The following is a 461,373-nucleotide window of genomic DNA, read 5'->3' on the forward strand; positions in this document are numbered from 1 at the left end:
GGTGGTGATTTCGAGTGCCACGTTTGACCCTTCATAACCCGACACATGGGTCAGGCGTGGGCCATCGCGGCAATCGCCGATTGCGTAGATCGACTTGATTGAACTGCGCCGCCGCGCGTCGACCTTGATCCCATTGCGCGCCATTTCGACGCCGAGCTCTTCCAAGCCGAAACCCGTGGCATTGGCTTGCCTGCCAACGGCGACCAATAGATGACTACCTGACAGTGTGTCGCCATTATCGACATGAACTGAGATCGCGCCTGCCGCACCTTCGACTTTGGTTGCCTTGCCATCAACGAAAACGACCCCCTCATCGGCCATCGTTTCCGCCACCACCGCGACAGAGTCTGGATCATCCCGACCCATCAGCGCGCCGGGATTGATCACGGTCACCGCGCTGCCCAACCGGCGGAAGCTTTGCGCCATCTCCATGCCGATCACGCCGCCACCGATAATGATCAGGTGCCCAGGCTGTTCGGTCAGATCAAAAAGGTTCTCATTCGTCAGGTATGGCACATCACCAATGCCATCGATGGGCGGGACAAACGGCTTTGATCCAGTCGCAACCACGATGCGCGGCGCAGTGAGCGTCCGTCCACCAACTTCGACGGAGTGCTTGCCCGTCACCCGCGCCCAATCGCGAATGACTTCGCAGCCCATCTCTTCAAACCGTTCCTGCGAATCATGCGGAGCAATCTCGGCAATCGCGTCGTGCACGAATTTGTGCACGCCGGTCCATTCGACTTTGGGCTCAGCTAGAGTGACGCCATGGCGCTCGGTCACGCGCGCCTCGACCGCGCGTTTCGCCGCTGTGATTAGCGCCTTTGACGGAACGCAGCCATTGTTGAGGCATTCGCCGCCCATATGGTTGGCCTCGATCAGCACTGTTTTGAGGCCAAAAAGCGCGCAACCACCCGCAGCAGTCAGGCCAGCAGCCCCGCCACCTATCACAATAACATCATGGGAGAATTTCATGGTCTTGCCCCGTAACCTAATTTCGTGGAAATGCGAACTAACCTCTGACTCATGGGTCGCATCCACGATCTCATTCGCCGCGAAAGGCCGCATCGTTACATGAATATTGAAAACAGCCGGGATTACTACGGCAAAGTCCTGCAGGGATCTGATGATCTCAAAACCGATGCTTGCTGCACGACCGAGGCACCACCAACGGAAATCCTCAACGCTTTACGCAACGTCCACGAGGAGGTGAAGGCGCGCTATTACGGCTGCGGCCTGGTCGCACCACAAGCGATTGAGGGGTGCCATATCCTCGATCTGGGGTCCGGTAGCGGGCAAGACGCGTATTTGCTGGCGCAGCTTGTCGGCGAACATGGCTCCGTCACCGGGGTCGATACAACGCCCGAACAGCTCGCTGTCGCACGCGAGCATGAGGAATGGCACCGCGAACGCTTCGGTTATGCCAAATCGAATGTCGCCTTCGTCGAGGGCGATATTGAGAAGCTGGACCAGCTCGATCTGCCGGAAGGGCATTTCGATGTGGTCGTGTCCAACTGCGTGATCAATCTGGTGGCGGACAAAGAGGCGGTGTTCAAAGCTGCGTTCAAGCTGTTGAAGGAAGGCGGCGAGCTGTACTTCTCGGACGTGTATTCAGAGCGGCGCGTGCCAGAAGAACTGCGCAACGATGCTGTGCTACATGGCGAATGCCTATCAGGTGCGCTCTATTGGGGTGACTTCGTCGATCATGCGAAAAAAGCTGGTTTCACTGATCCACGCTTGGTGACCAGCCGCCCGCTCGAAATCAATGACCGGGTTATCGCGCAGAAACTTGCCGGGATCGATTTCCATTCCGCAACCTATCGTCTGTTCAAATTACCAACCCTCGAAATGCAGTGTGAGGACTATGGGCAGGCCGTACGCTACAAAGGCACGGTTGCGGGGCAAGAGCGGGTCTTTAGCCTGGATGGGCATCATCATATAGAAAAGGGACGCATTTTCCCGATTTGCGGTAATAGCTGGAAGATGCTGGCCGACACGCGCTTTGCCGAGCATTTCGAGTTCCTCGGCGACTTCAGCACGCATTATGGCGTGTTCCCAGATTGTGGTATCTCCGTGCCTTTCGGTGCCACTGGTGGAGACCCTGAAGAGACGGCAGCACCCTGTTGCTGAACATTCTGGTTACAGGCGCCGCCGGGTTGGTCGGCGGGGAAGTATGCGCGCGTCTGGTTGCTGCCGGGCACAGTGTCACCGCGCTCGTCCATCGCAATCACGATATTCGCGCCAATGACAGATCAGCAGTGGCGGTTGCGCGCACGATCAGCGGCGATGTTTCGCAGGAACGCTTTGGTTGGGACGCGGAAGAATTCGCCGCGATTGGCGATGCTCATGATCTGCTGATCCATTGCGCCGCGACCGTGCGGTTCGACCTGGCCGAGGCGGATTATCAGGCAGTCAATGTTGGCGGAACGGCCAATGCGCTGGCTCTCGCAAGCGCGGGCCATATGGCGTTTCTGCATGTCAGCACGGCCTATGTGTGCGGCACGCGCGATGGCGTGATCACTGAGAGCGACGCGCTGCCCGATACAGGCTTCGCTAACGGCTATGAAGCCAGCAAAGCGGCAGGCGAACGGTTAGTCCAAGCAAGCAATCTTGACTGGGCCATCGCGCGACCATCCATTGTGGTCGGCGCGCATGAAGCGGGCACAATCCGCCAATTCGACACCACCTACGCCGCGTTCAAGCTCATCGCAGAGGGGCGTGTGCGGCACATGCCGGCGCGTGCTGGTGCAACGCTCGACTTTGTCCCGATTGATCATGTCGCGGGCGGGATCGTCACCATTGCGGGTGATATGGAGCGGGCGAAGGGCAAGACCTACCACCTCGTTTCAGGTCAGCCTCTACCCGTAGAGAAATTTACCGGCGTTATTGGCGCGTACCCGCATTTTCACGAGCCGGAGTTGGTGCCACCGCAGGACTTCGATCCCAGCATGCTTCCGGCACTCGAACGCCGACTATTTCGGCGCGTGGCAGGACTCTACGCCAGCTATTTCCAGCGTGACCCGCATTTTGATGGTGCGCAATTTCGCGCCCTAAGCGGCTATGGCTGCCCCAAGACCGGTGAAGCTTTTGTGCGTCGCCTGATCGACTATTGCATTGAGGCAGAGTTTCTCGCCGCACCAGTTCAGCAAAGGGCCTAGAGTTTAACCGTCATTGCGAGGAGCAAAGCGACGAAGCAATCCAGTGTCCTAACCGTGCAGACCCGGAACGCAGCATTCTAGATTGCTTCGCTCCGCTCGCAATGACGAGACGATATGAAGCAAAAACCTTGCACTACCTCACATCAGGATAATGCTCGGCCATCCGTTTTCGCAGGCCAAACGTCCATAGCATTCCGACTTTGAAGTAGATCCAGTTTGCCCTGAAAGGCCCCCATTCGGCGATCCGGCGATCAGATGTCTCAACCCAGCGCGGCACCAGTTTGGTCCGGCCAAGCGTCGCGAATTTCACACATAGATCCGCCTCCTCCATCACTGCATCGCTTGGCGTGCAGCCATCGACGCTCAAGAAATCCGCCCTGCGAAAAAACATCGCGTGGTCGCCAAACAGCAACCTCACTCCGCGCGCAAAATGATGCGGACGGGTGAGCAGCGGGGCGTACCAGGTCTTGATCCAGTTATGGAATGTAGTGCCCCAGCGCGTCTTCTCCGGCCCTTTGATGAGCGGCGTAAAACTGGCCAGCGCAATACGGTTATCGCTCAGAGTATCCTCAATCACCTGGACCATATCGTCAGGTGGCAATGTATCGGCGTGCAACACCACCACCTTGTCCCCGCGCGCCGCCGCGACGCCTGCGTTGATCTGCAAGGCACGGCCACGTTCTGCTGAAAGCACACGCCAACCGGCCTCCTCTGCCACGCTCACAGTTGCATCCTCGCTGCCGCCATCGACGAGCAATATCTCCGTTGGCTTAGGATCAAGTTCCACCAACCGCGCCGCCAATATGGGCAGCGCAGTTTCTTCATTGAGCGTGGGGATGAGAACGGTGACGCTCAAGGTTCGAACTCCGGATAGCGCGCGACGTCTTCGGGCGTGTCGATATCGTCAAGCGCTTCAAGCACCGTTGGCTTTAGCTCATGCAGCGCCAATCGGCGAAGCGTCTCAGGCAAAACCTCTGCCGTGCTCCATGGCATATCGTTGAACAGAAATGGCATCGGACGCGCGAGACCCAGCAGATAGTATCCGCCATCATTGGCCGGGCCGATGACCGCAGGATTAGAGTGCAGGGCGGTGGCAGCTTGGCGCAAAATATTCGCGCTCAATCGCGGGCAATCGCTCCCAATCAGCAGCGTAGGCGTCGGCACGCGAGCGAGCTTGGCACCCAGATCGCCATCGCCTTGATCAACCAACGCCAGATCGTGACCCAACCAGCCGTGAAACGCTTCTGCCGCGCCGCCAGTCACGCGCAACTCCACCGGCAAACCACTCGCCCGCGCCTCGCGCACGGTATGCTCTAACAGCTTTCGGTAAACAGCAGTTGCGCCCTCTGCGCCAAGTCCCGGGATTAACCGTGTTTTGGCTTTCCCCGGCTCTGGCCAGCGTGCAAATATCGTAACAGTCGGATCAGTCATGCTGTGCCCGCGTTAACGCAAGCGCTAGCGGGATCAACCCAAACTGCTCAGCTGCTTTTAGGGGGCATCGGTATAAGCTTCGGCGTGTTCTTCTTGTACGCCTGATATTCTGGGTCATCACCCCAGCGCTCTTTGCCCTGCTTTTCCTGCAGGTTGATACCGCTAATTTTCGTTAGCAGCAGATAGATCAGCACCGGCGATGCAATGACCAGATAACCTGTGCTCGACAAGAGTGGCCACGCCATAATCAGAATGCCAACCCACAAGGTTATCTCGCCAAAATAGTTGGGGTGCTGCGACCATTTCCATAGGCCGGTATTGATAAAATCACCTTTGTTCGACGGGTCTTCCTTAAACGCGGACTTCTGCCAATCGGCAGCGACCTCGATAGTGAAACCAGCCAGCCAAACCACGGCGCCGGCCCAGAAAAATACATCCAATGGCACACGCTCAGCTGATGAGATAATCACAATCGCCGCCGACGCGCTGACCGTGGCCCAGAGCGCCTGCAGAGTCCACGCGGTGAAGAAACGTGTCGGATTGGTCTTGATTTGGTCGAACCGGCTGTCGCCACCTGACTTTCCCACTCGCATGAACAGGAAACCACCGAGGCGGGCGGCCCATGTCGCGACCATCGCCGCAGCGACTATCGCCCTCCAATCAAGTGGCGCCGAGAGATAGGAGGCGACCGCGATGATCGAAAGATAGGTCAGCGAACCAACAAGGTCATAATACTTTTCTTGTTGAGCAATTGCGGCGGGCACAAAGGCAATCCAGTTCACCGCAAAAGCGACCAATGCGCAGACGAAGAAAATCGGATAGCCGAACGCGGTCTTTCCATTGATGCCTGCGTAATAAGCGAAAGCCAGCCCCAGCGTTGTCACGACAGCTGCAACTGTCAGGCTGATCATCTTCTTTTTTGCGCTTGCCATAGCGGCTCCCTGAAAAGCGGTGGGCTGCACCACAGTATCTGTCTCGCTCAACCTTTAAGCAGGCTGGTCTGTTCCCGGCAATTTACGGTAAAGCGTCAGGAAAAGACGCGAGCTGGCCAGCTCAGGCCGCTTTGCGGAATGGCAGCAATCTGCCTTTGCGCTGCTTTACGGATTTAGCGAGCCAGCCACCTTTTTGGCGGGCGGTCAGCGCTTTCAATTCTGTTGCCGCCTTTTGCAGCGAGATCTGTTCTGCGATCAGCGCTTGATAAATTTTGTCGGATGCACGGCGACGACGCACCGCATCGCTTGCATCGATAAAGCCTTCCGCTGCGTTAAGCAGGCCATCGACTTTATCGCTGAGCCAATTGGTATCGCCACTATCGTCTGGTGCGCCCTCATCGCTGCCTTCGAATTGCTGTAGCTGGGCAGCCAGGCGCACCTCGATAGCATCCAATTGCTTGGCCGAGATGGTGCCCATCTGGCCGACGGTACGGCGCGCAGCGGTTAACGCATCGCGCACTTCCCTCTCACTCAGCGCGCCATATTCCTGAAAGCCTGCCAGCGTCCGGTAGCCGCGCTCAATCTCCGCTGGGTCATCGCTGCGTAATTGCTGGCACGCCTTCCACACAGTTTCCCATGCCTGCCAGCGATAGACCCAATCAAGCCCGGTGCCCTTGATGTTCTGCATGCCCATAATCCGGTTCACAAGACCGGGCGGGGTTTGCTCTGCAACCAGACGAACGATGGCTTCGCCCTTGATGTAAAAATCGCGAACGGGCGACAACTTGGCCTTGAAGGCGCGCCCCATAAGATCTCGCATCTGATTGTCGAGCGCATCGTGATTGCCGCCAGCCTGCACCGTTTTGAGAAGGTCGGTATAGTCGCGGTGGAACCCAGCCATTGCTTCATAATGCGCAATAATCGCCTCGGCATTTGCAACGCCTGCATTGCCCAAGCTGTCGGCGAGACGACCTTCCTGCGCAGCCCGGACCGCGTCGTCGCCTGCGATTTTGTCAACCTGTGGTTTCAACATCGCTGCGAGAAGTCCATCCAGACTGTCCTGATCAAGTGGAATGCGTTGATGTTTGGCAAACTGCGCCAATCGCGCGGCGGGCTCTTCACCGTCCTCGAACATAGTCAATGACGCCGCATATCCCGCCCATTCCTCATCAATAAAGCCCATAAGTCCATCAATGTTTGAGCCTATCAGGAAATGGCGATCGGCGGCCACATCATGCACCAGCATACGCGCGAAAACGCGGCTGCGCGGCACTCGGTCTGCCCGGTTGTTGACGACGGTACTGACGAAAATCTCTGGGTCTTTGGCAAGGTCATGCTCGGCAAAGCCCATACGCGTCCAATTGCCCATCGCGCCAAAGCGTTCATTGGCGGACATGCCCATGACGAATTCAAGCGTGCGGCCATTCACGTCTGATCGCGGATAGGTTTTCAAAACTCCGAGGTCAGCAACCACGCGGTCCGACATCTCACGGACACAGAAATCCGCATCCAGCCCCAGCTCATCGCCCATCGCGGTGACCAGTGCGATGTTGTACGGGTGCTCTTCATAGGGGAACCGGTCGAGCAGATCCTGATGGACCAGCCCCGCCTCTTTCCAACCCACTGCACGCAGTTCTGTCCCGCCTTTGGCGGCGCCCTCTTCAAGAATTGGCAGCATTTCCTCTTCTGTCGTCAGCAACTGCGATCCATGCGGAATGAATTCGCACATCACCTCTGGAATGTTGCGACCAGCGGGCCCCTGAACGTCCTCGTGGTCGGGATAGGTATTGGTAATCGTGCCGATGTCGTCGCGCATCCAATCCTGCTGAAGGACGCGGACATAAGCCGGGTTAAGCCCCATACACTCCCACAGGAACACACGTGTTTTCAGACCCTTGGATGTCTTCAGCAGATTGAACTGCTCCCAAATTGTCGCCTTATCATAAGGGCGGAACAGAAACATCTCGGTCAGCCCGCCAAACGGCGTTCCGATCAGAAACATCGCCTCGCATCCGGTCGTTTTCGAGACGATTGACGGACCCACGGCATTCATCAGCCCGGCCTTAAGGCGTTCGGTCCCCGATTTGCCGCGTGTGCCCCAGCCGCCCAATGAGAGGCTGATCGATTTGCGAACACGCTTGGCCTGCCAGCCGAGAAGGGCATGCCGCCCAAAGAACCACGCGCTCGCCAGACACAAGAAAATGCCCAGCTCGAACAGATTGTTGGCGTAAACGGTCGTCGCGTAAGCAACCGCCTGATCCCAGAAATAGGGCAGCGCCGCGAAAATCCCGCCCGCGCTGTATAGCTTCACGATTTCCGGGTTAGGCTCTGTCTCGCCAGTATAGCCGCGAAATTCGACATCGATCCCAAATGCGCGCAATTGCACAAGAAACTCGTACCGGTTCGCGATTGCGCAGGCCAGCCAGCTCGGCGAACCTGCGAGAGATATTCCAGAATGCGCGCATACGGCGCACGGTCCCTGATGGAGGAGATATCTCAGTGATGCCCGCACTGGTGTAAACCTCCAGTGTCTTACCGCCATCAAGTGCCGACAATACCTGGTCGAGCAGCGGCAGATAATTGCGCCAACCACCTTCTGATGACTCCACCAGGGGCTCACCTGGAACCTTGGTCGGGGCCAGCTCAGCCATACGCGCGCTAGGCGCAATCATCGTCCCGAAATAGTGCCGCCCGGTTGTATGCAAGAATGCCTGACGTTTGTCCGTGGCCGAATTGCTACCTTCAAACAGAATGCGCCAGGCCCGGCGTTTCAACCACTCGCCGCGCTGAATACGCGGGGTACGGCCGGGCTGTAGCGACAGACCAAAATCGCGCTGCGCAAGGATCGCCATGACCCGCCCCACTTTCTCGCGATCAGACTTTACCCACGGCCTGAGCGCTTTAGCGCGGCGAATATCGGCCTCGAATTGATCCTTGGTGACGTCGCGCAGGATCATGGCAATTTCAAACGCATCAGTATCGGATGCGAGCCAGACCAACTCGCCCGCCTCGTCGGCCCAGCGCCGTAATTTCATCGAGATATCACGCCGGCGAAAAGTCGCCACTGCTTCAGCGAGCGAGACTAGAACAGCATCCAGCTGGCCATCTTCCACAAGGCGACAGTGCCGTGCTGTCTGCGCCGCCGCATCCAGTGCGATACGCAGAACAAACTCATCACTGTCATGTTTCAGGATGCGATCAATATGGAAAACATAATCGAGCGGCGCGATCCGTTTGAGCATGCGTGGAACGTCGGCAAAGATCGCCGCACGCACCTGCGGATCGCGATCAGTCCGCAGACGCTTAAACACTCCGGCTGCTTTGTCCGCTGGCAGCAATTGAACAGCGTCCGCGAATGCCTGACGCACGGCGCCGCTCGCATCATTGGAGAGCCGCGCCAATAGAGGACGTATGGCTTTGTTGCTGACATAATTCGCACAAAGCTGGCGCACCATATGGCGGCGCAGGAACAGCTCATTATCACGAACTTGCGCAGGCTTATCCGCGAGTTTGGCCCTGATCCGCCGCTCCATGACGGTCGGTACTGAACTGGGCGAAAGTGCCAGAAGTGCATCGAAAGCCGCGCACTGTACCCACACATCTTCTTTCTCGTCGAAACAGGCCCGGCGCGTCGCGCTGAGGATGGTGTCAAACCAAATGCCGTTGGGCCAGCGGTCAATCCGCCGTGCCATTGCCGCCAGACATAGGTGTGCGGCACGGCGTACGCGTGCATCGCCCCGCCAAACGCGCATATCGGCCAGCAGGTTATCAGATAATTCAACGAAGAAGGCACTTTCTACCATGGTGTGGTCTTCAGCCACCGCATCCGCAGCAATCAGCCCCAATCGCTCCAACCCATAGGCGAGCGCCCGCTCACGCTCGCCAATCCGCTTGTGCAAACGCTCAGTCACTGCATCGACGTCAAAGAAGGCGTCAAACGCTTTGGCGTCGCGGTTTACATCACGTTGTGAAGCACCAAGCTGACGTGCGAAGTCGAGGATGGCTGCCCGTTGCTCACTCTCGTCCAGCGCGCTCGTGAGTCTGCTTTGAAAAAGCTCTTCGGCCTTACCAAACGTCTCAATCCTGTCGCGCTGCTGGCGGCAATATTTCGCCACAACATGCGCATGCGGGCGAGCCGGAAGAGTCGCGCTGTCCGCCCCAGCCAACGCGATCACCTCATCGCGCAAGTCCGCGAAAACTGGTGCCATCTTGGGCGCATATCCCGCCTCAAGCCGTTCCGCCAAAGAACGCTCCGGCACCGGCTCATTCGCCAGGGGTGTCATTGTGGAAAGATCAGTGAGCGCCGTCATGCCGCGCTCTCCAAAAGACACTCTGTCAGTCGCGAGCGTAGCGCGTCATCAATCGTCATGTTTTCCCGCAGGTCAGCGGCAATCTCCAAATGGATAAAGCCGTCAAAGCCCTCTTCGCGCAGGACTCGACCCTGCGCATTGGTGAGCGCGCCAAGCTCGTTTGTCTCCAGCGGATATACCAGCGTCTTTCGCGGTGCGAAGGCGACACTGAGACAATCGGCCAGCGCCAAAACAGCGTCGCCGGGCTGCTCGGTTCCATTGCTGACAATCATCGCGGCATCGCGGGCAATATCGCTATCCCGCTTCGCCCCTTCAAAACCGTGCAATTGGACCACGCGCCCCGCCGGGTGTGTCTCGGCAAACGCAAGCGAGAAAGCCGTGAAGATGTGCATCTCCTCGCGCGCCAGATCAAACGCATTAACGCACTCATTATTTGGTCTTCGCGGTGCAGAATTCCATGCCGCCGCTTTTGCTCCAGTCTCAAGGAACAGCGTCGCAGCAAGTTGACCAGTGTGGCGATCAGACCCGCGATGCGGCGCGGTGATGGCCAATGGCAGTCCGCCATTCTTTCTCAGCCAATAGATGCCCTTGCCTGCGCATTCCGCCTGTTCTGAGAAAAGAGTGGCTTTCTCCACTTCGGGCAGGTCCGATTGCTTGAGCCCCAGTGCCGCCAAGGCGTCAGATGCAGCTGTGTCCCCTCCAATATACGCAGCGAATGCTGCTCGTGCTTCACGAAATTCCGCTGCATTGGGGTGAGCGATCTCTTCAACACCGCTGAATTTGGGAAAGAGCAAGGCCGCCGCGCCTGCGACAATGGCCGCTGCCGCTCCGCCAGCGATTACGGGGTTTGGAATGCTCATGGCATGCCCCCTGACCCGCAAGGAGCGTATCGCTCGAAGCCTCATACAAAACCAGTGCCTCAAAATCGCGCTTATCGATCCCAATCGGGCCGACCGAACGCCACAGATTGCTGCCCAGGAACAATTCTTCTTCGCGGGTCAGCATATCAACCGGGAAAGCATTCGGCTGCGTCAGCTGCTCACGCGTTTCATTTGTCAGGCGGCGGTAAGCCGCAATCGCCGCTGCGTCGGTACGCTGACAGCTGCGCAAAGACGCGTAAGTCCACGCCAACAACATCCTCATGCGATGCGATAACCGACACTTCGAGCCGGGTGGTCGGGGATGGGCTTTCAAAAACCAATTGATCCTGCTCCGCCACCAATTCAGGCCGCGTACGGAAAAAGCGCCATTTCTCGCCCGATGCAAAGACCTCGTCTGGCGAATCCGATTGCAGGTACACATCATGAGAAGCCAGCTCGTCGCCATTGGGCTTAAGCCAACGAACCCGCAAGCCGTAGACAAAGCCACCTTTACGGGCACGAGCCTTCTCGCGCACCGCCGGGTACACCAGCACCTTGGCGAGTGTCACAGGCTGCGAGAACGCGAATGCAATCGGGCGTTCTTCGGGAATTCTATAAGCAATCGACCGGCTGGAAATACGCGCGTCGCGCGCCGTCGAACTCTGCGCTTCGACCAAATAGTCCTTAAGCGGCAAGGCATATTCCTGTCCCGACCAGGCCGCCATGACCACGAGGCCAAAGAACAAAAGCGCGCGAAAGAGAAGCGTCAGGCTCATTGACGCCTCTTACGTTCTGGCATGAGCCAGCCAAGTGAGTAACGCCTACCGCTAGTCTCATCGAAATAGCGTGTCGCCATCCCCGGGCGGGTTTCGAGACCGGCAAAACCGCGTGAGTTATCGGCCAGCTCTGGCCGCAGCCCTGCCAGCCGCATTGACGACATCAGATCGTCAAGACCTTCTGGTGGAGGCCCAATCCGATCATTGGTGACCAGCACGTCGATCCCGCTGCGAACCTTTTTCACTTCACGTGGTGGCGCACGCAATTGGAAGATCATTGGACTTTCCACGCCCTCCTGCGAACGCACCCATTCCTGCCACACTACGTCAAACACTGTCCCGGATTCGCGCAGGAAGAAGTCCGTGAGCGGCGCAACGAACAATGCATCAGATTCCCAACGCCGATGAATGGCGGCACTGATACGTGGCGCCCGGTACGGTGCGGTCACGGCGATAGCCCAGCACACCCTTTTCGGGCGCTTCGCCCTCGGCCAAGAAAATATTGCCCTCGGCGCGCTCGCTAGATGCCAATCGCCAATGGCGTTTTCCAGCAACCTGACATGGCTCAATGGCCATCTCGCCGAGGCGTGCGAGTCGCATTGGCGATGATCGGTTTTGTCGCCTCGCGCGCGCCTTTGACAAAGGGTTCCGCCACCTCGAAACGCAGGTAAGCGAGCTCTTCCAGTTCGCTCCACCGTTCAACTTCATTACCTTGCGGTGCCAGGCGGCACCTCTCAAGATAGGTTGTCGCCGCCAAAGGCGTTCTGGCTTGTGCCATCGCCTCAATCGCAGGTCGGCTCAGAACAAGGTTCACCGCGTGATTGTTGGCCCCACGTCCCTCGACCGCCAATGCGACACCCAGATCAGGAATCGTACGACGGAGCCGGGTGATCTCAGCAACCGCAGCTGTGTTGTCAGAGAAATCGAAGCGTGATGGCTCGCCCCTTAGGGCTGCACCAAGCACAACCTGGGCAGTCTCGCTGTGATATTCAAAAATCTCGCTGACGCGGCGACCAACCATCCGGGTCACCGGCGTGGGAGCGCCGAACACCAGCCAGCGCGCGCTCTGATCAAGACGCAGCTCGTTTGCAGCGATGGCCAAGCCGGGAGCCTGGGTTGGATCGGGAACAACAATCGCGAGATCGCGCTGCGCCGCCGGATCAAACACCAGCACCTCGTGGCCGCGACCATCATCGCGCACGATTGCAAGCATGCCATTTTCTATGGAAAGTACACGCCACCCATCGACCGACTGATCAAATGCGGCGACCGCTGCAGAGGACATCACACCGGTCTCAAATTGCTCAATCAGATCCGCAAGATTCTGCACGCTGCTATCGGTCAGGGCACGCTCCGTCCCGCGAACAGCGCGCACATGCGCATCGCCAACGGCGTTGACCATCAAGGTATTGAGGCGTGGCGTAGATGTCTTGTTCCGAGCCTGACCAAGCTCGCCATCCTCTTCGCCAATTGTGCGATTGGTTGCAGCCGAGAGAGTAAAACCGACAATGTTGCCGAGTACCGCCCCGGCGAGACTAACCTGTAGGGTGGAACGCGCCAGACGCGGGAAGATATCTTTATCGTGTGCCTTGATGGCAATCAGGGTCGAAAGCAGATAACCAAAGCCAAAGAAATCCGTCGTCTTGATATCCAGACCTTGCCACACAATGACCCAACCGACGGCCATCTTCCACGCAAAGCTTATGTTGAAGAACAGGAGCAATTTGCGCCCACCCTCCATCGTGACGTTGGCCATCATTGGCAGCTTCAGAATAAGCCTGGCGATCACGTAAATCACGATCGCTTCAAGGAAGGAGGTGACAATTTTGCTCGGCTGATACCATTGCAGTGCAATAAGCGCCGGGATCAAAATGCCGGAGAAATCCCAGCCATATTTAACGTTGTAATGGCTCGCAATCAGCGCAGTTAGCGTAAGGATTATATAGGCTTTGGGGCTCGCGAGGATCGAACTCGCAAGCCCTTCATAGAGGTAATAGACACCGCTGATCCGGAAGTTGGTGACCTCCATCAACCCGTAACGGACAATCACGAACGTCAGAGCGATTGTCACGCCAACGGAAAATAGTCCACGTGCCAAACCCGGCTTCCAGAACAGGTTGGCGAGCAAAGAAATAATAATCAAACCAAAGCTTTGCAGGTTATCCTGCCAGTCAATTCGCCGATCAAAATTGTCTTCCATCCATGTCGCGAACTCAGGCAATAGCCATCCATCCAGCAGCAGACGCACAGCAATGCTAGCCAGGATCAAACCCATAAATCGATCACGCCCAAACAGGCTGGGGAAGCGCCCCCGACTGATTTTCTCTGAGAATACCCAGACGATCAGATACGCCAGGATCGCTTCCACGATGATGACGGCAGCGGCCAACGGCTTCACGATCACCAGCGGCACCAGATATCCGGGCACGACCAAACCGGACAGAACCCAGCCATAGCGCAAATTGAAAAAGCACATGACGAACACCCCGATCCACACGGTCGTGATGATCGAGCTGGCAAGCCCGCCCTCTGGGAATATGGTGAGAGGGAATAGCTCCATCGCGCGGACTAGGCCTGTTCGGCTCCGGTTTCGGCGTCGGCGGTTCGCACCGTCAGTGCCGCAGCGACACGTTCCACCAAAAGGCTCGGTTCCACCGGCTTGCGGGCGATATCGATCACGCCCAGCGCCTTATGCTGATCAGTCAAAACGCCGTCTGTGGCGGAGGAAACCACCATGACTGGCGGGCTTTGCGCACCGCTTTCTCGCAGCAGCCGCAGGAACTTGATGCCGTCAACGTTTGGCATGACCAGATCAAGCAAGATCAGATCGAATTGATCGGCGCGCACACGGGCTAAGCCAATCTCGCCATCCTCGGCAGTCTCAACCTCATACCCTTCCAGTTGAAGAGTAAGCTGCAGCAGCCCCGCAAGGATCGCGTCATCATCAATTACCAGGATGCGCTTCGCCATTATCCGATCCGTTTCATGTCAATATTAAACCCAAATCCATCTGCCTCACGCCCCCAATAGGAAACGCTTGCAGCCCAGCCGACTGCCTTGGTCATGCCCTGACCAATCACCCGGAATTCGCCAACGGCATCGTCTTCCGGATTGCTCATCAGCCACATCAACCGACCAAAACCGATGCCAAAACCGCCGGACACACGAATGTGCGTGCGGTCCTGCGCCTCTTCTAAATGAAGCGTCACAGTGCCGTTTTGCGGCGTATCGGCGATTACAACGCGCAGCATCGCGACAAGCATTTCGACCAGAGCATTGGGCTCCGCGATGGTAAATCCGCTGACACCGGGCAGAGATTGCTCAATCTTAACGCCTAGTTCGTCGGCCATGCCTGTTACCGCAGTGACTGCTTCTGCGACGGCTTTGGAAGCATCAATGGGATAGCACGTTTCAATCAGGTCCCGGTTTTCTGCGCGCACCAGCTCTGCGACCTCGTCCAGACGATTGGTGGCCCGACGCGCGGTTTCGCCAATACGTGCGACGACCCCGCGGACTTGGTCTTCGGGCAGTGCCTTATTCTTCGCCAGCTCTGACCCCAACAGGATTGCCTCAAAGTCATTGCGAAGCTGCAAATCAATGAATTGTGCAACTGCCTGGCGAAGATCAGCTGCCCTGTTCAAATCCGCGATATCAACCGCTTCAAGCACAATGATGCGATCACCGCCACGCGTATTGCGAGCAGGGGCTGCGAGGCGCAAGACACGCTCATTCGTGCCCAGATCGCGCATTGGCAGGCGCATCTCACCGCCATTAAGCATCAAATCCTCGATCAGCGCATCGATCCGCTGCGGGTCAAACCCTGTCAGGCTTTGAAGCATCTCGGTCAGCGATGTATCATACAGGCTCAATCCAGCCTCACGATAGAGATCCTGCATCATCTGGTTGGCGTGCAGAGGCGATCCGATAAGGTGGAAAATGACAACAGCGGTGTCGATCGTGTCGAAACCGCGGCGGATTTGTTCAGACTCATTGGCGACCAGCGCGATTGCGCTCGCCACCTTCTCATCGACCGGCAGATAGCGCTCATCCTCACGCGATCGTGAATGCAAATTGGTGCGCCAGCGGAACAGTTCTCTGAAACTTGAAACGAGCGCTCGTACCAGATGAGCCGATTTACCAGGCGTGGAAGTCTCAGGCCGGGTATGGAGCCAGAACAGTTGTTCATCGACGCCGCCAACCCAGCCTATCCGCGCCTCTCCTTCCCAGCCAGGCACGATGTCATGGGCGTCGCGCACCGAGTTCGAGCGCCGCACGCTGTCGAGGATCTTGCCCAACTTTCTGCGGTACGAGCACGATATCATCAAGCGATGCGTTTTCTGCGGCAATAGCTTCCAGTTTGCCATTGCTCTGGCGTTCGACCAACAGACTGCGCTCAACACCCGCATAACGGGCCGCCGTGCCGAGAAATTCAGGTAGCCGCGCACCCTCGCGCAATGGAGAGCGGCGGAAAGAGTTTTGAACAGCGCGCGATGCACTTTGCTCAAGGCGCCGATCTTGTGAAGCCTCGCGTCCCAAGACACGCTGAAACGTAATCAGCCATGGGGTGATCATGAGCGCGGTGATTGGCAGCAACTTGCCGGAAAATTGCAATGCAGCCCAACAACCGGCAGCAATCAACACACTGACTGCAAAAGGGAAAATCAATGCCAGCCGTTTTGGATCAGCGCGGCGATAGGCAATCGCAAAAATAGCCCCAATTGTTATGATGAGCAGCCATGCTTCCCACACACGTGCCGCGTATACGGCGCTGCCGGTTCGTAATGCGTGAACGCTGTGCGCGCGGAACAAGGCCTCGCTCGTCCCCTGCCGATCTGGTGTTAGCGGCGTGGTCAGCGTACCCACAAAGTCACCCGGTGCGGCAATGATGGCCACCGTGGCCTGCAGCTCGGCATCGCGCAGTTCACCGCGCAGAATCTGCTCGGCCTTCAGGATGGGAATGTTTTGACGCCGTGACATCGGAACATAAAATTCCTCGCGCGCTGGGATGCGATCGGCGAGAGCAACGTCAAACACGAGATGGACGCCCGAACGGGTGGCCACTCGTGAAAGCTGCTGTCGATTGATCCCATAATCCGCGGGCGCCGACGCCCTTACGGAAATCTGGCCGGCTGATACCGACCGTGTGTTTACAGGCAAATGCCACAAATCGTTAGCGCGGCTGCGACGAGCGGTCTCAGCGACAACAACCGGGACGGGGCCATCGGTCCGCACCTCAGCTGAGCTTGTCAGATAGCCAATGCGTTCGACCCCTAGACGAGCCAATGCCGCGTTGAGCTGACCCGACTGGTCCACGCCGCCGTCTGCGCCCGTTGCGCCGCTTTCGATCAGAACGACGCTTGGGGTTTTGCCCGGCTCATTGACGGTCGCGATGTCGAAGAAACGGCCATCAAGCAGGCTGAACAGACCAAGCTGATGAGCCATCGCCAACGCCGCCGCTATCAGCAGCGGGCCGATCCAATTGCGGCTCACTTCGCGCAGCGTCCCGCGTGCGGCGTTGCGCACAGCCCCGCCGGTACGTGCGCGCCTGCCCACACGCGCGCGGCGCGCGTCAGAAACTCCGCTGGGAGAGAGAGGTTCGGTGATCGCGTTCACGAGATTGTGTGTGTTGCCAGCGCCGGATCAGCAAAACGCAGCATTCGTGGTTGCGCGTGCATTGCCACACGTCGCCAAATACCGGTCTGATCAGTCTGAAAAATTGCGCCCGCCCCTTTGTTTCTTGTTACGTTTGATTTTGCGGGCCGCAGAAAACGCTGCTTATCCCTAAGATCGGGCTAGGCAATTAACCTTAATTTTGCGTTAGGAACGTCAGGTCTCTCGGAAGGACACCGTGGCATAGCAAGCCATCGGCGCTTCGCATTAGGTCAAAACCATTAGCCTCGTTTTAACCATATCCGCTCATATGCGAGGGCGTGTACGAACCGAAAAACTCTGATTGGCAACGCAAAGACGGTGCGAAGGACGCTGGCGAATTGCGCGTTCTGCTGGCTGAAGACACGCCCATCAATGCCGAGATGATGCGAGCCATGGCCACGCATTTGTCGATTGAGATGGATATTGCCGCCAACGGCCTTGAGGCGATTGGTATGATTGAGCAGGCGATCGCAGAAAAGCGGCCCTATTCACTGCTGCTGGTCGATGTGATGATGCCAATTCTCGACGGAGTCGAAACCGCAAAACGCTTGCGCGATCGTGGCATTACCGAAGGCGAGTTGCCTATCGTGGCGGTAACGGCTGCAACAAGTATGGACGAGGTGCGCAGTTATCGCGCGGCGGGCATGCAGGCATTCCTCGCCAAGCCTGTCAGCCTTGATGATTTGCGGTCTACTTTACGGGCGTGGGGCCACCGTACGCCGCGACGCAAACAACGCACACAGCCCGCATTGCTGCAAGAGCTTCACAGGCAGTTTGAAGCCCGCAACGAAGACACTTTGCGGCGCATCGAAGCCGCACTCGATTCTGATCTCATCGAAGAAGAGCCAGTCGTCGAAATCCAGAACTTGCTGCATCAAATTGCTGGAACCGCTGCCACGTTTGGAAACCCTACACTCAGCGATGCCGCGCGCGATAGCGAACACGCTCTGGTGGCAGCAGCACTCGATCAAAACGCCGTGCGTGTGACGCTGAAAAGCGCAGCGAACAGCATCAAAAACAGGAAAGTTTCGTGATATTCTCTCGATTTATTAGATGTTTAGGCGCAACGATCGTTTTCGTCACACTTGGCTTAAGTGCGCCTGCTTTGGCTCAGGAGCTGGGCAAAGTACACTGGGATGGACTGGTCGAGGTGCGGGGCGTCGAATCCGATCTGGACTTTGATGAAGGCGAAGAGATCGACAGTTCCGGCGTTGGAGCGCGAGCGAGGGTCGGCGCGGAGTATCTGCCGGATCCCGACACCAAGATACGGTTGCAAGTCGACGCATCGATTTTTGAGTTCCGTGACGACAATCGCGATTCCCTTGATAGCGTCGGCGCGCGGGTAGAGGTCACTCATGACGTCTCTTCAGAGGTGCAAGTGCGCGGCTTCGTTCGCCGGGTTGAGAACGTCGCTCTCTTGGAAGCGAACAGTGCAGACCAGACTAGCGCGGGTGTGCGTTTCCAGTGGGAAAAAGACAATGACCGCATCCGCGTAACAGGCGAATATCGCGACAGAGAATACGACACGACAACACCGGGTGACGGCGAGGGCTATCGCTTCATCGCGCAGTATAATCGCCGATTTGCGCCCTACCACTGGCTGCAATTCGAAGGGCGCCACGAAGACAATGAAAGCACTAACGCGCCCCGGCGTAGCTATGAGCGCCAGATCGCGCGGGTCAAATACAGTCATCCAATTGCGCCGCGTCTACGCATCCGTCCATCAGTCGAATTCCGCCAATGGAAGTATGATGACCGCATTGCGCTCGGCGATGCCGATGGCGATTTGCGGGAGGATAGCTATGTCGCGCCGGGTATCGACCTGGCCTATGGCCGATTTGATCGCGGCATTTACGCGACTGCAAACGCCGAATATCGCTTCCGCAAATCCAATGATATCCGTTTTGGCAGTGATGCAATCCGGGTTGGCCTGCGGGTTGGCTATCGGTTCTGATGTCGCCGCCAATGCGTGATCCTAGGGAACGAGAACAGTATCCTCCGGATCATCAGAAAGCTCTGGATAATCAAGTGTGTAGTGCAGTCCGCGGCTCTCCTTGCGTGCAAGCGCCGATTTAACGATCAGCCCCGCCGCCTCGAGCAGATTACGCAGCTCAATCAGGTCTGTCGTCACGACAAAGCTGCCGTAATAGTCCTCGACCTCCTGACGCAGCATCTCGATACGGTTCGCAGCGCGCTCAAGCCTTTTGGTCGTGCGCACAATCCCGACATAATTCCACATAAAGCGGCGAATTTCGGTCCAGTTCTGCTTGATCACCACCTGCTCATCGGAATCGGCCACACGGCTTTCATCCCATGGCTTGATCTCCGGTGGCTCTTCCAAACTATCCCAGCGCGCAAGAATGTCTGTCGCCGCCGCATCGCCGAACACGAAGCATTCCAGCAGGCTGTTCGAGGCAAGCCGGTTCGCGCCGTGAAGCCCGCTCTCCGTGCATTCACCTGCCGCCCACAGGCCAGGCAGGTCGGTGCGCGCGTCCAATCCCACCAGCACACCCCCACAGGTATAATGCTGCGCCGGGACCACCGGAATAGGGTCCTTGGTCATATCAATGCCAAGACCGGACAGTTTCTCATCAATGGTCGGAAAGTGTTCACGAACAAATTCAGCCGGCTGGTGGCTGATATCGAGATGCACATAATCTAAGCCATCACGCTTGATCTGATCATCAATCGCGCGCGCCACCACGTCACGCGGAGCCAGTTCCATCCGTTCTGGGTCGTAATCCGCCATGAAGCGCCTGCCGGTTTCAGGATGCAGCAGATGCCCCCCTTCGCCACGCACTGCCTCGGTTATCAGGAAGTTTTTGACCTCGAGATTGTAAAGGCAGGTCGGGTGAAACTGCATCATTTCCATGTTCGAGACCCGGCACCCGGCACGCCACGCCATCGCTATACCGTCACCTGTCGCACCGCGCGGCGCGGTCGAGAACAAATAACAACGCCCTGCGCCCCCAGCGGCGAGGATCGTCGCCCGGGCCACGTGAGCAACCACTTCGCCGCTCGCTTCGTCTAACGCATAGGCGCCCCAAACTCGCCCAGCGCCGGAATATTCCACCTGATGCCGCCCGGTAATGAAATCGATGCAGGTCTGGCCCGGCAACAGAGTAATGTTTGGGTTGGCCTCGGCAGCCTTCAGTAACGCCTCCTGCACGGCCCAGCCGGTCGCATCGTCAACATGCACGATCCGACGGTGTGAATGCCCGCCCTCCCGCGTCAGATGCAATGAGTCCTTGTCTTGATTGAACGGTACGCCCAGTTTGCAGAGTTCATCAATGCTTTCCGGCGCGCGCTCGATCACAAATTCGACGGTTTCCCGACGATTGAGCCCTGCGCCTGCGACCATCGTGTCGCGCACATGGTTCTCGAAGGTATCCCCCGTATCCAGCACAGCAGCAATACCGCCTTGCGCCCAAGCGGTGCTGCCCCCTGTGAGTGAGCCCTTTGCCAACACCAGCACTTTTTTGTGCTGAGCAAGCTCCAGCGCGGCGGTAAGGCCCGCAGCGCCGGAACCAATGATAAGGACGTCGTGGGATTGTTGCGTGGATGTCATGCGCGCCTCATGGCTGGGGCGTCGCCGCTAGGCAAGTAAGCAAAATGCTAGAGCTATACAGCCAAATTTGGTAGGATCCGCGCAGCCAGCCGGAAATCCGGCGCGACAGGGGTGGCCCAATGGCATGCGTGGTCAACGTATGCGCCAGAGGGATATGCCTGTGAGATTGAAGCGTCTTTTGTGCCTGATTAACCGCCATACTCCGATCCGTCATAGGGTTGAGATTGTGGGTTCAGACTATGTCGGCAAATGCCGCAGATGCGGCACACCTATCTATCGCAAGGATCATCGCAAGTGGCGCAAGCGCGGCCAAAACTGGTCGCCTGAAGAGCCTTATAATGCGTAGCAGACCAGATCCGTGGCCACACTGACGTCGCCTGAATAGCTCTCACCAATGGCCGCCAATCCCTCATCCAGGCGCTCTAGCGAGCGGTTCATATTGTGAGTGAGCACGAGACTTTCTGGCAGAAGCACGGCGGCGAGTTCGCCGATTTGCTTCGGCGTGCGGTGTAAACCGCGTGGTTGCCCGGCACCACCATTGATCACGTGATGCGCAAACAGGTAGCGCGGCCTTGAGCCCCTTAGCCCTTCTTCAAAACCGGTCGAAAACCCACTCTGGTCTCCGGTAATCACGATAGCTTTCCCCGACACTTCGATCTCGAACCCAAGCGCGGGGACAACGCCATGGTGGACGGGATACGCCATCACTGAATAGTCGTTTGAAACATCAAGGCCGACAATTTCGCCCTCGCCCTCGAAAGAGGATATATCGCGCACCTCAAGCCTCGGCTTGTTTTCGTCACCATCGAGAAAGCCGCCATTATAGGCGAACGCGCCGCCTTCTTTGCCAATCAGCCGTTTAAGGAATTCGCTGGTCGCGGGAAAACGTGGCGCTTCGCCTGGTCCGGCGATGACCAGAGGTTCCACACGTCCCTCAAACCCACCTGAATTGAGAACATCGATCAGATCACCGGCATGGTCGGCATGCAGATGCGTCAGCAGAATGGCGTCAAGTGTCGCGAGCTTGCCGCCAGCTTGGGCAAACCTCAGGAAACTGCCCGAGCCAGCATCAATCAAAAGGCGCGGCATTCCATCGATCCAGAGAAGATAGCTGGTTCCTGCCCTCTCAGCCTCAGCAATTGGCCCGCCGCTGCCCAGCACCTGAATTGCCGCGCCTGTGGTGGGACAGGTTGTCGTCGCGGCAGCTGAACTTGACGCCTCTGGTTCGCCTGCCTGCGCACAACTTGCCAAGCATAGGGCGAGTGCTGCCGCTGGCATAGCTTTGGTCGCTGCACGCATAGTTGTTCTCCTCATCCAGCTCCGGTCAGCTCGACAAACACATCTTCAAGATCTGCCTCACGGGTGGTCACATCCTCAATCGTAAGACCTTGATCTTGCAGGATCGCGAGCACTTGCCCCGCGCTCAGATCATCCTTGTTATAGGTGACATCGACCCCGCGCTCACCCGACAATTCCACTTTGCTAAAGGCGGCGTGCGAAGGTGTCGTCTCCAAATCCTTGCCGACCGTCACGGAAACAATTTTCTCACGCGCCATATCGACCAGTTCGCGCGTTGGCTTGTTCGCGATCAGCTCGCCGTGATTAATGATGGCTATTCGGTCGCACAGCTGCTCTGCCTCCTCAAGGTAGTGCGTGGTCAGAACAACCGTCACGCCTTGTTCGTTGAGTTCGCCGACCAGCTCCCACAATTGACGGCGCAGTTCGACGTCTACGCCCGCTGTCGGCTCGTCCAACACCAAGATCGGGGGCGAATGCACCATTGCCTTGGCAATCAAAAGGCGCCGCTTCATGCCGCCCGATAGTGTACGCGCATAAGCGTCGCGCTTGTCGAACAGACGCACCGCTTTCAGCAACTCTTCGCTGCGCCGCTCCGCCTTGGGAATACCGTAAAACCCCGCCTGATTCTCAAGTACCTCAAAAGGAGTGAAAAATGGATCGAACACGATCTCTTGCGGAACAATACCGATAGATCGTTTCGCATTGCGGCTGTTCACCGTTATGTCGAAGCCCCAAATTTCGGCGTTGCCGCTAGTCTTTGTGACCAACCCAGCGAGTATATTGATGAGCGTCGATTTGCCTGCGCCATTGGGGCCGAGCAAGCCGAATATCCCCCCTTGCGGTACATCGAAGCTAACGCCCTTAAGGGCCAGCTTGCCTTCCTCTTCGCCGCTTTTGGTTTTGGCAGCTGCGTAACGCTTAACCAGATTATCGATGCGAATTGCGGGAGGTTGAGACATAGCCGCGCTCTCTAAACCGCGCGTAGTATAGTGCAAGTGGGCGCACAAACTCTTGCGGCGTGCGAATCTACCCATTATCGGGTCGAGCCATGAGTATACCACCGCCCGAAGTGACTATGGTTGAGACCACACGAGTGAGCTGCGATGGCTCAGGCAATATCCGTGGCGGTCGCCGTTTCGAACCAACCGCCCTTGGTCATCCGAAAGTCTATCTCGAAATTGATGAGAGTGGCTTTGCCGATTGCGGGTATTGCGACCGGCGCTTTGTCCTGATTGGTGGACCAGCAGACAAATCAGAATAGACGGCTAACGCGCTTCCAAACCAGCTCTTGCATGCCTACATAGGCGAGCATGACTTTCAGCACCGATCCAGCCGCGTTGCTTTATGGCAGCAACCTTACCCCAGACGAGGCAAAGCGCCTGACCGCGCAATTGCTCAGCCCCTGCGATGATGGGGAATTGTATTTGCAGTTTACCGCGAGCGAGAGCTTCGCCTTTGACGATGGCCGGCTGAAGACAGCCGACTATAGCCGCGACTCTGGCTTTGGCCTGCGCGGTGTCTCCGGCGAGACGACCGGCTTTGCGCATGCCAATGACATAAGTGCCGCCGCAATACAGCGTGCTGGTGAAACTCTGAAATTGCTCGATCCAGTCGAGGCAAAACTGGCCGCTGCCCCGCCGCGCACCAATCGGCATCTGTACACGGATGAGAGCCCACTGGATTTAGTTCCGTTTGCTGAAAAAGTCGCATTACTTGAGAAGATTGACGCCGTGGCTCGCGCAAAAGACCCGCGGGTCGCGCAAGTCTCGGCCAGTCTTGCGGCCAGTTGGAGCGCGGTTGAGATCGTGCGCGCTGATGGCTTTGTCGCTCGTGATATTCGGCCACTGGTGCGCCTCAATATTGCGATTGTCGCTGAACAGAACGACCGCCGCGAACGCGGCAGCTTCGGCATGGGTGGGCGGTATCTTTACGACCGCCTGTTCGATGAGGGGCAATGGATGCGCGGCGTTGATGAGGCGGTGCGGCAGGCGATGGTCAATATCGACAGCGTGGACGCACCGGCGGGCGAAACCACCGTATTGCTGGGGCCAGGCTGGCCCGGAGTTCTACTCCACGAAGCGGTAGGCCATGGCCTCGAAGGTGACTTTAACCGCAAGGGCACGAGCGCGTTTTCTGGCCGGATTGGCGAACGCGTCGCAGCAGAAGGCGTGACCGTGGTTGATGACGGATCAATCAGGGATCGGCGCGGATCGCTGAGCATTGATGACGAAGGCACACCAACCGAAGAGACCGTGCTGATCGAGGATGGCATCCTGAAAGGATACATGCAAGATCGCCTCAATGCGCGGCTAATGGGCGTGAAGCCCACCGGCAATGGTCGCCGCGAAAGCTATCAGCACGCACCCATGCCGCGCATGACCAATACGTTTATGCGCGGCGGCGATGATGATCCGGAAGAGCTACTGTCACGCGTCGATGATGGCATTTACGCGACCAGCTTTGGCGGCGGTCAGGTTGATATTGTCAGTGGCAAGTTCGTGTTCGCGTGCACCGAGGCGTATAAGGTTGAGAAAGGCAAAATCGTCGCCCCGATTAAGGGTGCCACGCTGATCGGTGATGGCCCGACGGTCCTCACCCGCGTTTCCGGCATCGGCAATGATATGGCCCTGGATGAGGGGATCGGCGTATGCGGCAAGGGTGGGCAAAGCGTTCCCGCAGGCGTCGGCCAGCCGACTTTGCTGATTGACGGTCTGACGGTTGGCGGCACGGCGTAACGCGACACGTCGGAAGCCGTTAGGCTGAAGACGGACAGGTCGCAGAAGGAATGAGACACGTCGGAAGCCGTTAGGCTGAAGACGGACAGGTCGCAGAGCAAAACACTGCTCATCATCGGTTCAGGAACCGCATGAGACCATGTGTGCTAGATGGAGGGTAACAGGAGCGTGACTATGATCAAACAACTTACCCTGGCTGCGGCAGCGGCGACGATGCTCACAGTGCCAGCGTCCGCCGGCAAACTTTCCGGCGAAGAAAAACTCGCCAAAATGCTTGAAGGACGCGAAGCTGGTGAGCCGGAACGCTGCATCCGCACCTTTGGCAATGACACGCTGACGATCCTCAACGAAACCGCAATAATCTACAAGCGCGGCGATACGGTTTGGGTAAACAAAACCCGCAACCCGCAACGATTGGATGATGATGATCTGCTGGTTGTCCGCAAGTTCAACGCGAGCCAACTCTGCCGGCTCGACACGATCACCACGGCTGATCGGTTCGCTGGCTTTTATACCGGCAACATCTTCCTGACTGATTTCGTTCCGTACAAGAAGGCCGAAACCGAAACCGAAAGCGAAGGTTAGGTCCACAGGCTAGAGCGCCACATTATGGCGATAATCAAAGCCGTCAAATAGTCATGGCCAAGCAGCTCTTGGTGCGCGATACGCAGATGTCGCGCATTAGGAGAGAGAAGCCATGGTATCGCCGCAAGAACCCATCGATTCCCCATTTGGCTATCGTTCGACGGCGAGCGAAGTTGTCGCGGCAGCGGATGTCGCAGGCAAGCAAGTGCTCGTCACGGGCGGGTATTCGGGCATAGGCACAGAGACCGTGCGCGCCTTGGCAAAGGCCGGAGCAAAGGTCATTATCGGCGCACGTCGCCCCGATGTGGCGCGTGACGTCATCAATGGCATGGATGGCGTGATCGACATCTTCCCGCTCGATCTGTCCAACCCGGCCTCCATCGATGCCTTTGCGGATTCTGTGGCTGAGCACACACCCACCCTCGACATATTGATCAACAATGCGGCGATCATGGCCAGTCCGCTGATGCGCGATGATCGCGGCTATGAAATGCAGTTTGCAACCAATCATCTCGGCCATTTTCAGCTCACTCAGCGCCTCTGGCCACTGCTGGAGGCCGCAAAGGGGGCGCGGGTCGTAACGGTCTCTTCAATTGGCCATCGCCTTAACGGGCTAGATCTTGATGATCCCAATTGGGAGCGGCGCGAGTACGAGAAATGGCCAGCTTACGGTCAGGCCAAATCAGCTAATGCGCTGTTTGCGCTACAGCTGGATAAGATTGGCGAGCAGCATGGTATTCGCAGCTTTGCGATCCATCCAGGCGGTATTGCAACCCCGTTACAGCGTCACCTCAGCATGGAAGAGCAGATTGCGATGGGTTGGTACGACGAAGAGGGAAATGTGCACGAAGCCTTCAAGTCAACCGAGGAAGGTGCAGCGACCAGCGTATGGGCGGCCACTTCGACCCAACTCGATGGCATGGGCGGGGTGTATTGTGAGGACTGTAATATCGGCGCCATGGCGACCGATGAGACGCCGCGCGGATCTGGCGTGTATCCGCATATCCGCGATGAAGAATTGGCCGCTGCACTCTGGGCGAAATCGGAAGAGCTGACCGAGATCACTTTCGCAGGTTAGCGCGCCGCTTCTTCGGCGTCCCGCGCTGCCTTATATTCGCATAGTTCGCCGACCGGGCAAATTTCGCATTTCGGCAGCCGTGCTCGGCATACCTTCTTGCCAAATTGGATGAGCCAGAAATGGCCGTCGCGCATCGCCCAATCGGGGCTGCGTTCCTCCAATTGCTGCGCCGTTTTGTCGACCGTTTTTGCGTCAGTCAGGCCAACCCTATTGCACACGCGGTGCACGTGCGTATCCACCGCGATCACATCTTTGCCAAAGGTGAAACTCATGACGATGTCGGCACATTTGCGACCGATGCCCGGCAGGCTCATCAACCCCTGACGCGTATCAGGCACGACCCCACCATGTTCTGAAAGTAGTGCTTCGCAGAACTTGCGAATGCTCCGTGTCTTGTTGTTGTAGAGGCCGCATGGCTTGATCGCGGCGGCGATATCCTCGTCGCGCAGGGCGAGCATTTCCTCTGGAGTCTGCGCGAGGGCAAACAAGGCGCGCGACGCCTTCGCAGTGTTGCGATCGAGCGACTGCGCGGACAGCATACAGGAAATACAGCTGCGAAAGGCGTCAGGTTGCCCCTTGGGACCTTTTGCATTTCTGGTGCGACCGGGCATCACCTCCGAGATCCGGCGATAGACCGTATCGACCTGCGCTTCGTTCAACATATTGGATCAGCGCGTGACAGCCGCTCCGGTTCCGGTTGCGCAATCCTGCCGTGCAAAACACTCCGCGCAATTCGGCTTTCGTGGGCGGCAGAATGTCTGCCCCAACTTCTTCAGAAGCAAATGATGCTCATCCATATCGGGGGCTGTCCATTCAGGCGGCAGGACAGGCATCAGCGCATCATAAGTGCGCGTGGTGTCCGCCTTTGCAGGGACAATACCCATGCGCTGCATAATGCGGCGATGATGCCCGTCGATAACCATGGCTTTGCAGTTCAATGTGCTGGCATTCATCACACCAGCGCTGTTTTTGCGCGCAACTCCAGGCAGTTGCTCGAGCCATGCCAGCGCCACGCCGAGGTCCAGCTTGGTGAGATGCGACAGGTCCACCGCGCCGCGCTTTTCGATGATGGCGTTAAGGCATTCGTTCAGCCTGCGCGCTGCAACGGTAGGGAAGGTTTGCCGTTCGAGCCGCTGCTCCAAATCTTCGACAGACAGCTTGGCAACCGCCTCCCAAGACCCAAACTCAGCCAACAAGCCATCGGTTGAGGCATTGCTCGCAGCGGTTTTTGTCTGCGCGCCGATAACGCCGTGCACCAGCACCCATTCCGGGCTGCGCCGCTTATCAGGTGGACGGATGATCCGGTACGTATGTGGCAATCAGCGCGGCATGAAGGCGCCGTAAAGTTTCCGTTCGTGGGTCAGAGCCGAGATCAAGCTGCATGATGCGCCGTGGCGCCCTCGATCATCGCTCAAAGGTCAACGAAAATGTGACCGGCACCACCGGCGTAATTGACGGCAATCCGGCAAGCTCTTGCAGCTGCGCGAGTCCGTCGGTCAGCTCAAAAGTGCGTGCCTCTATGATGACCGGATCGGTCGAGGCGGCAATGACCTGATCTGACCCCGCGCGCGTCACCCTGACCTCGCTTTGAAAGGGGGCGTCAATACCTTTGAGGCTCAGCGTTCCTTCGAGCGCGGTCGTTGTGCTTTCGCCAACGCTGAGCGTTTCAAAGGCCGCAGGATCAATCTCTGCCGTCACTGTTGCAGTCGGATTATCCGCCACTACGAAGAATACCTCACGCATCCGCTCATCGCGAATATCAACGCCGGTGCTCACCGACGCAAGATCGATCTCAACCGTCGCCGCACCTTCAGCTGTCACGCCGCCGCTAATGGTCTCAAACGCGTTGATCTCTGCAATCTCGTCGGCCTTGATTGAGACATAGCTAAGCGAAGAATCTTCGGAGTTGATCGTCCATTCACTGCCAGTGACGGCAGGCGCTTCAGCGGGCGTTTGTGAGCAGGCTGCGAGAGTGAGTGCGAGGGTGAGAAACAAAGCGCGGGTCATGCGTAAATCCTTCAAAAATCGATGCTACAAAAGTATCAGATCATCGTGACCCGTAAAGGCATTGATATTTGGCGTTCAAATCTCGTTGTTCATAGCCTCGGAAACACGACCGGGGTTCACGTTAAACCGTTGCGCGATATCCCTCTGATGTGTCTTCTTATTTTTTAGCGCATAACGTCTTATCGCATCCGCAAGCTCTGGAGTAAGTTTTTCACTCTTGTTTGCCGCTCTTCGCACGGGTGAGTTTCGGTGCATCTCATCAGCAATATCGTGGAGTTCATCAAGTCCTTCTTCATCGGCTATCTCACGAATACGACGACGAAGGTCGGGAATTCCCCTCTTATTTCGACTCATTTACTATTCTCCTTTCGGGAAAGAGAATATTATGCAAATAAATCTGAGTCAAAAATGACTTTATTTACTCCCACTCAATCGTACCAGGCGGCTTTGACGTATAGTCATACACCACCCGGTTGATGCCTTGCACCTCGTTGACGATGCGGGTTGCGCATTGAGTGAGAAAACTGGCATCGAACGGATAGACATCGGCGGTCATGCCATCGGTGCTGGTCACTGCGCGCAGCCCGCACACGCTGTCATATGTCCGCCCATCGCCCATGACTCCGACTGTTTTGACCGGCAACAGCACGGCAAACGCCTGCCAGATCGCATCGTAAAGGCCGGCCTTGCGGATCTCGTCGAGATAAATCGCATCGGCCTTGCGCAGAATATCGCAGCGTTCCTTGGTAACTTCGCCCGGAATGCGGATGGCGAGACCGGGACCGGGGAAAGGATGACGCCCGACAAAAACATCAGGCAGCCCAAGCTCACGGCCCAGATCGCGTACCTCATCTTTGAACAGTTCGCGCAGTGGCTCGACCAGTTGCATATTCATACGCTCTGGCAGGCCGCCGACATTGTGGTGGCTTTTGATCGTCACACTTGGCCCACCTGTAAATGAGACACTCTCAATCACATCGGGGTACAGCGTGCCCTGCGCTAGAAAATCTGCTCCGCCAATCTTCTTCGCCTCGGCTTCGAAAAGGTCAATGAAGGCCCCGCCAATAAATTTGCGCTTCTTTTCAGGATCGGTGACGCCTGCAAGGCCGCCAAGAAATTGCTCTTCTGCATCCACCGCAACCAATGGGATATTGTAATGATCGCGGAAGAGGGTGACGACTTGCTCCGCCTCATTCATGCGCATTAAACCGTGATCGACGAATACGCAGGTCAGCTGATCACCAATCGCCTCGTGAATGAGCACCGCCGCTACCGCGCTGTCCACGCCGCCGGACAGCCCGCAAATAACCTTGCCGTCGCCGACCTGAGCGCGGATTTCCTCGATCTTGGTCTTGCGAAATTCGGCCATCGTCCAGTCGCCCTTAAGGCCGCAGACATGGCGCACGAAATTGCCGAGCAGCTTGCCGCCATCGGGTGTGTGAACAACTTCCGGGTGGAATTGCGTGCCGTAAAATTTGCGTTTCTCATCGGCAATCACAGCAAAGGGCGCGCCATCGCTGGTGGCGACGATTTCAAAGCCGGGGGCGAATTTGGTGACCTTGTCACCATGGCTCATCCAGACCTGGTGGCGTTCGCCCTCTTGCCAAAGGCCATCAAACAATGCGCAAGGTTTGGTCACCGTCAGATAGGCTCGGCCAAACTCGCCGCCTTCTCCTGTCTCATGACCCGGACGCACTTCACCACCAAGTTGGTGCGACATAACCTGTTGGCCGTAACAAATGCCCAAAATGGGCACACCCGCCTCAAACAGAACCTCGGGTGCGCGCGGGCTGCCCTCGTCCGGGACACCTGCGGGCGAACCAGACAAGATGATCCCTTTCGGCTTCATGCGATGAAATGCATCTTCGGCAGCGCTGAAGGGTGCGATTTCGGAATACACTCCGGCCTCGCGAACTCGGCGCGCGATCAGCTGAGTAACCTGACTTCCGAAGTCTACGATAAGGATGGAATCGGGAAGGTGGGCGTCGTCCATAAAGGCCGGTTAAGCAGGTGCCACCCCTGAGTCCAGAGTGCAGCGACCGCTGCGAACAGCCACGGGACCCTACCTTGCATATTTATCAATATAATTTAGCATTATTGCACTTTTGTGCACAAGTATGCAACACTATACCAATTGCACACGCCGGGTAACCGCTTCTCCAATCCCCCAAGACGCGGACCATGCTTATGGCATTGTCAGCAAGAGAGCGGCGGTCCGGTCATTCAGGAGATGTGCAATGCGTACCAGCGTTCACATCCTCGCCTTCCTTGCGGCAGGTGCCGTCAGCTCGCTGGTTCTTTCACCAGCGATTGCCTGACCATCCCGTAAAGCACACGCCCGCAAGGCGACATGGCAGCGAATAGAGACGCGGCTCGCCGAAACCTCCCTCCCCCAAAACCCATCGGCGCCGCGTCTCGAACGCGCGCCTTAAATGATATACCGCCGCGTCTCGAACGCGCGCCGCCAAGCACCACGCCATTTATAAAATGTAATTATATCAGCGCGTTATTTTCTTAGTAAGCCGTTTGTAACCAATTTTCCAGCGCCTCCGAATAGCGAGGCAACGCATACGTCTTGAAAGGAAATTACAATGTCACGCATCATTACTACTCGCGCATTCGCAATCGCACTGGCAGTCTCAAGCAGCAGCTTTCTGTTGAGCCCAGCCCTGTCGGTCTAAACGAAATCTACGTTTGACCATAAGGTCACAAGGGGGTCTGTCCAAAATCAGTTGGGCAGGCCCCTTTTCTCGGCCTCTTCGCGCAGGTCTGTTTTCAGCAGCTTGCCGATATGGCTGCGCGGCATTTCCTCGATCACATGCAATTGCGCGAGCCTTTGTGTCTTACCAAGTCGCGCATTCACCACAGCTAGCAACGCCTCGGAAGACGCCGCATTCTTGGCGAGCCTCACAAAACCAACCGGCGTCTCACCCCAACGGCGTGACGGGACGCCTATGACCGCCGCCTCTTCCACGCCGTCCTCTTTCAGCAATTCAGCCTCCAGATCGACTGGATAGATGTTGAATCCGCCAGAAATAATCATGTCCTTGGCGCGCTCGACCAGCTCGACAAAACCGTCAGCATCGACTCTGCCGATGTCACCCATGCGTTGCCAAACATCGCCAGTGTCTGGATCTGTCCAATACCCTTCGCGGGTCTTTTCAGGCTGATTCTTGTATCCGCTCATCATAGTATGGGATCGCCCGATGAGATTGCCCGCCTCGCCTGCGGCTACCGGCTGATCAGAATCATCCAGCACCTTAAGCTCACTGCCCGGTGCGGGGCGTCCCACCGTGTGTAGCTTCTCCGGGAACTCGTGACAGGGAAGCAAGCAGACAACGCCGCCCTCTGTCATAGAGTATATCTCGACCAGTCCCCCTGGCATGCGCTGCAATACTTGGCGCTTGAGTTCCGCTGAGAAGGGAGCAGACGTGCAGTATTTCATCGCCATGGACGACAGATCAAACTCATCAAATTGCGGATAGTCCATCAACCGCTGATACTGAACCGGCACAAGCATTGTGATGTTGGTACGGTCGGCCTGGGCATGGTCCAGCCATCGTGCGCAATCAAACTTGCCCATGATCCGCACCATTCCGCCCGCCAGTAACGGCGGAAGAAATGCCACCATGGTGGTGTTGGAATAAAGCGGTGTTGATGCGAGCGAGCGGACATCAGGACCCATTGCCGAATAGGACGCGGCGGTCGCAGCAAATTGCCGCCAGCGCATCTGATGCGAATGGACGATCCCTTTCGGCACGCCGGTGGTCCCGCTGGAATAGATAATGTTGAAAGGATCGGCAGGTTGGGGCGTATGGAGTGGTGCGGTCGTACCCTCCGGGGCCATCCACCCCTCCAGCCCCTCATCCAGAACGATTTTCGCCATTCCGGGGAAACAATCATCACCTAACTCAGTCAGCTTCCTGCGGTCGATAAAGATATGCGCCGCACCGCTATCCGCCGCCATTCCCGCCAATTGATCCGCCGACGCGCTGGTGGTCAGCGGAGCCGCAACTCCCCCCGCACGGACTGCCGACAGAAACACCAATGCATAATTGATTGATGATGTACCGAGGATCGCGACCGATTGACCTTGCGTCAGGCCAGTCCCGATCAGTCGCGCAGCAATCCGCTCAACTCGATCATGCAACCCCGCCCAAGTCAATTCGCGATCGTCGTCGCGCAGGGCGATCGCATCGGGCTGTTCGTGCACGTAGCCAGCTAAAATAGCGGAAAAATCGCCAAATTCTGACTGTAGCTTCTCAAGCATCTGCCGCATCCCTTGCACTGACGTCTTCAAAATTTGGTATCTACCTCGCCCCGAAAAACAATACCCAGCGCGGCGGATACCACCGCCGCTTATCGCGATGTTAACCATTCTTGAGCAAGGGGTAATTAGGCGGAGGTCTGGATCGTGGCCTCCATGATTTGAGCAGCGCACAAAACCACCGCTGCAACAGGGGATTGGATTTGAGCGTAGCTGATCAGAGCTTCACCTTGCCAGAGGAGCACGATGCCGATTCAGATGTGCCTCGCACATGGCTGGATCGCTTCAATATCAAGCAGAAAGTCTACGGCGCCATTCTGGGTGGAACCCTTTTTCTGTGGCTTGTCACTGTAACGCTGATGGCTGTCTCCATGTACTTCACCAATGAAGGTGGAAAGTCGCGGCTCAATCAGGAAGTCGACATCAAGATTTCCCAGGCAAACGTGTATTTGACGCGCGCTCAGGCTGATTTGGGTGACTTTATCGCCACGAATGATCAGGCGATGCTGGCCAGCAGTGAAGAAAACATGGCGCAAGCCACTGGTCTGATTACCGCAGCGGTCAGTCAGGAAGCTACTCTGCCATTCGAATTGTACTCGCGCGCATCCAATCTGGAAAAGCGAGCCAATGCCAGTGAAGCAGAGCTGCTTTCACTCTCAAACACGGCAAATCCACGCGACAACGCGGCGGAGCCACGCGCCGAGATGAAAGAAATCGCAGCCCAGCTTTATGAGCTTTCGTCCGAGATTTCTGGTGTCACCGAGCAGGAGAGTGACGCCCTTTTCGCGCAAATCTTTCAAGCCGCCACATTCTTTCTGGTGATCCTTCTCGCGGCACCGGTTCTCGCATTCTGGATCGGACGCAAGATCGCGCAAGACGTCTCGGGGAAAATCACGGAAATAGCAGATACCGCTGATGAGCTGGCCAGCGGAAACACCGCCGCCGGCATTCCGGGAACGGACCGAGAGGATGAGATCGGCGCCTTGGCGCGCGCGCTGGCTGTATTTCGCGATACATCTCAGCGCGAAGTCGCCCAGAAAGCCAAACTGGTCGAAATTCGCAGCAAAGCACGCGAGACACGCGCGGCCACGTTGCGCGAGGTATCCGACAGTTTCACCAAGAGTGTTGGCGAAGCGGTCGAAGCAATGGCCAGTGACGTGGAAGCTCTGTCAAATGAGGCTTCTGGTGTCGCAAGTGCGGTGACACAGGCCAAAACCGAAATTTCAAAGTCGACCACGGCGATGGAGGAAACATCGGTCGTGGTGTCTGCCGCGGCTGCGGCAAGTGATGAGTTTTCGCTATCGATTGATGAGATCAGCAAACAGGCAAGCTTCTCAGCAGAGATGGCCCGCGAAGCAGGAGCGGTCGCCAATGGCGCGAATGAGACGATTGATCATCTTTCTCTTCATGCAGCCGAGATTGGCGACATTCTCGACCTTATCCAATCAATCGCTCAACGCACCAATCTGCTGGCGCTGAATGCATCCATCGAGGCCGCACGTGGCGGCGAGGCCGGACGAGGCTTTGCAGTCGTGGCATCAGAAGTGAAAGAACTTGCCACGCGGACGGGCGATGCGACTCGACAAGTTGCTGAAAAGATCGGCGCGATCCGCAGCTCAACCGATAGCAGTGTGGCCGCGCTTCAGAATGTTGTCGAGCAGATCGAAAAACTGGAGTCTGCGTCAGTTTCAATTGCGACCGCTGTCGATCAACAGGCCATGACGGGCCGCGACCTTGCGAAGAACATCGACACCGCTGCACACAATTCCGGTGAGATCGCTCTGTCTCTCTCTCAAGTTGAGCAGGCCGCTATCGGCACCGGCGATTCCACTAATCGCATGCACTCGTCAGCGGATCACATTGAGAGCCGGATAAAATTGCTTCAGGCGAAGGCGGCTGAATTTCTCGAAACGATGGAAAATGCAACGCGCGATGATGCAGATGACGAGCCTGTTGAAGCCGACACCGCAATAGCTGCTTAGCCCCCCTTCGCTCGCAAATTGCCTTAGCGCCGGACGACCATTTGCGAGGCACAGGACCGCCAAATATAGCCCTCGCAGCCCCGCCATCGTTTGGCTGGTGGAAAAAGCGCATCTGATAGCTCTGGAAACTTGGGAATCTCCTCGCCCGCGCCTATATGATGGGCATGGACGAGAACACTTCAGAAAACCCGGAAAACAAGCCCCAAAACGAAAAAATGCAGGGTGAATATGGCGCCGATTCCATCAAGGTACTGAAAGGCCTTGATGCCGTGCGCAAACGCCCCGGCATGTATATTGGCGATACCGATGATGGCTCTGGCCTACATCACATGGTGTTTGAGGTGTCGGATAACGCCATTGACGAGGCGCTGGCCGGGCATTGCGACCTTGTGCTGATCGAGCTCAACCCGGATGGGTCGGTATCCGTTGAGGATAATGGCCGCGGTATTCCTGTGGGCATGCACAAGGAAGAGGGCGTGTCGTACCGCAGAGGTCATCATGACTCAGCTGCATGCCGGCGGTAAGTTCGAAAACACCTCTGACGATAACGCCTATAAGGTATCGGGCGGCCTTCACGGGGTGGGTGTTTCGGTCGTGAACGCTCTTTCCGAATGGCTTGAGCTGGAAATCTGGCGCGATGGCAAAACGCACTGGATGCGTTTTGAGCATGGCGAGGCGGTGAATGCACTCGAAATCAAGGGGGATGCACCGAAAGTCGACCAGAACCCCGATGACAATGGGTTCAAAAAGGGCACCCGCGTCACCTTTCACCACTCCAACGACACGTTTAAAAACGTCACCGAATATGATTTCGAAAAGCTGGAGCACCGCTATCGCGAACTCGCCTTTCTCAATTCCGGCGTGCGCATCCTGTTGCGCGACAAACGCCATGAGGAAATCGCCGAACACGATCTGTTTTATGAGGGCGGGATTGCTGCCTTTGTCCGCTATCTAGACCGCAACAAACAGGCATTGCTGTCCGATCCGATTTCGGTTTCCGCAGAGAAAGATGGCATCGCGATCGATGTCGCGCTCGAATGGAATGACAGCTATTATGAGAACGTTCTCACCTTCACGAACAACATCCCTCAGCGTGATGGCGGCACGCATCTGGCGGCATTCCGTGCGGCGCTCACGCGAACGCTCAACAATTACGCCACCAATTCGGGGCTGCTGAAGAAGGAAAAAGTCAGCCTGTCAGGCGAGGATATGCGTGAAGGGCTGACCGCAATTGTCAGCGTGAAGCTGCCCGATCCGAAGTTTTCATCGCAGACCAAGGATAAGCTGGTCAGCTCTGAAGTGCGTCAGCCGCTCGAAAGCCTGATGGGCGAGAAAATGACCGAATGGCTGGAGGAGAACCCGGCTGAGGCGAAGGCGATCATCCAAAAGATTATTGATGCCGCCGCTGCTCGCGAAGCCGCCCGTCGCGCCCGCGAGATGAGCCGCAAGGGTGCGATGAGCGTTGCCTCTCTGCCCGGCAAGCTTGCCGATTGTCAGGACCGCAATCCGGAAAATTGCGAACTATTCCTGGTCGAGGGTGATTCTGCTGGCGGGTCTGCCAAGCAAGGCCGTGATCGCAAGATTCAAGCCATTTTGCCGCTCAAGGGTAAAATTCTGAATGTCGAACGCGCCCGGTTTGACCGGATTATCTCGTCCAAAGAGGTCGGTACGCTGATTCAGGCGATGGGCACAGGCTTGCGCGACGAATTTGATCTTGAAAAACTGCGTTATCACAAGATCGTGATTATGACCGACGCCGACGTGGACGGTGCGCATATCCGCACGCTGCTGCTCACCTTCTTCCACCGACAGATGCCGGAAATCGTGAAGGCCGGACACCTCTACATCGCGCAGCCGCCGCTTTATAAAGTCGCGAAGGGCCGCAGCGAGGTTTACCTGAAAGACCAGGCCGCGCTGGATCGCTATCTGGTCGATGCCGGTCTGCAAGGCCGCGTATTGGAAGGCACGGGCGGCACACGCGGTGACGGCGATCTGCGGGCCATGGTCGAACACGCACTGCGTATGCGCAACTTGCTGAGTTTCGTTCCCAAGAAGTATGACAATGGCGTTGTCGAGCAATTGGCACTGTCTGGCGCGCTCGACCCGAGCTTAACCCCGGATCAACGCGCTGCGGCGCTCGATTTCACGGCTCAGCGGCTTGCCGCCAACGATCAAGAGGCGAGATGGTCAGCGCAAACAGCCTCCAACGGTAACAGTCAGCTTCACCGCCTGTGGCGCGGTGTGACCGACGTGCACGAGATAGAAGCTGCATTCTTTGACAGCGCAGAAGCGCGCAAGCTGCATGGTCTCGCCGCTGAACAGGCGGAAGCCTATGCCCAGCCAGCGCAGCTGGTACGCATTACCGCAGCGGAGACACCCGCTGAAACCGATGACGAAGATGGCGAGGCAGACGCGGCGGCGATCTTTGGCGAGAACGCGATCTCTCGTCCGACCGAACTGCTTGACGCGGTGTTGGCGGTTGGACGCAAGGGCCTCTCGATCAGCCGCTATAAGGGGCTGGGTGAGATGAATGCGGAACAATTGTGGGAAACAACGCTGGACCCGGAAGCCCGGATCTTACTGCAAGTAAAGGTCGAAGACGCAGATGTGACTGACGAAATCTTCACGCGCCTGATGGGCGATGTGGTCGAACCGCGGCGAGAATTCATTCAGGATAACGCATTGAACGTCGCGAATTTGGATGTGTGATCGCGCATACGTGCGCATCCTGCTATAGCGCTCAGCAATGCTAAGCTCGCCAGAGAAACACACGCTCGAACAATCCAGCTTCTTCCTGTTGCTGGCGGTCGTTTCGATCATGCTCGCCGCGATTGTGTGGCCATTTGCCAATCCTATCCTGTGGTCAGCACTGGCTGCGATCATGTTTCAGCCGCTTTATCAGGTGGTGTTGCGACGCGTTGGTGGACGTACCAATCCGTACCGCGATCATCACGTTGCTGATCATCACTTTCGCCGTGGTGGTTCCCGCGATGTTCATTGGCGGGCTGGTCGTAGAGGAAGCGGCGAGCGTCGTCGTTGCCTTTCAGGAAGGACAGATCGACATCGCCGCCTGGTTCAACACCGTCTATGATGCGCTTCCGGGGAATATTCGTGCGGCCCTCGACACATCTGGCTGGACAGACATGTCAATTGTGCAAACACGCCTGCAGGACATCTTGAGTGAAAGTGCTGGCCTGATTGCGCAACAGGCACTGGCCGTTGGCGGCGGCGCGCTCGGTTTCTTCCTCGCTTTTGGCCTGGGCCTTTATGTCACATATTTCCTGCTTCGCGACGGCAAGTTGATTGGCGAAACGGTGCTATCCAGCCTGCCCATTGAGCGGGACATTGCCGACCGGTTGTCTGATCGTTTCCTCAGCATTGTGCGCGCGACCATCAAGGGCTCGCTGGTCGTTGGGCTGGTGCAGGGTGCACTCGGCGCAATAACCTTCTGGATAGCAGGGATTCCCTCTGCCCTGCTGTTCGGTGTTGTGATGGCAGTCCTGTCTCTGTTGCCGGCAGTCGGCACAGCGCTCGTCTGGTTGCCCGCCGCGATCTACCTGATCGCAGTCGGTGAGATTTGGCAGGGCATGTTTGTGTTTGGTTCTGGCGCGCTGATTATCGGCATGGCGGACAATGTCTTGCGCCCCATTCTGGTTGGCCGCGATACCGGCATTCCTGACTGGATAATCCTTCTCACCACATTGGGCGGCATCGCCACTGCTGGCCTGTCTGGCGTTGTTCTGGGACCACTGATCGCAGGGTTGTTCCTCGCCAGCTGGTCTATCCTGCGCGAACAGCGCAACGATCAGGCCACTCTGCTGCCAGCGGACGCGACTGACGAATGAGATCAATGGTGGCTCCCGGTTCCCAAGCGGAACAGGTTGGTCGCCTGGTAGTGGCGGGATTTGTCGTCATTGCGCTGCCCTCGCTCCCTTTGGGCAATTACCTGATTTATCCGCTGACCATTCTCACGACATGGTTTCACGAAATGGGCCATGGTCTTACCGCTATGGCGCTGGGCTTTGAGTTTGAGCGGCTCGTCATATTCCCGAACGGATCAGGCTATGCCGAAAGCCTTTATCCCGGAACGCCCAGCGCTCTCAAACGCGCCACGGTCGCGGCAGGTGGCCCATTGGCGCCTGCAGTTGCCGGATCGCTGCTGATCCTGGCCAGCGGGAGCCGTAAATGGTGGCGCCCCGCGCTTTATATGCTTGCGGGTCTACTTATACTATCGGTACCGTGATCTGGGTGCGCAGCTGGGCCGGGCTGTCTGTGCTGCCGCTGGTCGCACTTGCACTGATCGGGATCGCTCAAAAGGCGAGTGATTTCTGGACACGTTTCTCATTGCAATTTCTGGGGGTGCTCGGCGCGATGAGCATGTTCCAGCAATGGGATTATCTGTTCATGGAGCAAGCGCGCATTGGCGGGCAGACAATGCTTTCGGATACGGGCGCAATTGAGGCGAGCCTGCTCTTGCCGCACTGGTTCTGGGCTTTGGCGATTATCCTCATCGCTGCGTTTATGATTGGGGCGAGCCTGAAATACGCGCTAGGACATACCGGGTCGCACCGGCGCTGAGCCAAACACTCAGGCCGCGCTGATGTGGGCTGTTCCCTGGCAGGTGCCGACCGCGCCCGATAGGCCCGCAAAGGCAGTATCGATGATAGAGGCCAGCTTTTCTTCCGACAGGCGCGGTTCGATAATCATCATCATTTGCGGGGAGGTGTAGCACACCATCATCTGATTGATCAGCGTCAATGCGCGGTCAATCTCAAGCCCGGCAAAGTGGCCCTCATCCTGGGCCTGGGCAATCAGTTCGGTGAGGTAGTGATCGGCCAGATCGATATAGCCGCGCACACGCTCAAACTTCGCCTCGCCAAGCTCGCAATACAGCGCATAAAGCGATGGATCATCCGTATAGCGCGCGCGATCTCGCGTGAAACGTCGCGCATAAAACTCGAAAAATTTGCGCTTTATTGGAAGGTCAGAGGCGACGACGTCTTCCATCGCGGTAATGTCATTGGCGTACCAGTGTTCGACAATCGCATCGAACAGATCATCATGTTCGGGGAAAATGGCCTCAACACGCGCGCGTGACAAACCAGCCTCAGCGGCAAGCTCCGCCCGGTCAATCTCTTTGCCGCGCCGACCGACCATAGCCATCGCCAGCTGAACCAGCTCTCGCCGTGCCTGTTCCATCTCAGCAGTTGTCACTCGGGGCCTCCCGCATCGCAAATGACTTATGGCTATCTAGGCCCGGTATCGCCTGGTTTAAAGAGACCGCCGCGTGAAAAATCCGCCATTGGTCTGCACGGTTTTGCTAGTCACGCGTCCGAGGTGGCCAAGGGACAAAACCAGATGTGCGCGCCTTATACGCCTCATACGCCGACCCGCGGGTCTTGGTCATACCGCCTTCCAGCAACGGGGCACCGGACCATTTGGTCAGGGTGAAGGTCAGAAAAATCGGCCCGATCACGGTAACGGCAGCCACCCACCATCCAGCCGACGCTGCGGCAATCCAGATACCCCACCAGACGCACGCATCACCGAAGTAATTGGGATGTCGGCTATACCGCCACAGGCCACTATCCAGCACCTTGCCTGCATTGGCCGGATCGGATTTGAACTTGGCCAATTGTCGGTCGCCAACAACCTCAAAGATCATCCCCACCAGCCAGAGGACAAAACCGAGAATGGCCAGCCCGCTGATCAGCTGCAGCGATCCTGCCGTCAGAATACCGTATTGCGCCGGGCTGCTGACGATAAGCAGCAACACCGATTGAAACAAAAAAACCTTAATGAGTGCAGCAGTTGCGAAACGCCCCGCCTCGCGATCCTTTCTCAGGATCAGGTCATAGCGCTTATCTTCTCCCTCGCGCCTCCAGCGCAGGAAAATATGCACTGACAAGCGTAAGCCCCAGATCACTGCCATCGCCATGATCATCGTTGCCAATGGGCCGGGTTGGTCGAGCCGCAGCCAGCTGATCAACGCGAGCAAAGCCATCCCGCCACCCCAATAGCTATCGACGAAGCTGACATCATCGATTTGCAGGGCAATGACCCAAAGGATCAGGGCAATACCCAGAATGATACCGGCATTGACCACCAGCACTTGCACAATCACGGAATCAAACATCGTTCTTACCTGCGATGATATCTCGCGCCTGTTGCTCCAATACTTTGAACCGATCGTAATCGGGTAGTTTAGACCGCATCCACTCAGCGATCTTCAGCAAGTCCTCACCGTAATTGCCCGTCGGGATCATCGGCGGACCGAAGCCTATCGTCATAGTGTCATTGTCGGCATAGGCCGGAACAATTGGCACCCCGGCGGCCTGCGCGATGTTGTAAAAACCAGATTTCCATTTGCCATCAGATGACCGGGTACCTTCGCACGCCATTACCAGCGCAAGCTCATCACGCGCGGCAAACTCTGCCGCGACCTGCTCCACTGCATTGGCTTTCTTGGTACGGTCAACCGGAATGCCGCCCATGTCGAGCATGAAGTTGCGCATTATCCCTTTGAACAAGGTATGTTTGCCCATGAAATTTGAGCGGACCTTTTCATAGTGGGTTGCCCCGGCAAAGAATACAAAGTCCCAGTTTGACGTGTGAGGCGCCCCGGCAATCACATACTTTTTGATGTTGGCGGGCAAATGCCCGTCAATCTTCCACCCTTTGAGATTGTAAATCATCAAAATAATACGCCGGACCAGACGCGACAGTATAGTTGGATTTCGAGTCTCGTGATGTTGCGACACGCATATCTCCCCTTAATCAGTGTGATAGCAGCTACGGACCAGATTGCGATACAGTTTCGCGAACAGTGCCAAGACGCCCGTGCTGAGCTGTCTTTGACCGCAAAAGACCCATTCAACACTTCAGGTGATTTGTGCTGGTGTCGGTTGCGTGTATGAGCAGCCACACGGGAGAAGCGCTTTGGCACTTGCAGGATCGGCAACTTGGCCGAATACTCAGCCACCCGCAAACGAGTACTGCGACGAAGATGCGCGGCTCAGGGTTGTGGCAAGTTTTGATTTGGATACGCTTGAGGGCGACGACGAGCTGGCAAATATCGCCCGCTTCGCCGCCCGGCTTTGCCGCGCGCCCATTGGGCTGGTCAGCATTGTAGAGAGCGAGCGTCAGCGTTTCCTTGCGCGATCTGGCTTTGATCAGCCGGAGACGCCGCGCACCACCAGCATTTGTGCGCATACGATGCAGAGGCAAGAACCACTCATTGTTCCTGACGCCGCGCAAGATCCTCGTTTCTCTGACTTTGCATTGGTGACAGGTAAAGAGGGTGTCCGCTTTTACGCGGGCGTTCCGCTTATATCATCCGAGGGCGCGCCAATGGGCGCACTATGCGTGATCGATTATGAACCGCGCGATGAGGGTTTGAGCGAGGACGAGCTGAGCGGACTGCGCGTTTTGTCCGATGCCGTGAAGCGGCGCCTTGAGGCCCACCGGCAAGACAACACAATCGCGGCGGAACTGGCAGATAGCGCTGCACAAGTTCGCTTTATGCTCGACAGCGTGCCAGACATCGCCTGGGCTGCGGACCCGGGCCCGACCTTCACGCATTTCAATGCGAGGTGGGAAGAGGTCACTGGAGCGCCAGCACCCACTGAGGTCGATGACTGGCGCGATTTCATTCACCCTGAGGACTTCGAAGCCTCGTTAGTCAAGTTTGGTGAGGCACTCGAGAACGCCTCAGACTTTGAAGATGAGTGGCGATTGAAGCAGGCGGATGGCAGCTATCGCTGGGTGCTTTCCCGCGCAGTGCCCTCGGGCGATAATCCCGCGACCACGCGGTGGTTCGGCACGCTGACGGATGTTGATGACAAGCATCATGAGGCGGAGAGGCGCGATCTCCTCGCCCGGGAATTGTCACACCGCATCCGCAACATCTTCGCAGTCGTTGGCGGACTGATTGCTATTCGCGCACGCGGACGTGACGATGTACGAAATTTTGCTGAGGAACTGTCCGAAACCATTCAGGCGCTCAGCACCGCGCATGATTATGTCCGTACCGGAAGACGCACCGATTGCGGATCAGTTTCAGGATTTGGTGCGCGAACTCCTTGCCCCGTATGAGCGTAAGTCAGGCGAACGGATCACCCTGTCGGGAATTGACCTGCCGCTAAGATCGGATGCCACAACGCCGCTGGCGCTAGTGATTCATGAGCTTGCCACCAATGCGGCAAAATATGGCGCGCTATCAAACGACGATGGGACAATCGCCCTGTCCATCGACGCAATAGAACAGGATGGTCTGGAATTGATCAGGCTAGGCTGGCGTGAGACATGGCCAATGACTGACCCGCATACAAAGGGCGGTGATGCGGGCTTTGGATCAACGCTCCTCAAGATGTCGGTAACCAGTCAGCTGGGCGGGAGCTATACACGTGAGTTTGTCGCAGATGGGTTGAAGGTGAACGTTCTGGTGCCCGCAGAACGCCTGCGCCCGGAACAATGAGCTCAGCAATGCTCGATTTCCTCTCCGTTGCCCGCAGCTATGGAGACATTCAGGCTCTGGCCGGCGTATCTCTGACGATTGATGATGGCGCATTCGTCGCCCTGGTCGGCGCTTCAGGATCAGGCAAATCGACATTGCTCAAGACGGTCAATCGCCTGGTCGAGCCGAGCAGCGGCGTTGTGAAAATGGAAGGCGAGAATGTTGCTGACCTGCCCGTCGCGGCCCTGCGTCGCCGTATTGGCTATGTCTTTCAGGGTATCGGCCTGTTCCCGCATATGACTGTGGCCGAGAATATCGCGATAGGTCCACGCCTGTCCGGCGAGACGCTCGCAATCGAACGTATCAACGAATTGCTTGAGCTGGTTGAGCTCGATGCGGACATGGCGTCACGCTATCCAGATGCACTTTCCGGCGGTCAAAGACAGAGAGTGGGGGTTGCCCGCGCGCTGGCGGCGGACCCGCATTTATTATTGATGGATGAGCCGTTTGGGGCGCTTGACCCGATCACGCGCGATGCGCTGGGGCTAAGCGTTCGCAAGCTGCACGATGAGCTGGGCCTGACCACAATTATGGTCACACACGACATGGCCGAGGCATTGCTTCTCGCAGATCGCATTCTGGTTATGGAAGCCGGCAAAATTGTTGCGGACGAAATCCCGCAAGCATTGCTCGCAGGGAAAGGCGGTGAGACCGCGCAAGGCCTGGTCGCGGTTCCGCGGGAACAGGCCAAGCGATTGGCCGAGCTTGCCACATGAACGGCCTGTGGAATTCGGTTCTTGGCCTGGGCGATCAGCTCGCTGCGCATGTAGTATTGGCAGCGGCGGCCATCGCTTTGGGCCTTGCTGTCGCACTGCCCATGGCGGTTTGGTCCAGCCGCTCGCCGACTGTAGCGCGGATCACGCTGGGCTTCGCCAGCCTTGTGCAGACCATTCCGGCTCTTGCCCTGCTGGCGTTGTTCTTCCCAATCCTGTTGAGCCTTCGCGCTGTGTTTGGCGAAGGTCTGCCCACGCTTGGCTTTCTGCCCGCGCTGCTCGCATTGGCGCTTTATGCTCTGCTGCCGATCCTGCGTAATGCGGTGACCGCGCAAGCCAATCTCGACCCAGGCGTCATTCAGGCAGCGGACGGTGTGGGCATGACGGGTTGGCAAAAACTGCGGTTGGTTGAGGCACCCTTGGCCGCGCCTTACATCATGGCTGGCATTCGCACTGCAGCCGTTTGGACGATTGGCGCCGCCACGCTCAGCACGACCATCGGTCAGCCCAGCCTGGGTGATCCGATATTTGCAGGACTGCAAACGCAGAATTGGGAGCTGGTGCTCGCTGGCTGCATCGCCAGTGCTGGATTGGCAATGATTGCCGATGCCCTGCTCGGCATGATCGAACGCGGCTTTGCCGACCGACGCAAGCCTGTGTGGTTCGGCGGCATGATAGCTGTGGCGCTGGGTGTGGGTGCTGCGCTGTGGGCGCAAGGTGTTGGCGGCGACGATGACGACGCTATCGTGATCGGGGCCAAGCAATTCTCCGAGCAGTACATTCTCGCTCGCTTGATCGGTCAGCGGCTGGAGGCGGCCGGATACGAAGTTGAGTATCGCGATGGACTGGGTTCCGCCGTGGTCCACAGTGCCGTGAGCACTGGCGCGATAGATATCGGCATCGACTACACCGGCACGATCTGGACCAACAATATGAAGCGCACCGATAATCCTGGGCGCGAGGCCATGTATCAGGCCATTGTGGCATGGGAAGCCAAGACCAGCGGCGCGCGGGTCTTGGGCCGTTTGGGCTTTGAGAACGCCTATGGCTTTGCCATGCCCGCTGCGGTTGCATCGGCGCGCGGACTGACCGAGATCACCGACTTGGTGCCAATCGCGCCGAGCATGACCGTTGGCGGCGATCCGGAATTCTTCGAGCGGCCTGAGTGGATTTCTGTTCGCGATGCCTATGGGTTGAACTTCGCCCGGACACGCAATTTCTCACCCACATTCATGTATAACGCGCTGAAATCTGGCGATGCGGATGTCATCGGGGCGTACACGTCAGATGGCCGGATTGCAGCCGACAATCTGGTCATTCTGAAGGATCCGCTAGAGGCTCTGCCGAGCTACGACGCGATCCTGCGTCTCAGCCCCGAGGCGGGCGCTGACGCGGCGCTGGTCGCGACGCTCAAACCGCTAATCGGCGCGATTGATGTCGACGCAATGCGCGAAGCCAATCTGGCGGTCGACCGCGATGATGGCGAAAAACTCAGCCCTGATGAAGCGGCGCGCATGCTAGCGGAGCGGATTGGGTTGTAGGATAGGGGTAGCTACCTGGAAGAGTTCGGCGAGCAACAAGCGAGCCGCGAGGGCGACTGCCCGTTCGCAGCGATGCGATCTTTGATCGTATGAGCGAGGAAATCGCACCCGCGGAGGCGAATGCGTAAAACTAACGCGCCCGCGTCCATTTCTGACTCTGACAAAACGGGCCGAAACATCCCTTCACTTCCAGCACATTCGCGCTCTTGCGGGTCAGGAAGGATTTGTAAGTCTTGCCGTTGCGGGGATCATAGATTCTGCCACGCCAGCGCTTGGCCTCCGCCTGAAAACCGGTCAGCAAGGCAATGCCCAGCAGCTTGCGCTTGCGCAGATTGGGGTCAGGATTGTTGACGTCACGTTGGTTCACACCGCCTTCGGGCGTGACGAGATATTTGCTCAACCTGCCGCAATAGCTGCTACCGCATTTGCTGATCGTGATGACTGAATCTTTTTCTGGCGTCACCCAGCGTACCGGTAATCGGCTCCGCAGCCGAAGCGGGCGCTGCGGCAAATGCAGCGCCAATAGCCAAAAGATACGTCAAATTTCGCATTCAGTAATCCTCTCTAGCAAAGAATACGACGCCAGATCGCATTCTGTTACTGAACCAATCCCGAACTGCAGTTTTATGCCTCTTCAGCGAATCCCGCTGCTGGGGGCCATTCACGATTTGTGATCGCCATAACTTTGAAAAGCCTTCCCATTTCGTCAGGAGCCACCAACCGGTTTCGGGCCACCTCAATCTCCTCTGCGCGGTCAGGAGCGCCTGATGCGAGGCCCTGCGCCCGCACATCGATGCCCATGGCTGTCAGCCAATCGCCTTGCGTGGCGGTTTGCACGCGCAACCCCGCGCTGGTGGCAATCTCGGCGAGTGTGGCAAAATCGACATGCGCGGTCAGATCTGCATCGCCGGGCGCAGCGAGCGCATCAATCTGCTCATGGCCCCGCACAGCCTGGAGAGTCGATCCAGTTTGAGGCTCCAGATAGCCATAGTCGATGAACAGCGCCGCACCGCCCTGCTGCTTTAGCCGACCAGCAATTTCCTGCATCACGGCCGCCGCGCCGGGGCAGGTTTCCAGCACAGAGCCCGGCTGTTCCTTGCCGAATGTTTCGGGCACGCCCGCATCCATCGGGCTCGGGCCAGCGGCATACACAAAATGCTCTCCATCCAATGCAATCATCCGCTCTCGCCATCCACTCGCCGTCTTCACCAATTGACGGATCGGCAAGGCATCGAGAAACTCATTTGCGACCAGCAGGATCGGGCGATCATCGGGCAGGCCGGTCGGATCGTCATGGAAATGCGCGCCGGGGTGAGCAGCGGTCTGCACATCGCGCAGGGCAGGCGAACCCTCCACAAAGTGAACCGCAGGGGCAAGCTTGTGACTGGCCATTGCTCTTAGTGCATCGCTCGCCAAAGTGCCCTTTCCCGGTCCAAGCTCAGCATAAATGGCATCTGCAGGTGCGCCTGCGCGTAGCCAGATGTCAGTTAGCCACAGACCGACAAATTCGCCAAACATCTGGCTAATATCAGGCGCGGTGATGAAATCGCCTGTCTGCCCCAGGGGATCGCGCGAGGCATAATAATGCGCGTTGCTTTCCCCCATATAGCGGGAGACGGACATCGGCCCATGCGCGCGGATTAGGCGGCGGAAGCGCTCTGCAAACTGCGCGCCATCACCCCGCTCAGGCATGTCACTCATGCGTCAGCGGCGACCTTCGTACCAGCTGGTTTGCGCAGCAATGCATAGCCGATAACCACCAAGCCCACGACGAGCAGCGGTATCGTCAACCATTGTCCCTGGCTGAGCCCAGTTTCGACCACGCGATGGGCCAGATGGTCGTCAGGCTCGCGGTAATACTCAAGTGCGAAACGCGACAGCGCCATACCCGCCGCAAATATACCGACAAGCAATCCAGGGCGATACCGCGCGCGGGTAAACCAGAACAAGCCCATGAGAACCAGGCCAAGCAGCAGGCCTTCCACCGTCGCCTGATACAGCTGGCTAGGGTGACGTGCGAGACCAAGCGCATCAGACGGGAACACCATCGCCCAAGGCACATCCGCCGGATCAGCCGGGCGACCATACAGCTCGCCATTCACAAAGTTGGCGAGCCTCCCAAACATATGACCGAGCGGATAATTCACTGCGATATAATCGCACACGCGCAACCAGTTGAGTTTATTCTTGCGTGTCACCCAAGTGATGGCGAGCAGCACGCCCAGCACACCACCGTGAAAGCTCATGCCTCCGGTCCAAAGCTTGAACAGTTCCAGACTGGTGAGCAATTCTGGCTTGTAAAACAGCGCGTAGCCGAACCGTCCGCCCAGAATGATCCCAAGAGTGCAATAGAAAAAGAGATCATCGGCGTGACGCTGTGCCATGGGGGCGCCATGCGATTTGATCATGCGGGACAGATGCCAGTACCCAAACAGAATACCGCCGAGATATGCCAGCGAGTACCATCGCAGCGTAAAGAACCCCAGGTCAATGCCCGGCGTCAGACCCAATTCGGCCCACTGAATTGGCTCAACAACTGACTGGGCCGCAGTGGTTGCGGCAAGTAGTGACAGCACAGGGTAATCCTCTTAGATACAGTGTTGAAAGGCTGATCGGGTGCCCATTGAGACACCGCTATTGGCACAGCAGGGTTGTTGGGGAAAGCCTGCGGTTTGGTTTGCGCGCCATCAACGAGTGGCGCGTTGATGCATTTGGAGAGGATAAGAACAAGAATGCCCACTCAACTGGATACCGCACTCGATCACATTATCGGTGAAATCACAAAGCCGGGGCAACCCTTTGAAACGGTCCCTTATGAAGATTACGGCCAGGCGCTGCCAGCATTCAAATCTGCCCCGCCCAGTCTCGCACATTACTTCGCGCACTTCTGCAATGAGCACAAAGATGTGCCGTTCATTGTCGACGGCGATATCCGCCTGACATTTGGCGAAGCGTATGGCGCGGCGGCGCATGTTGCGCATGGTCTGGCCAGCAAGCATGGCATCAAGAAAGGCGACCGCATTGGGATCGCGGCGCGCAATTCCGCCAATTGGATGATCGCCTATATGGGCATTGTCATGGCTGGCGGCTGTGTGACGCTGCTCAACGGATTTTGGTCAGGTGATGAGCTGGCATATGGCATCCGCCTCGCCGAATGCGATCTGGTGTTGGCCGATGCTGGCCGGGCAAAACGGCTTGAGGGGACAGATCACCCTGCAAAGATTGTGTTGATCGAACATGATTGTCCCCCGTCTGAAGGCCTTGGCGAAGTCTGGGAAGCGGGCGATACGGCGATGCAAATGCTGGGGCAGCTCGGCCCGGATGATATGTCGACCATCCTCTATACCTCCGGTTCAACCGGCAATTCCAAGGCGGCGTGGTCTGATCATCGCGGCGTTGTGCATGGCGTCATGAGCTATGTCGCACAAAGCGCGATGGCGAAAATTCTGCTTGAAAGTCAGGGCGAGGATTTGAGCGCTCAGCCATGTGCATTGGTCGCCGTACCGCTGTTCCATGTGACCGGCGAAATCCCGCTATTCGTACAATCCTTCGCCATTGCGCGCAAATTGGTGCTGATGCCGAAATGGGATGCGGAAATGGCTCTGAAGCTGATGGCGGACGAGAAAGTCACATACTTCGTGGGCGTGCCATTGATGAGCTATGAGATCGCCACACACCCGAACCTCGATCAGTACGACCTGTCGGCATGTAAGAGCTTTGCCGCAGGCGGCGCTCCGCGCCCTGTCGATCACGTGACGAAGATCAAGGAAGCATTTCCCGGCGGGTTCCCACTGCTGGGCTATGGCCTCACCGAAACAAATGCAGTCGGCTGTGGCAACTTCAACGAGAACTACCTCGCCAAGCCCGGATCAACCGGCAAGGCAAGCCAGCCGATTGTAGAACTGGCTATCCTCGACAATGATGGCAACCCGCGCCCCCAAGGCGAAGTCGACGAGGTCTGCATCCGCAGCGTCGCCAATTTCAAAGGCTATTGGAAAAATGACGAGGCCACCGAAGCAGCCTTTACCGAAGACGGGTTTTTCCGCACGGGCGACCTCGGCTATCTCGATGAAGACGGATACCTGTTCATCGTTGATCGCAAGAAAGACATCATCATTCGCGGCGGCGAAAACATCTCGTGCATCGAGGTGGAAGAGGCGATTTACGCCCATGATGACATCGCCGAATGTTCTGTCTTTGGTGTGCCGGATGACCGTATGGGCGAAGTGCCCGCAGCCGTCTATCATCTGAAAGAGGGCGCGGCGACCATGAGTGCCGGCGATCTGCGCGAATTCCTGCTGTCCAAAATTGCGCCGTTCAAAGTGCCGTTGGAAGCAATGATTTGGCAAAGCGATGAAGATCTACCGCGACTTGGTACGCAAAAGATCGATAAGCGCACCGTGAAAGCAACCTTTGCGAAAGACCTGCTCGAAACGTGAACAAAACCCGACTTCCCAACCAGAGAGCGATCATCGACCGCAGAGCGCTCTCTGGGGAAGTCACGGCTCTTTTTGACGATGAGGGCGAGGCCGCCCGCCCCAAAATCATCGCCGCTCTAAAAACCGCGCTAGAGGCTGGGCGTGCAGAGATGGCGCGGCGGTTGGAGGAGAACCCCTCTGCCGGGCATGAATGCACCTATGGCCATGCCTTTCTGATCGACCAGCTGATCCGCGTCATTCACGATCACGTGACCGGCCAGCTCTACCCAGCGCATAATCGCACCCAGAACGAACGGATCGCGATTGTGGCGGTCGGCGGGTATGGCCGCGCAGAGATGGCACCGCAGTCTGATGTCGACATCGCATTTCTGACCCCCAGCCGCCACACGCCGTGGTGCGAGCAGGTGGCCGAAGCCATGCTCTACATTCTGTGGGACTTGGGGCTGAAAGTTGGCCAGTCGAGCCGCACAATCGATGAGACCATCCGGATGTGCAAAGAGGATCTGACGATCCGCACCGCACAGCTTGAGGGGCGGTATGTCTGGGGTGATGAAGACCTTTACGCCGAGGCATCGCGGCGTTTCTGGGCAGAGGTCGTTCGCGGTACTGAGCGCGCGTTCCTGCGCGAGAAGCTGACCGAACGTAACGAGCGGCACCGGCGCATGGGCGACAGCCGCTATGTCGTGGAACCCAATGTCAAAGAGGGCAAAGGCGGCTTGCGCGATCTGCAAACGCTCTATTGGATCGGCAAATATGTCCATCAGGTGCGCAGCGCAGCCGAACTGGTTGATATCGGACTGCTGACACAGGCGGAGTATCGCAGTTTCCGCCGCGCCGAGCGGTTTCTGCTGGCCGTGCGGTGCCATCTGCACATCCTGACGGGGCGCGCCGAAGATCGCCTGACATTCGATTATCAGCGCAAGATCGCCGAACGCATGAAGTTCGCTGACCGTCCCGGCAAAAGTGCGGTTGAACGGTTCATGCAGTTCTATTTCCTGCAGGCCAAACGAGTCGGCAGCCTCACGGGCGTGTTCCTGTCCCACATGGACGAGAAGTTCGCGAAAACCAGCAATCGCGGCGGCTTTTTCGCTGGTTTCAAACCCAAAGCGCGCGTTCTCAAAGGGTATCGGGTGATGGGCGGACGCATCGCTGCGCCCTCTGATGACTGGTTCAAGAAAGATCCCGCTCGCCTGATCGAGGTATTCCAGCTCGCCGAAGCCGAAGAGCTGGAGGTTCACCCCGACACAATGCGACAGGCGGATAGAGATAACGGCCTGATCGACAACGATCTGCGCGAAGACCCGCGCGCCAACGCCATGTTTCTGGAGCTGTTATCGGGCAAGAATAACCCCGAAATGGTCCTGCGTTGGATGAATGAGGCGGGCGTTTTTGGCAAATTCGTGCCGGATTTTGGCAAAGTAAACGCCCAGATGCAGTTCGATATGTATCATCATTACACCGTCGATGAGCATACGATCCGCGCGATTGGCCTGTTGAGCCAGATCGAGAAGGGGCAGCTGAAAGAGGATCATCCACGTTCAACGCGGCTGATCCACAAGATCAATTCGCGCCGAGCGCTCTATGTCGCGGTGCTGCTGCATGACATTGCGAAGGGGCGCGGGGAGATCACTCGATATTGGGCGCTGAGGTCGCCGAAGAACTCTGCCCGCGCTTTGGGCTGACCGACGCCGAGACGGATCTGGTCGCATGGCTGGTGCGCGAACATTTGCTGATGAGCGCGACCGCCTTCAAGCGCGATCTGACTGACCCAAAAACGATCGAAGACTTCGTGGCGCGCGTCCAAAGTTCAGAGCGACTGCGCAATCTCGTCATTCTGACCTCGGTTGATATCCGCGCGGTCGGCCCCGGCACATGGAACAGCTGGAAGGGCCAGCTGCTGGGTGAGCTGTATGATGGCGCGCAAGAGCGACTGAGGCTTGGCCACATGCGTCATGGCCGGACACAGCGCGTTGATGCGAAGAAGGAGGCCGTGGCAGAACTGCTGGCTGCCGAAGCTGACCTCATCACAGAACACGGCGCAAAAATGGGCGAGGCATACTGGATTGCCGAGCCTGAAGACATCATCGCGCTCAATATCAAGCATTTCGCCGCCGCTCGGAAACTGGACCACTCGCTGTCTATTCACTGCGAGCCTTACGAAGCACGCGGCGCAACCTTGGTTACCGTCATCGCGGCTGACCATCCCGGCCTGTTTTACCGGATCGCAGGCGGCATTCATCTTGCGGGCGGCAACATCATCGATGCCCGGATTCACACCAGCAATGATGGCTGGGCGATTGACAATTTCCTGGTGCAGGACCCGCATGGGCGACCTTTTGATGAGGACAACCAGCTAGACCGGATCAAGAAGAGTATCGAGGATGCACTAGCCAATCGTATTGATTTGGCACCGCGTCTCGCGCAGCGCCCTCTGCCGATCAGCCGCTCCAAGGCGTTCGAGGTACGTCCACGGGTGCTTTTCGATAACAAGGCCTCTAACCACTATACCGTGATCGAAGTGAATGCGCGCGACCGCCCGGCATTGCTCAACCGGCTGGCTCGCGTTTTGTTCGAGGCCAATCTGGTAGTCCAATCCGCGCATGTGACCGCGTATGGAGAGCGCGCGGCTGACACTTTCTATGTGACTGATTTGATGGGCGGGAAAGTGACATCAAAGTCCCGATTGGAAGAGATTGAGGCGGCCCTGCTAGAGGCCGCAAGCGATTCTCGTCAGCGGCAGCTCGAACAGGCCTGAGCGTCTCGTCAACCTCTTAAAATCAATCGCTTAGAAAGACACCGGTACGCAGTTGTTGCGCAACAGCCACGCTTGCCCAGCGTCTTAAGTTGCACGACTAAGACCTATCTGCCAAATCGCGCCTCCCCCAATATCCAGAGAGAGAAAATCGATGAAACCTTTTAACGCTTCGCTTCGCAGGCTGGCCGTTTCGCCGCACGTTCTGGCAATAGCTGGTGCAGGCATGATGCTGGCACCCACCGCTGCGCTTGCACAGGATGCTGAGCCGCAAGACGATACAGCGCAAGCTGACGAAAACGATGGTGGCGCCATTGGCGCTTTTAACACCATCATCGTGACCGGCACGAAAACCCAAAACGCCGAAAACGTTCAGGACGTCCCACTGGCAGTAACGGCTTTCAATTCGGAAAGCCTCGAAGCACTGAAAGTGCGTGATGTGCAATCGCTGACTTACAGCGCGCCAAACGTGTCGCTTGACCAGATCGGCACCAGCCGCGGCACCGCGAATTTCTCTATTCGCGGTCTCGGCATTAACAGCTCGATCCCGTCCATTGACCCGACCGTCGGCGTGTTCGTCGATGGCGTCTATCTGGGCTTTAATGGCGGCGTGGTCTTCGACCTGTTTGATCTAGACAGTGTCGAAATCCTGCGCGGCCCGCAAGGCGTTCTGTTTGGCCGCAATGTGACCGGCGGTGCGGTGCTGATCAATACCGGAAACCCAACCGACTTCTTCACCGGCAAGGTACGGGCATCGGTTGACGGTCCGTTTGTTGATGGCGGTCGCGGCGGTGCAAATTACACCGTATCCGGTGTGGTTTCCGGACCCATTGTCGAGGATACACTGCTGTTTAAACTTGGCGCGTATTACAACAATGACGAAGGCTACTTCACCAACCTGTTTGACGGGTCTGACCACGGCGCAGCAGAGACACTGATCCTGCGCGGTGCATTGGAAGGGCGCTTCGGCCCACTCACCCTGACCGGCAAGCTCGATTATTTTGAAAGCGAAGGCGACGGACCAAGCGCTCAGAACCGCGGCACCTTCAGCCGTGATACATTCAATTTCGCCGTTGATAATGCAGGTCTTTACGATAACGAGATTTGGACAGGCTCGGTCAAGGCAGAAATCGATATTGGCCCGGGCACACTAACCAACATCTTTGGCTATCGTGAATATTCAGCAATCACCGATGCTGACATTGATGCATTGCCCGCGTTTATTTTCCACTCAAGCACGGAAACCGAACAGGACCAGATATCGAACGAATTGCGTTATGCGGTATCGGGTGACCGTTTCGACCTGACCTTTGGCGGGTTCTATTTCGACCAGTCGATCGCATATACTGAAAGACGTCAGATCCCACCATCCACGCCGCTGACCTTCTTTGGCGGCGGGCGTCAGGATCACGAGGTGCTGGGCGCATTTGCATCGGGACAGTACTATCTGACTGACGCATTCTCGCTGATCGCGGGCATCCGTTGGAGCCGCGAAGAAAAGGATGCGGAAATCACTTACGTGCGTCCACGCCCTGAATGTTCGGTTGTCCAGGGGACTTGCCCGACAAGCGGCACCAATCCAGTTATTCCTACGGAAAATAACGGCTTCACTGATTCTGACAGCTGGACCAATTGGTCGCCCAAGGTTGGTTTCCAGTATGAATTCGAAGACAGCCAAATCTATGCGCACTGGTCACGCGGCTATCGCAGTGGCGGCTATAACTTCCGCATCACGAACGCCAACGCATTTGAGGCGGTCGTTGCAGCCAATGGCGGCGCTTTCGCATTCGACGAAGAGAAAGTGGATAACTACGAGATTGGCGCGAAGTTCCAGACCGCCGATGGCTCGTTCACTTTAAACGCGGCGGCATATTATACCGATATCTCTGATCTTCAGCGTGAAGTGAACCAATCCTCTGCCGCATCCGGCGTCGCACAGTCGATCTTTAACACCGCTGATGCTTCAATCCTGGGCTTCGAGGCCGAGGCGCGCATGCAGGTTTCGGACAATCTGCTGTTCACTGCAAATCTCGGCCTGATCAATGACGATTATGACGAAATCATTTTCGACATTTCCGGTGATGGTGTGATCGATGATGCCGATCTGAACTTGCGCCTGCCGCGCGTTCCAGAGGTTACCTGGGGCGTTGGCGCAATCCATGAACTGGACCTTGGTTCGAGCGAGATCGTGAGCCGGGTTAACTTTCAGTATCGTGACGAGTTCGCATACACCGACAACAATTTCGGCTTTATTCAGGATGCAACTCAGCTTGATGCCAATATCACCTGGAAAACACCGGTCGATGGGCTGGATCTATCAGTCTACGGTAAAAACCTGCTCGATCAGGTTCAGGCTGGCGGTGACACACAGCTGCCATTCGGCGGACCACTGTCAAACGGTGTAAACCGTCCGTTTGATGCGGCACCTGCGGCTGGCACATTCTCACCTTTGGCCAAGGGTCGCCAGTTGGGCGTCGAGGCCACGTTTGAGTTTTAAGGTTTAGAACAGACCAAAACAAGAAGAGGGCGCTCCAGAAATGGGGCGCCCTTTTTTGTTGAGAGTTGTTTTCACAGACTAGCCACCCACTCCTTCCACCCTCCCACCCGGAGCCTGCCGGGATACCGTCCGGGTGGAAGGGTGGAGGGAACGGGGGCTAGGCTCTAATCAAGAACGCACACCAAACAACGCCGTCCCCACCCTTACATGGGTGGCACCGAGCATGATCGCAGTTTTGTAGTCGCTGCTCATACCCATGCTTCGGCCCCAGCCATCATCTTCTGGCCCATTGTCGCGGGCCATCTTGTCCAGCAGCGCAAAGAATGGCGCGGGCTCAATGTCAAAAGGTGGGATACACATCAGTCCGGCAACCGGGATGTCGGCATCGCGTGTCTGATCCAGCAGCGCAGGCACCTCTGCAATCGGACAGCCGCCCTTCTGGTCTTCCGCCCCGATATTGACCTGAAGGAAGCAGGGCACACGCCTGCCCGTTTTGTCCATCGCCTTCGCCAAGGCCTTTACAAGGCTGGGGCGATCCAGCCCATGGATACAATCGAACAGCGCGACTGCATCCTCTGCCTTGTTTGATTGAAGCTGACCGATCAGATGTAGCTCAACATCGGAATGGCCTTCGCGCAGCGCGGGCCATTTGTCCTGCGCCTCTTGCACGCGGTTCTCTCCGAAAACGCGATGCCCTTGATCAAGCAACGGTCGGATTGCCTCAGCCGGATGCGTTTTGCTGACCGCGATCAGCGTCACATCCTCACGCTCGCGCCGTGAAATTTTACAGGCCTGCGCAATCTCTGCCTCAACCAGTTCAAGTGGGGTCTGTTCGTCACTCATATGGTCGCGCTATAGCGGGTGCATGATGCATGACCAGCCTCTCCCGAACCTCTGGCTCTTTTCCGATGCGCGCAATGACGCGGGGTTGGAACAGGCGCTGGCCAAATTGCCCGCCGGCTCGGGTTTTGTCTTTCGCCATTATCATTTGGATCGCGAGGCGCGGCAGCAACGGTTTGACAGCCTAAAGACTCTGGCAAAGACACACGGACATTGCGTGGTCGTGGCCGACGATGCCCAGACTGCCCGGAAATGGGGTGCTGACGGGGTCTATGGGGGCAATGATAACGGCCACATCGTCAATGATGGCGACAACTTCGACACCAAACTGCTACACCTCGCAACAGCGCACAATGGCGACGAGCTGCGCACTGCCGTGGCGGAAAAAGCGGACGGCGTGTTTCTGTCGCCGGTCTTCCCCACCCGTTCTCATCCTGGCGTGCAGACGCTCGGCGTTCTAGGATTTCATGTGCTTGCCCAGCAAGTTGACATCCCGGCGATTGCTCTTGGTGGAATGAACACGGAACGCGCGAAGGAACTGGACTGGCCGCGTTGGGGCGCGATTGATGGGTTGGTTTAATTTGTAGGAGACCTAGCCGCCCCCGTTCCCTCCACCCTTCCACCCGGATAGTGTCCCGGTAGGCTCCGGGTGGAAGGGTGGAGGGAACGGGTGGCTAGGCTGAGATCAAAAACAAAACAATTGACCCTGACTCCACAGCGATTCATGGTGTATTGTGCAATAACAACACCGAGGGTCAGGCCTGAAATCGATGGCATCGCGCGCAGCATCTCCACCGGATTGGAAAGCGACATTTCGTCGCTCGCTGCGCCGCGCGTTGCAAATGGCCGGTGCAGCGATTCTCGCCCTGACCACGGTTTTCCTCACGCTATCGCTGATCAGTTACACGCAAACTGACCCAAGCCCCTCCACCGCATCGGCAGGCACCGATATCGCCAATTGGATGGGGGGCAGCGGGGCCTGGGCCAGCGAACGCGTGTTCTATCTGTTTGGACTACCCGCGATCCTGTTATTGCCCCTGCTCTACATCTCGGCGCGGCGACTATGGAGCGATGTCGAGACCGAGGACGAAGAAGAGGAAGCCAGCCCATGGTGGCGGCCCTTTGGCCTGCTTTTGTTGGCAATGGCTCTGATCGCGACGGTTCTTGCGCTGGTTTTCGAAGAAAGCAGCGGCCCGTTTCCCGCGGGGGTCGGCGGTTTGCTCGGGCTGCTGGGCGCAGGCGCGATTGAGGCCTTGGCAGCGCGCTTCCCAGAAAATTTCGGCGGCTGGATCATTGGTGGGTTGGCGCTGCTCAGCCTGGGCGGCGGCTTGGCACTGGTTACGCGGGTATTCGCGATCGACTGGCGGCGTTTCCTGACGCTGCCCAACTTCTTGAAACGAGACACCAAAGCGGATGAGGAAGATGACAGCCTCATCAAATTGCCACTCAAAGAAAAGACAAAGGAACGCGCCGAAAAAGCCGCTGAAACTATCTCAGAAGCTGGCACACCGCGCCGGGCGCCAGATATACCCGACCCCACCGCCGCCCCTCGCAAAGCCAAGCCAACCAAGGCCAAACAGCGCGATATGTTTGCCGAGTACGATTTGCCGAGCCTTGAGCTACTGGCCGAGGGGGAAGAGGACACTGCGCCCAAGCTCGATAAGCTGGCGCTGGAGCGGAATGCACGCCTGCTTGAAAACGTGCTCGACGATTTCAACGTGAAGGGTGAAATCACGGCTGTGCGCGCTGGGCCGGTTGTGACCATGTACGAGCTGGAACCTGCACCCGGCATCAAGGCTAGCCGCGTCGTGGGCTTGGCTGAAGACATTGCGCGCAATATGAGCGCGATCAGCGCACGCGTTTCACCTATTCCGGGCCGCACTGTGATGGGTATCGAGTTGCCCAATGCCGACCGGCAAATGGTCAATTACCGCGAGCTGGCATCGAGCGCTGACTTTGCTGATCACAAGGGCAATCTGCCGATCATCCTGGGCAAAGATATTGCTGGCGAACCTATCATTGCCGACCTTGCGGCAATGCCGCACTTGCTGGTCGCGGGTACGACAGGATCGGGTAAATCCGTCGGCCTGAACGCGATCCTGCTATCGCTGCTCTATCGCTTTACGCCGACCGAGTGCCGCCTGATCCTGATCGATCCCAAGGTGCTTGAACTTAAGACCTACGACGATATCCCGCATCTGCTCAGCCCCGTCGTGACGGAACCGCACAAATCGGTCCGCGCGCTCAAATGGGCCGTGGAAGAGATGGAGAAGCGCTATCGCATGATGTCGAGCGTGAACTCGCGCAATATCAGTTCTTTTAATGAAAAAGTGCGCGCCAGCATCGCCAAGGGTAAACCGCTCGTACCGCCGTGTGCAGACCGGTTTTGATCCAGACACGGGCGAGGAACTCTACGAGGAAGAACAGCTCGACTACGAAGTTCTGCCACTGATCGTGCTGATCGTTGACGAGCTGGCCGATCTTATGGTCACCGTTGGCAAGGAAATCGAGGTGCTAATCCAGCGCCTTTCGCAGAAATCACGCGCGGCGGGCATTCACCTGATCATGGCGACACAGCGCCCGTCGGTTGATGTGATTACCGGCGTCATCAAGGCCAACCTGCCGACCCGCATCAGCTTTAAGGTGACAAGCCGGATCGACAGCCGCACCATTCTGGGCGAACAGGGAGCGGAACAGCTGCTGGGCCGTGGTGATATGCTGTATAAGCCCAATACCGGCGCGATGGTGCGTGTGCACGGGCCGTTTGTCAGCGATGAGGAGGTTGAGCAGGTCGCCGACCATTGGCGCGCGCAAGGCAAACCCGACTATGTCGACGCTGTCACGGAAGAACCCGAAGGTGGCGGCTTTGACTTTGAGGACGAGTTCACCGCCTCTGACGATCCGGATGAGCGCAAATATCGCCAAGCCTGCCAGATCGTGTTTGAGAACCAGAAGGCGAGCGGCAGCTGGCTGCAACGACAGATGGGCGTAGGCTATAACACGGCAGCCAAATGGATTGAGCGCATGGAGGGTGAAGGCCTTGTCGGGCCGGCGGACCATGTGGGTCGCCGCGAGATTTTCCGCGATCGCGATGGCAACCCGATTTAACGATCGTATAACGCGTTTGCGGTAGCGTTAAGCCATGGCTGAAGCTCCGCACCCCATCATCCTGTTTGATGCAGAATGTGTATTGTGTTCCTACAATGCGCAATTCGTGCTGCGGTTCGATAAACAGGCGCATTTCCGTCTGGCATCCATGCAAAGCGACGTTGGCGCAAACCTGTTTCGCAAATTTGGCATCGACCCATCTGACCCAGACACAATCATCGTGGTCGAAGGCGCGACCGCGCGGCGCGACAGCGATGCGGTCATTTCCATCTATGAAGGTCTTGGTTGGCCTTGGCGCGCAGCCAGCATTTTTCGCCTGATCCCGCGCGTACTGCGCGATCCGATTTATCTGCTGATCGCGCGCAATCGCTATCGGATTTTTGGTAAGCGCGAGACATGCTGGCTCCCTCCAGACCATTTGCGCGATCGCTTACTTTAACACCCACCTCTATTTTCCGCGCGACGTTTGCAAAAAATATGAGTAAACGAGCATCATGAAGAGTTCGGGGGAACCAAGCGCGCAGCCAAAAGATGCAGCGGCAAAACCAATAGTCGACGCCGCGAAACCGGTGCAAAGCATCGCTGCTGTGCTGCGCGATTGGTGGACCGGCGAAGTCGCAGCTGACATTCAGCATTCCAAAGTCCTGCGGCGGATCGCGGAGGAAAGCTCCACCACACCGCGCTATCTTTTCATGATCTGCATGTCCGCAGGGATTGCGGTTTTGGGCCTGCTGCTTTCTTCGCCAGCGGTTGTTATTGGTGCCATGCTCCTCTCGCCGCTAATGGGCCCGATCATCGGCGCGGGATTTGCACTGGCAGAGGGAAAGTTCAAATGGCTGCGGCTGTGCGCGCGCGCCATCCTGATCGGAACGGTGGTCGCCATTCTTTTCACTGCGGCGATCGTATGGCTTTCTCCGTTGCAAACCGTAACGGATGAAATTGCGGCACGGACGAGGCCCAACCTGTTCGATTTGCTCGTTGCGCTCTTCTCATCGCTTGCCGGCAGTTATGCGATGATCCGCGGACGTGAGGGTACAATTGTCGGTGTCGCGATTGCGACCGCATTGATGCCGCCGCTCGCGGTTGTTGGCTATGGGCTGGCAACGTTCAATATGACCGTGTTTGGCGGCGCATTGCTGCTGTATGTTACGAACCTGTTGACCATCGCGCTGACGGCTACGGTGATGGCGCGGCTCTATGGCTTTCGCTATAAACGCTCGGCCCAACACGGTCTGACCGAAAGTATCGGCATTCTGCTGACCTTTGTGCTGCTCGCCATCCCTCTGGGTATCTCGCTTACGCAAATCGCGCGCGAGGCGAATGGACAACGGATTGTGAATTCCGTGATCGAAGACAGTTTCGATGCCCAGGCCCGCGTCGTCCAACCAACCATTGCATGGGATGCTGAGCCCATCCAAATCAACGCAGTCGTGTTTACACGTGACTATGAGGCCGATGTAGAATTGGCGATCTCGCGTCAATTGGAGCGGCAGCTGGGCGAGAAGGTCGAGGTTGGAATCGATCAGATCGTGGGGGCTGATCCGCGGGCAGCGGAACAAGCCGAGCTCGCTCGGGCCCGTGACCAACAACAAGCACAGGCAGCGGAGCAGCAAGTGGCAAATCTGGCAGAGCGGCTGGCGCTCGTCGCTGGCGTCGAAACCCGCGACGTAACGATCGACCGAGAGAACAAGCGAGCGTTAGTCACTGCGCGGCCTCTCGATGGTCTGACGCTAGCTGGCTATCGTGCACTTGAAGCGCGCGCGGCAAAACAGGCCCCTGATTGGCAGATACGCTTGCGCCCGCCAATACTACCCCTTCCCACAATCGTTCTGGACGAGGAGGGAAAGCCAAGCGCGGCTTCGGGCAAAGACGCGCTCTCTCTGATACTGTGGGCGTCTGGACGAACCGATATTCCGGTGACACTTTCAGGACCTGAGGATGCGGTTGCGGCAATTGCCTCACAACTAGAAGGCCAAGGCGCGAAAGTGCTGCGCGAAGGCGGTAGCCGCACTGATACAGTCGAAGCAAGGTGGTCGATCGTACCGGCTGTAATACCAACGTCTGGCGGCGAGCATTATTCTACTACTGCGTAATATAGTTGCAGCGTACTGGTATCAGATGTAACCACATCACCGCATTCCCCGAGGAGATTCCCCATGCGCGTTGGCTGTCCCAAAGAAATCAAAAATCACGAATATCGGGTTGGCTTGACGCCAGAAAGTGCACGAGAACTTGTCCATCAGGGCAATGAGGTTGTGATCGAAAGCGGCGCTGGCGCAGGGATCGGATCAACGGATGCTGAGTATGAAGCAGCAGGCGCAACCATCGTCGATGGGCCGGATCCAATCTTTGCGACATGTGAATTGGTGATCAAGGTCAAAGAGCCACAGGCGTACCGAGCGCGCCAAACTGCGCGAAGGACAGATACTGTACACCTATCTTCACTTGGCGCCCGATCCGGATCAGACCGCTGATCTGGTAAAGTCCGGCGTGACTGCCATTGCATATGAGACGGTGACTGGCCCGGGTGGTACGCTCCCGCTGCTTAAGCCCATGAGCCAGGTCGCCGACCGCATGAGCATTCAGGCGGGCGCTACAGCACTAGAAAAGGCGCATGGCGGACGCGGGGTTCTGATTGGCGGCGTACCGGGCGTTCTGCCCGGCAAAGTCGTTGTGATCGGCGGGGGCGTAGTCGGCTTTAACGCGGCACAAATGGCCGTTGGTCTTGGCGGCGATGTGGAAATCCTCGACCGCGATCCGGAAGTGCTCGAGAAAGTCGGTACGTTCTTTGAGGCGAGGGCAAGCACACGCTTTTCCAACCGTACCAATCTCGAAGATGCCGTGCGCCAAGCTGATCTGGTGATTGGTGCGGTCCTGATCCCCGGAGCCGCAGCCCCCAAGCTGATCACGCGCGAAATGCTGGGCCAGATGAAGCCCGGCGCGGTGTTGGTCGATGTGGCCATTGATCAGGGAGGATGTTTTGAAACATCCAAGCCAACTACGCATGCAGAGCCAACATATGTCGTTGATGACATCGTCCATTATTGCGTTGCCAATATGCCTGGCGCGGTTGCCCGTACCAGCACCTATGCGCTCAATAACGTCACGCTGCCTCATGCCTTGCGGATTGCCCGTCATGGCTGGAAGGATGCGCTGCGTAACGATCCGCACCTTGCGGAGGGGCTTAATGTCCATGCTGGCGCAGTGACGTATCAGGCGGTTGCCGAAGAGCTTGGCTATGAATACCGGCCCACATCTGTAGTAATCGCGTAATAACGGTGTGCTAATAGCCTGTTCGGAAGAGAAAATTTTGGCGGAGTGAGGCGAATTTTAACGCTGCGCTAAGGGCATTCCGCTAGCTGAGCGGCATGAGAAGGGGCGTCTCGGTATTTTTGGCCGCATGTATTGCGGTTTTGGTGTGCAGTTTTGGCGCAATGCCGGCGCACGCGCTGAACGGCCAGACTGCGGCTTGCGTAAAGTCGCTGGAAACTCGCCAATCCCCACAAAAACTCGTGCAGAATACTGAGCTACTCTCCTGTCGCGACGTCGATTTGCGCATTTCTGATCCGCAGACGGTAATCCGCTTTGACCTTGATGATCCCATCGATCGCGAGGCGAGCTTTCTTCACACCCGGCTCGGCCTGTTTGATACGCTGACACTCGTTGTGGTCGATCAGAAGGGTGCTTTTACCAGCCGGAACTATAGCCCCGATGATGTCATTCTAGCCTCGGGCGAACCGATGTTTATCGCGGAGCTACCACAAGTTGATGCGAACTCGCGCGCCGTATTCGCCATCTTTGACGCGCCCGGTCACAACGTCACTGTCTTGCGCGCCGCCCTCTATGATAGCGATCCCACCTTTGGCGCTGATCATTTTGCTTTGATGCTGTCCTTTGCAATCCTCGTTGGGATTATGATGGTCCCGGCTTTGTTTGACCTCGCCTTCTGGTCAGCACTTAAAAAACAATTCCTGTTGTGGCACGCGGCTCTCACGCTTTCCTTCGCCGCGCTTGTGTTCTTCCGAACGGGCCTGGCGGTTGAATTTCTCGATCTAACAGTCGTCAGCTGGCGAGCATGCCTCATTATAGCGTTGGGCACTGCTGCGATCATGGCCGCAATGTTCACACACAGTTTCGTCGAAGAGGGGAAACTGCACCCCACGCTGCGCAGGGCGTTGCCTTGGTTAGGTTTGTGGGCGTTCGCAGCATCCGTGATCCACGCGCTCAACCTTGAGATACTCGCCCCATTGGGAGGTGCTTTTCACACATACGCATTCGCGCCACCCCTCGCCCTGTTTATCCTGGTGATGCTTGACGCGTACCGGCGCGGTAGCCGTGCGATTCGTTTCCAAATGATGGGCTGGATTCCTCTTATGTTGGCCGTTTCCGTCCAGTTTCTCAGCTCCATCCTGCCACTTGGCATCCCGACTGATGCCCTGCCGCTCTTCTACATTGGCGTGTTGAGCGAGACGGTCGCGACAGCAGTTGGCGTCGCAGACCGATTCATCTCCATCCGCCGCGAGCGCGATCAGGCATGGCTAAGAGCATATGAACTCGGCGATCTATCGAATAAAGACCCGATGACGGGCCTGATGAATCGGCGGGCACTGAACCAGCGATTCGAAGAACTACAAGGCAAAGGGTTCACCACCTTCGCACTGCTTGATCTCGACGAGTTCAAGCAGGTCAATGATCGGTTCGGCCATAGTGTGGGTGATGATGTGCTGACCACGGTAGGCAAGGCTCTCACGTCGGAACCGGGTCGTAACACGGTCGCATTCCGGATGGGCGGTGAAGAGTTCCTGCTGATGCTGCGCGGGCCATCAGGCCTGGAGCGCGCCGAAAATCTGCGCACCGCAATCAGTCGGCGGGTTGCAAGCGAAGTAGTCGGACTGGAGCGTGTTGTGACAGCAAGCATGGGGGTCATCATTTCGCCGCCTGAGGCGCCTGTTCCGATGAGGCTGGAAGACCTCTACGCGCGCACAGACAAGCTGTTGTATGAGGCAAAGGCCGCTGGTCGCAATCGCACGATTCACGAACGCCTGACCTTGTTTGCTGAGCGCCCTTCAAAGACGGACCGCGCAACGCAAGCGGCTTAACAGCGCCTAAACATTCTCTCGCCATTTGCGGTAACGTTTCGCGCGGCGTGCGGCACGAAACTGATCCGCGAGCAGTGCCACGGCGGCTGAACCGCCATCGCCGGGCGCACGTCCCGCCGCCATCCGTTCCAACTGTGCCTTCGTCAGCGCCATTGTCGCAAGGCCTTTCAAAGCAGAGCTGGACCAGCTTACCTGCGGCAGGGCAACATCAGTATTCTGCCCCTCGCGCCAATGAGTAGGCAATGCCGGATCAGCGGCCAGCGCACGTGCAATGCCCAGCAGGGAAACGCCAAAGCCCTGCTCATCTTGAGCAAGCGCCGCCTCAGCCGTCGCAAGCTTCGTGATGCCGCCAGTGACCATAATCGGCATGTCGGCAACCTGCGCGATATCGCGGGCGAAATCGATGAAGTACGCCTCTCGTTGCAACGTTGATGATGGTGTGCCGCCGCTTTCATCATTCGCGTTGCCTTGCATTGCTGGGCTCTCATAGCTGCCACCCGACAGCTCAACGAAATCAACACCGCGGCCATTGAGCCATTGAACGACCTGTCGTGCATCTTCGAAAGCGAAGCCACCGCGCTGGAAATCAGCCGAATTGAGCTTTATGCCGATGCCGAAATCGGGGCGCACAACCCGGCGTGCTGCATCCACAATCGACAGGAGGAAGCGCGCCCGATCTTCCAGACCCCCGCCCCATTCGTCAGTACGCTTGTTCGTTAGTGGCGAGAGGAACTGACTAATCAGATAGCCATGCGCGCCGTGGATCTGCACACCGTCAAACCCGGCCTCTTGAGCCAAGACAGCAGTATCCGCGAACCGCACGATGATCCGATCAATCTCTGTCTTCGAGAGCGCACGAACCGGTGCAAAGAGCGAGCTGAACTTGCCCAGATCAAGCGAGATATCTGATGGCGAAACCGCCGTTTCGCCCATGCTCTTATAAAGCTGGCGGCCCGGATGGCTGATCTGTAGCCAGAACTGGCCGCCGCCCGATTTGCCAAGTTCTGCCCATTTTCTGAACGGCGTCAGATCGGTCCCTTTTTGCAAGACGACCCCGCCCGGCCCGGTTAGCGCGGATGGATCAACCATCACATTGCCCGACAGGATCAGGCCAGTGCCGCCTTTGGCCCAAGCGTCATACAGATTGAACAACTTGTCACCCGGATATTGGCCGGGCTGCACCGCCAGATTCTCTTCCATGGCCGCTTTGCAGATGCGGTTCGGTAAGGTGGTGCCATTGGGCAGCGTCAGTGGTTCAAACAGCGGTGATGTTGAGATCATTTCTCTCCTGATGATATCTGGAAGGGCGCGACAATTTCGGGCCGCACACGGGCCAGTTTACCGGTCTCGCGATGCAACATCGCCCAGTTGGTGGAGGCTGAGACGAGCAATTTGCCGGAGCTGTCACGAAAATCGACTCGGCGCGTGGATTGCGCACCGCGCGGCTTGCCTTCAATCCATGTCTCGCCAGTGGCTCCTTCGCCCTGAGCAATGTTGCCGCGATAATCGATCTCGTGCCGCACCACCAGCCAGATAAAGTCGCGCTGATGCACGGGATCGGCCACCGCTTCCCAATGCGCGGCGGCCATATCCTGCACCCATTCCACCCAGACGGTGTTGTTAACGTGGCCCATAACATCGATGTGCCGCGCCTCAGCGGTGAAACTCTTGCTGAACGGTCCGGTCAACCTACTTTTCAACCTCGCCCATCTGCGTCAGGATAAAGGCGTATTCCTCGGCCACTTCGTAGATCGAGGCAAAGCGCCCTGACTTCCCGCCATGGCCCGCACCCATATTGGTCTTGAGCAATAAGGTGTTGCTGTCCGTCTTAAGCTCACGCAATTTGGCGACCCATTTGGCTGGCTCCCAATAGGTCACTCGCGGATCATTGAGGCCGGCGGTCACCAACATGGGTGGATAGTCCTGCGCGATCACCTGATCGTATGGCGAATAGCTGAGGATATAGGCAAAGGCGCGCTTGTCGGTGATCGGGTTGCCCCATTCCGGCCACTCGCCCGGCGTCAGCGGCAGGTCTTCATTGACCATGGTGTTGATCACATCAACGAACGGCACATTGCTGACCACTGCGCCCCACAGATCAGGGTCGGTGTTGACGACCACACCCATCAACTCGCCGCCAGCGGAACCGCCGCTGGCGCTAATCTGACCCTTGGCAGTATACCCCTTGTCGATCAGGCCTTTGGCCACATCACTGAAATCAGTGAAGGTGTTCCAGCGCTCGCTGAGCTTGCCCTGCAAATACCAATTGCGGCCCAGATCATCACCGCCGCGAACATGCGCGATGGCATAGGCATAACCGCGATCCACCAGGCTCAGCCGCGTTGTCGAGAAGCTTGGCGGATAGGCATATCCATACGCACCGTAAGCATAAAGATGCAGCGGCCCGCCCATCGGGCGATCTTTGCGCATCACCACGCTGACGGGAACTTGCGTACCATCACGCGCCGTCACGGTCAGCCGCTCGGTCGTGTAGAGCGAGGGATCATAGCCCGATGGGATCTCCTGCTGCTTGAGCAGTTCCAGCTCTGCGCTCACCACATCATAATCATAGACAGAGTCCGGCGTGACCATGCTTTCATAGGATAACCGCAACTTGCTCTGGTCATATTCGGGATTGTTGCTGAGGCCCGCAACATAGCTTGCCTCTGGAAACGCAATCGGCGTCATCTTCGTGACGTCATCATAATCGCGGATCTGCACCTGATCGAGGCCATTGAGGCGGCCCTCCGTGGTGTAGAAATCCTTGAACAGATCGAAGTCAGACAGGTAAAACTCATCCGATCCGGCGATCACAGTCTGCCAATCCTGAGGCGTATTCACCGAAGCAACCGCCAGTCGGAAGTTCACGTGATCGTCATTGGTGTGAACCCAAATCACGTCATCGCGAATATCGATGTCGTATTCGACACCTTTAGTGCGCGGTTTGATCAGGATTTGCTCACCCGTTGGATCGTCAGCGCGAACTATACGCACCTCGCTGGTCTCATTGTCGCCAGTCGCGATAATGAGCCAGTCATCTTGCGCGGAAAGGCCATGCCCGACATTAAAGCCTTCATCCGCCGTCTCACGATACAGCTCAACATCGTCGGCCACCGGGGTGCCCAGTATGTGCAGACTGGCTGCTTTCGTGCGCCAGTTCTCATCTGCCAAACCATAAACCAGCGCGGTGTCATTCATCACCCAGGTCAGACCGGTACGAATGCCCTCAATCACATCGGGCAGCAGTTCGCCCGTCTCAAGATCCTTGACCACCGCATTGTAGCGCTCGGCCCCGCTCGTATCGGTTGAGTAGGCGAGCATACGACCATTCTTGCTGATCGAGAATGCGCCGAGGCGGAAATATTCGTGGCCCTCGGCCAGCTCGTTCTCATCCAGAATCAGCTGCGCGTCACCTCCAGAAACCGGACGGCGGTAATATTTGCGGTACTCCGCCCCCTCTTCAAATTCCGACCAATAAAGAAACTCGCCATAGCGCTGCGGCACAGTGGAATCGTCTTCCTTGATGCGCGCTTTCATCTCTTCGAACAGCTCGTCAACCAAGCCCTGATGCGGCTTCATCTGCGCTTCGAACCAGGCGTTTTCGGCCTTCAGGTGCTCCAGCACATCCTCATCATCAATCTCAGGATATCCCTTATCTTCCAGCCAATTATACGGATCAGAGATCGTGATCCCGTGATGGGTGAAAGAATGGTCGCGCTTCTCGGCAACCGGCGGCGAAGTTGGTTCAGTCAATGATGTTTCCTGAGCTATTGAGGGGGTGGCGAGCGCGAGTGCGGCGCTTGTGATGATCGATGAGAGGGGGATGCGCATGAGGGTGTGGCACTCCTGGCAATTGGCCTGACAATGGGTTTGAGCGCATCTGACTGGAAAGCCCGCCGCTCGAAGTGTACGAGTACGCTATGCTTATGCGGCCCATTGGGACGTCGCAAGCGCCGAGTCGTCAAGAATCTGACAGGCGCCGAAAAAAGGATATCGAATTTATGCTCATGCACACTCACGAGGCTCGGCTAGATGCGCTGCGCGGCGAATTAAAAAAGCGAGGCCTTGATGGCTTCGTCATCCCGATCTGCGACGAACATATGAGCGAATATGTCGGCGATTATGCGCAGCGTCTGGCCTGGCTCACCGGATTTGGTGGAAGCGCAGGCAGCGCGGCGGTGATGTCAGAGCCGCAGACAGGCAATGGCGCAGCAATTTTCACCGATGGACGTTATACCGTGCAGGTGCGCGAGCAGGTCAATGGCGAGTTGTTTGATTATGAGAGCGTGCCGGAAACCAGCCCCGCAGCCTGGCTTGCAAAGAACGCGCAAAAGGGCATGCGTATCGGCTATGATGCATGGCTTCACCCGACTGGTTGGGCCGAGGGTGTATCGAAATCGCTAGCCGCAAAGGGCGCAGAACTTGTCGCGGTGGGCAGCAACCCGGTTGACGCTGTTTGGGCTGACCAACCTGCGCCTTCCCCATCTATCGCGGTTCCGCACGATGATGCCCATGCTGGGCGCAGCAGCGCAGACAAGCGTGCTGCCATCGCTGACTGGCTGAAAGAAGAAGGCCATGATGCGACAGTAATCTGCGCACTCGATTCGGTTGCATGGCTGCTGAATATGCGTGGGTCCGATGTGGCCAACACGCCCGTTGCTCTATCCTATGTGGTGGCGCATGCAGATGGTACGGCGGAGCTGTTTATCGCGCCAGAAAAAGTCACTCCTGAGCTAACGAAACACCTCGGCAACGCGGTGAGCATTCGGGATCGTGCCCAGTTCGTCCCTGCGCTTGAAAGCTTGGCCGGAAAGACCGTGGCAGTTGATCCTGGTCAGGCCGTCGCAGGCGTATTCCATGCCTTGACCCAAGGTGGCGCGACCACGGTGCGCGCCAGCGACCCGACGGTGCTGGCCAAAGCGATCAAGAACCCCGTCGAGCAGCAGGGGCACCGCGATGCGCAGGCACGCGATGGCGCGGCGATGGTCAAGTTTCTGCGCTGGCTCAGTATTGAAGCACCCATGGGCTCCGTTGATGAGCTTGGCGCGGCGGCAAAACTGCGGGAATTCCGTGGCCTAAGCCCTGACCTTAAAGACACCAGTTTCGACACGATCAGCGCCGCAGGCGGTCACGCGGCGCTGCCGCATTACAAGGTGGATGAGGAAAGCAATATCCCGATCCCCCCCGGCAGCATCTTCCTGTGCGATTCCGGTGGCCAATATCTGGATGGCACCACCGACATCACCCGCACGGTGTGGATCGACAGCGCCGATGGCAGCGCGCAGCCGACCGATGAGATGATCGATCGCAATACGCGCGTGCTCAAGGGCCATATTCAGCTCGCCATGGCACGTTTCCCAGCGGGCACCAATGGCGGCCAGCTCGACACACTGGCCCGCATGCATTTGTGGCAGGCGGGCGTGGATTATGGGCACGGCACGGGTCATGGCGTTGGCGCCTATCTGTCTGTTCACGAGGGGCCGCAACGCATCTCCAAACCCGGCGGCGCTTTTGCAGGAACGTCTACGCCGTTGGCAGCGGGCATGATCCTGTCTAATGAGCCCGGCTATTACAAACAGGACCATTTCGGCATTCGGATCGAAAATTTGATCCTGACGCAGCCGGTTGAGATTGATGGCGCAGAGGGCAATTGGCTCGGTTTCGAAACACTTACTTTCGTGCCGCTTGATCGGCGTCTGGTGAACAAGGATTTGTTGACCGAAACTGAAATTGGCTGGTGGGATCGCTATCATGCGAAGGTGTGGGACGTCCTATCGCCACAGCTCGATGGCGAAGACCTGGCTTGGCTTGAGGGGCAATGCCAGCCGCTCTGATAGCCCCTATGGTGGGTGCCTTGTACGAATTACAATGTTCCTGTAATGTTCTCTTATTCTGATTGCGACTCGGAAAGGACTTAAGCAATGCTGGGATATGTTACTGTAGGCACTAACGACTTGGAGCGTTCCGCCAAATTCTATGACGCCATCGCCGCAGAGATGGGCGTTGGGCGGATGATGGAATTCGACACCTTTATCGCTTGGGGCAATATGGATGGTGCGCCAGGCATTGCTGCAACCAAGCCCTTTGATGGCGAAGCAGCGAGCATCGGCAATGGCGTGATGGTTGCCCTGCAAGCGTCCGACCGCGATCAGGTTCAGCGGCTTTATGACATTGCATTGGCCAATGGCGGAAGTGATGAGGGCCCTCCTGGCCCGCGCGGAGAGCCAGACGAAAACGGCATGGTCTTTTACGCTGGCTATTTCCGCGATCCGGACGGAAACAAACTCAACGCTTTTTTGATGGACAAGGTCAGCTAATCACGCAGGAGGCATTCGATGAAAGGGAAACGGCGGCTTAGCGAGAGCTTCATTCATCTGGGGCTAGGCGCGACATGCGTACCGCAGCCGCCGTTCTCTGGCGTCGATTGGTACGAGGCGTATGGCAAACGCCACGGCGCGGATGGGCGCGAGGGCCGCTTGGTCAGCCAACACTCTTTCACCACAGGCTGGGACACCTGGGAAATGCACCCTCACGGTGAAGAGGTTGTCATCTGCACCTCAGGCTCAATGACGCTGACGCAGGAATGGCCCGATGGACGGCGGGAAACCGCCACGCTGGAAGCAGGCGATTACGCTATCAACGAGCCAGGCGTGTGGCACATCGCCGATGTTGAAGAGCACGCCACTGCGATTTTCATCACGGCTGGCGAGGGCACACAAATGCGCCCCCGCTGACCAAAGGGAGGCCTGAAGACCGCGCTTTGCTTGCGCCCGTATGAACCGGGTGAGGCGCACGATACAAAGCGATACAATTCATGCACTTCACGGCATAATGCTGCGACAATCGTTCCCTAAAAGGTACCCCAAGAGTTGCGGTGAACCACCTTGGCTCAGCACACTGGGAACAAGGAGTTGAGACAAATCTCTCCCCCTCCCCCCGCCTATCCCAAGGCAGTCTCAACACGGTTCACTGCAGCTCCGCCCACTTTTGACGGAGAACACATATGAAAAAGATCGTCCTACCTCTTAGCGCCGCAGCCTTGGCTTTGACCGGTGCGACTGTTGCCCTTGCGGATAATCACACTGGCAAACAGCGCCCCGATGCCAATGGCGACGGTGTTGTAACCAGCACCGAACACGCCGCTCATGCTGATGCCATGTTCGCACGAATGGATGCAAACGGCGATGGCGTGCTGAACGCTGATGATCGCACAATGAAAAAGGCAGAGCGCTTCGCCCAGGCAGACACAAATGGAGACGGTGAACTTTCGCAAGCAGAAATGACCGCAGCTCGCGAAGCCCGTAAGGCCCGCCGCGCTGAACGCCGCGAACGACGCGAAGCACAGCGCGCAGAGCGCCGTGATGGCCGACAAGCCGAACGCTTTGCTCGTCTCGATACAGATGGCAGCGGCGGTCTGTCACAGTCCGAAATCGAAGCTGGCCGCGATATGGCGAAGGAACGCCGCGGTAAGGGCCGGATGGGCAAACGTCGCGGAGGCGGCAATCGGATGGAGCGGATGATGCGCCGCGCGGATACCAATGGCGACCAAGCCATCAGCCGCGCCGAGTTTGACGCTGCTATGGCAGCACGCTTCGCCCGAGCGGACGCCAATAGCGATGGCAGCATCTCGGTACGAAGAACGTCAGGCGGTTCGCGACGAGCGCCGCGCCCAAAGGTCTGAGCGTCGCGCGCAACCCCGCCAGCAACGTTCCGCACAATAGGCTGCACCTTGCAGCATGACCAACAAGGCGGGTAGGCGGCGAAATTGATGACTGAAATCGCGCCGACCTCCCTCTTGCTCGTCGATGATGAGCCAACACTACGCGAACCCCTGGCCGAATATCTAACCGGTCAGGGGTTTGCCGTGTCCGAGGCTGAAAGTTCGGCTGCAGCGCGCAGCTATCTACTTCACAATGCACCTGATCTGGTGCTGCTCGACATCATGATGCCCGGCGAAGATGGCCTTTCGCTGTGTCGTCATCTGGTGGAGGCGCGCGCTATCCCAGTCATACTGCTGACCGCACGGGGCGAAGCAACTGATCGTATCGTTGGGCTGGAAATAGGTGCGGATGATTACGTCACCAAACCGTTCGAACCGCGCGAACTGGTTGCGCGCATCCGCTCTGTTCTCAGACGCGTCGAAAAGGGGCCCGCGCAATCTAACGGTGCCGACGACGCGATCTATCAATTTGAAGGGTGGACGCTTGATCCCCTGAAACGCCGCCTCACCAATCCAGACGGTGCGGTCGTATCGATATCAACCGCAGAGTTTCGACTGTTGCGGGCCTTTTGCGATCACCCGCGTCAGGTTCTCGATCGTGATCGTTTGCTCGACTTGGTCCAGGGTCGTGAGGCGCATATGTTCGATCGAGCGGTCGATAATCAGGTCAGTCGCTTGCGCCGGAAAATTGAAGCGGACACGCGCAACCCGCACTTCATTCAAACGGTTCGCGGTGGCGGCTATCGCTTTGGCGCTGACGTGACACGCGGGCCAGCTTAGCTTTCGATGATGCGTTTTCTTCCCAAAAGCCTGATGGGTCAAACCCTGCTAGCAGCCGCAGTTGCTCTGTTGGTCGCGCAAGCCATTTCGGCGGCGCTGCTTTATCGCGCCTCTCAGGAGCGCCGTGAGGCTGCTCTGATCAATGCTGCGGCATTTCAGCTTGCGAGAGGGCTTTCGCCTTCGTCGGAACTGCGCGTACCGGTTCCGTGACTTTGATGACAGGCTTGATCTGCGCCCTTCACGCGATCGTGGCCCGCGTAGGATAATGCGACGGCTAAGATTTAGTGAGTCTGTCAGCAATCCTGTCGCCGATGACGAGGTGCGTAATTCTGATCGCGAGGCGCAATTGCGCCAATTCCTGACAGAGCAAGGCATTGATGTGGCCGAGGTTGCCATCACCGTACGGCCTTGGCTCAAGGATAGCGATTGGGCAGATGCCATCGCCCGCTCACCTCGCCTGCAACGGCGCACAACGCAAAGCCAAGGACTTTTGGTTGCCGGTTTGCGCCGTACCGGTGAAAGCACTTGGCGTGTGGTCCGGCTGCCTCTGCCGCCACGCGATCGTACGGGCCTTGGCGCGATCACGCTGCAAACCGCAGTTCTCTTCACCGTCTTGATGGGACTGCTTTATTGGATGCTGCGCCGGATTACCGGGCCGCTGGCCGAGCTGCGGAAACGCACGGAAATGTTTGCCGTAAGTGGCGCCGCTGTTGAACCGTTGCCGGAACGCGGGCCGCACGACGTCGCGGGCTTAACCCGCGCGCATAACACTATGGAGGCGCGCATCGCCGGCATGCTGAGTGAGAAAGACGTGATGTTGGGCGCAATCGGTCATGACCTCAAGACTCCCTTGGCCGCGCTGCGCGTGCGGATTGAGAGTGTCGAGGATAATGCTCAACGCGCGAAGATGAGCGAAACAGTTGAGGACATCACGCGCACGCTCGATGAAATTCTCGACCTCGCCCGGATAGGTAAAAATGATGCGCGGCCCGAAGCTGTCGAATTGTCTGCGCTGCTGATTTCGATTGTTGAAGAGTATGAGGACCAAGGCAAGCCAGTGATGCTGATCCAGAGCGAGCGTGTCGTGGCGCCGGTGCATCTGACATGGCTGAAACGCGGTCTGCGCAACCTCATCAACAATGCGCTGCGCTATGGCGGGAGCGCGGATGTGAGTGTTGCACGCGACGCTAATCACGTCATTCTTGCGGTCACAGATACGGGGCCTGGTATCCCGCCAGATCAGATTGGGAGCATGTTGGAGCCGTTTGCGCGCGGTGAGGCCAGCCGAAACCGAGCAACCGGTGGCGCAGGTTTGGGCCTGACCATCGCACGCGCTGTCGCTGAACAGCACGGTGGATCACTTACTCTAACAAATCGCGACCAAGGCGGCCTTCGCGCGGAATTTCGCTTGCCAGTGTAGCGTAAGCCCGCGCACAGTGCGCGCATGACCGACACGCTCTATGCCGCACCGCTATCGCTCTATTCTGGAAAAGCCCGCGCCTATATGGATTGGAAGGGGGTGGATTATCGCGAAGTCCTATCGACCCCCGACATCTATGCCAAAGTGATCATTCCCAATGTGGGGCGTCCGGTCATCCCGGTGGTCGAGTGCAGCGATGGAGTGATCCTGCAAGACACTACGCTAATCATCGATCACTATGAACAAAGCACAGCGGGCCCATCGGTATATCCCGAAAGCCCACGTCAGAAGCTCGCTGCGCTCTTGCTGGAGTGCTTTGGCGATGAGTGGCTGGTCATTCCCGCGATGCACTATCGCTGGAACTATAACGAAGAGTGGGTTTACGGTGAGTTCGGCAAAGTCGCCTTGCCCGACGGCACGCCGGACCAGCAATATGAGGCGGGCAAAGAACGCGGTGCGAACTTTCGCGGTTTTGTGCCGATGCTTGGCATCAATGATGCGACCATTCCCGCGATTGAAGCAAGCTATGAGGCCTTGCTCGCGGACCTTGATACCCATTTCGCCGAGCATCCTTTTCTACTGGGAACACGTCCTTCGATTGGGGATTTGGGGCTGATCGGGCCGCTTTACGCGCACAACTATCGCGATCCGAAGTCGGGCGAGATGATGCGGCGTCTGGCACCACGTGTCGCTGAATGGGTGTTGCGCATGACAGATGTGAAAGAGCCGCTGTCTGGCGAGTTCTTGGCCGATGATGCGATACCGACCACACTGGAACCGGTGCTCAACCGCATGATGAGTGAGCAGATACCTTACCTGCAAAATGTCGCAGACATGCTGCGTGATTGGGCAGCGGCAAATCCGGACGCAGAGCTACCTCGCGCACTGGGCATGACTGACTTCACGGTCGAAGGCGTAACGGGACAGCGCATCGCGATCCCCTTCAGCCTATGGATGTTACAGCGCGCACTCGACTATCTCGCGAGCTTGCCCGAGCGGGATAGAAAAGCCTGCGAAGAAATGCTGCGCAGCATTGGTGGAGATGCATTGATCGGCTTCGAGATCGGAACACGGCTACGTTTTAAAAACTTCAAGCTCACCTTAGATTAAGTTTTGATCGCGCTTTTGCCAAGCGCGGCGATTATCGCATCAAACCGCCAATAAGGTTACGCACAAACCGTCCCGCCACTGGGCCAGCCAAATCGGTTGCGATGGAACCCGCTGCCGACGTTGCCGCCGAACGCATCGGGTTGGCCCGGCTTTTCTTGCCCAAGACTGCCGAGGCGGCCATCGCAGCCGCAGAGCCTGCTGCCACCTTCATGCCTCGACCAATTGCCTTTTCCCAAATGCTCTTCGTCTTGCGCGGTACGCTTGCGAACTTCTTCTTCGCCCTTTTCCGCAACCTCTTTAGCAGTCTCAGCCGCATCGACAGCTTTCGCTGCCAGCACTTCTTCTGCGCTTTCGCGGTCCACGGCATCTTCATATTTGCCATCATACGGGCTGACCGAATTGATGATTGCGCGCTCTTTCGCGGTAACCGGGCCGAGGCGCGAGCGCGGAGGCTTGATCAGCGTGCGTTGCACAATCGAAGGTGCACCGTCTTCCTGCAAGGTTGAGACGAGCGCCTCACCAACTTTCAGCTCGGTAATCGCCTGCTCAACGTCCAGCTCCTCATTGATCCGGAATGTTTCAGCAGCCGCCTTGATCGCGCGCTTATCGCGGGGCGTGAAGGCGCGAAGGGCATGCTGTACGCGGTTGCCCAGCTGGCCCGCTATCTCTTCGGGAATATCGATCGGATTCTGCGTGACGAAGTATACGCCAACACCTTTGGAGCGGATCAGGCGCACAACCTGTTCAATCGTATCTTCCAATGCCTTGGGCGCATCGTCGAACAGCAAGTGCGCTTCATCAAAGAAGAAGACGAGCTTGGGCTTTTCGGGGTCACCAACCTCAGGCAGTGTCTCAAACAGTTCGGCGAGCAGCCATAACAGGAATGTCGCGTACAGCTTTGGGCTGCGCATCAACTTGTCAGCCGCGAGGATATTGATGATTCCGCGCCCTTGTTTGTCGGTGGCGATAAAGTCATCGATTTCCAGTGCAGGCTCGCCAAAGAACTGCGCCACACCCTGACTGTCGAGGCTCAGCAATTGCCGTTGGATCGCGCCGACGCTGGCCTTGGAAACGTTGCCATACTTGGCCGACAGATCCTTGGCATTCTCTGCCGTGTGCGCCAGCATGCTCTGTAAATCTTCCAGATCGAGCAGCAATAGCCCCTCATCATCGGCAAAGCGGAACACGATGTTCAGCACGCCCGTCTGCGTCTCATTCAGATCAAGCAGGCGCGCCAGCAAAAGCGGCCCCATCTCGGAAATTGTTGTGCGGATCGGATGGCCTTTCTCACCATACAGATCCCAGAAAACGGCGGCATTGTCGGAATAGCCGTAGTCATCCATCCCCAGCTCTTTGGCGCGCCCTTCAAGCTTGTCGGCGTGTTTGAAACTGGCACTGCCCGGCATAGACACACCGGACAAATCGCCCTTCACATCGGCGACGAATACCGGGACACCGCGCGCGGAAAAGCTCTCGGCCAAACCCTGTAGCGTGACAGTCTTACCCGTACCCGTCGCGCCCGCGATCAGTCCGTGACGATTGGCCTGGCCCAGCCGCAGATATTGCTTCTCACCATTACCGCCAAGCCCAAGAAAAATATCGTCCAATGCACCATCCCCGAAACACATTTTGATCAGCCGGATTGTGTGGCGAAACAGGGCGGGACGGTCAAGCGGCTCGACAGGGGGAAACATGAGTTAAAGAGCGAGCCTGATGAGTGAACGTTCGCCAATGGTCCTGCTTGATGACGCACGCAGTGCAGCGGGCGATGCGACCGTTGCAGACGCTCTGCTCTATTCCGATCCGCAGCAGACCTTCGTCGCTCATCGGCCAGAGCAGGTCGCGGATATACTGGCGGCCGCGGATGCGGCTCGGCGAGAGCACAAACTGCATTTGGCCGGATACATAGCCTATGAAGCCGGGCTCGCACTTGAAGATCGCCTTTCGTCGCTCGCCGCTGCTCGAACGGGCGCGGATGGACCGCTCGTCTGGCTGGGGCTTTTCGATGCGCCGCGGGTTATACAATCAGCGCATGTTAATGATTGGCTGACGGATGCAAGCAACGGAGGCGACCCACATCTTGGCCCGCTCGACCCCGCCATCTCTCAGGGCGCGTATGAAAAGGCATTTTCCGATTTGCAGGAAGCGATCCGGGCTGGCGACATCTATCAGGCCAACCTCACGCTGCCGCTCGTCGGTGGATTTTCCGGCGATCCAATCGCGCTGTACGCGGCGCTGAGGCCAGCAGCACAGGCTGGCTATGGCGGGCTCATCTATGACGGCTCGCACTGGCTATTGAGCTTATCACCAGAGCTGTTCGTTTCGTTGAAAGAGGGTGAGGCCAAAGCTAAACCGATGAAAGGCACACGCTCGCGCGGCCGCACCGGCGCCGAGGATCTTGCATTGAAAGAGGACCTCGCAACCTCTGAAAAGGACAAGGCCGAGAATCTGATGATCGTTGATCTGCTGCGCAACGATCTCAGCCGGGTGGCACAACCTGGCAGCGTGCGGGTGGATGAGCCCTTCAAGATTGAAAGTTATCCGACCGTCCATCAAATGGTCAGCACGGTACGGGCTCAGCTTGCCGCCGATCAAACGCCGATGGACTTGGTCCGAGCGATCTTCCCTTGTGGCTCGATTACCGGTGCGCCGAAGATCCGGGCGATGGAGCTGATTAACGCAGTCGAGCGCGATCCGCGCGGTCCCTATTGCGGAGCGATTGGCCGCATCGATGCCCCTAGTGATAGCGGCGTGTCAGATGCCGCATTCAATGTTGCGATCCGAACCTTGCGCCTCACCGAAGTTGAGAACGAACGGGGCAAAGCAGTGCTGGGCGTTGGTGGCGCAATTGTTGCTGACAGTGACCCGCTGACCGAATGGCGGGAGGCGATCCTGAAGGGCGGTTTCGCCAGAGCGAGCGAGCCCGGCCTGTCCGCCCACGGTTTCGATCTGATTGAAACAATGCGCTTTGAACCAGAGACCGGCATCGCGCATCTTGAGCTGCATTTGGCACGGATGAAAGCAAGCGCCACGAAATTGGGGTTCTCCTTCGATCGGCACGCAGCACGCAATCAGTTGCATGCGTTGTGTTTTGATCTGGAGCGTAAGGCGAAAATACGCCTCGTCGCCGCGCGCAGTGGAGAGGTCGCACTGGAGGCGGCACCGCTCCCCCTGCTTGGCCCGAGCCGGCGCGCTGTATAATCTTGCCCCTGCCGGTGGATCCTGGCGATTGGCGTTTGCGCCATAAGACTAGTGATCGCGGCTTCTACGAGGATGCACGCGCGGTGGCACAGGATCATGGCGCTGATGAAGCGCTATTCCTTCACCCAAACGGTACGCTGACCGAAGGAACGATCAGTAACATATTCGTTCGCGCGGAAGATGATGCATTTGTCACACCAGCGGTACCGGGCTTGGCTTGCTGCCCGGCATTCAGCGCGAGGTCCTTTTGACCAGCGGCGCGGCTCGCGAAGGCGAATTACGGATCGAAGACTTGGAAGACGGCTTTCTGCTGGGCAATTCTGTGCGTGGCCTGATGCCTGCGGTTTTGGTATGATCGATAAGCCATCGCCACCCTCGTCCGGAGCACTCAGATAAGATGAACACTCCCGAGATACTCTTCGAAGACGGCGAGGCGCTTGTCATTGACAAACCTGCAGGTCTGCCGGTGGATCGTCCGCGCAAAGGCGGCCCTTGTCTCGAAGATCATCTGGAAGCGCTCAAGCTTGGGTTTCAGCGCCCTCCCGTCGCCGTGCATAGGCTTGATACCGACACCAGCGGATGCCTGCTGCTCGCGCGAAATCCAAAAGCGCTCAAACGCTTCAATCGCGCATTTGAGGAACGTCTGCCGCAAAAGACCTATCTGGGTATCCTCGCCGGTGTGCCGGAGCAGCAAGAGGGACGCATCGAACTGGCGCTGTCAAAAATCAGCTCAGCGGAAAAAGGGTGGCGAATGATCCCAGCCAAAAAGGGGAAACCCGCCGCGAGCGATTGGAACGTCCGATCGGTTCAAAACGGTCTTGCGCTGGTTGAATTTCATCCAGAAACCGGGCGCACGCACCAACTACGCGTCCATGCGGCAAGTGGCATAGGCATCGCTCTTCTCGGCGACCCGATCTACGGGAACGCCTCTGGTGCGCGGCGCACCATGCTCCATGCCAGTGCACTCGTCGTGCCGCGTGAGGGAAAACCGCCGATAGAGGCGGTCGCACCCATGCCAGCCGACTTCATCAACCTTGGCTTTGGTGATGGGTAAAATCACCGATCGTGCACTGGAGCTGGCCGAGGAGAAATTCATCGCTGCGTCCGGGCCGGGCGGACAAAACGTCAACAAGGTCGCGACCGCCGTTCAGCTGCGGGTCGATGTCTTTGCGCTTGGCCTTCCACCAGACGCATTTAGCCGGTTGAAAGAGGAAGCTGGCAGCAAACTGACCAAAGCAGGCGAGATCGTGCTGACTGCTAGCGAGTACCGTACGCAGGAACAAAATCGGGAAGCCGCGCGGGTACGCCTCGTGGCAATGTTGAACGAAGCACTCACGCCGCCTCGTGCCCGCAAGAAATCGCGCCTGAACCGAGTTGGCAAAACGCAGCGCCTCAAGGCCAAGAAAGCACGCGGCACAGTAAAGGCCAATCGCGGAAAGCCGACTCGCTCTGATTGGTGAGTCTTGCTTGACTTTTTCCCGTGAATCACTCATTGGGCGCGCCTGAACGGCGGCACAGCGCGTGCCGCCTATTATTTTTCGGCCTCAACATGGGGCCTCATGCACGATTTAGGATACCGCCATGGCGAAGCCCGCAACCGTCAAGATCAAGCTCGTCTCGACTGCAGACACGGGCTTTTACTATGTGACGAAAAAGAACCCTCGGAACATCACCGAGAAGATGACTTTCCGCAAATATGACCCCGTCGTGCGCAAACATGTCGAGTTCAAGGAAGCCAAAATCAAGTAAGAACGTGTCGTAACTTTCGCGCGTCGCTTAACATATGCAGCGCGCGATATTCAGTGACAGTTCAACGCCAGAGCGATAAATGCGCTGGTATGACTAGTTTCACCAAACAACTATTTGCATCGAAACTCGGGGTTGCGGGTTCAGCGCTCGCTCTTTCCCTGTGTGCTGCTGTGCCAGCCGCGATTGTGACGACCCCGACGCCTGCTCAAGCCGCCGCTGGCGACCTTGATCGCGCGGTTGAGGCCTTGCGCAGCATTGCGACCTTGAAAGCCGATTTCACCCAGACCGACCGGGCCGGGCGAACCATTGCAGGCGAACTGACGCTGAAACGGCCAGGCAAAATCCGTTTTGAGTATGAGAAGAGCGCTCAGATGCTCGTCGTCTCAAACGGCAAGTCGCTTTATCTCGTCGACTATGAAGTGGATCAGGTCCAACGCTGGCCAATCAGAAACTCGCCGCTGGGCGCGTTGCTCGATCCATCACGCGACGTGAAAAAATACGGCAGACTGGTGCCCACGGGCCATAATGACGTTGTGAGCGTAGAGGTGCGCGACCCCAAGCGTCCTGAGTTTGGCATCATCACCCTGATTTTTGAGCGGGAAGCTGCTGCACCAGGCGGTATGCGACTGACCCATTGGGTAGCGCTCGATTCGCAGAATCACCGGACAACGGTGCGGTTGCGAAACCATCGTTATGGAGTCGCCGTTGCGGACAGTGCATTCAGGTTCCGCGATCCGCGCCGCTCATCTCGTCGACCCCGCTGAACGCTTCACAGTCGGATCGTTTCGTCGTTGCGGCCAATTGCTGGCGATTGTTCATCGACAAGCAAGCACATGCCTAATATTATTCTAATTGCAAAGTGGATGAGTTTGGGTTCCCCCCTGTTGCTCAAGCTTTCGGTACCCACTTTGTAAAACGCGTGACGAACGCACACAGGAAACCCTCGTGCCATTGCCCCCGGTACGAGGGTTTTTTGTTGCCCCGCATTTAGATATCGCGCCAAAATACTTATGTGTTCAAATTCATACTTGCACGATTAGTTCCAAACTTTGTCATGTATCCAAGCATCGCCATATCGCATTGGGCCTGACCACCGAGGCAATGCACTGGGTCAGCGCCGCGAACCTTGCCGCATCTGGCTCACGCTCCTAAGCACCTGACCATGCTTTCTATCGCCACTTGGAACATCAACTCCGTCCGCCTGCGCATGCCTATTGTCGGGCGCTTTATTACTGAGCAATCGCCTGACATTCTCTGCTTGCAAGAGATCAAATGTCAGGAAGAGCAGTTTCCCTATGAAGCGTTTCGCGCGCTGGGATACGAGCATTTCGCGGTGCACGGACAAAAGGGATATCACGGGGTCGCAACGGTCGGCAAAGTGCCCTTCACGGAATTTTCGCGCCACGATTGGCAGGATAATGGCGAGGCGCGGCATGTCGGCGTGGAGCTAACCGATCCGGCGCATCAGGGCATGGTTCTGGAAAATGTGTACGTGCCTGCGGGCGGTGACATTCCTGATCGCGAGCAAAACGCCAAATTCGGCCAGAAGCTGGATTTTCTTGGCCGAATGACCCGCTGGGCAGAAGCGATTGAGCGGCCCACCATGATCGTGGGCGATTTCAACATCGCTCCGCTTGAAAGCGACGTGTGGAGCCATAAGCAATTGCTCAAGGTGGTCAGCCATACACCGATTGAGGTGGAAACTTTGCAGCGCTTCATGGACGCGCATGGCTGGGTCGATGTGGGCCGCGAGCACATCAAAGATCCGGAGCGCTATTTCAGCTGGTGGAGTTATCGTTCGCGCGACTGGAAAGTGAATGATCGCGGTCGGAGGCTCGATCATATGTGGGCCAGTCCCGAACTCGCGAAGCAGACCACCGGACATTCAGTGCATGAATATGCCCGTGACTGGGAAAAGCCATCAGATCACGTGCCATTGGTGACGGAGTTTGATCTCTGAGCGGAATGGACCTCTCGCCGGCCAATTCACCCGGTCGCCGCGCCGCGCAGGCGGTGGACGCGCTGCGCCATGGTTGGCCGGTGCAAATAGAGAATGGGCCGGTACTCCAACCGATTGAGACTGCTTATCGCGGGGAGTTGGAATCAGAGGCGCTTCTGGTATCTGCCAGCCGCGCAGTCACGCTCAAGCTCGCCAATCAACGCGATGCCGCCAATCCCGGAGAACCCGTCTTGCTACGGTGTTCAGAGCCGTTTGCATTGGCTCGCGCTGTGGCAGTCGCCGATCCTTCGCAAGACCTCGCCAATCCTCTGATGGGGCCGTTCAAGGCGTTGTCGATGAATTGGCAGGAAACCGCACGAGCCGCTTTGGAGCTGGCGCGCATAGCAGGGATCCTGCCAGCCTTTATGGTCGATCCTACGGGCGCAGAAACAGCTGTCGAAATGTCGCTCGATGACTTTGCCGAACTTACCGACCCCAAGCATTTGATGATCGCCAGCCGCGCCCGCTTGCCCATATCGACAAGTGACGATGCTCAAATCATCGCCTTCCGCAGCCCAGCCGACACGCGGGAACATGTTGCGTTGGTTATCGGGCAACGTAGCGCGGAACGCACGCCGCTTGTCCGGCTACACTCCGAGTGTCTTACGGGCGATGTTTTGGGCAGCCTCAAATGCGATTGCGGGCCACAGCTGGACGCGGCGCTCCATGCGATGGCGCATGAAGCACAGCACGGCGGTTGGGGCATATTGCTTTACATGCGTCAGGAGGGACGCGGGATCGGCATCATCAACAAGCTGCGCGCGTATCAGCTTCAGGATCAGGGCTTTGACACGGTGGATGCGAATACGCGGCTTGGTCTACCCGATGAAGCACGCGATTTCGGCACCGCAGCGCGAATGCTAAAGTTAATGGCAGTCAAAGAGATTCGCCTAATGACCAACAATCCCGCCAAGGTGGCAGGGTTGACCGAAGAGGGTGTCACCGTCACTGAGCGCGTGCCGCACAGTCTGCCGGACAACCCGCACAACACCCGCTATTTGGCGACCAAACGCGACCGCTCGGGGCATTTACTCCCATGACCGCAGTCATATTGAGGCCCGAAAAGCCAGGTGATGAAGCAGCGATCTTTGCGCTGACGAAGGCCGCGTTCGCGCCGATGTGGTTCAACGATGGAAGCGAACCGGCATTGATCAACCACCTGCGGACCGATGGCGATCTCACGCTATCGCTGGTCGCAGAGGATTCTGAATGGCGTCGTGGGGCATATCGCATTTTCGCCTGTGACCATCAGTGATGGTACGCAAGATTGGTATGGGCTTGGGCCAGTTTCGGTGACGCCAACACTGCAAAAGCAGGGCATTGGCGGAATGCTGATCCAGCGAGGAATTGCCAATATGCGCGAACGCGGCGCGAAGGGCATTATCCTGCTCGGCAGCAATGAGTATTATCCGCGCTTTGGCTTTGAGCATGACCCGCAGCTGACCTATCCTGGCCCGCCGCCGGAGTTTTTCCAGCGCCTGATCCTGGAGGGTGAAGCACCGAGCGGGGTCGTGCGATATGCGCCCGCGTTCGAAGTCACCGCATCAGATTAACAATGCGGGCATACCCGTCTAAGATGGGGACTGTCGGCCAAAATCACCCTTAACGCGCTGGCCTGATTGATGTGCATCGCCGCATTCTGCTCATCCGCGGCAGGCATCAAGCCTGTCCCAAAATGAGACAGTTTGATGACACGCACGCTTTTCCTTGCTTTGACCGCGCTGAGCACCTTTTCAGCAGCGCCAATAGCCGCGCAATCGCGCGCGGATGTTGACACTCTGCTTGATAGCGGCAGCAGTGACGCAGCATTCGCAATAGCACAATCTGGCGCCGACAAAGGTGATGCTGAACTGACCGGCTATCTCGGCTGGTTTCACGATCAGGGGCAGCATGTCAGCCACGATCCGGCAAAAGCAGCATCCCTATATCGCACCGCTGCGCAACTGGGCGATGCCTATTCGCAATGGCGGCTCGCCGTGATGATTGACGAGGGCACCGCGTCTGGAACGCTGGAGGAAGCCGTAAGCCTGCTTCGCAAATCAGCAGGACAGAAAAATCCGGACGCGCTGGTTAGCCTGGCCGTCATGCATGCCAATGGACGCGGCGTTGCGATCAATCAGGTTGCTGCGATGCGTTATTATCAGGCTGCCGCGCAGCTTGGCAGCGCCGACGGATTGCTGGGTCTTGGCATTATGCATGCCAATGGTGAAAGTGTGGCAGCGGACTTGCAAGAAGCGGTCGCGCACTGGCTGGTCGCAGCGACATTGGGCAATGAGAGGGCCGATGCCCTCCTGACCGAACATGCTGACAAACTGACCGATGAGCAAGCCGTACCGGGCCTTTGCGAAAGCCGATATGCTCGCGCAGCGATATGGCGTACCGGTGCGCTTTGAACTGGCCGAAAATACTGGCCCTTAACGCGGATCGAGGGCCGAGCCCGCGAGAAGCCTGCGCGGCGCTTGAACGTTAGCTTTTCCGTTCGCTGAAAGCTTGAACGGAAAACGCATCAGCGCCTTTCGAAACGCTGCAAACCCGCGCCCAGTTTGTTACCTTGAATAATCAGGTTGTCACCGGTCCAATCCGCAACAAAGGTGCTTGATCGGCGCAGGCCCGGCACAAAACGCGCATCGTTGCCGGCGATCCTCAGGCCATCGGCGCTGTTGCGGGCACCCTCTGCTCCGACAGCGATAAAGGCGGAATAATTCTCCTTGTCACGCCCCTGAACAAACCAGTTGCCGGTCACTTCACCACCACCTGCATTGGGCAGGTCGATCATGTAATTGGTGCCGCGACCGGCGCTGTCATCAAAACTGTTATTGCTCGCGACCGTGCGGGCCGCGCGTGATTTCAGATAATGTCCGCCCGATCCCGCCTCAAAACGGCTATTGGTAATGACCGCCTCGGCTATGCCACCAATATAAACCGAATGCGCGCATCCGCCCGCGCCTTCACATGTACCGAGCCCCGAAAAGGTCGATTTGTCGATGCGGAGCGTAAGCGATTGCGTGTTCGTGGTAAGGATTCCCTGCTCACTATCGCGAAACCAGCTTTGCGTGACGGTCAGATCACCCGCCTCAAACCGAATGCCTGCGCCATTGCCATCGGGCACGGAGATGTTGGCGAAGACCAGCCCCTCTACAAACGCGCCATCCCCGCGAAGCACCAGCGCGCCCTTGCCTTCACAAGCGCGCCCGCGAAGAACGGCGCTGCCGGGTTGTTCGGCGCGGTAGGCAATCCTCCCGCGCTGTTGCACGGCGCATTGCTGATATGTGCCCGGCGCAATCACAATTGTGCCTTCGCCGCCGCCAATCGCATCGACCGCCTGTTGCAGGTCGTCAAAGCTGAGGCCCATTTCGGCCACCGTAAACGCACCGCGTTGGTTCTGCGCTGAGGCGACAGAGTATGGCGCGCTTACAAGAGCGGTTGCCGAGGCTAGGACGATAAATAGGGTTCGTGAGTTCATAGCCAAAGCCTAAGGCCGTCAAACCCGCCAAAGCCAGCACAAATTACCCCAATGCCCTCGACGATACGGTTTTCAGCAAAGTCTTTAGCCAAATAACGACCTCATCTGGTAACGGACGTGCGATTTTCACATTTGGACTTGGCCCCCCGCGCCGTGTCATACTACCGTTCGAATCGAAACCTGGCGGGTCGCCGGGTCGTTTGGGGAGTAACACTCATGAAAATTCGTATTGCTTTAGTAGCTAGTACCGCCCTCGCACTGGCCGCCTGTGGCAGCGCAGAAGACGCGGCAACCGAGGCGGAAGCTGACACTGTCGAGATTCCGGCAAATGATGCACTGACCGGGGTCGATGAAGAAGCCGTCGCTGATGAGGGCGCAGCCATGGAAGAAGAAACCGCTGAAACAGGCGAAACCAGCAAAGCTGAACAGGCCGTCATAGCTGAAGAGGCTGATGAAGCCGCGACCGCTGCTGCGGATGTCGCCGACGCGCTTGGCGAAGCCGCCGATACTGCTGATGGCATGATCGACTCCGGAGCTCCTGAGGCAGCTGGCGAAGATGATATGTAGGAGCAGCAATGGATGCTGCTGACCTATAAACCAATCGATATAGTGAGGGGCGGCGAGTCATTGGGTCTTCGCCGCCTTTTGGTGATTTTAAGCATGGCGTTTCTGGCCACATGCGGGCCATCGGGCAATGATCCGGGGCCTGGCGCGGTAACGGTCGATGAAGCGCGCGCGCTTGATGAAGCAGCGGAGATGCTGGAAGAGCGGCGCATTCCCGCAGAGGTTCTCATGGAAGAGAGCGAGGCGAATGCGGATGCCACTCAAAATGCAGAGCGAGAGGACGCAAGCGAATGACGACACCGGGCATGGATGCCGAAACCTTTGAGCAGTTTATTGAGCAGCTCGATCGTTACGTTCGCGAACGGCTGATCCCGGCAGAACCCGATGTCATTGCGAACGATGCGATCCCTGACGACATTATCGGCGAGATGAAAGAAATGGGCCTGTTTGGCCTGTCCGTGCCCGAAGAATATGGCGGTGCGGGCCTCAACATGACCCAATATGCCCGCACGGTGCGCTGCATGAGCTATGCTGCCCCAGCATTTCGATCAATCTTCTCGATCAATGTCGGGATGTTCAATTCCGCGATCAAGAACGGCGCGACCGATGCGCAAAAGGCTGAATGGTGGCCACAGATCGCCAATGGCAAGATCGCATGCTTCGGCCTGACCGAGCCGGGTTCTGGATCTGACAGCGCAGCAATGCAAACGATGGCGGTGCCAGATCCTGACGGCAATGGCTGGATACTCAATGGCACCAAGCGATACATCACGAACGCGCCGCATGCCGATGTTGCGCTGATCATGGCGCGGACGGAGAAAGAAGCGCTGCCCAAAAACGCTCATGTCAGCGCATTTATCGTGCCGATGGATACGCCGGGGATGTCGACGGGCAGCCCGGACGCGAAAATGGGTCAGTCGGGCAGCCACATCTCAGATGTCATGCTCGATGACGTGAAGGTCCCCGGTGATGCGCTGCTAGGCGGCGAGACAGGCAAGGGCTTCCGCTTCGCCATGATGAGCCTCGATAATGGCCGAATTTCCGTTGGAGCTGCGGCAACCGGGTATGCGCGCCGCGCGCTCGACAGTGCGCTTCGCTATGCCAATGAACGACAAGCTTTCGGCGAACCCATCGCCAATTTTCAGCTGATCCAGCAAATGCTCGCAGAAAGTGACATGGAAATTTACGCTGCGGAAGCGATGATGGCAGACGTTACTGCACGGGCGGATCGCGGTGAAAATATCCTGCGCAAGGCGGCCTCATTCAAAGTATTCGCCAGCGAAATGTGCGGGCGCGTAGTTGACCGCGTGGTGCAGATTTATGGCGGCGCTGGGTATTTGGCCGAATACGACGCAGAGCGCTTCTATCGCGATGCCCGCATTTACCGAATCTATGAGGGCACGACGCAAATTCTCTATCTGCAGATTGCCAAGCACATGTTGCGGGAATGGGGGAATTCTTGATGGATTTGGATCAGGCGGAGGCCTGATCCATGAACCTAGCCACCCGCTCCCTCCACCCTTCCACCCGGATTTTCACACCGGAGTACGATCCGGGTGGAAGGGTGGAGGGAGCGGGTGGCTAGGCACCAAAAGACGGGATAAAAATGTACAACCTTCTCTCAAACCTGTCGATCATCGAGGCATCCAGTTTCGTCGCATCCCCAACTGCCGGCCTCTATTGCGCGCAAATGGGTGCAGAGGTCATCCGCGTAGATCACAAGGCAGGCGGTCTTGATTATGATAGGTACATGCTCACAAAAGAGGGGCGCTCTCTAAGCTGGGAAAACCTCAATCGTGCCAAGAAATCGGTCGCATTGGATTTGCGCAGTGCAGAAGGGCGAGAATTGCTGGTTGAACTCGCTCGTTCAACCGGACAAGTGATCACCAATCTGCCGGAAAAAAGTTTCCTCAGCCACGCAGCGATGAGTGAAGGCCGCGATGACCTCGTCTCGGTGCGGATCATGGGCTGGCATGATGGGCGGCAGGCGATGGATTTTACCGTCAACGCAGCGGTCGGTTATCCGCTGATGTGCGGGCCTGAGGACTGGGACATGCGCACTGCACCCCCGGTCAATCAGGTGCTACCCGCATGGGATTTCATCACAGGAGCCTATGCAGCGTTTGCGCTGCTAGCCGCTCTACGCCATCGCGATGCCACAGGCGAAGGCAATGAAGTGCGCATCCCGCTGGGCGATGTAGCGATAGGCACGCTGGCCAATTCCGGAGCCATGGCCGAAATGCTCTATCGTGGCGCGGACCGCGAGCGGCTGGGTAACGCGATCTGGGGCGCATTCGGACGCGATTTTCGCACTAGGGATGGTGTGCGATTTATGGTCGCCGCGCTCACAGCCAAACAATGGGATGGGCTCGTCGAAGCGTTTGGCCTGAGCCTCGCCATTCGGAAATTGGAAGCGGAACTGGGCGTTCAGTTCGCCGACGGCGACACGCCACGTTTTGCACATCGACACCGGTTGTTTGACCTGTTCCAAGGCGTCTCGGCGAGCCATGACTACGCCGCGTTGGAGGCACGTATGTCAGCAAGTGGGTGCACGTTCGAGAAATATCGCACGGCGCATGAAGCGGCCAATGATGCGGATTTGGTCGGCAACAATCCGCTATTCGGACCCGCTCCGGCCAATCCCAGTGGTTTGGATTATCCCGCGCCGCGCAGCTTTGCCAACATCCCAGAGCGCGAGGCAGGCGATCCGGCGCCAGCACCGTATCTTGGCCAGCACAGCGAAGAGATTTTGTCCGAGAGGCTGGGTCTTTCGAGCGGAGCGATTGGCAAGCTGGTGGATGCGGGCACAGTGGCGCTAAGCGATAAAGAGTAGCGAGAACCGCTCATCCTGGGCTTGTCGAAGGGTGGGGGTTCGTGCCAGTCGCACTTCGACAGGCTCAGTAAGAACGGAGAGAAAATCAAATGACTTTGCGCCGCGTCGCCATCTGCAAACCCTTGCGCACGCCGGTAGGCAAGTTCCTCGGCACACTGGCACCGATAGGCGCGGGCGCGCTTGGGGCGGTCATTCTGAAGGCGCTGATCGAACGCAGCGGGGTCGATCCGAACCGCGTCGATGATGTCGTGTTCAGTCAAGGCTATGGCAATGCCGAAGCACCCGCGATTGGCCGCTGGTCATGGCTTGCGGCAGGCCTGCCAATCGAAGTGCCAGGTTATCAGCTTGATCGGCGCTGTGGCTCTGGCCTGCAAGCCGTCGTGAACGCGGCGATGATGGTTCAAACCGGCGCAGCGGATTCCGTGGTCGCGGGCGGCGTTGAAAGCATGTCTAATGTCGAGCACTACACCACGCAGTTGCGCAAAGGCGTTCGGGCTGGCGACCTCAAGCTGCATGATCGGCTTGCACGCGGGCGGTTGATGAGCCAGCCCATCGAACGCTTTGGCGTCATCACTGGCATGATCGAAACAGCCGAAAATCTCGCGCAGGATTATGGCATTACGCGCGAGGAGGCGGATGCTTTCGCCGTGCGCAGTCACCAGAATGCAGCCGCCGCATGGGAAGCAGGCAAGTTCGGTGCACAATTGGTGCCTGTGGACGTCCCACCCAAGAAAGGAAGGGGTCGCGGCGATCCGGTGCGTTTTGACCATGATGAAGGCTATCGCGCCGATGCGAGCATGGAATCACTCGGCAGCCTGCGCGCGATCGAGGGCAAGACCAATCCCAAGGCGATTGTGACAGCCGGGAACGCCAGCCAACAAAACGACGCTGCAGCGGCCTGTCTTGTCGTAGCCGAGGACAAGGTAGAGGAACTGGGCCTGACGCCAATACTGTGGTTCACAGGCTGGGCAGCGGCAGGTTGCGACCCCAGCCGCATGGGGATTGGCCCTGTCCCGGCGGTCGAGCGGCTATTCGCGCGCAGCGGCATGGGCTGGGGCGATATCGATCTGATTGAATTGAACGAAGCCTTTGCACCTCAGGCGCTGGCCGTGATGAAAGGTTGGGGATTTGCCGAGGATGACAGCCGCCGTGACATCGTGAACGTCAACGGGTCAGGTATTTCGCTCGGCCATCCCATCGGCGCAACCGGCGGGCGAATTCTGGCGGATATGGCGCACGAAATGCAGCGTCGCCAAGCACGCTATGGACTGGAGACAATGTGCATTGGCGGCGGGCAAGGCATGGCCGCGATCTTTGAGCGGGCAACCTGATGCCGGGTGATTGGGACGCCTGGATCAGGCGTGAGCAACGTCAGACGGATCAGGTAGACCTGGCTTTGGCGCAACGCTGGCTCGCGACCTTTGATTTATTGGACCAGAGCCGCCCACTCTCACACCTCATGCCCCAAGGGATTCACCTGTGTCTTTGCACGCCGGAGGCGAATACCGATCAGCTAGCCTCCGATGGCCATCCCTTGCGCGACAACGGCCCCGACAGCTTTCTGCCGCCAATTCCATTACCCCGCCGTATGTGGGCATCGAGTGCGATGCAGTTTCACAGCGATATCGGTGTGGGCGCAACGATAGAACGGACCAGCCGTATTGCTTCAATCAACGAAAAGAGCGGGGGATCAGGCCAGCTGGTTTTCGTGAATGTAGAACACGAAACGCATGCCAATGGGTCATTGGCAGTGAGCGAAACGCAAACGCTGGTCTATCGCGAGGCGGCTGAACCCAATACGCCGCTCAACCCGCCACCCTTGGGCGATTCCGAATTCGACCCTGGCGAATGGGACGCGCACCGCGTTCTCACACCCGATCCGCGCCTGCTATTTCGCTACTCCGCGCTCACCTTCAACACGCACCGCATTCACTATGATTTGCCCTATGCCTGCGATGTTGAGCGCTATCGCGGGCTAGTAGTGCATGGCCCACTGACTGCTTCGCTGCTGCTTCAATTGGCGGCAAGCAAGTTGGGCGAAAACCAGCTGAGCAGCTTTGCCTTTCGCGGGGTAAGCCCGGCAATTGTCGACGAACCACTGCATCTGGTGATGCGCCAAAGCGACGATGGATATGAACTCGGCGCGTTTGCTGACGATGGTCGGCAGGTTACCAAGGCAAGTGCGTTTGTTTGATGCTCGTCATTGCGAGGAGCCGAATGGCGACGCGGCAATCCAGATTCGTCCTGCCTGATCGACAGATAATTTATGGCTGGATTGCTTCGCCTTCGGCTCGCAATGACCTTCAGACAGGATAATCCGAAATCGGCTTAAGCACCGCATAGCTTTCTTGCTCAGGCTCTCGGCCGAGCGGCGCAAAATCAATTGCGGGCGGCTCCACATGCGTATCGGGCAAACGGTGCAAAAGATCGCGCACCAGCGTCAGACGACCGAGCTTTTGATCGTTAAAATCCACCAGCGTCCAGGGCGCGTGATCCGTGTGGGTGGCGCGCAGCATTGCTTCTCTCGCCTCCGTATACGCGTCGTACTTGCCGCGTGCGGCCAAATCGATGGGTGAGAGCTTCCAGCGCTTGAGCGGATCCTCCAGCCTTTCTCGCAGCCGCTCTTCCTGATTTTCCTGATCCGTCGTCAGCCAGTATTTGAACAGCAAGATGCCATCATCGACCAGCATCTTTTCAAAGACTGGCGCTTGCTTCAAAAACACATCGACTTGTGCCTGATCGGCGAAGCCCATGACCTGCTCAACACCCGCCCGATTATACCAGCTGCGATCAAACAGCACGATCTCACCCGCGCTGGGCAAATGCGCGATGTAGCGTTGGAAATACCATTGGGTTTGCTCATCATCACTCGGTTTGGATAAAGCTACGGTGCGGCATTGACGCGGGTTCAGACGTCCGCCAACCGCACGGATTGCCCCGCCTTTGCCCGCGGTATCGCGCCCTTCAAACAGCACAACGATCCGCTGACCGGTCGCGCGCGCCCAGCGTGCCATGCGGACCAACTCCTCTTCCAGCGGCTCAATCAGCGCCTCATACTGCTTTTTCTTCAGCTTCTCTTTTTCTTGAGCCAAAAAGTCCTCCCTCGCGTGTTGCTATGTTTTTGGGCTATAGGCTGCATATCATGGCCACGACCCTCGAAACAGAACAAGACTTTTCCATCCTACCCGACTTGCCAGCGGACGTATTCACTGCGCCTTTGCAGCGCCCAGCGCATATTGGTGAGGACTGGCTTGAACCAGCGCAGACGCAATATTCGAGCGAGGAAGACGCAATCTGGAACGACTTGTTCGCACGGCAAATGGAGATATTGCCCGTACCGTGCAGCGAGTGCTTTTATCGCTGGTTTAGACAAGCTCGATCTGGCGCGGGGCGGTGTTCCCGACTTCCGCGAAATGAGCGAAGAGTTGCAGGCTTTGACGGGGTGGAGCGTGGTCCCCGTACCCATGCTGATCCCCGATCATGTGTTCTTCTGGCATTTGGCTAATCGCCGTTTCCCGGCGGGCAATTTCATCCGCACACGAGAGACGTTCGATTACATTCAGGAACCCGACGTGTTCCACGATGTGTTCGGGCATGTGCCGATGCTGACCGACCCGGTCTTTGCGGATTACATGCAGGAATATGGCCGGGCCGGGTGGAAAGCGATGCGGTATAACCGGCTGAAAGCGCTTGGCTCTCTCTATTGGTATACAGTGGAATTCGGCCTGATCGAGGAACCTGAGGGTATCCGCGCCTATGGTGCGGGCATTCTTTCCGGCCCGACCGAGGCAGTATTCGCGGTCGAAGCAGAAAGCCCCAACCGCATCATGCTCAATGTCGATCGAGTGATGCGCACCGACTATGTGATCAGCGACCTTCAGCCGACTTATTTCGTGATCGAGAGTTTCGATGATCTGTATCGGCAGACGGTGGAACGTGACTTCGACCGGCTTTATCGCAGTCTGGGTCCAAGTTTTACATATGCCAACAGCGCAGTGATCGACGTGGATTACGTCGTCAATCGCGGGACTCAGGAGTATCATCTGCGTGGAGGCGCTGGCAGCGCCGCGGAGCCGGTTTGACCCTCAAATGCAAAACGGGCGCCGATTGCTCGACGCCCGCTGTAAACACTTTGTTTCAAAGTGCCTGAAAAGCGAAAAGCTTACTGAGCTTCTTCTGCTTCCATGGATTCTGCTTCGTCCATAGCTTCGCCGGTTTCTTCCATAGCGTCAGATTCGGCTTCAGCTGCGTCGACCATGGCATCAGCTTCAGCTTCAACTTCTTCAACCATGGCTTCGCCTTTGTCTTCCATGGCTTCTTCATTGGCACCATCACATGCAGCAACGGTGAGACCCAAAGCGGCGACAGATGCAATTGCAAACTTCTTCATTATGTTCATCCCCTTTTGAAGAGGCAAACCACATAGCAACCGCTTAAGGACTTGGTAAGCCTCTTTTTGAGGGCCTGTGAATAGTGGCGAATACATCAAAACAGAGCGAGCAGCGCGATCCCCAATGCAACACGGTAAATCACAAAGACCAGCATTGATGCCTTCTTGAGAAAATTCATCAGGAACATCATTGTCGCGAGCGCCGCGATGAACGTGAATACGCCAGTGATGAGAGCTTCCATAGCCACGCCCCCGCCCGCCTCGAAAATCTCTGGCACAATCAGGACACCCGCCCCCGCGACCGCCGGAATGGACAGTAGGAACGAGAAGCGCGCGGATTCCACACGGCTATATCCCAACGCTCGTGCTGCGGTCATCGTCACGCCGGAGCGGCTTGTGCCCGGAATGATCGCGAGTGCCTGAGCCAGGCCAACCAGCAAACCATCGCGCCAGGTCATATCTTCGAAACTCTTCTCGTCACGACCGAAATAGTCCGCCACACCCAAAAGCAGCCCATAAAAGATCAAGTTTACCGCGATGAGATCGGTGAAACGGATCGACGCCATCAGATCATCATCAACAATGGTGACTCCAAAAAGGGACTCTGCCACGCCATTAAACACGCCCATCTTGATCGACAGACCAAAGACCACCGCCGGGATGGTGCCGAGTACAATCCACCAGAACAGCTTGCGTTCAGCGGGGGCCTTTCCAATGCCAACCGAGGCGAACCCACCACGTGCGAGCACCACCACATCTTTGAAGAAATAGACAATGATGGCGAGCAGCGAGCCCACATGCACCGCAACATCGATCAGCGGGCCCTGATCAGGGAAGTCGGTGAGATAAGGGATCAGGATCAGGTGCCCGGACGATGAAATGGGCAGGAATTCCGTGATCCCCTGAACTATCGCAATGATAAGCTGCTGAAGTATTGTCATGGTCCCGCGTGCCATGGCGCATGGCTGCGCCAAGTCAATATTTGTTTGGTCTCACGCGCCGGCGCATAGCGCCGCAAGGCCGACTGCAGCGAGGCGATCTTTGATCGCGGGAGCGAGAGAAGCGAAGCTGAACGACCGAAGCGAGGACAAATCGCAGCACGGATGTGCTGCGGAACACAAAAATACCCTCTACCAAATACTCACACGCTCTTCAGGCGGCAAATACAGCGCATCATCCTCGGTCACGCCAAACGCTTCATACCACGCGTCCATATTGCGCACGACGCCATTGGTGCGGAACTGCTCAAGGCTATGGGGACCCACGCGAATCCGCTGCCTCAGGTTCTCTTCGCGGTTGTGCGCTCGCCAGACCTGTGCCCACGCAAGGAAGAAACGCTGATCGCCGGTAAGGCCATCAATGACAGGCACATCCTGCCCCTCCGTCGCGATCTTGTAGGCACGATAGGCAAGACTGAGACCGCCAACGTCGCCAATATTCTCGCCCAGTGTCAGGCGACCATTGAGGCAGGTTTCACCGTCATCGAGCGGGCAATAGCCATTGTACTGCTCAACCAACGCATCGCCGAGTTTATCGAACGCCGCCCTGTCTTCGTCAGTCCACCAATTGCGCAGCAGGCCAGTGCCATCCGATTTCGACCCCTGATCATCAAACCCGTGGCCAATTTCGTGGCCGATCACGCCGCCAATCGCACCATAATTGACCGCCAGATCGGCGCTCACACCAAAAAATGGCTGCTGCAGAATCGCCGCCGGGAACACGATCTCGTTCTTGGTGGGATTGTAATAGGCATTCACTGTCTGGGGCAGCATAAACCACTCGGTCCGGTCAATCGGCCCGCCCAGTTTGCTGGCGTTATCGGCCATCTGCCAAGCCTCAACGGCGATTTCATTGGCCAGCGGATCGTTGGCCGAAATTTCCAGCCCTTCATAGGTTTCCAGATTGTCGCGATACCCGATCTTTGGATCAAAGCTGTTAAGCTTTGCCCGCGCCTCTTGCTTGGTCGCTTCGCCCATCCAATCGATTTCGTCGACGGATCGCGCCATGGCTTTGCGCAGGTTCGCAACCAGTTCATCCATCGCGGCCTTATTTTCAGGCGGGAAGTATCGCTCGACATAAGACGTGCCGACCAGTTCCCCTAAAGCGCCCTCAGTCGCGGCAATCGCACGCTTCCAACGCGGGCGTTGCTCGGGAGTGCCGCGCAGCGTTTTGCCGAAGAACTCGAACTGCGCCTCATCATATTTCTTGGGCAACAAGTGGTTGTGGTCAGAGATAAACTCCTTGATCGACCAGGCTTGCAATGTCGCCAGTGGTGTTTCGTTTATCAAACCGAGCATACCGGGCATGCCGGTCCCAATCTGATCAAGCTGCTCTTCGGTGAGGCCCAATTCCTCAGCCCGCTCATCACTCGGCGGCATGGTGCCAACCACAAAGTGCGGTGATGCGCCAAAACCAATTTTGTTGAGCATGGCCTCAACCGGGAGGTCGCCAGCCATTGCCTTCATTTCGTCCAAAGACACCGCATTATAAGACAAGTCACGATTGCGGCGAATGGTCCGTGCCCAGCTCACGTCACGAGCAATCTTGGCCTCAAAGGCATAGACCGCCTCAGCTGCGGCGCGAGGATCTTCATAACCGCCCGCTTCCAGCATCAAGGCCATGTAATCCTTGTACTTCTGCTGGATGTCGCGACCCTTCTCGGTGGTATCGAGATAGTAATCGCGGTCAGGCATGCCGAGGCCGCCAATACCAAGATACGCAACATATTGATCAGGCTTTTTCGCATCGACATTCACGAAGCCGCCAACCGGAGAGGAATAGCCCGCCTCTGCCCATAACATAGCCAGGTCGCTGAGCGATTGTGCCGCAACAATACGGTTCACATAGGGCTTTACCGGCTCCAGACCGCGTGCCTCAATCGCGTCAGTGTCAAGAAACGCGTTATACGCATCGACGATGCGCTGCTCATCGCTGGTCAGCGTGGCGGCATCCTTCGCCACCAATTCATCAATAAGTGTTTTGACGTCGTTGGTTGATTTTTCACGCAGCAGGTTAAACGCGCCAAACCGGCTGAATTCGGGTGGCAACGGATTGGCATCGAGCCATTTCTGATTGGCATATCCGAAAAAGTCATCACCTGGATCAATCGTGTCAGACAGGTTTGCCGGATCGAAACCCCAACTGCCAAAGCTCATTGTGGGCAGCTTGGGTTCTTCCTTGGTCGCCTCCGCTTCATTATGGTCATCGAACAGAATATGCATCTCGCCCGGCGCGTGTTCTTCAGCAGCCACTGGCGCGGCGATGACAAGTGCCAGCGCGCTCGACGTGGCAGTTAGAATGGGTTTCATGTGCAGTCTCCGAAGATTTCCCCGTACGCAGACTAATCCACGCATCATCTCATGGGGTCTGCCTAACCCTATGCAGGGCGCTAGCGAAGTCGCTCGTCGGATTGAACCGCCCACCGGTAGAATGTTACGTGGTTTTTCGAGGCGGGATTACGCGTTCTCAAGACCGAACTGCAGCGAGGCCAGCCGCGCGTAGAGACCACCCGACGCACTGAGCGATCCGTGATCCCCTTGCTCAACAATCTCGCCGTCTTCCATCACCACAATCCGGTCGGCGGCGCGAATTGTCGCAAGCCGGTGCGCGATAACCAATGTCGTGCGGCTTTCCATCAACCGGTCAAGCGCGTCCTGTACAAGGCGTTCGCTTTCGGCGTCGAGTGCACTGGTAGCTTCGTCCAACAGCAAGATCGGCGCGTCGCGCAATACCGCCCGGGCAATCGCCAGACGCTGCTGTTGACCGCCCGATAGCCGCGTTCCGTTCTCACCCAGATAGGTATCGAGGCCGTCAGGCAGCTTGCGCAGGAACTCAGCAGCGTTGGCCGCCTCTGCCGCGTCCCAAATCGCCTCGTCACTGGCGCTCCACGCACCATAGCGCAGATTGTCGCGCGCATCGGAGCTAAACAGCACGCCTTCTTGCGGCACGAATGCAATCCGCTCACGCACATCGGTACCGGGTCTGCACTGGTGAGCGGCACGCCATCCAATCGGATTGAACCCGCCTGCGGATCATAAAACCGCTCTGCCAACTGAAAGATCGTCGATTTGCCGGCACCTGATGGACCAACGATGGCAACCGTTTCACCTGGCTCAACTTCGAGGCTGAATTCCTTGAGCGCAGCAGTCTCCGACCGCGTGGGGTAGCGGAAGGTGACATTGCGAAATGACAAGCTTCCCCGTGGCGGCTCCGGCAATGCCAAGGGGCGGTCAGGCGCGGCGATGGTCGTCTTTTCTTCGAGCAGCTCATTCAACCTGCTGGCCGCACCAGCGCCGCGCAGCAGATCGCCATACACCTCGGTCAGCGCACCAAACGCGCCCGCAACAAGGCCGCCGGTAAGGACAAACGCAGCGATCGTCCCGCCAGAGATAGTTCCGTCTGTCACGGCGAGCGCCCCGCGCCACATCAACAAGGTGATCGCGCCGAAAATGGTCAGGATGATAATCGCCGTCATCGCTGCGCGGATGATGATCCGTCTGCGCGCCACGCCAAACGTCCGCTCAACCGCCTCACCAAATCGATCAGATTCGCGCGATTGCTGGTTAAAGCCCTGCACCACCTTCATAGCGGAGAGAACTTCGGTCACCATCGCACCGATATCGGCCACGCGGTCCTGGCTGGTGCGCGAAATCTTGCGCAAGCGATGGCCGAACACAGCGATCGGAATAATGATTGCCGGTATCACCAGAAGGAGACCCAGCGTAAGCTCTGGCGCCAGCCAGAATAGATACGCAGTGCCGCCAATACCCATCAGGATATTGCGCAACGCCACAGAAACAGTCGTGCCCACAACCTGCTCAATCAGCGCGGTATCACTGGTCATGCGGCTAGAGATTTCCTTGGGACTATTCTCCTCGTAAAACGCTGGCGCCAAGCGCATCAGATTGCGATGCACGCGCAAACGCACATCGGCGACAACACGTTCGCCTAGCCAGCTCACGAAATAGAACCGCATCGCTGTACCAGCGGCCAGCACCACAACGATCATCAATAAATAGCGAAACCACTGCCCGATATCGGCTGGATCGCCGCCACCGGCGAACCCACGATCAATGATCAGTTTGAAGCCTGCCGGAATAGCCAGCGTTGCCGCGGCGGTAATCAGCAAAGCAGTCAGCGCCAGCGCCAAGTGCCCCGGATAGCGCCGCACCGCATCCCACACCATGCGCAGGGGACGCAAAGAGCGAGACTTTGCCTCACCCTGCTGCCCTTGCGTATCACGCAAACGGCCAAACAACCGACGTGGCTTCTCCGGTGCTGCCTCTGTTATGTTTTGCCCGCTCATGTTCTGCTGCATTTAGGAGCGCTGCCAGGCAAAATCCACCACGGCTTTGCACAGCTCCAAGAATTTGTGCATTGCACAATTCATTAAGAGCGCCCATCTATTGAACTAGACAGGGCGCCCATGAAGAGGTGCGGTCAACACAAATTGCAGAGGAAACGCATGCTTTATCACGCCTATGAGCTGCAGCGCAGCTGGCTCAATTCTGCCAGCGCCATGGCGTCAATCGGGGCGGAAATGCTCAGCAACCCTGCCTTGCCACTGGGCTATACAGGCATGGGACCTATGGCGGCGAGCGCGCTTGAGGTGTTTGCGCACGCGACCGCGCATTATGGCAAGCCAGCCTTTGGGATCGAAGAGATTACCACGGATGGCAAAGTCTACCCCGTTGAAGAGGCAACGGTTGTCAACAAACCATTTGGCGATTTGAAGCGGTTTACTCACTCTGGCCTGGCAAAGGATGCACCCAAGCTGCTGATCGTTGCCCCAATGAGCGGCCATTACGCAACGCTGCTGCGCGGCACGGTGGAGCGGATGCTGCAATCATCTGAGGTCTACATCACCGACTGGGCCGATGCGAAGGCCGTTCCCTTGCATGAGGGGCATTTCGACCTCGACGATTATATCGACTATGTCATTGAGTTTCTGACGCATATTGGCCCTGACGCGCACATGATGGCCGTGTGTCAGCCATCAGTGCCAGCCTTTGCGGCAACTGCGCTGATGAACCTGCACGATGACCCTTGCACGCCCAAAACGCTCACCATGATGGGCGGGCCAATTGATACGCGTGAAAGTCCGACGACCGTCAACGATCTGGCCATGGAGCGCCCCATTGAATGGTTCCGCCAGACGGTAATCGCGACCGTGCCGCTCAACCATCGCGGGGCGGGCCGCCGTGTCTATCCCGGCTTTATGCAGCTCGCGAGTTTCATGAGCATGAACCTCACCAGCCACATGATGAGCCATTATGAGATGTTCAAACACCTCAATTCCGGCAATGATGAGGGCGCGCAGGCGACTAAGGATTTCTATGACGAATATCGCAGCGTGTGCGATATGACGGCGGAGTTTTACCTTCAGACTGTGGAGGAGGTTTTCCAGAAACACTCCATCCCTAATGGCGAGTTCCGCCATAAGGGCGAGATTGTTGATCTGGGCGCTATCACCAAGACCGCGCTGCTCGCGGTTGAGGGTGAACGCGATGATATCTCAGGCCTCGGTCAGACCAAGGCGGCGCTGAAGCTCGCGCCAAACCTTTCAGAGAAAAAGAAGCGCTATTACATGGCCGAAGGGGCCGGGCATTACGGCATCTTCAACGGCAGCAAATGGCGGACCAAGGTGGCACCTGTGGTTGAGGAATTTATTGCGGTGCACCGATAAAGGGCCGGACAACACGACCGACTGCACATCGTCAGCCTCTCGGCTGATCGCACTACTTGATCAATGAAATAGTACCACTATCCGCGCGCAGACGGCCTTTGCGATCCTTGTAAATCATCACGCCGCGGAAGGAATAATTTGATGCGGTCTGATTATAGCTTTTGGGCTGCGCGAAGATTAGGATCCGCCCTTTAATCCCGTAATAGCCGACGCCTCCGTTATCTCTACCAATGCTCGCAGTCACAGGCCCATTCAGAACGATCCCGTTGGAATAATCAACGCCTGTCTGGCCGCCCATGGCGCGCGAAAAAGCTGAGATTGCATCGGGGGAGGCCGCAACCGCGCCGTCAGCAATTTTACCGATATCATTCAGATCCCCGGAAAGCTCATAGCTGCCATCACTAGCCTCGGAAATGACGATTTCGCCTGCAACACAAGGCGCGGCTATCGTCAGGCTCGTCAGTGCCACAAGAATTCGAATTCTTCGCATGTGATGTCCTCTCACCAGATACTTACCATCAACTAAGGCACAACCGGTTGTCTTTGCCACGTCGCCGCACCTTTATGATGCTATAGCAGATCGCTGATACCTCGTTATCGAATCCATAGATACAAAATATTCAGTCTGGATTGCACGCCCACTGGACCTGACTCGGGATCAGTTGCGCTGACTCCCCTGCTTCCCCGCACCCAGCAATCGCTTGATCATGCGCCGCGCGATCAGCAGCATTCCGGTCACCAGCGCCAGTAAAACAATCGCGATGCCGCCTGCGACATAGGGGTACTCATACGTCACATAGAGTAAACCAGCGGTGGCGATATCTTCGGTCGTTGACACGGCGATATTGCTGACGGGCTCGGGGCTGGCGTTCACCACGCCGCGGGCACCTGCCTTCCCCGCATGCGCGGCCAGGCTCGCACCGCCGCCAAGCAAAAACGCAATCACCTGCATCGCCGGGTCGGACGGATCGACAATCGCCAGCGCCAACAGCGCGCCGCCAACCGGACGCACCAGCGTGTGCACCGTGTCCCATACGCTGTCGAGCCACATAACTTTATCAGCAAAAAATTCCGCCAGCGCAGCCAACGCCGCAATCCCCATCACCCATGGGTTTTCGAGCACGCCGAGGCTGGAAAGATGTTCTGGAATAGGCAGCGCATCCAGCCGCATGGCCAGCCCTGTCGCAAACACGCACAGATACAGCCGCCACCCCGCAAGCAAACTGACGCTGCCCGCTATCCCGATAATTTCCATAATGCCCATGGGCCAAGTGTGCGCCGCTTTGCGCTCCGGTGCAAGTTGGCGAGCGTTAGCGCTTAGGCGGCCAAAGCTCGGCAGGCATCAAAAACAGGTCGGTATCTTCTGTGACCGCACCTGCGGCAGTGAGCATGGCGTGCACCTGACCCCGATGATGCGTCTGGTGATTGAAAAAATGCGTGAAGACAACGCTCAGCGGCGCCTCGGCATTCGCGCCAATCGCGCCGCTATACCATTTGAGGTCCCCTTTGACCGGGCCGCTTTCATACTCGTCGCAAAACTGGACCAGCAAATCGTCCAGCTCGGTGCGCTTGTTCGCCAACTCGCCAAAATCCTCAACAAAACGCCCGCTGTCGCGATTGGGCACGTCGGGCGGGGCGCATAGATCGAACCGCGAAAGCCAGATGCGATCGGCCCAATAGATGTGCGACAACGTGCCATGGATGGATTTGAAGAAAGCCCCGCGATCAAGCTTGCGGTCTTTATCTGAAAGGCTGGCAGCAGACTTGTAAGCACACTGGTTCTGCCAGCGATTATAGCGCGCCATACTGTGTAGATAGGTGCTAGAAATCATGCGTGGCTCGGTGAGCGGGAAGGCCCGATGGTCTTCCCGCCCGAAAACTCACAACACCTCGAACATGCCTGCTGCGCCCATACCGCCGCCGACGCACATGGTCACGACGACATATTTCGCGCCGCGACGCTTGCCCTCGATCAGAGCGTGGCCGGTGCAGCGTGCGCCAGTCATGCCATAAGGGTGACCGATAGAGATCGAGCCGCCATTGACGTTGAGGATGTCGTTGTCGATGCCGAGTCTATCACGGCAGTAAAGCACCTGCACAGCAAACGCTTCATTCAGCTCCCAAAGGCCGACTTCATCCATTTTGATGCCCGTCTGCTCTAGCAGTTTGGGGATCGCGAAAACCGGGCCAATGCCCATTTCGTCTGGCTCTGTGCCAGCGACGGCCATGCCAACATAACGGCCCAGCGGATTGAGGCCTTTCTTTTCGGCCACAGAAGCTTCCATCAGAACACTGGCGGACGAACCATCAGACAGCTGTGAGGCATTACCAGCCGTAATTACCTTGTCCGGACCCATAACCGGATTGAGCGATGCCAGACCTTCCAGCGTAGTTGACGGGCGGTTGCCCTCATCCTTGGTCAGCGTGTGCTCGACCTGGTTCACTTCACCGGTTTCTTTATCCTTCACCATCATGGTGGTGGTGACTGGGACGATTTCGTCGTCGAACTTGCCAGCCTCTTGACCAGCGGTACGTGCGCATTTGCGATTGCAGCGCGTATTCGTCTTGCGCCTCCCGGCTGATGCCATAACGCGCGGCAACCGTTTCAGCGGTGCCGAGCATCGGCATATAGACGTCTTTGTGCATCGCGATCAGTGATGGATCGGGAGCCACGCGCATCTCTGGGGTTTGAACCATCGAAATGGAATCCTGACCGCCGCCAACCACAATATCCATATTGTCGACGATGATCTGTTTCGCTGCCGTGCTGATTGCCATCAGGCCGGACGAGCACTGACGGTCGATTGTCTGTGCAGCTACAGTTACCGGCGCGCCGCCGCGCAGAGCGACCTGGCGACCGATGTTGCCGGCCTGCGTGCCTTGTGTGAGGACCGCGCCCCAAACGACATCGTCAATCTCGGCTGCGTCAATGCCTGCACGCTCAACAGCCGGTGCGAATGAAGCCGCACCCAAAGTGGCGCCCGGCGTCGCGTTAAAGCCGCCCTTGTAAGCCCGCCCAATGGGGGTCCGGGCAGTCGAAACGATTACTGCATCGCGCATGGAAAATTCCTTTATATGTCGTCATTCCAGACAGGGTCCGGATCTCTATCAATAGGGGTAGTTTTGATGGCCTGATATCATCTAGCGATCCGATATCACGGATTGCGCGGGATGATTTCAGACGAAAAACAGCGTCATCCATTCACAGATCAGGGCGGGCTTGTCTTCGCCTTCGATCTCGATCGTGATTTCGCAGGTCTGCTGCCACTGGCCGGGGCGCTTTTCAACCATTTCGGTCAGCTTCCAATGGCCGCGAATACGCTTGCCAGAACGGACCGGGTTGATGAAACGGGTCTTGTTACCACCGTAATTGACAGCCATTTTGATACCGTCGAGGCGGGGCACATCACTTTCAGCGGTGAGATACGGGATCATCGACAATGTCATAAAGCCATGGGCGATCGTGCCGCCAAATGGCGTCATCTTCGCAGCTTCTTCATTGACGTGAATGAACTGGTGATCGCCAGTCGCGTCCGCGAACATGTTGATCTTTTCCTGAGTCATTTCGACCCATTCGCTGGTGCCGATGTTTTCGCCGACTTTCGCGGCCAGATCTTGCGGGGACATACACCTCTCCTGATGTCGTAAGACACATTTCAGGCTGGCGACTCCAGCCCAAACACCGGTTCTACATGGCGTATCAGGACAGTAAGCGCAATGAGGTTTCCGTTTACGTCAACCTACCGCTACGGCATTCAGGCTCAGGCGCGGGCACGACGCGTTGATGCGATTGTTTTCGTCGTTTTTGATGCTGTTTTTGCGGTGTTTGCGAAGTGTGATTCGCGCCGCGCGCAATAGGTCCACAGTGCACATTGCAGCCCGATAAACAGAAAGATCACAGGCTGATAGCCGATACCCTGGAACGTCGCGCCAACCAGATAAATGATATGCGCATGCTGCAGCGCGCTGGCGAGTGGGCTGATCCAGGCTTCGTCCGGCCCATCCCGATTGCGATAGCGACGACGCAAGCGCTCCATTTGTGTGAGGCCGGAAATCTGCAACCACAGCCAAATGATCAGTCCGATATAACCTTGCTCGCCCAACAGCTCAAAATAGGCCGAATGGAATGCGCGGCCTTCATCGGTAACTTCTTTCAGCTCGACCGCGACCGCATTGCCCTCTTCCGTGCGCTCCGGCAGTTCGTAAGTGAATTTGTTGGCCCGGTAGGAATCGAACCCACCGCCCAGCGGATTTTCCTGCGCGAATTCCCACGTCCATTGCCACACGGCGACGCGAGTGGAGGCAGACGAGTCACCTTCATAGCTGCCAATCGTCGACATCCGCTCATAATAACTCTGCGGGATGAAGGGCAGCGCCGCGACGCCCAACACACCAGCAGCAATGATATAGGCAAAACGGTTTTTCACCTCGCGCAGGGATAATACGCCGAGCGCCGCAATACACAGCAGGCCTGTGCGGGCCTCTGTACCAATCGGGATGAGCAAGGCTGAAAAGATCATTGCTCCGCCAAACAGTTTCACGCGCCAATCAGGCGGGAAAATTGTGCCGTATTTCATCAGCCACAGGATCAGCGGGATGGCCCCAATCGCAACCGTCGCCAGTGTCGAGCTTTCATAAATGCCCGAATTGTCATTCACGAAGAATTTGAGATTCTCATAGCCGCCGCCACCACCGACCGTCTTGAGACCGGTAGCAATCACAATCGCGCCCAGCGTCAGAACAATCGTGACAAGCAGACCCTCCATCCGCATCCGCGTGGTGAGCGTGAAGGGCAGGAAGATCGCAAAGACCAGCGCCTTCCATACCCAATCCCATTTGGTCGCCGCCGCCTCCGGAAACTGGGCGAACATGGTGTAGGTAAACCCGCAATACAGCAGCAGCGCGACGATAAGGCCCTGCCGATAGCTGAATCGCGTATCCTTTTTGCTGTCGGTCAGGGCCCAACCGGCAAATGCGGCACAAAAGGCAATGAGCGACAAAGGTAACAGCTGTGTGACGGCCCAGCCGATTTTTTGCGGGGCGAGAATGTCGATGTAGACGTAAGTCAACACCCACAAGAACGGGCGTGCCACGCCCATCGCCAGAAATGCCATCACGACTATGAAGAGAACAAGATCAAGCACGGTACCGTTGTTCCGGCTGGATTTCTTGTCATTGTGTCTGGCGCGCTGCTTCGCACGAATGGCAGCGCGAGTGCCCGGACGCGCCCCCTTTTCACCCTCAGGCTGGGCGTCTTCGCTCGGATGATCGGCAAATTCTTCGCGGTCCACATCGTCGCGCTTGATCAAGCGCAAAAGGGCGATGATCAGCAAGGCATGCGTCAATGCAAGGGCGAAATAGTCAATCAAACTGCGCGAAACCTCGATAAGAATTGCGGCGCTGCATATGCTTTCATAGTTGACGCGTCGTTAAGCCTATGATGCCATTGGCGAACCGATGACCCGTATATTGCACATTCTGGATCACTCTCTGCCGTTGCATAGCGGCTATACCTTTCGCACGCGAGCGATCCTGAAAAGCCAGCAGGCCAGTGGCCTTGATGTGTGCGGGATAACGGGTGCGCGCCACTACGCCGACGGACCCGATGAAGAAACGGTGGACGGCCTAACCTTTCATCGCGTGGCGGCAACCCCATCGGGCCCACCAGCCGTTCGCGAATGGCGCGAGATTGAGCATTTGCGCAGCGGCATCGAGGCCCTCGCGAAAGAATGGCAACCGGATATCCTGCACGCGCATTCGCCTGCTTTATGCGGAATGGCTGGGGTGCGGGCCGCGAAACGGCTGGGCATTCCGCTGGTCTATGAAATCCGCGCCTTCTGGGAGGATGCGGCGGTCGGGAACGGCACGGGGAGCGAGGGATCAGTTAAATACCGCCTCACCCGAGCATTAGAAGATCAGGTCGTGAAGGGGGCCGATGCCATCTTCACCATAAGCGAGGCGATGCGTGAGGACCTGATTACTCGCGGACATCATGAGGGCAAGATTGGCCTGTCACCCAACGGTGTTGACCTGACCCTGTTTGGCGATCCGCCGCCGCGCGACGATGTTTTGGCCGACGAAATCGGGCTTACTAAAGGCCCCGTGATTGGCTTTATCGGTAGCTTTTATGACTATGAGGGACTCGATGATCTGATCGCGGCAATGCCTCTGTTGCGAGAGTTCGAACCCGATGCGCAGTTGTTGCTGGTCGGCGGAGGCCCAATGGAAGAGGCGTTGAAGGCGCAAGCGACCTCCAGCCCAGCAGCCAGTGCAGTTCACTTCACAGGGCGTGTGCCGCATGATCAGGTCGAACGGTATTACTCACTGGTCGATATACTTGCCTATCCACGCAAAGCCAGTCGCCTGACGGAACTGGTGACCCCGCTAAAACCGTTAGAGGCAATGGCGCAGCGTCGCCTTGTCGCCGCATCGGATGTGGGTGGCCATCGTGAGTTGATACAAGACGGCATGACAGGAACTCTGTTCTCGCCGGATAGCCCCTCCGCTTGCGCAGACGCTCTGGCAGACCTGATCGCCAACCGCGGCGAATGGGACGCGATGCGCGAACAAGCCAGAAATCATGTTGCAGTGCATCATGATTGGGGTCATAACATTCAACGTTATCAAGCTGTTTACCAAACCTTGTTACACGGTTCGCCAAATATGATCGCAGCCAATGCGACATGAGGAATGATCTGGTTCGCTGACTGATCAAGCGGCGAACACCAAACGTGTAAAGGTGCGTAATTATGAGCGGGAACCGAACGTCTCCCCCCATCAGCAGTCACCCGGCATTCCCGGCAGCGGTCGCGGCGTGGTTTGCCGCGCTGTTCGGCATGGGCCTGTTTGTTCTGCCCAGCAGCGCGCTTGAGGGCATAGTCGGCACGTTTGGCATTCCGAGCATTATCTCAGCCGCTGCCCCACCGTTGGGCATGACCGCACGTTTGATCCTGAGCATGGTCGGGGCCTTGATCGGCGTCGGCGTTGGCTTTGCCATTGCCAAGATCATCGCAAAAAGATCGATCAGCGATCCGATGGATGCAGAAGTGCCAGTTGTTGTAGAGGCTGCTGAACCGACTGAAACAGTTGTTGAGCATCAACATGTTGAGCCGCTAATAGACGAGCCAGCTGACGAAATCGTTGAAGCAGACATAGCGGCTGCCGAGCCAGAAGTGGCGGAGATCACTGAAACAGTTGCCCCGCTCTCAGTCGCAGATCGGCTGGCGGCGCGGATCAAGGCATCGGAAAGTACCGAGCCACAGATCAGTGATGACGTTGCCGCGATGGATGTCGCCTATCGACAGGCTGAGGAAGCTTCAGAAACAGCTGAACCAGTTGAAGTTCCAGAGGAGGTCGATGAGACCGCCCGTTCTGCGGACCAATTATTGGCCGGAATGCCGCGTATTGACCGCGATGAGGAATGGACGCGTGCTGAACCGCAAGTTGAAGCTGAGCAAGTCACTGAGACTTGGAAACGAGCTGAGCCAGAGGTCGAGGTTGAGCCTAAAGCTGAGCCAGTTGTAGAGACTTGGACGCGCGCCGAACCGCAACCCGAAGTCGAGACGCAAGAAGTAGAAGCTCAAACAGCAGCTCAGCCTGAAGTAGATGAAACCCCGGTCGAAGCGATGCAAGACCGTGCAGCTGACCTGGAGCAATTCCGAAACACAGAACCGTCACCACTCGAAGCAGACGCCGAACCGGAGTTTGCCGAAGAACCCATCACTGACAACGAAGAGACCGCAGAGCCCGTTAGTGGTTTTGACAGCAGCATAGCCTCTGCCGCGATAGAATCCGGTGACTACGAAATGCTGAATAGCGATATCCTCAACGCTGCCGATCCACTGTTTGATGAGAATAGCGCTGCTCTAGACGATGTTAGCGAGAACACGGTAGCCGGATATGATGGCCTGATCAGCGATGATGGCGGGCAGAGCAACGATCAGCCTGCTGATTACAGCGCCCCCACAGAAACTCATGCAGTAGCTGAACCAACCTATGAAGAAGATGTCAGCGAGGACGAAACAGCCGAAAGTGACGTATCAGAAAGTATTGAAATTGCTTCTGAAATTACCGATTCACCTGCACCGATGACACCCAATCTTGATGACATGGTTGGCCGCCTGGAACGCGCGATGGCAAAGTTTGAGCCGGAGGAAAACGTCGCGCCTGATACCCCGGACACTCCCGATACTCTGAATGAGCTCGATGAACTGGTGCCGTCGGACGACGTGGAACCACAAACGGGCGCCCCAGAAACGAACACAGAGACACAAACGGCGGTAGATGGAGAGGATGCACAACCAGCAGCCGATCCCGTAATATCCTTCCTGCGTCATCAAGCCGGGATCAATCGCGAGCAGCATACACCGCTTGATGCGGAAAATGATCACGAAAATCCTCAGGAAAGCCTGCAGAAAGCGCTGGATCGCTTAACTCAGGTAAGCAGCCGCGGCTAACCCGGACCTGGAGAATTCGCCGCACCGCTTGCCGCACACTTTGCGGCACCCAAACTGCTGATCGCGGTCGAACCGGGCATGTTTCCCGTAATGGGATTTCGCTAAACTTCACCGGCACGAAATTTTCCTACGCCGCTCGCAGTTGCAAAAACGCGCCGAGATCGGCAATAGAGCCCCTCACGATAATTTGGCAGCACTGTGATCGTCAGTCAGTACGGTCCAGGCCCAACGGGTCGAATTGCCCCTGCAAAAATGCCTTTTCGGCACCACTTGAGCAGGCGCGAATCTCCCTGCGGTACGCTGACCGCGAAATGGACCAGATAACTGGGGTTTGAATGACTGAGATTGGCTACCCTGCGCCAGAAGGCCTTTATGACGTACAGAACGAGCATGACGCATGCGGCGTCGGCATGGTGGCGCATATCAAGGGCAAACGGACTCACGCGATTGTCAGTCAGGCGCTCGAAATTCTCGGTAATCTCGACCATCGCGGAGCGGTAGGCGCTGACCCGCTGCTGGGTGATGGCGCAGGTATCCTGCTGCAAATTCCGGATCCACTGATCCGCAAATGGGCGACAGATCGCGGCTATGACCTGCCAGAGGTCGGCGACTATGGCGTAGCCCAGTGCTTTCTGCCGCAAGACCCCAAGGCCGCAGAATTCGTTATCGAGCAGCTCGAAAAATTCGTGACCAAAGAAGGCCAGCGGATTGTTGGCTGGCGCGACGTGCCTGTCACGCTCGATGGCTTAGGTAAGGCGGTGATCAAATCCATGCCGGTGATGCGGCAATGCATCGTCGCGCGCGGTGAAAATTGCGCCGATCAAGACGCATTCGAGCGCAAGCTTATCGTGATACGCAAGCAAACGCTCAACCCGCTGAAAACACTTGCAGAAAAGCACGGTATTCCGGGCCTGCCAAGCGCCTACATGCCGAGCTTCTCCAGCCGGACAATCGTATACAAAGGCCTGCTGCTCGCCGATCAGGTTGGCACGTTTTATGACGATTTGCGCAATCCGGATTGCGTCTCTGCCATCGGGTTGGTCCACCAGCGTTTCAGCACCAATACATTTCCCAGCTGGCGGCTTGCTCACCCCTATCGCTTCACAGCGCATAATGGCGAGATCAACACGGTTCGCGGCAATGTGAACTGGATGAACGCCCGGCGCCGGACCATGGAAAGTGAGCTTCTGGGCGTTGACCTCGACAAGATGTGGCCGCTGATCCCACATGGACAGTCTGACACGGCATGTCTCGATAATGCGCTCGAACTGCTGCTGGCGGGGGGATACAGCCTCGCGCATGCGATGATGATGCTGATCCCCGAGGCATGGGCTCAGAACGAGCTGATGGATCCGGCGCGCCGCGCATTTTACGAATATCATGCCGCTCTGATGGAGCCATGGGATGGGCCTGCAGCAGTATGCTTTACCGATGGCCGCCAGATTGGTGCGACGCTGGATCGCAATGGCCTGCGCCCGGCTCGCTTCTGCGTAACCAAGGATGATCTTGTTGTCCTCGCCTCGGAAAGCGGCGTTCTGCCGATTGCAGAGGAAGACATTGTTCGCAAATGGCGTCTACAGCCGGGCAAGATGTTGCTGATTGATCTGGAAGAAGGCCGGATCATTGAGGATGCAGAGCTGAAGGCCGATCTCGCTGCTGCCGAACCGTATGAAAAATGGCTCGAGCAAGCGCAGTACAAGCTCGAAGACCTCGATCACGTCGAACCGGAATTGTCCGAGATTCCGGTCGCGACGACCACAATCCTGGAACGGCAACAAGCCTTTGGCTATAGTCAGGAGGATATTGCACGATTCCTCGAGCCGATGGCGTCAAACGGCGACGATCCAATTGGGTCGATGGGCACGGACACACCGCTCGCCGTGCTGTCAAACAAAGCCCGCCTGCTGTATGACTATTTCAAGCAGAACTTTGCGCAGGTGACCAATCCGCCGATTGATCCAATCCGTGAAGAGCTGGTCATGAGCCTGCTTTCCATGATCGGACCACGCCCAAACCTGTTGGGCCGCGATGCAGGTCTGCACAAACGGCTTGAGGTCAGCCAGCCGATCCTGACCAATGAAGATCTCGCAAAAATCCGATCTGTCGAGGTCGCAATCGACGGCGCATTCCGCACGGCAACAATCGACATAACGTGGGATGCGAGCACGGGTGCCGAAGGTCTGGCCATGGCATTGAAGGAAATGTGCTGGGCCGCGACCGAGGCGGTGCTGCAAGATCAGAACATCCTGATTCTGTCCGACCGCAATCAGGGGCCAGATCGCATCCCGATCCCGGCACTGCTCGCAACCGCAGCCGTCCATCATCAGCTGGTCCGCCAGGGCCTGCGTATGCAGACCGGCCTGGTCGTCGAAACCGGCGAAGCGCGCGAAGTGCACCATTTCTGCGTGCTGGCTGGCTATGGCGCGGAGGCGATCAACCCGTATCTCGCCTTCGAAACACTGGAGCAGCTGCGCCAGAAAAAGCTGCCTGAGTTGCTCAGCCGAAGAGGTCCGCAACAACTTCATCAAGGCGGTCGGCAAAGGCATCCGCAAGGTCATGTCCAAGATGGGCATCTCGACGTATCAATCCTATTGCGGCGCGCAGATCTTTGACGCGGTTGGCCTATCGAGCGAGTTTATCGACGCGTACTTTACGGGCACCGCGACCACTATCGAAGGTGTCGGGCTGGAAGCTGTCGCTGAGGAAGCCGTGAAGCGCCACGCACAAGCGTATGGCGAAGACCCGCTGTATAAAGGCATGCTCGATGTGGGCGGCATTTATCAGTATCGCCTGCGCGGCGAAGACCATGCCTGGACCCCGGGCAATGTTGCCGATTTGCAGCATGCGGTGCGCGGCAATGATGCAAACAGTTATGAAGAGTTTGCCAAGAGCGTGAATGAGCAGTCCGAACGGCTGCTGACCATTCGCGGACTGATGGAATTCAAAAAGGCCGACAAGCCAGTGCCGCTCGAAGAAGTGGAATCGTACCGCCGACATCGTCAAACGATTCAGCACAGGCGCAATGAGCCTGGGTTCTATCAGTCACGAAGCGCACTCGACCATGGCAATTGCCATGAACCGCATCGGTGGCCGTTCCAACACGGGCGAAGGCGGCGAAGAAACCTTCCGTTTTCAGCCAATGGACAATGGCGATTCCATGCGCAGCCGCATCAAGCAGGTTGCCTCTGGCCGGTTTGGCGTGACCGCAGAATATCTCGTCAATTCGGATGATATTCAGATCAAGATGGCGCAGGGTGCAAAGCCCGGCGAAGGCGGGCAATTACCTGGTCACAAAGTCGACAAACGCATCGGTGCGGTGCGCCACTCAACGCCGGGCGTCGGCCTGATCTCGCCGCCGCCGCACCACGATATTTATTCGATTGAAGACCTCGCGCAGCTGATCCACGACCTCAAAAACGTGCAGCCGGAATCGCGCATCTCCGTGAAGCTCGTTTCCGAAGTGGGTGTGGGTACCGTCGCGGCGGGCGTATCCAAATGTAAGGCGGATCACGTCACCATTTCGGGCTATGAAGGCGGCACGGGTGCAAGCCCGCTGACCAGCCTGACGCATGCCGGATCGCCATGGGAAATCGGCCTGGCCGAAACGCAACAGACCTTGCTGCTGAATGATCTGCGCAGCCGCATCGCCGTGCAGGTTGATGGCGGATTGCGCACGGGGCGCGACGTCGCGATTGGCGCTTTGCTGGGCGCGGATGAGTTCGGCTTTGCCACCGCACCGCTGATCGCTGCTGGCTGTATCATGATGCGCAAATGCCATCTTAACACCTGCCCCGTGGGCGTCGCGACGCAAGACCCCGTGCTGCGCAAGCGCTTCACCGGCACGCCAGAGCATGTGATCAATTACTTTTTCTTCGTCGCCGAGGAACTGCGCGCGATCATGGCCGAAATGGGCTTCCGCACACTGGAAGAGATGGTCGTACCGGGTCGACCGGCTCGATATGCGCCGCGTGCACCGCCACTGGAAAGCGGACGGTGTTGATCTGTCGCGGATCCTGCACGAGGTGGAACTGGATGAAGGTACGCCGCGCAATCACACGCTGACACAGGATCATGGGCTGGCGAATGCACTCGACAATGAACTGATCGAGGCTTGCAAACCAGCGATCCAGAACCGCGAGCCGGTGCGGCTTGAGCGGACGATCCGCAACGTCAATCGCACCGCTGGCACGATGCTGTCAGGCCGTGTGGCAGAGGCGCATGGGCATCACGGATTAGACCCCGACACGATCCAGATCGCCTTTACGGGGACAGCCGGCCAGAGCTTTGGCGCATGGCTGGCCCATGGCATCACGCTGGAACTGACCGGCGATGGCAATGACTATGTCGGTAAGGGGCTTTCGGGCGGGCGGATCATCATTCGTCAGCCAGAAGGCGTGGATCGCGATCCCAAAGACAACATCATTGTCGGCAACACCGTGCTCTATGGCGCGATTGCGGGCGAAGCCTATTTCCAGGGTGTCGGCGGCGAGCGTTTCGCCGTGCGCAATTCCGGCGCGGTTGCCGTGGTCGAGGGCGCGGGCGATCATGCCTGCGAATACATGACCGGCGGCGTTGTTTGCGTGCTGGGACAGACCGGGCGCAATTTCGCGGCGGGCATGAGTGGCGGCGTGGCCTATGTCTACGATCCTGACGGCGATTTTGAACAGCGCTGTAACACCGCGCAAGTCGATATCCTGCCGATCCGCGATGACGGCGCTGATGCTGCCAATTCCTCTGGTGAACCAACGCAACGGCCCAGTTCAGTCGCCAATATGGGCATGGGCGATCCGCTCTATCATGATGCTGCGCGCCTGCGTGTGCTGATTGAGCGGCATCAGCTGCACACCGGCTCTGCCAAAGCGGCGGCGTTGCTGAATAATTGGGACGCCACGCTGAAGAATTTCAAGAAGGTCATGCCGCGCGATTACACGCGGGCCTTGAAAGCGCTGGAGACGGAACGGCTCGAGGCCGAAAACGTCGCAGCCGAATAAGTTTACGGGACGCACAAAACCATGGGCAAAGAAACCGGATTTCTCGAAGTTGATCGGCGAGAGCGCGACTACATCGATCCCAACGAGCGGGTAAAAACCTATAAGGAATTCATCGTTCAGCCGAGCGACGAGGAACTGCGCGAACAGGCCAGCCGCTGCATGAATTGCGGCATTCCCTATTGCCACAATGGCTGCCCGGTAAATAACATTATCCCGGACTGGAACCACCTCGTCTACGAGGCGGACTGGAAGAATGCGCTTGATGTGCTGCATTCGACCAACAACTTCCCTGAGTTCACCGTACCGTATCTGCCCTGCGCCATGCGAGGCGGCGTGCACGCTAAACATCATTGACCAGCCCGTGACCATCAAAAGCATTGAATGCGCGATTGTTGACCGTGGTTGGGAAGAAGGTTGGATCGAACCGCAAATCCCCGCTCAGCAGACCGGTAAAACGGTGGCCGTCGTGGGCAGCGGCCCTGCTGGGCTGGCTGCGGCGCAGCAATTGGCCCGCGTCGGCCATGCGGTCACGGTTTTTGAGAAGTCTGACCGGATTGGCGGCCTGCTGCGTTATGGTATTCCAGACTTTAAGATGGAAAAGCAGCTGATAAATCGCCGCGCCGTGCAGATGGAAGCCGAAGGCGTGCAATTCCGCACTGGCGCGGAAGTCGGCGTGGAAATCAGCTTTGATTCGCTAAAAGACAATTTTGATGCAGTGGTTCTGGCGGGCGGAGCAGAGGAGCCGCGTCAGTTGGAAATCCCCGGTGCAGAATTGCCCGGTGTGCGGCTCGCCATGGAATTCCTGACACAGCAGAACAAGCGCAATGCAGGCGATGATGAACTGCGCGCAGCACCACGCGGCACGCTAACCGCGACTGATAAGCATGTCATCGTCATCGGTGGCGGCGACACCGGCTCTGATTGTGTCGGCACCTCTAACCGTCAGGGCGCAGCCAGCGTCACTCAGCTGGAAATCATGCCCAAACCCCCCGAGCACGAGGACAAGGCATTGACCTGGCCCGATTGGCCGGTGAAGCTGCGTACGTCCTCAAGCCATGAGGAAGGTGTTGATCGCGATTGGTCGGTTCTGACCAAGCGGGTAATCGGCGAAGACGGAAAAGTCACTGGTCTCGAATGCGTGCGCATCGAATGGGACGGCCGCAACTTTACCGAAGTCGAGGGCAGCGAGTTCGTGCTGAAGGCAGACCTGATCCTGCTCGCCATGGGCTTTGTGGGGCCAAAACGTCGCGGATTGCTGGACCGTGCAGGTGTTGATCTGGATGAGCGGGGCAATGTCGCCGCAAATACTGACGCCTATGCCACTAGCGAAGAGAACGTCTTTGCTTGCGGCGATATGCGCCGCGGGCAAAGCCTCGTCGTGTGGGCCATCCGCGAGGGACGCCAGGCTGCGCGCGCAGTCGATGAAGCATTGATGGGCGTTAGCGAGTTACCGCGCTGAGCAAGCCAGTGCACGTGATGAAACGGGCGACTGCATTTGGCGGCGCAATCCTGCTTGCCGGATGTGCCTATTCGACCGCTGGGTTGGATGGAAAGCGCGGTCAAGCAAGTCAACCCGCGCCTTCAGACTCCGCCGCACGAGCGAGTCCGAACGGCCAGTTTATAGGGCGCTATGACGGTGGCGGTTTTGAAACCGCCATGGGCATGATCATCCGTGAAGATGGTACTTGGCAATGGGGATTGTCAGTCGGGTCGCTGGACTTGCGCGGCGCGGGTACGTGGGAGACGAGGGGTGAAGTGATCCATCTGACCTCTGATCCGAAGCCAGTACCGCCAGAGTTTCGTTTTATGTCAATTGAAGCACGGCCACCCGACGCTGAGGACGACAAGCTTGTCTATGTCACTCGGGAGAATGGCGAGCCGTTCACCTATGCCGAAGCGCGGATCGAATGCGCGAATGGCGCGCGCATCACCGAATTTGTCGCCGGCAGCAACGCCTATCTGGATGGATATGAGCCACCAGAATGCGATAAGATGACTGCCGTAACCGTCGAGCAAGGCATCCACAATGTGCGCTCGCCCAGAATTGATTTGCAGGAAGCGGGGTGGAAACCGGGTCAAATCCTGCGTTTTGAATTCGCAACGAATGACATCGGAGTCGCCGATATGACCGGAATGATGGGCGTACTGGACGATGGCATGTTGCGCTTTACCGGGGGCGCGGGCCTCAATGGCAATCCTCCGCCGGGATCGGGCGAGGTTGTGCTGGAACTGCGCAAGATACCGCCCCAAGCCAGCGAATAATCAGGCCTCGCGATTGGAAAAAGTCCTACGTTGTCAACTGCTGGAAGCCGGTCTATAAAGCGCTCATGAGAAACCTAATTATACCTGCCGTCCTGATCCTGTCCGCTTGTAGTGCCGCCAATAGCGCGGATGACGAACAGGCGAGCGTCGAAGCGCCTTCGGAAGCTACGGGCCCGCTGCTCACGCACTCTGTATTTTTCGAACTGAAAGATAACAGTCCAGAGGCGATTGAGGCGCTGGTCGACGGGACATACAAATATCTCGAGCCGCATGACGGGATCAGATATTTTTCGGCTGGGCCACGCCACACCGAATATCAGCGCGACGTGAATGACCTAACCTTCGACGTGGCGCTGACGATTGTGTTTGAAAACACAGACGCACAGGAAGCTTACCAAGAGACCGAACCCCATAAGCAATTCATTACTGAGCTGGGGGACAATTGGGAAAGCGTGCGCGTTTTCGATAGTCTGGCCGAGGCACCCGCCAAATAACTTGCCGCACACCGAAAGGTGCGCATCAAATCAAAGACCAAAAGTATCGGTGATACGCTCCAGCACGCTTTTGTGCCACGATGGGTTCGGCTTGCTTTGCGGCGCCTCAGGTTGCCGCGCGTCTAGCCGACTGCGCAATACGCTGGATATTTCCTGATCATCAAGCGAAACCGCCTTGGCCATTGCGCGGGCGAAACCAACAGTATGCACGCGGCTGGGCAGGCGTTCGAATGCCTCGGTTTCAATAGCGGTGATATAGTGAGACGATACTTTGGTCCGAGCGGCAATGTCCGCGACACTCAGGCCCGCATTCCGGCGTGCATCCGCCAGACGCTCGCCTATGCATAGGACTGCAGAACTGTTCTGACTTTCCATACGCCGTGCCCCAAAGGTTCCCGTTTAGAATCCCATAATCAGGATCGTTACGTAGAAATATCGAGACAGTGTTAACAAAGCCTATCCAGCTGTGACTCGCCTGATTCTAGGCGTTGACATCCCAGTCAATCGCGCCGCGACCATGCTGGTCAAGGAAGGCATTTGCCTGACTGAATGGCTTGCTGCCAAAGAAACCGCGATGCGCGGACAGCGGGCTGGGGTGCACGCTTTTCAGCACTGCGTGCCGCCCGTCCACTAAACTTGGGATTCGGCCCGCTTTCTTTTGTGCATGGCTGCCCCACAGCACAAAGACACTCGGCACATCACGTTCCGCCACAGCAGCTACCGCTGCATCCGTCACGGCGTCCCACCCTTTGCCAGCATGGCTACCGGCATTGCCCGCCTGCACTGTCAACGTGTTGTTGAGCAGCAGCACGCCCCGCTCAGCCCAAGCGGTCAGATCACCATGCCCCGGATGCGCAAGACCAAGGTCGTCATGAAGCTCCTTGAAGATATTCTGCAGGCTGGGCGGCGGCTTCACACCACGCGGCACAGAGAAACTGAGGCCCATTGCCTGCCCCGGCCCATGATAGGGGTCCTGACCTAGAATCACGACCTTCACCGCATCAAGCGGGGTGAGCTGAAGCGCCTTCAAACGCATACCGCGCGGCGGGTAAATGATCTTCCCGGCCTCCTCCTCAGCGCGCAACCACCCACCCAGTCGCCGCGCCTCCGGCGTTTTCAAAACCGGATCTAACGCGGGTTGCCAGCTATCTGGAATTGCATCGGTGGCCATCTGCGCAGGCTACGCCTGGCAGGACATGCCTTCCAGCGCCCCTTCCCCTCAATCCCCAATAGGATTAAGGGCATACTCCTATGACAGTGCATTTTCATGAAGAAGACCTGCCAGCAGGCGTCCTCGAAACGGGCGATCTTGCGGTAGATACCGAAACAATGGGCCTCATCACGCCGCGCGATCGGCTGTGCCTGGTCCAGATAAGCGACGGCAATGGTGATGAACATCTGGTCCGCTTCGGGCCCGATAGCACGTATGACGCGCCAAATTTGAAAGCGGTGCTGGCCGACCAGACACGTACAAAGCTGTATCACTACGCCCGGTTCGATCTTGCCGCGATTGAGCATTATCTGGGCGTGGTTGCCGCGCCAGTGTTCTGCACCAAGATCGCCAGCAAGCTCGTGCGCACATACACGGATCGGCATGGCCTGAAGAATTTGGTTGAGGAATTGCTGGGCGAAAGCATTTCCAAACAGCAACAGAGCAGCGACTGGGGCGGCCCGGACATCAGCGAAGCACAGCGTGACTACGCCGCGAGCGATGTGCGCTTTCTTCATCGAATGCGCGAAGAACTGATCAAACGCATGGAGCGCGAAGGCAGGCTGGAGATGGCCCAATCCTGTTTCGATTTTCTCCCGACGCGCGCACGTCTCGACCTTGCGGGTTGGGCAGAGCACGACATCTTCAGCCACTCATAAGGCAAGATAGCCCACAGCGATCATCATGACATATAAGAAGCGCAGGATTGAAACGGAGCAAGCGGCGGAAATGCGCAGCCAGCGCCAGCATTTCGCTGCGCCTGGCGGATCGCATGACAAGATTGTCCGCGTTCTTGCGCGAGCCTTGCCAATGGGTGTCGGGATCATCGCCGCACTGATGGTGATCACTCCGCTCAGCCCGCGCGGCGAAGTTAGCTTCCTGCTCGATCGCAACAAGGTTGCAGTGATCGATGAGCGGTTGCGCGTCGATAACGCCATGTATCGCGGGCAAGACAATACCGGTCGCCCCTTTTCGCTGACCGCCAGCGAAGCGGTGCAGCAATCCAGCGCCGAAGGGATTGTGCGCATGGACGATATGGCCGCCCGCCTGCTGCTTTCCGATGGACCTGCGCAATTGATTGCTGGCGCTGGCGCATACAGCATCGACGATGAGATTATGGACGTGATTGGACCCATGGAAATGGAGGCCGCCGATGGCTATCGCATGCTCGTGCGCGATGTTTCGGTCATGCTGAACACCAAACGTCTGGTCGGCGCAGATGGCGTGTCAGGCGCGATCCCGGCTGGGACTTTCTCTGCCAATCGGCTAGAGGTCGATATGGAAGAACGCACGATCTCACTGATTGGCAATGCCAAGCTGCGTATGACGCCGGGCGAACTCAGCATGCCCGGAAATTTGAGGATGCCCCGACGATGACAGCCGTGAAAGACCTAGTGAATATGTCCGGAAAATCCGCACTGGCCGGGTTTGCCCTGACTGCGGTGGCGCTGGGCGGCCTGAGCGGTTCGATGCAATTGAATGCTCAGGCAATCGCCGCGCACAATTCCAACGCGCCGGTGGATTTTGGCGCAGACCGGATCGAACTGCAGGACCGGCAAAACCGCATGGTGCTATCCGGTAATGTCCAGATCAGGCAGGCAGGCTTGACCATGAATGCGGCGCGGACGCTGGTGAATTATTCCGACGCCGGCAGTCTGCAAATTCAACGCGTTACGGCCACTGGCGGCGTACGGGTTCAGCGCGGGAACGAATCCGCAGCAGGCGATGTCGCAGTGTACGATTTCAACCGGCGGATCATCACCATGTCAGGCAATGTCCGCCTGCGCCGTAGCGGCGATACGCTCAATGGCGGACGCCTGGTCATTGACCTCGCCAGCGGCGTTTCCAGCGTGGATGGCCGCCCAAGCGGTTCGTCGGGTGTCAGCGGTGTCGAAGGCGCGTCAACCAATGATAGCGGCCGTGTGACGGGCACGTTTTCAGTGCCTGAGTGACATTGAGCCACATGCGACTTATCTGACCCGCAAACCGCCTTTGCCTAAGGATTTGGGCCGGACGATCCGGGTGGATGTCCTCAAGTGGCGAAGCGATAGGACACAAAACATGTGGAGGGTGCGGGTAGCTCTGGCACCGGATCTAATGATTGCCGTTCTGAGCTGTCTCAAAATTCAGATGATGAGGAGCCGAAAAACTTGGACTTTCGAGAACCGGCGCGCAGCGTACCTTTTAGTACGTGAGCACCGGAAGCGCGAAAGACTGTGTTTTGCAGGCCCTCAGGGCTGGATTATGAACAGCTCAGCGCCCAGCACTCCGCGCAATCCGGGCAAGCCCCTGCGCCAGTAGCATCTCCGCTGACTGACTGTTGGTCAGCAATTCGCGATGCATTTCGGTCAGGCGTAAGGTCAACAAATCAAGCCGTTTACCCCGCCAATGCCGCGCCTGCGCTCTGATCTCACGCTCTTCGCGGAAGAATATGCCAAGTTGCGCCTTTTCACCCTTGCCCAGACGGTCAAACGATCCGCGCGGGCCGAGCTTTGCTGAAATACGCGCCAACTGCGCCGCGCGCCGTTCGACCGCAAGCAGCACGCCGACCGGATTCAGCGCCATATCCTTCATCCGCTTAATCTCGCCCGGCAGTTTCGCCGTGTCACCCGACAATACAGCGTTGACGAGCGGCATCAGGCCATCCTCGTCGCTGGTCGCGCCAATCATATCGAGGTCATCACCCGTCGCGCGTTTTGGTGACTGCTGATGCGCATCAAGATAGACGGATAACTTCTCAACCTCACTACCCGCCAACCGCACATCGAGGTTCGCTCCGCGTGCGATTCGCTCCGCCAGATCAACGGACAATTGCACGCCCGCCGCGTCGCCCATCTTGCGCACTGCTTGCGTCACTGATGAAAGGTCCGGCGGATAGAACATCGCCACCAATGCATCCTTGCGTTTTTCCAGCAATTTGGCCGTACGCGATTTATCCGTCGCCGACGTCGCGACGATCACCACCGGGCAGGCATCGCCGCCGCCCGCTTCGCCTGTTTCAATCAGGGTCCGCAGCGCCTCATGCGCTTCATCACCGTTAACACGGGAAAAGATATGGCGCGTACCGCCGAACAGCGAATTCGAGCGTGCTTCATCGCCGAGCTTGGCCGGGTCTGCGCGCAGTTCCGCACCGGGTATCTCGACCTTCTCACCCGGTTCAGGGAGCATGGCGATCAGATCGCGTGCCGCCGCCGAGGCACCAGCCTCGTCCTGTCCGCAAAAGAAGAAAATCTGGCAACTCGCCGCCGCATCGCGCGCCTTGCCGGGAAATGTGCTGTTGGTGAGCTTCATTTCTGCCCATCTATTCTTGCGTACGCAGCACGAGCGCAACGCGGGTCAGCATCCGATCCGCGAGATCAAGCGAAAGGTTTTCCAGCGCACGTTGTTCCGCTGCAATCGTCGCATACTCGCTGGAAACAACATCGATCCCGGCGTCGCTCGCAGCAGTCGCATCCAGCAGGATGGAGCCGGTCGCAATATCGACCAATTGATAGCGGGCCCGCAATGTCCGGCGCTCGCGCGCAATCGTATCATCGCCCAAAACGCCCAGCCCCTGAAGCTCATCATCAAGCCGTACATCAAGGCGGTATTTTGGAGCGACTTCACCCGCCACGCCTAGCCTGTCGGTCAGAGCATTGCGCACCAGCCAGCCTGCGCGGCCCGGAATAGAAGGTACGTCAATCGCCGCAAGGTTCTGCGCCACTGCACCTTGCGCACCGCTGGAATAAAGCGGCTGAAGCGAACAGCCGGATAGAGCGATCAGGGCAAGAGAGGCGATAAGCGAACGCATCAGGTCACAATATTGACCAAGCGATCGGGAACGACAATCACTTTACGCACTTCTGCCCCATCAATGGACCGCTGCACCTTTTCGCTGGCGAGCGCCATTTCTTCGAGCACGTCTTTCGCGGCACCTTTGGGCGCGGTCAGCGTATCGCGCAATTTGCCCTTATGCTGAACCGCGATGGTCACTTCATCTTCGACCAGCAGGCTTTCATCGACGGTGGGCCAAGCGGCTTCGGCGAGCAGCCCTGTTTGGCCCATCCGCTCCCACGCTTCCTCCGCGATATGCGGCATCATGGGTGAGGCCATTTGCACCAATGCCTTGATCGCAGCACTGCGGCTTGCGCTGGCTTGCGCCTTTTCAATCGCGCTGGTGAGTTCATACAGCCGCGCCACCGCCTTGTTGAACGCGAGCGCCTCAATATCCTGAGCAACTGCGGCAATCGTCTGATGCGTCTTGCGATCAAGCGCCTTGTCCTCGCCGCTCGCATCCGCTTCATACGCACCGACCAGACGCCAGAGGCGGTTCACATAGCGCCAGCAGCCTTCGATCCCCGCCTCTGACCAAGGCAGATCCCGCTCCGGCGGGCTGTCCGACAGCATGAACCAGCGCACGGCGTCAGCACCATATTTGTCGATGATTTCATCGGGGTCTACAACGTTCTTCTTCGACTTGGACATCTTCTCAACGCGACCGCGCTCAACAGATTGGATCAAGACATCCGAGGTGCTGCCAAATTCCTGATCAAGCCCAGGTGCGGTTACAGTCGCGTTAGGGCCACGCTCCACTTCGTTTGGCGAAAGCCATCGAGTTGAGCGGATGTATTTTTCCGGATATCTTTCGAAGGCTTCCTTTTTTGAAATCTCTCCGTGAAAAATCCGATTCATCAATCCGGCATCACTGCTGGTTTGAAGAGATTGCAACTTCGCAAAGTACGTCTCATGCGTCACCATCCCCTGCGTAAACAGGCTGGCGAAGGGTTCAGCAAAACCCAAATGCCCGATCCGCTGCAGAGCGCGGTTCCAAAACCGGGCATAGAGCAGGTGCAGGATCGCATGCTCAATCCCGCCAATATATTGCTCCACCGGCAGCCATTTGGCGACTTCTTCCGTATCGAAGGGCTTGTCATCGGGCTGGCTGGCAAAGCGCAGGAAATACCACGAGCTGTTGGTGAAAGTATCGAGCGTGTCAGTCTCGCGGCGCGCAGGCCCACCGCATTTGGGGCAAGTGGTCTTTGACCAAGTCGGATGCCGCTCCAGCGGATTGCCCGGCGTCGAGAAATCGACATCCTCCGGCAATTCGACCGGTAGCTGATCCTTGGGCACCGGCACAACGCCACATATGCAGCCCTCATTCTCGCATTCGCAATGAATGAAGGGGATCGGCGTGCCCCAATAGCGTTGCCGGGACACGCCCCAATCACGCAGCCGCCAGACAGTCTGGCCCTGGCCCCAGCTTTCGGCCTCAGCACGCGCCACAATCGCCGCCTTCGCCGCCTCGACGTCCATGCTATCGAGGAAGTCGGAATTTACCAGCACGCCATCGCCGGGTTCTGCACCATCGGTAAACGGCGCATCCTTGTCTTCAGGCTTTGCCGCCACAACGCGCGTGATCGGCAGGCCATATTTGGTCGCAAATTCAAAGTCGCGCTGGTCATGGCCGGGCACGCCCATCACCGCGCCCGTGCCATAATCCATCAGCACGAAATTCGCGATATAGACGGGCAGGTCGGCACCCGTGATCGGGTGCTTGGCCGTGATGCCAGTCAGGTAACCGTGCTTCTCCGCCGTCTCGATCTCCGCCGCGGTGGTGCCGCCGCGTTTGCATTCCTCGATGAAGGCCTGTGCCTCTGCGCTGTCCTTTGCGGCGGCCTGCGCCACCGGATGATCGGCGGCCACGGCCAGAAAGCTCGCGCCAAAAATCGTATCTGGCCGCGTGGAGTAAACCTCGATCCGGCCTCCGTCACTCAACGCAAAGGCGATCTGTAGCCCGGTACTTTTGCCGATCCAGTTCTCCTGCATCAGGCGGACTTTTTCAGGCCAGCCATCCAGCTCGCCCAGCCCATCGAGCAGATCCTCGGCAAAATCGGTGATTTTCAGAAACCACTGATTAAGCTTGCGTTTTTCAACCTCTGCGCCCGATCGCCAGCCCTTGCCGTCAATCACCTGCTCATTGGCGAGCACGGTCATATCAACCGGGTCCCAGTTGACCTCGCTTTCCTTGCGATAGACCAACCCCGCCTCATACATGTCGAGGAACAGGGCCTGTTCGTGCCCGTAATATTCCGGGTCGCAGGTCGCAAATTCGCGCGTCCAGTCTAGCGCAAAGCCCAGCCGTTTCAGCTGCGCTTTCATGTGTTCGATATTGTCGCGGGTCCATCCGCCGGGATGTACGCCCTTTTCCATCGCGGCATTTTCCGCCGGCATCCCGAAAGCGTCCCACCCCATGGGGTGCAGTACCTCGTGCCCAATCATTTTCTTGTACCGCGCCAGCACATCGCCCATCGTGTAATTGCGCACATGCCCGATATGGATGCGCCCCGATGGATAGGGGAACATCTCGAGGATGTAGCTTTTGGGTTTGGGCGAGTTGCTATCCGCGTGGAATGTGGCCGCATCTTCCCACGCGGCTTGCCAGCGTCCGTCAGCGCGTGATGGATCGAATTGGGCCGGATCGAATTCGTGATCGCTCATACGCGCACCTGTGACGTGAAACGCCCGGAATTAAAAGACTATTAAACGAGTTTCGGGCTGCAGCCTGAGTGTTGTTGAGATCACCCTGCGACGGTCTGACGGCGCAGCTCGCGTGCTTTGGTCAAAATGATGTCTTCCAGCTTTTGCACAGTCGCGGCCTGAACCGGTGCCTCTACCCACGTGCCGCTCTGCGAAACTTGGCGGCTAGCGGCTACACGCAACGCATCCGCACGCAAGTCGGTATCCAGAATGGTCACCGTCATCTTGACCCGCTCACCCGGATTGCTGGGGTTCGCATACCAGTCTGTCACGATAACGCCGCCAGCGCTATCTGCCTGAAGCAAAGGCGCAAAGCTCACCGTCTCAAGCGCCGCACGCCAAAGATAGGAATTCACGCCGATAGTGTTGACCTGTGCCGCAGCGAGATCGGCATCGGGGCGTTCCTGCCCACCACAGGCGGCGAGCGATGCGCAAGCCGCAACAGTCAGAACAGTGCGGGCGGAAAAGAGAGACGTCATGGTAGTCCTTATCGAATGCGTAAGATCACCCTATAGCTTACCGCGCAGGCGGAGCAAGAGACGCGCGAGTTTGAGCCGGGCTCATCCACGTGCGTGATTGCTCATACGCAAAATTAGGGTGAACTGTCAGTGAATTGCAGTTCCCGACCATCTAATGTCCGGACACATGTGTGCGACTCGCCACACTTGTCACAAAACAACAAAATTTATTGTCGATTGATTCGATCACAGCGCGACGTTGCGCTAGTGTAACCCGAATCGGGGCTTTCGCGTATTGACATTTAAGCGTCTGTTCAGGGCGAATGAGTTTCAAGACGACGAGAGAAAGTGAGAGGACTGGGCACGTGGCTAAACGCCAGAACACAGACAGCAAGAAGCGGGTAATACCCGCGCTGCTTGCCTGTGCCGGCGCAGTCGCTCTTGCACCAACGGCGGTTTTGGCGGTCGACTCCATTGCTTCGGTCGATGATCAGGCGGCGCAAACACGCTTCCTTCCGTTCACTCCGGCCAATCTCGACCCATCCATTGTTCGTGAAGTTGCCGAAACGCTGGGCGCAGATGCCTTGCGCTTCACACCGTACCGCTCGGCCGACCAAGCCAGCGCGCACGGTCACCATGGCTGTCCGCGTGGATGACGCCACAGCACGTGCCATTTCGGTCCGTAATGCGGGCAGTGCTGCTGCCGCTGCTCCGGGTGTTGGCACCAGCATCACTGCAATCGCGCCGACGCGTTACAACCTTGGCATTGCCAAGGGGTATCAGGGTTTTGCCGCACCAGCGCCCAAGGCGCTCGCTTTGCCCAGCGGCATTCGTGACATCGCGATGCCCGACCTGTCAGAGTATCGGGCTGATACGGGCGGCGCGGCTGACAAGCCCAGCCGTTTCCAGTCGCGCATCGCGCTTGAGAACGAAACCAATGCAGGCAGTTCGCCCCGCACACTTGATGGCGCCGGGGTCCGCAGCGTGGATGTTGGCGGATCTTACCGCGTGACCGGCAATCTCAACGTGACGGCTGGTGTACGGTTGTCTTCGGAGCGTGATCGGATTGATCCGCTGACCGATGGGCTTGACGATAGTCAGGCCGTTTATGTTGGAACGCAGTTTAAGTTCTGAACCTGCGCCCCTGCGCGGGATCGCCTCACACCTCTTCTTTATTCTGACGAAGCATTATCTCGCGCCTTGCTACGCTGTGCTGCGCGAAATCACCTATCCCTGATACTCGCAACCGCCTAAAGTCGGGTTGACGTTACGGTAATCGGGCATTGGGAGGTAGTGTATGGGCAAAGTAGCAATCGTCACCGGCGGCACCCGCGGCATTGGAGAAGCCATCTGCAAGCGCCTGCAACGCCAAGGCCACATCGTCATCGCCAACTATGGTGGGAATGATGAAAGTGCGCAGAAGTTCACCGAGGCAACCGGCATCCCCTCAATGAAATGGGATGTCGGCGATCACGAAGCCTGCCTTGAAGGTTGTGCGAAGGTCGCGGAAGAGCACGGCCCTGTCGATATCGTCGTGAACAATGCCGGGATCACTCGCGACGGCACCTTGCACAAGATGAGCTATGACGATTGGGATGACGTAATGCGCGTAAACCTGGGCGGTTGCTTCAATATGGCAAAGGCGACCTTTCCCGGCATGCGCGAACGCAAATGGGGCCGCATCGTCAATATCGGCTCAATCAATGGGCAGGCCGGCCAGTACGGTCAGGTCAACTATGCCGCCGCCAAGTCGGGCATCCATGGCTTCACCAAGGCTCTGGCGCAAGAAGGCGCGCGCTTCGGCGTGACGGTCAACGCGATCGCGCCAGGGTATATCGACACGGATATGGTCGCCGCGGTGCCAGAACAGGTGCTGGAGAAGATCGTCTCCGGCATTCCCGTCTACCGCCTTGGTCAGGCCGAGGAAATCGCACGCGGCGTGACATTTTTCACGTCAGAAAACGGTGCCTTCACCACCGGCTCGACCATGAGCATCAATGGCGGCCAGCATATGTATTGATCCAATCGACCGACCGCCACATGCAGAGAAGGTTAGCGGATCAAATAACCGACCACCTTCAGATCGCCGCCTTCACGCTCCAGCGAGACAGTTTCAATCGCACCTTTTGCGGCGGCAAAATCTGTCCGGAATTGCACGTTGAAAACGCCAGTATTTGCACCCGAAAGCTGCTGAAAACCGATCGCTTCCCTGCTTTCAACCGCGCCTAGTGGATTGCGTACAGGGGTTGCAGCATTGGCCCAGTCAGCGGCAGAAATTGCATCTCTGAAGTTAGTAGAAGCGGCTTTGTGAGTCCCCGCCCAGTCACCTGTATCAGCCAAAGCCAGCCAATCACGCGCAGCTATTTCCATGGCGGCATCCTGAGCGGAAACAACAGAGGCGCTGGGCTCAACGGGCTTCTGGGGGACTTCAGCTGAAGTCATAGCGAAAAAGGTAACAATCAGAGACATAACGAATACTCCTCCAACAATCAGGGTAACAATTCGGCCCCGATCCTGACCGCCAACGCGGCGATCACTCAATGGGTTGAAGGTATCGGTGACGACGCCGAAAACCGCATCCCCTAAAGGCTTGTGTACAACAGATTTGGGGTCAGCAGCCTCTGCGTTGGCAAGCATTCGCGCTGCTTCACGACTACTCGAAACGCCAAGCTTGCGGCGTGAATTGCGCAGCCGCTCATTGACCGTATGCACTGACAAATCGAGGTGCGCGGCCATCGACTTCGCATCATAGCCAGCCAAAAGCAGGCGCAGAGTGTCCTTTTCTTTGTCAGTCAGCGTGGTCAGAAGATCGGACATGAGCATCTTGTAGCTACAACCTAATCGTGGGCCACCCCAAATTTTTTGTGGTATCGAGACTTTGCAATTAGAGAGCTGGCATGAGTGGCGCACGATTGAACGAAACCGATATCAGCGCGATCATCGAAATGGCGCTGTCCGATCATGTGAGCTTTGCCGATATTGAGCAACAATTCGGGCTTTCCGAGGCTCAGACGAAAGTGGTGATGCGCGATAATCTCAAACCCTCCAGCTATCGCACATGGCGCAAACGCGTGCGGACGTTCAGCGACCGGCGCGAGCACTATAAGTGAGCGCGGACGTGTCTGACCCCGCGCCGCCTTATCACCCTCCGGTCAAGCGCTCAGTTCAGATCGCCGGGCACAAGACCAGCATTTCTCTGGAGCCGATATTCTGGGACATGCTGCGCGCTGCGGCAGAGGCAGAGGGCGTTCCCATTAACGCTATCGTTGCGCGCATTGATGCGGAACGGATCAAGGCGGGCACCCCGCCCGGCTTAGCCAGTGCCATCAGGGTCTGGTTGGTCGCTCGACGCTGAGTAACTGCTCACCACAGCGCTTATTCATTAAGGCTTGACTCATAACTCTACATATGTAGACTATGAACTATGCCACGCTTACCTCATATATCTCGTCAGGCTGCGCAGCTCTTTGCGGTCCTGCTGGAACGGCCCGACACGTGGCGGCATGGTTATGAACTGATGCAGGCGACGTCGCTCAAATCAGGCTCACTATACCCACTACTTATTCGTCTGTCGGATGACGGAATGCTGGACGCTCGTTGGGAAACCGACGCCAACAGCGGTAGGCCCCGGCGCGAATACCGGCTGAATGCAGCAGGCAAATCGCTGGCTACTGAAAGAGTTTCTCGCTTCGCCGCGCGCGAGGCTAACAAGAAGCCGTCGCTATCATGAAAGTTCCGATCATCTTGCTCGCACTCGCGCGGTCATTCGCCCCGGTAAAAAGACGGGAATGGCTCGTTGCGATGGCTCATGAGCTGCATCACGTTCCGAAGGAAGAACGGTTTTCGTTCACCCTCGGATGCCTCACCACTTCGATACAGCAAAGGATTCAAACCATGACTAACTTACCGCCCTTGCGCATTATTCCAGGTTTGCTTGTAGCCGCATTTCTATCTGTTTTGTGCTTGGGGAATGGGGTTATCTTAATCGCAGAGGCGCCGGTCATCGGGGCTCTTTTGCTGTCGTACCGCAGTCCTCTGGTTGGGTGTCTATGGCGTGGTGAGTGCGCAGGAAAACGATCGGCTGGCAAAACTCGCGATTGCGGGCATCGCTTTTTACGGCGCGGTAGGACTTGCGAGCCTCGCTAGCTTGCCGGCATTCTCTGACAACGCCGAAATGTTTGGGGCGCTTTCGATAGAAGGGATCGCGCTGTGCGCTGCGGTGCTCGCGGTCTCTCGCATCCCGTTTTTCTGGACTCTGGCAGATACAGGCAAGGCGCAAAATTTCGGCTAGGCTACGGCGAAAATCGTGATGATACGAAACCCGACGCGCAGCGATCTTCAGGGATCGTGAGCATTGGAAGTTCGGATTATCGCGATTTGCAGCCAAGCATAGTCGGAATTGTTAATCGTCCCCAACGCGCTCGATATTGGCACCAACCAGCTGCAATTTCTCTTCCAGCCGCTCATATCCGCGATCGAGGTGGTAAATGCGCCGAACCTGCGTTTCGCCCTCAGCAGCAAGCGCCGCGATAATCAGGCTCATCGACGCACGCAAATCGGTTGCCATCACTTCCGCACCGGTCAGCGTATCGACGCCTTTGACCACCGCCGTGCGGCCTTCGGTTTCGATCTCTGCCCCCATCCGCGACAGCTCGGGCACATGCATAAAGCGGTTTTCGAAGATCGTCTCTTTCAGCACACTGGTGCCGTCTGCCTTGCACAGCAGGCTCATCAACTGCGCCTGCATATCTGTGGCGAGGCCGGGATAGGGTGCCGTCGTCAGATTGGTGGGTCTTAGCGCACCGTTTGCTGCGATCCGCACGCCTTCCTTGCTGCTCTCGATAGTACAGCCGATCTCTTCCAGTGCTGTCAATGTCGCCTGCATCTCGTCTGCATTTGCCCCCGCCAGCATGACATCACCGCCAGTGATCGCCGCCGCGCAGGCATAGGATCCCGCTTCGATCCGATCAGCCATTACGCGGTGCGTCGCGCCATGCAGACGCGGGCGGCCATGAATGGTGAGATCAGACGTGCCGATCCCCTCAATCTCTGCCCCCATCGCCACCAGCAGATTGCACAGATCGACAATCTCCGGCTCACGCGCGGCCCCCGACAAATGGCTTGTCCCCTTCGCCAGCGCCGCCGCCATCACCGCATTTTCAGTGGCACCGACCGACACAACCGGAAAGTCATAATCGCCGCCGGGCAATCCGCCATCCGGCGCAATGGCTTTCACATAGCCCTGCGCCAGCTCGATCTCAGCGCCCAGCGCCTCCAGCGCTTTCAGATGCAGATCAATCGGGCGGTTACCAATCGCGCAGCCACCCGGCAGCGATACCGTCGCCTCGCCCATCCGCGCCAGCATCGGCCCGAGCACCAGAATGGAGGCGCGCATTTTGCGGACCAGATCATAGGGCGCAACCGTTGAGGTAATCCGCGTCGCCTCAAAACTCATCACCCTGCCAAAATCCTCTGGCCGCGTGCCCTGCACTACAGAGGTGACGCCAAACTGATTCATCAAATGCTGGAAGCCGTCGATATCTGCCAGACGCGGCAGATTGCGCAACGTCACGGGCTCTTCAGTCAATAAAGCGCAGGGTATCAGCGTCAAAGCCGAGTTTTTTGCGCCAGAAATCGGGAGTGTACCGGTCAGCCGATTGCCGCCGCGAATGATTAGCTTATCCATAAGTCACCCCCCTTAAACTTTTCGCCGCTAGGCGCAAATCTCACCCATGTCGGTTTGGGCGGAAACATCCTATGCACACCTCGTCTGAATGTGGCATAGATGAGTGAAATCAAAGAGTAAGATCCCCATCATGAGCACACATAAACCAATTAAAAAAGCCGTCTTTCCTGTGGCGGGCCTTGGCACACGCTTTCTGCCCGCGACCAAGGCGATCCCCAAGGAATTGCTGCCAATCGTGGACCGCCCGTTGATCCAATATGCGGTGGATGAGGCGCGCGAGGCAGGGATCGAGCAAATGATCTTTGTCACCGGACGCGGGAAAACCGCCATCGTTGAACACTTCGATGTGGCCTATGAGCTTGAAAGCACGATGAGCGAGCGCGGCAAAAATATGACCGTGCTGGAGCCGACCCGCGCAACACCGGGCGACATCATCACTGTGCGCCAACAGGTTCCGATGGGTCTGGGTCACGCGATCTGGTGCGCGCGCGCGATTGTAGGGGATGAGCCGTTCGCGATCTTCCTGCCTGACGAACTGATGGTCGCAAACAAAGGCGGCACTGGCTGCATGAAGCAGATGGTTGATGCGTATAACGAAGTCGGCGGGAACCTGATCAGCGTGCTCGAAGTGCCGCGTTCCGAAGTGTCCAGCTATGGCGTGATCAAGCCAGGCGCCGAAAAGGGCGCGCTGACCGAAGTTACCGGACTGGTTGAAAAGCCCCCGGTCGAGGAAGCACCATCAAACAAGATCGTGTCGGGCCGCTACATCCTGCAACCCGAAGTGATGCGGACGCTGGAAAATCAGGGCAAAGGCGCAGGCGGTGAAATTCAGCTCACCGATGCGATGGCCAAGATGATTGGCGATCAGGCGTTCCACGCGGTTACCTTTGCCGGGCGGCGGTTCGATTGCGGCAGCAAGCTGGGCTTTGTCGAGGCGACACTGGCACTGGCGCTGGAACGCGATGATATGGGCGATGAAGTGCGCGAAATGGCGCAGCGATTGCTCAAATAAGAAAACTCCCGGACAGGCATGAGCCCATCCGGGAGTGCTGAGACACATTAAGCGAGCGCTACTCGGCGGCTTCAGCCGTCCCTTTACTATCATCGCTCTTTGGCGTCACTTCGGCTTCATTCGATAACGTTAAAGTGTCATCCTCAGCGATCTCGGCTGCCAGAGGAAAACTCTCGCCAGCCTCATCAGCTGCACCTTTGACAAGGCCCGACAAGGACGTGCCATCAAGGCCCAGCTCCTTCATCAAACCGTCAAGCACCGGAGCCTGAGCACGGTATGCGAGCGCAGCAGACACGGCGTCTGTGGCCAGGTTGCCTGAGCCGCCGCCAGCAGCAGGTGCAGAACCACCGCCACCATTGCCGCCGCCCGATTGCGTCAAACCATCGACCTGAACAATCTTGATCGAGTCGATTGCCTCCATCGGCTTGGCGCTCTCTTTGATAACCTCAGGCAGCACCTTGAGCAGGGCCAGCTTCGTCTGAAGGCTGATCTGATCCATTGAGAGGATATTCGCCGCCTCGTTGATCGCTTGCTGACCGGCTGCCTCGACTTCGAAGCGAACCCGTGCGGCGTCTGCACGCAGCTTCTCAGCCTCTGCCTCACCTTCCGCTTCGCGTCGCAACGCCTCAGCGCGGTTTTGCGCAGCGTCCTTTTCAGCTTCAGCCTCGACCTTGATGCCAATTGCTTCACGTTCAGCGTGCTTGGCCGCCTCGATCAGCTCAATGCGCTTCTGACGCTCGGCCACCTCGGTTTCGCGACTGGTCGCCACTTGCTCTTCAGCGGCAACAGCCTTGGCGCGCGCGGCGTCAGCCTCAGCCTTGGCCTGACTTTCTTCACGGCTTTTGTTCTGAACCGCAATCGACTGCTCCTGACGGGCAATCTCAAGCGCACGCTTTTGGTCAATCCGCGCTTCCTCAACCAGACGATCCGCCTCAATCTGCTGCGCATCGACCTGTTTCTTCGCTTCGATCTGCGCCGCCTCGGCTTCCCGTGATCGTTCAGCCTGTTCGCGGGCAATTTCTGCCGTTTGCGCAGCACGACGCACCTCAACCTCACGCTCTTGCTGAAGCCGGGCATATTCATTGTCACGACCGATCTCGAAGCTCTTCTGATCCGCCTCAAGGTTCTTCGTTTCCATCTGAACACGCGTATCCTGCTCAATGTCGTTACGCAGTTTCTTGCGTGCCTCGATCTGCTCAGTCAGCTTGGTCAGACCTTCGGCGTCAAAGGCGTTATTGGCATTGAAGTGCTCAATGCTCGTCTGGTCGAGCCCGGTCAGAGAGACTGATTCCAGCTCCAGACCGTTCATGGCGAGGTCGTTTGACGAGACCTGCTGCACCTTTTGGACAAAATTCGCGCGCTGTTCATGCAGCTCATTCATACTCATGCCCGCCGCGACGGAGCGCAGCGCGTCCACAAACTTACCTTCGACAAGGTCCTTTAACGCCTCTGGCACCATGGTGCGTTGGCCGAGTGTTTGCGCGGCCATCGCTATGGCGCCGGCATCGGGGCGAACACGCACATAAAACTCTGCCTTCACGTCGATCCGCAAGCGGTCGAGCGTGATCAGCGCCTCGGTATCCCGGCGGACCACGGGCAACACGACCGTGTTCATATTGACCGGCATGGTTTCGTGCAGAACCGGCAGCACCAGTGCGCCGCCATTCATAACGACCTTCTCGCCCCCGAAACCTGTTCGCACAAAGGCGACCTCTTTGGTGGCGCGGCGATAGAGCCGGGTGATGGTAAAGACGATTATCAGCAGCGCCAGAAATGCGCCGCCCCCTAAAATTGCGATATCAGTAAGATTTCCCATTATTTCTCCTTAGTGGTGGTCGATCCCGGAATCCGCCGGGGCGGGGGTTTGTTTATGTGTTTGGCGATAGCCGCCGCTCAGACAGAGCCGTTGCGTAGAACTGGTTGCCATCACGGCGGACCAGCAGAACCTGATCTCCTGCGTGTAGTTCGCTGGAGGCTTCATGCGGCTCCACCATGACATGGTGCGGGTGGCCGAAGTGATCGCGCACTTGCGCTCGTGCTGGTGATTGGTGCCTAGCGATGCCATCTGTAATCCGCGCACGGCGGCCAACGAGGCTCTCAAGACCCACAGCGGTAGTTTCATCTTTTGGCAACAGCCTGCCAAGCGGGCGCACGATGGCCCCCGTCACGGGCAGCGCAGCGGCACCTGCCAGGATTGCAGCCAGCCAGCGGTCAAGCGGAGCGCCGGTAAGCGAGTCAGCCAATTGCTGAATGCCAAGGCCGAGCCCTGCAAAGAACAACAGAAACGTTGCTAGCCAGACTGTCATCGGCACGCGGTACCGAACCCGAAAAGCGCAAACAGCCCATCAAGCGGCCCGGTACCGTGATCGCGGCATCGCCATCAGTGTTGGCGTCCAGATCAACGTCGATCTCACCATCACCGAGCATATCAGCCAGCCCGAAAGCCTGTGCCAGTGCCAGGAGCAGCATGATAACCAACGCGGCGGCGAATGGCAGATTATATGGTTCGAGTAGTGTCACATCTTCTCCTTTCTGCCCTTAATCCGGGCGAGCGAAATCGCACTCCCAACCCAAGGGTTGAAAGCTGGACAACGCTTTGTTTTTCCATGCTGTTCATGTAGCAGAAAGGTTACAGAAAATCCAGAAAAATCGGACTAAATCGGTATGAATTTGGCATTCCTCAGGAGTAAATCAGCTGCCTGTAAACCGCAGCGGCAGCGTTTTTAGGCCGCCGACAAAGGTCGACTTCGAACGCTCCGGCCCGCCAGCCAATTCGACACTATCGATCCGGTGGAGCAATGCCTCAAACAACAGGCGCATTTCCAACCGCGCGAGGTGCAACCCCAGGCACTGATGCGCGCCAGAACCAAACGCCAGATGGCGATTGGGGTGCCGAGCGGCGTCAAACCGGCGTGGGTCCTCAAAATGGGCAGGATCGTGATTGGCCGCGACATAATTGATCATCAACCAGTCGCCCTTTTTGATCGGCTGCCCGCCCAGCTCAGTATCCTGAGCGGCAGTCCGCATGAAATGCTGCACGGGAGAGGTCCAGCGGATCGCCTCTTCGACGATACCGGGCAGCAACGAACGGTCGGCTTTAACCCGCGCAAATTGCTCTGGGTCCTTCGCCAGCGCCAACATCGCCCCCGCCGTGCTGGCCGACGTAGTGTCATGGCCAGCCGCCGCCAGAATGATGTAATATCCCATCATATCGCGATCATTGAGAGGCTCTCCATCAACAGTCGCATTGGCAATTGTGCTCGCGACATCGCCAGTTGGATTGGCGCGTTTCTCAGCCGTCAGCTTGGCAAAGTACGCCTCAAAATCCTTCACCGCACCTGCGACCAATTGCGTGATCTGCTCCGGTGTCATTTCGGCCATGCCAGACTGGTTCAGATCATCATCCTGCCCGCCAAACATCTGCTGCGTCAGCATAAGCATGCGCGCTTCGTCTTCCTCCGGCACGCCCAGGATCTGCATAACCACATGCAGCGGATAAGGCGCAGAGACGACCTCCACAAAATCAGCCTCAGGGCCTGCATCAACGAGGCGCTGCGCCGTCTTTTGCGCGAGCGCGCGGATCTCATCCTCAACACTGCGCAGGTTCTTGGGCATGAACCATTCCTGCGTCAGCTTGCGGTATTTCATGTGGATCGGCGCATCGAAGGTGACGAGACTGGCGACCATATGTTCGCTGCCGCCGGTCATCGCCTTGGAAAACTCAATCCCTTCGGTTAGCGAGAAGACCACAGATTGTGGGTTGTTGAGATAGGTCGCATTGTCTTTGGAGACCTGCAGAACTTCATCATAACCGCTCACCAGCCAAAATGGGCGGTGAAGGCTATCGATGCCCTCAACGCGCGCGACGGGGGTTTCGCTTCTGATGCGATCAAACCGGTCAAGCAGTGGATCCCACGCTGCATAGCTCGCCGGATCAATGACTGCACGGCCATCATCGACAGATAGAGTAGGTATCCCGCTCATGCGTCCGCCCCGGCTTTGCCTGCAAATTCATCGCGCAACTCGCGCTTGTAGAGCTTACCATTCGCCTCTCGCGGCAGGTCAGGCCGAAAATCGAACAGCTTGGGCATCTTTATGCGGGCGAGGTCGGACGCAAGAAAATCGCGCAGCTCCTGTTCCAACGCATCGCCGGCATCGCCCATGTCGATGGGCTGCACCACTGCGACCACCCGCTCACCCAAATCAGGGCATGGCGCGCCGATCACCGCCGCATCCATCACCTTGTCATGGGTGACCAACAGGTTCTCGATCTCTTGCGGGTAGATATTCACCCCGCCTGAAATGATCATGTGACTCTTGCGATCGGTGAGAAACAGAAAACCCTCCTCATTCACATGGCCAATATCGCCTAGGGTCATCCAGCCATTGGGATGCATCGCCTCAGCGGTCTTTTCCGGATCGTTATGGTATGTCGGCAGCAGCGCGTTCTCATAGAAAATCAGGCCATCTTCGCCCGCTGGCACCTCTTCACCGTCAGGCCCGCAAACATGCAGCGTGCCGTATATCGATTTGCCTACCGTGCCCGGATATTGCAGCCATTCGGGCGCATGAACCATGGTCATACCAACCCCCTCTGACCCAGCATAATATTCGTTCACAATAGGGCCCCACCATTCGATCATCGCCTGCTTTATCGGCACAGGGCAGGGCGCGGCGGCGTGCAAAGCGCGCTGGTGCGAGGAGAGATCGTATTTCGTGCGCTCTTCCTCGGTCAGCTTGAGGAAGCGAACGAAATGCGTCGGGACCCATTGGCTGTCAGTGACCTTGTATTTCTCAATCGCTGCGAGAGCAGTGTGTGGATCAAACTTCTCCATCATCACGACCGTCCCGCCCAGGCGATGCACTGTCGAGCACCAGCCAATCGGCGCGGCGTGATAGAGCGGGGCAGGCGACAGATAGACCATGCTGCCATCTGCGGGCATGCGCGCGCCCATCATCGCAAGGCCCATCAGCGGGTTTGCTGCCTGAGGATCGGGATCCTCTGGCGGTGCCGGACGAATTCCCTTGGGGCGCCCTGTTGTGCCTGAGGAGTACAGCATCACCAGGCCAGCCTGCTGATCTGAAATGGGCTCGTACCGGGTACGCGTCTAAAGCTGCTGCAAAACTTTCTCCTCCGTCGTCATCGACCAACAGAACAGGAAGATCCGGGCAAGCGCTTCGAATCTCAGGCAACACGCCGTCAAACGCATGCGATGTAATCAGCAGCTTCACCTCGCCATCATTGAGAATGTAGCTGATTTCCGGCGCGGTCAGCCGCGTTGAGATGGGTACGAGCATGGTGCCCGCACGCTGAGACCCCCAAATCAGGGTGAAGAATTCCATCCGGTTTTCGAGCAGGACGGCAAACGCATCATCGGGCCTAAAGCCTCGCGCTCTCAGGAGCTGCGCGAACCGATTAGCTTGGGCATCCATTTCGCCAAAAGTCATCGTTACGCCGCTGCCGGCCATAATCACGGCAGGGTGATCAGGCCGCGTCTGCGCGTGCTGAATGGGGTGCATTTCTCTCTCCGGTTGGACTCTTTGTTGGTCTCTATGTGAAACCTAGCCAACGCGCGGAAACGGGCAAGCAGAATCGTTGGAGAGCGGGGCGGAGGTACACCGCACAAACGAAAACGGCGACGGATCACTCCATCGCCGAAATCTCAATTCAAATTGCCGCTATTGCGTCGGAGCTATCTTACTCCGGCCCGCCGCCTACGTACCGTGCCTCTGCCCATCGCCTTGTCATAGGCAAGCGTCGCGTCCGTGCCGTTCATAAACGGGATCGGGTTCACCGCCACGCCATCGACGCGGACTTCATAGTGCAAGTGCGGTCCCGTAGAGCGACCCGTTGATCCGACATAGCCGATCACATCGCCTTTCTTCACATGCTGGCCAGCATTGACGGCCAGTTTAGACATGTGGGCATACCGGGTCTGTAAATCGCCGCCATGCTCGATCGCGATATAAAGACCATAACTGGAAAACCAGTCGGCGCGGCCAACAACACCATCTGCTGTTGCATAGATTGGCGTGCCTGTTGGAGCTGCCAGATCAACGCCCTTGTGACGTGCCCGACGCTTTAAAACAGGGTGCTTGCGCATACCATAGCCACTGGTCAGGCGCAGCGCGTCCAGCGGTGAACGTGAAGGGATCGCAACGCTGGTGGTGGCGGGGCCATCATCTTCCAGTGATTCCCAGCTTGCAAAAAGCTGTTTGAACTGGCGATCATGCGCAGCACCGCTGAGCGGATCACCAACCACCGGAACCTGTGAAATAGGAGCCAGCGCACCTTCCTCGACGTCAGCTGGAGAGCCATCTTCGGCTGCTGCTGGGCTAGCGGCCATTGAGAGGCTGGCAAGTGCAACCAGCACGCCAATTTTTTTACCGCCGGTAGGAACTTTTATCATTACGACCCGTTTCCATACTGTGCGCTTTATGCGCCTAAAGCTTGATGATCGAGCCCACCCCCGGCGGTTTCAACCGTCCAAAACGTCACAGATTCGTGCCGCTTTTTGTTAACTTTTGCGTATCCGGGCCAAAAGTTTACGAAGCAATACCAATATAGAAGTCCCGCGATAAACCGGCAGACTCGCGGGCTGAGTCGTTGAATGGCGCTTTGATGCGCCCGGCAAAGTGGGATTTTACGAGGTTTTGCCACATTTCCGGCGCGTTTTGCCCCTTTTCCTCAGAAATTCGCGAAAAATGCTTTGAGCCGAACGCGACATGGCGAATTTCATCGTCAAGGATTCGCTGCAAAATTTTTGCACCATTGGCATCCCCTTGCGATCTGACACGCTCCAAGGTCGCGGGGGTCACATCCAGCCCACGGGCCTCCAGCACCATTGGAACGACCGCCAGTCTGGCAGCTACGTCATGCGCCGTATCCTGGGCTGACTGCCATAATCCATCATGCGCGGGCAGAGCCGTATAGAACGAGCCCAAGGTCTTAAGCTTTCGATCAAGCAGCGAATAATGCATGGCCTCATCGGCGGCGACTGACAGAAAATCATCGACGAATTCATCGCCCATTTGCGCACCAAACCGCCCGACCATATCAAGCGCCAGATCAATCGCGACAAATTCGATATGCGCGAGCGCATGCCACAGCGCGATGCGCCCATTGACCGAAGTGCCCTTGCTACGCTTGGGCATTTGTGACGGTTCTCTTAGCTCGAGCGTGTCGGGCGACGCCGGGCGGTCAGGCATCTCTGTATTAAGTTTGGGCGCAAGCCTGCCCTGCCGCCAATCACGGACCAGCTTGCGTGTCGCGAACACCTTTGCCTGCGGGTCACCGGTTAGCAGCGCACTGCGAATTGCATCGCCCAGATTGGGCCGCTTGTCACTCATGTCATTTGCCTCAAGCCGAATGCGTCAGGCCGAATGCGTCAGGCCGAATGCGTCAGGCGGCGCGCGCCGCCTCAAGAACCTCTTCGGCGTGACCTTTTACCTTCACCTTGTTCCACACGCGCAGGATCGTGCCATCTTCACCGACCAGATAGGTCGTGCGGACCATGCCCATATAGGTCTTGCCGTACATCTTTTTCTCAGTCCAAATGCCCAGGGCATCTGACAATCCATCTTCCTCTGCATCAGTGGCAAGCTGCGTGGTCAGACTATGCTTGGCAATGAAGTTCTGGTGCTTCTTGGCCGAATCCTTGCTGATCCCGAGCAAAGCAACACCGGCCTTCTCAAAATCGCCTTTCATAGCTGAAAAGTCCTTCGCCTCGGTCGTACAGCCCGGCGTGTTATCCTTGGGATAGAAAAAGAATACCGCCTTTTTGCCCGCGGAATCACTTGCCTTTACCGTCCCACCATCGGGTGTTTCCATGGCAAGATCGGGCATCTTATCGCCTTCGCCAATCACATCACTCATCAATCATTCCCCAAATCTATCAAGTTGCAGTTCTTGCCCAAATTCTTTGTGCCAATGCTGCGCCACAATGTGCCGCGCGTCATCCATAACGCGCAATAGCTCAGCAAGGTCCCGGCATCGCGCCTGCTGCGCCAGAACATCCGCCGCCGCTGGTCGCGGCACCGCCAGATCCGGCGCAAGCAGCCGGGTGCCGACCAGAATGCGAGTCAACATGGCATAAGCTTCGCCGAGTTCATCGCTGACCAATCCGGCTTGCGCAAGGTCGCTGATCGCAATCGCAAGATCCGGATTAAGTCCGCGCCCTGCCCGTAACTGAATCGAGTGAATGCAAAACTCCAGATCGACCAACCCACCGCGCAGTAATTTGACATCAAGCGGACCCTTCGCCGACTTGTTGTCAGCCATCGTGCCGCGCATGTCGAGAATATCGCGATGAAGCGCGCCAGCATCGTCACTTTTGCGAGCAACATCGTTTATAATGGAGGTAACATCGGCAACATGGCGACTACTCCCGGCAATGACGCGCGCCCGCATCAGCGCCATATGCTCCCACGTCCATGCCCCTTCACGCTGATACTTTTCGAAAGACGCGATGCTAACTGCTAGCGGTCCTTGCTTACCTTGCGGACGCAGACGCGTATCTACCTCGTACAACGCGCCCTCGGCTGTCGGGACACTCAACGCGGCGCTGACCCGCTGAGCAAGACGGTTGAAATATAGCGTTTGGCCGAGCGGTCGCGGCCCATCAGATTCCTCAGTATCTCCCTGGGTAAACAGATAGATGAGATCGAGATCAGAGGCATGGGTCAGGATACCGCCGCCCAACCGGCCCAGCCCAAGCACCAGCAATTCCGCGCCCTCAATCTGGCCGTGCTGTTTTGCAAACTCTGCGCTGGCTTCAGCAACCGCAACCTGTATCGCCGCCTCTGCGACGCGCGACAGACCTGCCGCAATCTCAAGCGGTTCCTGGACTGCCTCAATCAATTGCATGCCAAGTGCAAAACGCTTTTCACCCGTGACAATACGAATGCGATCAAGCCGCCGCTCATAGTCATCATCGGCTTCTCCCCGACGCATCTGCGCGGCAAGAGCGTTGACAGAACCCGGCAGGTCAAACGCGCTGCGATCGATAAGCGTATCGAGTAACTCTGGTCGGCGGGCCAACTCCTGCGCGAGTGGCGGCGCCAGCACCAAGCATTTGCACAGCAGATCAAACAGGGCTGGTCGCGCCTCGAGCAGGCGGAAAAAATTGATCGCGCTAGGCAAACGTTCCAGCAGGCTTTCCCAGCGCGCCAACGCCATTTCCGGATCGTCGCTTTCCGCCAACGCTTCGAGCAAATTTGGGCGGATTGCGTCGAAAGCCTCGATCGCTGCATCGCTCTTAAGCGCACGATATCGGCCATCCGACCAACCCATGACGCGCGATGCCAGACCATCGGCTTCGACCTCGTGAAGCTCATCGGCCAACACGGTGATCGGCGCTTGCGGCGGCACCACTTTGTCCTGCTCTTCAGCTTGGTCCACATCCCGCTCTATCAGGGAACCAAACAGATTGCGTACCGGCCCGCAAATCTGCTCCAAATCATCGATGAGCCCGGACCCGTTCGTATATCCGCTCAGCTGCGCCACATTCTCAAGCGCCTCTCCTTCAGGTACGCTGTGCGTCTGTCGGTCTGCGACCATTTGCAGGCGGTGCTCGACGATGCGCAGGCGGTTGTAAGAGTGGCCGAGAGCCTGCGCCTCTTCACTTGAAACCAGACCCGCGTCGGCCAGCGCGCCCAGTGTCGCGCGGGTTCCCCTCAGCCGTAATGCTGAATTGCGGCCACCATGAATAAGCTGATGCGTTTGCGCGAAAAACTCGACCTCGCGGATGCCGCCGCGCCCAAGCTTTACGTTATAGCCAGGCGCAGGTTTTCGCGGACCGGTCTGTTGTTCGCGAATGCGTAGGGACAGCCTGCGAATCTCGTTGATCGCTCCAAAATCGAGACTGCGCCGCCACACGAAAGGCCGGATCGTTTCAAGAAATGCCTCGCCGCGGGCAACATCGCCCGCCGCTGCGCGAGCGCGGATAAAGGCCGCCCGTTCCCAGGTCATCGCCAGGCTTTCATAATGCGTGGTCGCCGCACCGATCGAGATGGCCAATGGACTGACTTCAGAGGCCGGGCGCAGCCTCCAGGTCGACACGAAAAACATACCCTGCATCGGTGGTTTCGGACAAAAGCCGCACCACCTCGCGGGCATAACGCTGCGCTGCTTCGGTACGGTTCATCACGATCCCGCCGGGGCAGGATTTCGGGGTCGTAAAGCAGGATAGGATCGATATCAGAACTGTAATTTAGTTCACCCGCGCCATGCTTGCCCAGCGCAAGTGCCACGAAACCATCCGGCTCCGCATCGGGTACATACCGATGGATCGCAGCCCGTATCGCCCGGTCCAGTGCGCGGTCAGCAAAACTGCTCAATTCCTGCATGACCCGTTTGAGAGAGAATGCCCCCGCAAGATCACCAATGCCCAGCACCAAGGCCAGGGCATTGCGTTCCTGCCGCAGGGCCAACCCAACTGCAGAGGTATTCGCCCCTGCGGATTTGGCCAAAGCGAGTGCCCTCTCGCCTTCACCCTGAGATAGAAGATCATGCATTTCCGGATGCTGGCTAAGCAGCCGCCCGAGAAAAGGCGAGTGCGCCCGCGCCCGGTCTAGTGCACTCTTCCAATCAACATCAGGAGCGGATGAATTCATCCGGTATCCACTGCCCCGCTGATCGCGCCAGCGCAAGCGGATGCTTGCCGCAGCGGTCAAGCTCTGCGAGATAGGGCCATTGATTGGCATGAATTTAGCCCTGCCAAGAGAGAGGGAATCGAGATTGATGAAGAAATTTATGTTTGCGGCGGCGGCTGTAGCGGGGCTTTCGCTATCAGCCTGTGACGTTCTCAGCGAAGGCGCGGGAAGCGATGAGGCATCCTTGGTCATCCCTGACGTGGAACCGGGTGAGCTCAATCAAGCGACCATGGTCGACATTACCCGAGAACTCTCGACTGATGAGTTTCAGGGTCGGATGCCCGGCACAGTCGGCGAAGAGAAAACGGTCGCCTTGCTCACCGAACGCTTCGAGGCAGCGGGACTGGAGCCGGGCAATAACGGGTCTTGGGTGCAGAATGTGCCGCTGGTCGAAATTACGGGCAAGAATTTCGCGCCGCTGACTATTTCTGGCGGGGATAGCGACATTGCACTGGAATACGGCCCGGATTGGGTTGGCGTCACGTATCGCGAAGATGCGCAAACGAGCCTTGAGGACAGCGAACTGGTCTTTGTCGGCTATGGCATCAATGCGCCAGAGCGCGACTGGAACGATTATGACGGGATCGACATGACCGGCAAAACGGCTGTCATTCTCGTCAATGACCCAGACTTCGGCACCGAAAGTCTCGAGGGGCCGTTCGGCGGTAAGGCCATGACCTATTACGGGCGTTGGACATACAAATACGAAGAGGCTGCAAAGCAAGGCGCAGCAGGCGCGATCATCATCCACGAAACAGAGCCGGCATCCTATGGCTGGAATGTTGTCGAAAGCAGCTGGTCAGGTCCACAAGCCTACGCCCAGCGCGGCCCTGATGCCCCCACTCAGACAATCATGAATGGCTGGGTCCAGAAAGAGGTGGCTGACAGGATCTTCGCCGCCGCAGGTCAGGATCTGACCGAGCTATCTGCCATGGCGAAAACTGATGGGTTCAAGCCTGTTTCACTTGGCCTCAACGCATCGACCAGCTTTGAAAACGACATTCGCACGTTCGAATCGCAGAACGTAATCGGCGTTCTTCCGGGCAGTGAGCGACCCGACGAATATGTCATTCACACCGCACATTGGGACCATCTCGGCATTTGTACGCCTGCGCCCGATGGCGACAATATCTGCAATGGCGCAGTCGACAATGCCACCGGCACCGCGGCTTTGGTAGCGCTGGCAGAAGCCCACGCCAAAGCAGGCGCGCCTGCACGCAGTCTCGTCTTTCTGGCGGTCACGGCTGAGGAATCGGGCCTGCTGGGCGCGCATTATTATGCTCAAAACCCTGTCTTTCCGCTCGCCCAGACCGTGGGCGGTATCAACATGGATGCCTTCCTGGTGGCAGGGCCAAGCAAAGATGTGACTGTGGTCGGGCCCGGCAAATCTCAGCTTGATGCCTATCTCGAAGCAGCCCTTGAGCTGGATGGGCGGGTGGCAACACCTAACCCCAACCCAGAGGCAGGATATTACTATCGTTCCGATCACTTCGCCTTTGCCAAGCGCGGCGTACCGATGCTGTATGTTGATGGCGGTGAGGATCTGGTTGATGGCGGACGCGAGGCAGGCGCTGCCATCGCGAACGAGTATCGCGAGAATCGCTATCACGGTCCCAAGGACGAGTTCGACGAGAATTGGGACTGGTCCGGCGTGATGGCCGATCTGCAGCTTTACTATCGTCTAGGCCGGATGCTGGGGAACACCCCAAGCTGGCCGAACTGGAATGACGGTGATGAGTTCCGCAATATTCGCGACGAGGATTGCGCCGCCGCGAGTGCAGGCTGCGGCGCGTAATCGCACACTTCGCTGCCGTAAGACTCACTGAGCTCTAAGCCAATCCATGACCTTTCTGATGCCGCCCGAATGGGCACCGCAGGATTGGTTGTGGATCGGCTTTCCGCATGATGAAAGCGAGTGGGGCGATGCTTTTGCGCAAGCGCAGGAACAGATCGCAGCCTTTGCCAATGCCGTGGCGGAGAGCGGACAGGAGGTTCGCCTGCTCGTGCGCGATGCGGACAATGCGGTGCGGGCGCGGGAACTGCTCAGCGATGCCGTAACGCTAGAACAGCGGGTTTATGGAGACATCTGGCTGCGCGATACCGGCCCGCTAATCGTTGCAAATGCGCAGGGGGATCGCGCCGCCCGCCGATTTGGCTTCAATGGCTGGGGCGGCAAATATCTTATGGCTGGCGACGCAGGCATTGGCGCAGAATTGGCGCAAGATGCTGGTCTGCCGATCGAAACTTCCTCCATGATTCTGGAAGGCGGTGCGATTGATGGCGATGGCACTGGACTGGCCGTCACCACGCAGCAATGCCTGCTCAACCCCAATCGCAACCCGGATATGGACCGCACGGACATCGAAGCTGAGCTGAACCGGATACTCAGTTTTGACCGCATGCTGTGGCTTGGTGACGGTTTGATCAACGACCACACCGATGGCCATGTCGACAATCTCGCGCGGTTCGTGGCGCCGAATACGCTTGCTCTTCCCAAAGCCGCAGGAGCGGGTGACCCAAACGCGGATGTATATGCCGATGCCAAACAACGGGCTGAGGCCTTTGGCGTTATAGTCCGCGAGATTCCGTCTCCCGGACTGATTATGCGCAACGGAGCAGTCGAACCGGCCAGCTATGCGAACTTCGCCATCACAACACATCTTGTCGTGGTCCCAACATTTGGCTCGCCACATGACACAGACGGCGTTGCCGCTATCGCAGAGCTATTCCCCGACCGCGATACGATCGGCCTGCCCGCCGATGCAGTTCTGGCGGGCGGAGGCGGGTTCCACTGTGCCAGTCAGCAAATGCCCAAAACAACTAATCTGGCGGCGCAAACACCCAAACAAGGTTAATCTTTACCTTTCGTTAGGGTTCTGCGCTGCACAAGCGCGGGCATGGCAAAAGCAATCGCTCTTACCCGCGCCCAAATGGCCAACATGGTCGCAAATCCGCTTGATACGGCGCGAGCGGTTATCGTGACGTCGTGCGGTATGGCACTGCTTTTTGCTGGACCGTTCTTGCCGCTCTAAGCGGTTGCGGGCCTCACCTAATCGATATCAATTTGATTTCAGCGTAACCGGCTGAGCTTTTCGCACGAACATATTACGTGAACCCTGTCTTTTGAGGTCACGCGATATGAAACACATTCCCGCAGTCGCCCTTGGTGCTTTCGCCACAGTCGGCGCTTTACTGGCATTCGGACAACCAAGCGGTGCAACGCAAAGCCGCGCACCCATCGCGGTGGAGACCCCGGAAAGCCCTGTCGCGATAGAATTGTTCACCAGTCAGGGCTGCTCATCCTGTCCCCCGGTACCGACAAGCTCGCCGCGCGTCTCGTCAATGAAGAGAACCTCGTCATCATTTCGCGTACCGGTGACCTATTGGGATCGGCTTGGCTGGAAGGATACACTCGCCAAAGAAGCCAACACCACGCTGCAACGCCGCTATGCACGCAAAGGGCTGGCCGGTCGTAACGGCGTCTATACCCCGCAAATTGTCGTTGACGGTGTGCGCGGCACAGTCGGATCAAATGAATCTCAGGTCCGCCAGTTCATTAAGCAGTCCGCAAAGGCGCCCGCCGCTCTGGCTCTACGTCCACAAGAAGACGGGTCGGTAATCGTCGGCATTGCAGGCAAGGCATCCTCTCGCGCCGAACTGACTTTGGTCGCGCTCGACAGCCATGAAACCGTACGCATCGGGCGCGGCGAAAATGGTGGGCGCGAAGTCAGCTACACCAACGTGCTGCTCGATGAAATCAGCCTTGGCGCGTGGTCTGGAGGGCAGGCCGCCATCACTATCAATCCTGAACAGCTCCAACTGCCAGGGGCCGACCGCTACGCACTCCTCCTGCGTGGACAAAACGCTGGCCCCATCCTCGCTGCGCGCTATGTGGCGCGCGGCGGGGAGAACTGATAGCACGATTAAATCATCCACCTGCAATCGGGCGTAACAACATCCGGGTGGAGGTCCTCAAATAGCGGAGCGGTAGGACGCAAAAAACGCGGAGGGCGCAGGTGGCCGAAGTCAGTCCACTATAACAGTCTAAGCAAGGCGGCGACCGCAGCACCGGCCAAAACCAGACCGACAAAGCTGCGCCAGACCGGGTCGCTGACACGGCCCGATGCGCCATCACCTATCTTGTTGCCGATTATGACTGCGGGAAACAGCAGCGCGGCTAGTAACGTAAGTTCGGCGCGGACGATGCCTAACGCCAGAGCCGAGACAATTCCTGCGAGGCCAGCGACCGTGAACACCAGCATCATCGACGCCTTGGCGGTTTCGCGCGGCAAATCACGCCCGACATAATATGGGACCACGGGCGGCCCAGGCATTCCGGCATAGCCCGTCATTAGGCCGCTCACCAATCCGACACTTCCAGTAACGGCCTTGCCCGGAGCGGTTTCTGCGCGACGTGGCAGCAGGATCGCACCGAATGCCGACAAGGCTATGAGCGCAATGATCAAGCGTGCGAGATCGGGCGATGTGACCGCGAGCGCATAAAGACCAAGCGGCGTGAAAAGCAGCACCAAGACTGACAATGACCAAGCGGTTTTCTCGGCCCCCGTGACCAATCGTTTGACTTCAATCAGACCGATAAACAACGAAAGGAAATTGGCCACGATCACCGCCTCAATGGGCGGCAATGCCAGCGCCAGAATGGGTACCAGCAAGATCGCCATGCCGAAGCCAGTAAGGCCCCGCACGAACGCCGAGCCGAGCGCCGCCACAAGGGCAATGCCCAGTTGCGCAGCAGAATAGCCCGCCATTAGACTCGTCAATTCTGGCAAGGTTTACGCAGCCGAAGCCAGCCTGCGGCGCGTCTTCCCGCAAATCCGGTGGCGTTGCCGCAAGGGTCAGTTGCTCCAGCGCGTCATCTACCGACAGGAACTGCTGCTGCTTCTCACCCAGCGTACGCATCGCAACGGTGCCTTCCTCCGCCTCGCGCTTACCAACAACCAGAATGTGCGGGACCTTCGCCAACGAATGCTCGCGCACCTTATAATTGATGCTTTCATTGCGGAAGTCGGTCTTCACCCGAATGCCCGCTGCCTCCAACCGGTCGGCAACCCGCTGAGCGTGAGGGTCAGCATCCGATACAATCGTCGCCACCACAACCTGCGTAGGCGCAAGCCATACCGGCAGACGCCCAGCGAAGTGTTCAATCAGAATTCCAATGAAGCGCTCATACGACCCAAAGATCGCACGGTGCAGCATGACCGGGCGATGCTTGTTACCATCCTCGCCCACATAGGTTGCATCAAGCCGATCAGGCAGTACGCGGTCGCCTTGAACGGTGCCCACTTGCCACGTGCGTCCAATCGCATCGGTTAAATGCCATTCCAGCTTAGGTGCATAAAATGCCCCTTCGCCCGGCAATTCTTCCCAGCCATAGTCGTCATTGGCCATGCCCGCCTCGGCCACGGCATCGCGCAATTCCTGCTCCGCCTTGTCCCAGTCCGATTCTGAGCCGAACCGCTTTTCTGGGCGCAAAGCCAGCTTCACATGATAGTCAAAGCCGAAATCGCGATAGACACTGTCGGCGAGCTTGCAGAACGCACGAACCTCATCGACCACCTGTTCTTCAGTGCAGAAAATATGCGCATCATCCTGCGTGAACTGGCGCACACGCATTAGGCCATGCAACGCGCCATGCGGTTCGTTACGGTGGCAACAGCCCATCTCGCCTAATCGGATCGGCAGGTCTTTGTACGAGGTGATACCTTGCTTGAAGACCAGCACGTGCGCCGGGCAGTTCATCGGCTTGATTGCCATCCATTGCGCGTCGTCGGCAACTTTGGGCGCGCTTGCCGTTGCATCACCGCCCTCATCCACCTCCGGCACAATATCAGGTACCGCGAACATGTTTTCGGCATATTTGCCCCAGTGGCCGGATTGCTCCCACTGGCGCACATCCATGACCTGCGGCGTTTTGATTTCCTGATAGCCAGCCGCATCCATCTTGCGGCGCATATAGGCCTCAAGCTCGCGCCAGATGACATAGCCCTGCGGGTGCCAGAAGACGCTGCCATGCGCCTCTTCCTGCAGATGGAACAGGTCCATCTCGCGGCCCAGCTTGCGGTGATCGCGCTTGGCCGCTTCCTCCAGATTATGCAGATGCTGTTTGAGCTGTTTCTTGTTGAGCCAGCCGGTCCCATAAATACGCGTTAGCTGCGGATTGCGCTGGTCACCGCGCCAATAGGCGCCCGCTACACGCATCAATTTGAACGCTTGCGGATCGAGCTTGCCCGTGCTCGCCAAATGCGGGCCGCGGCACATATCGAGCCACGCGCCATCGCTGCCCGGTTCGCCCGACCAATAAACGGTCAGCTCTTCATTCTCGGGCAATTCCTTGGCCCATTCGGCCTTGAACACCTCGCCGTCAGCTTCCCATTTTGCGATCAAGTCTGCACGCGACCAGACCTCACGCACCAAAGGCTTGTCGGCTTTGATGATCTGACGCATTTTCTCTTCGATCGCGGGCAGATCTTCGGACGAAAAAGGCTCGCGGCTATCGGGCGCTTTCACATCATAATAAAAGCCATCGTCGGTCGCTGGGCCAAATGTGATTTGCGTACCGGGATAGAGCGCCTGCACCGCCTCGGCCAGAACATGCGCGAAATCGTGGCGCGCCAACTCCAGCGCGTCCGCTTCATCGCGCGACGTAATCAATGCTAGGTCTGCATCGCCCTCAAAAGGCCGATTGAGATCGCGTATTTCGCCATCCACACGCGCGGCCAAAGCTGCTTTGGCAAGGCCCGGTCCAATGGCCGCAGCGACATCAGCAGGTGTGCTGCCCACTTCCATCTCGCGCATGGACCCGTCAGGCAGGCTAATCTTGAGCAGTTCGGTCATCAGTATCTCTTGTCATCCGGTTTCACGCGCCCATGGCACAGCCACGCGCGCGCTTGAAGTGCGATGTCATAATTCTTACCGATTTCAGGAGGACACCGCGCCACCCGAAACCGGGTGGCGAGTGGCAAAGGGCTTAACCCACTACCAAACGCCCCCGGTCGCCCGAGGTGGTGGTAGTTGTGGTGGTCATCCAGCTGCGTGCCATGCAGGCCACATAGCCCCGGTCAGTTAAGGTTTCAAGAAAGCGCAAGTTTCTGACTGCCTGCGTCGGTCGTGATCCGCTTCGTTGCCGCAAGCCCGGTCCCGCGCTGGCGCACACCATTGAGGAATCTGTATTCGCTGCTCGCCTGATCCGGGGTCAATTCCACAACCATATAGCCTCGCTGCGCCGTGTTCGCCCATTGCAGCTGTTCGTTCTCTTGCACCAGTGCGCCCGTCACTTGCCGCTCATCAATCCCGCCAAGGAAATTCTCAAAACCCGGCGAAGTGACCGATTGCCCGCCAAACTCCACGCCGACATCCTGCCCCGCATATGTCAACTCAAACGCCCAGGCGTTATGCGTGTCACCAGCCAACGAGATGAGGTTGGCGTCCGCCTCCAAAGCCGCTTCAAACACGCGGTTGCGCGCTGCGGGATAGCCATCCCATGCGTCCATATTGAGCGGCAGGCCTGCCCGACTAGCCATGGCACCTGCAATCACCCGCTGACGGACGAAGTCTGGCACGTTGTCTGGCAGCGCATCGGCAAAGGCGACCGGCGTCGCGACGCGCCCCATCAGCACTTGCTGCGCAAGCACCTGCCATGGCTTGCCCGCACCGCGCGATGCCTTCATGCCGTCGGCCAGCCATCGCTCCTGCGCGCCGCCGAGCAGTTGGCGCCCTTCATCAGCGTATGCACCATCACGGAAAGCCATCAGCGCTGCCATCGCGGCATCGGGCGATTGCTGACCACGCAGCAGTTCAGCAAAACTCGGCGGTTTGTCGCGTGCCGTCAGGCGAGTTTCGAGCCGGAAGATCGTGGCAAGATCGCCAATCTCATAGGCTTCCCACGGATTGTCTGACACCGGCATCCATTCGCGATAGGCGCGCATCGCCGCACGCTTGCGCACATCCCAATCGCCCTCTGTTTCGGGCTGATGGTTCTGTGCACCGGTGCGATAACTATCGTTTGCGCTTTCGTGATCGTCCCAGCCCGCAATCATCGGATACATCTGATGAACGCGGCGTAGGTCAGCATCGCGGCGATAGGTGGCAAAGCGCAGCCGGTAATCAACCAAGCTGACCGTCTCGCTGGCAGGATCCAGACCCAGCCGTTCAGCCAACGCCTGTTCGCGACTGGGGTAAGTACCGGGCGCATATTCGTAGAAATAGTCGCCCGCATGATAGACCAGATCGACGTCATTCGCCTCTGCCAGATGGGCATAAGCATTGAACCAGCCAAAGCCGATATTGGAGCACGAGAAAACAGCCATCCGGAACTGGTCCGTTGGCCCCTCCGGCAGGGTTCGCGTGCGCCCAATGTCGGATGTTGCGCCGTCGGGGGCGGTGAAGCGGTAGTAATACCAGCGTACCGGGCTGCAGATCGTCCGCGACACTTTTTACGCACCAGTCCGTGTCCGGGCCTGCGGTCGCAAAGCCCTCTGACACGATCATGGTGAAATCAGCATTTTCGCTGACCGTCCATTCGAGCATGGTACTCTGGTCAGCAACAAAGCGTGTCCAGAGCAGCACAGTATTCGCCCGCGGCTCTCCGCTGGCGACTCCATGGGTGAAGCCTTTCGCGTGCATTTGCGCAGAAAGCGGTGCGGCAACCAGACCGGCCCCAAGACCCAAACCAAGCCCTCCGCTCTTCAGCAACGTGCGGCGATCCAGCGCGGTAGATGGGGGGGACTGTGGGGGTTCAGCGATGGACATATTCGGGCTCTCCTTCGGTCACCTTTTGCATGGCCCAGATGAAGCCGCGATGACAAGAGCGCGCGTCACAATCGATCATATGCTCATTCCTGTATTGACAAGTCAGCGCTCCGATAAGGAAAGGAAACTTGACATTTGCGACAATCAATGACAAGTATGCTTTCCATAAATGAAAGGAAGCTTGATATGACGACTACGAGTTCAAAGGACGTCACGTACAAGACGGGCCAAAAGGCCGGGCTCGGCGGCGCAGGCCTGGGCATTATCTTCGCACTCTGGACAAGCGGAGCAGTCAATACCGCCACGTTTGTCATATTGCTGACCATACCAGCGGCATTGTTCGGCTTTGCCTTGCGCAATATCCGGAGGCACAGGGCAACCGGTCTCGTCTCATCGGCAATGTGGCGGTATATGCGCGATTTCTTCGCCAGCATTGCACTTTACATGCTCGGCATGGGCATTGCGATTGCGCTTTGGAACGAAGTGCCCAATGCCCGCGATTACGCGCTTGCGATATCCTTGCTACCAGCCGTGCCGAGCCTCGCGATGATTTATGTCATGGGGCGTTATATCTCCGAAGAAACAGACGAATTCCTGCGCTATCGCACGATCCTTGCTGCACTGGTTGGCCTAGGCTTCGTGCTGACACTCGGCAGTTTCTGGGGCTTTATGGAAACGTTCAGCGTAGTTCCCAACATTTGGGCGTGGTGGGTCGTACCGGTTTGGGCAATCGGTTTTGGAATTGGCCAGGTCTGGTTTGCACGCCGCGACGATGCTGAAGGGGACGAGGCATGAAAAACCGCCTCAAAGTCCTGCGGGCAGAGCGCGATTGGTCACAGCAGGATCTGGCCAATCAGCTTGGCGTCTCGCGTCAGAGCGTTAACGCCATTGAGAAAGGGCGCTATGACCCCTCGCTACCGCTCGCATTCAAGATCGCTGATGTCTTCGCGATGACTATTGAGGAGATATTCGAACGCGAGTGACGCGCGGGTCTTCGTCGCAAGCTGCTTGACTTGTTGTTCAGACATCCGGACTATCGTCGGCGACAAAGGACGGGGGTCACACTACTTTTATGAATGAATATACCGAACAGGCTGCCGATAGCGCACCTGACAGCGCTTTTGGCTTTGAAGGAACATGGCAGGAATTTGCGCCAATCGCCTTCACCAATTTGTTGCTAACGATCGTTACGCTGGGCATTTATCGATTTTGGGCGACGACGCGCGAACGGCAATACCTTTGGTCGCGCAGCCGATTTGTTGACGAAAACCTCGAATGGGCGGGCACCGGCAAAGAGCTGTTTTTCGGTTTTCTGATCGTGGCGGTTTTCATTCTGATACCGTTTTCCATCATATCATTCCTACCGCAAAGCGCGATCATGCGCGGGCATGAAGGGCTCGCCGCGCTGATCACCTTCGTGATGTTCATCATCATCATATATTTCACCGGCGTCGCCCGCTTCCGCGCGCTGCGCTATCGCCTGTCGCGCACACGCTGGCGCGGGATCTCGCGGGGGCAGCGATGACCCCGGCTTCACATTCGGCCTGTCTTATATGTGGAAGTCATTTGTCGGCTATCTCGCACTCGGCCTCCTGGTTCCCTGGTCGATGGTTAGCCTATGGAACGAAAAATGGAGCAAGATGAGCTTCGGCCCGCATAAGTTCGAGGCGCATGCGGAATCGGGTGAAGTGCTGTTGCGGTTTCTGCTATTCTACCTCGCACCGTTTCTGATTTTCGTTGCAGGTGCCATCGCTGCAGCGATGGGCGCAGGCGCAGGCTACGGCCTTGGAGGCGAAACCGGAGCGGGCATTGGCGCTGGCATGGGCATCGTGATTGCGGTGCTCGTGTTTTATCTCGGCCTCGGCCTGATCGCAGTTGCGTTCTACTCAAAATTCTATGAAGTCGTCGTTGGCGGGACCAGTTGGAAGAATCTGCATTTCAGCTTCGACGCCTCGACCAAAGATTGGGTGAAGCTGCTGCTCGGTGATTTTGCACTTGTCGTCTTCACCCTTGGCGTCGGCTATATCTTCCTATCCTACCGTCATTGGAAATTCTTCATGACGCATATGGAGGCGGGCGGCGAGATTGTACTCGATGAGCTGACGCAGTCAGAGACATCTACATCTCAGACCGGCGAGGGCTTGCTCGATGCCTTTGATGTCGGCGCGATCTAAGCGTAGTCTGAGTCTGCAATGAGCGATTCAGCCTTTGAAGCGAATGCCGTCTGGTACGATGGCGTAACCGCCATTCGGCACGATGGGACCGCCACCTGGGTTCCTTTGGGGGACCCTTTGGGGGATCCTTCCGGAGTGTTGGTCCTGTCTGAACCCGGATCAGAGCCATTGCGCGTGCCGATGGATGATATGCGCTTTGCCGAGGGGCTGAAGGATCAACTGGTCTATACCCGCGAAAGCGTGCCGGACTTTCGCCTACGTCTGCCACGCGATTTGCCCCCCGGGCTAGCCCGGCATTTGCCCGCAATTGCGAACTATGGCGGGTGGGTTGACCGCATGGGATTGGGCAAAGCAGCCGTTGCGTTTGGCGTTGTCAGTGTGGCGGTGGTGGCGCTGTTTATGACCGCGCCCGATTGGCTCGGCCCACGCGTTCCCGAAAGTGTCGAACGGCGTATTGGCGATGCGATGGTTGGCGATTTTGGCAATCGTTTATGCTCGACACCAGCGGGTGACGCAGCGCTTGCCAAGATGCTCGATGCGGTTGATCCCGCCGCAACCCAGGTGCGCGCCGGTGTTGCCAATATTGACATGGTCAACGCCGTGGCACTCCCCGGCGGGCAAGTGCTGCTGTTCGATGGGTTGATCCAACAGGCTGACACTCCCGCAGAGCTCGCTGGCGTGCTCGCGCATGAGGTTGGTCATGTTCGCGAACGCCACGTGATGACCGCGATGTTGCGCCAGTTCGGAATGTCCATTCTGCTCTCTGGCGCTAATACCGGTTTTGGCGATACTCTGTTCGGCCTCGCCAGCCTTGGTTACTCACGAGATGCCGAGCGCGAAGCGGATTCCTATGCCCGCGCCCGCATGGCGGAAAGCGATATCTCGCCTCTGGGGGTCGCCAGCTTCTTTGAACGCATGGCTGATGAGGCCGGGATCGAAGAAGGCTCTGAACAAACCGCCGTCACCGGTTGGATCGCAAGCCACCCGGGACCACGTGAGCGGGCGCTCGAATTCCGCAAGGCGTCAGATGATGGCAAGACCTATCCGCCCGTCCTCAGCGAGGATGAATTCAAGGCACTCAAATCGATGTGTGCCGAGGATGAAGACGTCGAGGAATTTGAATTTTTCTGAGTGGTTCGCGCACGCCAGTTGATTTACTCGCGATAGAAAGCGAGAAGCTGTCCGCTATGAGCGCCACTACACAATTTCTCGAAATGCCAGATGGGCGGAAGATCGCCTACCTTTTGCATGAGAGGCCCGATGATAGAAGCGACCCAGCGCTCGTATTCCTGCCCGGCTATATGTCGGATATGGCGGGTGGCAAGGCGACTGCACTGTTCGACTGGGCAGTCAAAAATGGCCGAACCTGTTTGCTGATGGATTATTCCGGATGCGGAAAGAGTAGCGGCGATTTTTCCGGCGGCAGTCTTTCGCGCTGGCGCGAGGAAGTGTGCGCCCTGATCGCGGCGAAGCTGGATGGGCCGGTAGTAGTCATCGGGTCCTCGATGGGCGGCTGGCTGATGCTGCTGGTGGGTGAGGCTCTTGGTGAAAGCCTAGCCGGAATGATCGGCATCGCGGCGGCTCCGGACTTCACGCAGTGGGGTTATGACGAAGATAAACGAGCGCAATTGTCAGCGGGCGAGACGGTCTATGAAGACAACCCCTATGGCCCAGCCCCCACGCCAACATACGCAAAGTTCTTCGCCGATGCAGAGGCGCAATTACGGCTCGACACTGATATTGAGATCACGTGCCCTGTGCACCTGCTGCATGGTCAACGGGACGAGGATGTGCCGTGGGAGGTCAGCCTGAAACTGGCTGAGAAGCTGCGTTCTGATGCTGTACAGGTAACCTTGGTCAAAGACGGTGATCACCGTTTGTCGCGCGATCAGGATATCGCCCTATTGCTGCGCACGATTGCCAATCTTCCGACGGAGTAATCCATGTCGCTTGCCGCCGCCTTTCTTCTGATCGCTCAGGTTGGCCCTAACCCGGCGTTAGAGAACACGCCGATCGTACCAGAGGAACTGCGCGAACAACGCCGCCGCAATGCAGCGCAAGCTCGCGAAGCCGAGGTCGAACAACGCTCTCGGCTTGCTGAATGTCTGGCATTGGTCGCCGAAAGCGAACGGCGCGGAACGGAGTTTGCACGCGCTTGGCGTGAGAGCGCCGGAACCGACGAAGCAGCACAAGCAACACACTGCCTTGGCTTTGCTCATGTTCGCGCCCGGCGTTTTGGTGAGGCGCAAGCCGCCTTTGCGACCGCATTGGGCGAAGCCCCATCGGACAGTCCAGCATATCGCGCGCGGTTAGGCGGAATGGCCGGAAACGCCGCGATGGCAGGCGGTGAAGCTGATGCCGCTGAGAGCTTTTTTGCAGAAGCTGTCGAAGACGCACGTCTTGCAAGCGATGCTGGCCTCGCTTCTGGCCTGAGCGTTGATCATGCCCGAGCATTGGTGACCCTCGGACGCGAAGATGCCGCACAAGAGGCTCTTTCGAATGCGCGCACTCTCAACCCCGGCAGCACAAGAGCGTGGTTGCTTTCTGCGACATTATCACGGCGCATGGCCATGCTGGCGGACGCACAACGGCAAATTGAAACTGCCGCTGATTTGGACGATCAGAACCCTGCCATCGCACTGGAGGCTGGCGTGATCGCCGCACTCTCTGGTCGCCGTCAGGATGCACGGCGCAGTTTTGAAAGCGTGCTGATACTAGCCCCTGACAGCGACGAATCAGACCGCGCAACGGCGTATCTCGCCCAGCTAAGCGACATAGAGCCGGGCAGCCCGGATAATGTATCTCAATAGACAAAAAAGCTGCGCCTAGAGCGACCACTAGGCAGTTTCACCAGCCATGCCCACAGGGCTTGCGATGGTCCATCAGCGGGCCTAGAGGCGGGGAAGCGTGACGCGGTTTTCGCGTCATACTCAAATGGCGGTGCGGTCTGCGAACCAACCATCCAGCTGCGCCTTTGGAGAGAGCCAGATGGGTCTGAAAACCAAGACGAAATCGACGACTAAATCAGTGGGCCGCGCCAGCAAATTCGGGGCAGCATCCAAAATGGCCAAAACGCTTGCCAGCCACTTTGCCGAAACCTTGTTGCCGGGCGATTTGCCATTCGCAGGCAAGGAAGCCGTTGAGGCCGCTGAATTCGCGCTGCAGGCGGCGGCCAAGCGTCCGCCCAACCGATCCTCCATAACCCTTGATACGGTCACCGGTGAACGCCGCAAAATGCGCATCGCCATCGTCAATGATGATATGCCATTCCTGGTCGATTCAACCAGCGCGGCCCTTTCGGAAATGGGGCTGGCCATTGATCGCCTGGTCCACCCGATCATTCCCGTAACGCGCAACAAGGCCGGCGATCTGACGGGCATGGGCGCTGGCAAAGATGCGGTTGGCGAGTCGGTGATTTACATCGAGACCAGCCGCGTTGATGCGAAACATCGTCGCGAAGTTATGACCACTTTGCGCGCTACCATGGCTGATGTCCGCGCGGCAGTGAGTGACTGGCCCAAACTCCAAAAAGCGATGCTTGCTGATGCAGATGCGCTGAGTGCGAAAGGCGGAGATAGCGAGGGCGCACAGCTGCTGCGCTGGCTCAATGATGGCATGCTCACCCAGCTTGGCCATGTGACGCGCAAGCGGGATGGCTCGACTGTCAAACCACTCGGCATCTGCAGGAAAAGCGCAGCCGAATTGCTCTCCGACGAATCCTATGCGCGCGCCATAAAGTGGTTCGAAAAAGGGCTCGGCAAGGCGAAAAACCAAGTCCTGGTGATCAAGGCGAACTTGTCCGCGCTTGTTCACCGCCGTGTACCGCTCGATCTGTTCATCGTGCCAGTGCGACAAAAAGGCAAAGTCACCGCCTTATCTGTTCATGCAGGTGTTTGGACCAGCGCTGCGCTGGCCGCGCCGCCGCGCGAAATTCCGCGCCTTGGCGCACAGATGACGCGCATCATGAAGCGGCTGGATTTTGAAGCGGGCAGTCATGCGGGGAAAGCGCTCGTGCATGCGCTCACCGCTCTGCCGCACGATCTGTTGATCGGATTTCCTGAGAAGGATGTTGAACGCATCGCAACCACCATGATGGGGCTGGTGGATCGGCCAAGACCGCGCCTTGCACTGGTTCAGGCACCGCTTGCCCGGCATTTGTTCGCTTTTGTCTGGTTGCCCCGCGACATGCTGGCGACGCAGATACGCCTGCAGATTCAGGCTCTGCTGGAAGAAAGTGCGTCTGCCACAATGCTCGATTGGAGCCTCGAAGTCGAAGGCGGCAATCTCGCGACACTGCGCTTCGTTCTGGACGTTCGCAAAGGCGATCCTGCGCCTGATGAAGCGGCGATTGACGTCAAACTGCAAACCATGCTGCGCGGATGGGGCGAGGCGGTCGAAGCGGAACTGACTGACATTGACGGCCCAAGCAGATCGGCGGCGCTGGCCGCACGCTGGGCCGATGCGTTCCCGCAAGCCTATCGTTCTCACTATGGCGCACGCGAAGCGGCACTGGATATCGGGCGGCTGCACACGCTTGGTCATCACGGCGATGATGATCCGGGTGTGATGGGCGCGGCGCTACGCGACACGAGACTCTATCTGATTCAACGTGACGGCAAGACACAGCTCGGATTGAAACTCTATCAGGCAGAGGGCACGTTGCCGCTGTCCGATGCAGTGCCGACGCTGGAGAATTTTGGTTTCCACGTACAATCGGAAGTTCCAACTGTGCTTGGCGATGGTGAGCTGGGCACAATTCATGATTTTAGCCTCGAACTGGGCGCGACGCTCAACGCCGACACCCTCATTGCACGGGCTCCGGCTATTGAAGGTGCGATCACTGCCGTTCTGAATGGTGATGCGGAAAATGATGTCTTCAACCGGCTCGTGACAGAGGCTTCGCTCGGCGCTCAGGAGGCGTCCTGGCTGCGCGCCTTTTACCGCTATCTGCGTCAGACGGGCACCAGCTTCACGATTTACACTGTAGTGGACGCACTTAGCAGCGCAGCAGGGGTGACCCGTGCCCTGATCGCCTTGTTCCGCACCCAACACGATCCAGAGTTTTCAGGGTCGGAAAAAGCACGGCAGGCCGCAGCGGACGAACAACGCAGCGCTATCAAACGCGGCCTTGCCAGCGTGAAAGCGATCAATGATGACCGTATCTTGCGGCTCTATCAGTCGCTGATAGAAGCGGTACTGCGAACCAACACGTTCGCCCCGGTACCGCGCGCGAGGCACTGGCATTTAAGCTTGATTCTTCGCTCGTTCCCGGCCTCCCCAAACCCGTGCCATGGCGCGAGATTTTCGTATATTCCCGCCGCGTAGAGGGGATTCATTTGCGCACCGGAGCAATCGCAAGAGGGGGCTGCGCTGGTCAGATCGCCGTGACGATTATCGCACCGAAATACTCGGCCTGATGAAAGCGCAGCGGGTCAAAAATGCCGTGATAGTTCCAACCGGGGCGAAGGGTGGTTTCTATCCCAAGCAATTGCCCAACCCCGCGCTGGATCGCGATGGCTGGGCCGCAGAGGGGCAGGCGAGCTACGAAGTCTTTATCCGCACATTGCTGTCGGTCACAGACAATATCGTCGACGACACAGTCGTGCATCCCGATCAGGTCGTCATTCATGATGGCGAAGACCCATATTTCGTCGTCGCGGCTGACAAGGGAACAGCACGCTTCTCTGACGTTGCAAATGCTATCGCTGAGAGCCACAATTTCTGGCTCGATGATGCCTTCGCCAGTGGCGGCTCCAATGGCTATGACCACAAGGCAATGGGAATTACCGCGCGCGGCGCATGGCTCTCGGTTCAGCGGCACTTCCTGGAACAGGGAATTGATGTTCAGACTGACCCGGTCGAGGTCGTCGGCTGCGGCGATATGTCAGGCGATGTGTTTGGCAATGGCATGCTGCTGTCTAAAGCCATTAAGCTGGTCGCGGCATTCGATCATCGGCATATCTTTATCGATCCGACGCCCGATCCGGCGGCAAGCTGGAAAGAGCGCAACCGCATGTTCGCGCTGCCTCGATCAAGCTGGGAGGATTATGATCCCAAGCTGATTTCAAAAGGCGGCGGCGTCTACCGCCGAGACAGCAAGAGCATCACTTTATCCAAAGCAGCCCAAACGGTTCTGGGCATTGACGACAAGGTCATCGGGCCAGACGCTCTCATCTCTGCGATCCTGAAAGCGCCTGCGGACCTCATCTGGTTTGGCGGCATCGGCACATACATCAAGGCCGAGCGTGAAACCCATACGCAGGTCGGTGATCCTGCCAATGATGCACTGCGCGTTGATGCCGGCGAGGTACGCGCTAAGGTCGTTGGTGAGGGCGCCAATCTGGGCGCCACGCAAGCTGGGCGCATTGAATTCGCACTGGCCGGTGGGCGAATAAACACCGACTTCATCGACAATTCCGGTGGCGTCGATTGCTCCGACAATGAAGTTAACATCAAGATTGCGCTGGCGGCGGCACGGCGGGCCGGACGCATCTCCGAAAAGCGCCGCAACGCACTGCTCGAAGACATGACCGAAGAGGTCGCTGAGCTGGTGCTGGATGACAACCGCTTGCAAGCGCTCGCTCTGTCGGTAGCCGAATCTGGCGGAGCGCGGGCAATGGCATCGCATATCCATTTGATCGGCACACTAGAGTCAGATGGTAGCCTTGATCGCCGGACCGAAGGGTTGGCCGAAGATCAGGCACTGCAACGCCGCGCGGCGGACGGTACCGAGGACTGACCCGCCCAGAGCTTGCGGTGCTGCTTTCTTCATCCAAGCTGGTCATGCAGGATGCGATTGAGGAGAGCGATCTGCCAACCGATCCGTCGCTCGATGCCGTTCTGATAAACGCCTTCCCCAAACCGATGCAGCGTACATATAAGGCGCAGATAGAGGGGCACCGGCTCAAGCGCGAGATCAAGGCAACCAAGCTTGCCAACACGATCATCAACCGTCTCGGGATCATTCATCCGTTCGAATTGGCCGAGGAAGAAGGTGTCGATTTGGCGGATGTCGCGGCCGCCTTCGTAACGGCTGACGCGCTGTTCAACCTTACCGATTTGTGGGAAGCGCTTGAAATAGAAAAAATGCCAGAAAGCGCACGTATCGCGATGTTTGATCGTGTCGCTGCGGCAACCGGCAATCTTATGTCTGACGTTCTGCGATCAACCGCTGGCAATGTCACACCCAGCGAGCTTGTCGACACGATTGGCAAACCGATTGCGGTGCTCACCAAGGCGACAACCGACCTGTTGTCGGCCGAAGCAAGGCAGCAGTCCGACATTCTCAAGGCCAGCCTGGTTGAAACCGGCGCACCGCCCGCACTGGCCGCTCGCGTCACACATCTGTTTGAAATGGATGGCGCTGTTGGTCTGGCGATCTTGTCACGCGACACCAGCCTGGATGCACGCCAACTAACCAGCGCATTCACTGCCATTGGTGAACAATTGGGCCTTGATTGGGCGCAAAGCACCGCCGCGATGATGAACCCCTCCGACGTATGGGAACGGCTGCTGGTCGATGGCCTCGCCCGCGACTTTCAGCATATGCGGCTTGAGCTCGTCAGGCGCCTGTCCAAACGGAAAGGTGCAGCCAAAGATATGTCGGCCATGGTTGCCAAGTGGGTGTCGCAAAACGATGCCTCAGTGAAGCAATTCCGCTCCATGATCGGGCGCGCACAAACACAACCGATCATCGCCCCGGCCATGCTTGCACAGATTGCCAGCATGGCGCGCAATTTGCTGATCCGCTGACGGTTCGCTGGCAGATGCGGTTAACACCTGACGCTTGACCACTGAACGATTTGCCGCAAGGTCATTGCTATGGAATCTGCTGATGTCATCATCGTTGGGTCGGGGCACGCTGGCGCGCAAGCCGCGATTGCACTGCGCCAGGCCGGACATGAGGACAGCATCCTGATGCTGAGCCGCGAGCACACGCCGCCTTATGAGCGGCCACCGCTTTCCAAGGAATATCTTGCTGGCGAGAAGCCGTTTGAAAAAATCCTGATACGTCCGGAGTCATTCTGGGCAGAACGTAATGTGGCACTGCACCTTGCCAGCAATGTCGCAGAGATCGATCCGGTGGCGCATGAGGTGGTGCTGGGCGATGATATCCGTATCGGGTATCGCAAGCTGATCTGGGCTGGCGGCGGTAACCCGCGCCAGATATCATGCCCCGGGGCAGAACTGAGCGGCATTCATGCGGTCCGCAGCAAGCGCGATGTCGATGCTTTGATAGCAGAGCTCAAGGCAGGCGCGAAGAAAGCGGTCGTGATTGGTGGCGGCTATATCGGACTGGAAGCAGCCGCAGTGCTACGCAAGCTTGGCTGCGATGTTACGCTGGTTGAATCGCTCGATAGAGTGCTCAGCCGGGTCGCCGGACCAGAACTTTCTGAATTTTATCAGGCAGAACATCGGCAACAGGGTGTGACCATGCGACTTGGTACATCGATCGAAAAAATCGAAGGCGAAAATGGCAGGGTTAGCCATGTGGTAACCGGTGATGGCGAGCACTTACCCTGTGATGTCGTGATCGTCGGCATCGGCATCGTACCAGCGGTCGGACCGCTCATTGCAGCCGGTGCATCGGGCACCAACGGTGTGGATGTCGATGCATTCTGTCGCACGACGCTCGATGATATTTACGCGATTGGCGATTGCGCTGCGCATGCCAACCCCTTCGCCGACAACGCCGTGATCCGGTTGGAATCGGTGCAGAACGCGCATGACATGGCGACCTGCACAGCCAAGGCAATTATGGGCGACAAGCAGCCCTATGACGCAATCCCGTGGTTCTGGTCGAACCAGTATGATTTGCGTTTGCAAACGGTTGGCCTGTCACTGGATTATGATCACACGGTGATGCGCGGAGACCCCGCAGATCGGAAATTCTCGGTCGTCTATATGAAAGAGGGTCGCGTCATCGCGCTCGATTGTGTCAATAACACCCGCGACTATGCACATGGACGCAAGCTGATCGAAGCACGCACAGAAGTCGCACCGGAAATTCTCGCCAATCAAGACAATCCGCTCAAAGAGCTTTGGTAAGACGGTTGGCCGCCCATGCCGCGGCATCTGCTACCACCGGATCAGAATCGTCGCATAGCAACCGGACCTGCGGGATAAGCGCGGCATTCGCGCTATTCCCCGCCGCATAAAGGCAATTGCGCACGAACCGGTCTCGCCCGATCCGTTTGATCGGTGATCCTGAGAATTTCGCGCGAAAAGCGGCATCATCGAGCGTGAGTAATTCCGCCAAATCCGGCGCAATCAGATCATCGCGCGCGACCAGCTTCGTATGCGTATGCGCGGTGTCGGCAAACTTGTTCCACGGGCAAACTGCCAGGCAATCGTCGCAGCCATAAATGCGGTTACCCAACGCCCCGCGAAATTCCTCGGCAATCGGGCCTTTATGCTCGATCGTGAGGTATGAAATGCACCGCCGCGCATCAAGTTGGTACGGCGCTGGAAAGGCGTTGGTCGGGCAGGCGATCTGGCAATCATTGCAGGAACCACAGCGATCATCATGCTGCGCGTCCGACGCGAAGGGAATGGTCGAGTAAATCGCGCCCAGAAACAGCCAGTTTCCATGATCGCGGCTGACCAGGTTAGTGTGTTTGCCCTGCCAGCCAATTCCCGCTGCCTCGCCCAACGGCTTTTCCATCACCGGCGCAGTATCGACAAATACCTTAAGGGCGCTGTCGGGCACCTCCGCAATCATCCAGCGCGCCAATGCCTTCAGCGCCTTCTTCACGACATCGTGATAATCGCGGCCACGCGCATAGACCGAAATGCGCGCCTTCTCGCCATCCCCCTCCAACGCCAGCGGATCGACCTCTGGCGCGTAGCTCATGCCCAGCGCGATCACACTGCGCGCCTCCGGCCATAGTCCCTGAGGGGACGCACGCTGAACCTTGCGCTTTTCCATCCATTCCATTGACCCATGCGCGCCATCGCCCAGCCATTGCTCCAACCTCTCGGTGCGCTGAGCCTCTTCGCTGGCCGCAGCGAACCCGACCGTGGCAAAGCCCAGCCGCAGCGCTTCCTCGCGCAATCGGCTCTGCAAATCATGAAGAGAATGGACGTTTTCGTTAACCAAACTTACTGCCGCTCCGGGTAAGGCGTTACAGTTAATGCGCGGGAATGCTCATGCAAAGCACAATTGTCACCGCCGATGGGTCGGCTTCATCCACGAATGCCAAGGCGCAAAGCAATCGCCCGCTTGCCATCGAAGCGCGCGGGCTGGTCAAACGCTTTGACGATACGCTGGCCGTTGATGGAGTAGACATCTCCGTACCCGAGGGCGCGATTTATGGCATTCTTGGCCCCAATGGTGCTGGCAAGACGACGACTTTGCGCATGCTGCTTGGTATTATCGATCCCGATGATGGCGTACGGCGGGTGTTTGGTCATGATCGTCCGCACGATATCTCGCGGCTTATCGGGTATCTTCCCGAAGAACGTGGTCTTTACCCCGCAATGAAATGCGATGAGGCAATCGCGTTTCTGGGCGCGCTACGTGGTCTGCCGCTGGATGAAGGGCGTAAGCGCGGTCGTGAACTGCTCGAACGGCATGGTCTCGGCCATGCTATCGACCGGCAAATTCGCCAATTGTCGAAAGGTATGGCGCAAACGGTTCAGCTACTCGGCACGCTGGTCCACCGGCCAAAGCTGGTTGTACTTGATGAGCCGTTTAGCGGCCTTGATGCTATCAATCAGGGCAAGCTGGAAGTCATGATCCGTGAGCTGGCGGCGAAGGGAACTACCGTGATCTTCTCTACCCATGTTATCGCCCATGCAGAGCGATTGTGCGAAGGTATTGCGATCATCGCTGGCGGGAGAGTGCCGTTTGCTGGCCAAGTGGACGAAGCCCGCGACCGTATCCCGGCGCAGGTACGGCTCGAAACCGCCAAGGGCGATGGCCCATGGCGCGCAGCCTTCCCGGCAGATGCCAGGCATGATCACAAATCTGGCGGCGGGCATTTCTGGAGTTTTGCCGTTCCCGAAACTGGCATTGAAACACTGCTCAAAAGTCTGATCGAAGGGGAGGCTGGTATCCTTTCACTTTCCATCGAAAGGGCCGGTCTGCACGATGCATTTGTCGAGATTGCGGGCGAGGCGGCCGCGCGCGCACTGGAAGAAAACAATGCCGCAGGAGCCGGTCAATGAGCCAAGATATAATTGCCAGCTCTCGTCTCAGCCTGTGGCAAGCCGCATGGGTTGTCGCCCGCCGCGATTTCCTCGCCATTCTATTTAGCCGTGCGTTCTTTTTCTTCCTGTTGGGACCGCTCTTCCCGATCATCGTTGGCGGTCTGGCTGGCGGCATTGGCGGACAGGTCCAGCGCGAAGCAACCGTCAACACAATCGCTGTTGCGATGGCAGAGGCGGACAATGCTGCATTGCTTTCCGCGCGTGAAGCCGTGCAAGAACAAATGCCCGGCCTGCCCATGCTTGAGGTTGCAGAAGACTTGTCGAAAGCGCCCGCCGACATTCTCAAGGAACCGGGTGCTGGTTATGCCGCCGTCGTCAGCGGCACACTCGACGCGCCCGTGCTTACCGGAACGAACGGGCAGATCGCCAAATGGGATGGCGCAGTGGCCATGTTATCTGCCTTTGCGAAAGGCGAGGCACCAACGCAATTCCCGCAAGTATTGGCAGAGCCCGTCGTCAGCAGCGCAGCCGCTGATCGCAGCGACCGGATCAAAACCGCACAAGCCGGGCAGCTATTGCTGTTCCTGTTGATGATGCTGCTTGCCGGCATGGTGCTGTCCAATCTCGTCGAGGAAAAAGCCAATAAGATCATAGAGGTACTTGCCGCCTCCATTCCGATGGATTCAGTGTTCCTCGGCAAGCTCGTGGCGATGCTCGGCGTATCCTTTGTTGGCATTACAGTATGGGGTTTCTTCGGCAGCCTCATCGTGATTTTTGGAGGGGAAGCCTTGCCGCAATTGCCCGCGCCCGCAGTTGGCTGGCCACTATTCCTCGCACTAGGCATCGCCTATTTCGCGTTCGGCTACCTGTTGCTCGGCTCGCTGTTTCTAACGATTGGCGGGATGGCAACCACCGTACGCGAAGTGCAGACGCTTTCCATGCCGGTCACCATGATGCAGCTGCTGGTGTTCTTCCTCGCAGCCTTTGCGATGACGGATCCGGGCTCTTTGCTTGAGCTGATCGCGGTCGTCTTTCCGCTTAGCTCCCCCTTCGCGATGCTCGCACGCGCCGCACAGTCGGAGGAGATCTGGCCTCACCTGCTTGCAATCCTCTGGCAGGCAACCTGCGTACTAATCTTTGTCAAAGCCGGTGCCGCACTATTCCGCCGCCGCGTAATGAAATCCGGCCCGGCGAAATCTGGCAAGAAAGGCAGGGTGAGCGAAACACGCTTTACAGGTCAAAACGCTGCTAAGGCGTAGGCCGTTAAGCGTGGGCTGGAACCAGTCCCGATTTGCAACGCACTATTGACATTACGGTCAGTATGACCGGATACTCCGCCTGACTGTGGATTTGGCCATGACGAGCTGAACGAGTCGGGAGAGAACGCCATGGCCACACTTGCGCCGCAACGACCAGAATGCCGGACTTCACCCACCGCCTATCAGGCGCTGAAAGAGCATTTCGCCAAACATCCTGAACAACGCCCAGAGCATCCGCATAAATGGGATGTCAGCCGTTCGGACATCTATTTCAACGATACGTGGCAGCCAATCTTTGCCGAAATGCAGGAGGCTGGCCCCCTGCATTACATCCCGGAAAGCCCCTATGGCCCCTATTGGGCGGTGGTTGGCCACAAGGCTATTCAGCATATCGAGGCGCTTCCCGATACATTCTCCTCAAGCTGGGAATATGGCGGGATCACGATCCTTGAGCGACGGGAGGATGACGCGGCGCAGGGCGAAGGCGGCGTGGGCGCGCGCGAATTGCCAATGTTCATCGCGATGGACCGGCCCGAGCACACCGGCCAACGCCGCACAGTTGCACCCAAATTCACACCTAGCGCGATGGGCGATATGGAAATTGAGATTCGCGCCCGCACCGGCGAATTGCTCGACTCCCTCCCGCGCGGGAAAGTGTTTGACTGGGTCGATACCGTATCAATCGAGCTTACAACCGGAATGCTCGCAATCCTGTTTGGCTTTCCTTGGGAAGACCGGCGTTTGCTAACCTTCTGGTCCGATTGGTCAGGCGATACTGAGCTGGCGGGTGTGCCCGAGCTTGATGATATGCGCTGGAGCCTCCTTCACGAGATGGGTGCCTATTTTCAGGCCCTATGGATTGAGCGCACGCACGATAAAGAGCCGGGCAATGACCTGATATCGATGATGGTCCATTCCGAAGCGATGAATCAGATGCGACCTGAAGAGTTTATCGGCAATCTGGTGCTTCTGATCGTTGGCGGTAACGACACCACGCGCAACACCATGAGCGGCATTGTCCACTCGCTCGACAAATTTCCCGATCAGCGCAAATTGTTCGAAGAGAACCCAGATCTGATCCCCAATGCAGTGCAGGAATGCCTGCGCTATCAGACGCCGCTGGCACATATGCGCCGGACCTGCACAGAAGATACAGAAGTGTTCGGCGAAACCATCAAGAAAGGCGATAAGGTGGTTCTGTGGTATCTTGGTGCGAACCGCGAGGAAAGCGTGTTCCCCAATCCGCATACGCTCGACATTACTCGCGAAAATGCACGGCGTCATATCGCCTTTGGCTATGGCATTCATCGCTGTGTCGGCGCGCGCTTGGCCGAGCTGCAATTGCGTGTCCTGCTGGAAGAAATGCACAAGCGCCGAATGCGTGTGCATGTAGCGGGCGACGTTGAGCGCGTACGCGCCAATTTCGTCCATGGCTTCCGCAAGCTCGAAGTAGAAGTGACGAAGTTCTGATTTTCGCTTTTGAAGGTGCCAATGCCGCCCGCGCCCTCCACCCTTCCACCTGGATAGTGTCCCGGCAGGCTCCGGGTGGAGGGCGCGGGCGGCTAGGCCGGACTATGCCAAAGTGAAACCTTTTGCCCCTTTTCGACGTATAAATAGACAGGACATAAGGACACATCACATGGATCGTTCTACATCGTCACGTCGCGGCCTGTTGCGCTTTTTGAGCGCTGGTGTCGCTGCATCTGCCCTGTCAGCGTGCGGATCAAGCCCGGCCAACGCCAAGAGCTTTCCAATTTCGCGCAGTGAAGCCGACTGGCGAAACAAACTGACCAAGTCAGAATTTTATGTGTTACGGCAGGCGGGGACAGAACGACCATATTCCTCGCCCCTCGACAAGGAAAAACGTCGCGGCACATTCGTGTGCGCAGGCTGCGGCAACAAGCTGTATTCGTCAGAGACGAAGTATGACAGCCGCACAGGCTGGCCAAGCTTTTGGAAAGCGATCGACAAGGGCGCCGTGGGCACGAGCACTGACTACAAGATCGGTTATCCGCGCACCGAAGTGCATTGCGCGGATTGCGGCGGCCATCTCGGCCACATATTCAATGATGGACCGGCACCGACTGGCAAAAGGCACTGCATAAATGGTGTCGCGATGGACTTCGTGCCAGCGTGAGGTTCTTTCGGATGGCGTTCCAGTCAGGTCAGCCTATGCCGCCCAGCCTAAGCGATCTTCGCCCGCCACCAGCCAAGGGCACTGCAAGCGTGCACCGATAAGCGCCAATTCGCGCAGCGAGAAGGTTTCATCAAACACGAGTCCATATTGCCCATCTCGGCACCAGCGAACCCTTACCGGAATGTCTTTCAGGTGATCGCTTTTGAGTTTGAGCGGTTGATTAAGCGCAAAGCCTGCGTCGCATTCAATCCCGGCGCCTTGCTGTGACAGATTTTCGGCGAAACCCTCGAACCGGCTGCCATCTTGTCCTTCCAGCGTAATGGGCATCGCGATATTGAGCCGCAGACCGCGCTTGGGATAGTGCCAGTCTTCAGACAACAGATTCTCGACATTTGTGGTCTCAGCAAACGTGAAGCTAGCGCTGTCACCTTCGCCCCGCGCACGCAGCAGTTCAAAACTGGCGCCATTGCGCAGCTCCAAAGCAACGTCCAAACATTGCGGGAATTCGTGGAACATTTTGAGCGATATTCCGCTTTGCGAGACATCGCGCAAAATACAGATAAACTCGCCCCTTGCGGAGATCAGTTTGCCAGTCTGGATCAAGGTCGACTGGCGCGGCGCGGCGCGGCGCTCGCTCAGCTGACTTTCGTTGTCAATTTCAGTCGCCACTTTTTGGCTCGCTTTATTCGTGTTTGCCATACGACCCCCGTATATGCGCAAGGCTATGTGCCTTCGTGTGCACTTTCAAAGCCCCGGAAGATCGACTTAAGACACACCGGTTAATACTTGGATAAACGGGGACCTTGGCGTTGCGGCACGCCGGCATCAGAAGATGTCAGAGGGGGTGGGAATTGGTGCGGGTGGCGAGACTCGAACTCGCACGATCTAAAGGATCAGGGGATTTTAAGTCCCCGGCGTCTACCATTCCGCCACACCCGCGCAGGATACCGCCTAGCGACGGGCCATGGTCATCGCAATGCAGAAGTTCGCAAGATTTATTAAGACGCCTTGGCGCGTCACACCTGGACGCAGCCAGCAACTCTACTGATTGAGCATTTTGCGAATTTCTTTACCGGGGCGGAAATACGGAACTCGCTTCGCTGGAACGTCGACCGACTCGCCAGTACGCGGGTTGCGCCCTCTACGCGCCTCGCGTTCACGCGTTGAAAAGGCACCGAAGCCGCGCAATTCAACGCGGTACGCCCTCTGCAAGGCGATGAGATATCTCATCGAAGAAAATGTCCACGACCTGCTCAATCTCATCAGCGCGCAGGTCAGGGTTGTCTTTCGCTAACGCCGTTAGCAATTCAGAACGTATCATTACCAACCTCCAGACACTTCCGCATTTCTGCGGCGAGGAAAAATCGATCAAGCGCGATCCCTGGGTGCCGAACGGTTAATAGTCCGTTGCAACATATGCATGTTGTCAGAAAAGAATGATCCTAGCAAGCGGCATGCGATAGAATTCTCGTATCTGATAACCTTGTTTTCTCTTAGGCTTCAGCCAGTAGATCTGCCGCACTAATTCCAAGCCGATCAATCTTCTCGCGGATCGCTGGCCATTCTTCCTGCACAAATTGGCTGCGTTCGCTGGATCGCAATTTCTCCGCAGCCCCCTTCACGACATACATTCCCACGCCGCGTTGCACCGCGACAAGTCCGTCAGACTGAAACTGCTGATACGCCTTCGCCACAGTCAGCGGGTTGGCCCCTTGCTGCGAGGCGAGTGCACGCACCGATGGTAGCATTTCGCCTTCGCGATATTGGCCGTCGATTATTGCCGCTGCAATCAAATCGCGAAGCTTGAGGTAGACGGGCTTGGACTGGTTATTCATCGCACTTTCCCAACAATAGGTGATACAGTGCCATAATACAGCGGGGCGCGCAAGGTTCCCGAAAACTGGCTCAACCGAGCCATATGCGTGCCAAAGCAACGCTTTGGTTCCAGATGTTCGCTGTAACGATAGCGTCACTTGGGGCTTCACAAGGCAGAATTGGGCGCTAGGGTGCCGCGTCATTACCGGGCCGGGAGGGATGCGGCCTCATAGGAAATTCAAGAGGGTCGAACGAAATATGACAACACAGCAGATGGTTCACGGAGACTCCGCGGGAACAATCCTGGGACACCCAAAGGGACTGTTCGTCCTGTTCTTTGCAGAGATGTGGGAGCGCTTTTCTTATTACGGCATGCGCGCTTTGCTCATCTTTTATCTCACGAAACATTGGCTGTTTTCTGATAGCGAGGCCGGTATCATCTACGGCGCCTACACCGCGCTGGTTTACATTACACCTGTTGTTGGCGGGTATATGGCCGATAAAGTGTTGGGTCAGCGAAAGGCAGTCGCTTTTGGCGCGGTCTTACTGACGCTCGGCCACTTTTTCATGGCATTTGAAGGAGAAGCAGCGGCGGGGAACGCCAACAATCCCGTTATTTATGTCTTCTGGCTCGCTTTGGCGCTCATCATTGTCGGCTCAGGCTTCCTGAAGGCGAACATCTCCGTCATCGTCGGCCAGCTCTATCCGCGCACAGATGTGCGCCGTGATGGTGCTTACACGATCTTCTACATGGGCATTAACCTTGGCGCGGCGCTGGGCTCCTTGCTGTGTGGCTATATTGGCGAGACTTATGGCTGGGCATACGGCTTTGGCCTCGCGGGTATCGGCATGCTGTTTGGCCTGCTCGTATTTACTTGGGGCAAGCCCATGCTGCTGGGACGCGGCGAACCGCCTAAGCCGCTTGCGAAAAGCCTGGAGTGGCAGATGTATGCGATTGGTTTTGCGCTGGTCGCGGTCTGTTGGCTGCTGATCCAGTACCAGTCATTGGTCGGGTGGTTGCTGGGCGGGTTTGGCGCCGTTCTGGTCACCTATGTAATCGGCACGGCGGTGATGAAGCTCGATTCCGAAGATCGGGACCGGATCTTCGCAGCTATGTTTCTTATCCTGACTTCGATCATCTTTTGGGCATTGTTTGAACAGGCGGGTTCTTCGCTGAACCTGTTCACCGATAGGCATGTTGATCGTGGAGGCGTACCCGCATCCACATTCCAGTCGATCAATGCGATCTACATCATCCTGCTCGCGCCGGTGTTTGCAACCGCATGGACTTGGATGGGCCGCAAGGGGGTGGAGCCGAGTTCTCCATTTAAATTCGGCCTGGGGGTTATACAGGTTGGGCTTGGCTTCCTCGTATTGGTGTGGGGCGCAAACTCCGTTGGTATTGACGTACCGACACCGGTGATCTTCATATTCCTGATTTACCTGCTGCACACCACTGGCGAGCTGTGCCTCAGCCCTGTCGGCCTTAGCGCAATGAACCGCCTGGCGCCTGCACACATGGCGTCGCTCATCATGGGTACGTGGTTCTTCGCTTCTGCTACCGGCAACTTTGCTGCTGGCCTGATCGCTGCTGCAACAGGTGCGGAGGGCGTCGGAGAAGCCGCTGGCAAGCAAGTCGTTCTGGACGTCTATTCAACAGTTGGTTGGGTTGCTGTGGGCGTGGGTGTTGGCGTGTTGGTGATCAGCCCGCTGATCAAGAAGCTGATGCATCTCGATACGCTCCAGGACGATAATGTCGGTGACGACCTTCTCGGGCAGTCTGAGCTGGGCGAACCGGGCGCTGCAGGCATCCATCCCGAAACCAAGCCCGCGCAGTAAATTAAGGCAAGAGGACATATGATAATGCGTTATCGCTCCCTGATGTTAGGTTTGGGGGCGGTTTCGCTCTCTGCCTGTGCGACTGCTGATGCGGGCACCGATACGCGCTCTGCCTCGGCGGCCAACGCTGAGGTGGAGCGTGGTGCTCCATACCCGTCAACCTATACGCCGTATCCCGGTCGCCCGACTGCGCTTGTGGGTGCGACGGTCTATGATGGCGCTGGCGGCGCGATTAAAAACGGCACAGTGCTGTTCCGGGACGGCAAAGTCGTCGCGGTCGGTGATGCAAGCCTTTCAACCGATGGCTATGACCGGATTGATGGCGATGGGAAGTTTGTAACGCCCGGCGTCATCGATATTCACAGCCACCTTGGCGATTATCCGTCACCATCGGTCCCCGCGCACGCAGACGGAAACGAGGCGACGGCACCGACCACACCCGATGTATGGGCTGAGCATTCAGTCTGGCCACAAGACCCCGGCTTCAGCCGCGCGCTTGCCAATGGCGGGGTGACTGCGCTGCAAATCCTGCCCGGTTCTGCGAACCTCATGGGTGGGCGATCAGTCACACTGAAAAACGTGCCCGCACGTACCGTACAGGGCATGAAATTCCTTGGCGCACCTTATGGTTTCAAGATGGCTTGCGGCGAAAACCCCAAACGGGTTTATGGCGGGCGCGGACGCAAACCCTCAACCCGCATGGGCAATTTTGCGGTCAACCGGCAAACGTGGTTTGAAGCGAAGGCCTATGCCGAGGACGATGATCGCAAGCGTGACCTTGGCAAAGAGACACTGGCCGGCGTGCTGGACGGCGAGATACTGGTCCACAATCACTGCTATCGCGCCGATGAAATGGCGCTGGTGATGGATATGGCCAAAGAGGTTGGCTATAAAGTGACTGCATTTCACCACGCTGTGGAAGCCTACAAGATCGGCGATTTGCTGCGCGACAATGAGGTGTGCAGCGCAATATGGGCTGACTGGTATGGCTTTAAGATGGAGTCCTATGACGGCATTCCGGAAAACGCGGCATTCCTTCAACGCGAAGGAGCGTGCGTGGTCATTCACTCGGACAGTGACCGCGAGATTCAGCGACTCAATCAAGAGGCCGCCAAGGCTCAGGCTGCTGGCGCACGAGTGGGCATAGAAATTTCAGACGCCGAAGTGATTGGCTGGATCACACTCAATCCAGCGAAGGCCATGGGTATCGATGATATGACCGGCAGCCTGGAAGCTGGCAAAATGGCGGATGTCGTATTGTGGAACGGTGACCCGCTAAGCGTTTATTCTCGGCCCGAAAAAGTCTGGGTGGATGGCGCGCTTCTCTATGATGCTAATGATCGCAAGCGCAGACCCGTTACCGATTTCGAGCTTGGCCAACCTGGCGAAGGAGATGTGAAATGAAGCGTCTATTTACCTTAGCCGCATCAGGCCTTGCCACCCTCGCTGCTCCTGCTGCGGCCCAGGATTTTGCGATTACCAACGCGACCGTGGCGACGGGTGATGGCAGCGAACCGATCGCTAACGCCACGGTGGTCGTCAGGAATGGCAAGGTGGTCGCGGCGGGTGCCGGTGTGTCAGTCCCAACCGATATAACCGCAACCGATATCGGGGGCCGCTGGGTCACGCCGGGTATGTTCGCCGCAGCCACTACGCTGGGCTTGTGGGACGTTGGTGCAGTCAGCGCCAGCAACGATCAGGCGGCAGGTGAGTCTGCTTTCAGTGCGGCCCTGGATGTCAGCCACGCGCTCAATCCTGCCTCACAACATGTTGCTGTCAGCCGCGCGGGCGGGGTCACACGGGCAAGCATTTTTTCCCGCCCCTCCAGCAAAATCTTCGGCGGGCAGGGTGCGATCGTTGATTTGGGTGAAGACCCCAACATGGTCGTCAAACCCCGTGCATTTCAGATGATCGCACTTGGCGAGGCAGGTTCGCGTATTGCGGGCGACAGCCGCACGGCAACTTATGCTGAACTGGATAATGCGTTTCGCGAGGCGCGTGATCTGGCTGCCGGACGCAGGGATGGCGGCGACGCCCTACTAAACCGGGCAGATGCCGCTGCGCTGGGTGAGGTTTTGGCGGGCACACAATCGCTCTATGTCGCGGTTGAGCGGGCATCCGACATCCGCAATGCCCTAAAACTAAAGAGCGACTATCCGCGCCTTAAAATGGTATTGATCGGTGCGTCTGAAGGCTGGCTGGTCGCGAACGAAATTGCAGCGGCGGACGTTCCAGTGATCACGCATCCCATCGCAAACCTACCAGAGGCGTTTGAGGAGCTTGCAGCAACTCAAAGCAATGTTGGGCGGATGGTGCGCGCTGGCGTTACGGTTGCGATTGGCGGTTTGACCAACGGCATTGAGCAACCGCGCAATGCGCCGCAATTCGCGGGCAATCTGGTGGCGCTCGGCAAGGTACCGGGTGCAGCGGGCCTCACGTGGGGGCAAGCATTTGCAACCATCACGTCAGCTCCGGCAGAGATTGCAGGCTTCGGCGGCCAGTTTGGTGTGCTGGCCCCAGGCGCCGCGGGCGATCTGGTGATTTGGGATGGCGATCCGCTAGAGCTATCATCAGCTCCAACCAAGGTGTTTATTGATGGCATCGAACAACCGCTCGATAATCATCAGACGCGGCTTAGAGATCGATATCGCGACCTTGATGAGAGCGATCTGCCCAAGGCCTATGATTGGTGAAAGCGATGCTGAAGTTTCTGAGCCTCTCGCTGGCCTTGGTCGCGACGAATGCGGTCGCGCAGGATTCGGATACCGCGCCTCCCGCCGAGCCTGCAACGGGTCCCGGCTCGATCGCATGGCATAGCGAGCAACAAGCCTATCTGAGCTCGCTTAAGGCCGCTGATGGTTGGCACTGGGCGGAACGCGGCCTGCGCTGGCGCTGGGTACAGACGCAAACCAGCAAATATGGCGCTGGCCCGAAACCAGCCGTAAGCGACCGCGTGACCGTGCATTATGCCGGCACATTTTTGGATGGGCAGAGCTTCGACAGTTCCTACGAGCGGGGCGAGCCAGCGAACTTTCCACTCAGCGGGCTGATCAAAGGCTGGCAAGTGGCGATCCCACAGATGAGCGTTGGCGATACAATCGAAGTCGCCATCCCCGCCGATCTGGCATACGGCCCGGTTGGCAGAGGGCCTATTCCCGGCGGCGCAACCTTGCTGTTCAAGGTTGAATTGCTGGAAATTGGCGATGGCACGGAGGAATAGGGCAGTTATGGACCCAGCCTTGATCTCGCTTATCGCCGCCAGCACCGCTTTTGTCGGGCTGCATTTTGTCATGTCGCACCCTTTGCGTGCGGGCATGGTGAAAGTTCTCGGGCAACAGATCTTTGAGGCGGTCTATTCGGTCGTTGTCATCGCGACAATGATCTGGATGTATTTTGCGTTCAAAGCGGTCGATGCGCCTAGCATACCGTTCTGGCCCGGTTTCGATGATGTATCCTGGGCCTTAGGCAGCGCACTCACGCTGGTCGGAACAGTTCTGTTCATCGGATCGCTCACACCCAAGAATGCCGCGATGGCTGTGCCGGGCGCGGAAAAACACGCCGCCGCAGCGCCAACCGGAATGATGCGCGTTACCCGTCATCCGATGATGTGGGGTTTTGCGCTTTGGGCTCTGGCGCATCTGATCGCAGCACCAACCGATCGCACGCTGGTGGTCATGGGCGCAGTGCTGATCCTCGCCCTGGTCGGCGCGAACTTTATGGATGCGAAGAAGCGGGTGACGATGGGCGAAGCATGGGAAACCTATCTGTCGCAGACGCGCTTTGTGCTCAGCATCCCCGGCCTATTCACCGCTGGTTGGAAGCCATGGGTATTCGGAATGGCACTGTGGCTGGCGCTAACGTGGGCGCATCAGCCCGTTGGCGGAGGAGCCGCTGGCGTATGGCGGTGGCTTTAGCGCATCCTCAAAGAGCCAAGCGCTAGGACAACAAATGACTATTCGCCCTTAAACTCGGGCGCGCGTTTTTCGATCAGAGCGCTCACGCCTTCCATATGGTCATCCGTTGCATGCATCAGCGCCTGCGTATTCGCGGCCATTTCCAGCGCGGTATCATAGCTGATTTGTGTGCCTTGCCGCAGCAGGTTCTTCGTATGACGCAGCGAATGCGGTGGCATGGCGGCGATTTTGTGCGCCATCGCATAAGCCTCATCAAGCAGGGCATCATGGGCAACCACGCGGCTGACCAGACCCCACTCCCGCGCCTGATCTGCGCCGATTGCATCCCCGGTATAGAACAGTTCCGCCGCACGGCTCATGCCGATCACGCGCGGCAATATCCAGGTGCCGCCATCACCCGGAATGATGCCGAGTTTCAGGAAGGTGACGCCGAACTTAGCCTTGTCAGAGGCAATGCGAATATCTGCCAGGCACGCGACATCGCAACCAAGCCCAATCGCCGGCCCATTGACGACCGCGATCACCGGTACACGCAGCCCGTACAACGCGCGCAGGATGCGGTGAATGTTGTTGCGATAGCCATCCGACACAGCTGGAGGCACGCCGCCAAAGGTGCCTCTGCGTTCTTTCATCGCTTTGATGTCGCCGCCAGCAGAAAACGCCCTGCCAGAACCCGTCAGGATGACGCATCGCACATCCATATCCGTGTTGATCGCATCGCAGGCAGCCACAAATTCCTCGCCATCACCCGGCGCGCCCAGCGGGTTCATGGTGTCGGCGCGGTCTATGGTCAGTGTGGCAACGGGGCCGTCCCGCTCAATTTTCAAGAGAGCCATATCTTATTCCTCCGCTTGCAATTCGATCAGAAACTGCACCACCCGCATTTCCGCCGCATCCTGCCACGCCAGATCATGGCCTGCACCGGGAAAGATCACCAACTCACTGTTCGTTGCTGCCTCTTCGAGATCGCGCGAATGTTTGTCAGGAATCAGTGTGTCCGCATCACCATGCAGGATCAGCGTCGGCGCGTTGACCGAGGCAATCTTGCCGATATTGTCATATGTGTCGCGCAGCAGCAGACCCGTGGGCAACCACCAGATCTTCTCACCGACGATGCGCGACAGACTTGAGAAGGGAGAGATGAGGATTAGCGCTTTGGCATCAATTTCGGTGGCAAGCTGTGTTGCTGTGCCAGAGCCAATCGAGTTTCCGATCAGGATTACATCGTCGGGCATCACGCCCTGTTCAGCAAGAAAAGCCAATGCCGCGCGCCCGTCATTATACAACCCATCTTCGCTCGGTGTGCCAGGATTGCCCCGATAACCGCGATATTCCGCCGCGAGCACACCATAGCCTAGCGGCACGAGCCGGTCTGTTGCGACGACGCTGGATTGCCAGTCGGCGGCATTACCGTGGAAATAGACGATAGTCGGCTGGCCAGGATCTGCTGCGCGATAGCCCGCGCTGATGTCGAGCCCATCCTCGGTCGTGTAAGTGATCCGCTCAAAGCCCGGCACGTCGACCCCGGGCCCTGTCGGTGCTGGATAAATCAGCCTGCCCTGCGCGAGCGTTACTATCAGCGCAAAGGCGATGTAGGCGGTTGCAATAACTCCAAGAGCAAACAGCATGGCTCGTTTCACCTGTGCTTTTGCTCCGATTAAACGGGGCTAAGCCCGCGCCTCTTCAACGCCAGCGGAGTTATGTCGCAAGGCTGAAAGAACCGTATCGACAATTTGCGGCGCGTTAAGACCCGCCTCATCATACTGCTTGTCCGGCGAGTCCTGATCAATGAACGTATCAGGCAAGCGCATCGTGCGGATTTTGAGGCCATTATCGGTCAAGCCCTGATCACTGGCAAATGTCAGCACATGTGCGCCAAGGCCGCCAATCGCGCCTTCCTCAACCGTCACGACGACTTCATGCGTGCGCATCAAGCGCTCAATCAGTTCTTCATCCAGCGGCTTTGCAAAACGCAGATCGGCGACTGTTGTGCTTAGCCCCTTCGCCTCCAGCTGATCGGCGGCCTTCAGCGCTTCAGCCAGACGCGCCCCAAGCGACAGGATCGCAACCTTGCTACCCTCGCGGACTACACGGCCTTTGCCAATTTCCAGTTTTTGCGGTGTTTCGGGCAGCTCAACACCAACACCGGAGCCGCGCGGATAGCGCAGCGCAATAGGCCCATCGTCATATTCGGCAGCGGTATAGGTCATGTGAACCAGTTCAGCTTCGTCACCAGCGGCCATGACCACAAAATTGGGCAGAGTGGCGAGATACGTCACATCGAAACTGCCCGCATGCGTCGCGCCATCGGCGCCGACCAATCCCGCCCGGTCAATCGCAAAGCGTACAGGCAGGTTTTGAATCGCAACATCATGCACGACCTGGTCATAGGCGCGCTGCAGGAAGGTCGAATAGATCGCCGCGAAAGGTCGCATGCCCTGCGCGGCTAAACCCGCCGCAAACGTCACTCCATGCTGTTCGGCAATGCCCACATCGAAACTGCGATCTGGATGCGCGGCAGCGAAACGATCAACACCAGTGCCCGATGGCATAGCCGCAGTGATCGCGCAGATCCGGTCATCTGTCTCAGCAAGTTTAGCCAGCGTGTCGCCAAACACATTCTGATAGGCTGGCGGACCACCCGCGCTCTTCACCTTTTCACCCGTCACAACATCGAATTTGGGCACGCCGTGATATTTGTCAGCGCTGTTCTCGGCAGGCTCGTAGCCTTTGCCCTTTGTCGTAACGACGTGGATCAGGACCGGTCCCTGCTCACTATCGCGAACATTTTCCAGAACTGGAATAAGATGTTCCAAATTGTGCCCGTCAATCGGGCCGACATAGTAAAAGCCAAGCTCTTCAAACAGCGTACCGCCGGTCACCATGCCGCGGGTATATTCCTCCGCCTTGTCGAGCGCTTTGTGAACGCGGCGGGAGAATTTGCGCGTTACCTTCGAGGCAAGGCTGCGCAGGCCGAGATACTCGCTGGAGGACACCATCCGCGCCAGATAGCCGGACAGCCCGCCCACCGGCGGCGCAATCGACATGTCATTGTCATTGAGGATCACGACCAAACGATTGCCAGCCTGCTCGGCGTTGTTCATCGCCTCATAAGCCATGCCGGCACTCATCGCGCCATCGCCAATAACGGCAATGCCGCGCCCCGGCTGACCCCTTAGCTTGTTCGCAACCGCAAAGCCCAAAGCTGCCGAAATTGAAGTGGAACTATGCGCTGCACCAAACGGATCATACTCGCTCTCGCTACGCTTCGTGAAACCAGAGAGCCCGCCGCCCTGACGCAACGTACGGATGCGGTCGCGACGCCCGGTCAGGATTTTGTGCGGATAGCATTGATGCCCCACATCCCAGACCAGTCGGTCTTCGGGCGTATTGAAAACATAATGGATCGCTGTCGTGAGCTCGACAACGCCAAGACCCGAACCCAGATGGCCACCGGTACTGCCCACAGCATCGATAACCTCACTGCGTAGCTCGTCAGACAACTGGCGCAGCTGCTCCTTATCGAGTTTGCGGAGATCAGCAGGAGTATCGATTGTATCGAGTAGCGGCGTGTCGGGCTTAGTGCTCATAAGAGCACGGCATTACACCGGAAAATCAAAACTGTCGATGAACGACTTATCGATAAAAATGCACGATTCATCGGCGATGAATTAGGCGGCGCATTCCTCACACAAGCCGCGTAACTCGACCACAGGTCGAATGTTGGCGAATCCCGCATCACCGCCGGCATCGCGCAACGCCCCGGTTACCCGGTCGTCGTCCAGGTGAGTCGTTCGCCCGCAATCATCGCAAATCACAAAGATGCAGTCATGGCGGCATCCGGGGTGCGTATTGACGAGATAGGCGTTTTCGCTCTCAATCCGATTGGCTAGGTTGTTCTGCACGAACAGATCAAGAATGCGATACACGCTGTTTGGAGCAACGCGCTTGCCGCGCGCGCGCGAGAGGTTGTCGGCGATATCATAGGCAGACGCTGGCTTTTCATGGCTTGCCAGCTCTTGAAAGACTGACTGGCGCATACCGGTCCATTGTTCACCCGCATCGGTGAGCGCACTGCGCGCAGCGTTAATCAGGTCATCACCAGCATGTTCAGAGTGATTATGGCTTTGAGCGGACATGTGTCAGAGCTAGGCTGCAATGCGCTCTCATTCAAGCAGCCATTCAAGTCAGACGCACGCGCCACCTGTTAATTGCGCTTGAAGTCAGCCCGATAAACGCCGGGATAGAGCCGCTTGAGCGCCGAAACCTTTGGCTTGTCCCAGCGCAAAATGTATGGGTGACGCGGATTTTTGTCCGCAAAGTCCTGATGATAGGTCTCAGCCGCATAGAATGTCTTCGCTGGCACAATCCCGGTCACAATCGGACGATCCCATTTGCCTGAGGATTTCATCTGCTTCAGATAGGAAGCGGCAACTGTACGCTGCTCTGTGGATAGCGGCACAAGCTCAGCGTTGTAATGCGGGCCGCGATCCGGCCCCTGACGGTTTTTCAAAGTCGGGTCGGCGATCACCGAAAAGAAAATCCGCAAAAGTTGGTCATACCGAATGACCTTTGGGTCATAGACAACCTTAACCGCTTCGACGTGATCGGTAAGACCCGATGAGACGAGCTTGTAGTCAGCCTGACGCTTTGTTCCGCCATGATAGCCGGAAACTGCGCTCTGCACGCCTTTCGTGTGGCTAAACACAGCCTCCACGCCCCAGAAACAGCCGCCCGCAAAGATGGCGGTTTTAAGGCCCGCGCCTTCCTTTGCGGTCCGCTCAGCCTTGGGGGCAACGACAATGCGTTCACTGGCAATTGCCTGATTCTGGCAGGCCGCAAGAGATACGCCCATCGCTGCCGTCAAAAGGACGTGGGGAATTTTCATGTAATCATCGACCCGATGCTGGCAAATACGCCTGGATTGCTGATCGCAACGGCAACACCGCCAAGGGCAAAGCCGATGGCGAATTGGCGGAAAAGGTCGTGACTAAAAAGGGGGCTAAAGAGTGTCATGCTGGGTCTTTCGTACGTAGAACGCACGTGGTTACACATCGATCCTTTGCGAGATGGTTAATGCGATGGTTGTAATTTGTTCATCCGATCAGCGGGCTGAGTGAATGGGCGGTTTTTGCTTAGCCTCAAGCGTCGGCGTTCGCCTCCGCTCATTTAGGCTTCCGCGCCATTCGGCGCGCCGCGCAGTCGCGCTTGCGGCTCGCTAGGCGCTCGCCGAAGTATTCTTGGCCTGACAGGCTAGGCTTGGTCGCAGAGCACGGTCACCGACCAGGTGACCGCAAGGCCAAGAGCCGCCCGCAGCGATGCGATCTTTGCCTTCAAGTAGCGAAGCGATAGGGCAAAAAAGATCGCATGAGCGAGGGTATCGCAGAACGGAGGTGCTGCGGAAAGATCAATGCCTGAAATGGCGCATCCCGGTGAGAACCATCGCAAGGCCCGCCTCATCAGCTGCCGCGATTACCTCTTCATCGCGAATTGACCCACCCGGCTGAATGATCGCCGTTGCGCCCGCCTCAGCAGCCGCGATCAAGCCATCAGCAAAGGGAAAGAAGGCGTCGGAAGCGACTGCGCTTCCTTTAGTGCGCGGCTCTGCCCAATCATGAGTCTCGGCAGCTTCCGCCGCTTTCATCGCAGCAATGCGAGAGCTATCGCGGCGATTCATCTGCCCTGCGCCAATGCCAGCGGTTGCGCCATCCTTGGCATAGACAATCGCGTTTGATTTCACATGCCGCGCAACTGTCCAGGCAAACAGGCAGTCTTTAAGCTCTTGCTCTGTTGGTGCACGTTTGGTGGCGACTTTCAGATCAGCCTCGCTAATCGCGCCATTGTCGCGCGACTGGATCAACATACCACCCGCGATCGTCTTCATCATAAATCCGCCACGGCGCGGATCGGGCAAGGTGCCGCATTCAAGCAGCCGCAAATTCTTCTTCTTGGCAAAGACTGCGCGCGCCTCTTCGCTCACAGAAGGCGCAATCACAACCTCGGTGAAGATTTTGGCGATCGCTTCTGCAGTCGCACCGTCCAGCTCTGTATTGACCGCAACGATGCCGCCAAATGCCGACACGCTGTCGCACGCAAGCGCCGCCTCCCACGCATCCAGCAAACTGCTCGCCTGCGCGACACCACATGGGTTGGCGTGTTTGACGATGACCACTGCGGGATCACCGCCTGTAAACTCCGCTGCCAGTTCCAGCGCAGCATCGGCATCATTTAAATTGTTGTAGCTGAGCGCCTTGCCTTGCAACTGCTTCGCTTGCGGAACACCCGCTGCGTTTGCAGCTTGCGGCACATAGGCAGCGGCTTGCTGATGCGGGTTCTCGCCATAGCGCAGCGTATCTGCGCGCTTGAAAGCAAGGGGCATCGTGTCAACAAAAGGTGTTGCTTTGAGCGCCTCTGCACCCAGCGGGTGGGTAAACGCATCACCAAAGGCAAACCAGTTGGCAATCGCGGCATCATAGGCAGCGGTGCGTGCATAAGCCTTGCCCGCCATGCGAATGCGGAAAGCTTCGCTGGTCGCGCCATCATTGCCTGCCAGCTCTTCGGACAGTTCAGAATAGTCTGATGGATCGGTGACGATAGTCACAAAGGCATGATTCTTGGCCGCAGAGCGTACCATGCTTGGTCCACCAATATCGATGTTCTCGATAACTTCAGCGCGTTCGGCACCTTTCGCAACGGTCGCCTCAAATGGATAGAGATTGACCACCACTAGGTCGATGGCGCCAATAGCGTGCGCTTCCATCGCGGCGACGTGTTCGGCATTATCGCGCACCGCCAGCAGGCCGCCATGCACTTTGGGGTGAAGCGTCTTTACCCGGCCATCCATCATCTCCGGGAAGTCAGTGATTTCGGAGATGTCGAGAACAGTGAGGCCCGCATCGCGCAGTGCCTTGGCCGTGCCGCCAGTTGAGACCAGCTCGACCCCGCGCGCCGCCAAATCCTGGCCCAGTTCGACCAAGCCGCTCTTGTCAGACACTGAGAGCAATGCTCGCTTAATGGCCACCTCTGCCATAATTCTCTTATCCCATTTTCTTCAAGATCCAGGGAAACGACCCGCCACCACGAGACGCTAGCCCTTCGACCACCAATTGCTGAATCGGGTGCGGACGGCCATCGCCATCAACCCAAATGCTCTCTTCGATTGAGAGTTTACCGGCATCCGCCTCTCCGCCCAAGCGAAACTGCCAATAGCTGCCATCGCCCAGCGCCAGCCCGGCTCCGCGCTTGTCCGAGGAAAGGCCCAAATCAACACCTGGCCCGATATGGAAACGAATTGCATAGGCAATCTTGCCTCGGCTACCTCGCTTGCTGGCGGGTTCCAGCACATCTTCGCCGCGCAATTCACAGCCATCATTGGCAAGGATCAGGATACGGCGATGGATCAAGCCATAGCGCGCGACATATCCGTCATGCGTCGCCTCCAGCTTCGTGCCAGAGCGGCTCTTCGTCGCAACCTCGCCGCGCGTGATGTCGACTTCTTCAACACCCTTGCCGATCTGCCCCTTAATATGGACAGCAGTGGAATTCGCTTCGTCCAGAATGAGCGTAGAATGCGCCGCGGTGCCACGCAGCCCCTGTTCAATGCGAACTGGCGTCTGACCACCTGCCAACTGCGCTCCGCCGCAATTCACGACCAGACGCTGCGGCCCGCAAGACAGCTCAAATGCCAGCGTAGACGCACAACCGAACCGGGCATGGCGCGTACGTGGGGGAGGTGCCGCATCAAACTGCAGCACAGTTTTGTGGGCGGTGACATGCTGATACCCCCACTGACGCATATCCTTGCCCGGCCGCGTCCGCACCCGGCTAGCTTCAATCAAGGACGCGACATCGCTCGCCGCAGTCGCGCCGGCCCCCTGCCACGAACCCAATCCGCCATCACCGTGGCGCAGCGACAGTAAGGGTGGAACGAGAAGCGCAAGCATGGCCTCAATCGCAGCGGGGGGATCGCTATCCACCGCTTCGTAGCAAGCGCGCAAATCGGTGAGCATCGCGATCGCGTCCATCTGTGCCAATGGGTTGCGGGACAATACACCGCCATCATCGCTGACCACTTCGCCCAAGGCGCGCACGAGGCCTCGCTCACCAAACAGGCGTCGCGGCCTGCCATCAGGTAATAGCAGACCCACGGCCACAACGGCACACCAGCCGGCGACACCACCAAGCCGGTCATCCGCCCTGCCAATATTACGGTCTAGCCAGCGGGCTGTCTCGGCGACTGCTTCCAAAGCGCGGGTACGCAGGCCCGGCGTCGAATCTGACAAGATCAGCGGTGCATGAACCAGCCATGACAACAGCCTTTGGCCCGCACGCTCTACCGTCCACGCCGCGGTTTTGGCGGGCGCAGGATGCGCATCAAGCCATGCGATCAGAATGCGCTCCGCCACGCCAGTGCACTGCTCGCGAGGGGCGCTGGCTGCCAGATCACGCAGCCAGGTAAAGCCATGTATTGTACGTGCAAATGGCGGAGTAAGGCGCGCCGACGACTTAAAGTCCATCTGCGCAATCGGCGCCTTCACCCCATTGACCAAAAAGTGCCCGGCGCGCACTGCGACGCCCCTAGCCCGGTCGCCAGAAACGCCACCCTCGACCGTAGCAAGCATCCGCAGAGCAGTCGGCTTGCGAAACGGCGCGGCAAGAAACGACCCGGGAACGCCCAAGCCATAGGCAAACCGCAAGGTCGCATCGATAGGGCCGGTGCGTGGCGGCGCAAAATGCGCGACCGTCAGCGCGCGACCAGGCTCCAATGGGACCGCATCCAGCTGCGGCGAGTCTGCCAGAGCAGCACCCTGCCCGCTACCATTGCGCCGCACGACCAGCTCATTCTCATCGGCTTCCGGGAGAGGCAGGGCGGACTGCGCGCTTTCATCCCCGACAAACTCGTCCTGCACTCCAGAGTCGAGGGCCTGAGGATCGAGTGTTTCGGCCATCAACCCTCGCCTCGCAGCGCTCTGATATTCGCCGCATAATGGTCCGGTCCGCCTTTGAAAGTCGCAGAGCCTGCCACCAGAACGTCAGCACCAGCCTCAACGCACAACTTCGCTGTCTCTGCATTCACGCCGCCATCAACCTCCAGATGGATCGGGCGCCCCGTCGCATCGATAAGCGCGCGGATTTTTGCAATTTTATCGAGCTGAGAATGGATGAAGCTTTGCCCGCCAAAGCCAGGATTAACGCTCATCACCAGCACCAGATCGACCAGATCCATCAGATTGTCGAGCGCTTCCACCGGCGTGCCGGGATTGAGGACCACGCCCGCCTTCTTGCCCAGCGCGCGGATCGCCTGAAGCGTGCGGTGGATGTGCGGCCCAGCCTCTGGGTGTACGGTGATGATGTCCGCCCCGGCATCCGCAAATGCCTCCAAATACGGATCAATTGGTGCAATCATCAAATGCACATCAAAAGGCTTGTCCGTATGTGGGCGCAATGCCTTTACAACATCCGGCCCAATGGTGATGTTTGGCACATAGTGCCCATCCATTACATCGATATGGACCCAATCCGCACCGACCGCGTCAATCGCCCGCACTTCCTCACCCAGCTGCGCAAAGTCAGCAGACAAGATTGAGGGAGAAATACGTGGTGCAGCCATGTGCAGCTTCCGGATCGCGATAGTTTGTACGGCGATACGCTGCCTTAGGCATGGAGGATAGGCGGTCGCCGCGCCTTTTCCACACCGCACGCGGTATTTGGTTAACATGTTGAAACATCGGAATTCAGGTGGAATTCACGGCACAATCCCTATCTGACCCACAAGACAGCCGCACCCGGCATGTTGAGGGCGCGCTGTAGCAGAGAGATTTAGAGCCCGAAAATGATCCGCAAACTTGCCCTTATTACCCTTGCGACGGCGCTGCCGCTAAGCGGGATCACAATGGCGACGAGCGCTCAGGCGCAGTACCGCCAGAAGGTTTCGCACGACACCAGCAAATGCCGCGCTGGCACGCCGGGCGTGTGGGTCACGATCAACAATATCAAGGCCAGCTCTGGTACGATCCGCGTGCAATCCTATCGCGGCACCAAGGCCGACTGGCTGGAAAAGGGCAAATGGATTTATCGGATTGAGGCACCTGCGAAGGCTGGCTCAATGCGGTTCTGCATGCCTTTACCTGCTGCCGGGACATATGGGATCGCGGTGCGCCATGACGTCAACAATAACGGCAAGACCGATTTGTCTACCGACGGTGGGGCCATGTCGAACAACCCCAGGTTGACGATCTGGAATCTGGGTAAGCCGAGTTACAAGAAAACGCGCTTTGCCGTCGATGGGCTGGAACGCATCTCAATCAATATGCGTTATCGTTAGGCGGCGCCACTAATCGCGATTCTGGCGCCGTCTAGCGAACCATAATCCCACCAGTGCACCCGGTGCAGCAAGCAGCGGATGTTTCTCGCGGAATGGCGTCACCTCCAACGCAATGCCCGTGTGCCGCTCCAGCTTCCACGCACCATAGGCTGCTGCGCCTTCAAAGGTTGTCGTTGCCTTCGCGAGACGCAGCAGATTGAGCGGCTTTCCCAGACGCTGGCGTGCCTTCCACCACTTAAGAACTTGGGTCCGCTGGGCATCAGGAATTTTGGGCGAAAGGTGCTGGCCTTCCCATTCAAACGGCAGCTCAGCGGCGGCCCATGCGAGTGGCAGAAGCCCATCAAAATGCCCCTGATTTACAGTCAGGATAGAATCTTCGCGACCCGCCTTCTCTACACGGAACTCCGCCGCATAAGTCGCCCGAAAAAGCGCCCTCCAATAATCATCTGCGGTGCCGGTTATCGGGCCGAGCGCCATGGCCAGCCGCGCCGCTGTCATCGCGGCAGAACATAGCGCGTCCAGAACTGTCGACTGCGTCTGGTCATCGCGCGTCCAGATCAATGCGCTTGGCTGAACAAATCTAGCCCAGATCGTCGTATCGCGAGACGCACCGCTTGCCGCCTGCGCAAATTTCTCCAGAGACATGGTGGCGATCTTGGCGCGCAGTTCTTCGCCGCCCTCCTCGCCGCCAGCGGTCCATTCGCGATAGGACACACGCGGCCAGATCCGCTCCACCTGAGCGCCCGGCATCAACAAATAAAAATCGAGCACACCTTCAAGCGAACCTGTGCGTAGGTTTGATCCGTAAAACAGCACTGCCAGAGCGCCGGCTTCCTCTGCAAGCATCCTGGCGAATGCCGCCACCTCATTACGCGGCGGCACAGCAGAACGCTTCGCTATCCGCTCTCGTAACGCTCCATCATTTGTCGTTTGGTTCATTGAGTTACGAAGGTCAGTTCCGGACCTTGCGACACGCAGTAACGGCCCGCTGGAAACGCTTCGCCATCGAGAATGAACTGATCGGTAATCTCAAACTCAAACGCGTCCGGGTTCAATTGGTGGAAGCCGGTTTTCGCCAGCCAGGGCGACTGCCACCCTGACAGTACCAGGGGCAGAGAGGCGACCAAGCGACGGCGAGGTTTGTCCATCACCGCCAGCTTTAGGCCGTCATGCTCTGGACCGAACGGTTTGATGCCCAGTGGCATTCGGCACAATGTCGTCGCAAGCACAATCTCTCGCCGTGCAGGATCGCCATGCCCAGAATGCGGGGCGGGCACATCGCCCGGCTTCAAAACCAGATCCATTTCAACGCCGCGCCGCCAAGGATTGCTATCACTGCCAAGCAGCGCCTGAAGTACGCCCCAGGCGCCCGTTGCGCCCACCGCCAACGAGTTGAAGAAGCCCAGATTGTGTGCATCCTGACCGGCGCGTGTGCCAAGCGTAAACGCGCCAGCGCCAAGGATGAAGCCTCGAACCGGCGCGGTCGATCCATCGAGCGCTTTCACCTCAATCGGGCGGCGCACACATCGCTTGTCGCCATCAAATGCGGCGATCGCGTCGCCAATGTTCCAGTCTTTCGGAGAGCCAATGTCGACATTGAGCGCGTTCGTCTTGCCCTTGGGTATGACCGCGAGCGGCGGCAGAACATCGCCATAGACTGACGCAGCATTGGTCAGCACATCACGCACCGTCCCATCACCGCCATTGATGATCAGATAGCTGATGCCGGCCTCGGCGAATTGTTCAAGAGCTCGACCAATATCGCGCCGCCCCTCGGGCACAGCCACCATCACCCGACCATCTTTCGTGCAATCGAGATCCTGCCCCTGATTGCGGTGGCTACGTGGGTTGTAAATCAACCCAATTGCGCCGGTCCCACCGGAAAACGGGCGTGGCTCGCGCGGCGTGGCGGCGGCGTCAGAGCGACGCGGCAAATGCTCAAATTCGTGAACGGACCGATCCATGACGGGATTGTCTGTAGGCCCGCTTGCAATTTATATCCAGCACGGCGGTGGGATCGCACGCCAGATGCGGTATAATTAGTGGTCAGATTCTACGCGGGCTGCAGAGCCGCCAAGTCCTCGCAGAAAGTGGCTGTCCAGCGCATGACATTATCATCACGCACGGTCGGGATCATATTCTCGTAACGCTGCTTGCGTTCAGCCAGAGGCATATCGAGCGCCGTTCTGATGGCATGGCTCAGATCATCAGGGCTATGCGGATTGACGAGGACTGCCCCCATACCATCACAACCCAACTGTGCCGCAGCGCCCGCAAATTGCGAGAGGATCAAAACACCAGGATTCTCCGGGTCCTGCGCCGCGACATACTCTTTCGCAACCAGGTTCATTCCATCACGCAGGGGCGTGACAAATCCAATCTTTGCAGCGCGGAAAAAGCCATACAGTTCGGCATGCGAATATCCACGGTTCACATAGCGGATAGGCACGAGATCAACCTCGCTGCGCGCCCCGTTGATCTGCCCCGTTTTCTGCTCCAGCAATGCGCGGATTTGTTGATAGCTTTCAACATCCTCACGGCTGGGCGGGGCGATCTGCACGTAAACGAGATCGCGCACCCGATCGGGATGCTGGTCAAAAAACCGCCCTATACCATCAATCCGCTCAGGCAGGCCCTTGGAATAGTCCAGCCGGTCCACGCCAATCATAGCGGTCCGATGCCGCGTGGAGGAAATCAGGCGCTGCTCCGCCTGACGCGCATCCCCGCTCTCGCCTTGTGCCTGAAAGTGATCCCAATCGATCCCGATGGGATACGCCTTTGCGACCGCAGAGCGACCTTTATAGCTCACGGTCCCCGTGGCATGATCGACTTCAGCGCCCAGTTCTTTCTCACAAAAATGCAGGAAGCTTTCGAGCCATTCTCCGGTCTGAAAGCCGACCAGATCGTATTCGAGCATCGTCTCTACCAGCCGCTCATGAAACGGCAGCGACACAAACAACCGCGTGGGCGGCCACGGGATGTGCAGGAAGAAACCTATCCGGTTTTTCAGCCCGCGCGAACGCAGGCGCTCGCCCAGGGGCAGCAAATGATAGTCATGCACCCACACCAGATCATCCGGCTCAATCAGCGGAGTCACACTTTCGGCAAACAGCTCGTTGACCCGCTCGTAACCTTTACCGGTTTCGCGCTCGTATTCGGTCAGGTCTAGCCGATAGTGGAACAGCGGCCACAGCGTCGAATTCGCATAGCCATTATAATATTCATGCACATCGCGTTGCGACAGGTCGATAGTTGCGGTGGTCACCCCATCATTACGCTGCATATTGATATTGCCGGCCTTCACGTTATCGGGCAGCTCTTCGCTTTCCTGACCCGACCAGCCAAACCAGATGCCGCCACGCTCTTTCAACGCCGAGTTGAGTGCGCCAGCCAGCCCGCCTTGCGCGCCAGCCGCACCGCGCGCTTTGGGAACCGCGACACGGTTCGAGATGACTACCAGGCGTCCTATCGTACTTCACTCCAGGGTTTGGAGAGCAAACCCGCACAATTTATTACACCTACCAGCGAGTAAGTCTGTGGAAAGTTCCCCCACAGCTCGCCTGTTTCATAGTCCAAATCCTCACTTAGCAGGCCCGATTGGGTGGTATGCGACAGCATGGTGCCGAACAGTGTGCATGCTTCATCGTCACGGCCCGCCAGATGCAACGCCTCTATCAGCCAGAATGTGCAGACATTAAAGGCCGTCTCGGGCGAGCCAAAATCGTCCTCCGCCGCATAGCGCAGCATATGATCGCCGCGCCGCAAGTGCTTTTCGACCGCCGCAAAAGTTTGCTGAAAACGCTCATTTTCAGGAGAGAGGAACTGTAGCTCGACCATCTGCAGCAGGCTTGCATCAAGATAGTCGCTTTCGAAGCTGGCCCCGTAATGGCCACCTTCTCCATTCTCTTTCCACGCTTCTTTCTCGATCTTGGCGCGAATAACATCTGCCCGCTCGCGCCAATGCTTTGCCCGATCTGTCTTTCCCAGCCAATCAGCTGTCTTGGCCAGCCGATCGCACGCCGCCCAGCTCATCACAGCAGAATAGGTATGCACTTCCTGCCGCGTGCGGAATTCCCAAAGACCTGCATCCGGTTGATCGTGCATAGCCCAAGCCATCTCGCCGACCTCTTCCAAGCTTTCAAAATCGCGATCATCGGCAATCCTCAAGAGGCGCTTATCAATAAAGCCCTGCACGGTTGGCAGCACGATCTGACCATAGCAATCATGCTGAATCTGCTTATAGGCAGCATTGCCGCGCCGAACCGGGCCCATGCCGCGATATCCGGCCAGGAAACCCGCAGTCGTCTCGTCGAGTTCGCTTTCACCCATCACCGAATATAGCGGCTGTATCTGGCCGCCTTTAGCCGCATCAACGATGTTGCGCAGATAGCCGAGATATTTCTCCAGCACATCCAATGCGCCCAACCGGTTAAGCGCCTGCACTGTGTAATAGGAATCACGGATCCAGCAATATCGGTAATCCCAGTTCCTCTCGGAATGGGCGGCCTCCGGGATTGATGTGGTCAGCGCCGCGACGATCGCGCCAGTCTCTTCATGCTGGCACAGCTTCAGCGTGATGGCGCAACGAATGACCTCTTCCTGCCATTCGAGCGGGGTTGCGAGGCTACGCACCCATTGCTGCCAATATTTGCGCGTTGATTGCTCCATCCGGCGGATTTCTTCGCGCAAATTTCCAACAAACGGCTCATCGGGTCCGAGGAAGAAATGCGTGTCAGCTTCAACCCGAAAAGTGCGCTGTTCCAAAATGTAGCCAACCGGGGCATCGGTCGAGAGCCGCAGAGCCTGCTGCCCCACCAGATAGCGTATGTGATTGGTGCCATGCGTGGTTTCGGCGATCTCTGCGCCATAATTCTTCATCGGCTTCAGCACGACGCGGATGCGCGGATTGCCCGCAATCGGTCTGACGATACGGCCAAACGCGACCGGGCGATACATGCGTCCCTTGCCCTCAAAACGCGGCGCAAAGTCGAGCACTTCGACAACGCTACCATCGTACCGCCTCAAGCCGGGTGATCAGAATGGGCGTATTCCGGATATATCGCTGACTGGCTGAAACTTGGCCATCAAGCTCAAAGCGCCAGACACCCGTATCCTGGCTGTCCCCATTCAGCAGCGCACAGAACACCGGGTCGCCATCCACCCGCGGAACACAGCCCCAAACCAGCCCGCCCCGCCGATCAATCAGACCGGAAACCTGGCAATTGCCAACCGGCCAAAGCTCAAGGTCCGGTATTAGCGCGTCAGCCATGTATGTACGTCCTCCACATTTTCGAAACGGAATTGCGCCGCTGTCTCTGCACGGTCACCCACGACAACCCCAAAACCACCGAGCCGGTGGCAAGCCGCAAAGCCATCCTCATCTGTCACATCATCACCGATAAAGACGGGCGTCGCGCCAGCAAAAACGGGTTGCTGCATGAGCAGCTCCACCGCCGCGCCTTTGTTCACGCCGGGCCGAACGATCTCACTCACGCATTTGCCCGTTTTGACGGCCAGGCCATGCTGGTCCGCCAAGCCTTGCGCGAATTGCTTCACCTCATGCCCGAGCTCTGGATGCTTGCGGTAATGCAATGCGCCGCCATGCGCCTTACGCTCGAACAGCAATGCATGGTCCGCGGCGAAGTCTTTGAGCGCGTTTTGAACCGCGCCCGGCAGGGGCTCTGCGTGCAAAAGTACCTCACCATCAGGCGCGATCACATGGCCGCCATGAGAGCCCGCGACATAATGTGGCAGTGCGCCAAGAAACTGTGTCAGGTTCTCGACACTGCGTCCGGTAATTATCGCCAAGCGCCGCTGCAGCTTGGCGCCAAGTGTTTCAAGCATGCTGCTCAAACCCTTGGGCACTGCGATAGCGTCCGGCCCCTCGGCAATCGGAACCAGCGTGCCATCGAAATCGAGAAACAGTGCAAGCGGCCCTTTATCAATCACCTGCGTGATTGTTGGCGGCGCAGCAAGTGTTTCGGAAAACCCCATTGCCACATCCATAGAGCGCGATACGCCTGCGTCAAATTTCTCTTCGCAGATGCAGCATTTTGAGTGAGGCTTGCGCTACCTAAAAACTGGCGCACCCGAGAGGATTCGAACCTCTGGCCTCTGCCTTCGGAGGGCAGCGCTCTATCCAGCTGAGCTACGGGTGCATATTATTCTGGGCCTTGCCAATCGTATTCACAATCGGCCCGGCTGGCGCGCTTAGCAAAGCCACCACAAACATTCCAGTTGATTGTTCGTCGCATCGAACATGCTGGAGGTGACAGGTATACAAACGCAATCGGCGTTAGGATTTTGATAACCACAGCGCATTAGCCTCCAGCGCATGATGAACGCATTCGCACATGAGTTTGATGCCAATGAACTGGATTTGGCAGATGTCGCAATGTTGCCAGAGGCAACCGCCCACATAAGTACTGAGCAAGTCAAAATATTGCGCGAACAATGGGTTGCACTGCATGATGCCGCCCATGCGGTGGCACAATTGGCTCAGCTCGCCCGCGAAAATATGGACGAAGCTGGAGAGATGCTGCCAGAGCGCGCCATCGCCGCCGGGAACGAGCGGCTCGTCGCAGTCGAACGCGGTATCTCTGACCTGACACTGGTAATGCGAACCGGCCTCACCGCGCTGCTTGCGGCCAGCGCCAAGGGCAAAGATGCAAGCGCGGCGGCGCTGACATTGTGGCTGGAATTTCATGCCGGACGAAAAGCGATTGCGGCTCTGGCTGAGCCGGTGGCAACGCCCGCCATTCAATAAAGTACTGCGGCGGATCGGGCGGACGATGCAACGATTGCTTGACTAAGTTCACATTTTGTTCCAGCCACGTAGATGATGGCTGACACACCTGTACTCTCTTCACTATCCTCCGATAATCCGCAGCCTGGTGATGCGGATGACACGGCCAATATTGCCGACGCGAGGGCCGTGGCGCGCGGTATCATGCGCCTGTTCGCCCGTAACGATATCTGGTGCCTGTCAGAGATGCCTCTTCGTTGTGGGCGTAGAGCCGACCTGATGGGCATCGATGCCAAGGGCAAGGTGATCATTGTCGAGATCAAAGTCCAACGATCAGACTTGTTGGGCGACACGAAATGGCCGGATTATCTTGACCATTGCGACCGGTTTTTCTGGGGTCTGCCGCCAGCGCTTGATCGCGCACCGCTGGATACCCTTGCATTCCAACCCGAAGATTGTGGGATCATTGTTGCTGATGGTTACGATGGTGAGATTGTCCGCCCCGCACCGTTGCGCCCCCTGGCCGCAGCCCGCAGAAAAGTGGAAGTTGAGCGGCTTTCGCGCGCCGCCTTGCGCCGGTTGACGATAACGCATGATCCGCAATGCGAGCCCCGGGGGCATGGCATCGCCCAAAGCGCTGATGGTGCGGGACGATAAAGAGCTGAAACGTGTAGAGACCGCTTGTCTTTGCACTGGCTAAGCGGGCATAGGTTGTCGCGATGCTCACCGCGATCCTGATTTCCATGCTCGCTATGACCGCGATTGTCGGGGTGCGCTATCTTCTGGCAAGTGGTATCTTCGCCTGGATCACACAGCGCCGCTTGCCCGGCAAATATGCAGGGCTGGACCGGCAAATTCGCAGGGAAATCAACTGGTCACTAGTCTCAGCGGCAATTTACGGTGTGCCAGCCGGGGTGGTCGCGTGGGGTTGGCACAATCAGGGTTGGACGCAGATCTACACTGAATGGGGCGCCTTTCCGTTATGGTATGTCCCGGTTTCTTTGCTGGCCTATCTGTTCCTGCACGATACGTGGTTTTACTGGACGCACCGGCTGATGCATCGACCCAAATGGTTTCGCATCGCGCACGCCGTGCATCATGAAAGCCGCCCGCCCACCTCCTGGGCAGCCATGAGCTTTCACCCGATCGAAGCGCTAACCGGAGCGATCGTGATCCCTCTGCTGGTGTTTGCGATCCCCATCCATATCGGGGTGCTGGGCCTTATTCTCACCATCATGACTGTAATGGGCGTTACCAATCATATGGGCTGGGAAATCTTCCCCAGATGGCTGGTTCATTCTCGGTTAGGAGGATGGCTGATAACGGCCAGTCATCATCAGCGACATCACGAGGAATATCGCTGCAATTACGGATTGTATTTTCGATTTTGGGACCGCCTCTGCGGCACTGATCGGGGATTAACGGAGAACCCAATTTGATGCGCCTTTTTGAGCTCAACTTTGTGCGCGGCGGCGCGGTTGTCGCCACCCTCGCAAGCATGTTCGTGGCGGCTCCCGCATTGGCAGGCGACGTTACAGTGACCGTGACCGAGTTACGCTCTGCCGAGGGGGTTGTGCGCGCATGCATGACACCCGATCCAAAGCGCTTTCCGAAATGCAGAGGGGACGCGAATGCCTATAGGGTGGTCGTCCCTGCCGCAAAAACTCTTGAGCTCACCTTCAAGAATGTGAAAGCGGGCAAATATGCGATTGCCTTGCTGCATGACGAGAATGAAAACGGCAAAGCAGACCGCGCGCTCATGATGATGCCCAAAGAGGGTTTCGGGTTCTCTCGCGATGCGAAAGTGCGCATGGGCCCGCCCAAATTCAAAGACGCGGTGTTTGATTTTGACGGCCAGGCGACGCGGCAGTCCATCAAGATGCGCTACCTGCTATAATCAGCGCCCAATAGCCGTGTACAAGGCTGCCCTCAGCCACTGCTGAGCCCGCCAGACATGCACTCGAACATTTCGTCCCGGCCTTTCTGCCATTCTTTCTGATCGTATTTAACGTGATGTTTACCACAGAGGCCCACAAGACGGTGAGAACCAGCACGAATTGGGGGCAGACCGTCCATGGACAGGCTTGGCGGCACAATCGGATCGCACGACTACGACGACAGTGACTATGGCAGCGGGAGCGACGACTCCGTCGCTGAACCACCACCCTCGCCCGTTGGTCAGGATGAGCGGCGCATGCAAGTGCGCGCCTATAATCACTGGGCGGGCCTGCTCGGTGATGCGAATTTCCCAGCCATTGAGGACCTCGAACCGGAAAAGCTGACCGATTTCGGTCCTTACTCGGTATTGCTCGATTTTACCGCTGGCGTTGAAGACCCCGCGATCCGCTTCCTCGGCGATCAATTAGCCGGGGAGTGCGATGCAGACGACAAAATTGAAACGCTCAGCGATGTGCCCAGCCTGTCTCTGCTCAGCCGTATTACTGACCATTATATGCAAATCCTCGCCAATCAGGCCCCGATCGGGTTTGAAGCTGAGTTTGTGAACCAACGCCAGCGGACTGTGCTGTATCGCGGGATCCTGTTGCCGTTTTCCAGCGATGGCGCTGAAATCGATTTCATTTTCGGCGTGATCAATTGGAAAGAAATGGCCGCTCAGGATGAAGCGGATGAGTTACTGCTCGAAATGGGGCAGGCGCTAAGCGAAGATGTGGTGGGCGCAGAAGAGCCCGATGATGTGGTCTTTGAACTGGATACCGGTCTTGTCGCAGATCCCGACGCAGATCTTTCTGAACTGAACAATGCGATGCTGGCGGATGACGAGAATGCACCCGCGCTGGTTTCCGGCGAGGCGTTTGCCCTTGCTGGCAATGATGCCGCATCTGCTTCTGACGATATTGAGAAAGACGTGCTGGACCTGAGCGGTTTTGCAGATACCGATCACACACCAACCGAATTGCCCGTACCAGCGTTTGGCCGCGCAGCGATTGACGGTGTCGAGGACCCGGAGCCAGAAGATGCAACCGCTGACGACGCAAGCGAACAAGCCGTCTATGGCGATTTCTCGGCGCTTGATGATGATGGCAACCCTTATGATTATGGCCTGCCTGATCTGGATGATGAGCCGCCCGTTGACGATGTCGACGATGTTGTTGATCCGCTTGCCGATGAACATGCGGGCATCGGCCTGACATCACTCGTCAACCGGGGCGACAAGCCCAAGGCAAAGGTAGGTCTCGCGCTTGATGACCTCGCTGCGGCACAACAAGCCGACGCTGAGCCTGACATGGCTGACGACGACAATGCAGACTACAGCGCTGCTCCAGCAACAGCGACCGAGCCGGTATCCGAGACGCCTATCGAGCACTCTTTCGAAGCGGAAGAGCAGCACGAGGATGATGTCTCGCCGCCTGCCGGGGTTGAAGAAGAAACTGCCGAAGTGCCTGGCGCGGCACCTGAGGACGAAGCTTCGGAACCAGAGCCACAGCCTTTCGAACCAGAAGTCGTCCATGATGATGTGCCTGAGCCCGCTCAGCCAGCGGCATTTGTCGATGCAATCGATGAACAGCCAGCCGAAGATGCGTTGGATTCAGACGAAGAGATAGAGGGGCTGTACGACACGCTGGCGGTGGCCCGCGAAGCTGCGCAAGTTGCCCGCACTAACGAGGATCGTAGCCGCAAATCGCTCTACGATGCGGTTGGCCGGGCTTATGACTTCAGTCTTGAGGCTGATGCAAATCCCGACGATTTCGCAGAGCTGATCGAGGAAAATGGCCTCGCCGTGCAAGATCGCGCGCCAATGACGCCAATCGTCAAGCTCGTCTTTGGCGCGGATTATGACAAGACGCGCCTGACCGAATATGCTGCCGTGCTGTCGTATGCGCACCGGACCAGCGTCTCCCGCGGGAACCTCTCCGAAGTACTGCGCACAGCCGAGGGCGGCCTGAAGGGCATCGTACAGGCGGAACGGCGCGCAAAACGCGAGGAAGCCGGCGAAACGGTCGATGAGAGCAATGGCGTTCGCGCTGCCCTCGCCAAGCAATTGCGTGCTCTGGATGCGGTTTACCTCGAAGATATGAACTCCGACGGCGCGGAATTTGCGCTGGTCATGGTTCGCAGAACTGACGATGGTGATATCGAACTGGTCGGCGAAGTGCCTGAGGACGTACCGTTGATCGAGCGCGCTGCCCGCAAACTGCTGGGTTGATTAAAGAAAACAGCTTGTCGGCTGCAGGGACTTGGCGCTAGCGCCTTGGCACGTCCACCTGCCCGTTCTGATCAAGTCCGGATCCAACCCTATTTCGGCTATCGCTCGGAGCACAAACTCGTGCTGAGTGCGCGCGCATTGCGCGGAGCGGCACCAGATTTCTCGCGCCGAGGAAGGCGCCGGACATTCCGCACAATGATTGCGCAGTTCGCTTCTGATGAGGTGAGCGGTCTGGAGGTTACGCTTGAGATCAAAAACCGGCATGGCTTTATCGTCCGGCACAAAACAGTCACCAATCCAGAGGGCTTTGCCCATTTTGAGGTAAAGCTGGGCGACGACTGGGCTCTGCCGGAAAAGACGCGCTGGGAGACCGCCGTTCTGCACTGGCATATCGCTGGCGATCCGCATCCGCATAAGGAAACCGCGCAAATACTCGCACCGGGACATGCGGCGGGTTTCGGGATAATATCCGACATAGATGACACGATCATCGAGACGGGGATCACCGGCAGTCTGAAGGCGGTGGCGCGCAACTGGCGCAGGGTTTTTTTGCAATTGCCCAGCGAACGGATCATGGTTCCGGACGCCGACATATTTTATCGAACATTGAGCCAGGGCGGCATAGAGCACGGTGAAAGACCGGTATTCTATGTATCATCAAGCCCCTGGAACCTGTTCTCTTATCTCGTCGCCTATAAGCAAGAGCGCAGCCTGCCGATTGGCCCGATTGCCTTACGTGACTGGGGTTTCAATCGCCGCACCTTTGGCGGCTCCAGTCACGGGGCGCATAAACGGCATGCGATTGTGCAAATTCTCAAGGCATTCCCTCAGATGCAATTCGTGCTGGTGGGCGACGATACGCAAGGTGATTTGACCGCGTTTTCCAATATTGCCGTGAGACATGCTGATCAGATCAAAGGCATTTTCATCCGCCGCGCCGGAGAGGCATTCACACCGGAAGAAATGCAAGCCGAAGGCGCGATCAGGGCATTGAACATTCCTCTCGCTCTTGAACCGGATTATCGCACTGCGAAGCCGTTTCTAGAAAAATTGAAATTATAACTGATTGAAAAGTCACTAGTAGTGAAGCACGCAAAACATATGGCTGTCTGGTTTCTTGGTTCTGTCGTGGGGCTGATCGCGTTGATTGGCGTGACGATCTTTATTGGTGTGCAGGTCAATGGCGCGGGCACGCTCAACCGCGTTGATCGCGTGCTGCATGGCTTAACCAGCGTGTCTGAGAGCGCGCCTGTTCTCTATGGCGACCATCCACAGCAACGCCTGTTTGTGCTGCGTGACGGAGATGCAGATGCCGGTGCGTTGCAACCGGTCATCATCTTTATCCACGGTGGCAGCTGGTATCACGGAGACCCGGAATATTATGGCTTTATCGGTACGTGCACTCGCGCCAAAGGGACACATCGTAGTCAATGCGGGCTATCGCCTCGGCGATGATGGCAAATATCCGGCTATGCTGGAGGACGCGGCTAGCGCGGTGAAATGGGTCCGCAACAATATCGCTGACCACGGCGGCGATCCGGATCGGATCGTGCTCGCAGGACATTCAGCCGGTGCCTATAACGCGGTCATGCTGGCGCTGGAGCCGCGTTGGCTGGACCAAGCGGGACTGAATCGGGACATCGTCAAAGGCGTGATTGGGCTTGCTGGCCCCTATGATTTTCTACCGCTGAGCGGCGAAGGGGCACAGCGGGCCTTTGGCGATGAAGAAGACCTCTCCATCACGCAGCCGGTCAATTTCCCGCGCGCCGATGCCCCGCCTTTGTTGCTGATGACGGGTGATGCCGACACGACAGTGCGGCCACGCAACACGCAGGCTCTGGCGGAGGCTCAGAAAGCCGTGGGCGGTAGCGTCGAAACACACATCTATCCCGGCGTCAGCCATGCCCGCATCATCATGAATTTCGCCAAACCATGGCGTAACAGCACCGACATAGTTAACAGGGTGTCTACGTTCATCGCCAAAAACACGCCGGAAACACCAGAGGCTTCAGCGCCAGTTCAGGACAAAACCCCTTAGCCCATGACCATGTCGCTCACACCTTCTTCGGCACCTCGTCCGCAATTTGTCCGCCTTGGGCAAATCTGCTGGATGGCTTTTGCGATCGCCTGCCTCGTGCTGGCGACACCTGCCCATGCCCAGTCGATACTGCGCGATGCGGAAACCGAGCTGTTTTTGCGAGAGATCACCGCCCCTCTGGTCGAGGCCTCGGAGCTTGATGAGGGCAATGTCGATATCGTTCTGATCAATGACCCATCGATCAACGCTTTCGTTGCTGGCGGCCAAGTGGTTTATCTGCACAGCGGCCTGATCAGTGCCGCTGATGATGCCGGCGAGGTACAAGGTGTGATCGCGCACGAGCTCGGCCACATTACCGGCGGCCATATCGTCCGTCGCGGTGAGGGCGCAAAAGCCGCGACGAACATCACCTTGTTGTCATTGTTGGCCGGAATCGGGGCCGCTCTGGCCGGATCAGGCGACGCGGCGCTCGCCGCCATTTCCGCCGGTCAACGCGCGGCGATTGGTAAATTCCTGGCCTATTCGCGCAGTGAAGAAAGCAGCGCTGACGCGGCTGGCGCACGCTATTTGGCCGATGCAGGCATTTCCGGTCGTGGTCTTCTGGCGTTTTTTGGCAAGCTGCAAAATCTCGAATTCCGCTATGGTCGCCGCCAGGATGACGATGCCACTTTTACTCGCACGCACCCGCTATCGGGTGATCGGATTGCGATCCTGCGCGATACGTTTGAGCGCGATCCCAATTGGGATACGCCGACTGACCCAGAGCTGCAGGCGCACTTTATTCGGATCAAGGCGAAGCTTTCGGGTTTCCTGGCCGAACCAAACCGCACTTTGCGCGATTTCCCCGCCAGCGATCAGACCGTACCTGCTCGCTATGCCCGTGCTTATGCGTATCACAAGAGCGCGCAGGTTGAGAAAGCACTGGCGGAAGCTGACAGCCTGCTGGCGACCGACCCAACCGACCCGTTCTTTCTTGAATTGAAAGGCCAGGTCTTGCTTGAATCTGGCCGGGTTGACGAGGCGCTCGATCCGCTACGCCGCGCAACGCAGATCACCAATTCTCACCCGCTGATTGCATCGATGTTCGGTCATGCGCTTATCGCAACTGAGGATGAGGCGAATTTTATAGAGGCCGAAAAAGTGCTGCGCGCGTCGGTGGCGAGGGATCGGCTCAATCCCTTTGCGTGGCGCCAATTGGGCGTTGTCTACGCTGCGCGCGGGGACATTCCGCGCGCGAGGCTCGCCAGCGCCGAACAGCAGGTGATGAGCCGGCAATATGCCCTTGCCATTCGCAGCGCTCAGGCCGCAGAGGCTGGTTTGCCAGCGGGCTCCCCCGACTGGATCAGAGCGCAGGATGTGGGCCTTCAGGCGCGCGCCTTGCTGGAACAAAATATTGATCGGGCCAATAACTGATCCCCCTCAAAATTGATGCGCAGGCTGATTGTCTGCGCTAGAGAACACGCATGAAACAGAACCTTCTTACCGCGGGCCTTGCGCTCATTTTCGGCTTCGTTGGAGCCGGGCTTTGGTCTTTGAGTGGTCTCGGCAACGGCCTGACTCGCGCATATCTGGTCAACAACCCTGACGTCCTTCCCGAAATGGCGGAGGCATTGCAGCGTGATCAAAGCGCAGAACGGCTCGCGCAGGTTGAAACCGATGTCATGGCAGCCTTTCCCGGCGCGGTGCTGGGCAATCCAAATGGCAGCAAGACGCTGGTCAAGTTCACGGACTATGGCTGCGGTTTTTGCCGTTCGAGCATCCCTGATATTAAACGCCTGATCGCCGCCGATCCAGACTTGAAAGTGGTGGTGCGCGAATGGCCAATTTTTGAAGGCAGCGAGCAAGCCGCACGGATTGCACTCGCTGCGGCAAAGCAGGGCAAATACCCAGCATATTATAATGCTCTGTTCGCTGCTGGCCCGCCAACGCCTGAGAATGTTGATAGAGCTATTTCTGAAGCGGGCCTGGACCGAGAAGCGGCGATGGCTTTCGCCGTTACAGACGAAGCATCAGCCGAAATCGCCAAGAACATGACACTAGCGCGCGCCCTGGGTTTTGGCGGCACTCCCAGCTGGGTTGCCGGTGGTCAGACAATGGAAGGCGCGGTCGGCCATGATGCGCTGGAGGAAGCGCTGACACAAGAAGGCGCGTGAGCGTGCGCACGCTTCTGCATGCGATGCTCTTGCTGGTTGGCGGCTTCGCCGCCCCGGCTGTCTATGCGCAAGACAACGAACTGCGCGCCTTGCAACAGCTCGATCAGCGGCTTTTCTCAATCGGTTGGAAGCTCGTGACGGGCAACGCAGACTTTTGCGAAAAGGCCGCCCCCGCCATCGGCCTTTTACTCCATGACGCTCATGCCTATGGCGATGCAGAGGAGGTACACCAAACGCTAGGGCTTACCGGCGATATTGCCATGCAAGCGGTCGCTCCAGACTCTCCCGCAGCCTTGGCGGGTGCCGTCGCCGATGCAACATTAACGCATCTGGATGGTAAAGCAGTTGAAGCGAAATTCCCCAAAACGAAAAAGCGCTGGGAGCGGATGGTCGCAATCAATGAGGCTTTGGAGCTAAGCCTAGCAGTTGAAGGCCGCGTGGCACTGGCATGGCAAACCCCAGACCGCGAGCGAACGTCCGCGCTGTTGACGGGGACGATGGCGTGCCCCAGCCGATTTGAGGTCCAGTCAAAGGGCGGCCGGGCCGTGGCCGATGGCACACGCGTGATATTGGGGCGCAAATCGCCGGCCTTCGACTATGCCGAGGATGAATTCGCCGCGCTTGTTGCCCATGAGCTGGCGCATAACCTGCTCCGCCACCGCGCGCTGTTCGATGATGTTGGCCGCAAGCGCAAGCTTGTTCGCCTGACAGAGCGGGATGCCGACCGAATGATGCCCTGGCTGCTCGCCAATGCAGGCTATGATCCGCATGCCGCCAGCCGCTTTATGACCAGCTGGGGCCCGAAGCACGGCGGGGGGTTGCTACGCAAACGCACGCATGATGGTTGGGACGAGCGGTTAGAGTTTATCGAGGCCGAAATCCCATTGGTCGAGCAGGCGATAGCCGACACCGGCAAGGCCGACTGGTCAACGCGGTTTGCCCAAATGGCCGACGAATATGATCGTCGCTAAGCGGCCTCGTCTTCCAACGCTGACTTATACATAGACGCCAGCGGCTGAGCCATCACGCGGCGCACCATGGGTTCAAAGAAGCTGAGCGGCTCGCTGTCGTAGTCAGGGTCAAATGCAGCCTGATCATATTTTTCACAGAACTCTGCGCACGCATCATAGTACGGATTGCCCGCATATTTATCGCGCAGGTTCCGATCCATGCCGAGGTGGTGAAAGTAGTAATAGCCCTGAAACGCGCCGTGATTCTGGCAAATCCAGTGAATTTCCTCGGTCACAAAGGGCTTGAGGATCGCAGCGGCGACCTCCGGGTGGTTATACGATCCCAGCGTGTCGCCGATGTCATGCAGCAATGCCATCACCACATATTGCTCTGACCGTCCATCGCGGTGCGCGCGGGTCGCGGTTTGCAGCGAATGCTCCAGCCGATCGACCGGAAATCCGCCAAAATCCCCGTCAAGCAGGCGCAGATGATCCAGCACACGGCTGGGCAAATCTTTGGCAAATTCGCGATATTCACCGCCGATGATGGCCCAATCGTCCGCAGTGCCTTCTTTCATTTCGCGAAATTTGGCGCGCTCCTGCGTGCCTGCTTCGATAGTGCTCACCGCGACTCTCCTTCGCTTTACCGTATTGTTGGGAGTGTAACGGGTGGCGCTTGGGCGTGCAATTCGTCTAAAGCGGTGCTGATGTCGGTATTGCCGATCACCCCAAGGCCGTTCTTTGCCAATAAGAATCGGGCATTCTGGATGCTGCAATTGGGCGGCTGGGGTGGCGCATTTGTACTTCGTGCCGTCTCGGCATTTGCCAATGGGTTGCCGCCCGAGCGACTCGTGATCATTCTGCTGGCCACGATCACTGGCTTCTCGCTAAGCCTGGTGCTCTCTGTGGTTTACCGCCAGTTGATCGGTACCGTAGACCACTCGTAACATGGGGCTCCACCGTGGTGGCGCTCGCCATCGCCGTTGGCGTCCACGCCTTTATCGATAGTTGGGTCCTTGATCTTGCTAACCCCGACAATGACACCAGCTTCCTGCTTCGTTTCGTGGGCATCTATTTTATCGATCTTATCTTGCTGGGTGCGTGGTCGGCGCTCTATTACGCCATCAACTTCTTCGTACAGATCGAGGAGCAGCAGGATCGGTTGGCAATTCTGGAAATGCAGGCGACCAGCGCTCAACTCGCCATGTTGCGCTACCAGCTCAACCCGCATTTCCTGTTCAACACATTGAATTCCATCAGCACATTGGTTCTGCTCAAACAAACAGAACCTGCCAATGCCATGTTGACCCGCCTTTCCAGCTTTTTGCGCCATACGCTTATTTCCGAGCCGAGCGGGAAGGTCACCGTTGCGCAAGAGGTGGATACCCTAAAGCTCTACCTCGACATTGAGCGGATGCGGTTTGAGGAGCGGCTGCGAACAGAATTTACCGTTGATGAAAGCGCCGCCAGAGCATGTATCCCGGCGATGCTGCTTCAGCCATTGATTGAGAATGCCATCAAATACGCGGTGACCCCGCAAATGGATGGCGCCACGATCAGCCTTAAGGCGGTACGTTGCCAGAAACCGGCTACGAATGACGGTGACGGATACCGGGCCGGGTATCAAGGCCAGCAACCCGCACAGTCAGGCGCTGGAAATGGCCGAAAAATCCCGCCGCACAGGCTCAACTGGCGTCGGGTTGGCCAATATTCGCGACCGTCTGGCACAGGCCTATGGCGAGGATCACCGCTTCGAAATTCGCACGCCAGAGGCCGGTGGTTTTGAAGTTCGCATCGAAATCCCGTATGAAGAGGCAGAAAAAGATACCTCGTTCAGCGGGGAGACTGACAAACAGGGTCACAAGGGTTCGCACCCTGAGCAAGCACGCAATACCGAACGCGCGCCCGCTCACCAAAGCGCAGGATACCATACATGACCATTCGCACACTGCTCGTAGATGATGAAAAACTGGCCATTCAGGGCCTGCAATTGCGGCTTCAGGATTATGATGATGTCGACATCATCGATACCTGCCAAAATGGCCGCGAAGCGATTCGGGCGATCAAGACGAAAAAGCCCGATCTGGTCTTTCTCGACATTCAGATGCCTGGCTTTGATGGCTTTTCGGTCGTGCAGGGTGCGATGGAAATCGACCCGCCGCTATTCGTATTTGTGACCGCATATCAAGAGCATGCGATCCGCGCGTTTGAGGCCAATGCCGTCAATTACCTGATGAAGCCGGTCGATGAAGACAAGCTGGCCGACACGATAGAGCGTGTGCGCCAAAGGCTGGCCGACAAGAAATCGTCTGAAGATGCCGAGAAACTGCTTAACGTGCTTTCCGAAGTCGCGCCCGATGCGGCACAAGATTTCGACAGCGACGATGGCGAAACCGTTGGCCGGTTTGAGAAGCTCATCAATGTGAAGGATCGCGGCCAGATTTTCCGCGTGGAAGTCGACACGATTGAGCATATCGAGGCGGCAGGTGACTATATGTGCATTTACACCGGCGACAATTCGCTGGTCTTGCGCGAAACGATGAAGGATCTGGAGCGGCGGCTTGACCCACGCAATTTCCAGCGCGTGCATCGCTCCACGATTGTGAACCTCAACCAAGTGCGTCAGGTGAAGCCCCATACCAATGGCGAGTGCTTTCTGGTCCTTGAAAGCGGCGCAGAGGTGAAGGTCTCACGCAGCTATCGCGATGTCGTCGCGCGGTTCGTGCATTGATGTTTTGTGTTCCGAAGCCACCTCCGTGGCTTCGTCCTCGGCGCTAATCCTTCGCTTCGCTAGGGGCACCTGCGGGCGGCTGGCCTTGCGGTCACCTAATCGGTGACCGTGCTCCGCGACTAAGCCAAAACCCTCTGGCCTGGAATAGGTCGGCGAGCGACCAGCGAGCCGCAAACGCGACTGCGCGCCCGCAGCGACGCGATCTTTGATCGCATGAGCGAGGATAGCCAAGGCTGCGGACGCAGCCGCCGACGCTTGAGGCTCAACAAACACTCTTGCTTGCGGAAAACACACGACTCCGCCAAACCACACCCATGTCTCAATTCACACTCCCTGGCTTCGACCTCGATAAGTTCGTCCGTGATACGCTGGCGGAGGACTTAGGCGAGGGACTGCCCGGTGGCGGGCGCGATGTTACGTCTGAAAGTGTTATTCCCGCCGATGCTCGATTTGCTGGCGTTATGGACAGTCGCGATCCGATTGTTGTCGCAGGCCTGCCCGTAGCCGAGGCGTTTTTCCGCGCGCTCGACCACGATGTGGAGATCGAGATGCTGGTCGTTGATGGCGATGCTGTAGAGCCCGGCACCGACCTGATGCGGCTTTCAGGCAATGCCCGCGCAATGCTGACCGCAGAACGCAGCGCGCTCAATACGGTTCAGCACTTGTGCGGCATCGCCACCATGGTGCGCGAATATGTGACCGCGATGAGAGCAGGGGAGACAACCCCGACTGCACTCTGCTGGACACACGCAAGACCATTCCGGGCCTGCGACACCTCGACAAATACGCCACACGCATGGGCGGCGCGAGCAATCACCGCATGGGATTGTGGGACGCCGCAATGATCAAGGACAATCACGTCGCCGTGGCTGGAAGTGTAGGCGAAGCGGTTCGCCGCGCCGTTGCCGCGGGCGTCAAAGAGATCATTTGCGAAGTGGACCGGCTCGATCAGATTGAACCCGCTTTGGAGGCTGGCGCGACCCGCCTGCTGCTCGATAATATGGAGCCTGATACGCTGCGTGAAGCGGTGGCGATGGTTTCAGGTCGTGTTCCGACCGAGGCGAGTGGTGGGATTAATCTCGACACGATCAAAGCCAAGGCGGCGACCGGCGTAAATTTCGTGTCAGTCGGACGCCTTACCCAAAGCGCCCTGTACCGCAGACATTGGCCTAGATTTTACGCCTTTATGAGTGTTTGTTTTCGCTCACGGCAGTTCGCATGAGCGAACGCCTCCGCGGGGGCGGCCTAATGGCCGACGCGCAGTCGCGCTTGCGAAGCGCTTTCGTCGCTTCGTTTCTGCTGTTTACCTGCATACCCACCTTCGCACACGCCCAAGCCTATCAATGCCGCATGCCACAAATTACCGAGGCGCCGCGTGTCCAGCAATCCGGCCCGGTTCGCCGGTTGCCGGTTACCGGCTATACGCTGGCGCTCAGTTGGAGCCCGGAGTTTTGCAAGCCACGCGAGGGGCAGCGCGCGCATGCCTTGCAATGCTCAGGACGCAATGGTCGGTTCGGCATGATCGTACACGGGCTGTGGCCCAATAGCGGACAAACATGGCCCCAATGGTGCAGCGCCTCTCCACGTCCGACCGGCGCACAAATCGCTGGTGCCCTTTGCATGATGCCCTCGACGCGGCTCGCCGCGCGGCAGTGGGCGAAACATGGCAGTTGCATGGCCAAGCGCCCGGAAACTTACTTCAAAGTCACACGCATTCTCTACGATTCGCTACGCTTCCCCGATTTTGACCGGCTTTCACGCAAGCCAGACCTGACCGTTGGCGATGTGCGCGAGTGGTTTCTGGTGGCCAATCCCAGCTGGAAGCGCCGCGACGCAATTGGCATGAAGATCAACAGTCGCGGGTGGCTGCAAGAGCTCAGGCTTTGCTATAATAAGCGCTTTATGCCGACCACGTGTGACAGAGGCCGCTTTGGCCCCAAGGATGAAGTTTCGCTCAAAATCTGGCGGGGGCTGTGACCCTCACCGCCGTTTCTTGAAAAACGCGCGCAAGATCTCTGCCGCTTCGTTTTCACCAATGCCAGAGTACACTTCTGGCCTGTGCAGCGCTTGTGGATGCTCGAACACCCTTGCGCCATGCTCCACACCGCCGCCCTTGGGATCGCTCGCGCCGTAATAGAGTTTCGCGATCCGGGCATGCGTAATGGCACCAGCACACATTGCGCACGGCTCCAGAGTGACCCACAACTCGCAATCTATCAGACGCTCACTTCCCAACGTCTTCGCAGCGGCGCGAAGCGCGATAATCTCTGCATGAGCCGTTGGGTCATTGTCGCCGCGCGGGGTATTGCGCCCCTCGCCAATGATCGCGCCATCCTTGACGACAACCGCGCCGATCGGCACCTCGCCATCGGACTCGGCTTCGCGCGCCAAAGCAAGTGCGCGCTGCATCGGTTCTGGAATGGGCCAACTGGTCATGTCGCTCCGCGCTTAGCGCCCGGCCACGCGCCTCGCAAATAGGGCACGATTTGCTTGACGATTCGGGTAGGCGCAGCTATGCGGCGCGCTTTCCGGCGAATACCGGGCTTTGAGACATCCTGCGGAGACTGCTCCGCGGAACCAATTCGATTGAGAGATTTATCATGTCGCGCATTTGCGAACTCACCGGCAAAGGCCGCCTGGTCGGCAACAATGTCAGCCACGCCAATAACAGAACGAAGCGCGTATTTCTGCCAAACCTGCAGAATGTTACTCTGCTGAGCGAAAAGCTGGATCGCGGTTTCAAGTTTCGCGTATCAACGCATGGCCTGCGCTCTGTTGAGCATAATGGCGGCCTCGATAACTGGCTACTCAAGACCAGCGACGACAAGCTTTCAGCCCGCGCGCTGAAGGTGAAGCGCGAGCTGAAGAAGGCCACTGCTGAAGCTGCATAGTTTTGCCGCTTTGCGGATGATCAAAAGGGCGTGCGGGGCTATTCCGCGCGCCTTTTTTGTTGGGAGTGAATCAGCGAAAGGTTGGAGGGCGTGGGCTGGCCAGATTACGCTAGCAAACTAAACTTCACCGCACGCATCCCATTCAAGTTTCAGCAGCAATGTCCGCTGGAATACGCTGAAATTATCATCAGAAATCAGCCAGATATCGCATGAGTCGCCTTCACGCTCAGCAATCGTGATACCTTCATAATTCTCTGGCGGGATCGGCGCATCCAGCCGCGCAAGCACCTCTATCGGCCAGACCTCCCCCTCTTGAATCTGGGTCGGATCAGCCGTCGCAATTGCAACATGCCATGCGGGCCAGGGGATCACATCGAAATTCCTGAGCAGGATTAGTACGCGGCCATCAGCCATTGGCGCCATGTCAACCGGGCGCATGCCGTCAGGCGTTGCGAGCTGGAAAACCATCGGATCGCGAGCTCCGGATAGTGTGGGGTCGGACGCGAACAACAGCCCTTCGTGATTGTCACCGCCAAAGCGCGTCCGTTGTTCTGCCAATATGATGAACCGTCCATCGGCCAACCGCGCCATCGCCTCAGGCCCCGAATTGTCCCACCAGCCCGCCATTTCCTCTGGCACCGCCCGAGCATTGCGCTGGGCAAGGTCCTCATATCGCTCAATCGCATTGGACCCCTCATAGGCAGCCCATAGCGTCCCCACACTCAGATCCTGAGCCATCGCCTCTAGGTCATAGTCACGCTTATCCTGTGTTTCGGCACCCGGAAAACTTCGAAAACTCGCCTGTGCGTTACCCTGATCAAGCGGACGCAAGGATAGCAAACGCCCTGCGTCACTGCCCGCCAATAATCGTCCATCGGGCCGCATCAGCAGCGCTGAATAGCCGCCAAAGTGATCGTTTCTGCTCTGCAAATGCCATGCCCCAGCTAAGGTCAGTGGCCCTGCCGACGCGTCCTCGATATCCAGCGTCGTGACAATCAGACCAGAGGCATAGTCCGGCTCTGGCGCGGGTGTCCGCACAAAAGTCCCCGGGGCAAGGCCAAGCGCCACCAAGGCAATAAGGAGAAGCTTTTTGCCGCGCATGGGCGGGATTTCTCAGCCAGCTCAGCGTCTACATCGGGCCAACGAGCAGCAGCGGATCGATCCGCGCATCACGCCATTTGAGGCCCCAATGCAAATGCGGCCCCGTCGAACGACCTGTCGAGCCTACATTGCCGATATGCTGGCCTTGTTTGACGTAATCGCCCTCTTTGACGACGATCTTGGAGGAATGGAGAAAAACGCTGTTCAGCCCGGCTCCATGATCAATGATAATCAAGCCGCCTTCCAGGCTGAAGCCCATCCGCGCCAACACCACGACACCATCAGCAGGCGCCACATAAGGCACACCGTGCCCCGGCGCGATGTCAATGCCGCTGTGATAGCTGCCGGGTTCACCGCGATAAATCCGCTGGCGGCCAAAGTGGCCCGAAATGCGGCCCTTCACCGGCCAGATAAAATCCTGCTGGAATCCCGTCGCACTGGTCAGCTTTTCGCGCGCAGCCTTGATCGCCAACCATTCGGGCTCACGCTTTTTCCACCATGCCTCGGTCGATCCGCCAGAGCGCCGCGCAATATTGACGCGCTGGATATTCCATTGACGCGGTGAGATCATCAGAGCGGCACTCTTGCTCGTTCCATCCTGCATTTCCGCGCGCAAAGTGGCCATGCCGTCTGCATCGCGATCAAACGCGGCGAAGAACCCGCCCTCGCTATCCAGTTCTAACGGTGTGTCGCCAAGAAACGCGTTGACGGTTCCCGACGGGGCCTGCCCCCTGATCCAGCCGCCTTGGGTTAACTCACCATCGTAGACAAACCGCGCACGCTGAGCAGGTTCCGGAATAGCTGGTGCGGGCGGTGGGATAGTGGCAATTGTCGTGGTTTGCGGTGCCTTGGTCAATCACTACAGGCGCGGCATCCGCTCCTGCTTCGGGCCGCGCTTCCGGTTCCGCGGCAGCGGGAATACAAGCCGACATTAAAACCAGCGTGGCGGCGATCAGGCCCGCTCTTGCAATCATGGTTTCAATCTCACGGTTTCAGGCGTTCCGTGGCCATTTCCGCACTCGCATACGGCTCCTGATAATGGACGCTCCAATACCGCAATTCCTCCAGAGGAATCGCCTCTCCGCTCACCGCGCAGAAGACATGCTGGCCAGCGCGCAGAACGCGAAAACCATTGGGGCCGTATTGCAGCTTGGCTTCGCCACTGCTCGAATTTCGATCCGATGACATCAACATAATATGCGCCTTATCAAGCTACGATCATCCAAACAAATCTTCTTGCCGTTTATCGGTGTCAGATTGCTGAACGCGCCGGGGTTTTCTGGGCGTGGGTTTAGGTGTAATTTGCCGGGTTGCCTCGCCAGTTGCCACGTCTAAATCGCCATCACGAAACTTCAGGGTTAAACCCGCTTCTTTCTCGGCCTGTGCCTTGTCCGTCAGCGTCGCACCCGCGGTGTTTGTGACACGCACATAGCCGCGCGCGAGCGGACGATCAGGGTGCAATTGTTCCGCCAACCGGGCCAGCGATGTGAGCTTCCCATCATAGTCAGAAATGCGGCGACGGATCAGCCCCATGTCAAGCCTCTGGCCTTGCAACGCCTGCTTCGCATCGCGCAAGGAACGCACCAACGTCGCCGGCGACAAACGCTGCCGCGCCAATGCCTCGCGACCTTTGCTGGCCCGGTCCATCAGGCCGCGTCGCAAGCGTTCGGCCATATCGTCAAGCCGTTGCGCCTGCGGTTGCAACAGTGCCGCTGGCGCGGGAATGCGGTCCGCCCGCGCCGCAAGCCGCTCTCGCCCCAGCATGACCGGTTTGCGGATCGCTGCACGCTGACGCAGGCCAAAATCGCCCAGTGTCGCGGCAAGCTCTGCCCGAACCGGCACCGCCATTTCCGCGGCAGCCGTTGGAGTAGGGGCGCGCTGGTCAGCTGCAAAGTCTGCGAGGGTAGTGTCGGTTTCGTGCCCAACCGCGCTGATTGTCGGGATAGTACAATCGGCGATAGCGCGAACGACCACCTCCTCATTGAACCCCCACAAATCCTCGATCGAGCCGCCGCCGCGCGCAACGATGACGAGATCCGGCCTGTCAGCATGGCCCACAGGCAGCTTGGAAAATCCACGTACTGCGCTCGCGACCTGCTCTGCTGCGCCCTGCCCTTGGACCAGCACGGGCCAAACGATCACCCTGCTGGGGAAGCGATCCGCCAGCCGGTGCAGGATATCGCGAATGACCGCACCAGTGGGTGACGTCACCACGCCAATGGTGCGGGGAAGGAATGGCAGACGCCGCTTGCGCTCCGGCGCGAACAAGCCCTCAGCCTCGAGGCGCGCCTTGGTTTTTTCGAGCAAGGCCAGCAACGCCCCCTCGCCCGCCAGTTCCATCCGGTCAATCACAAGCTGGTATTTGGAACGCGCAGGATAAGTGGTCAGTTTTCCGCTCGCGACGACCTCCAGCCCGTCTTCGGGCGCAAAGGGAAGCCGAGCCGCGTTCCCCTTCCACATCACGCCATCAATCACGGCCTTTTCGTCTTTGAGCGCGCAATACATATGGCCAGAGGCCGCCCGCTTTACGCCCGACAACTCGCCCTGTAGCCGGACAAAACCAAACTGCTCCTCCACCGTGCGCTTCAAGGCCTGCGAAATCTCGCTGACAGAATATGCCTTTGCGTTGTCGCCCGCAGCTTCGCGCGCTACGAGACCATTTTCAGCGTCATCATCGGAAAGGGAATTGGCGGGCATGAATATCTTGCTCATTGGATCGGGCGGACGCGAGCATGCGCTAGCGTGGAAGCTGGCGCAATCCCCTATGTGTGACACCTTGTGGGCGACGCCGGGCAATCCGGGCATTGCCGAAGAGGCGATCTGCACTGACCTTAATGTGAGCGATCATGATGCCGTGGCACGGTTCTGCCACGACAATGATATTGGGCTGGTTGTTGTGGGGCCAGAGGCGCCATTGGTTGACGGGTTGGGAGACAGCTTGCGGACCGCCGGACTGGCTGTTTTTGGCCCCTCTCAGCAAGCCGCGCAGCTAGAGGGCAGCAAAGGCTTTACGAAGGATCTTTGCGCGCGTGCGAATATTCCCACTGCGGGCTACATTCGCACCAGTTCTCTGGAGCACGCGCTCGGCGCGCTGACCCGCTTCGATGCACCTTATGTCCTCAAAGCCGACGGGTTGGCAGCAGGCAAGGGCGTGGTCATTGCCGAAACGCGCGAAGATGCAGAGGCTGCGCTGACCGATATGTTTGGCGGGCAATTTGGTGACGCAGGCGCAGAGGTGGTGATCGAGGAATTTCTGGAAGGTGAAGAAGCAAGCTTTTTCGCCATAACCGACGGCACGACCATCGTCCCCATCGGCACCGCGCAGGATCACAAGCGTGTTGGCGACGGTGATACCGGACCCAACACTGGCGGCATGGGGGCATACTCTCCAGCGCCTGTTTTGACCGATGCGTTGCAGGCACAGGTTATGCGTGAAATTATCGAGCCAACCGTTGCGACCATGGCGGCTGACGGCAATCCCTATTCCGGAGTGCTATACGCCGGATTGATGCTGACCCCAGCCGGCCCGCAACTGATTGAGTACAATGCGCGCTTTGGCGATCCCGAATGCCAGGTGTTAATGATGCGGTTGGAAAGCGATCTGGCCGAATTGATGCTGGCCTGCGCAAATGGCGAATTGGCCAACGCGCCTCGACCAGTTTTGTCGGATGATTTTGCCATGACGGTTGTGATGGCGGCAGAAGGCTATCCCGGCACACCGAAAAAAGGCGGCACGATCAATCTGGGCAAATCAGAGGCAGGCGGCGCGAAAGTCTTCCATGCTGGTACCAAAATGGTCGATGGCGATCTGACATCATCGGGCGGGCGCGTTCTGAACGTCACCGCGCGGGGTGAAAGCGTCAATGATGCACACAACATCGTTTATGATGCGGTCAACATCGTCACTTTCCCGGACGGCTTTTATCGCAGCGATATCGGCCATCGCGAGATCGCCCGCGAACAAGGTTCCGCCGCTTGAGCGAGCCGCGCTCCAAACCAAAAGGGCCGCGCCAAGCCTTTGTAATTGCAGGGTTAGTGGCCATCGGATTGATGCTGTCCATCGTCTTGCGCCAATCGGTTTTCCGCGGTGAAGATTTGTCCGAGTTTGGCTGGGCTGCCCGTATTCTGACGGAGGAAGGCTATCCGGTCGGGGGCAACCCCGATGGCGATGTAACCGTGATGGTGTTTACCGACTATGCCTGCGGAATCTGCCGCATATCTGATCCTGAGCTGGAACGCGCAGCCGCAGAAGATGGTAATGTGCGGATTGTCTATCGTCTTTGGCCGGTCTTCGGGCCACCATCCGAACGCGCTGCACAGATAGCTATGGCAGCCGACCAGCAGGGGCAATTTGTACCATTTCACAAAGACTTATTGGCGAGCGCCGCCTTGTCAGAACGGGGCGTACGCACGACTTTCGAGGATGCAGGGGGCGATTGGACGCGGTTGCAAAGCGATCTCGAAACGCATGGAGAGGCTATCGAAACCGCGCTTTCCAGCACCCATCAGGCAGCGTTTCGAATGAGCCTGCAGGGTACACCCGCCTATCTTGTCGGGCCATACCTTTTCAGAGGCAAAACCAATGCTGGGACCTTCGAGCGCGCCTTTAAGAAGGCTCGGGGAAAGTGACTCCCTGACGGTTTTACTAGCCACCCGCGCCCTCCACCCTTCCACCCGGATTGTGTCCCGGTAGGCTCCGGGCGGAAGGGTGGAGGGCGCGGGTGGCTAGGTGGTTACATCAAGAAACCCCAAGCTTCTCTGCCACCAACGCCTTAAGGTCCACCTCAGGGCGCGGGCCGTAATGACTGATCACTTCTGCGGCTGTGATTGCCCCACGTGTCAGGCAGTTTTCGAGCGGTTCGCCTTTAGCGTATCCTGACAGGAAACCCGCTGCGAACTGATCACCGGCACCAGTGGAATCGACCACCTTGTCAATCGGTTCGTACCGCGACTTCTGCCCGCTCGCCATGCGCCAGAGCAACCGCACCGTCGGCGCTGCGCGTTGCAACCAGAACGGGGACCTTGTCCTTAATCGCAGCCAGACCGGTCTCGAAATCATCCTCGCCCGTAAGCGTGGCCAACTCATGCTCATTGACGAACAATATGTCGATCACTCCATCGTCGATCATCGCGCGGAAATCATCGCCATGCCGTTCAATCACAAAGCTCTCGCTAGCGGTGAAAGCAATCTTGCGCCCTGCAGAGCGTGCGACTTCAATGGCGCGGCGCATCGCTTTGCGCGGCTCTTCCGGGTCCCACAAATACCCCTCGAGATACAGGATTGCAGCGCTGGCGATCAGCTCTTCATCCAGCGCCTCTTTCGGCAAAAACTGGCCCGCCCCAAGGAAGGTGTTCATCGTCCGCTCGCCATCCGGCGTCACGAAAATGAGCACGCGGCCTGTTGCTGGCTCGCCGTCACGCGCTGGCGTGTCGAAATCAATCCCCGTGGCGCGCATATCATGGCGAAAGACCTTGCCCAGCTGGTCGTCAGCAACCTGGCCAATAAATGCGCATTGCAGGCCCAGAGTCGACAGGCCAGCGAGAGTATTGGCGGCAGAACCACCGGAAATTTCGCGCGCAGGTGGCATCGCCGCATACAGATCATCAGCGCGCGCTTCATCAATCAGCGTCATCCCACCGCGATTGAGCTGAAGCTCCTCGATCAATTCCTCTTCGCAAGAGGCGATGACATCGACCACAGCATTACCAATAGCAATCACGTCATAACGGGGTTCGATCATGAAAAGTCTTTCTTCAGGAATTTCGGTAGGATTTGCAGATTGTCGCTGCGCGTTAGCGCTTCATCGGGACAAGGCCAAGCGCGACGTTGACTTGCGTGAATTCGCTGCGCAATCCACTCCAACCTCATGATTGCTTGTCCCAAACACCAATGTTAGCCCGCGCCCTTCTCTTGGCCGTAAGACAACTCGGCGATCCTGCGATCCTGAAGGTCTTGGTGAAGTCTCTGGCGGTAACCCTCGCCATCTTCGCGACGCTCGGCATCGCGTTATGGTTCTGGCTCGGCCCGATCATTTCCGGTTGGGGCGATGCACTGGGCGACAATGACTACACCGGGATCATGGCAGCGCTAGCAGCCGCAATTATCGTATTTGCTGGTGGTTGGCTGCTTTTTCGCGTCGTTGCGCTGGCCGCGATCCAATTCTTCGCTGACGAGATTGTGCGTGCGGTGGAGCGCAAGCATTATGGCCATGCGGCTGACGTCCCCGGCCTGCCTTTCAAAACTGAATTACGTCACAGCGTGCGCTCGACCCTGCGTGCAATCGGAGTGAATCTGTTGATCGCGCCAATCGCTCTGTTGCTCCTCTTCACGGGCATCGGAACGGCGCTGGTGTTCTGGCTGGCCAATGCCTTTCTGCTGGGCCGCGAGTTACAGGATATGGTCTGGCTAAGGCACCGTGAGCAGGATCACGCGATTGCCCCGATGGGCGGCGTGACGCGTTTTGCATTGGGAGGAGTCATCGCTGCTCTTCTGGCGGTGCCAGGCTTGAACCTTTTGGCACCCATCATTGGCGCGGCAAGTGCCACTCACCTCATTCATCAACGGAAAGGCACTCATGCGCCGATTTAGTGTTCTACTCTCTGCGGCCCTGATCAGCGGCTGCGTTGGTGCACCTGCTGCAGTGTCAACACGCACGCCACCAGCACCGACCAATGCCCCATCATCGGGTTCGTCGGCAGAAGCACCGCCACCCATGGCGCCAACCGGGCCACAAATCGCCCCCAGCACGGGCGAGTTTATCGCACCGCGTGTGCTCAACATTCCGGGTCTGAGGGGCGTGATTGGGGCGAATACATCCGCGCTCACCCGCCAATTTGGCCCACCACGCCTAAGCGTGCGCGAAGATGATGCGGTGAAGTTGCAATTTACTGGCGATGCCTGCGTTCTGGATGTCTTTCTCTATCCACTGCAGCCAAGTGGCGAACCGAGCGCAACCCATGTCGAAGCACGCAGGGCGAGTGATGGGCGAAATGTCGACCGCGCGACCTGCGTCGCAGCGCTCAAAAGGTAACCGCGTCTTACCGATAGTCTGGCAAGAAATGCCCACATTCCAGGGGGTTTTAACGTCATGAGTATTCAGTTCGCCGATCTCGCCAAATCTGTTGCGCAAGATGGTCATGTTTCCGCAGAGGAAATTCTGTCGCTGCGCCAGTTAGGTTGGGGCGATGGCATCATGACGCGCGAAGAGGCTGAGGCGATCTTTGCGATCAACAACCAGATCAGCAACCCTAGCGATGACTGGGTAGACTTTTTTGTCGAGGCGATCCGCGAATTCGTTCTGATGGGAACCGAACCCAAATATATGTGCGATGCGAACGAGGCTGCATGGTTGATCGCGCAACTGGACGCAGACGGAAAGCTGGAAAGCATGGCAGAGCTTGAGGCTCTCGTGCGTATCATCGAGCGTGCTGAGAATGTCGATGATAGCCTGAAAAAATACACGCTGAAGCAAATCGAACACGCTGTTCTACATGGCGAAGGCCCCACCCGCGGCAATGGCGCTCTGGCGAGCTGCCATGTGAGTTCTACGGAGTGCAGCATCCTGCGCCGAGTGATCTTTGCGAGTGGCGGCGAAGGGCCAGCAGCGGTCAGCCGTTATGAGGCAGAAATGCTCTTTCGCATCAAGGATGCTACCTTGGGTGCGGCCAATGCACTCGAGTGGCCCAAACTATTTGTCGATGGCGTTGCCAACTATCTGCGCGGCTTCACCGCCATGAACGGGCAGCTCTCTCATGATCGGATGAAGGAGCTTGAGAATTTCATGAATGACACATCCGGCGGTGTTGGTCAGTTCTTTGGGCGCATGGCAAAAAGCGCGCCTGCCGTTCACAATCACTTTGGCACGGTCTTTGGCAAAAAAGGCTCAAAACCGACTTTTGCCGAACGCGCCGCCGCGGGCGAGGTTGTGACCGAGGCCGAACAGCAATGGCTCGACGCAATGGTAGACGCCGATGGCGAGCTAGATGCGTTGGAAATCCAGTTGCTCGAACGCGTGGCAGAAGATTTAGGTTAGCAGCGTAGCGAAAAAGAATTTTTCTAGCTTCGTGCGAAAACGGTTTTGGACGAGACCCGGAGCGCAGTGGGCATTAAGCCCATGAGCACCGGAAGCGTAGGCCGGAGCCGTTTGCAGCCGACGCGAGAGAAATTCAGACCATAAAGCTCTCGCCACAACCACATGCACCCTTGGCATTGGGGTTTTCAAAGGTGAAACCGGCAGAGAAATCATCCACCACCCAATCCATCACGCTGCCGATCAAATACAGCACGCTGGCCCCGTCGATATAGAACACACCACCGGGCGTTACGATCTTCTCGTCCATGGCGACTTCTTCAGTCACATAATCAACGGAATAGGCGAGGCCAGAGCAGCCGCGTCGCGGGGTCGACAGTTTCACTCCAATCGCATCGTCTGGAGCATTCGACATCAGTTCGGCAATGCGCTCCTCTGCCCCTTTGGTGAGGGTGACGGCGTACCGGAATCTCACGTGTTTTCATCTCAGTCATCACAACATCCCCAGCTCGAGCCGCGCTTCATCGGTCATCTTTTCCGGGCTCCATGGCGGATCCCAAACCAGATTGACTTCAGCGTCGCGAACGCCCGGCACACTGGCCGCACGCAGCTCAACTTCACCCGGCATACTTTCCGCGACCGGGCAATGCGGGGTAGTCAGCGTCATGATCACTTCGACATCCGCATCATCGCTCACTTCAACGCCATAAATCAGGCCGAGATCATAAATGTTGACCGGGATTTCGGGGTCGTAAATCTCTTTCAGCGCGTCAATGACCGCTTGTTGCAGCGCGCCGCCAGCCCCGCCAATATCGTCTGCCTCAGGTTTCTTTTGCAGAAACCCTTCCAGATAATCACGCTTGCGCTCTGGCGCCTCTGCTAGGGGCGCGTCGTCAATCACATCGCTCACGCGAGCGCGCCTTGGTTTTTCAGGCAGCTTTTCTGCGACAAAGTCCTGTTCTTTTTCGGGCTTGTTCATTGTCTCTGGTTCATCATTTTTCATGGGCCGAAAATCTTCTGCGTTCGTTCAATCCCGCGCATCAGCGCCGCGATATCGTCCTCTGTCGAATAGAGGCCGAAGCTGACGCGGGCGGTTGCAGGAATATCGTAATGATCCATCAGCGGTTGCGCGCAGTGGTGGCCAGCGCGGATCGCCACATTCTCTTCGTCCAATATGGTGCCCAAATCATGCGGATGAACCCCCTCCATCACGAAAGAGACAATTCCCGCACTGCTTTCGGGCCCAAGGAGGCGGATTGAATTGATTCGGCTCAATTCTCCGCGCGCTGTGCGAACCAGCGTATTTTCGTGCACGTAAAGCTGCTGCATATCGAACGGTTTAAGGTAATCGATGGCCGCACCAAGCGCGATCACCTCGGTAATCATTGGTGTCCCCGCCTCAAACCGTTGCGGCGGCGGACCATAAGTGGTTTTTTCGAATGTGACGCGATCAATCATCGCGCCGCCACCCTGCCACGGGGGCATCGCCTCGAGCAGTTCTTCACGTGCCCACAACACGCCTATGCCCGTGGGGCCATAAAGCTTGTGGCCGGAGAGCACGAAGAAATCGCAGCCCAGTTCGGACATATCCAGCCGCATGCGCGGCGCACTCTGGCAGCCATCAAGCAGCAGTTTCGCACCAACCGCATGCGCGGCTTTCGCAGCGCGTTTCGCGCCGAGCACGCTGCCGAGCACGTTCGACACATGCGCCAGCGCGACCAGCTTGTGCTGCTCGGTCAAATTTGCCTCAAGCCAATCGAGGTCGATCCGACCATCATCGGTTAGCGGACAGATATCAATCTGAGCATCAACTCGCTCAGCCAGCATCTGCCACGGCACGATGTTGGAATGATGCTCTAGCTGGCTCAGCATGATCCGGTCGCCGGCGTGGATATTCGCGTTGCCCCAGCTTTGCGCGACGAGATTAATACCCTCGGTCGCGCCGCGCACGAAGACAACCTCATTGGCGTTCTGTGCCCCAATGAATTGCGCCGCTTTCTCGCGCACTGTTTCAAACGCGCGGGTCATCTCAGCAGACCGCGCATAGACACCGCGGTGCACGGTCGCATAATCAGCTCCCATCGCCTGGACCATGGCATCAATCACCGCTCGCGGTTTTTGCGCGGTCGCGGCTGTGTCCAGATAGTGCCACGGCTGGCCGTTGTGCGTAATCAGGCCGGGAAAGTCAGCCCGCACATCATGCGCCGGGGTCAGCCTTGTCGAGGTTAGAGAGGCAGGCGCATTCACAGCGTGCCGTCCTCCAGATAGTTTAGCGCGTGCTCCAGCATAAGGTCGCGCTCTTTCTCATCTTCCAGCTCGACAAAAGCGTCGCCGATAAAGGCCTGAACCTGCAGTTTGCGAGCGACCTCTGGTGGGATGCCACGTGCCGCCATGTAGTAGGCTGCATTCTCATCCAGCTGGCCAATCGCGGCACCATGCGCGCACAGTACATCGTCAGCGAAGATTTCCAGCTCGGGCTTGGTATTCGCGCTCGCGCCTTTTTCCAGCAGGATCGCGCGGAAGTTTTGCGCAGCATCGGTTTTCTGCGCATCCCTGACCACTTCAATCCGGCTGAGAAAATTGCCCGTTGCGCGCCCCCAATGGACCGCGCGAACAGTCTGATTTGACGTCGCCTTGGGCTGAGCATGGATGGTGCGGGTCACAAATTCCTGAACCTTGTCGCCGCCGCCAACGGTTACACCGCCAAACTCGAAATGCGCGCCTTCTTCCAGCGTCACTTCGATCTCGACACGCTGATATTTTCCGCCCGCCAGCGTGATGAATGCTTCGAAACGGCCACCCTTGCCAACATGAACGCGCAGCCGATCGACCATACCCTTCGCTGTTTCGCCAGAGGAATGGGTCGCGACTTCGCGGCGAGTTTCCCCAGCGGGTACATCGAGCGTGCGCCAGTGGTTGAGCACGCGGACATCGGAGTCCGCGAGGAAGCCGGTATCGGCATAGCGCCAGTCCTCATCACGCTGGGTTGGCCTAGTGAGGGTATCCGCCTCAGGCATCTGCCAAGCCTTCATTCAGCAGGGCATCATAGCCCTCTTCTTCGAGGCGCAGCGCCAATTCTGCTCCACCTGTCTGCACAATGCGACCATCGGCCAGCACACTGACCTTGTCTGGCTTCACATAGTCCAGCAGACGCTGATAATGGGTGATCAGCAACACGCCTTTATCGGGCGCCCGCATGATCGCATTGATCCCCTCGCCCACCACACGCAGCGCATCAATATCAAGGCCGCTATCGGTCTCGTCCAATACGGCAAAACGCGGGTCGAGAATGCCCATCTGCACCATTTCAGATCGCTTCTTCTCGCCGCCGGAAAAGCCGACATTCACATGCCGTTTGAGCATTTCCATATCCAGCCGCAGCAGTGCCGCCTTCTCTTTCGCAACCTTCAGGAAATCGCCGCCAGAAACCGGCTCTTCCCCGCGTTCCTTGCGCTGCGCATTCAATGCCTCGCGCAGAAACTGAACATTGGAAACGCCGGGAATTTCAACCGGGTATTGAAAGCCGAGGAACAACCCCGCCGCAGCACGCTCATGCGGATCGAGATCGAGCAGATCCACAGTCTCGCCATCAGCGCCGATAAACTCCACCGATCCACCGGTTACCTCATAGCCGGGCCGACCGCCCAACACATAAGACAGGGTCGATTTACCAGCGCCATTTGGGCCCATAATCGCATGAACCTCTCCAGCCGCAACGGTGAGCGTCAGCCCCTTCAAAATAGGCTTGCCGTCAATTTCGGCATGGAGATCACGGATAGTCAACATGAGGAATTACGTCCTTGTCAGGGTTGGGCGATCCAGATTTAGGTCGCCTGATTTTGAACGGCGGTCATATCTGGTCCGGCCAGTTCATCGATTTTTGCCAGCCAGCGCTCTGCATATTCGACGCGTTCACCGCGGTGCCGCCCTAGATTCAGGTCGCCAAGCATGCGTACCGTATGATTCTTGGACTTCTCCCGAACGCTGTCACAGCTTTCAGTTGGGTCCTCACGGTTGAGCACTTTCCCATCAGAATCGTAGAGTTCCACGCCGAGTTCGCTCTGACGGCAAATGAGGTAAGGCATCATCGCCGGCGCGATTTCACGGGGGATGGCGACGCTATCAAGCTGCTGCTGCGCAACGGGCAAATCATTGTCGAGATCGGGCACTGCGCCTGGCGTTTCGACCTGGGCTGTTGCCGTTGTTGCCACACAAGCAAGAGCCAACGCTCCGCCTTTCAGGGTGATTTTCGAATTACATATCATCAAACCCTCCTTCATAGTCATTGCTCAGTACTCACTTCACTCATTGCAGGGCGTCGGACATAACCGCATTCTTTGACGCAGGCTCGGCGCGCGAAGACGCTTCGTCCATCTCCGCAATTTCGGCGTCGGCCAAGTCTGCCGCACCTTCGCTGACCAGATTGTCACCATAATAGGTCGGGTTCTGCCCAAGCCGCCGCGCAATCTGCTGATCCAGATCGCGCCCACGCGCAATGTGTACCTGTTGAATTGTCTCGAACACAGAATTCACCTCGAATGAGGTAAAGCCAAACGGGTTGCCGCGCCGCTCCAACACGGCAAGCGACGTTTCCAACGCCTCTTTACGCTGCTCGACGCATTTGGGAATGTCAGCGCGATGCTGATCGGCAAACCCCACCCCGCCGCCGATTTCGTGACTGCGTGACTTCAGACAGTTGTAATAGTCATTGACGAAGGGCCGGATTGAGCCTGGATATTCAAGCACCCAGGTTTCCGGATTTTCATTGGGAACAGCGCTAACCGCTTGGCCAGCCTGTTGGCCAAACGCCAATACGGCGGCAGTGGCTAGAGTTATCATCGACGCGCACCCCTATCATTGCTATTATTGTTGTTTCCATATGTCTCAAAATGCTCGCGTCGTGCCTCGCGCTTGTCGCCAATCCGCATGCGCATGCCCAATGTGATGCGTTTCAGCACGGCATCCATATCTTCCAGAATATCCTTTGCCGCTATCCGCATCACCCGGATGCCGACCGCTTCCAGACTTTTGTCGCGGCGTTTGGCAAGGGCTTCGTCTTGCCCCTCCTCATCGATCATGATCGCCATGCCGAGATTATGGCAGCCAAAATCGACAATCGCGCTGCCGATGACGGCAAAGCGTTTAAAGGTATAACGGCCCATATCGGCTTTGGCGAAACGCTCAGCGAGAGCCTTGTGCGCAGGCGAGGCATGCCGCCGCATCTCGCGGGCACGGTCATGCAGCGCATCAAGGCGCTTATCCGAGATTTCCCAACCGCGGCCTTTGCGTTTTAAGGCTGGCGCGTCGTTTTGCTCGGTGGCGGGTTTGAGGGCGAGTTTCTTACGGTCAGTCACCCCACTGACCCCTCAAGCGAGATTGCCAGCAATTTCTGCGCTTCGACCGCAAATTCCATCGGCAGCTCTTTGAGCACATCCTTGGCAAAGCCATTGACGATCAGCGCAACCGCCTCTTCCTCGCCTAAGCCGCGCTGCATCGCGTAAAACAGCTGGTCGTCGGAGATCTTGCTCGTTGTCGCCTCATGCTCGATCTGCGCGCTGGGGTTCTTCACCTCGATATAGGGCACTGTATGCGCGCCGCAGGTATCGCCAAGCAGCAGGCTGTCGCATTGCGTAAAGTTGCGCACATTGTCTGCATTCGCACCCACGCGCACCAAGCCGCGATACGTGTTGTTCGATTTACCGGCACTGATCCCTTTCGAGATGATAGTGCTTCGCGAGCCAGTGCCGTTATGAACCATTTTGGTTCCTGTGTCGGCCTGCTGATAGTTGTTTGTAACCGCAACGGAATAAAACTCGCCAACCGAGTTTTCGCCATTGAGTACACAGGAGGGGTATTTCCACGTCACCGCGCTGCCGGTTTCGACCTGAGTCCAACTGATCTTTGACCGGTCACCCTGACACAGCCCGCGCTTGGTCACAAAGTTGTAAATCCCGCCCTTGCCCTCGGCATCGCCGGGATACCAGTTCTGTACGGTCGAATATTTGATCTCGGCATCTTCCATCGCGACCAATTCGACCACGGCGGCGTGCAGCTGGTTCTCGTCGCGCATAGGCGCGGTGCAGCCCTCCAGGTAGCTGACGTAAGAGCCCTTTTCAGCGACAATCAGCGTGCGCTCAAACTGGCCCGTATTTTCGGCGTTGATCCGGAAATATGTGCTTAGCTCCATCGGACAGCGCACCCCTTCGGGCACATAAACGAACGTGCCATCAGAAAAGACCGCGCAGTTGAGCGTCGCGAAGTAATTGTCGCGCTGCGGCACGACTTTGCCGAGCCACTTCTTCACCAGCTCGGGGTATTCCTTGATCGCTTCCGAAATCGACAGGAATATAACGCCCGCCTTCTTCAGTTCTTCACGGAAAGTGGTCGCGACGCTCACACTATCAAACACCGCATCAACCGCGACCTTGCGTGCACCCTTTACGCCGGCCAGGACTTCCTGCTCTGCCACTGGAATACCCAACTTGTCATACACCGACTTGATTTCGGGATCGAGTTCATCGAGCGATTCCAGCTCAACCTTCTTCTTGGGCGCGGCGTAATAATACGCGTCCTGATAATCGATTTCTGGATAGCCGAGCTTGGCCCAATCGGGCTCTTCCATCGTCTGCCAAAGGCGGAATGCTTTCAGGCGCCATTCAAGCATCCATTCCGGTTCGCCCTTTTTGCCAGAGATAAAGCGAACAGTGTCTTCCGACAGGCCTTTCTCGGCAAACTCGGTTTCAATGTCGGCTGACCAGCCATGTTCGTAATCAGCGGCTTTCGCAGCTGCATCCTTGGCCTCTTGATCCATTTCGGATCGGTCTTGTGTGTCGAGATCTATATTTTCACTCATGCCAGCTCTCTCAGACCAATTCTTTCGGCGTGCTCTGCCGCACAGCAAGTTGGGTCAGGTTGATCCCTGCCAGTGCGCCGCGCAGCGCATTATTCACAATTGGCCAGTGGGATTTGACGCTACAACAATGATCGACCGCACAATCATCACTATCGATACATTCAACCAATGCGATTGGCCCCTCGACCGCCTCAACAATATCCGCGACCGTGATCGCGGCGGCAGGCCGCGCAAGCTGCAAACCGCCACCCGCGCCGCGCACAGAGCGCAGCAGACCCGCAGCAACCAATTTACTGACGAGTTTTTGAACGGTGGGTGTAGGCAGGCCCGTTTCGCGAGCCAATTCAGACGCACTCACACGCTCACCACCGCAATGTCGCGCGGCTTGGCTCATCGTCAGCACGGCATAATCAGCAAGTTTAGAAAGGCGCATAGCTTAAATCAGACCAGTTTATTCTGATTTGCACTTATGCTCACTAAATGGGGGTTTCAAGCGCAAAACCCCTGTTGAGAGTCGTTAGCAATTACGGATCAATCCATACTCCGAAACATCTTCAGCTTCGAAAAGTTCTTCATCTGCAGCAAAGTCTGCAAAATCGGATCGGACTTCCCACCAAGCCGCGTCGGAGTGTGCCCGCAATAGCGGCGGATTTCGCGAATCATATGCGGCTGATCATGGAACGCATCAGCAATGAGTGCCTCTGCCCGCTCGCTAAGCTTGGGTTGAGCAAGCAAAGCCGAGGCACGAACAGCGCGATACTTCCGTGCAAGCGCCGCCGGGGGAATACCAAAATATCGCTCAACAACGCGTTCTGTCTGGCGCCGCGAATATGGCATCTGCGGGAATAGATCATCGAGATTGGGCGATAAGGACCCGGCCAGCCAATCGAGGGTTTGCTCTATCACAAACTCATGCCGCGGCTTGACGGGCCCAAGGTTTGCACCGATCCACTCACCGAGTTCTTGGCACGCTGCCTCACCCTCTAACTCGCCCGCATTATATCGCCCGTTGAGATCTGTCGCAAACGTGGTGATATCAGGGCCCAGCAATTCCGCCGGATCGAAGAAGCGATCCATATGATCTTTAAGCGATGCTCCCGTTAAAGCGGCCCAGCCCAGAGGCGACAGAGTGGCCCCGATATTATGCCAGGGGCCGTTTACTTCGAACGGCACCGCCGTCGACATTCCACCAGCCAGATTCGCCCGATTCAAGCGCGCATATCGCCCGTCGGCGAATTGCATCCCGCCCGTTCCCTGGGGACACAGGAAAAATTGTGGGTGCGCGCCCGGATTGCGATCAGTGGTTTTGCGCTTGTCGCTGCGGAAATGGAACAGCACCAGAATATAGCGCTGCAAGTGTTCTGGCGGATCGTAATATTGCAGAAAATAGGGGTGAGGTGATACTTCTGGAGGCGCCATTGCTTTTTGTTACACCGAACCTTCTTTCACGTCGGGTGAGGAATTTGTCGACCCACCCAATAGAGCGCAAGTTCATCCCCTAGTTGTGAGTATTTTGCAACAAAAATACCAGTGCGGCCCGGATCAAACCGGCCATTACAAATACCTAACCGCCGCGCCGAGCTTCAACCCACGCAGCAATATTCTCCTCCAGAATTTCGAGGGGGACAGGGCCTGAGGCGAGCACTGTGTCGTGGAAGCCGCGTATGTCAAAATCGTCGCCAAGCTCGGCGCGCGCATTGCTGCGCAGCTCCATGATCTTCAGTTTGCCGATCGTATATGCCGTCGCCTGGCCTGGATAGACAATATAACGTTCGATCGCCTTGCGAATATCGCCTTCCGGATTTGGGGTGTTGTCTGTAAGATAGCGAATGGCTTCTTCGCGGCTCCAGCGTTTGTCATGGATGCCGGTATCAACAACCAATCGACAGGCCCTCCACAGTTCCATCCCCAACCTGCCAAAGTCGGAATAAGGGTCGGTGTAAAAACCCATCTCTTTCGGCAGTTCTTCAGAATACAGGCCCCAACCTTCAGTGTAGGCTGTAACCCCGCCAAACCGGCGAAACGGTGGCAGCTCGCCCATTTCTGTTTGCAAGGCCCGCTGGAGGTGATGGCCAGGCGACCCCTCATGATAAGCAAGCGCCTCAAGCTCGTTCTTCGACATGTCCCGCAAGTTATAGAGATTGACGTAATATGTTCCGGGGCGTGAGCCATCCGGAGCGGGACTTTCGTAAAACGCCTTACCAGCGCTTTTCTCACGAAAAGCCTCAACTGGCTTAATCACCATCGGCGCCTTGGGTAACCTTCCGAAATATTCCGGCAGCTTTGCCTCCATTGCCCGTAACATCGCATTGGCATCAGCGAGATAATCCCCTCGCGAGGTATAAAAGAACCGGTCATCGGTGCGGGTGTATTGGAAGAATTCTCGCAACGTTCCTTCGAAACCGACCTTGGCCATGATCGCACGCATCTCGCCGTGAATCCGCTCGACCTCGCTGAGGCCGATATTATGGATCTCATCAGCCGTTAGATCAGTTGTCGTGTAGTTTTTCAGCAGCGCCTCGTAATACGCATCGCCATCGGGTAGACGCCAAACCCCGTCATCTGTTGGAGCGATTGCTTCTTGGCGTTTCATTTCAGTGAGCAAGCGCTGAAGGGCGGGAACCGCGACATCATTCCATGAATCCCTCGCCCCGCCATTAAGGCCGGCCTTCATATCGGCATCAATTTCGAGCGGTTCGACCTTGCTGGCAAAATCTGTGAGCACAGCATTGCCGTCATCTGCATTCAGCAGGTTCTCGATATCCGAAATGATATAGGGATAGACCCATTTGGGCGGCATTACGCCTTTATCCGCACGTTCGCGCGCCTCGGCGACCAACGTATCGATAACCTCGCCCATCCCCTCAATGCGGCTTACATAAGCCATGGCATGTTCGGTCTCGCTGACCCGGTGAATATTGATCAAAAACGCGGGAAGCTGGCTCTGCGCGCCGCGCATCTGGTTAAACAGATAGACGTTTTTGCGAAACTTAAACGTTCGTGCGCGCCGCTCTGCCATTGACTGGAAAAGGCGGAATGAAAGCGCGTCTGCTTCGCTCAATTGGTCAGGATTATATTCTTCACGCAGTCTGGCGGCGGTATCCTGAAGCAGTTTCTGGCTTTCGATATTGCCCTGGTCCGAATAATCGCCCCAGCGGCTGTAATCGGCATCGCGAATGCCGCGATAAGACTTGGCCAATGGCGATAGCTCCAGCTGCGCCGCATCGTATTCTTCAAAAACCGTATTGATCGAGACAGGCTGCGTCGACTCAACGCCAACTGTCTGCGTAGGCGATTCGCCGATGCTCGCACATGCAGAAACTCCCACGGCCAAAGCCGCAAGACTAAGTGTGTGTAATGAAAAAGCTCGCGTGCGAAACGCCATTAATTGTCTCCGGGAATGTGCAACCTTTTGCGCTGAAATGGCGCAATTCTGCGGCAAATGCCAGCCTCAATGGCCGAGCTCAAATCACTTGGTGGAGATGGAAAGGCATTCGTCCCAAAAAAAGGGCGGCCTTCAGATGAAGACCGCCCTTGTAAGTTGAGGAACTCGTTGCAAAGCACCGAGCCCTTCGGGTCGCACCATCGTGTTAGGCGAAGCCTGATTTGATTTATTGTATGCAAACGACAGACTCCGAATTCTCCTGTAATTTTCGTAACTAGGGCCAATCGGGGACATCTGGCGAGCAAAGCCTTTCTGTTTTGCTTGCCAACGCTCGGGGAGTGCAGGATAGCGCCCGCCAATGCTTTACAATTTGATCCGCCCCGCAATCTTCGCGCTTGATCCGGAAAAGGCCCATCGGCTGACAATTGCGGGTCTGAAATCGGCGCCAACTGGGAAAAGGATTCGTACAGGGCCGCTGTCAATCGATCTCGCCGGGCTGCAGTTCCCCAACCCGCTCGGACTCGCGGCTGGTTTCGATAAAGACGCAGAAGTGCCCGATGCCGTGCTGGGGCTGGGCTTTGGCTTTACCGAAGTCGGCTCGATTACGCCTCTACCACAAGTCGGCAACCCAAAACCGCGCCTGTTTCGTTTGGTACAAGACAAAGCGGTTATCAATCGCATGGGGTTTAACAATGGCGGTGGAGATGCCGCGCTTTCCCGCCTTGAGCAGCGGGCCAATCGTGGCGGTATCGTTGGCGTCAATGTAGGTGCGAACAAGGACTCAACGGATCGGATCAACGACTATGCGGTGATGGCCAGAATGATGGCCCCGCTTGCGAGCTATCTTGCGGTCAACATTTCCAGCCCCAACACCCCTGGCCTGCGTGCTTTGCAGGATGAGGCAGCGCTCACCGAATTGCTCGACGCAGTTCTGGCGGAACGCGGTGACGAGGGCCCTCCGGTATTCCTGAAAGTTGCCCCAGATTTGGAACCTGCCGATATCGACGCGATATCTCGCATCGCGATTGAGAAAGGGCTCGGTGCGCTGATCGTTTCAAACACGACCATATCCCGACCTGAATTACGCTCACATCATGCCCATGAGGCTGGCGGCCTATCAGGTGCGCCCTTGCGCGATTTGGCAACGCAACGGCTACGCGACTTCCGCTCCGCGAGCGGCGGCGCAATACCGCTGATCGGGGTTGGCGGCATTGGCAGCGCTGAAGATGCCTGGGAGAGAATTCGCGCCGGCGCAAGCCTGGTGCAGCTGTATAGCGCCATGGTCTATGGCGGGCCGGGCCTGCCGCGCAAAATCACGCGGGGGCTGGAGCGCCTGATGGAACGGGACGGCTTCAGAACGATTGCCGAAGCCGTTGGAAGCGAATAGCAGGTCAAACATGCTCAAACACTTTGCCCTTCTTGCCGCAGCAGTTTCATTGCCTGCCTGCACCACAGCGCAACCCTCAGCCGATGACGCCGCAGCCACCGCGCCCGAATTTGTTGGAGCCGTCAGCGCGGTCGATCCCCGCGCTCAGGAAGCTGGCATGGAGATCCTGCGCAAAGGCGGCAGCGCCACTGACGCAGCAATTGCCGTGATGCTTGCGCTTACGGTGGTCGAACCACAAAGCTCGGGCATTGGTGGCGGCGGTTTTTACGTGCGCGCCGATGCACAGGGGAATGTCCAATCGCTCGATGGGCGAGAGACGGCCCCGAAAGGCGCGACGCCGGAATGGTTTTTAAACGAGGACGGCACAACGCCACCATTTCGCGAAAGCGTGCTGAGCGGTCTGAGTGTGGGTGTCCCCGGCAATATTGCGCTCGCCGCCAAAGCGCATGCCGAGCACGGCGAGCTGGAGTGGGCAGAGCTGTTTGCGCCCGCCATCGCGCTCGCGCAGGATGGCTATAAAATCAACAACCGCCTGTTCGGCTATCTCGAACGCATGCCGGAGCGGGTTGGCAAAACCGCCGCAGGCAAAGCACTGTTTTACGATAGTGAAGGCGTCCCGCTCCCAGCAGGCACGGTAGTAAAGAATGAAAAGCTCGCGCAGACGCTCGAACTGCTGGCGAGGCAAGGGCCGAGCGCGTTCTACAATGGTGCTATCGCAGGCGAAATTGCTGATACGGTTGCCGCCGACACGCCGCGCCAAGGAGCCATGACCACTTTCGATATCGGTGGTTATCAATCGATCGAACGTGCTCCCGTTTGCGGCACATATCGCGAATACAAGGTATGTGGAATCGGCCCGCCGAGTTCGGGCGGTATTGCAGTACTGCAAATGCTCGGACAATTGGAACGGTTTGATCTCACGGCGCTGGGTGCGGAGAACCCGGTCACTTGGCACTTGTTCCTAGAATCACAGCGCCTCGCTTATGCGGACCGCGAGATATATCTCGCAGATTCTGACTTTGTGAACGTGCCCACACCTGGCCTGATCGCGCCACCTTATCTGGCGGAGCGCAGCCAGCTAATCTCGACGGACAAACGCGCCGTATCGGTTGAGGCTGGCCGACCAGTGGGCGCAGGCCTAGCGCAGGGCGATGGCGATGAGCCGCCCGAGCAGGGCACCTCGCATTTCTCAGTCGCGACGCCTGATGGCACCATCATCAGCTACACCTCCACCATTGAGGGGCCGTTTGGTTCTGGTCTGATGACCGGCGGTTTCTATCTCAATAACGAACTTACCGATTTCAGCCGCAATCCGGTGCGCGATGACAGGCCGGTTGCCAACCGCGTTGAGGGTGGAAAACGTCCGCGTAGTTCCATGGCACCGACAGTCGTATTCGATCCTGAAGGCAAGCCAGTGCTGACCATTGGCGCGGCAGGTGGCGGGACCATTCCGGTGCAAACCGCACGCGGGATCATCGGCGTGATTGATTTTGGCCTGTCGGCCGAGGAAGCCATCGCCCTGCCCTTCATCATGGGCTTTGGTGACCGGGTGCTGATCGAGAAAAACACGTGGCTGGAGCAAGCGCAAGACGCATTCAAGGCGCTGGGGCATGAACAATTGATTGTACGCGAAGCACCGTTGAAAGCGGGCGCTATTTTGCGTCAGGATGACGTGTGGGTTTCCGCCAGAGACCCCCGCATTGAAACCGGCTTGATCGTCCCCTGATTTGCGGAGACTGTGCGGCAAGCCTTGCCGTTGACGCGCGGCCTGCCTAGACCTTGCCTGACAGAGAAATAGGGCAAGAGAGGCTGCGCTAACGTGGCAGACATTCTGAAAGATATTGATGAGGCGAATGACCTCGTCGAATTGTTCCTGAAGCGCGCAGATGCGACACCGGATCGGCCGTTTCTCGGCGCGAAAATTGATGGCAGCTGGCAAACCATCACTTGGGGTGAGGCGGCAAGCCGAGTGTGTCTGCTTGCCGAAAGCCTGCGCAAAATGGGGCTTGAGGATGGCGACCGCGTCGCGCTGGTCAGTGAGAACCGCCCGGAGTGGTGCATGGCGGACCTCGCTATCATGGCCGCTGGATGCATCACCGTGCCCACTTACATCACCAATACCGAGCGGGATCACGTGCATATCCTCGACAATTCGGGCGCGCGTGCGGTGATCGTATCGAATGAAAAACTGCTCGGGCCACTACACGGCGCGATTCAGGCGAGCGGCGTGGCGCAGCACGTGATCGGCATTGATGATCTGCACCGCCAGCAGTCAGGCAGCTTTGACTATCACAGCTGGGATGATTTGATCACCGGTGACGCCGCTGCAGCGAGAGAGGCAGTCAATGCCCGCATTGCCGGGATTTCGCGCGATCAGACCGCGTGTATCATCTACACCTCTGGTACGGGCGGCGCACCGCGCGGCGTATTGCAGCACCATGGCGCGATCCTGTGCAATGTTGCAGGTGCCGCAGAAGTTCTGATTGAGGATTTCGGCATCAAGGACGAACGATTCCTGTCCTTTCTGCCACTATCGCACGCCTATGAACATACAGGTGGGCAGTATCTGCCCATCGCCGTTGGGGCAGAGATCTATTATTCCGAAGGCCTCGAAAAGCTTGCCAGCAATATCGAGGAAGTCCGCCCGACAATCATGGTTGTGGTCCCGCGCCTGTTCGAGGTTCTGCGCACACGCATCATGAAGCAGGTTTCGAAACAAGGGCGTGTTGCCAACACGCTGATGGACACGGCGCTGGGCGTAGGTGAACGACGCGCGGAAGGCGCGAGAAAATTTGGCGATGGCCTGAAAGACTTCGTCGTCGGTACGCCTGCTCAAACCCAAAATTCGCCAGCGGTTTGGTGGTCGGATCAAAGCGATGGTTTCTGGCGGTGCGCCGCTCAATCCAGACGTCGGCATATTCTTTGAAGCGATGGGCCTGACCATGCTGCAAGGCTATGGCCAGACCGAGGCTGGGCCTGTCATCAGTTGCAACCGGCCCAGGGTCGGCATCAAGATGGATACGGTCGGTCCGCCCCTGCGGGGCGTAGACATCAAGATTGCGGATGATGGCGAGATTCTGTGCCGCGGCGAGCTGGTAATGCATGGCTATTGGCAGAACAAAGCCGAGACGGACCGCGCGATCAAAGCCGATCCGAAGGATCCCGAGGGCAAACGCTGGCTGCATACCGGCGATATAGGCCATGTCGATGATGCCGGACGGATTGTGATTACCGACCGCAAGAAAGACATGATCGTCAATGACAAGGGCGACAATATCGCCCCGCAAAAGGTTGAGGGTATATTGACCCTACAGCCCGAGATTGGTCAGGCGATGGTGACCGGCGACAAGCGGCCTTATGTGGTCGGCCTGATCGTTCCAGACGCGGAATGGGCGCTCGAATGGGCGAAGGCGCAGGGTAAGAAGTTTGATCTGGCCGAGCTCCAAGGCGATCCAGAATTTAAGGGCGCAGTGCGCAAAGCGATTGACCGGGTGAATCAGGATTTGTCCGTAATCGAAAAGGTCCGCCAGTTTGCCTTTGCCGATGAGGCGTTTTCGATTGAGAATGAAGAAATGACGCCGAGCATGAAGATCCGTCGCCACAAGATCCGCGAGCGGTATCAGTCGCATATCGATGGCTTGTATCGGGGATAAAGCTGGCGCTTGAGGCCAAACAGACTAAGCAGCCACTTCCTCGATAAATTCCGGGAAGAATGCAGGCTGGCGGTCTGACCAACCAAGGTGCGGTTGCGGCGGCTTCGCTGAGGCTTTGCAACAAAATCTTGCGGCGGTTTGGCTCTATCTGCGGCAAAGCAGCAGCAGCGCAGAATGCGCTCGGCAGCCATGGGCGCACATCTGCGCCAAGCAGGCGCTCATAGAGAAAACGGAACGCGGAAAAGCACTCAATCCGGTTTTGCGACAAGTCAAACGCGGCAATGCGCGTCAGCTTGCCAACGAAGCTCTCGACACCGTCCAGGCCATCCTCGCTGGGCAAATTGTCGCGCAGAACCTTCAGGTCCTGATAGGCGACATATTGGCGACGGATCGCGGCGCCCTCACCCTCATTCCGTGCCCAAAGCTTGAAGGCATCGGTCCGGCCCAGGCCAATATCGAGGCTGCGCCGGATATAGCGCTGTTCAGCAGGCGAAAAGCCAGCGAATTCGCGCATTTCAGCAATTGTAACGGACGCGGTACCTGCAAGTGCCATATGGCGTGCTCCCCTGTGTTAATCGCAGGATCGCGCAATATGGTTAATAAGTTGTGAGGGTTGTTTGTTTTCCGCAGCACCTCCGTGCTGCGATATCCTCGCGGCTTGCGGACAAGTCCGCACCGCTGCGGGCGGCCCTGCAGGTGGCCTGTGGCCAGCTGCGTCTCCGACTTCGCTTCCGGCCTTGCGGTGCTACGCACCGAACCAGCGCTGATCCGGCGAGCGACCAGCGAGCCGCAAGGGCGACTGCCCGTCGAGCCGGTAGGCCGGGAAGCCAAGTGAGCGAACGCGAACGCCGGCGCTTGAGGCCAATCAAATAAGCCCCGCCAGTGGGCTGCTCGGATCGGCATATTTCCGGCGACCCATGCGGTCGGCCAGATAGGCTTCACGCCCAGCCTCAACCGCCAGCTTCATTGCGCGCGCCATGCGGATGGGATCCTTCGCCTCGGCAATGGCAGTGTTCATCAGGATACCATCACAGCCCAGCTCCATACCGACCGCTGCATCGCTCGCCGTGCCGACGCCTGCGTCAACCAGCACAGGGACGCTCGCGCCTTCAACGATGAGCCGGATCGTCACCTGATTCTGAATGCCGAGACCGGAACCGATAGGTGCACCCAGCGGCATAACTGCGACCGCGCCCGCATCCTCCAATTGCTTAGCCGCAATCGGATCATCCACGCAGTAGACCATGGGATGAAAGCCCTCATTCGCGAGCACTTCGGTCGCCTTCAGCGTCTCGCGCATGTCGGGATACAGCGTGCGCGCCTCGCCCAGAACCTCCAGCTTTACCAAATCCCAGCCGCCCGCTTCGCGCGCCAATCGCAAAGTGCGGATCGCATCGTCAGCGGTGAAGCACCCGGCGGTGTTTGGGAGATAGGTGACCTTTTTGGGATCGATATAGTCGGTGAGCATCGGCGCGTTGGGATCGCTTACATTGACCCGGCGCACCGCGACCGTGACGATTTCGGCACCGCTCGCCTCGAGCGCGGCGGCGTTCTCGGCAAAGTCCTTATACTTACCCGTCCCGACGATTAGCCGCGAACGAAACGTGCGGCCCGCAACTGTCCATGTATCGTCAGCCACTACATCACCCTCACCGCCGCCCACAAAATGAACGATTTCCAGCACATCGCCTTCGCTTACATGGTGACTTGCCAATTCGCTACGCGGTGCGATCACGCCATTGTGTTCCACGGCGACTTTGGCAGGGTCAAGCTCCAGCTCTTTTACAAGAGCGGCGATTGTGGTGGCTGTGCTGCGGCGTGTCTCGCCATTTACGGTAAGAGTGATCGGGCTTGTCATAGCCCTCAGCATCTAATCAGCTATTGGTTTGTGGCAAGCGGAGTTTGCGAAGATCGCCGCTTGAATGTTGCTGCTTTTGCACTTGTCTGAGGCGCAGTGGCGAACCACAGAGGGCGCATGACAGAGCAAGCTCTCTCACCCAGTTCATTCGCGTCGAACAATGCCGACGGGCGGTCGGTCGGCACAGCCAACCCGGCGGCGCTGGCGATCTGGCTGTGGTGCACTGCGGGGATGGTCTTGCTGATTGTCGCGGTCGGTGGGATAACCCGGCTGACCGAGAGTGGTCTGTCGATCACGCAGTGGCAGCCGATCACTGGGATTTTGCCACCACTCAATGAAGAGGCTTGGCTCGCCGAGTTCGCTGAATATCGCGCAACGCCGGAGTATATTTACGAGGCCGGGCCAGCGGGCATGACGCTGGCCGATTTCAAGTTCATCTATTTCTGGGAGTGGTTCCATCGCCTACTCGCCCGCATGGTCGGCGTCATTTACGCGCTCCCATTGCTCTACTTCTGGGCGAAAGGGATGATTCCCAAAGGCTATAAGCTGCGCCTTCTGGCGTTACTGGGCCTGGGCGGATTGCAGGGCTTTTTCGGCTGGCTGATGGTTCAATCCGGCCTGACCGGGACCATGACCGATGTCAGCCATTTCAAACTGTCGCTGCATCTCATGACAGCGCTGATCACGCTCACTCTACTGACATGGACCGCGCTCGATATGCGCGCTCTTGTGGGAGAGCCCGATGGGCGCGCAGCACGCGTCACCGGACTTGCCGCGACAACCGGGGTGGTTTTGTTCGTGCAATTGCTCCTCGGGGCATGGGTCGCTGGGCTCAATGCTGGCCTCGCCTCGGACACATGGCCACTGATGCAGGGCAAGCTCGTACCCGATTTCGATGCGTCGAGGGGTATGTCGTGGGCGATAACGCATGATCCATTCCTGCTGCATTGGTTGCATCGCTGGTGGGCATGGGTGGCGGTGGGGATGCTGATTTTGCTCGCGTTGCGGATTAAGCCGATCTCACGGCCTGCATCCATCGCCATCCATTCGGCTTTTGGCATTCAAGTCCTGCTTGGCATCGCAACGGTGATGACCGGGGTTGCGCTGTGGCTGGGTGTTGCGCACCAATTGGTTGGCGCACTGCTCGTCATGGCGACTGTGTGGGGTGCGCATATTGCTGGACGATCCGCTTGAGCAACGCCGACGACAACATGAATGCAGTCAGTGGAGCGCTGATCTGGTGCCCCTTCCCCGATGACAAAAGCGCACAGGATGCAATTTCACACCTGCTTGCGGAGCGCGTGATTGCCTGCGGCAACATCTTACCAGGGATTCAATCGCATTTCGTTTGGCAAGGGGCGGTGGAACAATCGGTAGAATGCGGAGTTTTACTTAAAACAACATCGAACCGATTGGCCAGCGCGATGGAAAAACTCGAGGCCATACACCCCTATGAGAGACCGGCAATTACAGGCTGGACTGTGCAGACAAGTGAGGGCACACTGATGTGGTTAGTGTCTGAGACACAGGACGGGGAAAATGGTTAAGAAGAATCGTCGACAGGCGATCGGTTTGCTGGGCGTTATCGCCACAGCTCCAGTTATTGCCTTTAATTTTCATGCTGCCCCTGCAGTAGCGGCCCCGATCTCTCGGGCGCCTGAGGGGGAATATCTCCTCACTCGCGAACTGACCCGCGGGATGGGCAATGGCAAGGCAGTGATCGTAACACGCACTTGGCTCTGTGATTTTGTCGAGAGCGGCAACGGCATGCGCGTATCGGGGGAACAAGTGCATGTCGATGTCACAGCACCCGAGGTGCTCGCGCCCATCGCCAAAATTGAGCGCAACCGTATCGTAACGGGGTTTTTGCCCGCCACGCTCAACCAATATGGTCGGCTCATCAAAGCCGGGGAAGATGCGGCTGCGGACGATGTAAGAGCAGCGGTAGACCAGGCTCTTTCACTCTACCGGCAAAAATCAGCTGATGTCGAAGTCCAAAAACTGGCCGCTGAGTTTCTGCGCAACCTGTCACAGGCGGGGGCGCAAATGATCAGCAAGATCCAACCCGACTTGTTTTTCCCCGAGCCTGGTCAGCGACGCGAGGATCGCACATTGGAATTGGCGAATGGCGATGTGGGCAGCTTCGAGATCACACTTAATGCAGAAGCCCACGAGGAAACCCGGCTGCTAAAGCTGATGTCGCGCAAAGTCGTAACCAGGGTGGCAAGTAGTGAGCGACTTTCCGCCGAGAAATGGTTGATGCGCCCAGCCTGATCCGTCGCAACAAGCTTGTTCCGGTCCCATTCGGAACAAGGTATCTGGCCAAATCACTGAGCGCGGTATTATTTTACCTCTCTCGAAAGCCCCGGTTTTGCTTGACTTCAGGCCACTTAATCGTCATTTAGCCGCGTCTGAGCGGGCCGGAACAACGGCTCAAGGCATGTTGGCCCCGTATAGCCGGGGTCAGTCAAGAACTCTAAAGCATGGAACATTAGCCATGAAGGCGCTTTCAAAGACCACACGGTCAATCAAGCCTGCCGAAGTCGAGAAGCAGTGGCATCTTATTGATGCCGATGGCCTCGTCGTTGGCCGGGTTGCGGCAATTATTGCCAATATTCTGCGCGGCAAGCACAAGCCGAGCTACACGCCGCATGTCGATTGCGGTGATCACGTGATCGTCATCAATGCCGACAAAGTGAAATTCACCGGCAAAAAGATGGGCAACAAGATCTATTACAAGCACACCGGCCACCCTGGCGGCATTAAGGAAACGACGCCAGAGAAAGTACTCGAAGGGCGTTTTCCAGAACGCGTGCTTGAGAAAGCTGTTCAGCGCATGATCCCACGCGGGCCACTTGGCCGCGATCAGATGCGCGCACTGCACCTTTATGCAGGTACCGAACACCCTCATGATGGCCAGAAAGTCGAGACTATCGACGTGGCTTCTATGAACCGTAAGAATAAGGTGAGCGCCTGATGGCTGACGAAACCAAGACCGAAACCGCCAACGAAGCGGTATCTGATCTCGCAGATCTGAAAGATATCGCCGGTGATGCACCTGTTGCTGACGCTGCTGATATTGCTGCCACAGCAGAAGTTCCTCTGCGCGAGCAAGAGCTTGATGCGCAAGGCCGTGCCTATGCGACCGGTCGCCGGAAAGATGCGACTGCGCGTGTTTGGCTGAAGCCCGGTAAGGGCAAGGTCACCATCAATGGCAAAGAGCAGGAAGTGTACTTTGCGCGTCCGACGCTTCGCTTGATTATCAACCAGCCGTTCGCGATCACTGACCGTGAAGGCCAGTATGACATCGTCGCAACCGTAAGTGGTGGTGGCCTGTCAGGTCAGGCAGGCGCCGTGAAGCACGGCATCAGTCAGGCGCTCACGAAATATGAGCCTGCCCTGCGCTCTACGGTTAAAGCCGCTGGCTTTCTCACCCGCGACAGCCGTGTGGTTGAACGTAAGAAATACGGCCGCGCGAAAGCGCGTCGTAGCTTCCAGTTCTCGAAGCGTTAATTCGCGCTTTCAAAACGACAACAAAAAAGGCGGCCTTTCACAAGGTCGCCTTTTTCGTATCTGGTTTCGTAAAGAGTGCTGCGACTTGGCGCGGACAGGCCTTTATCGCTGCAGCAGGGTCAGGCTCCACCAGATGCCAGTAGCGAAGAAGAAGATCGGCCAGGACCAGAACACCTTATAGTCGACAATCGCGACCTGATGAATTGCAGCATACCCCGCCGATGTCCCCTGTGATCCGATCACGAGGGAGAAGATTGCGCTCATCAACGCGCCGAGGAAGATTGCTTTGAACATGGCCCGATTGGCCCCCCTGGTAACTAAGCACCCTTACGCTCAATGCTGGCCGGTTAAGACCATATTGACCACACGACCTAGCCAATTGATGATTGAAAAAGCGTTAACTGCCGCTCAGGACTGCCGATCAGTTTGCAGAAGGACGTTGCGCGACCGGCGCTATCGGCTCCGCATCGGTCATTGGTGGAAGTGCATCTGAAGGCACTGCGTCCAACTGCATAGCCTCGGTGTCGACACCTGTCAGGTTGCAAACTTCGACCGACAGGTTCTCATTTTCCCAAGCCAGTACATTGAAGCTAGGCGGGGTCGATCGCAGCCTGTGCGATAGTGTGCCTGCGCCGATCATACGCACTGATCCATTCGCTGTCTTCTCAGCGATATCAAAAGGGTCATGAACATGGCCACTAAGAACACCCAGTACATTGCGGCTTGCAAGAGCCTCTAGCGCTTCGCTCCCACCGCGCGTCAATGCCGTGCCATGCGTGCCGCTCTCACGCAGCGGATGGTGCGCCGCCACTAAGACCGCAGTACCGTCAGGCAGGGCATCGATGGTACTAATGCACTCCGCCAAATCCCGGTTGCTGACGGCACCCTTCGACCAATTGAGGCGCCATTGTGCAGGCGGCGACGTGTTCAAATGCACAATAGCAAGCTCTGGCCATGCAATCGGCGTCGCATTGGCTTTGGCGAACCGTTCAAAACGGCGATAAGGGTCAAGATAGCGCAGCGGCAAGTGATAGGCTGGCAAATCGTGGTTGCCGATCCCGATGTCGACGGGCACGGGCAACCGAGCAATCCATTCCCGCGCAGCCGCAAATTCATGATCGCGCGCTCGCATTGTGAGATCGCCAGTGATGATAACGGCATCTGGACACTTTTCGGCAATCTCAGCCTCAACCCATTCAAGGGCGCGGCGATCCTCAAGCCCAAAATGAATATCGCTGAGGTGAAACAGGGTGCGTTTGCGTGACATTGCGCCATGCGCTTAGCAAAGTTCGCCAGCTTGGACACCACATTCGCGTTACCCGCCGCCAATCGGGCGATTCCAAGCGTCGAAATGCCGACGAACTGCATTGTTGCAATATTGCGTAATCGCTGATCGGGCTGGAATAGTCATTCGTCGGACATCGCACGCACCCCGTCCAATTTGACCATCCTCGGTCGAAGCATTGCTGTGCTCAGCGCCGCATTAGGCAATTACTGTTGGTGCAGGGCGGGTCGACTCGCAACCCACAATCCCCCAAGACCTCTTTGTTTTCAGAGGTTTGGCCCGCCCGCACCTGAGGAGGAACGAATTATGAAGACCCCCATCTTTGCAATCGCCGCAGCAAGTCTCGCGGTAACCGCATCGCCCGCTCTGGCAGGTGACGACACGCAGAACCCCAAAATGATCGTGCAGTACGATGATTTGAACCTTGCAACGCAATCAGGTGTCGAACGCCTGGAATTGCGCATCAATAAGGCTGCCCGTGCAGTCTGCGGGGCTGATAGAATGCAAACTGGCTCACGCATTCAATCAATCGAAGCAAAACGCTGCGTGGCAGTCGCAAAGGCCGGTGCCATGCAACAATTCGCATCTGTCGTAGAGCAGCAGCGTTTGGGCGGCTGACCCCCAGTCGAAGCCCAACTATACCCCGGTCGGCTGCAGTCCCCCGACCGGGGTATTTTTAATTTTTGTTGAGTTGTTGAGCTAGCGCCCAGCCATGGCCTTCACTTTGGGCAGATAGGTCCGGCTGATCCGTAGCGCCTCACCATCATCCATTTCCGCTGACCACACGCCAAGCCCGTCATGACGTAGCCCCTTGATGCGATCTTTGCGCAAGATCGTGGAGCGGTGAATGCGGATGAATTTCGCTGGGTCGAGGCGCTGCTCCAGCCCCGCAATAGTCTGCAGCAAGAGATAAGAGCGATCTTCAACATGCAGACGGACATAATCCCGCTCTGCATCTATCCGTCCAATTTGTGATGTCTCAATACGAATGAGTTCAGAACGGTGCGGGATCCACAATTCTTCCAGCCATTCACTGGCCTGCCGCCCCTCTCCGCTACGACGCGCGAGAGCTCTTTGAATGGCCCTATCCAGTCGCTCGGACTTGACCGGTTTGAGAACATAATCGACCGCATCAAGATCAAACGCATCAACCGCATAACTGTCATGCGCGGTAACAAAGATAACCGCTGGCGGCTCTGCCTTCTTCGCGAGCGCTTTCGCAACCGAAAGCCCATCGGTCTCTGGCATCGTCATATCGAGCAGGATTAGGTCCGGCGACAACGCATCGACCAACCGCAGGGCGGCCGAGCCATCGCTGGCTGTACCCACCACCGATAGCGCATCGATTTTCGCGCAGATCACCTGCATCCGCTCAACTGCAAGCGGTTCATCATCGACGATCAGCGTGCGTAGTTTATCTTCGGTTTCTTCAGCCATGTTTCACAAGCGGCATCCGCATCTCTGTTTCATATCCGTCGAGGGTGGGGCCAGACACTATGCTCGCCTCTTTGCCAAATCGCGCCACCAGCCGATCGCGCACATTGGCAAGGCCAATGCCAAACCCGCCATTGGGTTTCGTGCCCGATCCAGCGTTAGCGCCCGGGCCATCGTCCGAAACGGTGAGCACTAACCGACCATAATCTTCGCGGGCGATTATAGAGATCGTTACCGGGTCAGTGCTTACCGAGACCCCGTATTTGACCGAGTTTTCAACCAGCGGTTGCAGGATCATGCCGGGGACTTGATATCCCAGCAGCTCCTTCGGGCAATCGACGAGCACCCTCAATCGTTCGGGGAAACGAACAGCCTCGATATCAAGATAGTGCTCCTGCAGATCGAGCTCGTCCTCCAGGCTCACATCACCCGTCGGATCATCGGCCAGACTGTGGCGGTAAAAGCGGGAAATTGTCTGGATCATCTGCTCTGCGCGGTCGGCCTTGCCTGTCATCACCAGGGCGGACAGCGAGTTCAGTGCGTTAAAAAGGAAATGCGGGTTCACCTGGTATCTGAGAGAGCGAAGTTCTGACGCTTTGGCCGCAGAACGGAAGCGCTCACCGCGTCGCTCAGCTTCGCGCGCTTCAACACCGGCCAGTAGTGCCAGATACAACGAGGCCCAGGCGAGCAAAAGAAAGTATCGACCAATGGCTATGTCGGTAACTTGTCGCCATCTATCAATGAGCGTCGGGGCAGGTTGGATGACGAATGTCGCAGTCTCCCCGTCACTATCGCGCGCATCAGATTCGTCGAGCGCTTCGCCAGTGGTTGGGTCGACAGCTCTCCAAGCAGGCACATCGACCAAAAGGTTACCCGCCTCATCGCGATAAACGCTGGCGCCCTGCTTCTCGCCCATCTTCTTGGCCACTTTGTCGTTCAGCGGAGCAAAAACCACATGATTGACCTGTGCAATGATCAGCGCGGCGGGCAAAGCCGCGATCAAAACGACAGCAATCTTTGTTATCAGCGTTCGAGACTGAAAAAGCCGAATAACCTGCCACAGTCCAAAGGTGACGATGACGCCAGCCAGGCTCACGACCGCACGGCGCCACAGCATCTCGTACTGCATTTCGAGGCCGACGATGCTGCCGCGCAAGGTTATCAGCACGAAATAGCACAGCCACATACCCACAATTGAGGCCGCGACAACGCTTAGCGACAATCGGATCGGCTGATCTTCAGCCTGGTTTCCAGAGGTGTGTTCGGTACTCACAGCGTCTTTGCAACTGCCCGAGCAGCGGCGAAAAGGCCAGAACCGCTATCGAAATGACTCATATGTTGGTCGATGTGCATAGTGAATTGGGCGTAAATCCAACGAAATACGCGTCATGCGTCGCTTTTCGCGCTTATTTGACCGGTAGCAATCCTTCGTCCCGAATTTTCTTCTGCCAGCGCGCGGGCGCCAACGTATGAACATTGTTGCCCTGAGCATCGACCGCGACGGTCACAGGCATATTCTCGACAGTGAACTCGTAAATCGCCTCCATGCCAAGTTCCTCAAACGCAACGACTTTGGCCTCTTTAATAGCGCGCGCTACCAGATAGGCCGCACCGCCCGTCGCCATTAGATACGCGACTTTGAACCGGCTAATGACTTCAACAGCGTCATGCCCACGTTCTGCCTTGCCAATCATCGCCAACAGGCCGAGAGCGAGCATGGTCTCGGTAAATTTGTCCATCCGCGTCGCCGTCGTAGGGCCAGCCGGGCCGACAACCTCGCCCATCACCGGATCAACCGGACCGACATAGTAGATGGCACGACCCTTGAAATCGACCGGCAGCTCTTCGCCCCGCTCAAGCATATCCTTGATCCGCTTGTGAGCAGCATCACGCCCGGTCAGCATCTTGCCGGACAGCAATAGACGATCGCCATGCTCCCAGCTTGCAACTTCCTCAGGCGTCAGCGTGTCGAGATTCACTCGCTTCGCGGCGGCATCAGGTTGCCAGTTAACCTTCGGCCACGCATCGAGATCGGGCTTTTCCAGATAGGTTGGGCCAGAGCCGTCCAGCGTGAAGTGGGCGTGACGTGTCGCGGCGCAATTGGGGATCATCGCGACCGGCTTGCCCGCTGCATGGCACGGGGCGTCATAGATCTTCACGTCGAGCACGGTGGACAGTCCGCCCAGCCCCTGAGCTCCGACACCCATGGCGTTAACTGCGTCAAAGATGTCTATGCGCAACTGCTCGATGTCGGTTCGCGCGCCGCGCTGCTTCAGTTGGCCCATATTGATCGGGTCCATCAGGCTTTGCTTGGCAAGCTTCATGCAATGCTCAGCCGTGCCACCAATCCCAATGCCCAGCATGCCTGGCGGGCACCAACCTGCGCCCATGGACGGTATCTGCGCGACTACCCAATCGACGATATTATCCGAAGGGTTCATCATCTTGAACTTGGATTTATTCTCGCTCCCGCCGCCTTTCGCTGCGACATCAATCGACACGGTGTCGCCCGGCACCATTTCTACCGCGAGAACGCTGGGCGTGTTGTCGCGGGTGTTGCGACGGGTGAATGCAGGATCAGCAAGGATTGAGGCGCGCAGCTTGTTCTCGGAATGGTTGTAAGCCCGGCGCACCCCTTCATCGACCACCTCTTGCAGGCTCAGCTTCGACTCAAGCTGGCAATTCTGGCCCCATTTTACAAAGACGTTGACTATGCCGGTGTCCTGACAAATTGGGCGATGCCCCTCGGCACACATTCGCGAATTGGTGAGGATTTGCGCGATCGCATCTTTCGCTGCTGGGCCCTGTTCAACCTCATAGGCTTCACCCAACGCACCGATGTAATCCATGGGGTGGTAGTAAGAGATGAACTGCAGCGCATCCGCCACACTCTCGATGAGATCCGCCTCTTTGATCACAACCATCGTATTACTCGCTCGCATGTCGCTCATCGCCGCGATCCTCCGTTTCGCAGAATTACCACAGCCCTTTGGCGGGAAAACTCTTGAGGGTCAAAGCGCTTGGCTGCAATGGCACTTGCGCCTAAGGCAGCGCATACCGTTGCATATCAGGTTGCAAGACTGTATTACTTGTGCAATACACTGCGTAAGAGAACAAGATGATAGCCGAACTTTCCCCTGCTTCCATTGATTTTGCCGCCGCCCGCAAGGCGATGATCGACAGCCAGCTGCGCACCAGCGGAGTCAATGAACCTTTCGTGCTCGAACGCATGGGCATCGTTGCGCGTGAGAATTTTGTGCCGGAAAGTGCCCGCGGCACGGCGTATATGGACCGCGCAATCCGCCTGTCTGACGGCGGCGCTCTGCCATCACCTCTGTTTCACGGCATGTTGCTCGCAGAAGCGCGCCCGGCGTCAGATGATACGGTGCTGATTGTAAGCGGAGGCAGTGGCTATCTGGCTGAGCTTGTCCGTCCTCTTGTGGCGAGCGTCGAAACGATTAACGCCTCAGACGGGGCAGCGGGCAAGGCAAAGATTAAGAACGCCAGCCTGCTACTGATTGATGGAGCGGTTGAAGAGCTACCCGCAAAGCTCGCCAAGCGCCTCAGCCCGCAAGGCCGCGTCGTGGCGGGCCTGGTGGAAAATGGCGTGACACGCCTTGCCACTGGCCGCCCAACAGCCAATGGCATTGCCTTGATCGCGGTCGCCGATGTTGGCGCGCCGCGGATCAGCGCCTTCGACAAAACGGAAAGCTGGAGCTTCTGATGCGTAAGGGAGGGGCCGCCGTTCTGTTGGGAGCAAGTGCGCTTTCCCTCGCTGCGCCCGCTCAGGCGGACACGCTGCAAGATGCACTGACGCGCGCCTACACTGATAACCCGACGTTGTTGGCTGCGCGTGCCAACCAGCGTGCAACCGACGAAGAATTACCGATCCAGAACGCACGGGCACGCCCGTCAATTGACGCAACCGCCACGTATATTGAATTTCTCAGAGTTTCGCCGAACAGCTTTACTGCGCCCCGCCGCGTGCTTCAGATCGGCCCCCAACTGAATGTACCTGTCTATCAGGGTGGCGCGGCTAAGAACGGGATTAAGGCTGCAGAAGAGCGCATTGTGGCTGGGCAAGCCGACCTGCGCGGAACCGAAAGCGGTGTCTTCAGTCAGGTGGTCGCGGCATACATGGATGTGCTGCGCAACGAAGCCTTGGTCGGTCTGTCCGCCAATCAGGTCGATGTGCTGATGATCAACCTGGAGGCGACCAGCGACCGGTTTGAAATTGGCGATCTGACCCGCACCGATGTCGCGCAATCACGCTCTCGTCTTGCGGTCGCTCAAAGCGACCTACGCACCTCACAGGCCAACCTGATCGCCGCGCGCGAGACCTATGTGCAATTGGTTGGCAAGACCCCTGAATCACTAGAGCCTCCGCCGCCGCTGCCAAACCTTCCCGCAAGCGTCGGCGATGCCGTGCTGAGCGCGATGGAACATAATCCGGACTTGATCGCGGCAAAGGAACGCGCAGAGGCCGCTGGTTTTGACAGCGAAGTTGCCGGCGCAAGTCGCTTGCCCACGCTTGGGCTGTTTGTGCGCGGGCAATACAACAACTATTTCGACACATTGGGTGGCCCCATTGCGGCAGATTTCGCCCAAAGCGAAACCACGGCCAATGCCGGAGTTCAGTTGACCGTCCCCATTTTTCAGGGAGGTCGGCCAGCGGCACAACAGCGTCAGGCCTTTGCCCGCGAAAACGCCGCGCTTGAGCAAGTCATCGCTACCGAGCGCAATGTCATCGCGCAAACGCGCTCGTCCTTTTCCAGCTGGCAGGCGTCTCTTGCGATCATCGACAGCGCCAACGCCGCAGTGCAGGCGGCTGAACTCAGTCTTGAGGGCGTGCGCGCAGAAAACAGCATCGGCAATCGCTCAATTCTCGACGTGCTGAACGCCGAGCAGGAACTGCTTTCTGCCCGCGTTCAACTCGTGACAGCACGGCGCAACGCCTATGTCGCCGGGTTCAGCCTGCTGGCCGCTATGGGCCGTGCAGAAGCACGCGATCTGGGCCTCGGCGACGAGGGCGTATTGTATGACCCCATGACCAATTATGAACGCGTAAGGGGCAAATGGTTCGACTTTGACCGCGATCCAGAGCCGCAAGCGCAAAGCAGCTCAACTGCCGATATTCCGGCGGCAACATCTCTGATTGGCCCTCAGCTGGACGAATAAAGTCTTGCAGCGGAGCTCAGACCTGCGCATTTTTCCCTCTGTTAACCAAACAGTTTTTCACGTAACGTGATTCGCGTTGGTGCCAATTGGAGACTTTGAGAAGCATGCAGCAGGAAGGCGAACCTTCGGTTGAGGAAATCCTCGATTCCATTAAGAAAGTGATCGCACGCGACAATCGTGACGGCATGATCGCCGAACGCCGCGAACGCGCTGGATTGGTTGCAAGCAAGGCGGATGACGACAATGCCGCTGAAGTCATCGAGCCGGCCAGCGCCGATGAGGCGGAGGAAATCCTTGAACTTGATGAGGATGCCGTGATTGATGGAGTTGATAGCGTCATTGATGATGTTGACCCCATCATTGAAGAGGAAAGCACCGAAACACTAATCGCAGAAACCACCCGGAGCGCGATGCAGGAAAATTTCGCCGCGCTCGCCATGCTGTCTAAACCCAGTAAGCAGCCGCAGATTGTTCGTTCCGGTGAGACATCGCTGGAGGGGCTGGTGCGTGAAATGCTGCGTCCAATGCTGGCCGAATGGCTCGACGCCAACCTGCCCGACATGGTGGAAGAACTTGTGAAGGCAGAAATCGCGCGTATCGCCGGCAAGCGCAGCGAATAATCGCGCTGACCCTGCTTAACTTTTGGCGGTTGCACCGCTAGATCATCCGCATGAGAATACTTGCCCGGAGCGCGACTGCGCTTTTCGCTGCGTTTACGCTGACCTCTTCACCTGTCTTGGCGGACGATCGCACTGCTGAAGTCCGGTCGCCCATGAGCGCCGAAGATCTGATCACGATGCCGCGGCTAGGCTCACCCATTGTCAGCAATGATGGACAGCTGGTGATTTATCGCGTCACTGAGACAGACCCCGAAACCTATGAGCGGGATCCAGCCTATTTCCTGCTCGATATTGGCGCCTCGATCAGCCAACCCATACCTCTGAATTTTGATATGGAAGTGCATTCTCTCGCCTTCGGGCCAGATGATGCGATTTACTTCCTTTCGGCGGACATCGGAGGAGATGAACCGGGGGATCCGCGCTACGCCCGTCTTTGGCGAGTCACTGTAACCGACAGTGGAGACCTGGGCGAGCCCATGATTATTGCCGATATGGATGGCAAGGGAATTGATGGCTTCAAGCTGGCACCAGCAGGCGATAAGGTTGCCCTCTGGGCCGAGATTGCGCGCGATTGCCCGACATTTGGCTGTGAAGATGATGGCGCAAAGCACCTGCCCGGCCCTGGCTCTGGACGGCTTTATGATGGCGATGAGGGATTCGTAAGGCACTGGGATCACTGGACCAGCCCCGGCTCCTATAATCGCGTATTTGTCTTTGATCTCAACGACGGTTTGGTTGCCGGTAATGGTATCGCGCTGGACGGGCCAGCTGGCAAAGGCGCTCTGACTGGCCACACACCGACCCGGCCCTTTGGCGGTGGCAGTGATATCGCTTGGGCGTCAGATGGCAGTGGGGTCTATTTCACCGCGCGTCAGGCCGGAGCCAGCGAGCCAACCTCGACCGATTTCAACATCTGGTTTTCCGACCTCTCCGGTGATGCGCCAAGCAACCTTACCCAAGGCAATGCAGCGGTCGACACCGGACCAGCACCATCCCCCGATGGGCGCTATCTCGCTTATCTTGCGATGGAGCGAGCCGGATATGAAAGCGACCGGCTGGTCGTGCACCTGCGCGACCTCAAAACGGGCAAAACACGTGCTTTGACGCAAGATTTTGACCGCAGTTTTGGCTCGCTAGCGTGGACGCCCGACTCACACCACATTATCGCAACCGCTCAAGATGTACTCGATACGCCTGCTTTCCAGATCGACGCACGCACGGGCGCGGTTGAACGGCTCGATCTGATCGCTGGCAACGAAGCCCATATCGGCAATGTAACACCTCTCAGCGACAATCGTCTCCTGTTCACTCGAGATTCGATTGGCGCTCCGCACGAACTGTATCTCTCAGATGGTATGGGGCAGGCCCGGTACGCTAACCGATGTCGCACGCAGTGAACTGGGCAAGCGCGCCTCGGTCGTCGTTCGCCGGTTTAGCTTTGCAGGAGCCAATGGCGAAACCGTTTGGGGTCAGATCACCAAGTTGGAGGATCGCGACGGACCAATACCAGCTATCCTGTACATCCATGGCGGGCCACAGGGCAGCTTCAACGACGGATGGTCGAGCCGCTGGAACCCGCGCGTTATCGCGAGCCAGGGCTATGCCGTCATCTCCGTCGATTTTCACGGCAGCACGGGATATGGGCAGGAATTCACCGATGCGATCAACCGTGATTGGGGTGGTAAGCCGCTGGAAGATTTGCAGAAAGGCCTCGCCGCCGCTCTGGAGCTGGATCCGCAGATTGATGGGACCCGCGCCTGCGCAATGGGCGCCAGCTATGGCGGCTATATGGTCAATTGGATCGCTGGGAGGTGGCCGGATCGTTTCAAGTGTCTGGTCCAGCATGATGGCCTTTTTGACATGCGCAGCTTTTACTACGTGACCGAGGAATTGTGGTTCCCCAGATGGGATTTCGGCGGCTCGTATACCGAGGCAACCGACGAATATGAGCGCTGGAACCCGGCCAATCACGTCGACAATTGGCAAACGCCAATGCTCGTAATCACCGGGGAACAGGATTTCCGCGTACCCTACACCCAAGGCATTGCCAGCTTCACGGCACTGCAGGAACGCGGCATCCCCTCACAATTGCTGGTCTTTCCCGATGAAAATCACTGGGTTCTCAGCGCGAAAAACTCGCTGCAATGGCACAATACGGTTTTCGCTTGGCTGGATCGCTGGCTGGCTGAGGATGAAGGCGCAGAGCAACAATGAGCGACACTGATTTGCTCGCCGCGCAATCCGCGCTGGGCAGGCATTACGGTTCGACGAGCAAAGAGAGTGGCGTCGAACGCCAGATCTTCCTGTGCGCACTGTCCGAAAAGCAGAAATGTTGCTCGCCAGAAGCTGGTGCAACTGCATGGCAATTTCTTAAAAACCGCCTGAAAGAACGTGGCCTGGTGGGACCGAAGCGAACCGCTGACCACCCCAAAGGGGCTGGCGGCGGTGTGCAACGATCAAAAGCCGACTGCCTACAGATCTGTGGCAAGGGCCCAATTGCCGTCGTCTGGCCTGACGGCGTTTGGTATCATTCGTGTAGCCCCGACGTGCTGGACCGGATCATTGAGGAGCATTTGATCGGCGGGCAGCCGGTCGAGGAATTCAGGCTGCAAGCACCCTAAATCAGGCGTCAATCATCCTTCTTTTCGCCAAACAGCTCATCTGAATCTGGCAGGCGATTGTCGACCGAAGCATCATGACCCGTCCCATGCGACAGGAATACCAGTCCCATCAACGCGCTGGTCAGTAACATCGTGAAGCCAATGCCCAGCGCGGTTGCGATGTAGAAGTGAATCGAAGCAGCGCCATCGGAATCATACAGGATCGCAATCCCGATGGCGACTACGCCAATAGTGATAAACAGCATCAGCCGCATGATACGCCGATAACGCGCCCACGCGTAGGCGGCGGTTTCCGAATCATCCAAGGGGATTTTTCGACCATGCACACTCCAATGGGCCTCGCGCGACGCGCTGGCAACCGACTAAGTGGTTACCGGATTCGCTTTTTCAAATGCGAAATGGCATATTTTGCAAGACGTCAATGGAGTCACCGATCATGACCATCGCCAAAATCATCGCCAATCGTTCCTCATCAGACATCATCGCATGCGATGTAAATACGCCGGTGCGCGAAGCGGTTTCGATGCTTGCGGGCAAACGGATTGGCGCTCTGCCGGTCTTGGATGCGGGCAAGGTGGTCGGCATTTTATCAGAACGCGATGTGATTTATCATCTGGCTGACGATGGTGACCAATGCCTTGGAAAAACAGTCGGCGCGATCATGACGTCACCGGTACCGTGAGCGTAGAGCCTACAGCCAAAATTGATGACGCTCTGTCACTGATGACCAGGCGGCGCTTCCGCCATTTCCCGGTGATTGATAGTGGCGCATTGTGCGCGTTCATCTCCATCGGTGATCTGGTGAAGAGCAAAATTGACGAGGTTCAGCATGAGGCAGAGGCGCTGCGCGAATACATTCAGACTTAAGGTGATTTAGGTCTAGTCATTCGTGCCCTCTGCCCTTCCACCTGGAGATTACTCGAGCAGGTTCCGGGTGGAAGGGCAGAGGGCACGAATGACTAGGTAGATTGCAAAGCAAACCTTGAGCTGGACGTAAGTCACGCCTACATCGCAGTGCAATGACCAACACGCTCACCCTAACTGATGCGGCGGCAAAACGCGTTGCCTGGATTGCTGAACGACAGTCAAAGCCTGCTATTCTGCGGCTGTCGGTGGAGGGTGGCGGATGTTCTGGTTTTCAATACAAGTTCGATCTGGCTGACGCCGCTGATAATGACGACATGATCAGCGAAACCGATGGGGTGAAACTGGTCGTGGACCCGGTTAGCCTCGATCTGGTGGCGGGAAGTGTAGTTGATTTTGTAGAATCACTGGGTGGTGCGGCCTTCCGCGTTGAAAACCCGCAAGCCGCGGCAGGGTGTGGCTGCGGCTCCAGCTTCGGGATTTGAGGTCTTCTGAGTAGGTTTTTCTTGCTTCCGTTCACCCTGAGCTTGTCGAAGGGTCGGTTTTTCTGCACACCCGGTGGCTCTGGAAAGAGCGGGGCTTCGACAGGCTCAGCCCGAACGGCAAAGGCAGCAAGCGTTTGAAAATCGCAACGTTCAACATCAATGGCATTAAGGCGCGACTTCCCCGTCTGAAAGAGTGGTTGGAAGAAACGCGTATCGTCAGTCGCGTGCCTTCAGGAAATCAAATCGGTTGATGAGAATTTCCCCGCATCGGAGCTGGAAGAGCTTGGCTATCATGTCCTTACACATGGTCAGAAGGCATTTAACGGCGTTGCCATTCTAACCGATGGCAAGGCCGGGTACGAACCGCCTCAAGAAGTCCAGCGCGGCCTTGGGATCGACGGCCCGAAAGAGGGTGAGGGTGAGCAAGCTCGCTATCTTGAGGTGGATGTCGTCCGTGAGGGGAGCGCCACGCGGGTAGTGTGCATATATCTGCCCAACGGAAACCCGCATCCCGGGCCAAAGTTTGACTACAAGCTCGCTTGGATGGAGAAATTGCGCGCGCGCATGGGTGCGATCTGGAGAGAGGAAGTACCGGCGGCGGTCGTCGGTGATTTCAACGTGATTCCTGAAGACAAGGATGTGTGGGCGACCAAGGCAATGGCCAGTGACGCGCTGATGCAGCCAGAGAGCCGTAACGCGTATAAGCAGCTATTGACCGAGGGCTGGACCGACGCCATCAACACTCTCAATCCACGCGGCGGCATCTGGACGTATTGGGACTATCAAGCAGGTGCCTGGCAACGCGATCACGGGTTTCGTATCGATCACCTGCTGCTGACGCCTGAACTCGCTGACCGGCTAACCGCAGCCGGGGTCGACAAGGACCATCGCGGCCGTGAAAAAGCGAGCGACCATGCGCCGGTTTGGGTGGAGCTGAGGGATTGAGTCAGCGCCCTTGGCAGCTTTAAAAGCGGACAGTCCGCAAACGACCCAATATCAGCCATAATCGCTAAGCACGTTGCTTGGCGAAAGCGTACGCAGTCTGCGCTGGCTCCTAAGGTCGTAAATGGATATGAACAAAATGGCCGGCTCGCCTCAATCCGTCCTCAATGAAGCCCCTGCATAGGGATCGTACTGCGCGGGCGGTAGGTCTGCCCGCGGATCGGGGCGATCGATCTGCACAGGCGTGATCACGGCTGGCTGAGGCTCGGATAGGCCTGACCAACTCGCACTAAAGCCTGCAGCTATGATCGGCGCGCCAAGCAACACGAAGCAACCGATCACAACCCGCAAGCCAATGCGTACAGGCAGACGGCCCGTCAGCATCATTAGGCCAATCATTGCCACCGCGAGCACGCAAAGGCCAACCGCGACGCTTCCCAAGAGCGTTCCAGAAATCCATTCGACCGAGCTTTCGAAGGGTGTGACAGAGCTCGCTGAAAAAGGAGCAGCGCTCACAGCCCGCTCTCCCGCACCATCAACTGGGTGACCTGGCGCTTCCCTTCGCGCCGTTCCAGCTGCACAAACACATCGACGCTCTCGCGCACGTAATGCCTGACGTCCTCGCGCGAGAGCTTTGACCCTGACTGCAAAACTAGCAAGGCTAGCTGCTCAATTGCACGCGACGGTGTATCTGCATGAATAGTGGTCATGGAACCGGGATGGCCGGTATTAACGGCGCGCAGGAAGGTGAATGCCTCATTCCCGCGTAGCTCACCCAGAATGATCCGGTCCGTACCGCATGCGTAGCGCGGCAATCAGCAGGTCTTCCGCGCTGACATCAGCTTCGGCCAGGTTGCCGCGTGCTGCGAGGAGACCGACTCCATTAGCGTGTTTGAGTTTAAGCTCTTCGGTATCCTCGATCAATATCAGCCGCTCATGTTCAGGTATCTCAGCGAGCAATGCGTTGAGGAAGGTCGTTTTCCCGGTTGAGGTCCCGCCAGCGACGAGGACGTTTTGCCGTTTTTTCACCGCCTTGCGCAGAGCTGCCTCGGCATTCTCAACGGCAACGCTGCGCCATTGCGGCTCATCTTTTGCCAGTGATTGGCCTTCTTTCAGCCCATCCAGCGCGCCACTTTCCACCCAATCCGCGAGCGACAAATCTGACGACACATGTCGGCGAATAGCGAAGGCATGCCCGCCGCGCGTCGCAGGTGGCGCGACGACTTGCACGCGCGATCCATCAGGAAGGCTCGCCGCAAGCAATGGCTGCGCGCGGCTAACACCCTGAGCCCCGGTGGCGGCAATTTGCCGGGCAAGCCGCTCCAGCAGAATCTCAGTTAGCGATGGTTCCTCGAAACGCTCGGTTCCACCGCCCAGACGTTCAATCCACACTTCACCCGGCTGATTGATCCAGATGTCAGTCACATCCTCGCGCTCGAGCCACGGCGCAAGTGGTGCCAAGAAGGAGTCGAGGTAGTATCCCGCCTCCATCGCCTCAGCGCTCGACGCTGGCAAAGTCGAGATCGCGCGCGACATAGACCGACACGCTCGTGCCATGCTTCACTTTGAGTGTTGGCCGTATCTCTTGCGGCTGGATTTGAGATACGTTTTGCGTGCTGCCAGGGAGCGCCACAATCACGCCGTCTGTCGCTTCGCGGGTTGCCACGCCAACGCCGATATCGAGCACAGATTGCAGTATCGCGCCGCCAAAGCGTTGGAAGAATTTGCTGTCCACTTTGCCTTTAACGCCTGCTTTGCCAAGCGGTCCGGAAGCAGGCGAGTCAAGCGCTATGGTCACTCCGTCTGGCCGGATCAGGCGTGTCCATTGAATTAGGGCGCGGTTCTGTCCACGTTCTAATTGTCCCTCATACTCGCCATGCAAACGGCTGCCGCGTGGGATCAGGATGTGGCTGCCATCAAAGCTGTAGATGTTACGCTGCACGAGCGCACGGGCTCCCCCTGCCTGGGTAGAGTCAAACGCGGTTTCGAGGACGGCGGGGATGATCGTACCCAGCGGAACGGTGAAAGATGGATTGGAAAGGCGGCCTGCGGAGATACGGTCCGCACTTTCGTCCTCACCTTCGTCCGTGGCGAATGCCGTCGCCGCTCTGCTGCGATCAAAGACAACCTCAGGCCGGCTGGCCTGCACGGTGAAAGGATCAGGCACTGGTGCGACCGGCGCAAATTGTTGCGGTGGAGGAGTGTAAGTCACCGGAGGCGGTGGAGGCGCGAGATTGCGCAAGGCAGGCGCTTCGCCTTGTGCATTAGGCTGTACAACACCCCGACGGTCCAATTGCGCTTCGGGGTCCAGAAAGCGCGGTGGCAATGCCGGCGCATCTGGCGCAGTGATCTGATTGCCGGTCACACTCGCGGGCAAGCTGGCGCGCGGCGCGTTTGCAGCCTCACGGCTGGCGCTCAGCGCTGTAAACAACCACGCGCCGCCCAGCAGCAAAATCGCGAGAAACGCCCATAGTCCCAGATTGTTGTTGCCACCTGTGGCCACCACAGGGCGGATGTCTTGCGGAGTATCGTCGGTTAGAGTGCTAGCCATCAGCCTGCTCCGGTGTTTTGTTGCGGCGGGCCGTGGCTTTTTCTTTATCGATGCGGAAGACGAGCCGTTCCCACACCCGATCAATCACAAATTGACCGCTGCGCATATGGCCATTGACCACCTGTTCCTTGCCCGATGGGCCAATCCCAAAGACAGCGGGTAACGCCTGGTCGGGCGCGAACTCGATTGTTGTGCGCTGACCATTATCGCTGATTGCGAAGGGACGCACTTCGCGGTCTCCTTTTAAGTGATAGCGCCAACGCTCGTTGCTCACCGGATCGCTTGGGGCAACGACGTCCAACGGCATGGATGGCGGGGCAAAGTCCATCTGCACGACATAGGCTGCCATCAGATCCTGCCCAGTACGAAGGGAGAAGCCATAGAAGCGTCGATCGGTCTGCACACGGACCCTGCCAAGCTCGCCAATGCGTTTGGGCACCAGCAGCAGGCCGTCGTTTTCCGCCGATACAGTCGCGGCAATGGCATTGCCATCATCAAGCTCAACACGTGTGATTTGCTCGCCTGGCTCCAGCACAATCGTCAATCCACTTGCGGGTAGTGCAGTAAGGAATATCTCCTGACCTTGCTCCCAACGCGCAGTTTGAATGCGCGGATTATCCGGTGACGGTTCAGGCACAATCTGAGCAGCGACAGGCGCACTGAGCCCAATCGCGCAAGCAATGGCGAAAATCAGCCTCATGGGGTCGCTTCCTGAATTGGTGCTCGCGTATCCGCCGCTTGTGCTGGCGCTGGATCAGGTAAGGTCTCTGCATCGCGGCGGTAGCGGGTGACTTGAAACCCGAGTGGATTAAGCAAGCGATCTGCTTCACTCATCGGCGCTTCGCTATAGCCAAAATTGATCACCGCCTGCCAATCCTGCGGCGGTCGAGGACGAGCGCCAGGATCAATCTGCTTCGTTTGGAACCGCACTAGCGAGCGGTCGGTGCCCAATGACGCAACGCTTTTTATCTCTGTACGAATTGTCCCGCCGCGCGGCACATAAGCCAATGGGCTCAAAGGACTATTGGCCTGCATCAACCCGACATAACGCTGGCGCGCATCACTGGCGCTCCACAGCGCAACCTTCTGATAGTCGCGGTCAAAGCTATCGGCATCGAAGCTCTCGCGTGCAATCACATATTGGACGAGGAAGGAACGCGTTAGCGCACTGTCAGCGGTGACGGTTTGGGCATCGAGCGGAGCCAGCGCTTCCACATTGCCAGTCTGGCGATCGACAAGCAGCGTGTAAGGCTCGACAGTCTTGAGCGGCAATAAAATGACTAAGGCGATTGCCAGCAGCAACGCAACCGCAGCCGATACGCAGGCGACAATCCAGGCGGTACGCCGCGAACGTTCCAGATCATCGGTCACGCTTTGCGCCCAACTATCCGCCACTTCGATCTCGGAAAGATCAATATTGTCATGCGCGGTCATCTATCGGCTATCCCTTTGCTGCGCGGCGCCCGAACTGCGCTGACTGGTCCGGCGATAAGAGCTGCCAAGGCGCGGCGGTTGCGATGACGCGGGCATTTTTGCTGACCGTCCAGAGGTCGCACCGCTACTGCCCGCGCCCCGCTCATAATCGAGGCGTCTAAGCTTGGTCTGTTCTTCACGCCGAAGAACACTTTCAACGCTTCCCGAAATCCGTTCGGCGCGATTACCTGCTACTACTGCTGTTTGCGGTGCGCCAAAGCTTTGTACGGGCAGGTTGGGTAACGACACGGCAAGCTCGCGCATCTCCTGCCACCCGCGTGTGAAGGCGACTTTGCCAAGCAGCCAGACCATACCAACCAACACGGCGGCAAAAGCCAGGGTCATCGCGAACAGTTCGATGGGGGCGGAGGGCGTTGCATACCCCAACGCACGGACACGCAACACGTCGGTCAGCCATGGTCCGAGTATCGCCATCTCAATGGCAAGAACAATACTCGCTCCAAGCGTGCCCACCAAAGTCAACACTAAGCCGCGCAGCCAGCCTGAGAAGAGGCCCCGTGTTGCGCCGAAGAGCAGCAATCCCGCAGCCAGCGGCGCGAGCGCCAGCAAAAGGCCGGCGGCAAGTCTGAGCAAAGCAAGCGAGGCGATTACGCCTGCCAGAAACACCAGCCTTGCCGACCCAAAGGCGTTCTCATCACGCAGCGCGCTGCCAGCAAACGTTCCGCCCAAACTATCGCCTTCAATGAGCGCGCCATTGTTACGGTACGGTGCCAATTTCGGTCAGTTCAACCAGCGCGCTATCGGTCGCTTGCAAGCGCTGGGTAAAGCTCTGGCCTACCTCGCCGATCGAAGGCGAGGCAATTGCTGCTGCAATCTGCGCTGGCCCATCCAAAACCACGTCATGTACCAGCACTTTCCAGGCGGGCCAGGAAAAGGCCAGCGTCAACACAATTCCGATTTTCAGGACATCATAGACTGTATCGCGAGCGCCTGGAGACGGCCCGAAGAGCAGCCGAAGTGCAAACAGCGCAATAAAGAGTGTGAGCAGACCGGTCATCACGGTCGCGGCGAGCGATCCCGGTTCTGCGAGCGACTGATAGCCGAACGTGCCCAATGCACGCGATTGGCAATCTATGTGCTCCAACGCGCGTGGCAAAAACTCACTGCCAGTCAAGATTTGCGGGCACGCCATCTAGGCGGCTCTTTCTAGTAGAGGCTTCATCCATTTGGCCGGATCATCGCCGGTTTCCACAACCAGCTCGTCGTAGAGCCGCACGGTCGCCTCGCGTCCGGAGAGGATCGTCAGCAATTCCTGCTCGCCAGTGAGATCAAGCCGGGCGACCACGCTTTCGTTGCCATGGCGGATTAAGAAGCAATGCGAACTGTCAGGCAATGTGCGCACTCAGGTCATACTCATGCTTCGAAAGCCCAAAGCCATTTATGTAATCCTCAGCACGCGCTTTTGGATTGATCATAAATATCTGGGTTGCCGCCTGCTCAATGATAGCACTCGCAATCGTGCTTTCGAGCGCATCCTGCGCGCTTTGTGTGGCAAAGCCGACAATCCCGTTTTTCTTGCGGATCGTCTTTTCCCAATCGCGAATGCGCCGAACGAAAATATCATCGTCGAGCGCCTTCCATCCCTCATCGACCACAATGATCGCGGGCGTACCATCCAATCGCTGCTCAACCCGGTGGAAGAAATAGAGCATAGCCGGGGTCCGCAAAGCCGGATCGTCAAGGATCGCGGTCATATCGAAGCCGACTGTTTCTTGAGAAAGATCGGTTGTGTCGACTTCATTGTCGAACAGCCACGCACGCTCACCATCACCCCACCACGGTTTCATCCGCGCATACAAATCACCAATGCGCGGGCGATCACCACCGCGGAATAGCTCGACCAGATAACGCAAGCGACGACGCGCTTTAGGCTGGTGAAAATTGGTCTCAATCGCATCACGAATACGGTCGAGCTCGTCTCCGTCAGCGCCTCCGGCCAGCAATTGCAGCCATTCGATCAAGAAGGCTCGGTTCGCGGGCGTGTCGTCAAGCTGGAGCGGATTAAGCCCGGAAGCCTCGCCAGGGCACAAGCGATCATAAGAGCCGCCAATGGCGCGGATAAACAGTTCAGCGCCCCGATCTTTGTCGAAGAAAATAGTACGCGGGCGATATTTGCGCGCCTGCGCAAGCAGAAAGCCTAGGACCACGGTCTTGCCAGAACCCGACGGGCCAATCACCGTGAAATTGCCCAAATCCTTCTGGTGGAAATTGAAGAAATAGGGACCTGCAGCAGTTGTCTCAAACAGGGTAACGGCGTCGCCCCAATGATTGGCGCGCTCGCGACCAACCGGGAAGTTGTGCAGGCTGGCCAGCCCCGCGAAATTGGTCGTCGAAACCAGACCGCGCCTCGCGATATACCGGAAGTTCCCCGGAAACTGTGCCCAAAATGTTGGCTCCAACGCGATGTCCTCGCGCACCGCATTAATGCCAAGGTCTGCCATCAATGCGATCACCTCAGCAACATTGGTATCCAATTGCTTGAGGCTATCGGCATGCACAGCAACCGTCGTGTGATGCTCGCCAAAGCCCGCGCGACCCGCCGCCACTTCATCCTTGGCCACCGCCAGCTCATCGCGCAGCGACAGTGCTTCGTCTTCGGCTGACTGCATGCGCCGCAGCGCCAGGTTCATTTTGCCGAGCGCCTCGCGGCGTTCCACAAACGCAAAGCTCTGGCTGACATTAAGCTCAAACGGTAGCCGATACAGCTCATCAAACATGCCCGGCATGGTCCGGTTCGGCCAATCCTTGATCGATACCAGCGCCACGAACCGGCGACCTAAATTGCCGTTGGGCGCAAGCTCAACGGTGTCTTGGCCAAAGCTCACCCGCCGCGCTGGAATATGGTGACCCAGATCGCCATGCGGGGTGACAACCGGACTCATATCAGCATTGAAGAGATAGGAGAGAAACTCGAGCGGCTCTGATCGTACGCCATCGCTGCTTTCATAGCGTGAGAGCACATGCGGATCATAGCGCCCCAGCGCCGCAACCAGCGCCTCGCGCGCATTGTCCAGCGCATGCTTCTCGACCGCGATATGCGCGGCATTGCCGCCAGTCGATTTGGCAAAGAAGCCGCGCAGCCTATCCGTAAAACCCATCCGCCCTTGGGTGGGTCTGCGAACAATCGTCAGAAACAGCTCGTTGACGTAGAGTTCTTTACGCCCCAACCGTGTGCGCCAGCGCTCATCGAGCTTCTTCGAAAAAGCATCGGGCCAATCCGCATCAAGCGACGTCTCCGCCCGTCGCCGCACCACATGATGGTAGAGCGCATAGCGCGATGACCCCAGCGCGCGCAGCATCGCATCGCGTAGCTCGGCGCGATAATTGAGTTCATCACTATCAGCAGTTTCAAACAACAAACCGCCAACCCGGATAGTCTGCATTAACAAACCATCGCGCGTTTCAATCGTCACATCATCCAGATGCCGCGCATATGGCAGGTGTGCTCCAACCGGAGCCTCGCGCGCCATCACGCGTCTATCACGGGTCAGGGCCGGTAGGAGTTGCATCGCCACAGATTGTAATTCTTGATACGTGGGCAGGTGCGCACGCGTGTGATCCAAAGGTCGAAGAAACGCGGTTCGCGCAGACACAGCAAAGCGCCAATCCCGTGCAGCACCAACGCAACAAGCAAGATCCACCAAGAGCGGAAGATCAGAAACAGCTCAACCGTAATCACCACATTGATGATGAAGAATGTATAGGTGACACCAGCGAACATTTGCGTACCGCGTAAGGCCGGTAAACAATGTTGTGCTGTTTAGCTCGTCGCTAATTGGATGTCCCCGAATCGACCCTTTCAAGCTTTAGGAAGCTAACTGAAAGATCCAAGCGCTGCGATTCAAAACTCGGCTTGCTTTGGCTATTCATTCCAAACCTTGATCGACAGATATGGCTTGCCCCAGCTATTGCTGCCCAATGTCTTCGGTTGGGCGCTCCAAGCGCTCACCCTAAATGCATCACCGGGAACGACAGCAATTACCCCTGTGGATACGATAGCAGTACTGTAATAATCGTTACCGCCTTGCCGGGCTATAGTCCCGCCATTCTTACGTATTGAGACTGAAAAGCTTCCTGTATGATCTCCAGAGACACCGGTAGATGCCACGATCTCAGCACGATTGACACCAGAGGGAATAACGAACGAGTAGTTCGAGGAGCCGCCCCATAGGCCCGGCAGCCCGGAGAACTCTAAATTATTAAATTCGACCGTGTCATGCGTAGACGTCGCCAGGGTTTGCGAGCCAGACATAGAAACGCGCGCGCTAATAATACCAGTGCCCCCGCCGCCGCCGCCAGTTCCGCTTGTCGCGGCGGTTATGCGACCCTTGGAATCAACAGAGATATTTGGGTTAATATAGCTGCCAGCTACTACGCCGGTATCAGCAAGTGTAGTTGCAGTGCCTCCAGATGTGGTCACGTCACCAGTGAGGTTCCCTCCAGTAACGACTTTGTCAGCGCTAAATACCGCGACTTCACCGGCCTGCGGCGCGCCCGATTGCTTGACCGAGTTGTCCGCCGCGTCATCCGCACACTGAGCCACCGCATTGAAGTTATCCATTACCTCTGTGGCGTCAGCAACTTCGCCATTGCTGAGTACGTGAGGGACGGGGCATTCAGCTAGGGCAGGTGATGATGGAATGGCAAGCAGAGGCAAAAACAAAAAAACAAAATGTCTAGAAACAATCATGAAAAACTCCCGATAATCGTTCGATCCCATTCCAAAATTCTTAGTTGACCGATAACTAGTTCAGCGCTGCCAAAGAGAGCTAAAATGCGATTCTGTATTCGATTGACTTGTCGCTGTCGTCACTATCAACGATGCACGATTTTGAAAAATCAAGATCGTATACTTTGAGTGAGTAGTCACATGACCCCAAAATCGCCCACCATTTTTTACACAATAATTCGGATGAAAGTAGAGCAACGCCTCGTGATACCCATGGCTCAAAAAGAACAAGAACTTCGTTTAACTGCTGAGAACTCAAGAAACGGTGGACTGCACTTCCTTCAATTGCAGCTCCGATTGGGATAAATCCTTGAGTAGACTCTCCTCTTAAAGCCTTTGGGAAATCAAGGTACTTGTATGACGCTAGGCGTTTTACTGCGATTGATTCTGCGTCATTAAGAAGGCGCATGTTGTCAGAAACACCATTTGGAAGAGACTCGGCCATTTCGCGCAACGATCTCGCTCTGACGAGCTTCGATTGACGGTTTATACGGTCAAGGATTTCGATGTCTGAATTGCTGTGCTGCTCAGTCATTGATGTTCGCCTTACCCTTACCGTTGTTCTTGAGCTTTGGCTGTCCATACCGACCGAAAGGCTCCTTCTCCTTTAGTCGGCCAGCCTCCATTCCAGCTGGATGGCCAGGCCCATTATTTCTATCGAGGGTTCCGTCTGCCACTCCAGATGGACGACCGTCCGCTCCGTCTACCGCCTGTCCGCGAGGACCACCTCAGCCGTCAGAAGTATTCTTGCCTGACCTCGACGTAGGTATCTGAGGTCTAGCGTTTCTCTTCGCTTGGCGAGCCGCGCGCCGCTTTGCACGACTACGAGCAATCGCCTTTCCAACCCCCTTCAAGGCTTCTCCGCCTAACTTACCACCCGGCCCCACGCCCAGCGCAAACAATCCCACGTCCCACGGATCGATGCAGAATATTCCGTTGGGATCATAGCCAGCATTGCGGGCATTGATCTCTCCGAGTGCGTCACCGACCCCTGCGATCGGCGCAAACTGTCCGTGTCCGAGCCAATCCAGTGGAGACAGCCCATCCGGATCGATCATATTGACCGGATTGTTGAGAGCATAGACGTAGCTGTTGGCGCCTCCACCAAGGCCGATAGGATCGGCTTGGATATAGCGGCCGGTGACGGGGTCGTAGTCGCGGTAGCGGTTGTAATAGAGGTCCGAGAAGATGCGGCTCTGGCCCGGAAAGCCGGGGAGCTGATAATCGCCAGACAGCGGCACGGTGTTGCCCTGATCATCGCTGACCACAGTGGGCACGCCCAGATGATTGCCATGGACCCAGATCAGCTGGATATTGGCGTTTACATCAGGCGTTGCGACCGCCAGCGGCATATAGCCACCCAGACCATCATCGCCGCCATACGTGCCAGTCCCCGCACCAACCTCTGGCAAGGCCCAGATAAACTCCGCCCATACATCACCCGCTGAGCCACCATATTCTCCGATTACCCGGCCACCAGCATCATAGACAAAGTGCCGCGTGCCCGTGGTGGGCTTGGTCATCGATACCCGGACATCGAGGCCGTTATAGACGTAGCTCTGCGCGCCGACGTTAGAGCGGTCATAGCTGATCAGCCGACCATAGCCATCATAGCCCGCCGCAACCGTAACCCCGCCGGGGCGGCTCTCGCTGAGCATATTGCCGCGCCCGTCATAGGTGTAACTGCGCGTGCCCGCATTTTGCGTGAACGAGGCCAGCTGGTTCGTGCCAGACGTATAGCTATAGGCGTGATTGTCGTTGCTTGCCGGGCCAGCCATCACTGATAAGTTCAGCCGCCCATTCGCATCATACCCCATCAGCTGAGACCTGGACGGATCAAGCTCATCGGTGATCCCGCCGATATTGTCTTCCGCCGTATAGCGATAGGTCAGGTGCGAGTAGCTGGTGTCGTCAGAGACGCGATAGAGCCGCCGCGATGCCAGCCGCCCGTCATTGCCGCGATCATTGGCGACCGCCAGGCCATTGCCCAGCTGCACCGACGCCACAGGGCCAAAGGGCTCGTAGCCATAATTACTTGATACAAACGTCCAGGTCGGGATGGACGCGGAGGCACGCGTCTGCACGCTCGCCACGCGCCCCTTGCTGTCATATCCATATTGCACCTGACGCCCGGAGGGATAGGTGATCTGCGTGATCCGGTCCGCGAGATCATAGGTATATTCAAGCTGCGCAGTGGCGCTGGACCCGATGCTTTGCTGCTTTGCGGTCAGATTGCCGCGATGATCGTATGCAAACAGAGTCGTGCCTGTGCCATCGATCATGCTGGTAAGGCGTCCGATGGAGTAGGAACCGGGGAGGCCGCCCGTATCATAGGCATAGGTGATGATTTCAGAGGCAGGTCGACCTTCCGGCGCCTTACTCACAATCCGTCCCAGCACATCATAGGTGTAGTCGATCACTTGTCCGCGGCCATCCGCCGATTGGATCATGCGGCCAGCAGCATCATAGGAGTAGGTGTTCGTGCCGCGATCTGGGGAGACTTCCTGAATAACCTCTCCAAAGCCGTTATGGACAAACTGGGTCGCGACCGAGATCGGATCAGTATAGCCAACCATATTGTCGCGGTCGTCATAGGCCATCGCGCTGCTGCCGCCATCAGGCGCAACAGTACTGACCAAACGATCCAGCGCGTCGAAGGCAGCTGTGGTCTCATTACCAGCAGGGGTTATAGATGAAGTAATATTGCCGACCTTGTCGTAAGCGAGACGAGAGGTTTTGCGCAGGCCGGTCGTCTCGCGGATCAGTCGACCCAACTCGTCAAACCTGCGCGCGATGTATCTGGCAGTTGACCCGTCGCCACGCAGTGTTGTCTCACGCGTGACATTGCCCGCCGTGTCATAGACATAGTCCATTCTCTCGCCACTTGCGGTGTGGATGGCGATAACACGACCCGCATCATCGTAATCCATATTGAGCGGATCAGTGGCGGGCAGTGTGATCTGCGTGAGTTGACCAATCGCATCGTATGTCATTGTCGTGACTGCGTTGAGCGCCGGATTCGTTGGATGCTCAACTGTTACGCTGGTCGCACTGGTCGAGTTCGTCATATGCGTATGATGTAACCTGACCATTAGCATCGGTCATCGTTCCGGGGCGACCATTAGCGTCATATCCTCCATATGTCGTGACATGCCCCAGGCCGTTTGTGCTGGTCAGGAGATTACCCGCTGCATCGTAAGTGAAAGTGGCTATGTCATCCTCGCCCTGGCCGTTCGGTGCCAGTGGCCCGTTCACCGATAGCAGCCGACCATTGGCGTCCCAGCTATAGGTCAAGGTGCGGGTTTGTCCGTTGGTCGAATATGGCACCGAGTGCGTGGTCGTATCAGTATGCGTGACCGACTGCAGGCGACCTTGCGCGTCATAGCTGCGCGTTTCGGTCAGACCATCGCGAACGATTTGTGTCGCAACATTGTAAGTCGGATGCCACGTGATCGTCGTTGGTCGCGCTTCGGGTGTGCCGGAGCCTTCGACAATCGACAAAGGGCGTCCGCGGCTGTCGCGCGTGGTGGTGACTAGGTTGCCCTCGGCATCAGTCTGACTGGCAATGAAAGTCCCGCCGCCATAGCTGATCGATGTCGTACTCGCCGGGGTCTCGGCGCTCGCTTGGCCTGCAATTGAGGAAAGCCGGTAACCCCCTGAGTGCGGGGAAAACGCGAAGTTCTCTTGTTTGCCCAGAGGCGTAGTCACATTGCGGGTACGCGTACTACCGGCATACCCATATTGGACCGTGTGGAGATTGGTACGATCGGCACCCTCGCTTGAGACCACCCGCGCTTTGCTGTCATATACGTACTTGCTTACGCGCACGCCGCGATGATCGACGACACCGGTTAGAAGCTTTGGAAACTTCTCATCTTCATGCAGATAGGTGACAGAGTCGAGAACATCTCCGTTCGCATCACGCCGCTGTACCGAAGCCAAGTAAGGGTGTCCCGCATATCTGACAATTCGATAACCCACACCATTGCTCGGCCCGCCAACAGAAGACCCTCCGGTGAACTTGCGTGTCCCGATGGGCGTGCTCCCGTCGCCAACAACTTTGAGGCCAACATTGTAGTCGAGCGAAGTTCCATCTGGCAGGTTGATTGACTTGATCGACGATGGTATCGGGCTCGCCCCTGCTGGCGGGTTGCTAAGTGTCGAAATATCATATTTGTGCCAGACAAATGAAGCGCTACGTCCGAAGCTGTCGGTCATCGAAACCAAGCTGCTGTCGCTATCGTAAGTGAACGTCTGCGTGTACCCGTCCCGGGCCACCATGGCAGTTTGCCACCCCCTCAGATATGGACCGCCATTCGCACCGTTTTGCGTCACAAGCGTCCAGACCGTATCGTCCGCATCGGTGAGCTGCCATGTGGTCTGAGTAGTTCTTAAGTCTGAAAGATTTGGCGGCAGAGCACCCACAAACTCAAGCTTGAGCTTGCCATATGAGCGCACGGGGCCGCCCGAGGTATCTTCAATCCAGTCTCCGCTAGAGTTCAGCTTAAATCCGTAGCCAGTTCCGTCTGGCAAAAGTATCGCAACTGTCGCATCGGGGTTCGATGGAGAACCTGATGTAACCCCAAGCTGAATCTCGCGGTTGAAGTTGAAATTCCATCCGTTGAGCAGTCCTCGCTGAGTCGAGCGGGGCAAGACGTTGCCTTGTATACGTTTGCCGACTTGGAAGCTGCGATACTGACGTCCAATCGTAAATTGACCGTCGGCGCTCGCATAGTCAGATGCCTCAAGCGCCTTTGCACCGGTGGACAGAATGATGGGATTGCCAACAGCCGGGTTGAGCTTGCCATCCTCATCACAAATGCAAATCTCGCCTTCGCGTGACGGACTAGTTCTGCAATAACCATCAACGGTAGGAGTACTGCCGCTGGGACAGCGAATAACTACATAACTGGGAAGAATTGTTCCGCAGTTCAGACCTGCGCCGGTTTCTTCGGGGCATAAATACTGAAAGCTAGTCCATTTGCAGCTATGACGACGCCAATCATCTTCATACGGCACTGACCCGATGAACCGACTGTAACCATTGTCCATGTATCTGCGCCACTGCGCTTCGCAGGCCTCGTAGGGCGTATCGAACACAACGTATTGGTTGGTCGCAGTGTACCAGCCGATTGGCTCCACCTCGTCCTGCGCCTGCGCAGTCGCAGAAAACATCAAGCCCAATAGTGCGATGGCTTGGAATAGAAAACGCGCGACGCTCGATAGACTTGAGATCACTACGAAACCCAACCGAAAAATCACTGGTTATTGCCCTCCGAGACAGAGCAAACTGTCAAATGAACGCTCAGATACATCAAGGCTGCCAAGCGAAGCACCCAAAGGAACCTGCGCCCCACAATGTCTGAGCGGAGTCGACTTGGCTGGCAGATTGCGTCGCCCGGTTGCCGTTCTGGTCAAATGTAAATGCGATGCATTGGCCGTCGGTAACGAGCGAACTCATGAGAAACTGGCTGACCTGCGGTGCCACGTAAACGAAAGAACTCGCTCTCGCAGATGAAGGCGCAGTCGTAAGCGTGCCCACAACAAATGCAGACGCTAAAGCCACCCTAGAAGCTTTGGAAATTTGCAACTTTCCCATGATGCCTCAAAACCCCTATCGCTGATGCTTTCAGTCGAATCGACTATCTACTATGCGTTTTTTTGATAGAGTTATTGTTCCACGTACTGCAAGTCCCTACCTCTGAATTTGCCAGAGAATATAAAAAAAGTTCAGGTACACTGTCGCAAACATACTATTGATCAGGCTTTCCCTCACTTGACGGACCGCTAAGCGTACTTTTTCACATTTCTGTATTAGATGAGTTATGCACAGAGTTGTCGTCATATGTGAGAAGCAGAACAGTATTAAGGCTATTCAACACTGACCATTTTTTGTAGCCGACCCTGCGGCGAGACCTTCACCCAGTCAGGCAAGCAGTACGTCGTTTCAAAAGCCGCCATTCCGCTTTCCATCCCAAAGGCGGTCATTTAGTTGCTGCGATGAGTCATCCGAAACCGGACGCATCCGTCATTTTACGTGGAATCAGCAGTCTACAGACATCACGGACAAAGATTATCCGAAGGGGCTGCCGCGACTAGCGCCCGGTTTGACGGCTCAAACTCACCGATAGAAGATATGCGTGTTGATCGCGGTGCGGCGTTGTTTCTTGCGGCTCCAGTTGGGACGTACATATTTTGCATGGAAATATAGCGAGTCTGCAGCAGCACTATCCCACAGGCCCTGGTGCGCGATGCGGGCAACAGCCTTGGCTTTGCGCCACGCTTTGCTGCCCTGTTTGATGCGTGGCATGCGGCCGTTCTTCACAAAGCTGAACTGCGCACGCTGATACACAACACCGCAATAGCTGTCGGGGAAACGGGTCGAATCCGCCCGGTTCACGACAACCTGAGCAACGGCCAACTGTCCAGCAAGCGGCTCGCCGCGCGATTCAAAATAGACCGCACCCGCAAGGCATTGGAGTTCATCGGAAAGCTCGCCAGATGCTGGTATCGCTTTGACCAGATCGCTCAGGCTTGCCGCCGCTGGAGTGGCCTCCAGCGCGCCGAGCTCTTCGCCGACAGTTTCTGGGAGAGGTTGAACGACTTCGTTCTCAACGAAAACGGGCATGATGTCTTCGGTGGATTCAGCAGAGGTAATCACAGCTGGTGCCTCAGCCGCAAGAGTTACAGCGTCTACGTCCTGCGCCACAGCATCGGAACCTTCGCCATTGGCTATGACGAAAGTTAGGGTCGCGGCAATAGCAGCCGCGGTAGCGGTCGTGGTCTTACGAACCATGTAAGTGTTAACTCAGTGCGGTGAATGGAGACGCTTCAGACAATCATGTCATCAGATAATCATATCTCAAGCGGCGATCGCAGGCGTTCAATTAACGCGTCATCTGCAAAGTCGACTTATGCCTGTCGTCCATTCTCCGTCTGCGCGCCAGCGATATGACCGTATTGCCAAATAGACTGTCTGCGCTTCAAAGTTGGTTGGGGCAAATAGTCTCAAGTGTGACTATGTCAACCGAAACAGGGCTTATCCGTTAACCTCAGGGATGAACCGTTCTGGATTTGCGACTTCCAGCTCAACCAGCCAAGTGTCAGGATCCTGGGTCGTTCTCCGGGTGCAATATTCAGAGAAATATCTAGGATTTTCAATATCTTCCTCTTTCGAACAAATGAAAGCGCGGGAACCATCCAATTGCGGCATGCGCTCCCATAGCCTTGCATTTTTGTCACGCTCGCGTGTGACAATAAGAATCACCCCTGCGTCCCGTTCACCTTTGGAAAGGACCATGGCGAAGCCGCCATCCGCCTCTACGGCGCGGATAATGCCGCTGATTTCGACGTGAGCTGGTAGGCGGGAATCCATCCTTGGGGTGCTTTTTCGCGGTCTAGCCGCGATACCCTTCAAGGCCAGACAAGGCGATGTGGCTGCGCATGAACGTTCCGGTCCCCTGGCCGATCTCATCGCCTTCTTCGTCAATCAGGCGCGATTCGGCGACAAACACACGTTTTCGGCCAGAAACCCACTTGCCCTCGGCAATGACAACCCCGGTCTTCACTGGCTTTGTAAAGTTCAGGTTGAACGATGTGGTGAGCAAAAACCGGTCTGTCGATAATGTATTGGCCGCATAGAATGCGGCGTCGTCGAGCATCTTGAAATAGATCGTACCGTGAGCAGCGCCAGCGGCGTGATAGCTTTTCTCCGTAACCTGAAAAGTCAGGCGAGAGTGACCTTCGCTCACGATCTCCAGCTCGGAATCGAACAGCGCGTTAACCGGCGCAGCAGCATAAAGCCGCTCCAGCGCGCGATAATGCAACTCCGCACCCTTAGCCATGTCTGTTTGTCCGTCGTTCTTGATGGGGCCTAGCGCGGCTCAACCCAACCGACCGAGCCATCGCGTCTGCGATAGACCATATTATGCCGACCTGAGACTGAATTTTTAAAGAACAGTGCTCCGGTATCGCGCAAGTCCAGCATCATCACTGCATCCGCGACACTTGTTTCCGGGATGTCAGCCGTTGTTTCAGCGATAATAGGCGGGCCGCCGTCGGCAACCTCTTCTTCGATTTCCTCTGCCTCGGGAGCTGCAAACACCCGGTAAGCCGCCTCTTCCTCAGCCGCTGCATGGGCCATTTGCGAATGATGGTCTTGAACCCGGCGCTTATATCGGCGCAGTTGCTTGTCAATCTTCTCCGCCGCCCGATCAAAGCACTGATGTACGTCATGCGCATCGCCATGACTTTTGAGGATAAGCCCTTTGTTAACATGAGTCACAATGTCGCTGGTAAAGGATCCGCCCGGTCCTTTGCCAAATGTCACATGGCTGGAAAGCGCCCTACTGAAGTATTTCTCGACCATGCCGTTCAATCGATCGGAAACATACTCCTGCAAAGCTTCGCCAGTGTCGATCTGGTGTCCCGAGACGCGGATATCCATGGGCGTTGTCCTCCTTGTTGTCGCGCTGTACTCATAAAGATCGATCTAACAGCACGTGAATTCAATACCTTACGTATTTGGCCCCGCTATGTGTTCGACCAAAGGGGTTTTTCGATAGTTTTCAAAAACTCCGCATGTGCCGCAAGTTCCTCATCACTTGCCGCATGAGGGCGCGGTTCTCTGCGCGGACCGGTTGCCTTGCGAACCAGATTCTCTGGAACGTCGATTTTTTCCGTGTTGGTCGCCTCACCAACCCCCTCGCTTGCCAGTCCAAGGCCGATCTGCCGCCCGCCCTTCAGCTCAACATAGACCTGCGCGAGCAGCTCTGCATCAAGCAACGCGCCGTGCTTCACCCGGTGGCTGCGATCAATGCCGTACCTACTGCACAGCGCATCGAGCGAAAGCTTTGCACCCGGATGGCGTTTACGAGCCATCGCGACGGTATCGATCATCCGGTCAGTCGACACGGCGTCTCGTTCGCAAAGCGCCAGCTCGTTATTAAGAAAGCCGAAATCGAAGCCGGCATTGTGCGCGATCAACGGCGCATCACCGATAAAATCGAGCAATTCCTGGGCAATATCGCGAAACAGGGGTTTGTCCGCTAGAAATGCGGAGGACAAGCCATGCACCGCCTCTGCACCCGCGGGCATATCGCGTTCCGGATTATAGTAAGCATGATAGGTTTCGCCGGTGGGCACCAGGTTGACCATTTCAACGCAGCCGATCTCAACCATCCGGTCCCCGGTTTTCGGGTCTAAGCCGGTGGTTTCAGTATCAAATACAATTTCGCGCATGTGACATTGATAGTGCGCCTATTGCCGAGTCGGTTCAAGAGGCAATGGGTTAAGCTGTGTTACGCAAGGTCTCGACCAGCGCAGCAACCTGTTTTCGGGTTTCGGACAGACTTGTGCCTGTATCGATGACGTAATCGGCGCGCGTTCGCTTTTCCGCATCGGGCGTTTGCAGCGAAAGGATGTGCTCAAACTTTTCTTGCGTCATACCGTCGCGCGCCAAAACACGTTCACGTTGAGCCTTGGCCGGTGCAGACACGACAATCACCTTATCCACTTGCTCGAAACCGCCCTTTTCAAACAGGAGTGGTATGTCGAAAACGACCATGTCCGCCTCGGCATGGTGTTCAAAGAACTGTACACGCTTTCCCGCCACGGCGGGGTGAACGATTGCCTCAAGCTGGGCGAGTTTCTCTGGATCGCCAAAAACTTGCGCACCCAACTTCTCACGCAATACCCCCTCGGGGCCAGTGCTACCGGGGAACGCCGCCTCGATTTGCTCCACCAATTCGCCATTCGCGCTCTGCATTGCGCGAACTTCAGCATCAGCATCGAACACCGGAACGCCGAGATCGGCAAACATCGCCGCGACGGTTGATTTGCCCATTCCGATGGAGCCTGTGAGGCCAAGAACGATGGGTTTGGTCATCGCGCCAGCAACTCCCGCAATTCAGCATCATGCTGACGCGGTGGTTTTTGCCCAAAAAACAGCTCAAAAGCGCGTGCCGCTTGGCCGATCAGCATTGAAAGGCCGTCAATTGTCGGGTGACCCGCTGCCTTGGCTGCCCGCAGAAAATCGGTTTCACGCGGATCGGTGACGATATCATAAGCGATGCTGCCTGGTGGAGCATGGCTCCAATCAAATGCTAATAACGGCTGGCCACGCATACCCAGAGGTGAGGTGTTGATCACCAGATCGAGGCACCCCTCGCGGTCATCAAAGGCAAAGTCTGTCGGCGTCGCAAAATGGTCGAGATGGACTGCATGATGCTCGACCCCCTTACTCCGGTTGGGCGGCGCAAGCTCATCCAACATCGCCCGCGCTTTGTCAGGATTGCGCCCGGCAAGAACGAGTGTGAAGCCCTCCTGCGCCAACGCCGTCACGATTGCTCGAGCGGCACCGCCAGTGCCAAGAATACGCGCCATGCGAAAAAGGTGCTGCTGGCTCAAAACATCCCGCAGAGGTTCACAAAACCCCTCAGCATCGGTGTTAGTCCCCGACAGCGATCCATCAGCGTGACGCGAGACTGTGTTCACCGCACCAATTGCGGTTGCTGTGATGTCCACGCTGTCAATTAACGCACCCACCGCCTGCTTATGCGGCATAGTTATGTTGCAACCGCGCCAGCGTTCGTCTTTGCGCCGCTCTCTAATGTAATTTTCAAGCTCATCAGCTGTGACATGCGCCCGGCGATACTCTGCGTCGATACCCAGCTTATCCAGCCAAAAGCCATGGATCACTGGCGATTTCGACTGCGCGATGGGGTCACCAATGACCTCGGCATAGGCATCGTTGGGTAAAGGTGTCATGCGTCGATTGCGCCATGTTGACGAAGCGCTTCGAGCACCTGCAATAACGGCATACCCAGCACCGTGAATTGATCGCCGATAATCCGATCAAACAGATGCGGACCCGCCGCCTCGATACGGAACACCCCAACACACCCTGAGACATGCGGCCACTCCGCCTTGAGATACGTCTCAATAAAGTCGTCAGACAAGGCGCGCAGCTTCATCTGCGCAAAATCACCACCGACCCATAAGATTTGTCCGTTTTTCGCCAGCGCAGCAGCGCTATGGAGCGTCATCGTCTGACCGGAAAAGGATTGTAAATGCTTAGCTGCCTGTTCACGGCTTTTCGGCTTGTTGAATCGCTCGCCGCTCACATCCACGAGGGAATCGCTCCCTAAAACCAGCTTACCCGGATGAAGCGCCGAAACAGCAGCAGCTTTCGCGGCGGCCAAGGCTTGTGCCACTTCGTCAGGCTCAGCATCGGTCATTTCTGCTTCAAAAGCCCGCTCATCAATATCCGCAGGGATTGCATCATAGGCTATGCCGCACGCGTCCAGCATAGCCTTGCGGGAAAAACTGCCCGAGGCGAGGATGACAGGTTGGTTTGAGAATCCGCTCATATCGGTTTCGACCCCTCGAACTTGCCATCATCTTGCTGACTTTCCTTGCGTCGGTCCCGCTCGCCCACCAATTTAATCACCGCCGCCGCAGTTTCCTCAATCGATCGGCGGGTCACATCAATTACCGGCCAGCCATTGTCAGCAAACATGCGGCGCGCAAACACGACCTCATCCTTAACCCGATCATTGTCGACATAGCTGGTGGTTGCCTGTTCATTCAGTGTCAGCAAACGGTTCCGGCGGATCTGAACCAGCCGTTCGGGTGCACTGGTCAAGCCGACCACCAGAGGATGCTTCAGCTTAAACAGGCTGGGTGGGGGTGGGCTTTCCACCACCAGCGGGATGTTGGCGACCTTATAGCCGCGGTTCGCAAGGTAAATACTGGTTGGCGTTTTGGAACTGCGCGAGACGCCCGCAAGGATAATATCCGCCTCCTCCCAATTCTCCCAACCCACACCGTCATCATGCGCGATAGTGAATTGGATCGCTTCAACCCGATCAAAATAGGCCTGGTCCATCAAGTGCTGACGACCCGGGCGACCATGCGCCTCTTGCCCCAAAGCCGCCTCTAGCGCGGCTGTTACCGAATCAAGTACGGGCACAGCGGGTAGGCTCATTGTCCGGCAATGTTCTTCCAACCGCTTGCGGGTATCGGGATTGACGAGCGTATAAAGAACTAAGCCCGTACCGTTTGGATAATTCTGGAACAATCCGATCAAGGTGCTGCTTTGACCGCACCATGGGCCAAAAATGCCGATCCACATCGGCATTCTCGAATTGAGCAAGAGCAGCCTTGGCGATCATCTCCAATGTTTCACCAGTGGAATCAGATACGAGGTGTAGATGTGTTCGAGACATACGATAGAGAACCGATTACTTTTACATATGGCGCCGGGTTATCCGGGCGCTTTACGGATAAGCGGGCTGTGGACTTAGGGGGCATAAACCATGGCACAAACCTGCCGACAAGTTCGGGGAGTACTTTCCTGCACGATATGAGTCATTTTAACCGTCCAGTTCTAAACAATATTGAAGGTTTCTCGACAGGCTGGGGACATTGGGGAGAAAAATGACTCGACTCAGCCAGCCTCACGATTCGAGCAGTATCGCAAGGCTACACAAAGCCGGAGAAATCAGGCAGAGCGTGGTAATTCCCGATATCCACAGGGCCAACAGACTCCTTCTACCTATATAAATATATTGAATTTATTGATTGGATACGTGCGCGATGCCTGGTCTTTTGCTAGATACGTTAAACGGAAACAGGGGCAATCAGGTCCCTCTATGGCTGATGCGTCAGGCGGGGCGCTATCTGCCGGAATATCGCGCTTTGCGTGCGGAAAAGGGCGGCTTTCTGGAACTGGTATACGATGCGGAGGCGGCTCGCTGAAGTTACCATCCAGCCGATTGACCGGTTCGGCTTTGACGGTGCGATCCTGTTTTCCGATATTCTGATCGTGCCGTACGCGATGGGTCAGGATCTGGAATTTCTGGCGGGCGAGGGTCCAAAGCTTTCTCCGAAGCTGGTGGATCATAACCTCACAGCGTTTGAGAGCGTCCCTCAGCGTCTTGAAGGGATTTATGACACCGTGGCTCGGGTCAAGGCGCGTTTAGGCTCTGAAACGACGCTGTTGGGCTTTGCTGGAAGTCCGTGGACCGTCGCGACATATATGGTGGCGGGCGAGGGCAGCCGTGATCAACACGAGGCGCGTGCAATGGCCTATCGTGATCCAGGCGCCATGCAGGCGATCATGGATGCGATCATCGATGTGACCGTTGAGTATCTCGATGGACAGATCGCGGCTGGCGCTGAGGCAGTCCAATTGTTCGACAGCTGGTCGGGCAGTCTCGCGCCGTACCGAATTCGAACGTTGGGTCATCGCGCCCAATGCGGCGATTGTCGCGGCTCTGAAAGCGCGTCGCCCCGACGCACCGATCATTGGCTTTCCAAAGGGTGCCGGAGAAAAACTGGCACCTTATGCGCGCGAAACGGGCGTTGATGCACTGGGTGTAGATGAAACGCTCGATCCATGTTGGGTAGCGCGCGAAGTGCCCAAGGATATGCCGGTTCAAGGCAACTTTGATCCATTGTTATTGCTTGCCGGATCGGAGGAGCTGGAAGCTCGGACGAAAACGATCTTGGCTGCTTTTGCGGATCGTCCGCACGTCTTCAATCTCGGCCATGGTATCGATCGGCGCACACCGATAGAGCATGTTGAGCGATTGCTTGCGACAGTTCGCGAATGGCGCGCATAAATTGAAGGGTGACGTGAGCAATTACCGTTCCTACATAGGCGGCTCATGCAGGCGGCTCTCGAAATGACGTATCTCTGGCTGAAGGCGGGCCACATCATTTTCATGGTGTTCTGGCTCGCGGGCCTGTTCATGCTGCCGCGGCAAATGATTTATCTGCATGGCACTGACCCCGCATCGGAAGAATCCCAGCTGTGGGGCAAACGGATGGGCCTCTTACGCAAGATTATTCTTACGCCGAGTTTGATTGTCGTCTGGGTGCTTGGTTTGCTACTTGCCCAGAGCATTGGTGCTTGGACGCAGGGCTGGTTCCACGCAAAATTGCTCCTGGTGGTTTTGCTCAGTGGTTATCACGGCTGGCTGGTTGCGCAGTCCAAGAAAATGGTTTCGGGAGCGCGCCCGCTCACAGAGAAACAGCTGCGCATGTGGGGCGAGGTGCCCGGCATCCTGCTCGCACTGATTGTGATCCTGGTGATCGTCAAACCATTCTGACCGGGCTCGCTCTATAGAAGCGGAATTCGATGAATGGTGATCATTCCGGATTGACGCGCCCTTTCCCGCAAACTAACCGATGAACTTGTAAACACGGCGTAGATCCAACCCAACTGGAAAGGATCGGTCTGCTTTCTCCAAGCCCTTAACTGACCAGCCGGCCTTCACACATTTTTCCAAACGGAAATATTTATGCATCTTAGAGACTTAAAAGAAAAAACCTCAGTCGAGCTTGTCGGCATGGCGGAAGAATTGGGCGTTGAAGGCGCCTCCACCATGCGCCGCCAGGATTTGATGTTCTCGATTCTGCGCGAGCTTGCTGAAGACGAAGAATATAACGAAGAAATCATGGGTGTTGGCACGATCGAAGTGCTGCAGGATGGCTTTGGCTTCCTGCGTTCGCCAGAGGCGAATTATCTTGCCGGGCCTGATGATATTTATGTTTCACCCAATCAGATCCGCAAATGGGGTCTGCGTACGGGTGATACCGTTGAGGGGGAAATTCGCGCCCCTAAAGAGGGTGAGCGATATTTCGCGCTTACTGGCCTGACGACGGTGAACTTCGAAGAACCCGATGCCGTGCGCATGCGGACAAACTTCGATAACTTGACCCCGCTTTATCCCGATCAGAAACTGACATTGGATCAGGCAGATCCAACGGTGACAGACAAGTCCGCGCGTGTGATCGACATTATCTCACCACAGGGTAAAGGTCAGCGTGCGCTGATCGTCGCGCCGCCACGGACTGGTAAAACCGTTCTGCTTCAGAATATTGCCAAGGCGATCACCGATAATCATCCAGAGGTGTTCCTGCTTGTGCTGCTTGTCGATGAGCGACCCGAGGAAGTTACCGACATGCAGCGGAGCGTGAAGGGTGAGGTAATCTCCTCAACCTTTGACGAACCTGCACAGCGTCACGTCCAAGTCGCTGAAATGGTGATTGAAAAGGCCAAGCGCCTAGTTGAGCACAAGAATGATGTGGTCATCCTGCTTGATTCCATCACCCGTCTGGGTCGCGCTTACAACACGGTCGTGCCAAGCTCTGGTAAGGTTCTTACCGGCGGTGTCGACGCAAACGCTTTGCAACGCCCGAAGCGCTTTTTCGGTGCAGCGCGTAACATCGAAGAGGGTGGATCCTTGTCGATTATCGCAACTGCCCTGATCGATACGGGCAGCCGGATGGACGAAGTGATCTTTGAAGAGTTCAAAGGCACGGGTAACTCGGAAATTGTGCTGGATCGCAAGGTCGCTGATAAGCGTATCTTCCCGGCGCTTGATGTCGGCAAGTCCGGCACGCGCAAGGAAGAGCTCCTGGTGGAAAAAGACCGCTTGTCGAAGATGTGGGTGCTGCGCCGTATCCTGATGCAGATGGGCACGGTGGACGCAATGGAATTCCTGCTCGACAAGATGAAGGATTCCAAGACCAACGAAGACTTCTTCGACACGATGAATCAGTAGAAGAGCAACCTGCTGATCTTTCGGTCTATTTACTGGTGACGGCGATCTGCCCTTCAAAAGCGATCGTTTCTTTAAGATGATTGAAGGTCCGAGGGACAGACTTGATGAGCTAATGGCGACTCTCTCCAAAGATGATCGCCATCATCCCATCGGCGTTATGGGTGAGGGTTCAGCCACTGACCGGCTATTTCCGCGCCGGCGGATGAACCGCGTCGACAATGACAAAAATATCTGAAGTGAAACAGATATTTGCAAGTTCACCGAACGGAGAACAACTCACTAAACACTCGGAAAATTTCCTCTCGGTCTGACAGCTTCATCGCAAGGCCTACCAATCTCGGTTGCCAAACCTTGATGCATCTTGATTTCAGTCTTAAACATCAGGATAGTTTAGGTTTTACAGATATTTAGCCATTTATCGGCATTTTTTCACATTGTGAGGGAATGCTGGTGTGCCGACGCGCTTGAAGGCCAGGAACTTGTTTTCACAGCTCGGCATGTCCAAATATGCTCCAAGAATAACGAAATGCACGCGATACACGCTCCAACATAAGGGAGAGAGCACTCATGAAGGTCAATATCGAGATAGATTGCACGCCAGAAGAGGCGCGTACCTTTATGGGCCTGCCCGATGTGGGCAAAGCGAACGCGGTATACGTGGATATGATGTCGAAAGCGATGAAGGGCGTATCGAACCCTGACCAACTACAGGACTACGCGCGACAACTGGCCCCGATGGGGCAAGCTGGTTTCAAGCTGTTCCAGAGCTTTATGGAGGGTGCGCAGGCTTCAAAAGGTACAAGCAAATCAAAAGGTAAATCCGACGATTGATGTCTCTACCGGCATGACTGGCGATTTGAGCCGCGGGCGCTTCGCGTGATGGATACAATTTTTGCGCTATCGAGCGGGACGCCGCCGGCGGCCCTGGGCGTCATCAGGATTAGCGGGAATGCAGCAGCGTTCGCGCTTGAAAGCCTGGCGGGAAGCTTACCAGAGCCACGCAAAGCGAGCTTAAGAACGCTGCACGACAAGAGCGGAGACGAGTTGGACGAGGCGCTCGTCCTTTGGTTTCCCGGGCCAAATACAGCAACTGGTGAGGATCTTACCGAGCTGCACTGCCACGGAGGCAGGGCAGTTATCAAAGCTATAGAGACCGCTTTGGCGGCGATGCCAGCGGTGCGCCCCGCACAGCCCGGTGAGTTTACCCGTCGGGCCTTTGCCAATGGTCGGCTGGACTTGGCAGAGGCGGAGGCTCTAGCGGATCTCTTAACTGCCGAAACTGAGTTACAGCGAAAATCGGCGCAGAATGCCTTTGGCGGGGCCATTTCGCGCAAGGTTGAGGAATGGCGAGGGGAGACCCTGCGATTGGGCGCTCAAGTTGAGGCGGTGCTGGATTTCTCTGATGAGGACGATGTCACCGATGGTGAAGAGAATGCGCTTTCAGGCGCGTTTCACAATGCGCTCATCACATTGAACCGTGATATGCAAGCATGGTTGGATCGGCCAAGTGCGGAGCGTCTGCGTGATGGCGTGAGAGTCGTTCTTGCAGGTCCGCCAAACAGCGGTAAATCTAGCCTTTTCAACATACTACTTGATGACGCAGCCGCCATCATTTCTCCGACTGCGGGCACAACAAGGGATGTAATTGAAAGACCGGTTGCCTTGCATGGTGTGCCGATCGTGCTCGTTGACACCGCTGGTCTTCGGCGGTCAGAGGGTGATGCGATCGAGGCAGAGGGGATTGATCGTGCGCATGGTCAGATCGGACAGGCAGATATTGTGCTTTGGTTGGGGCCGGAGGGTGGGGGCCCTGATGGCGCAATTGAAGTGCAATCAAAGTCTGATCTTGAAGATACCTTAAGAAGGAGCGGGGCGGACTACGTAGTTTCCGCTGCGACAGGCGAAGGTGTTGCGGAGTTGGAGAAGGGGTTAGCAGACCGGGCACGGGCCATTCTGCCCAAACCTGGCCAGGCAGCACTTAATGAAAGACAGCGCGCGATGGTTCGCGATGCCCAAAGCTCAATTGGTGAGGTTCAGTCGGAGACGGATTTGCTTATTATCGGAGAGCATCTGCGGCAGGCACGGTTGGCGTTTGATGCACTGTTGGGCAAAGCATCTACCGAGGATATGCTGGATGCGCTGTTTGGGCGCTTTTGTATCGGCAAATAACCATATCGGTCAGATCATTGGCGCCGATGTTCCACGTGGAACAATGAGTTGTATTTTTGACCTTTGACCGGACGACGGACCAGGACTATCTGGGCGTTATATTATGACCCGGACAGATACCTCTTTTGATGTCATCGTAATTGGCGGCGGCCACGCAGGCGTGGAAGCGGCGAGTGTTGCGGCGCGAATGGGTGCGCGCGTCGCATTGGTGAGCTTCGATCTTAATGCAATTGGCGCAATGAGCTGCAATCCAGCCATTGGCGGCCTCGGCAAGGGGCATTTGGTTCGTGAAGTGGACGCATTTGATGGTGTTCTGGGGCGCGCAAGTGATGCTGGCGCAATCCACTATCGCATGCTCAACCGCTCAAAGGGGAGTGCTGTTTGGGGCCCCCGGGTTCAGGCGGATCGGATGCTTTTCAAGGCTGCGGTTCAGCAGATTCTGGGTGCGCAGAGTAATGTTATTCAGATTGAGGGAGAGGCTGCGAGCCTGGTCTTGCGCGGCGAGGGCGTGTCGGGGATTGCGCTTGCAGATGGAAGCGAACTTCAAGCACCGCGAGTGGTCCTTTGCACCGGGACTTTTCTCGGCGGCATCCTCTATCGCGGCGAAGAGCGTCTGGTGGGCGGGCGTATTGGTGAGAACGCTGCGCATAAGCTGGCTGAGCAGCTACGCGGGGCGGACCTGTCGATGGCGCGGCTTAAGACCGGTACACCGCCAAGACTGGATGGCCGCACGATTGATTGGTCGAAGCTGGCGGAACAACCGTCTGACGACGATAATTGGACGATGTCATCGCTTTCGACCGTCAGGGCGAACCCTCAGGTCTTCTGCGCCATCACGCGCACAAACCAGCGCAGCCATGACATTATAAGGGACAATCTCGACCGTTCACCTTTGTTCACAGGCGCAATTGACGCTCAGGGCCCACGGTATTGCCCGTCTATTGAGGACAAGATCCATCGTTTTGGTGATCGCGACGGGCATCAGGTTTTCCTCGAGCCAGAGGGGCTTTCAACTCATCTGGTTTACCCCAATGGGATCAGCACATCGTTACCGGTGCACGTGCAGCTTGCAATGCTGCGCAGCATGGACGGTCTAGAACGTGTTGGCATGGAGGTGCCAGGGTATGCGGTGGAATATGATCATATCGATCCGCGCGCACTAACATCTGGTCTTGAGGTCAAAGCTATTTCCGGCCTGCATTGCGCGGGGCAAATCAACGGGACAACCGGCTATGAGGAGGCTGCTGCGCAAGGGTTGGTTGCGGGCATGCATGCCGCGGCAATGGTGCTCGGCAAAGAACCTGCGGCTCTAGACCGCGCAAATTCCTATATAGCGGTTATGGTTGATGACCTCGTGTTGCAGGGTGTTACGGAGCCGTATCGCATGCTCACATCGCGTGCTGAGTATCGGCTGCGCTTGAGGGCAGGGAATGCCGATACACGCCTCACGCCTCTGGGGATTGCAGCCGGGTGCGTCGGCAAAGAACGCGAGGTTTGGTTTACCGAGCGACGGGAGCGTCTCGAGCAATGGAATGAGGCACTAACCGCCAAAGCAAGCGGAAAAGACCTTGCTGAGGCAGACATCCATGTTCGCCAAGATCACGCGCCGCGCACTTTGAACGATTGGATCGGTGCAGGTCATATCGGCCTTGCGGGGTTGTCTCGCCTTCTTCCAAAAGACCTGGAATGGGATGATAGTCTGGCCACCGAGTTAATCGAAGATGCCCAATATGCGCCTCATGTTGCCCGGCAAGAGGCGGAATTGCGCGACTTGCGCGCCAACCAGTCCGTACCGCTTGGCGCAGGCTTCCCGTTTGACAGCGTACCGGGACTTTCGAACGAGATGGTAGAGCGCCTCACCAAAGCGGAGCCAGAAAGCCTCTCCGATGCAGGTCGGGTCTCTGGTATCACCCCAGCGGCACTTGCGGCGTTGCTGGTTCATGCGCGACGTCGACTGGCTGACGCTGCGTGATATTTGCCGAAGAAGACGCGCGTCGATTTGTGCGTGACCGAGTAGTGGGCGATGATCCCGAGGCGGTCATGGCAAGGCTTGACCACTTGTCGAATGCCTTATGTGAGGAGAATGAGCGCCAAAACCTTGTGTCACGAGCAACACTGGATGAAATGTGGTCGCGGCATATCGCGGACTCGGCGCAGTTGCTTGACCATGTTCCACGTGAAACATCCGGTGAGGAAGCCCAGAGCACTTGGCTCGATCTTGGCACCGGTGCCGGTTTTCCGGGGCTGGTCGTAGCCGCACTACGCCCTGAATTCACAATTTGCCTAGTGGAATCGCGCAAACGCCGTGTTGAATGGCTCGAGCGTATGATCGCAGAAATGGCTCTCAAAAACTGCCGAATTGAAGGCCGGCGACTTGAGCTTGTGAGTGCCTTTCCTGCGTTTGTTATAAGCGCCCGGGCCTTTGCCCCCCTTGGCAAGCTCTTTAGATTATCCGCACGCTTCTCCACAAGCGCGACATATTGGGTCTTGCCCAAAGGCCGCAAAGCGGCGCAAGAAGTACAGGAACTGCCGAAATCAGTGCGAAAAATGTTTCACGTGGAACAATCGCAGACTAGTGATGACGCAGGAATAATCATCGGGCGCGGCCAAATCACAGGTGTGTGATTGCTAGCTTGCCCTCTAAACGGCGGGAGCTTGCATCAGTGATCACAATTGCGATTGCCAATCAAAAGGGCGGTGTCGGTAAAACGACGACGGCGATCAACATTGCCACTGCTATGGCTGCGACTGGGTCAAAGGTTCTTCTTATTGATCTCGATCCCCAAGGGAACGCCTCGACCGGCATGGGCATTGATGGAGCTTCGCGCGAGTATTCAAGTTATGACCTGCTTGTCGATGGCGCAGATTTGGCGAAATGTACTCAAGCAACTGAAATACCAGGGTTGGACATTATCCCGGCGACGCAGGATCTCTCAGGCGCGGAGGTGGAGCTTGTCTCTATTCCCGACCGAACCGATCGCTTGAAGATGGCGTTGAATCAGTCATTTCGCGGCAACTTCGCGGGATATGATGTCTGCTTTATTGATTGTCCACCATCGCTTGGGCTTTTGACGCTCAATGCTCTATCCGCTGCAGACACATTGCTCGTACCTCTGCAATGCGAGTTTTTCGCGCTCGAAGGGCTCAGTCAGCTTCTTCAGACTGTCGAACAGGTTCAGCAACGTTTCAATCCGGACCTGGGTATTATCGGCGTAGTTCTTACGATGTTTGATCGGCGCAATCGCTTGACCGACCAAGTCGCCGATGACGTCCGCGACTGTCTTGGTGGACTTGTGTTCGAAGCGGTCATCCCACGCAATGTGCGCTTGTCAGAGGCACCCAGCCATGGCCTGCCGGCTCTGGTGTATGACCATAATTGCCCAGGAAGCCGTGCCTATATCACTCTGGCGCGTGAATTGATGGGCCGCTTACCTGAGCAGAGGAGGGCTGCATGATGAGCAAGACCGAAGAAAAAGCCGGTACAGGCGGCCCCACTGCTGCGCGGAAAAAGAAGCTCGGGCGCGGGTTGGGGGCGTTAATGGGTGATGTGCATCGCGAAGAACCGCTGGTGCGGATCAATCCAACCGCAGATGCTCAAGCCGCAGCGGCCTCTGCGTCTAACGTTGATGACAGCCAAAAATCCAGTAATACACTGAAATCATTGCAAGTTTCGTCGATTTTGCCGCTGCCCGGGCAGCCACGAACCCATTTCGATGAGGAGGCGCTGGAAGAGCTCGCCGCATCGATTGAAGCGCGAGGTGTCATTCAGCCGATTATTGTGCGGCCCGCGAAGGGTGGCACTTATCAGCTGGTGGCCGGCGAACGTCGCTGGCGGGCGGCCCAAAAAGCGCGACTGCATGAGATTCCCGCGCTTGTCCGTGATTTGTCGGACGAGGAGGTAACCGCCCTTGCTCTGATTGAGAACTTGCAGCGTGAAGACCTGAACCCCGTAGAGGAGGCCCGCGCATATCACCGGCTTTCCGAAGAGCAGGGGATGACTCAAGCCGATATCGCCAAAATGGTCGACAAATCGCGTAGCCATGTTGCGAATTTCCAGCGACTATTGGCTTTGCCTGATGATGTTTTGGATTATGTGGGTGCCGGTGAACTCAGTATGGGTCACGCCCGCGCACTGATCGGGAAAGGGGATGCGTCTGCGCTGGCTAAGCGGGCCGTGAAGGACAAATTGTCCGTTCGTGATATCGAAAAGCTCGCACGGAAGGGCTCTGATAGACAGACACCCACTCGTGACGCGCCGCGCACTTCATCATCGCAACCTGAAGATGCTGACATTGCGGCTGTTCAGGCGCATTTGGAGGAATTTCTTGGCCTGTCGGTGCGGATCAAGACCGACACCGATCCACGAACCGGAGCGGTTACAATACGATACCGCACGCTTGATCAGTTAGATCTGATTTGTCAGCGCCTGACTGGCGGCGATATTTAACTCGGGACAGCGGTAACGGGCAAATGCCGCGAAGTTGCGCGGCGCGACTTATTCTTTGTCCATAGTAAGGTCGTCAGCCGGCACGATGCGATAAGTCGCTTCCTGTGCGACGGGCACGGTCACAGGAACAAGCATGTATTGCTCGCCCGGTGCGAAATTGGTCGCCGGCGCTGATTGCGGGGCGCGGGCCATATATTCGTCGAGATAGGTTTCACATTCATCGCGTTGCCCCGGCGCTGGGCGTCCATTGTCGCTGTTCAGCAAACGGTCAACGGCAAGACCGGCGAGTGCGCCACCACCTGCGCCAAGTAAAGTACCGCCCAGGCGGTTGCCGTCGGCCACGCGATTGCCGATCACTCCGCCAATCGCCGCACCCAATAGCGGCGCAAGCACGCCGCCGCGGTCATCTTCGTCATAATCATTGAGGCGATCTCGGCATTCGGCGAGCCAGCTGGCCCGGTCGAATTCCACCAATCGTGCACCGTTAGGCAAATAGCTCGTCGTCACATGTGGTGCAGCGGTAGTGTGAGGCTGCGGTCCGGAGTTGACCAAAACGGGTGTGGCAGGGACAGCCGCCGCGCTCTGACGCGCCGGGATAACGCGCTGGGCGCCGCGCACATCCGCTGCCTGTCCTGGGATTGCGGGTGCTGCGTATAGGTAGCCATCACGTTCGTAATACACCTGCTCCTGAGCTGAGGCAGGGATTGCCATGAGTGCTGACGCTGAAGCTGCAGCGCCGAGAATCTTTGTCGTAATACCCATACTATCCACCTGAATGCTTGTGATCGCGCAAATCAATAAGTCGCGCATTAGCACTATCGGTCAATTCTGCGAAAGTGACCTACGGGCATGTGTCCCTCGCTGGGGCGACTGATATTCCGAAATGAAATTTTACGTGAGATCTCGACCCGTCAGATAAAGATCAAATGCGGTCTGCTAAAAGATCAGCCAACGCCTCGACACCCTTTGCGTCTTCTTCATCGAAACGCGCGGCCTTTGGGCTGTCGAGATCAATCACGGCGATGACGTTTCCACTTCGCATGATCGGTACAACCAGTTCAGAGAGAGTGTCGCCATCGCAAGCGATGTGGCCAGGAAACGCGTGTACGTCATGAACCAATTGGGTTTCTTTTCTCGCGGCTGCGGTACCACACACACCTTGGTTGAAAGGAATGCGAATGCAGGCTGGTCGTACCGACAAAGGGCCCCAAAACAAGTTCAGGCAATTGGGCGTCCTGATCAGTGCGATAAAAGCCAGTCCAGTTTACATCATCGAGAAACTCCCAAAGCAGTGCCGCGACATTGGCCATATTGGCCACACCATCGCTTTCATCAGCGGTTAGTGCGTCTGCTGCGGATAGCAAATCGCTATACAGCGTGGCTTTGGGAGTACCGGGTGCGGGGCGAAAATCATACATGTCCGGACATTTAGGGATGTGGGCGCACACCGCAACCCGGGGATGGTTATGGTCGTCCTGCATTCGTCCCAACATTGCGGCTGAGGCATTGTGGCGTTGCAAACACTCGCTTAGGGAGAAGTCATGTCTATCCTCAAAAAGATCCTCATCGCTCTTCTCGTCCTCCTCGTATTGCTTGGCGTGGCGGGGTACATCCTCACGCGCGGCGATACCGCTGATCTGGACATTGGAGACGTTTCGGGCACCGACCCGGTGCTACAAGCTCCTGAAGCCGAGAGCATTCCGACAGTTCAGATTGCCAAGCCGGTGGGCTGGGGCGCTGATGAGGTCCCGCAGGCTGCCGATGGACTGGCAGTGGGGCGTTTTGCCGATGGTCTGGACCATCCGCGCGTATTGTTGGCGCTGCCCAATGGCGATATTCTGGTTACCCTGACGCGTTCGCCCAAGAGCGACAGTGATGGCGATGGCGGCGTTATGAGCAGCATTCGCAATTTCATTGCCTCTTACCTCTTTTCCCAGGCAGGTGCTGCCGGAGAATCACCCAATGAGATCGTTCTGCTGCGCGATACCGATGGCGACGGAATTGCAGAGGGACGCTTTACTCTAACAGACACGCTTGATTCCCCTTCTGGCATGGCGTGGCACGACAACACGCTCTACGTCGCCAATCACGACGAGGTGACCGCATTTGAATATGAATTGGGCGGCGAAACGCTGGCTGGCGCATCGCGCAAAATCATGGACCTCGCGCCCGGTGGCGGACACTGGATGCGCAACATGGAAATTCATCCTGATGGTGACCGGCTCTTTGTCGCCGTTGGCTCTGTATCAAATATCGGTGAGCAGGGCATGGATGTTGAGGAAGGCCGCGCGCTCATTTGGGAATATAATCTCGAAACTGAATCACAGCGCATTTTTGGCGCGGGACTGCGCAACCCCAATGGCCTCGATTTCAGCCCTTGGTCGGGCGAGCTTTGGACGACTGTTAATGAGCGCGACATGCTCGGCTCTGATCTGGTGCCAGACTACCTCACCAATGTACCTGTGGGCGCGCAATATGGCTGGCCGTGGGTGTATTGGAAGGACAACATCGATCAGCGCGTAGAAGCGCCAATGCCGCAATTCCTGACCGAATACACACGCCGGCCCGAATTCGCCATGGGCCCGCACGTAGCAGCGTTAGGCCTGGTTTTCAGCACGGAAGGCGCGCGTATGGGTGAGGGTTTTGCATCCGGTGCATTCGTCGCGCAGCACGGTTCGTGGAATCGCAAGCCGCCATCGGGTTATAACGTCGTTTACGTAGAGTTTGACGAACGCGGCAACCCGCAAGGAAAGCCTGTCCCTGTACTAAGCGGCTTCCTCAACGAAGATGGCACAACGAAAGGCCGACCGACCTGGGTTGAATGGGCGTCTGATGGGTCGTTGCTTGTCAGCGACGATACGGCCGGGATTATCTGGCGCGTGGTGGCGCCGGATGCCGAACCGCAGGCGGGCATTGAGCGACTTACTGGCGCGCGTCTGCCCCCACAGCGTGAATTGAGTGGCGATGCCCGCGCCACATTCGGACCGGATGATTTCGCGCGCGAGGCACCTGGAAATTAGGCGATCATTCTCGGCGGATCAGGCTGTTAAAGCGCTCGCCTCGACCGCATAGAGCGACTCTGCCCCCGCAATCGCACTCGCTTTGAGACCCGACGCCTCCGGCACTATCCGATCGAGGAAGAAGCGTACCGTTGCGGGCTTCGTTGCCGCGAGTGCAGGTGCATCGCCTGATGCCACGGCGTCAGCCTGCTTGATTAACTGCCAGCCGGCTACCGCGACCGCCAACATCGTACAAAAAGGTACGCTGCCGGCGAGACGATCATCGAGGCTTGCTTCGGTGCGCATCCATTCCGCGATGGCAACGCATTCCTGCGCCAATGTGGCCAATGCAGGCTCAGTCGCTGCATCACCTGCAATGTCCTGAGCCAGACCGATAAGTGCATCACCATTGTCCATGCCCAGCTTGCGCGTGACCAGGTCGGCGGCCTGAATACCGTTCGTGCCCTCGTAAATCGGGGCGATGCGCGAATCGCGCCAATGTTGGGCAGCGCCGGTTTCCTCAACGAAACCCATCCCACCATGGATCTGAATGCCAAGGCTTGCGACCTCAATTCCTATATCAGTACCCCAGGCCTTGATCAGCGGCGTGAGAATTTCGCCGCGCATCGCGGCAACTTCATTGCCTAGAGTGCCGCGGTCAACCTGACCGGCTGTGTAATAAAGCAAAGCGCGAGGCCCTTCGGTTAAAGCCTTCATCCGCATCAGCATGCGCCGCACATCGGGGTGTTCGATAATCGAAACAGGTTCTTTGTCGGGTGAGCCAGCGCGCGCCGACTGAACGCGGTCATTGGCGTAACCGAGTGCCTGTTGCAGGGCGCGCTCGCCAATTTGCACACCCTGATTGCCGACATTGATGCGCGCATTGTTCATCATCGTGAACATTGCGGCGAGCCCGCGATTTTCCGCACCGACGAGCTCGCCGATGCATTCGCCATTGTCGCCGTAGCTCATCACGCAGGTGGGCGAGGCATTGATGCCCAGCTTATGCTCCAAACTAACGCAGCGCAGGTCATTTTTCGGCCCCAGACTGCCATCTCCATTCACGTGGTATTTCGGTACGATAAATAGCGAGATACCCCGCGACCCCTCGGGCGCAGCGGGCAGGCGCGCAAGCACCAGATGAATGATATTTTCGGCAAGCTCGTGCTCGCCCCAGGTGATGTAGATCTTTTGGCCCTGAATGCGGTATTTGCCCGCGTGTTCGCCATCGGTGATTGGTTCGGCGGTGCTGCGCAGCGCGCCGACATCGCTTCCAGCCTGCGGCTCCGTCAGGTTCATTGTGCCTGACCATGCCCCGCTGACGAGGCTGGGCAGGTAAAGCGCTTGCTGCGCCTCGCTGCCGTGATGCTCCAGCGCCTCAATTGCGCCAACCGACAGCATCGGTAGCAAGTTGAACGCCATATTGGCCGTGCCGAGGTTTTCCAGCACATTGCAGGCCAGCGTAAAGGGCAGCCCTTGTCCGCCAAACTCAGCGGGTGAAGCAATCGCATTCCACCCCTGCTCTACATAGGCGTCATAAGCCTCTTTGAACCCATCGGGCAGCCGCACAATGCCGTCTTCAAGCTTCGCACCCTCAAGATCACCGATGCGGTTCAGCGGGGCGAATTCTCCAGCGGCAAATTGCCCCACGCCTTCGACGATTGCCTCCACCATATCAGGCTCGGCTGCAGCAAAGCGTTCTGACTGAGCAAGCTCGTCAATCCCTGCATTTACACGAATGGCTAGTAACTGATCTTGCGTGGCGGGGGTGTAAGGGATCACAGTTTTCTCGTCTTCTGCTTGGGGTTTTCGTTCAAGCGAAATATAGCGCGCAGCTATGACCTGCAAGAACGTTACGGAAGTGGTGCTGGCAGACGCCGAGGGAATCGCGAGAGCGGCTGCGATTCTTGAACGCGGTAGACTGGTCGCGGTTCCGACAGAGACGGTTTACGGGCTTGCTGCGCGTGCCGACAGTGCTGAGGCGGTGGCGAAGATTTACGCGGCGAAAGGGCGGTAGAGTTTTAACCCATTGATTGTGCATGTCGTGGACTTGGAACAAGCGCGCCTCTTTGCTGAGATCCCTGACCAAGCTACAGAATTGGCAGACACCTACTGGCCTGGGCCGCTGACTCTTGTCGTTCCGGCAAGGCAGGGCGCTGGTCTTGCGTCGGCGATCACCGCAGGTTTACCCACGATTGCTCTGCGCGCACCTGCGCACCCAGTAATGCGGGAGTTGCTGGAGCAGACCAATTTCCCGCTTGCTGCGCCATCGGCCAATCGCAGTGGGTTTATTAGCCCCACGAGTGCCGAGCATGTCTTGGCGTCGCTGGATGGTCGGGTTGATTTGGTGCTTGATGGGGGAACGACAAATGCAGGGCTCGAGTCCACGATAATCGCCGTTCGCAATGATAATTCGTGGCAGGTGCTCCGCCCTGGCCCAATCACCCGCCAAGATATTTCCGAGCGATATTTCGGAGGGTCGGTAGCGCCCGATCAGACTGGCGAAGTTGTGATCGAAGCGCCCGGTCAGCTCGCCAGCCATTACTCTCCTGGCAAACCGATGCGGTTGAATGTGACCGAAGTTGCGCCAGACGACTTTGTTATCGGGTTCGGTGCAGTGATGGGAGACTGCACCTTGTCAGAGGCAGGTGACCTGATTGAGGCTGCTTCGCATCTTTACGATTGTCTGCATCAGGCCGCAGCTAGTGATAAGCTCAGCATCGCGGTCGCACCCGTGCCGGAAGAGGGGATTGGTGTTGCAATCAATGATAGGTTGCGACGGGCGGCAACACTGCTCGAATAGCGTTACCGCTCCGGCTCGACCGGAATGGTTGGCAGCAGCTCCTGCATTTCATCATAGGTTTCGCGCGCGTCCTCGCATGCGCGGCGATTGCCATCCTCGCAATCTTCTGTCTCTTCGGCGTAGCGCCGCTCCAGCTTCGCCAAACGCTCTTCGCGGCGACGGATTTCGCGGCCCCGCTTCTCGTCCGCTTCTGACTGACTGGTGGTCGCTAGATCGACACCCTTGCTGACGACTTTTACCGGTGCGGTCGCGACATCCAGTGCGGTTTTAGCTAAGCATCCCGACAAGAGCGGGGCGGCGAGCAAAGGCATGAGAATTGAAAGGCGGCGCATGATCGGTTTCCCTCCATGCGCCGCTCTAGTCGGATCACGGTTGATCCTCAATGAATTCGGCAGCGAGCCAGCGGAGATTATTCCTCGGCTGACCCTGTTTCACTGTCAGGTGTAGCTGGCTTGCAGGTAAGTTTGCCCGAACCCATCGCATTCACGTCGCAGGTTGCGCGGCCAAATACCGTCACGTCGCCAGAGCCCATAATTGTGGCTTCCACTGTCCCGTCGGAGGCAAAGGCACCTTCGCCAGACCCTGCGATTGTGACGTCCGCCTCATCTGCGGTCAGCTCATCCAGCTCTGCCCCGCCAGAGCCAGCGATGTTAAGCGACAACTTCGTCGTATTACCTGCTGCACCGACTTTGCCGCTGCCCATAATGTTGAAATCAATCGCGGAGGTGTCGAGCGTTGCAATGTCGATCCGCCCGGAGCCAGCGATCGTCACGTCGGCTTTGTCGGCCACAGTCTCCGATGCGATATTACCGGATCCAGCGAGTGTGAGCGAGTCAGGCGCTGGCATCGTTACTCTTATCGTGGCCACACGATCATCGCTGTCAAAGCCGGGCTCGCGAAGAACGCCAAGCGTATCTTCATCAAGAGTGAAGCGCATTGCATCCACCACATCGTCATCACCCTCAACATCCACCGCAAGCTGGTCGCCGGTAGTGATGACCACGCTATCGCGTGACGCAAGTACGAGATTCGTTGGAGCAGCGCCGGACATATCAATTTCTGACAGCGGCACACCCTCTTGGTCGCCAATGGAGATATTCATTCCGTCGCAGCCGACGACCATTGTGCCCATGGCGAGCGCTGCGATGGGGGCCAGGCCCTTAAGCAGTTTGTGAATCATGTCTTTTCAATGCCTCCAATGTGCCCTCCCATATGAAGGGGTGGTCGAGCTGGGTACGCTCAGACCGGATCTGCAATCCCGTATTGCGTATGTAATACACCAGCAAGCGGCATTCAAGCACTCGCTTTCTTGCTCAGCGGAGCCTTCCATGGGAAAGGCCGCTCTCACACGTCTGTGCAAGCGGCCTTTTCGAGCGCCTCATGGGCGTTGTAAGGAACAGCCTTAGCTTTCTTCGGTGCTCTCGTAATATTGCGGCGCGTGGGTGCGCAGCACATCGAGGATCTTTTCAAGCGCGGTCGGCTCGTCAGTTTCTTCCATCGCGGCCAATTCACGCGCCAGACGGCTGGATGCAGCTTCGAAAATTTGCCGCTCTGAATAGGACTGCTCCGGCTGATCTTCCGGGCGGAAGAGATCGCGTGTCACCTCGGCGATCAGGACAATCTCACCAGAATTGATCTTGGCTTCGTATTCCTGTGCGCGGCGGCTCCACATGGTCCGTTTGACCTTTGGCTTGCCTTTGAGCGTTTCCATCGCTTCCTTCAAAGTCTTGTCGCTCGACAGCTTGCGCATGCCGATTGACTCAACCTTATTGACCGGCACGCGCAGCGTCATGCGCTCTTTCTCGAACCGCAGAACATACAGCTCCAGCTGCATGCCAGCGATTTCCTCGCTCTGCAGTTCGATAACACGGCCAACGCCATGCTTTGGGTAAACAACATAATCGCCCACGTCGAAGGCATCTGCCTTGCTCGCCATGCGAATTCCTTTCTCTGCGGACCCTTATCGTAACCACCGCCAAAGCCAGAGCTGAGCTTCTCGTTTCCGCAGGCCACAATTGTGGCACACGGGCTACTCAGCGTGGCTTGTGGGGTGTTACTGGCCTCTCAATTGTCACATACGCGCGGGACCAACCGCCGCGGCTGGCATATGATGTAGCATAACTGAAAGAAAATTGCGAATCGCAATTCAATATGTGCCGAATTGGCATCACCGAGGTTGAGCAAGCGCTTGAGAGAAGCGGATCCTCGGTCCGGCTTAATCGCCTTCGCCAGGTTCCGCAGAGAAGAACTTTTCGAACTTGCCTTCCTGGCCTTTAAATTCATCCGCGTCTGCCGGGGGCTCTTTCTGGCTCGTGATGTTGGGCCACTCAGCGGAATATTGCGTGTTGACCTCAAGCCATTTCTCAAGGCCATCTTCCGTATCGGGCAGGATCGCCTCGGTACGGGCATTCCGGTTCGCAGACGCCGCAATCGATGCATTCGCTGGGGTTGATTACCAGCATATTCTCACCCTCGTAAAAACAATCGACGGGGCAGACTTCAACGCAGTCCGTATACTTGCATTTGATGCAGGCGTCGGTGACGACGTATGTCATTTAAGCGAATTCCTTATGCTATCTCGCGATACGGGTGCGCGCTGCTAGGGCTGTAGACGCGCATCAGTCAAGTTTTCGATAATGATTCTGCGCCTCATGTGGGGGGGCCGCGCCGCTCAGGCAAACTGACAATCTCTACGACGCTGACAAGCCCAGCCTTAGCAGTACCGGATCGATGGGTATTTCTGCTGAGCGGAGGCAGGGTCAGCACATCGCCCACATGCACATTATGGCTTGCTTTGATCACCCGCTCTCCATTGCAGCGCATTTGACCGGCCACCACCCAATCAGCGGCGATTGTACGGGTACGGGCAAAGCGCAGGTAGCAGAGCAGGCGGTCGATCCGCATTGCCGCACATGCTGTTGGCTCAAAGGTAGCTATGATCACCCCCGCCAAGCACTATCGTATCAGATCGGCCAGACCGGCAAACGCATTACCAGCCTCCGCTCCCTTTATGGGTTTGCGAGTGTGTGCATGCTGGCGCTCGCGGCGCGAGGGACGCCATTCCCAGCGGTCGGGGCGTGGCGGGCCAAATGCACCCTCCGCCATCGTGGGCGCGCGCTGAACGCGAAAGCCTGCCTGCCCGAGCAGCTTGATGGCATTGCTCTCTTCCAGGCCGATGGAAATGGGCAATGCGAGATCGAGAACGAATTTCGCGCGTTTCTGGTTTGGGCTTTGTGCTTTTGCGCGCGTTTCGTGCGCTGCTCGGAAGATCTTCTCAGCCAGATCAAAGCGAATGGCCTGACTGCCTGCGGGGCGATAGCCCGATGGCAGCTTCTTCGCCCCCTTGATAACTGGCAGCATATCGCGCTCAAGGGTGCGGCGATCAACGCCCAGCGCGTGCAGCAATTGGCGCGGTGCGGGTTTCAACAAAGCAGGTGCAAAGATGTCGAGCGCGCCAAATGTCACGCCAATCTTGCGCAGAAATGGGCGCATCTCCTTCGGCAGATGCTCGATCCCTGCTTTTTCGCGCGCGATATGACCGTGCCCCGAGATCAGATTTAGCAACAGCGCACGTGCTTGCGATCCAGCATTGGGATCGCGCGCAGCTTCGTGCATTTTGGCGAGAGGTTCGAGCGGCGCAAGTTTGCTTTTCAGCCACGTTTCAAGCGCAGTTTGCAAAGAGTTCCTCGCTGGCTCTGGTAGGCTCGCAATTTCTTTCTGTAGGATGATGGCGGGCTCAACTTCGCCTTCGCGCGGCTCAAGTTTTGCCAGAGTCACGTCGTTCCAGATTAGCTCGCCCTTGCGAATCTCCACATCTGCGCACTCGCTCTGCGCCAGCGCGATCGCTTTCTCGCCAAGAATGCGCGGCAGTCCTTTTTCTGCGGCCGCCAGCAGCATTTTGCGGTCAGCATGGTTCGCCGCCTGATCTGGGACGAAGCGAAACCCCTCGACTTTGCCCAGTGGTTCATCCTCGACAAACACCGCGCCATCATCATCCACACGGATGGGTAGTGCCGATGCGTCCTGTCCCAGCGATTTCATCAGGATTGCTGTCCTCCGGTTCACAAATCTCTCCGTCAGGCGCCCGTGCAGGGCATCTGACAGTTTGGCTTCAACGGCGCGAGCGCGGGCCGCCATTTCATCGCGCGCCAGCACCCAATCGGGCCGCTGGCAGATATAGGCCCAACTGCGCACCGCCGCGATGCGGCCCTGCAGCGTATCGATATCGCCCGACATATTGTCGAGCTCGCTTATCCGCGCCGCAACATAATCTGCGCCGATATACCCCTCGCACAGATCTTGCCACAACCGCGCGACAAAGCGGGCATGAACATCGGGGCCGCGCTGCCGAAAATCGGGTAACGAGCATGCCTCCCAGAAACGGCGCACAAGGCCGGCACCCTTGATCGAACGCGCCATTGGTTCTTCGGAAAGGCGCTTGAGGGTCATCAGATCAATGGCGGGCGGAGCACTGCGCAAGGCATCGTGCTGGGGCGGTTGTTCCAGATCGCCGATCAAAACTGGCAGTGTGTCAAAGCGCGGCTCTGCCTCGCGCCAGAACAGCTTGGTGATCGGGGCAAAACGATGCTCCTCAATCGCGTAAATTTCTTCTTCGGTGAATTCGGGCGCCGCGCCGCTCTGCTTCCCGCTTTTCGCGGCCATGCCAGAGATGGTTCCGAATGTGCCATCGCGCTGGTGCCGCCCGGCGCGCCCAGCGATTTGCGCCATTTCCGCCGGTGTGAGCCGCCGCATCCGCCGTCCGTCGAATTTGGTGAGACCGGCAAAGGCCACATGCGTGATGTCGAGATTGAGGCCCATGCCAATCGCATCGGTCGCAACGATGTAATCGACCTCGCCTGATTGGAATAGCTCGACCTGTTTGTTTCGTGTCTCGGGACTCAGCGCGCCCATGACAACGGCTGCGCCGCCACGAAATCGCCGCAGCATCTCTGCGACGGCGTAAACCTGCTCGCTGCTAAAGGCGACGATGGCGCTGCGCGGCGGTAGGCGAGATAACTTGCGCGGGCCGATATGCTTGAGTGTCGAAAAACGTGGTCGGTCGCTGATTTCAGCTTTGGGCACTAACGCCTCGACCATAGGTGCCAGTGTGGCCGCACCCAGCAGCAATGTCTCTTCACGTCCGCGCGCATTCAGCAAGCGGTCGGTGAAAATATGCCCGCGCTCCCGGTCTGCGGAGAGTTGCGCCTCGTCCAGCGCAACAAATGCTGCATCGCCGCCATCGCGCGGCATGGCCTCCGCTGTGCAGCATAAATAGCGGGCGCCTTCTGGTTCGATCCGCTCCTCGCCCGTAATCAAGGCGACTTCACGTTCGGGTTTAATCGCGCAAATCCGATCATAGACCTCGCGCGCCAATAACCTCAGCGGAAATCCCATACATCCGCTCGAATGCGCGCACATCCGCTCAATCGCGAGATGCGTTTTGCCGGTATTGGTCGGACCCAGAACTGCTTTGATGTCTGCGCGTTGCACGTGGACCAGCTTTGCCAGCGCTATGCCGCACACACAAGCGGACAAACGACACACTTTACCATGGGGTATGATCCACTCATCGCAATAGAGACTCAGACAGGCGCGGATTAAGTCGAACTTAACTTTAAATCCGCAGGGATTTGCGGCAGAGCTTAATAAGAAATCGGGTTGCGGCGGTCATATGGCCCCTGCGGCGCTTTACGGAGATAGTGCGTGTACCGCCCAGAACAGGACGGCATTCCGGCATCGGGAGAGGGCGGCAACGGGGGTGGCGGCGGCGGAAAGCCCGCGCCTGGCTCGCCTGAAGTTGCGCCCGCGCGCAACGCTTGGCGAGAGAGGATAGCAAATCTCGATCTCGCTCCTGATCTCGGCGCAGATATCGGCAGTGGCCGTTGGTTCCGCGGTCTTGGCACGATGGTTGGCCTTTCCGCTGTCGCATTGGCGTTCTGGCCAAATTTCGCACCGTTAGAAGCAGCCCCGACCTTTGATTTAGATGATCAGGCGCGCGATGAGTTTCGCAGCCAGATGATTATGCCGCTGGCTCTTGGCGCAGATAGCGGACGCAAAATGGCCGCATCGCCATCGGTTCGCGCTCTCGCCGCTGCGCCAGAGCGGCCAGAGATCCAGCTGGTCGCCACACTTTCCGACGGTGAAGGCTTTGGCAGGACGCTCCTACGTGCGGGAATGGCGCGCGACGATGTTCAGCAAGTACTGGCGCTGGTTGAGGATGTCGTGCCGCTCTCCGATATTGAGTCTGGCACTCAAGTAGACATTACTTTGGGACGCCGCCCGGCGGAAAAGGCACCGCGTCCGCTTGACGCTTTGTCGTTCCGGGCCAGTTTCGACACCGAACTGACGATTGATCGCCTGGCTGATGGTGACGTGCTCTCGCTCAGCAAGAAGGTCATCCGCGTTGATGATACGCCTTTGCGCATTCGCGGAACCGTTGGTGAAAGCCTATATCGTTCGGCGCGTGCGGCTGGAGCCCCTGCGAGCGCGGTACAAGCCTATCTGAAGCAGCTCGGCCAGCAAGTGAACCTGTCGCGTGATGTGCGATCAACCGACACCTTTGACATGATTATCGCCCATCGCCGCGCTGCAACGGGCGAACGGCAGGCGGGGCAATTGCTCTATGCTGGCGTTGACCGCGACGAAAAACCCAAGGTCCAGCTGATGCGCTGGGGCGAAGACGGAAAGTTCTTTGAAGCGTCAGGCGTTGGTGAAAGCCGTGGTGGATTGGCGAGACCTGTTCCGGGCCGACAGTCATCGGGCTATGGCATGCGTCGGCACCCTATCCTGGGCTATCGCAGGATGCATGCCGGCGTTGATTTCCGTGCACGTCACGGAACGCCGATTGTGGCGGTAACTGATGGGCGCGTAACGGGCGCGGGCCGCATGGGCGGCTGCGGCAAGGCGGTTCGTCTGCGTCACGGGGGCAGCCTCGACACACGATATTGCCACATGAGCCGTATTGCGGTGCGTCGCGGGCAATCGGTACGCAGGGGCCAGGTGATCGGCTATGTTGGGTCGACCGGGCTCTCAACGGGTCCGCACCTCCACTACGAGATGTATCGCAATGGCAAATCGATCAATCCCAACAGTGTCAAATTCGTTGAGCGTGCACAATTAAGCGGGGATGAGCTTAAGCGTTTCCGCAATACGCTTGCGAAGATCAAGACAGTAGAGGCGGGCGCTGCGCTGGAGGATCTGGAAGTTCGGCCTGAAGAGCGCGAGGAAGTGCTGCCGGAACGCGAGATCGACAAGCTTGACAGACCGGTTGAAGTCGAGGGCAGCTAACAGTCGCTTCTGATGCGTCGCGGCCATACAATTGCATGCAAGAGCCGAATCCGGCATGCATCAGCGTATGACAGGTAGCTATCCGAATACACGACTCCGGCGGACGCGCGCGACCGGCTGGAGCCGCTCGCTGCACCGCGAGACCATTTTGACCCCGGCGGATCTGATCTGGCCGCTTTTTGTGACATCTGGTGCTGGCGTTGAGGAGCCAATTGGCAGCCTGCCCGGCGTTTCGCGTTGGTCAGTCGATGGCATAGTGGCGCGCGCGAAAGAAGCAGTTGCGCTCGGCATTCCGGTGATTGCACTGTTTCCCAACACGCAGCCCGACCGGCGCAGCGATGATGGTGCAGAGGCGCATAATCCCGATAATCTGATGTGTCAGGCAATCCGAGCGGTAAAGGATGCGTGCGGCGACGAGATTGGCGTGCTGACTGATGTCGCGCTCGACCCCTATACCAGCCATGGTCAGGACGGCCTGCTCGATGACAGTGGTTATGTCGTCAATGATGCAACCGTTGCGGTTCTTGTCGATCAGGCCTTGAACCAAACCGAGGCGGGAGCGGACATTATCGCACCGTCCGATATGATGGATGGCCGCGTGCATGCGATACGCATGGCGTTGGAGATGGGTGGACACCATAACGCTCAGATTATGAGTTACGCGGCCAAGTACGCCAGTGCATTCTACGGGCCATTTCGCGATGCAGTGGGCTCTGGCGGCCTGCTGAAAGGGGACAAAAAAAGCTACCAGATGGACCCCGCCAATGGTGATGAGGCCTTGCGCGAAGTTGGCTTTGATATTGCCGAGGGCGCGGACAGCATTATGGTGAAGCCTGGTCTCGCTTATCTCGACATAATCTACCGTGTAAAACAGGAATTCGGCGTTCCAGTTTTCGCGTATCAGGTAAGCGGCGAATATGCCATGATCGAAGCGGCGGAGAGCGTTGGAGCGGGGGATCGAGACGCGCTGCTGATGGAGAAACTCATTGCCTTTAAGCGCGCCGGATGCAGCGGCGTGCTGACTTACCATGCGGCCCACGCAGCGCGGCTGCTTGGAGCATAAGTCTATGAGCGACTTCTATCATGAGACGGAGCGGTTGATCCTGCGCGACTGGCGCGAGGAAGATTGGCCTGAATTTTGGCATCACTGCAATACGCCTGCTGTTATGGAATGGCTTGGCGGGGTCGCTGACGAGGCGACGATGGCGGCGGCCATTGAGCGCGTTGAAGGATACCGCCGCGACCATGGCCACACCTTTTGGGTGTGCGAGCGCAAGGATGATGGAGGGCATCTTTCAGGAGAGATCATCGGCTTTTGCGGTCTAAAGCGCTGCAATGAAGAAAACAGCCCGACCGGCGATATGGAGGCGGGCTGGCGTTTGCGAGAAGATGCGTGGGGCAAAGGCTATGCCAAGGAAGCTGCACAGGCTTCGCTCAAGATCGGATTTGAGCAGTTCGATGCGCCGCATATTATCGCACTGACGGTCATCGAGAATGAACCGAGCTGGGGTCTTATGAAGGGTCTCGGTATGCAGCGGCGCGAAGACATGGACTTTGAAAGCACTGTATTTGGGCCCGAGTCCGTCATCGTCTATTCGATCACCCGCGAAGAATGGGAAAAGACCAAATGACTGCATATCCCGGCGTGAATATAATCCCGATTCATGGCAAGACGCCCAAGATTCATGAAACAGCTTTCGTTGCGCCTGGATGTACGATCATTGGCGATGTAGATATCGGGGCGGAAAGCTCGATCTGGTACAACTGCGTACTGCGCGCCGATGTGTTTACAATCCGGGTTGGCGAACGCACGAATGTGCAGGATGGCAGTGTGCTGCATTGCGATCCGCCGCGTCCAGGCGACCCCGATGGTTCACCGCTTATCATCGGGGACGACGTGTTGATTGGACATATGGCGATGGTCCACGGCTGCACGATCCATGATCGTGGGTTTGTAGGTTTGGGCGCGATTGCGATGAACAAATCGGTGATTGGTTCTGACGCCATGCTGGCGGCGGGAGCGATGCTGACCGAGGGAAAGGTGATGGAAGAGCGCAGCTTGTGGGCTGGCCGCCCCGCGAAACCGCTGCGTGATTTGAACGATGCCGCTGTGGCTGGGATGCGCGCAGGGGTGATGCATTACACTGAGAACGCAAAGGCGCACAAAGCTGCGGTGAGCGAGGGTTTGCCCGCGCCTTAGCTGGTTGGCGCTGTGAAATACTGGGCCATATGCGGGATAAAATCCGCTTTTCCAATCTCCAGCCCCTTCATCCTCAAGATCGCATAGGCAATCGAAAGGTGAAAATAAAAGTTGGGTATGGAGAATTCGCGCACATATTCTTCAGCGCTTAGCTCAAAATGAAACGCCCCATCGCCAATTGCGAAGTTGATCCTGGTTTCGGGTGCGGGTAGCTCTTCCAGCGCAATGGCATTGAGCACATCAGCCGTTTTCGACACAAGCGCCGTGGCTTGGCCGAAACTGGTTATATCGTCATCGCTTGAAGTGAAGTTGCGCACCCCAAGGCGCTGCATGGCTTCGCCAGAAATATTCGCAACAAAGCGGATTTGCGTCGCCAACGGGTGCATATCTTCGCTCAACCGCGCTTGTAGAAGCGAATCCCCAGTTATATGTGTTTGTGCCTTCGTCAAAAGGCCCGCGAGTGTGTTCAGCCGCGATCGGTAGGTGGTAACGGACTGGTCATATAGATTCATGGGGCAGCTCCTCTCTTGCTATGAACCTTAGCGACTAAGTTAGAGCTTCCAACCTAATCTCGCACCAGAGTCCGCAAACTCTCAATCCGATCCGCCTCATGCACCGGCTTGTCCCAGCGGATGCAATGAATGCGTGGGAATCGCATGGCGAGGCCTGACTTATGCCGTTTACTTGTGTGGACGCTATCAAAGGCGACCTCGAACACCAGCGTCCGCTCCACCTCGCGTACTGGACCAAAACGGTTAAGCGTGGTCTGGCGCACGAGCCGGTCGAGTTTCTTCAGTTCCGCATCTGTGAATCCGGAATAGGCTTTGCCAACAGGTAGCAACTCGGCGCCTTTATCCGGATCGCCATCCCAGCATCCAAAGGTGTAGTCAGAATAGAAGCTTGATCGTTTGCCGCTGCCACGCTGCGCATACATCAGCACACAATCGATCAACAGCGGATCACGCTTCCATTTGCACCACAGACCCGCCTTGCGGCCGGCGATATAGGGGCTGTCGCGGCGTTTGAGCATTAACCCTTCGATCGCGTCTTCGCGGGTACTCTCGCGGATTTCAGCCAAATGCTTGAAATCGCGCGCCTCGACCACCTGTGAAAGGTCGAAATGCGATGTTGGCAGGCGCGTCATCGTATTCTCAAGGATGCTACGACGCTCGTCCCATGGCAGAGCCCGCAGATCCTCGCCGTCCACGATCAGGGCATCGTAAAGCCGCACAAAGGCCGGAGCCTCGGCAAGCATTTTTTTGCTGACGGTCTTGCGGCCGAGGCGCTGCTGTAGCGCGTTGAAACTGGCCGCACCCCTTCTTCTCCTCCTTGCGTGGTCCCACGCACCAGCAATTCGCCATCCAGCACGGCAGGGAATGGCAGAACGTCGAGCAACTCCGGGAAGGTCGCGGAGATATCATCACCAGATCGCGAATAGAGCCGCGTCTCATCGCAACCATCTTTTCCGGCGCGCACGATTTGCACGCGAATGCCATCCCATTTCCATTCCGCGGCATACTCAGCCATGTCGACGCCCTTTTTGATCGCGTCGTCCTCCAGCGGATGGGCCAGCATAAAGGGCCGGAAGGTCGGCATATTCTCGGTGTCGGGCGGATCGGCTCCGTTCGCACCCCATGCGAACAGCTCCGCATAGGGCGGTTTTAAAGCATGCCAATACTCCTCGACCTCATCGACCGAGACATGAAAGGCCTGCGCAAAGGCGGTCTTCGCCAGACGCGCTGACACACCAATCCGCATTCCGCCTGTCGCGAATTTAATGAGCGCAAAACGAGCATTTTCGTCGAGCCGGTCGAGTAATTTGGGTAATTCGCGTGGTGCGGTGGCACGTGTCAGATCGTTGAGCAGTTCCACCGCTTCCGAAACGCTGGGTGGGTCAGGCTCGGTGATGGGAATGGGCCACAAAAGGCTGGCTGTCTCGGCAGTATCACCAACGAAATCGCGGCTCAACTTCCACAGTACTGGGTCAACCCGTTCCATCAGCAGGTTGCGAATAGTCGACGACTTAACCGCTGAGAAATCAAGTTCGCCAGTCAGCGCTGCGAGCGCCCAGCCTCTGTCGGGATCAGGCGTATCGCGCAGATATTCCGCGATCAGCCGCAGTTTTTCATTGCGACTGCGGGTGTAAATCAATGCATGGATGAGTGCTGCGAATTGCTCCACTATTCGCCATCCTCTTCCTCGCGCCCGACCATCGCCAACGCACGTGCTTTGCGCTGATTGAGCTCACACCACCGGAGCAACGCCTCCTCGCGGCCATGCGTGATCCAAGTCTGCTGCGCATCAACCTCGCGGATAGTGTCGGTCAGCTCGCTCCAGTCGGCATGGTCAGAAATGACCAGCGGCAGCTCCACGTTGCGTTGGCGTGCACGTTGACGCACCCGCATCCATCCGCTGGCCATTGCGGTGATGGGGTTGGGCAAACGCCGTGACCAGCGATCATTGAGCGCAGAGGGCGGACAAACAACAATCGCGCCCTGCATGTCCTCTTTGCTGTGATCCGCAACCAGACGCAGCTCGCCCAGCGGCACGCCGTGTTCTTCGTAAAGGCGGCACATTTTTTCCATAGCACCGTGGAGATAGATTGGTTCGTGATGCCCTGCCGCGCGCAATTCGGCGATCACCCGCTGCGCCTTGCCTAGCGCATAGGCGCCCACCAGTACGCAATGATCCGGATGTGCCGAAAGTCGTCCGAGCAGCTTTGCCATCTCATCTTCGATAGGCGGGTGGGTAAAGACTGGCAGGCCGAACGTCGCCTCGGTTATGAAGATATCGCAAGGGACCACCTCGAAAGGTGGGCAGGTTGGGTCGGCTCGGCGCTTGTAGTCACCCGTAATCACAACCCGTTCGCCTGCATGTTCCAGCAGGATTTGTGCGCTGCCCAGCACATGGCCCGCAGGCACATAAGTCGCCTTGACGTCACCCTTTAGCGCAATGGTCTCACCATACTTTACCGGCGTGGCTCTGGATGGCATTTCGCCATGCTCATCCTCTGCCCCGGTGCGATAGCGCAGTTTCATGATCGCCAAAGTTTCCGGGGTAGCAATCGTCTCGCCATGACCGCCGCGCGCATGGTCGGCGTGGCCATGCGTCGCCAGAGCTTTGTCGACTGCCCGTCCGGGATCGACCCAGCAATCAGCAGGCTTGATATAAATGCCCCAGGGCTCGGGCTTAATCCATGAAAAGGGTGGGGAATTGGACGCAGACATTATGGGCTAAACCCACAGGCCTGCGCCCCTGTTCCCATTATTCGGTATTGCTGCTCTCGGCCACGCTGTCATCCTTATCAGTGCGATATTTGTCGAACCACGCGATGACGCTGTCTGTTCGGGCAGCCTGTTGGCTTGGCGATTGGGTGAGATTGTTGTGACTGGAGTCTGGAGTAACCACCAGCGCGGTATCAACCCCGACCTGCTTGAGCGCGCCATAGAATTGCTCTGCCTCGCTGCGCGGTGTGCGGTAATCGTTTGCACCGACCAATACGAGCGTCGGTGTCTTGATATTGGCTGCCGCCGCCAATGGAGAGCGTTCCCAATAATGCTCGGGCCGCTCCCAAGGCAGGCCGCCCATCCAATATTTGCCGAAGAACGGATAGAAGTCCGCCATCAACGCCATCGTCGTCCAGTTAATCACCGGCTTGTGCGACGCCGCCGCCTTGAAGCGATCGGTTTGGCCGACCACCCATGCGGTCAGGATGCCGCCGCCTGATCCGCCGGTCACAAACAGGTTTTCCGGATCGGCATAGCCCGCTGCAATGGCTGCATCGACAGCGGCCATCAACTCGTCATGATTACTGATGGGGTAATTGTCCTCAATCCGGTCAGCGAATTCCTCGCCATAGCCGGTCGATCCGCCGGGATTGGTGAACAGCACGGCATAGCCTGCGGCGCCATAAAGCTGATAATCGACCGAGAATTCGGGGCCATAGGCTGCATAGGGCCCGCCATGCATTTCCAGAATCATTGGGACGCGCGTACCCTCGACATAGTCCGGGGGCAGCATGATCCACGAGGGGATGGCCACACCGTCGGGTGCTGTAACCGCCAATTCGCGCGTTTCGCCTAGCGTCTTGGCGCCCAAGCTTGTTTCGTTAAGGCTGGTGAGCCGCCGCGCACCACCCCGCCTCGTCACACCAATATCTGGGGGGCGGATGCTGCTGGCGGTGGTAAAGGCGATCCGTACCGCTATTGCTGACTGACCATTCTCCGCCGGTGTAAGGCAGCGCGTAGTAGGTGCTGCCCAGGCGTGGTTCCAGCAGATTGATTCCGCCATTGCGACCAACCTTGGCCACGCGGTGCTCACCATCGCGCTCGAAGCTGACGAATAGTCCCGCATCAGTCCATTCCATCCTGTCCGGGCTGGCAGGAAAGTCACCTGTCAGCAATTCTTTGCCTGTGCCGTCCATATTCATGGTGTAAAGCTTCGCTTGATCATAGGCATTGCCAACATCGTCATAGCCAACATAAGCGACCGTGCTACCATCAGGCGAGACTTGAGGGCCCGCATCGGGGCCATAGCGATCAGTTAGCGCTGTGATCGCGCCGCTTGCGATATCAAGGGCATAGATTTCGGAATCAAGTTGCTCCAGCTCCCAATTTTCATCTCGGTTGGCACTGAATAACAGTGTTTCGCCGTCCGGCGTCCACTCTACTGTCCCGCCATTGCTATATTCGCCAAAAGTCAACTGGCGAGGTGCTCCGCCTTTTGCGCTTACCAAAAACAGCTGCATCGTGCCCGGCTTCACATAGCTGCCGCCGTCAATGCGGTACGTAACACGGTCAATAACCTGCAACGGCTTGCCCCACTCGGCACCTTCTGGCTTTGCGGGGGCTTGCCCAGCGTGAGGCCTTCGCCCGGCACGCGTGCCGTGTAGGCCAGGTGCCTGCCATCGGGTGCCCAGCTGATGGCTCCCGGCGCTTCGGGCAAAGCGGTGATATTCGCGCCCGCGCCAGTACTCATCCAGCGCACATGCAATTCCGGTCCGCCGCCGCTTTGGGTCGATACATACGCCAGACGGTCGCCATCGGGTGACCAGCGCGGCGTAGTATGCGATCCCTCGCCTGTCACAAGCGGGGTTTCGGCGCCGCTCGCCACATCAATCAGCCAGATGGAGCTGACGGCACGATCGACCATGATGTCATTGGTGCGGCGCACATAGGCAATCTGGCTGCCATCTGGGCTGATCTGGGGGTCAGCACCGACCGTCAGGCCGAATATATCCGCCCCAGTGAAGTGTTTCTCAGGCTTATCAGTATGATCTTCAGCGAGGAGGGGATTGACGAGCGCGAGCGTCACGACGCCCGCGAACAGTGCTTTTTTCTGCATGATCGGCCTTAGTTGTTTTTCACTAAGACCGATCAATCATATCGCGCTTACAAAAGCTAGCCTTCCTTATCGCTGCCCGCTTTGTCACTACCGGATGCTTCAGGCTTTGGTTTGGTGCCTTTTGAAGGTGCAGCTTTCTTAGCAGCCGGCTTTTTCTTCTTTGGAGGCTTGCGTTTGGCTTTGGGCGGTGCCGGGGTCAGGTGGAAGCTCGGCTTGCCATCCTTGACCGTGACCTGCACCTCGCCGCCATCGGAAAGCTTGCCAAAGAGCAGTTCCTCAGCGAGCGGTTGCTTGATCTTGTCTTGCAGCAATCGGCCCATGGGGCGCGCGCCGTAAAGCTTGTCATAGCCCTTATCGGCGAGCCAGGCGCGAGAGTCGCTGTCGAACTGAATGTCGACATTCTGCTCTGCCAGCTGCAGCTCAAGCTCAAGGATGAACTTGTCGACCACGCGGGCAACGGTTGCCTTGTTGAGGTAACCGAATGGCACAATAGCATCGAGCCGGTTGCGGAATTCAGGCGTAAACATGCGCTTGACCGCTTCTTCGCTCGCGTCTTCCTTCGACACATCGCCAAAGCCGATGCCCTGGCTGGCCATATCGGCCGCGCCTGCATTGGTGGTCATGATCAGCACCACATTGCGGAAATCAACCGTTTTGCCATGATGATCGGTCAGGCGGCCATTATCCATCACCTGCAACAGAATGTTGAACAGATCAGGGTGCGCCTTCTCAATCTCGTCCAGCAACAGCACACAGTGCGGGTTCTGATCAACCGCATCGGTTAAAAGCCCGCCTTGTTCATAACCAACATAGCCAGGAGGCGCGCCAATGAGCCGCGAAACGCTGTGTCGTTCCATGTATTCGGACATGTCGAAGCGTTTCAGTTCAATGCCCATGATGCTGGCGAGCTGTCGCGCGACCTCTGTCTTGCCAACACCCGTCGGGCCGGAGAACAGGAAGGAGCCAATCGGCTTGTCCGGATCGCGCAGGCCGGCGCGTGATAACTTCATCGCGGTAGACAGCTTCTTGACCGCTGGGTCCTGGCCAAACACGACGTGTTTCAGATCACGCTCAAGGTTTTCGAGCGCTTTTTTGTCATCCTTGCTAACCGATTTGGGCGGAATCCGCGCCATGGTCGCAATGACCTGCTCGATTTCCTTGGCGGTAATTTTCTTCTTGCGGCGGCTGGGGGGAACCAGCATTTGCATCGCGCCCACCTCGTCAATCACATCGATCGCCTTGTCGGGCAGCTTGCGATCATTGATGTAACGCGCGGATAATTCGACCGCTGTCTTAAGTGCGTCAGGCGTATATTTCACCTTGTGGTGATCTTCGAATGCACTCCGCAAACCTTTGAGGATTTTGACTGTGTCCTCAATCGTCGGCTCATTCACATCGATCTTCTGGAACCGGCGCAGCAGCGCGCGGTCTTTTTCGAAGTGATTCCGGAATTCCTTATAGGTCGTCGAACCCACGCAGCGGATCGTGCCGCCCGATAGCGCAGGTTTAAGCAGATTGGACGCGTCCATCGCCCCACCGCTGGTCGCGCCTGCGCCAATAACCGTATGAATTTCATCGATAAACAGGATTGCATCGGGCATTTTTTCAAGCTCGGAAACAACCTGCTTCAGACGCTCCTCAAAATCGCCGCGATAGCGTGTCCCCGCCAGCAGCGCACCCATATCAAGCGAATAAATAACCGCGTCGGTCAGAACTTCGGGAACATCACCCTCAACGATCTTGCGTGCGAGACCTTCAGCAATGGCGGTTTTGCCAACGCCTGGATCGCCCACATAAAGCGGGTTGTTCTTGCTGCGACGGCAAAGGATCTGGACTGTACGATCCACCTCTGGCCCGCGACCAATCAGCGGATCGACCTTTCCTGCCTCTGCCTTGGCATTGAGATTGACAGTGAACTGATCGAGCGCGGTTTCTTTCTTGCCGCTTTCTTTCGTTTGCTCTTCCGGCGCAGCGGTTTCCTCTGCACCCTCTGGTGCACGCGATTCCAGCTGTTTGCCGCCTTTGCCAATGCCGTGGCTGATATAGCTGACCGCGTCGAGGCGGCTCATATCCTGTTGCTGCAGAAAGTAGACGGCATAGGAATCGCGCTCAGAGAATAGTGCCACGAGGACATTCGCACCCGTAACCGTATCTTTCCCGGAAGACTGCACATGCAGAATGGCCCGCTGAACCACGCGCTGAAAACCAGCCGTAGGTTGCGGATCAGCGTCGTCATCGCTTTGCAGCGCCTGATACTCCTGCTCCAGATATTGCTTTACGGTACCGCGCCAAGCTCGGCAATGTCCACACCGCATGCCGCCATCACTTTGGCCGCATCTTCGTCATCAACCAGCGCCAACAGCAAATGCTCCAGCGTCGCATATTCGTGTTTGCGTGCTGAGGCATCAGCCAGCGCCTGATGAAGGGTCTTTTCCAGGTTTTGTGCAAAACTAGGCATGGTTGGTCTTTCGAAGCGACTCGCCGAGCGCGAGCTTGGGGGATGCTAGAGGGCGAAGGTTAGCCAAAGCTGTATCAAACGCCATCTGGTTTACGGATGATATGGGTGCGATCTTTGCAATTAGAACCGCCTGTGATGGCATCTTTCCCATCAATCGGCCTTTTTGCCGAATAAGGCATCGGCAGCTTCGCGATGCGCTGCGGCCTTATCGCGATGTGTCTCTACCCGGGTAATCTCTGCCTTTAGCAGCGCGATCCGTTCAGCCAGCTCATCTTGCGAATAAGGGCTCAAATCCTCTTTTGAGAGCTGGCTTGCCGCATCACTGCGGACGCGTGGCAGATCATCTTCATCCATCTCATGCAGTGTCGCTCGCCAGAACGGTTGCTGTCAATGGCACAGATGCGTAGAAACGCTCCCAATTGGGGCAAAAAAGGTTTGGGGTGATGGCAGGCGCGCTTCCAGCAATGATGATCGCGATGGGCTTTGATGATCCGGGCGGTCCAGAGGTATTACGCAGTGAGGAATGCGCGGTGCCAAAGCCTGAGGGCAATCAGGTCCTCATCAAAGTCGCTTTTGCAGGGGTAAACCGGCCTGATGTTATTCAGCGGCAAGGCCACTATCCGCCACCAAAAGGCGCCTCACCCATCCCTGGCCTGGAAGTGTCCGGCACGGTTGTGGGCATTGGGCCAGACGCGCCACCAGAGTTACTCAATCAGTCGGTCTGTGCGCTTGTGACGGGCGGCGGCTACGCAGAATACTGCATCGCGCAGGCTGCGCATTGCCTGCATGTACCCGCGGATCTGCCCCTGGCTGAGGCGGCAGCTCTGCCAGAAACGTTGTTCACCGTGTGGCATAATGTATTTGAGCGGGGCTGGGCGAAGGATGGTGAGACCTTGCTGGTCCACGGCGGCACTAGCGGGATCGGGACAATGGCGATCATGCTCGCCAAAGCGTTCGATTTGACCGTCATCACAACCTGCGGCAGTGATGCAAAGTGTTCCGCCGCCCGCAAAGTGGGGGCAGACCTTGCGATCAACTATAAAGCGCAGGATTTTGTCGAGGAAGTGCGCGCCTTTACCGAAGGGGCGGGCGTCAACATCGTGCTCGACATGGTGTCTGGCGATTATGTTGCGCGCAACATTGATTGCCTTGCCGCTGACGGACGCCACGTTACGATTGCTGTGCTTGGCGGGCCGAAGGCGCAAGTGAATATGGCTAAAGTCATGATGAAGCGGATCAGCCTCACTGGTTCCACATTGCGGGCTAGATCTGACGAATTTAAAGCGATGTTGGCGGATGAGATCCATCAGCATGCATGGCCCCTGATCGAAGACGGTACAGTTCGGCCCGTTATGGATGAGATGTTTCCGCTCACCGAAGCTGGAGCAGCGCATGCACGGATGGAATCCGGCGATCACATCGGTAAAATTGTGTTGGAGATAGCTGGATGACATATCCGTTGATCGAAATGCGCGAATATCGTGCCTATGTTGAGGTGGCGCGCGGTCGCAAGCTCGATCAATGGGATGATATGGTCACTTTTTACGAGGGGCCTGGCGAGCAGGGTCAAAAATGGAGTGGGCCCGAAGGTACACGTCTTGCTATTCGCTACGCGCTGTATGCTGATGATCCAAGATCGGAGTTATCCTGGCCGCCTGTTACGGTTGACGGACATAGGGGGCTTGGCACTGGTAAGCCCGAAAGAATGGTAGTCCCATGATCCTGCATGAGGATCCACGCAGCGGCAATTGCTACAAGATCAAGCTGACCGCAGCGTTGTTGGGCCAGCCTTTGGAAACGCGGCAATATGACATCTTGAAAGGCGAAACCCGCACTTTGGAATTTCTGGACCGGGTTAATGCCAACGGGCGCATCCCAGTGTTGGAGATTCCCGGAGAGGAGGGCGCTCAGTTTCTTCCGGAAAGCAATGCGGCGTGCTGGTATCTTGCCGATGGCTCACACCTCATTCCGCATGATCGTTTTGAACGCGCATCCATGCTCCGCTGGATGTTCTTCGAGCAGTATAATCATGAGCCGAATATTGCGACTATGCGGTTCTGGCTGCGCTTTGCGGGGCAGGCAAATCTTTCACCAGAACAGCAGGCCATGATTCCCACAAAGCATGCCGCTGGCCTGGACGCGCTCAAGGTGATGGATCAGCATTTGATGGGATGCCAATGGTTTTCAGGCGAGCAAGCCTCGCTCGCGGATATTGCATTGTTCGCCTATACACATGTGGCGGAGGAAGGCGGGTTTGGCCTTGGCGATTTCCCGCAAATTTGTGCCTGGATTGACCGGGTCCGTGACTTGCCCAGCTTTCTCCCGATGGACTGATTGGGGCTTGCGTGGCGTCAGATACGCCGTGCTCGTTCCTAATGCGCTTGCTCTATCGAGTACACTACCCTACATAAAGCATAGTGAAGCCGCTCCGAAAGGGGCGGCTCTGTTATTTTTAGGATCAGGATTTGCCCCATGGCTGACCAACCCAAACCTCTAATGCCGCACGCGACCGCCACATGGCTGGTCGACAATACCGGCTTGTCATTTGAACAGATTGCCGAGTTTTGCGGTTTGCACCTGCTTGAGGTTCAGGCGATGGCCGATGATCTTGCGGGCAGCAAATATACTGGCCGTGATCCTGTGCATGCAGGTGAGTTGACGCAGGACGAGATTGAAAAGGGTCAGGCTGACCCGGAGTATGAGCTGCAGATGCAGCGCGCGCCAGTCGAAGTAACCCGGACCAAGGGGCCGCGCTACACACCGGTGTCCAAGCGTCAGGACAAGCCTGATGGAATCGCCTGGCTGCTGCGCAGTCACCCGGAAGTGTCTGACGCGCAGATCTCCAAGCTGATCGGTACCACCCGCAATACGATCAACGCCATTCGCGAGCGTTCGCATTGGAATATTCAGAATATTCAGCCCAAAGATCCTGTCACGCTGGGCCTGTGCGCACAGCGTGAATTGGATGCGGTCGTTGCCAAGGCAGCGAAGAAGGCGGGCCTTGATGAGACTGCTGAGGCTGTTCCGGCTGCAGAGGGCGGCAGTGACCGTGAAAAGCTGATCGAAGAGCTGCATGCAGAGCGTAAAGCGAGCGAGAAAGCTGCTGCTGAAGCCGCGCAAGAGGCAGAGGCCGCAGCATGGCTTGAGAATAAGCGCGCAGAGGAAGCCGAGGGGGATGCGGCCGTCGAAACACCGGAGGGCACTGGCCCAGACGGTGAAAACGCGGCGTAATCCAAGGTAGGTTCCAGCTACTTTAGCGCTTCTGCAAGATTCGCCTTGCGCTTACTCGGCTAACCCGGCATCCAAGCTTACATGAATGTAAGTAAGAGGCCCTATCATCACCCCACTCCGTGGGAGACGACATTTGCTCCGATGGCGCTGTCTGAGATGTTTGCGCAAACGACGCGCCGCAATCCAGCCGCGCCGCTCACGCACTTTATGGGTCGCACGTATAGCTATAATGAGCTGCACGATGAGGCCCGGCGATTTGCGGCTGGCCTGCAAGCCGCTGGCATAGAGCAAGGTGACCGTGTCGGGCTGTTTCTGCCCAATGCGCCGATCTATATTTCTGCCTATTATGGCGCGATGATGGCTGGGGCCGTAGTGGTCAATTTCTCGCCGCTCTATTCCGTTGAGGAACTTGCCTGGCAGGTCGAAGATTCCGGTACGCGCGTGCTGGTGACGCTCGACGTGCCTGAACTCTTTACCACGGCGAGCGAAGTTCTTGGTGCCTCAAGCCTTGAGAAGCTGTTGGTGGGCGAGCTTTCAACCATGCTGCCCAAGCTTAAAGGTCTTGCAATGCGCCTTTTTGCGCGGGCGCAGATCGCCGATGTCGCCTACGGTCAAGACATTCTACGCTGGGCCGATCTCACCAAATCTGGCGAACCAGACCCGGTTACGATCGACCCACAAGATCTCGCATTGTTGCAATATACGGGCGGCACCACGGGCAGACCAAAAGGCGCAATGCTCAGTCATGCCAATCTGTCGGTGAATGCTCAGCAGGTGGCAGCGATCAACCCGTTTGGCGAGGCAGACAAGGAAGTTTTCATGGGCGCGCTACCCATGTTCCATGTCTTTGCGAACACCGCGCTGCTCAATCATGCTGTGGTCAGTGGCGGGTCAATCGCCATGGTGCCACGCTTTGATGCGGCACAGGTTCTGGCGACCATTCAAAAATACAAGGCAACCGGCATGCCCGGCGTACCGACCATGTTTCAGGCGCTGCTCGATCATCCCAATTTGGCCAGGACGGATTTGTCATCATTGAAGGTTTGCATCTCGGGCGGCGCGCCGTTGCCAGCGCCATTGCGCGACGCGTTTGAGAACATGAGCGGCGTGCGCCTGGTCGAGGGGTATGGCCTTACAGAGAGCTCCGGCGTGGTATCGGTCAACCCTTATGATGGTGTGCGCAAGCCAGGCACGATTGGTCAGACGGTCGCCGGGACGGAAGTGCTGCTGCTCAATAAGGAGGATCCAACCCAGAAAGCGCCCGCTGGTGAACCAGGCGAACTCGCGCTTTATGGGCCGCAAATGATGGGTGGCTATTGGAACCGGCCCGAGGCTGCTGTGGACGTCTTTGTCGAGCATGATGGCAAGACATGGCTGCGCACCGGTGATGTTGCGACCGTCGATGCAGATGGCTTTATTTCGATCGTGGACCGGATCAAGGATATGATCGCGGTCGGCGGCTTTAAGGTCTTCCCAAGCCAGGTCGAAGATGTGTTGTTAGAGAATGAGGCGGTAAAAGAGGCGCTCGTGATCGGCGTGCCCGACGACTATAAAGGTGAGGTTCCGCGCGCTTATATCACAGTGCATGATAGGGTCGAAACGGATGCAGTGACGCTGGCCGACTGGCTCAACGATCATGTCGGAAAGCATGAGCGGGTCGATAAAATCGTGATCCGCGATGAACTGCCCAAAACTCTGATCGGCAAGCTGGATCGCAAGACCCTGCGGGCAGAGGTTCTGCCGGCCCCATAAAATCTTGGGCACAGGTTTCGCCCGCGTCACGAGGGATGAGCGAGCCTAACTCAGCTCAAAACTTCACACCTTTTGGGCGTCAGGTCAGCCTGCGACGGCGAGCGTTGGTTGATCAGGATCGCTGTCTGGCTTCGCCTTGCGCGGTGCAGCAGCCTTCGCGGCATCGCGATGAGCGAAACGGCCATCAACCTGAGCGCCTTGCTCAATTGTCAACGCGTCATAAAACACGTCACCCTCGATGCGGGCGCTTTTCAGAATAACTAATTCACGCGCCGTAATCGAACCGTTGACCTTGCCAGCAAGCCGCGCAGTTTCCGCCTTGATCGAACCGGTGACGTGGCTGCTGTCACCCTGCACCAATGAAGAGCATGTGATGTCGCCTTCGATAGCACCATCGATATGCAAATCAGCCGAGGCCTCAATATTGCCTTTGATCGTCAGATCAGTGCCAAGGACGGAAAAAGTGGAATTGCCGTTGTTGCGCATAGTCGGTTTGCTTTCAGGCTTAGCGGATGGCGAGTTCTGGGACTCGTCGGACTTTTTCGAGAACATCGGGTGCGGCCTCCAGGAACTTACGAGGGTTTACTGCGCGATCATGGATGCGCACTTCGAAATGCAGATGTGGTCCAGTAGACCGGTACCGGTACTACCAAGGCCACCGATAACTTGGCCTGTTGCAACAGGCTGGCCGACATTCACGTCAAAACGAGACAAATGCGCATAGCGGGTCATCAGGCCATTGCCGTGGTCAATTTCAACTGTCTTGCCATAGCCTGATTTCCAACCAACAAAACTGACTGAGCCTTTGGAAGCGGCGAGGATCGGGCTGCCCATCGGGCCTTTGAAATCGAGGCCGCTGTGCATTGCGCCACGACCATTAAACGGATCGCGGCGATAGCCAAAGCCTGATGACATTTTTGCCTGACGAGCCGGCATAACCTGTGGGACACCTTCAAGAACTTGTTCTAGCGCGCTCATCCGCGCAAGGCTCATGCCAAGCCGCTCAAATCGCGGGTCCATTACGTCGCCGCGCGATGTCGCAAGCACTTCTAGCGGACCACCCATCGCTTCACGTTCGGCATTGTTCAGGATATTAGAGGGATCAAGGCCGAGATCGCGCAAAGCCGTTTCAGCCTTGCTTGCACGCCAATCGGCAAAGTGCGTCAGCCGCTCAACAAACGCCAGCTGCCGTGCTTCCATTGCAACAAGTGTCGCTGCCGATGGGATCATCGCGCTCACCTTGTCGATGGTCGCCGTTGTCTCAGCAGAGGAATCGCTGACGCGTCCTGGCGACTTCACATCGCTTGGGAGGGATTCAACGATACCTTCAATAAAGCTTTGGCGTCGCTCCAGGTCCTCGGCAACTTCATCAATGTCAGACCGATAGGCCGCCAGACGCTCTTCTGAGTCAGCCGCTTTGGCCTCTCTTTCGATGAGCGATGCGCGTTCTGATGATGCGCGATATTGTATCCAACTCATCGCGCCCATGGACAGACCCCATGCAAGGAGCGCTGCGAGAACCACGCTTGCGATTGTAATTTGGAGGCGTGATGACAGGGTGACAAAGCGAACTTGTCCCTGCGAGCGCATGAAAAACTCACGCTCAGGGAACCAGCCCTTCACGCGCGCCATCGCTCCGCCTTTTTCAGTTGTTAGTGCCAATGCGACCCCCGGGCCTTTTCTTTTCGTATCCCGTAATCCTGTTATCTGACATGACGCCCCAAATCGAATCAAGTGTTCGGACAAATGGTCGAATCGACTTAACTGCGGGACGAAACGTTTTATCAGGCTCGATTTCAACTGAGAGAATGCCGTAAAAATGTTAAGACCAAGTTTACCAAACCCCAGCTTTTCTGCGGTGATTCGGCCCCTGACATACGCTTGACAGAGTGCTAGAGAAGCGTTGCCATGGCCACTCAATCCAGCGTTATCAATCCACAGAAAATGGTCTCTGACCTTGCCGTTTCAGGCCGGGCGGCGCAGCGTGTTTTGGCGCGTGCCAGTGATGCCGAGAAGGCTGAAGCGTTACGTCGGGCTGCTGAGAACCTGCTGACGGATGAGGCGACAATCCTTGATGCCAACGGTCAGGATTGTGAAGCGGCCAGAAAATCCGGGCTTTCTGATGCTATGGTAGATCGCCTAATGCTTGATAGCGCGCGGCTGGAAGGTATCGCGGATGCGGTGCGCGCAGTTGCAGACTTGCCCGATCCCGTTGGCAATGTGATCGATCAGACAACGCCCGCAAACTGTCTCAACCTGTCACGTGTACGTATCCCTATCGGCCTCTTGGGGATCATTTATGAAAGCCGCCCTAATGTAACGGCGGATGCGGCGGCGCTCTGTGTACGTAGCGGCAATGCGGCTTTGCTGCGTGGGGGTAGCGAGGCTGTGCGGTCGAACACCGCCATCCATTCTGGATTTGTGCGTGGACTGGCCCATGGTGGACTGCCAGAGGCAAGCGTGCAGCTGATGCCGAGCCAGGATCGCGACATGGTTGGTGCGATGCTGGCTGCAGCAGGTGAGATCGACATGATTATCCCGCGTGGCGGGCGCAGCTTGGTGGAGCGGGTTCAGAACGATGCTCGCGTTCCGGTGCTCGCGCATTTGGATGGCCTGTGCCACACATATATTCACGCCGCCGCTGAGCCCGATATGGCCTCCGCCATTGCGGTCAACGCAAAGATGCGCCGCACCGGCATCTGCGGAGCGATGGAAACTCTGCTCATTGATAGACAATTCGTGGCCAAAGATGACATAATAGGCGCTTTGATTGAGGCTGGCGCAATTTTGCATGGTGATGCGGCGGCGCAAGCGGTGAACAGCGCAGTGATCCCTGCTAATGCAAATGACTGGGATACCGAGTATCTGACGCCGGATTTGTCAGTCGCCATCGTTGATGGAATGGATGCCGCACTCGCACATATTGCGCGCCATTCGTCGGGGCACACTGATGCGATTGTTACCAGTGATGATGCGGCGGCCGAGCGATTCCTGGCAGAAGTCGACAGCGCGATTGTGATGCACAACGCCTCAACTCAATTCGCTGACGGCGGCGAGTTTGGTCTGGGTGCAGAGATCGGCATTGCGACGGGCCGATTGCATGCGCGTGGGCCGGTCGCGTTGGAGGGCCTCACGACTTACAAATGGCAGGTGCGCGGCGAGGGCCAGACGCGGCCATGAGCCAAAGCGCTTGACCACAAACACTCATGTTGGACTGCTCGGCGGCAGCTTTAATCCTGCGCACGGCGGTCACCGCCACATATCGTTGTTCGCGCTCAATGCGCTCGGACTTGATGAGGTGTGGTGGCTTGTTTCTCCCGGCAATCCGTTAAAACCCAGGAAGGGCATGGCGCCGCTTGCCGCACGGCTTGCCTCTGCGAAAGTGCAAGCGCGCCGCGCACCCATTCGCCCGACCGCAATCGAGCAGCAGTTGGGCACGCGATATACGGTAAACACGCTCCGCGCACTCACCCGCCGTTATCCAAAAAAACGGTTTGTCTGGCTAATGGGTTCAGACAACCTCGCCCAATTTCACCGCTGGAAAGACTGGCGCATGATCGCACGAATAATGCCGATTGCGGTAATTGCCCGTCCGGGCTATGATGGTGCTGCTGTCGCAAGCCCCGCGATGGCCTGGCTCAGGCGATACCGCGTATCACCCGCCAGTTTTGGTAACGGGGGCAGATGGAGCGCGCCGGCACTGGTGACTTTGCGTTTCGATCCCGATGAAAGGTCCGCCACGGCCATCCGCCGTGATGACCCGAATTGGGCTTCGCGCTATCGCCAACAGGCGCTGCATGATCCACTCACTTTTCGAAGGGTTCATGACATTACGGAGGCAGAGGCATGAGTATGCGCTGGCTCATGTCGCGCTGCTTTGCTTCACCGATCAGGAGTATTCAATCCGCCTATGACTATGGCGCAAACAACACCGGCCAAAGCCGCTGGATCGAAAGTTCTGCCTTTGGGTAAAGACAAGGCAGACAAGGGTGATAGCCAATCGCTGCTCGATATGGTTTTGCAGCACCTTGACGACGATCAGGCACAAGACATTGTGACCATCGATCTGGAGGGCAAGAGCTCGATCGCGGACCATATGGTGATCGCGTCAGGTCGCTCGACCCGTCAGGTCGCATCCATTGCGCAAAAACTTGCCGAGAAAGTGAAGCAGGCAGGGCACGGTCCCGTGCGGCTGGAAGGGCTTCCAGCGGCGGATTGGGTGCTGCTCGACGCAGGCGATGTGGTAGTGCATCTATTCCGCCCGGAAGTTCGCAGCTTTTACAACCTTGAGCGGATGTGGGCATTTGGCGATGCGCCGCCAGTTGCCGCTGGCAGCGCGTAATTCTCCTTCACATTATCGCTCGCGGGAAAATTGCGCGCTCGCCTGAAGGTGAGCTGGTTGATCGTTACGCAAAACGAATTCCGTGGGATTTCAAACATACCGAGCTACCTGAAACTGGCGGTAGAGTCGCGCCTGCACAAAACCCATACAAAACGGTGCTGATGGATGAACGGGGCAAGGATCTCGCGTCTGAAGAGCTTGCAACACTACTCGGACGATGGCGCGATGACGGGATGCGAGAGGTGCGCTTTGTGATTGGTGCAGCGGACGGGCATTCCAAGCAGGAACGGCAAGAGGCCGATCTGTTGCTTGCATTCGGCTCAGCGACTTGGCCGCATCTATTGGCCCGAGCGATGCTGGCCGAGCAATTGTATCGCGCGACGATGATTTTGGCGGGCCACCCCTACCATCGCAGCGGATAATAGGGCACACATTATCACAATGCGTAAAGTATGGATCCTAGTTTTGTTTTTTGCCGCTTGCGCGGGCTCTATTGTGGTTCAGCATGGCGTTATTGCGCAAGGTATCGGTTTTGTCGAAACAGCCGAGGATGCACGTACCGCGCTCGATACTGCCCGCACGCAGGCACAGCAGGCTCGTACTCGCGTTGCGCAGTTTGAACAGCAGGCGCGCGATGCGCGGGATGCCGCCGACGAGGCACGCGCCCGCGTCGCGGCGATGGCGGCCAGAATACAGCAGGCCGAAGCGGGGATTGGCTTGGCGGAGGCGCAGCTCGCTCTCGTCCAGGGCCAGACGCGAATGTTGAACAGAGAGCTGGCGGATCGGCGTGAACCGATTGTGCGCCTCACCGGCGCGTTGCAAACATTAGTACGTCAGTCGGTTTCGCTAAGTCTTTTGCGCCCTGGGTCAGTTCGCGACACTGTTTATCTTGGAGCCATTCTTGACAGCGCGATTCCCGTGGTGCGCGACCGGACGGCGGCTTTACGTGGTGATCTGGAGAAGGTGGACGAGCTCGAAGACGAAGCACGCGATCTGATCGCGCAACGTCGCGAAGCTCAAAGTGATCTGCAAAATCAACGACGCGAGCTGCAGGCGGTATCGCGCCAACAAAGACTGGCGTCGCAAAATGCATCTGGTGCCGCAAATCGCGAGGAAACGCGCGCGCTTGCGCTGGCGGAGGAGGCGCGCGATCTCGATGGACTGGTTGGTCGTTTGGAGCGAGCAGGAGGGCTGCGTTCTGAGCTTGCCGCTTTGCCGGGCCCCATTTTGCGACCAGCAAATCCAACTGTTGCAGGTGCTGGTGGTGCGCGTCTTGGCGCAGCCGCGCAGGAGCCTGGCGAGTCCCAGATTGGAGTGTCGCTCGCCCCTTATCGCCTTCCGGTGGACGGGCGGATTACTGCGGGTTTTGGAGAATTGCGTGAAGGCGGTACGCGGGGATCAGGGCTGGATATCGTTGCGCGTCCGGAGGCTCAAATTGTCGCCCCGGCGGCAGGACGAATTGTTTTCGCTGGGCCGTTTCGTGGTTTCTCGCAAATCATAATTATTGAACATAGCAGCGGCTGGACTAGCCTGATCACCGGGCTGGGTGATTTGAGTGCAGAGGTGGGAGAACGCGTTGTCGAAGGCTCCCCAATTGGCCAGGCAAGCCGCGAATCGCCGCTGATCACGCTAGAGGTTCGCCGCGAGGGCACGCCCATTAACCCCTTGGAATTGATCACCAGCTAACCTCACCAATCCATCAAGAATACACCAATTCGGGTGTGCGTCGGTTGCCGACGGAATCTCATCTGGTGTTCATCGAAGGATGCGAATACTCTCCGAATGACTCGACTAGTGGAAAGCTGATATGAAATTTGCCTCTCTTGCTCGCAGCGCGGCTCTTGTGACGGTCGTGGCCCTGATCCCGACAACTACGGCGCTTACTGCGCAGGTCGACGGCCGCGCGGGGTCAGAGTTCTCAAAGCTTTTCGCCACCTATCAACGGATCAAAGCGAGCTATGTTGAGCCGGTCGAGGATGAGAAACTGATCCGCGGGGCGATTGATGGCATGCTTGCGTCGCTCGATCCACACTCGGCGTTCCTTGATGGCTCTGATCTACAGCGTCTTGAGACAATGATCGATGGAAATTACTCCGGTCTCGGCCTTTCGGTTGTCCATGATGATGGCGCGGTTAAGATCATTTCGCCATTCCGCGGCAGCCCGGCTGACAAAGCGGGGATCAAGGCAGGCGATTTTATTACACACCTTGATGGCGAGTTGATTTACGGCGGCGATCTGGATGACGCGGTCAGCCGCATGCGCGGACCGGCGGGCACCTCGATTCGCCTTACCGTCTTCCGTCCCGGTACCGTGACGAGCCTTTCGATGTTTCGGTGACACGCGGTGTTATTGAGCTGGAACCAGTTACGCACGAGCTCAAGTCTGGGAATATTGGCCATATCATGGTCAACGAGTTTTCTCGCGATGTAGGCAGCGATGTCTTTGCCGCGTGGGAGGCATTGCAAGGGGAGGCAACGGGTCGCTTGAACGGTCTCGTTCTTGACCTGCGGTCAAATCCTGGCGGTTCACTGGACGAAGCGGTCGCTTTGTCTGACCTGTTTTTAGATGAAGGGCGTATCGTGTCTCAGCGTGGCCGTGCGCGTGGTGAGACGCTCTATTACGATGCAGAAACAGTATTTCGCGGCGACATTGCCGAAGGTATGCCCATTATCGTCCTGATTGATGCAGGCTCGGCATCCGCCTCTGAAATCGTCGCGGGTGCGCTGCAGGATCATCGCCGCGCGGTGATTATGGGCGACCGCAGTTTCGGCAAGGGCAGTGTGCAATCACTTCTGCCCCTTGGCCGCGATGCTGCGCTGAAGCTGACCACGGCACGCTATTTTACCCCGGTACGGCCATTCGGTGCAGGAGGGTGGCATCAAGCCGGACATTACCGTACCACAAATCTCCGATCCTGATCTCGCGAAGCGGGCGAAGTTCATCATGCGCGAATCCGATTTGCGTGGCCATCTGGTCAATGAACTGGGCCTCGAAGATGCCGCGCTTGAGCGGGATAAGCTCGACGATCCTCGCTTCAAACTGACAGCCGAGGAGCTGGAAGAGCAAGGCATTGAGGATTTCCAACTTCACTATGCGGTTGAGACTCTGCGTCGGACGACGCCCAATTCGGTCGCTCGCAATTAGGCAGGGCCATTGGCGATGAGTCTTTCGCGCACCGGCGTCAGAGCGCAGCGTCTGGCATTGGCCGTGCCCGTCTTACTGTTGGGTGGCGCCTATATCGGCGAGCTTGGGTTCGGCCTTTATCCATGTGAGATGTGCTGGTGGCAGCGTTGGCCGCATTTTGTGGCGATACCGTTGGCTCTGCTCAGCTTTTTCGCTGCCCCTAAACGACTCTGGATTGCGCTTGCGGCGCTCGCCATCTCGGCATCTGGCCTGATCGGGGCGTTTCACGCTGGCGTCGAATACGGCTGGTGGGAGGGTATCACCGGCTGTGCTGTGACTGCGGTTCCGAGCGGCGGCAGTGCGCTGGATGCCGTTATGGATGCGCCGATGGTGCGCTGTGACGAGGCGCCTTGGGATTTGTTTGGTGTTTCCCTGGCTGGCTGGAATTTCCTGATTTCTTGCTTATCTGCTTGTATGATCGCAGGGTTGCTTTTGAAGGATGCTCGCCATGACTAAGGTCCGACTGAAAAAGTCAGATATTCATCGCATGATTCGCGTTGATCAGGCGGGCGAGTTTGGCGCGACGCGAATTTATGCGGGTCAGCTGGCGGTAATGGGTGACCGTGGCCCGGATTCAGCGGAAATCGAGCATATGGCCGAGCAAGAGGCTGAGCATCACGCGAAGTTCAATGCACTTATGGCGGAACGCAGCGTGCGCCCGACAGCCCTACAACCCTTTTGGTCAGCAGCCGGCTATGCGCTGGGTGCAGGCACTGCTTTGCTGGGACCAGAGGCAGCGATGGCCTGCACCGCTGCGGTCGAAGAGGAAATCGATCGTCATTATTCAGAGCAGCTCGATCAGCTGGCTGAGAGCGGCGATGATCCAGAACTCGCTGGCATGATTGAGGAATTTCGCGAGGATGAGCGCGCGCATCGCGATGAGGCCCTGGCACGCGGCGCAGAGCGGGCACCCGCCTATCCAGTTTTGTCAGGCCTTATCCGTTTCGGGTGCCGCGCGGCGATCAAGATTTCGGAACGTGTTTAGTCGCTTCAGTGCGGGTTCAGCACGAAGCTGTTGAGACCGGATCCGTAAAGAAATGAGGTTGAATATGACTGTGCGCTCTCTTTTCGCGGTAAGCCTTGGCGGCGTGATGATGCTTGCCACCCCTCTGGCTGCGCAGGATGAAGACTTGCAGGCAGATGCCGCAGCAATCCCCGACAATGTGCAGACGGCCTTTGTCTATGGCGATGACGCGGCTCCACCATGCCCTGAAGATACGATTTGCGTGATCGCGCGCCTGCCGGATGGCGACCGCTATCGCATCCCGCCGAATCTGCGGTTTAGCGACAATCCGGCCAATGACAGTTGGACTCAGCGGGTAGAAAAACTTGAACTGGTCGGCAGCTTTGGCGCATTGTCGTGTTCGCCCGTTGGCGCGGGTGGTTTCACCGGGTGTACACAGCAGTTGGTTGATGCGGCGTTTGCGGATCGGCGCGAAGGTGAAGATATTCGCTTTAGCCAACTTATTCAGGCGGCGCGTGAAGAACGGCTTTCGACGATTGATAGCGATGCTGCCGCCGAGCAGGAGCGGGTCGAACAGATTGAGCGCGAATATCTCGAAAGGCTAGAGAGGGAGCGTGCAGCACCAACGCCAGACGAAGAAACTGAGGAAGCACCGCCAGCGCTTATCGAGCCGGAAGGTTGATTGTATAAGCACTTGCACGGAATTTTCCTGCAAACTTAATCATTGTCGATTATGGGCGATTCCATGGTTAGCCCGCAGAAGATTCTGACAGTTTTTGGCACGCGTCCAGAAGCGATTAAACTGTTCCCTTTGGTGCAGGCGTTTGAAGCAGATGAACGATTTATCTCGCGTGTATGCGTTTCAGCTCAGCACCGCGAAATGCTCGATCAGGTTCTGTCTCTGTCAGGTATTGAGCCGCATCACGACCTTAACCTGATGACGCCGGGCCAAACGCTTGATGCACTGACAGCGCGCGCTCTGGTCGAAATCGGTAAAGTGCTCGATGAAGAACAACCCGATTGGGTCGTCGTTCAAGGTGACACCACGACGGTTATGGCTGGCGCAATCGCTGCGTATTACCGGAAGATCCCGGTGTGTCATGTTGAGGCTGGCCTACGTAGTGGTGATATTCATCACCCATGGCCCGAAGAGGTAAACCGCCGGGTGGTTGGCACCTTCGCTGCGCTGCATTGCGCGCCGACCGAAACGGCAGCCAAGGCTTTACTCAGTGAGAATACCGACGCTGCCATCGTGCATGTAACCGGCAACACGGTGATTGATGCGCTGCAATGGGTGACAAAAAAAGTGAGCGAACAGCCGGCGCTGGTCGCTGGCCTTACTGATTTAGAGGCGCGCTTTGCTGGCAAGCGGATCATTGGAATGACCAGTCATCGGCGCGAGAATTTTGGCGACGGCATGCAAGCGATTGCATCTGCTGTGAAACGCTTGGCCGCGCGCGATGATATCGCGGTTATTTTCCCGGTCCATCTCAACCCAAATGTCCGCGCAGTTATGAATGACGAGCTTGCGGGACTTGATAACGTCGCGCTCATTGAACCGCTCGATTATCCGCACTTCGCCCGTCTCCTCGATATCGCGGATTTGATGCTAACTGATAGCGGGGGCGTTCAAGAAGAAGCGCCTGCTTTGGGTAAGCCGGTTCTGGTAATGCGCGAAACGACCGAACGACCTGAGGGCGTCGAGGCGGGAACGGCAAAACTCGTGGGTACCGATGCGGACGTTATTGTGCGTGAGACTGAGCGGCTTTTGGACGATGATGGTGCCTATGCGGCGATGGCTCGCGCGCATAACCCATTTGGCGATGGCAAAGCTGCACAGAGGATTGTGGAATTACTTAAAACCTCACATAGCTGAGCTGGTTCGCGGGCGATTGTTCTAGCGCTTTGGCATCTTTTGGCATATCGAAGCACAGGGCAGCGAAGAGCCGTACCAGACACTTAAATCAGTTAGGCACCTATGTCACGAATTACACTCACGGCAGAGAAGATCACGTTTGAGGGCTTCTCCGACATAAGCGATGATGATCTCCTACAGATACTCAAAATCAGGAATGAGCCGGACATCCGCGCCAACATGTTTACCGACCACGCGATCTCGGAAGCGGAGCATTTGGCATGGGCAAAGGGTGTTGAGGGACGATCTGATTGTCTATATCTCGCGGCCTACTTTGAAAACGAGGTGGTTGGCGTTGTGAATCTTGCGGCTTGGACACAAAAACACCGTCGTGCTGATTGGGCGTTCTACCTCTCGCAATCTACCCGTGGTAAAGGGCTTGGCTCGTCGGTCGAATTCAAATTTCTGGAATTGGCGTTCGGTGAACTGGGTTTGGTAAAGCTGAATTGCGAGGTGATTGATTTCAATCGCCCTGTAATTGCGCTTCACAAGAAATTTGGCTTTATGGAAGAAGGGGTGCGGCGCCATCATTTGACCCGCGACAGTGAACCTATGGATGTACACTTGCTAGGGATCACTAAATCAGAATGGCTGGCTTCTAGGCGTCGCTTTTTAGGAGAAACAACCAATGCGTGACGCAGCCTATTACCGCGAAGTCATTGATGAGATTGAGCGAGTAAGAACGAAGAATAATAAAAACTGGATGGATTTGCTTCGTCTTGCATTCGATCATGCACCTCAAGAGGCCGCAGAAATTGTTTCGGAAATCTATAAAGAAGATGATCAAATCTCCAAGCTGGCGAAGAAGCTGACCGGATGATTCATTTGCTTCATACTAAAGACTGACACAGAATTATGAGTGATCACATCTCCATTGCTGGCCGCCCCATAGGCCCCGACCATGAGCCCTATGTCATTTGCGAGTTGTCGGGCAATCACAACGGCTCGCTCGACCGCATGCTAATGCTGCTGGAGGCCGCCGCAAAAACCGGTGCTGATGCGATCAAAATTCAATCCTACACTGCTGATACGATCACAATTGACCATGACGGTGAGGGATTTCATCTGGATGGCACGATCTGGGCCGGACAGACTTTGTACGATCTGTACAAGCAAGCGCAGACACCTTTCGAGTGGCACCCAGCCTTGTTCAAGAAGGCAGAAGAGCTCGGCGTCACCTTGTTTTCCAGCCCGTTCGATGAGTCAGCAGTTGATATGCTTGACGAGCTGGGTGCGCCGGCTTTCAAGATTGCTTCGTTCGAGGCCATTGATCTTCCGCTCATTAGCTACGCCGCGTCGAAGAGGAAGCCGCTGATCATATCGACCGGTATGGCAAATTTGTCTGAGATACATGATGCGGTGCGCGCTGCCTGTGAGTGCGGGTGTGAGGACCTGGTCCTGCTGCATTGCGTAAGTTCATATCCGGCACCGGATGAGCAATCCAATATCAGGACGATCCCGCATCTTGGGCAAGCTTTTGGTTGTCCTGTGGGGCTGTCGGATCACACAATGGGAAGCGCTGTAGCGGTTGCGTCCGTTGCTTTGGGGGCATCGGTTATCGAGAAACATTTCACCCTCGCCCGAGCCGATGGAGGCCCGGATGCGGAATTTAGCCTTGAGCCTCATGAATTTGAGGCGTTAGTGACGGATTGTAAACGAGCTTGGACTTCTTTGGGCAAGCCGTCCTACAGCTTGACCGGGGCCGAAGGCGGGTCGGTGAAGTTTCGACGATCGCTTTACATCGTAGAAGACGTGCCTGTTGGTGCTGTGCTCGACAAGACTAATGTCAAGTCAATCCGCCCAGGGTTTGGATTGGCCCCAAAACATTTGCCGACCGTTCTTGGCAGGAGCGTCAAACGAGATTTGAAACGTGGTGAACCACTTTTGTGGGATCTGCTGGATTAGCGGGTCAGAGTCGAATGGATGTGATGTTCATTCGGGTCAGAAACATGCCAACACAGGCCATAGATGCAGAGAAAACGAGTAGGCGGGTAGGTGTCGGCCCTGCAAAAACAGTTATGGCGAAAAACCCAGCGAGGACTGTCCAGTTAATCAGTGCCAATTGTCGAAAGCGATTGGTGGCCTGAAGAATGATCGCATAGGGGTTGAATAAGAACACCATTGCTAAGATGGCGATGCTTACGCCGTGTATCCATTGTATTTCGATACCGTAGACAAGGGCATTCACCAGTGCGATTACATATCCAGCGAGAACGGCTGCGCCGCCACTGAGCGCTAATCCGGCTAACTCGATCTTTCGAATTTTCTTTACGAATCCATGAATTTCACCGGGTCTAAGTGAGACGATGTATCGATGGAAATGAACGCCAATTAGAAAGGCCCCTTGCGCTGCAATCAATTTCGGCAGCACCAGCTTCGTAAGTAACCCGAGCTCCTCAAGTGTGAAAAATATGCTGCCAAAGACCCGCTCATTGTTGAGCATCATCATACCCGAAAGCCCAGACAGAACTGCAAATAGGCCAAGGCTGACATTCTTTCTAAACCGTTGCCATAGCGCTATCGGTCGAATGCGTCGGATCTTCAGAATACCAACTTTGAATGCAAACACCGCCAGCAGTGGAAACGCGAGAACTTCCCCCCAAAGTATGGTGTGCGCAATCGGCACGGTAATCACGCCTAAGATAAGAATATCTAACAGGATCGCTAAAGACTTGATTGTGTAGGCAGTTGGATGTGTGAATAGGTCTTTAGAGGCGCGGCAGGCCGAGAGAAGCAGCATATTGGCCGCCGCAAAAAATAGGGTCAGGAAAGCCGCGCCGAAGCTGAAGGGTGTTACGAGACTGACGATGTGTGCGACTATCAAGGCCAGTGCGAAGATCGAGCTCAGTCCAATCAGAAAGAAAGCTCCAATTCGTCGACTTGCCAGGGTGACCTTGCCAGGTTCGAACAACTTTTGATTGTAGATCAGCTTTGAAAAGCCGAAGCTTCCAATGTCGAAAAACAGGGAAACGAGGAGCAACATGGCCGAAACTGCACCAAATGGCGCGTTCCCCAGCAAAAAAGATAGGGCGATCACTCGCAGTGCATGCGTTCCCGCACCAAATGCGAGCAGTCCGCTAGATCCGAATAGTCGCCTCAATTCCGCTGTTGTCTCATCGATCGCCCAGCTTAAGCAATTTTCGCGCTTGGCCAACAAGATTGGGTGAGCGCTCAATCGCTGGCCCCGCTACCTGTTGGTTCTTGCCAGGGAAGTTGAGTGAGTTGGTCCGCACTTGCATCACTATATCATCGAAGGATGCCCCCTCATAAGCTTTCTGTTCAAAAGAAGACACCGCCTTGAGGTGGTTCACATAGCTTGGAGCCACGCGATCCATCAAATGCACAAATTTGATTATTTGCGCGCGTCTGGTTGCGTCATCGGGGATATCGATTGAGTGGCCTTGACCCTTGACGGTTGGGCAAACGCCAATGCATTCGTACTTGTTTGTGCCCAAGGCGATCACCGGCTTACCGCGCCAAACGGCTTCGAGCACTGAACTACCTCCGTTCAGAACAACGAGTTCAGAAGCCGCAATCAATGCTGAAGTATGAATGGACGAGTCTGGCGCCACATACGTGATTTTTCTTTCAGAGCAGAACTTGCGATAATGGTGGTCGGGAAAATGGCCTGTCACTTTGCCGACTTTTTGCGCCCAAATCGGATGCCCGCGAACCAGAAAGCTAGACCAAGGGATCCCCAGTTGTGATTGCAGGTATTCAAGTGCCTGAAAGTTGTCACTCCAGTCGGTTTCCCAGTCTGGATGTCCCCAAAACTCATAACTGCTGGATGGCAGCACCAAAACTTTGTCTGAACCCCAAGGCAAGCTTTGGTGATCACCCTGATCTATGTCATGACCTGTTTGAAAGTCGCGCCACTCATTCGATGCAACGCGTCGCGTGCGACGTGTCAATATCTCAGAGGCGCGACCTTTCTCAGTCTCGGATAGCTCAGCATCGCGGAATTCCCGGCATAGCTTATGGGTATTCTTGAGCCCGAGGCAGTTTTCGAATGGCAGCATGTGAATGCCATCGCCAAACCAAGATCGCTCATAGGAGATATAGTCGATATCAAGATGCGCAGCGGCGTCGATGATCCCGCGTGTGATATCAATTCGGCCGTTGAAGACCATTAAGAGGTCCATATTGAACTGCTCGATCCAGCGGCATGCAGAATGGAAGCCTGCACGGTAGGATTCTAGCAATTGATCATGCGCAGGATTATAGACCAGGTCGCTGGACAATTCTGCGCGGCAAAGCGCTGCTCTGTTCGACAACATGGCAGCCTCTTCGCCCGGGACAGACTTATCCTTCGTGCTCCAGTCGATGACAAATGTGCGTGATGGTTTGCGAAGTCCAGTCCGCCCAAGTCGGCATTTAATGCAATTGTCGAGTGAGCCGAATGCAAAACTATGATATTGCTTGTCGTAACACTTGGTGAAAGAACCGTAGCAAGCCAGCTCGCTAGTTTGCGCCCCGCTTTGCATTGCGAGTTCTAGCAGAAAATCGAACTGGTGATTGTGGGGGCGCCATGGAAATATCTGCGCAATTCCCACTCTGTCGTACTTTGCCAGAGTCATGGGTGACGCGTGCCGGATAGTTTCAGTCGAGGTGAGCGCCCTCCAACTGTCAATTGCGTGCGTAAGAAATCAACCCCAGCAATAGCTCCGATAGCGAGCAGAGAGAGAACGAATACCGGCAGGTTTAGCGGATTGATGAGCAAAGAAATTAAAAACGTCGAAGACAGGTAACAAAATAGCACCCTACCGCCATAGTAGGAACCCTTGCGCATCATCGTCTGAGCCATGCGGAGCGCCACACCAAGTGACGCAAAAGCAAAAAGAGTGACCGTAAAGTGGTAGTCATATTCCAGACTGGCGCTAGCCGGAATAAAGTAACCGTCATAATCGGTGGCTTCCAATTCGTAACCGAAGCGTCCGAGAAACATTTGCTGCAGTCCTGCAAAAGCGGTCGAATCACCAAGGTTACGATCACCTAGAATAGCTTCACTAACCCACGAGACATGAAACGCGTATTGCAAGACGGCTATGGCATAGTTGGCTGCTTCGTTCAGAGCCACGCCCCAGGCATTGACCGGTACATTGGGGCACCTAACGACGATCTCGATTGCGGGCTGCGCCAAGTGAATACACAAGTCGCTGAGGTAATCAGCGGCGCTTGCTGCGCCGAATGCCTGCGCACGAAGGGCAAAGATGATGCCAAAAACCGTCAGTACAGATGTGGCCGCAAACACCAGTCTACCAACGGTCAAGAAACTGGGAAGGGATGGCTGACCACAGGCGCCGCGCGCCAACATGGCTGACGTCGCAATAGCAACTGAGATAAGTAACACCGTTCGACCCCCGGTGATGAGGGTCAACCCGGCAAGTCCGAGCAGAACCAGGGCAGCGACGACAAAACGCCGACGATCCCAATTCTCCCAATCCATAATGAGGTTGATTAAAGGGAGATAGACCACCGCCGAAAAGATATTACCGATAACACTCCAAAAGCCACCGCGCTCTCCCTGCGAATTGAATTCAGCGCGAGCGCCCGCAATTCCCAGATTTGCGTAATCTATCCCTCGTAAGATGGTGCGATCATAATACATGGCCAAGATGCTGGCGATAACGATGGCACCAAGAACAATATTGAATGTTGGCGAGGTTAAATAGGAAACAGGTCTTGACTCGATCCTTGTAGAGGCAAGCATAAAGCCACCCCAAGTCGAATATGCGGCTGCGACAAACATCAGGAAGAACGCGACGGCTACCATGCCGAAAGTAATCCAAGTGTACAGGCTTGCGATGGCAGCAAAGCCAATCTTAGCCAGTACTAGCTTGGAAATAGTCAGCCCAGTTGACTGGTTTACCTGCATGTCAAAAGCAACTTTGTATTCATAATTCTCGACGGACAAGCCGCATCCAAGCTGAGGTGCCTACATATAAGAGCCAATGGAACGGGCGAACCACATGGTACGCCATGCCTTTTCCTCGACGGGCGTAATCTTCACCAATCACATTCAATGCCTTGGTTACCATCATTCTCTTGTTTGCTGAAATAGACTGGTGAACCTTCCTGTAATGGACCAAAGGCGCGTTTACCCGGCGGATTTCTGCACCCATGCTGGAGGATCTCAGCCACAAATCATAGTCTTCTACGGCGACATAGCTCTTTGATTGATTGAAAAGGCCAACGCTTTCTAGGATCTCCCGCCTCGCGATCACACTGGAAAGTGGCAGCCAATTCTTAAGCATTAACCTGGCATGACTAATTTGCGATGTGGTCGGGTCGAGTGGCTTGGTGGTAATTGGGGTGGGAACTGTATCGTCTATGAAGTCGATAACCCGGGCAGAAAGGATATCCGCACCGGACCGATCAAGCGCCTCAATCTGTGTTTCAAGCTTGTGCGGAACCCATAAATCATCGGCATCGCAGAAGGCGACTATCTCGCCACTCGATTTCTTAATGCCCAAATTACGCGGACCAGCGGGGCCACCAAAATTTGATGGGGCCTGGTGCAGATGAAATCGACTGTCTACACTGCAAATTAAGTTGAGAATGTCGATCGTGTGGTCAGTCGAACAGTCATCAACTAAATGTACATCGAAATCGGTGAACGTTTGGGCCCTGATCGAGGCAAGCGTTTCACCGATATACTTTTCCGCGTTGAATATCGGAACAACAACAGATACCCGGGCCATACCTTGCCTTCAATCCTTCGAGCGATTGCTTGATTGGTTCGCAGCTTGTGCTGATTTGTTGGCAAACGACTCCATTTGGAATTCAGACAAGATCAGGCGAGAAGTCTGACGCCCGCTACCGCCATCAACAAAAACCTCGATGAGCGCCGTTGAGCAACCTAGCGGGACTTCCAACGCAAGTGTCGTATCGTTGGCTACATTACCCAAATCAGCACGAGCTACCTCTTTACCCTCACTCTCAGACCCGAAGCACGACAGCACCAGTTCCGCAGAACCATTCTGATCGATTTCGCTCAGATCTTTTCGGAAGGATAGTTGTCTCGGATCATCATCTAGAAAAACAACTTTCCTGCCAACTCTGCCCGTCACACTGCCTCGCGCAAAGAACTCGGCGGAATTGGTCCCGACGGGCGCTCCGCCGCGATCTGATCGTGCTACCAGCTCCCATTTGACTGGCGGGTATCCCTGCGAAGCAAAGCTTTGCTCAAACGACGCATCGAACGCCTCTTTGTCAGAGGCGCCGGGAAATTTTGGATAAATACTGCGCAGCAGATCAAACTCTTCGGCCCCAGCGAGGCGATACAGAATTGTCTCGTAACTCCCGCGGAGTCTGTCCACTTCGGGCGCTTGCTCCACTTCATTAATAATGAGCGCCAAGGGAATGACGGTCTCGGTGCTCGCGAGAATCTCTTCAAAGAAACCTTCGAGCCACGGAGTTTTCTTTGAAATGAAAGGGGCAAACAAACGTCGCGCCTCAGGCGTCGATATCACTTGCGCAAGTTGCGAAAACATGAGTGGCCGTGCCTCCGGTTCAACTCGAAGCACCGCATCGATATGGTCCATTGCGGCCTTGTCGTCGCCATCTCTTGCAGATTGCTCAGCAAGCCAAATTTGCGCAATCGCCTCACGTTTCGATAGCTTTGCCGTTTGCTTCATGAGCGAGACCGCGCTTTCGCGATCGCCTTGAGCATCAACCGTCAACGCCAGAACGCGTAGGGCACGAGCATTTAATGGCGTTTCAGCAAGAACCTTTCTGGCCCTCAGATCGGCAGTTTCGTGATCGGAAAATCCGGGCTGGATTTGTTCTTGCTCAATCTGCCGGAGATGAATTTGGTTAAGATCGAACCCTGCGCCCCAGTCTGTATTGGGGAATAGAGTTAGGCCGACGCCCGCGCGGGCATTCATAAATGATAGGGTGGCTAGCACGATTGCACAAGCGATGATCCCCATCGGTGGCGCCTTGCACCTGTTGCGTATCTGACGGCTAGCAAGCCGTGTCTTTTTGTTAGCCATGCGAATCTCAGCCCTTCTGAATGCGGCCTAGGCTTTTTCAGCTTCTTCCTCGTTGCCGTACCCGTACCCATAGCCATAGCCATATCCAGCATCGCTCGGGGCGTACTTGGTTAAAACTACGCCGAACAGATTCGCATGCGCTTCTTGCAGGCGCCTGAGCGCGAGTGTAGCCGCGCGAGCGGGCGTGCGGCTCGCTTCTACCACATAGACCACACCCTCGACGGAATTGCCGATCAACTGAGCATCCGAGAACCCCAGCATTGGCGGGCCATCGACAATCACGTGATCATACCGCTCGAGCAAAGTGGTGATAAGTGTTTTGAGTCGGTCCCCGCCCAAGAGTTCGGACGGGTTCGGCGGCTGCCTACCGGCCGTCATGACATTAAGCATTGGGTTGGCCGTTGTATGTATCAGGCGATCAAGATCGTCATCTCCAGACAAGAAATTGCTGGTCCCCACCTCGTTATCAAATTCGAAAAAGCTTTGAACGTTTGGTTTGCGCAGGTCGGCGTCGACCAGAATTGTTTTACGTCCTGTGCGGGAAATGATTGATGCTAAGGCCATTCCTGTTACCGACTTGCCCTCCGAAGGCGCAGTACTCGCGGTTGAAATCGATCTTGGCAGTCCATGTGTAGTTGCGAAATTGAGGTTTGTTCGCACCGCAAAATATGCGTCAGAAAGGTCGGATTTTGGATCACCAAGCAGCTCATCAATGTTGTCGGTCTCAAAGATTGGAATAGCGCCCAGAAGCGGGAGCCCCAACTTGTCTCTGACCTGATCGGGCTCCCGCAAACCTTCATCCAGATTCTCAAGAATGAAGATTGAGCCAACGGCAAGTCCCGCTCCAGCTGCCAATGCGATAAGCAAATTGACCAGCAACCGTGGTGAGGATGGGTCATCCGGCAAAACGGCCAAATCCACCACAGAAATATTGTTGGCCGCGACGCCCGCGACGCCAATTTCTTTGTATCTCTGGAGCAGCCCATCGTACAACTCGCGGTTTGTGTCCGCTTCACGCTGATAAATATTGTATTGTATCGAAGCGCGCTGCTCAGAACTTAAGCCATCCAGCGCCTCATCAAGCTTTTGTCGAATGGTCCGCTCGCTTGCCATTGCAGCTTCAAAATTTGTCGCAAAGCTGTCGAGTGTGGCTGCCTCTAGGCGAGCAATGCTCGATTTAAGAGAATCGATCTTTTCTTGAAGTGCAACAGCCGTTGGATATTCCGGCTCGAACTGCACCATCAATTGCGCATATTGGCTCTCTGAAGTTGCCAGCTGTTGTTGCAATTCATTAAGTGCGGGGTTTTGCAGCGCCCGTTCGTTTGATCCGCGTATCCGTGCCGCGTTAAGGGCACCTTCCGCTGCCGCGCGCATAGCGGTTGCCTCAGCTAGCGCATCGTTCAACTGGCGCACCTTTGTCCCGCGAAGCGTGTCGGAATTTCGCGAAATGACGCCATCTTCCCCAATGCGTACAATTCCTTGTTCAGCAGCATAATTGACCAAATCGCGCTCTGATTCTTCAACGCGTTGACGCAATCCATTGAGGCGCGATTCAAGAAACTCTCTTGCGTCGGCAGTAGAATCAAACCGCCTATCCATGGATTGAGAGATGAACTCTTCAACCCAAACGTTTGCGATTTGTGCTGACAGAGACGGGGATGCACTGGTGTAGCTGATGTCGACCAGAGCGGAACTGCGAATTGGGTTTACGGTTAGCCGGTCAAGCAGTGTTTCGACCACCAAATTCTCGCGCGCCTGCAGGGCTTCGCTATCTAGCGCGCGCCCATCGCCTATATCGAAAAAGCCGCTATCTTCTGGGGACACGCCATTGGCTTCAAAGAACTCGTCGTTTCTGGCCAGATTCAGTCGCTGTGACACCCGCGTTGCGAGCGATCTCGCTTCCAATAGCGCGTACTGCGTAAAATAGAACTCGAGGTCACGCCCTGCCTCATCGGATTCTACTCCTTGGACATTGGTGATGCGTTGCTGCTGTCGGGCAATCTCGATCCGTGATGTCGAGGTGTATTGTGGGGTCGCGATCAGAGTTAGCAATATTCCTGCGACCAGTGCTGCAGCCATTATGCCGATGGCCAGCCAGCGATGGCGAATAAGTGTATTCCAATAGTACAGCAGAGGTGGGCGGTCTTGAGCGCCAAACTGACCATCAAGGTCGTATTGAGCAGTCGGCGCAGTCGCCAACACCGATGGATCATGCATTTCTTTACCTAACATTTTTCGTCAATGCCGCCAATGGCTGCTCAGCGTAATCAGATTGAATTGTTACTGATGAGAGCGACAATTGGAGTAGTGATGAGGGTGGAGGCGCGAATGAAACGGTCGAACAAACGCCTCGCTCTAGATTCACCAACGACAACAATATCTTGCGCATAGACCCTTGGGTCGTCGTAGTACCCCCTCCGGATTGACGACAGATTGTACAGTGCAACCATTCGCCTGCCATTTACGGTCCGAAAGATCACTACATCATCCAGCTTGGCAAACTCCGAAGAGCCCTTTGCCGATGCGACGGCCCTCATAAGGGTCATCTCGGTCAAAGCGGGATAGTTACCCGGCTCAATCACTTGACCGCTGACTGTGATGTATTGGCTGTTTGCTTCAAGGACATTCACAGCAACTCTAGGGTCTCGGACAAACCGACTCTTAAGCGCCTCGGTTATCTCTACACCGAGCTCTTCTGGCACTTTTCCAGCGGCACGGAATGTTCCCGCCAGAGGCACAGCGATGTTTCCAGCGCCATCGACGACTATTTCGCGTTCGCTAAGATCACCAAACCCAGCCACGTCGACAACTAATTTGTCCGACGCACCGATGAGATAACCATCAAATCCGCCGCCGTGCTCAGGCGCAGGAAGCTCAGCAGCGTCCACCAGGTCAAGCGTCTCAGTCGATTGCAGTGGTGGTGTGCCGGCACAAGCCGTTAGAGCAAACAGCATCGGTGCGAGGACTAAACTGGTAATTCGCATGTCTTAGTTTTCCAAAGCCTGTTTTGTTTCATGGTCAATAAAGCCAAATTCTCGCTCGGCCAATCTCCGGCCTGGTACGAACTTGGCCATGGCGCCCACACAAACTACTGCGAGGACCAGCAAGGTGGGCGTGCGAAGCGGATAGTCAACCAAACTTGCAACCCCCAACAGCGCTAATACCGCCGCGGATGAACGTGCGATGACGAGTTGACGCCTGTCGCTTACGCGATCGAACAACAACCTCCAAACCGCGACCAAAAACGCGGCGATTCCAACAGCGATCAGCAATGCGACTGGAAGCCCTCCGTTCAAGACCAACTGAAGCCAGTCATTGTGGGCCTGATTGACGTAGCGTGGTGTCAGGAGATCAGTGGGTTCATAGATCCGAAAAATATTATCAAAAACGCCGAAGCCCGTGCCCCACGGAAAAGTATCCTTTGTCATCTGCCAGACGACTGGCAATATCTCAAAGCGCAGATCTTGCAGACTGTCCGTTTCAAGAAGCCGCTCGAAGGCGCGCCCTCGGGAAATCAGGATCGTTGTTGCCGAAAGGGCTAAAAGCGCACCGACAGTGATGAGTGGGCCGCGAGCAGAAAGTTTCGATTTGGGTTTGGCGGCGCTCCCGCTTTGCTGTTGATACACCCAAGTACTCAAAGCTAGCGCAGCAGCGCTCAAGAGCAATCCAGATCGCGACCCAGTAATCAAAATCAAGGGAGGAACTGAAGCAGCTAGCGCAAGCGCGATCAGGGTCTGCGATCTCACTATGCTGGCCTTTCCCTTCAACGACGAAACGAAGGCAGTGAGGATTGGAAGTGCACAGGCGAGCATTAGTGCATTATGATTGCGATTTGCGAACAGCCCAACAGCAGTCCCGTTATTGGTTGTTCGATAAAAATACAAAGGGCCATTTGGCGAGCCAAGTATTTGAAGCAAGCCAATGAACCCACTCACAAAAGCCATCAAAATGATCGCTCTAAAGGCACGTTCTATTCCGACACTATCCGACGACAAGGCCAGAATGAGAGCGGTCAATGGTAGCAGGAGGCTGAAGGCCGCATTAAGTCCGCCGTCGGGCGACATGGACAGGGGAAGCCAAGGCAAAGGCTGCTCAGCTATTCGATACACCTCGACTGCAATTTCCCTGGCCGGCAGGCTCGTCCAAAGTTCCGGCGGAAGTGGAACGATGTGCGTAACAGCCAATACCAACGAGGCGAGGCCGATCCCGAGCACCAGTTTCGAGCGCTGCCACGCAACTCTGCCGAAGCGGTAAACAGCATAAACGAACATTATGGCTGAGATCGGTACCGCAGCAATAGTAGCGTAGCAACATCAGACCGAGATGCGCCACCGAATACAAAGACGAACACGATAAGGGCGGTCAAAGCCAGCCCAGCTTCGCTGCAGCGATGATCTAAGATGTTAGGTTGATTGTCTGGTATCATCGTGTGCCAAGGTGATTGCTTGCTAAGCGCGCCAAATAATTGCTGAGTTCCGAGGTTTTGCCAACGCTAAATGGCTAACGCTATGTCTAAGTTTGGGAGTAATTGAAAGAGCCTTCGTCCACAATTACTCACTTCCGTTCAGCGTCTTTTGTTGAATGTCCGCGTTCAATTCAATCCAGTCGGGATGCTGATCCAGAAGTTCAATCACATCTGGCAATCTGAGGTCTTTGGGATTAGGCGCTGCCGCGAAGATTCGCTCGAGAAGCGCAAGATCCTGAGGGGTATCGAGCGTCAATCGGAACCGTGATTGATCGACCTTATTTGCCAAGTTGCCTAAACGAAAACGTTCCGGCTGTGAATAAAGGAATGGTGTGACGTGCTCTCGCTGCACCAGTCCTTCCGCCTCAGCCGATGCCGTCTGCAAGGCGGCCATGGTGAAGAACTCTGCATCTAGACCGCGCGGAAAAGACCGGGTTAGTGTGTTGCTGAGATAGTCATATTCGCCAGAAGAAAACTTGGTCGCCATCAGCGCGAGTATGTCTGGATCAATCAATGGGCAATCAGCGGTCACTCTTATGACTACATCTGCCCTCGCTTCATGCGCCGCAAGCGCAAAACGCGATAGAACATCTGTTTCGCTACCGCGGAAAACACGAGCCCCTGCTTTGCCCGCTTCCTCGCTAGTAATGTTGTCCAGCGGTAGATCGCTTGTTGCAACAACGATGCCGTCAAACGTTCTGACGCAAGACACGCGCTCTACCACCCTTGCCAGTACGGTCTTGCCCGACAGCGGCTTCATAATCTTACCGGGCAGGCGGCTCGAGCCCATCCGAGCCTGAATTATGACAACTTGTCTCATCCGCCTGGTTCCGCGAGCGCCGTCGTCAACGCGTCAACTACACGATCTTGCTGATCGTGCGACATTTTTGGGAAGAGTGGAATGCTCAGTGCGCGCTCATAATACCGCTCAGCACTCGGGAAGTCCCCGGTCTGAAAGCCCAGCCGCCCAAAATCTGGCTGCAGATGGATCGGTATGTAGTGCACATTCGCCGAAACGTCGCGCAGCTTGAGCGCTTCATAAACCTCTCTTCGGCTCTTATTGGTGCGACTTTCATCTATTTCGATCACATATAAGTGATTGGCCGACTGCCGGTCTGGCGAGCGCGGCCTTAACAGAAGAGGCAAGTCGCCGAGCAATTCATCATACCGACAGGCAAGAGCTTCCCGTGCATTGGAAAACTCCTGTAAGCGTTCGAGCTGTGCGCTTCCTAGCGCCGCTTGAATGTCGGTGAGGCGATAATTGAAACCAAGCCCTTGCTGCTCATAGTACCATGGGCCATCCGGCGCATCTTCAAAAATGGCCGCATCTCGGGTGATCCCGTGACTGCGCAGGGCTCGCAACTCCTTGGCGAGGGTCTCGTCATCTGTAAGGCAAAGCCCGCCTTCGCCCGTCGTCACGATCTTCACCGGATGAAAACTGAATACCGAAATATCGGAAAATCTGCCAATAGGCTCGCCTTGATAGGTGGCCCCCACAGCGTGCGAGCTGTCTGACAGAATTTTGAAACCGTACTGGTCAGCCAAGTTGCGGATTTCAGCCAGATCAGCGGGGTGTCCCGCAAAATCCACCGGAATTACGATTGCTGGCAAGGTGCCGGCAGCATCCGCCAATTCCAGCTTCGCTCGCAGGGCCTCGACCGAAATGTTGCGGGTTTCAGGGTCGATATCGACAAAGTCGACCGTGGCTCCGCAGTATCGAGCGCAATTGGCCGAAGCTACAAAGCTGTTGGGAGACGTCCAAACCCGCCTTCCAGGGGCAGCCCCGAGGGCCGCGCAAGCGATATGGAGGCCTGCTGTTGCATTTGAAACTGCGACGGCTTTTTTCGCACTGTGCAGATCGGCAAATCGCCGCTCAAATTTCTCAATCTCTGGACCCTGCGTTAAAAAAGGCGCGCGAAGCACGCGAACGACAGCGTCAATGTCAGATTCTGAGATATCCTGGGTGCTATAGGGAATAGGTGGGTTCATGGGTGACCACTCACAATGACGGGTCGACATGCTCGCGGATCAAAGATCTTAGTTGTTCCACGCTCAGAAAGTCGTCATTTGTACCGCTATCATAGCTGAAGCCCAATGGCGCTGGCTTTGCCCCATGCGCGTCACAAAACTTGCTAAACTGACCGTCCAGCCCTGCAGGCAAAATCGCAAAATAGTCGCCTGCGTCAATTGTATTGGGGCTGTCGCTCTGAGTGATCATTTCTTCGTGGATCTTCTCACCAGGCCTGATCCCGATGACGTCATGTTTGGCATTTGGGTCGATTGCCGTGGCTACATCAGTCACTCTATAAGATGGAATCTTGGGCACGAAAATTTCGCCACCGATCGCTTTTTTAAGGGCGGTTGATACGAGTTCAACCCCACCGGACAACGGAATGTTAAAGCGCGTCATCGTGGGATCGGTAATTGGCAGGACACCTTGGCCTCGCTTAGATAAAAAGAATGGAATGACCGATCCGCGGCTGCCCATTACATTACCATACCGGACCACGCTGAACCGGATATCGCGCGGCCCCTTAATGTTATTCGCCGCAATGAATAATTTATCCGAGCAGAGCTTCGTCGCTCCGTACAAGTTTACCGGTGCTGCAGCCTTGTCTGTGGAAAGTGCGACGACCTTAGACACCCCGGCATCCAGCGCGGCCTCGACAATGTTCTGCGCCCCCATGATATTCGTCTTGATGCATTCAAATGGGTTGTATTCAGCAGTCGGGACTTGTTTCAGCGCCGCAGCATGAATGACCGTATCAGTGCCTTCCATCGCACGACGGACCCGATCAGCATCACGAACATCCCCGATAAAATACCTAAGAAACGGATATTCTTCCTCGGAGAATTCTTGAGCCATTTCAAATTGCTTGAGCTCGTCGCGCGAGAAAATCACTAATCGACGCGGCTTGAATTTGGCTGACACTTCTCGAACAAAGGCCTTGCCGAAAGAGCCTGTGCCTCCAGTTAGAAAAATGGAGGCGTCATCAAAATTATAAGTCATAGAGGTCTCGGTTTATTTTGCCCGCCTAATATCGGTGCCCCAGAGATATGTCGACCCGAGATATGGCCAGCGCGAAAAGATATTGGTTAGTCGCTTTCGGGGTTCAGTTTTGGCTCAGCCATTGCGCCATTTGATCATAGAGCTGCCCCTCCCTTTCTATGGCAAGATTGCAGTCGTGGGCAAGCAGGCTGGATCGAAAAAGCCTACCGCCGATAGAAGGTGCCGCTCGGTTGACCAGCTTAGCTAAGCTGCTGGGGACCTTGATGGCTTTGACCTTGATTCCTCGTGCCTGCGATACAGCTTTCGCAAAATGGTCAAACTCAAATGGCTCGGGGTCAGCTGCAAACGATATACCACTGCGGCTTGACTCAGCGCAATCGATTAGCAGTTCGACCGCCATCGTATAAGTTATCATTGATCGCTGCACCGGGTCGTCCGCCAAGGCAGGCAAGCAACGCACCGTTGTCGCAAGTTTCGCCAGTGGCGACAACGGTCCTGGGCTAGAGCCTGAAAACAAGATTGGTAAGCGCAGGCTTTCAATGGCAAAGTTGGCGCAATTGTGCCTCGCAAGGGCCTTGTCGCCAGCATGCTTCGATTCACCATAGCTGTTTTGGGGCATGGGCTTGGTATCCTGGCCTATATGCTCCTGTTGCCCGTAAAGTGAAAAGCTGCTGACTTGAACCAACTTGGCGATTTTCGTTTTCTTTGCTGCTTCTGCGAGCTGCTGGGGTAATTTCACATTGGCCAGCCACAAGTCCTGTTTGGAGCCCTTCACCATACCCGCCGCGTTGATCACAGCATCACAACCCACGAATAGGTCTTCAGAAATTTGCCCGTCCGCTGGCAGCTGGCGATGTTCAAAACCGGGGATCGGTGACTGACCTGTTCGGGTAACTGCAATGGCTCTGCTGCACCCTAAGTGTTGTAGCACGTGACCCCCCAAAACGCCGTTCGCTCCCACAACTAAGATTTTGGACGCGGTCATTCCTGGCCTTTTGATTCTGCCGCATCGCCATTGCCGCGACCTAGTAACGTAGACCACAAAATCCTGAGATCGCTAAGAAGCGACCAATCGCCAGCATATTCGCTATCGAGCTTTGCAAGTCTATCCGGCGTCGACATGTCGACGCCGTTAACTTGTGCGATCCCTGTTATGCCCGGCCTGAGCGAAAAGACATCATTAGCTCTGCGCTCCTTAGTTAAGTCTTCTTGGACAGCTAGACCTGGCCTTGGGCCGACGAATGACATCGACCCATTGAGTACATTCCAGATCTGGGGAAGTTCGTCCAACTTCAGCCTCCGCATCCATCGCCCGGTCCTCAATACCACGTCGACGTCAACTTCGTGCGACGCCCGGTCGGGTGTGTTTGGCCGCATTGTGCGCAGTTTGTACAATCTGAATGGCTTCTCGTTTCTCCCGAGGCGCGTCTGGACAAAAAATGGAGTTGCTTTGGCCTCTAGGATGATTGGGATACTCGCCAGAATGCAGATAACAACCGCAAAGGGGGCAGCCGACACTGCCAAGACTATATCGAAGGCTCGTTTCATACGGTTAACCCCTGATGGGCCAGACTTTGCGGAGTAAGAGTCAAAGACAGAACTTGTTTCGTCGGTCAAGGGGGACAGAACCGTCGCGCCTTGGAGAAATTGGGCTGCTCCTAAGCCGCCTGATTGTCTCTCATATGATCGAATTCGGGCACAATCTCTTTCAGCATAGCAATCGCTTTGTCTGCATCTGAGCAGTCAGTAAGCGCCTCGATAAATGCGTTCAATTTCTGTTGTGGTAAGAATTCTTCTTTCGCCATCATTATTCTAGGATGTTGAGTGGTTTGAGGGTCTTCACCGATCAGCAGCTCTTCATAAAGTTTTTCTCCTGGCCGCAGACCAACTTCGATAACTTCGATGTCACCATGAGGGCGGCCTTCTTCGCGAACTGACAATCCCGATAGTTTTATCATTGTTTTTGCCATCTCATAGATATGGATAGGCTTGCCCATGTCCAAAACGAAGACTTCGCCCCCTTTTGCCAAACCGCCTGCCTGAATTACAAGGCTTGCCGCCTCTGGGATGGTCATAAAGTATCGATTTACACGTTTGTCTGTAATCGTGATGGGGCCGCCCGCTTCAATTTGAGCGCGAAATAGTGGCACCACGGAGCCACTTGAGCCCAAAACATTACCAAACCGAACCATAGAAAAGTGGGTTCTTCGGGATTCGTGCGCGAGTGATTGAACAATCTGCTCAGCTGCCCGTTTGGTTGCCCCCATAACATTTGTAGGCCTGACGGCTTTGTCAGTGCTGATGAGTATGAAGTCTCTAACCTCATGTCTGGCTGCTGCGGTTGCGACATGATGCGTACCCAATATGTTATTGCGAATACCTTGAATTGGGTTGGCTTCGACCAACGGCACATGTTTGTAAGCAGCAGCATGAAATACGGTGTCGATATCGTAGGTGGTAAATATCTCTTCTAATCTATCGGCGTCCGTCACGGAGCCGAGGGCGGGTATGACAGTTCTGCCTGTATCGTTATCCTTAGGCAGCAGCGCAGTTAGCTCCCGCTCAATCGCGTAAAGCGCGAATTCTGAGATATCAAACAGCACTAGTTTGCGGGCGCCAGCATTCACTATCTGGCGGCACAATTCACTACCGATTGAACCACCCGCCCCGGTCACCAGCACTGTCTTCCCAATTGTGGTCTTCCCGATCAGCAATTGGTTGGGGGCGACAGAATCTCTTCCCAGTAGATCGTCAATTTCAAGAGGCCTGATGTCATTGACTGAGACTGTTCCGCCCACGAGTTCTCTCATGCGAGGCAATGTCTTTACGCTAACATTGTATTCGCTGAGTTCTCTCACAATGTCGCGGCGTCGTTTTCTCGTGGCGCTCGGGATTGCGAGAAGGACATCCGAGATGGATTGGTCAGCGATGACTTTATGCATGTCCTTGTGCCAAAAAACCGGAACACCGTCCAAACGCTGCCCCTTTAGGCGTTTGTCATCGTCAATAAAGCCGCATACCCGCATTTCTGGCTCAGAGCGCATCGCATTGGCGACCTGCAAACCGGCAGAACCCGCCCCATAAATCAGTATCGTGCGCTCCTCACCGAAGGTATTGTTACCCCCGACCAGATCAAAAACTAGATATGGGATTAGGGCTCTGAAACCCAGCACAAGAACAAAGAAGACGATCGGTTGAAGGACGCCGGTCGTTCGCGGAACAGGGGGCACGCCAATCGCCAAAAAAATCACAACCACAATGGTCGAGTAGACGACGAAAACACGAGCAAGTTGCGCTGTAGAGCCCGCTCCGGAAAATCTGAAGATCGTCTTGTAGGCGCCGGCAATGTAAAAGCTAATGACGAACGCGACAGACGCTCCGAGCATGAGCGTCGAGACCGCTTCATTCCACAACGCCCACACGCCCACCCGCACCGAATATGCGATCCACACTGAAAGCATAAGCAATGCCACATCGCAAAGCATGACTATCGAGCGCTTCTGCCAGCGTGGCCTCTGCATTGCCCAATTCAAGGCTGGCAGGAGGAGGCGGAAATTCATAGATATTCCAGTGAAGCAGCCTGCATAAACATCAAATAGAGGATATGATCGTTGACAGGCAAGTGACCCACAATCACCGATTACATTCTCCGGTCAGCTGTATCCGCAATATCCGACTTACACTATGCAATACGCGCAGGTGGGCATGTTTGGATTTCGGATCATCGACAGACTTGCCAAATCTAGGCATTCTAATGCCGCAACTGTTTCCCCGGGAAAACCGTCATCGCATAACTCATCAAATGCCAGTACGGCCCCCTTTTGAAGACGTGGTTTCAAATCCATCAGTGCGGATTTTGTGGGGGCGTATAGGTCCATGTCGAAATATGCCAGGGCGACCAACGCCTCGGGGTGATCCTCGAGGTAACAGGGCAGAGTTTCAGCAACATCACCTTTGCAAATCTCATACTTTTTTATCTGCGGTATCGGAGAGAAGGCTTCGTGTATGTCGAGGATCTCAGAGAGATAGTCTTCGTAGTCTCGCGGCACCGAATAGTCGCCTGCTTGCCAATCGTGGTCATCCTGCGCTGACCGGTCTTCATCGGTGACCCCTGCGAACCCCTCAAAGGTATCGAAGGTTATAATCTTGCGGCTGTAATTGAACGGCTCGTACAAGCCTCGCAGATTCACGAAAGTGGTAGTGCCCGCTCCGTATCGCGAACCAAACTCAAAAATGTAGCCATGAAGGTTTTGAATATGGTGGTACAACTCGTTGAAATACAGGATCCTGCTCATATCCTGACGCCTCTGATATAGCGCAAGGTTGTAGAGTATCTGGCTATCAGGAATGGGCGAATGTTTGAGCAACTCTGCCAGACGGTCCACGGCGGAGCGCTCTTCCGACGTCTTTAGGTTTTTGACGCCATCGATTTTTTTCATGCGAAGAATCCTAAAATTTCGATCAACAGGTAAAACTGAATGTCACAGTGCGTTGATTGTATTGCCGCGTATGACTGCTCGGTACGACTTGGTCCAGGTCTTCTCGAGTTTCCGTCAACGACAGCGGACCATGAATGCCATTGTTCACCTCGTCCAGTTCGCATCCGATGACCCGGCGATCGTTCTTTTCCGCCAATATCCTCACTGAAATACGAGGTTTGGAGTCGCGATGAGGCATCGTGCCGTGAAGAATCGCCGCATGCCAGAAATAAAGTGATCCGGCGGGGCCTGTTAGGCATTCGATCTCATAATTGCGCGTCAGGCCAGAATCGCCAGTGTATCTCGTCGCCATTCCATTTGTTTCGAGCTTATGCGGGAACATGGATGCGCCCTGCTCGTGGCTATTCGGGACGACGTATAGTGGTGAAGTGTCTGCAGTGGTCTCGTCAAGATATAGATACACTGTTACGAAATCGCAGTCACGCGTTTTGAAATCAATAATATCCTGATGGAAGTCTATGCCGTGGAAATAGGTCATATCACGATATTCAGGACGGATAAATGAACCCAAATTTGCAACAGGTTGACCATCAGTCTCTTCGCGAACCCAGTCGGGAAGCCACATATCTGGCACGCCCATGACAAATTTGTGATCCAACACACGCCAAGCAGGCCCCAACACTTCCCCCATACGATCGCCAAAGAAGTCATCTGAGAAAATGAAGTCAGCTTCCATTCTTCCCAGAAGATTTCGTCCAGGCCGCGGGTTGGAGCCTTTCATCGACGTTTGACTGCGAAAAGAATCTTCGTCGAGAAACAGGTCGCTAAAGTCTCTGGTCTTTTCCACATCAGCCAAAAGCTGCCGGCAGAGAGTTGGATCAATAACCTGACCGCAGCTTTCAATCCCGCAATCCTTAAACTTTGGCGCGCCCATTAAATCAATCTTTCTAATTTCGTGATATCACATACGACGGGACTTATAGGGCACTCGCCGAAAATACAACGGATCCATGAGTGACCTTCACTAGCTTGGAGTATAATGCATTTAAAGGCTGCAGTTATGTTTCGTCAACATGACCTTGATCACCGCCGATCAAGTTGTAATCGGGGCCAAGATTTGACTGCGAGGCTACAGTCGAACAATCGCATCGCGTTGAGGCGAATAGAAGCGCACAAGATAGGAGAAAGCCTTGATCGGCGATATTAAACCAACCGTGTGTGTAGTGGGCTTGGGCTATATCGGCCTGCCAACGGCGGCCATCATTGCGCGGGCTGGCTGCCCAGTACTTGGCCTGGATGTCAGCGAGATTGTGGTTGACACCATCAATCGTGGCGAGATCCACATCGAAGAAGTTGACCTCGATGGGCTGGTTCAAGCCGTGGTGCAGCGCGGTCTGCTGAAGGCATCGACCGAAATCGCACCAGCGGATGTTTTCGTGATCGCAGTGCCGACGCCTTTTGAAAAGGACGGGGCACATACGCCGGACACCAGCTACGTCATGGACGCTGCGGCCAAAGTCGCGACAGTGCTCAAAAAGGGCGATTGCATCATTCTGGAATCCACCTCGCCAGTGGGTACAACCGAGGCGATGTGCGATCTGATTGCTGAAGCGCGCTCTGACTTGGCCGTTCCGGGGCGCTGCAATGGTGCACCCGATATATCCGTCGCATATTGCCCAGAGCGGGTTCTGCCAGGTAAGATTCTGGAAGAGCTTACGCACAACGACCGATCAATCGGCGGAATATCGCCGCGCTGTGCCCGCAAGGCGCTGGCGTTTTACAAACGCTTTGTGAAGGGTGAGTGCGTTGTGACTGACGCGAAGTCGGCAGAAATGACCAAGCTGGTTGAGAATGCGTTTCGTGATGTGAATATTGCTTTTGCAAACGAGCTTTCGATGATTGCCGATAAGCAGGGGCTTGATGTTTGGGAAGTCATCCGCCTGGCGAACCGGCATCCGCGTGTGAATGTCCTTCAGCCAGGGCCAGGCGTCGGAGGGCACTGCATCGCCGTTGATCCGTGGTTCATCGTTCACGGGGCACCTGAGGAGGCGAAGATCATCCGTCAGGCGCGTGAGACAAATGACGCCAAGATGCACCATGTCTTGACAAGGGCGACTGCGTTGATTGCCGAGAACCCAGACGCGCAAGTGGCGTGTCTCGGTCTCGCATTCAAAGCGAATATCGATGACTTTCGCGAAAGCCCTGCGCGCTTTGTAGCCGCCTCACTCGCGCGTGAATATGGCGAGCGGATCCATGTGGTTGAGCCCTATGCCGCTGAGCTGCCGCGCGAATTCGAAGGCACCGGGGCGTCTTTAGTCGATATTGATATCGCTCTTGAGCAATGTGGGGTGCTCATTGTGTTGGTCGACCATGATATTTTCAAAGTGATTCCGGCAGAGGAGTGGGTCGGAGCAAAGGTCTACGATACGCGCGGTATGTGGGGTTCGAAGTAGCGTCACAACTTGTGATAATCGCGGAACCAGTCAACAAACTTTGGCACGCCGGAAGCGATCGAGACTGTGGGTTTATATCCAAAGGCATTCACAATATCTTCGATGTTTGCCCAAGTTCTCACGACATCTCCGGACTGCATCGGCAGCATTTGCAATTCTGCCTCGCGGTCGCAAGCGGCCTCAATAACCTTGATTACCTCCATGAGTTGTTCAGGTTTGTTATTGCCGATGTTATAGATTGCATGTGGTTTGGTTGATCCGCCTGGTTTGCCCTCGCCATTTTTCAAAGGTGGCTTTTCCAGACAGGAGATGATCCCAGCGACGATATCGTCAATGTAGGTGAAGTCGCGGTACATTTCACCATGATTGAACACAGGAATAGGGGCGCCGCGCAAAATGCGATCTGTAAATTTCCACAGCATCATATCGGGCCTGCCCCAGGGGCCGTACACTGTGAAAAACCGAAGGCCCGTCAGGGGTAGCGCGTAAAGATGCGCGTAACTCTCGCTCAATAACTCGTTCGACCGCTTAGTCGCTGCATACAAGGAGACGGGGTGATCCACCCGATCCGCAACTGAAAAGGGCCAATTTTCGTTTCCCCCATAAACGGAGCTTGAGCTGGCATAGATCATATGATCCACTTTTTGGTTTCGCGCCATCTCGAGCATGTTCAAGTGACCGACAAGATTTGACTGGCCGTATGCGTGCGGATTTTCGATTGAGTACCTTACGCCGGCCTGCGCACCCAGGTGGACAATATTTCGAATATCATGGTTGGATAATGCTTGCGAGAGCTGTCCTTGGTCGGCGAAATCCACCTCCAAAAACTCGAAGGCACTCCCCAGGCCGGAAAGTCTGTTTAGACGCGCGCGCTTGAGGTTAGGGTCATAATAGTCATTGAGATTGTCAATCCCAATCACTTCGATATCCTGACCCAAAAGTTGAGCAGCGAGCTCGGCGCCGATAAAGCCTGCAGCACCTGTTATTAGAACGCTCATTGTTTTATTTACTTTCTCGCTCGCCCAGTCGCTCTCAACTCACCGAAATATCCGGCGCGTCTTCCTGTTTCATGCCGACGGTGTGATAGCCAGCATCGACATGGTGGACTTCACCGGTCACACCAGCGGACAAGTCTGACAAGAAATACAATCCAGATCCTCCTACGTCGTCGATGGTGACGGTGCGACGTAATGGCGCGTTATACTCGTTCCATTTGAGGATGTAGCGGAAATCACCAATCCCGCTTGCCGCCAGTGTTTTGATCGGACCGGCGCTGATCGCGTTCACCCGGATGTTGTTCGGGCCCAGATCATTGGCGAGATATTGCACACTGGTTTCGAGCGCGGCTTTGGCCACGCCCATCACATTGTAATGCGGGATGACTTTCTCAGCACCATAATAGGTGAGTGTAAGGATTGAACCCCCGCCTTCGCCGGTTTCAGGGTCGTAGGCCGGCATCATCTCTGCGGCGCGCTTGGCCACCGCGACCAGACTGTAGGCTGAGATGTTCATCGTCAGTAAAAAGTTGTCGAGGCTGGTATCGACATATTTCCCGCGAAGCTCATTCTTGTCGGAAAAGCCGATTGCGTGGACAACGAAGTCCAACGTTTCCCAGCGGCTTTTTAGCGTATCGAATGCCGCATCCAGCGCGCTCATTTCAGACACGTCACACTCGAACACAAAATCGCTGCCAAGCTGCTCGGCTAAGGGTGAAACACGTTTTTTCAGTGCCTCGCCCTGATAGGAGAATGCAAGCTCGGCGCCCTCCGCAGCCAGTTTCTTGGCAATGCCCCAGGCCAGCGATTTGTCATTGGCTAGCCCCATGATGAGGCCGCGTTTGCCAGCCATCAATCCGCTCATGCCTTATGTTCCTTCTTCAATTTGGCCATCATCGGTGGTGCCCGCCCGTACAGCCTGCCCCTCACGCGCTAACACAGCGTTTAGCTCTGCGCCGATAACGAGGCCAAGCCCAACAAGCCAGAAAAAGAACAGTGTGACCATTATTCCAGCCAGGCTGCCATAGGTGAGGTCATAAGTGACAAAGCTGCGCAGGACGATTGGCAGGATTGTGGTCACCGTCAACCACCACAGCGCGGTAAATAGCGCACCGGGCCATTTGCGATACCGCCGCTTGCGATAGGGGCTGGGCGTCAGGCTAAGGAAAATGAGATATAATGTCGCAAACAGGCCGATCGCCGGGACAATCCGGCTTAGGCTGAGATCATTGATGCGTCCCAGCAATTGCGGAAAATAGGCCTCAATCATTTGCTGGGCGGCGCCGATGGCGACTTGTGACAAAAGCAACAGAACCAGCAAGAGTACTGCGCCCAGTGTTACCCCCGGACAGCAAGCGATTGATCCAAAAGGCATGTCGCGGTTCAGTGCCATACGCACGGCGGAGGATATCGCGGATGGTTTCCACAAGGCTGCTGGCTGTCCACAAGGCGACGAGCGCACCGACCCATAACAGCCAGCCACTGCGTGCCTCCACCACATCGCGCGCAACCGGCTCGATAACGCCGCGTGCAGTGGGCGGCAGGGCCACCAACACGGCATTGATCGTCATCGCGCGGTCGCTTTGCTCACCAAAGGCCGAGAAGATTGCGGCGCCCAGAATAAAGAATGGGAAAATGGCAAAGATCGACAGGTAAGCCAGATTGCCAGCATGGATGAAGCCGTCATCGTAAGTGCCGACGACGGTTTTTTTGACGATATCCCAGGCACGGGCGAGGCGGCTTGTGGGTCTGATGCTGGCGGCGGCGTGCACGTTTGGGGCGGACACGTCAGCTCAGCTTGCCACGCGGATCGCTGTCATCCTGCCAGCCATCCAGGCGCTTTTTCAACTCGGCCAGATCATCCGGCAGCTGGATTTCCAGCGTCACCAATTGATCGCCGCGCCCGCCGCCCTTTTTGGAAAAGCCTTTGCCCTTGAGGCGCAGCACAGAGCCGCCGTGGGTTCCTGCCTTAATGGTCATCATGACAGCGCCATCAACCGTGGGCACTTTGACCTTGGCGCCGTTTACGGCCTCATTCAGCGTGATGGGCAGATCAAAGCGGACATGATCACCGTCACGCCGATAGAGAAAGTGGCTATCGATATCGATAGTCACAAGGCCGTCGCCGGGGCCACCAGGCCCCTGCTCACCTTTTCCTTTGAGACGCATTTGCGTGCCGCTTTCAACTCCGGCAGGTAGTTTTAGATCTATGGTTTTTCCGTCAGACAGCGTGATCCGCTGAGGTGCGAGCGTGGCCGCATCGACGAAGGGAACGCGCAAGCGATAGCCAATATCAGCGCCTTTGGCAGGCGGCTGGCGGTGCTGTTGGCGACCACCAAATGGGTTGCCTCCCCCGCGTGAGCGACCTCCGCCAAAAAGACCCTCGAATATGTCACCCAAATCCGCGCTATCGCCACCAAAACCCTGAAAGTCCTCAGCTCTAAATCCACGTTGGCCCGTGCCTCCACCAAAGCCGCCGCCCATACCGCCGAACGGGTTGGAAGGATTGCCTTCGCCATCGATCTCGCCGCGATCAAATTGCGCACGTTTATCCTTGTCGGACAGCAGGTCGTACGCTTTGGTGACGTCGGAAAAACGCTCCGCCGCCTTCGGATTATCCGTATTGCGATCGGGGTGCAGCTCTTTGGCGAGCTTGCGATAGGCGCTCTTGATATCTTTTTCAGACGCGGAGCGTGCAACGCCAAGAGTGGAATACGGATCGGCCATAGCGTGTTAGCTAGGTAATGCAGCGACTAGACGCAAGTTCCAAGCTTTCCTGCGATGTGACAAGCAGTTAAGGGCATGAGACATGGATACTCAAAGCGAAATTCCCTCCAGCGACCCATTTGCGCTGTTCGATGCGTGGCTTGCGGATGCAAAAGCGAGCGAACCAAACGATCCCAACGCGATGGCGTTGGCAACCGCGACGCCTAATGGCGCGCCTTCCGTCCGCATGGTTCTGCTGAAAGGGCACGGGTCTGATGGCTTTGTGTTCTACACCAATGCGGAGAGCCGTAAGGGCGGAGAGATCACCGCCAATATGCAGGCGGCATTGCTTTTCCATTGGAAGAGCCTGCGCCGCCAGATCCGTATCGAGGGTCCCTTGGAAGAGGTGACCGAGGCCGAGGCGGATGCGTATTTCCATTCGCGTGCGTTTGTCAGCCAGGTTGGCTCCGCCGCTTCCGATCAATCGCGCCCTCTCGACCACCGCCAAACCTATATTGACCGTGTTGCGGCGCTTGAGGGGCAATGGAGCGAAGCGGGCGAAGTGCCGCGCCCGCCACATTGGACCGGTTTTCGCTTGCGCCCCACAGCTATTGAGTTCTGGCTCGACCGGCCCAATCGCCTGCATGACCGGCGGTGCTTCACTCGTGCGGGTGAGGGCGCGCCTTGGTCGGATACGCTGCTTTACCCCTGATACCTCGCTAGGACGCACCCAATGACCCCCAAACCACAAAAGATTCCTTACTGGCATGTCGATGCCTTCGCTAATCGCCCGTTTACCGGCAATCAGGCAGCGGTGATGGTGCTGGAGGAATGGCTGCCGGATGATGTGCTGGTGGCGATCGGCGGGGAGAATATGTTTGCTGAAACCGCGTTTGTTGTTCGCGACGAGACTGGTGAGGCGGATTGGGAGCTGCGCTGGTGCACCCCGACTTATGAGATTGCGCTGTGCGGTCATGCGACATTGGCGGCGGGGCATGTGTTGCTGGAGCGTGACGCCGAAGAAAAGAGCACTGATCACCTGCGGCTCCGCACCCGCAAATCGGGCATTCTGGAGGTGAAACGGACTGGCGACGGGTATGAGGTTGGCCTTCCGGCAATCCACACGACGCCGCAGCCACACGCCGATGCTGTCGCGGCGCTTGGTGCGGAGCCACTAGAGGTATGGCGCAATGACACGCTCTATAATATTTTCCTGTTTGAAGATGAGGCGACTGTGCGCGGGTTAGACCCAGATCTGCGGGTTCTGGGCGCTATGGGTGTCGATCAGTTTGATTGCACTGCGCCGGGTAAGGATACGGATATTGTCAGCCGGGTGTTCGTGCCCGGAGCAGGTGTGGACGAAGATAGCGTGACCGGATCAGCGCATGCTGCGCTGACGCCGTTTTGGGCCAAGAAGCTCGGGCGGAATGAGTTCACTGCGCATCAGGCGAGTGAGCGTGGCGGAAACCTGACGTGCCGACTGGATGGCGATCAGGTCTGGCTCGGCGGTAAATGCTGCACTGTGGTTGAAGGTGTGTTTTTTCTTTAGTGAGATCACCTGGCCGCGGGTGGCCAAGCACTCAACCAAACTACGGATACAATTCCAAGATATCTGCGACCTCTTGTAGCATCGCCATTCGCTCTTCGCGGTTTGAATGGCCAAGCCGTACCACCGTTAGCTTCTGCTCGGGCGACACAATCACATACTGGCCCATATGCCCAATCATGGCGAAAACACTTTCCGGTGCACGCTCTGGAAATAGTGGATGCTGCGTGTCACTGCCCGGCTCGCGATATTCGCGGTTGAGCCATGTTTGCAGGCCGTAATGCGGCGAAGCTGGACTGGGTTCAAGCATAGCATCGACCCATGCTTTGGGTAGGATCTGTGTATCCTCATATACTCCGCGATTGCGCAATAACTCGCCAAACTTCGCCCAATCGCGCGCATTGGCATGGATCAGACTGCCTCCGATCAGCGTGCCTGAGGCATCATACTCTGAGACGACCGAGTTCATGCCCAAAGGTTCGAACAGTCGCGCTGTAAGATAGTCATCAACCGTTTGGCGTCGGACCTCTGGATCTTCGCTATCAGTCAGCGCCCGCGCGGCAATATCGGCGAGAATCACCGTGGTGTTTGACGAATACTCAAACTTCTCGCCTGGCTCCGCCTCCAACGGCTGCTCTTTGGCCCAGCGCGCCATATTATCGCGGTCGTCGAGAAACAGCATCCGTACTTCGGAACTCTCATAGGGCGGATCCCCCGCCTCGGTGTGATCTAGCCCGGAGCGCATTTGCAAAAGATGGCGCAGAGTGATTTCAGACCGCGCGTCGCCAGAACGCTGCCAACGCGCCACGGGCACAGGCGTGTCGAGGCTCAGTTTGCCATCGGCCACCAGCAGACCAATCAGTGCAGCGGTCACGGTCTTGGCCATTGACCAGCTGATCAGACGTGTCTGCGCATCGTATCCGTCTGCATATCTCTCTGCGACAACCTCGCCATTGTGCATGACCAAAACAGCGCGTGTCTCGCCAACGCCCTCAGCTAAAAAAACTTCTTCAACCGCGCGGGCCAGGGCTTCGCGCGGTGCACCCGATTCTTCGCTGATCGCGGCCAGTGCTTCATCGGTAAGCGGGGCGGGACCGATAGGCTCTGAATCACTACATGCAGCAAGGCTTGTAGTGACCATCAGTGTCGCGATAAGGGCCGGGAAACGAAAAGACATGACACGTCAGTCGCACGGAGATTCCCACTTTGGCAACGCAAAAAAAGACTGGCCTGACTAGGGCGACAGCAAGGCCTCGTGCCCGCCGTTGGCCATGGGCAATTTTGGTGCTGTTTTTCGCAGTTGGTCTGATCTGGTGGTTTTATGGCGTTTCTATCCGCGGGAACTCAGAGACAGCCACGGCCTACATGGCACGGGTAGGATGTTCGTGCCGGTTTGTCGCAGGGCGCGATCTTGATAGTTGCGCCGAGGATAAACTTGCCGGGATGGAACTTGTCACTCTGTCACAGGATATCGAGGCGCAGAGTGTAACGGCTACGATGCCTCTGATAGCGTCTGATACCGCGACGTATCGCGATGGTTATGGGTGCGTTTTGGAGGAGTGGGGTCGCTAGATCTCAGCGGCTAAAGCTAGCTCGCTTGTGCGCTCACCGCCTCGGTCGCATCTATCCATCCGCCGCCAATGACGCGTTCGCCCGCATAAATGACCGCCGCCTGACCCGGCGCAACGCCCAGCTCTGGCGCGTCAAAGCTGATCCGCATTGTTGCGTTATCGCCAAGTGATCCGTCGATTGTGACCGGGACAGGCTGGGCGAGGCTGCGAACTTTGGCTGTGAGTTGTGTGTCGGGAATGGGGCCAATGCGGTTGGTTTCGATCACGGTCGCGCTCTCAACCGCCAGCAGCCGACGCGGCCCAACGCGTACCTGGCGGTTATCGGCATCAATGCCCACCACATAAAGCGGTTCTGCCTGCCCACCGATCTCCAGCCCGCGGCGCTGGCCCACCGTGTAGTGGATCACGCCCTTATGCAGTCCTAGAGTTTCACCGGTCTGCGCGTGCACGATGTCTCCTGGTATGCCGCCTTCGGGTCGCATCTTCTCGACGATCTTGGCGTAGTTGCCATCGGGTACAAAGCAGATATCCTGACTGTCAGGTTTGCCCGCATTACGCAGGCCCGCAGCCTCGGCCAGCTCGCGCACCTGCGTTTTGGGCATGCCTCCTAAGGGAAACCGCAAATAGTCCAGCTGGTCTTCGGTAGTCGCATAAAGGAAGTACGACTGATCGCGCGCCGGATCATGGGCGCGGTGAAGCTCAACACCGGCTGGCCCTATCACCCGGCGTACATAGTGCCCGGTTGCCAGGCAATCGGCACCAAGCTCGCGCGCCATTTTGAACAGATCGGTGAACTTCGGCCCCATATTACAACGGATGCATGGGACAGGTGTGCGGCCAGCGAGATATTCATCCGCGAATTGCTCGACCACATCTTCGCGAAACGCGCTTTCATGATCGAACACGTAATGCGCAATGCCCAACGCATCGCATACAGCGCGGGCATCGCTAATGTCATCGCCGGCACAACATGCGCCTTTGCGTCCGGTTGCCGCTCCATAATCATAAAGCTGCAGCGTGATGCCGATCACTTCGGCTCCGCTGGTCGCAGCAAGTGCCGCGACGACGGAGCTATCGACCCCGCCGGACATTGCGACGACGATCCGGCATTCGCTCGCAGCTCGGGGTAAATCAAACAGCGCGGCGGCATGATCTTGTGGCAGGATGGAAGAGAGAGAGGTGGCATGAGCCATAACGATTGCGCCCTTACACAGGCTTCGCGAAGGACTCCAGAAGATGTTTACACCTGTAACATCTTTTCGAATCCGCGATTCCTTCACAGTCTCTTTACCACACTTAAGCTATAGCGAATCGCATGTTTGAGGGTCGCATAAAGCCAAAAGGCTATGGAGAAGCAGGCGAGAAGCCAGTCCTGCGCGAATTGCGCTGGACGGATCTGGTCGCGCGTCTGGAAGCCAGCCGGGATTTCCAAAAGGTAGATTTCAAACCTTGCGAGGCCGGCTTTGCCAGCTTCGCATCCTTGCGTTCTTTTGAGGACGGGTCTTTCGAGGACGGGAAAACGGTTACCGAAATTGAGGCAGATGTTAACCATGATGCTTTAAGCGATGGCAAAACCGCTGCAGTATCAGCTGGGTCGACCGCAAATGGTGCGGATAGAGGGTGACCGAGAGAAACTATGATTGAGAATCAGGATATACGTCCAGCACAAGTTATCGGCCCCCTCGGTGAGCCGTTGACGCTGAACGACCTACCCCCGCCAAGCACCAAGCGCTGGGTTGTCCGCCGCAAGGCCGAAGTTGTTGCAGCGGTAAATGGCGGCCTGCTTACAATTGACGAAGTGCTTGAGCGGTATTCTCTTACCCTTGAAGAATTTGCGTCTTGGCAACGTGCTGTCGATCGCTCCGGCATGCAGGGCCTGCGTGTAACGCGCATTCAGCATTATCGCGATCTCTACGAGAGACAGTTCAAATATTAAGCGCTCGACCCAGTCGCATTATTGGATAGGCTGGCCAAATCAAAACCATCAATGGCTTTGAAGAGCTTTAGGTGCCTCGGCTCGTACAAGCGAACGCTGGAACCTTTTGCCCATTCCTCCATTTCTCTTGTAACATGCTTGCACTATTTGCACGCGTGCGCGAAAACTGTCGCGAGATAACAGGAGGAATAAATGGGTTGGATTATTGCATTGATCGTCGGCGGTATTGCCGGTTGGCTGGCTAGCCTTGTCATGAACCGCGATGCCTCGATGGGCATTTTCTGGAACATCGTTGTCGGCTGTGTCGGTTCGATCATCGGCAATGCGATCGCAGGGCCATTGCTCGGCATCTCAGGTAGTGTGCAGGAATTCTCAATCACTGGGCTGATTGTTGCCGTAATCGGCGCCGTCGTATTGCTAGGCGTCGTGAACCTCATCCAGCGTGGCCGGGTCCGCTAACCCGCGACTCGCCTTTGCGCTTAAGAATTAGGGTGCAGTGCGATACCGCGCTGCACCCTTTTTCGTGCCCGGGGCCATCGCGACCAAACGCCGCCAGGCCGCGATATGTTGCTCGACCCCCTGTGTTTCTACGCCGGTCGAAGCCCGGATTGCGCAGGTCGAATCCGGGGTATAATGGCTGTTAAACGCATCTTGCGTGAACTGCATTAGTCATATAATACACTTCGAATAGATGAATATTAAGGCACCAGTCCGATGAATTATCAGACCGAGATAACCTCCGAACGGGCAGATACTCTTCTTGGTGACGCAGATATGGCTGAGCGGGCAGAGCGCCGTTCGCGTTGGATGCGCATCGGCATTGGTATTGTTGTGTTGTTCATCGCGATTGCCATCGGTGTGACCGTTTGGCGCAACGTGATGGGAACCGGCACGCCTGCGGCAGATGATGAGAACCAGAATCCGGTGGTCACCGTGATTGCCCCTGGGGCTGAATCAATCGAGGGGCAGATCACGGCGAATGGCACACTTGCTGCGCGCCGTGAAATGCCGGTCGGTGTCGTTGGTGAGGGTGGCCGGGTCGTTTCCGTGCCGGTCGATGCAGGTGAGTGGGTCAAGCAGGGCCAGGTCCTTGCGGTGATAGACCGTTCGGTTCAGTCGCAGCAGGCGCAAAGCGCGGCTGCGCAGGTGCAGGTGTCGCGCGCGGACGCTAATCTGGCACAGGCGAATCTCGACCGGGCGCTACAGCTGGTTGATCGTGGCTTTGTTTCAAAGGCGGATGTGGATCGTCTAACCGCAACACGCGATGCAGCCATGGCACGTGTCCGAGTGTCCGAAGCGCAGGCTGCGGAGTTGCGCGCACGCAATGCTCGGCTCAATATCGTCGCTCCTGCATCAGGCCTGGTACTGGAACGCAATGTGGAGCCTGGTCAGACAGCCAGCCCTGGCTCCGGTCCACTCTTCCGGATTGCGCGTGGTGGTGAGATGGAATTGCTCGCAGAGGTAAGCGAAGCGGAGTTAGCGGGACTTTCGACCGGCGTATCCGCCACGGTTATCCCGGTCGGTTCGAGCAAAAGCTTCACCGGACAAGTTTGGCAAATCGCTCCGACGATTAACCCGCAAGATCGCCAAGGGCGCGCGCGGATAGCGCTACCCTATGCGCCCGAGCTACGCCCTGGCGGCTTTGCCAATGCGCGCATCAATTCAGGCACTGTGGTTGCGCCTATGCTGCCCGAAAGTGCGGTCCTCTCCGACAGTGAAGGCAGCTTCGTCTATGTCGTCGGCGAAGAAAACAAAGCGGAGCGGCGATCCATTGAAACTGGCATGGTCACCGCAAGCGGCATCGTCGTGACCAGCGGGCTCGATGGTTCAGAGCGCGTTGTGCTAAGAGCAGGCGGGTTCTTGACTGAGGGCGAAACCATCGTTCCTCAGTTGCAAGAGAAAGGCTAGGCGAGCCATGAATTTTCGCAATTTATCCGCATGGTCAATCCGCAATCCGGTGATACCACTGGTGTTTTTCACCGCGCTCCTGTTTGCGGGAATGCTCAGTTTCAGATGGATGGACGTGGTCAACAATCCGGATATCGAATTTCCGGGCGTGTCGATCAACATCTCTCAACCTGGCGCAGCCCCGACCGAAATTGAGAACCAGATCACGCAACGGGTCGAATCAGCTGTTCGATCGCTCAATGGCGTGCGGAATATTTCATCGACGGCCAGCGAGGGCAGTTCCAACACCTTTGTCGAATTTGAGATCGGCAATGATCCCAATGACGTAGTTGCGGAGGTCAAAAACGCGGTGGATTCTGTGCGCGGCTCGCTGCCTGATGGGATTCTCGAACCGCGTGTAAGCAAAGTCGATATCGCGGATGGCTTCCTGGGCATTTATGCCGTTGAAGCCACCGATATGACGATTGAGCAGCTGAGCTGGTTCATTGACGACACAATTGCGAAGCGTTTGCTGGCGGTGGAGGGTATGGCCGATGTCGGTCGCTTTGGCGGCGTGAACCGCGAAATTGAGGTTATCCTCGACCCGGCACGGATGCAGTCGCTTGGCGTGACTGCCAACCAGATCAATCAGGTGTTGCGTTTGGACAATGTCGATGCGGCTGGCGGCATGGCCGAGGTTGGCGGGACGCGCCAATCGGTGCGCGTGCTTGGCAATAACGACACCGCATATGAATTGTCACAGCGGGAAATCAGACTTGGTTCGGGCCAAACGGTCAAGCTTGCCGATGTTGCACGTGTCAGAGACGGCTTCTCTGAGCGGACCTCGATCAGCAAGGTGCGCGACAAGGAAGTCGTCAATTTTTTCATGTCACGTGCGAAAGGCGCGTCAGACGTAACCACATATGACGACGCGAAAGAGATCATCGCGCAGATTGAGGAAGAGAATCCCGGGGTCAAAATGATCCCGCTATTCAACACGGTCCGCTATACCGAGGATCAATATACCAGCTCCATCTCTGCCATGGTCGAGGGGGCGGTTCTGGCGGTTGTCGTCGTGTTCTTTTTCCTGCGCGATTGGCGTGCGACGTTCATATCCGCTGTTGCTATCCCGTTATCGGCGATCCCCACATTCTGGTTTATGGATCTGCTAGGGTTCAACCTCAATCAGATGTCGCTGCTGGCGCTTGGTCTGGTGGCGGGTGTGTTGGTCGATGATGCGATCGTCGAGATTGAGAATATCGTGCGCCACATGCGCATGGGCAAAACCGCTTATCAGGCATCGATTGACGCGGCTGACGAGATTGGCCTGCCCGTGGTCGCGACATCATTCTGTATCGTTGCGGTGTTCTTCCCTGTCGGATTGATGCCAGGCATCACGGGGCAGTTCTTCAAAAATTTCGGTCTTACAGTCGTTGTCGCGGTTCTTATGAGCCTTGCGGTTGCGCGTATGATCACGCCCATGCTGGCGGCATATTTCCTGCGCGCAGAAGGCCACGCCACCCACGGCGAAGGCAAAATGATGGACCGCTACATGGGTATCCTGCGTTGGACGCTTGATCGGTCGAAGGTCATTGCGCGCCGTACCGGGCTACCCGGTCCAAAGCGCCGCTGGGCTTATGTTCTTTCGCTTCTGCTGGTTATCATAGCGATGCTCGTTGTCGGCGGGGTTGCCGTGTTCATATCATTCAATGCCATGGAGGCAGCGAGTATACCTATAACTGTGGCAGGCTTTGTGTCTTCAGATCAAGGCTCACTATTGTGGAGCCTGATAGCAAGACCTTTGCAAATTATACAACTGGTGGCCGCAACAGCAGTTGGATTTGCGGCAATGTTGGTGCTTTTGAGGGGGATTCCTAAGCCCATACTGATAGGACTGGCTGTCGCGCTTATTCTAGGTGCTGGCGGCTATTTTGCGTTTGTTCCCGATGCGATGTCGATCTTCAGTCAAGGTGCAGAAGAGGCCCAAGAGGCTGGCGAAGCGAATGTGTGGGCTGATACGATCAAACCTATCTTGGGCCTTGTGCTTGGAATATTAGCCTTGCTGGTCGTTGGGTTAGTTGCGGTATTTGGGCTTCGGGGCATCTGCTCCTTCTTGGGAACTCGCCTTTCTCAGAGCTACGATTACCTTGAAGCAAGGTTTTTTGACCACCGGGTCTGGATGCTGGGGATCGGGTTCTTTTCCTTCATGCTCACCATTCTGCTGTTCACGCAGACACCATTCCAGTTCCAGCCCGAGATCGATGACCGCAACAGCCGGGTAGAAATCGAGATGGTTCCTGGCACAACGCTTGAAAGCACAGAGCGAGTTTCCGCAGATGTGGTCGCGCTGCTTTATGAGCAACCGGAGGTTGAGCTGGCGCTAGAACGCGTTCGAGAAGGTCAGGCGACGATTTATATTACACTGAAGGATGAGCGCGAGAAAAAGTCATTTGAGTTTGAGCGCGATCTTGCGCCAATGCTTGCAAAGTTCCCCGATGCGCGCGTGCGGTTCCAGGCGCAGGGCGGCCCCGGCGGCGGCGGTTCTGGCCGTGACATAACGGTCATGCTTGCAGGGGCTGATCCGGTTCTTCTGAACGCAACCGCGACGCAGCTGGTCGAGGAGATGAAGGGGATCGAAGCAGTAGTAGCTCCGCGCATCTCTGCTGATGTCCCGCGCCCTGAGATCATCATTCGCCCGCGCACCGATTTACTGGCTGATCTGGGTGTTTCAACCGTTGCGCTCAGTCAGACAATCCGCATCGCGACGATGGGTGAGATTGAACAGAATGCTGCGAAATTCTCGCTGTCAGACCGCCAGATTCCTATCAGTGTCCGCCTGCCCGAGGATCTGCGGGAAAGCATGACGACGCTGGAAAATCTGCCTGTTCCGACCGCATCAGGTGGGTCGGTGCCATTGGGCACGATTGCGGACATCTCCTTCGGCTCAGGTCCGACTTCGATCCGGCGCTTTAACCAGAACCGGCGCATCTTCGTGGGCGCCGATATTGCCTCTGGTGCACTGCGCGGGAATGTGAATGCCGAGATTGAAAAATTGCCCACATTGAACAATCTCCCGACTGGCGTGATCCGCGATGCTGTGGGGCAGGATGAGGTTGCTAACGAGCTGCTCGCAAACTTCCGGATCGCGCTGATCTCCGGCGTGCTGCTGGTCTTTGCCGTGCTCGTATTACTGTACAAGCGGGTGATGAGTCCGCTGGTCAATATGACATCGCTGGCGCTCGCGCCGCTGGGCGGGATATTCCTCGTCTGGCTGGTCGGTCAGCCTCTGTCATTCCCGGTCTTGATCGGGGTTTTGTTGCTCCTTGGTATCGTATCCAAGAACTCGATCCTGCTGATCGACTTTGCGATTGAGGCGATGGAATCCGGTGTTGAGAAGTTTGAAGCCATCGTCGATGCAGGTCACAAGCGGGCTCAACCAATTGTGATGACTACTGTTGCGATGACCGCTGGCATGGTTCCGACCGCCATATCGCTGTCCGGCGATGGAGCGTGGCGCGCGCCGATGGGCACAGTGGTGATTGGCGGCTTGATCCTGTCGACGGTGCTGACACTGCTGATCGTTCCCGCGGGCTTCAGCCTGGCCGATGGGCTCGAGAAACGCATGGGTCCATGGATGCGCAACAAGTTCCTGACGTATAAGCCGGGCGATGATACGCGGTCGATCTCTGACCCGGATGCTGAAGCCGCACCCGCTGAGTGAGCGCACCCCTGACTGACCGATCTCTAAGCACGTCTTCGCCTTATGGCGGAGAAATCCTGACTGCTGACAAGGCGCGGCAAATGCGCCGTGCTGCGACCGGACTGTTGGTGCTGATGGCCGTGATATTCATCGTCTCGGAAATCAATCTCGATGTGCACCCCGCCTGGGGTTATGTACATGCGTTCTCAGAAGCTGCCATGGTCGGCGGCCTTGCCGATTGGTTCGCGGTGACTGCGCTTTTCCGGCGTCCGCTAGGCCTGCCGATCCCGCACACCGCGATCATTCCCGAGAACAAGGATCGCATCGCCGATACCATGGCGCAATTCCTGCGCGAGAATTTCCTGACACCAGCGGTCGTCGCGCGCCGTATGAACGGTATGAATGTTGCCAAGGCGGTCGGCGGCTATCTGTCAGAGCCGGTTGAGGATGGCAGCTCGCGTATTCGCTCTGGCGCGGGCAGTCTGGTGGTGGAGGTGCTCGAATCGCTGGAACCGCAGCGGCTTGGCGATCAAGTGCGCAGTGGCCTTGCGTCGGGTATTGAACGGCTCGACTTCGCGCCTTTGCTGGGTCAATTGCTTGATGCGATGATAGCCGATGGCCGTCATACCCGCGTGATTGACAGCATCATCCGTTGGTCTGGCCTGGTGCTGGAAGATAATGAGGAAATGGTGCGCGACGTTATTCACGAGCGCGCCAACGCGTTGTTGCGATTTACTGGCTTGGACGAGCGGCTCGCCAATTCCGTTTTGGACGGGCTTTATAAGCTGCTCGCGGAAGTGCTGGTCGACTCGCAACACCCGCTCCGCGACAAGATTGAGGAGGGGTTGCAGGATCTCGCGCGTGGCCTGCGTGAGGACCCGGATTTGCGCGAACGGGTCGAGAAAATGAAGCGCGAGATTATCAATAATCCTGCGGTGGCTGATTGGTGGCAGGGCGTGTGGGAGCGTATTCGCCGCAAGCTGATCAACGTGATCCAGGGTGAAGGCGAGAGTCCGGAGCTTGCGCAGTTGACCGACGCCTTGGCAGAAATGGGCGAGGCGCTGCGCGATGATCCGCGCCTGCAAGCGCAGGTGAACCGGTTTGCGCGGCGAACGGCGGTGGGTGTCTCCACTCGCTATGGCGGCAATATTGTGCAGCTGGTGTCAGAGACAGTGCGGCGCTGGGATGCAGAGACCGTCACGGGCCGGATTGAAGGCGCAGTAGGCCGCGATCTGCAATTTATCCGTATTAACGGGACCATGGTGGGCGGCCTGGTCGGCATCACCATCCATTTTGTGACGGGGTTGTTTAAGTGAGGGGCATCTAACTTGATCCCACATCATCAACTCATTTAGGGCTATTATTGCCAGTGCCATCAAAATCCAGTTCTGGAGCTTCATAGCGATTCACAAGAACCTCGATCACTTGCTCTACTGTATAGCGTTCGGTGATTAGTTCATTGTCATGACCGTAGAGATACTCAGTCGCGACCATACTTCGCAATGCGTCGCCGGGCCGAACATCCACTTCGCGGTTTTGGAACTCGCGCAGCCAAGTATTGTCTTGGATACTTGCTTCAATATTTCGCTGACCGTGCCTTAATCCCCACATGCTGCTGCCGAGATAATCGGGCTTTTTTACAGGCAAAATCATTTCAGCAGCTGGTTGTGCGATGGTTCTCGCGACGGCCAATTCCTCAATGCTCTCGATTGGGAAGCGAATATCGAGATTGAATGTGTACTCAGGCAAAGCGAAGTGCTGGCTAAGTAATTTGGCGCGATCTCCGTCGACGAGATGATCTTTCACGGTCTGAAAGTCCCTCAAGGCGTTGACGAGCGCTATAGGTGATGGAGGTGCGTAGTCTGGCATGTGCCGCACGTCCGTCTCTGCAGCTGCCTGCTGTATGTCTCTCCGTAGGTCTGGAAGTGAACGTTCAGGTTCATCTGAATCAAGAAACTGAATGGTAAGGTATTTCGCCTTGACTAGGTATTTCCCAACCTGTTGTTTCCAATCGAGTGACTTTAGAGCATCATCATCTACCGCTGTGAGGGCGTTTCTGAGCCATGTCCTAATTGAGCCTTCTTGAATATCTTCTAGCACCAGTACAGTCTCGATGCTTGAATCTATCGACTGCACAAGTTCAGTATCCAGCGCCTCACAGGCCTTGATAAACTGATGAGTGGCAGCAAACACTCGAGATGCTGGACCAACACCCTTTTTGAAGTCGATCTCAAAAGCAAAGTCAGCTTGTGGCGGAGTCGGCAGTTTATCGGACATTGCCAGTGTAGCCATTAGTCTACGCGCTCCCAAATTTTCCCGCACATCGAAGGCGACTTCCCTTTCGGAGCAAGGTCAAATAAAGAAAAACCCCTCATCCCGGCAGAATAGCGCGAGAGAGGGGCTTATCAATACTTATGTGTATGGACGAAGAGCTTACAGTTTCTCCATCAACTCGGGCACGACTTTATAGAGATCGCCGACAAGGCCGATATCCGCGACTTGGAAGATTGGTGCATCCTCGTCCTTGTTGATCGCGATAATCGTCTTGGAATCTTTCATACCGGCAAGGTGCTGGATCGCGCCGGATATGCCGATTGCGATATAGACCTCTGGTGCGACGATTTTGCCGGTCTGACCGACCTGATAATCGTTCGGCACATAGCCCGCATCAACCGCAGCGCGCGATGCGCCGATCCCTGCGCCCAGCTTGTCGGCGAGCGGTGTGATTACGCTTTCGAATGTCTCGCTGTCTTTTAGCGCGCGGCCACCCGATACGATGATCTTCGCGCTGGTCAGTTCCGGACGCTCGCTTTCGGCGATTTCCGAACCCACGAAGGTGGAGAGGCCAGAATCGCCTGCACCGCTCACTGCTTCGACTGCGGCTGAGCCGCCTTCCGCAGCGGCTTTTTCAAACGCCGTACCGCGAACGGTGATCACGAGTTTGCTGTCAGAGCTTTCGACCGTCGCGATAGCGTTGCCCGCGTAGATTGGCCGTGTGAAGGTCTTCTCACCCTCGACTGAGAGAATGTCTGAGATCTGCATCACATCGAGCAGTGCGGCGACACGCGGTGCGATATTCTTGCCGGTTGTCGTGGCAGGGAACAGAACCGCATCGTGGTGCCCCATAAGGTCGGCGACCAGCGGCGCTACATTCTCGGCCAGCGCGTTTGCATATGCTGCATCATCAGCCAGGTGAACCTTGCCAACGCCAGCAACTTTGGCGGCCTGATCAGCGACGCTTGCGCAGCCTGAACCAGCGACCAGCAAGTGCACTTCACCCAGCTTGCTTGCGGCGGTTACCACGCTGAGCGTAGCGTCTTTCATTTCGGTGTTGTCGTGTTCGACCCAAACGAGAGTTTTCATGTCTGTTTTCCTATCCTGTCTGAGTGAACTTACGCGATGCCGAGCGCTTTGATCTTGGCGACCAGAGCATCAACATCTTCAACCTTCTCACCGGCCTGACGCACAGGCGGTTCTGCCACATGCGTGGTGGTGAGACGCGGTGCAATATCAACGCCGAAGTCAGCGGGCGACTTAGTGTCGAGCGGCTTCTTCTTAGCCTTCATAATGTTAGGCAGCGAGGCATAGCGCGGCTCGTTCAGACGCAAATCGGTGGTGATGATCGCAGGCAGCGTAAGTTTGACCGTTTCCAGTCCGCCATCAATCTCGCGCTTCACGGTGACGCTGTCGCCTTCGACTTCGACGGTGTTGGCAAAAGTGCCTTGCGGGCGGCCCATCAGAGCGGCCAGCATCTGACCAGTCTGGTTGCTGTCGTCGCTGATCGACTGTTTGCCGAGCATCACAATGCCTGGGTCTTCTTCATCGGCGATCGCTTTAAGGATTTTGGCGACGGCTAGTGGCTCAACCTCTTCGTCTGTTTCGACCAGGATCGCGCGGTCGGCACCCATGGCGAGCGCGGTGCGCAGTGTTTCCTGCGCCTTTGCCGGACCAATTGAAACCGCGATGATTTCTTCAGCCTTGCCCGCTTCCTTGATGCGGATTGCCTCTTCTACAGCAATCTCATCAAACGGGTTCATGCTCATTTTGACGTTTGCCAAGTCGACGCCCGACCCGTCAGCTTTGACGCGCGGTTTCACGTTGTAATCGATCACCCGCTTTACGGGGACGAGGATTTTCATGGGTGTTTCCTTCCTCTCTGGATTGGTTGCCCGCCTGTTAGCTTGCGTTTACGTAAACGTCAAGTTGAGCAGGCGGGCGAATCTTTTTTCATTCAACTGTCGAATTGCGGTCTCGCGCTACGTCTTTACTACGTCAACCCTCTGCTTTGGGGCATGACGCGCTAAAGTTGCAGATGGGTGGACGTTCACGATGGGAGACATGCAATGTTTGCAATTGGACGGGTGATTGCGGCGGGTTTGACCGCCGCCATCTTGGCCTCAGCCGCTGTAGCACAGTGGGCAGTGCCCGAAACGCGTTTGGGCGATGAAGGTTTCGAATCGCCCCCAGCGACGCTTGCGGACGTGGATTGGCTGGTTGGCCAATGGGCGGGAACAGGCATTCAGGGTGCGCCCGCTATGGAAAGCTGGCTGCCCCCGTCAGGCGGGATAATGGTCGGCACTTTCGTGCAGGAAACGCCTGACGGCGAAATCATGTTCACTGAGCATCTCTATATGATGGAGGAGGAAGGTTCGCTCGTCCTCCGGCTCAAGCATTTCAATGCCGATCTCACCGGTTGGGAGGAAAAGGACGATATGCTGACCTTCCGCCTCGTCGCGTTTGAAGAGTGTGCAGCCTATTTCAACGCGTTGACCCTGCGTTGCGCTGACAAGGGTCGGCCCGGTGAGGGGTTAGTCGCGGCAGTGCGTATGAAGAGCGACAAGCCTGAGCCTCAGGAGCTGCTCTTCCGGTTCGACCGCATGGGCGCGGGTCATGAACCGACATCCTATGCCTCAAGCTGCGCAGATGCGTACACGACGGTGGCTATGAATGAATGCTTGGCTAGGCTTCTCGATCAAGCGGACGAACGGCGTGACAACTATGTTGCGAAGGCGCAGGAACGCTATGCGGATCGTCCGGCGTTGGCTCAAATGATTGCGGCGAGCGATGCGGCCTTCACCGCGTATCGCGACCGGGAGTGCGGCGCTGTCTACGAAGATTGGAAAGAGGGAACCATACGCGGCGTCATGACCCTGACTTGCAGTATCGACATGACTGACAAGCGCACACTGACGGTATGGGAAAACTGGCTGACTTATCCCGACAGTACGCCTGCATTGATGCCTAAGCCAGAGGCGACTCAGTAAGGTATGCCAGTAGTGTAAAATTCGGGTGCGCTGGCACCCGCAGCAAGACCGACTGGCCGCCCGCAGCGGGCGCGACTTGCCGCGCGTCTAGCGAGGATGCTCGCCCCGAGGGGCGAGTCCAAAACAACTAAGCTGCCTGCTTAACCTCTGCCACGATCTTCTTTGCCGCATCGCCCAGATCATCGACCGGGACAATCGGCAGGCCGGAATTGGCGAGGATTTCCTTACCCTTGGCGACATTGGTGCCTTCAAGCCGGACAACTAGCGGCACGTCCAGATCGACTTCCTTGGCTGCGACAACGATGCCCTCTGCGATGGTGTCGCAGCGCATGATGCCGCCAAAGATATTGACCAGAATGCCTTCAACCGCAGGGTCTTTCAGGATAATCTTGAAAGCCGCCGTGACTTTTTCGGTGGTTGCGCCGCCACCCACATCGAGGAAGTTCGCTGGGAACGCACCGTTCAGCTTGATGATGTCCATCGTCGCCATCGCCAGACCAGCGCCATTGACCATGCAGCCAATATTGCCGTCGAGTTTGATGTAAGCGAGGTCGTATTCAGACGCTTCAACCTCTACCGGATCTTCCTCCGTCTCATCGCGCATCTCTTCGATCGCGGGGTGGCGGTAGAGCGCGTTTCCGTCAAAGCTCATCTTGGTGTCAAGAACCAGCAGGTCGCCGTCCTTAGTCTCAACCAATGGGTTGATTTCCAGCATCTCGCCATCGACAGCCATAAAGGCATCATACAGCTTGCGGGCGAGCTTCTGCGCCTGCTTGTTGGTATCGCCCGTCAGTTTCAGTGCGAAAGCGACTGCGCGGCCATGATGCGGCATGAAGCCTTGTGCGGGGTCAATCGTTATCGTGGTGATCTTTTCCGGAGTATTGTGCGCAACATCTTCAATGTCCATGCCGCCTTCCGTAGAGGCGACCATCGCAACTTGGCCGCTTGCCCGGTCAACCAGCATGGCAAGATAATATTCGCTTTCAATGTCAACGCCATCTGTCACATAGAGACGATTGACCTGCTTACCTTCATCGCCAGTTTGAATGGTGACGAGCGTGTTGCCGAGCATTTCCTCGGCATCCTTGCGTACATCTTCAACACTTTGCGCGAGCCTTACGCCGCCCTTCGCATCCGCGCCTAGCTCTTTGAATTTGCCTTTACCGCGACCACCCGCATGAATCTGAGCCTTCACTACATAAAGCGGCCCAGGCAGTTTCTCCGCTGCTGCAACCGCCTCTTCAACGGTGAGCGCTGCATGGCCCGTTGGAACGGCGATACCGTGCTCTGCGAGCAATTCCTTGGCCTGATACTCGTGAATGTTCATGGGGGCGTTGTCCTTTGCGGCTTCTGCCGATCGCTAGAGATGTGAATCGATTGGCCTGAAATGGCGTTCAGGTGCGCATAAGCATGGATAGCGGCGCTTGAAAAGTGGGGTTTCGTACCGCACTTAGAAAGTACACGCATGATTGACCAGAAACGCCTTGAATCCATCGTCTCGCAAGCGGGCAACATTGCGCATGATCTTTGGCCGGGTGCTGGGCACAGCGTGAAGAGTTGGGAGAAGGAACCCGGTAGCCCAGTGTGCGACGCAGACCTGGCCGTGGACGCGTTTTTAAAACGCGAATTGGGCGCGTTATTACCTTCAGCGGGGTGGTTGTCAGAAGAAACTGCCGATGATCCCACGCGGCTGAAGCATGATCTGATCTGGCTGGTCGATCCGATTGACGGCACGCGTGACTTCATTGGCGGTCGCAGCGGCTGGGCGGTTTCGGTCGCTCTCATTAACAATGGCCGACCTTTGATCGGCATGCTCGCCGCACCAGCACGAGGTGAGGTATGGCAGGCGGTGGCGGGGCAGGGGGCCGTGCGCAATCAGCAGAAACTAAACGCAGCGACGCGTGCAAGCTTTGCCGGCTCGCGTGTACCGGCGGATCAGTTGCCGAGCGCTGATTCCGATCTGGTATGTGTCGACAAGCCAAACTCGATCGCGCTGCGCATCGCCATGGTTGCCGCTGATGAGGCGGATCTGGTCGCTACATTGCGTTGGGGTTTTGAATGGGATGTCGGTGCGGCTGCTCTGATCGCGCGTGAAGCCGGTGCCGCCGCGACGGATGTGTTCGGCAACACGCTGGGATATAACAAACGTGATCCGCGCGCGTTCGGTGTATTGGTCAGCGCGCCCGCCATCCACTCCGAAGCGGTGGAGCGGTTGGCGGAGCGTGCTAAGCTACATTCAAATATCTCTTCCTAGTTACCTTGGGCGGCCTGCGCCTCGCGCACATCCTGCTCATCAAATGGGATGATCTTGATCTCGACGCGGCGATTAAGCGAACGGCCAAACTCGGTTGAGTTGTCGCCTTTGAAATAGGCTGGATCTTCGCCAAATCCCTGCGAACGGATGCGCGAACTCGCCACTCCGCGGTTGACCAGGTAACTTGCCACCGCACCGGCTCGTTGTTCTGACAGACGCTGATTGAACTGTTCCGATCCCGTGCTGTCGGTGTAGCCATATACATCGACCAGACTGTTCGGATATTGAGTCAGGCTGGCTGCAACATTGTCGAGTGTGTTGCGGAAGGTCTGATTGATTGTGTAGCTGCCAGTTTCAAATGTTACGCCATCGGGCAGATTCACCAAAATGGCCTCACCGCCATCGACTTCGGTCACATCAACGCCGCTGCCTTGGGTGCTTTCTTTCAGTTCCTTGATCTGCTGATCCATGCGATAACCGACATATCCGCCCGCTGCCGCGCCGCCGACCGCGCCGATGATACGTCCGGTCTTGCCGCCGATAACACCGCCGAGAAGGCCGCCCAAGACTGCGCCGCCAACACCGCCAATGGCCGTGCGTGATGCTTTGCGCTCACCGGTATTGGGGTCTGTGACACAGCCGGACAGGCCGATCAGCGAAACCGATGCAAGCGCGGCAACAATGACTTTGGGTGTTTTCATGGGTTCCATCCTCCAAATGCGATCAGATATTTCTTGGCTGTACGCCGCGATCACCGGCACACAGCATTGGTTAATTAGAACAATGGCTGAACAATACGACGGTTCCAAGGCGAACGGTGTGTAAACACTGGTTTCGCGCAGCGAATCTGCTAGCGGTACTGGTGCTGTGACGCCGTTTCCCTGGACTGACCTCTTCATTATCGCCGGCCTGATTGTGCTCAATGGCGTATTCGCCATGTCAGAGCTGGCGATCGTTTCCGCGCGCACTGCGCGCTTGCGGGCGGCGGCAGACAAGGGGGCGAAAGGCGCCAAGACAGCCATTGCTCTCGCTGCTGATCCGGGCAAGTTTCTCTCGACAGTACAGATCGGCATCACGTTGATCGGGATTATCGCCGGTGCATATTCCGGGGCCAGTCTGGGCGTGCCAGTGGGTGAGCGTTTGGCCTTGTTCGGCCTGCCTGCAGATATCGCCGATCAGGCGGGCTTTGCGGTTGTGATCGCGTTCACAACATATCTCGCTCTGGTCGTGGGCGAACTCGTGCCCAAGCAGGTCGCACTACGCGCGGCGGTGCCGATTGCACTGGTGATGGCCACGCCAATGGCATTGCTTGCCAAAGTGGCCGCGCCGGTGGTGTGGGTGCTCGACGCATCCTCGGGATTGCTCATCCGCCTGCTTGGTGTACGGCCCGGTGGACAAAGCTCGTTGAGTGCTGAAGAGCTGCAAGTGCTCTTTGCCGAAGCCTCGCGAACGGGTGTAATTGAAACCGAGCAACAACAGATGCTGCAGGGTGTCGTGCGGCTGGCTGAGCGGCCCGTGCGCGAAATGATGACCCCGCGCAATCAACTGGACTGGCTCGATCTCAATGCGAGCGAAGATGAGATTCGCCAAACGATTGAGGGAAGTGCGCATTCGCTGCTGCCGGTCGCGGAGGGCTCACCTGACAAGGTGCTCGGCATAGTGAAAGTGCGCGAAGTCCTCGCACGGTTGGTTGCAGGCAAGCCAGTTGCGCTCAAACAGATCATGACCAAGGCTGAGGTGGTCCCTGACCAACTCGATGCGGTTGATGCGCTGCGTGTTTTGCAACAGGCAGAGACCGCGATGGCTATGGTCCATGACGAATATGGTCACCTGGATGGCATTGTTACGCCGGTCGATTTGCTGACGGCCTTGGTGGGCGATTTCGCGAGCGACCAGGACCATGGCGATGCGCCGGGTATGGTGGAGCAGGACGATGGCTCTCTGCTTATCTCAGGGGCACTGTCTGCAGATGCCCTCGCAGACCGTCTGGGCCTGGACTATGGTGACGACCGCGAGTTTGGAACTGCGGCGGGTTTTGCACTTGCTGTGTTTAAGAAGTTACCGACGGTCGGCGAAGATTTTGTGGAGCAGGGCTGGCGCTTTGAGGTGACCGAAATGGATGGTCGCCGGATCGATAAGCTGGTGGTTACTGAGGCACTGGAAGAAAGCTCGGATTAGTTGGGTCTGGAATAGGTCGGCGAGCGACTAGCGAGCCGCAAGCGCGACTGCGCGTCCGCAGTGCTCGAAGCGGGGCTTCGAAACCGCACGGAGGATGCTGACGCGGAGGCATCAGCGTAAAATCAAGAAGGTATAACCGCCTGTGCAGCCGCGCCGTCACCTTCTGGCGCAGCAATAATGTCGCGGGTTACGCGGCCCTTGGCGACCGTGTTGGTATCAGGATCACCAATGGAGGAGCGGATACCAGGAGCAGCGGCTCCAGCACGGTCAAGCGCGCTCGTTTCGACCTGACTGCGCTCAGCTGGCCCGCCGAACAGCGCCTCAAGAGCCTGCTCTGATGCAGTGCCATCGGCGGGACGCGGTGCACCCGCAGCAGGCGGCACGAGGTTGAAATCAGGTGGAACCACCAGCGGCGCTTGCCGCTGCACAGCAAACTCATCGGGGCGTTCACGATCGAGGAAACCGCCGCCACCGCAGCCAGCCAGAAGCGTCGCAGTCGCACCAAGTACGGCAAAAGAAAGAGGCTTATTCATCATCGTGTCTCCGCGGAAGGTTCCGCAATATCGTCCAGAGTTTCGTCATCCTTGTCGCTGAAAAAGAAGGATCGGACAAGGATGATCACTACGCCGATGGTGATAGCAGCATCGGCAACATTGAAAATGAGGAAGGGGCGGAAATCACCGAAATGCAGATCGGCATAATCGATGACATAACCCAGATTGTATCGGTCGCGAATGTTGCCCAGCGCACCGCCAAGGATGAGCGATAGGCCCAGAATTTCGCCCAGCGCCTTTTCGCGCAGCATCCAAACTGTGACCACTGCGGCGATAAAGCCGGTCACCGCGACCAGCACCCAGCGCATCTCGCTGCTCGTGGCCTCGAACATGCCCAGTGACACGCCGAAATTCTGAGTCCAGCGAAGGTCGAAGAACGGGATCAGTTCGATCACGCCAACCTGCCGCAATTGCAACGGCCCGCTGACATACCATTTGATCAGCTGATCGATCCCAAAGATCGACAAAGCAATGACAATCCCGATCAGCCGGTTGCGCATGATTGGGGTCATTGTGCGGCATCCAGTTCGGTCACAACATCATCACAGCGGCCACACAGCGCGCCATCTTCGGCCACTTCGGGCAGCAAGCGCCAGCAGCGCCCGCATTTGTGGTGGGATGATTTGGTGACTGTCACGGCGTCGCTATCGCCGCGTGTCACTGACGCAGTGATGAACAGCTCGGCCAGATCATCGTCGCTGAAACCCTCCGGCACTTCGCTGGCGGGCACGATGACCTCAGCCTCGAGGCTGGATCGGATCGTCTTGTCGCGGCGCAGCGGCTCAATCGCCTCGTTCACTTTTTCGCGTAGAGCCCGAAGAGCATCCCATTTCGCACCATCCGCCGTCACACCCGGCACAGGTGGCCAATCGAGCAAATGCACGCTGCCGCCGTCTGGATAGCGGGTGGTCCATACTTCCTCTGCGGTGAACACCAGCACGGGCGCGGCATAGCGCACCAGCGCGTGAAACAGCAGGTCCAGCACGGTGCGATAAGCATTGCGCGTGTTGCTGTCCGGCCCATCGCAATAGAGGCTGTCCTTGCGAATATCGAAAAAGAACGCAGACAAATCCTCGTTGCAGAATTCGACCAGCAGACGCGTATATGTGTTGAAGTCGTAGGTTTCGAGCGCGGTGCGCAGCTTGCCATCAAGATCCGCGAGCAGCGCGAGAACATACCGCTCCAGCTCCGGTATTTCGCCGCTATCACCCATATCGCCGACAAAACCATCAAGAGCGCCGAGCAAATAGCGGAACGTATTGCGCAGCTTGCGGTACTGATCGCCGACGCCTTTCAGGATCTCATCGCCGATCCGGTGATCCTCGGTGAAATCGACCGAGAGCGCCCATAGCCGGATGATATCCGCCCCATATTGCTCCATGATTTTCAGCGGATCGACGGTGTTACCGAGCGATTTCGACATCTTCTTGCCCGAGCTATCCATAGTGAAACCATGGGTAAGGACCGCGTCATAGGGCGCGCGACCGCGTGTCGCACAACTTTCGAGCAGAGAAGATTGGAACCACCCGCGATGCTGGTCGGACCCTTCCAGATACAGGTCGGCGGGCCATTGTTGTTCGGGCCAGCGCCCGCTTTCCAGCACAAAGGCATGGGTGCAGCCGCTGTCGAACCACACATCGAGAATGTCGGTGACCATCCCGAAGTCGTCGGGGTCGTACGCAGGCCCAAGGAACTCGGCTTTGCGCGCCTCATCCCAGGCATCAACGCCTTCTTCCTGCACCGCCGCGACGACGCGGGCATTGACCGCCTCGTCCTGCAGATAGGTGCCATCAGGCCGCACGAACAGCGTGATCGGCACGCCCCATGCGCGTTGGCGGGAGAGGACCCAATCGGGCCGCCCCTCAACCATACTGCCGATGCGATTGCGCCCCTTTTCAGGGTAGAATTTCACGCGGTTGATTTCGTCCATGGCACGGGTGCGCAGCGTGTCGCCCGGTGCCTTTAGATCCTTGTCCATCGGCACAAACCACTGCGGCGTGCAGCGATAAATGACCTTGGCTTTGGAGCGCCAGCTATGCGGATAGGAGTGCTGGTAATCATCGCTCGCGCTGAGCAACGCTCCTGCTTCGCGCAAGTCTGAGCAGATCGGCCCTTCGGGCGAATTGAACGGCTTGTTGATCACCGCGCGGCGGCGCGGCTTGCCATCACCGTCCAGATCATCCGCGCCGAGCCAGCCCCAATCATCGCGATAGCGGCCGTCATTCATCACCGCGAAAACGGGATTGATGCCATTGGCCTTGCACAGGTCGAAGTCATCCTCGCCATGGTCAGGCGACATATGGACAAGGCCGGTACCGGAGTCCGTGGTTACGAAATCGCCGGGCAGGAAAGGGCGGGGGTTCGCGTAGAACCCGCCAAGATGGTGCATTGGGTGTTTGGCGATCGTTCCGGCAAGGTCGGAGCCTTTGAACACCGGCTCATGCTCCATCATCAGAGTTGGAAGATGCTGATGTGATTCCAGAATTCGGTTCTGAAACGCACTCATCAGCTCTTTCGCGATGAGAAATTTCTTTCCTTTGATATGGTCAGAAAGTTGATCGGCTTGTTCACCTACAAACCAACAACGCCGATACTCAACATCCGGCCCATAGGCGATCGCCTGATTCACGGGGATCGTCCATGGCGTCGTCGTCCAAATCACCGCATGCGCGCCGACCAGTTCCTCAATCGGGCTTTCCGTAATCTCAAACGCCACATCAATCTGAGTCGAGGTGATATCCTCATACTCAACCTCGGCCTCGGCCAGAGCGGTCTGCTCCACCGGGCTCCACATCACTGGCTTTGACCCGCGATACAGATTGCCCGCCTCGGCAAATTTCATCAGCTCGGCCACAATCGTCGCCTCAGCCTGAAAATCCATGGTGAGATAGGGATTGTCCCAATCGCCCATCAGGCCCAGCCGCTTCAGCTGCTCGCGCTGAACATCGACCCAATGCTGCGCATAGGCGCGGCATTCGGCGCGGAATTCCTTCGGCGGAACCTCGTTCTTATTCTTCTTTTTCTTGCGGTACTGCTCTTCGACTTTCCATTCGATCGGCAGACCGTGGCAATCCCAGCCGGGAACAAACGGCACGTCTTTGCCCAGCAAAGTCTGGCTGCGGATGACCATGTCTTTCAGCACGCGGTTGAGCGCATGGCCGATATGCATGTCGCCATTCGCGTAAGGCGGGCCGTCGTGATAAATGAATTTCGGGCGGCCCGCGCGTTCCTTGCGCAGCTGCTCATACACCTTCTCATCCTGCCACTGCTTCAGAATGCCTGGCTCTTTCTGAGGCAAGCCGGCCTTCATGGGAAAATCGGTCTTCGGCAGGAAGACGGTGTCTCTATAGTCGCGCTGCTGTGTCATGCGCGGCGATGCCTAGCGGATAGAATGATGTTTCTCCAGCGCCCAAATGCTCGAATTCTGCATGGCGAGCTATACGATATGCAGATGGGCAAATGCTCTGCGATGCGTAGTCTTGCAAGGTCTATTTTGTGGAGCCAACACCATGACTAGCGTGAGCGGAGTGAACAGCGGCGCGACCGCACCTGAAAATGCGCAGCCGGTGAACACGAATATTGGCGGAGCCTCGCAAGCGGCCCAGACAGCCGCAGCAGCCAGCGCCGCTGCTGCAGAAGCGTTTGCGCAACTCTCGCCCGTTGAGCAGGGACGAGCGCTCGCAGCGCTGGATGCGCAAACCGGTGACCCTCTGGCGTCGAACGCGGCCATTGATCCCGCAGCGCATACCTGCACGGTTGAGGTGCGCTACACGCCTGTGGCGCTTGGCGCGAACCACGCCTTTATTGTGACAACCGATGCCGATTCGCAGAATTATTTCCGCGGCGGCCCTGCGGCCAATGGCGGCGGGCTGAACTCGTCATCGGGCAGCGGAACCGTGCCAACCGCTGAGGAGGTGGACCCCAATCACGGGATCTATGGTCATATCGTGACCGAATATGGCGCTTATCGATCAGGCACGATCGATTGGACGACCGAGCCGACTGGGCAGCAGACCGTCGATCACTTTGCCGGTAATTGTGACGCGGTAGAGGCAAGTCTGGAACAGACTATGGATGCCATTGAAGCTGCGCGGATCAATTACATGCCCTTGCATCAGAACAGCAACTCCACCGTACGTGAGGGGCTGGAGCGGGCTGGATATCCGGGTGTCGATCCTGTAGTCTGGGTACCAGCATGGAATACGCAGCTCAACACAAACTGATGCGATGGCTGTTCGCTCCGATAGGGGTTGTGGCAATGGCCGCGTGCAGCCAAGGTCAGGCTATGACTGCAGAGGATCTTCAGGCTCAATTGACTCGCGATCTGCCAGCGGGGGCCGAGGCGTCTCAAGTGGTCGAGTATCTCAATGCCAATGACCTCTCCAGCGATGGTGAGGTCACCTTGGAGAATCTGCGTCCCGTTGCTGGCGAGGCGGGCAGGTCGGATTTGCTCGCTATCATCCGTGATGTGAAAAAGTCTGCGTTCGTATCGACAGCGTTGCAGATGCGTTTTGTCTTTGAAGATCAGGGTGAAACTTTGACCGAAGTGACAGTGCGGGAAATCAATACCGGGCCTTAGGCGAGCAACCTTCGCGCTTCCTCGCAATCCTTCTCCATCTGGGCGGTCAATTCATCTAGCCGCGCGAACTTTGCTTCGCCGCGCAGGAAATGGTGGAACGCGACTTCGATTTCCTGACCGTACAGATCACCGGAAAAGTCGAAGAAATACGGCTCGAGCAATTCCTTGGGCGGCTCGAACTGTGGGCGAATGCCGACATTGGCCGCACCTTTCAGCTCCTGCCCTGTCGCGAGGATACGGCTAGTTACGGCGTAGATCCCGTATTTGGGGCGTAGGTAATTTTCGAGAGTAAGGTTGGCGGTGGGATAGCCGATTTCGCGGCCGCGCTTGTCGCCATGCTCGACCACGCCGCGCACCGCAAAGGGCCGAGTGAGTAGGCGCGCCGCCTCTTGCGGGTCGCCTTCATGCAGGGCTTCGCGCACCCGGCTTGAGCTTATCGGCGCGCCGCTATCAATGACCGCACCGACTGTGCGCGATTGCAGGCCTTGGTCGCCGCCAAAGCCGCGCAGCAGCTCGACATTGCCCTTCGCGCCCTTGCCGAAAGAGAAATCGTCGCCGGTGACCACGCCATGCGCGCCCAATCGCCCTATCAGGATTTGCGTGATGAAGTCTTCCGCGCTGGTACCGGACAGCTCACCATCGAAATGGAACACCAGCATCGCGGTCGCGCCGGCGGCAACGTAATGCTCTTGCCGTTGCTCCAGCGTGGTCAGTCGAAAGGGCGGCGTGTCGGGCCGGAAGAACCGCACGGGATGCGGATCGAAGGTCGCGATAATGCTGGGCCGACCCTCAGCGCGTGCCCATTCAATAGCTTCCTTCGCGACCGCCTGATGCCCGAGGTGAAAGCCATCAAAATTGCCCAGCGCAACAACTGCGCTGCGCAAAGGCTCGGGCACATCCTCGCGATGATCAAGCCAGCGCATCAGTCTGTCTCGACCTCGTGGCGATAGGTCAGGAAAGAATAGGCGGGTGTGTCACCCTGCGCATCGAAGTCCTCTCTCTTGGTCAACTCCCATGCGGGGCCCAAAGCAGGCATCAGTACGTCGCCATCAAAATCGGCATGAATCTCAGTCACTTCTGCGCGAGTAGCGCGTCGTTTGAAGGCGTCAAAGATTGCTGCACCGCCAATAATTGCGACTTCGGCTTCTCCGGCGAGATCCAGCGCCTCATCGACCGAATGGGCAATTTCCGCACCCTCAGCGGTCCAGTCATGCCGCCGCGTCAAAACGATATGGCGTCGACCGGGCAAAAGGCCGGGCAGGCTTTCAAACGTCTTGCGGCCCATGATCATCGGTTTGTTCATCGTCAGTGATTTGAAGCGCTTGAGGTCAGCCGGAAGATGCCAAGGCAGTGTGCCATCCTTGCCGATCACGCCGTTTGCCGCGCGGGCATAGATAAGGAACAGCTCTTGCATCATGACGCGGCGGGCCTCTGGCCAACATAAGTTACATGGCCCATTTTACGCCCATCGCTGGCCTTTGCTTTGCCATAAAGGTGCAGGTGTGCAGTGGTGTCGGTGTTGAAGAGTTTGTACGCGTCATTTGCAACTTTACCGATGATATTGCGCATTTCTACGTTGTTATCGACGCTGTCGGTGCTTCCAAGCGGCAACCCGGCAACCGCACGGATGTGATTTTCGAATTGGCTGGTGACGGCTCCCTCAATTGTCCAATGGCCGGAATTGTGAACCCGCGGGGCCATTTCGTTAAACACCGGGCCTTGCTTCGTGGCGAAGAATTCCAGCGTCAGAACTCCGACATATTTCAGCGCATCGGCCACTTGGCGCGCCAAGTCGCGAGCCTCTTCGATCTGGCCTGAAATCACATCCCCGGCAGGAAGAATTGATCGCGCAAGGATGCCGCCCTCATGCTCATTGCGAGTGCTATCCCAGAACCGGATTTCGCCATCTTGGCCTCTCACCAGGATCACGGAAAACTCAGCGACGAAATCGACGAAGCCCTCGTAGACGCAGGCTATGCCGGGCAGCACTAATGCTTCCGCATCGCGCGTGTTGCTCAGCCGCCACTGGCCCTTGCCATCATAACCATCACGGCAGGTTTTGAGGATGCCGGGTGTGCCAATCGCCTCGATCGCCGCGTCGAGGTCGGCGCGGGTTTCTACTGCGCGATAAGGCGCGGTCGCGCCGCCCAGATCAGTGACAAAACGTTTCTCATTGAGCCGATCCTGCGCCGTCTCAAGCGCGGCTCGGGCAGGATGTAGCTGCTCAGAAGGTAGAGCATCAATCACACTGAGCGGGACGTTTTCAAACTCCCATGTGATCCGATCGCATTTGGTTGCAAAGGCAGCCAGTGCCGCGCGATCGTCCCAAGCATTTTCAAAAAAGTCAGCGCACAAATCCGCTGCAACATTATCACCCTTGGGCGCGTAACCGATGCAGCGATAGCCAAGCTGCGCGGCTGCGCTGGCCATTATCCGGCCAAGCTGGCCGCCACCTAAGATCCCGATGGTCCCCCCGGCTTTCAGCATCAATCGGCAGGTCTTTCTGCCACGGCGTCACTGCGTGCCTGTCGCCATGCCTTGAGACGATCCGCCAAAGCTGCGTCCGAAACGCTCAGGATACTTGCGGCGAACAATCCGGCATTGGTCGCGCCCGCCTCGCCAATCGCCAGCGTGCCGACGGGTACCCCGGCGGGCATTTGCACGATGGACAGCAGGCTGTCTTCACCCGATAACGCCCTGGATTGCACGGGTACCCCCAGAACAGGCAGATGAGTAAGCGCAGCGACCATGCCCGGCAAATGCGCCGCGCCGCCAGCGCCAGCGATAATTACACCGAAGCCTTCGCTTTCCGCGGACTTGGCAAAGTCATACATTCGGTCAGGGGTGCGGTGCGCAGAGACAATCCGTACATCATGAGCAACGTCCAGCTCGCTCAGAACCTCTGCGGCTTTGCGCATAGTCGGCCAGTCGGACTGGCTGCCCATGATGATGGCGACTTTGGGGGTCGCTTCGCTCATTTTAAGCGTCCTTCAGGTAATAGCGTTCGCCCGAAGGCTTCAGATCATCGCCAAAGTCATACATGATCGGCTGCCCTGTCGGAATCTCCAGACCGGTAATGTCATCATCCGAAATGCCCGACAAATGTTTGACCAGCGCGCGCAAGCTGTTGCCATGGGCGCTGATAATCACCGTCTCGCCCGCGCCAAGAACCGGCAGAATGTCGCTCTCCCAATAGGGCAATACGCGTTCAATTGTCAGTTTCAGGCTTTCCGCCTTGGGCACAGGCACACCGGCATAGCGCGGATCGCCCGACAGATCGAACTCGCTGCCTTCCTCAATATCAGGCGGCGGGACATCGAAACTGCGTCGCCAGATATGCACTTGCTCATCGCCGTGCTTATCGCGTGTTTCCTGTTTGTTGAGGCCGGTCAGCCCGCCATAGTGCCGCTCGTTCAAGCGCCAGTCTTTGGTGACGGGTAGCCATAGCCGCCCCGCTGCCTCCAGCGCCAGATTGAGCGTCTTGATCGCGCGCGTCTGATAGCTGGTAAAGGCAATTGTTGGCAGCACGCCTTTTTCTTTGAGCAATTCGCCCGCCGCGATGGCTTCGGCCACGCCTTTTTTAGTCAGATCGACATCCCACCAGCCGGTGAAACGGTTGGCGAGGTTCCATTCGCTTTGACCGTGGCGAACTAGGATGAGTTTTGGCATTGTATCTCCAGCGTTTGCGGGGCTGCTTAGCGGGAGGGTGGCTCGCCCTCAAGTAGCGAAGCGGTAGGGCAAGAAAGATTGGAGGGTGCGGGTGCGGGCGGCATAGGCCCCCAAAACAAGAAAGGGTGCACTAACTGTCGCTCTTCCCTTTGGAAACCCCGCTTGGCTCGGATTCGCGCATTTCTCGGCTCTGCGATTTTCGCTTGCGCAGATTCTCGCGAAGTTTCGCGGCCAGTCGCTCTTCTTTAGTCAGCTTTTTGTCGGCGTGTTCACTCATATGAAATCCAATGCCGTTACTCGATGAACACATCAAGCTTGGCTTGACATTGGGGCGCTTCACAACGATAGGCGCGCTCCTTGGACAACAGTGCCGCGGTAGCTCAGTGGTAGAGCGCACCCTTGGTAAGGGTGAGGCCGAGAGTTCAATTCTCTCTCGTGGCACCATTCGTTTTTTGATTTGCGATCAACCGAAGCGCATTCCCGTCAACCTCCAAATTTATCGCGCAATTTCCGTAGCTTGAGAGCATGTCGAACCCGGGTCCGGTGCCTAGAGACGCTTTTGGCACTGGCAAAAGGGGCACTGAAGGGTGATTTTCTCTGCGCGCCGTTTTGGTGGCACCAAGTGTCAAACCGGATTTGGATGAGCTTCAGGAAAAGCCAAGCAATTTGCGCTGTTTTTCCCAGGCCAACGGAATATCGCCGCGTCGAAGTAGTTGTCTGCCAGAGAGTTGGGCAGGCTGTCTGCCTTCGACAATGGCCTGAATGATGTCCGGCGCGAGCAATGACAGTCGAGCGAGGCGCGTGAGATGCCTCTTGCTCAGGCCCTCAACCAGCGGTTCTGGTTCCTCATCAATCAAATGTTTGCGAGCAGCGAAAGCTTGGGCGAGGAGTCGGACGAGCGCGGGATCCGCCTTACACGGTGCGGTTTCGGATACATCGACAAGCTTCACTTCCCGCCCGCGCCGTACGATCTTGGTTTGGACGACAAGTACTGCTGGATCTTCTGCTCCTGCCGATGCCAGAGTGACCTCCAGTTGTTCTCTTTGCAGTCGCACCGTGCATCCGAGATCAATCAGTACGGCGCGTTTCTCTGAAGCTGAGCCAGACTGAATCTTCTCCTTGACGATCTTTCTTGCTTTGAGCGTTTCGTCCCACTGATCCCGATCAGCATGTTCGACAGAGCATGGGCGATCTAGCCAATCTCCAACGGCTTCCAGCACCATCTTGTCGATCGGGCCTGCGGGGAGTCGCCAAGGGTTTGAAGTATTCTCCCGATGGCATTTTCGAGTGACATAATAGCAGTAGACCTTGCTGCCCTTCTGGCCTCTGGTCGGCGACATGGAGCGCCCATCTGGATCTGTGAGCATGCCGCTTAATAGAGAAGGCATCTTGCAGTTATGGCTAATGTTTTGGCGGCGATTGTTCTCTGCTAGAATGCGTTGCGCTTCGTCAAACAGCTTTTCTGATATCAGCCCGTTATGCTCTCCATCGTAGACGTTTCCCTTGTGCCTGACCTTGCCAGCATAGATCGGATTCTTAAGGAGCAGAGCGAGCGGTCCTCGCGTAAATGGAATGCCGCCTACCGTTCGACCCGATGAAAACTCCCTCACTCGAGTGCGGATATCCGAATTGACCAAATCGACCTCAAGCGCGGGGATCGATTTTAGCTCCAAATAGCGACTAAAGATGTAGCGGACATCCTTCGCTTCGCACTCGCGCTCAATCAGCTTGCCGTCATCGAGCAAAAAGCCAAATGGAATGGCGCCTCCCATCCATATGCCCTTTTTCTTCGACGCAGCAACTTTGTCACGTATCCTCTCGCTCGTGACCTCACGTTCGAACTGGGCAAATGACAACAGTACATTGAGGGTCAAGCGCCCCATGCTTGTTGTGGTGTTGAAGGCTTGTGTCACGCTGACGAAGGAAGCTTCATTGTCGTCCAGGACTTCCACGATCTTGGCAAAGTCAGCGAGCGAACGCGTCAGTCGGTCAACCTTGTAGACGACAATCACATCGACCTTGCCAGCTCTAACATCGCTTAGAAGCTGCTGCAGCGCGGGGCGCTCCATTGAGCCTCCTGACCACCCACCGTCATCATAGTGGTCATCGACCTGCTCCCAACCCACGCCGGCTTGGCTTAGAATGTAGGCAGAGCAGGCTTCGCGCTGCGCGTCGAGACTGTTGAAGTCTTGTTCTAGTCCATCCTCTGTCGACTTGCGCGTGTAGATTGCGCAGCGTTTTCGCGAGGCTTCGTTAGCCATCTTCCTCGACCTTCTCCTTCACCAGCCCGAAGAAGCGCGGGCCAGACCAATGCGCTCCAGTAATCGCTTTCGCTATCTGCGACAGGCTGTTGTAGCGTCTGCCTTCGAACTCGAAGCCTTCCTCACAGACTAAGACTTGATGCATCTTGCCATGCCAGGAGCGAGTGAGCCTTGTGCCCGGCTTCAGGTGCGGGACCATGATGTGAACTTCACCAGTCCTGGCTAGGCGTTTTCCAATCTTGGCGATGGCTGATGCCGTTGGACGCGGTAGTTTTCCATGCACGCGTTCTTGGATCTTGTAGGAGATCGCGCGACGCATGAGATCGGGGCTAATATCAGGGGCAGGGCAGCGCATCACTCGGTGCCAACGAGCCTTGAGTTGTTTGGTTGTGCAGGTTTCTAATTCCTCGAGCTCAGCAGCGACATCGATCATTGCGTTGGCCCGGAGGTGACAAGATAACGACTGGTGCCCGTGCGATCACGCGTGCAGACGATACAATATCCTTGCTTGCGCAGACGAGAAATGAACGCACGGATGCTGTGCCTCTTCCATTGGGTGGCTTCGATAATCTCATCGAGCTTTGCGCCTCGTTTGCGTTTGAGCAGGCGCAGAACTTTCTCGGTTTTTGAAAGGGGTATTTGGGTCATCCTCTTGGCCTTCAATCTGTAGCGCCAAACCACCTGGCGCTTTCACTGATCCGAGCCGCGAGTTCGCTGCATCGAACTGGCGGCAAGCCTTCGAAGATGGCGCCATGACTTTGCTCGCCTCCGCGGCACAGTCCAGTCGAAAAGAGACGCTATGCAAAAAGATGCATATGGACTTCCAAGGATGTCTGAGCATTGCAGTGCACATGGATGAGATCGACCGCGAACTCCTCAGCCTGCTCTGTACCAAGATCGGTATGCTGATGGAGGACCACAGCACTCTCTCTTTGACAGTGGGAGATCAATCCAAAGGTGGGCAAGTGGCTGCAGTCGAAAAGCTAGCTGACGCCTCAACGAAGATCGCGAAACTGCCGGCTGCCGCTCAATCCATCGCAGGATGACTGCAATGCGCCCCAGTACAAGACATAGCCTTTCGAGAATTTGATTCCGAAAGCGGACATTTGGAACGTAACCCTCAGCAGGGAGAGATCAGAATTCCGGATCCTGTCGGGTGCGCCATTGTTCAACTTTTTTGGCGTACGTTGCCTTTATGGAACAAGCTCTCTCACGAGCAAAACACATGAGCACGTCGGGCAGGATTCATGAAAAACGCGTACTTGACGAAACAGGTTTTGAATTGAGCACAATACTAATGTAGCAACTGCTTAGTCAGGCTTCGCAATGGACTTCAATGTGGATAGAAAATCCAAAAAACCTTCGCGTAGCTACTCACAGAAGACGCTTAAAGTTCTCTTCGCCCTCTCACGCAATGAATGCTCTTGGCCCGGATGTACCGAAAAGATTATTTCAGATAAAACTGAGAAATCCGATGAACTTGTCGTAGGACAGATTGCCCACATTTATGCGATCAGTGAGGACGGTCCACGAGGCAAGGCAGGGCTGACAAGCGCCCAATTGAATGAGCCAGCGAATTTGCTTCTCCTTTGCCCTACTCACCACGTCATTGTCGACGGTCAGCACGAGACGTACCCTGCTCAACTGTTGCTCGATTGGAAGGCAAAACACGAGAAGCATTACCGCGATGAGCTTTCCGATAGCATCAGCGATGTGGGGTTTGCCGAACTGGAGGTGGCAGCCAAGGCCCTAATGGCAGCTTCGTCTCCGACTGCACCAGGATCCCTGGCCGTGATCCCGCCTCAAGAGAAGATCGAGCGAAATGACCTCGGCCCGACGTCGAGTGCGCTTCTTTCCATGGGGGCAGCAAAATCAGCCGAAGTTGGGGAAGTCCTAGTAAAGGCTGCGGGGCTAGATCCGGAATTTCCCATCCGTCTTAGTGCTGGGTTCATTGCTCAATACGAGAAGGCCAAGGCGGAAGGCTTAAGCGGCGACGCCATATTCAACGAGCTCTATGCTTGGGTTGGCGGAGGCGGAGGCAACAAAGAAAAAGAGGCGGCAGGCCTGTGTTTCGTAGCCCACCTATTCATAATATGCGACATCTTTGAGAAGTGAATCAGATGTCCGTCTTACCCAGCAAATACGTTCCCATTGAGCATTCTCCGGTAGGAGTGGCTGCTTTATTAGTCGAGGCTCTCGGAGCCAACGACACCATAAACTCGCTGTGGGATAGAGTCAGGACAGATGAGCGAATTCGTTCGTTCGATAGCTTCGCGGTTGCGCTTACGCTCCTCTATACCGGTCGACTGATCAATTTCGATAAGGGCGTCCTTCGACTTGCTCCGTCAGAGGATGCCGAACTGTGATAAAAAGGGTCTGGTCAGATCTCGACACGTTTCGTGCAGTTGAATTTACCCACGGAATGAATGTCGTATTGGCGGATACCAGCACAGATTCGGATGAAACAGAGAGTACGAATGGCCTTGGCAAATCGACTCTGCTCCGCATCATAAATTTCTGTCTCGGCTCGGATCTGCGGCGTGACAAGACTCTCTCCCACCCTGATCTGAAAGGTGTAACCTTCAGCCTGGAGCTCGAGGGCAAAGTCTCCTGCATCGTTCATAGAAACACAGCGAAACCAAATTTGGTCTCAGTCTCGCCAAAGTTTTTGGTCGGGCTGCCATTCGAATATGAGCTAGAGAATGGGCTAGCCGTTCTCGAATTAGAGGATTGGAAGAGCGCCCTATCAGAGCGGTTCGTCCCAGAAGCGCGAATGCCAGATGATCACGAGAGATTTAGCCCAAGCTTTCGGGAGTTCTCGCGGTATTTGATCAGGCTGGGCAAGCAAGCATACACGTCGCCACAGGTCTCACACGGCGGTCAGGCTGGAAACACTCGCCGTATCAACACTAGTTTTCTTCTTGGACTAAACTGGCTCGTTCAGAGGCAACTCCACGCGCTCGAGGATGCTCGCAGTCGCGTAAAGGCAGCAGCTAAGGCGATAGCTGCGATAGAGACATCGGAGAACGAGAGATCGATTGGAGATCTCGAGGCAGATCGCGTGCTGCTCGAGAAGAGTTTGGCCGATAAGGAGGCCGAAGTATCACAATTCAATCTACGGGAAGATTATCACGATCTCGAAGAGCAACTGGAGGCGGTCGACCAACAAATCCATGCACTCGTGAACCAGAATTACAGTGATGGACGACTGCTTTCGTATTATCGGGAAAGCTCTAGTGAAGCGCCATTGTTTGATGCGGATGGCCCCACGAGGATTCTCAAAGACGCCGGTGCATTGTTCCGACCAGAGGCGCTAAGAAGCCTAGATGAAGTGGCTGCCTTTCACCGCGAGATACACGCAAATAGAAGTCAGTTCCTTGAGGCCGAAACGAAGCGCTTATCGGAACAGGTGTCTTTGCGACGCCTTGAGATTGATCAAGCCAGTCAGAACAAAAGTGATCTGATGAAGATACTCTCCTCGAGTGGCGCTATCGACTCTTTGATTGCGCTTCAGCGCAGCGTTTCTGAAATTTCGATTGAGCTTGAGACGATAAAAACTCGGATCGAAGACCGAAAGGTTTTCGAGTTGAGGGAAGACGAACTGACCCGCGAGTTAAGCGAGACCCGCACGCTCTTAAGAGGCGATCTTGAGAGCCGGAGGTCAGCGATTGACGAGGCAATCGGACTCTTCGCTGATTACACACGAAGTCTATACGGTGTGGCGGGCAAACTTGGTGTGGACGTCGGCACAAAGGGTTACAGGTTTACCTTTGCAATCGATCGAATGGGTAGTGACGGCGTCGATCAGATGGTCGTCTTTTGCTTTGATCTGGTTCTCGCCACACTCAGGGCCAGGGCGGGAAAGAAATTCCTTTCTCTCGTACACGATAGCACCATGTTTGCGGACGTGGACCCTCGCCAATACGGCCTTGCTTTGCAGCTGGCTCAATCCATCTCAGAGCAAGAAGGTTTTCAGTACATAGTTTGCCTGAATGTTGGCGCATTGCCCACGGACTACTTAGGTGAACTTGATCTCGATCCACTAATAAAACTGAGGCTACATGATGCTAATGATGGCGGTCGACTTCTCGGCGTAAGGCTAAAGCCGAATGAGGGATAACCAGAAGGGTATGGTGAAGTCCTTCGTTGCACTCCAATGGCAATGTGAGCGAGCTAAGTGACCACACTCTACATCGACACTAGCATCGTTATGAATGAAGGTTTCTTTCGTTCAGCCTTCGCCCAGTCCTTTTTGAGGGCGTGTGCCTTGCTTCAGATAAAGGTCGTGGTACCCGAGGTCGTGCTTGACGAAGCCGCAGGCAACTACCCCAAGCGTCTTCGCGATAAGCATAAGGCTTTCCAAAAGGCTGAAAGAGAGTTGGCGAAACTCATCGATCTGAATGTTCAGGACATTCAGATTGAGAATATCATCGAAGCCTACCCAGGCGACTTTGAAGACATCTTATTGGGGGCTGGTGTCGAGATTGCGCCGTACCCTGAGGTGTCCGTCGTCATGACATTTGGCACAGACTGAGAGTTGATCGTTTGGAGGACTGGCCTCGTCTGTTGGTTTCAGTTTAGGCGGCTAGCTTGCGGTGAAGCAAGCGGCGATGTTTTAGCGTCTTTTGTTTGATCCTTTCTCTTCGCTTGATGATGGCTGCGGCTCTACCGAAGTAGACGTCGGCAGGTGTGACGTTGTCGAGGCTCTCGTGATAGCGCTGATGGTTGTAATGCTCGACGAACGCTTTGATTTGGTTTTCTAGATCGCCTGGCAGGAAGTAGTTCTCCAGCAGAACACGGTTCTTGAGCGTCTGATGCCAGCGCTCGATCTTGCCTTGGGTCTGCGGATGGAAGGGCGCGCTTCGCACGTGATCCATCTTCTTGGCGCTGATGTAATCAGCCAGCTCTCCAGCGATGTAACAGGGACCGTTGTCCGATAGCAGGCGCGGCTTATGCAGCACATTGGCATGGCTACAGTCTGAAGCAGTAAGAGCCATATCGAGGGTCTCAGTGACGTCTTCGGCTCGCATGGTGGTGCACAGCTTCCAGCTGATGATGTAGCGCGAGTAATCATCGAGCACGGTGGAGAGGTACATCCAGCCCCACCCGATGATCTTGAAGTAGGTGAAGTCCGTCTGCCACATCTCGTTCGGTCGCATGGTTTGCGTGTGGAACTGGTCTGCCGCCTTGATCACCGTGTAAGCAGGACTGGTGATCAGATCATGAGCCCTCAGAAGTCGGTAAACGGTCGCTTCAGAGACGAAGTAGCGCTTCTCATCAGTGAAGCGCACCGCAAGTTCACGCGGACTGAGCTCGCTATGCTCCAGCGCCATATCAACGATCTGGTCCTGCACTTCGGGCGCAATGCGGTTCCATACCCTGCTTGGCGTTGAGGGACGATCCTTGAGCGCCTCAGGCCCGCCTTCTAGGTAGCGGTCATACCAGCGGTAGAAGGTCCGCCGCGCCACGCCGAGCTGATCCAGCGTGCGCTTGGCAGGCAGATGTGACTGCTCGACCAGCTTGATGATCTCCAGCTTCTCAGATGCAGGGTATCTCATGCGTCGTCTCCCCCAAGCCCGGTCATGCTTTTTTGAGCAACCGGTTCTCCAGGGTCAGATCAGCAACACACTCCTTCAGATCACGCGCCTCATTACGCAGATCCTTCACCTCATCCGTGGTCGCAGCACGGGCTGTATCGCCAGCAAGACGGCGTTTACCCGCTTCCATGAATTCCTTCGACCAGGTGTAATACAGGCTTTGCGCGATCCCTTCACGGCGGCACAGCTCAGCAATGCTATCATCGCCGCGCAGACCTTCCAATACGATCCTGATCTTGTCTTCGGCTGAGAAGTGCCGCCGCGTCCGACGGCGGATGTCCTTCACAACCTGCTCCGCAGGTTGCTTCGACTTCGACTTTTTGGTTCTCATCTTCGTTCCTTCGTCACTACGACGAGAACCAAAACTCTCCTAAACTTCAACCGCTAATCTGTGCCATAGGTGCTGACGGGGAACAGTTTACTGCGGACAAAAACGCTCCGCCTGCAACCAGCTTCCACCGAATACGCGAGCACTCTTTGAGCTGTCGTGCCATTTCACGATCCTGTTGTTCTTCAAAATCCTTAATTAGCGAGTCGATATCTGCAACCATTTTGACCTATGTAAAGTGAGTTATTATGAAATATTACATCAATTACTATAATAAAAACAAGTGGAGATTTGATTTTGTACTTACTTACGCTTCAATAATAACTCTACTATTTAGTTTGATCATATACAGCTTTGCCTCAAATCCCGATAATTCATTTGAGGTTACAGTCAGAGAAGGCCTCTCGGCGGCATTGATTTCGATACTCGTTGGCCTCTTTTTCATGTATCTTAAAGAGAAGGGTATCGTCAAAGGCTTCGAGGAATCCAAAGAGGATTTTCAAAAAGTTCTGCACCTCGCCCACCAGATGCACGAAAACCAAGAAAACTATGGTCTGGGTGGTGTGTACGAGACAATCGACGAAATTGAGAAGTTTGAGCAGCTTGCCAACAGTGCTGAACCGGAAAATCGCCCCCATGTGCGTTGGTCCAACTTCAAGATCGAAGGCATTGATCAGCATCTTAACGCGATAAAGCGTTTCGTTGAAGCTGGTGGGCGACTGGACTTACTTGTGAGCAGTATCAGTGATGAACATTGCCTCGAGAGTCGGATTGAAGAGCTTCTCGCCGGCCAACGGTTGGGCAATGAGGGCGAAGCTCAAAGTGAGTTTGATGATGCGACGGCCAGCGTGATGCGCGAAAGCGTGATCAATCGCACAGCGAGACTTATAAACTTCAGAGATAAGGTTGCGAGGGCGCCGGGTGAGTTGAACTTGGGCTTTGCGAAAGGAAGGCTCGGCTTTCCTTGCTTCATCCTGGAACAAGGGGCACACCTTGAAGCCTACACAGGTTTCTATCTTCTGAAGCGCTCAAGTCAGATGCCCTACATCAAGTGGAACACCTCAAAGGCCGGAACGGTCGCGGCTATGGTAGAATATTTTGATCACAGCTTTCAGCGTGCTGCAAGTCCCGAAGATGTTCGCAAATTTCCGCAAATTTCTCGCGTTCTGAATGAGCACGAGGTTGTATAGACCTTTTAGGGAAGGCTTCGCTGTCACGCGATTGCATCGTCCCTGTTAATCAGGGATCACGCGTTAGAATTTCTTGAGGAAAATGGTTGGGCATCCGGGCAGGCTCTCGCAAGCCGAGCCGCGATGCGTCTCAGGCCCGTGTGGGCATCGATCCTTGATGCGTATCTTAGGGGCGCTGCCCCTCAGCGCGCTGCCAGGGTATCCCCAGCCTTCAATACGCTTTGCTCCTTTGCAGGCTGGGTGATCCCCTCCCTGGCACCTTGCACACCCCGCTCTCGCCGATGGGCAAGGGTTCATGTCGAACCCGAAAGCCTAAGGAGGAAATGGGAGATGAGTGGAAGTGAAATCAGAATCTATGTGGCGTGTCTGGCCGCCTACAATAACGGTATTTTGCACGGGAGTTGGATCAACGCCAATCAAGAGCCGTTTGATATCTGGAATGAAGTGAGCGCGATGCTCATGGCCTCACCAATTGAAGATGCAGAAGAGTGGGCCATTCATGACCATGATGGCTTTGAGGGCTGTAGCGTCGCCGAATATGCTGGCTTTGAATATGTCTCAGAGCTTGCAAGCTTCATAGGTGAGCATGGAGCGCTTGGCGGTAAGCTGGTTGAGTATCACGGCAGCCTAGAAGATGCCCGCACGTCAATCGAAGACCAGTATGCGGGCGAGTATGAAAGCCTGTCAGATTTTGCGCAGGAACTCACCGAGCAAGGAGCACCAGTTCCCGATAATCTGGCCTTTTACATCGACTACGAGAAGATGGCCCGTGACCTCGAAATCAATGACGTTCTAACGATAAAGACAGGCCACAATCAGGTACATGTCTTTTGGGCGCACTGATATGCGTGCGACAAAGGAACCAATTGAATTCACCCATGGCGGATATGGCGCGGGCCATCCGTGGTACTACAATCTGGGCGGCAGGGTGCTTACGCTCAAGCAGATCAGAGATAGCGTGAGGTACAGCGGTTATCAGGGCTATATGCGCGAGGACATTAGAGCCGCCGCTGACAAGTCTGAGCCGCAGCGCTCGCACATTCTGCGCGCGATCAAAGCCAAGGTGACGGAAGACCTTGCGCGTGACTTAAGCGGCTACCGCGCAAGAGCGCGCGAACTTGCAGCTTTCCGCAAAGAACATCCAGAGCCATGCGAGCCGTCCAGCGCGGATATTCACACGAACATTAGCCTCAAGCATAATCATCTGTTCAATGATTTTGCACATCTGATCTGGCTCGATGAATTGCTGTCCCATCAAGGCGATCTATTCGGCTGAGCGAGCGATTGATGGCAGCTTAGGCGTCCCGATACCCTTCGAGGGCGTAAGGATTTAGAAACTGACGGCCCCATAAGAAATCGCGCTCGACGTTCGTCATTGCGGCCTCACCGCACACCGCAGCCCACTGCGCCTCGATCGTCTCTATCTGCGCATCAATGAGTGCGCGCGCCTCTGCCTCATCAAGCTGAAATGCGGGCGCGGCAGCAAGGCAGGTGGTCAACCTGCTCATGCGATCATTACCTATGATAAGCATAGCCTGAGAGGCTTCACCGCCCGTGCGCCCTTGCGGACAAATGTCATAAGCGGGCGTCAGGCTCAAATGTGCGCCATCCCAAAATGCGGCATGGTTACGCGCATGATCATCCGTATTGCCCGACAAGATGTTGAACACGATCCGTCCAAACAACTCCTCAAGCGTAGCCTTGGGATCAGTGAAGCGATGGCGGATCAGTGTTGCCAGCTCTTCATAGCTGGCATAGCGCGCCTCGCTTTCATCGAGGCCCAGCAGGGTCAGACCTGAAACAAGGCCTTTGCGCTTCCAGCCCTCATCGCAATGTATGCGATCAAAGCGCTCGATCAGCAGCACATCTTTGCCAAGGCCTTGAGTGAGATCGACCCGCGCGACATTGAGGCCAACGAGCTTGGCAAGGCGCATGGCGACAAACTCGCCTTTGACGACATTGTAGAGGTCATTGCTCGCCGAGAACTTGGCGATGTATTTGGTATTGGCATCGTCAATCAGAGCCTTAGGGCGCGCGCCGCCTAGCGCTGTGCCGTGCTGGAGTGCGCGATCAAGCTCAGGCGATAGCGGAACGCCATCTTCAACACGCTGCGCTGATTCCATCAGCTCATCAAGCGATGCGTTGTGTTTTTGGCGCGGCACATAGTCTCGCGGTGACACCTGAAAATCGAGCGCACCAATGCGATCAGAACCCGATTCAAGCAAATAGGTCAGTTCATCGAGTTCACGGGTATCAGCCTCAGCACCTTTAAGGCCGGTCATCCGGTTGATGATAACGCGCCTTCCCCAAGCGTCCGGCGAGCCGTCGCGAATGGCACTTGGCATTTGCATGCGCTCAAGCGGCTCGATTGCGCCCGCCCTCAAGGGAAGTTCAGGCTCATAGATCGCAATGGCATCATCGCGTTCAAGATAGCTTTGACCATAGTTGAAGATCAGGCGGCCATCATTCTGGCGCGTCAGCAAGCCTGCCACAGCGGGCTGGGTGGCTTCGGGAAGCCACACCCAAACATAGGCTTCGTCATGCTTGCGGTCAGAAGTCATCTTTTACGACCACTGCTGATTTGCGCACAGCCTTGGGCATGAGCTTGAGGATTTCTGATTGTTCACGAACGCGCTCAGAAAGCCTTCCCGGCTCTTCTTCAAAGAGCGGTACGCCAACAATCGTCGCGGCTTCAAACACTGCGCCGATGTTGCAGCGCGGATCGCCGCGCTCAATACGGTATAGCATGTCCCGCGAAATTCCGACGCGGGTTGCCAGTTCCTCAACCCCAAGCCGCTTTTTGATGCGGTTTGTTTGGATAAGCTGACCAAGCAGGATCAGCGCCTCGCGTCCTTGACGCGAGAGCGTGGCTTTTGTCGCTGTTCCTTTTATGCGGGCCATATCTATTACTCCTGTACCCAGTGTATCGGATTTGGGAGAGAAAAGCAATTATTGTCTTATGTGTAAGACATGTAGTTCTTTTCGTCTTATATGTAAGACGTTTATGCAGCGCGATCTACCGGCTCAACACATTGTCTCGCGGCCTTCTTGGGCCTTCCGGGATAGCGTCCGCGTTTCGCCGCTTCTGCAAGGCCCAGTAGAGTGCGCTCGCTAATCATACGCCTCTCTAGTTGCGCTACCGCTCCAAGAATATGGAACACAAACTCGCCCGTTGCCGATGATGTATCAATCTTGTCGCTCAGGCTATCGAGATACGCGCCGCGCTGGATCAAAAGTTCGTTGATCTCGATGAGGTGTCGCAACGACCGCCCCATGCGATCAAGCCGCCAGATCACCAGCGTATCGCCTTCATTGATATCGGCCAGCAAGCGATCAAAGGCAGGGCGGCTCTTTAAGTTACCACTTACTCCATGGTCCTTGTAAATCTTGTCGCATCCCGCCAAATTTAGCGCACTGAGTTGAGCGTCAAGATGCTGATTGCTTGTAGAAACGCGAGCATATCCTAGTTTTCGGGGCATTTTCTCCTCCAGACAGTGTGAAACCCGCACTGACCAACATGGTCAGCGCTTCAAACACACCTTCTGAAAAAAGGATCGTTTTCGAGGAGCTTGTTTGCACGCCTTCGGCTTCGATCCTGCCGCTTACATAAGTTCAGTCACTTCAACGACTTATGTTTCGGGACGAAGTGTATCACATCTCAAATCTTGAAATCAAGAAAAACGATCCTTTTCAAGCGTTTAATTCGCGCCGCCAGAGAGATGAAAGGCAGGTGCGAAATGGCACTCAAAGCTTTGAAAGACAGTTTTACAGGAAAAGCCGCCGCCGCCGCCGGATTGGCAGCAGCATTAGTTATGACGCCGTTTGCAGGTGCAACCGCACAGGACGCTCAGCAACAGCAGCAGGCGGAGTTCACGCAAGCTTCTGCTACGACGAACATTGCATTTTCGCCCGATGCTCATTCGGAAGCGAATGATTACCTACGACAAAACCCAGGCGGCTTTGCAGTAGCGATCCGCATAGGTGGAGAGACCCAAGTTCCCCTCGACCGCATCCAGAGCGTTCTCGATTCTGATCTACGTGGTAATGGTGTGACGAACGCTCGTTTCTTCTTTGAAAGAGGGCAAGATGTGGGCGGGTCTTCGGTGGTGTTTGCCACAACATCCCAAGTTCACGGCCCTTACGGGCTCGCAGATGCGCGCAAAGCTGCGGCGGAAGCGGCTGAGCAATACCGGTTTGAGCGGACGTTAGCGCTGAACTAACCTAAGCCGAACGCAGCCATTTCCGTGCTGGCATCAGCTACCTTATCAACTTGATCATCGATTTCTGTATTCAGGACGGGAGCCGCCACTGCCTGGTCATCGACAACCCGCTCTGCTTTCATAATATCTTCGAATGAGTGTTCGTCCTTGAACCTCTCCGTACGAGCTTCAATTTCAGCAGGGGTCGCATCAGGATCAGTTACGTCACTGACGTAGTCGTCAATTGCTTCCTTCTCATATCTCGATTGAGCCCATTCAGCGTAGCGCCCATATTCTGGGTGACCATCATATTCGGGTTTGATCTCACCCGTGGCCGGATCGATCATTTTCTCGATCAAGACCTCTTCTAGGCGCTCCCGGTAATCCGCCATACTTTCGCCATCGCGGCGTTCGGGGATTTCATCAGGATCAAGCACCTCGTTGGCAATTGTCTCGCGCCAAGCGTCGCCATACTTTGCCTCGAAACCAGCTTCCATGTCTGCGATATCGGCAGCGAGTTCCGCCGAGCGTTGCTGAAGAAGGCTGAGGAAGAGCACGTTATCCGCCGAGCGTTTGGCCGCTTTGGACTTCTTCTCTTGGGCAGCAACATTGGCCTTTCCAGCTTGCGCGCCTCGCTCCATAACACCCATGTGCTGTGCGTGGTCCCCAGCAAGCAGGATCGCATTCTCTTTGAACGCCTCAATGCGGTGAATTTTGGAAACCTCTGCTTGGTCGAGACTGGATTGCCCGAACTTCGATCCGAGAAACCCTTCTCCCAAGCTATGCGCGGCTGCGCGATAATGTTCTTCTGACTGAGCCATCGGCTCCGCTCCCCTATATCGTTGTCCCTGTGTCCACTCGCTCGCTCTATTGGCGGGCTTTTCTTTGAACACTCACGTACAATGATTATGGGTTAAAACATTGAAATAGCTGTTAATTTACGGTTGCATTTGAGTAAAATGCCCTTCGTATTTGATACAAATTTGTCTAAAATTGTATCTATCTCGAAAAGGCGTGTTTGATCAGGCCGTTGGCAGTTTTCGGTACTCTTCCATGATGTACTCGAAATAGTGCGGCTCAGTCGCCCGTATCTTACCCGTATGCCAGGATCGCACCATTTGAACGCTCAGTCCGCGTGGAATATCGCTGAGCGAGCGGACCAATACGCTCGTGCTCACACGCGTGCGGCAAACCTCAGAATGCAGTTCTTGGTGAAGCGCATCAGTGATTTCGATATAGACGACATCCCGCGACATGGAGCGTGGTCGGTTCTTGCGTTCTGGGCGGATGGGAAGCGGCTCTACATCGGTCAAATCAGGGGCTGGGGGATAGCGTTTGACTAGCCGCTGCGGCGGCACCTTTCTGGCCTCCTTGCGGAACCATCGAAGCAGGGCGACCGATATCTTCTTCGTTCGCCCATTGAGCAAATGGCTGAGTTTGGCGGGGGTCACGCGTTCAGGTGCATAATCGAGATAGCCGGATGCGGACTTACCGTGGATCAATCGCAGCTCTTTGCGCAGCTCATCAGTCATGGTCACATAGACACCCGAACCATTGGCCTTACCATCAGGCTGCTTCGCATAGGTGGTCAAAACGAGTTCGAGATGGACTGGTTTTGCAAATTTTCGCTGACCATTGACCCATCCCTCAATTATCGAAGCAGTGGGTGCGTCAGCGCCTTTGGGAAACTTGCGGACGATCAACGCCGATCCAAGACCGGTCCGCAGACGTTGCCGCTTCAATTCGCGAAGCGCGATTGAATTGAGCAGTATCTTATCTGGGTCGAGATCGATCATTCTCGGATTTTATCAGGTCCAACGACCGCCAATCGAGCAATCATTGCGGGTAGATCGATCTATCCACACGCTTCTGACCTTTGCGTCATCGAAGCCCGCTTTCCCGCCGCTTCATGCGTTCGCCGAGCTGCCAACCGCGACGGGTTGCTTCACGTCTTGTCGCAGCCGATGGATGTTCGTCAGATTCCGGCCAATCCCAACTAAAAAATGACAGTGTTTCAGTCAGGCTTGCATCGAGCCTGGAAAGTACAAAGCCAGAAAATCTGTCAGCTTCCAACTCCTCGGATTTTCGAGGAATGTCGCGGCGCACATTGTGGCCAGCAGCGTGGTGTGCAACCTCATGCGCCATCACCAAAATCGATGACCAAGGAATGTTTGCCTCAGGCCAGGGTACACGAGCGCCATCATATACAATGTAGCGAGTGCCACGGATCGTAGTCGCGAAAGCCAGAATGTTAGGCTTTGTGATAGTCGCAGAATACAGCCGGATTGTGCGTTCAATGCCAACCGTATCGCAAATCATCTTCATGGCGATGCTAGCTCTTGGGTTTGGTCGCCCTGCGTTCCGCGCGATCCTGAAGAACGGAGGGCGCTGAAACGCTTGTCCACTGAATGCAGCTCGGGCCGTTTCTGGAGCTGTAATGCACACTCCAGAAACGGCCAGCAAGCCAAGTGTGGACCGTCGTGATAAATCCATGTTCCTTTACTCCAAGCAAATCGTACTGCCCTCAACATTAAGGCAATCTTGGTTTGGCACTTGGACCGGAGTATTTTCCTCGCTGCTTTGGACAGGCGCGCGGGGCGAAGTGGGAGAACCTCGTTCAATAGCGGGTGATGAGACCTCAATTGGCGACGCAGGCATGACCGGATCAGGACCACTTTCTGCAAAACTACCCGTCACCATGTGGATCACGACGAGCAGCACAATATAAGTGCAAAGAGCTAGGAACCCTATGAGATTGAGGTGTGGCTTCAGCTCCCTCAGATAGTGAAAAATCATGACATCATTCCTTTCTGAAGCTGCGCAAGGCGGCATCGCGTAAACCTGCCTCTATCTCTGGTGAATCCGTGTTGGCCTTCAAAGCGTTCCAAAGGGCCATCACGCGTATGAGGTCGCCGCCGGACGTACTGTTGAGCAGAGCGTCGATCTCCATTTCCTCTTTGGGACGAGCGCTGAGCGACACGAGGCAAAGGAACAAAAGTGCTGCCGGGGTCAGATCGATAGCTAAGCCTCCCGCTATTGGAGGCAATGCCTGATCCCAGTACGAGATGATCGCATTTGTGGGGCTTTTCGGGCTGTATTCAGGAATTGCATCAGCTTGATCTGAAGGGTCATCTGCGAAGGCCACTGCGAACTCATCTGCTGCATCCTCAAGCTCTTCGAACAAGCGGTCCAAGGCCTCAGATTGTGCCTGTTTTGTGTCCGCGTTTTTTGAGTAATTCGCCGCCAAGCGGACTTCACCGGGAAGCGCCGCAATCGTACGAATAGCCGCCTCTTTCATTGCATCGCCGTCAAGCTTCGCAAAGTCGGCGCGCAAAATATCAACCTCGTTCTTGATGAGACGATCGCGCTCACTAATCGGCTTAGAAGAGCCCGCAATCGCACGAATGCGTTCAAGGCGAACAAGCGCGTTCTTCAAAGTCTTATCAGCGTCCGTCTGAAAACCCTCGATTTGGCCTTTCAAAGTGCCAAAACGCTTGGCAGCGCCGTCAAGCGCTGCGTAGACCGCCCCGCTGCGCCCGGCGACACCAGAAGTCGTTCCAACGCTTCCCTCATCATCGCGCAACTGAGCGTAGCGCGCTTCTTTCTGCGCGCTTTCGGCAATGACGCCATCAAGTGCCTTGTTGTCCTCCAATCGCGCTTCCAGCACGGTGGAGAGTTTGTTGACGAAGAGGGTCTGATGATGATCAAGCACCAAGCCGCGATCAATACCTGAGGCATTGTAAATGCTTGAAAGTGGTATGATGAAAAGCAGGCCGACAGCAACAACTGCCAAACCTTTCCGCTTGCTCTCGCGCGTTCGCCAGTCGAGCATCGACTTGAAGACCAAAGACCAGAACGCGAAGATTGCGATGGCGGACCCAATCGCGAAGACGGTCGCGTTTGCATGCTCATCAAACGTTGTAGCGCCTAGGGATGCGCCTTTGTATGTGAAGAAGGCTGAGATGAAAGCTATCGCCATCAGGATGGGGCTCAGCCAGTCGGTTAAGGTCGATTTATCTGAGTTTAGAAGCAGTGAGAGCTTGCCGAACATGACAGTGTCCTTCTGTTAGATATTGGATGGCGAAATTCGCCGATGTCCCAATTTCTATTCGAGGGATCAGATCAGTTTCCTCGCAGAGCCTGGCTTAGCGCTTGCGGCCAAGCCCATTGCCCTGCGTGTGCTTGGCTAGATACGGGCTGACCCTGTGAGGGCGCGCTATGTGGCGATCCCCGAACTCGTCGGATAGAGTCTTGCCGTTCTGTCGAATAAGTGCGCGCCGTTCGGCATGATGACGCTCAATCGCGCTACCGCGCTGATCCCAAAGGAATGCGCGTTCCTCATAATCCCGCATCACATTGCGCTGACCGCGTGATCCGAGATCGAATTCGGGGACCGCATCTTGAAGATGTGAAAGCCGCCGTTCTTCGGTTTGCCAGGACCTCACATGAGCGTCCTGCAGTTGATGTTCCCGCTGTGAGTTTTCGATCTCTGCGCGGGCCGTATCCGAGACGCTATCGGACCGTGCCGGATAAGGCTCGCCCTTGCTTAAATCGAAGTCGTCCTTGGATTGGGGCGCAGTAGCGAAATCGCTCATGTAAGCTCTCCGAGTTTTTCGGCACTCTCCAAGGAACCGGATTGGTCTTCCCATTCGTCTTCAGGTTTTAGCGCCTGCCCACGCCCGCCGCCGACCTTGGCTTCCACTGCATCATCGCTAGCCTTGAAACGTGCCAGTATTTTGCTGGCAACCTCATGGCGGTAAACGGTCATAAGGTCATGACGCTGGCCCATATATTGGAACGTGATGTGGTATGAATTGCCGTAGTAGCGCTTGGCGGCTCGGCCCCACCACCGGCCAGCGTTCTTACGTTCTCTATATGAAAGCGTCTCCTCCTCGCGATCAGCCTTGCGGTGCGTGTAGAGTGCAAACGAATGTGGCAGGGAGCGATCAAATTTCCGAACCTTGAACAACCCGTGTCCGTCGTCATGACATTTGGCACAGACTGAGAGTTGATCGTTTGGAGGACTGGCCTCGTCTGTTGGTTTCAGTTTAGGCGGCTAGCTTGCGGTGAAGCAAGCGGCGATGTTTTAGCGTCTTTTGTTTGATCCTTTCTCTTCGCTTGATGATGGCTGCGGCTCTACCGAAGTAGACGTCGGCAGGTGTGACGTTGTCGAGGCTCTCGTGATAGCGCTGATGGTTGTAATGCTCGACGAACGCTTTGATTTGGTTTTCTAGATCGCCTGGCAGGAAGTAGTTCTCCAGCAGAACACGGTTCTTGAGCGTCTGATGCCAGCGCTCGATCTTGCCTTGGGTCTGCGGATGGAAGGGCGCGCTTCGCACGTGATCCATCTTCTTGGCGCTGATGTAATCAGCCAGCTCTCCAGCGATGTAACAGGGACCGTTGTCCGATAGCAGGCGCGGCTTATGCAGCACATTGGCATGGCTACAGTCTGAAGCAGTAAGAGCCATATCGAGGGTCTCAGTGACGTCTTCGGCTCGCATGGTGGTGCACAGCTTCCAGCTGATGATGTAGCGCGAGTAATCATCGAGCACGGTGGAGAGGTACATCCAGCCCCACCCGATGATCTTGAAGTAGGTGAAGTCCGTCTGCCACATCTCGTTCGGTCGCATGGTTTGCGTGTGGAACTGGTCTGCCGCCTTGATCACCGTGTAAGCAGGACTGGTGATCAGATCATGAGCCCTCAGAAGTCGGTAAACGGTCGCTTCAGAGACGAAGTAGCGCTTCTCATCAGTGAAGCGCACCGCAAGTTCACGCGGACTGAGCTCGCTATGCTCCAGCGCCATATCAACGATCTGGTCCTGCACTTCGGGCGCAATGCGGTTCCATACCCTGCTTGGCGTTGAGGGACGATCCTTGAGCGCCTCAGGCCCGCCTTCTAGGTAGCGGTCATACCAGCGGTAGAAGGTCCGCCGCGCCACGCCGAGCTGATCCAGCGTGCGCTTGGCAGGCAGATGTGACTGCTCGACCAGCTTGATGATCTCCAGCTTCTCAGATGCAGGGTATCTCATGCGTCGTCTCCCCCAAGCCCGGTCATGCTTTTTTTGAGCAACCGGTTCTCCAGGGTCAGATCAGCAACACACTCCTTCAGATCACGCGCCTCATTACGCAGATCCTTCACCTCATCCGTGGTCGCAGCACGGGCTGTATCGCCAGCAAGACGGCGTTTACCCGCTTCCATGAATTCCTTCGACCAGGTGTAATACAGGCTTTGCGCGATCCCTTCACGGCGGCACAGCTCAGCAATGCTATCATCGCCGCGCAGACCTTCCAATACGATCCTGATCTTGTCTTCGGCTGAGAAGTGCCGCCGCGTCCGACGGCGGATGTCCTTCACAACCTGCTCCGCAGGTTGCTTCGACTTCGACTTTTTGGTTCTCATCTTCGTTCCTTCGTCACTACGACGAGAACCAAAACTCTCCTAAACTTCAACCGCTAATCTGTGCCATAGGTGCTGACGGGGAACAGTCGGCAGGCTGGTCGAACGCGGGCTGCATGATGAATTGACGGGTGAAGCCTATGCGATTGTCGATGGCGTGGATGGCCGCACTCACTATCTGCGCTTTCCCGATATCGAGCGAACAAGCGATGCAGCACAGGGCGCGATCGTCGAGGCCAGCGCCTGGACCGATCGCAAGGGGCGCAGGCAGGTGAACCTGCTGGTTCGCTCCGACCTTTCCATTGAGGCCCAAATCCACGCACGCGGCGCAACTTGGCTGGATCGCCAATTGGTGTCGCCACGACCGGAGGCACTGTCTGGCGGGTTTGGTGCGGAAGTGCGCGAGGCTCTCGAAAGCCGGAGCGAAGTCTTGGTCGAAGAGGGTCTCGCCAAACGGCAGGGGCAGCGGATCGTCTTTGCTCGGGGTTTGCTCACCACTTTGCGGGATCGCGAACTAGCCGAGGCGAGCGAGAGCCTGGCCGCGCGTCACGGCGGTATCGCCCAACGAGCGGGTCCCGGCGACCACGTTGCCGGCACCTATCGCGAGCGCGTTACGTTGGCTTCGGGCCGTCTCGCGATGATCGATAACGGTATGGGGTTTCAGCTCGTCCCTTGGCGGCAAGATTTGGAACGGCATCGGGGGAAGGCGGTGACGGGGAAGATTAACGAACGCGGGGGTGTCGACTGGAGCTTTGCCCGCTCGCGCGGACCAGCAATCTGAAGGAGAGGTCAGCGCATGACACAAATCTTGACAAATGCACCACGTGATGCGTATATACGCGTCAGGAGGTGCGATATGGCTAGTGCAGCTTTTCAGCATGCTGAAGCACCAAGCGGGCTTCAGACTTTTGCCAATGACGATGACCGCGGCCGCCTGAGCGGCGCGGCGGTAAAGGCGGTGCTGCGCCTCGTCGACGCCTGGGGTGCCGGCAATGCCCAAGGTGCAGCGCTGCTCGGCGTATCGGAAAGCACGTGGGACCGGATGAAGGCCGGGACGTGGGAAGGCATGCTCAGCCAGGATCAGTTGACCCGCGCTTCGGCTTTGATCGGTCTCTTCAAGGGCCTGCACCTGTTGTTTGCGAACGATATGGCCGATCGCTGGCCAAGGCTTGAGAACAGGGCGCCGGTGTTCGATCAACGCTCGCCGGTTCAGGCGATGATCGAGGGCGGCATTCCGCGCATGCTCGAAACCCGGCAATATATCGACGCGCTTCGTGGCGGGCTCTGACGCCGAAGACGGGTTGCCGCTTACTCGCGAGGCCTTCGAGCGGACGGTGCGGCTCGTCACCAGCGCACGCCTGCGCCAAGTCGTCATGGCTCCTTTGGCTGACGATGCCGACGAACTTGCGCTGCTCGCCGAAATCGAAGGCGCGACCAGTACGCGCCTGATTGCCGAAGAGCGTGGGACTAGCGGATTGAGTGCGGACGAACTCGTGCACGGCGCGCCACATGCCAAGTTCATCAATGCGAGTTTTGCCTATGCCAAGCCGCGCGAGCCCAACCGATTCAATCCCGCCGATCGAGGCGCGTGGTATGCCGCTTTGGCGGTCGAGACCTGCATCGCCGAGGTCGGGCATCATCTGACACAGGCGCTGGCCGATGCAGGCGACTACAATGCGGTCGTCGAATATGGCGAGATGGTCGCGAGCATGTCGGGCGTATTCATCGACCTGCGCGAGATGCCCGAGCATCCATCGCTCGATCCCGACAAAACGAAGGGCTACCCGGCAGGCAATGCTCTAGCGGCAAGCGCGCGCGGTGACGGGCATAACGGCATTATCTATCCTTCCGTTCGCCATGAAGGCGGAACCTGCATCGCCGCGCTCTGGCCCAATGTCGTGCAATCGGTCGTGCAAGGCGCAATGTATCGCATGACCTGGTCCGGCGAGCCGGAGTTTGCCTGCGAAGCGATCTAGCCGAGCGTTTCTTTCGCTACGCCATTTTGCACTCGATAATCGCAATACTTGAATTGGCGCGATCTGGCCGCCCTCCTGCCTCCCGAAAGGAGACGGCATGTCGGCAACCAAGATCCTGTGGGGACAAATCCTCGCCGTATTTGCCCTGACGCTGGCGAGCATTTGGGCCGCGACACAATGGACCGCCGCAGCTCTCGGCTTCCAGCCTGGATTGGGCGCGGCCTGGTTCACCGCTTTCGGTCACCCGGTCTATCCGCCCTACTCGATTTTCTGGTGGTGGTTCAGCTACGAAGCCTACGCGTCCCGCATCTTCGAAACCGGAGGCATGATCGCCGCATCCGGCGGTCTGGTCTCGGTGGTGGTGGCGATCGCCATGTCGGTCTGGCGAGCGCGCGAGATCAGGAACAGCGCGACCTATGGCTCGGCGCGCTGGGCAACGCGGTCCGAAATCGCCAAGGCTGGCCTGCTCGACGGCAACGGCGTCGTGATCGGGCAGCGCGCCAACCTCTATCTGCGCCACGACGGCCTGGAGCATGTGCTTTGTTTCGCGCCGACCCGCAGCGGCAAGGGCGTTGGCCTTGTCATCCCGACCCTGCTGACCTGGCCGCATTCGGCAATCGTCCATGACATCAAGGGCGAGAACTGGGATCTGACCGCAGGTTTTCGCTCGCGCTTCAGCCGCGTGCTGCTGTTTGATCCAACCAATGAGAAATCAGCCGCCTACAATCCGCTAATGGAAGTGCGGCGCGGCATTAACGAGGTGCGCGATGTCCAGAACATCGCCGATGTGCTGGTCGATCCGGAAGGCTCGCTCGAACGCCGCAATCATTGGGAGAAGACCAGCCACGCGCTGCTGGTCGGTGCGATTCTGCATGTCCTCTACGCCGAGCCGGACAAGACGCTCGCCGGCGTTGCGGCTTTCCTGTCCGATCCGCGCCGCTCGATCGAAGCCACTTTGACCGCGATGATGCACACGCCGCATCTTGGCGAGGATGGCGTTCACCCCGTTGTGGCGAGTGCCGCCCGAGAACTCCTGAACAAGTCGGAGAACGAGCGTTCGGGCGTATTGTCGACCGCCATGTCTTTCCTCGGGCTCTACCGCGATCCGGTCATCGCCAAGGTGACCCGGCAATGCGACTGGCGTATTGCCGATCTGGTTGATCCCGCGCGTCCCGTCACCCTCTACCTGGTCGTCCCGCCATCCGATATCAGCCGGACCAAGCCGCTCATCCGCCTTATCCTCAACCAGTTGGGACGCCGCCTGACCGAAGATCTTGCCGAAGGGGCAGATCGGCAACGGCTCCTGCTCATGCTCGACGAATTTCCGGCGCTGGGCCGGCTCGATTTTTTCGAAAGCGCGCTCGCTTTCATGGCGGGCTATGGCATCAAGTCGTTCCTGATCGCGCAGTCACTCAATCAGATCGAAAAGGCCTACGGGCAGAACAACGCCATCCTCGACAATTGTCATGTTCGCGTGTGCTTCGCCACCAATGACGAACGCACCGCCAAACGTGTCTCGGAATCGCTCGGCACGGCCACCGAAATGCGCGCGATGAAGAATTATGCCGGCCACCGGCTGTCGCCCTGGCTCGGGCATCTGATGGTCTCGCGCTCTGAAACCGCCCGGGCGCTGCTCACCCAAGGTGAAATCATGCAATTGCCCGACACCGACGAAATCGTGATGCTGGCAGGCGCGCACCCGATCCGCGCGAAGAAGGCGCGCTACTATGCGGATCCGCGGCTCAAGAAGCGGATCGAACAGCCGCCCGTATTGCAGAGAGCAGACAACAAGGCTCTCGGTGGTGATTGGAACGGCAGTATTGCCAAGCCTCTGCTTCCTCAGAAGGCGCCCGCCGCAGAACCCGAATTGCAGGAAGACGACGACAAAGAAGCGGAAGGCGGTATCCGGCGCGAACCGGATTTGCCGGAGCATGAAAATGTTGCGCCCACACAAGTACCCGTGCGCAACGAGTTCGATTTTGATGATCGCCGAGATGAAGGTCAAGCGAGCAGGAATCGAACGATAGCCGACCAGATGCGCGCCAACGCGCGCCGCGCGGCGCTCGACCCGAACGACGGGATCGAGTTGTGAGCAAGGGCAACCGCATCAAGCACACGTTTCGGTTGCCACCTGATCTTTCTCGTCAGCTGGCCGACTATGCCGGACGGAAGCGAGTCTCGCAGGCGTCAGTCGTCGAGGTGGCAATTGCCTCATTTCTTTCGCCGGATGGCTCAGAACGCATGGAAGCCGCGTTCAGCCGGCGCCTGGATCGGATGTCGCGGCAATTCGACAAGCTCGATTATCACGTCGAGGTCGGGAACGAGGCTGTAGCACTGTTCGTGCGGTTCTGGCTCAGCGCGACACCGTCAATGCCCGAAGAGATATCGGCAGCTGCACGAGCGGCAGGCGAACAGCGTTTCCAAAGTTTCGTTGAAGCCTTGTCGCGACGAGTTGAGCGCGGTCAGCGGTTATCGAACGACGTCTCGCCGGACGGCAGCAAAGCGCCCCAATCCAAGACGTAGCGATCCGAGATCTTAGTTCCGGAAAGCAGACATTCTTCGAGGCCATTCCGGCCAAGGAGAATGAATATGACTTACTCACAATTTGATCCGGCGGCACAAGGCCGGGTGCCATGGAACTTTGGCGCAAAGATCGGCCCCAAACGTCCGCTCAATCAAAAGCAGATATGGGCGATCCGGTTCTTTCTTGATCGCGAAAAGCGCGTTCGAGATCGAGCACTCTTTGATCTAGCAATCGATAGTAAGCTGCGCGGCTGTGATCTAGTGGAGCTTAAGATCGGCGATCTGGTCAGCGGACCAGAAGTCAGGACGCGTGCAACGATCACTCAGCGCAAGACGGGTAGACCAGTCCAGTTTGAGATAGCCAAGGACGCCAGAGACAGCTTGTTCGCATGGCTCGAACTTCGAGGGGGCGATGTCGAAGAGTTTGTATTTCCCAGCCGGGTTGATCATTCACGTCATCTTAGCACACGCCAATACGCGAGGCTGGTCGGTGAGTGGGTCGAAGCGATAGGGCTAAGACCCGAAGAATACGGAACGCACTCACTTCGCCGAACCAAAGCCTCAATCATTTACAAGGCGACTGGCAACATCCGAGCAATCCAGATCCTTCTTGGTCATTCAAAGATTGAGAACACTGTTCGTTATCTAGGTGTCGACATCGAAGATGCCCTAACACTGGCCGAGAAGACAGAGATCTGACGTTCAGGCGGTCGCTCGGAGCCCCTGAGCGACCGTTTCCAGCCAACGAGATCCGACCGGCCTTAGGCTGAATCTGGGGGTGAAAGCAGACATTGAGTGCGAGGTGTAGCGAACCAGTGCCTTAGGTCGCAGAAAGGCACTGTTTCTGCTTGGCGGTTAGTCGAAACGCGCACTAATGCAAATGCAGTGTTTGTTGGGCTGTCCTGGTATTGCACAGACTGACAGTAATAGAGCGCACAATGAGCAACGGGATCAAGAGACCATCAAGCCTATGGAATGGATGGATCATTCAGTTTGGACTTCAGCCATTAGATCAACATCCAATCAACCAATAGTGATTCGGGTGCGATGATCGTAGCTTAGGTTTCATTCTGAGTGCGAACTATCGCTGTCATTGAACTGTCGTGAAGAATTTATGCACAGGGTGCAGAGTTAGGCTACCCTCGGTGAAACAAGGAAAGTTGTCGCAAACGTACAGTAGATGCAAAGGTGTCCTTTTACTGCCACCTTGACTTGGCCTTCGAAAATCTAACTTTTTGGATCAAATATTGATCAAGGGGTTTGGGACTTATGATCCGTGTTTTGCTGTTGTCGACAGCGAGTCTGGCGTGTTTAGCGACGGCTAGTGCTGCTTCCGCCCAATCAGAAACCGAGACCCATACATACGATAGCCTTGGGCGTTTGATCAAAACCGAGACTGCGGGCGGATCAAACGACGATGAGACCCGATCGCTTTGCTATGATGAGGTTGGCAATCGCGAGAAGCTGAGGGCTAGCACCGATGGGAGCGCAGCAACATGTGCGCCTCCACCAACACCTCCACCACCGCCAACGCCGCCATCACCCCCCTCTCCGCCTCCTCCGCCACCACCGGGCAACAATCCACCGATCGCGCAGAACAATAATGTTTCAGGCGAATGCTTGAACTCAACTTTGATCAATGTGGTTGCGAATGACAGTGATCCTGATGGAGATACGTTGAGTCTGGTGTCGATTGTGAAGAGCAACAACGGATCATCGTCTGCATCGATTTATAGTACCGAAGTTGTTGAAGTGTTTTTCGGCAATAATTTCGACATCACCACTTTCACATACACGGTCCAAGATCCGGACGGAGCTACCGATACCGCGATGTTAACTGTTGCGTCATCGTGCGACGGTGGAGGACTTGATCCCTGAGTGAGTGCACATCGGCAATGCTCACAGCTCAACGGGGACACTCTATGATAAAGACACCATATCGATCTGTATTGGCAAATGGGAGCGCCGGGCTTGCCATCCTGGCACTGGTACTCGCGCAAAGCCCCACACCGCTGGCCGCTCAACCCGCTGAACGGGGAGCAGAGACCAAGACGCCTATTTGCATGAGCAAGCCGTTTGCTGATGTGAAGCAGGTGCCGCAATCCAAACGCGGACAACCCAATCGCATCTTGATCACCGAGCACGGTGCGAAGGCACTTGAGAGCAAAGGCTTCACCCGCGTAGAGTGCGGTCAAGCTGATCTGGTTCAGGCGAACAAGCGCGGCAGCTATCGCGATCAGATGTGCGAGCTGGCGGCTACCGGCAATGAGGCCGTGCAGAACCAGTTGGAGCTGGCTCTGGGCGAACGCCCGGCAGTGCTGTGCGCTTATGCCGAGGAGGCTGCCGGTCAATGGCAGCGCCCCGGCAAAGGCAAGGGGCGCGACAAGAACAAATGAGCCGTCCTGCCATCCAAACATCCCATCAAACATCACACGCTTGAGGACTACCATGCGTACACGCTATCTCCTCCTTGCCACCGCTGCAGCGCTTCCAGCTACTTTGATTGCTTCGCAGGCTGTTGCGCAAAGCGTTACGCTTGATCCACCGCCCATCCGGCAGCCACTTGATGAGAGCGGTGTTGACTTAACCAGCGGTGAGATCGTTGTTCCTTCCTCGTCTGTCGCAATCGGCGGAGCCAACGGATTGCAGCATATGCGCTACCGTGTCGGCAATGGCTGGCGGCACAATTATGTTCTTTCGGTCACTACGGATGATTTTGGAAACGATGGTGAGCTGATAAATATACAAATAGGTGGAGCTACCTATCGGTTCTATCGAGATCCCTGGTACTCAACAACGATCAATGGGCTTGGGTCAGACGGTTCGCTCGAGGCGATCTTCCACAGTCCATCAAACCAAGTCCTTACGTACATCTTCCACGATACAAATGGTGTAGCCTACAAGTTTGAGAGAGACTTGGTCTCGAATGGGGCAAGTTACTATGAGGCGGTCACCCACGTGGGCACTGAAATCCGCCGCCCAGACGGGCATATCACGACCCTCACATACAAATCCGATAGCTACGTGAGAAATAGCGCAGGCACTGTGAACCACGTTGTCCGCTTGCAATCAGCTACAACCAATAATGGCTATCAGCTCAAATATGAGTATGCGACCAACACTCCCAGCGTAGCGAGCGCTGACGATTGGTACAGGCTCACCAAGGTTACCGCGATTAACAATGCCGAGGAGTATTGCTCACCTACAGCTGACAGCTGCTCGCTGACCGGCAATTGGCCCCATCTAACTTATGCGGAAAGCCAATCGGGCTCGGATACACTTGAAACTGTTACTGACATCTTGGGTAGACAGACGCGCTTCAGAACCGACGCCAACGATCGTTTGACGGGTATCAAGCGTCCAAGCGAGACGAGCGATGGAGTCGTGATTGCCTATGACACCAATTCGCGAGTTGACTACATTACTGCGCAAGGCGCTTACACGCGCGACTACAGTTGGAGCGAGAACTCACCTGGCGCTGGATTTCTAACATCGACAGCCACGGACAGTCTTGGGCGCACTAAGACGGCGATTGCGGAGATCGAAAGTGGGCTAATCCGGTCCGAGACAGACGCGCTCAACAACACAACAGCATATGAGTACAATTATCGTGATGCTCTGACCAAGGTGACGCTCCCCGAGGGCAACACAATCGCTTATCAACGCGATCTTAGAGGCAGGGTTACGCAAACGACGCAAACTTCAAAGGATGGTTCCAGTACGATCACAAGCAGCGCGACCTATCCTGCTCTTTCCGGAAATAGTGGGATGCCGCGCTGTGCCAACACAGTGACATGCGACAAACCGCTTACAACCACCGATGCACGCGGCAATGTGACCGATTACGCATACAACCAGAACACGGGGCAGGTGACCGATATATGGGCGCCTGCTGATGATGCTGGGATTAGAGCGCGGCGAAGGTTTGCTTATGCGGACCGCTATGCGAAGGCTAAGAACGCGTCAGGTACGCTGGTGCAGTCGAGCGATCCAATCTCCACCCTGGCGATTGTCCGGCAATGCCGCACGGCCAATGTGTGCTCAAGCTCCGCCAACGAGAGCGTGACCTTCATCACGTATGACAATAACCTTCAGCCTAACCTTCTTCCGGTTTATGTAACCGAGCGAGCCGGTGATAACACTCTGCGATCAACCACGGGCTATACCTATAACAATCTCGGCAATGTCCTGACGGTTGATGGACCTATCAGCGGCACAGCAGACACGACAACCTATGTCTATGACGATGCAGGTCAGCGGGTGGGGACGATTAGTGCCGATCCCGATGGTTCAGGCTCACTGCCAAGGCTCGCAAGCCGGATCACCTATAATGATGACGGTCAGGTGACCAAGACCGAGAGCGGCACGGTAACAGGCACGACAACCGCAGCCTGGAATGCCTTTGCGCCCTATCAGGAGTTCCGCACCAGCTATGATGATTTTGGCCGGGTGGAGACATCCTCGCATGTCCAGCCCGGCACCAGTAATCAGTTCTCTATAACCCAATACAGCTACGATGCCTCAGGCCGCCCTGAATGCGTTGCTGTGCGGATGAATGCGCTGTCGACCAGCACGACGCTGCCTACCAGCGCCTGCACCGCGATGACTGCAGGCAGCTTTGGTGAGGATCGTATTGCCCGGACCTATTATGATACCGCTGATCGCGTTACAGAAGTGTGGTCAGGGGTCGACACATCGCTCGCACAGCGTACCGGCAAATCTGAATACAACCCTAACGGTACCACCTCTGCCATCATCGATGCGGCGGGCAATCGCACCGAATATGTGGTCGATGGCTTTGATCGGGTGACCACCATCAAATACCCGCACAAGGTCAACACTGGTACGGCTGATCCTAACAACACGGAAAGCGTCACTTACGATCCAAATGGCAATATCCTCACCCACACCACACGGCGCGGTGAGACCATCAGCTACACCTATGACAAGCTCAATCGGGTGACGCGTAAGGCAGTGCCAGAACGCAGTGGGCTGAACCCAGTTTACACGCGCGATGTCTTCTATCAGTACGATCTCTTGGGTAACCTGATGAGGGCGCGCTTCAGCACGCTCAGCGGCAAGGGCTCTACGTTCGGCTATGATGGACGTGGTCGACTACGATATGAATACCAAGCAATGGATGACGGTGTATGGCGCAAAGTCGAATACAGTTACGATCCTGCTAGCCGCCGCAATAATCTATATCACGCGGATGGTCAGCGCTTTAGCTATGGCTATGACAACACCAATCGGTTGATCGCAATACGACGCGATGGGGCCGATCTGCTTCGGTCGACCGTCTATAGCACAGCAGCGGGCGGAGGCCGTGTTCCATCCTACTTTCACGGGTCAAACACGTTCCGATCAGAATGGCGAACTGATGCAGCAGGACGGGTGAACCGTCACGACATTACCAAATACGGTACGTCCTACGACGTGCGCCATGATTTGACATTCAATCCTGCGGGCGAAGTCACCTCAGAAACCAAGAACAACCAGCTCTATATGTGGGACGGCCATCCATCAGGGCTGATCGATAAGAACTACACTGACAATGGTCTCAACCAATATGACACAGCGGGCGCTGCCAGCTTCACCTATGACGCTAATGGCAATCTCACCTCTGATGGCACCAACACTTATACCTATGACGTTGAGAACCGCCTGATCGCGGTCGATGGTCAGAACTATGTCAGGCTCGAATATGATCCGCTGGGCCGGATGTACAAGGTCAGCGGTACCAACGGTGTTCTGCGTACCAACTTATATGACGGCAATGATTTGATCGCTGAATACAGTGCCAGCGGCGGGATGATCCGGCGCTATGTCCACGGCCTATCTGCTGGCGATGATCCGGTTGTGACTTATGCGGGCAGCTCGGTGGCGCTGAGCAATGCGCGCTTCTTCCACCGTGACCGGCTTGGCTCGGTCGTTATGAGCGGAGACGTCAATGGCTACTCGAACCGCATGGTCACCTACGACGAGTACGGTGTGCATGGCACCGTTACACCCATCCGCTTTGGTTATACCGGCCAGGCTTATATCCCCGAAATCGGCCTCTATTACTACAAGGCCCGCATGTACTCGCCCTCGCTTGGCCGCTTTATGCAAACCGACCCCATCGGCTACGCCGACGGACCCAATATGTATGCCTACGTGGGCAATAATCCGACGAATGCGGTTGATCCGACGGGGTTGATCTGTGCTGCAATAGGGCCTGGAGTCAATGGAGCTGGGCAAGAATTCTCCGGTACCGCGCCATGCCGAAGCAATGATGGAGACATTGGCCGAACTGCTCTTGAAAGGATCATCGACCAATATACGCTATATGACGTTGATGATGCGCTTTTTGACTTTGATTTTGAACTGCCCAGGTTACCGAAGCTAGATTTTGATCGCCCTTGCCCAGCTGGGCCAAGAGTAAGCTACGGTGCTCAGTTTTCCGGTACTGGTTTTCTGGCATCGTTCGGGATTAGTGGCTCGTTTGGCGTTGGCGTCAGTGTCCCCTTAGACCCCTCCGAGCGAGGCAGTCAGCTATTTACCACTGGTAGCGTTACTGGTTTGGCTGGCCTTGGTTTCTTCGCGGGAGCAGGACCCTCAGGGGTCGTTGGCGCATCAGATGGCCCACTTTCTCCTGGATTTTCTAGCTCGACAAAAGTAGGTGCTCAAGGCGGGCTGGCGTTCGGCGGAGGCGGTGAAGTGGCTATCATGGGCGATAATACGGGCTCCAGCGGCAGCCTAAGTGGCGGACCAAGAGCTGGCGTAGGGGGGTACCTTGCTGGCGCAGCCCAAGGGTCTGCAACGCTAGCAAGCCCATTGATTGGATGTCAGAATGACTGAGTACTACAAACAGCTCATTCAGGCGGTGAATGTCATTTATTTCCTTGGAATAGTATTCTTGATTGTGATTTCATTGACCAACGATTTTGATACGATCTTTAGTAGTCGATATATCGCAGCTTTATTGGGATTAATTATTTTTGCAACACTTCTACGATCTCTATGTATCAAGATAATAAGGCACTTTGGAAAGGCAAACTGACATAACCTATACGTTTTTGGCAGATTCACCACACACATAAAGTCGCGCTGTGTAGTTTCTCCGTGGACCTCATAGCATCCGCGAGAAACCCGAAGGAGGTCTTTGAGGAACGTCGGACTAATGAGTTGGGATATTGCGTCCGGAAGTGGGTCGTTAGCGGAACGTCGGCTTTACACACTCAGATGCTAATGAGCGGACAGTCAGCAATCGGCCCAATGCCGGTACCTTCGCCACAAACAAAATATCAGGTATCCCCTTAGAGCATCGTAGCAAAGAAGCGCCTCTCAAGCGGCAGCATGGCCGCGCCGATGGCGCAGGCGTCGACTTTGGTTTGGGAAAGCATGATCTTTGGAAGGGGACGCGGTTCTTCCCGACGTGCATCGTCGTAAAGCTCGATCGCCGAAATTAGGCGCTTAGCCAGCGGCTGCGGGACCCGCCCGCCAATGACAATGGCATCAGGGTCAAGCAGCGCGGCGATTGAGGACGCAATGTGCGAAAGCGGGTCGCGAGAACGCTCAATCCATACATCTATTCCAGGCCAATCTGGATCGAAGCGTTCGAGCATGTCAGAAATCCCATCTACATGGACTCCCGCGCGCGCGATGGACTGCTGCAGAGTCGTGAGGGTCGGCATTTGATAGATGTCGCGCGGTAGGATCAAGCCGACCTCGCCGCCATTGCCATGCACGCCGCGCAGCAGGCGGTGGTTGCTGATGACCCCTCCGCCGATACCGGCAGCGATGAAGACATAGACAAAATTGTTGAGCTTGCGGCCAACGCCCAGGAAGCTCTCGCCGACCGCAGCGGCATTGCCATCATTTTCCACCCAGGCCGGCATGCCAAGTGATTGCGAGAACAGGTGGTCGAGCTCAACCATCGCCCATTCGTCGAGCTGACGCGGTGGGTTGAAGCGGGTGCTGCCGTTGAGATTGTACCCGGAAATTCCAACCCCAACCCCGACCAGCCGATTGCGATCATGTGCGTTATTTTCGAAAAATGCGTCGATCGCGTGGTGTAGCTCTGCAAACACCGCTTCGCGAGTCATCGTCGGCATCATCGTCTGGCGGTAATCGACAACCTTACCGGCAAAATCCATCAGCAGCACCGACATGGCATCCGTCATCAGAGACACACCGAGCGAGAGGGCGTATTCTGGGTTCAGCTCAACGGTGACACGCGGCTGCCCTCTCCTGCCGTCACTGATTCTCTTTCCAGGCAGCATCGCACCGCGTCCCGAAAGCTCGGTGACAAGGCGCGAGACCGTCTGTTGGGAGAGGTCCGAGGCGCGCATGATCTCCGAATGTGTGATCTCATGGCCACACAGCACCTCCTTAAGTACACGACTCTCGCTTTCTGAAGGCTTCTGAAATTTCAAAGTTTTTCCCACAATTGGAAGGCTGGAGGAGCTTGAACAAAAATCTCTAGCGACGGCGAGCGTTCAGAGCAAACACCATAAAACAACTAATAAAACTCATTATGAGTTGAAATGCGTAATCGGGTTCGTTAGGCAGCGAACGACTGGCCCGGTTAGAGGTCTTATTGGGAGTGGAAATATGTCACGCAAAACAGGATACTTGTGCGCACTTTTGTGCGGAACTGCGATCACTTTGACGCCGCACATCGCGATGGCGCAGGATGCTGCGGCACCTGCTAATCAAGATGAAAGTGCGAGCGACGAAACGGCAGACGACGAGAACATTATCATCGTTACCGGGACCAGCGCGGAACGCACCGCATTCGATACGCCTCTTTCTGTCAACGTTCTGGGTGACGATTCGCTACGTACTTTTGCTGGCTCGGGTAGCCAAGCCGACCTTCTTCAGCAGATTCCTAGCCTTAAAGCTGAAGGTGGTGGCGGTGAAGTTGCGACTAACCTACGTGTGCGCGGTCTTCCCTCTGGTGGCCAATTCGAATTCACGCCCCTCAATTATGACGGGGTAACGGTACTCAGTGCATTTGGTCTCAATTCTTCTGCGTTCGATTTTTTCGCACGCAATGATCTGGGGATTGAGCGCCTCGAGTTTGTAAAGGGCGGTGTGTCCAACCTGTTCGGAGTGAGCTCGACTGCCGGCATTCTCAACTATATTTCGAAAACTGGCACTGATGAACTGCAAGGTACAGTGCAACTCGAAGTTGGTGAGGACAACCGGTATCGCGGCGACTTTGCCGTGCAGGGCCCGCTGGGTGACAACACGTTCTATGCCGTATCGGGATTCTATCGTTACGACGAAGGCCCTCTCGACACGGGCTTGCCAACCGAGGGCTTTGCGCTACGCGGCAATATCAGGCACGAATTTTCAGATGGATCAGGTTCGTTTCAAATTCACGGCAGCTATATTGATGACCGTGTGAACTTCTATCTCCCGCTCCCGCTAGACAGCACCACGCTCGAGCGGATTTCCGGGAACAACGGCGACACGGTTTTCACTACCAATGTCAGCGCGATTGACGGTGTTCGCGTTCCGACACCGGAAGGTTTTACCGAGTTTCGCGCGGCTAGACGGCTTTATGACCGAAGGCGGATCGATTTATGCCATCTTTGAGAGAGAGTTCGGTGATGGTTGGGGTCTCGAGTTTAAGGCGAAATATTCGAGCTATGAGTCCTCGTCGAACTTCTTCAACAACGGAACCGGAATTCAGGAGCCCGAAACACAGGCCCAGTTTGCCGATCGCGTAGGCATTGCCGCAGGCGGAGCGCTCAATCCAGGCGGGGAAACTGTAGTCTTTGCCGACGCGGCGTCTGGTGCAGTTCTCGATCCAAATTTCCTGCTCTACCAAGGCGGATTCAATGATCGCCAACGCCCGACTACCGACGGGACGCTTGAGCTAAATCTCACGAGGCAGTTCGATACGGGCAGCGTATCGCACAATGTGACGCTCGGTGCCTTTATCTCGCGCGCTCAAGCTGACAATATTCAGCGATCTGTTCAGTACCTAACGCAATTCAACAACGACCCTGAGTTGGTCAATGTGACAGTTGGTGGCCAGCAATACACAGTCAATGGGTTGATCCAAGCCACTTCGGCATATGCCAATCAGGACCGCAGTGCATTCAAGCGCGCAATCTATCTTGCGGATCAGATCGAAGCGGATCGCTGGGCCTTCGACATTGGTGTGCGTATCGAGCGGGCAACAATCGAAAATCGTTTCGAACTGACGGAATCACTTCCTTCAACACTCGCCGACGATCCCTTGCTGGGGGCTCCGATCAATACGCTCTCTTTTGGCACAGGTCAGTTCCGGGAAGGTGAGGCAAGTGCGACCGCTTGGGCTGTGGCGGCAGGTATCCTGTATCGTTTGACGGACGACATTAACATTTATGCCAATGCATCACGCGGGTACTTCTTTCCGCAAGCTCAAGGTACCGGTGGCCAGATCAATACAGTTGGCGATATCGAGGTTTTCGACGAAGAGCCCATCATCCAGGCTGAAATCGGCGTGAAGTTCAACAACGGGCGGTTCAACGGTTCGGCCGCCGCATTCTACACAGGACTGCGTGATCGGAACACCGTCGTTTTCGTGGGGCCAAATCTTGATGTCCAGGTTACCCCCACAGAAGTCGATACATTCGGTATCGAACTCGATGCCGGGTTCTCGGTAACCGATGATCTCAGCCTCACCGGCAATTTCACGTACCAAAACGCAGAATTTGTCGGTGGATCCCCGGCAGCCATCCTTGGGCAGGAGGTTAATCGTTTGCCGCCGATTCTCGCGAACGTTGGTGCAGCTTTTGACAACGACCGCTTTGATGCGTCGCTTTTCTGGAATCACCAGAGTGGAACTTTTCAGGACGGCTCCAACAACATACCACTGCCAGCATATAGCATTTGGCGCGCCGAAGCCGGTTACACTTTTGGTGGCGACGAATTTGGAGATGGTGGTCTGCGGCTTAGTGTCGGTGTGTGGAATCTGTTCGATTCCCAAGGTCTTGCAGAAGGCAATCCGCGTGCGGGCCTCGTGCAAAACATTACGGATTCGCCCTTCTTCAATGGGCGCCCAATCCTGCCGCGGCGTGTGGTTGCGCGGCTGACGTACGACTTCTAGGCCACTCTCCTCCCGCCTAGTATCGATGGCGCGGGCGAGCATATCGTTCGTCCGCGCCATCCCTTTCCAATGGAAGCAGGGTAGCGATGAACGGATTGGATTTTGCAGTCGTTGCGATTTACCTCGCGCTTATGTTGGGTTTGGGCTGGTGGCTCAAAGACAACGCGAACGACACTGATTATTTTTTAGGTGGCAAGACCGCTGGTTGGTTTCCACTTGCGCTTTCGGCGATGGCGACGCAGCTTTCGGCGATCAGCTTCATTTCAGCACTAAGGTTTCGTAGGATTGCGCGAAAATGGCGGGTTGAAATGGCTGACTTACGAGTTTGGTGTCCCGCTCGCGATGTTGTTCGTGATACTTACGATAGGTCCAGCCCTCTACCGTAGCGGCGTCATTTCGGTTTACGATTTTCTCGAAAAGCGTATCGGAACTTCGACCCGTTTTCTTATCAGCGCGGCCTTTCAAATTACCCGCAGCTTCGCCACCGGCATCATGGTCTATGCCATGGGGCTAATCCTCGAAGCCGTCATGGGCGTTCCCTTCTGGCAATCGGTCATCATAATCTCCGTGATCACCATTATCTATTCGCTGCAGGGCGGGATGAAGGCGGTGATCTATTCGGACGCCATTCAGATGGCGCTGATCGTGTTTGGCTTGCTGGTGTGCGGCGCGGTGGCCGTGAACGGCGTTGGTGGAGTCTCGGAAGTCTTCGCCGCCAGCGATCCCGCGCGCCTGCAAGCAATCGACATGAATGCATTTGGATTTGGCGATGAATTCGGTTTCTGGCCAATGCTGCTCGGCGGCTTTGTGCTCTACTGTTCTTATTACGGGACCGACCAAAGCCAGGCTCAGCGCATTCTATCGGCGCGCAACGAAGGCGACGTCCGACGGTTGCTGATGGCAAACGGCATGCTGCGTTTCCCGCTGACCCTTCTCTACTGCCTTGTAGGATTGGCGATCGGCGCACTGGTTGCGAGCGATCCCGCAGTGCTCGCCCAAATCCCCGAAGGTCGAGCGGACTACATGATGCCGATCTTCATTCTCAATTACTTGCCGCATGGGCTGATCGGTCTGCTGGTAGTGGCGATCTTGTCGGCAGCGATGTCGTCGCTATCGGGTGCAATCAACTCACTTGCCGCAGTCACGGGCGACGATCTTGCGCGCATGGGCTTCAAACCGAAGGACGAGCGTGCTGCTGTTCGACGCTCGCGCATCCTCGCGTTCTTCTGGGGGGCATTGATCCTCGCCTTCTCTACCATGGGCGGCTCGATCGCACCAACAGTGATCGAAGCGATCAATAAGGTAGGTTCGGCGCTTTACGGACCAGTCCTTGCAACGTTCCTCCTCGCTCTGTTCATGCCCGGGATCAGGCCGTTGGCTGCAAACATCGCTCTCTTGATCGGCGGTGGCCTGAACTTACTTCTGTGGGCCTTCGTGCCTGAACTTTTCTGGATGTGGTGGAACCTGATCGGACTTTTGGTCACTGGATCGCTGGCGCTTGTTCTTGGCAATCTGATGCGCCCTTCCGAGAAACTCTCGCTCTCTCCGGGTGGCACAGCCATCGTGCTAAGCCGTGAGGATGGGCGCAATACAATCATGCTTGTTGGCTATTTCGCCATCATCGTCGCGATCAGCGCATCCTTCGTCTTGGTGTCGACATGATCGGAAAGAACGAACTTCTTCGCCTCTTCCAGCGGGGGTGGAATCCGCAGGGGCCGAGCAATCTCTCTCAACTCGGCTTCCTGCGGATGAGCCGTCGGGGCGCACCATCGTGCTAGGTTGCGGCAAGGCGGCGGCGGCAATGGCGGAAGTTGCGCACGCGTCGTTGAAAGGCGAGGTGATCGGGTGCGTCGTCACGCGATATGGTCATGGGGCCCAACGGGCGACGGGGAATATTGAAGTCGTCGAAGCCAGCCATCCGGTGCCCGATGAAGCAAGCCGTCAAGCCGGTCGCAAGATTCTGGATTTGGCGGAAACGGCTGGCCCGGAAGACCGAGTCATCTTTTTGATTTCCGGAGGCGGATCTGCCCTTCTCAGCGCCCCGGCGGCAGGACTGAATCTCTACCAGAAAGCCGAGATCACCGATTTTCTAGTGAAGTCCGGTGCGCCAATCCAGGAAATCAACCTCGTGCGGCGACACCTTTCGGCTATCAAGGGGGGCAGGCTGGCATCGGCTGCGGGGGCTCGCGGCGCCGAACTCTTGACCTTTATCATTTCAGACGTGGTTGGCGATGACCCTGCCAATATCGCCTCTGGACCCACGGTTTACTCCCCTCCTGCTCCGGATGATGCACTCGCAGTTTTGCAGCGATATGGCTTCAGGAAAATCCACTGGATCGAGCATATCATCCGGGACGCTGCGCAGATCAGACAGATAAGCCATCCCACCAACGTTATTGCGACGGCGAAAACGGCACTATTCGCTATCGACGACTATGCTCGGACACTCGGCTGGGACACACATTGGCTTGGGGCAACGCTTACCGGCGATGCGCGCGAAATTGGCCAGCATCACGCCGAGTTTATTACTCGGTTTGCCAAGCGACCTGGGCGTCATCTCTTCCTGTCTGGGGGCGAGCTTACCGTGCGCGTCAACAATCCGGATGGGCGGGGTGGCCCCAATGCAACCTATCTCGCAGCCTTAATGCAGCATTTGCCACCGGAGATTCACGTCGCGGCACTCGCCGGGGACAGCGACGGGATCGATGGTAGTGAGGACAACGCTGGTGCCTGGTTCGATCCGCAACATCGCGCCTCGCCGGAAGAGTGCGAAGAAGCGCTCGATGCAAATCTCAGCTACGAACTTTTTCGGCGAACCGGTGGGCTGGTCATGACCGGACCGACGCGGACCAATGTCAACGATCTGCGAATTATTGCGGTGGAGGGGAGCGCATGACCATCGTAAAAGGCACAGAGCAAGATGCAGAAGCTCTTGAGGCAGGGCTTCTGTCATCACTGCGCGCCGAGCTACCTCAGGCTCCGAACGAGAAAATCATCTTGGTTGCAAGAGATGCTCATGGCGAGACTCGAGGCGGTGTCGTGGCGTCCACATCGTATGGATGGATTCACATTGAGGTGCTTTGGGTTCGAGAAGGCGAGCGTGAAAGAGGCGTTGGCACGTCATTGGTAAACGCAGCCTTCCAAGAAGTCAAACGCCATGGCTGCCATGCCGGATGGCTTGATACATCAAACCCCAAAGCCAGGCGGTTTTATCAGAATTTGGGTTTCGAAGTCTTCGGAGTGATCAAGAACTCAGCGGTAGACGAGCCTTCAGATCATGCTCGCTACTTTATGCAGCGCTCGATTAAACAGGGGGTATCTCGTGGAAACTGAGCACAATCTTGATCAGCAGGCGCGTGACATCCTGATCCGCAATGATCGCGGCGGGTACAACGTTCCGACACATGGCCTCTATCCATTCCAATGGAATTGGGATTCTGTTTTTGTTGCTTTGGGTTTCGCGACCTTTGACCGCGAACGGGCGTGGTGCGAACTGGAAACGCTAGTTTCAGGTCAGTGGGACGATGGGATGATCCCGCACATTATCTTCCATCAAGACGATGATGGCTACTTTCCGGGGCCTGATGTTTGGCAAACTGGTAAGTCGCCAGAGACTTCTGGAATCACCCAGCCTCCTGTCCTCGCCAGCATCGTACGGCAATTGTGGGAGCAGGAGGGTGGCGGTCCCTCGCATGAGCGGATGCGGAACCTCTACAAGGCCTGTCTTGCCAGCCACCGCTGGTTTCACGAGTATCGCGATCCGCTGGGCAATGGCCTCGTCATGGTCGCGCATAACTGGGAAACAGGGCGCGACAATTCGAGCGAATGGGACGATGCGCTGGCCCACGTCGATACGTCCAATGTCGGTACTTACCAACGTCGCGATACCGGCCATGTCGATGCCGACATGCGCCCCAAGCAGGAAGAATATGATCGCTATGTAGCGATTTTGCAATTCGGACGTGAATGTGGCTGGGATCACCGCGAGATCGCCGATAACGGGCCATTCCGCATGGTGGATGTCGGGATATCGATGGAGCTTCTTCGGGCTAATCGAGACCTACTGGTCATGGCCGAGGCGATTGGCGACAGTGAAACGGTAACAGAAATCAAAGCCCGTATTGCGCTTTCCGAAGAGGGAATGGACTGGCTTTGGAACGACGAGGTCGGTGCTTATTGCAGCCGCGATGCGACAACCCATGAAAGCAGTGGACTCGTCACCAATGCCAGCTTTTTGGCGTTTTATGCGGGCGTCGGTTCTGATAGCCGGCGAGCCCGACTGCTTGCTGCATTGAAACGACTGACTAAGACCTCCAACTTTCTCGTTCCAAGTCTTGAAGCGGGAAGTCGGGCCTATGATCATATGCGCTATTGGCGCGGGCCGATCTGGCTTGTCGTCAGCTATATGATCGCTCGCGGACTTTATGAAGCGGGTCATGCCAATTGGGCAGAGCGCATCCAGGCGGATTCCGCGAAACTGATCGAAAAATCGGGGTTCTATGAGAGCTTCAGTCCCGAAACCGGTGCAGGCACTGGCGGAGACAATTTTTCTTGGACCGCCGCGATGTGGCTCGCTTGGTGCTCGGGCGCGCAGAACCGAAATGAGGCGAGAGCATGACCGAGGCACCGCTTTTCGCAGCGATCGAATTTGGCGGAACCAAGACCGTGGTTGCGGTCGGTCACGCAACGGGCGAGGTGCTCGCATCTGAAACATTGCCCACTGTCGAACCTGCACGTTTGCTTGAAGAGGTCTATCGCTTCTTTTCCTATCAGGATCGCTGGACAGGCCAATTGGCAGGGCTCGGAATCGGTGCGTTTGGGCCAATTGCGATCAATCGCAAGGATCCGAAATACGGCCACTTGTTGGAAACCAACAAACCGGGATGGAGCGGATCTCGATCTAGCCGGGGAATTGACCAAACGGTTTTCCATGCCGCAAGCGCTTCTGACCGACGTTGCAGCGGCTGGTATCGGCGAGGCCACCAAGGGGGCGTTGTTGGATGTCGAGACAGGCATCTATCTGACAGTCGGTACAGGCATCGGCGGCGTGATCCTTTACAATGGCCAGCCGCTACCAGGATTAATGCACCCCGAACTTGGACATTTGCGAGTCGAACGCCGGAATGGTGACACGGCGCCTTCAACATGCCGTTTTCATTCTTCCTGTGCTGAAGGGCTTGCCGCAGGTCCGGCAATCATGGCCCGCTTTGGAAAGCCATTGAGTGACTTTGCAGCAGATAGCAATGAAGTCGCGCTGATTGGAGACTATCTTGGTCAGCTGATGGCTAACTTGGTCCTTACAGTGTCTCCGGAAAGGATCGTTGTCGGTGGCGGCGTATCGCAATGCAAGGGTCTGCTGGAGCGGGCGGAGCTTTCCTTGCGCATCCGACTCAACGGCTATGGAGCGAGTAGTATCGCCGAGACGGCTTTCATCGTACCTCCTGCTCTCGGCGGGAATTCGGGCATTGTCGGCGCTCTAATTTCGGCGGGTCGCGCCGCCCAGAGCGCATCTGACGAGCATTCGAGACGGAGTGCCTGATGCTAGAAATCCTCGACCGTCATTTCGTCAAAAAGCCATGGGGCCGCAACGATGTTCCTTCCGAATTCGGCATGGTCGATGGGAAGCTGGGAGAGGTATGGTTCGACCGGCGGGGTCAACCACTGCCGATCCTCGTCAAATGGCTTTTCACCTCCGAGCGCCTCTCAGTGCAAGTCCATCCGAACGACGAGCAGGCTCAAGCTCGCGGGCTAACCTCAGGAAAAGAAGAATGCTGGATCGTAACTGAAGCCGATGAAGGCGCGACACTTGGTATCGGTTTAACCGGACGATTGACGAGCGAGGAACTGCACGAAGCTTCGCTGTCGGGTGAGATCGAGCAGTTACTCGACTGGAAACCGGTGAAGCCTGGCGATTGGTATTTCATCCCTGCGGGAACGGTTCATGCAATAGGAGCAGGGATCCGGCTCGTTGAAGTCCAGCAGAATGCCGACGTCACCTACCGCCTGTACGATTACGGGCGTCCGCGCGAGCTGCACCTCATCGATGGGGTCGCCGCATCGAAAACCACTGCTTACCGGGGGCCAAGCGGTGTTTTGCAAAACGCAAACGGGCTTAACCGTGTCTTTGAATGTCGGCATTTCTCGATACAGCACGTTGAAGGTCGGTCTGTTCGTTGTGATAGCGGAGAATGGGTGCAGGTCATCCCGATAGCTGGCGAACTTCTGGTCGATGGACAAGGCCTATCTCCGGGTCATGTCGGCTATGGCAGGGTCACGGACTTACGATGCATCGGCGAACGTTCGGCAGCGCTTGTAGTTCGAACGAAATAGGGATGAGCGCATCGATTTTGGAGGCGGTTCTAGCGCGTTGTAGTGCAGGACAACAATATGATCGTCTGCATGCTCTGACGCAACCCGTCCACTCAGGCTGCTTCGGTGCAACTCTCTCAAGTCTTCGAACCACAAGGCCTGAGGTGATGCAAGGTGAAATTTGGCGACAGCCGAACGTCTGCTTCTACGCGATCAAGCCGTGAACTGGACAGCCGGCCTACAGCTCCGATCCCGACATTCCTTTCTTCCTTTTCGCTACCCTACGACATCCACAAATCCTTGTTGCCTGACGGCAGTCTGATGTCTTTTTGATCTGCCTCGTAAGCGCAGCCGGCGGTCGGTTGCTCCAATCCGAGGCAACCCATGAGCGTCATTCCGATCCGATCCGAAGCATCGTCGCGCGGCGCGCGCATGTTGCGTACTGCGCTGGGTGCCGAAATCGCCGACTGGCTTGAAGAGCCAGCGGTGATCGAGGTCATGCTCAATCCCGATGGCCGCCTGTGGATCGATCGTCTAGGTGAAGGCCTTGCTGCCACCGACTGCGTGATGAGTGCTGCGACAAGCGAACGGATCATCCGGTTGGTTGCGCATCATGTTGGCGCGGAGGTCAATGCGGGCGCACCCCGCGTCTCCGCTGAACTCCCGGAAGGCGGCGAACGCTTCGAAGGTTTGCTGCCGCCTGTCGTTGCCGCTCCCAGCTTTGCCATCCGCAAGCCTGCGATCGCAGTGTTCTCGCTGGCCGACTACGTGACGGCGGGCATCATTACTGAGTGGCAGGCTCAAGCGCTTGCCGGTGCCGTCGCGGCGAAGAAGAACATTCTGATCGTTGGCGGCACTTCGACCGGCAAGACCACGCTCACCAATGCATTGCTAGCCGAAGTCGCATCCACGTCCGACCGTGTGGTTCTGATCGAAGATACGCTGGAGCTGCAATGCGCAGCGCCCAATCTCGTGTCGCTGCGGACGAAAGACGGCGTCGCCACTCTGTCCGACTTGGTTCGTTCTGCTCTACGCTTGCGGCCTGACCGTATTCCCATCGGCGAAGTTCGCGGCGCTGAAGCGCTCGATCTCCTCAAGGCCTGGGGCACCGGTCATCCGGGCGGGATCGGCACGATCCATGCCAGGTCAGCGCTCGGCACGCTGCGGAGGCTTGAGCAACTGATTCAGGAAAGCGTGGTCACCGTGCCGCGCGCACTGATCGCCGAGACCATCGACATGATCGCCGTGCTCGTCCGCGATGGCACCGGACGTCGTCTTGCCGAACTGGCCGAAGTGCGCGGCCTCGATGCGAACGGCGAATATGTCCTTGCACCCCTTGCACCCACATCAGGAGAACCCTCGTGACCCACATCTTGACCCGCGCTTGTTTGGGGGCGCGCTCGCGCCTGTCCGCCCTTGCTCTTGGCAGCTTCGTCGCACTCACCATCGCCTGTCCCGCCCATGCCGCTGGCTCGTCCATGCCATGGGAAGCGCCGCTTCAGGCGATCCTCGAATCCATCCAGGGTCCGGTCGCCAAGATCGTCGCGGTGATCATCATCATCGCCACCGGGTTGGCGCTCGCCTTCGGCGACACATCGGGCGGCCTCAGGCGGCTCATCCAGATCGTCTTCGGCCTGTCGATCGCTTTTGCCGCGTCTTCGTTCTTCCTGTCCTTCTTCTCCTTTGGCGGCGGAGCTTTGGTGTGATTGGGGGTCTGATGGAAGCGGGTGCATCCAGCCTCCCGAATGGCTTCGCAGTTCCCGTTCACCGGGCGCTGACTGAGCATATGCTATTGGGTGGCGCCCCGCGCGGTCTGGCAATTGCCAATGCAACGCTTGCTGGCGCAATCGGGCTTGGATTACAGCTCTGGGTCGCCGGACTTGTGTTCTTCGCGATCGGTCACGCGGCGGCCATCTGGGCCGCGCGGCGCGATCCGCAATTCGTGGATGTCGCGCGGCGACATCTGCGCTTTCCCGCGCATCTGCAGGTTTGAGCCATGCTGAGCCTGCGCGAATATCGAAACAAGGCCGACCGGCTCGCAGACTTCCTCCCGTGGGCGGCGCTTGTCGCGCCCGGCATCGTGCTCAACAAGGACGGCAGCTTCCAGCGCACTGCGCGCTTTCGGGGGCCGGACCTCGACAGCGCGACCCCTGCCGAATTGATCGCGACAACGGCGCGCCTCAACAGCGCGCTGCGGCGTTTGGGATCGGGCTGGGCGATCTTCGTCGAAGCGGTGCGCCGTCCGGCACTAAACTATCCAGCCTGCGAGTTTCCCGATCCGTCTTCGGCTCTGGTCGAACGCGAACGCGCGGCCCAGTTCGCCGAGGAAGGCGCACATTTCGAGAGCCGGTATTTTCTCACCCTCTTGTGGATGCCGCCCGCCGAAGACGCAGCACGCGCGGAAAGCTGGCTCTATGAAGGCAAGGCAGAAAAAGGCATCAATCCGCGCGAACTTCTCGAAGGATTTGCCGACCGGACCGATCGCCTGCTGCGCCTGTTCGAAGGGTTCTTTCCCGAGGCCCAATGGCTCGATGATGGCGAGACACTGAGCTATCTGCACAGCTGCATCTCTACCGGGGCGCAAAATGTGCGCGTTCCCGAAACGCCGATGCATCTCGATGCACTCCTCGCCGATGAGCCGCTGACCGGCGGTCTCGAACCACGGCTCGGCACGGCCCACCTGCGCACGCTGACCGTGATCGGGTTTCCGAGCGCGACCTTTCCCGGCCTGCTCGACGAATTGAATGCCCAAGGCTTTGCCTATCGCTGGTCGACCCGGGCGATCATGCTCGACAAGTCCGACGCGACCAAGCTGCTCTCCAAAATCCGCCGCCAATGGTTCGCCAAAAGGAAATCGGTGGCCGCGATCCTCAAAGAGGTGATGACCAATGAGGCCTCGGTACTGGTCGACAGCGACGCCGCCAACAAAGCCGACGATGCCGATACTGCACTTCAAGAATTAGGTGCCGACCATGTCGGGCTGGCATTGGTCACGGCAACGGTCACCGTGTGGGACGAAGATCCGGCGCTCGCCGCCGAAAAGCTGCGCCTTGTCGAGAAGGTCATCCAGGGCCGCGATTTCACCTGCGTGACCGAAGGCATGAACGCGATAGAAGCCTGGCTCGGATCGCTGCCCGGCCAAGTCTATGCGAACGTTCGCCAGCCTCCCATCTCGACATTGAACCTGGCGCATATGCTGCCGCTTTCGGCAGTCTGGGCCGGGCCGGAGCGCGACGCGCATTTCGAGGCGCCGCCGCTCTTCTATGCGAGGACCGAAGGCTCGACCCCGTTCCGCTTTTCGCTCCATGTCGGCGATGTCGGACACAGTCTGGTGGTCGGCCCGACCGGGGCGGGCAAGTCGGTGCTGCTCGCGATGATGGCGATGCAGTTTCGCCGCTATCCTCGCTCGCAGATTTTCGCGTTTGACTTCGGCGGTTCGATCCGCGCGGCCGCGCTCGCCTGCGGCGGTGATTGGCAGGATCTGGGCAATTCTCTGACCAGTTTTGGCCTTTCCGAAGACAGCGAAGAGGCGGTCCTGCTGCAGCCGCTCGCGCGAATCGACGAACCGGCGGAGCGCAATTGGGCCTCCGAATGGCTCCGGACGATCCTCGTTGGCGAAGGCATCACGGTCGATCCCGTCACCAAGGACCACCTCTGGTCGGCACTGACTTCGCTCGCGACTGCTCCTGTTGCCGAGCGCACGCTCACCGGCCTTGCCGTGCTGCTGCAATCGCAGCCGCTCAAGCAGGCTTTGGCACCCTATTGCATCGGCGGGCCATTCGGACGGTTGCTCGATGCCGAGAGCGAGCGGCTCGGCGAAGCGAGTTTCCAGGCCTTCGAGACCGAAGGGCTGGCTGGATCGGCGGCGGCGCCCGCTGTGCTCTCCTATCTCTTCCACCGGATCGAAGGATGGCTCAATGGCTCGCCCACACTCATCATCATCGATGAGGGTTGGCTGGTGCTCGACAGCCCGGCATTCGCCGCGCAATTGCGCGAATGGCTCAAGACACTGCGCAAGAAGAATGCGAGCGTCGTCTTCGCAACGCAAAGCCTCGCCGACATCGAAACCTCAGCGATGGCTCCTGCAATCATCGAAAGCTGCCCGACGCGCATCTTCCTTCCCAATGACCGGGCAATCGAACCGCAAATTCTCGGCATCTATCGCCGCTTTGGCCTGAACGATCGCCAGATCGAAATCCTCAGCCGGGCAACACCCAAGCGCGATTATTATTGCCAGTCTGCGCGCGGCAATCGCCTGTTCGAGCTGGGTCTCGGCGAAGTGGCGCTCGCATTCACTGCCGCGTCTTCCAAGAGCGTCCAGCTCGCCATTTCCCGCATCGCCCAAGAGCATGGCCGCGCTGGCTTTGCCGCCCATTGGCTGAAGTACCGCGGGCTCGAATGGGCTGCCGACCTGCTCGGCGGCGATGCGCCAACATCCAATCCCCCAAACCCACCAAAAGGAGACCTGAAATGACCCGTCTAAGAATTGCCCGCAGCTTCGCCGTGGGGGCCGCACTCGCCTTGGCGGGTTCCAGCGCTTTGGTATCGACACCCGCGCATGCCCAGTTCGGCGGGGTCGTCTATGACCCCTCCAATTATGCGCAGAACGTGCTCACCGCCGCGCGGACGCTGGAGCAGATCAACAATCAGATCCGTATGCTGCAGAACCAGGCGGATTCGCTTATCAATGAAGCGAGGAACCTCCAGAGCCTGCCGCTGACGATCGTGCAGCCCTTGCAGGACCAAATCCAGCAGACCCAGCAATTGCTGAACGAAGCACAGCGCCTCGCCTACGATGTCCGCAAGATCGAGAGCGCTTTCGACCAGCACTACAAGAACATTCCGCTGGGTGCCTCGCAGCAGGCGATGGTGACAAGCGCAGAAACCCGTTGGCAGAACGGCGTCGCCGCCTTCGAGGACGCACTGAAGGTCCAGGCGGGCACCGTCGCCAATATCGATGGTTCGCGCGAAGCGATTGGCAGTCTGGTGAGTGCCAGCCAGTCCGCCTCAGGCGCCTTGCAGGCCGCCCAAGCCGGCAATCAGCTGCTGGCGCTTCAGGCACGCCAGCTTTCCGATTTGACCGCCACACTTGCAGCCACAGGTCGGGCGCAGGCGCTCGACGCTGCCGAACGCGCCGCTGCCAAGGCACAGGCACGCGAGCAGTTACGGCGGTTCCTCGCTACTCGTCCGCGCTACACGCCGGGCGCAAATCAGCGCCGCGGGAACTAGACACTCATGGATGGCAAGCTCCTTGCGCGGATCGGTGCGGCCGTGTTCGTCGGCATCGCGCTCGCCATGACCCTTGTGCAGATGCGCGAGGAGCCTGCGCCGCGCGATGAACCCATGCGAAGCGTTTGGGTGCCCGATGGCGATCCGCTTCCTGCGCAGCTGCGCGCCTGCGCTCAGATGGGCGAACGCGCCCTGTCTTCACCCGATTGCCGCGCGGCCTGGGCCGAAAAGCGGCAGCGCTTCTTCGGCGTAGAACACCCGGAGGCGTATTCCGGGATCGATACCGATCTCGCTTCGCCCATGGCAGGCTTCCCGGCCTCCACACAGCCTGAGGAGGACTGACATGGGCGGCACCGGTGTTGTCGATCGTTTCCTCGCGATCTTCTCTCAATATATCGACAGCGGTTTCGGTCTGCTTTCAGGCGAGGTCGCCTTTATCGCGACCACGCTGATCGTGATCGACGTGACGCTCGCCGCGCTGTTCTGGAGCTGGGGCGAGAACGACGACATCCTTGCCCGCCTCGTCAAGAAAACGCTCTTTGTCGGCATCTTTGCATATATCATCGGCAATTGGAGCGCGCTCGCCAATATCGTCTTCAACAGCTTTGCCGGGCTCGGCTTCAAGGCCAGCGGCTCCGGGCTCGGAGCGGGGGAATTCCTGCAGCCCGGACGGGTCGCGCAGGTCGGGATCGATGCCGCCTGGCCGCTTCTTGAATCGATGGCCGATTTGCTTGGCTATGTGAGCTTCTTCGAGAACTTCCTGCAGATCGTCATTCTGCTGATCGCTTGGGCGGTGGTTGTCACGGCCTTCTTCATCCTCTCGATCCAGCTTTTCGTCACGCTGATCGAGTTCAAGCTGACGACGCTCGCAGGCTTTGTGCTCATTCCGTTCGGTCTCTTCGGAAAAACCGCTTTTATGGCCGAGCGCGTGCTCGGCAATGTGGTCTCCTCGGGCATCAAGGTACTCGTGCTCGCCGTCATCATCGGCATCGGCTCGACTCTGTTCGCAGAGTTTACCAGCGCCATTCCCGGCGAGCCAACCATCGAAGATGCACTGGCCATCGTGCTCGCCAGCCTGACGCTGCTCGGCCTTGGCATATTCGGTCCGGGCATCGCCAATGGGATCGTCGCAGGCGGGCCGCAGCTCGGCGCAGGCGCTGCTGCAGGAACGGCTTTGCTGGCAGGCGGCGCAGCCGTCGGCGGCGTTGCAGGGGCCAAACTCGCTGGTGGTGTTGCGGCCAGCGCAGCCTCCTCTATCGCACAAGGAACTTCGCGCGCCGCAGGCGGTGCGAGCATGGCTTATGCCACGGGCTCTGCCGGAAAAACCGGCGGTGCAGCGGTCGCAGGCGGTCTGGCCGGGGTCGGCCGCGCCGCAGGAGGCGCGGTCATGTCGCCACTGCGCAATGCGGCTTCACGCGCAAAAGGCAGTTTTCGCGAAGGTGCACGCGCCTCAGTCGCCAATATGGGCGAGCCGGATCGCGCCCGCCCCCGATGCACCTGCTCCCGATGCCGGATTGCCGAGCGCTCCGCCCGCCTGGGCCAAGAGCATGAAGCAGCGCCCGAGCCTCGGACATTCGGCATCGCTGGCCGCGCACACGGTGCGTGCCGGCGACGGCCACGGCGCAGGCTCGTCCATCGACACCAAAGAGAAGGATTGATTCTAAAATGTTCAAACGCCCCTCAATCCGATACGGCAAGACGCCTCAGCCCGAGACACCCTATCAGCGCGCTGCGCAGGTCTGGGACGAACGTATCGGCTCGGCACGCGTCCAGGCGCGCAGCTGGCGCTATGCTTTCTTCGGCGCGCTCGGACTTTCCGCCATTCTGACTGGCAGTCTTGTGTGGCAGAATGCGCGCGGCACCATCGTCCCTTGGGTGGTCGAAGTCGACAAGCTCGGCGAGGCGCGCAGCGTCGCGCCTGCCGATGCCGAGTTCGCGCCCACCGATCCGCAGATCGCATTCCATCTCGCCCGTTTCATCGAGCATGTCCGCGCCATCCCCGACGACGCAATCGTCGTGCGCGAGAACTGGCTGAGGGCCTATGATTTCGCGAGCGACAGAGGGGCGCTGGCGCTCAATGACTATGCGAGGCTCAATGATCCTTTTGCGATGATCGACCGCGAACAGGTCGCGGTCGATGTCACAAGCGTGATCCGCGCTTCATCCCGCAGCTTCCGGGTAGCCTGGGTCGAGCGGCGCTACCGCGACGGTGCGCTGGCCGAGACGAGCCGCTGGACTGCGATCCTTGGTGTCACAGTCCAGCCTCCCCGCAGTCCCGATACACTCGTCAAGAACCCGCTCGGCATTTTCGTTACTTCCATCAACTGGTCAAAGGAGCTCGGCTGATGTCCCGTCCGCCACACTCACGCAAGATCGCTTTCGTCGGTCTCGCTTCCCTCGCTTTCGCAGCGCCGGTTCAGGCAACGCCTGCACCACAGGCGCAGGCTATGGCCGTTCTCATCGGCGCTCTCCTGCGCTCGCCGCCCCACATTGCGCAATCGCCTCTTATTTTGACGAACTCGCTATCGCGGCAGGCCTCCCCCACTGCCGCGCGCCGCTCCCCTGGCTCCGATCCCGACCCCGACCCCGAGAGCCAAGTGGGAGCGGCGAATGATTCCGCCCGCGTCGAGCCTGAGGATGCAGGGTTCGACAATGCCATCCAACGCTATGCCTATAGCGAGGGCGCATTGTTCCAAGTCTACGCCAAGCCCGGCCAGGTGACTGACATCGCGCTCCAGGAAGGCGAGAAGCTGGTTGGTCCCGGCCCGGTCGCAGCTGGCGATACGGTGCGCTGGATGATCGGCGATACGCTGAGCGGTTCGGGGGAGACGACGCGCGTGCATATCCTCGTCAAACCAACCCGCCCCGACATCACCACCAACCTCGTCATCAACACCGACCGGCGCACCTATCATGTCGAACTGCGCGCCAATGCGCGCGTCTATATGGCCTCGGTCAGCTGGCACTATCCCGAAGACGAGGTGATTGCTCTGCGCCGAGAAGCAGCAGAGGAAGCGCGCACCGCACCGATTGCCGAAGGATTTACGGTCGAGAGCCTCAATTTTGCTTATCGCATTTCCGGCGACAAGCCCGACTGGCGACCCATCCGCGTGTTCGATGACGGACGGCGCACCTTGGTCGAATTTCCGCCTGACATTGCCCAAGGGGAAATGCCGCCCTTCTTCGTTATCGGCGAGGAGGGCGAGGCCGAACTGGTCAATTACCGCGTGAACGCTCGTTACTTGATCGTCGACCGCCTGTTTCACAAGGCGGAACTGCGGCTGGGTGCAGGGCGCAGGCAGATCCGGGTCAAAATCACCAATCGCGCGAGGGACAGATCGTGAGCGGTGAGGCCGAAACGGACCGAGCCGAAGACGCCGAATCTATCACGCGCCTTCGCGGGGAAAGCCCTCGCGTGGTGCGGCTTTCGCGAAAGGCAATCGGCGTCGCCAGCGCAGTAGGATTGGCTCTGGTAGGCGGTGCACTGATTTTTGCGCTGCAACCGGCGTCGCAAGAGGACGGAGAAGAACAGTTCAACACCGATGGTATAGCGGTTGCGGATGGGCTGGCATCTGCGCCTCAAGACTACTCCCAAGTGCCGCAACTCGGGCCGCCGCTGCCCGGCGATCTCGGCGAGCCTATCCTGAATGCACAGGATCGCGGAGCCGTAGCCAAACTGCCGCCGGTGGGTGCGCAGCCGCCTCCACCGCAGGGTATCAGTCCCGAGGAAGCAGCGCGCCGGCAGCTCGAACAGGAACGCGAAGCTGCAAGAGGCAGTCGCCTGTTTTTCGGCGGCGGATCGACCGCGGCCAGTGCCGCGCAGGCGTTGCCTGCAGTCCCGTCAGCTCCGGCACTCGGCCAGGCGGCGGCTCCTATCGCTCCGCCGTCCTTTCTCGATCGTCCTGCCGAACGCCGCACCGCTTCGCTTGAGAGGCTTGAGGCCGCGCCTTCACCGACGCTTTTGCAAGCCGGATCGGTCATTCCGGCCGCGCTGATCACGGGCATCCGCTCCGACCAGCCCGGCCTCGTGACCGCGCAGGTGACCGAGAATGTCTATGACAGCCTGACCGGGCGGCGACTGCTGATTCCGCAGGGTGGGCGCTTGATCGGCGACTACGAATCAGATGTCGGCTTTGGCCAGCGCCGCGTTCTTCTGGCCTGGAACCGGCTGATCCTGCCCGATGGCCGCTCAATCGTGCTCGAACGCCAGCCCGCGGCCGATCCCTCCGGCTATGCTGGACTGGAAGACGGTGTCGATTATCACTGGGGCGGCGTATCGAAAGCTGCGTTTGTCTCGACGCTTCTGGGCATCGGCAACGGACTGGGCTCCGGCGGCGATGGCGACCTGGTGCGCGCTTTGCGGCGTGGCAGTCAGGAAAGCGTGGGACGCGCAGGCGAACAGATCGTTGCGCGCGAACTCGATATTCGCCCGACGCTGACGATCCGTCCCGGCTATCCGGTGCGCGTTTTGGTGACCCGTGATATCGTGCTGGACGGCGGCGCATGACCCGACTCAAGCTTTCCGACATCACCGATGAGAAACCGATCAAGCTCTCTATCGAGCTACCCACGCGGTTGCATCGCGATCTCGTTGCCTGCGGTCTGGTGCTCAACGGCGGCGACGCCCGCGGCGCACCTCAACCAGACAAAGTGATACCGCCAATGCTGGAGCGCTTCATTGCCACCGATCACGAGTTTGCAAAGGCGCGCAAACAGGCTCAGCTTGCCGCCGACAGCGGATAGCGCTCATTGATCAGCTTGAAGAACCGGGCAAGTGCCGGATTGTCATTGTCTTCGCGCCACCAGGCGTAGAAGTCAAGATGTGCAAAACCTACCGGCTCTGAAATCTCGCGAAAAGCAGTATCGTTGCGACGGGAGCCGGTTGCGCTTTCGGGAACAATTGTCAGAAACTTTCCGTAGGGCACCATTGCGGCAATCGTTTCGCTGCTTGTATCTTGGGTGACTATCTGAGCGTTGAAACCATGGCTTCCAAGCCGTTTTCGGATCTGTTCGGAAATCACCGGGCCCGAACAATCACTAGGCATTACGAACACAGAATTGCGTAGATCAGTCCAGAGAATCGTTTCTTGATCAAGTAGTGAGTGTTCTTGCGGCAACACGACCATAAGCCGCTCTGACCATAACCAACGTTTGAAAATACCGGCTTCTTCGAGCGGACCCGGATCGATTGCGATGTCAACGATGCGCGCTTGAAGGTTTGCTATCAGGCGATCTGGGCCAGCCTCCATGGCATCCAATTGGATATCCGTAAAACCTCCTAACATATCACCAAGCAGCAAACGCAGATTTCCGGTTGAAAGCGACGCTGAAAAACCAACCATCAAGCGGCCTACCTCGCCGTAACGAACTGCCTTGGCGGTTGCCTGAAGGTTATCAACATCCCTCACTATCCTGCGCGCGACTTCCAGAAATGCTTTTCCAGAGTCGGTTGGCACGACGCCGCGCGTAGAGCGCTCGAACAACACTATCCCCAGGCGGTGCTCTAGCGCCGAGACCTTCTTGCTCAGGGTCGACTGCTTGACGTTCAGGTGTTTGGCGGCGCGAAGAAAGCTGGTCTTCTCAGCTGCAGTCACCGCAAAGCGGAGTTGGCGAAGGTCTAGAGGCATGCGTATCTCTTTGGCGCTTGACTAGTGAGTTCAGAATTTCGTTTTTGCCCAACCAGTGAATTCTTTGTTTGCCTTGATGACCTTCCTGACAGACTCTTGATAGCTGGGGCTGTTGTGATCGACGTCGAGGCCGCGCCACTTCGCTTGATGATCGAAGGCGGTGTCCTTCATGTGTTGAAATCTTGTCTTGAACTCTTTGTGAAGTTCGGTGTTTCCTAGCTCCCTGAAATACTGATCGGCGGTCTTTTGTATTTCAAAGATCGTCTCCCACGCTTCTCGGCGAAGTGCGGCCAACTCCCTGCGAAAACCCTCATCGTCCCGCGCCTCATTTTTCCCAAGAGCGCCTTGAAGCTCAGCGAGCCTATCGATTTCTTGCCTCAACTGCTTGGCTGTCGCTTTTCCTCCCGGATCAGTCCTCATCCTTTGTTCCCCACTTTTTCTTGATCCGCCATGCGTGCAACAGTGGTTCGGTATAGCCGCTCGGTTGCTCGACGCCCTTGAAGATCAAATCTTTCGCCGCCTTGAACGCGATCCCGCCTTCATTACCGCTGAGTGGTTCGTAAGAGGGATCGCCCGCATTCTGCGCATCGACTTTCTCCGCCATCCGGCGCAGCGAATCCATGATCATATCCTCGCTCACCACGCCGTGATGCAGCCAGTTCGCCATATGCTGCGATGAGATACGCAGTGTCGCACGGTCTTCCATCAGGCCAACGTCATTGATGTCTGGCACTTTGGAACACCCCACCCCTGCGTCAATCCATCGCACGACATAGCCGAGCAGACCCTGACAATTATTATCAAGCTCTTCGCGCAGCTCGTCCTCTGACCAATTGGTGCCCTGCGCCAACGGGATCTGCAGCAAGTCATCGACCGATGGAATGCCGCCCAGCCCCTTTTGAATCTCAAACACATCCGCCTGATGATAATGCAGCGCGTGCAGCGTCGCGGCGGTCGGCGATGGCACCCACGCGGTATTCGCGCCGGCCTTCAGATGGCCGATCTTCTCAACCAACATCTGCCCCATCAGGTCCGGCGCGGCCCACATTCCCTTGCCGATTTGCGCCTTGCCAGACAGGCCGTGCTTAAGGCCGATGCCTACATTACGTGCCTCGTACGCGGACAGCCACGTGCTGGTCTTCATCTCAGCCTTGCGGATCATCGGGCCTGCCTGCATCGATGTGTGGATTTCATCGCCAGTGCGATCAAGGAAGCCGGTGTTGATGAAGACGATACGATCCTTCACCGCCTCAATGCAGGCACCAAGGTTCGCACTGGTCCGGCGCTCCTCATCCATCACGCCAACCTTGATCGTGTGTCGCGGCAGGCCGAGCAGATCTTCAACCGCGTTGAACAGGTCGTTGGTGAAGGCGCATTCTTCCGGCCCATGCATCTTGGGCTTCACGATATAGATGCTGCCGTGGCGCGAGTTACCGTATCGAGCGTGCTCTTCAACATCGATCGTGCTGATCGCGCTGGTGAACACCGCGTCCATAATGCCTTCTGGCACTTCTGAACCATCAGCGAGGCGGATTGCCGGATTGGTCATCAGATGCCCGACATTGCGGACAAATAGCAGGCTTCGACCGGAAAGGCTGTGCGCCTCGCCATGACGGTCAGTATAATCCTTGTTTCCGGCGAGCTTGCGGGTCAGCGTGCTGCCGCCCTTCTCAAAGCTTTCCTCCAAGTCGCCGCGAATGACACCCAGCCAGTTCGTATATGCGAGCAGCTTGTCCTCCGCATCAACCGCCGCAACCGAGATCCTCACAATCGGCAATAGTGGTCAGCGCGCTTTCGCAGATAATGTCAGCGATACCGGCCTTGTCGGTCTTACCCACAGGGTGCTGGCCATCGAACACAACTTCGATATGCAGACCGTTGTTTTTGAACAGTAAGCCTTTCTCAGTTCTGCCAACATACTGGCTTTCATCTTGCAGCTTGCCGTCATTCTCGTCAGCCAGATCAGCCCAGCTCTGATCGACCAGCGGCAGCGCAACATCAAGAAAACGTCGTCCCTTTGCGATCACCGCATCGCCGCGTTCCTTGTCATACCCACCTGGCTTGGCTGGTGGGGCATCGAGCGCATCGGTGCCGTAAAAGGCATCATAGAGACTGCCCCAGCGCGCATTGACCGCATTGAGCAGGAAGCGCGCATTGAGAACCGGAACGACTAGCTGAGGGCCCGCCATGGTGGCGATCTCGGCATCGACATTCTGCGTGCCGATCTGAAAGTCGCCGGGCTCTGGCACCAGATAGCCAATCTCTTGCAGAAACGCCTTGTACGCCGCCCTATCATGCGGCTGTCCGGAGCGTTCCTGATGCCATGCATCGATCTTTGTCTGTAGGTCTTCGCGTTTCGCGAGCAGCGCGGCATTGCGCGGCGCAAAGTCTGACAGCAGTTTCGTAAAGCCATCCCAGAAAGCGACCACATCGCGTCCCAGCGGCTCAAGCACCTCTTGCTCCAGAAATTCGGCAAGATTGGTATCGATCTGAATCCTCGAACGAGGGGAAAAAGCAGTCACGCTAAAATACTCTGTCCGGTCGTTTTCCAGTCTTTCAAAAAGCCCTCGATGCCCTTGTCAGTCAGCGTGTGATTGAAGAGTTGCTGGATAACCTTTGGCGGAGCGGTCATAACATCGGCGCCGATCTTTGCGCTTTCCAGCACGTGGATCACATGCCGCACGCTCGCGACCAGGATTTCTGTGCCGTAATCGTAGTTGTCATAAACCAGACGGATATCTTCGATCAGTTCCATTCCGTTGAAGCCGTTGTCATCGTGCCGCCCGACAAACGGGCTGATGAAGCTCGCCCCGGCCTTGGCTGCAAGCAGCGCCTGATTGGCAGAGAAACACAGCGTGACGTTGACCATTGTACCGTCGCTGGTCAGCGACTTGCAGGTCTTCAGGCCATCAATCGTCAGCGGCACCTTGATGCAGACATTGTCCGCGATCTTGCGCAGGACTTCTGCCTCTTTCATCATCGTCTCATGGTCCAATGCGACAACTTCGGCGCTGATCGGACCGTCAACGATATCGCAGATTTCCTTCGTCACTTCCATAAAATCGCGACCCGACTTGGCGATCAGTGTAGGATTGGTGGTGACGCCATCGAGGAGGCCGGTTGCGGCGAGTTCTTTAATGTCGTCGAGTTCGGCTGTGTCTGCAAAGAATTTCATTTTTGTACCTTTGAATTTAGATGATTCTGTATCCGTGCGACGACCTGCTCGGGTGTCAGTCCGAATTGCTCAAAAAGCTCTTTGGCGGACGCGGATTCACCGAAAGGATCGACGCCAAAGATCAAGCCCTCATCTCCGACAATCGGTCGCCAAGGATCTGGCAACCCAGCCTCGATCGCGACTTGGAGCGCGGGCAGTGTCTTGTGTGTTGATTGCTCGGAATCGGAGCGGGCCACACGGTCGAGACGGGGAACCGAAAAGACCTCGGTTTTGACCCCTTCCTTCATAAGGTGTTCTCCGGCCTCTATCGCCAAATGGACTTCGGATCCGCTTGCAAAAATTCTCACATCCGCAGGCTCTTGGCACGAGGCAACTCGATAGGCTCCATTGGTGCTAAGGTTCTTGTCTGCATGAACGCGGAACTGAGGGAGATTCTGGCGAGACAAAACCAAGGCGGTCGGCCCGTCACTGTTGAGTGCCATCTCCCAACATTCGGCGACCTCGACGGCGTCTGCAGGCCGCAAGACCTGTAGGCCAGGAATTAGGCGCAGGCTGGCCAGATGCTCAACGGGTTGGTGGGTTGGTCCGTCCTCACCCAAACCGATGGAGTCATGCGTGAAGACGTAGATCACTCGAAGCCGCATTAGGGCTGACAAGCGGATCGCTGGGCGGCAATAGTCGCTAAACACCAGAAACGTTCCGCCATAGGGTGTGTATGCCCCGGACAGAGCTATACCGTTCATTATTGCGGCCATAGCGTGTTCGCGCACTCCGTAACGGATATAGTTGCCTGACCTAATTTCGTTGCTGAAGTCCGAGTGATGATCCGTTCTTGTGCCGTTCGATCCGCTCAAGTCAGCCGAACCTCCAACAAGCGAAGGCATTTCAGGGACGATGCTTTCGAGCGCGTTCTTGGACGATACTCGTGTCGCTTGCGGATCTGATTGTGCCAAAGCAACGGCGCGCAGCGATTCGACAGCCTCCGTTGAGAGAGCAGGCAACTGCCCCTGTTCAATAGCCTTAAGGCGAGAGCGAACCTTGCCGTTCTCGGCAGTTAGGCGGCTCTGCCAATCCCGATGCAAATTTGCGTTGCGACGCCCTACTTCGCGCCACATTTCCAAAAGCCTGTTGGGGAGATGAAACGGTTCTGATTCCCAGCCTACGAGTTTTCGTAGTCCGGTCACTTCGTCAGGCCCCAGCGGCGCACCATGAATGGCAGCCTTGCCGGCTTTAGTCGGTGCGCCAAACCCAATTTTGGTTTTGCAGGCAATCAGGGTAGGTCGACATGCATCTTTGGCCTGAAGAAGCGCCTGATTGACCGACGGCTGGGAATGCCCATCAACTTTGATGGTGTTCCACCCGTAAGAAGAAAAGCGTGACAGAACGTCTTCCGAGGACGTGATTGAGATCTTTCCGTCGATGGAAATTGAGTTGTCGTCGAACAAGACCGTGAGGTTGTCGAGTTGTAAGTGACCAGCAAGCGCGGTCGCTTCATGGCTAATGCCTTCCATCAGGCAGCCATCCCCTGCGATAGCGAAGACGCGATGCGACGCGATGTCGGACTCTAGCTCAGCGCGGAGCTTTTTTTCAGAGATCGCCATACCAACGGACGTCGCGAAGCCTTGGCCAAGAGGGCCCGTAGTGCATTCGATCCCTGCTGTGTGGCCGTGCTCAGGGTGTCCAGGTGTAAGGCTGCCTTTCCGACGCAATGTCTGCAACTGCTCAAGGCCCATCTCCGGAAGACCGATCAAGTGAAGTAGTGCGTAGATAAGCGCCGATCCGTGCCCTGCAGAAAGGACAAAGCGATCGCGAGCAGCCCATTGCGGGTTTTGCGGGTCAAATCTGAGATGGTTTGCAAACAGGACGGTCGCTGCATCCGCCATGCCCATGGGCATACCGGGATGGCCCGATCCGGCATTTTCGACCATATCGGCGCATAGCACCCGCAACATGGTCGCCATTTCAGTCAGAGATTGTTCGGCTTTTTCCACCCTTACTCCTTTCAGAATTCTCTCTGGCCTAGCTTTGATTAAACGTTTAAGCAAGATTGATTGGAAAGAGGCAGAGTAGATGAAGGCAGTTCCCGTAGAGCAGTTGACAGATGATGCGTTTCGCCCCTTTGGGGACGTGATTGAAGCTGGCGATGAATCGTCCGCGTCAATCATCAACAACGGCACGTGTCTAAAGTTTGCAGAACTTGCGCGGCCTGATTGCGGGCGCGCGTCAGGCCACCCGGCAATCCATATTTACCGTGCCAAACCACGCTCCATGCCTTTCATCGTCGAGGCAATGGAAAGGCATCGGCAGGGTTCGCAAGCCTTTGTACCACTCAGCGGCAATCCCTTTCTGGTGGTCGTCGCACCTGCTGGCGATCTTGATAGCGATGGCATTCGCGTATTCGCTGCGAAGGGCACTCAGGGTATCCAGTTTTCCGCTGGCACTTGGCACCACTTTTGTTTGGCGCTCGGCGAGATGAGCGATTTCCTCGTTATCGACCGAGTTGCACGAGAAGAAGACTGCGAGGAGGTGCTCCTCCTCGATGATCAGAAAGTGTGTATTGAAGAATCAGAACTTGCGGGATTGTTGCCAATCTGAACCCTTCTCGGTCAGGAATCTTCCAAGCGCGTATGCAACGCCCGACAGCAAGAGGCTTGATGCAAAGAAGCCGATAGCAAAGGCCCCATTGGCCTTACCTAGTGACAGTACAAGACAAGCCACTGAGAGTAGCAGCATCGGGAGCAGATATGATTCCTCTCGCAACCGTATCGCGCTCGCAACCCCAATCACGCTGCCTAAACCCAGAAGTCCGACAAGATGCTCAATACCGGTGAGAGGATGTAGGAGTCCGCTCATAAGAGCATGATCAGCTAGATGATGACCTTCATGCGCAGCCCCGCTTGCCGACATGGTGAGCAAGGCAAGCGTCGCCCCAGTTTTCATTGGCGTCAGCTTCTTCACAAGTCGTCTCCTTCAATTGGCAGGCCGCCGTTTTCGATGAGGAAATTAGCAATCTCCTCAACAGCAGTTCCCGCTTTGATGTTCGCAAACACAAATGGCCGCTGACCACGCATGCGCCGGGCATCCCGGTCCATCACGTCCAGATCCGCTCCCACCAAGGGCGCAAGGTCGGTCTTGTTGATGACGAGAAGATCCGACCGTGTAATACCCGGACCACCCTTTCTGGGAATTTTGTCGCCCGCCGACACATCGATGACGTAGATTGTGAGGTCAGCCAGTTCCGGGCTGAATGTCGCAGCCAGATTGTCTCCGCCGCTTTCGATGAGGATGAGATCGAGCCCATCATGGCGAGCGGTAATGTCCTCGACGGTACCGCAAGGTTCATCGATGCGTCTTCCCTGATCGCCGTATGGGGACAACCACCTGTTTCAACACCCACGATACGGTCTGCTGCGAGGGAGCCCGCGCGAAGTAGAAACTCTGCATCCTCTTTGGTATAGATATCATTTGTAATGGCAGCGACTTCGAGCTGATTGCGGAGCCGTTTACAAAGGGCGTCCATAAGCGCGGTCTTGCCGGTTCCAACGGGGCCGCCGATCCCTACTCTGAGTGGTGAGAGCCTCTTGTTGGTCATGTCCTGAAAAGCCTCGTGTATTGCGTTTCATGTTGGATACAGGCAATTTCAGCGGCGAGATTGGCGCTTGCGAATGCCTGTTCTATGGGGAGTATGCGCCGTTCGAGACTGGTGTCGACGGCGTGCTGGACGTCATGCTGCAAAGTGGAGGCAAGCACTTGAGTGTCTGTATGTCCTAGCGGCACGATGCGCTGGGAAGCTGACAATAGGTTGGCAACTGTGGCGTGCAGAAAAGCCAGCAGCGCCGCTTCTATTGGAACTCTAAAAATAGCAAACAATACGCCAGCTGCCACCGGATAAGGCAGTTCTCCCTTTTCGATGCGGCTTGTCGCCCGTTCATAGGCGGCGACCTTGCCGGGGTGCACCTGCCTGTTAGCGTTTATGGCGATCGCGCGGAAAGCATCGCCCTGCGCAGTCGCTTCAATGGAGCGTTCTCGCGAAATTTGAGCAGCAAGCGAAAAAGTAGCCAGTTCTTTGAACTCGACAGCACCAGCATTTCCATCCAATGGTTTAAAGCATCGGACAAAACAGGCGGCATCCGCTGAAAGACTACCGCAGTCGAGACTATCGCGGATCCATTCCGCCACCGCACTGGCATCATTAAGCCAGCCCGCTTCATGAGCCCATTCGAGTCCGCTCGAATAGGCAAAGGCGCCAATTGGCCAAGAGGGCGACATCCAACTGAGAGTGCTGTAGAGCCAGCTTCGATCATCTGTTTGTTTAGCCATGCGCATGACCATTCTGATGATCTTTATGCTGGGCATCACGAGCGTAGGCTCCGCGCTCAGGATCGAAACCAGCCCGAATTCTGCGAGTTTGCCCGCCAAGCCCTACGACCATTTCCTCGATGACGTGGTCGGCCCTAATATGGAGGCTAACCCCATCAATGCTAGCTATTACCTGAGTGGGTAAGTGCCGATTTCCGAGATGCCACGCCAGTTGTGTCAAAAGCTCAACGCTTGGCGTCGCGATGGCAATGAGGTCTTCTTCAGCCGCTTCAATCCTTATGACCGAGCCGTCAGATAGCTCGAAGCCCTGACCAGATCGAAGTGTTGTGGGTCGCTCCTGATCGAGCAGAATTTTCTTACCGCTCGCTGTGGTCCAAACCGCGCGGCGCTTGCTGCGAGCATCGTAATCGAGCGCAACACTGTCACTCGCCTGGGATGCATCTTCAACAATGGTGCTGATGAGAGTGGGTTCGGTCATAGCTCAGTACAGGAAATAACGTTGGGCCATCGGAACGACGTTCGCCGGCTCGCAAGTCGCAAGCTCGCCGTCCATGCGAACTTCGTAAGTTTCGGGATCTACGTCGATTTCCGGGAGGGTATCGTTCAAGATCATGTCTTTCTTGCCGATGTCTCGACATTTGCTCACGGCAACTACGTCTTTTTCCAGCGATAATCGTTGCTTCACTCCACCAGCGAATGCAGCCCGTGAGACGAATGTGAGCGATGAGCTGGATAGCGCCTTGCCAAACATTCCAAACATGGGCCGACCATGCACCGGTTGCGGTGTTGGTATGCTGGCGTTGGGGTCGCCCATAGCGGCAAAGCTGATGGTTCCGCCTTTGATAACCAGATCAGGTTTGACCCCAAAGAAGGCGGGATCCCACACGATGAGGTCGGCAAGCTTGCCTATGTCAACCGATCCGATCTCGGCAGACAATCCTTGGGCGATAGCCGGGTTCAGCGTGTATTTGGAAATGTACCGTCGAACCCGCAGGTTGTCATTATCGCCAGTCTCATCTTCGAGCTGACCACGCTGCCGCTTCATCTTGTCGGCAGTTTGCCAGGTGCGTGTAATCACTTCGCCGACACGGCCCATCGCCTGGCTGTCGGAAGAGATGATCGATATCGCGCCGACATCGTGAAAGATGTCCTCTGCCGCAATCGTCTCCTTGCGAATGCGGCTTTCTGCAAAGGCAATGTCCTCTGCAATAGAGGGGTCGAGGTGATGGCACACCATGAGCATGTCGAGATGCTCTTCAATCGTATTGACAGTGAAGGGCCGTGTCGGGTTAGTCGACGAGGGGATGACGTGGGATAGGCCCGCCAGCTTGATGACGTCGGGCGCGTGCCCACCGCCGGCGCCCTCGGTATGAAAAGCGTGAATCGTGCGCCCTTTAAACGCGGCGATTGTGTCGTCGACGAAACCGCTTTCATTGAGGGTATCGGTGTGGATCATAACCTGCACATCGTGATCATCGGCAGCTGTGAGACAGCAATCGATTGTGGCAGGCGTCGTGCCCCAATCTTCGTGCAGTTTGAGCGCAGCTGCCCCGGCCTCGATCTGCTCGATGAGCGCTTCAGGCCGGCTGCTGTTGCCTTTGCCGACAATCGCAAAATTGATTGGCAGCCCGTCGACCGCGCGCAGCATCTGCTCAATATGGAAGGGCCCCGGCGTGCACGTCGTGGCGTTGCTTCCGGTGGACGGCCCAGTGCCACCTCCAACAAACGTTGTGATCCCGCTTGCTACCGCTTCGTCAACCTGTTGCGGACAGATCATGTGGATGTGGCAATCGACCCCGCCGGCAGTTACGATCTTGCCTTCGCCTGCGATGACATCAGTGCCCGGTCCGACGACGATTTCGACGCCCGGTTGTGTATCGGGATTACCCGCTTTGCCAATTGCGTGGATCCGCCCGGCTTTGATACCGATGTCTGCTTTGATTACCTTGTCATGGTCAATGATGACGGCGTTGGTAATGACGGTGTCGACAACACCTTGGGCGTTGGTTCGTTGGCTCTGGCCCATCCCGTCACGGATAACCTTGCCGCCACCAAACTTGATTTCATCGCCATAGACGGTCGCATCGCTCTCGATCTCGATGATGAGTTCGGTATCAGCGAGCCGCAGCCGATCGCCTTTAGTGGGGCCAAACATATGCGCGTAGTCATGGCGCGACATATTGAACGGCATCAGTCCAGCTCCTTTCTCGTCAATCCCCTGAAACCGCACACGATTTCATCGCCCGCATAGGGGACAAGATTGACTTCGCGCGTCTGCCCCGGCTCAAATCGGACGGCAGAGCCCGCTGGGATATCCAAACGACGCGTCCAGGCTTTGGTGCGGTCAAAATCGAGACCCGCATTCGCTTCAGCGAAATGGTAGTGGCTGCCCACCTGAACCGGGCGATCGCCAAGATTACAGACGGTCACCTGCACGGCATCACTACGGGCATTGAGTACCAGATGCCCGTTGGCAGGGATCAGCTGTCCCGGAATCATCGGATCGGCCTGTGGACGGTTACGAGCTTGGTCCCGTCGGGAAACGTGGCTTCAACTTGAACATCGTGGATCATTTCCGCGATTCCCGGCATTACCTGATCAACCGTCAGCACTTTGGCCCCCGCTTCCATGAGGTCTGCCACGCTCGTGCCATCTCGCGCGCCCTCCAGAACGAAATCCGAAATCAGCGCGACGGCTTCAGGGTGATTGAGCTTGACGCCACGCTCTAGGCGCCGCTGCGCAACCATGGCTGCAACGGAGATAAGCATTTTGTCCTTCTCTCTGGGCGACAGTCTCATAGTCAGCAACTCCAGTTACGAGGAAGATCATGCCCGCCGCGAGCTGCAATCAGAGCAAGCCTCATGTCGTGGCGCAACGCGCAATCAGTCTTGGCAAGGAGACGTGCGTGCACCAGGCCGCGAACAAGCGTCACGCCAACCAGCCCCTGAGCATCGCTCAAAGCCTCGCGCAGTTCTTTTAGCTTCTCTTCCGGCTCTGATGCCGCGATGACAATCGTGGCGCTGGCCCGGTTGGCTGCCCCGCACGAATTGCGATTCAACCAGGCGTTCAAGTCGCCTGACCGCTGCGTACGATCAAAGAGGATCAACTCGCCATCACGGAAGACTTTAAGCTGTTCGCAAATAGAGCCCGTCCGCAGGCTTTCACCTCGAGCTAATCTGCCAAAAACGATGGCTTCGCAGCCGACGAAATTGGCTTCTCCATCAAGATGTACCTCAAGCTCTCGGTCGAGATGAGCGCCGTCAAACAGGATGGCTTCCTGAGGTAGCCATTCTGCAGAAGCGCCTGACCTGACGGAGATATGCGTGCAAATTCGAGCTTTGCCTGATTGTGAGCGATAGATTTTTTCCGCAGCAGCCGAGGTCACGCACGCCTCGGCATTGCTCTGCCAAAGGACGGTTTGTTTGAGACGATCCCCGCCGGTCAAGCCGCCCGCAGTGTTAATAGTAGCCAAAGTCGGCATTCCGTGGTTTGCCGTCTTGATCATGCGCGCGCGAAGACAGCCCGACTGACGTTCCTTTTGAAGCCGGGTTCGCCCCTGTTTCGCGACAAAATCCAGCGTCAAGTGGCCAAAGGATTTAACGCTATCGGGGATGCCCAAATCGGGATCGGACCTTTGAACACATTCTGCTGGCTGGCTCGCCATCAGGAAAGCTGTTTCGCGGCAGAATCAATTTCCTTTACGCGCTGGGCTTTTTCCTCTTCGGGGAGGAATGAGCCCGTGAAAGAGTTTTTTACCAGCACGACGATCTGATCGGGTGAAAGCGCAAGAGCCTGGGCAATAGCGTGAAAATTATCGTTCACATAGCCGCCGAAATAGGCCGGATCATCGGAATTGATGGTCGCCTTGATACCCATGTCCAACATGCGCTTGACCGGGCTTTGGTCGATGGTGTCGATTACACAGAGTTTGAGGTTTGAAAGCGGGCATACGGTCAAGGTCTGCCCATCATCTACAATCCGCTGGATAAGCTCTTTGTCTTCGAGAGCACGATTGCCATGATCGATGCGGTCAACCTTCAAATCATCCAATGCTTCCCAGACGTAGTCAGGCGGTCCTTCCTCACCGGCATGGGCGACGATCTTGAGACCCTTGGCTCGCGCTGCTCCGAAAACCCGAGCAAATTTCGATGGGGGATGACCGAGTTCGGAAGAATCAAGACCGACACCGGCAATCCGGTCAATCCACGGCTCTGCCTGCTCGAGCGTGTTGAAGGCAGACGCCTCGTCAAGGTGGCGCAGGAAGCACATAATAAGGCGGTACGAGATGCCAAGGCGCGCTTGACCTTCCTCAAGTCCGCGCAGAATGCCGCCTATCGCTGTATCAAATGAGATGCCTCGGTCGGTATGCCCTTGCGGGTCGAAGAATATCTCTACGTGACGGACGTTGTCGGCATGGGCTTTTTCGAGATAGGCGATCGTAAGGTCGTAGAAGTCCTCCTCCTGCTGCAGTACGCCCATACCTTGATAATAGATGTCGAGGAAGTCCTGCAGATTGCTGAAGTCATAAGCCGCACGCACTTCTTCGACGTTCTTGAACGGGATGTCGATCTTGTTTCGCTGCGCGAGAGCAAACATGAGTTCTGGCTCGAGCGATCCCTCGATATGGAGGTGCAATTCCGCCTTGGGTAGCTGATCGATCAGTTTCGTGGTGAGGCCTTTACGAGTGTCTGACATGATTATTGGTGTCCCTTTGCGATGGTTCCGAGGGCGCGCAGCCGGGAAATCCCTCCATCGGGGATCATGTCGATCCGGAGGTGATCGACTGGCCCGATGTCTTGCAATTCTGCGACGAATTCATGCACAGCGTCAGCTGTGAGGCGTGTGGCGGGCAACAAGACAGGCCAGTAGATCGCCAAAGCGGGTAGAGCGAGATCGGGCAGATCACCGACCATCCCGCCATAGACAATCGTCTCAAACGCAAAGTTGCCCTTGAAATGCGCCGTATCAATCTCGAGCCGCTCTATCGCACCTGGATGCGCAAGCTTGATAATACCCCAATCAAAGCCGGGCTCGCGTCGCCGACGCGTTTCCCAACCATCTCCCATATCTTTGCCTCTGCCGGGCGCAATCAAGTTCGCAAGCTCACCGAAGTGAGCATCGCTCGCGACCACTGCTCTTCCGCCATTCTCAAGTGCTGCTAGATCTACTGGGGCGGTGCTGCTGTGAGTGTCCAAGTTTCCGCAAACATGCCCATAAATTCGAAGGCGCGCGATGCCGCCGTCAGGGTAGGCTCGCAGCCTCAGGTGCGTCCAAGCAGTCTCGCTATCTGGTAATCTGAAGAAGTGACGATGATCGCCAGATAGCGCACTGGGCGGAAGGACTTGAACCCAATCACTCCCGGTACGGGTCACCGCCTTCTTTCGAGACGCAAGCGTCTAAGGCCACGGCAGGGACGTAGTTGCCGGTAAAGTGGCGGGTGTCCACTTCTACGCCCAAGACAAATCCAGCCTGTCCGAGCGCTATTACACAGTGATCATGTCCTTGACCGCGTTTTCGACGCGACTCCCAACCATCCATCCACTTGCCGTTCTCGTCGTATACGCCCGGTTTGAAAACAGGATCGGTCGGGTCGATAAGACGATCATGGGAGGCGAAGAAATCGTCGCTCGAGCCTATCACTTTGGCTCCGAGGCGCGGCTGTGCCAAATTGACGGCTCGTCGAGCCCATGTCGGAATCGTCTCGGGAGCGGTCACGTCAAAAAGTTCCTTTGCATGTGGCAATCTTTTCCAATCTCATTTTCGCGATCCTATTGACCTGCTTTAGAGCTTCGACGCGTTCCTCATCTGCGCCAAGCTCGCTGCGTTTGCGCATCGATGCTAAAACGTCAGCGCGCGACAATCCCCGCACCGCGATGATGAACGGAAAGCCGAAACGCTCTTGGTAGACCGCGTTTAGCCGCCTAATCTCGGCAAGCTCACTGGGGTTGCATTGGTCCAGGCCAGCACCCGCCTGTTCCGATTGAGAGCTTTTGGTCAGATCGCCCTCCAAAGCTGCGCGTCCTGCAAGTTCGGGATGCGCGCGCAGCAATGCCAACTGCCTATCTTCTGGAGCTGCCAATACGAGTTGCTCCATCTTTTGCGCGAGCAACGCGAAAGAAGGCGATCTCTCTTCTTTTAATTCCCGCCATGCCGCTTCTGGAATCCAACGCGAGTGCTCGTAGACTTCGCCGAATACCCCTAGGAACCTGGCAAGGGTGGCCATGGTCTTCTGCGAAAGCAAAGTGTCGAGCCAGCCGTGCATTAGCGGGTCTCTTCAGCGGGGAAGTTCGCACGCCAATGGTTGGCGATATCTAGCCGCCGACAGACCCACACACGATCGTGATCGGCAACGTACTCAACAAACTTCTTCAGACCTGCAAACCGGCCCGGCTTTCCTGCGAGGCGACAATGTAGCCCCACCGACATCATGGCGGGCCGCTCCGCACCCTCGGCATACAGAGTATCGAAAGCGTCCCTCAAATACGCAAAGAACTGCTCCCCATTTGCGAACCCGTGTGCCGCAGCATAGCGCATGTCATTGGTATCCAGAGCGTAAGGCACCATGAGCAATGGGCTGCCAAAGCGATGGTCCCAGAAGGGAAGGTCATCGCTGTAGTCATCTGCGCAATAGACCAAATCGTGCTCTTTGGAGATGATATCGAGGGTATTCGGACTTGTTCGGCCCGTGTACCAACCACGCGGTCGCTCTCCGAGCAGTTCGGTAAGAGATTCGATAGCTTTCGCTATGTGATCTCTCTCCTCGTTCACCGTAACATTCTGATAGTCGATCCAGCGGTAGCCGTGAGCGGCGACTTCGTGACCGCCGCGTAAAAACCGTCGCGCCAGTGCAGGATAATTCGCCAACGCGCTAGCGACAGCGAAGACCGTAAGTGGCCAGCCGCGTTCTTCAAACAAGCGAAGTATTCGCCAGACGCCAGCTCGGCTGCCATACTCGAAAAGCGACTCCATACTCATATGGCGCATGCCGACGATATCCGGCGCAGGCAGTATATCAGAAAGGAAAGTTTCCGCGCGCTCATCGCCGTAGAGTACGCAATTCTCGCCACCCTCTTCGTAATTTAGTACGAATTGGACCGCGATCCGAGCGTCATCTGGCCAATGAGGGTTTGGGCGCTCCTCCCCGTAACCAGCTAGATTTCGGTCGTTTTTATTCATCGCGCGCAGAAAAATTTCCTAGTAGAGCATATATGTGCCTTGTCAGATGAAACGTTTAAGTTCTAAGAGTGTGCTAGTCAATCAATGGAATCAATATTGATGAGAGAGAAGGGTGACGAGTGCCAACTGGGCGATTGACAACGCACGCGCTGGATACGCGATCAGGCAAGCCTGCGTCGGGGCTGGGCTTCGTACTGTTCCAGCACTCGGATGGGTTCGGGTCTGTGCGAGAGGAGGTTGCGCTCGGCGTGACTGGACCTGATGGTCGCCCTGCTTCGCCAATACTGGAAGGTGATCGCTTGGTAGCTGGAGCGTATTGCCTTGAATTCGATGCGGAGACTTATTTCAAGCTGGACGGCTCCGTTCCCGTCGACCCGTTCTTGGGCATTGTTGCGTTGAATTTTCAGATATCGGACCCGTACTCGCATTACCACGTGCCGCTGATTCTCTCGCCATTTGGCTACTCGACATATCGCGGGAGCTAACGAAGGTGGGTGCAGCAATAAGATTTCTCCTGAATGGAGAGCTGGTTGAAGTGAGTGGCTGCGATCCTACGCAGACGCTCCTCGATTTTTTGAGAGACCGAAGGGCGTTGACGGGAACGAAAGAGGGATGCCGTGAGGGCGACTGCGGAGCGTGCACGGTGGCTCTGACGACGCGCAGCGCGGGTAATGTCGAAACTCGTGCAGTCAACGCATGCATTCTGTTTTTGCCGGCGGTGGATGGATCTGCGGTTTCGACCGTCGAAAGCCTTGCCGGCGAGAATGGTGAACTGCATCCTATTCAACAGTCTTTTGTTGATCGGCACGCATCGCAGTGCGGATTTTGCACTCCGGGCTTTGTCATGTCGTTGTTCTCTGCCTCCGCTTCCGGAGACCAGCTGAGCCCGGAAAGAACGAAAGAAATCATCGCCGGAAATCTTTGTCGATGCACAGGCTACGGCCCCATTCTTGAAGCTGCTGAAGAGGGCCTCCTTGCCAGTGAAAACGCGTCAACATCGATCGTCGACCAACTGAGCGAGCTTGACGATGGTGAGATGCTACAATTCGAGTACTTTTGCCCGCAGTCAAGAGCGAAGCGGACTTACGCCGCTCCGCGGAACTTAGACCAGCTCACAGATGTGGTAAACGCGCGCTCGGGTGTCCGCTTCTTGGCGGGCGGTACGGATCTCGGATTACATGTCACCAAGCACCAAGCGCGTTTTGAGCACGTTGTTGATGTGTCGCGTATCGAAGAGCTTCAAGGGAGTTCCCGAAGCGAGAAGCAACTTCGGGTTGGCGCATCGACAACGGTGGCGCAGTTACGCCGCTTGCTGAACGAAGCGATCCCTTCGATAGATCCGATGTTGTCGCGATTTGGCTCTCTTCAAATTCGAAGCAGAGCGACTGTTGGAGGGAACATTGCCAACGGGTCTCCCATTGGCGATTTGCCGCCTGCACTGATCGCGCTTGGCGCCAGTATCGAGCTTATTGGCTCGGACGGCGCGCGCGAAATGCCGCTCCAGGAATTTTACATTGAATATGGGCGCCAAGATCGTCGGCCAGACGAACTCCTTACGCGTATCAACATTCCGCTTCCGGCAGAAAATGACGTGTTCGAAGTCTACAAGATATCGAAACGTTTCGAGCAGGACATCTCTTCGGTTTGCGGAGCATTCTATCTCCGGATTTCAGGGAAGAAAGTCTCTGAGATCAGAATAGCTTTTGGTGGGATGGCTGGCATTCCGAAACGCGCCGCTGCGGCTGAAAGCGTGCTGCGCGGGCAGCCGCTTTCTGATGAGCAAATCACTAAGGCCGCGGATGCGCTGGCTCGAGACTTTGAGCCCTTGGCCGACCATCGTGCGTCGGCGGAGTATCGCCGGCTCGTGACGCAAAACCTGCTCAAGAAATTCCTTCTGCAAACCGTTGGACACGACATGCCTCGTCTGGAGTGTGCTGCCACATGACCAAGCAAGGCATAGCAACCGAATTTAGTCATCAGCCGGTCAAGCATGACAGCGCGCACAAACATGTGACCGGATCGGCGATCTATACCGATGACATCGCCGAACCTCGTGGTCTTCTCCACGTACAGGTTGGAATGAGCGAACACGCTCATGCAGAATTTGCGATTGTCGACCTCAGCAAGGTGCGACACTTTCCAGGCGTCGTGGATGTACTAACGGTACCGAAGATGTGATTGGGGTAAACGACGTTAGCCCGATCGCCGGTGACGATCCGATTTTTGCCGATGGCAAAGTCGAGTATGTTGGCCAGGCAATTTTTGCCGTTGTTGCGACCTCGCGAGACGCGGCCATAGCCGCGCGAAAGCTTGCGGTGATCGATTACACTCCGCTCCCCGCCATCGGCGACATTTCCGCCGCTCGCGAACTCGATCACAAGATTGCCCCCAGCATGACTTTTACGCAGGGTGATGTCGTGTCTGGATTTGCAAACTCGGCACGCCGCGCATCAGGTGCTTTTGCCATTGGCGGGCAAGATCACTTCTACCTCGAAGGCCAAGTAGCGATGGCTACTCCGGCCGAAGACGGCGACATGCTCGTGTATAGCTCCACGCAGCATCCCACCGAAGTACAGCACCTAGTCGCGCGTTCGCTCAACCAGCGCGACAATGCTGTCACTGTAGAGGTGCGCCGAATGGGCGGCGGTTTTGGCGGTAAAGAGACGACGCCAGCACATGTTGCCGCAATTGCCGCACTTGCGGCGCAGAAAACAGGGCGTCCGGCCAAGCTGCGCCTCGACCGTGATGACGACATGATCATGACCGGTAAGCGTCATGATTTTCACGTAAGTTTTGATGTCGGGTTTCAGGAAAACGGTTTGGTGTCGGCTTTGTGTCTTGAGCTTGCTTCACGATGCGGGCGTTCGCTTGATCTCTCTAACGCCATCAATGACCGAGCGATGTTTCACTCCGACAATTGCTATCATTTGCCTGACGTCGAGATCATCTCCCATCGCTATAAGACACATACGGTTTCTAACACCGCTTTCCGTGGTTTTGGCGGCCCTCAAGGGATGCTGGCTATTGAGCGCGTAATGGATGCAGTCGCTGCTGAGCTTAGCCTCGATCCCCTAGAGGTTCGCAAGCGCAATTTCTATCGTCACGGGGCGCACTGCGAGACACCTTACGGTATGCGGGTCGAGGATTTCGTAGCTGACCAAATTGTTTCGGAATTGGAAAAGAGCAGTGACTATCAGGACCGTCGGGCCGATGTACTTGATTACAATCGGCAGAATAGGTTTTCCAAGAGAGGCATTGCCCTCACGCCCGTAAAATTTGGTATCTCCTTCACAGCCAAACATTACAACCAAGCCGGTGCACTGGTGCATGTCTATTCTGACGGGAGCATCCATCTCAATCACGGTGGCACCGAGATGGGACAAGGCCTATTTGTGAAAGTGGCTCAGGTCGTCGCTCAGGAATTTCAGGTTCCGCTCGACTCCATCAAGATAACGGCAACAACGACCGGTAAAGTTCCCAACACCTCGGCCACCGCCGCTTCATCTGGAAGCGACCTCAACGGAATGGCGGCATTCGATGCCGTGCGGCAGATCAAGTCCCGATTGATCGACTTCGCGCGTGATGAGTTTGGGTGCAATCGCGATGAAGTCGAATTTCGCGATGGCCGGGTCGTGGCGGGCAGTTTCAAAGGAACTTTCGCTGAGTTTATCAAGCGCGCTTACTTTGGCCGAGTGCAGCTTTCAGCTGCTGGCTTTTACAAGACACCCGATCTCGATTTCGATCGCGAAAAAGGCAAAGGGAGGCCATTTTACTACTTTGCTTACGGAGCTGCGGTTTCCGAGGTGCTGATCGATACATTGACCGGCGAATACAGAGTCATTCGAACGGACATTCTGCATGACGTTGGTCGGTCACTCAATCCCGCAATTGATCTAGGGCAAGTAGAAGGCGCCTTCATTCAAGGGATGGGGTGGCTTACCACGGAGGAGCTCTTTTTCGACCAATCGCTACGCCTTCGGACGCATGCTCCATCAACTTACAAAATACCGTCTGCCGGAGATCGCCCTAAGACCTTTAACATGCACCTTTGGAAAAAGGGTGAGAACAAGGAGCCGACAATCTACCGCTCCAAGGCGGTTGGCGAGCCACCATTTATGTTGGCGATCTCGGTGGTTTCTGCGCTTGAGATGGCGATTGCTCAGACCAATCCTGAAAAGACGTTGCCGCAGATAGATACTCCAATCACACCTGAGCGCGTGCTGATGGCGATTGAGGAAATGGCAAGAGAGGGAAGCAATGATTGATTGGCTTTCCTCGCTCAGTGACAATCTAAAAGACGGAAAAGCTATCGTTAGTGTTACGTGCGTTGGCGTGTGTGGATCAGCGCCATGCTCGGTTGGATCACGAATGCTGGTTGCAGAAGACCGGATATGGGGCACGATCGGCGGGGGAAACCTCGAATTTCAGGCAATTGAACAGTCGCGCCGCCTTATCGAGCATGAGCAGCGTTGCCTCAACCAGGATTTGCCGCTCGGACCGCTACTCTCTCAGTGCTGTGGCGGGCGCGTGAGACTTGTCTACGAGAAATATACACCAGTTGACCAAGCCTTCGTTGAGACTGCCAAGACTGAGGATGCAACTATCCGGACAAACTGCCTTCCTGACGAATACGGGAAGTGGCTGTTGGCACCAGACGGATCCTGCTTGGCGTCGTTAGGAGGTCGAGAGGTAACGGGGCCAAGCGATCCGATTGACGGGTTTGATGGCACCTTCTGGGAGGAGAAGACCACGGCGAACCTTCGCAAAGTCTTCATTTTCGGTGGAGGTCATATCGGTCGCGCTCTCGCTCACATTCTCGAGCCCGTGCGTTGCAAAACAATCGTTGTCGATCCACGGGAAGAGGTTGCCGCCGAACTGTCGCCACGGTTTGGAGTGGTTCTGACTGAACGAATGGATGAGATTGCCCACTTATGGGACGACAAGGCTTTAGCCGTCATCCTTACCCATAGCCACGATCTCGACTACGCTTGGGTGAAGTCGATCCTGCGATCAAGCAATAGCGCTTATTGCGGGCTGATTGGGTCAAAAACGAAGCGGGCTCGGTTCGTGCGGAGATTGCACCAGGACGGTCTCACGCAAGATGAGGTCGATCATCTCACGTCGCCCATTGGACTGCCTGGCACCAAATCCAAGGATCCTGGAACAGTTGCGCTCTCTACCGCTGCTCAACTGTTGCCATTTTTCACTCCCAATCCGCCACGCGCAATAGCACCAAACGTGCGCTGTGAGACGCACGTCAACAACACAATTTCGGAAAATGCCTGATGTCGATTGATTTTGTGGAATGGCTCAACTTGGCCTTCCGATGGTTACACATTACTGCAGGGATCGCGTGGATTGGGTCTTCGTTTTACTTCGTCTGGCTCGACAATCATCTCAAACGCCCTGAAGAGGGCGACGCCTCCGGTGAAGTTTGGTCGGTTCACGGAGGCGGCTTCTATCATAAACAGAAGTACCAGGTTGCTCCTGCCAAGATGCCCCAGGATCTCCATTGGTTCAAATGGGAAGCATATTTCACTTGGATAAGTGGCTTTTCGCTACTGGTGCTCATTTATTACTGGGGTGCCAATAACTACCTGATCGACCCTGCGAAATCAGACATAGGCGTGCCATGGGCGATCGCCCTTGCGCTCGCAGCGATCGTGGTATCTTGGCTCTTCTACGATTTACTGTGCCGAACCCCTGTTGGCCGGGATAATCGTTGGCTCGGAGCGCTGTGGTTTTCGTTTCTCGTGGGCGCCGCGGCTCTGCTCGACAGCTATTTCAGCTCCAAGGCGGCATATATCCATATTGGCGCAATTGCAGGCACAGTGATGGTGGCGAACGTCTTTTTCGTTATCATTCCCAATCAACGAAAGGTGGTTGCGGACCTGGTTTCCGGCAAGACACCGGATCCGAAGCTTGGTCAGCAGGCCAAACAGCGATCAGTCCACAACAACTATATGACACTTCCTGTGTTGTTCATAATGATCAGCCAGCATCATCCGATGACTTATGGCGCGGAGCGACCCTGGCTGGTGCTCGGGATCATTGCGCTGCTTGGCGTTGCCATTCGGCACGCATTTAATCTCCGCCATCGTGGGCAATCCTCAGAACCCCTGTATCTGTTGATTGCAATTCTGGCGCTCAGTGCCGTGACTTATGTTTCACTTGAGAGAGATGATCCGCGGCCACCATCGCAATCAAGCAGACCGGAGCCGTTGACTTACGCTACCGTCGCTCCGATACTGCAACAGCATTGCACCTCGTGCCATAGCGCTAATCCGACTGATCCAGCATTTCCCGTGACGGTACCGTGGGCTTACGATTGGACACTTTTGAACATGCCCAGCAAGCCGCTTCTCAGATCGAGGCTCGCGCAGTCAAAACGAATTCGATGCCTCTCGGCAATATGTCAGGCATGACCCAGAGCGAACGGGACGTGTTGGGTGAATGGATAGCGGCGGGTGCCAAGCCCTAGCGGTTGTCCTCTTTAACCGACCTTATGAGGTAGGCCGGAGAATCTGCGATGCAGCCGGTTTGTGGCCGCGTATTTCCGCATCGCTTAATCCCTGAAGTTCGTGCGGGAAGACCAGCCAATCTTCGGTCTCCTCGACATAGAAATCGGGAGCGAGATCTGTCCGGTTGCGTGACGGCTTGTAGAAGACGGTCGCAATCTTAACCGTTCCAGGCATGTTCCGTCGGCACTTCTCACGCAGCTCATGTAAAAAGGCTTCGATAGACCGACCGGAGTCAAATACATCGTCCACAACCAACAGAGCATCCTCTGCATTGAGTGTGTCGATCAGGTAGCCAAGGGCATACACTTTCACCATCGGCTCTTGGCAATCGATGCCAGTATAGGAGGACGTTCTTATTGCGCTGTGATCACACGCGATGCCGCGGAACTCCAACAGCTCCTGCACTGCAATACCGATAGGAGCGCCCCCTCGCCAAATGCCAACAATGTGCGTGGGTCGGAAGCCAGAATCGATGACCATGTCACCTAGAGAAAATGACATCTCCAGAAGACGCTGAGCATCAAGAAACAGTTTGTTAGTCATTGAGGATCGGTCGCGCAAATCGTCGCAACCAAGGCAGAGCAGATAACATTTTGCAACGTACGATATTCCTGGCCAGTTCGGGCTATTTCGGCGGTCGTAAGTGGGCCGTTCCAGCGTGTATAATGGTAGACGAAAACCGGCAGCGGGTACATGGTCTCCGCAACTTTCCAGACGTTCTCTGCATTGTCATCTACGAAAATCACAGCAGCATAACTGTCTATATCGACACCAGCTAAGAGCAACGCCAGCATCTCCCCCTTGTGCTGTCCTGCAAGAAGCATGACGCCGTCGCGTATTGATATCGGGCGATAAGGTGCGTGTCTCGGGGCGTGTCCAATAGCCAAAAGCGCCCGCGACACATCGGAACCATCGTACTGCCCACCTTGATTGCAAATGAAGAGTGCGCAGACGCGAACAGGGGAAGGATCGATACCCTGTCTTTCGGTTTCCCGAACTGTAGCGTTGAACAGTTCGGGCCCCCGCGCACTCATCAGGTAAACATCCATTTCTGCGTCCCTGACCGATTGCAGCAGCGCCGCCGTGTCGCTCTGGGTTGGCCTCATTCTAGATGCGGCGAAAAGCAAATTCTGAGCTTCTACGAGCGCCTCGAACGAGCGGAAATCGGATAAGTTGCCATGTTCAATCTCAGTTGCGTTGTGATTGAACCAGGCTGTCGCTGCCGAGTCGTGTCGGCATTGTTAGAAGGGTGTTGTCGATGTCGAACACCAATAGGATATTGCGAGCGCCAGAGTCCGCCTGAAGCTCATGGGCTTTCCCAACAGGCCCAGCCAGATCGTCAGTTTGCATGACCTGATTGGATGGCTGACTTTGTGCAGTTGCTGTGGCCGCTGCAATCAATGACAGCCCGACGAAACCTGGCAAGCAAACAGCCAGATTCAGCCAGTTTCGAAATCTAAGGTTCCTCATTTCATCTCCACTTCCAGGGCGTTGACAAGTTCGTTCCAGACGACTAACTGAAACGATTAAGTAAATAGGAATGGATGTCAACTTATCGCGCCGGCCCGACCAACGGGTTCGGGCGATATTTTGCAACCAACTGAAAAAACGCGGTCGTCCGCGGCAAAAATGGAGGACGAACAATAATGACAACAGATCGCGGTACACTCATCAAATGCGCGACACCTGAAGAGGCTGCCGACAAACTCGAGGCGCTCTACGCCGAAAGCAAAACCGCTCTTCGCGCTGCTTTCGATACTTTTGTTGAGTCTGGCGAGGCGCCAAATGTCGACGAACGAAAGTCTGGGCGCTTTAGTTATCCCTTACTGACGGTGACCTACCAGCCTGATGGTGCGACACCGGCGTTCTCGCGCGCCTTTGGCAACTTCAACGGTCCAGGGGTGTATCAGACGGATATTGCTCAACCGAAACTGTTCCGTGACTATCTTGTTTCGCAGCTCGAAATTCTGACCAACACCTATGATTGTGAGATCGCTGTTTCGCTTTCTGACTCTGAAATCCCCTATCCTTACGTTCTTGATGGCGCAAAAGGTGTCGATGCCGACCTTGGTGCCTCCTTCGGAATTAGCCCGGTTCTTTCCCGTCCCGAATTTGGCGATGATAGATGACAAGATCGCCAATGGAGAAGCGGATAAGCCTTCTGAATTCACGCTCGATAGACTTGGCGATGATCTCCAGGAGGCCCAGCCACTAAACCTGTTTTCTGCGCTTAGAACGGACTACTCCCTTCATCGCCTGCAACACTACACGGGTACGAAAGCGAGCGACTTCCAGAGCTTCATCCTCTTTACCAACTATCACCGCTATATGGAGAAGTTCGTCGATCTTGCCATTGATCGGATTGAGAATGACGACTTCTACGAAGAGTTGGTCGCTCCAGGCGGCGTTCGCATCGGTAAGGGCACACCCGATGCCAGAGAAAAGATTCTGGAATCCGAGCTCGGCAAGTTCCAAATGCCGGCTTACCACCTGACCGGAAAAAACGGGCAAGGTATTACGCTCATTAACATCGGCGTCGGCCCCTCCAACTCCAAGACGATTACGGATCACCTCGCAGTTCTGAGGCCGCATTGCTGGATCATGATCGGGCACTGCGGCGGCCTTCGCCATTCACAGCGACTTGGCGATTACGTGCTGGCTCACGCCTATCTAAGGCTCGACGGCGTGTTGGATGAGGACTTGCCGCCCGAAGTTCCGGTGCCCCCGATTGCAGAGGTTCAGCAAGCTCTGTTTGAGGCAGCCAAGAGAGTCACCGGTGATGCAGGTGCAGACCTCAAGACCCGCCTACGCACGGGTACGGTGGTTACGAACGATGATCGTAATTGGGAGTTGAGATTCCACAGCGAGTCCCTCCGCTTCAACCAGTCCCGCGCGATCGCAATTGATATGGAAAGCGCAACGCTAGCCGCGAATGGATACCGTTTTCGCGTTCCCTACGGAACATTGCTCTGCGTTTCCGACAAGCCCCTCCATGGCGAAATCAAGCTGCCCGGCGCAGCGAACCGTTTCTATGAGCGTGCGATTTCCGAGCACATGCTGATCGGCATCGAGACGATGGAAGTGCTCCGGGAGCAGGGGGATCAAATGCACTCCCGGAAACTTCGTAGCTTCGAAGAGCCACCATTCCGTTGATGTGCTTTCGCGCAGCGGTAATCTAAGGGATGGTATATGATTGAGAAGAAGTTTGACGTGATCGGCATTGGGAATGCGATTGTCGATGTTATCGCCCAATCGAAAGACGAATTTTTGCACGCCGAGGGTCTCGCCAAAGGATCCATGCAACTGATCGAGGCATCGAGAGCCGAGGAACTCTATGGCAGAATGGCACCTGCCAGAGAGCTTAGTGGAGGCTCAGTCGCGAACACAATCGCTGGTCTTGCCCATCTTGGTCACTCATGCTCATTCGTAGGCCAGGTGGCTAACGATCAGTTGGGACGCGTGTTTTCGCATGACATTCGCGCATCTGGCGTAAAATACACAGTGGAGCCAGCAATTGATGGGAAGCCGACGGCGCATTCCTTGATTTTGGTGACGCCCGATGGTCAGCGGACGATGAATACGTTTCTCGGCGCATCTCAAACCCTTCCGACTGAAGCCATCAATGAAGACGCGATCAGATCGTCGCGCATTCTTCTGCTTGAAGGTTACCTGTGGGACTCGGATGAAGCGCGTACCGGCGATGAATGCTGCTTTAGAAGTCGCACTAGCGCACGATTGCCAAGTCGCATTAACGCTATCGGATGCGTTTGTGGTTGAGCGACACCGTGATGAGTTCGAAGCCCTCTTCCATGCAGGTAAAATTTCGATCCTGTTTGCCAATCGACTTGAGGCAAATTCGATGATGCAGACGGATTCGCTCCATGAGGCTCTACAAGGGCTGGCTGAGGTCATTCCGGTGCTCGTCGGCACCGATGGAGAGAACGGCGCCACCTGCTTGCGGGACGGCCAAATTGAACAGGTGCCGGCCAACAGGAATGTTGCTGTTGTCGATACAACAGGAGCGGGAGATCTGTTTGCTGCAGGTTTCTTGTCCGGGCTCTTGAAAGGCCAAAGTACACGCGCATGCCTGACAACAGGAACCATCTGCGCCTCTGAAGCGATAAGCCACTTCGGGCCTCGACCTGAGGTCGACTTGCGCGGCCTAGTTACTGAGACGAGCCGCCCAACTCATGAGGAATAATTCAACGGTTGATCCTTGTGGTCATATATCTTAAACGTTTAATTAAAGTGTAATGACGGGATGGCATTCGATGGGCGGTTGCCGCGACGCACAAAAGGGGAAAAGACATGAAAAGAATCGCATTTCTCAAGACATCCGCTGCGATTGCGGCACTATCGGTCGCAGCTCAATCAGGAGTTGTATCCGCACAAACTGCTGAGGGCACCGATGACAATTCGGCAAGCGCACAGGAAGGCTCCGGACAAGGCAATACAATCGTTGTCACGGCGCAGCGGCGTGAACAGGCGCTTCAGGATGTGCCACTTGCCATTACCGCAATTAGCGGAGAGGCGCTGGAGGAACGGGGAATCTCGGAAGTGGGTGAGATTGCGCGCTTCACCCCTGGTTTCTCGGCCTCTCGGTTCAGCGAAGCCGAGCCAATCTTTGCTATTCGGGGTGCCAACAACACGTTCTCTCAGGCTGGTGTGAGCAAGCCCGTTGGTGTCTTCCTCGATGATGTCTTTATCTCGAGAAACTCTGGTGCTGCATTCGAATTGTTCGACATCGAACAAGTTTCGATTTTGCGTGGCCCGCAGGGCACTCTCTTTGGTCGAAATGTGACTGGCGGCGCGGTAGTCATCCAGACCTCACGACCATCGCTTGATCGCGTCGATGCAAAAGCCGAGTTTGGCTATGGAAACTTCGATGCTATCGATCTGCGCGGTCTGGTCAGCGCGCCGGTCGCTGATAGTGCGGCTGTCAAGTTATCTGCGTCGTACCGGACACGTGATGGGTTTGGTGAGGATCGCCTTGCCGGAACCGAGCAAAGCGACCTGAACACCTTCAACATTCGCGGCCAGATCCTTGTCGAGCCTACGCCGACCCTGTCCGTTCTTCTAACAGCTGATTATTCTTCCGACCAAAACGGCGGGAGGACGCTTTCGGCTATTTCGCCCGCCGGTGCAGATGATGGTAATATCCGCACATCCGAGCATGGTATTGATCAGGATTTCGACCGGGACATCTTTGGCTTGTCAGCTCATGTCGATCTAGATGTTGGCGTTGGAGAGGTTTCGTCGATCACTGCTTATCGTGAGACGGACAGTTTCGAGGACTTCGCGTTCAGTGCTGTAGCGTTTAACTTCCTGCCATCCTTCAACCCTTTCTTCCCGTTCCAGCAGACCGCAACCAACGCTGAGAATCCCCAAACGTTCTCGCAGGAATTGCGCTTCACAAGTGATTTTGGTGGGCCAGTTGAGGTCGTTGGCGGGCTCTACTACTTCCAAGAGGATATCACTCGATCGGCAGCATCTCAGCGGTTTGCTGGCGTCACGGGCAATGTGATCCGAAACCAGACCTTCGACCAAGATGTGCAAACTGACAGTTTTGCAATCTATGGTGATATCCAGTGGGAAATTCTTCCTACGCTGACGCTCAACGCGAGTGGCCGGTACACCTGGGAGGGGCGCGACGCTCAACTCGACTTTGTCAATGCGCTCAATCCTGGCTCCAATTTCAGCTCTCCAGAGCTTTCGGCCAATTTCGAGAAGTTTACCCCGAGGATTGCACTGACATGGAGGCCGAGCGAGCAAGTCACCGTGTATGGCAGCTACAGCGAGGGTTTCACCTCTGGCGGGTTTAACACTGAAGACGATAATCTGGCTACGATATCTATCCCGTTCCAGCCTGAAACGGTTGAAGCCTTTGAGGCGGGTATCAAAACTTCGTTCCTTGATGGTCGCATAAACTTCAACATTGCGGGCTTCATCCAAGACTTTCAGGACAAGCAAGAAGGCTTTCTCGACAACTCATTCAACTTTGTCATCGTCAATGCCGCTGAAGCCAGCATCCAAGGCTTCGAACTGGAGCTCAATGCGCAAATCATTGATGAGCTTACCATATTCGGCAGCTATTCTTATCTTGACGCGACATATGATGAGTTCTTGCTGCCGAATGGTAATGACTTCAGCGGAAACTTCCTGCCGACGTCACCAGAAAACAGCTTTTCGATTGGCGCTGATTTGCGCTTGCCGATCGGCGACTTCGGTGAGTTATTCGCTAATGCCAGCTACACTTGGCAGGACGACTACTTCACCGGTGCGGAGAACCGTGCCACCTTCCTGATCGACTCATTTGACCTCGCTGATGCATCGATTGGAATTGATAGCGACGCTGGGTGGCGCGTAACACTTTGGGCGAAAAACTTGTTTGATGAAGAATTTGTCTTCATCCGCTCCGATTTTGGCGCTGCTGGGCTCGGAGAGGTTTTTGGACCTCCACGCACATACGGAATCCGTGTTTCTTGGGAATTGGACTGAATATCTTGAGCCACCGGGTTGTTGGCCAATCGAGTTGAAAGGAAGCTAGGGTTGGTCGATACATCTCTCTCCAGGCGGCGGTTTCTCGGTGTTACCGCCGCCATTCCCGGGTTAGCCGCATGGAACTGGTCGCTTGCTGCAAATGCATGCGACGTTTCGGAATTGCCGCGTTGGCGTCCGGGCGATCTGGACATCCATCACATCAACACAGGACGTGGAAGCGCCAGTTTTCTTGTGATGCCGGATGGCACCACTGCAGTTGTCGATTGCGGTGCTTCAAACACGAGGCTTGAAACAAGCTCGCCTCCTCGTCCCGATGGTTCAAGGACCCCAGCGGGCTGGGTCGCCGATTACATCCTGCGCTATGGACCAAGGGCAGATCTGGACACCTTAGATTATCTGGTCGGAACGCACGTTCATCCCGATCACATCGGCGATGTGCCTGCCGGAGAGGAAGCGGGCCCGCTTGGCTTTGTTCCAACAGGTTTGAGCGAACTTGATGTTCTCTTGCCAGCGAAGACTGTAATCGATCGGTCTTTCCCCGACTTCGCTACTATAGTTCCCCCGAATGCACCGTTCACCCACAACTACATTGCATGGTTGCGCCATCGGCTGGCGCAACAACAACGTGTAGAAGCGGCTACGGTCGGGTCAGTTGGCCAGATTTCGATGCAACGACCGACCGCACACGACTTTCCTGACTTCGAAGTCCGGGTGCTGGCCTCAAGCGGAAGAGTTTGGACTGGCGAGGGCGAGCGCTCTGCAAGCGTGCTCGAGGCCTATCCTGATCGTCCTGTCGGAAGCGTTCTTGATGAGAACAACGCTTCGATAGCGCTCCGCATCAGATATGGCTCATTCAGTTACTTCGCTGGTGCAGACATTCACTCAGACACTAGCGATGGGAGAACCCCTTGGACCGATGTGGAAACGCCAACTGCTCGGGTGTGTGGTGAGGTTGATGTGGCTCTCGCAAACCACCATGGCTACTTTGACGCCGTCGGTGCCGCATCGGACAGGTATCTGAACCCACAGGCCTATATCATACCGAACTGGCACATCAGTCACCCTGGGCAGGAACAACTGCAAAGAATGCTCCGCAAATGGCCGTGGCGAGAAGATGGAGAGACACTTAGAGATGTCTATTCCCTTGAACTACTTCCGCACAACGCTTTGCTGAATGAACGCTTCGCCAATGACCTTCAAAGTCAGCAAGGTCATGTTGTAGTGCGCGTTGCGCGCGGTGGGGCATCCTTCGATATCTTTGTTTTGGACAGCAACGATCACGCATCACCGGTAGTCAGGCGCGTTGGCCCTTACACGTCTCGAATTTAACACAGCTCAAATTTTGACTTGAGCGAGGTGCTGAACCTCCTGCTCGGGAAGCACCTGGGAGGGAGCCTTGGAAAAGTATCTGTTTGGCATTGCCGGAATTCTAACGATCTTATTCGTCGCGTTTCTCGCGTCATGTGATCGCCGTTCGATCAGGCTGAGAGTCGTGTTGGCGGCCTTCGCCCTCCAAGCCACGATCGGGTTTCTGGTGCTCCGTACCGAGCTAGGAAAAAACGTGGTGCTTGCGATGGCAAACGCCGTTGCTGCTCTTCTTGGTCATGCGCAAGCCGGCGTGGATTTCGTGTTCGGCAACCTCGCGAGTGCAGATCAGGGAGGACTGAGCTTCGCTATTGCTGCCCTCCCAGCCATTGTCTTTTTCTCAACTCTGATATCAATCCTCTATTACCTCAAGGTGATGGGTTTTATCGTCAAATGGGTGGGCGGGGCACTGCAGGCTATTACCGGTATTTCACGAGTGGAGTCGCTTGCTGCTGCCTCCAACATCTTTGTGGGGCAGAGCGAGTCTCCGCTCGTGGTTCGACCGTACATATCCAACATGACCCGGTCACAGCTTTTCGTGATGATGTCGGTCGGCATGGCAGGCGTGGCGGGGACGATACTCGCTGCCTATGCCGCTGTGCTCGGTACGGACATTCTCCCATATCTGCTGTCAGCTAGCTTCATGTCTGCGCCTTAGTGGTATCATGATGGCAAAGATCATTGTCCCAGATGAACCCGATGCACTGGGTAAAGACCCAGAAGTTGACCTCGTTGGAGTGGACGACGAGGACAAGCCTGCAAACATCATCATGGCTGCCGCCGAAGGAGCGCAAACGGGTCTCAAGATAGCGGCAGCTGTAGGGGCGCTTGTCTTGGCATTCGTTGCTTTGGTCTCTCTCGCCAATGGGCTTCTGGGAGGTATCGGCGGATGGTTTGGTTATCCAGATCTCAGCTTTCAGCAGATAATCGGTACCTTGTTCGCTCCTGTTATGTACTTGCTCAACGTGCCTTGGGATGAGGCAACGACGGTTGGCGGACTTTTCGGGACCAAGGTTGTATTGAACGAGTTCGTTGCATTCGCCGATCTGGCCCAAATTCGTGAAACCCTCTCGCCAGAATCAGTCATAGTCGCAACCTTTGCTCTGTGCGGATTTGCAAACTTTGGTTCCATTGCAATCCAGCTTGCGGTGCTCGGCGGACTCGCACCTAGTCAGCGAGCCAACGTCGCGTCACTCGGCTTGCGTGCACTGCTAGCGGGAAGTCTGGCGAATCTCATGAGCGCCGCTCTCGCTGGACTTATGTTCTTGGTGTAGCGTCTCTCTCACCGAGTTTCGTCCCGCGGGGTTCCCGAATCTAAACTCGGCGACTAGAGTGATTCGACAAAAGACTTGGACGTAGGGAGAAGCAGAGAGTGCCGGACAATAAGGTGAAGACTGGCACCAAGCCACCCTCAATCAAGGATGTTGCGCGTGAGGCTGATGTTTCGATTGCCGCTGCTTCCTATGCTCTCAACGGTCGGGAAGGTGTCGGACGCGCCACCAGAGAGCGAATACTGGCGGTAGCCGAAAATCTGCAATACCGCCCAAGCAAGTCCGCCCAAACTATGCGAACGGGAAAGACGGACACAGTCGGACTGGTCTTGCCGGACCTGAGCAACCCGTTCTTTCCGCAATTTGCAAAGGCAGTCCAGCAGGCGGCGAGCGGCGAAGGTCTGAGCGTTCTTTTGTTTGACTCAGATGGGGATGGCCAGCGAGAACTCGAAGGGGTCAATCGTCTTGGGAAACAAGGGGTCGACGGAATTATTTGGTGGCCCTCACACGCAGGAAATTGTGAAAAGATTGCCGACATCACAGTTCCCGCCGTGTTGGTCGACACCAAAATCGACGGATTCGATATGGTCACCTCCGACCACTGGGTAGGAGGAAAAATGCTGGCGAGCTTGGTCAATCAGTCTGAGAGGACGAAAGTCGGGCTCGTTCGTGGACCGGAAAACTTCAGGTCAGCGTCGCTTCGGCGAGATGGATTTGTCGAGAATCTTGGGCCGCAAGCTGAGGTTGTTTGGGAAGAGGTAAACAGTTTCTCGCCACCTCTAGCTGATAACGTTCTAGCCAGGCTGGCAAGATCTGAGGCTGAGGTGTTGGTATGCCCAAACGATTTGATCGCGATTGAGGCGATCCGTTATCTTGCATCCCTCGGGCTGAAAGTGCCCGACGATATCGCCGTAACCGGTTTCGGCGATATTCAGTTTGCTGACATCGTATCCCCACCTTTGACGACAATCTCGCAGCCTCTCAGCGACCTTGGAAGAGAAGCCTTTGGGCTTCTCAATCGACGGATGGAAAATCCCGAAGCAAAGATCGACGACGTCGTCTTGCCGGTAAAGCTTGCTGTACGCAGATCGTTTCCTGGACGTGTGTCTGGAGTTCAGGCAGCCTGATCTAGATTGATCGCTGTGGCTGTGCCGATACCACCAGCGCCGTTCCAACAAGGACTAGTGCTAGGCCGATCAAACGATTGAGTTCGATTGGTTTTGTAGCCACGCCGAGCCAGCCATTGTGGTCGATAACAACTGCTAGGATTAGCTGTCCAACTACAGTTGCGACTAAGAACTGAGCGGCACCAATCTTAGGCAGCAGGTAAATCCCAGAAATTACGAACGCTGCTCCAGATAGTCCCCCAAGCCAACACCAAGCTGGAACCTGAAACGCTGCGTCGAGGGGAGGGCGTGGCGAGCGGGTGATCGCAATCGTGCAAAAGGCCACGAGTGCGCTGATAGACAGGGCAATGGCAGCAGACCAGAGAGGCTGGCTAAGAGATTGGCCCAACTTCGCATTGGCCGCTGCCTGCAGCGGGATGCTTGCGCCTACGAGAATGCCCAACAGAATGAGGATGACGGAGTGATGCAATTGTTGTCTGCCCTTAGTCTTCGTGGGCCGCCTCTAGCGTGCTTTTTGGATAAGTTAAACGTTTAAGTTTGTGCCCCTAGCTTTCTGTTGTCTTCGGCCTTTGTCCCATCGCTTCGGCAAGTATGTCACCTACGCGATCAGCTGCTTCTTTCATGGGATCGTAGTCGATGTGAGCATAGATCATCGTGGATCGCATGTTGGCGTGCCCTAAGATCGCACCGGTCATTGCGAGGGCTTCACCGCTTGAGGTCGCGATAGCACCTAGGGTGTGGCGAAGCGTATGAGGCGTAACGCCAATAAGGTCTGCCTTAGCAACAATCTTTGGCCAGAGCTTTTTCGTACCTTGAAAATAGCCCTCACCAGCGTCTGCGGGGAATACATATTCGCTGTTCTCTTTTGCGACACTGCGAAGGAGACCAATCGCGGCGCCTGAGAGCGACTCGAACAGAAAGCCCGGTTTTGGAATCCTGCAAACGCAATAGTCCCCGTTCCAAATCAACTTCATCCCATTTGAGCTCGACGATTTCCTGACGTCGACAACCAGTCAGAATCCACATCCGAGTGATGTTCAGCGCCTTGGGATTGAAACCATTCGCTTCGAGCGCATCGCACGCTTCTCCGAGCCGTCGGACTTCTGCTAAGGATAAAAAACGTGTTCTGCGTCCATCGGTCTTTCGGACTACGGCTTTTTCGCATGGATTGGTATCGACCAACCCGCGCCGCACTGCGAAACTGTACATCGCTGACAAGTCACGGAACACTTTTCTCGCGGCACCAGGGCCGCCACGCACCACTATTCGTTTACGATGACCGACCTTCTCATCCTTACGAGACTTGCCCTGCTCGACGTCGCGGAAAAAGCGCTCGACATCTCCCGGGGTCAACTCCGAAATGCGCTTATGGCCGAGCAGGCGGACTACGTGATGACGCAACCGGCTGATCGTGTATTTCTTGGTTAGCGGCTTCATCGGCTCACCCTGCCGAACGCCACGCTGGATATAGCAACCCTCTTCTTCATAAAGATCGACCAGCGCGGCGATTTTGAGTTCCAGACGTTTGGCATTTCGATCAGATGCGGGATCTTCTCCCAAAGCAGCTGCTGCGAGAATTTCCTTCGCCCCTTTTCGTGCCTGCTCGACTGTCAACGCGCCAAACCGACCGATCGAAACAAAGCGCTTTGGAGCCGAGCGGCCGCCACCTTCCGCTCGATAGCGAACAATGAATGTCTTGATGCCGCTCGGCCCTACGCGCACGCCGAAACCTGGTACCAGGCTATCCCAGATTTCGCAGCGCCTTGCTCGGGGTTCCGTCGCCTCAAGCTGGCGTTTCGTGATGAGGACTGACCGGGGACTCGCCATTTCTCGCTCCTGTGAGGGACCACAACCTTCGGTTCGGGGTGACCACTGGGTGACCACGCGAACGGAAACCGGCGGTCACTCATGGAAAAGTCTAGCGTAGATGAATTCAAAAAACAGTCAATAAATCAACCATTTTGGTGGGTTCTGGCGTAGGATCGAAAAGCACAGAAAAGACCGTCTGCAAGATTGCCAAGGTTGGGGTCGGGCGTTCGAATCGCCTCGCCCGCTCCATTTTCTTTTATTCAATCGTTGTTTAGCTGCGAGTGGTCGAGCGGCAACTGTCGCGTTTTGGCGACACATTTGTGGTTTACCCGCTCAACTCGCCTTTTCGTCGAATTATCTGTTGCAAACGGCTCGCCGGCGCGTCAATGGAAGGATATGTTGTATCATTCAAAATCATTCGCACGTGCTGGCGCATCGCTCGCTGCCCTTTCATTCGCTTTGGGAAGTCAGACGGCCCTTGCGCAAGAACAAGACGCTCAGGATACCGCCGCCGCGGAGCAGCGGGTTGAGGATGACCTGCATTCGCGACAGGTCGATATGAAAGGCGATATTATCGTCAGTGCGCAGGGTTTGCGCCAATTCGACCTGCTGGCGGGCACATCGGTTTTTGAGATCGCCGACATCCAACGCAATCTTGACGGACAAATCGGCGAGGTTCTGGCCAA

General features: G+C 56.8%; 417 protein-coding genes, 3 tRNA genes and 43 pseudogenes (2 of these 463 running past the window's edge). 234 read left to right on the forward strand and 229 right to left on the reverse strand.

The genetic code is table 11. The features are described from left to right. A protein-coding gene (locus ACZ1GM_RS00525) for a dihydrolipoyl dehydrogenase family protein (protein WP_472677276.1) crosses the window boundary here: on the reverse strand, nt 1-975 show its 5' portion. Its footprint begins 444 nt before the window's first position; 975 of the gene's 1,419 nt are visible here — the first part of the coding sequence; it begins with the start codon at nt 973-975; its stop codon lies off the left edge, out of view. Nucleotides 976-1,074: 99 nt separating this feature from the next. On the opposite strand from ACZ1GM_RS00525, the gene ACZ1GM_RS00530 reads away from it, so the two are divergent. Continuing rightward, nucleotides 1,075-2,130: a methyltransferase domain-containing protein gene (locus ACZ1GM_RS00530; protein WP_472677277.1), complete on the forward strand. Its 1,056-nt coding sequence runs from the start codon at nt 1,075-1,077 to the stop codon at nt 2,128-2,130. Continuing rightward, the gene (locus ACZ1GM_RS00535; RefSeq protein WP_472677278.1) at nt 2,124-3,158 is read left to right on the forward strand and encodes an SDR family oxidoreductase; all 1,035 of its coding nucleotides are present in this window, start codon (nt 2,124-2,126) and stop codon (nt 3,156-3,158) included. Before ACZ1GM_RS00530 ends, ACZ1GM_RS00535 begins: the two co-directional genes overlap by 7 nt. A gap of 133 nt (nt 3,159-3,291) precedes the next feature. Here ACZ1GM_RS00535 and ACZ1GM_RS00540 read toward each other — a convergent pair whose 3' ends face one another. From ACZ1GM_RS00540 to ACZ1GM_RS00595, 12 genes are all read right to left on the reverse strand, one after another. Further along, nucleotides 3,292-4,014 (reverse strand): glycosyltransferase, encoded by a 723-nt coding sequence (locus ACZ1GM_RS00540; RefSeq protein ID WP_472677279.1) that lies wholly within the window; start codon nt 4,012-4,014, stop codon nt 3,292-3,294. Further along, nucleotides 4,011-4,589, reverse strand: a complete 579-nt coding sequence (locus tag ACZ1GM_RS00545; RefSeq protein WP_472677280.1) for a TIGR04282 family arsenosugar biosynthesis glycosyltransferase — start codon at nt 4,587-4,589, stop codon at nt 4,011-4,013. The genes ACZ1GM_RS00540 and ACZ1GM_RS00545 overlap by 4 nt, the downstream gene beginning before the upstream one ends. A gap of 47 nt (nt 4,590-4,636) precedes the next feature. After that, nucleotides 4,637-5,521 carry a DUF1295 domain-containing protein gene (locus tag ACZ1GM_RS00550; RefSeq protein ID WP_472677281.1) on the reverse strand — a complete coding sequence of 295 codons (885 nt, stop codon included), beginning with the start codon at nt 5,519-5,521 and terminating at the stop codon, nt 4,637-4,639. Between the two features lie 121 nt (nt 5,522-5,642). Beyond that, a complete protein-coding gene (locus ACZ1GM_RS00555; RefSeq protein WP_472677282.1) occupies nt 5,643-7,907 on the reverse strand; it encodes a hypothetical protein in 2,265 nt (754 codons plus the stop codon). After that, nucleotides 7,843-9,831: a hypothetical protein gene (locus ACZ1GM_RS00560; protein WP_472677283.1), complete on the reverse strand. Its 1,989-nt coding sequence runs from the start codon at nt 9,829-9,831 to the stop codon at nt 7,843-7,845. Before ACZ1GM_RS00560 ends, ACZ1GM_RS00555 begins: the two co-directional genes overlap by 65 nt. Next, nucleotides 9,828-10,691 carry a hypothetical protein gene (locus ACZ1GM_RS00565; RefSeq protein ID WP_472677284.1) on the reverse strand — a complete coding sequence of 288 codons (864 nt, stop codon included), beginning with the start codon at nt 10,689-10,691 and terminating at the stop codon, nt 9,828-9,830. The genes ACZ1GM_RS00560 and ACZ1GM_RS00565 overlap by 4 nt, the downstream gene beginning before the upstream one ends. A gap of 188 nt (nt 10,692-10,879) precedes the next feature. Continuing rightward, the gene (locus ACZ1GM_RS00570) at nt 10,880-11,467 is read right to left on the reverse strand and encodes a hypothetical protein (protein ID WP_472677285.1); all 588 of its coding nucleotides are present in this window, start codon (nt 11,465-11,467) and stop codon (nt 10,880-10,882) included. Continuing rightward, nucleotides 11,464-11,916 (reverse strand): hypothetical protein, encoded by a 453-nt coding sequence (locus ACZ1GM_RS00575; protein WP_472677286.1) that lies wholly within the window; start codon nt 11,914-11,916, stop codon nt 11,464-11,466. Before ACZ1GM_RS00575 ends, ACZ1GM_RS00570 begins: the two co-directional genes overlap by 4 nt. Nucleotides 11,917-12,032: 116 nt before the next feature. Further along, complete coding sequence (locus ACZ1GM_RS00580; protein ID WP_472677287.1) at nt 12,033-14,027, reverse strand: poly-gamma-glutamate biosynthesis protein PgsC/CapC; 1,995 nt, start codon at nt 14,025-14,027, stop codon at nt 12,033-12,035. Between the two features lie 8 nt (nt 14,028-14,035). Continuing rightward, nucleotides 14,036-14,437, reverse strand: a complete 402-nt coding sequence (locus ACZ1GM_RS00585; protein ID WP_472677288.1) for a response regulator transcription factor — start codon at nt 14,435-14,437, stop codon at nt 14,036-14,038. Then, the gene (locus tag ACZ1GM_RS00590; protein WP_472677289.1) at nt 14,437-15,741 is read right to left on the reverse strand and encodes a histidine kinase; all 1,305 of its coding nucleotides are present in this window, start codon (nt 15,739-15,741) and stop codon (nt 14,437-14,439) included. Before ACZ1GM_RS00590 ends, ACZ1GM_RS00585 begins: the two co-directional genes overlap by 1 nt. Continuing rightward, nucleotides 15,707-17,080 carry a hypothetical protein gene (locus ACZ1GM_RS00595; protein WP_472677290.1) on the reverse strand — a complete coding sequence of 458 codons (1,374 nt, stop codon included), beginning with the start codon at nt 17,078-17,080 and terminating at the stop codon, nt 15,707-15,709. The genes ACZ1GM_RS00590 and ACZ1GM_RS00595 overlap by 35 nt, the downstream gene beginning before the upstream one ends. A 317-nt stretch (nt 17,081-17,397) precedes the next feature. Between ACZ1GM_RS00595 and ACZ1GM_RS00600 the strand changes: the two genes are divergently transcribed. Together ACZ1GM_RS00600 and ACZ1GM_RS00605 are read left to right on the forward strand one after the other, a co-directional pair. Further along, nucleotides 17,398-18,153, forward strand: a complete 756-nt coding sequence (locus tag ACZ1GM_RS00600; protein WP_472677291.1) for a response regulator — start codon at nt 17,398-17,400, stop codon at nt 18,151-18,153. A gap of 71 nt (nt 18,154-18,224) precedes the next feature. Beyond that, on the forward strand, nt 18,225-19,073 hold the full coding sequence (locus ACZ1GM_RS00605) for a hypothetical protein (protein ID WP_472677292.1): 849 nt from the start codon (nt 18,225-18,227) through the stop codon (nt 19,071-19,073). Nucleotides 19,074-19,094: 21 nt separating this feature from the next. Here ACZ1GM_RS00605 and nadB read toward each other — a convergent pair whose 3' ends face one another. From nadB to ACZ1GM_RS00620, 3 genes are all read right to left on the reverse strand, one after another. Beyond that, the gene (nadB, locus tag ACZ1GM_RS00610) at nt 19,095-20,687 is read right to left on the reverse strand and encodes an L-aspartate oxidase (RefSeq protein ID WP_472677293.1); all 1,593 of its coding nucleotides are present in this window, start codon (nt 20,685-20,687) and stop codon (nt 19,095-19,097) included. Nucleotides 20,688-21,020: 333 nt separating this feature from the next. Next, complete coding sequence (locus ACZ1GM_RS00615; protein WP_472677294.1) at nt 21,021-21,986, reverse strand: MBL fold metallo-hydrolase; 966 nt, start codon at nt 21,984-21,986, stop codon at nt 21,021-21,023. 11 nt (nt 21,987-21,997) lie between these two features. Then, entirely contained in the window at nt 21,998-22,945 is a 948-nt protein-coding gene (locus ACZ1GM_RS00620; RefSeq protein ID WP_472677295.1) for an ABC transporter ATP-binding protein, read from the reverse strand. An 89-nt stretch (nt 22,946-23,034) separates the two neighbouring features. Between ACZ1GM_RS00620 and ACZ1GM_RS00625 the strand changes: the two genes are divergently transcribed. From ACZ1GM_RS00625 to ACZ1GM_RS00640, 4 genes are all read left to right on the forward strand, one after another. Beyond that, nucleotides 23,035-23,247: a zinc-finger domain-containing protein gene (locus tag ACZ1GM_RS00625; RefSeq protein WP_472677296.1), complete on the forward strand. Its 213-nt coding sequence runs from the start codon at nt 23,035-23,037 to the stop codon at nt 23,245-23,247. 49 nt (nt 23,248-23,296) lie between these two features. Next, nucleotides 23,297-24,721 carry a metalloprotease TldD gene (gene tldD, locus ACZ1GM_RS00630; RefSeq protein ID WP_472677297.1) on the forward strand — a complete coding sequence of 475 codons (1,425 nt, stop codon included), beginning with the start codon at nt 23,297-23,299 and terminating at the stop codon, nt 24,719-24,721. 174 nt (nt 24,722-24,895) lie between these two features. After that, nucleotides 24,896-25,306 carry a hypothetical protein gene (locus tag ACZ1GM_RS00635; RefSeq protein WP_472677298.1) on the forward strand — a complete coding sequence of 137 codons (411 nt, stop codon included), beginning with the start codon at nt 24,896-24,898 and terminating at the stop codon, nt 25,304-25,306. 112 nt (nt 25,307-25,418) lie between these two features. Continuing rightward, entirely contained in the window at nt 25,419-26,384 is a 966-nt protein-coding gene (locus ACZ1GM_RS00640) for an oxidoreductase (protein WP_472677299.1), read from the forward strand. Here ACZ1GM_RS00640 and ACZ1GM_RS00645 read toward each other — a convergent pair. From ACZ1GM_RS00645 to ACZ1GM_RS00670, 6 genes are all read right to left on the reverse strand, one after another. Beyond that, the gene (locus tag ACZ1GM_RS00645; protein ID WP_472677300.1) at nt 26,381-27,046 is read right to left on the reverse strand and encodes an endonuclease III domain-containing protein; all 666 of its coding nucleotides are present in this window, start codon (nt 27,044-27,046) and stop codon (nt 26,381-26,383) included. The genes ACZ1GM_RS00640 and ACZ1GM_RS00645 overlap by 4 nt on opposite strands. Nucleotides 27,047-27,052: 6 nt before the next feature. Further along, on the reverse strand, nt 27,053-27,703 hold the full coding sequence (locus tag ACZ1GM_RS00650; RefSeq protein WP_472677301.1) for an endonuclease III domain-containing protein: 651 nt from the start codon (nt 27,701-27,703) through the stop codon (nt 27,053-27,055). A gap of 85 nt (nt 27,704-27,788) precedes the next feature. Next, nucleotides 27,789-28,391, reverse strand: a complete 603-nt coding sequence (locus ACZ1GM_RS00655; protein WP_472677302.1) for a YceI family protein — start codon at nt 28,389-28,391, stop codon at nt 27,789-27,791. 75 nt (nt 28,392-28,466) lie between these two features. Next, nucleotides 28,467-28,745 carry a hypothetical protein gene (locus ACZ1GM_RS00660; RefSeq protein ID WP_472677303.1) on the reverse strand — a complete coding sequence of 93 codons (279 nt, stop codon included), beginning with the start codon at nt 28,743-28,745 and terminating at the stop codon, nt 28,467-28,469. 64 nt (nt 28,746-28,809) lie between these two features. Beyond that, nucleotides 28,810-30,384 (reverse strand): glutamine-hydrolyzing GMP synthase, encoded by a 1,575-nt coding sequence (gene guaA, locus ACZ1GM_RS00665; RefSeq protein ID WP_472677304.1) that lies wholly within the window; start codon nt 30,382-30,384, stop codon nt 28,810-28,812. A gap of 735 nt (nt 30,385-31,119) precedes the next feature. Next, a complete protein-coding gene (locus tag ACZ1GM_RS00670; protein WP_472677305.1) occupies nt 31,120-32,661 on the reverse strand; it encodes a class I adenylate-forming enzyme family protein in 1,542 nt (513 codons plus the stop codon). Between the two features lie 200 nt (nt 32,662-32,861). On the opposite strand from ACZ1GM_RS00670, the gene ACZ1GM_RS00675 reads away from it, so the two are divergent. The 5 genes and pseudogenes from ACZ1GM_RS00675 (at nt 32,862) to ACZ1GM_RS00695 (ending at nt 39,218) form a co-directional block, all read left to right on the forward strand. Beyond that, nucleotides 32,862-34,640 (forward strand): methyl-accepting chemotaxis protein, encoded by a 1,779-nt coding sequence (locus ACZ1GM_RS00675; RefSeq protein WP_472677306.1) that lies wholly within the window; start codon nt 32,862-32,864, stop codon nt 34,638-34,640. Between the two features lie 164 nt (nt 34,641-34,804). Next, nucleotides 34,805-37,349 (forward strand): annotated as a pseudogene (gene gyrB / locus ACZ1GM_RS00680) (DNA topoisomerase (ATP-hydrolyzing) subunit B). A gap of 212 nt (nt 37,350-37,561) precedes the next feature. Further along, on the forward strand, nt 37,562-38,485 hold the full coding sequence (locus ACZ1GM_RS00685) for an AI-2E family transporter (protein WP_472677307.1): 924 nt from the start codon (nt 37,562-37,564) through the stop codon (nt 38,483-38,485). Further along, nucleotides 38,482-38,883 carry a M50 family metallopeptidase gene (locus tag ACZ1GM_RS00690; RefSeq protein WP_472677308.1) on the forward strand — a complete coding sequence of 134 codons (402 nt, stop codon included), beginning with the start codon at nt 38,482-38,484 and terminating at the stop codon, nt 38,881-38,883. The genes ACZ1GM_RS00685 and ACZ1GM_RS00690 overlap by 4 nt, the downstream gene beginning before the upstream one ends. Further along, nucleotides 38,880-39,218 carry a M50 family metallopeptidase gene (locus ACZ1GM_RS00695; protein WP_472677309.1) on the forward strand — a complete coding sequence of 113 codons (339 nt, stop codon included), beginning with the start codon at nt 38,880-38,882 and terminating at the stop codon, nt 39,216-39,218. The genes ACZ1GM_RS00690 and ACZ1GM_RS00695 overlap by 4 nt, the downstream gene beginning before the upstream one ends. Nucleotides 39,219-39,227: 9 nt before the next feature. Here ACZ1GM_RS00695 and ACZ1GM_RS00700 read toward each other — a convergent pair whose 3' ends face one another. From ACZ1GM_RS00700 to ACZ1GM_RS00710, 3 genes are all read right to left on the reverse strand, one after another. After that, on the reverse strand, nt 39,228-39,854 hold the full coding sequence (locus tag ACZ1GM_RS00700; protein ID WP_472677310.1) for a hypothetical protein: 627 nt from the start codon (nt 39,852-39,854) through the stop codon (nt 39,228-39,230). Between the two features lie 106 nt (nt 39,855-39,960). Continuing rightward, on the reverse strand, nt 39,961-40,776 hold the full coding sequence (locus ACZ1GM_RS00705; RefSeq protein WP_472677311.1) for a DUF1295 domain-containing protein: 816 nt from the start codon (nt 40,774-40,776) through the stop codon (nt 39,961-39,963). Beyond that, nucleotides 40,769-41,335 carry a lysophospholipid acyltransferase family protein gene (locus ACZ1GM_RS00710; RefSeq protein WP_472677312.1) on the reverse strand — a complete coding sequence of 189 codons (567 nt, stop codon included), beginning with the start codon at nt 41,333-41,335 and terminating at the stop codon, nt 40,769-40,771. The genes ACZ1GM_RS00705 and ACZ1GM_RS00710 overlap by 8 nt, the downstream gene beginning before the upstream one ends. A gap of 244 nt (nt 41,336-41,579) precedes the next feature. Between ACZ1GM_RS00710 and ACZ1GM_RS00715 the strand changes: the two genes are divergently transcribed. Genes ACZ1GM_RS00715 through ACZ1GM_RS00730 form a run of 4 tightly spaced genes read left to right on the forward strand, consistent with a single transcriptional unit; the run spans nt 41,580 to nt 45,409 of the window. Next, the gene (locus tag ACZ1GM_RS00715; protein ID WP_472677313.1) at nt 41,580-42,734 is read left to right on the forward strand and encodes a GAF domain-containing protein; all 1,155 of its coding nucleotides are present in this window, start codon (nt 41,580-41,582) and stop codon (nt 42,732-42,734) included. Then, complete coding sequence (locus ACZ1GM_RS00720; protein ID WP_472677314.1) at nt 42,709-43,116, forward strand: hypothetical protein; 408 nt, start codon at nt 42,709-42,711, stop codon at nt 43,114-43,116. Before ACZ1GM_RS00715 ends, ACZ1GM_RS00720 begins: the two co-directional genes overlap by 26 nt. Before the next feature lie 8 nt (nt 43,117-43,124). Next, complete coding sequence (locus ACZ1GM_RS00725; RefSeq protein ID WP_472677315.1) at nt 43,125-43,871, forward strand: ATP-binding cassette domain-containing protein; 747 nt, start codon at nt 43,125-43,127, stop codon at nt 43,869-43,871. Then, nucleotides 43,868-45,409, forward strand: coding sequence for an ABC transporter permease/substrate-binding protein (locus ACZ1GM_RS00730; protein WP_472677316.1), 1,542 nt, complete (start codon nt 43,868-43,870; stop codon nt 45,407-45,409). The genes ACZ1GM_RS00725 and ACZ1GM_RS00730 overlap by 4 nt, the downstream gene beginning before the upstream one ends. Before the next feature lie 130 nt (nt 45,410-45,539). On the opposite strand, the gene ACZ1GM_RS00735 is transcribed toward ACZ1GM_RS00730, so the two are convergent. The 3 genes from ACZ1GM_RS00735 to lgt form a co-directional block, all read right to left on the reverse strand. After that, entirely contained in the window at nt 45,540-45,872 is a 333-nt protein-coding gene (locus tag ACZ1GM_RS00735; RefSeq protein WP_472677317.1) for a DUF2147 domain-containing protein, read from the reverse strand. 161 nt (nt 45,873-46,033) lie between these two features. Continuing rightward, nucleotides 46,034-47,110, reverse strand: coding sequence for a class I SAM-dependent methyltransferase (locus ACZ1GM_RS00740; RefSeq protein ID WP_472677318.1), 1,077 nt, complete (start codon nt 47,108-47,110; stop codon nt 46,034-46,036). After that, on the reverse strand, nt 47,107-47,985 hold the full coding sequence (gene lgt, locus ACZ1GM_RS00745; protein ID WP_472677319.1) for a prolipoprotein diacylglyceryl transferase: 879 nt from the start codon (nt 47,983-47,985) through the stop codon (nt 47,107-47,109). The genes ACZ1GM_RS00740 and lgt overlap by 4 nt, the downstream gene beginning before the upstream one ends. Before the next feature lie 156 nt (nt 47,986-48,141). Here lgt and ACZ1GM_RS00750 point away from each other — a divergent pair, with 156 nt between their 5' ends. The 3 genes and pseudogenes from ACZ1GM_RS00750 to ACZ1GM_RS00760 all read left to right on the forward strand — a co-directional run bounded on the left by ACZ1GM_RS00750 (nt 48,142) and on the right by ACZ1GM_RS00760 (nt 55,097). Further along, on the forward strand, nt 48,142-49,848 hold the full coding sequence (locus ACZ1GM_RS00750; RefSeq protein WP_472677320.1) for a class I adenylate-forming enzyme family protein: 1,707 nt from the start codon (nt 48,142-48,144) through the stop codon (nt 49,846-49,848). Beyond that, nucleotides 49,845-52,603 (forward strand): annotated as a pseudogene (locus ACZ1GM_RS00755) ([protein-PII] uridylyltransferase). Before ACZ1GM_RS00750 ends, ACZ1GM_RS00755 begins: the two are co-directional and overlap by 4 nt. Before the next feature lie 151 nt (nt 52,604-52,754). Next, on the forward strand, nt 52,755-55,097 hold the full coding sequence (locus tag ACZ1GM_RS00760) for a TonB-dependent receptor (RefSeq protein ID WP_472677321.1): 2,343 nt from the start codon (nt 52,755-52,757) through the stop codon (nt 55,095-55,097). A gap of 168 nt (nt 55,098-55,265) precedes the next feature. Here ACZ1GM_RS00760 and ACZ1GM_RS00765 read toward each other — a convergent pair whose 3' ends face one another. Beyond that, nucleotides 55,266-55,940 (reverse strand): YggS family pyridoxal phosphate-dependent enzyme, encoded by a 675-nt coding sequence (locus tag ACZ1GM_RS00765; RefSeq protein WP_472677322.1) that lies wholly within the window; start codon nt 55,938-55,940, stop codon nt 55,266-55,268. 22 nt (nt 55,941-55,962) lie between these two features. On the opposite strand from ACZ1GM_RS00765, the gene ACZ1GM_RS00770 reads away from it, so the two are divergent. The 6 genes and pseudogenes from ACZ1GM_RS00770 to ACZ1GM_RS00795 all read left to right on the forward strand — a co-directional run bounded on the left by ACZ1GM_RS00770 (nt 55,963) and on the right by ACZ1GM_RS00795 (nt 64,144). Further along, nucleotides 55,963-56,517 (forward strand): thiamine phosphate synthase, encoded by a 555-nt coding sequence (locus ACZ1GM_RS00770; protein ID WP_472677323.1) that lies wholly within the window; start codon nt 55,963-55,965, stop codon nt 56,515-56,517. Between the two features lie 190 nt (nt 56,518-56,707). Continuing rightward, nucleotides 56,708-59,045, forward strand: a pseudogene (locus ACZ1GM_RS00775) (FtsK/SpoIIIE family DNA translocase). A gap of 34 nt (nt 59,046-59,079) precedes the next feature. Further along, complete coding sequence (locus tag ACZ1GM_RS00780; RefSeq protein WP_472677324.1) at nt 59,080-59,484, forward strand: thiol-disulfide oxidoreductase DCC family protein; 405 nt, start codon at nt 59,080-59,082, stop codon at nt 59,482-59,484. A 55-nt stretch (nt 59,485-59,539) separates the two neighbouring features. Beyond that, complete coding sequence (locus ACZ1GM_RS00785) at nt 59,540-61,138, forward strand: DUF389 domain-containing protein (RefSeq protein ID WP_472677325.1); 1,599 nt, start codon at nt 59,540-59,542, stop codon at nt 61,136-61,138. A 63-nt stretch (nt 61,139-61,201) separates the two neighbouring features. Next, a pseudogene (gene ald, locus ACZ1GM_RS00790) lies at nt 61,202-62,318 on the forward strand (alanine dehydrogenase). 95 nt (nt 62,319-62,413) lie between these two features. Then, nucleotides 62,414-64,144, forward strand: coding sequence for a GGDEF domain-containing protein (locus ACZ1GM_RS00795; protein ID WP_472677326.1), 1,731 nt, complete (start codon nt 62,414-62,416; stop codon nt 64,142-64,144). Between the two features lie 6 nt (nt 64,145-64,150). On the opposite strand, the gene ACZ1GM_RS00800 is transcribed toward ACZ1GM_RS00795, so the two are convergent. The 3 genes from ACZ1GM_RS00800 to ACZ1GM_RS00810 are packed head-to-tail and all read right to left on the reverse strand — an operon-like array spanning nt 64,151 to nt 67,975. Beyond that, nucleotides 64,151-65,425: an NADH:flavin oxidoreductase/NADH oxidase family protein gene (locus ACZ1GM_RS00800; RefSeq protein WP_472677327.1), complete on the reverse strand. Its 1,275-nt coding sequence runs from the start codon at nt 65,423-65,425 to the stop codon at nt 64,151-64,153. Further along, the gene (locus ACZ1GM_RS00805) at nt 65,422-65,832 is read right to left on the reverse strand and encodes an acyl-CoA thioesterase (protein WP_472677328.1); all 411 of its coding nucleotides are present in this window, start codon (nt 65,830-65,832) and stop codon (nt 65,422-65,424) included. Before ACZ1GM_RS00805 ends, ACZ1GM_RS00800 begins: the two co-directional genes overlap by 4 nt. Nucleotide 65,833: 1 nt before the next feature. Next, nucleotides 65,834-67,975, reverse strand: a complete 2,142-nt coding sequence (locus ACZ1GM_RS00810) for a S9 family peptidase (RefSeq protein WP_472677329.1) — start codon at nt 67,973-67,975, stop codon at nt 65,834-65,836. 170 nt (nt 67,976-68,145) lie between these two features. On the opposite strand from ACZ1GM_RS00810, the gene ACZ1GM_RS00815 reads away from it, so the two are divergent. The 8 genes from ACZ1GM_RS00815 to ACZ1GM_RS00850 all read left to right on the forward strand — a co-directional run bounded on the left by ACZ1GM_RS00815 (nt 68,146) and on the right by ACZ1GM_RS00850 (nt 75,174). Continuing rightward, a complete protein-coding gene (locus ACZ1GM_RS00815) occupies nt 68,146-69,978 on the forward strand; it encodes an aminopeptidase P family protein (protein ID WP_472677330.1) in 1,833 nt (610 codons plus the stop codon). Between the two features lie 87 nt (nt 69,979-70,065). Continuing rightward, nucleotides 70,066-70,461 (forward strand): VOC family protein, encoded by a 396-nt coding sequence (locus ACZ1GM_RS00820; RefSeq protein WP_472677331.1) that lies wholly within the window; start codon nt 70,066-70,068, stop codon nt 70,459-70,461. Between the two features lie 18 nt (nt 70,462-70,479). Further along, nucleotides 70,480-70,878 carry a cupin domain-containing protein gene (locus ACZ1GM_RS00825; protein ID WP_472677332.1) on the forward strand — a complete coding sequence of 133 codons (399 nt, stop codon included), beginning with the start codon at nt 70,480-70,482 and terminating at the stop codon, nt 70,876-70,878. Between the two features lie 269 nt (nt 70,879-71,147). Beyond that, nucleotides 71,148-71,825, forward strand: a complete 678-nt coding sequence (locus ACZ1GM_RS00830; protein WP_472677333.1) for an EF-hand domain-containing protein — start codon at nt 71,148-71,150, stop codon at nt 71,823-71,825. Nucleotides 71,826-71,912: 87 nt separating this feature from the next. Then, a complete protein-coding gene (locus ACZ1GM_RS00835) occupies nt 71,913-72,644 on the forward strand; it encodes a response regulator (protein ID WP_472677334.1) in 732 nt (243 codons plus the stop codon). A gap of 6 nt (nt 72,645-72,650) precedes the next feature. After that, the gene (locus tag ACZ1GM_RS00840) at nt 72,651-72,854 is read left to right on the forward strand and encodes a hypothetical protein (RefSeq protein ID WP_472677335.1); all 204 of its coding nucleotides are present in this window, start codon (nt 72,651-72,653) and stop codon (nt 72,852-72,854) included. Nucleotides 72,855-72,909: 55 nt separating this feature from the next. Next, entirely contained in the window at nt 72,910-74,064 is a 1,155-nt protein-coding gene (locus tag ACZ1GM_RS00845) for a sensor histidine kinase (protein WP_472677336.1), read from the forward strand. 24 nt (nt 74,065-74,088) lie between these two features. Next, entirely contained in the window at nt 74,089-75,174 is a 1,086-nt protein-coding gene (locus ACZ1GM_RS00850; protein WP_472677337.1) for a glutathione S-transferase family protein, read from the forward strand. 31 nt (nt 75,175-75,205) lie between these two features. On the opposite strand, the pseudogene ACZ1GM_RS00855 reads toward ACZ1GM_RS00850, so the two are convergent. Next, a pseudogene (locus tag ACZ1GM_RS00855) lies at nt 75,206-76,781 on the reverse strand (helicase HerA-like domain-containing protein). A gap of 106 nt (nt 76,782-76,887) precedes the next feature. On the opposite strand from ACZ1GM_RS00855, the pseudogene pabB reads away from it, so the two are divergent. From pabB to ACZ1GM_RS00905, 10 genes and pseudogenes are all read left to right on the forward strand, one after another. After that, nucleotides 76,888-78,730 (forward strand): annotated as a pseudogene (gene pabB / locus ACZ1GM_RS00860) (aminodeoxychorismate synthase component I). Nucleotides 78,731-78,772: 42 nt separating this feature from the next. Further along, nucleotides 78,773-79,429: an RluA family pseudouridine synthase gene (locus tag ACZ1GM_RS00865; protein WP_472677338.1), complete on the forward strand. Its 657-nt coding sequence runs from the start codon at nt 78,773-78,775 to the stop codon at nt 79,427-79,429. Beyond that, complete coding sequence (gene arfB / locus ACZ1GM_RS00870; RefSeq protein ID WP_472677339.1) at nt 79,422-79,835, forward strand: alternative ribosome rescue aminoacyl-tRNA hydrolase ArfB; 414 nt, start codon at nt 79,422-79,424, stop codon at nt 79,833-79,835. Before ACZ1GM_RS00865 ends, arfB begins: the two co-directional genes overlap by 8 nt. A 121-nt stretch (nt 79,836-79,956) precedes the next feature. Continuing rightward, nucleotides 79,957-80,124, forward strand: a complete 168-nt coding sequence (rpmG, locus tag ACZ1GM_RS00875; protein WP_010233410.1) for a 50S ribosomal protein L33 — start codon at nt 79,957-79,959, stop codon at nt 80,122-80,124. 89 nt (nt 80,125-80,213) lie between these two features. Beyond that, nucleotides 80,214-80,888: a LolA family protein gene (locus tag ACZ1GM_RS00880; RefSeq protein WP_472677340.1), complete on the forward strand. Its 675-nt coding sequence runs from the start codon at nt 80,214-80,216 to the stop codon at nt 80,886-80,888. A gap of 398 nt (nt 80,889-81,286) precedes the next feature. Beyond that, on the forward strand, nt 81,287-82,084 hold the full coding sequence (xth, locus tag ACZ1GM_RS00885) for an exodeoxyribonuclease III (protein WP_472677341.1): 798 nt from the start codon (nt 81,287-81,289) through the stop codon (nt 82,082-82,084). Nucleotides 82,085-82,089: 5 nt separating this feature from the next. Then, complete coding sequence (ribA, locus tag ACZ1GM_RS00890; protein ID WP_472677342.1) at nt 82,090-83,163, forward strand: GTP cyclohydrolase II; 1,074 nt, start codon at nt 82,090-82,092, stop codon at nt 83,161-83,163. Next, complete coding sequence (locus ACZ1GM_RS00895) at nt 83,160-83,378, forward strand: hypothetical protein (protein WP_472677343.1); 219 nt, start codon at nt 83,160-83,162, stop codon at nt 83,376-83,378. The genes ribA and ACZ1GM_RS00895 overlap by 4 nt, the downstream gene beginning before the upstream one ends. Continuing rightward, on the forward strand, nt 83,341-83,676 hold the full coding sequence (locus ACZ1GM_RS00900) for a GNAT family N-acetyltransferase (protein ID WP_472677344.1): 336 nt from the start codon (nt 83,341-83,343) through the stop codon (nt 83,674-83,676). The genes ACZ1GM_RS00895 and ACZ1GM_RS00900 overlap by 38 nt, the downstream gene beginning before the upstream one ends. Nucleotides 83,677-83,811: 135 nt before the next feature. Continuing rightward, on the forward strand, nt 83,812-84,516 hold the full coding sequence (locus tag ACZ1GM_RS00905; RefSeq protein ID WP_472677345.1) for a tetratricopeptide repeat protein: 705 nt from the start codon (nt 83,812-83,814) through the stop codon (nt 84,514-84,516). 113 nt (nt 84,517-84,629) lie between these two features. Here the strand turns inward: ACZ1GM_RS00905 and ACZ1GM_RS00910 are convergent, their stop codons facing one another. Beyond that, entirely contained in the window at nt 84,630-85,586 is a 957-nt protein-coding gene (locus tag ACZ1GM_RS00910) for a right-handed parallel beta-helix repeat-containing protein (RefSeq protein WP_472677346.1), read from the reverse strand. A 216-nt stretch (nt 85,587-85,802) separates the two neighbouring features. On the opposite strand from ACZ1GM_RS00910, the gene ACZ1GM_RS00915 reads away from it, so the two are divergent. The 6 genes from ACZ1GM_RS00915 to ACZ1GM_RS00940 all read left to right on the forward strand — a co-directional run bounded on the left by ACZ1GM_RS00915 (nt 85,803) and on the right by ACZ1GM_RS00940 (nt 91,177). Then, entirely contained in the window at nt 85,803-86,153 is a 351-nt protein-coding gene (locus ACZ1GM_RS00915) for a hypothetical protein (protein WP_472677347.1), read from the forward strand. A gap of 93 nt (nt 86,154-86,246) precedes the next feature. Next, entirely contained in the window at nt 86,247-86,444 is a 198-nt protein-coding gene (locus ACZ1GM_RS00920; RefSeq protein ID WP_472677348.1) for a hypothetical protein, read from the forward strand. Next, entirely contained in the window at nt 86,441-87,613 is a 1,173-nt protein-coding gene (locus ACZ1GM_RS00925; protein ID WP_472677349.1) for an acyl-CoA dehydrogenase family protein, read from the forward strand. Before ACZ1GM_RS00920 ends, ACZ1GM_RS00925 begins: the two co-directional genes overlap by 4 nt. A 143-nt stretch (nt 87,614-87,756) precedes the next feature. Beyond that, nucleotides 87,757-88,983 (forward strand): CoA transferase, encoded by a 1,227-nt coding sequence (locus ACZ1GM_RS00930; protein ID WP_472677350.1) that lies wholly within the window; start codon nt 87,757-87,759, stop codon nt 88,981-88,983. An 89-nt stretch (nt 88,984-89,072) separates the two neighbouring features. Beyond that, complete coding sequence (locus ACZ1GM_RS00935) at nt 89,073-90,314, forward strand: acetyl-CoA C-acetyltransferase (RefSeq protein WP_472677351.1); 1,242 nt, start codon at nt 89,073-89,075, stop codon at nt 90,312-90,314. Continuing rightward, nucleotides 90,314-91,177 carry an HTD2 family dehydratase gene (locus tag ACZ1GM_RS00940; protein WP_472677352.1) on the forward strand — a complete coding sequence of 288 codons (864 nt, stop codon included), beginning with the start codon at nt 90,314-90,316 and terminating at the stop codon, nt 91,175-91,177. Before ACZ1GM_RS00935 ends, ACZ1GM_RS00940 begins: the two co-directional genes overlap by 1 nt. A 109-nt stretch (nt 91,178-91,286) precedes the next feature. On the opposite strand, the gene ppk2 is transcribed toward ACZ1GM_RS00940, so the two are convergent. Beyond that, nucleotides 91,287-92,075 (reverse strand): polyphosphate kinase 2, encoded by a 789-nt coding sequence (gene ppk2, locus ACZ1GM_RS00945; protein ID WP_472677353.1) that lies wholly within the window; start codon nt 92,073-92,075, stop codon nt 91,287-91,289. Nucleotides 92,076-92,125: 50 nt separating this feature from the next. Between ppk2 and phhA the strand changes: the two are divergent. Continuing rightward, nucleotides 92,126-93,065, forward strand: a pseudogene (gene phhA / locus ACZ1GM_RS00950) (phenylalanine 4-monooxygenase). Nucleotides 93,066-93,145: 80 nt separating this feature from the next. On the opposite strand, the gene ACZ1GM_RS00955 reads toward phhA, so the two are convergent. The 4 genes and pseudogenes from ACZ1GM_RS00955 to ACZ1GM_RS00970 all read right to left on the reverse strand — a co-directional run bounded on the left by ACZ1GM_RS00955 (nt 93,146) and on the right by ACZ1GM_RS00970 (nt 98,558). Next, nucleotides 93,146-93,373 carry a hypothetical protein gene (locus ACZ1GM_RS00955; protein WP_472677354.1) on the reverse strand — a complete coding sequence of 76 codons (228 nt, stop codon included), beginning with the start codon at nt 93,371-93,373 and terminating at the stop codon, nt 93,146-93,148. Nucleotides 93,374-93,468: 95 nt separating this feature from the next. Continuing rightward, the gene (locus ACZ1GM_RS00960) at nt 93,469-94,314 is read right to left on the reverse strand and encodes an undecaprenyl-diphosphate phosphatase (RefSeq protein WP_472677355.1); all 846 of its coding nucleotides are present in this window, start codon (nt 94,312-94,314) and stop codon (nt 93,469-93,471) included. A 189-nt stretch (nt 94,315-94,503) separates the two neighbouring features. Continuing rightward, the gene (locus tag ACZ1GM_RS00965) at nt 94,504-96,681 is read right to left on the reverse strand and encodes a M13 family metallopeptidase (protein ID WP_472677356.1); all 2,178 of its coding nucleotides are present in this window, start codon (nt 96,679-96,681) and stop codon (nt 94,504-94,506) included. 147 nt (nt 96,682-96,828) lie between these two features. Continuing rightward, a pseudogene (locus ACZ1GM_RS00970) lies at nt 96,829-98,558 on the reverse strand (ABC transporter transmembrane domain-containing protein). A 279-nt stretch (nt 98,559-98,837) separates the two neighbouring features. Here ACZ1GM_RS00970 and ACZ1GM_RS00975 point away from each other — a divergent pair. Next, nucleotides 98,838-100,058, forward strand: coding sequence for a polyhydroxyalkanoate depolymerase (locus ACZ1GM_RS00975; protein ID WP_472677357.1), 1,221 nt, complete (start codon nt 98,838-98,840; stop codon nt 100,056-100,058). 52 nt (nt 100,059-100,110) lie between these two features. Here ACZ1GM_RS00975 and ACZ1GM_RS00980 read toward each other — a convergent pair whose 3' ends face one another. The 6 genes and pseudogenes from ACZ1GM_RS00980 to ACZ1GM_RS01005 form a co-directional block, all read right to left on the reverse strand. After that, nucleotides 100,111-100,548 (reverse strand): hypothetical protein, encoded by a 438-nt coding sequence (locus ACZ1GM_RS00980; protein WP_472677358.1) that lies wholly within the window; start codon nt 100,546-100,548, stop codon nt 100,111-100,113. 168 nt (nt 100,549-100,716) lie between these two features. Then, a complete protein-coding gene (locus tag ACZ1GM_RS00985) occupies nt 100,717-101,322 on the reverse strand; it encodes a DUF4126 domain-containing protein (protein WP_472677359.1) in 606 nt (201 codons plus the stop codon). 46 nt (nt 101,323-101,368) lie between these two features. Then, a complete protein-coding gene (locus tag ACZ1GM_RS00990; RefSeq protein ID WP_472677360.1) occupies nt 101,369-101,890 on the reverse strand; it encodes a DinB family protein in 522 nt (173 codons plus the stop codon). A gap of 48 nt (nt 101,891-101,938) precedes the next feature. Next, nucleotides 101,939-103,118: pseudogene (locus ACZ1GM_RS00995) on the reverse strand (acetyl-CoA C-acyltransferase). Nucleotides 103,119-103,235: 117 nt separating this feature from the next. After that, on the reverse strand, nt 103,236-103,685 hold the full coding sequence (locus ACZ1GM_RS01000; protein WP_472677361.1) for a MaoC family dehydratase: 450 nt from the start codon (nt 103,683-103,685) through the stop codon (nt 103,236-103,238). A gap of 134 nt (nt 103,686-103,819) precedes the next feature. Further along, a complete protein-coding gene (locus tag ACZ1GM_RS01005; protein WP_472677362.1) occupies nt 103,820-105,427 on the reverse strand; it encodes a putative O-glycosylation ligase, exosortase A system-associated in 1,608 nt (535 codons plus the stop codon). Nucleotides 105,428-105,515: 88 nt separating this feature from the next. Here ACZ1GM_RS01005 and ACZ1GM_RS01010 point away from each other — a divergent pair, with 88 nt between their 5' ends. The 6 genes and pseudogenes from ACZ1GM_RS01010 (at nt 105,516) to ACZ1GM_RS01035 (ending at nt 116,261) form a co-directional block, all read left to right on the forward strand. Beyond that, a complete protein-coding gene (locus ACZ1GM_RS01010; RefSeq protein ID WP_472677363.1) occupies nt 105,516-106,745 on the forward strand; it encodes a TIGR04063 family PEP-CTERM/XrtA system glycosyltransferase in 1,230 nt (409 codons plus the stop codon). 62 nt (nt 106,746-106,807) lie between these two features. After that, nucleotides 106,808-108,514: a hypothetical protein gene (locus ACZ1GM_RS01015; RefSeq protein WP_472677364.1), complete on the forward strand. Its 1,707-nt coding sequence runs from the start codon at nt 106,808-106,810 to the stop codon at nt 108,512-108,514. Nucleotides 108,515-108,858: 344 nt separating this feature from the next. Then, a pseudogene (gene gltB / locus ACZ1GM_RS01020) lies at nt 108,859-113,505 on the forward strand (glutamate synthase large subunit). Between the two features lie 21 nt (nt 113,506-113,526). Next, nucleotides 113,527-114,964 (forward strand): annotated as a pseudogene (locus ACZ1GM_RS01025) (glutamate synthase subunit beta). Nucleotides 114,965-114,981: 17 nt separating this feature from the next. After that, nucleotides 114,982-115,767 carry a hypothetical protein gene (locus ACZ1GM_RS01030; protein ID WP_472677365.1) on the forward strand — a complete coding sequence of 262 codons (786 nt, stop codon included), beginning with the start codon at nt 114,982-114,984 and terminating at the stop codon, nt 115,765-115,767. Between the two features lie 65 nt (nt 115,768-115,832). Continuing rightward, nucleotides 115,833-116,261 carry a Dabb family protein gene (locus tag ACZ1GM_RS01035; protein WP_472677366.1) on the forward strand — a complete coding sequence of 143 codons (429 nt, stop codon included), beginning with the start codon at nt 115,833-115,835 and terminating at the stop codon, nt 116,259-116,261. A gap of 30 nt (nt 116,262-116,291) precedes the next feature. Here the strand turns inward: ACZ1GM_RS01035 and ACZ1GM_RS01040 are convergent, their stop codons facing one another. Beyond that, nucleotides 116,292-116,636 (reverse strand): helix-turn-helix domain-containing protein, encoded by a 345-nt coding sequence (locus ACZ1GM_RS01040; protein ID WP_472677367.1) that lies wholly within the window; start codon nt 116,634-116,636, stop codon nt 116,292-116,294. Nucleotides 116,637-116,742: 106 nt separating this feature from the next. After that, nucleotides 116,743-117,432 carry a uracil-DNA glycosylase gene (gene ung, locus ACZ1GM_RS01045; protein WP_472677368.1) on the reverse strand — a complete coding sequence of 230 codons (690 nt, stop codon included), beginning with the start codon at nt 117,430-117,432 and terminating at the stop codon, nt 116,743-116,745. 80 nt (nt 117,433-117,512) lie between these two features. Here ung and ACZ1GM_RS01050 point away from each other — a divergent pair, with 80 nt between their 5' ends. From ACZ1GM_RS01050 to ACZ1GM_RS01060, 3 genes are read left to right on the forward strand one after another with little or no spacing between them, the layout of a single operon-like run. Next, nucleotides 117,513-118,130 carry a ribonuclease D gene (locus ACZ1GM_RS01050; protein WP_472677369.1) on the forward strand — a complete coding sequence of 206 codons (618 nt, stop codon included), beginning with the start codon at nt 117,513-117,515 and terminating at the stop codon, nt 118,128-118,130. Between the two features lie 25 nt (nt 118,131-118,155). Then, nucleotides 118,156-118,848 (forward strand): LPS export ABC transporter periplasmic protein LptC, encoded by a 693-nt coding sequence (locus ACZ1GM_RS01055; RefSeq protein WP_472677370.1) that lies wholly within the window; start codon nt 118,156-118,158, stop codon nt 118,846-118,848. Beyond that, nucleotides 118,845-119,423 (forward strand): LptA/OstA family protein, encoded by a 579-nt coding sequence (locus tag ACZ1GM_RS01060; RefSeq protein WP_472677371.1) that lies wholly within the window; start codon nt 118,845-118,847, stop codon nt 119,421-119,423. Before ACZ1GM_RS01055 ends, ACZ1GM_RS01060 begins: the two co-directional genes overlap by 4 nt. Before the next feature lie 301 nt (nt 119,424-119,724). Here ACZ1GM_RS01060 and ACZ1GM_RS01065 read toward each other — a convergent pair whose 3' ends face one another. From ACZ1GM_RS01065 to ACZ1GM_RS01080, 4 genes are all read right to left on the reverse strand, one after another. Then, on the reverse strand, nt 119,725-120,762 hold the full coding sequence (locus tag ACZ1GM_RS01065) for a DNA polymerase III subunit delta (protein ID WP_472677372.1): 1,038 nt from the start codon (nt 120,760-120,762) through the stop codon (nt 119,725-119,727). Between the two features lie 10 nt (nt 120,763-120,772). Further along, nucleotides 120,773-121,261, reverse strand: a complete 489-nt coding sequence (gene lptE, locus ACZ1GM_RS01070) for an LPS assembly lipoprotein LptE (RefSeq protein WP_472677373.1) — start codon at nt 121,259-121,261, stop codon at nt 120,773-120,775. Further along, nucleotides 121,261-123,948, reverse strand: a complete 2,688-nt coding sequence (gene leuS, locus ACZ1GM_RS01075; RefSeq protein ID WP_472677374.1) for a leucine--tRNA ligase — start codon at nt 123,946-123,948, stop codon at nt 121,261-121,263. The genes lptE and leuS overlap by 1 nt, the downstream gene beginning before the upstream one ends. Nucleotides 123,949-124,028: 80 nt before the next feature. Continuing rightward, nucleotides 124,029-124,466, reverse strand: coding sequence for a DUF3576 domain-containing protein (locus ACZ1GM_RS01080; protein WP_472677375.1), 438 nt, complete (start codon nt 124,464-124,466; stop codon nt 124,029-124,031). Nucleotides 124,467-124,810: 344 nt separating this feature from the next. Here ACZ1GM_RS01080 and ACZ1GM_RS01085 point away from each other — a divergent pair, with 344 nt between their 5' ends. The 3 genes from ACZ1GM_RS01085 to phbB all read left to right on the forward strand — a co-directional run bounded on the left by ACZ1GM_RS01085 (nt 124,811) and on the right by phbB (nt 126,465). Next, complete coding sequence (locus ACZ1GM_RS01085) at nt 124,811-125,101, forward strand: hypothetical protein (RefSeq protein ID WP_472677376.1); 291 nt, start codon at nt 124,811-124,813, stop codon at nt 125,099-125,101. Beyond that, nucleotides 125,094-125,579 (forward strand): hypothetical protein, encoded by a 486-nt coding sequence (locus ACZ1GM_RS01090; protein ID WP_472677377.1) that lies wholly within the window; start codon nt 125,094-125,096, stop codon nt 125,577-125,579. The genes ACZ1GM_RS01085 and ACZ1GM_RS01090 overlap by 8 nt, the downstream gene beginning before the upstream one ends. Nucleotides 125,580-125,742: 163 nt before the next feature. Further along, a complete protein-coding gene (phbB, locus tag ACZ1GM_RS01095) occupies nt 125,743-126,465 on the forward strand; it encodes an acetoacetyl-CoA reductase (RefSeq protein ID WP_472677378.1) in 723 nt (240 codons plus the stop codon). A 32-nt stretch (nt 126,466-126,497) separates the two neighbouring features. Here phbB and ACZ1GM_RS01100 read toward each other — a convergent pair whose 3' ends face one another. Next, complete coding sequence (locus ACZ1GM_RS01100; protein WP_472677379.1) at nt 126,498-127,262, reverse strand: helix-turn-helix domain-containing protein; 765 nt, start codon at nt 127,260-127,262, stop codon at nt 126,498-126,500. 80 nt (nt 127,263-127,342) lie between these two features. Here ACZ1GM_RS01100 and ACZ1GM_RS01105 point away from each other — a divergent pair, with 80 nt between their 5' ends. From ACZ1GM_RS01105 to ACZ1GM_RS01120, 4 genes are all read left to right on the forward strand, one after another. Further along, complete coding sequence (locus ACZ1GM_RS01105; RefSeq protein ID WP_472677380.1) at nt 127,343-127,555, forward strand: TIGR03643 family protein; 213 nt, start codon at nt 127,343-127,345, stop codon at nt 127,553-127,555. Between the two features lie 8 nt (nt 127,556-127,563). Next, a complete protein-coding gene (locus ACZ1GM_RS01110; RefSeq protein ID WP_472677381.1) occupies nt 127,564-127,800 on the forward strand; it encodes a ribbon-helix-helix domain-containing protein in 237 nt (78 codons plus the stop codon). Between the two features lie 69 nt (nt 127,801-127,869). Next, a complete protein-coding gene (locus tag ACZ1GM_RS01115; protein ID WP_472677382.1) occupies nt 127,870-128,175 on the forward strand; it encodes a PadR family transcriptional regulator in 306 nt (101 codons plus the stop codon). A gap of 324 nt (nt 128,176-128,499) precedes the next feature. Next, a complete protein-coding gene (locus tag ACZ1GM_RS01120; protein ID WP_472677383.1) occupies nt 128,500-128,736 on the forward strand; it encodes a hypothetical protein in 237 nt (78 codons plus the stop codon). Between the two features lie 111 nt (nt 128,737-128,847). Here the strand turns inward: ACZ1GM_RS01120 and murA are convergent, their stop codons facing one another. Further along, the gene (murA, locus tag ACZ1GM_RS01125; RefSeq protein ID WP_472677384.1) at nt 128,848-130,131 is read right to left on the reverse strand and encodes a UDP-N-acetylglucosamine 1-carboxyvinyltransferase; all 1,284 of its coding nucleotides are present in this window, start codon (nt 130,129-130,131) and stop codon (nt 128,848-128,850) included. Between the two features lie 130 nt (nt 130,132-130,261). Here murA and galU point away from each other — a divergent pair, with 130 nt between their 5' ends. Continuing rightward, on the forward strand, nt 130,262-131,143 hold the full coding sequence (gene galU / locus ACZ1GM_RS01130) for a UTP--glucose-1-phosphate uridylyltransferase GalU (RefSeq protein ID WP_472677385.1): 882 nt from the start codon (nt 130,262-130,264) through the stop codon (nt 131,141-131,143). 58 nt (nt 131,144-131,201) lie between these two features. On the opposite strand, the gene ACZ1GM_RS01135 is transcribed toward galU, so the two are convergent. The 9 genes and pseudogenes from ACZ1GM_RS01135 to glnE form a co-directional block, all read right to left on the reverse strand. After that, nucleotides 131,202-132,959, reverse strand: coding sequence for a flotillin family protein (locus tag ACZ1GM_RS01135; protein WP_472677386.1), 1,758 nt, complete (start codon nt 132,957-132,959; stop codon nt 131,202-131,204). Nucleotides 132,960-133,011: 52 nt separating this feature from the next. Further along, nucleotides 133,012-133,449 carry an OB-fold-containig protein gene (locus ACZ1GM_RS01140; protein ID WP_472677387.1) on the reverse strand — a complete coding sequence of 146 codons (438 nt, stop codon included), beginning with the start codon at nt 133,447-133,449 and terminating at the stop codon, nt 133,012-133,014. Continuing rightward, nucleotides 133,379-133,663, reverse strand: a complete 285-nt coding sequence (locus tag ACZ1GM_RS01145) for a hypothetical protein (protein WP_472677388.1) — start codon at nt 133,661-133,663, stop codon at nt 133,379-133,381. Before ACZ1GM_RS01145 ends, ACZ1GM_RS01140 begins: the two co-directional genes overlap by 71 nt. Before the next feature lie 171 nt (nt 133,664-133,834). Continuing rightward, nucleotides 133,835-135,127, reverse strand: a complete 1,293-nt coding sequence (locus tag ACZ1GM_RS01150) for a cytochrome P450 (protein WP_472677389.1) — start codon at nt 135,125-135,127, stop codon at nt 133,835-133,837. Continuing rightward, nucleotides 135,124-136,663: pseudogene (locus ACZ1GM_RS01155) on the reverse strand (acyl-CoA synthetase). The gene ACZ1GM_RS01150 and the pseudogene ACZ1GM_RS01155 overlap by 4 nt, the downstream one beginning before the upstream one ends. Nucleotides 136,664-136,836: 173 nt before the next feature. Then, on the reverse strand, nt 136,837-137,553 hold the full coding sequence (locus ACZ1GM_RS01160; protein ID WP_472677390.1) for a M23 family metallopeptidase: 717 nt from the start codon (nt 137,551-137,553) through the stop codon (nt 136,837-136,839). Between the two features lie 136 nt (nt 137,554-137,689). Further along, nucleotides 137,690-138,493: a ferritin-like domain-containing protein gene (locus ACZ1GM_RS01165; RefSeq protein ID WP_472677391.1), complete on the reverse strand. Its 804-nt coding sequence runs from the start codon at nt 138,491-138,493 to the stop codon at nt 137,690-137,692. A gap of 52 nt (nt 138,494-138,545) precedes the next feature. Continuing rightward, nucleotides 138,546-139,019, reverse strand: coding sequence for a peroxiredoxin (locus ACZ1GM_RS01170; protein WP_472677392.1), 474 nt, complete (start codon nt 139,017-139,019; stop codon nt 138,546-138,548). Between the two features lie 3 nt (nt 139,020-139,022). Next, nucleotides 139,023-141,757, reverse strand: a pseudogene (gene glnE / locus ACZ1GM_RS01175) (bifunctional [glutamate--ammonia ligase]-adenylyl-L-tyrosine phosphorylase/[glutamate--ammonia-ligase] adenylyltransferase). A gap of 127 nt (nt 141,758-141,884) precedes the next feature. On the opposite strand from glnE, the gene ACZ1GM_RS01180 reads away from it, so the two are divergent. The 4 genes from ACZ1GM_RS01180 (at nt 141,885) to ACZ1GM_RS01195 (ending at nt 145,711) form a co-directional block, all read left to right on the forward strand. After that, nucleotides 141,885-143,591 (forward strand): M28 family metallopeptidase, encoded by a 1,707-nt coding sequence (locus tag ACZ1GM_RS01180; protein ID WP_472677393.1) that lies wholly within the window; start codon nt 141,885-141,887, stop codon nt 143,589-143,591. Between the two features lie 46 nt (nt 143,592-143,637). Next, the gene (locus tag ACZ1GM_RS01185) at nt 143,638-144,651 is read left to right on the forward strand and encodes an agmatine deiminase family protein (protein ID WP_472677394.1); all 1,014 of its coding nucleotides are present in this window, start codon (nt 143,638-143,640) and stop codon (nt 144,649-144,651) included. A gap of 42 nt (nt 144,652-144,693) precedes the next feature. Then, nucleotides 144,694-144,828 (forward strand): hypothetical protein, encoded by a 135-nt coding sequence (locus ACZ1GM_RS01190; RefSeq protein ID WP_472677395.1) that lies wholly within the window; start codon nt 144,694-144,696, stop codon nt 144,826-144,828. Nucleotides 144,829-144,934: 106 nt separating this feature from the next. After that, the gene (locus ACZ1GM_RS01195; RefSeq protein ID WP_472677396.1) at nt 144,935-145,711 is read left to right on the forward strand and encodes a DUF1223 domain-containing protein; all 777 of its coding nucleotides are present in this window, start codon (nt 144,935-144,937) and stop codon (nt 145,709-145,711) included. Between the two features lie 119 nt (nt 145,712-145,830). On the opposite strand, the gene ACZ1GM_RS01200 is transcribed toward ACZ1GM_RS01195, so the two are convergent. From ACZ1GM_RS01200 to ACZ1GM_RS01215, 4 genes are all read right to left on the reverse strand, one after another. After that, the gene (locus ACZ1GM_RS01200) at nt 145,831-146,478 is read right to left on the reverse strand and encodes a sulfite exporter TauE/SafE family protein (RefSeq protein ID WP_472677397.1); all 648 of its coding nucleotides are present in this window, start codon (nt 146,476-146,478) and stop codon (nt 145,831-145,833) included. After that, nucleotides 146,429-148,651, reverse strand: a complete 2,223-nt coding sequence (thrS, locus tag ACZ1GM_RS01205; RefSeq protein ID WP_472677398.1) for a threonine--tRNA ligase — start codon at nt 148,649-148,651, stop codon at nt 146,429-146,431. The genes ACZ1GM_RS01200 and thrS overlap by 50 nt, the downstream gene beginning before the upstream one ends. Nucleotides 148,652-148,887: 236 nt before the next feature. Then, nucleotides 148,888-150,123, reverse strand: a complete 1,236-nt coding sequence (locus tag ACZ1GM_RS01210; protein ID WP_472677399.1) for an alkaline phosphatase D family protein — start codon at nt 150,121-150,123, stop codon at nt 148,888-148,890. Then, nucleotides 150,050-150,565 (reverse strand): PhoD-like phosphatase N-terminal domain-containing protein, encoded by a 516-nt coding sequence (locus ACZ1GM_RS01215; protein WP_472677400.1) that lies wholly within the window; start codon nt 150,563-150,565, stop codon nt 150,050-150,052. Before ACZ1GM_RS01215 ends, ACZ1GM_RS01210 begins: the two co-directional genes overlap by 74 nt. Before the next feature lie 186 nt (nt 150,566-150,751). Between ACZ1GM_RS01215 and ACZ1GM_RS01220 the strand changes: the two genes are divergently transcribed. From ACZ1GM_RS01220 to ACZ1GM_RS01260, 9 genes and pseudogenes are all read left to right on the forward strand, one after another. Continuing rightward, nucleotides 150,752-151,360: a hypothetical protein gene (locus tag ACZ1GM_RS01220; protein WP_472677401.1), complete on the forward strand. Its 609-nt coding sequence runs from the start codon at nt 150,752-150,754 to the stop codon at nt 151,358-151,360. Continuing rightward, complete coding sequence (locus ACZ1GM_RS01225) at nt 151,357-151,548, forward strand: helix-turn-helix transcriptional regulator (protein WP_472677402.1); 192 nt, start codon at nt 151,357-151,359, stop codon at nt 151,546-151,548. The genes ACZ1GM_RS01220 and ACZ1GM_RS01225 overlap by 4 nt, the downstream gene beginning before the upstream one ends. 89 nt (nt 151,549-151,637) lie before the next feature. Further along, nucleotides 151,638-152,090 carry a DUF898 family protein gene (locus ACZ1GM_RS01230; protein ID WP_472677403.1) on the forward strand — a complete coding sequence of 151 codons (453 nt, stop codon included), beginning with the start codon at nt 151,638-151,640 and terminating at the stop codon, nt 152,088-152,090. Between the two features lie 28 nt (nt 152,091-152,118). Beyond that, nucleotides 152,119-152,739, forward strand: coding sequence for a DUF898 family protein (locus tag ACZ1GM_RS01235; RefSeq protein WP_472677404.1), 621 nt, complete (start codon nt 152,119-152,121; stop codon nt 152,737-152,739). 18 nt (nt 152,740-152,757) lie between these two features. After that, on the forward strand, nt 152,758-153,870 hold the full coding sequence (locus ACZ1GM_RS01240; RefSeq protein ID WP_472677405.1) for a M48 family metallopeptidase: 1,113 nt from the start codon (nt 152,758-152,760) through the stop codon (nt 153,868-153,870). Between the two features lie 56 nt (nt 153,871-153,926). Further along, nucleotides 153,927-154,679, forward strand: coding sequence for an alpha/beta hydrolase (locus ACZ1GM_RS01245; RefSeq protein ID WP_472677406.1), 753 nt, complete (start codon nt 153,927-153,929; stop codon nt 154,677-154,679). Nucleotides 154,680-154,682: 3 nt separating this feature from the next. Beyond that, entirely contained in the window at nt 154,683-155,549 is an 867-nt protein-coding gene (locus ACZ1GM_RS01250) for a tetratricopeptide repeat protein (RefSeq protein ID WP_472677407.1), read from the forward strand. 253 nt (nt 155,550-155,802) lie between these two features. Next, nucleotides 155,803-160,491, forward strand: a pseudogene (locus ACZ1GM_RS01255) (NAD-glutamate dehydrogenase). A 69-nt stretch (nt 160,492-160,560) separates the two neighbouring features. After that, nucleotides 160,561-161,787: an NAD(P)/FAD-dependent oxidoreductase gene (locus ACZ1GM_RS01260; protein WP_472677408.1), complete on the forward strand. Its 1,227-nt coding sequence runs from the start codon at nt 160,561-160,563 to the stop codon at nt 161,785-161,787. On the opposite strand, the gene queG is transcribed toward ACZ1GM_RS01260, so the two are convergent. Then, nucleotides 161,771-162,838 (reverse strand): tRNA epoxyqueuosine(34) reductase QueG, encoded by a 1,068-nt coding sequence (gene queG / locus ACZ1GM_RS01265; RefSeq protein ID WP_472677409.1) that lies wholly within the window; start codon nt 162,836-162,838, stop codon nt 161,771-161,773. The two genes, ACZ1GM_RS01260 and queG, sit on opposite strands and share 17 nt — an antisense overlap. 50 nt (nt 162,839-162,888) lie before the next feature. On the opposite strand from queG, the gene ACZ1GM_RS01270 reads away from it, so the two are divergent. The 4 genes from ACZ1GM_RS01270 to msrB all read left to right on the forward strand — a co-directional run bounded on the left by ACZ1GM_RS01270 (nt 162,889) and on the right by msrB (nt 167,286). Further along, a complete protein-coding gene (locus ACZ1GM_RS01270) occupies nt 162,889-163,908 on the forward strand; it encodes an ABC transporter ATP-binding protein (RefSeq protein ID WP_472677410.1) in 1,020 nt (339 codons plus the stop codon). Continuing rightward, nucleotides 163,905-165,149 (forward strand): ABC transporter permease, encoded by a 1,245-nt coding sequence (locus tag ACZ1GM_RS01275; protein WP_472677411.1) that lies wholly within the window; start codon nt 163,905-163,907, stop codon nt 165,147-165,149. Before ACZ1GM_RS01270 ends, ACZ1GM_RS01275 begins: the two co-directional genes overlap by 4 nt. Before the next feature lie 129 nt (nt 165,150-165,278). Then, nucleotides 165,279-166,619, forward strand: a complete 1,341-nt coding sequence (locus ACZ1GM_RS01280; protein WP_472677412.1) for a cytochrome P450 — start codon at nt 165,279-165,281, stop codon at nt 166,617-166,619. A 169-nt stretch (nt 166,620-166,788) separates the two neighbouring features. Continuing rightward, the gene (gene msrB, locus ACZ1GM_RS01285; RefSeq protein ID WP_472677413.1) at nt 166,789-167,286 is read left to right on the forward strand and encodes a peptide-methionine (R)-S-oxide reductase MsrB; all 498 of its coding nucleotides are present in this window, start codon (nt 166,789-166,791) and stop codon (nt 167,284-167,286) included. 33 nt (nt 167,287-167,319) lie between these two features. Here the strand turns inward: msrB and ACZ1GM_RS01290 are convergent, their stop codons facing one another. From ACZ1GM_RS01290 to ACZ1GM_RS01305, 4 genes and pseudogenes are all read right to left on the reverse strand, one after another. Further along, nucleotides 167,320-167,955 (reverse strand): PilZ domain-containing protein, encoded by a 636-nt coding sequence (locus tag ACZ1GM_RS01290; RefSeq protein ID WP_472677414.1) that lies wholly within the window; start codon nt 167,953-167,955, stop codon nt 167,320-167,322. Nucleotides 167,956-168,138: 183 nt separating this feature from the next. Next, nucleotides 168,139-168,225: transfer RNA gene (locus ACZ1GM_RS01295), tRNA-Leu, on the reverse strand. Nucleotides 168,226-168,327: 102 nt separating this feature from the next. After that, a pseudogene (locus ACZ1GM_RS01300) lies at nt 168,328-168,607 on the reverse strand (integration host factor subunit beta). Nucleotides 168,608-168,779: 172 nt separating this feature from the next. After that, complete coding sequence (locus ACZ1GM_RS01305) at nt 168,780-169,121, reverse strand: GntR family transcriptional regulator (RefSeq protein WP_472677415.1); 342 nt, start codon at nt 169,119-169,121, stop codon at nt 168,780-168,782. A 238-nt stretch (nt 169,122-169,359) separates the two neighbouring features. Here ACZ1GM_RS01305 and ACZ1GM_RS01310 point away from each other — a divergent pair, with 238 nt between their 5' ends. The 5 genes from ACZ1GM_RS01310 to ACZ1GM_RS01330 are packed head-to-tail and all read left to right on the forward strand — an operon-like array spanning nt 169,360 to nt 174,854. After that, a complete protein-coding gene (locus ACZ1GM_RS01310; protein ID WP_472677416.1) occupies nt 169,360-170,940 on the forward strand; it encodes a peptide MFS transporter in 1,581 nt (526 codons plus the stop codon). 24 nt (nt 170,941-170,964) lie between these two features. Further along, on the forward strand, nt 170,965-172,344 hold the full coding sequence (locus ACZ1GM_RS01315) for an amidohydrolase (RefSeq protein WP_472677417.1): 1,380 nt from the start codon (nt 170,965-170,967) through the stop codon (nt 172,342-172,344). Beyond that, nucleotides 172,341-173,633, forward strand: coding sequence for an amidohydrolase family protein (locus ACZ1GM_RS01320; RefSeq protein ID WP_472677418.1), 1,293 nt, complete (start codon nt 172,341-172,343; stop codon nt 173,631-173,633). Before ACZ1GM_RS01315 ends, ACZ1GM_RS01320 begins: the two co-directional genes overlap by 4 nt. Before the next feature lie 5 nt (nt 173,634-173,638). Next, entirely contained in the window at nt 173,639-174,160 is a 522-nt protein-coding gene (locus ACZ1GM_RS01325) for an FKBP-type peptidyl-prolyl cis-trans isomerase (protein ID WP_472677419.1), read from the forward strand. Then, the gene (locus ACZ1GM_RS01330) at nt 174,144-174,854 is read left to right on the forward strand and encodes an NnrU family protein (protein WP_472677420.1); all 711 of its coding nucleotides are present in this window, start codon (nt 174,144-174,146) and stop codon (nt 174,852-174,854) included. Before ACZ1GM_RS01325 ends, ACZ1GM_RS01330 begins: the two co-directional genes overlap by 17 nt. A gap of 38 nt (nt 174,855-174,892) precedes the next feature. Here the strand turns inward: ACZ1GM_RS01330 and ACZ1GM_RS01335 are convergent, their stop codons facing one another. The 9 genes from ACZ1GM_RS01335 to rpe form a co-directional block, all read right to left on the reverse strand. After that, nucleotides 174,893-175,690 carry a crotonase/enoyl-CoA hydratase family protein gene (locus ACZ1GM_RS01335; protein WP_472677421.1) on the reverse strand — a complete coding sequence of 266 codons (798 nt, stop codon included), beginning with the start codon at nt 175,688-175,690 and terminating at the stop codon, nt 174,893-174,895. Nucleotides 175,691-175,693: 3 nt separating this feature from the next. After that, the gene (locus ACZ1GM_RS01340) at nt 175,694-176,482 is read right to left on the reverse strand and encodes an alpha/beta hydrolase (RefSeq protein ID WP_472677422.1); all 789 of its coding nucleotides are present in this window, start codon (nt 176,480-176,482) and stop codon (nt 175,694-175,696) included. Nucleotides 176,483-176,521: 39 nt separating this feature from the next. After that, nucleotides 176,522-178,444, reverse strand: coding sequence for a 1-deoxy-D-xylulose-5-phosphate synthase (gene dxs, locus ACZ1GM_RS01345; protein ID WP_472677423.1), 1,923 nt, complete (start codon nt 178,442-178,444; stop codon nt 176,522-176,524). A gap of 81 nt (nt 178,445-178,525) precedes the next feature. Next, on the reverse strand, nt 178,526-178,993 hold the full coding sequence (locus ACZ1GM_RS01350) for a Fur family transcriptional regulator (protein ID WP_472677424.1): 468 nt from the start codon (nt 178,991-178,993) through the stop codon (nt 178,526-178,528). 68 nt (nt 178,994-179,061) lie between these two features. Then, entirely contained in the window at nt 179,062-179,742 is a 681-nt protein-coding gene (gene msrA, locus ACZ1GM_RS01355) for a peptide-methionine (S)-S-oxide reductase MsrA (RefSeq protein WP_472677425.1), read from the reverse strand. Then, nucleotides 179,739-179,870: a hypothetical protein gene (locus ACZ1GM_RS01360; protein ID WP_472677426.1), complete on the reverse strand. Its 132-nt coding sequence runs from the start codon at nt 179,868-179,870 to the stop codon at nt 179,739-179,741. The genes msrA and ACZ1GM_RS01360 overlap by 4 nt, the downstream gene beginning before the upstream one ends. Before the next feature lie 391 nt (nt 179,871-180,261). Next, nucleotides 180,262-181,884, reverse strand: a complete 1,623-nt coding sequence (purH, locus tag ACZ1GM_RS01365) for a bifunctional phosphoribosylaminoimidazolecarboxamide formyltransferase/IMP cyclohydrolase (protein ID WP_472677427.1) — start codon at nt 181,882-181,884, stop codon at nt 180,262-180,264. A gap of 7 nt (nt 181,885-181,891) precedes the next feature. Further along, a complete protein-coding gene (locus ACZ1GM_RS01370) occupies nt 181,892-183,802 on the reverse strand; it encodes a heparinase II/III family protein (protein ID WP_472677428.1) in 1,911 nt (636 codons plus the stop codon). Further along, complete coding sequence (gene rpe / locus ACZ1GM_RS01375) at nt 183,802-184,464, reverse strand: ribulose-phosphate 3-epimerase (protein ID WP_472677429.1); 663 nt, start codon at nt 184,462-184,464, stop codon at nt 183,802-183,804. The genes ACZ1GM_RS01370 and rpe overlap by 1 nt, the downstream gene beginning before the upstream one ends. 222 nt (nt 184,465-184,686) lie before the next feature. On the opposite strand from rpe, the gene ACZ1GM_RS01380 reads away from it, so the two are divergent. Continuing rightward, nucleotides 184,687-185,178 carry a DUF2141 domain-containing protein gene (locus ACZ1GM_RS01380; protein WP_472677430.1) on the forward strand — a complete coding sequence of 164 codons (492 nt, stop codon included), beginning with the start codon at nt 184,687-184,689 and terminating at the stop codon, nt 185,176-185,178. Between the two features lie 9 nt (nt 185,179-185,187). Here ACZ1GM_RS01380 and ACZ1GM_RS01385 read toward each other — a convergent pair whose 3' ends face one another. From ACZ1GM_RS01385 to ACZ1GM_RS01410, 6 genes and pseudogenes are all read right to left on the reverse strand, one after another. Next, nucleotides 185,188-186,117 carry a hypothetical protein gene (locus ACZ1GM_RS01385; protein ID WP_472677431.1) on the reverse strand — a complete coding sequence of 310 codons (930 nt, stop codon included), beginning with the start codon at nt 186,115-186,117 and terminating at the stop codon, nt 185,188-185,190. Further along, nucleotides 186,114-187,142: a diacylglycerol kinase family protein gene (locus ACZ1GM_RS01390; protein ID WP_472677432.1), complete on the reverse strand. Its 1,029-nt coding sequence runs from the start codon at nt 187,140-187,142 to the stop codon at nt 186,114-186,116. The genes ACZ1GM_RS01385 and ACZ1GM_RS01390 overlap by 4 nt, the downstream gene beginning before the upstream one ends. An 89-nt stretch (nt 187,143-187,231) precedes the next feature. Beyond that, entirely contained in the window at nt 187,232-188,647 is a 1,416-nt protein-coding gene (locus ACZ1GM_RS01395) for an alpha,alpha-trehalose-phosphate synthase (UDP-forming) (RefSeq protein ID WP_472678595.1), read from the reverse strand. Further along, nucleotides 188,644-190,447 (reverse strand): annotated as a pseudogene (locus tag ACZ1GM_RS01400) (glycoside hydrolase family 15 protein). The gene ACZ1GM_RS01395 and the pseudogene ACZ1GM_RS01400 overlap by 4 nt, the downstream one beginning before the upstream one ends. Further along, nucleotides 190,432-191,172, reverse strand: a complete 741-nt coding sequence (gene otsB / locus ACZ1GM_RS01405; RefSeq protein ID WP_472677433.1) for a trehalose-phosphatase — start codon at nt 191,170-191,172, stop codon at nt 190,432-190,434. The pseudogene ACZ1GM_RS01400 and the gene otsB overlap by 16 nt, the downstream one beginning before the upstream one ends. Before the next feature lie 87 nt (nt 191,173-191,259). Then, a tRNA-Arg gene (locus tag ACZ1GM_RS01410) sits at nt 191,260-191,336 on the reverse strand. A gap of 176 nt (nt 191,337-191,512) precedes the next feature. Here ACZ1GM_RS01410 and ACZ1GM_RS01415 point away from each other — a divergent pair. The 11 genes from ACZ1GM_RS01415 (at nt 191,513) to ACZ1GM_RS01465 (ending at nt 201,250) form a co-directional block, all read left to right on the forward strand. Next, entirely contained in the window at nt 191,513-191,944 is a 432-nt protein-coding gene (locus ACZ1GM_RS01415; RefSeq protein WP_472677434.1) for a hypothetical protein, read from the forward strand. A 75-nt stretch (nt 191,945-192,019) separates the two neighbouring features. Then, the gene (locus ACZ1GM_RS01420) at nt 192,020-192,580 is read left to right on the forward strand and encodes an MmcB family DNA repair protein (protein WP_472678596.1); all 561 of its coding nucleotides are present in this window, start codon (nt 192,020-192,022) and stop codon (nt 192,578-192,580) included. A 62-nt stretch (nt 192,581-192,642) separates the two neighbouring features. Then, nucleotides 192,643-193,362 carry a sterol desaturase family protein gene (locus ACZ1GM_RS01425; protein WP_472677435.1) on the forward strand — a complete coding sequence of 240 codons (720 nt, stop codon included), beginning with the start codon at nt 192,643-192,645 and terminating at the stop codon, nt 193,360-193,362. Continuing rightward, the gene (locus tag ACZ1GM_RS01430) at nt 193,362-193,820 is read left to right on the forward strand and encodes a DUF2141 domain-containing protein (protein WP_472677436.1); all 459 of its coding nucleotides are present in this window, start codon (nt 193,362-193,364) and stop codon (nt 193,818-193,820) included. The genes ACZ1GM_RS01425 and ACZ1GM_RS01430 overlap by 1 nt, the downstream gene beginning before the upstream one ends. A gap of 177 nt (nt 193,821-193,997) precedes the next feature. Then, the gene (locus tag ACZ1GM_RS01435) at nt 193,998-196,088 is read left to right on the forward strand and encodes a PAS domain-containing protein (protein ID WP_472677437.1); all 2,091 of its coding nucleotides are present in this window, start codon (nt 193,998-194,000) and stop codon (nt 196,086-196,088) included. 45 nt (nt 196,089-196,133) lie between these two features. Further along, nucleotides 196,134-197,150, forward strand: a complete 1,017-nt coding sequence (locus tag ACZ1GM_RS01440) for a phosphatase domain-containing protein (protein WP_472677438.1) — start codon at nt 196,134-196,136, stop codon at nt 197,148-197,150. A gap of 21 nt (nt 197,151-197,171) precedes the next feature. Beyond that, entirely contained in the window at nt 197,172-197,543 is a 372-nt protein-coding gene (locus ACZ1GM_RS01445; RefSeq protein WP_472677439.1) for a hypothetical protein, read from the forward strand. Next, complete coding sequence (locus tag ACZ1GM_RS01450; RefSeq protein ID WP_472677440.1) at nt 197,470-198,126, forward strand: alpha/beta hydrolase; 657 nt, start codon at nt 197,470-197,472, stop codon at nt 198,124-198,126. Before ACZ1GM_RS01445 ends, ACZ1GM_RS01450 begins: the two co-directional genes overlap by 74 nt. Nucleotides 198,127-198,198: 72 nt before the next feature. Then, complete coding sequence (locus ACZ1GM_RS01455; protein WP_472677441.1) at nt 198,199-199,539, forward strand: M48 family metalloprotease; 1,341 nt, start codon at nt 198,199-198,201, stop codon at nt 199,537-199,539. A gap of 50 nt (nt 199,540-199,589) precedes the next feature. Continuing rightward, nucleotides 199,590-200,279 (forward strand): DsbA family protein, encoded by a 690-nt coding sequence (locus ACZ1GM_RS01460; RefSeq protein WP_472677442.1) that lies wholly within the window; start codon nt 199,590-199,592, stop codon nt 200,277-200,279. A gap of 2 nt (nt 200,280-200,281) precedes the next feature. Next, complete coding sequence (locus ACZ1GM_RS01465; protein WP_472677443.1) at nt 200,282-201,250, forward strand: M48 family metalloprotease; 969 nt, start codon at nt 200,282-200,284, stop codon at nt 201,248-201,250. Here ACZ1GM_RS01465 and ACZ1GM_RS01470 read toward each other — a convergent pair. Further along, complete coding sequence (locus tag ACZ1GM_RS01470; RefSeq protein ID WP_472678597.1) at nt 201,247-201,807, reverse strand: HD domain-containing protein; 561 nt, start codon at nt 201,805-201,807, stop codon at nt 201,247-201,249. The genes ACZ1GM_RS01465 and ACZ1GM_RS01470 overlap by 4 nt on opposite strands. A 129-nt stretch (nt 201,808-201,936) precedes the next feature. Between ACZ1GM_RS01470 and ACZ1GM_RS01475 the strand changes: the two are divergent. The 4 genes and pseudogenes from ACZ1GM_RS01475 (at nt 201,937) to ACZ1GM_RS01490 (ending at nt 205,937) form a co-directional block, all read left to right on the forward strand. After that, nucleotides 201,937-203,166 (forward strand): annotated as a pseudogene (locus tag ACZ1GM_RS01475) (sensor histidine kinase). Further along, the gene (locus tag ACZ1GM_RS01480; RefSeq protein WP_472677444.1) at nt 203,163-203,960 is read left to right on the forward strand and encodes a LytR/AlgR family response regulator transcription factor; all 798 of its coding nucleotides are present in this window, start codon (nt 203,163-203,165) and stop codon (nt 203,958-203,960) included. Before ACZ1GM_RS01475 ends, ACZ1GM_RS01480 begins: the two are co-directional and overlap by 4 nt. Nucleotides 203,961-204,274: 314 nt before the next feature. Then, a pseudogene (gene nadC / locus ACZ1GM_RS01485) lies at nt 204,275-205,150 on the forward strand (carboxylating nicotinate-nucleotide diphosphorylase). Between the two features lie 28 nt (nt 205,151-205,178). After that, nucleotides 205,179-205,937: a ribonuclease T2 family protein gene (locus tag ACZ1GM_RS01490; RefSeq protein ID WP_472677445.1), complete on the forward strand. Its 759-nt coding sequence runs from the start codon at nt 205,179-205,181 to the stop codon at nt 205,935-205,937. 3 nt (nt 205,938-205,940) lie between these two features. Here ACZ1GM_RS01490 and tadA read toward each other — a convergent pair whose 3' ends face one another. Beyond that, nucleotides 205,941-206,396 carry a tRNA adenosine(34) deaminase TadA gene (tadA, locus tag ACZ1GM_RS01495; RefSeq protein ID WP_472677446.1) on the reverse strand — a complete coding sequence of 152 codons (456 nt, stop codon included), beginning with the start codon at nt 206,394-206,396 and terminating at the stop codon, nt 205,941-205,943. A gap of 164 nt (nt 206,397-206,560) precedes the next feature. Here tadA and rpmB point away from each other — a divergent pair, with 164 nt between their 5' ends. Beyond that, nucleotides 206,561-206,851 (forward strand): 50S ribosomal protein L28, encoded by a 291-nt coding sequence (gene rpmB, locus ACZ1GM_RS01500; protein WP_472677447.1) that lies wholly within the window; start codon nt 206,561-206,563, stop codon nt 206,849-206,851. Between the two features lie 117 nt (nt 206,852-206,968). Here the strand turns inward: rpmB and ACZ1GM_RS01505 are convergent, their stop codons facing one another. The 4 genes from ACZ1GM_RS01505 to xseA all read right to left on the reverse strand — a co-directional run bounded on the left by ACZ1GM_RS01505 (nt 206,969) and on the right by xseA (nt 210,649). Continuing rightward, the gene (locus tag ACZ1GM_RS01505) at nt 206,969-207,952 is read right to left on the reverse strand and encodes an esterase-like activity of phytase family protein (RefSeq protein WP_472677448.1); all 984 of its coding nucleotides are present in this window, start codon (nt 207,950-207,952) and stop codon (nt 206,969-206,971) included. A 28-nt stretch (nt 207,953-207,980) separates the two neighbouring features. Next, entirely contained in the window at nt 207,981-208,808 is an 828-nt protein-coding gene (locus ACZ1GM_RS01510) for a M23 family metallopeptidase (protein WP_472677449.1), read from the reverse strand. A 128-nt stretch (nt 208,809-208,936) separates the two neighbouring features. Further along, nucleotides 208,937-209,146 (reverse strand): DUF2093 domain-containing protein, encoded by a 210-nt coding sequence (locus ACZ1GM_RS01515; protein ID WP_472677450.1) that lies wholly within the window; start codon nt 209,144-209,146, stop codon nt 208,937-208,939. A 24-nt stretch (nt 209,147-209,170) separates the two neighbouring features. Beyond that, the gene (gene xseA, locus ACZ1GM_RS01520; protein WP_472677451.1) at nt 209,171-210,649 is read right to left on the reverse strand and encodes an exodeoxyribonuclease VII large subunit; all 1,479 of its coding nucleotides are present in this window, start codon (nt 210,647-210,649) and stop codon (nt 209,171-209,173) included. Here xseA and purD point away from each other — a divergent pair. After that, nucleotides 210,648-211,931 (forward strand): phosphoribosylamine--glycine ligase, encoded by a 1,284-nt coding sequence (gene purD / locus ACZ1GM_RS01525; protein ID WP_472677452.1) that lies wholly within the window; start codon nt 210,648-210,650, stop codon nt 211,929-211,931. The genes xseA and purD overlap by 2 nt on opposite strands. Further along, nucleotides 211,928-212,581: a DsbA family protein gene (locus ACZ1GM_RS01530; RefSeq protein ID WP_472677453.1), complete on the forward strand. Its 654-nt coding sequence runs from the start codon at nt 211,928-211,930 to the stop codon at nt 212,579-212,581. Before purD ends, ACZ1GM_RS01530 begins: the two co-directional genes overlap by 4 nt. 109 nt (nt 212,582-212,690) lie before the next feature. Here the strand turns inward: ACZ1GM_RS01530 and ACZ1GM_RS01535 are convergent. Further along, a pseudogene (locus ACZ1GM_RS01535) lies at nt 212,691-213,693 on the reverse strand (adenosine kinase). Nucleotides 213,694-213,842: 149 nt separating this feature from the next. Here ACZ1GM_RS01535 and ACZ1GM_RS01540 point away from each other — a divergent pair. The 3 genes from ACZ1GM_RS01540 to ACZ1GM_RS01550 are packed head-to-tail and all read left to right on the forward strand — an operon-like array spanning nt 213,843 to nt 215,985. Next, entirely contained in the window at nt 213,843-214,541 is a 699-nt protein-coding gene (locus ACZ1GM_RS01540; protein ID WP_472677454.1) for an EI24 domain-containing protein, read from the forward strand. Further along, nucleotides 214,528-214,983: a hypothetical protein gene (locus ACZ1GM_RS01545; protein WP_472677455.1), complete on the forward strand. Its 456-nt coding sequence runs from the start codon at nt 214,528-214,530 to the stop codon at nt 214,981-214,983. Before ACZ1GM_RS01540 ends, ACZ1GM_RS01545 begins: the two co-directional genes overlap by 14 nt. Nucleotides 214,984-215,040: 57 nt before the next feature. Further along, nucleotides 215,041-215,985: a hypothetical protein gene (locus ACZ1GM_RS01550; protein ID WP_472677456.1), complete on the forward strand. Its 945-nt coding sequence runs from the start codon at nt 215,041-215,043 to the stop codon at nt 215,983-215,985. A gap of 133 nt (nt 215,986-216,118) precedes the next feature. Here the strand turns inward: ACZ1GM_RS01550 and ACZ1GM_RS01555 are convergent. From ACZ1GM_RS01555 to ACZ1GM_RS01610, 12 genes and pseudogenes are all read right to left on the reverse strand, one after another. Further along, a pseudogene (locus tag ACZ1GM_RS01555) lies at nt 216,119-216,476 on the reverse strand (HesB/IscA family protein). Continuing rightward, nucleotides 216,476-216,961: an SUF system Fe-S cluster assembly protein gene (locus ACZ1GM_RS01560; RefSeq protein WP_472678599.1), complete on the reverse strand. Its 486-nt coding sequence runs from the start codon at nt 216,959-216,961 to the stop codon at nt 216,476-216,478. The pseudogene ACZ1GM_RS01555 and the gene ACZ1GM_RS01560 overlap by 1 nt, the downstream one beginning before the upstream one ends. Nucleotides 216,962-216,981: 20 nt before the next feature. Then, a complete protein-coding gene (locus ACZ1GM_RS01565) occupies nt 216,982-218,229 on the reverse strand; it encodes a SufS family cysteine desulfurase (RefSeq protein WP_472677457.1) in 1,248 nt (415 codons plus the stop codon). Further along, on the reverse strand, nt 218,226-219,014 hold the full coding sequence (locus ACZ1GM_RS01570; RefSeq protein ID WP_472677458.1) for a SufD family Fe-S cluster assembly protein: 789 nt from the start codon (nt 219,012-219,014) through the stop codon (nt 218,226-218,228). The genes ACZ1GM_RS01565 and ACZ1GM_RS01570 overlap by 4 nt, the downstream gene beginning before the upstream one ends. Continuing rightward, nucleotides 218,992-219,768, reverse strand: coding sequence for a Fe-S cluster assembly ATPase SufC (sufC, locus tag ACZ1GM_RS01575; protein ID WP_472677459.1), 777 nt, complete (start codon nt 219,766-219,768; stop codon nt 218,992-218,994). The genes ACZ1GM_RS01570 and sufC overlap by 23 nt, the downstream gene beginning before the upstream one ends. Before the next feature lie 38 nt (nt 219,769-219,806). Further along, nucleotides 219,807-220,247, reverse strand: a complete 441-nt coding sequence (locus ACZ1GM_RS01580; RefSeq protein ID WP_472677460.1) for a hypothetical protein — start codon at nt 220,245-220,247, stop codon at nt 219,807-219,809. Nucleotides 220,248-220,287: 40 nt separating this feature from the next. After that, nucleotides 220,288-220,821, reverse strand: coding sequence for a hypothetical protein (locus ACZ1GM_RS01585; protein WP_472677461.1), 534 nt, complete (start codon nt 220,819-220,821; stop codon nt 220,288-220,290). Next, nucleotides 220,818-221,336, reverse strand: a complete 519-nt coding sequence (locus ACZ1GM_RS01590; RefSeq protein ID WP_472677462.1) for an endonuclease domain-containing protein — start codon at nt 221,334-221,336, stop codon at nt 220,818-220,820. Before ACZ1GM_RS01590 ends, ACZ1GM_RS01585 begins: the two co-directional genes overlap by 4 nt. Beyond that, nucleotides 221,333-222,835 (reverse strand): Fe-S cluster assembly protein SufB, encoded by a 1,503-nt coding sequence (sufB, locus tag ACZ1GM_RS01595; RefSeq protein ID WP_472677463.1) that lies wholly within the window; start codon nt 222,833-222,835, stop codon nt 221,333-221,335. The genes ACZ1GM_RS01590 and sufB overlap by 4 nt, the downstream gene beginning before the upstream one ends. A gap of 10 nt (nt 222,836-222,845) precedes the next feature. Further along, nucleotides 222,846-223,268, reverse strand: coding sequence for an SUF system Fe-S cluster assembly regulator (locus ACZ1GM_RS01600; protein ID WP_472677464.1), 423 nt, complete (start codon nt 223,266-223,268; stop codon nt 222,846-222,848). A gap of 98 nt (nt 223,269-223,366) precedes the next feature. Next, nucleotides 223,367-224,254: a helix-turn-helix domain-containing protein gene (locus tag ACZ1GM_RS01605; protein WP_472677465.1), complete on the reverse strand. Its 888-nt coding sequence runs from the start codon at nt 224,252-224,254 to the stop codon at nt 223,367-223,369. A 145-nt stretch (nt 224,255-224,399) separates the two neighbouring features. Continuing rightward, on the reverse strand, nt 224,400-226,220 hold the full coding sequence (locus ACZ1GM_RS01610; protein WP_472677466.1) for a DUF885 domain-containing protein: 1,821 nt from the start codon (nt 226,218-226,220) through the stop codon (nt 224,400-224,402). Between the two features lie 358 nt (nt 226,221-226,578). On the opposite strand from ACZ1GM_RS01610, the gene ACZ1GM_RS01615 reads away from it, so the two are divergent. The 3 genes and pseudogenes from ACZ1GM_RS01615 (at nt 226,579) to ACZ1GM_RS01625 (ending at nt 231,260) form a co-directional block, all read left to right on the forward strand. Next, complete coding sequence (locus ACZ1GM_RS01615; protein WP_472677467.1) at nt 226,579-227,607, forward strand: quinone-dependent dihydroorotate dehydrogenase; 1,029 nt, start codon at nt 226,579-226,581, stop codon at nt 227,605-227,607. Nucleotides 227,608-227,617: 10 nt separating this feature from the next. After that, nucleotides 227,618-229,333 (forward strand): gamma-glutamyltransferase, encoded by a 1,716-nt coding sequence (gene ggt, locus ACZ1GM_RS01620; protein WP_472677468.1) that lies wholly within the window; start codon nt 227,618-227,620, stop codon nt 229,331-229,333. 102 nt (nt 229,334-229,435) lie between these two features. Then, nucleotides 229,436-231,260 (forward strand): annotated as a pseudogene (locus ACZ1GM_RS01625) (AMP-dependent synthetase/ligase). Between the two features lie 24 nt (nt 231,261-231,284). Here ACZ1GM_RS01625 and ACZ1GM_RS01630 read toward each other — a convergent pair. Together ACZ1GM_RS01630 and thiS are read right to left on the reverse strand one after the other, a co-directional pair. Next, nucleotides 231,285-231,813 (reverse strand): annotated as a pseudogene (locus ACZ1GM_RS01630) (hypothetical protein). Nucleotides 231,814-232,125: 312 nt separating this feature from the next. Beyond that, nucleotides 232,126-233,118, reverse strand: coding sequence for a sulfur carrier protein ThiS (gene thiS, locus ACZ1GM_RS01635; RefSeq protein WP_472677469.1), 993 nt, complete (start codon nt 233,116-233,118; stop codon nt 232,126-232,128). Between the two features lie 117 nt (nt 233,119-233,235). Here thiS and ACZ1GM_RS01640 point away from each other — a divergent pair, with 117 nt between their 5' ends. From ACZ1GM_RS01640 to rpsI, 5 genes are all read left to right on the forward strand, one after another. Beyond that, the gene (locus tag ACZ1GM_RS01640; protein ID WP_472677470.1) at nt 233,236-234,312 is read left to right on the forward strand and encodes a COX15/CtaA family protein; all 1,077 of its coding nucleotides are present in this window, start codon (nt 233,236-233,238) and stop codon (nt 234,310-234,312) included. Further along, on the forward strand, nt 234,309-234,665 hold the full coding sequence (cutA, locus tag ACZ1GM_RS01645) for a divalent-cation tolerance protein CutA (RefSeq protein ID WP_472677471.1): 357 nt from the start codon (nt 234,309-234,311) through the stop codon (nt 234,663-234,665). Before ACZ1GM_RS01640 ends, cutA begins: the two co-directional genes overlap by 4 nt. Further along, complete coding sequence (locus ACZ1GM_RS01650; protein WP_472677472.1) at nt 234,658-235,392, forward strand: hypothetical protein; 735 nt, start codon at nt 234,658-234,660, stop codon at nt 235,390-235,392. Before cutA ends, ACZ1GM_RS01650 begins: the two co-directional genes overlap by 8 nt. 223 nt (nt 235,393-235,615) lie before the next feature. Beyond that, entirely contained in the window at nt 235,616-236,095 is a 480-nt protein-coding gene (gene rplM, locus ACZ1GM_RS01655) for a 50S ribosomal protein L13 (protein WP_472677473.1), read from the forward strand. Further along, on the forward strand, nt 236,095-236,631 hold the full coding sequence (gene rpsI / locus ACZ1GM_RS01660) for a 30S ribosomal protein S9 (protein WP_472677474.1): 537 nt from the start codon (nt 236,095-236,097) through the stop codon (nt 236,629-236,631). Before rplM ends, rpsI begins: the two co-directional genes overlap by 1 nt. Before the next feature lie 102 nt (nt 236,632-236,733). Here the strand turns inward: rpsI and ACZ1GM_RS01665 are convergent, their stop codons facing one another. Continuing rightward, nucleotides 236,734-236,925 carry a hypothetical protein gene (locus ACZ1GM_RS01665; protein ID WP_472677475.1) on the reverse strand — a complete coding sequence of 64 codons (192 nt, stop codon included), beginning with the start codon at nt 236,923-236,925 and terminating at the stop codon, nt 236,734-236,736. Between the two features lie 127 nt (nt 236,926-237,052). Continuing rightward, nucleotides 237,053-237,898: a metallophosphoesterase family protein gene (locus ACZ1GM_RS01670; RefSeq protein ID WP_472677476.1), complete on the reverse strand. Its 846-nt coding sequence runs from the start codon at nt 237,896-237,898 to the stop codon at nt 237,053-237,055. 324 nt (nt 237,899-238,222) lie between these two features. Here ACZ1GM_RS01670 and ACZ1GM_RS01675 point away from each other — a divergent pair, with 324 nt between their 5' ends. Continuing rightward, nucleotides 238,223-238,534: a UrcA family protein gene (locus ACZ1GM_RS01675; RefSeq protein ID WP_472677477.1), complete on the forward strand. Its 312-nt coding sequence runs from the start codon at nt 238,223-238,225 to the stop codon at nt 238,532-238,534. A gap of 81 nt (nt 238,535-238,615) precedes the next feature. Here the strand turns inward: ACZ1GM_RS01675 and ACZ1GM_RS01680 are convergent, their stop codons facing one another. The 3 genes from ACZ1GM_RS01680 to ACZ1GM_RS01690 form a co-directional block, all read right to left on the reverse strand. Continuing rightward, nucleotides 238,616-239,353, reverse strand: a complete 738-nt coding sequence (locus ACZ1GM_RS01680; protein ID WP_472677478.1) for a LytR/AlgR family response regulator transcription factor — start codon at nt 239,351-239,353, stop codon at nt 238,616-238,618. Continuing rightward, nucleotides 239,346-240,623, reverse strand: coding sequence for a sensor histidine kinase (locus ACZ1GM_RS01685; RefSeq protein ID WP_472677479.1), 1,278 nt, complete (start codon nt 240,621-240,623; stop codon nt 239,346-239,348). Before ACZ1GM_RS01685 ends, ACZ1GM_RS01680 begins: the two co-directional genes overlap by 8 nt. A gap of 133 nt (nt 240,624-240,756) precedes the next feature. Beyond that, a complete protein-coding gene (locus ACZ1GM_RS01690; RefSeq protein WP_472678600.1) occupies nt 240,757-242,274 on the reverse strand; it encodes a fumarate hydratase in 1,518 nt (505 codons plus the stop codon). 194 nt (nt 242,275-242,468) lie between these two features. Here ACZ1GM_RS01690 and ACZ1GM_RS01695 point away from each other — a divergent pair, with 194 nt between their 5' ends. The 6 genes from ACZ1GM_RS01695 (at nt 242,469) to ACZ1GM_RS01720 (ending at nt 247,769) form a co-directional block, all read left to right on the forward strand. Then, nucleotides 242,469-243,074: a protein-L-isoaspartate O-methyltransferase family protein gene (locus ACZ1GM_RS01695; protein WP_472677480.1), complete on the forward strand. Its 606-nt coding sequence runs from the start codon at nt 242,469-242,471 to the stop codon at nt 243,072-243,074. Further along, complete coding sequence (locus tag ACZ1GM_RS01700; RefSeq protein ID WP_472677481.1) at nt 243,074-244,528, forward strand: TolC family outer membrane protein; 1,455 nt, start codon at nt 243,074-243,076, stop codon at nt 244,526-244,528. The genes ACZ1GM_RS01695 and ACZ1GM_RS01700 overlap by 1 nt, the downstream gene beginning before the upstream one ends. A 104-nt stretch (nt 244,529-244,632) precedes the next feature. Beyond that, the gene (locus tag ACZ1GM_RS01705) at nt 244,633-245,148 is read left to right on the forward strand and encodes a DUF2497 domain-containing protein (protein WP_472677482.1); all 516 of its coding nucleotides are present in this window, start codon (nt 244,633-244,635) and stop codon (nt 245,146-245,148) included. A gap of 50 nt (nt 245,149-245,198) precedes the next feature. After that, nucleotides 245,199-246,545, forward strand: a complete 1,347-nt coding sequence (locus ACZ1GM_RS01710) for a TolB family protein (protein ID WP_472677483.1) — start codon at nt 245,199-245,201, stop codon at nt 246,543-246,545. Next, the gene (locus ACZ1GM_RS01715; RefSeq protein WP_472677484.1) at nt 246,469-247,362 is read left to right on the forward strand and encodes a S9 family peptidase; all 894 of its coding nucleotides are present in this window, start codon (nt 246,469-246,471) and stop codon (nt 247,360-247,362) included. The genes ACZ1GM_RS01710 and ACZ1GM_RS01715 overlap by 77 nt, the downstream gene beginning before the upstream one ends. Next, the gene (locus ACZ1GM_RS01720; RefSeq protein WP_472677485.1) at nt 247,359-247,769 is read left to right on the forward strand and encodes a (2Fe-2S) ferredoxin domain-containing protein; all 411 of its coding nucleotides are present in this window, start codon (nt 247,359-247,361) and stop codon (nt 247,767-247,769) included. Before ACZ1GM_RS01715 ends, ACZ1GM_RS01720 begins: the two co-directional genes overlap by 4 nt. Nucleotides 247,770-247,777: 8 nt before the next feature. On the opposite strand, the gene ACZ1GM_RS01725 is transcribed toward ACZ1GM_RS01720, so the two are convergent. Continuing rightward, nucleotides 247,778-248,074: a hypothetical protein gene (locus ACZ1GM_RS01725; protein ID WP_472677486.1), complete on the reverse strand. Its 297-nt coding sequence runs from the start codon at nt 248,072-248,074 to the stop codon at nt 247,778-247,780. A 131-nt stretch (nt 248,075-248,205) separates the two neighbouring features. Between ACZ1GM_RS01725 and ACZ1GM_RS01730 the strand changes: the two genes are divergently transcribed. The 4 genes and pseudogenes from ACZ1GM_RS01730 (at nt 248,206) to xth (ACZ1GM_RS01745) (ending at nt 250,063) form a co-directional block, all read left to right on the forward strand. Continuing rightward, nucleotides 248,206-248,451 carry a CBS domain-containing protein gene (locus ACZ1GM_RS01730; protein WP_472677487.1) on the forward strand — a complete coding sequence of 82 codons (246 nt, stop codon included), beginning with the start codon at nt 248,206-248,208 and terminating at the stop codon, nt 248,449-248,451. Beyond that, nucleotides 248,448-248,636, forward strand: a complete 189-nt coding sequence (locus ACZ1GM_RS01735) for a CBS domain-containing protein (protein WP_472677488.1) — start codon at nt 248,448-248,450, stop codon at nt 248,634-248,636. The genes ACZ1GM_RS01730 and ACZ1GM_RS01735 overlap by 4 nt, the downstream gene beginning before the upstream one ends. A 152-nt stretch (nt 248,637-248,788) precedes the next feature. Continuing rightward, a complete protein-coding gene (gene erpA / locus ACZ1GM_RS01740) occupies nt 248,789-249,118 on the forward strand; it encodes an iron-sulfur cluster insertion protein ErpA (protein WP_472677489.1) in 330 nt (109 codons plus the stop codon). 134 nt (nt 249,119-249,252) lie between these two features. Further along, a pseudogene (xth, locus tag ACZ1GM_RS01745) lies at nt 249,253-250,063 on the forward strand (exodeoxyribonuclease III). Between the two features lie 150 nt (nt 250,064-250,213). Here the strand turns inward: xth (ACZ1GM_RS01745) and ACZ1GM_RS01750 are convergent. The 23 genes and pseudogenes from ACZ1GM_RS01750 to ACZ1GM_RS01860 form a co-directional block, all read right to left on the reverse strand. Continuing rightward, nucleotides 250,214-250,576: a TrbC/VirB2 family protein gene (locus ACZ1GM_RS01750; protein ID WP_472677490.1), complete on the reverse strand. Its 363-nt coding sequence runs from the start codon at nt 250,574-250,576 to the stop codon at nt 250,214-250,216. Then, nucleotides 250,573-250,875: an ATPase, T2SS/T4P/T4SS family gene (locus ACZ1GM_RS01755; protein WP_472677491.1), complete on the reverse strand. Its 303-nt coding sequence runs from the start codon at nt 250,873-250,875 to the stop codon at nt 250,573-250,575. Before ACZ1GM_RS01755 ends, ACZ1GM_RS01750 begins: the two co-directional genes overlap by 4 nt. Further along, nucleotides 250,832-251,596, reverse strand: coding sequence for an ATPase, T2SS/T4P/T4SS family (locus ACZ1GM_RS01760; protein WP_472677492.1), 765 nt, complete (start codon nt 251,594-251,596; stop codon nt 250,832-250,834). Before ACZ1GM_RS01760 ends, ACZ1GM_RS01755 begins: the two co-directional genes overlap by 44 nt. Beyond that, nucleotides 251,556-252,611, reverse strand: a complete 1,056-nt coding sequence (locus ACZ1GM_RS01765; protein WP_472677493.1) for a TrbI/VirB10 family protein — start codon at nt 252,609-252,611, stop codon at nt 251,556-251,558. The genes ACZ1GM_RS01760 and ACZ1GM_RS01765 overlap by 41 nt, the downstream gene beginning before the upstream one ends. After that, nucleotides 252,604-253,311: a TrbG/VirB9 family P-type conjugative transfer protein gene (locus tag ACZ1GM_RS01770; protein ID WP_472677494.1), complete on the reverse strand. Its 708-nt coding sequence runs from the start codon at nt 253,309-253,311 to the stop codon at nt 252,604-252,606. The genes ACZ1GM_RS01765 and ACZ1GM_RS01770 overlap by 8 nt, the downstream gene beginning before the upstream one ends. Next, the gene (locus ACZ1GM_RS01775) at nt 253,308-254,045 is read right to left on the reverse strand and encodes a VirB8 family type IV secretion system protein (RefSeq protein WP_472677495.1); all 738 of its coding nucleotides are present in this window, start codon (nt 254,043-254,045) and stop codon (nt 253,308-253,310) included. Before ACZ1GM_RS01775 ends, ACZ1GM_RS01770 begins: the two co-directional genes overlap by 4 nt. Beyond that, entirely contained in the window at nt 254,046-254,819 is a 774-nt protein-coding gene (locus tag ACZ1GM_RS01780) for a type IV secretion system protein (protein WP_472677496.1), read from the reverse strand. Continuing rightward, nucleotides 254,803-255,237, reverse strand: coding sequence for a type IV secretion system protein (locus tag ACZ1GM_RS01785; protein ID WP_472677497.1), 435 nt, complete (start codon nt 255,235-255,237; stop codon nt 254,803-254,805). Before ACZ1GM_RS01785 ends, ACZ1GM_RS01780 begins: the two co-directional genes overlap by 17 nt. Further along, nucleotides 255,238-257,614 (reverse strand): annotated as a pseudogene (locus ACZ1GM_RS01790) (VirB4 family type IV secretion/conjugal transfer ATPase). It abuts the gene before it with no gap. Next, nucleotides 257,593-257,826 (reverse strand): VirB3 family type IV secretion system protein, encoded by a 234-nt coding sequence (locus tag ACZ1GM_RS01795; RefSeq protein ID WP_472677498.1) that lies wholly within the window; start codon nt 257,824-257,826, stop codon nt 257,593-257,595. The pseudogene ACZ1GM_RS01790 and the gene ACZ1GM_RS01795 overlap by 22 nt, the downstream one beginning before the upstream one ends. 141 nt (nt 257,827-257,967) lie before the next feature. After that, nucleotides 257,968-258,825, reverse strand: a complete 858-nt coding sequence (locus ACZ1GM_RS01800) for a hypothetical protein (RefSeq protein WP_472677499.1) — start codon at nt 258,823-258,825, stop codon at nt 257,968-257,970. A 49-nt stretch (nt 258,826-258,874) separates the two neighbouring features. Further along, a complete protein-coding gene (locus tag ACZ1GM_RS01805; protein ID WP_472677500.1) occupies nt 258,875-259,369 on the reverse strand; it encodes a hypothetical protein in 495 nt (164 codons plus the stop codon). 193 nt (nt 259,370-259,562) lie between these two features. After that, nucleotides 259,563-261,902, reverse strand: coding sequence for an RHS repeat-associated core domain-containing protein (locus tag ACZ1GM_RS01810; protein ID WP_472677501.1), 2,340 nt, complete (start codon nt 261,900-261,902; stop codon nt 259,563-259,565). Next, entirely contained in the window at nt 261,865-264,096 is a 2,232-nt protein-coding gene (locus ACZ1GM_RS01815) for a hypothetical protein (protein ID WP_472677502.1), read from the reverse strand. Before ACZ1GM_RS01815 ends, ACZ1GM_RS01810 begins: the two co-directional genes overlap by 38 nt. Before the next feature lie 859 nt (nt 264,097-264,955). After that, entirely contained in the window at nt 264,956-265,630 is a 675-nt protein-coding gene (locus ACZ1GM_RS01820) for a cell wall hydrolase (RefSeq protein WP_472677503.1), read from the reverse strand. 243 nt (nt 265,631-265,873) lie between these two features. Then, entirely contained in the window at nt 265,874-266,209 is a 336-nt protein-coding gene (locus ACZ1GM_RS01825; RefSeq protein WP_472677504.1) for a DUF1491 family protein, read from the reverse strand. Between the two features lie 22 nt (nt 266,210-266,231). Further along, nucleotides 266,232-266,678, reverse strand: coding sequence for a PaaI family thioesterase (locus ACZ1GM_RS01830; RefSeq protein WP_472677505.1), 447 nt, complete (start codon nt 266,676-266,678; stop codon nt 266,232-266,234). Between the two features lie 29 nt (nt 266,679-266,707). Beyond that, the gene (gene hpf / locus ACZ1GM_RS01835; protein ID WP_472677506.1) at nt 266,708-267,280 is read right to left on the reverse strand and encodes a ribosome hibernation-promoting factor, HPF/YfiA family; all 573 of its coding nucleotides are present in this window, start codon (nt 267,278-267,280) and stop codon (nt 266,708-266,710) included. Nucleotides 267,281-267,366: 86 nt separating this feature from the next. Next, a complete protein-coding gene (gene dnaQ, locus ACZ1GM_RS01840; protein ID WP_472677507.1) occupies nt 267,367-268,074 on the reverse strand; it encodes a DNA polymerase III subunit epsilon in 708 nt (235 codons plus the stop codon). Between the two features lie 49 nt (nt 268,075-268,123). Further along, entirely contained in the window at nt 268,124-268,720 is a 597-nt protein-coding gene (gene coaE / locus ACZ1GM_RS01845) for a dephospho-CoA kinase (protein WP_472677508.1), read from the reverse strand. Beyond that, nucleotides 268,717-269,601: a shikimate dehydrogenase family protein gene (locus ACZ1GM_RS01850; protein ID WP_472677509.1), complete on the reverse strand. Its 885-nt coding sequence runs from the start codon at nt 269,599-269,601 to the stop codon at nt 268,717-268,719. The genes coaE and ACZ1GM_RS01850 overlap by 4 nt, the downstream gene beginning before the upstream one ends. After that, nucleotides 269,598-270,203: a Maf family protein gene (locus tag ACZ1GM_RS01855; RefSeq protein WP_472677510.1), complete on the reverse strand. Its 606-nt coding sequence runs from the start codon at nt 270,201-270,203 to the stop codon at nt 269,598-269,600. The genes ACZ1GM_RS01850 and ACZ1GM_RS01855 overlap by 4 nt, the downstream gene beginning before the upstream one ends. Further along, a pseudogene (locus tag ACZ1GM_RS01860) lies at nt 270,200-271,061 on the reverse strand (pyruvate, water dikinase regulatory protein). The gene ACZ1GM_RS01855 and the pseudogene ACZ1GM_RS01860 overlap by 4 nt, the downstream one beginning before the upstream one ends. Nucleotides 271,062-271,431: 370 nt before the next feature. Between ACZ1GM_RS01860 and hemE the strand changes: the two are divergent. From hemE to ACZ1GM_RS01910, 10 genes and pseudogenes are all read left to right on the forward strand, one after another. Beyond that, nucleotides 271,432-272,459: pseudogene (gene hemE / locus ACZ1GM_RS01865) on the forward strand (uroporphyrinogen decarboxylase). Nucleotides 272,460-272,504: 45 nt separating this feature from the next. Then, entirely contained in the window at nt 272,505-272,948 is a 444-nt protein-coding gene (locus ACZ1GM_RS01870) for a CopD family protein (RefSeq protein ID WP_472677511.1), read from the forward strand. A gap of 192 nt (nt 272,949-273,140) precedes the next feature. Beyond that, on the forward strand, nt 273,141-274,406 hold the full coding sequence (gene rho, locus ACZ1GM_RS01875) for a transcription termination factor Rho (RefSeq protein ID WP_472677512.1): 1,266 nt from the start codon (nt 273,141-273,143) through the stop codon (nt 274,404-274,406). A gap of 46 nt (nt 274,407-274,452) precedes the next feature. Then, nucleotides 274,453-274,641: a BLUF domain-containing protein gene (locus tag ACZ1GM_RS01880; protein WP_472678601.1), complete on the forward strand. Its 189-nt coding sequence runs from the start codon at nt 274,453-274,455 to the stop codon at nt 274,639-274,641. 332 nt (nt 274,642-274,973) lie between these two features. Next, on the forward strand, nt 274,974-275,237 hold the full coding sequence (locus ACZ1GM_RS01885; protein ID WP_472677513.1) for a DUF6489 family protein: 264 nt from the start codon (nt 274,974-274,976) through the stop codon (nt 275,235-275,237). A 48-nt stretch (nt 275,238-275,285) separates the two neighbouring features. Next, complete coding sequence (gene mnmE / locus ACZ1GM_RS01890) at nt 275,286-276,575, forward strand: tRNA uridine-5-carboxymethylaminomethyl(34) synthesis GTPase MnmE (protein WP_472677514.1); 1,290 nt, start codon at nt 275,286-275,288, stop codon at nt 276,573-276,575. 103 nt (nt 276,576-276,678) lie between these two features. Beyond that, the gene (gene mnmG, locus ACZ1GM_RS01895) at nt 276,679-278,547 is read left to right on the forward strand and encodes a tRNA uridine-5-carboxymethylaminomethyl(34) synthesis enzyme MnmG (RefSeq protein ID WP_472677515.1); all 1,869 of its coding nucleotides are present in this window, start codon (nt 276,679-276,681) and stop codon (nt 278,545-278,547) included. Beyond that, nucleotides 278,544-279,200 (forward strand): 16S rRNA (guanine(527)-N(7))-methyltransferase RsmG, encoded by a 657-nt coding sequence (gene rsmG, locus ACZ1GM_RS01900; protein ID WP_472677516.1) that lies wholly within the window; start codon nt 278,544-278,546, stop codon nt 279,198-279,200. Before mnmG ends, rsmG begins: the two co-directional genes overlap by 4 nt. Before the next feature lie 38 nt (nt 279,201-279,238). Beyond that, nucleotides 279,239-280,030 carry a ParA family protein gene (locus ACZ1GM_RS01905; protein ID WP_472677517.1) on the forward strand — a complete coding sequence of 264 codons (792 nt, stop codon included), beginning with the start codon at nt 279,239-279,241 and terminating at the stop codon, nt 280,028-280,030. After that, the gene (locus tag ACZ1GM_RS01910; RefSeq protein ID WP_472677518.1) at nt 280,027-281,022 is read left to right on the forward strand and encodes a ParB/RepB/Spo0J family partition protein; all 996 of its coding nucleotides are present in this window, start codon (nt 280,027-280,029) and stop codon (nt 281,020-281,022) included. The genes ACZ1GM_RS01905 and ACZ1GM_RS01910 overlap by 4 nt, the downstream gene beginning before the upstream one ends. A gap of 48 nt (nt 281,023-281,070) precedes the next feature. Here the strand turns inward: ACZ1GM_RS01910 and ACZ1GM_RS01915 are convergent, their stop codons facing one another. Beyond that, nucleotides 281,071-281,784 (reverse strand): hypothetical protein, encoded by a 714-nt coding sequence (locus ACZ1GM_RS01915; RefSeq protein ID WP_472677519.1) that lies wholly within the window; start codon nt 281,782-281,784, stop codon nt 281,071-281,073. Between the two features lie 160 nt (nt 281,785-281,944). Continuing rightward, nucleotides 281,945-282,440 (reverse strand): annotated as a pseudogene (locus ACZ1GM_RS01920) (GAF domain-containing protein). Nucleotides 282,441-282,563: 123 nt separating this feature from the next. Here ACZ1GM_RS01920 and ACZ1GM_RS01925 point away from each other — a divergent pair. Further along, nucleotides 282,564-284,042 (forward strand): PQQ-dependent sugar dehydrogenase, encoded by a 1,479-nt coding sequence (locus ACZ1GM_RS01925; RefSeq protein WP_472677520.1) that lies wholly within the window; start codon nt 282,564-282,566, stop codon nt 284,040-284,042. A gap of 18 nt (nt 284,043-284,060) precedes the next feature. Here ACZ1GM_RS01925 and ACZ1GM_RS01930 read toward each other — a convergent pair whose 3' ends face one another. Further along, nucleotides 284,061-285,800, reverse strand: a complete 1,740-nt coding sequence (locus tag ACZ1GM_RS01930) for an acyl-CoA dehydrogenase (RefSeq protein ID WP_472678602.1) — start codon at nt 285,798-285,800, stop codon at nt 284,061-284,063. Between the two features lie 58 nt (nt 285,801-285,858). On the opposite strand from ACZ1GM_RS01930, the pseudogene ACZ1GM_RS01935 reads away from it, so the two are divergent. After that, nucleotides 285,859-286,824 (forward strand): annotated as a pseudogene (locus ACZ1GM_RS01935) (L-threonylcarbamoyladenylate synthase). A gap of 2 nt (nt 286,825-286,826) precedes the next feature. On the opposite strand, the gene ACZ1GM_RS01940 reads toward ACZ1GM_RS01935, so the two are convergent. From ACZ1GM_RS01940 to ACZ1GM_RS01965, 6 genes and pseudogenes are all read right to left on the reverse strand, one after another. Further along, the gene (locus ACZ1GM_RS01940; RefSeq protein ID WP_472677521.1) at nt 286,827-287,156 is read right to left on the reverse strand and encodes a hypothetical protein; all 330 of its coding nucleotides are present in this window, start codon (nt 287,154-287,156) and stop codon (nt 286,827-286,829) included. A gap of 77 nt (nt 287,157-287,233) precedes the next feature. Further along, the gene (locus ACZ1GM_RS01945; RefSeq protein ID WP_472677522.1) at nt 287,234-288,004 is read right to left on the reverse strand and encodes a GIN domain-containing protein; all 771 of its coding nucleotides are present in this window, start codon (nt 288,002-288,004) and stop codon (nt 287,234-287,236) included. A 222-nt stretch (nt 288,005-288,226) separates the two neighbouring features. Beyond that, nucleotides 288,227-288,760 (reverse strand): CarD family transcriptional regulator, encoded by a 534-nt coding sequence (locus tag ACZ1GM_RS01950; RefSeq protein ID WP_472677523.1) that lies wholly within the window; start codon nt 288,758-288,760, stop codon nt 288,227-288,229. A 279-nt stretch (nt 288,761-289,039) separates the two neighbouring features. Beyond that, nucleotides 289,040-289,379 (reverse strand): annotated as a pseudogene (gene fdxA, locus ACZ1GM_RS01955) (ferredoxin FdxA). 94 nt (nt 289,380-289,473) lie between these two features. Continuing rightward, a complete protein-coding gene (locus tag ACZ1GM_RS01960) occupies nt 289,474-289,728 on the reverse strand; it encodes a S4 domain-containing protein (RefSeq protein WP_472677524.1) in 255 nt (84 codons plus the stop codon). A gap of 51 nt (nt 289,729-289,779) precedes the next feature. Further along, the gene (locus ACZ1GM_RS01965) at nt 289,780-292,314 is read right to left on the reverse strand and encodes a helicase-related protein (protein WP_472677525.1); all 2,535 of its coding nucleotides are present in this window, start codon (nt 292,312-292,314) and stop codon (nt 289,780-289,782) included. A gap of 213 nt (nt 292,315-292,527) precedes the next feature. Here ACZ1GM_RS01965 and ACZ1GM_RS01970 point away from each other — a divergent pair, with 213 nt between their 5' ends. The 4 genes from ACZ1GM_RS01970 to ACZ1GM_RS01985 all read left to right on the forward strand — a co-directional run bounded on the left by ACZ1GM_RS01970 (nt 292,528) and on the right by ACZ1GM_RS01985 (nt 296,311). After that, nucleotides 292,528-294,111, forward strand: coding sequence for a peptidoglycan DD-metalloendopeptidase family protein (locus ACZ1GM_RS01970; protein WP_472677526.1), 1,584 nt, complete (start codon nt 292,528-292,530; stop codon nt 294,109-294,111). Between the two features lie 67 nt (nt 294,112-294,178). Next, nucleotides 294,179-295,174, forward strand: coding sequence for a porphobilinogen synthase (hemB, locus tag ACZ1GM_RS01975; RefSeq protein ID WP_472678603.1), 996 nt, complete (start codon nt 294,179-294,181; stop codon nt 295,172-295,174). 4 nt (nt 295,175-295,178) lie between these two features. Beyond that, a complete protein-coding gene (locus ACZ1GM_RS01980; protein ID WP_472677527.1) occupies nt 295,179-295,742 on the forward strand; it encodes a GNAT family N-acetyltransferase in 564 nt (187 codons plus the stop codon). Further along, entirely contained in the window at nt 295,739-296,311 is a 573-nt protein-coding gene (locus ACZ1GM_RS01985) for a gamma carbonic anhydrase family protein (RefSeq protein ID WP_472677528.1), read from the forward strand. The genes ACZ1GM_RS01980 and ACZ1GM_RS01985 overlap by 4 nt, the downstream gene beginning before the upstream one ends. Here the strand turns inward: ACZ1GM_RS01985 and ACZ1GM_RS01990 are convergent. The 8 genes and pseudogenes from ACZ1GM_RS01990 to ACZ1GM_RS02025 form a co-directional block, all read right to left on the reverse strand. Further along, entirely contained in the window at nt 296,308-296,823 is a 516-nt protein-coding gene (locus tag ACZ1GM_RS01990) for a DUF1993 domain-containing protein (protein WP_472677529.1), read from the reverse strand. The two genes, ACZ1GM_RS01985 and ACZ1GM_RS01990, sit on opposite strands and share 4 nt — an antisense overlap. A 53-nt stretch (nt 296,824-296,876) precedes the next feature. Next, nucleotides 296,877-298,492 (reverse strand): annotated as a pseudogene (locus ACZ1GM_RS01995) (cisplatin damage response ATP-dependent DNA ligase). Next, nucleotides 298,492-299,538 carry a ligase-associated DNA damage response exonuclease gene (locus ACZ1GM_RS02000; RefSeq protein WP_472677530.1) on the reverse strand — a complete coding sequence of 349 codons (1,047 nt, stop codon included), beginning with the start codon at nt 299,536-299,538 and terminating at the stop codon, nt 298,492-298,494. Before ACZ1GM_RS02000 ends, ACZ1GM_RS01995 begins: the two are co-directional and overlap by 1 nt. A gap of 37 nt (nt 299,539-299,575) precedes the next feature. Then, nucleotides 299,576-300,409, reverse strand: a complete 834-nt coding sequence (locus ACZ1GM_RS02005; RefSeq protein WP_472677531.1) for an alpha/beta hydrolase family protein — start codon at nt 300,407-300,409, stop codon at nt 299,576-299,578. A 10-nt stretch (nt 300,410-300,419) separates the two neighbouring features. Then, nucleotides 300,420-301,121 (reverse strand): TolB family protein, encoded by a 702-nt coding sequence (locus ACZ1GM_RS02010; protein ID WP_472677532.1) that lies wholly within the window; start codon nt 301,119-301,121, stop codon nt 300,420-300,422. After that, nucleotides 301,070-301,654 carry a TolB family protein gene (locus tag ACZ1GM_RS02015; RefSeq protein ID WP_472677533.1) on the reverse strand — a complete coding sequence of 195 codons (585 nt, stop codon included), beginning with the start codon at nt 301,652-301,654 and terminating at the stop codon, nt 301,070-301,072. Before ACZ1GM_RS02015 ends, ACZ1GM_RS02010 begins: the two co-directional genes overlap by 52 nt. A 56-nt stretch (nt 301,655-301,710) precedes the next feature. Next, nucleotides 301,711-304,112, reverse strand: a pseudogene (gene clpA / locus ACZ1GM_RS02020) (ATP-dependent Clp protease ATP-binding subunit ClpA). 150 nt (nt 304,113-304,262) lie between these two features. After that, a complete protein-coding gene (locus tag ACZ1GM_RS02025) occupies nt 304,263-304,466 on the reverse strand; it encodes a DUF1192 domain-containing protein (protein ID WP_472677534.1) in 204 nt (67 codons plus the stop codon). An 89-nt stretch (nt 304,467-304,555) separates the two neighbouring features. Here ACZ1GM_RS02025 and ACZ1GM_RS02030 point away from each other — a divergent pair, with 89 nt between their 5' ends. From ACZ1GM_RS02030 to ACZ1GM_RS02050, 5 genes are all read left to right on the forward strand, one after another. Further along, nucleotides 304,556-305,563 (forward strand): NAD(P)H-quinone oxidoreductase, encoded by a 1,008-nt coding sequence (locus tag ACZ1GM_RS02030; protein ID WP_472677535.1) that lies wholly within the window; start codon nt 304,556-304,558, stop codon nt 305,561-305,563. After that, the gene (locus tag ACZ1GM_RS02035; protein ID WP_472677536.1) at nt 305,560-305,832 is read left to right on the forward strand and encodes a hypothetical protein; all 273 of its coding nucleotides are present in this window, start codon (nt 305,560-305,562) and stop codon (nt 305,830-305,832) included. The genes ACZ1GM_RS02030 and ACZ1GM_RS02035 overlap by 4 nt, the downstream gene beginning before the upstream one ends. Further along, nucleotides 305,829-306,446, forward strand: coding sequence for a glutathione S-transferase family protein (locus tag ACZ1GM_RS02040; RefSeq protein WP_472677537.1), 618 nt, complete (start codon nt 305,829-305,831; stop codon nt 306,444-306,446). The genes ACZ1GM_RS02035 and ACZ1GM_RS02040 overlap by 4 nt, the downstream gene beginning before the upstream one ends. Nucleotides 306,447-306,584: 138 nt before the next feature. Continuing rightward, a complete protein-coding gene (locus ACZ1GM_RS02045; RefSeq protein ID WP_472677538.1) occupies nt 306,585-307,343 on the forward strand; it encodes a cell cycle transcriptional regulator TrcR in 759 nt (252 codons plus the stop codon). Between the two features lie 81 nt (nt 307,344-307,424). Then, the gene (locus ACZ1GM_RS02050; RefSeq protein WP_472677539.1) at nt 307,425-309,095 is read left to right on the forward strand and encodes a long-chain-fatty-acid--CoA ligase; all 1,671 of its coding nucleotides are present in this window, start codon (nt 307,425-307,427) and stop codon (nt 309,093-309,095) included. Nucleotides 309,096-309,179: 84 nt separating this feature from the next. Here ACZ1GM_RS02050 and ACZ1GM_RS02055 read toward each other — a convergent pair whose 3' ends face one another. Continuing rightward, nucleotides 309,180-309,581, reverse strand: coding sequence for a bactofilin family protein (locus tag ACZ1GM_RS02055; protein WP_472677540.1), 402 nt, complete (start codon nt 309,579-309,581; stop codon nt 309,180-309,182). A 96-nt stretch (nt 309,582-309,677) separates the two neighbouring features. Further along, the gene (locus ACZ1GM_RS02060; protein WP_472677541.1) at nt 309,678-310,757 is read right to left on the reverse strand and encodes a peptidoglycan DD-metalloendopeptidase family protein; all 1,080 of its coding nucleotides are present in this window, start codon (nt 310,755-310,757) and stop codon (nt 309,678-309,680) included. 246 nt (nt 310,758-311,003) lie between these two features. Here ACZ1GM_RS02060 and ACZ1GM_RS02065 point away from each other — a divergent pair, with 246 nt between their 5' ends. The 13 genes and pseudogenes from ACZ1GM_RS02065 (at nt 311,004) to pseI (ending at nt 321,405) form a co-directional block, all read left to right on the forward strand. Beyond that, nucleotides 311,004-312,275: a glutamate-5-semialdehyde dehydrogenase gene (locus tag ACZ1GM_RS02065; protein ID WP_472677542.1), complete on the forward strand. Its 1,272-nt coding sequence runs from the start codon at nt 311,004-311,006 to the stop codon at nt 312,273-312,275. A 10-nt stretch (nt 312,276-312,285) separates the two neighbouring features. Beyond that, nucleotides 312,286-312,945: a nicotinate-nucleotide adenylyltransferase gene (locus ACZ1GM_RS02070; protein ID WP_472677543.1), complete on the forward strand. Its 660-nt coding sequence runs from the start codon at nt 312,286-312,288 to the stop codon at nt 312,943-312,945. Nucleotides 312,946-313,107: 162 nt separating this feature from the next. Continuing rightward, on the forward strand, nt 313,108-313,437 hold the full coding sequence (gene rsfS, locus ACZ1GM_RS02075) for a ribosome silencing factor (protein ID WP_472678604.1): 330 nt from the start codon (nt 313,108-313,110) through the stop codon (nt 313,435-313,437). Continuing rightward, the gene (locus tag ACZ1GM_RS02080; protein WP_472678605.1) at nt 313,437-313,859 is read left to right on the forward strand and encodes a 23S rRNA (pseudouridine(1915)-N(3))-methyltransferase RlmH; all 423 of its coding nucleotides are present in this window, start codon (nt 313,437-313,439) and stop codon (nt 313,857-313,859) included. Before rsfS ends, ACZ1GM_RS02080 begins: the two co-directional genes overlap by 1 nt. Nucleotides 313,860-313,878: 19 nt before the next feature. Continuing rightward, nucleotides 313,879-315,123, forward strand: a complete 1,245-nt coding sequence (locus tag ACZ1GM_RS02085; RefSeq protein WP_472677544.1) for a murein hydrolase activator EnvC family protein — start codon at nt 313,879-313,881, stop codon at nt 315,121-315,123. A 121-nt stretch (nt 315,124-315,244) separates the two neighbouring features. Next, nucleotides 315,245-316,582 (forward strand): annotated as a pseudogene (locus ACZ1GM_RS02090) (S41 family peptidase). Between the two features lie 15 nt (nt 316,583-316,597). Further along, nucleotides 316,598-317,077: a disulfide bond formation protein B gene (locus tag ACZ1GM_RS02095; RefSeq protein ID WP_472677545.1), complete on the forward strand. Its 480-nt coding sequence runs from the start codon at nt 316,598-316,600 to the stop codon at nt 317,075-317,077. Further along, nucleotides 317,070-317,606, forward strand: a complete 537-nt coding sequence (locus ACZ1GM_RS02100; protein ID WP_472677546.1) for a demethoxyubiquinone hydroxylase family protein — start codon at nt 317,070-317,072, stop codon at nt 317,604-317,606. The genes ACZ1GM_RS02095 and ACZ1GM_RS02100 overlap by 8 nt, the downstream gene beginning before the upstream one ends. A 64-nt stretch (nt 317,607-317,670) precedes the next feature. Then, entirely contained in the window at nt 317,671-318,267 is a 597-nt protein-coding gene (locus tag ACZ1GM_RS02105; protein WP_472677547.1) for a hypothetical protein, read from the forward strand. A gap of 63 nt (nt 318,268-318,330) precedes the next feature. Then, the gene (gene wecB, locus ACZ1GM_RS02110) at nt 318,331-319,461 is read left to right on the forward strand and encodes a non-hydrolyzing UDP-N-acetylglucosamine 2-epimerase (RefSeq protein ID WP_472677548.1); all 1,131 of its coding nucleotides are present in this window, start codon (nt 318,331-318,333) and stop codon (nt 319,459-319,461) included. Nucleotides 319,462-319,563: 102 nt separating this feature from the next. Beyond that, the gene (pseH, locus tag ACZ1GM_RS02115) at nt 319,564-320,136 is read left to right on the forward strand and encodes a UDP-4-amino-4,6-dideoxy-N-acetyl-beta-L-altrosamine N-acetyltransferase (protein WP_472677549.1); all 573 of its coding nucleotides are present in this window, start codon (nt 319,564-319,566) and stop codon (nt 320,134-320,136) included. Further along, on the forward strand, nt 320,129-320,320 hold the full coding sequence (locus ACZ1GM_RS02120) for a hypothetical protein (RefSeq protein ID WP_472677550.1): 192 nt from the start codon (nt 320,129-320,131) through the stop codon (nt 320,318-320,320). Before pseH ends, ACZ1GM_RS02120 begins: the two co-directional genes overlap by 8 nt. Before the next feature lie 35 nt (nt 320,321-320,355). Further along, a complete protein-coding gene (gene pseI, locus ACZ1GM_RS02125) occupies nt 320,356-321,405 on the forward strand; it encodes a pseudaminic acid synthase (RefSeq protein WP_472677551.1) in 1,050 nt (349 codons plus the stop codon). A gap of 4 nt (nt 321,406-321,409) precedes the next feature. Here the strand turns inward: pseI and ACZ1GM_RS02130 are convergent, their stop codons facing one another. The 16 genes from ACZ1GM_RS02130 to ACZ1GM_RS02205 all read right to left on the reverse strand — a co-directional run bounded on the left by ACZ1GM_RS02130 (nt 321,410) and on the right by ACZ1GM_RS02205 (nt 340,342). Beyond that, the gene (locus ACZ1GM_RS02130) at nt 321,410-322,654 is read right to left on the reverse strand and encodes a hypothetical protein (protein WP_472677552.1); all 1,245 of its coding nucleotides are present in this window, start codon (nt 322,652-322,654) and stop codon (nt 321,410-321,412) included. Then, nucleotides 322,614-323,777 carry a hypothetical protein gene (locus ACZ1GM_RS02135; RefSeq protein ID WP_472677553.1) on the reverse strand — a complete coding sequence of 388 codons (1,164 nt, stop codon included), beginning with the start codon at nt 323,775-323,777 and terminating at the stop codon, nt 322,614-322,616. The genes ACZ1GM_RS02130 and ACZ1GM_RS02135 overlap by 41 nt, the downstream gene beginning before the upstream one ends. Nucleotides 323,778-324,073: 296 nt before the next feature. Next, entirely contained in the window at nt 324,074-325,414 is a 1,341-nt protein-coding gene (locus ACZ1GM_RS02140; RefSeq protein WP_472677554.1) for a hypothetical protein, read from the reverse strand. Beyond that, entirely contained in the window at nt 325,395-326,201 is an 807-nt protein-coding gene (locus tag ACZ1GM_RS02145) for a glycosyltransferase family 2 protein (RefSeq protein WP_472677555.1), read from the reverse strand. The genes ACZ1GM_RS02140 and ACZ1GM_RS02145 overlap by 20 nt, the downstream gene beginning before the upstream one ends. 9 nt (nt 326,202-326,210) lie before the next feature. Beyond that, on the reverse strand, nt 326,211-327,494 hold the full coding sequence (locus ACZ1GM_RS02150; protein WP_472677556.1) for a tetratricopeptide repeat protein: 1,284 nt from the start codon (nt 327,492-327,494) through the stop codon (nt 326,211-326,213). A gap of 27 nt (nt 327,495-327,521) precedes the next feature. Beyond that, a complete protein-coding gene (locus ACZ1GM_RS02155) occupies nt 327,522-329,711 on the reverse strand; it encodes a GumC family protein (RefSeq protein ID WP_472677557.1) in 2,190 nt (729 codons plus the stop codon). Between the two features lie 50 nt (nt 329,712-329,761). Then, nucleotides 329,762-330,478 carry a polysaccharide biosynthesis/export family protein gene (locus ACZ1GM_RS02160; protein WP_472677558.1) on the reverse strand — a complete coding sequence of 239 codons (717 nt, stop codon included), beginning with the start codon at nt 330,476-330,478 and terminating at the stop codon, nt 329,762-329,764. A 3-nt stretch (nt 330,479-330,481) separates the two neighbouring features. Then, complete coding sequence (locus ACZ1GM_RS02165) at nt 330,482-331,765, reverse strand: O-antigen ligase family protein (protein WP_472677559.1); 1,284 nt, start codon at nt 331,763-331,765, stop codon at nt 330,482-330,484. 279 nt (nt 331,766-332,044) lie between these two features. Beyond that, nucleotides 332,045-332,779 (reverse strand): cytidylyltransferase domain-containing protein, encoded by a 735-nt coding sequence (locus ACZ1GM_RS02170; RefSeq protein ID WP_472677560.1) that lies wholly within the window; start codon nt 332,777-332,779, stop codon nt 332,045-332,047. Continuing rightward, complete coding sequence (gene pseC / locus ACZ1GM_RS02175; RefSeq protein ID WP_472677561.1) at nt 332,776-333,948, reverse strand: UDP-4-amino-4,6-dideoxy-N-acetyl-beta-L-altrosamine transaminase; 1,173 nt, start codon at nt 333,946-333,948, stop codon at nt 332,776-332,778. The genes ACZ1GM_RS02170 and pseC overlap by 4 nt, the downstream gene beginning before the upstream one ends. Before the next feature lie 10 nt (nt 333,949-333,958). Next, nucleotides 333,959-334,969, reverse strand: coding sequence for a UDP-N-acetylglucosamine 4,6-dehydratase (inverting) (pseB, locus tag ACZ1GM_RS02180; RefSeq protein ID WP_472677562.1), 1,011 nt, complete (start codon nt 334,967-334,969; stop codon nt 333,959-333,961). 103 nt (nt 334,970-335,072) lie between these two features. Further along, nucleotides 335,073-335,954, reverse strand: a complete 882-nt coding sequence (locus ACZ1GM_RS02185; protein ID WP_472677563.1) for an NAD-dependent epimerase/dehydratase family protein — start codon at nt 335,952-335,954, stop codon at nt 335,073-335,075. Further along, nucleotides 335,951-336,517 (reverse strand): sugar transferase, encoded by a 567-nt coding sequence (locus ACZ1GM_RS02190; RefSeq protein WP_472678606.1) that lies wholly within the window; start codon nt 336,515-336,517, stop codon nt 335,951-335,953. Before ACZ1GM_RS02190 ends, ACZ1GM_RS02185 begins: the two co-directional genes overlap by 4 nt. A 110-nt stretch (nt 336,518-336,627) precedes the next feature. Then, nucleotides 336,628-338,391, reverse strand: a complete 1,764-nt coding sequence (locus ACZ1GM_RS02195) for a polysaccharide biosynthesis protein (RefSeq protein WP_472678607.1) — start codon at nt 338,389-338,391, stop codon at nt 336,628-336,630. Between the two features lie 255 nt (nt 338,392-338,646). Continuing rightward, on the reverse strand, nt 338,647-339,408 hold the full coding sequence (locus ACZ1GM_RS02200) for a hypothetical protein (protein WP_472677564.1): 762 nt from the start codon (nt 339,406-339,408) through the stop codon (nt 338,647-338,649). A 22-nt stretch (nt 339,409-339,430) separates the two neighbouring features. Beyond that, nucleotides 339,431-340,342, reverse strand: a complete 912-nt coding sequence (locus tag ACZ1GM_RS02205) for a phytanoyl-CoA dioxygenase family protein (protein ID WP_472677565.1) — start codon at nt 340,340-340,342, stop codon at nt 339,431-339,433. Nucleotides 340,343-340,598: 256 nt separating this feature from the next. Between ACZ1GM_RS02205 and wecC the strand changes: the two genes are divergently transcribed. After that, the gene (wecC, locus tag ACZ1GM_RS02210; RefSeq protein WP_472677566.1) at nt 340,599-341,861 is read left to right on the forward strand and encodes a UDP-N-acetyl-D-mannosamine dehydrogenase; all 1,263 of its coding nucleotides are present in this window, start codon (nt 340,599-340,601) and stop codon (nt 341,859-341,861) included. 2 nt (nt 341,862-341,863) lie between these two features. Here wecC and ACZ1GM_RS02215 read toward each other — a convergent pair whose 3' ends face one another. The 4 genes and pseudogenes from ACZ1GM_RS02215 to ACZ1GM_RS02230 all read right to left on the reverse strand — a co-directional run bounded on the left by ACZ1GM_RS02215 (nt 341,864) and on the right by ACZ1GM_RS02230 (nt 345,583). Then, nucleotides 341,864-342,859, reverse strand: coding sequence for an NAD-dependent epimerase/dehydratase family protein (locus ACZ1GM_RS02215; RefSeq protein ID WP_472677567.1), 996 nt, complete (start codon nt 342,857-342,859; stop codon nt 341,864-341,866). Nucleotides 342,860-342,893: 34 nt separating this feature from the next. Beyond that, nucleotides 342,894-343,721: an enoyl-ACP reductase FabI gene (gene fabI, locus ACZ1GM_RS02220; RefSeq protein ID WP_472677568.1), complete on the reverse strand. Its 828-nt coding sequence runs from the start codon at nt 343,719-343,721 to the stop codon at nt 342,894-342,896. Between the two features lie 3 nt (nt 343,722-343,724). Further along, a pseudogene (locus tag ACZ1GM_RS02225) lies at nt 343,725-344,643 on the reverse strand (YihY/virulence factor BrkB family protein). A 1-nt stretch (nt 344,644) separates the two neighbouring features. After that, nucleotides 344,645-345,583, reverse strand: a complete 939-nt coding sequence (locus ACZ1GM_RS02230) for a DnaJ C-terminal domain-containing protein (protein ID WP_472677569.1) — start codon at nt 345,581-345,583, stop codon at nt 344,645-344,647. An 82-nt stretch (nt 345,584-345,665) separates the two neighbouring features. Between ACZ1GM_RS02230 and pdxH the strand changes: the two genes are divergently transcribed. Next, entirely contained in the window at nt 345,666-346,274 is a 609-nt protein-coding gene (pdxH, locus tag ACZ1GM_RS02235; protein ID WP_472677570.1) for a pyridoxamine 5'-phosphate oxidase, read from the forward strand. A 21-nt stretch (nt 346,275-346,295) separates the two neighbouring features. Continuing rightward, on the forward strand, nt 346,296-347,111 hold the full coding sequence (locus tag ACZ1GM_RS02240) for a PhzF family phenazine biosynthesis protein (protein WP_472677571.1): 816 nt from the start codon (nt 346,296-346,298) through the stop codon (nt 347,109-347,111). 40 nt (nt 347,112-347,151) lie between these two features. Here the strand turns inward: ACZ1GM_RS02240 and ACZ1GM_RS02245 are convergent, their stop codons facing one another. Then, entirely contained in the window at nt 347,152-348,285 is a 1,134-nt protein-coding gene (locus tag ACZ1GM_RS02245) for a serine hydrolase domain-containing protein (protein ID WP_472677572.1), read from the reverse strand. A 107-nt stretch (nt 348,286-348,392) separates the two neighbouring features. Here ACZ1GM_RS02245 and ACZ1GM_RS02250 point away from each other — a divergent pair, with 107 nt between their 5' ends. Next, on the forward strand, nt 348,393-348,680 hold the full coding sequence (locus ACZ1GM_RS02250; protein ID WP_472677573.1) for a hypothetical protein: 288 nt from the start codon (nt 348,393-348,395) through the stop codon (nt 348,678-348,680). 16 nt (nt 348,681-348,696) lie between these two features. Here ACZ1GM_RS02250 and mnmA read toward each other — a convergent pair whose 3' ends face one another. Beyond that, nucleotides 348,697-349,872, reverse strand: coding sequence for a tRNA 2-thiouridine(34) synthase MnmA (gene mnmA / locus ACZ1GM_RS02255; protein WP_472677574.1), 1,176 nt, complete (start codon nt 349,870-349,872; stop codon nt 348,697-348,699). Nucleotides 349,873-349,994: 122 nt separating this feature from the next. Here mnmA and ACZ1GM_RS02260 point away from each other — a divergent pair, with 122 nt between their 5' ends. The 6 genes from ACZ1GM_RS02260 to ACZ1GM_RS02285 all read left to right on the forward strand — a co-directional run bounded on the left by ACZ1GM_RS02260 (nt 349,995) and on the right by ACZ1GM_RS02285 (nt 357,518). After that, nucleotides 349,995-350,303, forward strand: a complete 309-nt coding sequence (locus tag ACZ1GM_RS02260; protein WP_472677575.1) for a hypothetical protein — start codon at nt 349,995-349,997, stop codon at nt 350,301-350,303. A 12-nt stretch (nt 350,304-350,315) separates the two neighbouring features. Then, nucleotides 350,316-350,615, forward strand: a complete 300-nt coding sequence (gene sciP, locus ACZ1GM_RS02265) for a CtrA inhibitor SciP (protein WP_472677576.1) — start codon at nt 350,316-350,318, stop codon at nt 350,613-350,615. A gap of 192 nt (nt 350,616-350,807) precedes the next feature. Further along, on the forward strand, nt 350,808-351,074 hold the full coding sequence (locus tag ACZ1GM_RS02270) for a GlsB/YeaQ/YmgE family stress response membrane protein (RefSeq protein ID WP_472677577.1): 267 nt from the start codon (nt 350,808-350,810) through the stop codon (nt 351,072-351,074). A gap of 255 nt (nt 351,075-351,329) precedes the next feature. Beyond that, the gene (locus ACZ1GM_RS02275; RefSeq protein WP_472677578.1) at nt 351,330-352,523 is read left to right on the forward strand and encodes an efflux RND transporter periplasmic adaptor subunit; all 1,194 of its coding nucleotides are present in this window, start codon (nt 351,330-351,332) and stop codon (nt 352,521-352,523) included. A gap of 7 nt (nt 352,524-352,530) precedes the next feature. Beyond that, entirely contained in the window at nt 352,531-356,223 is a 3,693-nt protein-coding gene (locus ACZ1GM_RS02280) for an efflux RND transporter permease subunit (RefSeq protein ID WP_472677579.1), read from the forward strand. A gap of 80 nt (nt 356,224-356,303) precedes the next feature. Beyond that, nucleotides 356,304-357,518 (forward strand): DUF445 domain-containing protein, encoded by a 1,215-nt coding sequence (locus ACZ1GM_RS02285; RefSeq protein ID WP_472678608.1) that lies wholly within the window; start codon nt 356,304-356,306, stop codon nt 357,516-357,518. A 31-nt stretch (nt 357,519-357,549) separates the two neighbouring features. Here the strand turns inward: ACZ1GM_RS02285 and ACZ1GM_RS02290 are convergent, their stop codons facing one another. The 3 genes from ACZ1GM_RS02290 to ACZ1GM_RS02300 all read right to left on the reverse strand — a co-directional run bounded on the left by ACZ1GM_RS02290 (nt 357,550) and on the right by ACZ1GM_RS02300 (nt 360,341). After that, on the reverse strand, nt 357,550-358,494 hold the full coding sequence (locus tag ACZ1GM_RS02290; protein WP_472677580.1) for an LAPAL motif-containing putative phage structural protein: 945 nt from the start codon (nt 358,492-358,494) through the stop codon (nt 357,550-357,552). A gap of 141 nt (nt 358,495-358,635) precedes the next feature. Next, on the reverse strand, nt 358,636-359,565 hold the full coding sequence (locus ACZ1GM_RS02295; protein WP_472677581.1) for an electron transfer flavoprotein subunit alpha/FixB family protein: 930 nt from the start codon (nt 359,563-359,565) through the stop codon (nt 358,636-358,638). 29 nt (nt 359,566-359,594) lie between these two features. After that, a complete protein-coding gene (locus tag ACZ1GM_RS02300; protein WP_472677582.1) occupies nt 359,595-360,341 on the reverse strand; it encodes an electron transfer flavoprotein subunit beta/FixA family protein in 747 nt (248 codons plus the stop codon). Nucleotides 360,342-360,545: 204 nt separating this feature from the next. Here ACZ1GM_RS02300 and ACZ1GM_RS02305 point away from each other — a divergent pair, with 204 nt between their 5' ends. Next, the gene (locus ACZ1GM_RS02305; protein WP_472677583.1) at nt 360,546-361,466 is read left to right on the forward strand and encodes a DUF6265 family protein; all 921 of its coding nucleotides are present in this window, start codon (nt 360,546-360,548) and stop codon (nt 361,464-361,466) included. A 127-nt stretch (nt 361,467-361,593) separates the two neighbouring features. On the opposite strand, the gene sucC is transcribed toward ACZ1GM_RS02305, so the two are convergent. After that, nucleotides 361,594-362,793, reverse strand: a complete 1,200-nt coding sequence (gene sucC, locus ACZ1GM_RS02310) for an ADP-forming succinate--CoA ligase subunit beta (RefSeq protein WP_472677584.1) — start codon at nt 362,791-362,793, stop codon at nt 361,594-361,596. A 138-nt stretch (nt 362,794-362,931) separates the two neighbouring features. On the opposite strand from sucC, the gene ACZ1GM_RS02315 reads away from it, so the two are divergent. Continuing rightward, a complete protein-coding gene (locus tag ACZ1GM_RS02315) occupies nt 362,932-363,720 on the forward strand; it encodes a 3'(2'),5'-bisphosphate nucleotidase CysQ (protein WP_472677585.1) in 789 nt (262 codons plus the stop codon). Here the strand turns inward: ACZ1GM_RS02315 and ACZ1GM_RS02320 are convergent. Next, on the reverse strand, nt 363,717-364,421 hold the full coding sequence (locus ACZ1GM_RS02320; RefSeq protein WP_472677586.1) for a YiaD family glycine zipper/OmpA-like lipoprotein: 705 nt from the start codon (nt 364,419-364,421) through the stop codon (nt 363,717-363,719). The two genes, ACZ1GM_RS02315 and ACZ1GM_RS02320, sit on opposite strands and share 4 nt — an antisense overlap. 166 nt (nt 364,422-364,587) lie before the next feature. Between ACZ1GM_RS02320 and ACZ1GM_RS02325 the strand changes: the two genes are divergently transcribed. Beyond that, complete coding sequence (locus tag ACZ1GM_RS02325; protein WP_472677587.1) at nt 364,588-365,898, forward strand: hemolysin family protein; 1,311 nt, start codon at nt 364,588-364,590, stop codon at nt 365,896-365,898. 122 nt (nt 365,899-366,020) lie between these two features. Here ACZ1GM_RS02325 and ACZ1GM_RS02330 read toward each other — a convergent pair whose 3' ends face one another. From ACZ1GM_RS02330 to ileS, 3 genes are read right to left on the reverse strand one after another with little or no spacing between them, the layout of a single operon-like run. Beyond that, complete coding sequence (locus tag ACZ1GM_RS02330; RefSeq protein ID WP_472678609.1) at nt 366,021-366,431, reverse strand: DUF3035 domain-containing protein; 411 nt, start codon at nt 366,429-366,431, stop codon at nt 366,021-366,023. Continuing rightward, nucleotides 366,431-366,964, reverse strand: a complete 534-nt coding sequence (gene lspA / locus ACZ1GM_RS02335; RefSeq protein ID WP_472677588.1) for a signal peptidase II — start codon at nt 366,962-366,964, stop codon at nt 366,431-366,433. The genes ACZ1GM_RS02330 and lspA overlap by 1 nt, the downstream gene beginning before the upstream one ends. After that, nucleotides 366,961-369,819, reverse strand: a complete 2,859-nt coding sequence (gene ileS / locus ACZ1GM_RS02340) for an isoleucine--tRNA ligase (RefSeq protein ID WP_472677589.1) — start codon at nt 369,817-369,819, stop codon at nt 366,961-366,963. The genes lspA and ileS overlap by 4 nt, the downstream gene beginning before the upstream one ends. 142 nt (nt 369,820-369,961) lie before the next feature. On the opposite strand from ileS, the gene ACZ1GM_RS02345 reads away from it, so the two are divergent. Further along, complete coding sequence (locus ACZ1GM_RS02345; RefSeq protein WP_472677590.1) at nt 369,962-370,675, forward strand: hypothetical protein; 714 nt, start codon at nt 369,962-369,964, stop codon at nt 370,673-370,675. A 35-nt stretch (nt 370,676-370,710) separates the two neighbouring features. Continuing rightward, entirely contained in the window at nt 370,711-371,031 is a 321-nt protein-coding gene (locus ACZ1GM_RS02350; RefSeq protein ID WP_472677591.1) for a hypothetical protein, read from the forward strand. Here ACZ1GM_RS02350 and ACZ1GM_RS02355 read toward each other — a convergent pair. Genes ACZ1GM_RS02355 through gpmA form a run of 5 tightly spaced genes read right to left on the reverse strand, consistent with a single transcriptional unit; the run spans nt 371,028 to nt 374,700 of the window. Next, nucleotides 371,028-371,954, reverse strand: a complete 927-nt coding sequence (locus ACZ1GM_RS02355; protein WP_472677592.1) for a bifunctional riboflavin kinase/FAD synthetase — start codon at nt 371,952-371,954, stop codon at nt 371,028-371,030. The two genes, ACZ1GM_RS02350 and ACZ1GM_RS02355, sit on opposite strands and share 4 nt — an antisense overlap. Next, nucleotides 371,954-372,448: a dihydrofolate reductase gene (locus ACZ1GM_RS02360; RefSeq protein ID WP_472677593.1), complete on the reverse strand. Its 495-nt coding sequence runs from the start codon at nt 372,446-372,448 to the stop codon at nt 371,954-371,956. Before ACZ1GM_RS02360 ends, ACZ1GM_RS02355 begins: the two co-directional genes overlap by 1 nt. Next, nucleotides 372,445-373,518: a 5-(carboxyamino)imidazole ribonucleotide synthase gene (locus tag ACZ1GM_RS02365; RefSeq protein ID WP_472677594.1), complete on the reverse strand. Its 1,074-nt coding sequence runs from the start codon at nt 373,516-373,518 to the stop codon at nt 372,445-372,447. Before ACZ1GM_RS02365 ends, ACZ1GM_RS02360 begins: the two co-directional genes overlap by 4 nt. Then, nucleotides 373,518-374,009: a 5-(carboxyamino)imidazole ribonucleotide mutase gene (purE, locus tag ACZ1GM_RS02370; protein WP_472677595.1), complete on the reverse strand. Its 492-nt coding sequence runs from the start codon at nt 374,007-374,009 to the stop codon at nt 373,518-373,520. The genes ACZ1GM_RS02365 and purE overlap by 1 nt, the downstream gene beginning before the upstream one ends. Before the next feature lies 1 nt (nt 374,010). Beyond that, complete coding sequence (gene gpmA, locus ACZ1GM_RS02375; protein ID WP_472677596.1) at nt 374,011-374,700, reverse strand: 2,3-diphosphoglycerate-dependent phosphoglycerate mutase; 690 nt, start codon at nt 374,698-374,700, stop codon at nt 374,011-374,013. Between the two features lie 369 nt (nt 374,701-375,069). Between gpmA and ACZ1GM_RS02380 the strand changes: the two genes are divergently transcribed. Continuing rightward, a tRNA-Thr gene (locus tag ACZ1GM_RS02380) sits at nt 375,070-375,144 on the forward strand. 203 nt (nt 375,145-375,347) lie between these two features. Here ACZ1GM_RS02380 and ACZ1GM_RS02385 read toward each other — a convergent pair. Genes ACZ1GM_RS02385 through ACZ1GM_RS02395 form a run of 3 tightly spaced genes read right to left on the reverse strand, consistent with a single transcriptional unit; the run spans nt 375,348 to nt 377,609 of the window. After that, nucleotides 375,348-376,961, reverse strand: a complete 1,614-nt coding sequence (locus ACZ1GM_RS02385) for a recombinase family protein (RefSeq protein ID WP_472677597.1) — start codon at nt 376,959-376,961, stop codon at nt 375,348-375,350. Continuing rightward, nucleotides 376,954-377,394 (reverse strand): DUF2924 domain-containing protein, encoded by a 441-nt coding sequence (locus ACZ1GM_RS02390; protein ID WP_472677598.1) that lies wholly within the window; start codon nt 377,392-377,394, stop codon nt 376,954-376,956. Before ACZ1GM_RS02390 ends, ACZ1GM_RS02385 begins: the two co-directional genes overlap by 8 nt. Further along, nucleotides 377,391-377,609 (reverse strand): DUF3489 domain-containing protein, encoded by a 219-nt coding sequence (locus ACZ1GM_RS02395; protein WP_472677599.1) that lies wholly within the window; start codon nt 377,607-377,609, stop codon nt 377,391-377,393. Before ACZ1GM_RS02395 ends, ACZ1GM_RS02390 begins: the two co-directional genes overlap by 4 nt. Nucleotides 377,610-377,713: 104 nt before the next feature. On the opposite strand from ACZ1GM_RS02395, the gene ACZ1GM_RS02400 reads away from it, so the two are divergent. From ACZ1GM_RS02400 to ACZ1GM_RS02420, 5 genes are all read left to right on the forward strand, one after another. Next, a complete protein-coding gene (locus ACZ1GM_RS02400; protein WP_472677600.1) occupies nt 377,714-378,007 on the forward strand; it encodes a hypothetical protein in 294 nt (97 codons plus the stop codon). A gap of 280 nt (nt 378,008-378,287) precedes the next feature. Continuing rightward, a complete protein-coding gene (locus tag ACZ1GM_RS02405) occupies nt 378,288-379,076 on the forward strand; it encodes a hypothetical protein (protein ID WP_472677601.1) in 789 nt (262 codons plus the stop codon). A 5-nt stretch (nt 379,077-379,081) separates the two neighbouring features. Continuing rightward, on the forward strand, nt 379,082-379,327 hold the full coding sequence (locus ACZ1GM_RS02410) for an ABC-three component system middle component 6 (RefSeq protein WP_472677602.1): 246 nt from the start codon (nt 379,082-379,084) through the stop codon (nt 379,325-379,327). After that, nucleotides 379,324-381,081: a DUF2326 domain-containing protein gene (locus ACZ1GM_RS02415; RefSeq protein ID WP_472677603.1), complete on the forward strand. Its 1,758-nt coding sequence runs from the start codon at nt 379,324-379,326 to the stop codon at nt 381,079-381,081. The genes ACZ1GM_RS02410 and ACZ1GM_RS02415 overlap by 4 nt, the downstream gene beginning before the upstream one ends. Before the next feature lie 57 nt (nt 381,082-381,138). Continuing rightward, complete coding sequence (locus ACZ1GM_RS02420; protein ID WP_472677604.1) at nt 381,139-381,495, forward strand: PIN domain-containing protein; 357 nt, start codon at nt 381,139-381,141, stop codon at nt 381,493-381,495. 43 nt (nt 381,496-381,538) lie between these two features. On the opposite strand, the gene ACZ1GM_RS02425 is transcribed toward ACZ1GM_RS02420, so the two are convergent. Continuing rightward, nucleotides 381,539-382,889, reverse strand: a protein-coding gene (locus tag ACZ1GM_RS02425; RefSeq protein ID WP_472676197.1) for an IS3 family transposase whose coding sequence is annotated in 2 segments (ribosomal slippage) — nt 381,539-382,553 and nt 382,552-382,889 — 1,353 coding nt in all. Because the reading frame shifts where the segments join, the coding sequence is not laid out codon by codon here. A 245-nt stretch (nt 382,890-383,134) separates the two neighbouring features. On the opposite strand from ACZ1GM_RS02425, the gene ACZ1GM_RS02430 reads away from it, so the two are divergent. From ACZ1GM_RS02430 to ACZ1GM_RS02440, 3 genes are all read left to right on the forward strand, one after another. After that, a complete protein-coding gene (locus ACZ1GM_RS02430) occupies nt 383,135-384,076 on the forward strand; it encodes a hypothetical protein (RefSeq protein ID WP_472677605.1) in 942 nt (313 codons plus the stop codon). A 330-nt stretch (nt 384,077-384,406) separates the two neighbouring features. After that, complete coding sequence (locus ACZ1GM_RS02435; protein WP_472677606.1) at nt 384,407-384,919, forward strand: antirestriction protein ArdA; 513 nt, start codon at nt 384,407-384,409, stop codon at nt 384,917-384,919. 1 nt (nt 384,920) lies between these two features. After that, nucleotides 384,921-385,352, forward strand: a complete 432-nt coding sequence (locus tag ACZ1GM_RS02440) for a hypothetical protein (RefSeq protein ID WP_472677607.1) — start codon at nt 384,921-384,923, stop codon at nt 385,350-385,352. 19 nt (nt 385,353-385,371) lie between these two features. On the opposite strand, the gene ACZ1GM_RS02445 is transcribed toward ACZ1GM_RS02440, so the two are convergent. The 3 genes from ACZ1GM_RS02445 to ACZ1GM_RS02455 all read right to left on the reverse strand — a co-directional run bounded on the left by ACZ1GM_RS02445 (nt 385,372) and on the right by ACZ1GM_RS02455 (nt 387,555). Continuing rightward, nucleotides 385,372-386,637 carry a type II toxin-antitoxin system HipA family toxin gene (locus ACZ1GM_RS02445; RefSeq protein ID WP_472677608.1) on the reverse strand — a complete coding sequence of 422 codons (1,266 nt, stop codon included), beginning with the start codon at nt 386,635-386,637 and terminating at the stop codon, nt 385,372-385,374. Beyond that, nucleotides 386,627-386,977 carry a helix-turn-helix domain-containing protein gene (locus ACZ1GM_RS02450; protein ID WP_472677609.1) on the reverse strand — a complete coding sequence of 117 codons (351 nt, stop codon included), beginning with the start codon at nt 386,975-386,977 and terminating at the stop codon, nt 386,627-386,629. The genes ACZ1GM_RS02445 and ACZ1GM_RS02450 overlap by 11 nt, the downstream gene beginning before the upstream one ends. Nucleotides 386,978-387,078: 101 nt before the next feature. Continuing rightward, complete coding sequence (locus tag ACZ1GM_RS02455; protein WP_472677610.1) at nt 387,079-387,555, reverse strand: recombinase family protein; 477 nt, start codon at nt 387,553-387,555, stop codon at nt 387,079-387,081. 186 nt (nt 387,556-387,741) lie between these two features. On the opposite strand from ACZ1GM_RS02455, the gene ACZ1GM_RS02460 reads away from it, so the two are divergent. Further along, nucleotides 387,742-388,296: a hypothetical protein gene (locus ACZ1GM_RS02460; protein ID WP_472677611.1), complete on the forward strand. Its 555-nt coding sequence runs from the start codon at nt 387,742-387,744 to the stop codon at nt 388,294-388,296. Here the strand turns inward: ACZ1GM_RS02460 and ACZ1GM_RS02465 are convergent. The 7 genes from ACZ1GM_RS02465 to ACZ1GM_RS02495 all read right to left on the reverse strand — a co-directional run bounded on the left by ACZ1GM_RS02465 (nt 388,293) and on the right by ACZ1GM_RS02495 (nt 394,675). Next, the gene (locus tag ACZ1GM_RS02465) at nt 388,293-389,096 is read right to left on the reverse strand and encodes a hypothetical protein (RefSeq protein WP_472677612.1); all 804 of its coding nucleotides are present in this window, start codon (nt 389,094-389,096) and stop codon (nt 388,293-388,295) included. The two genes, ACZ1GM_RS02460 and ACZ1GM_RS02465, sit on opposite strands and share 4 nt — an antisense overlap. A 201-nt stretch (nt 389,097-389,297) precedes the next feature. Next, nucleotides 389,298-390,071, reverse strand: a complete 774-nt coding sequence (locus ACZ1GM_RS02470) for a hypothetical protein (RefSeq protein ID WP_472677613.1) — start codon at nt 390,069-390,071, stop codon at nt 389,298-389,300. 85 nt (nt 390,072-390,156) lie between these two features. Next, the gene (locus ACZ1GM_RS02475) at nt 390,157-390,600 is read right to left on the reverse strand and encodes a M48 family metalloprotease (protein ID WP_472677614.1); all 444 of its coding nucleotides are present in this window, start codon (nt 390,598-390,600) and stop codon (nt 390,157-390,159) included. A gap of 475 nt (nt 390,601-391,075) precedes the next feature. Next, entirely contained in the window at nt 391,076-392,326 is a 1,251-nt protein-coding gene (locus ACZ1GM_RS02480) for a hypothetical protein (protein WP_472677615.1), read from the reverse strand. 94 nt (nt 392,327-392,420) lie between these two features. Further along, nucleotides 392,421-392,870, reverse strand: coding sequence for a hypothetical protein (locus ACZ1GM_RS02485; RefSeq protein WP_472677616.1), 450 nt, complete (start codon nt 392,868-392,870; stop codon nt 392,421-392,423). Further along, entirely contained in the window at nt 392,867-393,244 is a 378-nt protein-coding gene (locus ACZ1GM_RS02490) for a hypothetical protein (protein WP_472677617.1), read from the reverse strand. The genes ACZ1GM_RS02485 and ACZ1GM_RS02490 overlap by 4 nt, the downstream gene beginning before the upstream one ends. Before the next feature lie 79 nt (nt 393,245-393,323). Further along, a protein-coding gene (locus tag ACZ1GM_RS02495; protein WP_472676197.1) for an IS3 family transposase occupies nt 393,324-394,675 on the reverse strand; the annotation gives its coding sequence in 2 pieces (ribosomal slippage) (nt 393,324-394,339 and nt 394,339-394,675; 1,353 coding nt in all). A gap of 94 nt (nt 394,676-394,769) precedes the next feature. Here ACZ1GM_RS02495 and ACZ1GM_RS02500 point away from each other — a divergent pair. From ACZ1GM_RS02500 to ACZ1GM_RS02540, 9 genes are all read left to right on the forward strand, one after another. Beyond that, on the forward strand, nt 394,770-395,453 hold the full coding sequence (locus ACZ1GM_RS02500; RefSeq protein WP_472678610.1) for a DUF3363 domain-containing protein: 684 nt from the start codon (nt 394,770-394,772) through the stop codon (nt 395,451-395,453). Between the two features lie 75 nt (nt 395,454-395,528). Beyond that, nucleotides 395,529-395,960 (forward strand): antitoxin Xre-like helix-turn-helix domain-containing protein, encoded by a 432-nt coding sequence (locus ACZ1GM_RS02505; RefSeq protein ID WP_472677618.1) that lies wholly within the window; start codon nt 395,529-395,531, stop codon nt 395,958-395,960. Then, nucleotides 395,947-396,648: an RES family NAD+ phosphorylase gene (locus ACZ1GM_RS02510; RefSeq protein WP_472677619.1), complete on the forward strand. Its 702-nt coding sequence runs from the start codon at nt 395,947-395,949 to the stop codon at nt 396,646-396,648. The genes ACZ1GM_RS02505 and ACZ1GM_RS02510 overlap by 14 nt, the downstream gene beginning before the upstream one ends. A gap of 97 nt (nt 396,649-396,745) precedes the next feature. Further along, a complete protein-coding gene (locus ACZ1GM_RS02515) occupies nt 396,746-398,740 on the forward strand; it encodes a conjugal transfer protein TraG (RefSeq protein WP_472677620.1) in 1,995 nt (664 codons plus the stop codon). After that, a complete protein-coding gene (locus ACZ1GM_RS02520) occupies nt 398,737-399,171 on the forward strand; it encodes a CopG family transcriptional regulator (protein ID WP_472677621.1) in 435 nt (144 codons plus the stop codon). Before ACZ1GM_RS02515 ends, ACZ1GM_RS02520 begins: the two co-directional genes overlap by 4 nt. A gap of 66 nt (nt 399,172-399,237) precedes the next feature. Further along, nucleotides 399,238-399,870: a tyrosine-type recombinase/integrase gene (locus ACZ1GM_RS02525; RefSeq protein ID WP_472677622.1), complete on the forward strand. Its 633-nt coding sequence runs from the start codon at nt 399,238-399,240 to the stop codon at nt 399,868-399,870. A 570-nt stretch (nt 399,871-400,440) separates the two neighbouring features. Further along, complete coding sequence (locus ACZ1GM_RS02530) at nt 400,441-401,049, forward strand: Ig-like domain-containing protein (RefSeq protein WP_472677623.1); 609 nt, start codon at nt 400,441-400,443, stop codon at nt 401,047-401,049. 44 nt (nt 401,050-401,093) lie between these two features. Continuing rightward, complete coding sequence (locus tag ACZ1GM_RS02535) at nt 401,094-401,567, forward strand: hypothetical protein (protein ID WP_472677624.1); 474 nt, start codon at nt 401,094-401,096, stop codon at nt 401,565-401,567. Nucleotides 401,568-401,619: 52 nt separating this feature from the next. Continuing rightward, the gene (locus tag ACZ1GM_RS02540) at nt 401,620-406,011 is read left to right on the forward strand and encodes an RHS repeat-associated core domain-containing protein (RefSeq protein WP_472677625.1); all 4,392 of its coding nucleotides are present in this window, start codon (nt 401,620-401,622) and stop codon (nt 406,009-406,011) included. Between the two features lie 458 nt (nt 406,012-406,469). Here ACZ1GM_RS02540 and ACZ1GM_RS02545 read toward each other — a convergent pair whose 3' ends face one another. Further along, complete coding sequence (locus ACZ1GM_RS02545) at nt 406,470-407,588, reverse strand: ROK family transcriptional regulator (RefSeq protein ID WP_472677626.1); 1,119 nt, start codon at nt 407,586-407,588, stop codon at nt 406,470-406,472. A 178-nt stretch (nt 407,589-407,766) separates the two neighbouring features. On the opposite strand from ACZ1GM_RS02545, the gene ACZ1GM_RS02550 reads away from it, so the two are divergent. The 20 genes and pseudogenes from ACZ1GM_RS02550 to ACZ1GM_RS02645 all read left to right on the forward strand — a co-directional run bounded on the left by ACZ1GM_RS02550 (nt 407,767) and on the right by ACZ1GM_RS02645 (nt 426,538). Continuing rightward, the gene (locus ACZ1GM_RS02550; RefSeq protein ID WP_472677627.1) at nt 407,767-408,756 is read left to right on the forward strand and encodes a TonB-dependent receptor plug domain-containing protein; all 990 of its coding nucleotides are present in this window, start codon (nt 407,767-407,769) and stop codon (nt 408,754-408,756) included. After that, on the forward strand, nt 408,722-410,257 hold the full coding sequence (locus tag ACZ1GM_RS02555) for a TonB-dependent receptor domain-containing protein (RefSeq protein ID WP_472677628.1): 1,536 nt from the start codon (nt 408,722-408,724) through the stop codon (nt 410,255-410,257). The genes ACZ1GM_RS02550 and ACZ1GM_RS02555 overlap by 35 nt, the downstream gene beginning before the upstream one ends. A gap of 285 nt (nt 410,258-410,542) precedes the next feature. Beyond that, nucleotides 410,543-411,919: a sodium:solute symporter family transporter gene (locus ACZ1GM_RS02560; protein WP_472677629.1), complete on the forward strand. Its 1,377-nt coding sequence runs from the start codon at nt 410,543-410,545 to the stop codon at nt 411,917-411,919. Then, nucleotides 411,837-413,153, forward strand: a complete 1,317-nt coding sequence (locus ACZ1GM_RS02565; protein WP_472677630.1) for a glycerate kinase type-2 family protein — start codon at nt 411,837-411,839, stop codon at nt 413,151-413,153. The genes ACZ1GM_RS02560 and ACZ1GM_RS02565 overlap by 83 nt, the downstream gene beginning before the upstream one ends. After that, entirely contained in the window at nt 413,150-413,590 is a 441-nt protein-coding gene (locus ACZ1GM_RS02570) for a GNAT family N-acetyltransferase (protein WP_472677631.1), read from the forward strand. Before ACZ1GM_RS02565 ends, ACZ1GM_RS02570 begins: the two co-directional genes overlap by 4 nt. Next, nucleotides 413,580-414,875: an MGH1-like glycoside hydrolase domain-containing protein gene (locus ACZ1GM_RS02575; RefSeq protein ID WP_472677632.1), complete on the forward strand. Its 1,296-nt coding sequence runs from the start codon at nt 413,580-413,582 to the stop codon at nt 414,873-414,875. The genes ACZ1GM_RS02570 and ACZ1GM_RS02575 overlap by 11 nt, the downstream gene beginning before the upstream one ends. Beyond that, nucleotides 414,872-415,078 (forward strand): annotated as a pseudogene (locus tag ACZ1GM_RS02580) (ROK family protein); the annotation flags it as partial. The gene ACZ1GM_RS02575 and the pseudogene ACZ1GM_RS02580, both read left to right, overlap by 4 nt. Continuing rightward, complete coding sequence (locus tag ACZ1GM_RS02585; RefSeq protein ID WP_472677633.1) at nt 415,068-415,796, forward strand: ROK family protein; 729 nt, start codon at nt 415,068-415,070, stop codon at nt 415,794-415,796. The pseudogene ACZ1GM_RS02580 and the gene ACZ1GM_RS02585, both read left to right, overlap by 11 nt. After that, nucleotides 415,796-416,587: a type I phosphomannose isomerase catalytic subunit gene (locus tag ACZ1GM_RS02590; protein WP_472677634.1), complete on the forward strand. Its 792-nt coding sequence runs from the start codon at nt 415,796-415,798 to the stop codon at nt 416,585-416,587. The genes ACZ1GM_RS02585 and ACZ1GM_RS02590 overlap by 1 nt, the downstream gene beginning before the upstream one ends. 363 nt (nt 416,588-416,950) lie before the next feature. Beyond that, nucleotides 416,951-417,931, forward strand: a complete 981-nt coding sequence (gene trbB, locus ACZ1GM_RS02595) for a P-type conjugative transfer ATPase TrbB (protein WP_472677635.1) — start codon at nt 416,951-416,953, stop codon at nt 417,929-417,931. A gap of 23 nt (nt 417,932-417,954) precedes the next feature. Continuing rightward, nucleotides 417,955-418,272, forward strand: a complete 318-nt coding sequence (locus ACZ1GM_RS02600; protein ID WP_472678611.1) for a TrbC/VirB2 family type IV secretion system protein — start codon at nt 417,955-417,957, stop codon at nt 418,270-418,272. Between the two features lie 11 nt (nt 418,273-418,283). Continuing rightward, complete coding sequence (locus ACZ1GM_RS02605; RefSeq protein WP_472678612.1) at nt 418,284-418,559, forward strand: VirB3 family type IV secretion system protein; 276 nt, start codon at nt 418,284-418,286, stop codon at nt 418,557-418,559. Nucleotides 418,560-418,562: 3 nt separating this feature from the next. Next, nucleotides 418,563-421,040, forward strand: a complete 2,478-nt coding sequence (gene trbE / locus ACZ1GM_RS02610) for a conjugal transfer protein TrbE (protein ID WP_472677636.1) — start codon at nt 418,563-418,565, stop codon at nt 421,038-421,040. Further along, nucleotides 421,037-421,795 carry a P-type conjugative transfer protein TrbJ gene (gene trbJ, locus ACZ1GM_RS02615; RefSeq protein ID WP_472677637.1) on the forward strand — a complete coding sequence of 253 codons (759 nt, stop codon included), beginning with the start codon at nt 421,037-421,039 and terminating at the stop codon, nt 421,793-421,795. Before trbE ends, trbJ begins: the two co-directional genes overlap by 4 nt. 6 nt (nt 421,796-421,801) lie before the next feature. Then, entirely contained in the window at nt 421,802-422,137 is a 336-nt protein-coding gene (trbK-alt, locus tag ACZ1GM_RS02620; protein WP_472677638.1) for a putative entry exclusion protein TrbK-alt, read from the forward strand. A 1-nt stretch (nt 422,138) separates the two neighbouring features. Beyond that, nucleotides 422,139-423,453 (forward strand): annotated as a pseudogene (gene trbL / locus ACZ1GM_RS02625) (P-type conjugative transfer protein TrbL). 7 nt (nt 423,454-423,460) lie between these two features. Further along, nucleotides 423,461-424,141 carry a conjugal transfer protein TrbF gene (gene trbF, locus ACZ1GM_RS02630; protein ID WP_472677639.1) on the forward strand — a complete coding sequence of 227 codons (681 nt, stop codon included), beginning with the start codon at nt 423,461-423,463 and terminating at the stop codon, nt 424,139-424,141. After that, nucleotides 424,141-425,139, forward strand: a complete 999-nt coding sequence (gene trbG, locus ACZ1GM_RS02635) for a P-type conjugative transfer protein TrbG (protein WP_472677640.1) — start codon at nt 424,141-424,143, stop codon at nt 425,137-425,139. The genes trbF and trbG overlap by 1 nt, the downstream gene beginning before the upstream one ends. After that, nucleotides 425,136-426,302 carry a TraB/TrbI/VirB10 family type IV secretion system protein gene (locus tag ACZ1GM_RS02640; RefSeq protein ID WP_472677641.1) on the forward strand — a complete coding sequence of 389 codons (1,167 nt, stop codon included), beginning with the start codon at nt 425,136-425,138 and terminating at the stop codon, nt 426,300-426,302. Before trbG ends, ACZ1GM_RS02640 begins: the two co-directional genes overlap by 4 nt. After that, nucleotides 426,299-426,538 (forward strand): DUF2274 domain-containing protein, encoded by a 240-nt coding sequence (locus ACZ1GM_RS02645; RefSeq protein ID WP_472677642.1) that lies wholly within the window; start codon nt 426,299-426,301, stop codon nt 426,536-426,538. The genes ACZ1GM_RS02640 and ACZ1GM_RS02645 overlap by 4 nt, the downstream gene beginning before the upstream one ends. Here ACZ1GM_RS02645 and ACZ1GM_RS02650 read toward each other — a convergent pair. The 5 genes and pseudogenes from ACZ1GM_RS02650 to tkt form a co-directional block, all read right to left on the reverse strand. After that, the gene (locus ACZ1GM_RS02650) at nt 426,514-427,422 is read right to left on the reverse strand and encodes a LysR family transcriptional regulator (protein WP_472677643.1); all 909 of its coding nucleotides are present in this window, start codon (nt 427,420-427,422) and stop codon (nt 426,514-426,516) included. The genes ACZ1GM_RS02645 and ACZ1GM_RS02650 overlap by 25 nt on opposite strands. A gap of 30 nt (nt 427,423-427,452) precedes the next feature. Beyond that, nucleotides 427,453-427,842 (reverse strand): hypothetical protein, encoded by a 390-nt coding sequence (locus ACZ1GM_RS02655; RefSeq protein ID WP_472677644.1) that lies wholly within the window; start codon nt 427,840-427,842, stop codon nt 427,453-427,455. Then, a pseudogene (locus tag ACZ1GM_RS02660) lies at nt 427,832-429,944 on the reverse strand (malate synthase G). The gene ACZ1GM_RS02655 and the pseudogene ACZ1GM_RS02660 overlap by 11 nt, the downstream one beginning before the upstream one ends. After that, a complete protein-coding gene (gene fsa, locus ACZ1GM_RS02665; protein ID WP_472677645.1) occupies nt 429,941-430,597 on the reverse strand; it encodes a fructose-6-phosphate aldolase in 657 nt (218 codons plus the stop codon). Before fsa ends, ACZ1GM_RS02660 begins: the two are co-directional and overlap by 4 nt. Beyond that, complete coding sequence (gene tkt / locus ACZ1GM_RS02670) at nt 430,594-432,588, reverse strand: transketolase (RefSeq protein ID WP_472677646.1); 1,995 nt, start codon at nt 432,586-432,588, stop codon at nt 430,594-430,596. Before tkt ends, fsa begins: the two co-directional genes overlap by 4 nt. A 79-nt stretch (nt 432,589-432,667) precedes the next feature. Here tkt and ACZ1GM_RS02675 point away from each other — a divergent pair, with 79 nt between their 5' ends. Then, on the forward strand, nt 432,668-433,192 hold the full coding sequence (locus ACZ1GM_RS02675; RefSeq protein ID WP_472677647.1) for an ureidoglycolate lyase: 525 nt from the start codon (nt 432,668-432,670) through the stop codon (nt 433,190-433,192). Here the strand turns inward: ACZ1GM_RS02675 and ACZ1GM_RS02680 are convergent. The 14 genes and pseudogenes from ACZ1GM_RS02680 to puuE all read right to left on the reverse strand — a co-directional run bounded on the left by ACZ1GM_RS02680 (nt 433,163) and on the right by puuE (nt 442,093). Next, nucleotides 433,163-433,555 carry a HupE/UreJ family protein gene (locus ACZ1GM_RS02680; RefSeq protein WP_472677648.1) on the reverse strand — a complete coding sequence of 131 codons (393 nt, stop codon included), beginning with the start codon at nt 433,553-433,555 and terminating at the stop codon, nt 433,163-433,165. The genes ACZ1GM_RS02675 and ACZ1GM_RS02680 overlap by 30 nt on opposite strands. Further along, nucleotides 433,552-434,189, reverse strand: a pseudogene (gene ureG / locus ACZ1GM_RS02685) (urease accessory protein UreG). The gene ACZ1GM_RS02680 and the pseudogene ureG overlap by 4 nt, the downstream one beginning before the upstream one ends. Beyond that, nucleotides 434,186-434,917: an urease accessory protein UreF gene (locus ACZ1GM_RS02690; RefSeq protein ID WP_472677649.1), complete on the reverse strand. Its 732-nt coding sequence runs from the start codon at nt 434,915-434,917 to the stop codon at nt 434,186-434,188. The pseudogene ureG and the gene ACZ1GM_RS02690 overlap by 4 nt, the downstream one beginning before the upstream one ends. Continuing rightward, a complete protein-coding gene (locus tag ACZ1GM_RS02695) occupies nt 434,910-435,395 on the reverse strand; it encodes an urease accessory protein UreE (protein ID WP_472677651.1) in 486 nt (161 codons plus the stop codon). Before ACZ1GM_RS02695 ends, ACZ1GM_RS02690 begins: the two co-directional genes overlap by 8 nt. A gap of 3 nt (nt 435,396-435,398) precedes the next feature. Next, nucleotides 435,399-437,108, reverse strand: coding sequence for an urease subunit alpha (ureC, locus tag ACZ1GM_RS02700; RefSeq protein WP_472677652.1), 1,710 nt, complete (start codon nt 437,106-437,108; stop codon nt 435,399-435,401). Continuing rightward, on the reverse strand, nt 437,108-437,416 hold the full coding sequence (locus ACZ1GM_RS02705; RefSeq protein WP_472677653.1) for an urease subunit beta: 309 nt from the start codon (nt 437,414-437,416) through the stop codon (nt 437,108-437,110). Before ACZ1GM_RS02705 ends, ureC begins: the two co-directional genes overlap by 1 nt. Beyond that, nucleotides 437,413-437,715 (reverse strand): urease subunit gamma, encoded by a 303-nt coding sequence (locus ACZ1GM_RS02710; RefSeq protein WP_472677654.1) that lies wholly within the window; start codon nt 437,713-437,715, stop codon nt 437,413-437,415. Before ACZ1GM_RS02710 ends, ACZ1GM_RS02705 begins: the two co-directional genes overlap by 4 nt. A 2-nt stretch (nt 437,716-437,717) precedes the next feature. After that, on the reverse strand, nt 437,718-438,581 hold the full coding sequence (locus ACZ1GM_RS02715) for an urease accessory protein UreD (RefSeq protein ID WP_472677655.1): 864 nt from the start codon (nt 438,579-438,581) through the stop codon (nt 437,718-437,720). Further along, nucleotides 438,581-439,612, reverse strand: coding sequence for an adenosine deaminase (locus ACZ1GM_RS02720; protein ID WP_472677656.1), 1,032 nt, complete (start codon nt 439,610-439,612; stop codon nt 438,581-438,583). The genes ACZ1GM_RS02715 and ACZ1GM_RS02720 overlap by 1 nt, the downstream gene beginning before the upstream one ends. Nucleotides 439,613-439,614: 2 nt before the next feature. Beyond that, nucleotides 439,615-440,112: a hypothetical protein gene (locus ACZ1GM_RS02725; RefSeq protein WP_472678613.1), complete on the reverse strand. Its 498-nt coding sequence runs from the start codon at nt 440,110-440,112 to the stop codon at nt 439,615-439,617. A 69-nt stretch (nt 440,113-440,181) separates the two neighbouring features. Next, nucleotides 440,182-440,289, reverse strand: a pseudogene (locus ACZ1GM_RS02730) (hypothetical protein); the annotation flags it as partial. Continuing rightward, nucleotides 440,270-440,557: a hypothetical protein gene (locus ACZ1GM_RS02735; protein ID WP_472677657.1), complete on the reverse strand. Its 288-nt coding sequence runs from the start codon at nt 440,555-440,557 to the stop codon at nt 440,270-440,272. The pseudogene ACZ1GM_RS02730 and the gene ACZ1GM_RS02735, both read right to left, overlap by 20 nt. 76 nt (nt 440,558-440,633) lie before the next feature. Continuing rightward, complete coding sequence (uraD, locus tag ACZ1GM_RS02740) at nt 440,634-441,179, reverse strand: 2-oxo-4-hydroxy-4-carboxy-5-ureidoimidazoline decarboxylase (protein WP_472677658.1); 546 nt, start codon at nt 441,177-441,179, stop codon at nt 440,634-440,636. Then, nucleotides 441,179-442,093: an allantoinase PuuE gene (gene puuE, locus ACZ1GM_RS02745; protein ID WP_472677659.1), complete on the reverse strand. Its 915-nt coding sequence runs from the start codon at nt 442,091-442,093 to the stop codon at nt 441,179-441,181. Before puuE ends, uraD begins: the two co-directional genes overlap by 1 nt. 134 nt (nt 442,094-442,227) lie before the next feature. Here puuE and uraH point away from each other — a divergent pair, with 134 nt between their 5' ends. From uraH to ACZ1GM_RS02775, 6 genes are read left to right on the forward strand one after another with little or no spacing between them, the layout of a single operon-like run. Then, complete coding sequence (uraH, locus tag ACZ1GM_RS02750; protein WP_472677660.1) at nt 442,228-442,578, forward strand: hydroxyisourate hydrolase; 351 nt, start codon at nt 442,228-442,230, stop codon at nt 442,576-442,578. Between the two features lie 5 nt (nt 442,579-442,583). Beyond that, entirely contained in the window at nt 442,584-444,038 is a 1,455-nt protein-coding gene (gene xdhA, locus ACZ1GM_RS02755) for a xanthine dehydrogenase small subunit (protein WP_472677661.1), read from the forward strand. Further along, on the forward strand, nt 444,035-444,271 hold the full coding sequence (locus ACZ1GM_RS02760) for a hypothetical protein (protein ID WP_472677662.1): 237 nt from the start codon (nt 444,035-444,037) through the stop codon (nt 444,269-444,271). Before xdhA ends, ACZ1GM_RS02760 begins: the two co-directional genes overlap by 4 nt. Next, a complete protein-coding gene (gene xdhB, locus ACZ1GM_RS02765) occupies nt 444,268-446,358 on the forward strand; it encodes a xanthine dehydrogenase molybdopterin binding subunit (RefSeq protein WP_472677663.1) in 2,091 nt (696 codons plus the stop codon). The genes ACZ1GM_RS02760 and xdhB overlap by 4 nt, the downstream gene beginning before the upstream one ends. Continuing rightward, a complete protein-coding gene (gene xdhC, locus ACZ1GM_RS02770; RefSeq protein ID WP_472677664.1) occupies nt 446,351-447,379 on the forward strand; it encodes a xanthine dehydrogenase accessory protein XdhC in 1,029 nt (342 codons plus the stop codon). Before xdhB ends, xdhC begins: the two co-directional genes overlap by 8 nt. Further along, nucleotides 447,379-448,518, forward strand: a complete 1,140-nt coding sequence (locus tag ACZ1GM_RS02775; RefSeq protein ID WP_472677665.1) for a urate hydroxylase PuuD — start codon at nt 447,379-447,381, stop codon at nt 448,516-448,518. Before xdhC ends, ACZ1GM_RS02775 begins: the two co-directional genes overlap by 1 nt. Before the next feature lie 78 nt (nt 448,519-448,596). Here the strand turns inward: ACZ1GM_RS02775 and ACZ1GM_RS02780 are convergent, their stop codons facing one another. After that, a complete protein-coding gene (locus tag ACZ1GM_RS02780) occupies nt 448,597-449,157 on the reverse strand; it encodes a phosphoribosyltransferase (protein WP_472677666.1) in 561 nt (186 codons plus the stop codon). Continuing rightward, nucleotides 449,154-450,084: pseudogene (locus tag ACZ1GM_RS02785) on the reverse strand (DUF2608 domain-containing protein). The gene ACZ1GM_RS02780 and the pseudogene ACZ1GM_RS02785 overlap by 4 nt, the downstream one beginning before the upstream one ends. A 176-nt stretch (nt 450,085-450,260) precedes the next feature. Between ACZ1GM_RS02785 and ACZ1GM_RS02790 the strand changes: the two are divergent. From ACZ1GM_RS02790 to ACZ1GM_RS02815, 6 genes and pseudogenes are all read left to right on the forward strand, one after another. Beyond that, a pseudogene (locus tag ACZ1GM_RS02790) lies at nt 450,261-451,767 on the forward strand (AMP nucleosidase). Nucleotides 451,768-451,803: 36 nt separating this feature from the next. Further along, a pseudogene (locus tag ACZ1GM_RS02795) lies at nt 451,804-452,815 on the forward strand (adenosine kinase). A gap of 107 nt (nt 452,816-452,922) precedes the next feature. Then, a complete protein-coding gene (locus ACZ1GM_RS02800; RefSeq protein ID WP_472677667.1) occupies nt 452,923-455,112 on the forward strand; it encodes a TonB-dependent receptor in 2,190 nt (729 codons plus the stop codon). 51 nt (nt 455,113-455,163) lie between these two features. Next, nucleotides 455,164-456,444 carry a ComEC/Rec2 family competence protein gene (locus ACZ1GM_RS02805; RefSeq protein WP_472677668.1) on the forward strand — a complete coding sequence of 427 codons (1,281 nt, stop codon included), beginning with the start codon at nt 455,164-455,166 and terminating at the stop codon, nt 456,442-456,444. Nucleotides 456,445-456,511: 67 nt separating this feature from the next. Beyond that, nucleotides 456,512-457,754 (forward strand): annotated as a pseudogene (locus ACZ1GM_RS02810) (NupC/NupG family nucleoside CNT transporter). Nucleotides 457,755-457,852: 98 nt separating this feature from the next. Beyond that, nucleotides 457,853-458,878, forward strand: coding sequence for a LacI family DNA-binding transcriptional regulator (locus ACZ1GM_RS02815; RefSeq protein WP_472677669.1), 1,026 nt, complete (start codon nt 457,853-457,855; stop codon nt 458,876-458,878). Nucleotide 458,879: 1 nt separating this feature from the next. Here ACZ1GM_RS02815 and ACZ1GM_RS02820 read toward each other — a convergent pair whose 3' ends face one another. The 3 genes and pseudogenes from ACZ1GM_RS02820 to ACZ1GM_RS02830 all read right to left on the reverse strand — a co-directional run bounded on the left by ACZ1GM_RS02820 (nt 458,880) and on the right by ACZ1GM_RS02830 (nt 460,705). Then, the gene (locus ACZ1GM_RS02820) at nt 458,880-459,347 is read right to left on the reverse strand and encodes a DMT family transporter (protein ID WP_472677670.1); all 468 of its coding nucleotides are present in this window, start codon (nt 459,345-459,347) and stop codon (nt 458,880-458,882) included. Nucleotides 459,348-459,567: 220 nt separating this feature from the next. Beyond that, nucleotides 459,568-459,813, reverse strand: a pseudogene (locus ACZ1GM_RS02825) (integrase); the annotation flags it as partial. Further along, nucleotides 459,704-460,705, reverse strand: coding sequence for a tyrosine-type recombinase/integrase (locus ACZ1GM_RS02830; protein ID WP_472677671.1), 1,002 nt, complete (start codon nt 460,703-460,705; stop codon nt 459,704-459,706). The pseudogene ACZ1GM_RS02825 and the gene ACZ1GM_RS02830, both read right to left, overlap by 110 nt. Nucleotides 460,706-461,083: 378 nt before the next feature. On the opposite strand from ACZ1GM_RS02830, the gene ACZ1GM_RS02835 reads away from it, so the two are divergent. After that, nucleotides 461,084-461,373 carry the 5' end (the start) of a TonB-dependent receptor gene (locus tag ACZ1GM_RS02835; RefSeq protein WP_472677672.1) on the forward strand. 1,903 nt of this gene lie beyond the right edge of the window, so the window shows 290 of its 2,193 coding nt (coding positions 1-290); it begins with the start codon at nt 461,084-461,086; the stop codon falls past the right edge of the window.

The organism is Qipengyuania sp. JB2-7, from assembly GCF_055693485.1.

Bases quoted from the DNA above. Each gene is read 5' to 3' on its own strand.
- ACZ1GM_RS00530 (WP_472677277.1), top strand. From the start codon at position 1,075: ATGAATATTGAAAACAGCCGGGATTACTACGGCAAAGTCCTGCAGGGA.
- ACZ1GM_RS00545 (WP_472677280.1), bottom strand. From the start codon at position 4,589: ATGACTGATCCGACTGTTACGATATTTGCACGCTGGCCAGAGCCGGGG.
- ACZ1GM_RS00550 (WP_472677281.1), bottom strand. From the start codon at position 5,521: ATGGCAAGCGCAAAAAAGAAGATGATCAGCCTGACAGTTGCAGCTGTC.
- ACZ1GM_RS00560 (WP_472677283.1), bottom strand. From the start codon at position 9,831: ATGACGGCGCTCACTGATCTTTCCACAATGACACCCCTGGCGAATGAG.
- ACZ1GM_RS00565 (WP_472677284.1), bottom strand. From the start codon at position 10,691: ATGAGCATTCCAAACCCCGTAATCGCTGGCGGAGCGGCAGCGGCCATT.
- ACZ1GM_RS00570 (WP_472677285.1), bottom strand. From the start codon at position 11,467: ATGAGCCTGACGCTTCTCTTTCGCGCGCTTTTGTTCTTTGGCCTCGTG.
- ACZ1GM_RS00580 (WP_472677287.1), bottom strand. From the start codon at position 14,027: ATGGAGCTATTCCCTCTCACCATATTCCCAGAGGGCGGGCTTGCCAGC.
- ACZ1GM_RS00585 (WP_472677288.1), bottom strand. From the start codon at position 14,437: ATGGCGAAGCGCATCCTGGTAATTGATGATGACGCGATCCTTGCGGGG.
- nadB (WP_472677293.1), bottom strand. From the start codon at position 20,687: ATGACATCCACGCAACAATCCCACGACGTCCTTATCATTGGTTCCGGC.
- ACZ1GM_RS00615 (WP_472677294.1), bottom strand. From the start codon at position 21,986: ATGCGTGCAGCGACCAAAGCTATGCCAGCGGCAGCACTCGCCCTATGC.
- ACZ1GM_RS00620 (WP_472677295.1), bottom strand. From the start codon at position 22,945: ATGTCTCAACCTCCCGCAATTCGCATCGATAATCTGGTTAAGCGTTAC.
- ACZ1GM_RS00625 (WP_472677296.1), top strand. From the start codon at position 23,035: ATGAGTATACCACCGCCCGAAGTGACTATGGTTGAGACCACACGAGTG.
- tldD (WP_472677297.1), top strand. From the start codon at position 23,297: ATGACTTTCAGCACCGATCCAGCCGCGTTGCTTTATGGCAGCAACCTT.
- ACZ1GM_RS00635 (WP_472677298.1), top strand. From the start codon at position 24,896: ATGATCAAACAACTTACCCTGGCTGCGGCAGCGGCGACGATGCTCACA.
- ACZ1GM_RS00640 (WP_472677299.1), top strand. From the start codon at position 25,419: ATGGTATCGCCGCAAGAACCCATCGATTCCCCATTTGGCTATCGTTCG.
- ACZ1GM_RS00645 (WP_472677300.1), bottom strand. From the start codon at position 27,046: ATGTTGAACGAAGCGCAGGTCGATACGGTCTATCGCCGGATCTCGGAG.
- ACZ1GM_RS00655 (WP_472677302.1), bottom strand. From the start codon at position 28,391: ATGACCCGCGCTTTGTTTCTCACCCTCGCACTCACTCTCGCAGCCTGC.
- ACZ1GM_RS00660 (WP_472677303.1), bottom strand. From the start codon at position 28,745: ATGAGTCGAAATAAGAGGGGAATTCCCGACCTTCGTCGTCGTATTCGT.
- guaA (WP_472677304.1), bottom strand. From the start codon at position 30,384: ATGGACGACGCCCACCTTCCCGATTCCATCCTTATCGTAGACTTCGGA.
- ACZ1GM_RS00670 (WP_472677305.1), bottom strand. From the start codon at position 32,661: ATGCTTGAGAAGCTACAGTCAGAATTTGGCGATTTTTCCGCTATTTTA.
- ACZ1GM_RS00690 (WP_472677308.1), top strand. From the start codon at position 38,482: ATGAGATCAATGGTGGCTCCCGGTTCCCAAGCGGAACAGGTTGGTCGC.
- ACZ1GM_RS00705 (WP_472677311.1), bottom strand. From the start codon at position 40,776: ATGTTTGATTCCGTGATTGTGCAAGTGCTGGTGGTCAATGCCGGTATC.
- ACZ1GM_RS00710 (WP_472677312.1), bottom strand. From the start codon at position 41,335: ATGATTTACAATCTCAAAGGGTGGAAGATTGACGGGCATTTGCCCGCC.
- ACZ1GM_RS00725 (WP_472677315.1), top strand. From the start codon at position 43,125: ATGCTCGATTTCCTCTCCGTTGCCCGCAGCTATGGAGACATTCAGGCT.
- ACZ1GM_RS00730 (WP_472677316.1), top strand. From the start codon at position 43,868: ATGAACGGCCTGTGGAATTCGGTTCTTGGCCTGGGCGATCAGCTCGCT.
- ACZ1GM_RS00740 (WP_472677318.1), bottom strand. From the start codon at position 47,110: ATGAGTGACATGCCTGAGCGGGGTGATGGCGCGCAGTTTGCAGAGCGC.
- ACZ1GM_RS00750 (WP_472677320.1), top strand. From the start codon at position 48,142: ATGCCCACTCAACTGGATACCGCACTCGATCACATTATCGGTGAAATC.
- ACZ1GM_RS00760 (WP_472677321.1), top strand. From the start codon at position 52,755: ATGAAACCTTTTAACGCTTCGCTTCGCAGGCTGGCCGTTTCGCCGCAC.
- ACZ1GM_RS00765 (WP_472677322.1), bottom strand. From the start codon at position 55,940: ATGAGTGACGAACAGACCCCACTTGAACTGGTTGAGGCAGAGATTGCG.
- ACZ1GM_RS00770 (WP_472677323.1), top strand. From the start codon at position 55,963: ATGATGCATGACCAGCCTCTCCCGAACCTCTGGCTCTTTTCCGATGCG.
- ACZ1GM_RS00780 (WP_472677324.1), top strand. From the start codon at position 59,080: ATGGCTGAAGCTCCGCACCCCATCATCCTGTTTGATGCAGAATGTGTA.
- ACZ1GM_RS00785 (WP_472677325.1), top strand. From the start codon at position 59,540: ATGAAGAGTTCGGGGGAACCAAGCGCGCAGCCAAAAGATGCAGCGGCA.
- ACZ1GM_RS00795 (WP_472677326.1), top strand. From the start codon at position 62,414: ATGAGAAGGGGCGTCTCGGTATTTTTGGCCGCATGTATTGCGGTTTTG.
- ACZ1GM_RS00800 (WP_472677327.1), bottom strand. From the start codon at position 65,425: ATGATCTCAACATCACCGCTGTTTGAACCACTGACGCTGCCCAATGGC.
- ACZ1GM_RS00810 (WP_472677329.1), bottom strand. From the start codon at position 67,975: ATGCGCATCCCCCTCTCATCGATCATCACAAGCGCCGCACTCGCGCTC.
- ACZ1GM_RS00815 (WP_472677330.1), top strand. From the start codon at position 68,146: ATGCTCATGCACACTCACGAGGCTCGGCTAGATGCGCTGCGCGGCGAA.
- ACZ1GM_RS00820 (WP_472677331.1), top strand. From the start codon at position 70,066: ATGCTGGGATATGTTACTGTAGGCACTAACGACTTGGAGCGTTCCGCC.
- ACZ1GM_RS00825 (WP_472677332.1), top strand. From the start codon at position 70,480: ATGAAAGGGAAACGGCGGCTTAGCGAGAGCTTCATTCATCTGGGGCTA.
- ACZ1GM_RS00830 (WP_472677333.1), top strand. From the start codon at position 71,148: ATGAAAAAGATCGTCCTACCTCTTAGCGCCGCAGCCTTGGCTTTGACC.
- ACZ1GM_RS00835 (WP_472677334.1), top strand. From the start codon at position 71,913: ATGACTGAAATCGCGCCGACCTCCCTCTTGCTCGTCGATGATGAGCCA.
- ACZ1GM_RS00840 (WP_472677335.1), top strand. From the start codon at position 72,651: ATGATGCGTTTTCTTCCCAAAAGCCTGATGGGTCAAACCCTGCTAGCA.
- ACZ1GM_RS00845 (WP_472677336.1), top strand. From the start codon at position 72,910: ATGCGACGGCTAAGATTTAGTGAGTCTGTCAGCAATCCTGTCGCCGAT.
- ACZ1GM_RS00850 (WP_472677337.1), top strand. From the start codon at position 74,089: ATGACCGACACGCTCTATGCCGCACCGCTATCGCTCTATTCTGGAAAA.
- ACZ1GM_RS00865 (WP_472677338.1), top strand. From the start codon at position 78,773: ATGAACACTCCCGAGATACTCTTCGAAGACGGCGAGGCGCTTGTCATT.
- arfB (WP_472677339.1), top strand. From the start codon at position 79,422: ATGGGTAAAATCACCGATCGTGCACTGGAGCTGGCCGAGGAGAAATTC.
- rpmG (WP_010233410.1), top strand. From the start codon at position 79,957: ATGGCGAAGCCCGCAACCGTCAAGATCAAGCTCGTCTCGACTGCAGAC.
- ACZ1GM_RS00880 (WP_472677340.1), top strand. From the start codon at position 80,214: ATGACTAGTTTCACCAAACAACTATTTGCATCGAAACTCGGGGTTGCG.
- xth (WP_472677341.1), top strand. From the start codon at position 81,287: ATGCTTTCTATCGCCACTTGGAACATCAACTCCGTCCGCCTGCGCATG.
- ribA (WP_472677342.1), top strand. From the start codon at position 82,090: ATGGACCTCTCGCCGGCCAATTCACCCGGTCGCCGCGCCGCGCAGGCG.
- ACZ1GM_RS00895 (WP_472677343.1), top strand. From the start codon at position 83,160: ATGACCGCAGTCATATTGAGGCCCGAAAAGCCAGGTGATGAAGCAGCG.
- ACZ1GM_RS00905 (WP_472677345.1), top strand. From the start codon at position 83,812: ATGACACGCACGCTTTTCCTTGCTTTGACCGCGCTGAGCACCTTTTCA.
- ACZ1GM_RS00910 (WP_472677346.1), bottom strand. From the start codon at position 85,586: ATGAACTCACGAACCCTATTTATCGTCCTAGCCTCGGCAACCGCTCTT.
- ACZ1GM_RS00915 (WP_472677347.1), top strand. From the start codon at position 85,803: ATGAAAATTCGTATTGCTTTAGTAGCTAGTACCGCCCTCGCACTGGCC.
- ACZ1GM_RS00920 (WP_472677348.1), top strand. From the start codon at position 86,247: ATGGCGTTTCTGGCCACATGCGGGCCATCGGGCAATGATCCGGGGCCT.
- ACZ1GM_RS00925 (WP_472677349.1), top strand. From the start codon at position 86,441: ATGACGACACCGGGCATGGATGCCGAAACCTTTGAGCAGTTTATTGAG.
- ACZ1GM_RS00930 (WP_472677350.1), top strand. From the start codon at position 87,757: ATGTACAACCTTCTCTCAAACCTGTCGATCATCGAGGCATCCAGTTTC.
- ACZ1GM_RS00935 (WP_472677351.1), top strand. From the start codon at position 89,073: ATGACTTTGCGCCGCGTCGCCATCTGCAAACCCTTGCGCACGCCGGTA.
- ACZ1GM_RS00940 (WP_472677352.1), top strand. From the start codon at position 90,314: ATGCCGGGTGATTGGGACGCCTGGATCAGGCGTGAGCAACGTCAGACG.
- ACZ1GM_RS00955 (WP_472677354.1), bottom strand. From the start codon at position 93,373: ATGAAGAAGTTTGCAATTGCATCTGTCGCCGCTTTGGGTCTCACCGTT.
- ACZ1GM_RS00960 (WP_472677355.1), bottom strand. From the start codon at position 94,314: ATGACAATACTTCAGCAGCTTATCATTGCGATAGTTCAGGGGATCACG.
- ACZ1GM_RS00965 (WP_472677356.1), bottom strand. From the start codon at position 96,681: ATGAAACCCATTCTAACTGCCACGTCGAGCGCGCTGGCACTTGTCATC.
- ACZ1GM_RS00975 (WP_472677357.1), top strand. From the start codon at position 98,838: ATGCTTTATCACGCCTATGAGCTGCAGCGCAGCTGGCTCAATTCTGCC.
- ACZ1GM_RS00980 (WP_472677358.1), bottom strand. From the start codon at position 100,548: ATGCGAAGAATTCGAATTCTTGTGGCACTGACGAGCCTGACGATAGCC.
- ACZ1GM_RS00985 (WP_472677359.1), bottom strand. From the start codon at position 101,322: ATGGGCATTATGGAAATTATCGGGATAGCGGGCAGCGTCAGTTTGCTT.
- ACZ1GM_RS00990 (WP_472677360.1), bottom strand. From the start codon at position 101,890: ATGATTTCTAGCACCTATCTACACAGTATGGCGCGCTATAATCGCTGG.
- ACZ1GM_RS01000 (WP_472677361.1), bottom strand. From the start codon at position 103,685: ATGTCCCCGCAAGATCTGGCCGCGAAAGTCGGCGAAAACATCGGCACC.
- ACZ1GM_RS01010 (WP_472677363.1), top strand. From the start codon at position 105,516: ATGACCCGTATATTGCACATTCTGGATCACTCTCTGCCGTTGCATAGC.
- ACZ1GM_RS01015 (WP_472677364.1), top strand. From the start codon at position 106,808: ATGAGCGGGAACCGAACGTCTCCCCCCATCAGCAGTCACCCGGCATTC.
- ACZ1GM_RS01030 (WP_472677365.1), top strand. From the start codon at position 114,982: ATGAAACGGGCGACTGCATTTGGCGGCGCAATCCTGCTTGCCGGATGT.
- ACZ1GM_RS01035 (WP_472677366.1), top strand. From the start codon at position 115,833: ATGAGAAACCTAATTATACCTGCCGTCCTGATCCTGTCCGCTTGTAGT.
- ACZ1GM_RS01040 (WP_472677367.1), bottom strand. From the start codon at position 116,636: ATGGAAAGTCAGAACAGTTCTGCAGTCCTATGCATAGGCGAGCGTCTG.
- ung (WP_472677368.1), bottom strand. From the start codon at position 117,432: ATGGCCACCGATGCAATTCCAGATAGCTGGCAACCCGCGTTAGATCCG.
- ACZ1GM_RS01050 (WP_472677369.1), top strand. From the start codon at position 117,513: ATGACAGTGCATTTTCATGAAGAAGACCTGCCAGCAGGCGTCCTCGAA.
- ACZ1GM_RS01055 (WP_472677370.1), top strand. From the start codon at position 118,156: ATGACATATAAGAAGCGCAGGATTGAAACGGAGCAAGCGGCGGAAATG.
- ACZ1GM_RS01060 (WP_472677371.1), top strand. From the start codon at position 118,845: ATGACAGCCGTGAAAGACCTAGTGAATATGTCCGGAAAATCCGCACTG.
- ACZ1GM_RS01065 (WP_472677372.1), bottom strand. From the start codon at position 120,762: ATGAAGCTCACCAACAGCACATTTCCCGGCAAGGCGCGCGATGCGGCG.
- lptE (WP_472677373.1), bottom strand. From the start codon at position 121,261: ATGCGTTCGCTTATCGCCTCTCTTGCCCTGATCGCTCTATCCGGCTGT.
- leuS (WP_472677374.1), bottom strand. From the start codon at position 123,948: ATGAGCGATCACGAATTCGATCCGGCCCAATTCGATCCATCACGCGCT.
- ACZ1GM_RS01080 (WP_472677375.1), bottom strand. From the start codon at position 124,466: ATGACGTCTCTCTTTTCCGCCCGCACTGTTCTGACTGTTGCGGCTTGC.
- phbB (WP_472677378.1), top strand. From the start codon at position 125,743: ATGGGCAAAGTAGCAATCGTCACCGGCGGCACCCGCGGCATTGGAGAA.
- ACZ1GM_RS01100 (WP_472677379.1), bottom strand. From the start codon at position 127,262: ATGTCCGATCTTCTGACCACGCTGACTGACAAAGAAAAGGACACTCTG.
- ACZ1GM_RS01105 (WP_472677380.1), top strand. From the start codon at position 127,343: ATGAGTGGCGCACGATTGAACGAAACCGATATCAGCGCGATCATCGAA.
- ACZ1GM_RS01115 (WP_472677382.1), top strand. From the start codon at position 127,870: ATGCCACGCTTACCTCATATATCTCGTCAGGCTGCGCAGCTCTTTGCG.
- murA (WP_472677384.1), bottom strand. From the start codon at position 130,131: ATGGATAAGCTAATCATTCGCGGCGGCAATCGGCTGACCGGTACACTC.
- galU (WP_472677385.1), top strand. From the start codon at position 130,262: ATGAGCACACATAAACCAATTAAAAAAGCCGTCTTTCCTGTGGCGGGC.
- ACZ1GM_RS01135 (WP_472677386.1), bottom strand. From the start codon at position 132,959: ATGGGAAATCTTACTGATATCGCAATTTTAGGGGGCGGCGCATTTCTG.
- ACZ1GM_RS01140 (WP_472677387.1), bottom strand. From the start codon at position 133,449: ATGACAGTCTGGCTAGCAACGTTTCTGTTGTTCTTTGCAGGGCTCGGC.
- ACZ1GM_RS01150 (WP_472677389.1), bottom strand. From the start codon at position 135,127: ATGAGCGGGATACCTACTCTATCTGTCGATGATGGCCGTGCAGTCATT.
- ACZ1GM_RS01160 (WP_472677390.1), bottom strand. From the start codon at position 137,553: ATGATAAAAGTTCCTACCGGCGGTAAAAAAATTGGCGTGCTGGTTGCA.
- ACZ1GM_RS01165 (WP_472677391.1), bottom strand. From the start codon at position 138,493: ATGAGTGACAAGCGGCCCAATCTGGGCGATGCAATTCGCAGTGCGCTG.
- ACZ1GM_RS01170 (WP_472677392.1), bottom strand. From the start codon at position 139,019: ATGAGTGATGTGATTGGCGAAGGCGATAAGATGCCCGATCTTGCCATG.
- ACZ1GM_RS01180 (WP_472677393.1), top strand. From the start codon at position 141,885: ATGAAGAAATTTATGTTTGCGGCGGCGGCTGTAGCGGGGCTTTCGCTA.
- ACZ1GM_RS01185 (WP_472677394.1), top strand. From the start codon at position 143,638: ATGACCTTTCTGATGCCGCCCGAATGGGCACCGCAGGATTGGTTGTGG.
- ACZ1GM_RS01190 (WP_472677395.1), top strand. From the start codon at position 144,694: ATGGCAAAAGCAATCGCTCTTACCCGCGCCCAAATGGCCAACATGGTC.
- ACZ1GM_RS01195 (WP_472677396.1), top strand. From the start codon at position 144,935: ATGAAACACATTCCCGCAGTCGCCCTTGGTGCTTTCGCCACAGTCGGC.
- ACZ1GM_RS01200 (WP_472677397.1), bottom strand. From the start codon at position 146,478: ATGGCGATCTTGCTGGTACCCATTCTGGCGCTGGCATTGCCGCCCATT.
- thrS (WP_472677398.1), bottom strand. From the start codon at position 148,651: ATGACCGAACTGCTCAAGATTAGCCTGCCTGACGGGTCCATGCGCGAG.
- ACZ1GM_RS01210 (WP_472677399.1), bottom strand. From the start codon at position 150,123: ATGGCTGTTTTCTCGTGCTCCAATATCGGCTTTGGCTGGTTCAATGCT.
- ACZ1GM_RS01215 (WP_472677400.1), bottom strand. From the start codon at position 150,565: ATGTCCATCGCTGAACCCCCACAGTCCCCCCCATCTACCGCGCTGGAT.
- ACZ1GM_RS01220 (WP_472677401.1), top strand. From the start codon at position 150,752: ATGACGACTACGAGTTCAAAGGACGTCACGTACAAGACGGGCCAAAAG.
- ACZ1GM_RS01225 (WP_472677402.1), top strand. From the start codon at position 151,357: ATGAAAAACCGCCTCAAAGTCCTGCGGGCAGAGCGCGATTGGTCACAG.
- ACZ1GM_RS01230 (WP_472677403.1), top strand. From the start codon at position 151,638: ATGAATGAATATACCGAACAGGCTGCCGATAGCGCACCTGACAGCGCT.
- ACZ1GM_RS01235 (WP_472677404.1), top strand. From the start codon at position 152,119: ATGTGGAAGTCATTTGTCGGCTATCTCGCACTCGGCCTCCTGGTTCCC.
- ACZ1GM_RS01240 (WP_472677405.1), top strand. From the start codon at position 152,758: ATGAGCGATTCAGCCTTTGAAGCGAATGCCGTCTGGTACGATGGCGTA.
- ACZ1GM_RS01245 (WP_472677406.1), top strand. From the start codon at position 153,927: ATGAGCGCCACTACACAATTTCTCGAAATGCCAGATGGGCGGAAGATC.
- ACZ1GM_RS01250 (WP_472677407.1), top strand. From the start codon at position 154,683: ATGTCGCTTGCCGCCGCCTTTCTTCTGATCGCTCAGGTTGGCCCTAAC.
- ACZ1GM_RS01260 (WP_472677408.1), top strand. From the start codon at position 160,561: ATGGAATCTGCTGATGTCATCATCGTTGGGTCGGGGCACGCTGGCGCG.
- ACZ1GM_RS01270 (WP_472677410.1), top strand. From the start codon at position 162,889: ATGCAAAGCACAATTGTCACCGCCGATGGGTCGGCTTCATCCACGAAT.
- ACZ1GM_RS01275 (WP_472677411.1), top strand. From the start codon at position 163,905: ATGAGCCAAGATATAATTGCCAGCTCTCGTCTCAGCCTGTGGCAAGCC.
- ACZ1GM_RS01280 (WP_472677412.1), top strand. From the start codon at position 165,279: ATGGCCACACTTGCGCCGCAACGACCAGAATGCCGGACTTCACCCACC.
- msrB (WP_472677413.1), top strand. From the start codon at position 166,789: ATGGATCGTTCTACATCGTCACGTCGCGGCCTGTTGCGCTTTTTGAGC.
- ACZ1GM_RS01305 (WP_472677415.1), bottom strand. From the start codon at position 169,121: ATGAATAACCAGTCCAAGCCCGTCTACCTCAAGCTTCGCGATTTGATT.
- ACZ1GM_RS01310 (WP_472677416.1), top strand. From the start codon at position 169,360: ATGACAACACAGCAGATGGTTCACGGAGACTCCGCGGGAACAATCCTG.
- ACZ1GM_RS01315 (WP_472677417.1), top strand. From the start codon at position 170,965: ATGCGTTATCGCTCCCTGATGTTAGGTTTGGGGGCGGTTTCGCTCTCT.
- ACZ1GM_RS01320 (WP_472677418.1), top strand. From the start codon at position 172,341: ATGAAGCGTCTATTTACCTTAGCCGCATCAGGCCTTGCCACCCTCGCT.
- ACZ1GM_RS01325 (WP_472677419.1), top strand. From the start codon at position 173,639: ATGCTGAAGTTTCTGAGCCTCTCGCTGGCCTTGGTCGCGACGAATGCG.
- ACZ1GM_RS01330 (WP_472677420.1), top strand. From the start codon at position 174,144: ATGGCACGGAGGAATAGGGCAGTTATGGACCCAGCCTTGATCTCGCTT.
- ACZ1GM_RS01335 (WP_472677421.1), bottom strand. From the start codon at position 175,690: ATGGCTCTCTTGAAAATTGAGCGGGACGGCCCCGTTGCCACACTGACC.
- ACZ1GM_RS01340 (WP_472677422.1), bottom strand. From the start codon at position 176,482: ATGCTGTTTGCTCTTGGAGTTATTGCAACCGCCTACATCGCCTTTGCG.
- dxs (WP_472677423.1), bottom strand. From the start codon at position 178,444: ATGAGCACTAAGCCCGACACGCCGCTACTCGATACAATCGATACTCCT.
- ACZ1GM_RS01350 (WP_472677424.1), bottom strand. From the start codon at position 178,993: ATGTCCGCTCAAAGCCATAATCACTCTGAACATGCTGGTGATGACCTG.
- msrA (WP_472677425.1), bottom strand. From the start codon at position 179,742: ATGAAAATTCCCCACGTCCTTTTGACGGCAGCGATGGGCGTATCTCTT.
- ACZ1GM_RS01360 (WP_472677426.1), bottom strand. From the start codon at position 179,870: ATGACACTCTTTAGCCCCCTTTTTAGTCACGACCTTTTCCGCCAATTC.
- purH (WP_472677427.1), bottom strand. From the start codon at position 181,884: ATGGCAGAGGTGGCCATTAAGCGAGCATTGCTCTCAGTGTCTGACAAG.
- ACZ1GM_RS01370 (WP_472677428.1), bottom strand. From the start codon at position 183,802: ATGGCCGAAACACTCGATCCTCAGGCCCTCGACTCTGGAGTGCAGGAC.
- rpe (WP_472677429.1), bottom strand. From the start codon at position 184,464: ATGGCTGCACCACGTATTTCTCCCTCAATCTTGTCTGCTGACTTTGCG.
- ACZ1GM_RS01380 (WP_472677430.1), top strand. From the start codon at position 184,687: ATGATCCGCAAACTTGCCCTTATTACCCTTGCGACGGCGCTGCCGCTA.
- ACZ1GM_RS01385 (WP_472677431.1), bottom strand. From the start codon at position 186,117: ATGAACCAAACGACAAATGATGGAGCGTTACGAGAGCGGATAGCGAAG.
- ACZ1GM_RS01390 (WP_472677432.1), bottom strand. From the start codon at position 187,142: ATGGATCGGTCCGTTCACGAATTTGAGCATTTGCCGCGTCGCTCTGAC.
- otsB (WP_472677433.1), bottom strand. From the start codon at position 191,172: ATGGGGTTTTCCGAAACACTTGCTGCGCCGCCAACAATCACGCAGGTG.
- ACZ1GM_RS01415 (WP_472677434.1), top strand. From the start codon at position 191,513: ATGATGAACGCATTCGCACATGAGTTTGATGCCAATGAACTGGATTTG.
- ACZ1GM_RS01420 (WP_472678596.1), top strand. From the start codon at position 192,020: ATGGCTGACACACCTGTACTCTCTTCACTATCCTCCGATAATCCGCAG.
- ACZ1GM_RS01425 (WP_472677435.1), top strand. From the start codon at position 192,643: ATGCTCACCGCGATCCTGATTTCCATGCTCGCTATGACCGCGATTGTC.
- ACZ1GM_RS01430 (WP_472677436.1), top strand. From the start codon at position 193,362: ATGCGCCTTTTTGAGCTCAACTTTGTGCGCGGCGGCGCGGTTGTCGCC.
- ACZ1GM_RS01435 (WP_472677437.1), top strand. From the start codon at position 193,998: ATGGACAGGCTTGGCGGCACAATCGGATCGCACGACTACGACGACAGT.
- ACZ1GM_RS01450 (WP_472677440.1), top strand. From the start codon at position 197,470: ATGGCTTTATCGGTACGTGCACTCGCGCCAAAGGGACACATCGTAGTC.
- ACZ1GM_RS01455 (WP_472677441.1), top strand. From the start codon at position 198,199: ATGGCTTTTGCGATCGCCTGCCTCGTGCTGGCGACACCTGCCCATGCC.
- ACZ1GM_RS01460 (WP_472677442.1), top strand. From the start codon at position 199,590: ATGAAACAGAACCTTCTTACCGCGGGCCTTGCGCTCATTTTCGGCTTC.
- ACZ1GM_RS01470 (WP_472678597.1), bottom strand. From the start codon at position 201,807: ATGAAAGAAGGCACTGCGGACGATTGGGCCATCATCGGCGGTGAATAT.
- ACZ1GM_RS01480 (WP_472677444.1), top strand. From the start codon at position 203,163: ATGACCATTCGCACACTGCTCGTAGATGATGAAAAACTGGCCATTCAG.
- ACZ1GM_RS01490 (WP_472677445.1), top strand. From the start codon at position 205,179: ATGAGCGAACGCCTCCGCGGGGGCGGCCTAATGGCCGACGCGCAGTCG.
- tadA (WP_472677446.1), bottom strand. From the start codon at position 206,396: ATGACCAGTTGGCCCATTCCAGAACCGATGCAGCGCGCACTTGCTTTG.
- rpmB (WP_472677447.1), top strand. From the start codon at position 206,561: ATGTCGCGCATTTGCGAACTCACCGGCAAAGGCCGCCTGGTCGGCAAC.
- ACZ1GM_RS01505 (WP_472677448.1), bottom strand. From the start codon at position 207,952: ATGCGCGGCAAAAAGCTTCTCCTTATTGCCTTGGTGGCGCTTGGCCTT.
- ACZ1GM_RS01515 (WP_472677450.1), bottom strand. From the start codon at position 209,146: ATGTTGATGTCATCGGATCGAAATTCGAGCAGTGGCGAAGCCAAGCTG.
- purD (WP_472677452.1), top strand. From the start codon at position 210,648: ATGAATATCTTGCTCATTGGATCGGGCGGACGCGAGCATGCGCTAGCG.
- xseA (WP_472677451.1), bottom strand. From the start codon at position 210,649: ATGCCCGCCAATTCCCTTTCCGATGATGACGCTGAAAATGGTCTCGTA.
- ACZ1GM_RS01540 (WP_472677454.1), top strand. From the start codon at position 213,843: ATGTTAGCCCGCGCCCTTCTCTTGGCCGTAAGACAACTCGGCGATCCT.
- ACZ1GM_RS01545 (WP_472677455.1), top strand. From the start codon at position 214,528: ATGCGCCGATTTAGTGTTCTACTCTCTGCGGCCCTGATCAGCGGCTGC.
- ACZ1GM_RS01550 (WP_472677456.1), top strand. From the start codon at position 215,041: ATGAGTATTCAGTTCGCCGATCTCGCCAAATCTGTTGCGCAAGATGGT.
- ACZ1GM_RS01560 (WP_472678599.1), bottom strand. From the start codon at position 216,961: ATGAACAAGCCCGAAAAAGAACAGGACTTTGTCGCAGAAAAGCTGCCT.
- ACZ1GM_RS01570 (WP_472677458.1), bottom strand. From the start codon at position 219,014: ATGAAGGCTTGGCAGATGCCTGAGGCGGATACCCTCACTAGGCCAACC.
- sufC (WP_472677459.1), bottom strand. From the start codon at position 219,768: ATGTTGACTATCCGTGATCTCCATGCCGAAATTGACGGCAAGCCTATT.
- ACZ1GM_RS01580 (WP_472677460.1), bottom strand. From the start codon at position 220,247: ATGATATGTAATTCGAAAATCACCCTGAAAGGCGGAGCGTTGGCTCTT.
- ACZ1GM_RS01585 (WP_472677461.1), bottom strand. From the start codon at position 220,821: ATGATAACTCTAGCCACTGCCGCCGTATTGGCGTTTGGCCAACAGGCT.
- sufB (WP_472677463.1), bottom strand. From the start codon at position 222,835: ATGAGTGAAAATATAGATCTCGACACACAAGACCGATCCGAAATGGAT.
- ACZ1GM_RS01600 (WP_472677464.1), bottom strand. From the start codon at position 223,268: ATGCGCCTTTCTAAACTTGCTGATTATGCCGTGCTGACGATGAGCCAA.
- ACZ1GM_RS01605 (WP_472677465.1), bottom strand. From the start codon at position 224,254: ATGGCGCCTCCAGAAGTATCACCTCACCCCTATTTTCTGCAATATTAC.
- ACZ1GM_RS01610 (WP_472677466.1), bottom strand. From the start codon at position 226,220: ATGGCGTTTCGCACGCGAGCTTTTTCATTACACACACTTAGTCTTGCG.
- ACZ1GM_RS01615 (WP_472677467.1), top strand. From the start codon at position 226,579: ATGCTTTACAATTTGATCCGCCCCGCAATCTTCGCGCTTGATCCGGAA.
- ggt (WP_472677468.1), top strand. From the start codon at position 227,618: ATGCTCAAACACTTTGCCCTTCTTGCCGCAGCAGTTTCATTGCCTGCC.
- thiS (WP_472677469.1), bottom strand. From the start codon at position 233,118: ATGACAAGCCCGATCACTCTTACCGTAAATGGCGAGACACGCCGCAGC.
- ACZ1GM_RS01640 (WP_472677470.1), top strand. From the start codon at position 233,236: ATGACAGAGCAAGCTCTCTCACCCAGTTCATTCGCGTCGAACAATGCC.
- ACZ1GM_RS01650 (WP_472677472.1), top strand. From the start codon at position 234,658: ATGGTTAAGAAGAATCGTCGACAGGCGATCGGTTTGCTGGGCGTTATC.
- rplM (WP_472677473.1), top strand. From the start codon at position 235,616: ATGAAGGCGCTTTCAAAGACCACACGGTCAATCAAGCCTGCCGAAGTC.
- rpsI (WP_472677474.1), top strand. From the start codon at position 236,095: ATGGCTGACGAAACCAAGACCGAAACCGCCAACGAAGCGGTATCTGAT.
- ACZ1GM_RS01665 (WP_472677475.1), bottom strand. From the start codon at position 236,925: ATGTTCAAAGCAATCTTCCTCGGCGCGTTGATGAGCGCAATCTTCTCC.
- ACZ1GM_RS01670 (WP_472677476.1), bottom strand. From the start codon at position 237,898: ATGTCACGCAAACGCACCCTGTTTCACCTCAGCGATATTCATTTTGGG.
- ACZ1GM_RS01675 (WP_472677477.1), top strand. From the start codon at position 238,223: ATGAAGACCCCCATCTTTGCAATCGCCGCAGCAAGTCTCGCGGTAACC.
- ACZ1GM_RS01680 (WP_472677478.1), bottom strand. From the start codon at position 239,353: ATGGCTGAAGAAACCGAAGATAAACTACGCACGCTGATCGTCGATGAT.
- ACZ1GM_RS01690 (WP_472678600.1), bottom strand. From the start codon at position 242,274: ATGGTTGTGATCAAAGAGGCGGATCTCATCGAGAGTGTGGCGGATGCG.
- ACZ1GM_RS01695 (WP_472677480.1), top strand. From the start codon at position 242,469: ATGATAGCCGAACTTTCCCCTGCTTCCATTGATTTTGCCGCCGCCCGC.
- ACZ1GM_RS01700 (WP_472677481.1), top strand. From the start codon at position 243,074: ATGCGTAAGGGAGGGGCCGCCGTTCTGTTGGGAGCAAGTGCGCTTTCC.
- ACZ1GM_RS01705 (WP_472677482.1), top strand. From the start codon at position 244,633: ATGCAGCAGGAAGGCGAACCTTCGGTTGAGGAAATCCTCGATTCCATT.
- ACZ1GM_RS01710 (WP_472677483.1), top strand. From the start codon at position 245,199: ATGAGAATACTTGCCCGGAGCGCGACTGCGCTTTTCGCTGCGTTTACG.
- ACZ1GM_RS01720 (WP_472677485.1), top strand. From the start codon at position 247,359: ATGAGCGACACTGATTTGCTCGCCGCGCAATCCGCGCTGGGCAGGCAT.
- ACZ1GM_RS01730 (WP_472677487.1), top strand. From the start codon at position 248,206: ATGACCATCGCCAAAATCATCGCCAATCGTTCCTCATCAGACATCATC.
- erpA (WP_472677489.1), top strand. From the start codon at position 248,789: ATGACCAACACGCTCACCCTAACTGATGCGGCGGCAAAACGCGTTGCC.
- ACZ1GM_RS01760 (WP_472677492.1), bottom strand. From the start codon at position 251,596: ATGTCGCGCGCGATCTCGACTTTGCCAGCGTCGAGCGCTGAGGCGATG.
- ACZ1GM_RS01765 (WP_472677493.1), bottom strand. From the start codon at position 252,611: ATGGCTAGCACTCTAACCGACGATACTCCGCAAGACATCCGCCCTGTG.
- ACZ1GM_RS01770 (WP_472677494.1), bottom strand. From the start codon at position 253,311: ATGAGGCTGATTTTCGCCATTGCTTGCGCGATTGGGCTCAGTGCGCCT.
- ACZ1GM_RS01775 (WP_472677495.1), bottom strand. From the start codon at position 254,045: ATGACCGCGCATGACAATATTGATCTTTCCGAGATCGAAGTGGCGGAT.
- ACZ1GM_RS01785 (WP_472677497.1), bottom strand. From the start codon at position 255,237: ATGGCGTGCCCGCAAATCTTGACTGGCAGTGAGTTTTTGCCACGCGCG.
- ACZ1GM_RS01795 (WP_472677498.1), bottom strand. From the start codon at position 257,826: ATGTTCGCTGGTGTCACCTATACATTCTTCATCATCAATGTGGTGATT.
- ACZ1GM_RS01800 (WP_472677499.1), bottom strand. From the start codon at position 258,825: ATGGGATCGAACGATTATCGGGAGTTTTTCATGATTGTTTCTAGACAT.
- ACZ1GM_RS01805 (WP_472677500.1), bottom strand. From the start codon at position 259,369: ATGACTGAGCAGCACAGCAATTCAGACATCGAAATCCTTGACCGTATA.
- ACZ1GM_RS01810 (WP_472677501.1), bottom strand. From the start codon at position 261,902: ATGACGAACTCGACCAGTGCGACCAGCGTAACAGTTGAGCATCCAACG.
- ACZ1GM_RS01820 (WP_472677503.1), bottom strand. From the start codon at position 265,630: ATGGTTCGTAAGACCACGACCGCTACCGCGGCTGCTATTGCCGCGACC.
- ACZ1GM_RS01825 (WP_472677504.1), bottom strand. From the start codon at position 266,209: ATGGATTCCCGCCTACCAGCTCACGTCGAAATCAGCGGCATTATCCGC.
- ACZ1GM_RS01830 (WP_472677505.1), bottom strand. From the start codon at position 266,678: ATGGCTAAGGGTGCGGAGTTGCATTATCGCGCGCTGGAGCGGCTTTAT.
- hpf (WP_472677506.1), bottom strand. From the start codon at position 267,280: ATGGATATCCGCGTCTCGGGACACCAGATCGACACTGGCGAAGCTTTG.
- dnaQ (WP_472677507.1), bottom strand. From the start codon at position 268,074: ATGCGCGAAATTGTATTTGATACTGAAACCACCGGCTTAGACCCGAAA.
- coaE (WP_472677508.1), bottom strand. From the start codon at position 268,720: ATGACCAAACCCATCGTTCTTGGCCTCACAGGCTCCATCGGAATGGGC.
- ACZ1GM_RS01850 (WP_472677509.1), bottom strand. From the start codon at position 269,601: ATGACACCTTTACCCAACGATGCCTATGCCGAGGTCATTGGTGACCCC.
- ACZ1GM_RS01855 (WP_472677510.1), bottom strand. From the start codon at position 270,203: ATGAGCGGATTCTCAAACCAACCTGTCATCCTCGCCTCGGGCAGTTTT.
- ACZ1GM_RS01870 (WP_472677511.1), top strand. From the start codon at position 272,505: ATGCAGGCGGCTCTCGAAATGACGTATCTCTGGCTGAAGGCGGGCCAC.
- rho (WP_472677512.1), top strand. From the start codon at position 273,141: ATGCATCTTAGAGACTTAAAAGAAAAAACCTCAGTCGAGCTTGTCGGC.
- ACZ1GM_RS01885 (WP_472677513.1), top strand. From the start codon at position 274,974: ATGAAGGTCAATATCGAGATAGATTGCACGCCAGAAGAGGCGCGTACC.
- mnmE (WP_472677514.1), top strand. From the start codon at position 275,286: ATGGATACAATTTTTGCGCTATCGAGCGGGACGCCGCCGGCGGCCCTG.
- mnmG (WP_472677515.1), top strand. From the start codon at position 276,679: ATGACCCGGACAGATACCTCTTTTGATGTCATCGTAATTGGCGGCGGC.
- ACZ1GM_RS01910 (WP_472677518.1), top strand. From the start codon at position 280,027: ATGATGAGCAAGACCGAAGAAAAAGCCGGTACAGGCGGCCCCACTGCT.
- ACZ1GM_RS01915 (WP_472677519.1), bottom strand. From the start codon at position 281,784: ATGGGTATTACGACAAAGATTCTCGGCGCTGCAGCTTCAGCGTCAGCA.
- ACZ1GM_RS01925 (WP_472677520.1), top strand. From the start codon at position 282,564: ATGTCTATCCTCAAAAAGATCCTCATCGCTCTTCTCGTCCTCCTCGTA.
- ACZ1GM_RS01940 (WP_472677521.1), bottom strand. From the start codon at position 287,156: ATGCGCCGCCTTTCAATTCTCATGCCTTTGCTCGCCGCCCCGCTCTTG.
- ACZ1GM_RS01945 (WP_472677522.1), bottom strand. From the start codon at position 288,004: ATGATTCACAAACTGCTTAAGGGCCTGGCCCCCATCGCAGCGCTCGCC.
- ACZ1GM_RS01950 (WP_472677523.1), bottom strand. From the start codon at position 288,760: ATGGCGAGCAAGGCAGATGCCTTCGACGTGGGCGATTATGTTGTTTAC.
- ACZ1GM_RS01960 (WP_472677524.1), bottom strand. From the start codon at position 289,728: ATGCGGATCGACCGCCTGCTCTGCTACCTGCGCTTTGCCCGTACCCGT.
- hemB (WP_472678603.1), top strand. From the start codon at position 294,179: ATGACAGGTAGCTATCCGAATACACGACTCCGGCGGACGCGCGCGACC.
- ACZ1GM_RS01980 (WP_472677527.1), top strand. From the start codon at position 295,179: ATGAGCGACTTCTATCATGAGACGGAGCGGTTGATCCTGCGCGACTGG.
- ACZ1GM_RS01985 (WP_472677528.1), top strand. From the start codon at position 295,739: ATGACTGCATATCCCGGCGTGAATATAATCCCGATTCATGGCAAGACG.
- ACZ1GM_RS01990 (WP_472677529.1), bottom strand. From the start codon at position 296,823: ATGAATCTATATGACCAGTCCGTTACCACCTACCGATCGCGGCTGAAC.
- ACZ1GM_RS02000 (WP_472677530.1), bottom strand. From the start codon at position 299,538: ATGTCTGCGTCCAATTCCCCACCCTTTTCATGGATTAAGCCCGAGCCC.
- ACZ1GM_RS02015 (WP_472677533.1), bottom strand. From the start codon at position 301,654: ATGCAGAAAAAAGCACTGTTCGCGGGCGTCGTGACGCTCGCGCTCGTC.
- ACZ1GM_RS02025 (WP_472677534.1), bottom strand. From the start codon at position 304,466: ATGGATGAAGATGATCTGCCACGCGTCCGCAGTGATGCGGCAAGCCAG.
- ACZ1GM_RS02030 (WP_472677535.1), top strand. From the start codon at position 304,556: ATGGCAGGCGCGCTTCCAGCAATGATGATCGCGATGGGCTTTGATGAT.
- ACZ1GM_RS02035 (WP_472677536.1), top strand. From the start codon at position 305,560: ATGACATATCCGTTGATCGAAATGCGCGAATATCGTGCCTATGTTGAG.
- ACZ1GM_RS02040 (WP_472677537.1), top strand. From the start codon at position 305,829: ATGATCCTGCATGAGGATCCACGCAGCGGCAATTGCTACAAGATCAAG.
- ACZ1GM_RS02045 (WP_472677538.1), top strand. From the start codon at position 306,585: ATGGCTGACCAACCCAAACCTCTAATGCCGCACGCGACCGCCACATGG.
- ACZ1GM_RS02050 (WP_472677539.1), top strand. From the start codon at position 307,425: ATGAATGTAAGTAAGAGGCCCTATCATCACCCCACTCCGTGGGAGACG.
- ACZ1GM_RS02055 (WP_472677540.1), bottom strand. From the start codon at position 309,581: ATGCGCAACAACGGCAATTCCACTTTTTCCGTCCTTGGCACTGATCTG.
- ACZ1GM_RS02065 (WP_472677542.1), top strand. From the start codon at position 311,004: ATGGCCACTCAATCCAGCGTTATCAATCCACAGAAAATGGTCTCTGAC.
- rsfS (WP_472678604.1), top strand. From the start codon at position 313,108: ATGGTTTTGCAGCACCTTGACGACGATCAGGCACAAGACATTGTGACC.
- ACZ1GM_RS02085 (WP_472677544.1), top strand. From the start codon at position 313,879: ATGCGTAAAGTATGGATCCTAGTTTTGTTTTTTGCCGCTTGCGCGGGC.
- ACZ1GM_RS02095 (WP_472677545.1), top strand. From the start codon at position 316,598: ATGAGTCTTTCGCGCACCGGCGTCAGAGCGCAGCGTCTGGCATTGGCC.
- ACZ1GM_RS02100 (WP_472677546.1), top strand. From the start codon at position 317,070: ATGACTAAGGTCCGACTGAAAAAGTCAGATATTCATCGCATGATTCGC.
- ACZ1GM_RS02105 (WP_472677547.1), top strand. From the start codon at position 317,671: ATGACTGTGCGCTCTCTTTTCGCGGTAAGCCTTGGCGGCGTGATGATG.
- wecB (WP_472677548.1), top strand. From the start codon at position 318,331: ATGGTTAGCCCGCAGAAGATTCTGACAGTTTTTGGCACGCGTCCAGAA.
- pseH (WP_472677549.1), top strand. From the start codon at position 319,564: ATGTCACGAATTACACTCACGGCAGAGAAGATCACGTTTGAGGGCTTC.
- ACZ1GM_RS02120 (WP_472677550.1), top strand. From the start codon at position 320,129: ATGCGTGACGCAGCCTATTACCGCGAAGTCATTGATGAGATTGAGCGA.
- pseI (WP_472677551.1), top strand. From the start codon at position 320,356: ATGAGTGATCACATCTCCATTGCTGGCCGCCCCATAGGCCCCGACCAT.
- ACZ1GM_RS02135 (WP_472677553.1), bottom strand. From the start codon at position 323,777: ATGTTGTCGAACAGAGCAGCGCTTTGCCGCGCAGAATTGTCCAGCGAC.
- ACZ1GM_RS02145 (WP_472677555.1), bottom strand. From the start codon at position 326,201: ATGGCCCGGGTATCTGTTGTTGTTCCGATATTCAACGCGGAAAAGTAT.
- ACZ1GM_RS02150 (WP_472677556.1), bottom strand. From the start codon at position 327,494: ATGGCTAACAAAAAGACACGGCTTGCTAGCCGTCAGATACGCAACAGG.
- ACZ1GM_RS02155 (WP_472677557.1), bottom strand. From the start codon at position 329,711: ATGCATGATCCATCGGTGTTGGCGACTGCGCCGACTGCTCAATACGAC.
- ACZ1GM_RS02160 (WP_472677558.1), bottom strand. From the start codon at position 330,478: ATGCGAATTACCAGTTTAGTCCTCGCACCGATGCTGTTTGCTCTAACG.
- ACZ1GM_RS02165 (WP_472677559.1), bottom strand. From the start codon at position 331,765: ATGTTCGTTTATGCTGTTTACCGCTTCGGCAGAGTTGCGTGGCAGCGC.
- ACZ1GM_RS02170 (WP_472677560.1), bottom strand. From the start codon at position 332,779: ATGAGACAAGTTGTCATAATTCAGGCTCGGATGGGCTCGAGCCGCCTG.
- pseC (WP_472677561.1), bottom strand. From the start codon at position 333,948: ATGAACCCACCTATTCCCTATAGCACCCAGGATATCTCAGAATCTGAC.
- pseB (WP_472677562.1), bottom strand. From the start codon at position 334,969: ATGACTTATAATTTTGATGACGCCTCCATTTTTCTAACTGGAGGCACA.
- ACZ1GM_RS02185 (WP_472677563.1), bottom strand. From the start codon at position 335,954: ATGACCGCGTCCAAAATCTTAGTTGTGGGAGCGAACGGCGTTTTGGGG.
- ACZ1GM_RS02190 (WP_472678606.1), bottom strand. From the start codon at position 336,517: ATGAAACGAGCCTTCGATATAGTCTTGGCAGTGTCGGCTGCCCCCTTT.
- ACZ1GM_RS02200 (WP_472677564.1), bottom strand. From the start codon at position 339,408: ATGAAAAAAATCGATGGCGTCAAAAACCTAAAGACGTCGGAAGAGCGC.
- ACZ1GM_RS02205 (WP_472677565.1), bottom strand. From the start codon at position 340,342: ATGGGCGCGCCAAAGTTTAAGGATTGCGGGATTGAAAGCTGCGGTCAG.
- ACZ1GM_RS02215 (WP_472677567.1), bottom strand. From the start codon at position 342,859: ATGAGCGTTCTAATAACAGGTGCTGCAGGCTTTATCGGCGCCGAGCTC.
- fabI (WP_472677568.1), bottom strand. From the start codon at position 343,721: ATGAGCGGATTGATGGCTGGCAAACGCGGCCTCATCATGGGGCTAGCC.
- ACZ1GM_RS02230 (WP_472677569.1), bottom strand. From the start codon at position 345,583: ATGGCCGATCCGTATTCCACTCTTGGCGTTGCACGCTCCGCGTCTGAA.
- pdxH (WP_472677570.1), top strand. From the start codon at position 345,666: ATGGATACTCAAAGCGAAATTCCCTCCAGCGACCCATTTGCGCTGTTC.
- ACZ1GM_RS02240 (WP_472677571.1), top strand. From the start codon at position 346,296: ATGACCCCCAAACCACAAAAGATTCCTTACTGGCATGTCGATGCCTTC.
- ACZ1GM_RS02245 (WP_472677572.1), bottom strand. From the start codon at position 348,285: ATGTCTTTTCGTTTCCCGGCCCTTATCGCGACACTGATGGTCACTACA.
- mnmA (WP_472677574.1), bottom strand. From the start codon at position 349,872: ATGGCTCATGCCACCTCTCTCTCTTCCATCCTGCCACAAGATCATGCC.
- ACZ1GM_RS02260 (WP_472677575.1), top strand. From the start codon at position 349,995: ATGTTTGAGGGTCGCATAAAGCCAAAAGGCTATGGAGAAGCAGGCGAG.
- sciP (WP_472677576.1), top strand. From the start codon at position 350,316: ATGATTGAGAATCAGGATATACGTCCAGCACAAGTTATCGGCCCCCTC.
- ACZ1GM_RS02270 (WP_472677577.1), top strand. From the start codon at position 350,808: ATGGGTTGGATTATTGCATTGATCGTCGGCGGTATTGCCGGTTGGCTG.
- ACZ1GM_RS02275 (WP_472677578.1), top strand. From the start codon at position 351,330: ATGAATTATCAGACCGAGATAACCTCCGAACGGGCAGATACTCTTCTT.
- ACZ1GM_RS02280 (WP_472677579.1), top strand. From the start codon at position 352,531: ATGAATTTTCGCAATTTATCCGCATGGTCAATCCGCAATCCGGTGATA.
- ACZ1GM_RS02285 (WP_472678608.1), top strand. From the start codon at position 356,304: ATGCGCCGTGCTGCGACCGGACTGTTGGTGCTGATGGCCGTGATATTC.
- ACZ1GM_RS02290 (WP_472677580.1), bottom strand. From the start codon at position 358,494: ATGGCTACACTGGCAATGTCCGATAAACTGCCGACTCCGCCACAAGCT.
- ACZ1GM_RS02295 (WP_472677581.1), bottom strand. From the start codon at position 359,565: ATGAAAACTCTCGTTTGGGTCGAACACGACAACACCGAAATGAAAGAC.
- ACZ1GM_RS02300 (WP_472677582.1), bottom strand. From the start codon at position 360,341: ATGAAAATCCTCGTCCCCGTAAAGCGGGTGATCGATTACAACGTGAAA.
- ACZ1GM_RS02305 (WP_472677583.1), top strand. From the start codon at position 360,546: ATGTTTGCAATTGGACGGGTGATTGCGGCGGGTTTGACCGCCGCCATC.
- sucC (WP_472677584.1), bottom strand. From the start codon at position 362,793: ATGAACATTCACGAGTATCAGGCCAAGGAATTGCTCGCAGAGCACGGT.
- ACZ1GM_RS02315 (WP_472677585.1), top strand. From the start codon at position 362,932: ATGATTGACCAGAAACGCCTTGAATCCATCGTCTCGCAAGCGGGCAAC.
- ACZ1GM_RS02320 (WP_472677586.1), bottom strand. From the start codon at position 364,421: ATGAAAACACCCAAAGTCATTGTTGCCGCGCTTGCATCGGTTTCGCTG.
- ACZ1GM_RS02330 (WP_472678609.1), bottom strand. From the start codon at position 366,431: ATGAATAAGCCTCTTTCTTTTGCCGTACTTGGTGCGACTGCGACGCTT.
- lspA (WP_472677588.1), bottom strand. From the start codon at position 366,964: ATGACCCCAATCATGCGCAACCGGCTGATCGGGATTGTCATTGCTTTG.
- ileS (WP_472677589.1), bottom strand. From the start codon at position 369,819: ATGACACAGCAGCGCGACTATAGAGACACCGTCTTCCTGCCGAAGACC.
- ACZ1GM_RS02345 (WP_472677590.1), top strand. From the start codon at position 369,962: ATGACTAGCGTGAGCGGAGTGAACAGCGGCGCGACCGCACCTGAAAAT.
- ACZ1GM_RS02350 (WP_472677591.1), top strand. From the start codon at position 370,711: ATGGCCGCGTGCAGCCAAGGTCAGGCTATGACTGCAGAGGATCTTCAG.
- ACZ1GM_RS02355 (WP_472677592.1), bottom strand. From the start codon at position 371,954: ATGCGCTGGCTTGATCATCGCGAGGATGTGCCCGAGCCTTTGCGCAGC.
- ACZ1GM_RS02360 (WP_472677593.1), bottom strand. From the start codon at position 372,448: ATGATGCAAGAGCTGTTCCTTATCTATGCCCGCGCGGCAAACGGCGTG.
- ACZ1GM_RS02365 (WP_472677594.1), bottom strand. From the start codon at position 373,518: ATGCTGAAAGCCGGGGGGACCATCGGGATCTTAGGTGGCGGCCAGCTT.
- purE (WP_472677595.1), bottom strand. From the start codon at position 374,009: ATGAGCGAAGCGACCCCCAAAGTCGCCATCATCATGGGCAGCCAGTCC.
- gpmA (WP_472677596.1), bottom strand. From the start codon at position 374,700: ATGCCAAAACTCATCCTAGTTCGCCACGGTCAAAGCGAATGGAACCTC.
- ACZ1GM_RS02385 (WP_472677597.1), bottom strand. From the start codon at position 376,961: ATGGCTAACGAAGCCTCGCGAAAACGCTGCGCAATCTACACGCGCAAG.
- ACZ1GM_RS02390 (WP_472677598.1), bottom strand. From the start codon at position 377,394: ATGATCGATGTCGCTGCTGAGCTCGAGGAATTAGAAACCTGCACAACC.
- ACZ1GM_RS02395 (WP_472677599.1), bottom strand. From the start codon at position 377,609: ATGACCCAAATACCCCTTTCAAAAACCGAGAAAGTTCTGCGCCTGCTC.
- ACZ1GM_RS02400 (WP_472677600.1), top strand. From the start codon at position 377,714: ATGACTTTGCTCGCCTCCGCGGCACAGTCCAGTCGAAAAGAGACGCTA.
- ACZ1GM_RS02405 (WP_472677601.1), top strand. From the start codon at position 378,288: ATGGACTTCAATGTGGATAGAAAATCCAAAAAACCTTCGCGTAGCTAC.
- ACZ1GM_RS02410 (WP_472677602.1), top strand. From the start codon at position 379,082: ATGTCCGTCTTACCCAGCAAATACGTTCCCATTGAGCATTCTCCGGTA.
- ACZ1GM_RS02430 (WP_472677605.1), top strand. From the start codon at position 383,135: ATGAAATATTACATCAATTACTATAATAAAAACAAGTGGAGATTTGAT.
- ACZ1GM_RS02435 (WP_472677606.1), top strand. From the start codon at position 384,407: ATGAGTGGAAGTGAAATCAGAATCTATGTGGCGTGTCTGGCCGCCTAC.
- ACZ1GM_RS02440 (WP_472677607.1), top strand. From the start codon at position 384,921: ATGCGTGCGACAAAGGAACCAATTGAATTCACCCATGGCGGATATGGC.
- ACZ1GM_RS02445 (WP_472677608.1), bottom strand. From the start codon at position 386,637: ATGACTTCTGACCGCAAGCATGACGAAGCCTATGTTTGGGTGTGGCTT.
- ACZ1GM_RS02450 (WP_472677609.1), bottom strand. From the start codon at position 386,977: ATGGCCCGCATAAAAGGAACAGCGACAAAAGCCACGCTCTCGCGTCAA.
- ACZ1GM_RS02455 (WP_472677610.1), bottom strand. From the start codon at position 387,555: ATGCCCCGAAAACTAGGATATGCTCGCGTTTCTACAAGCAATCAGCAT.
- ACZ1GM_RS02465 (WP_472677612.1), bottom strand. From the start codon at position 389,096: ATGGCTCAGTCAGAAGAACATTATCGCGCAGCCGCGCATAGCTTGGGA.
- ACZ1GM_RS02470 (WP_472677613.1), bottom strand. From the start codon at position 390,071: ATGATCGATCTCGACCCAGATAAGATACTGCTCAATTCAATCGCGCTT.
- ACZ1GM_RS02475 (WP_472677614.1), bottom strand. From the start codon at position 390,600: ATGAAGATGATTTGCGATACGGTTGGCATTGAACGCACAATCCGGCTG.
- ACZ1GM_RS02480 (WP_472677615.1), bottom strand. From the start codon at position 392,326: ATGTTCGGCAAGCTCTCACTGCTTCTAAACTCAGATAAATCGACCTTA.
- ACZ1GM_RS02485 (WP_472677616.1), bottom strand. From the start codon at position 392,870: ATGAGCGATTTCGCTACTGCGCCCCAATCCAAGGACGACTTCGATTTA.
- ACZ1GM_RS02505 (WP_472677618.1), top strand. From the start codon at position 395,529: ATGGCTAGTGCAGCTTTTCAGCATGCTGAAGCACCAAGCGGGCTTCAG.
- ACZ1GM_RS02515 (WP_472677620.1), top strand. From the start codon at position 396,746: ATGTCGGCAACCAAGATCCTGTGGGGACAAATCCTCGCCGTATTTGCC.
- ACZ1GM_RS02525 (WP_472677622.1), top strand. From the start codon at position 399,238: ATGACTTACTCACAATTTGATCCGGCGGCACAAGGCCGGGTGCCATGG.
- ACZ1GM_RS02530 (WP_472677623.1), top strand. From the start codon at position 400,441: ATGATCCGTGTTTTGCTGTTGTCGACAGCGAGTCTGGCGTGTTTAGCG.
- ACZ1GM_RS02535 (WP_472677624.1), top strand. From the start codon at position 401,094: ATGATAAAGACACCATATCGATCTGTATTGGCAAATGGGAGCGCCGGG.
- ACZ1GM_RS02540 (WP_472677625.1), top strand. From the start codon at position 401,620: ATGCGTACACGCTATCTCCTCCTTGCCACCGCTGCAGCGCTTCCAGCT.
- ACZ1GM_RS02550 (WP_472677627.1), top strand. From the start codon at position 407,767: ATGTCACGCAAAACAGGATACTTGTGCGCACTTTTGTGCGGAACTGCG.
- ACZ1GM_RS02555 (WP_472677628.1), top strand. From the start codon at position 408,722: ATGACCGAAGGCGGATCGATTTATGCCATCTTTGAGAGAGAGTTCGGT.
- ACZ1GM_RS02565 (WP_472677630.1), top strand. From the start codon at position 411,837: ATGGGCGCAATACAATCATGCTTGTTGGCTATTTCGCCATCATCGTCG.
- ACZ1GM_RS02570 (WP_472677631.1), top strand. From the start codon at position 413,150: ATGACCATCGTAAAAGGCACAGAGCAAGATGCAGAAGCTCTTGAGGCA.
- ACZ1GM_RS02590 (WP_472677634.1), top strand. From the start codon at position 415,796: ATGCTAGAAATCCTCGACCGTCATTTCGTCAAAAAGCCATGGGGCCGC.
- trbB (WP_472677635.1), top strand. From the start codon at position 416,951: ATGAGCGTCATTCCGATCCGATCCGAAGCATCGTCGCGCGGCGCGCGC.
- ACZ1GM_RS02605 (WP_472678612.1), top strand. From the start codon at position 418,284: ATGGAAGCGGGTGCATCCAGCCTCCCGAATGGCTTCGCAGTTCCCGTT.
- trbE (WP_472677636.1), top strand. From the start codon at position 418,563: ATGCTGAGCCTGCGCGAATATCGAAACAAGGCCGACCGGCTCGCAGAC.
- trbJ (WP_472677637.1), top strand. From the start codon at position 421,037: ATGACCCGTCTAAGAATTGCCCGCAGCTTCGCCGTGGGGGCCGCACTC.
- trbK-alt (WP_472677638.1), top strand. From the start codon at position 421,802: ATGGATGGCAAGCTCCTTGCGCGGATCGGTGCGGCCGTGTTCGTCGGC.
- trbF (WP_472677639.1), top strand. From the start codon at position 423,461: ATGTTCAAACGCCCCTCAATCCGATACGGCAAGACGCCTCAGCCCGAG.
- trbG (WP_472677640.1), top strand. From the start codon at position 424,141: ATGTCCCGTCCGCCACACTCACGCAAGATCGCTTTCGTCGGTCTCGCT.
- ACZ1GM_RS02645 (WP_472677642.1), top strand. From the start codon at position 426,299: ATGACCCGACTCAAGCTTTCCGACATCACCGATGAGAAACCGATCAAG.
- ACZ1GM_RS02650 (WP_472677643.1), bottom strand. From the start codon at position 427,422: ATGCCTCTAGACCTTCGCCAACTCCGCTTTGCGGTGACTGCAGCTGAG.
- ACZ1GM_RS02655 (WP_472677644.1), bottom strand. From the start codon at position 427,842: ATGAGGACTGATCCGGGAGGAAAAGCGACAGCCAAGCAGTTGAGGCAA.
- fsa (WP_472677645.1), bottom strand. From the start codon at position 430,597: ATGAAATTCTTTGCAGACACAGCCGAACTCGACGACATTAAAGAACTC.
- ACZ1GM_RS02675 (WP_472677647.1), top strand. From the start codon at position 432,668: ATGAAGGCAGTTCCCGTAGAGCAGTTGACAGATGATGCGTTTCGCCCC.
- ACZ1GM_RS02690 (WP_472677649.1), bottom strand. From the start codon at position 434,917: ATGGCTAAACAAACAGATGATCGAAGCTGGCTCTACAGCACTCTCAGT.
- ACZ1GM_RS02695 (WP_472677651.1), bottom strand. From the start codon at position 435,395: ATGACCGAACCCACTCTCATCAGCACCATTGTTGAAGATGCATCCCAG.
- ureC (WP_472677652.1), bottom strand. From the start codon at position 437,108: ATGCCGTTCAATATGTCGCGCCATGACTACGCGCATATGTTTGGCCCC.
- ACZ1GM_RS02705 (WP_472677653.1), bottom strand. From the start codon at position 437,416: ATGATTCCGGGACAGCTGATCCCTGCCAACGGGCATCTGGTACTCAAT.
- ACZ1GM_RS02710 (WP_472677654.1), bottom strand. From the start codon at position 437,715: ATGAGACTGTCGCCCAGAGAGAAGGACAAAATGCTTATCTCCGTTGCA.
- ACZ1GM_RS02715 (WP_472677655.1), bottom strand. From the start codon at position 438,581: ATGGCGAGCCAGCCAGCAGAATGTGTTCAAAGGTCCGATCCCGATTTG.
- ACZ1GM_RS02720 (WP_472677656.1), bottom strand. From the start codon at position 439,612: ATGTCAGACACTCGTAAAGGCCTCACCACGAAACTGATCGATCAGCTA.
- uraD (WP_472677658.1), bottom strand. From the start codon at position 441,179: ATGCACGGCTGGCTCGACACTTTGCTTTCGCAGAAGACCATGGCCACC.
- puuE (WP_472677659.1), bottom strand. From the start codon at position 442,093: ATGAATAAAAACGACCGAAATCTAGCTGGTTACGGGGAGGAGCGCCCA.
- ACZ1GM_RS02760 (WP_472677662.1), top strand. From the start codon at position 444,035: ATGACCAAGCAAGGCATAGCAACCGAATTTAGTCATCAGCCGGTCAAG.
- xdhC (WP_472677664.1), top strand. From the start codon at position 446,351: ATGATTGATTGGCTTTCCTCGCTCAGTGACAATCTAAAAGACGGAAAA.
- ACZ1GM_RS02775 (WP_472677665.1), top strand. From the start codon at position 447,379: ATGTCGATTGATTTTGTGGAATGGCTCAACTTGGCCTTCCGATGGTTA.
- ACZ1GM_RS02780 (WP_472677666.1), bottom strand. From the start codon at position 449,157: ATGACTAACAAACTGTTTCTTGATGCTCAGCGTCTTCTGGAGATGTCA.
- ACZ1GM_RS02800 (WP_472677667.1), top strand. From the start codon at position 452,923: ATGAAAAGAATCGCATTTCTCAAGACATCCGCTGCGATTGCGGCACTA.
- ACZ1GM_RS02830 (WP_472677671.1), bottom strand. From the start codon at position 460,705: ATGGCGAGTCCCCGGTCAGTCCTCATCACGAAACGCCAGCTTGAGGCG.